375 protein-coding genes, 7 tRNA genes, 3 rRNA genes and 3 pseudogenes are annotated in these 447,500 nt (G+C 39.9%); 204 read left to right on the top strand and 184 right to left on the bottom strand.

Annotated features, from left to right (window positions below):
• Positions 1–242: 242 nt before the first annotated feature.
• Positions 243–1,877 (bottom strand): L-glutamate gamma-semialdehyde dehydrogenase, encoded by a 1,635-nt coding sequence (gene pruA / locus IEE83_RS28755; RefSeq protein WP_194124187.1) that lies wholly within the window; start codon positions 1,875–1,877, stop codon positions 243–245.
• A gap of 273 nt (positions 1,878–2,150) precedes the next feature.
• Between pruA and thrC the strand changes: the two genes are divergently transcribed.
• The gene (gene thrC / locus IEE83_RS28750) at positions 2,151–3,461 is read left to right on the top strand and encodes a threonine synthase (protein WP_194124186.1); all 1,311 of its coding nucleotides are present in this window, start codon (positions 2,151–2,153) and stop codon (positions 3,459–3,461) included.
• 137 nt (positions 3,462–3,598) lie between these two features.
• Here the strand turns inward: thrC and IEE83_RS28745 are convergent, their stop codons facing one another.
• The 23 genes from IEE83_RS28745 to IEE83_RS28635 form a co-directional block, all read right to left on the bottom strand.
• Positions 3,599–5,416 carry a tetratricopeptide repeat protein gene (locus tag IEE83_RS28745; RefSeq protein ID WP_194124185.1) on the bottom strand — a complete coding sequence of 606 codons (1,818 nt, stop codon included), beginning with the start codon at positions 5,414–5,416 and terminating at the stop codon, positions 3,599–3,601.
• Between the two features lie 434 nt (positions 5,417–5,850).
• Positions 5,851–7,461 carry an Ig-like domain-containing domain gene (locus tag IEE83_RS28740; RefSeq protein WP_194124184.1) on the bottom strand — a complete coding sequence of 537 codons (1,611 nt, stop codon included), beginning with the start codon at positions 7,459–7,461 and terminating at the stop codon, positions 5,851–5,853.
• A 70-nt stretch (positions 7,462–7,531) separates the two neighbouring features.
• Positions 7,532–8,374, bottom strand: a complete 843-nt coding sequence (locus tag IEE83_RS28735; RefSeq protein WP_228102116.1) for a class I SAM-dependent methyltransferase — start codon at positions 8,372–8,374, stop codon at positions 7,532–7,534.
• A gap of 60 nt (positions 8,375–8,434) precedes the next feature.
• The gene (mnmG, locus tag IEE83_RS28730; RefSeq protein ID WP_194124182.1) at positions 8,435–10,297 is read right to left on the bottom strand and encodes a tRNA uridine-5-carboxymethylaminomethyl(34) synthesis enzyme MnmG; all 1,863 of its coding nucleotides are present in this window, start codon (positions 10,295–10,297) and stop codon (positions 8,435–8,437) included.
• 75 nt (positions 10,298–10,372) lie between these two features.
• Positions 10,373–10,786: an rRNA maturation RNase YbeY gene (ybeY, locus tag IEE83_RS28725; protein WP_194124181.1), complete on the bottom strand. Its 414-nt coding sequence runs from the start codon at positions 10,784–10,786 to the stop codon at positions 10,373–10,375.
• Positions 10,787–10,994: 208 nt separating this feature from the next.
• Positions 10,995–14,315 carry a DUF4175 family protein gene (locus IEE83_RS28720; protein ID WP_194124844.1) on the bottom strand — a complete coding sequence of 1,107 codons (3,321 nt, stop codon included), beginning with the start codon at positions 14,313–14,315 and terminating at the stop codon, positions 10,995–10,997.
• A gap of 269 nt (positions 14,316–14,584) precedes the next feature.
• The gene (gene trpA / locus IEE83_RS28715; protein WP_194124180.1) at positions 14,585–15,385 is read right to left on the bottom strand and encodes a tryptophan synthase subunit alpha; all 801 of its coding nucleotides are present in this window, start codon (positions 15,383–15,385) and stop codon (positions 14,585–14,587) included.
• On the bottom strand, positions 15,385–15,777 hold the full coding sequence (locus IEE83_RS28710; RefSeq protein WP_194124179.1) for a Dabb family protein: 393 nt from the start codon (positions 15,775–15,777) through the stop codon (positions 15,385–15,387). The genes trpA and IEE83_RS28710 overlap by 1 nt, the downstream gene beginning before the upstream one ends.
• 49 nt (positions 15,778–15,826) lie before the next feature.
• Positions 15,827–16,495, bottom strand: coding sequence for a dual OB domain-containing protein (locus IEE83_RS28705; protein WP_194124178.1), 669 nt, complete (start codon positions 16,493–16,495; stop codon positions 15,827–15,829).
• A 10-nt stretch (positions 16,496–16,505) separates the two neighbouring features.
• Positions 16,506–16,946, bottom strand: a complete 441-nt coding sequence (locus tag IEE83_RS28700; RefSeq protein ID WP_194124177.1) for a DUF488 domain-containing protein — start codon at positions 16,944–16,946, stop codon at positions 16,506–16,508.
• The gene (locus tag IEE83_RS28695; protein ID WP_194124176.1) at positions 16,943–17,572 is read right to left on the bottom strand and encodes a DUF488 domain-containing protein; all 630 of its coding nucleotides are present in this window, start codon (positions 17,570–17,572) and stop codon (positions 16,943–16,945) included. The genes IEE83_RS28700 and IEE83_RS28695 overlap by 4 nt, the downstream gene beginning before the upstream one ends.
• A 58-nt stretch (positions 17,573–17,630) precedes the next feature.
• Positions 17,631–17,831 (bottom strand): hypothetical protein, encoded by a 201-nt coding sequence (locus tag IEE83_RS28690; protein WP_194124175.1) that lies wholly within the window; start codon positions 17,829–17,831, stop codon positions 17,631–17,633.
• 82 nt (positions 17,832–17,913) lie between these two features.
• On the bottom strand, positions 17,914–19,113 hold the full coding sequence (gene trpB, locus IEE83_RS28685) for a tryptophan synthase subunit beta (protein WP_194124174.1): 1,200 nt from the start codon (positions 19,111–19,113) through the stop codon (positions 17,914–17,916).
• Between the two features lie 3 nt (positions 19,114–19,116).
• Positions 19,117–19,767, bottom strand: a complete 651-nt coding sequence (locus IEE83_RS28680; RefSeq protein WP_194124173.1) for a phosphoribosylanthranilate isomerase — start codon at positions 19,765–19,767, stop codon at positions 19,117–19,119.
• Positions 19,764–20,582: an indole-3-glycerol phosphate synthase TrpC gene (gene trpC / locus IEE83_RS28675; protein WP_194124843.1), complete on the bottom strand. Its 819-nt coding sequence runs from the start codon at positions 20,580–20,582 to the stop codon at positions 19,764–19,766. The genes IEE83_RS28680 and trpC overlap by 4 nt, the downstream gene beginning before the upstream one ends.
• On the bottom strand, positions 20,582–21,172 hold the full coding sequence (locus IEE83_RS28670) for a Uma2 family endonuclease (RefSeq protein WP_194124172.1): 591 nt from the start codon (positions 21,170–21,172) through the stop codon (positions 20,582–20,584). Before IEE83_RS28670 ends, trpC begins: the two co-directional genes overlap by 1 nt.
• Complete coding sequence (trpD, locus tag IEE83_RS28665) at positions 21,169–22,158, bottom strand: anthranilate phosphoribosyltransferase (protein ID WP_194124171.1); 990 nt, start codon at positions 22,156–22,158, stop codon at positions 21,169–21,171. Before trpD ends, IEE83_RS28670 begins: the two co-directional genes overlap by 4 nt.
• A gap of 60 nt (positions 22,159–22,218) precedes the next feature.
• Positions 22,219–22,785, bottom strand: a complete 567-nt coding sequence (locus IEE83_RS28660) for an anthranilate synthase component II (RefSeq protein WP_194124170.1) — start codon at positions 22,783–22,785, stop codon at positions 22,219–22,221.
• A gap of 50 nt (positions 22,786–22,835) precedes the next feature.
• Positions 22,836–23,225: a tautomerase family protein gene (locus IEE83_RS28655; protein WP_194124169.1), complete on the bottom strand. Its 390-nt coding sequence runs from the start codon at positions 23,223–23,225 to the stop codon at positions 22,836–22,838.
• An 11-nt stretch (positions 23,226–23,236) separates the two neighbouring features.
• Positions 23,237–24,658 (bottom strand): anthranilate synthase component I family protein, encoded by a 1,422-nt coding sequence (locus tag IEE83_RS28650; protein ID WP_194124168.1) that lies wholly within the window; start codon positions 24,656–24,658, stop codon positions 23,237–23,239.
• Between the two features lie 540 nt (positions 24,659–25,198).
• Positions 25,199–25,310 (bottom strand): 5S ribosomal RNA (rrf, locus tag IEE83_RS28645).
• 273 nt (positions 25,311–25,583) lie between these two features.
• Positions 25,584–28,405: ribosomal RNA gene (locus tag IEE83_RS28640) — 23S ribosomal RNA — on the bottom strand.
• 142 nt (positions 28,406–28,547) lie between these two features.
• Positions 28,548–30,056, bottom strand: a 16S ribosomal RNA gene (locus tag IEE83_RS28635).
• Together the 16S, 23S and 5S rRNA genes form the textbook arrangement of a ribosomal RNA operon.
• A 75-nt stretch (positions 30,057–30,131) precedes the next feature.
• On the opposite strand from IEE83_RS28635, the gene IEE83_RS28630 reads away from it, so the two are divergent.
• On the top strand, positions 30,132–30,269 hold the full coding sequence (locus IEE83_RS28630) for a hypothetical protein (protein ID WP_194124167.1): 138 nt from the start codon (positions 30,132–30,134) through the stop codon (positions 30,267–30,269).
• A gap of 56 nt (positions 30,270–30,325) precedes the next feature.
• On the opposite strand, the gene IEE83_RS28625 is transcribed toward IEE83_RS28630, so the two are convergent.
• Positions 30,326–30,679 carry a hypothetical protein gene (locus IEE83_RS28625; RefSeq protein WP_194124166.1) on the bottom strand — a complete coding sequence of 118 codons (354 nt, stop codon included), beginning with the start codon at positions 30,677–30,679 and terminating at the stop codon, positions 30,326–30,328.
• A gap of 292 nt (positions 30,680–30,971) precedes the next feature.
• Here IEE83_RS28625 and IEE83_RS28620 point away from each other — a divergent pair, with 292 nt between their 5' ends.
• Entirely contained in the window at positions 30,972–33,287 is a 2,316-nt protein-coding gene (locus tag IEE83_RS28620; RefSeq protein ID WP_194124165.1) for an ATP-dependent helicase, read from the top strand.
• A gap of 123 nt (positions 33,288–33,410) precedes the next feature.
• Entirely contained in the window at positions 33,411–34,907 is a 1,497-nt protein-coding gene (locus IEE83_RS28615; RefSeq protein WP_194124164.1) for a DUF4301 family protein, read from the top strand.
• A 104-nt stretch (positions 34,908–35,011) separates the two neighbouring features.
• On the opposite strand, the gene IEE83_RS28610 is transcribed toward IEE83_RS28615, so the two are convergent.
• Together IEE83_RS28610 and IEE83_RS28605 are read right to left on the bottom strand one after the other, a co-directional pair.
• The gene (locus IEE83_RS28610; RefSeq protein WP_090340796.1) at positions 35,012–35,485 is read right to left on the bottom strand and encodes an Lrp/AsnC family transcriptional regulator; all 474 of its coding nucleotides are present in this window, start codon (positions 35,483–35,485) and stop codon (positions 35,012–35,014) included.
• 185 nt (positions 35,486–35,670) lie between these two features.
• Positions 35,671–36,612 (bottom strand): GDP-L-fucose synthase family protein, encoded by a 942-nt coding sequence (locus tag IEE83_RS28605; RefSeq protein ID WP_194124163.1) that lies wholly within the window; start codon positions 36,610–36,612, stop codon positions 35,671–35,673.
• A gap of 96 nt (positions 36,613–36,708) precedes the next feature.
• On the opposite strand from IEE83_RS28605, the gene IEE83_RS28600 reads away from it, so the two are divergent.
• Both IEE83_RS28600 and IEE83_RS28595 read left to right on the top strand, forming a co-directional pair.
• Positions 36,709–37,728 (top strand): toxin-antitoxin system YwqK family antitoxin, encoded by a 1,020-nt coding sequence (locus tag IEE83_RS28600; protein ID WP_194124162.1) that lies wholly within the window; start codon positions 36,709–36,711, stop codon positions 37,726–37,728.
• A 161-nt stretch (positions 37,729–37,889) separates the two neighbouring features.
• Positions 37,890–39,587 carry a hypothetical protein gene (locus IEE83_RS28595; protein WP_194124161.1) on the top strand — a complete coding sequence of 566 codons (1,698 nt, stop codon included), beginning with the start codon at positions 37,890–37,892 and terminating at the stop codon, positions 39,585–39,587.
• A gap of 7 nt (positions 39,588–39,594) precedes the next feature.
• Here IEE83_RS28595 and IEE83_RS28590 read toward each other — a convergent pair whose 3' ends face one another.
• Entirely contained in the window at positions 39,595–40,869 is a 1,275-nt protein-coding gene (locus IEE83_RS28590) for a D-alanyl-D-alanine carboxypeptidase/D-alanyl-D-alanine-endopeptidase (protein ID WP_194124160.1), read from the bottom strand.
• A gap of 161 nt (positions 40,870–41,030) precedes the next feature.
• On the opposite strand from IEE83_RS28590, the gene IEE83_RS28585 reads away from it, so the two are divergent.
• Both IEE83_RS28585 and IEE83_RS28580 read left to right on the top strand, forming a co-directional pair.
• Positions 41,031–42,956, top strand: coding sequence for a RecQ family ATP-dependent DNA helicase (locus tag IEE83_RS28585; protein WP_194124159.1), 1,926 nt, complete (start codon positions 41,031–41,033; stop codon positions 42,954–42,956).
• A complete protein-coding gene (locus IEE83_RS28580; RefSeq protein WP_228102114.1) occupies positions 42,953–44,383 on the top strand; it encodes a DUF5723 family protein in 1,431 nt (476 codons plus the stop codon). The genes IEE83_RS28585 and IEE83_RS28580 overlap by 4 nt, the downstream gene beginning before the upstream one ends.
• A 20-nt stretch (positions 44,384–44,403) precedes the next feature.
• On the opposite strand, the gene IEE83_RS28575 is transcribed toward IEE83_RS28580, so the two are convergent.
• The 13 genes and pseudogenes from IEE83_RS28575 to atpD all read right to left on the bottom strand — a co-directional run bounded on the left by IEE83_RS28575 (position 44,404) and on the right by atpD (position 58,196).
• Complete coding sequence (locus tag IEE83_RS28575; protein ID WP_194124158.1) at positions 44,404–44,700, bottom strand: HigA family addiction module antitoxin; 297 nt, start codon at positions 44,698–44,700, stop codon at positions 44,404–44,406.
• A gap of 11 nt (positions 44,701–44,711) precedes the next feature.
• A complete protein-coding gene (locus tag IEE83_RS28570; protein WP_310588636.1) occupies positions 44,712–44,981 on the bottom strand; it encodes a type II toxin-antitoxin system RelE/ParE family toxin in 270 nt (89 codons plus the stop codon).
• A 121-nt stretch (positions 44,982–45,102) separates the two neighbouring features.
• Positions 45,103–45,411 (bottom strand): DUF6787 family protein, encoded by a 309-nt coding sequence (locus IEE83_RS28565; protein WP_194124157.1) that lies wholly within the window; start codon positions 45,409–45,411, stop codon positions 45,103–45,105.
• Between the two features lie 6 nt (positions 45,412–45,417).
• Positions 45,418–46,149, bottom strand: a complete 732-nt coding sequence (locus tag IEE83_RS28560) for an RluA family pseudouridine synthase (protein WP_194124156.1) — start codon at positions 46,147–46,149, stop codon at positions 45,418–45,420.
• A gap of 54 nt (positions 46,150–46,203) precedes the next feature.
• A complete protein-coding gene (gene panB, locus IEE83_RS28555; RefSeq protein WP_194124155.1) occupies positions 46,204–47,022 on the bottom strand; it encodes a 3-methyl-2-oxobutanoate hydroxymethyltransferase in 819 nt (272 codons plus the stop codon).
• Between the two features lie 102 nt (positions 47,023–47,124).
• Positions 47,125–48,465, bottom strand: a complete 1,341-nt coding sequence (locus IEE83_RS28550) for a murein hydrolase activator EnvC family protein (RefSeq protein ID WP_194124154.1) — start codon at positions 48,463–48,465, stop codon at positions 47,125–47,127.
• A 94-nt stretch (positions 48,466–48,559) separates the two neighbouring features.
• The gene (gene lolB1 / locus IEE83_RS28545; protein WP_194124153.1) at positions 48,560–49,390 is read right to left on the bottom strand and encodes a lipoprotein insertase outer membrane protein LolB1; all 831 of its coding nucleotides are present in this window, start codon (positions 49,388–49,390) and stop codon (positions 48,560–48,562) included.
• On the bottom strand, positions 49,380–51,080 hold the full coding sequence (locus IEE83_RS28540) for a tetratricopeptide repeat protein (RefSeq protein ID WP_228102113.1): 1,701 nt from the start codon (positions 51,078–51,080) through the stop codon (positions 49,380–49,382). Before IEE83_RS28540 ends, lolB1 begins: the two co-directional genes overlap by 11 nt.
• A gap of 196 nt (positions 51,081–51,276) precedes the next feature.
• Positions 51,277–53,706, bottom strand: coding sequence for a TonB-dependent receptor plug domain-containing protein (locus IEE83_RS28535; RefSeq protein WP_194124151.1), 2,430 nt, complete (start codon positions 53,704–53,706; stop codon positions 51,277–51,279).
• A gap of 646 nt (positions 53,707–54,352) precedes the next feature.
• Positions 54,353–54,813 (bottom strand): annotated as a pseudogene (tnpA, locus tag IEE83_RS28530) (IS200/IS605 family transposase).
• 37 nt (positions 54,814–54,850) lie between these two features.
• On the bottom strand, positions 54,851–56,191 hold the full coding sequence (locus IEE83_RS28525) for an APC family permease (RefSeq protein ID WP_194124840.1): 1,341 nt from the start codon (positions 56,189–56,191) through the stop codon (positions 54,851–54,853).
• A 160-nt stretch (positions 56,192–56,351) separates the two neighbouring features.
• Positions 56,352–56,594 carry an ATP synthase F1 subunit epsilon gene (gene atpC / locus IEE83_RS28520; RefSeq protein ID WP_090340768.1) on the bottom strand — a complete coding sequence of 81 codons (243 nt, stop codon included), beginning with the start codon at positions 56,592–56,594 and terminating at the stop codon, positions 56,352–56,354.
• Between the two features lie 81 nt (positions 56,595–56,675).
• Positions 56,676–58,196: a F0F1 ATP synthase subunit beta gene (gene atpD, locus IEE83_RS28515; RefSeq protein ID WP_194124150.1), complete on the bottom strand. Its 1,521-nt coding sequence runs from the start codon at positions 58,194–58,196 to the stop codon at positions 56,676–56,678.
• 308 nt (positions 58,197–58,504) lie between these two features.
• Between atpD and IEE83_RS28510 the strand changes: the two genes are divergently transcribed.
• From IEE83_RS28510 to IEE83_RS28480, 8 genes are all read left to right on the top strand, one after another.
• Entirely contained in the window at positions 58,505–58,738 is a 234-nt protein-coding gene (locus IEE83_RS28510; RefSeq protein WP_194124149.1) for a DUF433 domain-containing protein, read from the top strand.
• Complete coding sequence (locus IEE83_RS28505) at positions 58,735–59,070, top strand: DUF5615 family PIN-like protein (RefSeq protein WP_194124148.1); 336 nt, start codon at positions 58,735–58,737, stop codon at positions 59,068–59,070. The genes IEE83_RS28510 and IEE83_RS28505 overlap by 4 nt, the downstream gene beginning before the upstream one ends.
• Before the next feature lie 76 nt (positions 59,071–59,146).
• Positions 59,147–61,810, top strand: coding sequence for a tetratricopeptide repeat protein (locus IEE83_RS28500; RefSeq protein WP_194124147.1), 2,664 nt, complete (start codon positions 59,147–59,149; stop codon positions 61,808–61,810).
• A gap of 66 nt (positions 61,811–61,876) precedes the next feature.
• Complete coding sequence (locus tag IEE83_RS28495) at positions 61,877–62,329, top strand: hypothetical protein (protein WP_194124146.1); 453 nt, start codon at positions 61,877–61,879, stop codon at positions 62,327–62,329.
• A 36-nt stretch (positions 62,330–62,365) separates the two neighbouring features.
• Positions 62,366–63,076 carry an ABC transporter ATP-binding protein gene (locus IEE83_RS28490; RefSeq protein ID WP_194124145.1) on the top strand — a complete coding sequence of 237 codons (711 nt, stop codon included), beginning with the start codon at positions 62,366–62,368 and terminating at the stop codon, positions 63,074–63,076.
• Positions 63,077–63,132: 56 nt separating this feature from the next.
• Positions 63,133–63,261: a hypothetical protein gene (locus IEE83_RS33355; protein WP_262893269.1), complete on the top strand. Its 129-nt coding sequence runs from the start codon at positions 63,133–63,135 to the stop codon at positions 63,259–63,261.
• Positions 63,262–63,378: 117 nt separating this feature from the next.
• A complete protein-coding gene (locus tag IEE83_RS28485; RefSeq protein WP_194124144.1) occupies positions 63,379–64,101 on the top strand; it encodes an RluA family pseudouridine synthase in 723 nt (240 codons plus the stop codon).
• Positions 64,102–64,137: 36 nt separating this feature from the next.
• Positions 64,138–64,893 (top strand): hypothetical protein, encoded by a 756-nt coding sequence (locus tag IEE83_RS28480; RefSeq protein WP_194124143.1) that lies wholly within the window; start codon positions 64,138–64,140, stop codon positions 64,891–64,893.
• Between the two features lie 68 nt (positions 64,894–64,961).
• Here IEE83_RS28480 and IEE83_RS28475 read toward each other — a convergent pair whose 3' ends face one another.
• Complete coding sequence (locus IEE83_RS28475; protein WP_194124142.1) at positions 64,962–65,480, bottom strand: hypothetical protein; 519 nt, start codon at positions 65,478–65,480, stop codon at positions 64,962–64,964.
• Between the two features lie 140 nt (positions 65,481–65,620).
• On the bottom strand, positions 65,621–66,202 hold the full coding sequence (gene msrA, locus IEE83_RS28470) for a peptide-methionine (S)-S-oxide reductase MsrA (protein WP_228102112.1): 582 nt from the start codon (positions 66,200–66,202) through the stop codon (positions 65,621–65,623).
• 368 nt (positions 66,203–66,570) lie between these two features.
• Between msrA and IEE83_RS28465 the strand changes: the two genes are divergently transcribed.
• Positions 66,571–67,116 (top strand): CopD family protein, encoded by a 546-nt coding sequence (locus IEE83_RS28465; RefSeq protein WP_194124140.1) that lies wholly within the window; start codon positions 66,571–66,573, stop codon positions 67,114–67,116.
• 401 nt (positions 67,117–67,517) lie between these two features.
• On the opposite strand, the gene IEE83_RS28460 is transcribed toward IEE83_RS28465, so the two are convergent.
• Both IEE83_RS28460 and hpt read right to left on the bottom strand, forming a co-directional pair.
• A complete protein-coding gene (locus tag IEE83_RS28460) occupies positions 67,518–68,915 on the bottom strand; it encodes an MBL fold metallo-hydrolase RNA specificity domain-containing protein (protein ID WP_194124139.1) in 1,398 nt (465 codons plus the stop codon).
• A 120-nt stretch (positions 68,916–69,035) separates the two neighbouring features.
• A complete protein-coding gene (gene hpt / locus IEE83_RS28455) occupies positions 69,036–69,566 on the bottom strand; it encodes a hypoxanthine phosphoribosyltransferase (protein WP_194124138.1) in 531 nt (176 codons plus the stop codon).
• A 109-nt stretch (positions 69,567–69,675) separates the two neighbouring features.
• On the opposite strand from hpt, the gene IEE83_RS28450 reads away from it, so the two are divergent.
• On the top strand, positions 69,676–70,908 hold the full coding sequence (locus IEE83_RS28450; RefSeq protein ID WP_228102111.1) for a tetratricopeptide repeat protein: 1,233 nt from the start codon (positions 69,676–69,678) through the stop codon (positions 70,906–70,908).
• 80 nt (positions 70,909–70,988) lie between these two features.
• Here the strand turns inward: IEE83_RS28450 and IEE83_RS28445 are convergent, their stop codons facing one another.
• From IEE83_RS28445 to IEE83_RS28415, 7 genes are all read right to left on the bottom strand, one after another.
• Positions 70,989–72,356: a dipeptidase gene (locus IEE83_RS28445; RefSeq protein ID WP_194124137.1), complete on the bottom strand. Its 1,368-nt coding sequence runs from the start codon at positions 72,354–72,356 to the stop codon at positions 70,989–70,991.
• A 134-nt stretch (positions 72,357–72,490) separates the two neighbouring features.
• The gene (gene plsY, locus IEE83_RS28440) at positions 72,491–73,147 is read right to left on the bottom strand and encodes a glycerol-3-phosphate 1-O-acyltransferase PlsY (protein WP_194124136.1); all 657 of its coding nucleotides are present in this window, start codon (positions 73,145–73,147) and stop codon (positions 72,491–72,493) included.
• Positions 73,148–73,300: 153 nt separating this feature from the next.
• On the bottom strand, positions 73,301–77,968 hold the full coding sequence (locus IEE83_RS28435) for a hypothetical protein (protein WP_194124135.1): 4,668 nt from the start codon (positions 77,966–77,968) through the stop codon (positions 73,301–73,303).
• An 88-nt stretch (positions 77,969–78,056) separates the two neighbouring features.
• A complete protein-coding gene (prmA, locus tag IEE83_RS28430; protein ID WP_194124134.1) occupies positions 78,057–78,893 on the bottom strand; it encodes a 50S ribosomal protein L11 methyltransferase in 837 nt (278 codons plus the stop codon).
• A 111-nt stretch (positions 78,894–79,004) separates the two neighbouring features.
• Positions 79,005–79,355: a HepT-like ribonuclease domain-containing protein gene (locus IEE83_RS28425; protein WP_194124133.1), complete on the bottom strand. Its 351-nt coding sequence runs from the start codon at positions 79,353–79,355 to the stop codon at positions 79,005–79,007.
• The gene (locus tag IEE83_RS28420) at positions 79,345–79,641 is read right to left on the bottom strand and encodes a nucleotidyltransferase family protein (RefSeq protein WP_194124132.1); all 297 of its coding nucleotides are present in this window, start codon (positions 79,639–79,641) and stop codon (positions 79,345–79,347) included. The genes IEE83_RS28425 and IEE83_RS28420 overlap by 11 nt, the downstream gene beginning before the upstream one ends.
• 129 nt (positions 79,642–79,770) lie before the next feature.
• Positions 79,771–81,585, bottom strand: coding sequence for a glycosyltransferase (locus tag IEE83_RS28415; protein WP_194124131.1), 1,815 nt, complete (start codon positions 81,583–81,585; stop codon positions 79,771–79,773).
• A gap of 228 nt (positions 81,586–81,813) precedes the next feature.
• On the opposite strand from IEE83_RS28415, the gene IEE83_RS28410 reads away from it, so the two are divergent.
• Positions 81,814–83,382 carry a glycoside hydrolase family 10-like protein gene (locus IEE83_RS28410; protein WP_310588605.1) on the top strand — a complete coding sequence of 523 codons (1,569 nt, stop codon included), beginning with the start codon at positions 81,814–81,816 and terminating at the stop codon, positions 83,380–83,382.
• A gap of 88 nt (positions 83,383–83,470) precedes the next feature.
• Complete coding sequence (locus IEE83_RS28405) at positions 83,471–84,688, top strand: NADH-quinone oxidoreductase subunit D (protein WP_194124130.1); 1,218 nt, start codon at positions 83,471–83,473, stop codon at positions 84,686–84,688.
• Between the two features lie 295 nt (positions 84,689–84,983).
• Here IEE83_RS28405 and IEE83_RS28400 read toward each other — a convergent pair whose 3' ends face one another.
• Together IEE83_RS28400 and IEE83_RS28395 are read right to left on the bottom strand one after the other, a co-directional pair.
• The gene (locus IEE83_RS28400) at positions 84,984–85,994 is read right to left on the bottom strand and encodes an aspartate-semialdehyde dehydrogenase (RefSeq protein ID WP_194124129.1); all 1,011 of its coding nucleotides are present in this window, start codon (positions 85,992–85,994) and stop codon (positions 84,984–84,986) included.
• A 463-nt stretch (positions 85,995–86,457) separates the two neighbouring features.
• Entirely contained in the window at positions 86,458–87,036 is a 579-nt protein-coding gene (locus IEE83_RS28395; RefSeq protein ID WP_194124128.1) for a 5-formyltetrahydrofolate cyclo-ligase, read from the bottom strand.
• Between the two features lie 254 nt (positions 87,037–87,290).
• Here IEE83_RS28395 and IEE83_RS28390 point away from each other — a divergent pair, with 254 nt between their 5' ends.
• The 6 genes from IEE83_RS28390 (at position 87,291) to IEE83_RS28365 (ending at position 94,640) form a co-directional block, all read left to right on the top strand.
• Positions 87,291–88,502, top strand: coding sequence for an NADP-dependent isocitrate dehydrogenase (locus IEE83_RS28390; RefSeq protein WP_194124127.1), 1,212 nt, complete (start codon positions 87,291–87,293; stop codon positions 88,500–88,502).
• A 149-nt stretch (positions 88,503–88,651) separates the two neighbouring features.
• Positions 88,652–89,935, top strand: coding sequence for a BamA/TamA family outer membrane protein (locus tag IEE83_RS28385; RefSeq protein ID WP_228102110.1), 1,284 nt, complete (start codon positions 88,652–88,654; stop codon positions 89,933–89,935).
• 26 nt (positions 89,936–89,961) lie between these two features.
• Positions 89,962–90,768, top strand: a complete 807-nt coding sequence (locus IEE83_RS28380) for an AAA family ATPase (protein ID WP_194124125.1) — start codon at positions 89,962–89,964, stop codon at positions 90,766–90,768.
• A 210-nt stretch (positions 90,769–90,978) separates the two neighbouring features.
• Positions 90,979–92,196 (top strand): pyridoxal phosphate-dependent aminotransferase, encoded by a 1,218-nt coding sequence (locus tag IEE83_RS28375; protein ID WP_194124124.1) that lies wholly within the window; start codon positions 90,979–90,981, stop codon positions 92,194–92,196.
• Between the two features lie 214 nt (positions 92,197–92,410).
• Positions 92,411–93,478 carry a ferredoxin--NADP reductase gene (locus IEE83_RS28370; RefSeq protein ID WP_194124123.1) on the top strand — a complete coding sequence of 356 codons (1,068 nt, stop codon included), beginning with the start codon at positions 92,411–92,413 and terminating at the stop codon, positions 93,476–93,478.
• A gap of 139 nt (positions 93,479–93,617) precedes the next feature.
• Complete coding sequence (locus IEE83_RS28365) at positions 93,618–94,640, top strand: LLM class flavin-dependent oxidoreductase (RefSeq protein WP_194124122.1); 1,023 nt, start codon at positions 93,618–93,620, stop codon at positions 94,638–94,640.
• A gap of 70 nt (positions 94,641–94,710) precedes the next feature.
• Here the strand turns inward: IEE83_RS28365 and IEE83_RS28360 are convergent, their stop codons facing one another.
• From IEE83_RS28360 to IEE83_RS28340, 5 genes are all read right to left on the bottom strand, one after another.
• Positions 94,711–96,588 carry a M56 family metallopeptidase gene (locus IEE83_RS28360; RefSeq protein ID WP_194124121.1) on the bottom strand — a complete coding sequence of 626 codons (1,878 nt, stop codon included), beginning with the start codon at positions 96,586–96,588 and terminating at the stop codon, positions 94,711–94,713.
• Positions 96,589–96,590: 2 nt separating this feature from the next.
• The gene (locus tag IEE83_RS28355) at positions 96,591–96,965 is read right to left on the bottom strand and encodes a BlaI/MecI/CopY family transcriptional regulator (protein WP_194124120.1); all 375 of its coding nucleotides are present in this window, start codon (positions 96,963–96,965) and stop codon (positions 96,591–96,593) included.
• Between the two features lie 273 nt (positions 96,966–97,238).
• On the bottom strand, positions 97,239–98,363 hold the full coding sequence (dnaN, locus tag IEE83_RS28350; protein WP_090340695.1) for a DNA polymerase III subunit beta: 1,125 nt from the start codon (positions 98,361–98,363) through the stop codon (positions 97,239–97,241).
• Between the two features lie 112 nt (positions 98,364–98,475).
• Positions 98,476–100,128 carry a gliding motility-associated ABC transporter substrate-binding protein GldG gene (gene gldG, locus IEE83_RS28345; protein ID WP_194124119.1) on the bottom strand — a complete coding sequence of 551 codons (1,653 nt, stop codon included), beginning with the start codon at positions 100,126–100,128 and terminating at the stop codon, positions 98,476–98,478.
• A 64-nt stretch (positions 100,129–100,192) separates the two neighbouring features.
• Complete coding sequence (locus tag IEE83_RS28340; protein WP_194124118.1) at positions 100,193–101,086, bottom strand: 3-keto-disaccharide hydrolase; 894 nt, start codon at positions 101,084–101,086, stop codon at positions 100,193–100,195.
• A 244-nt stretch (positions 101,087–101,330) separates the two neighbouring features.
• Here IEE83_RS28340 and IEE83_RS28335 point away from each other — a divergent pair, with 244 nt between their 5' ends.
• The gene (locus IEE83_RS28335) at positions 101,331–101,531 is read left to right on the top strand and encodes a hypothetical protein (RefSeq protein ID WP_194124117.1); all 201 of its coding nucleotides are present in this window, start codon (positions 101,331–101,333) and stop codon (positions 101,529–101,531) included.
• Positions 101,532–101,551: 20 nt separating this feature from the next.
• On the opposite strand, the gene rnr is transcribed toward IEE83_RS28335, so the two are convergent.
• The 4 genes from rnr to lipB form a co-directional block, all read right to left on the bottom strand.
• Positions 101,552–103,939: a ribonuclease R gene (gene rnr / locus IEE83_RS28330; protein WP_194124116.1), complete on the bottom strand. Its 2,388-nt coding sequence runs from the start codon at positions 103,937–103,939 to the stop codon at positions 101,552–101,554.
• Between the two features lie 63 nt (positions 103,940–104,002).
• Complete coding sequence (locus IEE83_RS28325) at positions 104,003–104,737, bottom strand: 3'-5' exonuclease (RefSeq protein WP_194124115.1); 735 nt, start codon at positions 104,735–104,737, stop codon at positions 104,003–104,005.
• Positions 104,738–104,758: 21 nt separating this feature from the next.
• Positions 104,759–105,172 (bottom strand): hypothetical protein, encoded by a 414-nt coding sequence (locus IEE83_RS28320; protein ID WP_090340679.1) that lies wholly within the window; start codon positions 105,170–105,172, stop codon positions 104,759–104,761.
• 15 nt (positions 105,173–105,187) lie between these two features.
• Positions 105,188–105,940 (bottom strand): lipoyl(octanoyl) transferase LipB, encoded by a 753-nt coding sequence (gene lipB, locus IEE83_RS28315; protein ID WP_194124114.1) that lies wholly within the window; start codon positions 105,938–105,940, stop codon positions 105,188–105,190.
• Between the two features lie 162 nt (positions 105,941–106,102).
• Here lipB and IEE83_RS28310 point away from each other — a divergent pair, with 162 nt between their 5' ends.
• From IEE83_RS28310 to IEE83_RS28280, 7 genes are all read left to right on the top strand, one after another.
• Positions 106,103–106,489, top strand: coding sequence for a YraN family protein (locus IEE83_RS28310; RefSeq protein ID WP_194124837.1), 387 nt, complete (start codon positions 106,103–106,105; stop codon positions 106,487–106,489).
• Between the two features lie 328 nt (positions 106,490–106,817).
• Positions 106,818–109,076 (top strand): glycosyl hydrolase family 95 catalytic domain-containing protein, encoded by a 2,259-nt coding sequence (locus tag IEE83_RS28305; protein ID WP_228102108.1) that lies wholly within the window; start codon positions 106,818–106,820, stop codon positions 109,074–109,076.
• Between the two features lie 154 nt (positions 109,077–109,230).
• Positions 109,231–111,984: a DUF1553 domain-containing protein gene (locus IEE83_RS28300; RefSeq protein WP_194124112.1), complete on the top strand. Its 2,754-nt coding sequence runs from the start codon at positions 109,231–109,233 to the stop codon at positions 111,982–111,984.
• A gap of 35 nt (positions 111,985–112,019) precedes the next feature.
• Positions 112,020–113,495 (top strand): DUF1501 domain-containing protein, encoded by a 1,476-nt coding sequence (locus IEE83_RS28295; RefSeq protein WP_194124111.1) that lies wholly within the window; start codon positions 112,020–112,022, stop codon positions 113,493–113,495.
• Between the two features lie 53 nt (positions 113,496–113,548).
• Positions 113,549–113,869 carry an L-rhamnose mutarotase gene (locus tag IEE83_RS28290; protein WP_194124110.1) on the top strand — a complete coding sequence of 107 codons (321 nt, stop codon included), beginning with the start codon at positions 113,549–113,551 and terminating at the stop codon, positions 113,867–113,869.
• A gap of 27 nt (positions 113,870–113,896) precedes the next feature.
• Positions 113,897–115,378, top strand: coding sequence for a c-type cytochrome domain-containing protein (locus IEE83_RS28285; RefSeq protein WP_194124109.1), 1,482 nt, complete (start codon positions 113,897–113,899; stop codon positions 115,376–115,378).
• A 161-nt stretch (positions 115,379–115,539) separates the two neighbouring features.
• Entirely contained in the window at positions 115,540–116,460 is a 921-nt protein-coding gene (locus tag IEE83_RS28280; protein ID WP_194124108.1) for a sugar phosphate isomerase/epimerase family protein, read from the top strand.
• Here IEE83_RS28280 and IEE83_RS28275 read toward each other — a convergent pair whose 3' ends face one another.
• Complete coding sequence (locus IEE83_RS28275; RefSeq protein ID WP_194124107.1) at positions 116,461–116,946, bottom strand: free L-methionine (R)-S-oxide reductase MsrC; 486 nt, start codon at positions 116,944–116,946, stop codon at positions 116,461–116,463.
• Between the two features lie 525 nt (positions 116,947–117,471).
• On the opposite strand from IEE83_RS28275, the gene purU reads away from it, so the two are divergent.
• Entirely contained in the window at positions 117,472–118,305 is an 834-nt protein-coding gene (gene purU / locus IEE83_RS28270) for a formyltetrahydrofolate deformylase (protein ID WP_194124106.1), read from the top strand.
• A gap of 140 nt (positions 118,306–118,445) precedes the next feature.
• On the opposite strand, the gene IEE83_RS28265 is transcribed toward purU, so the two are convergent.
• The 16 genes and pseudogenes from IEE83_RS28265 to ilvD form a co-directional block, all read right to left on the bottom strand.
• Complete coding sequence (locus IEE83_RS28265; protein ID WP_194124105.1) at positions 118,446–119,600, bottom strand: 2-isopropylmalate synthase; 1,155 nt, start codon at positions 119,598–119,600, stop codon at positions 118,446–118,448.
• A gap of 301 nt (positions 119,601–119,901) precedes the next feature.
• Positions 119,902–120,972, bottom strand: coding sequence for a 3-isopropylmalate dehydrogenase (gene leuB, locus IEE83_RS28260; protein ID WP_194124104.1), 1,071 nt, complete (start codon positions 120,970–120,972; stop codon positions 119,902–119,904).
• Positions 120,973–121,251: 279 nt separating this feature from the next.
• Positions 121,252–122,835: a hydroxymethylglutaryl-CoA lyase-like TIM-barrel protein gene (locus IEE83_RS28255; protein WP_194124103.1), complete on the bottom strand. Its 1,584-nt coding sequence runs from the start codon at positions 122,833–122,835 to the stop codon at positions 121,252–121,254.
• Between the two features lie 81 nt (positions 122,836–122,916).
• Entirely contained in the window at positions 122,917–123,513 is a 597-nt protein-coding gene (gene leuD / locus IEE83_RS28250; RefSeq protein ID WP_090340640.1) for a 3-isopropylmalate dehydratase small subunit, read from the bottom strand.
• 124 nt (positions 123,514–123,637) lie between these two features.
• A pseudogene (locus IEE83_RS28245) lies at positions 123,638–124,009 on the bottom strand (GxxExxY protein).
• Between the two features lie 144 nt (positions 124,010–124,153).
• Positions 124,154–125,557 (bottom strand): 3-isopropylmalate dehydratase large subunit, encoded by a 1,404-nt coding sequence (gene leuC / locus IEE83_RS28240; protein WP_194124102.1) that lies wholly within the window; start codon positions 125,555–125,557, stop codon positions 124,154–124,156.
• A gap of 237 nt (positions 125,558–125,794) precedes the next feature.
• A complete protein-coding gene (locus tag IEE83_RS28235; RefSeq protein ID WP_194124101.1) occupies positions 125,795–126,136 on the bottom strand; it encodes a HepT-like ribonuclease domain-containing protein in 342 nt (113 codons plus the stop codon).
• Entirely contained in the window at positions 126,129–126,416 is a 288-nt protein-coding gene (locus IEE83_RS28230) for a nucleotidyltransferase family protein (RefSeq protein WP_194124100.1), read from the bottom strand. The genes IEE83_RS28235 and IEE83_RS28230 overlap by 8 nt, the downstream gene beginning before the upstream one ends.
• Before the next feature lie 201 nt (positions 126,417–126,617).
• Entirely contained in the window at positions 126,618–127,466 is an 849-nt protein-coding gene (locus IEE83_RS28225) for a helix-turn-helix transcriptional regulator (RefSeq protein WP_194124099.1), read from the bottom strand.
• A gap of 7 nt (positions 127,467–127,473) precedes the next feature.
• Complete coding sequence (locus IEE83_RS28220) at positions 127,474–127,821, bottom strand: HepT-like ribonuclease domain-containing protein (RefSeq protein ID WP_194124098.1); 348 nt, start codon at positions 127,819–127,821, stop codon at positions 127,474–127,476.
• A complete protein-coding gene (locus IEE83_RS28215; protein WP_194124097.1) occupies positions 127,802–128,110 on the bottom strand; it encodes a nucleotidyltransferase family protein in 309 nt (102 codons plus the stop codon). The genes IEE83_RS28220 and IEE83_RS28215 overlap by 20 nt, the downstream gene beginning before the upstream one ends.
• A gap of 68 nt (positions 128,111–128,178) precedes the next feature.
• Positions 128,179–129,435 carry a threonine ammonia-lyase IlvA gene (gene ilvA / locus IEE83_RS28210; RefSeq protein ID WP_194124096.1) on the bottom strand — a complete coding sequence of 419 codons (1,257 nt, stop codon included), beginning with the start codon at positions 129,433–129,435 and terminating at the stop codon, positions 128,179–128,181.
• A gap of 94 nt (positions 129,436–129,529) precedes the next feature.
• Positions 129,530–130,576, bottom strand: coding sequence for a ketol-acid reductoisomerase (gene ilvC, locus IEE83_RS28205; RefSeq protein WP_194124095.1), 1,047 nt, complete (start codon positions 130,574–130,576; stop codon positions 129,530–129,532).
• Between the two features lie 278 nt (positions 130,577–130,854).
• Entirely contained in the window at positions 130,855–131,388 is a 534-nt protein-coding gene (ilvN, locus tag IEE83_RS28200; protein ID WP_159475470.1) for an acetolactate synthase small subunit, read from the bottom strand.
• 53 nt (positions 131,389–131,441) lie between these two features.
• Positions 131,442–133,202 carry a biosynthetic-type acetolactate synthase large subunit gene (gene ilvB / locus IEE83_RS28195; RefSeq protein WP_194124094.1) on the bottom strand — a complete coding sequence of 587 codons (1,761 nt, stop codon included), beginning with the start codon at positions 133,200–133,202 and terminating at the stop codon, positions 131,442–131,444.
• Between the two features lie 78 nt (positions 133,203–133,280).
• A complete protein-coding gene (gene ilvD / locus IEE83_RS28190) occupies positions 133,281–134,966 on the bottom strand; it encodes a dihydroxy-acid dehydratase (RefSeq protein ID WP_194124093.1) in 1,686 nt (561 codons plus the stop codon).
• 334 nt (positions 134,967–135,300) lie between these two features.
• Between ilvD and murQ the strand changes: the two genes are divergently transcribed.
• From murQ to IEE83_RS28170, 4 genes are all read left to right on the top strand, one after another.
• Positions 135,301–136,104, top strand: coding sequence for an N-acetylmuramic acid 6-phosphate etherase (gene murQ / locus IEE83_RS28185; RefSeq protein WP_194124092.1), 804 nt, complete (start codon positions 135,301–135,303; stop codon positions 136,102–136,104).
• A gap of 187 nt (positions 136,105–136,291) precedes the next feature.
• Positions 136,292–136,624: a hypothetical protein gene (locus IEE83_RS28180; RefSeq protein WP_194124091.1), complete on the top strand. Its 333-nt coding sequence runs from the start codon at positions 136,292–136,294 to the stop codon at positions 136,622–136,624.
• Positions 136,609–136,938: a T9SS type A sorting domain-containing protein gene (locus IEE83_RS33680; protein ID WP_369009360.1), complete on the top strand. Its 330-nt coding sequence runs from the start codon at positions 136,609–136,611 to the stop codon at positions 136,936–136,938. The genes IEE83_RS28180 and IEE83_RS33680 overlap by 16 nt, the downstream gene beginning before the upstream one ends.
• A 23-nt stretch (positions 136,939–136,961) precedes the next feature.
• The gene (locus IEE83_RS28170) at positions 136,962–137,405 is read left to right on the top strand and encodes a hypothetical protein (RefSeq protein WP_194124089.1); all 444 of its coding nucleotides are present in this window, start codon (positions 136,962–136,964) and stop codon (positions 137,403–137,405) included.
• Positions 137,406–137,454: 49 nt separating this feature from the next.
• On the opposite strand, the gene IEE83_RS28165 is transcribed toward IEE83_RS28170, so the two are convergent.
• Together IEE83_RS28165 and IEE83_RS28160 are read right to left on the bottom strand one after the other, a co-directional pair.
• Positions 137,455–138,240: an NIPSNAP family protein gene (locus tag IEE83_RS28165; RefSeq protein WP_194124088.1), complete on the bottom strand. Its 786-nt coding sequence runs from the start codon at positions 138,238–138,240 to the stop codon at positions 137,455–137,457.
• A 130-nt stretch (positions 138,241–138,370) separates the two neighbouring features.
• Entirely contained in the window at positions 138,371–139,399 is a 1,029-nt protein-coding gene (locus tag IEE83_RS28160; protein ID WP_194124087.1) for a PorP/SprF family type IX secretion system membrane protein, read from the bottom strand.
• 224 nt (positions 139,400–139,623) lie between these two features.
• Here IEE83_RS28160 and IEE83_RS28155 point away from each other — a divergent pair, with 224 nt between their 5' ends.
• The 3 genes from IEE83_RS28155 (at position 139,624) to IEE83_RS28145 (ending at position 144,175) form a co-directional block, all read left to right on the top strand.
• Entirely contained in the window at positions 139,624–142,494 is a 2,871-nt protein-coding gene (locus IEE83_RS28155) for a PKD domain-containing protein (protein ID WP_194124086.1), read from the top strand.
• Positions 142,495–142,585: 91 nt separating this feature from the next.
• A complete protein-coding gene (gene ruvB / locus IEE83_RS28150) occupies positions 142,586–143,611 on the top strand; it encodes a Holliday junction branch migration DNA helicase RuvB (protein WP_194124085.1) in 1,026 nt (341 codons plus the stop codon).
• Between the two features lie 117 nt (positions 143,612–143,728).
• On the top strand, positions 143,729–144,175 hold the full coding sequence (locus tag IEE83_RS28145) for a (deoxy)nucleoside triphosphate pyrophosphohydrolase (RefSeq protein ID WP_310588604.1): 447 nt from the start codon (positions 143,729–143,731) through the stop codon (positions 144,173–144,175).
• Here the strand turns inward: IEE83_RS28145 and IEE83_RS28140 are convergent.
• A complete protein-coding gene (locus IEE83_RS28140; protein ID WP_194124084.1) occupies positions 144,161–145,522 on the bottom strand; it encodes a dihydroorotase in 1,362 nt (453 codons plus the stop codon). The two genes, IEE83_RS28145 and IEE83_RS28140, sit on opposite strands and share 15 nt — an antisense overlap.
• A 129-nt stretch (positions 145,523–145,651) precedes the next feature.
• On the opposite strand from IEE83_RS28140, the gene IEE83_RS28135 reads away from it, so the two are divergent.
• Positions 145,652–146,338, top strand: coding sequence for a ComF family protein (locus IEE83_RS28135; protein WP_194124083.1), 687 nt, complete (start codon positions 145,652–145,654; stop codon positions 146,336–146,338).
• 86 nt (positions 146,339–146,424) lie between these two features.
• On the opposite strand, the gene IEE83_RS28130 is transcribed toward IEE83_RS28135, so the two are convergent.
• Both IEE83_RS28130 and mfd read right to left on the bottom strand, forming a co-directional pair.
• Positions 146,425–147,684 carry an SUMF1/EgtB/PvdO family nonheme iron enzyme gene (locus IEE83_RS28130; protein WP_194124082.1) on the bottom strand — a complete coding sequence of 420 codons (1,260 nt, stop codon included), beginning with the start codon at positions 147,682–147,684 and terminating at the stop codon, positions 146,425–146,427.
• A gap of 99 nt (positions 147,685–147,783) precedes the next feature.
• Positions 147,784–151,134 carry a transcription-repair coupling factor gene (gene mfd / locus IEE83_RS28125; protein WP_194124081.1) on the bottom strand — a complete coding sequence of 1,117 codons (3,351 nt, stop codon included), beginning with the start codon at positions 151,132–151,134 and terminating at the stop codon, positions 147,784–147,786.
• Between the two features lie 195 nt (positions 151,135–151,329).
• Here mfd and pnuC point away from each other — a divergent pair, with 195 nt between their 5' ends.
• Positions 151,330–151,950 carry a nicotinamide riboside transporter PnuC gene (gene pnuC, locus IEE83_RS28120; RefSeq protein ID WP_194124080.1) on the top strand — a complete coding sequence of 207 codons (621 nt, stop codon included), beginning with the start codon at positions 151,330–151,332 and terminating at the stop codon, positions 151,948–151,950.
• On the opposite strand, the gene IEE83_RS28115 is transcribed toward pnuC, so the two are convergent.
• From IEE83_RS28115 to IEE83_RS28105, 3 genes are all read right to left on the bottom strand, one after another.
• A complete protein-coding gene (locus tag IEE83_RS28115) occupies positions 151,947–152,387 on the bottom strand; it encodes a barstar family protein (RefSeq protein ID WP_194124079.1) in 441 nt (146 codons plus the stop codon). The genes pnuC and IEE83_RS28115 overlap by 4 nt on opposite strands.
• Positions 152,388–152,456: 69 nt before the next feature.
• A complete protein-coding gene (locus IEE83_RS28110; RefSeq protein ID WP_194124078.1) occupies positions 152,457–152,942 on the bottom strand; it encodes a guanyl-specific ribonuclease in 486 nt (161 codons plus the stop codon).
• Positions 152,943–153,035: 93 nt separating this feature from the next.
• Entirely contained in the window at positions 153,036–153,332 is a 297-nt protein-coding gene (locus IEE83_RS28105; RefSeq protein WP_194124077.1) for a muconolactone Delta-isomerase family protein, read from the bottom strand.
• 363 nt (positions 153,333–153,695) lie between these two features.
• Here IEE83_RS28105 and IEE83_RS28100 point away from each other — a divergent pair, with 363 nt between their 5' ends.
• The 7 genes from IEE83_RS28100 to IEE83_RS28070 all read left to right on the top strand — a co-directional run bounded on the left by IEE83_RS28100 (position 153,696) and on the right by IEE83_RS28070 (position 162,055).
• On the top strand, positions 153,696–154,259 hold the full coding sequence (locus tag IEE83_RS28100) for an RNA polymerase sigma factor (RefSeq protein WP_194124076.1): 564 nt from the start codon (positions 153,696–153,698) through the stop codon (positions 154,257–154,259).
• Entirely contained in the window at positions 154,234–155,778 is a 1,545-nt protein-coding gene (locus IEE83_RS28095; protein ID WP_194124075.1) for an outer membrane beta-barrel protein, read from the top strand. Before IEE83_RS28100 ends, IEE83_RS28095 begins: the two co-directional genes overlap by 26 nt.
• A gap of 110 nt (positions 155,779–155,888) precedes the next feature.
• Positions 155,889–157,121: a serpin family protein gene (locus IEE83_RS28090; protein WP_194124074.1), complete on the top strand. Its 1,233-nt coding sequence runs from the start codon at positions 155,889–155,891 to the stop codon at positions 157,119–157,121.
• 264 nt (positions 157,122–157,385) lie between these two features.
• Positions 157,386–158,675, top strand: a complete 1,290-nt coding sequence (locus IEE83_RS28085; protein ID WP_194124073.1) for an LVIVD repeat-containing protein — start codon at positions 157,386–157,388, stop codon at positions 158,673–158,675.
• A 71-nt stretch (positions 158,676–158,746) separates the two neighbouring features.
• Complete coding sequence (locus IEE83_RS28080; protein ID WP_194124072.1) at positions 158,747–159,337, top strand: hypothetical protein; 591 nt, start codon at positions 158,747–158,749, stop codon at positions 159,335–159,337.
• 159 nt (positions 159,338–159,496) lie between these two features.
• Positions 159,497–160,738 carry an LVIVD repeat-containing protein gene (locus tag IEE83_RS28075; RefSeq protein WP_194124071.1) on the top strand — a complete coding sequence of 414 codons (1,242 nt, stop codon included), beginning with the start codon at positions 159,497–159,499 and terminating at the stop codon, positions 160,736–160,738.
• A gap of 90 nt (positions 160,739–160,828) precedes the next feature.
• Positions 160,829–162,055, top strand: a complete 1,227-nt coding sequence (locus IEE83_RS28070) for an LVIVD repeat-containing protein (protein ID WP_194124070.1) — start codon at positions 160,829–160,831, stop codon at positions 162,053–162,055.
• Between the two features lie 7 nt (positions 162,056–162,062).
• Here the strand turns inward: IEE83_RS28070 and IEE83_RS28065 are convergent, their stop codons facing one another.
• Both IEE83_RS28065 and IEE83_RS28060 read right to left on the bottom strand, forming a co-directional pair.
• Positions 162,063–163,187, bottom strand: coding sequence for a glycosyltransferase family protein (locus IEE83_RS28065; RefSeq protein ID WP_194124069.1), 1,125 nt, complete (start codon positions 163,185–163,187; stop codon positions 162,063–162,065).
• 8 nt (positions 163,188–163,195) lie between these two features.
• Positions 163,196–164,068, bottom strand: coding sequence for a UDP-2,3-diacylglucosamine diphosphatase (locus IEE83_RS28060; protein ID WP_194124068.1), 873 nt, complete (start codon positions 164,066–164,068; stop codon positions 163,196–163,198).
• A 177-nt stretch (positions 164,069–164,245) separates the two neighbouring features.
• Here IEE83_RS28060 and IEE83_RS28055 point away from each other — a divergent pair, with 177 nt between their 5' ends.
• The 5 genes from IEE83_RS28055 to IEE83_RS28035 all read left to right on the top strand — a co-directional run bounded on the left by IEE83_RS28055 (position 164,246) and on the right by IEE83_RS28035 (position 170,703).
• A complete protein-coding gene (locus tag IEE83_RS28055) occupies positions 164,246–165,697 on the top strand; it encodes an energy transducer TonB (RefSeq protein ID WP_194124067.1) in 1,452 nt (483 codons plus the stop codon).
• Between the two features lie 59 nt (positions 165,698–165,756).
• The gene (locus IEE83_RS28050) at positions 165,757–167,181 is read left to right on the top strand and encodes an energy transducer TonB (RefSeq protein WP_194124066.1); all 1,425 of its coding nucleotides are present in this window, start codon (positions 165,757–165,759) and stop codon (positions 167,179–167,181) included.
• 128 nt (positions 167,182–167,309) lie between these two features.
• Positions 167,310–168,173, top strand: coding sequence for an SPFH domain-containing protein (locus IEE83_RS28045; RefSeq protein WP_194124065.1), 864 nt, complete (start codon positions 167,310–167,312; stop codon positions 168,171–168,173).
• Between the two features lies 1 nt (position 168,174).
• Positions 168,175–168,363, top strand: coding sequence for a type II toxin-antitoxin system antitoxin (locus IEE83_RS28040; protein WP_194124064.1), 189 nt, complete (start codon positions 168,175–168,177; stop codon positions 168,361–168,363).
• Between the two features lie 156 nt (positions 168,364–168,519).
• Positions 168,520–170,703 (top strand): S9 family peptidase, encoded by a 2,184-nt coding sequence (locus tag IEE83_RS28035; RefSeq protein WP_194124063.1) that lies wholly within the window; start codon positions 168,520–168,522, stop codon positions 170,701–170,703.
• A 50-nt stretch (positions 170,704–170,753) separates the two neighbouring features.
• Here the strand turns inward: IEE83_RS28035 and IEE83_RS28030 are convergent, their stop codons facing one another.
• The 8 genes from IEE83_RS28030 to IEE83_RS28000 form a co-directional block, all read right to left on the bottom strand.
• Entirely contained in the window at positions 170,754–171,899 is a 1,146-nt protein-coding gene (locus IEE83_RS28030) for an ATP-binding protein (RefSeq protein WP_228102107.1), read from the bottom strand.
• Between the two features lie 107 nt (positions 171,900–172,006).
• Positions 172,007–173,536 (bottom strand): M28 family peptidase, encoded by a 1,530-nt coding sequence (locus IEE83_RS28025; RefSeq protein WP_194124061.1) that lies wholly within the window; start codon positions 173,534–173,536, stop codon positions 172,007–172,009.
• Positions 173,537–173,594: 58 nt separating this feature from the next.
• On the bottom strand, positions 173,595–173,900 hold the full coding sequence (locus tag IEE83_RS28020) for a nucleotidyltransferase domain-containing protein (protein WP_194124060.1): 306 nt from the start codon (positions 173,898–173,900) through the stop codon (positions 173,595–173,597).
• Positions 173,866–174,066 carry a nucleotidyltransferase substrate binding protein gene (locus IEE83_RS33350; RefSeq protein ID WP_310588634.1) on the bottom strand — a complete coding sequence of 67 codons (201 nt, stop codon included), beginning with the start codon at positions 174,064–174,066 and terminating at the stop codon, positions 173,866–173,868. The genes IEE83_RS28020 and IEE83_RS33350 overlap by 35 nt, the downstream gene beginning before the upstream one ends.
• Positions 174,036–174,317, bottom strand: coding sequence for a nucleotidyltransferase substrate binding protein (locus IEE83_RS33345; RefSeq protein WP_262893265.1), 282 nt, complete (start codon positions 174,315–174,317; stop codon positions 174,036–174,038). Before IEE83_RS33345 ends, IEE83_RS33350 begins: the two co-directional genes overlap by 31 nt.
• 134 nt (positions 174,318–174,451) lie before the next feature.
• A complete protein-coding gene (locus IEE83_RS28010) occupies positions 174,452–174,784 on the bottom strand; it encodes a nucleotidyltransferase domain-containing protein (RefSeq protein ID WP_194124059.1) in 333 nt (110 codons plus the stop codon).
• A 134-nt stretch (positions 174,785–174,918) separates the two neighbouring features.
• Positions 174,919–175,902, bottom strand: a complete 984-nt coding sequence (gene hemB, locus IEE83_RS28005; RefSeq protein ID WP_194124058.1) for a porphobilinogen synthase — start codon at positions 175,900–175,902, stop codon at positions 174,919–174,921.
• Positions 175,903–176,028: 126 nt separating this feature from the next.
• Entirely contained in the window at positions 176,029–176,721 is a 693-nt protein-coding gene (locus IEE83_RS28000; RefSeq protein ID WP_194124057.1) for a response regulator transcription factor, read from the bottom strand.
• A gap of 152 nt (positions 176,722–176,873) precedes the next feature.
• Between IEE83_RS28000 and IEE83_RS27995 the strand changes: the two genes are divergently transcribed.
• The 4 genes from IEE83_RS27995 (at position 176,874) to IEE83_RS27980 (ending at position 180,787) form a co-directional block, all read left to right on the top strand.
• Positions 176,874–177,887: an alpha/beta hydrolase gene (locus IEE83_RS27995; protein WP_194124056.1), complete on the top strand. Its 1,014-nt coding sequence runs from the start codon at positions 176,874–176,876 to the stop codon at positions 177,885–177,887.
• A 119-nt stretch (positions 177,888–178,006) separates the two neighbouring features.
• Positions 178,007–178,834: an enoyl-ACP reductase FabI gene (locus IEE83_RS27990; protein WP_194124055.1), complete on the top strand. Its 828-nt coding sequence runs from the start codon at positions 178,007–178,009 to the stop codon at positions 178,832–178,834.
• Between the two features lie 189 nt (positions 178,835–179,023).
• Positions 179,024–179,806: a hypothetical protein gene (locus IEE83_RS27985; protein ID WP_194124835.1), complete on the top strand. Its 783-nt coding sequence runs from the start codon at positions 179,024–179,026 to the stop codon at positions 179,804–179,806.
• Between the two features lie 123 nt (positions 179,807–179,929).
• The gene (locus IEE83_RS27980) at positions 179,930–180,787 is read left to right on the top strand and encodes a DUF4349 domain-containing protein (RefSeq protein ID WP_194124054.1); all 858 of its coding nucleotides are present in this window, start codon (positions 179,930–179,932) and stop codon (positions 180,785–180,787) included.
• Between the two features lie 66 nt (positions 180,788–180,853).
• On the opposite strand, the gene IEE83_RS27975 is transcribed toward IEE83_RS27980, so the two are convergent.
• A complete protein-coding gene (locus IEE83_RS27975) occupies positions 180,854–181,525 on the bottom strand; it encodes a Uma2 family endonuclease (RefSeq protein WP_228102105.1) in 672 nt (223 codons plus the stop codon).
• Positions 181,526–181,571: 46 nt separating this feature from the next.
• A complete protein-coding gene (locus tag IEE83_RS27970; protein ID WP_194124053.1) occupies positions 181,572–183,113 on the bottom strand; it encodes a YifB family Mg chelatase-like AAA ATPase in 1,542 nt (513 codons plus the stop codon).
• A gap of 249 nt (positions 183,114–183,362) precedes the next feature.
• On the opposite strand from IEE83_RS27970, the gene IEE83_RS27965 reads away from it, so the two are divergent.
• On the top strand, positions 183,363–184,361 hold the full coding sequence (locus IEE83_RS27965; protein WP_194124052.1) for an N-acetylmuramoyl-L-alanine amidase family protein: 999 nt from the start codon (positions 183,363–183,365) through the stop codon (positions 184,359–184,361).
• A 108-nt stretch (positions 184,362–184,469) separates the two neighbouring features.
• Here the strand turns inward: IEE83_RS27965 and IEE83_RS33765 are convergent.
• The 5 genes and pseudogenes from IEE83_RS33765 to IEE83_RS27945 form a co-directional block, all read right to left on the bottom strand.
• A pseudogene (locus IEE83_RS33765) lies at positions 184,470–184,760 on the bottom strand (IS982 family transposase); the annotation flags it as partial.
• A gap of 99 nt (positions 184,761–184,859) precedes the next feature.
• A complete protein-coding gene (locus IEE83_RS27960) occupies positions 184,860–185,735 on the bottom strand; it encodes an enoyl-CoA hydratase/isomerase family protein (RefSeq protein WP_228102104.1) in 876 nt (291 codons plus the stop codon).
• Positions 185,736–185,820: 85 nt separating this feature from the next.
• On the bottom strand, positions 185,821–186,381 hold the full coding sequence (locus tag IEE83_RS27955) for a TetR/AcrR family transcriptional regulator (protein WP_194124051.1): 561 nt from the start codon (positions 186,379–186,381) through the stop codon (positions 185,821–185,823).
• A gap of 718 nt (positions 186,382–187,099) precedes the next feature.
• Entirely contained in the window at positions 187,100–187,948 is an 849-nt protein-coding gene (locus tag IEE83_RS27950) for a TIGR01459 family HAD-type hydrolase (RefSeq protein ID WP_194124050.1), read from the bottom strand.
• A gap of 23 nt (positions 187,949–187,971) precedes the next feature.
• Positions 187,972–189,057: a hypothetical protein gene (locus IEE83_RS27945; RefSeq protein WP_194124049.1), complete on the bottom strand. Its 1,086-nt coding sequence runs from the start codon at positions 189,055–189,057 to the stop codon at positions 187,972–187,974.
• Between the two features lie 232 nt (positions 189,058–189,289).
• On the opposite strand from IEE83_RS27945, the gene IEE83_RS27940 reads away from it, so the two are divergent.
• Positions 189,290–190,273: a 1-acyl-sn-glycerol-3-phosphate acyltransferase gene (locus IEE83_RS27940; protein ID WP_194124048.1), complete on the top strand. Its 984-nt coding sequence runs from the start codon at positions 189,290–189,292 to the stop codon at positions 190,271–190,273.
• A 93-nt stretch (positions 190,274–190,366) separates the two neighbouring features.
• On the opposite strand, the gene IEE83_RS27935 is transcribed toward IEE83_RS27940, so the two are convergent.
• On the bottom strand, positions 190,367–191,422 hold the full coding sequence (locus IEE83_RS27935; protein WP_194124047.1) for a VOC family protein: 1,056 nt from the start codon (positions 191,420–191,422) through the stop codon (positions 190,367–190,369).
• A gap of 290 nt (positions 191,423–191,712) precedes the next feature.
• On the opposite strand from IEE83_RS27935, the gene IEE83_RS27930 reads away from it, so the two are divergent.
• From IEE83_RS27930 to IEE83_RS27905, 6 genes are all read left to right on the top strand, one after another.
• Positions 191,713–192,150 carry a thioredoxin family protein gene (locus IEE83_RS27930; RefSeq protein WP_194124046.1) on the top strand — a complete coding sequence of 146 codons (438 nt, stop codon included), beginning with the start codon at positions 191,713–191,715 and terminating at the stop codon, positions 192,148–192,150.
• Positions 192,143–193,072 carry an FAD:protein FMN transferase gene (locus tag IEE83_RS27925; RefSeq protein ID WP_194124045.1) on the top strand — a complete coding sequence of 310 codons (930 nt, stop codon included), beginning with the start codon at positions 192,143–192,145 and terminating at the stop codon, positions 193,070–193,072. The genes IEE83_RS27930 and IEE83_RS27925 overlap by 8 nt, the downstream gene beginning before the upstream one ends.
• Positions 193,059–193,283 carry a DUF4266 domain-containing protein gene (locus IEE83_RS27920; protein WP_194124044.1) on the top strand — a complete coding sequence of 75 codons (225 nt, stop codon included), beginning with the start codon at positions 193,059–193,061 and terminating at the stop codon, positions 193,281–193,283. Before IEE83_RS27925 ends, IEE83_RS27920 begins: the two co-directional genes overlap by 14 nt.
• A 6-nt stretch (positions 193,284–193,289) precedes the next feature.
• On the top strand, positions 193,290–194,516 hold the full coding sequence (locus IEE83_RS27915) for a DUF3570 domain-containing protein (protein WP_194124043.1): 1,227 nt from the start codon (positions 193,290–193,292) through the stop codon (positions 194,514–194,516).
• A 179-nt stretch (positions 194,517–194,695) separates the two neighbouring features.
• Complete coding sequence (gene aroB / locus IEE83_RS27910; protein WP_194124042.1) at positions 194,696–195,730, top strand: 3-dehydroquinate synthase; 1,035 nt, start codon at positions 194,696–194,698, stop codon at positions 195,728–195,730.
• Positions 195,731–195,817: 87 nt separating this feature from the next.
• The gene (locus tag IEE83_RS27905; RefSeq protein ID WP_194124041.1) at positions 195,818–196,396 is read left to right on the top strand and encodes a DUF4136 domain-containing protein; all 579 of its coding nucleotides are present in this window, start codon (positions 195,818–195,820) and stop codon (positions 196,394–196,396) included.
• A 233-nt stretch (positions 196,397–196,629) separates the two neighbouring features.
• Here IEE83_RS27905 and mraY read toward each other — a convergent pair whose 3' ends face one another.
• The 5 genes from mraY to rsmH form a co-directional block, all read right to left on the bottom strand.
• Positions 196,630–197,844, bottom strand: coding sequence for a phospho-N-acetylmuramoyl-pentapeptide-transferase (mraY, locus tag IEE83_RS27900; protein WP_194124040.1), 1,215 nt, complete (start codon positions 197,842–197,844; stop codon positions 196,630–196,632).
• Between the two features lie 68 nt (positions 197,845–197,912).
• Complete coding sequence (locus tag IEE83_RS27895; protein ID WP_194124039.1) at positions 197,913–199,397, bottom strand: UDP-N-acetylmuramoyl-L-alanyl-D-glutamate--2,6-diaminopimelate ligase; 1,485 nt, start codon at positions 199,395–199,397, stop codon at positions 197,913–197,915.
• A gap of 9 nt (positions 199,398–199,406) precedes the next feature.
• Positions 199,407–201,554 carry a PASTA domain-containing penicillin-binding protein gene (locus tag IEE83_RS27890; protein ID WP_194124038.1) on the bottom strand — a complete coding sequence of 716 codons (2,148 nt, stop codon included), beginning with the start codon at positions 201,552–201,554 and terminating at the stop codon, positions 199,407–199,409.
• A gap of 30 nt (positions 201,555–201,584) precedes the next feature.
• On the bottom strand, positions 201,585–201,992 hold the full coding sequence (locus tag IEE83_RS27885) for an FtsL-like putative cell division protein (RefSeq protein WP_194124037.1): 408 nt from the start codon (positions 201,990–201,992) through the stop codon (positions 201,585–201,587).
• A gap of 363 nt (positions 201,993–202,355) precedes the next feature.
• Positions 202,356–203,279, bottom strand: a complete 924-nt coding sequence (gene rsmH, locus IEE83_RS27880) for a 16S rRNA (cytosine(1402)-N(4))-methyltransferase RsmH (RefSeq protein WP_194124036.1) — start codon at positions 203,277–203,279, stop codon at positions 202,356–202,358.
• Between the two features lie 140 nt (positions 203,280–203,419).
• Between rsmH and IEE83_RS27875 the strand changes: the two genes are divergently transcribed.
• The 3 genes from IEE83_RS27875 to IEE83_RS27865 all read left to right on the top strand — a co-directional run bounded on the left by IEE83_RS27875 (position 203,420) and on the right by IEE83_RS27865 (position 207,739).
• Positions 203,420–204,667 (top strand): peroxiredoxin family protein, encoded by a 1,248-nt coding sequence (locus tag IEE83_RS27875; protein ID WP_194124035.1) that lies wholly within the window; start codon positions 203,420–203,422, stop codon positions 204,665–204,667.
• A 132-nt stretch (positions 204,668–204,799) separates the two neighbouring features.
• Positions 204,800–205,264 (top strand): MarR family winged helix-turn-helix transcriptional regulator, encoded by a 465-nt coding sequence (locus IEE83_RS27870; protein WP_194124034.1) that lies wholly within the window; start codon positions 204,800–204,802, stop codon positions 205,262–205,264.
• Positions 205,265–205,333: 69 nt separating this feature from the next.
• A complete protein-coding gene (locus IEE83_RS27865) occupies positions 205,334–207,739 on the top strand; it encodes a 3-hydroxyacyl-CoA dehydrogenase/enoyl-CoA hydratase family protein (RefSeq protein WP_194124033.1) in 2,406 nt (801 codons plus the stop codon).
• Here IEE83_RS27865 and IEE83_RS27860 read toward each other — a convergent pair whose 3' ends face one another.
• Positions 207,740–208,420: a M10 family metallopeptidase domain-containing protein gene (locus IEE83_RS27860; protein ID WP_194124032.1), complete on the bottom strand. Its 681-nt coding sequence runs from the start codon at positions 208,418–208,420 to the stop codon at positions 207,740–207,742. It abuts the gene before it with no gap.
• 277 nt (positions 208,421–208,697) lie between these two features.
• Between IEE83_RS27860 and IEE83_RS27855 the strand changes: the two genes are divergently transcribed.
• The gene (locus tag IEE83_RS27855; protein ID WP_194124031.1) at positions 208,698–209,144 is read left to right on the top strand and encodes an RrF2 family transcriptional regulator; all 447 of its coding nucleotides are present in this window, start codon (positions 208,698–208,700) and stop codon (positions 209,142–209,144) included.
• On the opposite strand, the gene IEE83_RS27850 is transcribed toward IEE83_RS27855, so the two are convergent.
• The 6 genes from IEE83_RS27850 to IEE83_RS27825 all read right to left on the bottom strand — a co-directional run bounded on the left by IEE83_RS27850 (position 209,089) and on the right by IEE83_RS27825 (position 216,237).
• On the bottom strand, positions 209,089–210,756 hold the full coding sequence (locus IEE83_RS27850) for a hypothetical protein (protein WP_194124030.1): 1,668 nt from the start codon (positions 210,754–210,756) through the stop codon (positions 209,089–209,091). The genes IEE83_RS27855 and IEE83_RS27850 overlap by 56 nt on opposite strands.
• Before the next feature lie 6 nt (positions 210,757–210,762).
• Positions 210,763–211,710 carry a glycosyltransferase gene (locus IEE83_RS27845; RefSeq protein ID WP_194124029.1) on the bottom strand — a complete coding sequence of 316 codons (948 nt, stop codon included), beginning with the start codon at positions 211,708–211,710 and terminating at the stop codon, positions 210,763–210,765.
• Positions 211,711–211,782: 72 nt separating this feature from the next.
• Positions 211,783–212,856: an NAD-dependent epimerase/dehydratase family protein gene (locus IEE83_RS27840; RefSeq protein ID WP_194124028.1), complete on the bottom strand. Its 1,074-nt coding sequence runs from the start codon at positions 212,854–212,856 to the stop codon at positions 211,783–211,785.
• 589 nt (positions 212,857–213,445) lie between these two features.
• Positions 213,446–213,697, bottom strand: coding sequence for a hypothetical protein (locus IEE83_RS27835; RefSeq protein WP_194124027.1), 252 nt, complete (start codon positions 213,695–213,697; stop codon positions 213,446–213,448).
• A 77-nt stretch (positions 213,698–213,774) separates the two neighbouring features.
• Entirely contained in the window at positions 213,775–215,505 is a 1,731-nt protein-coding gene (locus IEE83_RS27830; RefSeq protein ID WP_194124026.1) for a M3 family oligoendopeptidase, read from the bottom strand.
• Between the two features lie 72 nt (positions 215,506–215,577).
• Positions 215,578–216,237, bottom strand: a complete 660-nt coding sequence (locus IEE83_RS27825; protein ID WP_194124025.1) for a hypothetical protein — start codon at positions 216,235–216,237, stop codon at positions 215,578–215,580.
• Between the two features lie 186 nt (positions 216,238–216,423).
• Here IEE83_RS27825 and IEE83_RS27820 point away from each other — a divergent pair, with 186 nt between their 5' ends.
• Genes IEE83_RS27820 through IEE83_RS27805 form a run of 4 tightly spaced genes read left to right on the top strand, consistent with a single transcriptional unit; the run spans position 216,424 to position 222,387 of the window.
• Positions 216,424–217,035: an RNA polymerase sigma factor gene (locus IEE83_RS27820; protein WP_194124024.1), complete on the top strand. Its 612-nt coding sequence runs from the start codon at positions 216,424–216,426 to the stop codon at positions 217,033–217,035.
• A gap of 7 nt (positions 217,036–217,042) precedes the next feature.
• Positions 217,043–217,762, top strand: a complete 720-nt coding sequence (locus IEE83_RS27815; RefSeq protein ID WP_194124023.1) for a tetratricopeptide repeat protein — start codon at positions 217,043–217,045, stop codon at positions 217,760–217,762.
• A 33-nt stretch (positions 217,763–217,795) separates the two neighbouring features.
• Entirely contained in the window at positions 217,796–219,574 is a 1,779-nt protein-coding gene (locus tag IEE83_RS27810; protein ID WP_194124022.1) for a S8 family serine peptidase, read from the top strand.
• A 32-nt stretch (positions 219,575–219,606) separates the two neighbouring features.
• On the top strand, positions 219,607–222,387 hold the full coding sequence (locus IEE83_RS27805; protein ID WP_194124021.1) for a CHAT domain-containing protein: 2,781 nt from the start codon (positions 219,607–219,609) through the stop codon (positions 222,385–222,387).
• On the opposite strand, the gene IEE83_RS27800 is transcribed toward IEE83_RS27805, so the two are convergent.
• Both IEE83_RS27800 and IEE83_RS27795 read right to left on the bottom strand, forming a co-directional pair.
• Entirely contained in the window at positions 222,380–222,583 is a 204-nt protein-coding gene (locus IEE83_RS27800) for a DUF433 domain-containing protein (protein ID WP_194124020.1), read from the bottom strand. The genes IEE83_RS27805 and IEE83_RS27800 overlap by 8 nt on opposite strands.
• A 53-nt stretch (positions 222,584–222,636) precedes the next feature.
• Complete coding sequence (locus IEE83_RS27795) at positions 222,637–223,914, bottom strand: cation:dicarboxylate symporter family transporter (RefSeq protein ID WP_194124019.1); 1,278 nt, start codon at positions 223,912–223,914, stop codon at positions 222,637–222,639.
• A gap of 252 nt (positions 223,915–224,166) precedes the next feature.
• On the opposite strand from IEE83_RS27795, the gene IEE83_RS27790 reads away from it, so the two are divergent.
• Genes IEE83_RS27790 through IEE83_RS27770 form a run of 5 tightly spaced genes read left to right on the top strand, consistent with a single transcriptional unit; the run spans position 224,167 to position 228,361 of the window.
• The gene (locus IEE83_RS27790; RefSeq protein WP_194124018.1) at positions 224,167–224,520 is read left to right on the top strand and encodes a DUF6686 family protein; all 354 of its coding nucleotides are present in this window, start codon (positions 224,167–224,169) and stop codon (positions 224,518–224,520) included.
• The gene (locus IEE83_RS27785; RefSeq protein WP_228102103.1) at positions 224,513–225,370 is read left to right on the top strand and encodes a heme/hemin ABC transporter substrate-binding protein; all 858 of its coding nucleotides are present in this window, start codon (positions 224,513–224,515) and stop codon (positions 225,368–225,370) included. The genes IEE83_RS27790 and IEE83_RS27785 overlap by 8 nt, the downstream gene beginning before the upstream one ends.
• Entirely contained in the window at positions 225,370–226,482 is a 1,113-nt protein-coding gene (locus tag IEE83_RS27780; RefSeq protein WP_228102102.1) for a FecCD family ABC transporter permease, read from the top strand. Before IEE83_RS27785 ends, IEE83_RS27780 begins: the two co-directional genes overlap by 1 nt.
• Positions 226,479–227,270 (top strand): heme ABC transporter ATP-binding protein, encoded by a 792-nt coding sequence (locus tag IEE83_RS27775; protein ID WP_194124016.1) that lies wholly within the window; start codon positions 226,479–226,481, stop codon positions 227,268–227,270. Before IEE83_RS27780 ends, IEE83_RS27775 begins: the two co-directional genes overlap by 4 nt.
• Positions 227,271–227,317: 47 nt before the next feature.
• Positions 227,318–228,361, top strand: coding sequence for a hemin-degrading factor (locus tag IEE83_RS27770; protein WP_194124015.1), 1,044 nt, complete (start codon positions 227,318–227,320; stop codon positions 228,359–228,361).
• A 571-nt stretch (positions 228,362–228,932) separates the two neighbouring features.
• Here IEE83_RS27770 and IEE83_RS27765 read toward each other — a convergent pair.
• A complete protein-coding gene (locus tag IEE83_RS27765) occupies positions 228,933–234,383 on the bottom strand; it encodes an alpha-2-macroglobulin family protein (protein ID WP_194124014.1) in 5,451 nt (1,816 codons plus the stop codon).
• A gap of 191 nt (positions 234,384–234,574) precedes the next feature.
• On the bottom strand, positions 234,575–235,798 hold the full coding sequence (locus IEE83_RS27760) for a 4-hydroxy-3-methylbut-2-enyl diphosphate reductase (protein WP_194124013.1): 1,224 nt from the start codon (positions 235,796–235,798) through the stop codon (positions 234,575–234,577).
• Positions 235,799–236,083: 285 nt separating this feature from the next.
• Between IEE83_RS27760 and IEE83_RS27755 the strand changes: the two genes are divergently transcribed.
• The 3 genes from IEE83_RS27755 (at position 236,084) to IEE83_RS27745 (ending at position 238,375) form a co-directional block, all read left to right on the top strand.
• Positions 236,084–236,650 carry an RNA polymerase sigma factor gene (locus IEE83_RS27755; protein WP_194124012.1) on the top strand — a complete coding sequence of 189 codons (567 nt, stop codon included), beginning with the start codon at positions 236,084–236,086 and terminating at the stop codon, positions 236,648–236,650.
• Positions 236,651–236,763: 113 nt separating this feature from the next.
• Positions 236,764–237,354: a FlxA-like family protein gene (locus tag IEE83_RS27750; RefSeq protein WP_194124011.1), complete on the top strand. Its 591-nt coding sequence runs from the start codon at positions 236,764–236,766 to the stop codon at positions 237,352–237,354.
• Positions 237,326–238,375: a hypothetical protein gene (locus IEE83_RS27745; RefSeq protein WP_228102101.1), complete on the top strand. Its 1,050-nt coding sequence runs from the start codon at positions 237,326–237,328 to the stop codon at positions 238,373–238,375. The genes IEE83_RS27750 and IEE83_RS27745 overlap by 29 nt, the downstream gene beginning before the upstream one ends.
• 7 nt (positions 238,376–238,382) lie before the next feature.
• On the opposite strand, the gene bshC is transcribed toward IEE83_RS27745, so the two are convergent.
• From bshC to IEE83_RS27720, 5 genes are all read right to left on the bottom strand, one after another.
• The gene (bshC, locus tag IEE83_RS27740) at positions 238,383–239,933 is read right to left on the bottom strand and encodes a bacillithiol biosynthesis cysteine-adding enzyme BshC (RefSeq protein ID WP_194124010.1); all 1,551 of its coding nucleotides are present in this window, start codon (positions 239,931–239,933) and stop codon (positions 238,383–238,385) included.
• A gap of 321 nt (positions 239,934–240,254) precedes the next feature.
• Positions 240,255–242,072: an acyl-CoA dehydrogenase FadE gene (locus tag IEE83_RS27735; RefSeq protein ID WP_194124009.1), complete on the bottom strand. Its 1,818-nt coding sequence runs from the start codon at positions 242,070–242,072 to the stop codon at positions 240,255–240,257.
• Positions 242,073–242,224: 152 nt separating this feature from the next.
• Positions 242,225–245,128 carry a putative Ig domain-containing protein gene (locus tag IEE83_RS27730; RefSeq protein ID WP_194124008.1) on the bottom strand — a complete coding sequence of 968 codons (2,904 nt, stop codon included), beginning with the start codon at positions 245,126–245,128 and terminating at the stop codon, positions 242,225–242,227.
• Positions 245,129–245,149: 21 nt separating this feature from the next.
• Complete coding sequence (locus IEE83_RS27725) at positions 245,150–246,283, bottom strand: glycosyltransferase (RefSeq protein ID WP_194124007.1); 1,134 nt, start codon at positions 246,281–246,283, stop codon at positions 245,150–245,152.
• Positions 246,280–247,284 (bottom strand): glycosyltransferase family 2 protein, encoded by a 1,005-nt coding sequence (locus tag IEE83_RS27720; protein ID WP_194124006.1) that lies wholly within the window; start codon positions 247,282–247,284, stop codon positions 246,280–246,282. The genes IEE83_RS27725 and IEE83_RS27720 overlap by 4 nt, the downstream gene beginning before the upstream one ends.
• Positions 247,285–247,515: 231 nt before the next feature.
• Here IEE83_RS27720 and IEE83_RS27715 point away from each other — a divergent pair, with 231 nt between their 5' ends.
• Positions 247,516–248,634 (top strand): alpha/beta hydrolase, encoded by a 1,119-nt coding sequence (locus IEE83_RS27715; protein ID WP_228102100.1) that lies wholly within the window; start codon positions 247,516–247,518, stop codon positions 248,632–248,634.
• Between the two features lie 19 nt (positions 248,635–248,653).
• Here the strand turns inward: IEE83_RS27715 and IEE83_RS27710 are convergent, their stop codons facing one another.
• From IEE83_RS27710 to IEE83_RS27700, 3 genes are all read right to left on the bottom strand, one after another.
• Positions 248,654–249,781, bottom strand: a complete 1,128-nt coding sequence (locus tag IEE83_RS27710) for an acyltransferase family protein (RefSeq protein WP_194124005.1) — start codon at positions 249,779–249,781, stop codon at positions 248,654–248,656.
• Positions 249,782–249,959: 178 nt separating this feature from the next.
• Positions 249,960–251,138: an acetyl-CoA C-acyltransferase gene (locus tag IEE83_RS27705; protein ID WP_194124004.1), complete on the bottom strand. Its 1,179-nt coding sequence runs from the start codon at positions 251,136–251,138 to the stop codon at positions 249,960–249,962.
• Between the two features lie 163 nt (positions 251,139–251,301).
• Positions 251,302–251,532: a PspC domain-containing protein gene (locus tag IEE83_RS27700; protein ID WP_194124003.1), complete on the bottom strand. Its 231-nt coding sequence runs from the start codon at positions 251,530–251,532 to the stop codon at positions 251,302–251,304.
• A 442-nt stretch (positions 251,533–251,974) separates the two neighbouring features.
• Here IEE83_RS27700 and secA point away from each other — a divergent pair, with 442 nt between their 5' ends.
• Together secA and IEE83_RS27690 are read left to right on the top strand one after the other, a co-directional pair.
• Positions 251,975–255,319, top strand: a complete 3,345-nt coding sequence (gene secA / locus IEE83_RS27695) for a preprotein translocase subunit SecA (RefSeq protein WP_194124002.1) — start codon at positions 251,975–251,977, stop codon at positions 255,317–255,319.
• A gap of 156 nt (positions 255,320–255,475) precedes the next feature.
• On the top strand, positions 255,476–256,135 hold the full coding sequence (locus IEE83_RS27690; protein ID WP_194124001.1) for a phosphatidylserine decarboxylase family protein: 660 nt from the start codon (positions 255,476–255,478) through the stop codon (positions 256,133–256,135).
• Here the strand turns inward: IEE83_RS27690 and IEE83_RS27685 are convergent.
• Positions 256,127–256,747, bottom strand: coding sequence for a rhomboid family intramembrane serine protease (locus IEE83_RS27685; protein WP_194124000.1), 621 nt, complete (start codon positions 256,745–256,747; stop codon positions 256,127–256,129). The genes IEE83_RS27690 and IEE83_RS27685 overlap by 9 nt on opposite strands.
• A gap of 63 nt (positions 256,748–256,810) precedes the next feature.
• Positions 256,811–257,785, bottom strand: coding sequence for a polyprenyl synthetase family protein (locus IEE83_RS27680; protein ID WP_194123999.1), 975 nt, complete (start codon positions 257,783–257,785; stop codon positions 256,811–256,813).
• 347 nt (positions 257,786–258,132) lie between these two features.
• Between IEE83_RS27680 and IEE83_RS27675 the strand changes: the two genes are divergently transcribed.
• Positions 258,133–258,963, top strand: coding sequence for an aminotransferase class IV (locus tag IEE83_RS27675; RefSeq protein WP_194123998.1), 831 nt, complete (start codon positions 258,133–258,135; stop codon positions 258,961–258,963).
• 153 nt (positions 258,964–259,116) lie between these two features.
• Here the strand turns inward: IEE83_RS27675 and thiL are convergent, their stop codons facing one another.
• Both thiL and IEE83_RS27665 read right to left on the bottom strand, forming a co-directional pair.
• Positions 259,117–260,139 carry a thiamine-phosphate kinase gene (gene thiL, locus IEE83_RS27670; RefSeq protein ID WP_194123997.1) on the bottom strand — a complete coding sequence of 341 codons (1,023 nt, stop codon included), beginning with the start codon at positions 260,137–260,139 and terminating at the stop codon, positions 259,117–259,119.
• A gap of 144 nt (positions 260,140–260,283) precedes the next feature.
• Positions 260,284–260,733: a hypothetical protein gene (locus IEE83_RS27665; RefSeq protein WP_194123996.1), complete on the bottom strand. Its 450-nt coding sequence runs from the start codon at positions 260,731–260,733 to the stop codon at positions 260,284–260,286.
• A gap of 137 nt (positions 260,734–260,870) precedes the next feature.
• Here IEE83_RS27665 and IEE83_RS27660 point away from each other — a divergent pair, with 137 nt between their 5' ends.
• From IEE83_RS27660 to IEE83_RS27605, 12 genes are all read left to right on the top strand, one after another.
• On the top strand, positions 260,871–261,110 hold the full coding sequence (locus IEE83_RS27660; protein WP_194123995.1) for a cytochrome b5 domain-containing protein: 240 nt from the start codon (positions 260,871–260,873) through the stop codon (positions 261,108–261,110).
• A 6-nt stretch (positions 261,111–261,116) separates the two neighbouring features.
• Positions 261,117–261,980, top strand: coding sequence for an N-acetylglucosamine kinase (locus IEE83_RS27655; RefSeq protein WP_194123994.1), 864 nt, complete (start codon positions 261,117–261,119; stop codon positions 261,978–261,980).
• 58 nt (positions 261,981–262,038) lie between these two features.
• Positions 262,039–263,283 (top strand): sensor histidine kinase, encoded by a 1,245-nt coding sequence (locus IEE83_RS27650; protein ID WP_194123993.1) that lies wholly within the window; start codon positions 262,039–262,041, stop codon positions 263,281–263,283.
• Between the two features lie 35 nt (positions 263,284–263,318).
• Positions 263,319–264,005 (top strand): response regulator transcription factor, encoded by a 687-nt coding sequence (locus IEE83_RS27645; RefSeq protein WP_194123992.1) that lies wholly within the window; start codon positions 263,319–263,321, stop codon positions 264,003–264,005.
• Between the two features lie 89 nt (positions 264,006–264,094).
• The gene (gene rpmB / locus IEE83_RS27640) at positions 264,095–264,334 is read left to right on the top strand and encodes a 50S ribosomal protein L28 (RefSeq protein ID WP_031528537.1); all 240 of its coding nucleotides are present in this window, start codon (positions 264,095–264,097) and stop codon (positions 264,332–264,334) included.
• 134 nt (positions 264,335–264,468) lie between these two features.
• Entirely contained in the window at positions 264,469–264,996 is a 528-nt protein-coding gene (gene folK / locus IEE83_RS27635) for a 2-amino-4-hydroxy-6-hydroxymethyldihydropteridine diphosphokinase (RefSeq protein WP_194123991.1), read from the top strand.
• A 238-nt stretch (positions 264,997–265,234) separates the two neighbouring features.
• Positions 265,235–267,634 carry a TonB-dependent receptor gene (locus IEE83_RS27630; RefSeq protein WP_194123990.1) on the top strand — a complete coding sequence of 800 codons (2,400 nt, stop codon included), beginning with the start codon at positions 265,235–265,237 and terminating at the stop codon, positions 267,632–267,634.
• 6 nt (positions 267,635–267,640) lie between these two features.
• Positions 267,641–268,582 (top strand): DUF4249 domain-containing protein, encoded by a 942-nt coding sequence (locus tag IEE83_RS27625; protein ID WP_194123989.1) that lies wholly within the window; start codon positions 267,641–267,643, stop codon positions 268,580–268,582.
• A 130-nt stretch (positions 268,583–268,712) separates the two neighbouring features.
• Complete coding sequence (locus IEE83_RS27620; protein ID WP_194123988.1) at positions 268,713–269,831, top strand: DmpA family aminopeptidase; 1,119 nt, start codon at positions 268,713–268,715, stop codon at positions 269,829–269,831.
• Positions 269,832–269,954: 123 nt separating this feature from the next.
• A complete protein-coding gene (locus IEE83_RS27615; RefSeq protein ID WP_310588597.1) occupies positions 269,955–270,347 on the top strand; it encodes a hypothetical protein in 393 nt (130 codons plus the stop codon).
• A 125-nt stretch (positions 270,348–270,472) separates the two neighbouring features.
• The gene (gene secDF / locus IEE83_RS27610; RefSeq protein ID WP_194123987.1) at positions 270,473–273,451 is read left to right on the top strand and encodes a protein translocase subunit SecDF; all 2,979 of its coding nucleotides are present in this window, start codon (positions 270,473–270,475) and stop codon (positions 273,449–273,451) included.
• Positions 273,452–273,576: 125 nt separating this feature from the next.
• Entirely contained in the window at positions 273,577–275,226 is a 1,650-nt protein-coding gene (locus IEE83_RS27605) for an amino acid permease (protein WP_194123986.1), read from the top strand.
• 74 nt (positions 275,227–275,300) lie between these two features.
• Here IEE83_RS27605 and lhgD read toward each other — a convergent pair whose 3' ends face one another.
• The 5 genes from lhgD to recQ all read right to left on the bottom strand — a co-directional run bounded on the left by lhgD (position 275,301) and on the right by recQ (position 283,162).
• The gene (lhgD, locus tag IEE83_RS27600; RefSeq protein ID WP_194123985.1) at positions 275,301–276,500 is read right to left on the bottom strand and encodes an L-2-hydroxyglutarate dehydrogenase; all 1,200 of its coding nucleotides are present in this window, start codon (positions 276,498–276,500) and stop codon (positions 275,301–275,303) included.
• 617 nt (positions 276,501–277,117) lie between these two features.
• Positions 277,118–278,314: an anhydro-N-acetylmuramic acid kinase gene (locus tag IEE83_RS27595; protein ID WP_194123984.1), complete on the bottom strand. Its 1,197-nt coding sequence runs from the start codon at positions 278,312–278,314 to the stop codon at positions 277,118–277,120.
• Between the two features lie 71 nt (positions 278,315–278,385).
• The gene (locus IEE83_RS27590) at positions 278,386–279,477 is read right to left on the bottom strand and encodes a PSP1 domain-containing protein (protein ID WP_228102099.1); all 1,092 of its coding nucleotides are present in this window, start codon (positions 279,475–279,477) and stop codon (positions 278,386–278,388) included.
• A 120-nt stretch (positions 279,478–279,597) separates the two neighbouring features.
• Positions 279,598–280,887 carry a phosphoribosylamine--glycine ligase gene (purD, locus tag IEE83_RS27585; protein WP_194123982.1) on the bottom strand — a complete coding sequence of 430 codons (1,290 nt, stop codon included), beginning with the start codon at positions 280,885–280,887 and terminating at the stop codon, positions 279,598–279,600.
• Between the two features lie 64 nt (positions 280,888–280,951).
• The gene (recQ, locus tag IEE83_RS27580; RefSeq protein ID WP_194123981.1) at positions 280,952–283,162 is read right to left on the bottom strand and encodes a DNA helicase RecQ; all 2,211 of its coding nucleotides are present in this window, start codon (positions 283,160–283,162) and stop codon (positions 280,952–280,954) included.
• 93 nt (positions 283,163–283,255) lie between these two features.
• Here recQ and IEE83_RS27575 point away from each other — a divergent pair, with 93 nt between their 5' ends.
• Positions 283,256–284,230 (top strand): KpsF/GutQ family sugar-phosphate isomerase, encoded by a 975-nt coding sequence (locus tag IEE83_RS27575; RefSeq protein ID WP_194123980.1) that lies wholly within the window; start codon positions 283,256–283,258, stop codon positions 284,228–284,230.
• An 89-nt stretch (positions 284,231–284,319) separates the two neighbouring features.
• Here IEE83_RS27575 and IEE83_RS27570 read toward each other — a convergent pair whose 3' ends face one another.
• The 6 genes from IEE83_RS27570 to rpmG form a co-directional block, all read right to left on the bottom strand.
• Positions 284,320–284,796: a DUF4293 domain-containing protein gene (locus IEE83_RS27570; protein ID WP_194123979.1), complete on the bottom strand. Its 477-nt coding sequence runs from the start codon at positions 284,794–284,796 to the stop codon at positions 284,320–284,322.
• Positions 284,797–284,878: 82 nt separating this feature from the next.
• Positions 284,879–286,189 carry a 30S ribosomal protein S12 methylthiotransferase RimO gene (rimO, locus tag IEE83_RS27565; protein ID WP_194123978.1) on the bottom strand — a complete coding sequence of 437 codons (1,311 nt, stop codon included), beginning with the start codon at positions 286,187–286,189 and terminating at the stop codon, positions 284,879–284,881.
• A 205-nt stretch (positions 286,190–286,394) separates the two neighbouring features.
• The gene (locus tag IEE83_RS27560; protein WP_194123977.1) at positions 286,395–286,727 is read right to left on the bottom strand and encodes a type II toxin-antitoxin system RelE/ParE family toxin; all 333 of its coding nucleotides are present in this window, start codon (positions 286,725–286,727) and stop codon (positions 286,395–286,397) included.
• A 170-nt stretch (positions 286,728–286,897) separates the two neighbouring features.
• Positions 286,898–287,857: a signal recognition particle-docking protein FtsY gene (ftsY, locus tag IEE83_RS27555; protein WP_194123976.1), complete on the bottom strand. Its 960-nt coding sequence runs from the start codon at positions 287,855–287,857 to the stop codon at positions 286,898–286,900.
• A gap of 164 nt (positions 287,858–288,021) precedes the next feature.
• Positions 288,022–288,174: a DUF4295 domain-containing protein gene (locus tag IEE83_RS27550; RefSeq protein WP_159469047.1), complete on the bottom strand. Its 153-nt coding sequence runs from the start codon at positions 288,172–288,174 to the stop codon at positions 288,022–288,024.
• A gap of 93 nt (positions 288,175–288,267) precedes the next feature.
• The gene (gene rpmG / locus IEE83_RS27545) at positions 288,268–288,450 is read right to left on the bottom strand and encodes a 50S ribosomal protein L33 (protein ID WP_090340284.1); all 183 of its coding nucleotides are present in this window, start codon (positions 288,448–288,450) and stop codon (positions 288,268–288,270) included.
• Positions 288,451–288,739: 289 nt separating this feature from the next.
• Here rpmG and IEE83_RS27540 point away from each other — a divergent pair, with 289 nt between their 5' ends.
• The 3 genes from IEE83_RS27540 (at position 288,740) to IEE83_RS27530 (ending at position 292,068) form a co-directional block, all read left to right on the top strand.
• The gene (locus tag IEE83_RS27540; protein WP_194123975.1) at positions 288,740–289,291 is read left to right on the top strand and encodes a c-type cytochrome; all 552 of its coding nucleotides are present in this window, start codon (positions 288,740–288,742) and stop codon (positions 289,289–289,291) included.
• Positions 289,292–289,383: 92 nt separating this feature from the next.
• A complete protein-coding gene (gene gatB, locus IEE83_RS27535) occupies positions 289,384–290,877 on the top strand; it encodes an Asp-tRNA(Asn)/Glu-tRNA(Gln) amidotransferase subunit GatB (RefSeq protein ID WP_194123974.1) in 1,494 nt (497 codons plus the stop codon).
• Between the two features lie 39 nt (positions 290,878–290,916).
• Positions 290,917–292,068 carry a TlpA disulfide reductase family protein gene (locus tag IEE83_RS27530; protein ID WP_194123973.1) on the top strand — a complete coding sequence of 384 codons (1,152 nt, stop codon included), beginning with the start codon at positions 290,917–290,919 and terminating at the stop codon, positions 292,066–292,068.
• Positions 292,069–292,138: 70 nt separating this feature from the next.
• On the opposite strand, the gene IEE83_RS27525 is transcribed toward IEE83_RS27530, so the two are convergent.
• Positions 292,139–293,005: a Rossmann-fold NAD(P)-binding domain-containing protein gene (locus IEE83_RS27525; protein WP_194123972.1), complete on the bottom strand. Its 867-nt coding sequence runs from the start codon at positions 293,003–293,005 to the stop codon at positions 292,139–292,141.
• A 15-nt stretch (positions 293,006–293,020) separates the two neighbouring features.
• On the opposite strand from IEE83_RS27525, the gene IEE83_RS27520 reads away from it, so the two are divergent.
• The gene (locus tag IEE83_RS27520) at positions 293,021–294,037 is read left to right on the top strand and encodes a gliding motility protein GldB-related protein (RefSeq protein ID WP_194123971.1); all 1,017 of its coding nucleotides are present in this window, start codon (positions 293,021–293,023) and stop codon (positions 294,035–294,037) included.
• A gap of 109 nt (positions 294,038–294,146) precedes the next feature.
• Positions 294,147–295,232 carry a complex I subunit 1/NuoH family protein gene (locus IEE83_RS27515; RefSeq protein ID WP_194123970.1) on the top strand — a complete coding sequence of 362 codons (1,086 nt, stop codon included), beginning with the start codon at positions 294,147–294,149 and terminating at the stop codon, positions 295,230–295,232.
• Positions 295,233–295,234: 2 nt separating this feature from the next.
• Here IEE83_RS27515 and IEE83_RS27510 read toward each other — a convergent pair whose 3' ends face one another.
• The 4 genes from IEE83_RS27510 to IEE83_RS27495 form a co-directional block, all read right to left on the bottom strand.
• A complete protein-coding gene (locus IEE83_RS27510) occupies positions 295,235–295,798 on the bottom strand; it encodes a Uma2 family endonuclease (protein WP_194123969.1) in 564 nt (187 codons plus the stop codon).
• A gap of 7 nt (positions 295,799–295,805) precedes the next feature.
• A complete protein-coding gene (locus tag IEE83_RS27505; protein ID WP_194123968.1) occupies positions 295,806–296,255 on the bottom strand; it encodes a YEATS domain-containing protein in 450 nt (149 codons plus the stop codon).
• A 58-nt stretch (positions 296,256–296,313) separates the two neighbouring features.
• Entirely contained in the window at positions 296,314–297,552 is a 1,239-nt protein-coding gene (locus IEE83_RS27500; protein WP_194123967.1) for an ABC transporter permease, read from the bottom strand.
• A 65-nt stretch (positions 297,553–297,617) separates the two neighbouring features.
• Entirely contained in the window at positions 297,618–298,244 is a 627-nt protein-coding gene (locus IEE83_RS27495; protein WP_194123966.1) for an ABC transporter ATP-binding protein, read from the bottom strand.
• A 264-nt stretch (positions 298,245–298,508) separates the two neighbouring features.
• On the opposite strand from IEE83_RS27495, the gene IEE83_RS27490 reads away from it, so the two are divergent.
• Genes IEE83_RS27490 through IEE83_RS27475 form a run of 4 tightly spaced genes read left to right on the top strand, consistent with a single transcriptional unit; the run spans position 298,509 to position 301,666 of the window.
• Positions 298,509–299,495 carry a DUF6089 family protein gene (locus IEE83_RS27490; protein ID WP_194123965.1) on the top strand — a complete coding sequence of 329 codons (987 nt, stop codon included), beginning with the start codon at positions 298,509–298,511 and terminating at the stop codon, positions 299,493–299,495.
• A gap of 20 nt (positions 299,496–299,515) precedes the next feature.
• Positions 299,516–300,199, top strand: coding sequence for a type IX secretion system protein PorG (porG, locus tag IEE83_RS27485; protein ID WP_228102098.1), 684 nt, complete (start codon positions 299,516–299,518; stop codon positions 300,197–300,199).
• A 5-nt stretch (positions 300,200–300,204) separates the two neighbouring features.
• Positions 300,205–300,747 carry a DUF2911 domain-containing protein gene (locus IEE83_RS27480; protein WP_194123964.1) on the top strand — a complete coding sequence of 181 codons (543 nt, stop codon included), beginning with the start codon at positions 300,205–300,207 and terminating at the stop codon, positions 300,745–300,747.
• Between the two features lie 22 nt (positions 300,748–300,769).
• Positions 300,770–301,666 carry a S1 family peptidase gene (locus IEE83_RS27475; RefSeq protein WP_194123963.1) on the top strand — a complete coding sequence of 299 codons (897 nt, stop codon included), beginning with the start codon at positions 300,770–300,772 and terminating at the stop codon, positions 301,664–301,666.
• Here IEE83_RS27475 and IEE83_RS27470 read toward each other — a convergent pair whose 3' ends face one another.
• Positions 301,667–302,362: a YjjG family noncanonical pyrimidine nucleotidase gene (locus IEE83_RS27470; RefSeq protein ID WP_194123962.1), complete on the bottom strand. Its 696-nt coding sequence runs from the start codon at positions 302,360–302,362 to the stop codon at positions 301,667–301,669.
• A 378-nt stretch (positions 302,363–302,740) separates the two neighbouring features.
• Between IEE83_RS27470 and IEE83_RS27465 the strand changes: the two genes are divergently transcribed.
• The 4 genes from IEE83_RS27465 to IEE83_RS27450 all read left to right on the top strand — a co-directional run bounded on the left by IEE83_RS27465 (position 302,741) and on the right by IEE83_RS27450 (position 305,473).
• Positions 302,741–303,340 (top strand): RNA polymerase sigma factor, encoded by a 600-nt coding sequence (locus IEE83_RS27465; RefSeq protein WP_137341017.1) that lies wholly within the window; start codon positions 302,741–302,743, stop codon positions 303,338–303,340.
• A complete protein-coding gene (locus IEE83_RS27460; protein WP_194123961.1) occupies positions 303,315–303,563 on the top strand; it encodes a hypothetical protein in 249 nt (82 codons plus the stop codon). Before IEE83_RS27465 ends, IEE83_RS27460 begins: the two co-directional genes overlap by 26 nt.
• A gap of 272 nt (positions 303,564–303,835) precedes the next feature.
• Complete coding sequence (gene nth, locus IEE83_RS27455) at positions 303,836–304,480, top strand: endonuclease III (protein WP_194123960.1); 645 nt, start codon at positions 303,836–303,838, stop codon at positions 304,478–304,480.
• A gap of 108 nt (positions 304,481–304,588) precedes the next feature.
• Positions 304,589–305,473 (top strand): FKBP-type peptidyl-prolyl cis-trans isomerase, encoded by an 885-nt coding sequence (locus IEE83_RS27450; protein WP_194123959.1) that lies wholly within the window; start codon positions 304,589–304,591, stop codon positions 305,471–305,473.
• Between the two features lie 32 nt (positions 305,474–305,505).
• On the opposite strand, the gene IEE83_RS27445 is transcribed toward IEE83_RS27450, so the two are convergent.
• Genes IEE83_RS27445 through IEE83_RS27430 form a run of 4 tightly spaced genes read right to left on the bottom strand, consistent with a single transcriptional unit; the run spans position 305,506 to position 310,365 of the window.
• Positions 305,506–306,660, bottom strand: coding sequence for a DegT/DnrJ/EryC1/StrS family aminotransferase (locus tag IEE83_RS27445; protein ID WP_194123958.1), 1,155 nt, complete (start codon positions 306,658–306,660; stop codon positions 305,506–305,508).
• Positions 306,657–307,256, bottom strand: coding sequence for an acetyltransferase (locus tag IEE83_RS27440; RefSeq protein WP_194123957.1), 600 nt, complete (start codon positions 307,254–307,256; stop codon positions 306,657–306,659). Before IEE83_RS27440 ends, IEE83_RS27445 begins: the two co-directional genes overlap by 4 nt.
• Before the next feature lie 26 nt (positions 307,257–307,282).
• Entirely contained in the window at positions 307,283–307,900 is a 618-nt protein-coding gene (locus IEE83_RS27435) for a sugar transferase (protein ID WP_194123956.1), read from the bottom strand.
• A 56-nt stretch (positions 307,901–307,956) separates the two neighbouring features.
• Positions 307,957–310,365, bottom strand: coding sequence for an alpha-ketoacid dehydrogenase subunit alpha/beta (locus IEE83_RS27430; RefSeq protein ID WP_194123955.1), 2,409 nt, complete (start codon positions 310,363–310,365; stop codon positions 307,957–307,959).
• Between the two features lie 207 nt (positions 310,366–310,572).
• Between IEE83_RS27430 and IEE83_RS27425 the strand changes: the two genes are divergently transcribed.
• Positions 310,573–310,971, top strand: a complete 399-nt coding sequence (locus IEE83_RS27425; RefSeq protein WP_137341009.1) for a DUF1573 domain-containing protein — start codon at positions 310,573–310,575, stop codon at positions 310,969–310,971.
• 146 nt (positions 310,972–311,117) lie between these two features.
• On the opposite strand, the gene IEE83_RS27420 is transcribed toward IEE83_RS27425, so the two are convergent.
• Complete coding sequence (locus IEE83_RS27420; RefSeq protein ID WP_194123954.1) at positions 311,118–314,021, bottom strand: putative LPS assembly protein LptD; 2,904 nt, start codon at positions 314,019–314,021, stop codon at positions 311,118–311,120.
• 75 nt (positions 314,022–314,096) lie between these two features.
• Here IEE83_RS27420 and IEE83_RS27415 point away from each other — a divergent pair, with 75 nt between their 5' ends.
• From IEE83_RS27415 to IEE83_RS27405, 3 genes are all read left to right on the top strand, one after another.
• A complete protein-coding gene (locus tag IEE83_RS27415) occupies positions 314,097–314,894 on the top strand; it encodes an N-acetylmuramoyl-L-alanine amidase family protein (protein ID WP_194123953.1) in 798 nt (265 codons plus the stop codon).
• Between the two features lie 115 nt (positions 314,895–315,009).
• Positions 315,010–315,978, top strand: coding sequence for an MlaD family protein (locus tag IEE83_RS27410; RefSeq protein WP_194123952.1), 969 nt, complete (start codon positions 315,010–315,012; stop codon positions 315,976–315,978).
• 138 nt (positions 315,979–316,116) lie between these two features.
• A complete protein-coding gene (locus IEE83_RS27405; RefSeq protein ID WP_194123951.1) occupies positions 316,117–317,730 on the top strand; it encodes an acyl-CoA carboxylase subunit beta in 1,614 nt (537 codons plus the stop codon).
• Positions 317,731–317,823: 93 nt separating this feature from the next.
• Here the strand turns inward: IEE83_RS27405 and IEE83_RS27400 are convergent, their stop codons facing one another.
• Together IEE83_RS27400 and IEE83_RS27395 are read right to left on the bottom strand one after the other, a co-directional pair.
• On the bottom strand, positions 317,824–318,111 hold the full coding sequence (locus IEE83_RS27400; protein WP_194123950.1) for a hypothetical protein: 288 nt from the start codon (positions 318,109–318,111) through the stop codon (positions 317,824–317,826).
• Between the two features lie 77 nt (positions 318,112–318,188).
• Positions 318,189–319,553: a M24 family metallopeptidase gene (locus IEE83_RS27395; protein ID WP_194123949.1), complete on the bottom strand. Its 1,365-nt coding sequence runs from the start codon at positions 319,551–319,553 to the stop codon at positions 318,189–318,191.
• A gap of 115 nt (positions 319,554–319,668) precedes the next feature.
• Here IEE83_RS27395 and IEE83_RS27390 point away from each other — a divergent pair, with 115 nt between their 5' ends.
• The 3 genes from IEE83_RS27390 to IEE83_RS27380 all read left to right on the top strand — a co-directional run bounded on the left by IEE83_RS27390 (position 319,669) and on the right by IEE83_RS27380 (position 322,247).
• Entirely contained in the window at positions 319,669–321,618 is a 1,950-nt protein-coding gene (locus IEE83_RS27390; protein WP_194123948.1) for an SGNH/GDSL hydrolase family protein, read from the top strand.
• 67 nt (positions 321,619–321,685) lie between these two features.
• Positions 321,686–321,898, top strand: a complete 213-nt coding sequence (locus tag IEE83_RS27385) for a DUF4160 domain-containing protein (protein WP_228102097.1) — start codon at positions 321,686–321,688, stop codon at positions 321,896–321,898.
• Between the two features lie 49 nt (positions 321,899–321,947).
• A complete protein-coding gene (locus tag IEE83_RS27380; protein ID WP_194123947.1) occupies positions 321,948–322,247 on the top strand; it encodes a hypothetical protein in 300 nt (99 codons plus the stop codon).
• Here the strand turns inward: IEE83_RS27380 and IEE83_RS27375 are convergent, their stop codons facing one another.
• Positions 322,248–323,159 (bottom strand): DUF1338 domain-containing protein, encoded by a 912-nt coding sequence (locus tag IEE83_RS27375; RefSeq protein ID WP_194123946.1) that lies wholly within the window; start codon positions 323,157–323,159, stop codon positions 322,248–322,250.
• Between the two features lie 280 nt (positions 323,160–323,439).
• Between IEE83_RS27375 and IEE83_RS27370 the strand changes: the two genes are divergently transcribed.
• The 3 genes from IEE83_RS27370 (at position 323,440) to IEE83_RS27360 (ending at position 329,502) form a co-directional block, all read left to right on the top strand.
• Positions 323,440–325,764, top strand: a complete 2,325-nt coding sequence (locus IEE83_RS27370) for a PSD1 and planctomycete cytochrome C domain-containing protein (protein WP_194123945.1) — start codon at positions 323,440–323,442, stop codon at positions 325,762–325,764.
• Positions 325,765–325,860: 96 nt separating this feature from the next.
• Positions 325,861–327,318: a DUF1501 domain-containing protein gene (locus IEE83_RS27365; protein ID WP_194123944.1), complete on the top strand. Its 1,458-nt coding sequence runs from the start codon at positions 325,861–325,863 to the stop codon at positions 327,316–327,318.
• The gene (locus IEE83_RS27360; RefSeq protein ID WP_194123943.1) at positions 327,319–329,502 is read left to right on the top strand and encodes a chitobiase/beta-hexosaminidase C-terminal domain-containing protein; all 2,184 of its coding nucleotides are present in this window, start codon (positions 327,319–327,321) and stop codon (positions 329,500–329,502) included.
• Between the two features lie 59 nt (positions 329,503–329,561).
• Here the strand turns inward: IEE83_RS27360 and IEE83_RS27355 are convergent, their stop codons facing one another.
• Together IEE83_RS27355 and IEE83_RS27350 are read right to left on the bottom strand one after the other, a co-directional pair.
• Positions 329,562–330,050 (bottom strand): heme-binding domain-containing protein, encoded by a 489-nt coding sequence (locus tag IEE83_RS27355; protein WP_194123942.1) that lies wholly within the window; start codon positions 330,048–330,050, stop codon positions 329,562–329,564.
• A gap of 19 nt (positions 330,051–330,069) precedes the next feature.
• Positions 330,070–330,810, bottom strand: a complete 741-nt coding sequence (locus tag IEE83_RS27350; protein ID WP_194123941.1) for an MIP/aquaporin family protein — start codon at positions 330,808–330,810, stop codon at positions 330,070–330,072.
• A 159-nt stretch (positions 330,811–330,969) separates the two neighbouring features.
• Between IEE83_RS27350 and purB the strand changes: the two genes are divergently transcribed.
• Both purB and IEE83_RS27340 read left to right on the top strand, forming a co-directional pair.
• Entirely contained in the window at positions 330,970–332,325 is a 1,356-nt protein-coding gene (gene purB, locus IEE83_RS27345) for an adenylosuccinate lyase (protein WP_090340172.1), read from the top strand.
• A gap of 155 nt (positions 332,326–332,480) precedes the next feature.
• Positions 332,481–333,059: a Uma2 family endonuclease gene (locus IEE83_RS27340; protein WP_194123940.1), complete on the top strand. Its 579-nt coding sequence runs from the start codon at positions 332,481–332,483 to the stop codon at positions 333,057–333,059.
• Positions 333,060–333,137: 78 nt separating this feature from the next.
• Here the strand turns inward: IEE83_RS27340 and IEE83_RS27335 are convergent, their stop codons facing one another.
• From IEE83_RS27335 to proC, 4 genes are all read right to left on the bottom strand, one after another.
• A complete protein-coding gene (locus IEE83_RS27335; protein WP_194123939.1) occupies positions 333,138–335,687 on the bottom strand; it encodes an adenosylcobalamin-dependent ribonucleoside-diphosphate reductase in 2,550 nt (849 codons plus the stop codon).
• 750 nt (positions 335,688–336,437) lie between these two features.
• On the bottom strand, positions 336,438–336,995 hold the full coding sequence (fic, locus tag IEE83_RS27330; protein ID WP_194123938.1) for a protein adenylyltransferase Fic: 558 nt from the start codon (positions 336,993–336,995) through the stop codon (positions 336,438–336,440).
• 70 nt (positions 336,996–337,065) lie between these two features.
• Positions 337,066–339,042, bottom strand: coding sequence for a hypothetical protein (locus IEE83_RS27325; RefSeq protein ID WP_194123937.1), 1,977 nt, complete (start codon positions 339,040–339,042; stop codon positions 337,066–337,068).
• 137 nt (positions 339,043–339,179) lie between these two features.
• Positions 339,180–339,983, bottom strand: coding sequence for a pyrroline-5-carboxylate reductase (gene proC, locus IEE83_RS27320; RefSeq protein ID WP_194123936.1), 804 nt, complete (start codon positions 339,981–339,983; stop codon positions 339,180–339,182).
• Between the two features lie 396 nt (positions 339,984–340,379).
• Between proC and IEE83_RS27315 the strand changes: the two genes are divergently transcribed.
• The 5 genes from IEE83_RS27315 to IEE83_RS27295 all read left to right on the top strand — a co-directional run bounded on the left by IEE83_RS27315 (position 340,380) and on the right by IEE83_RS27295 (position 349,062).
• Positions 340,380–343,811, top strand: a complete 3,432-nt coding sequence (locus tag IEE83_RS27315) for a transglutaminase family protein (RefSeq protein WP_194123935.1) — start codon at positions 340,380–340,382, stop codon at positions 343,809–343,811.
• A 30-nt stretch (positions 343,812–343,841) separates the two neighbouring features.
• The gene (locus IEE83_RS27310) at positions 343,842–346,397 is read left to right on the top strand and encodes a circularly permuted type 2 ATP-grasp protein (RefSeq protein WP_194123934.1); all 2,556 of its coding nucleotides are present in this window, start codon (positions 343,842–343,844) and stop codon (positions 346,395–346,397) included.
• Positions 346,387–347,262, top strand: a complete 876-nt coding sequence (locus IEE83_RS27305; protein WP_194123933.1) for a transglutaminase family protein — start codon at positions 346,387–346,389, stop codon at positions 347,260–347,262. Before IEE83_RS27310 ends, IEE83_RS27305 begins: the two co-directional genes overlap by 11 nt.
• 223 nt (positions 347,263–347,485) lie before the next feature.
• On the top strand, positions 347,486–348,466 hold the full coding sequence (locus IEE83_RS27300; protein ID WP_194123932.1) for a pyruvate dehydrogenase complex E1 component subunit beta: 981 nt from the start codon (positions 347,486–347,488) through the stop codon (positions 348,464–348,466).
• Between the two features lie 209 nt (positions 348,467–348,675).
• Positions 348,676–349,062 carry a TraR/DksA family transcriptional regulator gene (locus tag IEE83_RS27295; protein WP_090340138.1) on the top strand — a complete coding sequence of 129 codons (387 nt, stop codon included), beginning with the start codon at positions 348,676–348,678 and terminating at the stop codon, positions 349,060–349,062.
• A 97-nt stretch (positions 349,063–349,159) separates the two neighbouring features.
• Here the strand turns inward: IEE83_RS27295 and IEE83_RS27290 are convergent, their stop codons facing one another.
• The gene (locus IEE83_RS27290) at positions 349,160–350,380 is read right to left on the bottom strand and encodes a metallophosphoesterase family protein (protein ID WP_194123931.1); all 1,221 of its coding nucleotides are present in this window, start codon (positions 350,378–350,380) and stop codon (positions 349,160–349,162) included.
• Positions 350,381–350,487: 107 nt separating this feature from the next.
• Here IEE83_RS27290 and IEE83_RS27285 point away from each other — a divergent pair, with 107 nt between their 5' ends.
• Entirely contained in the window at positions 350,488–351,276 is a 789-nt protein-coding gene (locus IEE83_RS27285) for a polysaccharide deacetylase family protein (protein ID WP_194123930.1), read from the top strand.
• A 49-nt stretch (positions 351,277–351,325) separates the two neighbouring features.
• On the opposite strand, the gene IEE83_RS27280 is transcribed toward IEE83_RS27285, so the two are convergent.
• From IEE83_RS27280 to IEE83_RS27265, 4 genes are all read right to left on the bottom strand, one after another.
• On the bottom strand, positions 351,326–352,450 hold the full coding sequence (locus IEE83_RS27280; protein ID WP_194123929.1) for an acyltransferase family protein: 1,125 nt from the start codon (positions 352,448–352,450) through the stop codon (positions 351,326–351,328).
• A 12-nt stretch (positions 352,451–352,462) separates the two neighbouring features.
• On the bottom strand, positions 352,463–352,990 hold the full coding sequence (locus IEE83_RS27275) for a KdsC family phosphatase (RefSeq protein ID WP_194123928.1): 528 nt from the start codon (positions 352,988–352,990) through the stop codon (positions 352,463–352,465).
• 62 nt (positions 352,991–353,052) lie between these two features.
• On the bottom strand, positions 353,053–353,859 hold the full coding sequence (locus tag IEE83_RS27270) for a Rossmann-like and DUF2520 domain-containing protein (RefSeq protein WP_194123927.1): 807 nt from the start codon (positions 353,857–353,859) through the stop codon (positions 353,053–353,055).
• A 59-nt stretch (positions 353,860–353,918) separates the two neighbouring features.
• Positions 353,919–354,662, bottom strand: a complete 744-nt coding sequence (locus IEE83_RS27265) for a 3-keto-disaccharide hydrolase (RefSeq protein ID WP_194123926.1) — start codon at positions 354,660–354,662, stop codon at positions 353,919–353,921.
• A 310-nt stretch (positions 354,663–354,972) separates the two neighbouring features.
• Here IEE83_RS27265 and rplM point away from each other — a divergent pair, with 310 nt between their 5' ends.
• The 16 genes from rplM to ftsZ all read left to right on the top strand — a co-directional run bounded on the left by rplM (position 354,973) and on the right by ftsZ (position 369,909).
• Positions 354,973–355,416, top strand: coding sequence for a 50S ribosomal protein L13 (gene rplM, locus IEE83_RS27260; RefSeq protein ID WP_090340119.1), 444 nt, complete (start codon positions 354,973–354,975; stop codon positions 355,414–355,416).
• Between the two features lie 38 nt (positions 355,417–355,454).
• Entirely contained in the window at positions 355,455–355,841 is a 387-nt protein-coding gene (gene rpsI, locus IEE83_RS27255; RefSeq protein WP_194123925.1) for a 30S ribosomal protein S9, read from the top strand.
• Positions 355,842–356,036: 195 nt separating this feature from the next.
• Entirely contained in the window at positions 356,037–356,852 is an 816-nt protein-coding gene (gene rpsB / locus IEE83_RS27250) for a 30S ribosomal protein S2 (RefSeq protein ID WP_194123924.1), read from the top strand.
• 201 nt (positions 356,853–357,053) lie between these two features.
• Positions 357,054–357,890 carry a translation elongation factor Ts gene (gene tsf / locus IEE83_RS27245; protein WP_194123923.1) on the top strand — a complete coding sequence of 279 codons (837 nt, stop codon included), beginning with the start codon at positions 357,054–357,056 and terminating at the stop codon, positions 357,888–357,890.
• Positions 357,891–358,024: 134 nt separating this feature from the next.
• Positions 358,025–358,666, top strand: a complete 642-nt coding sequence (locus IEE83_RS27240; RefSeq protein ID WP_194123922.1) for an RNA polymerase sigma factor — start codon at positions 358,025–358,027, stop codon at positions 358,664–358,666.
• A gap of 5 nt (positions 358,667–358,671) precedes the next feature.
• The gene (locus IEE83_RS27235; RefSeq protein WP_194123921.1) at positions 358,672–358,857 is read left to right on the top strand and encodes a hypothetical protein; all 186 of its coding nucleotides are present in this window, start codon (positions 358,672–358,674) and stop codon (positions 358,855–358,857) included.
• Positions 358,858–358,909: 52 nt separating this feature from the next.
• Positions 358,910–359,737, top strand: a complete 828-nt coding sequence (locus tag IEE83_RS27230; RefSeq protein WP_194123920.1) for a mechanosensitive ion channel family protein — start codon at positions 358,910–358,912, stop codon at positions 359,735–359,737.
• A gap of 22 nt (positions 359,738–359,759) precedes the next feature.
• Complete coding sequence (locus IEE83_RS27225) at positions 359,760–360,716, top strand: DUF3078 domain-containing protein (protein ID WP_194123919.1); 957 nt, start codon at positions 359,760–359,762, stop codon at positions 360,714–360,716.
• A gap of 37 nt (positions 360,717–360,753) precedes the next feature.
• Positions 360,754–361,080, top strand: a complete 327-nt coding sequence (gene mscL / locus IEE83_RS27220) for a large-conductance mechanosensitive channel protein MscL (RefSeq protein WP_194123918.1) — start codon at positions 360,754–360,756, stop codon at positions 361,078–361,080.
• Between the two features lie 141 nt (positions 361,081–361,221).
• Positions 361,222–362,571 (top strand): UDP-N-acetylmuramoyl-L-alanine--D-glutamate ligase, encoded by a 1,350-nt coding sequence (murD, locus tag IEE83_RS27215; protein ID WP_194123917.1) that lies wholly within the window; start codon positions 361,222–361,224, stop codon positions 362,569–362,571.
• 7 nt (positions 362,572–362,578) lie between these two features.
• Positions 362,579–363,733 carry an FtsW/RodA/SpoVE family cell cycle protein gene (locus tag IEE83_RS27210; RefSeq protein ID WP_194123916.1) on the top strand — a complete coding sequence of 385 codons (1,155 nt, stop codon included), beginning with the start codon at positions 362,579–362,581 and terminating at the stop codon, positions 363,731–363,733.
• Positions 363,734–363,741: 8 nt separating this feature from the next.
• A complete protein-coding gene (murG, locus tag IEE83_RS27205) occupies positions 363,742–364,839 on the top strand; it encodes an undecaprenyldiphospho-muramoylpentapeptide beta-N-acetylglucosaminyltransferase (protein WP_194123915.1) in 1,098 nt (365 codons plus the stop codon).
• A 38-nt stretch (positions 364,840–364,877) separates the two neighbouring features.
• Complete coding sequence (murC, locus tag IEE83_RS27200; protein WP_194123914.1) at positions 364,878–366,269, top strand: UDP-N-acetylmuramate--L-alanine ligase; 1,392 nt, start codon at positions 364,878–364,880, stop codon at positions 366,267–366,269.
• A 25-nt stretch (positions 366,270–366,294) separates the two neighbouring features.
• Positions 366,295–367,071: a cell division protein FtsQ/DivIB gene (locus IEE83_RS27195; RefSeq protein ID WP_194123913.1), complete on the top strand. Its 777-nt coding sequence runs from the start codon at positions 366,295–366,297 to the stop codon at positions 367,069–367,071.
• A 15-nt stretch (positions 367,072–367,086) separates the two neighbouring features.
• Positions 367,087–368,436 (top strand): cell division protein FtsA, encoded by a 1,350-nt coding sequence (ftsA, locus tag IEE83_RS27190; protein WP_194123912.1) that lies wholly within the window; start codon positions 367,087–367,089, stop codon positions 368,434–368,436.
• 45 nt (positions 368,437–368,481) lie between these two features.
• Positions 368,482–369,909, top strand: a complete 1,428-nt coding sequence (gene ftsZ / locus IEE83_RS27185; protein ID WP_194123911.1) for a cell division protein FtsZ — start codon at positions 368,482–368,484, stop codon at positions 369,907–369,909.
• A 32-nt stretch (positions 369,910–369,941) separates the two neighbouring features.
• Here the strand turns inward: ftsZ and IEE83_RS27180 are convergent, their stop codons facing one another.
• On the bottom strand, positions 369,942–370,481 hold the full coding sequence (locus tag IEE83_RS27180) for an NADPH-dependent FMN reductase (RefSeq protein ID WP_194123910.1): 540 nt from the start codon (positions 370,479–370,481) through the stop codon (positions 369,942–369,944).
• 263 nt (positions 370,482–370,744) lie between these two features.
• Here IEE83_RS27180 and accD point away from each other — a divergent pair, with 263 nt between their 5' ends.
• Positions 370,745–371,587: an acetyl-CoA carboxylase, carboxyltransferase subunit beta gene (gene accD / locus IEE83_RS27175; RefSeq protein ID WP_194123909.1), complete on the top strand. Its 843-nt coding sequence runs from the start codon at positions 370,745–370,747 to the stop codon at positions 371,585–371,587.
• A gap of 1 nt (position 371,588) precedes the next feature.
• The gene (locus IEE83_RS27170) at positions 371,589–372,566 is read left to right on the top strand and encodes a radical SAM protein (protein WP_194123908.1); all 978 of its coding nucleotides are present in this window, start codon (positions 371,589–371,591) and stop codon (positions 372,564–372,566) included.
• Here the strand turns inward: IEE83_RS27170 and IEE83_RS27165 are convergent, their stop codons facing one another.
• A complete protein-coding gene (locus IEE83_RS27165; protein WP_228102094.1) occupies positions 372,567–372,968 on the bottom strand; it encodes a nuclear transport factor 2 family protein in 402 nt (133 codons plus the stop codon). It abuts the gene before it with no gap.
• 140 nt (positions 372,969–373,108) lie between these two features.
• Between IEE83_RS27165 and smpB the strand changes: the two genes are divergently transcribed.
• From smpB to IEE83_RS27060, 21 genes are all read left to right on the top strand, one after another.
• Complete coding sequence (smpB, locus tag IEE83_RS27160) at positions 373,109–373,567, top strand: SsrA-binding protein SmpB (protein ID WP_194123907.1); 459 nt, start codon at positions 373,109–373,111, stop codon at positions 373,565–373,567.
• Positions 373,568–373,732: 165 nt separating this feature from the next.
• Positions 373,733–374,245 (top strand): HNH endonuclease, encoded by a 513-nt coding sequence (locus IEE83_RS27155; RefSeq protein WP_194123906.1) that lies wholly within the window; start codon positions 373,733–373,735, stop codon positions 374,243–374,245.
• A gap of 183 nt (positions 374,246–374,428) precedes the next feature.
• Positions 374,429–376,291, top strand: coding sequence for a 30S ribosomal protein S1 (gene rpsA, locus IEE83_RS27150; protein WP_194123905.1), 1,863 nt, complete (start codon positions 374,429–374,431; stop codon positions 376,289–376,291).
• 68 nt (positions 376,292–376,359) lie between these two features.
• Positions 376,360–376,430, top strand: a tRNA-Cys gene (locus IEE83_RS27145).
• A 242-nt stretch (positions 376,431–376,672) separates the two neighbouring features.
• On the top strand, positions 376,673–377,974 hold the full coding sequence (locus IEE83_RS27140) for a c-type cytochrome (RefSeq protein ID WP_194123904.1): 1,302 nt from the start codon (positions 376,673–376,675) through the stop codon (positions 377,972–377,974).
• A gap of 47 nt (positions 377,975–378,021) precedes the next feature.
• The gene (locus IEE83_RS27135; RefSeq protein WP_194123903.1) at positions 378,022–381,117 is read left to right on the top strand and encodes a TAT-variant-translocated molybdopterin oxidoreductase; all 3,096 of its coding nucleotides are present in this window, start codon (positions 378,022–378,024) and stop codon (positions 381,115–381,117) included.
• A gap of 55 nt (positions 381,118–381,172) precedes the next feature.
• Entirely contained in the window at positions 381,173–382,606 is a 1,434-nt protein-coding gene (gene nrfD, locus IEE83_RS27130) for an NrfD/PsrC family molybdoenzyme membrane anchor subunit (RefSeq protein ID WP_194123902.1), read from the top strand.
• Between the two features lie 44 nt (positions 382,607–382,650).
• Positions 382,651–383,181: a DUF3341 domain-containing protein gene (locus tag IEE83_RS27125; RefSeq protein WP_090340019.1), complete on the top strand. Its 531-nt coding sequence runs from the start codon at positions 382,651–382,653 to the stop codon at positions 383,179–383,181.
• A 13-nt stretch (positions 383,182–383,194) separates the two neighbouring features.
• Positions 383,195–383,803, top strand: a complete 609-nt coding sequence (locus tag IEE83_RS27120; RefSeq protein WP_194123901.1) for a c-type cytochrome — start codon at positions 383,195–383,197, stop codon at positions 383,801–383,803.
• Between the two features lie 35 nt (positions 383,804–383,838).
• Positions 383,839–385,188, top strand: a complete 1,350-nt coding sequence (locus tag IEE83_RS27115; protein WP_194123900.1) for a quinol:cytochrome C oxidoreductase — start codon at positions 383,839–383,841, stop codon at positions 385,186–385,188.
• 21 nt (positions 385,189–385,209) lie between these two features.
• On the top strand, positions 385,210–386,322 hold the full coding sequence (locus tag IEE83_RS27110) for a cytochrome c oxidase subunit II (protein ID WP_194123899.1): 1,113 nt from the start codon (positions 385,210–385,212) through the stop codon (positions 386,320–386,322).
• Between the two features lie 29 nt (positions 386,323–386,351).
• Positions 386,352–388,232 carry a cytochrome c oxidase subunit I gene (locus IEE83_RS27105; protein WP_194123898.1) on the top strand — a complete coding sequence of 627 codons (1,881 nt, stop codon included), beginning with the start codon at positions 386,352–386,354 and terminating at the stop codon, positions 388,230–388,232.
• A complete protein-coding gene (locus IEE83_RS27100; RefSeq protein ID WP_194123897.1) occupies positions 388,207–389,235 on the top strand; it encodes a COX15/CtaA family protein in 1,029 nt (342 codons plus the stop codon). Before IEE83_RS27105 ends, IEE83_RS27100 begins: the two co-directional genes overlap by 26 nt.
• Before the next feature lie 6 nt (positions 389,236–389,241).
• Positions 389,242–390,141 (top strand): heme o synthase, encoded by a 900-nt coding sequence (gene cyoE / locus IEE83_RS27095; RefSeq protein WP_228102174.1) that lies wholly within the window; start codon positions 389,242–389,244, stop codon positions 390,139–390,141.
• A 17-nt stretch (positions 390,142–390,158) separates the two neighbouring features.
• On the top strand, positions 390,159–390,746 hold the full coding sequence (locus tag IEE83_RS27090) for a cytochrome c oxidase subunit 3 (RefSeq protein ID WP_194123896.1): 588 nt from the start codon (positions 390,159–390,161) through the stop codon (positions 390,744–390,746).
• Positions 390,747–390,759: 13 nt separating this feature from the next.
• Positions 390,760–391,530 (top strand): cytochrome c oxidase subunit 3, encoded by a 771-nt coding sequence (locus IEE83_RS27085; RefSeq protein ID WP_194123895.1) that lies wholly within the window; start codon positions 390,760–390,762, stop codon positions 391,528–391,530.
• Positions 391,531–391,560: 30 nt separating this feature from the next.
• The gene (locus IEE83_RS27080; RefSeq protein ID WP_194123894.1) at positions 391,561–391,890 is read left to right on the top strand and encodes a cytochrome C oxidase subunit IV family protein; all 330 of its coding nucleotides are present in this window, start codon (positions 391,561–391,563) and stop codon (positions 391,888–391,890) included.
• A gap of 10 nt (positions 391,891–391,900) precedes the next feature.
• The gene (locus IEE83_RS27075; protein ID WP_194123893.1) at positions 391,901–392,551 is read left to right on the top strand and encodes an SCO family protein; all 651 of its coding nucleotides are present in this window, start codon (positions 391,901–391,903) and stop codon (positions 392,549–392,551) included.
• Positions 392,552–392,553: 2 nt separating this feature from the next.
• A complete protein-coding gene (locus IEE83_RS27070) occupies positions 392,554–393,093 on the top strand; it encodes a DUF420 domain-containing protein (protein ID WP_194123892.1) in 540 nt (179 codons plus the stop codon).
• Positions 393,090–393,377: a hypothetical protein gene (locus tag IEE83_RS27065; protein WP_194123891.1), complete on the top strand. Its 288-nt coding sequence runs from the start codon at positions 393,090–393,092 to the stop codon at positions 393,375–393,377. Before IEE83_RS27070 ends, IEE83_RS27065 begins: the two co-directional genes overlap by 4 nt.
• A gap of 162 nt (positions 393,378–393,539) precedes the next feature.
• Positions 393,540–396,065 (top strand): glycosyl hydrolase, encoded by a 2,526-nt coding sequence (locus IEE83_RS27060; protein WP_194123890.1) that lies wholly within the window; start codon positions 393,540–393,542, stop codon positions 396,063–396,065.
• A gap of 245 nt (positions 396,066–396,310) precedes the next feature.
• Here IEE83_RS27060 and murI read toward each other — a convergent pair whose 3' ends face one another.
• On the bottom strand, positions 396,311–397,120 hold the full coding sequence (murI, locus tag IEE83_RS27055) for a glutamate racemase (protein WP_194123889.1): 810 nt from the start codon (positions 397,118–397,120) through the stop codon (positions 396,311–396,313).
• A gap of 265 nt (positions 397,121–397,385) precedes the next feature.
• Between murI and IEE83_RS27050 the strand changes: the two genes are divergently transcribed.
• The 18 genes from IEE83_RS27050 (at position 397,386) to IEE83_RS26965 (ending at position 415,497) form a co-directional block, all read left to right on the top strand.
• Positions 397,386–397,976, top strand: a complete 591-nt coding sequence (locus tag IEE83_RS27050; RefSeq protein WP_194123888.1) for an RNA polymerase sigma factor — start codon at positions 397,386–397,388, stop codon at positions 397,974–397,976.
• The gene (locus IEE83_RS27045) at positions 397,957–398,778 is read left to right on the top strand and encodes a hypothetical protein (RefSeq protein ID WP_194123887.1); all 822 of its coding nucleotides are present in this window, start codon (positions 397,957–397,959) and stop codon (positions 398,776–398,778) included. The genes IEE83_RS27050 and IEE83_RS27045 overlap by 20 nt, the downstream gene beginning before the upstream one ends.
• Before the next feature lie 18 nt (positions 398,779–398,796).
• Positions 398,797–399,915 (top strand): porin family protein, encoded by a 1,119-nt coding sequence (locus IEE83_RS27040; protein WP_194123886.1) that lies wholly within the window; start codon positions 398,797–398,799, stop codon positions 399,913–399,915.
• Between the two features lie 165 nt (positions 399,916–400,080).
• Positions 400,081–400,163: transfer RNA gene (locus IEE83_RS27035), tRNA-Tyr, on the top strand.
• 57 nt (positions 400,164–400,220) lie between these two features.
• A tRNA-Gly gene (locus IEE83_RS27030) sits at positions 400,221–400,293 on the top strand.
• 144 nt (positions 400,294–400,437) lie between these two features.
• Positions 400,438–400,509, top strand: a tRNA-Thr gene (locus IEE83_RS27025).
• A gap of 197 nt (positions 400,510–400,706) precedes the next feature.
• Entirely contained in the window at positions 400,707–401,894 is a 1,188-nt protein-coding gene (gene tuf / locus IEE83_RS27020; protein ID WP_194123885.1) for an elongation factor Tu, read from the top strand.
• Between the two features lie 105 nt (positions 401,895–401,999).
• Positions 402,000–402,070, top strand: a tRNA-Trp gene (locus tag IEE83_RS27015).
• Between the two features lie 18 nt (positions 402,071–402,088).
• On the top strand, positions 402,089–402,280 hold the full coding sequence (secE, locus tag IEE83_RS27010; protein ID WP_137341234.1) for a preprotein translocase subunit SecE: 192 nt from the start codon (positions 402,089–402,091) through the stop codon (positions 402,278–402,280).
• 31 nt (positions 402,281–402,311) lie between these two features.
• Positions 402,312–402,866, top strand: a complete 555-nt coding sequence (gene nusG / locus IEE83_RS27005; protein WP_090339958.1) for a transcription termination/antitermination protein NusG — start codon at positions 402,312–402,314, stop codon at positions 402,864–402,866.
• A gap of 79 nt (positions 402,867–402,945) precedes the next feature.
• A complete protein-coding gene (gene rplK / locus IEE83_RS27000) occupies positions 402,946–403,395 on the top strand; it encodes a 50S ribosomal protein L11 (RefSeq protein ID WP_090339956.1) in 450 nt (149 codons plus the stop codon).
• A 33-nt stretch (positions 403,396–403,428) separates the two neighbouring features.
• Complete coding sequence (gene rplA, locus IEE83_RS26995) at positions 403,429–404,127, top strand: 50S ribosomal protein L1 (RefSeq protein WP_194123884.1); 699 nt, start codon at positions 403,429–403,431, stop codon at positions 404,125–404,127.
• 1 nt (position 404,128) lies between these two features.
• Positions 404,129–404,659: a 50S ribosomal protein L10 gene (gene rplJ / locus IEE83_RS26990; RefSeq protein ID WP_194123883.1), complete on the top strand. Its 531-nt coding sequence runs from the start codon at positions 404,129–404,131 to the stop codon at positions 404,657–404,659.
• A gap of 96 nt (positions 404,660–404,755) precedes the next feature.
• Positions 404,756–405,136: a 50S ribosomal protein L7/L12 gene (gene rplL / locus IEE83_RS26985; RefSeq protein ID WP_137340928.1), complete on the top strand. Its 381-nt coding sequence runs from the start codon at positions 404,756–404,758 to the stop codon at positions 405,134–405,136.
• A 334-nt stretch (positions 405,137–405,470) separates the two neighbouring features.
• A complete protein-coding gene (gene rpoB / locus IEE83_RS26980; RefSeq protein ID WP_194123882.1) occupies positions 405,471–409,334 on the top strand; it encodes a DNA-directed RNA polymerase subunit beta in 3,864 nt (1,287 codons plus the stop codon).
• A 92-nt stretch (positions 409,335–409,426) separates the two neighbouring features.
• Complete coding sequence (rpoC, locus tag IEE83_RS26975) at positions 409,427–413,749, top strand: DNA-directed RNA polymerase subunit beta' (protein ID WP_194123881.1); 4,323 nt, start codon at positions 409,427–409,429, stop codon at positions 413,747–413,749.
• A gap of 159 nt (positions 413,750–413,908) precedes the next feature.
• Complete coding sequence (locus IEE83_RS26970; protein ID WP_194123880.1) at positions 413,909–414,235, top strand: DUF3467 domain-containing protein; 327 nt, start codon at positions 413,909–413,911, stop codon at positions 414,233–414,235.
• Between the two features lie 176 nt (positions 414,236–414,411).
• Positions 414,412–415,497: a glutaminyl-peptide cyclotransferase gene (locus IEE83_RS26965; RefSeq protein WP_194123879.1), complete on the top strand. Its 1,086-nt coding sequence runs from the start codon at positions 414,412–414,414 to the stop codon at positions 415,495–415,497.
• On the opposite strand, the gene nfi is transcribed toward IEE83_RS26965, so the two are convergent.
• Positions 415,494–416,210 carry a deoxyribonuclease V gene (nfi, locus tag IEE83_RS26960; RefSeq protein WP_194123878.1) on the bottom strand — a complete coding sequence of 239 codons (717 nt, stop codon included), beginning with the start codon at positions 416,208–416,210 and terminating at the stop codon, positions 415,494–415,496. The genes IEE83_RS26965 and nfi overlap by 4 nt on opposite strands.
• A 125-nt stretch (positions 416,211–416,335) precedes the next feature.
• Here nfi and IEE83_RS26955 point away from each other — a divergent pair, with 125 nt between their 5' ends.
• Together IEE83_RS26955 and IEE83_RS26950 are read left to right on the top strand one after the other, a co-directional pair.
• Positions 416,336–417,640, top strand: coding sequence for a glycoside hydrolase family 99 protein (locus IEE83_RS26955; RefSeq protein WP_228102093.1), 1,305 nt, complete (start codon positions 416,336–416,338; stop codon positions 417,638–417,640).
• Between the two features lie 62 nt (positions 417,641–417,702).
• A complete protein-coding gene (locus IEE83_RS26950) occupies positions 417,703–419,265 on the top strand; it encodes a glycoside hydrolase family 43 protein (RefSeq protein ID WP_194123877.1) in 1,563 nt (520 codons plus the stop codon).
• A gap of 7 nt (positions 419,266–419,272) precedes the next feature.
• Here IEE83_RS26950 and IEE83_RS26945 read toward each other — a convergent pair whose 3' ends face one another.
• Positions 419,273–421,840 carry a Kelch repeat-containing protein gene (locus tag IEE83_RS26945; RefSeq protein ID WP_194123876.1) on the bottom strand — a complete coding sequence of 856 codons (2,568 nt, stop codon included), beginning with the start codon at positions 421,838–421,840 and terminating at the stop codon, positions 419,273–419,275.
• A gap of 275 nt (positions 421,841–422,115) precedes the next feature.
• Between IEE83_RS26945 and IEE83_RS26940 the strand changes: the two genes are divergently transcribed.
• From IEE83_RS26940 to IEE83_RS26925, 4 genes are all read left to right on the top strand, one after another.
• Positions 422,116–424,362: a GH92 family glycosyl hydrolase gene (locus IEE83_RS26940; protein WP_194123875.1), complete on the top strand. Its 2,247-nt coding sequence runs from the start codon at positions 422,116–422,118 to the stop codon at positions 424,360–424,362.
• A gap of 242 nt (positions 424,363–424,604) precedes the next feature.
• The gene (locus tag IEE83_RS26935) at positions 424,605–425,180 is read left to right on the top strand and encodes a TetR/AcrR family transcriptional regulator (protein WP_194123874.1); all 576 of its coding nucleotides are present in this window, start codon (positions 424,605–424,607) and stop codon (positions 425,178–425,180) included.
• Positions 425,181–425,354: 174 nt separating this feature from the next.
• The gene (locus IEE83_RS26930; protein WP_228102092.1) at positions 425,355–425,750 is read left to right on the top strand and encodes a DUF2958 domain-containing protein; all 396 of its coding nucleotides are present in this window, start codon (positions 425,355–425,357) and stop codon (positions 425,748–425,750) included.
• A 142-nt stretch (positions 425,751–425,892) separates the two neighbouring features.
• On the top strand, positions 425,893–427,869 hold the full coding sequence (locus IEE83_RS26925; RefSeq protein WP_194123872.1) for a T9SS type B sorting domain-containing protein: 1,977 nt from the start codon (positions 425,893–425,895) through the stop codon (positions 427,867–427,869).
• Positions 427,870–427,901: 32 nt separating this feature from the next.
• Here IEE83_RS26925 and IEE83_RS26920 read toward each other — a convergent pair whose 3' ends face one another.
• A complete protein-coding gene (locus IEE83_RS26920; RefSeq protein ID WP_194123871.1) occupies positions 427,902–429,065 on the bottom strand; it encodes an FAD-dependent oxidoreductase in 1,164 nt (387 codons plus the stop codon).
• Positions 429,066–429,144: 79 nt separating this feature from the next.
• Between IEE83_RS26920 and IEE83_RS26915 the strand changes: the two genes are divergently transcribed.
• Positions 429,145–430,110, top strand: a complete 966-nt coding sequence (locus IEE83_RS26915) for a helix-turn-helix transcriptional regulator (protein WP_194123870.1) — start codon at positions 429,145–429,147, stop codon at positions 430,108–430,110.
• 115 nt (positions 430,111–430,225) lie between these two features.
• On the opposite strand, the gene IEE83_RS26910 is transcribed toward IEE83_RS26915, so the two are convergent.
• The 4 genes from IEE83_RS26910 to IEE83_RS26895 form a co-directional block, all read right to left on the bottom strand.
• A tRNA-Pro gene (locus IEE83_RS26910) sits at positions 430,226–430,299 on the bottom strand.
• Positions 430,300–430,357: 58 nt separating this feature from the next.
• Positions 430,358–430,431, bottom strand: a tRNA-Arg gene (locus tag IEE83_RS26905).
• Positions 430,432–430,520: 89 nt separating this feature from the next.
• Positions 430,521–431,306, bottom strand: coding sequence for an enoyl-CoA hydratase/isomerase family protein (locus tag IEE83_RS26900; protein ID WP_194123869.1), 786 nt, complete (start codon positions 431,304–431,306; stop codon positions 430,521–430,523).
• Positions 431,307–431,384: 78 nt separating this feature from the next.
• The gene (locus tag IEE83_RS26895) at positions 431,385–432,044 is read right to left on the bottom strand and encodes a hypothetical protein (protein ID WP_228102091.1); all 660 of its coding nucleotides are present in this window, start codon (positions 432,042–432,044) and stop codon (positions 431,385–431,387) included.
• 173 nt (positions 432,045–432,217) lie between these two features.
• On the opposite strand from IEE83_RS26895, the gene asnS reads away from it, so the two are divergent.
• Positions 432,218–433,654, top strand: a complete 1,437-nt coding sequence (gene asnS, locus IEE83_RS26890; RefSeq protein ID WP_194123868.1) for an asparagine--tRNA ligase — start codon at positions 432,218–432,220, stop codon at positions 433,652–433,654.
• 16 nt (positions 433,655–433,670) lie between these two features.
• On the opposite strand, the gene IEE83_RS26885 is transcribed toward asnS, so the two are convergent.
• Positions 433,671–434,393, bottom strand: a complete 723-nt coding sequence (locus IEE83_RS26885; protein ID WP_194123867.1) for a class I SAM-dependent methyltransferase — start codon at positions 434,391–434,393, stop codon at positions 433,671–433,673.
• Positions 434,394–434,650: 257 nt separating this feature from the next.
• Between IEE83_RS26885 and IEE83_RS26880 the strand changes: the two genes are divergently transcribed.
• From IEE83_RS26880 to IEE83_RS26870, 3 genes are all read left to right on the top strand, one after another.
• Positions 434,651–435,871 carry a serine hydrolase domain-containing protein gene (locus tag IEE83_RS26880; RefSeq protein ID WP_194123866.1) on the top strand — a complete coding sequence of 407 codons (1,221 nt, stop codon included), beginning with the start codon at positions 434,651–434,653 and terminating at the stop codon, positions 435,869–435,871.
• Between the two features lie 61 nt (positions 435,872–435,932).
• Positions 435,933–437,897 carry an NADH-quinone oxidoreductase subunit L gene (nuoL, locus tag IEE83_RS26875; protein ID WP_194123865.1) on the top strand — a complete coding sequence of 655 codons (1,965 nt, stop codon included), beginning with the start codon at positions 435,933–435,935 and terminating at the stop codon, positions 437,895–437,897.
• Positions 437,898–437,955: 58 nt separating this feature from the next.
• Positions 437,956–439,623, top strand: coding sequence for a complex I subunit 4 family protein (locus IEE83_RS26870; protein ID WP_194123864.1), 1,668 nt, complete (start codon positions 437,956–437,958; stop codon positions 439,621–439,623).
• Between the two features lie 74 nt (positions 439,624–439,697).
• Here the strand turns inward: IEE83_RS26870 and IEE83_RS26865 are convergent, their stop codons facing one another.
• The 3 genes from IEE83_RS26865 to IEE83_RS26855 all read right to left on the bottom strand — a co-directional run bounded on the left by IEE83_RS26865 (position 439,698) and on the right by IEE83_RS26855 (position 440,706).
• Positions 439,698–439,955: a type II toxin-antitoxin system RelE family toxin gene (locus tag IEE83_RS26865; protein WP_194123863.1), complete on the bottom strand. Its 258-nt coding sequence runs from the start codon at positions 439,953–439,955 to the stop codon at positions 439,698–439,700.
• The gene (locus IEE83_RS26860) at positions 439,948–440,151 is read right to left on the bottom strand and encodes a type II toxin-antitoxin system Phd/YefM family antitoxin (RefSeq protein ID WP_194123862.1); all 204 of its coding nucleotides are present in this window, start codon (positions 440,149–440,151) and stop codon (positions 439,948–439,950) included. Before IEE83_RS26860 ends, IEE83_RS26865 begins: the two co-directional genes overlap by 8 nt.
• 150 nt (positions 440,152–440,301) lie before the next feature.
• Entirely contained in the window at positions 440,302–440,706 is a 405-nt protein-coding gene (locus IEE83_RS26855) for a hypothetical protein (RefSeq protein WP_194123861.1), read from the bottom strand.
• A 274-nt stretch (positions 440,707–440,980) separates the two neighbouring features.
• On the opposite strand from IEE83_RS26855, the gene IEE83_RS26850 reads away from it, so the two are divergent.
• The 4 genes from IEE83_RS26850 to IEE83_RS26835 all read left to right on the top strand — a co-directional run.
• On the top strand, positions 440,981–442,096 hold the full coding sequence (locus IEE83_RS26850) for an acyltransferase family protein (protein ID WP_194123860.1): 1,116 nt from the start codon (positions 440,981–440,983) through the stop codon (positions 442,094–442,096).
• A gap of 435 nt (positions 442,097–442,531) precedes the next feature.
• Positions 442,532–443,239: an ATP-binding cassette domain-containing protein gene (locus tag IEE83_RS26845; RefSeq protein WP_194123859.1), complete on the top strand. Its 708-nt coding sequence runs from the start codon at positions 442,532–442,534 to the stop codon at positions 443,237–443,239.
• Between the two features lie 235 nt (positions 443,240–443,474).
• Positions 443,475–446,528 carry a serine hydrolase domain-containing protein gene (locus IEE83_RS26840; protein WP_194123858.1) on the top strand — a complete coding sequence of 1,018 codons (3,054 nt, stop codon included), beginning with the start codon at positions 443,475–443,477 and terminating at the stop codon, positions 446,526–446,528.
• Between the two features lie 80 nt (positions 446,529–446,608).
• Positions 446,609–447,500 (top strand): immunoglobulin domain-containing protein (locus tag IEE83_RS26835; RefSeq protein WP_438821034.1); only part of this gene is annotated, 892 nt, incomplete at its 3' end.

The raw sequence follows: 447,500 nt of genomic DNA, 5'->3' as shown, positions 1-447,500 counted from the left end.
GTGGTAACCCCGAAAGATCCCACGTTATCTTCTTAAACGAGTTTTTCTTACTCTTTTAGTTTATCTCATCATGTCAAAGAACAGTACCAATCAAACTTTCACTCTCACTTTTCGTTTCCGCTGTCTGCGATTGGGATTGCAAAGGTAGAAAAAATATTTCTGCGTGCAAATACAAGACAAGAAATATTTCATTTTTTTTGAAAGTTCTTTAAGTATTCAAACTATTCAAAAAAATTGTCCAATTATTCTTCCAAAAGGAAAGGATATTTGTAGTTTTCCGGCGAAACTAATGTCTCTTTAATTACACGAGGAGAAACCCAACGCAACAAGTTTAACACAGATCCCGCCTTATCATTTGTACCGGAAGCACGCGCTCCACCAAACGGCTGCTGGCCGACTACTGCCCCTGTTGGCTTATCATTGATATAAAAATTACCCGCAGCATTAACCAAATGTTCAGTCGCATACTGAATCGCATAACGATCCTGCGCAAACACAGCACCAGTCAAAGCATAAGGCGATGTTGAATCTACAATGGGGATTATCTCCTCGAACTTTTCAGCATCATATATATAAACTGTAAGCACAGGGCCAAAAATTTCATCACACATCGTAATATAATCCGGTTTTGAAGCCTTAATAATTGTCGGCTGGACAAAATATCCTTTACTCTTGTCAACGCCGCCTCCTGCTACAATTTCAGCTTCCTCAGGATTATTTTTCACACCGTCTATATAGGAAGCAATTTTGTCGAAGGATTTTTCATCTATTACTGCATTAACAAAGTTTCCGAAGTCCTCAACTCCGCCCATTTTTATTTCCGCCAGATCAGCCAGCATATATCCTTTAACTTCATCCCATAAATTAGAAGGTATATAAGCACGGGAAGCTGCTGAACATTTTTGTCCCTGGTATTCAAATGCACCGCGAATCAAACCTGTTGCCAAGGCCTTAGCGTTTGCAGATTTATGAGCCAATACAAAGTCTTTTCCGCCCGTTTCACCAACGATCCGAGGGAAGGTTTTATAAGATCCTATATTTTCACCAATCTCTTTCCAAATCGTCTGAAAAACCTTTGTGCTACCAGTAAAATGGATACCGGCAAAATCTGGATGTTTAAAAACAATATCCCCGGTAACCGGACCATCAGCCAATATCATATTAATCACGCCATCAGGAAGTCCAGCAGCCTTGAAAACTTTCATGATCACATTGGCTGCGTAAACCTGTGTAAAGGCAGGTTTCCAAAGCACTACATTTCCCATGAGCGCAGGCGCAGCCGGCAGGTTTCCTGCAATAGCTGTGAAATTGAAAGGTGTAATCGCAAAAATAAATCCTTCCAAAGGACGATACTCCATGCGATTCCAGACACCATCCGAAGAAACCGGTTGCTGTTTATATATATCCGTAAGGAAATTTACATTCAAACGAAGAAAATCTATAATCTCGCAAGCAGAATCTATCTCAGCCTGGTAAGCATTTTTGGATTGCCCCAACATCGTCGCTGCATTCAGTTCAGCACGGAAAGGACCAGCAATTAAATCAGCAGCTTTCAGGAAAATTGCTGCACGTTGTTCCCAATGCATCACAGCCCAGGTTTTACGCGCTTCCAGGGTTGAATCGATAGCCTTTTTTACATCTTCCGCACTTCCTTCATGAAAATATCCTAGTGTATGCTGATGATCATGAGGCGGAGAAATCCTCTTTTTATTTTGAGAAAATATCTCTTCACTACCTATGTATTGCGGAACGTCAATCTCCTTAGATCTTGCTTCTGCTAATGCTTTTTTTAATTCGCTTCTTTCCGGGCTTCCCGGAGCGTAACTTTTAACAGGCTCATTTTTTAGAGCCGGAACATTAAAAATTCCTTGTGACATCTATTCTATTAATTTGAAAATGAATCAATTATAATAAAGAAAAATAAACAGAAGCTAAACATTGTCTTTCTGGCACTCCTGGCCATTATATAATCTTTTTTATCCTTACTAGGTTCAAAATTTCTTCAAAGACAAAAATTAGGTTGTTAAAATAATACTTGTTTTAACAAGGCAAGTTATATACTTTTCTCAAATTACGCTTTTAAAAATATCTGACACGCAGGTATTTTGATTAAATTTGTGTTTTTTCAGTGCGACCTTATTTTTTATATAATGATATTTTATAGTACAAAAACTGCTTCTTTGAAAGCGTCACTTGAAGAAGCGGTGTTTAGAAGTTTACCTCCGGACAATGGCCTGTATATGCCGGAAAGTATTCCAAAAGTTTCCCAGGAATTTCTGGATACAATCGAAAAAAAATCATTTAAAGAAATCGCTGTCGAAATAACGAGCACTCTTTTAGGTGACGAAATTCCGAGGGAAGATATTGAAAAAATTATTGAAGGTGCTTACGATTTCGATGCACCTGTTGTAAAAATAACTCCCGATGATTACGTTCTGGAGCTTTTTCACGGGCCATCCATGGCGTTTAAAGACTTCGGCGCGCGCTTCATGGCCGCTTTGATGTCTTATTTTTTAGTGAAATCTCAAAAGGAAATTCAAATTCTGGTGGCAACTTCCGGAGATACCGGCGGCGCTGTCGCCCAGGGATTTTACAAAGTACCTGGAATTTCTGTTACCATTCTTTACCCGAGTGGTAAAGTAAGTGATATCCAGGAGAAACAGCTTACAACACTTGGGCACAATGTTACCGCACTGGAAATTGACGGAACATTTGATGATTGCCAGAAATTAGTGAAAGAAGCATTTTTAGATGATGAGCTTACATCAAAATTTAATTTGGCTTCTGCTAATTCTATCAATATTGCCAGACTTATTCCGCAATCCTTTTATTTTTTCGCGGCTTATGCGCAACTCAAAAATTTAGGTAAGCCATTAGTATTTTCTGTTCCAAGTGGAAATTTTGGAAATTTAAGTGCAGGGCTCCTTGCCTATCGTATGGGTTTGCCTGTCGAAAAATTTATTGCTTCAACAAATCTTAACAATTCTGTGCCAAGATATCTGGAGGAAGGTACATTTGAGCCACATGCATCGATTGAAACAATTTCTAACGCTATGGATGTAGGTAACCCAAGTAACTTCGTTCGGATGATCCGGTTTTTTGGAGATGACTGGAATTTGGTTAAAGAAAAAATTTCAGGATATTTTTTCAATGATGAGCAGACTCAGGAATCTATGCGGGAAGTTTTTGAAAATACTAACTACGTACTTTGTCCCCATACCGCAATCGCTTACAGAGGACTTGAAGAGTACCGAAAAATAAATGATGGAAATTTTACGGGAGTTTTCCTATCAACAGCACATCCGGCCAAATTTATTGACCTTGTTGAAGAAACTTTGGGAAAACCTGTTCAAATTCCGGAAAGGTTAAGAAAATTGCTTTCGATTGAAAAAACATCGATCAAATTAAAACCTAGTTATATCGACTTTAAAGCTTTGCTGATAAGTGAGTTAAGTATATAATTTTATATTTTCAACCGTCTGACGTTTTAATAAATGAATTGAAACGCATAGTGGGTGTCAAATTTTTAAATGTAAAAAGGAAGAGCAAGGCTAAAAATTAGCCTTGCTCTTCCTTTTTACATTTTTGAAAAATATTTTTAGTTGACCACGTCACCTCTTAACAAACGGAAACGTTTCCGCGATTCTGCAACATAAATACTTCCGGGATATTTTTCCATGAGCTCCTGATACAACTTCATCGCCTCATCTTTGTTGTTCAATTTTTCCTGATCAAGTTTTGCCATTGCGAATAAAGCATCGTCACCAAGTATGTCCACGCTGTATTTTGAATAAAGCAATTTCAAAGTCGCCATCGCTTGCTGGTTGCTATCGAGTTTCATGTAAGTCTTTGCGGTCAGCCAAAGAATTTCATCCGACAAACTATGGTTCTGATATTTTTGGAAAAGATGTTTCAGCGTATCAATAGCTTCGTATTTTTTATTTTGGAAAAGCAAAAGCTCCACAGCCGAATATTCTTTCATCGCTGTTTCGTTACTATCTAATCCTGTATTGTCCATTATAAGCAAGCCGAGTTCATTCGCGTCATTTGCAATTTCCCTGGATGTAGCTTTTTTCAAAATATCCAGTACATCTTTTGCGAGGGCAAAATCCCCTTTATAATAATGTAATTTGGCATTTCTTAGTTTTGCCTCGTAACCCAGCTGATCGTCTTTTTGAGATTTTTCAACCTGGGAATAAAGTAACGAAGCTTCCCAGGGTTCACCTTGTAACAAATAAATATCACCCAGATCCAGCTTACATTTGTCAACAAACATCTTATCGAGCTTTCCTGCCTCTATGGCCGACTGCATGATTTCAATTGCCTTTTTGAAATCGTCAAGATAAAAAGCATTTAAGGTAGCCATATTACGCAAAGCCTCGACCGTCCGGGCGTTTACACCAAGTTCATCAACCAGCTGCTGGTATTGTGCAAGTAATTTCTGAACCTCTGTGCGCTGAACCGGATATGTATTTTTGACCTGCTCTTCTCTTGAAAATATCGCCATACGCCGGGCCACCGGATATAGCTGACCTTTTGGATATTCTTTTACAAGATGATCAAATATCGCCGCTGCGTTCACATAATCATCATTCTGTAATGCGAGCATAGCAAGATTATAAAGCCTGCTTCCATTATATTTAAACCGTTTATCCAGGGCACGTTCCTGAATGAAAGCCTTATAAAAATCCTTTTTCTGAATCTGGTACCAGATCAGCATTTCATTATAAAAACCTTCATTCGGGAATTTCTGAATTTTATCATAAAGTACCTTCTCTAATAATGCCTGCTCCTTTTCATCCTTTGTGAAATCCTGAAGCATGTTCTGGACTACTTCTATATTCTGGTAGCGCGTACCATATGAAAGAAGCTCATCGATCATATTTTCCGGTTCATTAAGATCCCTGTAAACGCTTGCCATTTCAAGCTGAAATAAATCACTTCGCTTTGAAACCTCTCTTCCGTTTAACAAAGCATTTTTAGCCCATATTGGCTGGCTCATACTTCGGAATTCATCCGCTATATCTCGCTTCAGATCAATTCTTAAGCCCGAAGCAGCGATTGCCTGCTCATTTTTCTTTACAGCTTCCTGGGGCTTTCCCTGCGCCTCTAGCAGTGTTCCCCAATAGATATAATACCAGGCTGAATTAAATGCATCATTCTTGATTTGTTTTTTGAAAAATTGATCAGCCTCATTCCAGCCCTTTGTTTTAATAATACAGCTCGTGTAATTTTTGAGATAACCTTTTTCAAAACCGGTTTTAAGAAGTCCGGTATAATATGTAAGCGCTTTGGGGCAGTCATCTTTCTTGAAGTACTCCTCTGCCATCTCCTTTTCACTCTGCGCCCGGGCCGCCGACCCCGCCGCGCCGGAAATTAATATGTAGATAAATAACCACCTTAAACCCTTTTTCATAATAGATAAAAAAATTTCTTTTTTAATTATTATCATTCTCTAGCACTGTGGATATGTAGACAAACATGTTTTCCACTATAGATTAACATACTTATCCACATTTTGTGGATAAGTATTAGAGTTTATCCACTGTAGTTTTTATTATTATCAACATTTAACTAGTTGAATTACAATATAGGAAAATATTTATAGACATTAAGATGTGGGTAACTGATATCACTCCTTAGATTTAGTTATTCACAATCTCTGCAGTGTATTAACGTACTGTTAACTTCAATTTAGATGTGGATTATGCACTGGAGATCGAAATTTTGATTTTTATCCACATGACACATCGGTTATCCACATAATTGTTAACAAAATTTTGGTATTTACCCACAGAAAATCGAAGATATCAACATAGTTATCCACATAAAGTGTATAAGAAAAATCTACTACTTCAATGTGGACAAATCCAGATTGGTATCATTGATCTCAAAATTGGCTTTTATGAGAATTTTTTGAGGATAATAGAGAATTTTTTCGGGCTGCCTGTTCTTAACGACATTACCAGTATCCCATCTTCGGTTTTTGTTATCGTCAAGAATGATTCTTAGAAAATAATTTCCTTGAGGAATATGCCTGAAGGTATATGGCGAGCTGTAAAGGGATTGAAAAATTTTATATTGTTCATCAACGAGCTCGACGATATAGGATAACGTATCGGCATGAAGCACGGATCCCGAAAGAACGCCGAATTCATCTTCGTTTAAGACGGGATGTTTTATAAGCGTTTTTGCCAGTGTATCACCTTCAACACTGATGACACTACCTTTTGGAAAATCCCATTTTATAGTGTCCCTAGCCGTTGATTTTCCTGTTATTTTAAGGTTATTATGATATTTATTCCACGACAAACTAAGATCACTTAGTGGTTGTCTGGTTAGGCTATCGCTAATTAACTGGATCTTTTTATCATCCAGAAAACTTACGGGTTTGTTCCAATTCAGTTCATACGTGAAGTTTCTGCTAAGTGGTTTATTCTGGGCAGGTGCTGTGGTCATACCAAATGGATCTTTCTGTCTGTCCTTCCCTCTTTGTTGTTGGAAAGTTATTTTGATGGTATCCTGAGCAGAAACGCCTAATGAATCTGTAATGGTCATCCGGATTAAAGTAGTGTCAGGATGTGGCTGTACATTGAAAAATTTGAGCTGAAGATTGTTTTCAAGTATATAAGGAAGTGTATCCTTATTCATAAAAAGTACATCGGCAGTTTCAATACCTTTGTTAAAAACTACAGTGTAATTATTAACTTTTGGTATCGTTCGCTGTACCCGGAATGCGGTATTATCTGATAAGAATAGTCCGAGAGAATAGTTGGTAGAATCAGAACCTGCGTTAACAGGAGTATTGATAAAACCTACTCTTTCGTCCTTGGTATTATAGAGCATGTTCCGGTTTTTGTCGTCAATGGCAATCAATTTGTATGGTCTTATCTGGGTATTTTCGATTGAAAAGTGGCCGCTGCTATCGGTTCTGGAAAAGTAAAAGGGCTTTTGTTTGGCGATGTTTAATGTATCGCTAACATTGTACAAGCCAACTAAAGCGTCGAAAATTGGCTTGTTGGAACGTAGGTCTTTTATAGTCCCGTAAATCCGCCCGGAGTCAAGAGTTCCACCTGTACTGAAAACAAGTTTTAGATTTTTTGCAGGATTTTTCTCAGCATAATCTTTAATAGCATCTCCAAAGTTGAGTGTGTAAGTGGTACTGTCAACGAATTTTTTCTTAAAATTAAGCTCGATGGACTCTCCTTTTTGCTTGAAGCTATAGGGATTATCAGCCTCCGGAGTTATGATAAGTTTTTGGGTTATGTTATCTATAACGACATATTCATCAAAAAATAGGGAGATCTTGTTCCCCTTAAAATTAACCGTCCTGTTGGGTGGATCGCTTGATAACAAATTAGGTGGAATGATATCTTTTTTCCCTCCTGTCGGAGCTACCTGCTGTGCACATTTTGTTAAAATTATGAGGCAAACCGCGGCCAGGAAATATTTCTTTAGCATGGTAAAAATGTTAAATAAAAACCCCCAATATGCTTTGCTATATTGAGGGTTTCAGGGTTTTTAGAACTGATTAAATTTTTGAAATTACGTAGATCAAACTGGAAGTATTCAGACTTTTCGGATTACTAGAATTTCCTTTGATGTTGGATGTAATTCCTGTTTTTACGCTATCAAAAAGATTCGTTTTACCTTCTTTGTATTTTGTGCTAAGCATGCTTACATAGAACGAATCAAACCACATCGGATGAATCGTGTCGATCTTAAAATGGTGCTTTTTCATCAGTAAAGCCATCGAATCCTTTGTGAAATGATAAAGGTGCCGCGGCACATCATAGGCAGCCCAGAACTTGCTATAATTAGCAGCATCGGGTGACTGAGGATTGGGTACGGCAATGATTATTTTACCGTTGAGAGCCAAATGATTTGCCAACCAATCAACAGTTTCATTGAGCAAATGAACATGTTCAAGAACATGCCACATTGTAATTATATCATATGTTTTATTGGAAAGCGATAGGTCATTTATGGATTCATAAATGGAATCTCCAACTCTTTTACTTGCTATTTCTCTGGCTTGTGAATCTGGTTCCGTACCTGTAACTTGCCAACCTGCCTGTTTTGTAGCCTGTAAAAAATTGCCGGTGCCGCAGCCTATATCCAACAAATTGCCTTGTTTGGGAGCCAGATTATTAATCAGTTTTATCTTCTGGGAGATAGTAAAATTCCTCACAGAAGTATATATTCTGCTCATGAGATCCTTAGCATCATCATGGTGTGAAATATAATCCTGTGACTGATAATACGCTCCTATTTCTTCCACATCAGGGCGCGGATTTGTAAAAAGAAAGTAGCACGAATTACACTGCTGAATCGTAAATTCCTTTTTGGATACTGTGTAATCTTCAACATTCATGTAGTTATTGAAGCTGGTATTATTACAAACCGGGCATTTTTTTAATGTTTCTAATGGCATTTATCTTCCTATAAAGAGCATGAGTACAGAGATATCCGAAGGGCTGACGCCACTGATTCTTGAAGCCTGGCCAATGGTCGATGGCCTTGTTCGTTTAAGTTTTTCACGCCCTTCAAAAGACAAAGAAGTTACTCCGTCGTAATTAAAATTATCGATGATACTTAGATCTTCAAGGCGGTTCATTTTATCAACCAGCAGTTTTTCCTTTTCGATATAGCTGTCATATTTAACGTGAATTTCTGCCTGCTTAATTGTATCCTCACCATATTTTTCAAGTAAAGAAGCTATTAAAGGACTTGCCTCAGCAATTTTATCAATGGTTAACTGAGGCCGTTTCAGAAGCTGGGTAACAGAAGTTTTTTCACGAATTTGAGCTGATCCTACTTCTTCCAGTTTTTTATTTATTTCTTCAGGATATAATTTGTGGCTGTTGAATTCTGTAATAATCTCTTCAACCTGTTGTACTTTTTTCCTGACGTTATCTAATCTGTCCTGATCTGCCAATCCGATTTCGAATCCTTTTTCTGTAAGGCGAATATCAGCGTTGTCCTGGCGAAGTAGTGTTCTGTATTCGGCGCGGGAAGTAAACATTCTGTAAGGTTCTTCTGTCCCTTTATTGATTAAATCGTCAATCAAAACACCGATGTATGCTTCGGATCTTTTTAGAACAAATGGTTCAAGACTATGTACATTTCTGTGCGCATTGATTCCTGCCATCAAACCTTGACAAGCTGCTTCTTCATATCCGGTTGTCCCATTAATCTGTCCGGCAAAAAACAGGTTTTTTACACGATGCGTTTCAAGCGTAGACTTCAACTGTGTTGGTGGAAAATAGTCGTATTCTATTGCATATCCTGGACGGAACATTTTTACATTCTCAAATCCGGGAATTTTTTTCAGTGCAGCATATTGTACATCTTCAGGCAAAGAAGTTGAGAAACCGTTCACATAAACTTCAACAGTATCCCACCCTTCCGGTTCTACGAAAATCTGGTGACGATCTTTGTCAGCGAATCGATTGATTTTGTCTTCTACGGATGGACAGTAACGTGGACCAAGCCCTTTGATTCTTCCAGAGAACATGGGTGATTTTTCAAATCCGGTTCTTAGAATTTCGTGGACTTCGTTGTTGGTGTATGTAATCCAGCAGCTTCTTTGCTTGGTTAATTTTTTAGTGTCCTTATAAGAAAACTTGGATGGATTTTCATCACCTGGTTGTTCTTCCATTTTTGAATAATCCAATGAGCGTCCGTCAACTCTTGGTGGTGTTCCGGTTTTCATGCGTCCGGATTCGAAGCCCAAAGTTTTCAATTGTTCGGTAATTCCGGTAGCAGCTTTTTCACCAGTTCTTCCTCCACCAAAATTTTTCTCACCGATGTGAATTAAGCCATTTAAAAATGTCCCGTTGGTCAATACTACGGATTTGGATTTTATTTCAATTCCCAGGCTTGTCGTCACACCACAGACTTTCTCTCCATCCAGTAAAATTCCCTTAACAGTATCCTGCCAAAAATCTACGTTCGGATTATTTTCCAAAACGCTCCTCCATTCATTGGCAAACATCATCCGGTCGCTCTGACATCTTGGGCTCCACATGGCAGGACCCTTTGATAAATTAAGCATCCGAAACTGGATCATTGTTTTATCACTAACGATTCCGGACTGTCCGCCAAGTGCATCGATCTCCCTCACGATTTGTCCTTTGGCCACACCACCCATGGCAGGGTTGCAGGACATTTGAGCGATGGTATGCATATTCATTGTAATGAGTAAAACGGAGGAACCCATGGTTGCTGCCGAAGCTGCTGCTTCGCAACCGGCGTGTCCCGCTCCAACTACTATTACATCATATTCCTGAAACATAATTTTTGTTTTTCTCTTATTTGATGTGAAACAGAAAAGTTGAAATTTCTGAAATGTTCCACGTGGAAATGTTTTTTAAAATAGAAGAAGACACTCATCTTCCTTTGCACGCATCTGTAATTTTAATTCCTCACTTGCATCTGTGTAATTCATTAAGTGTAAAAGCCCATGAATCAATACTCTGCGCATTTCTACTTCGAAATCTGCACCAAATGTCTCTGCATTTTCTTTTACACGATCAACGCTGATATAAATATCACTTTCAATTTTTCCTTCATCCTCACTATTATCAAACGTAATGATGTCCGTGTAATAATCGTGATCGAGATACTGTTTATTAATTTCTAATAAGTATTCATCGCTACAAAAGATGTAATTCAAAGAAACTAAATCATAACCCTCTGACTCAGAGATTGTTTTAATCCATTTAGACGTTTTTTGAGGAAAAGGGAGTTTGAAATCAATCTCTTCCGAGAAAAATTTAAGCATACTAATATTCAGAATTGACTGTAAAATAACTAGTTACAAGAATTGTCACTCAAAGTTGATCTAACAACCTTAAAGCAAATTTGTTGTAAAGGTAGTAAGTATCTAAATACAATTTGTTTAAGTGCCTGATTCGTGCTGTATTTAACCTATTTTAAGAATTGATGTCAATTCATAAAATAGGTTTTGACATAACACTTGTAGTGCTTAATCAGTTCTTGGACTGATATTTACGGAAGTAATTATCAACCTCCCGCTTGTAAAAAGGAGAAAATGTAGGCGGTATTGTGCGCAGTAATTCAGTTTGTTTCTCTTTTTCCTGAACATATTTTTCAAAAGCAGCTGGCGGATTCCTTGGCAATTGTTTCGCGGTTTGCGCTTTACGTTGCTCATCCTCATCCTGTTCCTTCATTGCTTTTTCAGATTCAAGCAAACGCGTAGTAATTTCTTTATTACGTTTCATCAGTTCAGGAGTCACACGTTTGTTGACCAGATCCGTTTCCGTCTCATCCATTTTTTCAATAATATCCTGAAGCTCAGTTCCCATCGATTTTCCGGCTTCTGTGCCTTTTTGCTGATCTTTAAGTGCCTGGACCATTTTACGAATCATCGCTTGCTGAGCCGCCATTCTGGCCAGTTGCTCGGACGAATTTCCCTGCCCCTCTTTTCCTTGTCCTAACTGCTTGATCTGTCCATTCAGTTTTTCCTGCATTTCGCCCATGCCCGGCTGCTCACCCTTTTTACCTTTTTTTCCTTTACCCTGGCCCGGCATTGCCATCGCCATTTGCTGCTGCATCTGTTTAAAAACATCGCTGAGCATCAAAGCAAGATTGTTCATGGATGTCATTGCAAATTGTTGTTTGGACGTCGCTACGCTAAGGTTTCGATCCTTTATGCTTTTTACACTTTCGTCCATATACATTTTCATATCGTTCAATTCACGTGTGATGAACGACTGAATTTGCACAACACGGTTTGCCAAAGCATACAAACTATCCTCAACAACTTTTGCATCATCTTTTAATTTCAGTTGCTGCTGACCCAATTTTACAAAGCGCGGATCCTGCAAATTCACGCCACGAAAATCTTTCATCAGTTTTTCCTGATCAAAAGACAAAGTGATCAGATTTTCAAGAATATCGCGCATCGCATCCATATCTTCCTGCATCTGTTCCATCTCGGCAGCATCCATTGCTTCTGACATTGCTTTGGATATATTTTTCATTGCCTTGGAAGCCTTTTTCTGAGCTTCTGAGGCCTTCGAGTTTTGTTGCTTACTCAATTTATCTTTACTCTCATTCATCTGCTCAGAAGCGCTTTTTTGCTCCTCTTCCTTAGAATCAATAGGCTTTTCCAGCTCTTTGCTCAGCTCCTCAATTTCTTTGATATCTTCCTTTGCTTTTTCAAAATCTTCCTGAATTTTTTCCTGATCTTTTTTCAGGTCCTCAGTCTTGCCTTTTTTATCTTCTGAACTTTTATTCTTGTCATTTTCCTGAGATTTTTCGGAAAGTTTGTCTTCCTTATCTGCAAGATCGTCAAGCTTATTGACGAGCTTTTCCATTTTCTGTTCCATCTGCATCTGCTTGAAAAGCTTCATGGTGCGCTCCAGTTCCTTTTCAAGGTTATGCTCTTTGTTTTTCAACTTTTCCATCATGCTCGACATCCGTTCACTTTTCTTTTGTTCGAGCAGTTTTTGTAATTCCTTATACAGCTTATCCGTATCGTTGTCCATCAAATCTTTCATCAACTTTTCAAGCTGATCCATTTTTTGCTGAAGCTCCGGACTTTTCTGATCAAATTGTTTCGACTTCTCATTCGTGCTTTGATTTTTTTCTTGTAGAGACTGCAATTCTTTCATCAGCTCTTCACGCTTTTTCAAAACATCTTCAATCTGTTTCTTTTCCTTGAAATCAAGTTCCTTATTACTTTTTAAACGTTCGTCCAGCGCAGTCAGATCTTTTTCAAGGCTTTGCGCTTTTTTCATAGCGGACTCAATTTGATTTTGAGTTTCCTGTTCCGATTTTTTGATATCAGCTTCAAGCTGATCTTTGGATGGAACAGTAAATTGAATAGACCTGGAACGGGCACTTTTTGCGCCGTTTACGCCATCGTTATCCCAAACCTGGGCGTAGTATTCAATTTTATCTCCTGGAGCGAGTTTAAGACTATCTACATACCACTGGAAATAGAAACTCTGCGTGTTTACTGTTTTATTAAATGGAATTGGAATGCTTTTCGGAGCCGATCCTTTTTTATCGTTTTCACGCTGGATGGAATAAAATAATTTCAATTGGGAAAATCCGTAATCATCGTTGATCGAACCACCTAAAACCAAATAGTTGAACAGCGTTGTATCCTGAAAATTTTCAATAGAAAGAACCGGAAATTTGTCGGGAATCACATTGATATAATATCCGATTTTGTCAGAATTAACAGCCTCATCATTTTTTAACTGAATCTGATATTGAGCAGATTTCCGTACGGACCGTTTTACAACCTGAAAACCTTCATCTTCTTTTTCAGCAGCTTTATACAAAAGAGAATCATTTTCAAAGCGTATGCTGAGTGATTTTGTGGAATTGGTATTGAAGTTCCATTCAATGGTTGTACCCTCGGGAACGGACAAATTTCCTACGTTACTAAGTCCTTCGGAAGGTTTATTCAGATAAGCAGGGTAATGAAGATTAACGTCAAATGAAAGCAGGGACGGACGCTCGATTACGTCAATCTTATAATCATCAGAAATAAAACCGGCAGCTTCAAATGAAAATGCAACTTCCCGCTGGATATTTTTAAATACAAACGAATAATGCTGATTTCCTTCCTGAGTCAATTTAAACCTGCTGCCATTTTGAACCAGATAAACATCCTGAGGCAAAGCCTCTCCTTTTAAAGCCAGTTTCAATGTGAAATCTTCATTCCTGAATGCTTTCAGATTTTTGTTTTGAAGTTGAAATGAAAAAGGAGCGTAAGTATAATTCTTCCGGAAATGAATTATTCGTTCAGAACTTGAAGTAAAAAATGACGGATTAAAAAGCAGAATTACTCCAATAGCCGCAAGGGGATATATGGCATATTTGATACGTTTCTTATTTTCATTAAAACGTATGGCGTCCGTAAATTTTACAATTAAAAGCTGACCGGATTTTTGCTGAATACTGGCTTCGATAAGATCCGACTGACTTCCGGAAAGATTTTTAAGTTGAAGCGTATTCAATAATTTATCACCGACTTCGGGAAAATATTGTCCGATTTGCAAAGCGGCATCTTCATCAGATATTGGTTTTTTCAATCCCAGCAAATGAATAAGCGGTTGAATAACCCATTGAAAAAACGAAAACAGAAGAACCGCCAGAAATCCAAAAAACAGCATACCACGAACGCCCGAGCTGAAACGTCCGAAATATTCAAGCGTATTGAACAACAGGTAGACAGTCAAAAGCAGAGCAGCTGAAAAGATCGCTCCTTTCAAAAGTTTATTTTGATAGTACTTCTGCCGATATTCCTGAATACGAAGGAGAAGACCTTCCATTACTGGTGTAAAAGCCGCCATATAGTTGAGAATCTAATGATTACTATGGTAACGATTTTACAAAGTAAAAAGTACTCATTTCCACGCTGACCATAGAGCGGACTAATATATATATTTTAATGGAGTTTTTCAAGAAGCCGATTGTCTGATATTGATTTGACAAGGCCTGAAACAGCGACTTTTTTTAGGAGATTTTAAATTGAAAAATGCTAACAATCAGCGAGAAGCCGATTATTAGCATTTTCTATGACCTGAATATTGCAAATTTGTCAGGCGTCTAGCGCAACAGGTTCAGGATTTTTAACATCCCTCACGAAATTGCGAACGTCATTTTCAAGATCTTTGGTTTCCTGTAAAACTCTGATAAATGCACTTCCAATAATGGCACCATTCGCATAATCACAAGCTTTCAGATAGGTTGCATTATCTTTAATCCCGAAACCAATCAGACGGGGATTACGCAAATTCATCGCATTGATCCGGTTGAAATAAGATTCCATGTCTGTACTCACACCACTTTTTGAGCCGGTTACGCTCGCCGATGAAACAGTGTAAATAAATCCGTCACTGGCGGTATCAATCTGGAGAATGCGCGCTTCCGATGTCTGAGGTGTTACCAGAAAAATATTCAAAATTCCGTAAGCGTCAAAGGTTGATTTATATTCGTTTAAATACACGTCCATCGGCATATCCGGCAAAATAAGTCCGTCAACACCAACTTCGGCACATTTCTTACAGAAGTTTTCAATCCCAAATTGTAATACAGGATTGATATAACCCATCAATAAAATCGGAAGCGAAACGGTTGAGCGAATTCCTTCAAGCTGCTCAAAAAGTACCTTAACAGTCATTCCGTTTTCGAGCGCCTGATCATTACTTTTTTGAATGGTCTCACCATCCGCAACAGGATCAGAATAGGGCATTCCGATTTCAACCAAATCGGCACCGCCTTCTTCCAGCGCTTTTAAAACCTTTGTAGTATCATTCAAAGCAGGAAATCCGGCAGTGAAATAGACATTCAAAAGTCCTGCATCAGGTTTTGTTTTAAAAAGATTTGTTATTCTATTCATTATTCTTGTGTCCAGTAATCAATTACTAAAACTTTATCCAAATGCGGTTCTAAAACTTTTACAAAAGCCTTGTGTTCAGGATGAGGAAGGTAAGCTGCACGTCCTTCTTCGCTGTCAAAGGAAACAAAGAACATATGTGTAAAACCTTGGTTAAGTCCTTCGGGGCTATTATTTGTTCCCCACTCAAAACCTTTTACTTCCTTAACTTTTGAAGGAAGTTTGCGGAATGCATCTTCAACTTCTTTTACTTGTGCCGGTGTGGCAGAATCCTTAAATTTAAATAATACGGCGTGACGAAGCATTTTTTTTGGAGCTGTTTTTTTATCAGAATTAGCATAAGCGATGGTTCCAAAAAGCAGAAAACCAACAAGGAAAAGAGAGATGTATTTCATTATGAACAGGTTTGATATTAGGTGATATAAAAAGTTAAGCAATGTAAAATTAATAATTTGAATTTAACGAAGCAGGAATTATTCCGGCAACAAGCTTATAATGCCGACCGTTGAAATTTATACCTATCGAAACACATAAATATAAACTTTTAACGATCTTTAAAATCTTGGGATTGTTCCTGTACAACTGTAAAAATACAGGATCGGTTACCGGAAAATCATACTGCGTTTCGTTATGCGTAAATTGTAAACGGATCTTTTTTTTATCAGGATTTTCAATATCATTCTTTTCAATTACTTCAAATTTACTAACATTGATCAAAACCAAGGAGTGGTCAAGAAGGGCTGCTTCATCTACGGAAAGCGACGTTCCCCAGTTGCCAAATAAATAATATCGGTTGTCACATAGTGTATCCAGTATATCTTTATCAAATCTTCCCACTACTTTTAGATACTCATCTTTAAAAAAAATATTTTCCGACTGATAGGATGGTTTTGGAGGAAATCCGGTCAATTCTATTTCTACAATATCCAGCAATGTTATATGCGAAACCCAGTGTGTATACACTTTTCCATGTTGGGTTTTACAAATCGGTCGTATCCATTTCGGGCCATTTATTTCAATGATAGGCTCATTGTTATTGTTTAGCTGGATGCCTGCCAGGCACCTTCCCCCTTCCTTGATGGAATTGGCTAAACAGACAAAACGAATTGTCATTTAACCTTGTTCAGATCAAATGGGTTATCCGGATATTATTTCTTACCTGCTGTAAATATTCAGCGAGTAACCTACGATGACATTTCTCAGGTTTGTGTTCGCTGCACAACAGACAAGTTTCGTGAAGTTTTTCAATATTTATTTTTTGAGCAATTTTCCTTGTGTCGAGTAAATTGAGGTATTCCGTTTCGTATTCCGGCCAGGTAAGTTTTTTAGTTCTGTAAAGCGATAAAATCTCTTTTGTCGGGGCAAAATCAATGTTATGCTCGTAGGACATGTTGCCAATTTCTCCGGCAAAATATTTAAGATCGGTTCCTTTTGCGAAACCTGATAGTTGTGAAACATTGTTAATTCTGGTATCGATAAGTCGCTTTACGCCAGAATCCTTCAACAGTGTGAAGAATGTTTCCGCTGGTTTTTTGGTAAAACCAATGGTGTATAGATGAATCATAAATTTTCTTCTGTATTGTGTGTGTATGGAGAAAATGCAATCTCCTGATTTTTTAAACGGTAAGCGGCCTTGATCTGATCCACGATTGTTATATCGGGTTCAAAAACAGTAGGAACGGGTAGTTTTTTATAAAACTTTTTGACAAGAGCATTTTCCAACTGGGCGTTCGTAGCGAGGGATTTATCTTTCAGAATATGATTTATTTCAAAGCCTGAATCTGATAAAGCTACGGACACCATCGAAAATCTGTGGCAATCCAGTGGTTCTGCTTCTGAGCACATCAAGGAAATGACATATCCTTTATCATAACCCTGAATAAGTCGTTGGACACCTTTTTTAAAAGAATTTGAATTTCTGACCTTTTCAAAATCGACTTTGCCGTTCTCATCGAGCAATTCCGGCTCTGTATGCCTCGCCCCGAATTCTTTTGAAAAATGAAGATATTGTATGCCGTTTTTATTCAAAAAAGCGGCGAGAGGTTCCTTATTGAACTGAGGACTATAAGCACTTGCCGCAACGCTTCTGACGTCGATGAGGCAAGTGATTTTATATTCTTTTAGCAGTTCAAGGAAATAATCTGGTGGGTGGCTGGAATGACCAACCGTAAATAGCGTGCGTGTGTTCATTTACAATCGATGGTAATGATTAAAATACTATCATGATTGCGTTGAGTATAACTAATTTCTATGCTGAGCAGTTAAGGCATTCCCCTTCGTCACTGAATTTCAGACGGTCAAATTCTCCTAATTGTTCCTTTAATTCCAGGATTTCATCTTCGATTTCACATCTTTCAAATAAAGACAGTTCTCCCGAATTTACTTTTCTTTCCAGCTCTTGAACTTTCAGGCGCATTTCAAAAACTTCTGGTAATGCTAATGTAGCCATTTTGATAATGTTTAAATTTTATAAAAACAGATCGTACCATATAACAGAAACTGATGGCTAAAAGCTAATAGCCATCAGCTTTTCAATCAATATATTTCATATAAGTTGACATATCCTTATCACCTCTTCCCGAAAGATTCACTACAACAGTTTCATTCAATCCGGCACCTAAACGGCCTAAAACGGCCAATGCATGGGATGATTCAAGCGCAGGGATAATACCTTCCATACGGGTTAGTTCAAAGGCAGCCTTTACTGCTTCTTCATCCGTTGCAGATAAAAAAGTACCTCTGCCGCTATCATAAAGATAAGCATGCTGAGGACCGATTCCTGGATAATCCAAACCGGCTGAAATGGAATAAGGTTCTACCACCTGACCATCGGTTGTCTGCATTAAAATGGTACGGCTGCCGTGCAAAACACCAGGAGTTCCCAAAGCCGTTGTTGCCGCAGAATGACCGCTTGTAAGACCTTGTCCCGCCGCTTCAACCGCAACAAGTTTAACATCAAGATCATCCAGATAATTGTAAAAAGCACCGGCAGCATTACTTCCTCCACCTACGCAGGCTATTACATAATCAGGATTTTGTTTTCCGGTTTGTTCTTTCAACTGCCATTTCATTTCCTGAGAAATAATAGACTGAAAACGGGCCACCATATCCGGATAAGGATGAGGACCTACAACCGAACCGATGATATAATGCGTATCAACCGGATTATTGATCCAGTGGCGCATTGCTTCATTTGTTGCGTCTTTTAAAGTTTTCGATCCGCAGGTTGCAGCTCTTACTTCCGCTCCAAGCATTTTCATACGGGCAACATTTGGAGCCTGACGTTCGATATCAAGTTCGCCCATGTACACAATGCATTCAATATCCATCAGAGCACAAACCGTGGCAGTAGCTACACCGTGCTGTCCTGCACCGGTTTCTGCCACTACACGCTGTTTTCCCAGCCGCTTTGCCAGAAGTATCTGTCCAATGGTATTATTGACTTTGTGAGCACCTGTATGGCACAGATCTTCTCTCTTCAAAAATATATTTGTCTGATATTTTTCAGAAAGACGATTGGCGCGGTACAACGGTGTGGGCCTGCCAACGTAGTTTTTTAACAAATCATTATACTCTTCCTGGAAAGATGGTTCTGCAATAATCTGTAAATAATTATTGCGCAATTCTTCCACGTTTGGATAAAGCATTTCAGGAATAAATGCACCTCCAAAAGTCCCGTAATATCCCTGGCTATTCGCCTGGTAAGATTTCTTTTCTACTACTGCTTCCATAATCTATGCTTGCGCCTCCTCTCCTTTTTTTACTCTGACTTTATCAAAAAGTTCTTTCAATTTTGAAATATCCTTAACACCAGGTTCTGTTTCAACCATGCTGTTTACATCAATCCCGTAAATCGGCATTGATTTTGACAAAGCGATTACTTCATCTATATTTTCAAGCCCGATTCCGCCGCTCAAAAAGAATGGCTTTTCATTATCGTATTTTCTAAGCAGGCTCCAGTCAAAAGTTTTTCCATTTCCGCCGGGAGCATCTCCTTTTGTATCAAACAAAAACATATCACAAAATGATTTGTAATTGTTTAACATGGCGAAATTAAACTGGTCATGAATTGAAAATGCTTTAATAATATTCACCCCTTTTTGGCGAATGCTGCGACACATATCCGGCAACTCATTTCCGTGCAGCTGGGCGTATTGTAAATCGTATTTCTTTACTGTGTCAAGAATATAACCCGGACTTGCATTGACAAATACACCCACTTTTTTAATATTATTGGGTATACTTTTTACATAGTTCGGGTCAAGGTCATTACCTACAAAACGTGGCGATTTCTCGGAAAAAATAAAGCCAATGAAATTAGGCTGTAATTCAACCAATTCTTCGATATTACCTTGCTGGCGCATTCCGCAAACTTTTACTTTCATACAACGTGAGGGTTTCTGTTACTAATTTGGGATAAATTATTTTGCAGATCCGCCAGTGCGGCTCCCGGATTTGCTGTTTTCATGAATGTTTCTCCGATTAAAAAACCTTTGTATCCATGATTATATAAATGTAAAATAGTTTCTGCATCACTCAGCCCGCTCTCTGATATCTTGACAAAAGAACCGGGAATTTGTTCGCTTAATTCAATTGATGTTTCGATAGATGTTTCAAAAGTTTTAAGATTCCGGTTATTGACGCCGACGATGTCAATATGGTCACACAAACTTTGTGCCAATTCTTCTGAATTGTGTACTTCCAAAAGAACTTCCAGTCCAAGATCGTGTGCCTTTTTACTAAGCGACTCAACCTCTGATGGTTCCAGACAGGCAGCAATTAAAAGAATTATATCTGCCCCAATTGATTTTGCTTCAAAAAGCTGGTATTCGTCCACGATGAAATCTTTACGAAGCATCGGGATATTTGGATTTGCTTTACGTGCTCTTAAAAAATCATCAAACGAACCGCCAAAAAAATCAATATCAGTCAAAACAGATAAAGCCGCGGCGCCGGCAGCAACGTAATCTGCTGTTACTACTTCGGGTAAAACATCACCATTGATAATTCCTTTGGATGGTGATTTACGCTTGAATTCTGAAATTATTTTGGGTGTTGCAGCAATTTTTAAAGCATCAGAAAGCGAAACAGAAGTACGGGAAAACAATACCTCTTTTTCCAGATCAGAAATGCTTTTAATTTTTTTTGACGCTTCTACTTCAACCAGTTTACGCGCAACAATTTTTTCTAATATATTCATCATTCTTTAAAAATATCGGCAACACTTAATTCAAAATCAGGAAAAACATGACTTGTGATAACATCTGCCGTCGTGAACGGGTGCAATCCAATATATTTTCCTTCCTCGTTTAATATATATACAAAAATGGTTTCAGTAGTCGGCTCGGCGATCCAGTATTCCTTCACTCCATTTTCCTGGTAAACTTCAAATTTGTTTTTCATTTCCACCTGAGAATTTCCAGGGGATAGAATTTCAATAATCCAGTCAGGTGCACCAATGCAGCCTTTATCATCCAGCTTGGCAGAATCACAAATGACACAAATATCAGGCTGAACTACGGTATAGATTTTATTTGTGTTATCACTTTTTCTTGGCGTAAGACGAACATCAAATGGTGCATGATAAACCTGACAAGTTTTATTATCTAAAAAGTTAAACAGTTTAGCATGGAAACGTCCGGAAATTTTTTGATGCCTTCTGGCCGGTGCCGGCGACATTTTAAATATTTTTCCTTTGATCAACTCCACACGCTCTTCAAACTGCCATTTTAAATAATCGGCATAGCTGTAAGTTTCGTTTAAATCGAGTTGATCCAGGCTTGTTATCATATCGCTACCAACTTTTTAAAACTGTTCAACGCTTTTTTACTTTCAAGCGATTCACGTGCCGTTGCCACTGCGTCAAGTAATGATAATTTTGGATTGGCGCAATGTAAAGCAAGTGCAGAATTAGCCAATACAGCCTGTTTTTGGGCTGAGGTAGCTTCATTATTCAACACATTCATGAAAATTTTTGCTGAGGCTTCAACGGTTTCTCCTCCGGAAAGTTCGGAGGCGCGCAATGTATCCAATCCTAAGTGGGAAGGAGTCAGAACTTGCTCTGTATGAGCTGTTATGATTTTGAATGCACCTGTTAATGACACTTCGTCGTAACCGTCTAAGGCGTGAACAACCAGAAACTGTTTATCAGTCTGTTGGTAAAGATAAGCAAAAAGTCGTGCTAATTCAAGACTAAAAACACCAACAAGCTGCTTTCCTGGTGAGGCAGGATTTACCATCGGGCCAAGCATATTGAAGAATGTTTTTATACCTAATTCTTTACGAACCGGTGCCACATTTTTCATGGCCGGGTGAAACAAAGGCGCGTGAAGAAAACAAACGCCTGATTCACTGATCTGGCGTTCAAGAATGGATTTATCATTGGTAAACTTCGCTCCCAGAAATTCAAGAATTGTGGAAGAACCGCAAAGAGAAGAAACGCCGTGATTACCATGTTTGGCAACATTCTGGCCTGCTCCTGCTATAACAAAACAGGAAAGTGTAGAAATATTGAACGTATCTTTTCCGTCGCCGCCTGTTCCGCAAACATCAATAGGATCAAAAGAGGAAAGATCAACCGGTAAACATAATTCCAGCATCGCATCACGGAAACCTTCCAACTCTTCCACTGTGATACTGCGCATGGCGTAAATGGTAAGAAAAGAAGCTATTTCTGAATTGGTATACTTTCCGGTACTGATGCCAATCAATACTTCCTTAGCCTGATCTTTACTTAAAACTTTGTATTCAAATAACTGCCCAAGAATATTTTTCATGATTTCAAACGCTTCGCGGCGCCCTGCCTTTGTATTCTTTAAATAATTAAAAACGATGAATTAGATGTTTAACCAATTTTGAAGCATAGCTTTTCCGTGATCCGTAAGAACAGATTCCGGATGAAACTGAACACCTTTTACATCGTAGGTTTTGTGAGAAAGCGCCATAACCCTTCCCTTTTCATCTAATGCGGTAATCGCTAAATCATCCGTAAAAGTTTCAGGCATCACAGTCCAGGAATGGTATCTTCCCACCTGGATTTCTGTGGGCAGACCAAGAAAAATACGTTCGTCAGGATCTGTAACAATGGCTTTATCACTTATTCCATGTAAAACATCCGTCATATTTTCGAGTGTAGCGCCATATACTTCACCAATAGCCTGGTGGCCGAGGCAAATTCCGAGAATGCTTTTGGTAGGACCGTATTCACGGATTAAATCCTGCATAATACCAGCTTCCGAAGGTATTCCCGGACCTGGGGAAAGTAAGATTTTGTCATAATTTGCGACTTCTTCCAATGTGATCTTATCATTCCGGAATATATCTACCTCACCATGAAGTTCGCGCAGAATATAAACCAGATTGTAAGTGAAAGAATCGTAATTATCTAAAACAAGTATTTTCATCTGAAAGTGGTATTAATATTAGATGTAAAGTTTTGGGTCTTAAAAGTAAATCAAACGGAAACTTTATAATCGAGTTTAAGTTCGTCTGCCGGTTTTCCCCGGAGACCCCAGTTATAAAGAGGTGTTTCCGTTAAGGTAATTTCAACGTCGTTGGGAGAAATCTTGAATTCCTTTTCAAAACGCTCAAATATGAGTTGATACAGATATTTCTTTGCCGTTATTGATCTTCCTTCAAACAGAGAAATTTCTATAATGGTATACTGATCACTGCTGCCTTCCGGATAGAAAAAATCTTCTGGATCCATATAAAAGAAACGTTGTGCGCGTTTATTTTCGGGATATTGGAAGGCATCAACAACACATGAATGCAGGATGTCAGAAACCTTGGTCCGAATAGGAACGAGATGTTCCTTTAAGCCATAAATTTTGATCTGTCCCATAACGAATGTTGTTAAATTTCTTCGGCAACGACAATTGCTTTACGTAACGCAGCCAGCTTGCTATTAATTTCCTGCAACTCGCTTTCTACGTTTGACTTAGCCACAACACCCATTCCCGCACGATAAAAGAGCGTATTGTCTTTACTAAGGAAAGTACGAATGGCAATGGCGTGATTAAAATCTCCGTTGAAATCCATAAATCCGATGGCGCCGCCATAAATACTGCGATTGCTCGTTTCCATTTGATCAATCAGCTTCATTGCGTTATGCTTTGGCGCTCCTGAAAGTGTTCCTGCCGGAAAAGTATCTGCAACCAATTGTAATGGATTTACACCTTCATTCATCTTTCCTACAACCTTTGAAACAAGGTGGATGACGTGAGAATAGTATTGAACTTCTTTGTAATTCGTAACTTTTACGGCATCACAGCTGCGGCTCAAATCGTTTCTTGCCAGATCTACCAGCATTACGTGCTCAGCAGTTTCTTTTGGATCATTTAATAATTGCTGTGCGGCTTCTGCATCGGCCTGGTCATCACCGGTTCTGCGGAAAGTACCTGCGATCGGATGAATTTCAGCTTGTCCGTTTTTAATAAATATCTGTTTTTCAGGAGAAGAGCCAAAGATTTTATAGCTGCCGTAATCGAAATAAAATAGATAAGGAGATGGATTTATTGAGCGTAAGGCACGGTAAACATTAAATTCATCACCCTGGAAATCACGACTGAAACGACGGGAAGGTACAATTTGAAAAACATCTCCACGTAGACAATGATCTATACCTTTTTGAATTACACCTCTCATTTCATCATCCGTAACGTTTGAAGTTTCTTCGGATGTAATTTGAAAATCGTATTTAGGAAAATTTCTATTTTTGATTAAAACTTCAATTTGTTCCAAACCGCTTTCCTGATTTGTATCGCCATATTGATGTTCAAAAATGTATAATTCATTTTTGAAATGGTTGATAGCAATTACATATCGGTACACCTGATAGAATATCTGGTCAATTTCAGTTTCCGGACTGGTTGGTTGTATATCAATGTCTTCGAAATAGGTTACCGCATCATAAGTCATATGACCAAAAAGACCGTTGCTTATGAAAGGGAAACCACTTTTCTCGGAAATAAAGCTTTGCGCGTAGCCATATAGTGCTTGTACGGCGTCTTTTCGTTTGGCGAGTGTAAATGTTTCAGAGGTACCGTCGGGATATTTCTGAGTTACGATATCCTGGTTTAACTTAAATGAAGAAACCGGATCACAGCAGATGTATGTGAACGAATTTTCATTACCATGGTAATCCGAACTTTCAAGCAGGATTGTATTAACAAAACGATCCCGAAGTTTCAGGTAAATAGAAACAGGTGTCAGCGTATCTGCCAACAATTTCTTATGCCGGGTTGTGATAGAATAACTTTTGGTCAAGGAAGTCATATTGGTTTTTGAATAGGGTTGTAACAAGAAAAAGCGGCCCGCTGTCAGATGAACAGCGGGCCGCTTGGAAAGTATATTTTTACATAATACTACACAATAGGGGCTACTCGTCCATCTTGTTAAGACGTGCGCGCCACCACCATATAATATTTGAAGTAATTGTCATATTTGATTTGCGACAGATTTAAGTCAATACAAAGATATTAAAAAGGAGATGAGTGTTGCAATAGTTATATAAAATAAAATTTTTTACAACACAAAAAAAGACCAGCCTTTCGAGATGGTCTTTTTTTGTGTAATAGTATTGTGGCGGCTACACTAGGCGTGCGCCCTACTTTACCAGATTTGACCGGGTCGCGCAGACCGGGTCACGTTGACCCAAGAGAGCGTCTCCCGGTATCATCGGCGGTTTTGGCCGGGCTCGCGGACAAGCGGGGCGCGCAGCCTGGGAAGAGGTGAAACGAGTGTCGCCCCAGACCGAGCCAATAGTAACCAACAAAAAAAGCCTCACATTTCTGCGAGGCTTTGATTATAATAGTATTGTGGCGGCTACCTACTTTACCAGGTTTGACCCAAGTATCATCGGCGGTTCCGGGCTTAACTTCTCTGTTCGGGATGGGAAGAGGTGAACACCGGGCCAATAGCCACCAACAAGATTTTCTGTTGGTTAATTTGTGACTTCGGGATGGAAACAGGTGAAGACTTCGCGTCTCGGCGAATCGTCGCACCGTCCAGGCCAATAGCCACCAACAAGCTCTTTGAGTGTGTACAATGATTGAATGATAGAGTGTTGGAATGATAGCGGTCCGCCGCTGCGGAATATTCTCTCATTCACTTATTCAAAATTCATTCATTGAATTTCATGTCATATTGGAAGCAAAAGAGAATGAGTTTTAAGATTTTTCTGTCTTTTAAGGGAAAGAAAATGAGCAAGCTGTTGGGTAATTAGTACTGCTCAGCTGAATGTATTTCTACACGTACACCTGCAGCCTATCAACGTCGTAGTCTACAACGACCCTTGTGTGGAAGATTCATCTTCGGGCTAGTTTCGCACTTAGATGCTTTCAGCGCTTATCTATTCCCCACATAGCTACTCGGCCATGCCCCTGGCGGGACAACCGATTCACCAGCGGTGGGTCCACCCCGGTCCTCTCGTACTAAGGGCAGCCCCCGTCAATCTTCCTACGCCCACCACAGATAGGGACCGAACTGTCTCACGACGTTCTGAACCCAGCTCGCGTGCCACTTTAATCGGCGAACAGCCGAACCCTTGGGACCTTCTCCAGCCCCAGGATGTGACGAGCCGACATCGAGGTGCCAAACCTCCCCGTCGATGTGAGCTCTTGGGGGAGATCAGCCTGTTATCCCCGGCGTACCTTTTATCCTTTGAGCGATGGCCCTTCCATACAGAACCACCGGATCACTATACCCTGGTTTCCCACCTGCTCGACCCGTCGGTCTCACAGTCAAGCCTGCTTGTACTATTGCACTCCACACACGGTTACCAAGCGTGTTGAGCAGACCTTTGGAAGCCTCCGTTACACTTTTGGAGGCGACCACCCCAGTCAAACTACCCACCATGCACGGTCCTGCTCATTGAGCAGTTAGATCCCAGGCCAGCGAAGGGTGGTATTTCAACGTTGGCTCCACGATGCCTGGCGACACCGCTTCAAAGCCTCCCACCTATCCTACACATCCCTGACCCGAAAACAATGCAAAGCTATAGTAAAGGTGCACGGGGTCTTTCCGTCCCGTGGCGGGTAAGCGGCATCTTCACCGCTACTACAATTTCACCGAGCTCACGGCCGAGACAGTGCCCAGATCGTTACACCATTCGTGCAGGTCGGAACTTACCCGACAAGGAATTTCGCTACCTTAGGACCGTTATAGTTACGGCCGCCGTTTACTGGGGCTTCGATTCAATGCTTTACCTTGCGGCTGACATCCCCTCTTAACCTTCCAGCACCGGGCAGGTGTCAGGCCCTATACGTCAACTTGCGTTTTGGCAGAGCCCTGTGTTTTTGCTAAACAGTCGCCTGGGCCATTTCTCTGCGGCCTCTCTTGCGAGGAGGCTCCCCTTCTCCCGAAGTTACAGGGTTAATTTGCCGAGTTCCTTAGCCGTGATTCACTCGAGCACCTTAGAATATTCTTCTCGACTACCTGTGTCGGTTTACGGTACGGGCTGCATTCAGCTGGCGTTTCAAAAGCTTTTCTTGGAAGCGTTTTCGTATGTTCGCTTCGCCCGTAGGCTCTGCTCAACGCACTATTCCGTCAGTACGTACATACCACAATACTCCGTCACTCTTTCACACTGAACGCAGGGGCAGGAATATTAACCTGCTGTCCATCGGTAATCGCCGCTCGGCTATACCTTAGGCCCCGCCTAACCCTCCGTTGATTAGCATAGCGGAGGAATCCTTAGTCTTTCGGTGTGCGGATTTCTCATCCGCATTATCGTTACTTATGCCTACATTTGCTTTTCTCACCAGTCCAGCCCGGCTTACGCCAAACCTTCACCCCTGTGAGAATGCTCCCCTACCGATCGTAATAAATTACTATCGCATAGCTTCGGTAATATGCTTGATGCCCGTTTATTATCGATGCCCGCCCCGCTCGACCAGTGAGCTGTTACGCACTCTTTAAATGTATAGCTGCTTCCAAGCTAACATCCTGGCTGTCTCTGCAGTCGGACCCCCTTAGTTCAACTTAGCATATATTTTGGGACCTTAGCTGATGCTCTGGGTTGTTCCCCTCTCGGACTGGGACCTTAGCACCCCAGCCCTCACTGCCGTGTATATCATAGCCCATTCGGAGTTTGTCAGAGTTTGGTAGGATTTGACTCCCCCTAGCCCTATCAGTAGCTCTACCTGACCATGACTCAACCACGACGCTGTTCCTAAAAACATTTCGGGGAGTACGAGCTATTTCTCAGTTTGATTGGCCTTTCACCCCTACCCTCAGTTCATCCGAAAACTTTTCAACGTTTACCGGTTCGGTCCTCCACGATGTGTTACCAGCGCTTCAACCTGACCAAGGGTAGATCACCAAGTTTCGCGTCTACAGCCACTGACTAATCGCCCATTTCAGACTCGCTTTCGCTTCGGCTCCTTCATTTCAATGAATTAACCTCGCCAGTGACCGTAACTCGTAGGCTCATTATGCAAAAGGCACGACGTCACCCGAAGGCTCCGTCCGCTTGTAAGCGCATGGTTTCAAGTTCTATTTCACCCCGCTGCTCGCGGTACTTTTCACCTTTCCCTCACGGTACTCGTTCACTATCGGTCTCTCAGGAGTATTTAGCCTTGGCGGATGGTGCCGCCGGATTCGAAGGGGATTTCTCCGGTCCCCACCTACTCAGGATACTCACTCATATAACGCTCTTACCTGTACAGGACTCTCACCCTCTGCGGTTGGCCTTCCCATGCCATTCCAGTTCAATTGTTATACACTTGGTGAGTCCTACAACCCCAGTCTGGCCGTAACCAGGCTGGTTTGGGCTCCTGCGCGTTCGCTCGCCACTACTTGCGCAATCATTATTATTTTCTTCTCCTGGGGGTACTTAGATGTTTCAGTTCCCCCCGTTTGCCCCCCGCAGGGTAATACCACTTCATGGTACTGGGTTGCCCCATTCGGAAATCTGCGGATCAAATCATATGTGCTGATCCCCGCAGCTTATCGCAGCTTATCACGTCCTTCATCGCCTCTGAGAGCCTAGGTATCCTCCATGCGCCCTTAATTCGCTTGCGCGCTCTTAGTTCTTATTCTCTTTTGCTTCTCAATATGTCAATGAACTCGTTACGACTCATTAGTCGTAATGTAGGTAATACTAAACTCGCGTTTTTGTATCACCCTCTTCGATGATGGAAGAGAGTAAATAGTCCGTCTCCAGAAAGGAGGTGTTCCAGCCGCACCTTCCGGTACGGCTACCTTGTTACGACTTAGCCCCAGTCGCCGATTTTACCCTAACGGTGTCTTTAACCTACCGCTTCAGGTCTCCCCGACTCCCATGGCTTGACGGGCGGTGTGTACAAGGTCCGGGAACGTATTCACCGCGTCATAGCTGATACGCGATTACTAGCGATTCCAGCTTCATAGAGTCGAGTTGCAGACTCCAATCCGAACTGAGAACGGCTTTTTGGGATTGGCATCACCTCGCAGTGTAGCTACCCTCTGTACCGCCCATTGTAGCACGTGTGTTGCCCTGGACGTAAGGGCCATGATGACTTGACGTCGTCCCCTCCTTCCTCTCTGTTTGCACAGGCAGTCTGATTAGAGTCCCCACCATTACGTGCTGGCAACTAACCATAGGGGTTGCGCTCGTTGCGGGACTTAACCCAACATCTCACGACACGAGCTGACGACAGCCATGCAGCACCTTCACACAGGCCATTGCTGGCTTACCCATTTCTGAATAATTCCTGTGTGATTTAGCCCAGGTAAGGTTCCTCGCGTATCATCGAATTAAACCACATGCTCCACCGCTTGTGCGGACCCCCGTCAATTCCTTTGAGTTTCACCGTTGCCGGCGTACTCCCCAGGTGGAGGACTTAACGGTTTCCCTAAGCCGCTGATCCTTGACAGACCAACAGCGAGTCCTCATCGTTTACGGCATGGACTACCAGGGTATCTAATCCTGTTTGCTCCCCATGCTTTCGTGCCTCAGTGTCAAATCAAACGTAGCCACCTGCCTTCGCAATCGGTGTTCTGGATGATATCTATGCATTTCACCGCTACACCATCCATTCCGGCAGCCTCCACTTGTTTCAAGCTCTTCAGTATCAATGGCACCTCAACCGTTGAGCGGCTGTATTTCACCACTGACTTAAAAAGCCACCTACGCACCCTTTAAACCCAATAAATCCGGACAACGCTCGCACCCTCCGTATTACCGCGGCTGCTGGCACGGAGTTAGCCGGTGCTTATTCATTCGGTACCGTCACACAGGGACGCATCCCTGCTCTTCTTCCCGAATAAAAGCCGTTTACAACCCTGAGGGCCTTCATCCGGCACGCGGCATGGCTGGGTCAGACTTGCATCCATTGCCCAATATTCCCTACTGCTGCCTCCCGTAGGAGTCGGGCCCGTATCTCAGTGCCCGTGTGGGGGATCAACCTCTCAGCTCCCCTATCGATCGTCGCCTTGGTAGGCCGTTACCCGTACCAACTAGCTAATCGAACGCATGCCCATCTTCAACCAATAAATCTTTAACAAATAGACCCATGTGGGCCCCCTGTATTATGCGGTATTAATCCGGGTTTCCCCGGGCTATCCCCCAGTTGAAGGTAGGTTGCATACGCGTTACGCACCCGTACGACGGTGACATTGCTGCCCCCTCGCCTTGCATGTATTAAGCCTGCCGCTAGCGTTCATCCTGAGCCAGGATCAAACTCTCCATTGTAAATTTTTGTTTGTGGTAACCCCGAAAGATCCCACGTTATCTTCTTAAACGAACTATCTTGTTACTCTCTTCATCATGTCAAAGAACTGTGCTCCGCATCTTCCGGAACTTGTCGCGCTGATCGTTTTCAGCGCCGTACTACCCGATTGGGAGTGCAAAAGTCCTACATTTAATTTTAAGATGCAAGCCCCGGAAGAAAAAAAGACGAAATAAATTTCGCCTTTTTTGGTAACTCGCTAAAAGTCAAAAGTGTAGTTCTAAAAGTTTTTTTAAATATTTTTGAAATACTCAATTACATGCATCTTCAACAGCGCTTCCTGCTTGTCAATACCACCCTGTGGCAATGCTCTGTTCAATATATAATGCGGCCAACCATCTGTATCCCTTTTTTCAAACAGATAATAAGAAGACAGGCTTAACACCTTACATATTCCAATATGCATCAGATCCTGTTTTTGTTCTTTCGTAAATCTTTTGGCGCCTTGCCCCAGTTCCTGCACGCCTATCAGAAATAATACGCCATTCAAATCGGCAGGCCGTTTGCCTAATAATTCTTCCAAAGTCTGAAGCAAATGTTCCCATTGTGCTTCGAGTGGCTGGTCTTCTATATTTAATGTGCTCATATAAGTTCTTAGTCTATTAAATATGCAGCGGTTGAAATCCAGTCCGAAGACTCATAAAACCGGTACAATAATTTATGTCTATATATAGGAAAGAAAAAGTCGGCAATTGCTGACTATTAATCAAATCTCCGGTTTGTTTCTGTTTTATCAAAACCAATAACGGAAGTCGGACGTTCTATTTGTCCTGATGTTTTAATTTTCCGGTTAAATGATTGTAAACTCTTGATCATATATATAATAGAAAAGAGCGCATTTGCCGGTTTTTCCTAACTTTGGGTTTTGTGCGATACGAATGAAGAATACTGATACGAATAATATACATAAGGAGGGAGATAGATTGAGCAAGCCAGATTATTTAGATACACTGAACGAACCACAGCGCCAGGCCGTGGTTTATGGTAATGGTCCTTTAATGATTATTGCCGGTGCCGGTTCAGGAAAAACACGAGTACTTACTTACCGGATCGCCCATTTGATTGAAAATGGTGTAGATCCGTTTCGTATTTTATCCCTGACTTTTACCAATAAAGCATCCGGAGAAATGCGGAAACGTATTGAAGGTGCTGTCGGAACCGAAGCGAGAAATATCTGGATGGGTACTTTTCACTCTGTTTTTGCAAAAATTCTGCGGATCGAGGCAAGATATCTGGGTTATACCAGCGATTTTTCAATTTATGATACCGATGATTCCAAGTCATTATTGCGCAGTATTATAAAGGAATACAATCTGGATGATAAAGTTTACAAAGCCAATGTAGTTTATAACCGGATTTCAGGAGCAAAAAACAGACTGGTTTCTGCGGACGATTATATCAACAATGCCGTAATCCAGGCTGATGATGAAGCGGCCAAAATGAAGGAAATCGGGCGAATCTACAAAACCTACGTAACACGCTGTTTTCAGGCAAATGCGATGGATTTTGATGATCTGCTTTTTAATACCAATGTTCTGTTCCGTGATTTTCCTGATGTTTTGTACAAATATCAGCACAAATTCCAGCATGTGATGGTGGATGAGTTTCAGGATACGAACGTATCACAGTATCTTATTACAAGAAAATTATCGGCAGTAAACCGGAATATTGTGGTTGTAGGTGATGACGCGCAAAGTATTTATGCTTTCCGTGGAGCCAATATTGAGAATATCCTGAACTTTGAAAAGGATTTTCCGGACGTTCATACAATCAAACTTGAACAAAATTACCGTTCAACCAGCACGATCGTTAATGCTGCGAATTCAGTAATTGCCCGAAATAAATCTCAACTCAAAAAAGAAACCTTCACAGTGAATGAGGAAGGTTCGATGATTGATGTGATCAAAGCGGGTTCGGATAATGAAGAAGGACGTTTGGTTGCGACTGCCATTTTTGAAGAAAAAATGCAGAAATCGCTTAGAAACGAAAACTTTGCAATTCTTTATCGTACTAATGCCCAATCACGTTCCTTTGAAGAAGCGCTTCGGAAACTTGGAATTAAATACCGAATTATTGGCGGACAATCTTTTTACCAACGTAAAGAGATTAAAGACCTTTTGGGTTATCTGCGTTTTACGGTCAACCAACGCGATGAAGAAGCTTTCAAACGCATTATCAATCTTCCAAAACGCGGGATTGGTGATACTACGGTTGCAAGAATTACAGTAACAGCAGCTGAAAATAATGTTCCGATTTGGGAAGTTGTCAGCAATATTGCGAATTATGCAACGGGACGGACGATCACACAAATCGACCAGTTTGGAACGTTGATCAAAAGCTTTATGCTGATGCTTGATGCAGGAAAAGATGCTTTTGAAGTTTCCGCACACATTGCAAAAACGTCCGGGCTTCTTCGTGAATTGTATGAAGATAAAACCGTTGAAGGACTTTCCCGTTATGAAAACGTTCAGGAATTGCTGAATGCAATTAAGGAATTTGTTGATAATGAGGAGAATGAAGACAAAACATTAAGTGCTTTTCTTCAATCCGTATCGCTTTTGACAAATGCTGACGAACCGGATGAGAACGAAGATAATGACCGGGTTACGATGATGACAATTCACTCGGCGAAAGGTCTGGAATTCAGAAATGTATTCATCGTTGGTCTGGAAGAAGATCTTTTCCCAAGTCAGATGATGTTGGAAAGTCGCCAGGATCTGGAAGAAGAACGTCGTTTGTTTTATGTAGCAATAACCCGGGCAGAACAAAAACTTTCGTTCTCTTACGCCGAAAGTCGTTACCAGTGGGGACGATTAAAAATGTGCGAACCGAGTCGTTTTTTGTTAGAAGTTGATGCAAAATACCTTAATATTTCCCAATCTTTTCAAAGAGAAATCGGTCGCGAAGGTTCGTCTTCATCTCCGATGTCTTTTGTCAAAAATCTCAGTCCGAGAAGACCAACTGAACCTAGACCAACAACAGCCACTTCATCCCATATTCCTTCATCCGATTTTGTGCCAAGTGATACCCACGATCTTGTAGAAGGCGATAAAGTGGAACATTCCAAATTTGGTTTTGGCACGGTTGTTAAGATGGACGTCAATGGGACAGACCGCAAAGCGACCGTGAAATTTGATAAAGTCGGTGACAAAACTTTATTGCTAAGTTTCGCCAAATTAAGAATAGTGAAATAAATCGTATTACATAGTTATAGTACGATCAACGAAGACTTTACCTAATACCAGCACCGCCACAGGACTTTAAAAATATACTCTTATGGCGATGCATTATTTATTGATTTTTTAAACAATTAAATTATGTTCATCGAGAAAGACCTTCAACAGATTCAGGAACGCGGAAGCGATGCCACGACAGTGGAAGAACAAGTGCACTATTTCGTAAATGGATTTCCATTTCTTCACCTTTCAAAAGCTGCAACAGTTGGCGACGGACTTATTCGCTTGACAGACGAGCAAATAGAAAAAGTTGTAAAAGAATTTGATAAAAGTTCTGCCGACGGAGAAATTGCCTTATTGAAATTTGTGCCGGCATCTGGTGCCGCTACGCGTATGTTCAAGTCGCTATTCAGTTTTTTACAGGAAAACAAGAGAGATAAATCTGTCGATGAGTTTTTTGCAAGATTAACAGAATTTGCTTTTTACGAAGATTTGAAAGTTTGTCTGGCAGCAGATGGAATTGACATTACGACTGCGGATGAAAATACAATTGTTGCTTATTTTCTGAATAACAAGGGATTAGGATATGGAGAATTGCCAAAAGGATTGTTGAAATTCCACAATTATGAAAGCAGCTCACGTACTCCTTTGGAAGAACATTTAGTAGAAGGCGCACATTATGCAAACGCCGGAAGCAATGTTCAAATCCATTTTACAGTTTCTCCTGAGCACCGCGATAAATTTGAAAAACTGGTTGTAGAAGTGCTACCAACTTATCAAAGTGAATTCGGCGTGACTTATATGGTATCGTTTTCTGAGCAAAAAAGTTCTACGGATACCATTGCTGTAAACATGGATAATTCACCTTTCCGTGAAAAAGATGGCGGATTATTGTTCCGTCCGGCTGGTCACGGCGCTTTGCTGGAAAACCTAAGTCAGCTTGATGCAGACATAATTTTTATCAAAAACATTGATAACGTTGTTCCTGATAGAATTAAGGGAGATACCGTTACTTATAAAAAAGCGTTGGCTGGCGTTGTTCTGGATTTTCAAAAAAGAATATTTGGCTATCTGGCGAAATTGGAAAATGGCGCTGAAGCTTCATTGCTTGCGGAACTTGATACTTTTTTCAGAAATGAATTATGCGTAGTCCCTCCGGCAACTTATGAAAGTTGGTCAGACGAAAAGAAAGCAGAATATTTTACTGCTAAACTGGATCGTCCTTTGCGTGCCTGCGGTATGGTGAAAAATCAGGGAGAACCTGGTGGCGGTCCTTTCTGGGCAGAAAACGCTGATGGATCTTCTTCATTACAAATCGTAGAATCTGCGCAGGTTGATGTTGATAATGAGCAGCAGAATAGCATTTTTAAGAATTCAACGCATTTTAATCCGGTGGATTTGGTTTGTGCGATTAAGAATAAAAATGGTGAATTGTATGATCTGAAAAAATTCCGTGATCCGTTAACCGGATTTATTACTTACAAATCCAAGGACGGAAAAGAGCTTAAAGCACAGGAATTACCAGGATTGTGGAATGGCTCAATGGCAAACTGGAATACACTTTTTGTTGAAGTTCCGCTGATTACCTTTAACCCGGTAAAAACCGTAAATGATTTGCTACGCGAACAACACCAGTAGTGTCAAAATAACATTTATAAAAACAAAAACGTCGAAGCCATTACGGTTTCGACGTTTTTTATTGGAATAAATTCCCAAGTATCATGATTGTCAGGGGTACTATTTCAAGGAATTGGTAAAACCTTACTTTCTTTGAAAGTAGACAAAATTACCATCGTCTGAGTACTTGCTACCTCTTCGATTTCATTGATTTTTTCCAACATCAGTTTTTGATAAGTACTGATATCCTTAGAAATAACTCTTAACAAGAAATCGCCTGTACCTGTAATGTGGTGACATTCGATCACTTCTGGTATTGCATGTATTTTTTCAACAAATGATTCAGTAACAGCTTTTCTATGGCCAACCAGAGAAATTTGTACGAAAGTACTTACGCCTAAGCCAACTCTTTCAGGTTCAAGCTGCGCATGATAGCTTTTGATGATTCCTGATTGTTCAAGTTTTTTAACGCGTTCCAACGTTGGAGCCGGAGAAAGCCCAATTTCTTTTGAAAGTTGTGCGTTCGTTATTTTGGCGTTCGTTTGTAAGATCTCCAGTACTTTACGGTCTATCTGGTCTAATTTAATGATAGCAGACATTGCTTATAACATGGTTTATAGTTAGCCCCATTTTTTAGGACGCTGCAAAACTAATTAGTTTCCCGAAGATAATTGTAATTTTATACTGAAAATTTGTCAAAAAAAAGAATTTTAATAGGTAAAATGGCTTTTTAGTGCTGAATTGTTGGGTGTTATTTTTAAACAGCCCTTTAATGTTAATTTTCCTAAACGGAATAAGCCTCTATTTTCTGTAAAAAATCCTGATATGTAATTTTTATTCCTTCCGTCAAATCGGTCTTATGCTTCCATCCTAATGCATGTAGTTTGCTGACATCCATCAATTTGCGCGGCGTTCCATCCGGTTTATCTTTATTCCAATGAACTTCACCTTCATAGCCAACCGTTTCTTTGATTAGTTCAGCAAGTTCTTTGATGGTTACATCTGTTCCGACACCAATATTTAAAAATCCTGGTTCGCTGTAATTTTCCATCAGGAAATAACAAGCGTCAGCCAAATCATCAGCATGCAAAAATTCACGCAAAGGTGAACCGGTTCCCCACAGTTCAACCACTGGTTTATTTTCTTCTTTTGCTTCATGGAATTTGCGGATCATGGCAGGAAGTACGTGCGATTTATTCAAATCGTAATTGTCATTCGGGCCATAAAGATTTGTTGGCATAACCGAAATAAAATCACAACCGTACTGACTCCGATACGCTTCGCACATTTTAATTCCTGCAATTTTTGCGATGGCATAAGGCTCATTGGTAGATTCCAGAGTACCGGTAAGCAAAGAATCCTCATGCAAAGGCTGAGGTGCAAGTTTTGGATAGATACAGGAAGAACCAAGAAAAAGCAATTTTTTTACATTAACACGGTAAGCGCTGTCAATAATATTATTCTGGATTTGCAGGTTATCGAACAAAAATTCGGCACGATAAATGTTGTTTGCCATAATCCCTCCCACTTTCGCTGCCGCCAGAAAAACGTATTCTGGGCGCTCGGTTTCAAAGAAATCTTTTACTGAAGCCTGATCACGTAAATCAAGTTCTGAGGAAGTACGGAATACAAAATTATTGAAGCCGTCAGCAAGCAATCTGCGGTGAATTGCAGAGCCAACCATACCACGATGTCCGGCAATATAAATTTTAGCGCTTTTTTCCAATGTGTTATGTAAATTTGTATGTTGAAAAATCAATATCTTTAATACCCAATTCGTTACAAAAGTAACAATCTTACCCTGAAGAAAAATTCAATACACATGCAAAGAGTTATTCTGGTCTGGTGTTTTGTCTCTGTTTTCCTTGTAAAAGGAGCATTGGCGCAGACTGATAAAAAAGAAGATTCACCTCCGTCGTGGCTTCCCAAAGCAGCTAATACGGATTCTGTAAATGCAAAAAAAGGCTCGAAAGATCTGAAATCATTTATATCCGGACTGGATCCTGCGGTGAGTACCTCCTTGCCCGGGGGAAATGGAAAATCCACGACTTTGTCTACACTTTTTGGAGAAACAATTCCGGATCTGGGATTGAAAGTAAAAGAGTATAAAAGCCAAAAAGCAGACAGAAAACTAAAAAAGGAAAAAGCGCGACTTGCCAAGGTTATGTATAAAGGCATTCCTATGGAAGTTATGTCGATCAGATATGGTAGTGGTGATCGTGCAAATCTGGAATTATTTCATGTTTTGAAAGAATATAAGCCACTGGATATTTATGCACGCGCAACCGAAACCCGCTGGTATGATACAAAAACCAAAAAGTTAAGCTCTGCTTTAATTAAGGATAAAGAGAAATCGCGGTTACTTCATGGTTCTTATAAAAAATACAATGGTGAAAATCTGATTGAAGAAGGGTTTTATTACATGGGTGTAAAAGATGGCCGCTGGGTAAAATACGATTCGAAATTCAATCTTGTTGATAAGGCAATCTGGAATAAAGGTTTCCCTGCCGAATCACGTATAACTTATTACGATTCCACGCATACCAAAATCAAGGAAGTAATTCCGGTTATGTTCGGAGAAACCAGCGGAGAATATGCATTGTTTTATGACGAAGGCCAATTAAAAGTCAGTGGGAAATATGATCATGGCAAAAAAGTAGGTCGCTGGGTTGAATATTATCAATTTCGCCGTCAGCGGAAAAAAGAAATTCAGCATCCAAAATCAAGCTGGGATGAAGAATTTGATCCTTTTGTTTTGAGAGAATGGGACGAAAAAGGAAAACTTCTTTACGATTATACCAAAGATCCGCGTGCTTCGGCGGAGGAAGAAACTGAAAATTAATAAGGATCATGAGGGGAAATTCCCCTCTTTCTGCTTTATTCGTGGCTTGTAAATAGCTCGTAGCAATTAGCTTTTAGCCATTAGCTTAAAATCAACAAGATAAAAGTTGAAAATACAGCATTAATTATTTTCAGCATTTATTAATAGAAGTCACTTCATTTATGTTCAAAGCTTTTCTGGATTTTGCGAGGACTAAAACCTGGCTGGCATTAGTATTTTGCCTGGTTCCGGTACTAATTTATATTTTTGTTTTCAAAGTCATCGCGCTTAATGTCAATTATGTAGCATTTGATGATATATTGATTTTAGGAATTATTCCCGGATTTGAAGATGCCTCCTGGCCGGACCGCTGGCGTCGACTTACAGAGCTTTTTCCCGAACACCGCCTTGTTTTTTCGCGCTCCATAATTCTTTTGCTTCACTCATTTTTTGGAAGAATAAATATGGTTTGGCCGATGATTGTGGCCAATATCTGCTGGGCTGGCTGTGCTTATGTTTTTTATAGTGCTTTTAAAAAACTGCGTTTATCGTTATGGTATTTCGTTCCGGTAATGTGGCTTTGGTTTAATATCCAGTCTTTTGAAAACATTTTCTGGGGTGTTAGTTCGCTTTGTAATTATGGCGTTTTATTGTTTGTATTAAGCGCTATTTACTTCACCACACATAATCCCAAACAACATTATATCGCGATCATTTTCGCCACCATCGCCACATTTACTTATGGAAATGGCCTTATGGTTTTTCCGGTAATTGGTCTGATTGCCTGGCTGATGGGACGGAAAAGGGATTTTTTTATAACCGTTTTTGTCACTGCCGTTATTGCAGTCATCTATTTTATTGATTTCACACCAATCACCCAAAATCTCAATTTCTCTGATCCCAAACAGGTGAAGGAGGGTTTTCTTGGCTACTTCGGATTCATTGGCTCCATCGCGACGATTTCGGCTTATGACGGATCTTCTGCGGTTTTAATGACAGCCGTAGTTTTCGGGTTTATCCTGATATTTTCAGTATTGTTTTTATTTCGAAAACAATACATCTCACTTTGGAACGCAGCCTGGCGAAAAACGGATTACACAAATTCAGGTGCATTATTTTCTTTGGGAATTCTGGCTTTTGTAGCGATTACAACCTTGGCTCTGGTCTACAAACGCATCCCGACAGACACCTTTGAAGGAATGTTTAAGGGGCGTTATCGCATGTATTCAACGCTTTGGTGTATTGCCTTATATTTTGGCGTGTTGTCACTTACTTCGCGTCCTCTGCTTCGGGTTGCTGTAACTGCGTTAGTGCCTTTAACAATGCTTTTAAATCTGGTAATTCTGGATAGCAATTTTGTATTAGCTATAAATAATCGCCGTATGGCCCTTGTTCAGGAATTTAATGCGCGCTATAATGCAGATTGGTTGGGTATTAAAATGTTTTCAATGGATCAGGCACATTTTGAAAAAATACGTGCTTATTATCGTTCCGATGATCCATTGGCGGAAGGATGGAATCCCCGAAATCTTTCGGATTCGATAACATGCGCGAAAATTTATCAACCTGATATCGTCAAAAAAGAAGATAATTATTTGATTATAAACTTTGAAAATGACTTTTTCAAGGCAGAAAAAGATTATTCAGATGGCGCTTATGTAATCTTAAAATCTCCCGATCATACCTACGCAGCTCCACAGAGCCAATCAGCCGTTCCGATTAAAACAACACTTCGCAGATTAATGTATTTCAACAAAGGTGCCTATGCATCTTTTCACACCGCGACGATTGAACCTGGATTTTACAGGATTTATTTTTTGGTTAGAAAAGGAGGAATAAATACGATTTATTGTACCGGAAAAACCTGGAAAGAGGAATAATTCAATACTAAAATTTACGATGGATTTCAGTTAAAATCCTTTCCACTTCTTTCCGGACTTCTGACATTGGACGGGCGAAATTGTTGTTCATGAAACTGAAAGTCATGGTTTTACCTTTTTTGGTAACCAGATATCCGCTCAAATTGTAATTGTTACTAAAACTTCCGCTTTTGGCAAAAACAAAAGGTGCTTCACCTTTAAATGAATTCCGAAGATTTCCGGTACTTCCCCCATTTGGCAGAATTTTATACAAACGTTCCTGCGGTACTTTTGCATAAATTTTCTGTAATAAAGCCGTAATTGTTCTTGGCGTAAAAAGGTTGTAACGACTCAATCCTGAACCATCTTTCCAAACCAGACTATCCGGCAAATCACTCAGATAATTTTTTGTCATATGCTGAATAGCCTGCTCGCTGTTTAGAGGCAAACCTTTCGCAGAGGCATACATGAGCATCAGCTGATCCGCTAGCATATTGTCGCTCACATACATCATACGTCGATACAAAGAATCTGACGGAATGCTGTAAACTGTTTTCAGCTCAATACTAAGCGGAATATGAATAAGCTTAATTTCCTTTTTCAAAGCCTCGCTCAAAAGCTGAACGGTAATTTGATCGGACATGCGGACTGGAATGTCAACCGATTTTCCGGATGCCACTGCCTTTTCAGAATAGTGAAATGAATTTTGAAATTCTTCTCTTTTGATTCCTCTTATAGACGTATCAGCCACCATGGATTTGCTCCAGAATGTTGGTCTGACTTTAAAAATTTTATCTGTTATACCGGTGAAACGGACGATATTTCCATAAACCGGCATGGAAGAAAGTTCTGGTTGGTAGTAATCGTTATAGTCGCTCCATGCCCAGCCTGGCCCGTATCTTTCATCTTTAAAATTAACGGGGGAAAAAAATATTTGTTCTTTTCTGCTTTTCAAAAAATCAATAACGGCACTTTTTGGAAGATCCGGATGAAGTAGAGAAGGATCGCCCGTTCCGCGGATAATCAATAGTTCTCCCCATTCCAGATATTCAATTCCAGGCAAAGAGTCGCCCAATGCGCATAATCCGGCGTAAAAACTGAATAATTTTGTATTGGAAGCGGGATTGAAATATTTATCAGATTGATATGAAGCGAGTGCTTTATCTCCTGTCAGATTTTTGATTGAAACACCGGTATGCTGCTGACTTAAAACCGGGGAATTTTTTATTTCATGCTTTAAATAATGTGAAACCGAGCAGCCAGATAATGAAAATAAAGTAATCAGAAAGAGGAGCGTGCGCATAAAAATCTGTTAAAAATAGACTGTAAAGTTAGTAGTTTCGGCTAAAAAACGAAGAAAGCGCGACCTTAGTTTTTAACCCGCTAGAATTTTTTCGAAACGATCACTCCATTGAATTTAGTAATTTGCGCGTTGTTAGCATTAGTCTTTCGTAAACGCATACTATGAGTAACCTTCAAGCTGTCCTGAAACAATACTGGGGCTACGACCAGTTTCGGCCTGTACAGGAAGAGGCGATCCGGTCGGTTTTGAATGGCAATGATACACTTTTGCTGCTGCCAACCGGTGGCGGAAAATCGATTTGTTTTCAGGTTCCGGTCATGACGATGGAAGGTGTTTGCATCGTGGTAACGCCGCTTATAGCGCTTATGAAAGATCAGGTTGAACAATTGAAACGACGTGATATTCCGGCGGCAGCGATTCATTCGGGTATGAACAAGCATGAAATTGACATTACGCTCGACAACTGCATTCACGGACAAACGAAGTTTCTATACGTTTCGCCAGAGCGACTTCGTACGGAAATTATGATTGAGCGTACCAAGCAGATGAAAATTTGTTTGCTGGCGGTTGATGAGGCACATTGTATTTCTGCCTGGGGTTATGATTTCCGTCCGTCTTACCTGTTAATTTCCGAATTCAGATTATTAATTCCCAAAGTTCCGGTGATGGCTCTGACAGCTACGGCCACAGAACAGGTTCAGATTGATATTATTGATAAACTGGAAATGAAGCCCGTTCGGGTTTTCAGACAATCTTTTGCGCGAGCAAATTTGTCGTACTCAACTTTTTTAGAAGAAAATAAGGAAAGAAAATTATTACAGATTCTTAAAAATGTTCCGGGTACTGCAATTGTGTATGTGAGAACGAGAAAACGTACCAAAGAACTGGCGGATTGGCTCACAAAACAAGGTCTTCGCGCGGCGGGATATAATGCAGGTTTACCATTTAAAGAAAGATCGGACAGACAAACGGCGTGGCTGAAAAATCAGGTTCGGGTTGTAGTAGCCACCAATGCTTTTGGTATGGGAATTGACAAACCCGATGTGCGTGCTGTGGTTCATTTTGACTTGCCGGATAACCTGGAAGCCTATTACCAGGAAGCTGGCCGGGCAGGGCGTGATGAGAAAAAAGCTTTTGCCGTGGCGCTTTTCAATAAAATTGATTTAGAAGAACTGGCGGAAAATGTAGAGAAAAAATATCCGCCAATGGATGTTTTAAGAAGGGTTTATCAATCACTGGCAAACTATTATAAAATTCATGTTGGCGGAGGAGAATTTTCGGGATATGATTTTGATATACAAAACTTTACGGGTGTATTCGGACTAGTGGTTAATGAAACCCACTACGCTTTAAAACTGCTTGAAGAAGAAGGTTTTATTCAACTGAGTGAAAATTTCAACAACCCGGCGCGACTGCATTTTGAAGTTGATAACCGGCAATTATACGATTTTCAGATACGTAATCCGGAGTATGATTCGTTTGTAAAATTGTTGCTCCGGATTTATGGCGGAGAACTTTTTACAGAATATAAAAAGATTTCAGAAACCGAACTGGCTCAGATTTACTTTGTACCGGAAGCGGAAATCTTAAAAAAATTGTCGTTTCTCAAAGAGCGCGGTATTGTGGATTATGAACCAAGAAGAGACAAACCGCAGCTGACTTTTTTGACGCCAAGATATGACGCGGCGTTATTACCGTTGAATGTTTTTGAAATTGAAAGAAGACGAGAACGCGACAGGCAAAAAGCAAGGGCAGTTATTCAATATGCGTCGAACACAAACCGTTGCCGGACCATTCTTTTACTGGAATATTTCAATGAAATGGATGGAAAAGATTGTGGTGTTTGTGATGTTTGTCTGAAAAATAAAAAGAATGAACCGCGTCCGGAAATTGATGAAGAATTGGGTAACCAGATTTTGCTTTATTTAAAAAGTTTTGGTCCGGTAACTCCTCGTGCTTTAAGCCAGATATTTGAAAATGTGGCTGAAAAACCTTTCCTCCAAACGTTAAGATACCTTATTGATGAAGAAATTATAAATTATGACCAGGTTGGGAAACTAACCTTAAACAGCAAATATCATTCTTGAAAAAGCAAATCTACAACCTCACACTACTATTAGGATTCATAGTAAAATCTGTTTCCGCACAACAAATTCCTGGGCTAGCTGCCAGTAATTATGGTGGACTTTACCGGGCAACCGAAAATCCATCCACGATTGGCGGTTCAAAGTTTAAATGGCAGGTAAATATTGGAACGATTGGAAGCAGTATCAATCATCGGTATTTTGTTTTTTTAGGTAAAAATTCCTTATTCTATCCGCTTCTTGCCGCACATTCCAAAGATGAATTGTATGGCCGTTCGCGGACTATGGGCTCGCTGACGGATAAAGATCCGATTTATCTGACAAGTGAAATCCGCTGGCCATCGGCTATGTTTTCGATTGGGAAATATCAGGGTGTAGCAATTCAATTTCGAACCAGAGGATTTGTAACGGGTAATAATGTTCCTGATGATATCAGAAATCTTTATTTCAAACGGCTTGATACCGGAAAGGACAATGTAGCCACGACTGATTGGGGGAAATTCAATCTTGTACAGCAAAGCTTTTCAGAAATGAGTGTGTCTTATGGCGTACAATTGCTGGATCTGGATGCACATAAATTCCGCGTTGGAGTTACGGCGAAAAGAGTTTTCGGAGCCAGAATTGGCTATATAAAAGGTTCAGTTGATAATTTCCAGGTTAGAAAAGTTACTGGATCGCAGGACGAAAGCGAACTGGTTTTGAATAATTTTTCCTATGAAACGGGATATAGTCAGCAAAACCAAAAATTGAAGTTAGGTGATTTGTTCAATTCTGATAAATACGCGGCAGGCTGGGGTTATGATCTGGGTGTGACGTATGAATTAGGTAATTACTGGCAAAATAAAGATGAAGCATTTGATCAGAATCCTAAATATATTCTGCGATTGGCAGCTTCTTTAACCGATATCGGATCAATAAAATACAAAACAACCGGAAGTCAGATGATAGCCGGGCAACAGGAACAAACGATTATCGGTCAAAAAGAATTAGAAATAATCGGAAATGAAGGTGCAGATGGGTTAATGAATTTATATCCGGCAAGTTCTGATACGACTTTTAATAGTAAGGTAAAATTACCGCAAGCAGTGCATTGGGAGGCAGATGTTCAATTGGTGAAAGGATTTTTTGTCACTTTATCTCAAACAAAACGCTTTAAATCTTTAACAGATAACGTATTGAACGTAGCGCAGCCAAATGTTTTTACAATCACGCCGCGTTTTGAAGATGAGGATTCTGACTTCGCTTTTCCAATCTCATTTATTCAGGGAAACAAAAAAGTAGCCATCGGAGCCTTGGCACATTTCGGGCCGATTTTTATTGGATTTAGTAATATTAACGGATTGATTAATAAAAACGGAAGCGGAGCAAAAGGGAGTATGGCTTATGTTGGCGTGAGTGCCTGGAAGTTGAAGGGGTGGAAGAAGAAGTGACAATTTATAACGACACTTTTTTATACCGCTTGCGATAAAATACGGTGAATGCCTTGGACACGGCCACTGCTTTTGACTTTCCAAATGTCGAAGTTTTTCTGCATATCCAGCCAAAATTCAGCAGTTATTCCAAAACCACTTTCAAGGCGCACTGCCATTTCAGCAGAAATAGAAGCTGTTTCATTAACAATTTCTGATAACTGTTTCCTGCTCACATTCAGCTCTTTTGCCGCTTTTGTGATGGATATTTTCATTTCTTTTAGAACATCCTCTCGCAGAACGGCACCAGGATGCACTGGTTTCATTTCACTTTCCATAACTATATCTCTTAATGATAGTCAATGTAATTAATTTCGTATACATTACCTTCTTCAAAGCGGAATACAATTCTATAATTGCCTGTAACCCAAACTGCCCAAAATCCTTTTAAATCTCCACTTAATTCATGTAACCGATAACCTGGAATTGCTTTGATCGGATCGAGTGTTTTTGCGGTATTTAAAACCGACAAAATACGTTTGATCTTTTCCACTTGTTCAGCGGGTAGCTTCGAAGAATTATTCTTTTCCGAAAGTAACCTAAGCCCTTTATGTACAATGGTTTCAATTATTTTTACAAATATACAGTGAAACCCCAGAGGTTACAATTTTAGCAAATATTTTTAATTTAGAAGTTAATCAATTGAAGAGTAAATCTGACTGCTAATTGTTATATGAAGTTTATCCTTTCCACCCAAACCAACTCCCAATCCTTCGAACCATCCTTTTCTCAAATTCCCAAAAAAAAGAAAATCGGCCCCAAACCCAGCCCCAGGCAAGTAAAACGGCCTGGTAAAGAGGTAAAATAATAAGAATATTCACAGTCCAGAGAAGCCAGGAAGGCGATGTTTCTTTTGATATGCCGACAAGATTAAAAAGTGCGCGCTTAATGTATAAAATGGAAAATCCGGTACAGGCAAAAACCAGTAAAATGATTAAGACATCCCATCCATTTTTGACATTCCAGCGCTGCTTTAACTTTTCAATCATAGAAATTTATTCGTATAAAAATCCTAAGTGATCTGCTTTGATGATTTCGGTATCCAATGGAAGGAATTCTTCCCAGAACGGATCATTTGGAAGTCCTGCTTTACAAATAATCGGCTCCTTTTTTACAGGATGTTCAAAGAAAAGGCGACGGGCATGTAGGTTAATGCCCGCATCCGGATTTGCTTTTGGATAACCATATTTCAAATCCCCACGAATCGGACAACCCATTGAAGCAAGCTGAACACGTATCTGATGCGGACGGCCGGTTACCGGAGTAACTTCAAGCAAATTGAATTTATTTACATCACCCAAAAGTCTGTAACTAAGTTCAGCACGCTGCGATCCCGGAACTTCGTAATCGTAAGCCGTTGTTACATTTCTCTTCTCATCTTTGATAAGCCAGTGAACAAGTTTCCCCTTTTTTTCCGGCGGACGATTTTTTACAACGGCCCAATATGTTTTTTGTACATCGCGTTTACGGAAGATTTCATTCATTCTTTCCAACGCTTTCGACGTTTTTGCGAATACGACCAAACCACTCACCGGGCGGTCCAGACGGTGCACTGTTCCTAAAAATACAGCTCCCGGCTTGTCGTACTCTTCTTTGATATATTCCTTCAACATTTCAAGTAAAGGCTTGTCGCGCGTGGAATCGCCCTGAACAAGTATACCTGGTTCTTTGTTGACAATCAGTAAGTGATTGTCTTCATATATAATTTGAAATGGGCGCTTTGCCATAATTTTCTGTTTTAAACTTTTGTTTTTCTTATCAAGATAACAAAAGGGAGGTGATCAATAAGACTCCTTTTCGTTTGGAAAAGATTTGCCTTTAACGTCTTTAATATAATTTGTAATCGCTTCGTTCATGATGTCATTTAAATTGGCATACTGACGAAGAAAACGTGGTTTAAACCCTTTGTTGATACCCAGCACATCATGCAAAACAAGAATTTGTCCATCTGCATGCGGCCCTGCTCCTATTCCAACCGTTGGAATGGAAATACTTTCCGAGACCAATTTGGTAAGTGATGAAGGAATTTTTTCCAGAACCACTGAAAAACAACCAATTTCATCCAGCATTTTGGCATCTTCCAAAAGCTTTTTAGCTTCGACTTCTTCTTTGGCACGAACAGTATAAGTACCAAATTTATAAATCGACTGCGGCGTAAGTCCCAAATGTCCCATAACCGGAACGCCGGCACTTAAAATCCGCGTTATAGATTCCTTAATTTCAAGTCCGCCTTCCAGCTTCACCGCATGTGCGCCGGATTCTTTCATAATACGGATCGCAGAACGCAGCGCTTCTCCCGAATTTCCCTGGTAAGAACCAAACGGAAGGTCCACTACTACCAATGCACGTTTCACCGCACGTACAACGGATGACGCGTGATAGATCATCTGGTCAATCGTAATGGGTAATGTCGTTTCATGACCCGCCATCACATTGGAAGCCGAATCTCCTACAAGAATTAACTCAACACCGGCGGCATCCACGATACCGGCCATTGAATAATCGTAAGCGGTCAAACAGGATATTTTTTCGCCCCGCATTTTCATTTCCTGAATGATGTGGGTCGTAACGCGTTTTATATCAGAACTATGTACAGACATTTTTTTAATTGTTATTGGTTAGGGTTAATGGTTAACGGTTAATTATTAATTGTTAATGTTCTTGCATTAACAATTAACCATTTACAATTAATCATTAAAAAACTACCTTCTTATCAGCCAGTTTTCCGGATTCAGGCGCGATGTACTTTTCCAGATCTGGAATTGAAGTTCAGAAGTCCCGTCTCCGTCCGTTGCAACGCGTCCAATGGTTTCTCTGGCTTTTACTTTTTGTCCGGCCTGAACAGTCACACCCGACATTTTTGCATATACAGTCATGTAATTTCCATGCTGAATGGCTACAACATTGCCCATTCCCGGCATTTGCGTTACATCCAGAACAACGCCGTCGTAAACTGAGCGAACCGTTTCACCTGCATTTGTTTGTATATCAACCCCAAGATTATCAACCATTACACCTTTCAAAACAGCATGCGGACGTTGTCCAAAGTGGCCGGAAATAAATCCTCTCGTTGGCCACGACAACCGTGATTGCGAAGCTGCAAATGATGATGCAAGCGTAACTTCTTCATCACTCATCCCGCTTGATGAAACAACAGGCTCTTCTTTGGGTTCTTCAACAACAACTTTTGCTTCTCCTTTTTTCTCTCTTTCTGCATTCTCACGCGCTACACGTTCGCGTTCCGCTTTTCTTTTTGCCTCACGTTCAGCACGTTCTTCTCTTTCTCTTCTTTCACGCTCTTTTTTCTCTCTTTCGGCGATACGGCGAATATTGGCTTCCAATAAATTAGTCGCTTTCCGGTTTTCGGCTAACTGGTTTCGCAGTTCAACTTCCTTTTGGGATAATTCTTTTACAACTTCATCCTGCTTGGTTTTCAAGCCTTCAAGTTTTGTATTTTCTGAAACCTGAGTGACCAGTACTGTTTGCTGCTGTTGTTTTTTGGAAGTAATACGCTGGCGTTCGGCCATCAATTCCTTTTCCAAAACTTCCATTTGCTTAACCTGTCCTTGTCTGGCGTCCGTATATTGTTTTAAATATTTGTAACGTAAAACAAACTGGTTGAAAGTCCCTGATGAAAACAGGAAAACCAACTGATTCAGATACACGTTCCTCTTTGACGCTTCATAAATCATGTCGCCATATTCGGCTTTTAACTTACCCAGATCATTAGCCAAAACCTGACGCTTTTTTTCAAGCGTTTTAAGTTCCTTATCAAGGATAGCCATATCATCTGAAAGCAGATCAATCTTCTTTTTTAAGTTATTGATTTGCTGATTCAGTGCGCGTAACTGACCAAGGTTGACGTTTTTCTGAGAAGATGTCTGTTTCAGAATGCTCTGAATTTCATTCATCTTGCTCTGGTTTTCACTTTTTTCCCGTTCCAGTTGTTCACGGGTTTTTTGAGCAAATACGTTAAAAGACGTACAGCACAAAATCGTGAGTACCAGAAATAAACGGCGATAATTCGGTTGATGAAAGGGCATATTTGTTTTTCTTGCTGCCAAAATACCTTAAAGGGCGCGTAAAGTTAAGCAGACTTCACGTTTTTGTGCCTATAATAAGTGGAGAATCTGATTTTTACCTTTTTCGGGTATAACTTGAAGGTATACTAAATGGGAATCCCGGATTTTTACTTGCCAATTCTACCTTGTTATGTTTGATATGCATGGTTGTCTGGTAGAATTGTCTGTCTTTTTGAGATTGAACATCCAGATTAATCTGACTGCCAAAGGGAAACAGAGAACCATTTACATCTTTAAAATCCTCATAATTCAGCACAAACGTATTTTTTGTAGGTACTTCAACCGCTTTAAGCTTTTGCAGTTTTAGATTTTTTTCGTCGATATAATTATCTAAAACGATCCGGGCATTCTCCTGATGAAGAATCACAAACTCATTTTCTTTGTAAAATTTTGCCTCAGCTGTGGGTGCAAAGGGCAGATTTCCTATAATAATCGACTGTAAAAGTTTAAAATTCAGATCGAAATTATATTGTTTGCTAAGCTGCGCGTAAGTGAAAACGAAATATTCCTTATGAAATTTATCAACGAAAACAATCGAATCCGGCGTGATTAAACCACGTGCTACTTCAAAGCCAACACCCGTCACAGAAAGCCAGATCAGGCTGTCTTTTTTTATTCTGATATTGACATTTGTATTGTCGAAATCCTGCGTGCTGCTGCGAAATGAAAATTTGGATTTTGTCAAAAGATAATCAAATGCGATTTCTTTTACCGTCACAGGCGCAATTGTATTTGCAGCTACTGAATCTTTTTTTGAAGAATCTTTTATTACAAAGGAGGAATCAAGCGTTGGCCTTGATGTTCCTTTTACAAGATGTTTTTTGTGGCATGAAGTAAACCAAATACAGCCCAAAGCCAGGAACCATACCGTAATCTTATTGTTCATGTAATGTTCCGGTTGCTATTTTTTTGTCCAGTAGTTCAGTTGTTTCTCCCATTTTTTTGGCTTTTTTCCATTGAACCACCGCATTATCGCGCTCGCCCAGCTTAAAAAGTACATCTCCATAATGTTCAACAATCGTGCCACTAATATTGGATGTATCCTGAATCGCCTTTTCCAGTGATTCTTTTGCCTTTTTATAATCTTTTCTGATGTATAATACCCAGGCGTAAGTATCCAGATATGTGGCATTATCCTGGTGCTGCTGCACCAGACGTTCTGACATTTTTAACGCCAGATCCAGCTTTTCCTTACGCAGGGAAAGGAAATAACTGTAATTATTTAAAACGTGGTCGTTGTCTGGATTTTCTTGCAAAGCAAGGTCATAAGCGGCATCAGATTTTGCATTATCACCAAGTCCGTTATAAGCATCACCAAGCTGCGCATGGATATACGGGATCATATCCGGCTTGTCTGTAATCAGTTTCAGACTTTCTTCAAAAGATGAAATGGCTTGTTTATAATTCTTTTTCATCAAAAGAGCCGTTCCGTTGGAGTACCACAAAAGGCCTTGATTCGGGAAAATTTCAAGTGCTTTTTCAGAATGAGCAAGCAGACTATCAACCTGGTTTAATTCTCCATCCAGTTGAATAACCGCACCCCATACTTCATATACGGAACCATCGATTCTGGCTGCTTTCGCATACATATCACGCGCCTCCTCCTTTTTCCCACGCTGCATCAATTGATCGGCGTAAATAACATTTGTCCTGGCTTCATTTGGATGTGTATCTGCCAATTGTTTGGCAAGTACCAGTGCCTCATCTTTATCTTCATCCGTTTTCAGCATTTTCAAATAGCCTGAAAGCACGCGGATTTTAGGATCAGCATCCAGATTTGGATTGGCGAAAACCAGTTTTAATTCCTGATTACATTTTTGTATATCTCCATTGCGACGATAAATATCTGCCAGCAGAACGTGTGCCTGCGCTTCGTCAGGATTAATTTTTAAAGCTTCCTGTAATGGCGAGATCGCATCAGAAATTTTATCGTTCGCAATCAGCATTTCGGCCATTTCTACCCGATAACTTGCTTCGCCTGGTTCGTTATCAATCAGTTTTTTTGCCTCGGCAAGCGCTTTGTCCAGTTTATTTTCTCTCAAATAAAGCTGTTCTTTCTGATGAGTTATTTCCTCGGTCACACCGATCGACTTTTCGAGAAGATTATAGGTCTGGATTGCTTTATCAAACTGTTCATTAAAAACATAAACAGCAGCGAGCTCAATTCCATATTCAAGGTTTTCAGGATTTTTGGCTACAAGTGGTTCGTAGATTTGCGCGGCTTCCGTGTATTTCCTTTTTTTAGCATAAAGTTCTGCCAGTTGCTGAGCGTAAAACGGATTGGTTTTATCAAGCTCATATGCTTTTTTAGCAGGAATCAGGGCGTCGTCCTGTCTGTCAAGTTTTAGAAGAGCTGTTGCTAATAAGTAATATCCTGCTCCGTCCGCCGGACTTTTTTTAATAATCTGTTCAAAAACCGGAAGTGCCCGGGCTGGCTGATCCGTCATCATAAACTTCATACCTTCTGAGGTAAGTGTTTCCTCTTCAAGCCGAAATGCAGATTCTGGTGCAGATTTTTCCTTTTCATGCGTTTTAGTCCGACGCTGTGCATCGGCATGCATAATTCCGACAGCCATTAACAGGCTTGTAAGCAAGAATATCCTAAATAATTCTATCCTCATATTTTATCTTGTTGCCTATCAGGAATTAAGGCAGACCGGCTATTTCAATATAAACAGCAAAGGTACCAATTTTTTGGGGTTGCCCGGCAGAAATTCCCGCCTGATCTTCAATAGTAACGGATATTATAAAATATTCTTGTAAGAAACTCAGTTATCGTACAGAATAACCTCCTTCTCCCGAACCCGGTATACCCCAGGCTGTTAATGCCTCCGCCCGAATCGTCACATTTGTTGTTGCATCAGTATTAAAATAACTAAATTTTGCTTTGCCATTTTTGTCCGTTCTAAGTAGTGGAGCCCAGAAAATTGTCGACCGATAATCGGGAACATTGTTGTTAGGCAGATCCAAATCATAACGGGGTGTATAAAATTCGCGAGGAGTATTAAAACCAGCGATTTTGGAAACAGTTACACCCGGCACAACATCTTTGGAATAATCATAATTGACATTGGCACGTTTTGTCAAAACTGAAATGACACCTCCGCCGCCACGACTTCCAAATATAGCCGCGGAGGTACCTTTTAGCACATCAATTGTTTCAACATCAAAAATATTGAGGGAAGTGATTAAAGCCTTGTCCGTAGGCACGCCATCAAGTAAAAATGTCGGTTCCGTATTACTGTTTCTGATTCGAATTGTAGCATTGGAACCGGACCCGGAAACGACCACTCCTGCTACACGTCCCTGAATCATATCAAGTACAGTCATAGCGCCTCCCGTGGTCATTTGAGATACTTTTATGGTTGCATCCGCATGGCTGTATAATTTCCTTGTATCTCGCTGAGCCTCTTTTTGTCCTCGGATTGTTACTTCTTTTAAAAGTTTCTCCCTGCTATCCCGGATTTTCTTTTCAATTGCCAGATACTCTTCCGTTCTTTTTAAATATGCGGCCATTTGCAAGGCGTCAACAGTAATGGGGTAAAATGGAATTCGGGAAATGGTGAATTTTGGCGGGTCAAAAGGAGTTACCAGGATATTGAGCATATCCCTGTTTTTAGGACTCATGCCTTGCAGGCGGACATTTAAGGAATCTTTAAAAACCAGATTATCAAGCGAAAACAATCCTGTTGCTCCTGATTCTGTCGTTAGAAAAGTATTTATACTATCACCAGTAAGATAAACGGACAGCATCACATTTTCGACAGGTTTTTTAGAACGTTTTACTTCTCCCTGAATGGAAAAACCCTGTTCAACAAAACGGGCTGGTGCTGTATGGGTTTCCTGTAAAACATCTTTCCAATCAAACCGGCGCCATCCCTGAGTCATCATCAGTACATCAACTTTAATTTTCCGGTCTTCTTTTGTTTGATCAAAATAATAAGCGGGCTGCTCAATATTACCTTTCAGGTCAGAAGAAAGCATAAGGTAAGAAACAATGTTCTGGTCAAATGGCTGCTGGGCAATCTGGCCTGCATCTGTAACGGCTACTGACAAATTGGTTTCAACCGGCGCACCGGCGCTGTCTGTGACCATTAATTCAACCTCGGTTTTTTCTCTTAATTTGTATGTATTTTTTGCTGTATTAATTTTAACATTAAGACGATCTCCGTGATCTATAAAAACGACTCTTTCACAAACGGGCTGATTTAGATGATCAAAAAGAGTAAGTTGGGTAATACCATCCGGAAATGCTGATGTGGGAACGTTAAGCTGTAAACCTTTTTTTGACACTTTTCCTTTGGCTGCAAAAGCAACCAAACCTCTTGTATGTCCAATAATATTTACTTCTTTATCAGAATTATCGGGGAAGTTGGCATAAATGAGCACACGCATTTTATCCGAAGTAGTCAGGTTATTGACCATCATGATATATCCTTCCGGCTTAACCTCAGGGAGGTTAAATGTTTTAAAAGGCTCTGAGTTCTTTCTCAGATAAGCAGTATATTTTTGGTTAGCGACTGGCGTAAAGGGAAATTTCCCCATTCCTAAATGCTCACTTTTCAGAGGGACAATAGTATCGTTACTCTGGTTTAGAATATAGCCATTGACATCCGTTCCTAAACCAGATTCATCAATAGCTTTAAATCCTATACGGGTGCTCAGGCCGGCAACAAGTTGTCCGCCTTCGGGAAAAAACTGAACATCAAGCGCTGAGGCAGGATTGGCTGGTTTATCTACGTCATCATTAAAAAGATATATGTCTTTATGAAAAAAGAAATCTTCCTGGAAGTTGCGCATCCAGTTTGTGTAAGCACGGATGGTATAAGCGCCTTTTGGCAAGTCATCCGTTAGGGGAATATCTCCGTTTCCAAAACCTCCGTCAAGTTTCACCCTCCGCAACGCTATATTTTTTCCACTCCTTTTATCAATCAAATCGACATAAAGAACCTGACTTGCGCTATCTGCGAAATGTACGGAACCTTCGGCCAGATATGCTTTGAACCAAAGGGTGTCACCAGTTATGTAATATGGTTTGTCAAGATGCAGATAAGCTTTTTCCTGAGGGAAAATGCGGCGGTATTCTTGTAATCTCGTTAGAATTATTTTTGAAAAATCGTCTTCCGCCCATTTGTAAGAAGCGAGCAGAAAAATGGCGAAAATAAGTGTGGTGATTTTTAGAAAGGTGAGTTTGAAGGGCATGGCTGATGAATTTTTAATTTGTTATGAAAGGTTAGAAGTGTGGTTTTATCATGATTATATTTTGGAATTATAAATAGATTTGGTTGTGATCCCTATGTCACCCTTTCAGGGTTAATAAATAGCTCGTTGATACATTTTCTATAATAATGTCATCCCTTCGGGATTTTTGCAATTCAATTTTTAAGATTAAAAGGTTTTGGTTTTGATCTCCTATATCACCCTTTCAGGGTTTAATAAAAAGCCCGTTGACACATTTTCTATAATAATTTCATCCCTTCGGGATTTTGGCCATTCGATTTTTAAGATTAAAAGATCTTGATTGTGGTTTCTTATGTCACCCTTTCAGGATTTAAATAATTGCTAGTAATTACATTTCTATAATAATGTCATCCCTTCGGGATTTTTGCACTTTAAACTTTTTAGATTAAATGTTGTGATTTTGTGCCAGCCTTTCAGGAAATAAATGCTAATAAAAGCACTTTTCTGAAAAAATAATCTCCGCAAATCCTTTCCTCATTGAGATCCAAAATCCCGAAGGGATGATATTATTATAGAAAATAGATCAATGCGAGAAACCAAAACCCGGAACGGGTGGCATAACCTGCTTAACTAACCACTCACACTCCAAATGATTTGAAATCGTCATTCACTCAATCCAATCAAACAAATACTTCTCATCGTATTTAACCTGAAATTTCGCAAGCATATCAATATATTCCTCCTTAAAAGTTTTCTTTTGATGATGTGCTTCCTGGTTACTAATATACTTAAAAACAGAATCGATTTGTGATTGTCCATAAGTAAATGGGCCAAAACCTTCCTGCCAGGAAAACTTGCCTTTCACAAAGTTTTTAGAATTGATAAAATTGGAAGAATTGTTTTTGATATCTCTTACCAGGTCCGAGACAGACATTGATGGGCGAAGTCCAATAAAAATATGTACATGATCACCAACTCCGTTAACAATAATTGGCTTTTGATTTTTGCCTTTAATAATACCGGCAATGTATTCGAAAAGCTCCGCCCTGAATTCCTTTTTATTAAATTTTCTCTGCCTTTTACAGCGAAAACCACCTGAACATACATTTGTGAAAATGTACCAGCCATATCAATATTAAGTTAGTGTGTGTTAATTAAATAATAATCAATTCTTTCGATTCAAACGCTGTACCGCAAGAAAAATAGGATAACTAAGTATTAAAAATAAGATCGAAAATTTACTGCTTGAAATATCCTGAACGACCGCTGCAACTAAAAAAGCCAAGGAAATAATAAGCATCAAAATGGGCAAAAACGGATAAACCGGTACTTTCCAGGGACGAGCCAAAAGTGGTTCTTTTTTTCTTAACATAAGCAAAGAAGCAAATCCGGAGGTATAACCAAGAACAAAAAAGAACGTTGCGATATCTGAAAGTTTTTCACAAGCCTCTTTTCCTACCAGAATAAGAATGATAGCAACTCCTGCTGTTATTGGCATTGCAAGTGCCGGTGTTCCTCCTTTATTGACATAGGTTGCAGCGTTAATGAATAAACCATCGCGGCTCATGGAATATAAAACTCTTGGATTAAAGAGCATTTGTGCGTTCACAATACCGAGAATCGATACCATTAAAAAGATTGTAACAATTTTCGCGGATCCTTCGCCAAATATGAGTTTAATCGCATCCGCAGCGGCAAGTTTGGAATTGGCTAATTCATTCATTGGTAAAATGTAAAGTATAGCGAGGTTGCAAAGAAGATAAATAATGATGATCAGCAAAACCCCGCCAATCATCGATTTTGGGAGATTTTTAGTTGGATTTTCGTCTTCTTCTGTAAAGTAAGCAGCTGTATGCCAGCCATCATAAGTATAGAAAATCGCTTGGAGAGAAAATATAATCGGACCGATAATGCTGCCGTTCTGGATGATTTTGCTGGTTGTTAAGCTGGCATCGGCGGAGGAAATTTCTTTTCCATAAATATAACAAACAGCCACAAAAGTGAATAAACCAACGGCTTTGAGGAAACTCATGACATTTTGAAAAGTACTGGCCAAGGCAAGGCCGACCCAATGTATTCCAGTCAGAGTTAATAATATAGAAGCTGCGACATATGGTTCGTAACCTAAAAGTGATGGAATCAAAAGTGCCAAATATTCACTCATCGTGTAAACTCCGAAACCTAAAGCCGCGCAAGTGCCCATCCAGCTGTTTATTCCCACCACAAATCCTGCATAATCACCGAAAGCGCGACGTGCATACACATACCAGGCGCCTGCTTTTGGTACAGAAGTTCCAAGTTCTATCGTACAAAGTGTTCCGAGAAAAGCATACAAACTGACTGCAATCCACACGCCCATAATGAGCCAGGGTTCTCCCAATTGCGCTGCGATAGGTCCTGGTTTTCGAAGAATTCCGGTTCCGATTGTACCACCGATCGTTACGGCAATACCAAAGCCGACACCGAGTATTTTGAGTAATTCTTTTTTGGGAGAAGGTTGCGTCATAGGAGTGATCAGGAAAAGTGCTTTTCCGAAAATAGTCAAAGTTTCGGAAAGTCAGTGCTACCGTACCACTGTTAGTCAAAATGGAGATTGACAAGGTAAGCAAAAAAATAGGGTACAAGCCCGGAAGCGTGTACCCTACTAAAAAATTATCGTTTTTACCCTACAAAACCGCCTCAGCCAAAACCAAAACTTTATTGTTCAGTACTTCAACCACACCACCGTCGATGGTATAAGTTGTTTTGGCGCCACTGATATCGACAACTACGTCTCCGCGTTTAAGCGAGCTTACAAGCGGAGCATGGTTATTCAATACCTGAAACTGTCCGTCGGTACCCGGTAAAGTAACAGCATTTGCTTCTCCGGCAAATACTTTTTTATCTGGGGTAATGATATCTAAATGCATATTTATTGGCTTTTGGCTGTTAGCAATCAGCTTTTAGCTTTGATAAAATATCGCGCTATCAGCTGTTAATCAATATTGTGATTATCTGTTAGCAGCTTCTGCCATCATTTTTTCACCTTTGATCTGAGCATCTTCGATAGTTCCAACAAGGTTAAATGCCATTTCAGGAAGGTGATCGTATGATCCGTCCATGATCTGGTTGAAACCTTTGATTGTATCGTTGATGTCTACCAACACACCTTTAAGACCTGTAAACTGTTCAGCCACAAAGAAAGGTTGTGACAAGAAACGTTCTACACGACGAGCGCGTGATACAACCAGTTTATCTTCGTCAGATAATTCTTCCATACCCAAGATCGCGATGATATCCTGCAATTCTTTGTAGCGTTGCAAAATGTTTTTCACACGTTGAGCACAGTCGTAATGTGCATCACCTAATGTTTCTGCGTTCAAAATACGAGAAACTGAATCTAGTGGATCCACAGCAGGATAAATACCTTTTTCAGCAACTTTACGAGAAAGCGTCGTTGTTGCGTCCAAGTGAGTAAATGTCGTCGCTGGCGCTGGATCCGTCAAGTCATCCGCAGGTACGTAAACGGCCTGTACAGATGTAATAGAACCACGTTTTGTAGACGTGATACGTTCCTGCATCTGTCCCATTTCAGTAGCAAGCGTTGGCTGGTAACCTACCGCCGAAGGCATACGACCCAAAAGAGCTGATACCTCAGAACCTGCCTGTGTAAAACGGAAGATATTATCGATAAAGAAAAGGATATCACGTCCTTGTCCTTCGCCGTCTCCGTCACGGAAATATTCAGCAACTGTAAGACCTGTCAAGGCAACACGTGCACGTGCTCCAGGAGGCTCGTTCATCTGACCGAACACGAAAGTCGCCTGTGAATCTTTCAAAGTTTCGTAATCCACTTTTGAAATATCCCATCCGCCTTCTTCCATGCTGTGTTTGAAATCGTCACCGTATTTAATAATACCAGCTTCGATCATCTCACGCATCAAGTCATTTCCTTCACGGGTACGCTCTCCAACACCTGCAAATACTGAAAGACCAGCATATGCTTTTGCAATGTTGTTGATCAATTCCTGAATCAATACTGTTTTACCAACACCAGCACCACCAAACAAACCGATTTTACCACCTTTTACATAAGGAGCAAGCAAATCGATCACTTTGATACCTGTGAAAAGTACTTCCGTAGCCGTTGCAAGATCTTCATATTTAGGAGCTCCACGGTGAATTGAAATACGTTTGTCTGTTGCGTCTACTGCTTTAAGACCATCAATAGGCTCTCCAATTACGTTGAATAAACGTCCTTTAATTGATTCTCCTGTCGGGATTGTGATTGGAGAACCAAGCGGAGTTACCGTCATCCCGCGGAACATACCTTCTGTACTATCCATCGCGATAGTACGAACTCTGTCTTCTCCCAAGTGCTGCTGACACTCAAGAATTACTTTTTGACCGTTTGATTTGATGACCTCTAATGCATCAAGAATAGCCGGGATGCGTTCGCTGTCTTCAAATGATACGTCTACAACGGGTCCAATTACCTGCGTAATTTTTCCTAAGTTTGTCGCGTTTGCCATTATAAGAATTTTAGTATAGTCTATGAGAGGTTATTTTCGAACCGCAAAAGTAGGAGATAATTTGGTCAGTACCAATAGTGTCACAATTGATTTATAGGATATTTTTTAGAAAATCCCCCAAATTATGTGAAAAGTGTATAGAAATTATCAGAATTGCTCTCAAAATTGGTTTCGGCAGGAACTTTTTATTTCTTGTTAAGACAAATATTATTAAGCTTTAAGTTATATTTTGAAAGTTTGACTAATTAATAGGTCATTTGATGAAGTTCTAAAAATGATTAAATTTGAGTACTATTAAATCGAATTTTATGAATGCACAACTTTTAGAAAGGATTACATTCAACCCTAGTCAGTGTGGTGGCAAACCCTGCATTCGTAATATGCGTATCAGAGTAACTGATGTTCTTGAATTACTCGCAAATGGATTAACTCCCGAGCAAATTGTTACAGAAGAGCTTCCAAGTTTAGAATTGGATGATATTACAGCCTGTTTACTGTACGCGACTATAAAAATAAATCACCCTGTCTTTCAGGCAGCATGACGATTATTTTAGATGCTAATTTACCTCCAAGTTTAGCTTTATGGATCACCGCGAAGTTTCAGATAGATTGTTATTCCGCAGAATATCTGAATTTAAATAATGCTGAAGATAAAGAAATATTTTCGATTGCGAGGGAGAAGAATGCCATTGTAATAACAAAAGATGACGATTTTGTTTCTCTTCTAATACGCAATGGAAGTCCACCCAAAATAATATGGCTTACTTGCGGAAATACTTCAAAGTCCAGGTTGCAAGAAATCTTTACTTTTAATCTAGTGCAGGCACTGCAAACCCTTCAATCAACCGACTTAATAGAAATTACCGGACGTTAATGTTAGTTTTAACCTATTATATCAAAACTACAAAAGACGTCGTTGGTAAACTTTCCCTGTCGGAGCAAAAATATTTATGAAAGAACTTTTTTTCTGGAGAGTCTGGTCTTCCTCTGAACGCCGTATCAGTATTGCGGCTTTTGTTACCATTATCCTGTCTCTTCTTTTCTTTATAGTAAAAGGTATTGATCCGCTGGCAAATGTCATCCGGTGGGATGTTTTGAGTGAATTATCTGACATTTCTACGGTTGTTGACATTTTAAAATTTGATCAGTGGCAATACGGAATTTCCGGTCCTTCCAGTCTTATAACTGAGCAATTTGTAGCGTCAACGATGCAAACCGATTTCCTGACCATCAAAATATTCTGGGGATTAATCATCGTTGGACTTTCCTTTATCCTTGCTTCGCTAACCACGATGCCCCGTTTCTGGTATCTGGCTGGTATGGTAACATTTATAGTTTTACTGGCTTCTGCCCGGCTGGAAACGCTGGGTATTTTTGGCGAGGGGAGCCGTGGATTTTTTATTCTGAGCGTGGCTTTGTATGCTGGACTTAGCTATTATTTCCATGCCTTCCGTCCTGATTTTGGAATCGGAATAAGGATTTTGGGACTTTTGAGCATTTCCCTAATCCTGTTATTAATTGTTGCATTCGTTTCGCCAGTTTCTTTTCCGGCACTTACAGCAGCATCCTATTCTATGCCGATCTGGCTGTTGATTTCAATTTTGTTTTTATTGATCTCAGCAACAGAAATTATTGCCGGATTGGTTTGGCTTAGTACAAGCGGCCAGGTGAAAGCAGGGAAATCCGGGTTCACGAATTTTTTGGTTATAACGATACTTTATCTTGTCTCACTGATTCTGCTTTATTTAAAAAATACACGTCAGATCGATTGGGATCTTACTTTATTAAGCCCCGTTTATTTAGCCATCGCCGCAGGAATTTTAGGCATATGGGGTTTCAAAAAAAGAGCAGATTCTGCCAGCAGCATTCTTTCTTTTCGCTCAACCGGATTCTGGTTGTATACGGGAATGTTTATCGTTACAGGCGCTCTTGCCGGTTATGCGGCAGGCTCCGCTAATGACCCACTTTTGGAAGTGCTTGAAGATGTTGTCGTAAATGGACAATTGGCAATGGGTATCGTCTTTCTGTTTTATATTATCATCAATTTTTACGCTGTTTTCAAACAGAATTTAGCTGTTCATAAAGTCTTGTATAAACCGATGCGTTTTGGTTTAACCCAAACAAGATTATTCGGTTTTGCAGGGGTTGTCATTTTATTTTCGATACAACGCTTATTGCCGGTACATCAGGGAATTGCTGCCTACTTCAATGGTTTGGGTGATTTATACTCAAACACACGTGAATATCCTCTGGCCGAGCAATATTACAAAATGGCTTTGCAGCAGGAATTTCAAAATCACAAATCCAATTATGCACTTGCTTCTCTGGCTTTAAATCAGGGTGATCAGGTTGCGGCTTCTTATTATTTTCGTCAGGCACTATTAAAAAATCCTTCGCCACAAGCTTACGCAGGTTTAATAGGCGTTTTGATGCAGGAAAGTTTATTTTTCGATGCGATTTTCAGTTTGCAGGAAGGGCTGAGGACTTTCCCGGAAAGCGGAGAGTTGCTGAATAATCTGGGTATGCTTTATGCAAAAACCAATGTGGCTGACTCCGCTCATTATTATCTGGATAAGGCTGAAAAAACCAGCAAAAAACCAGAAGTTCCTGCTACCAATTTATTAGCAATCTGGGCAAGAAGTACCGATTCGGGTTTATTGGATTCGTTAGCTAATAATAGCAAGTCTCAAAAATATCTTTCCTGGGAGGCTAACTGGCTGGCAATTCAGAATTTGCGCCAGAATTTTTCCAAACAGGATTTTAATAAGGATGTGATCAAACCGGATTCAACGCTTAGTGTTTCGGGATTGGCTTATCTGGTGAATTATTCTAAAAATCAGGCAAGAGAAGACAGTCTGCCAGCAGTTTTTTTACCAAAACTTGCAAATAAAAATCAGCTGCTTGCTGAGGATTTATCGCTGGCAGCACTTTATCCTGAATTTTACAGCGGCGATAAGTTAAAAGCCATTGAGACACTTTCAAACTGGGCTGAACAGGGAGGAGAAAAAGCAAAAGGATATCACAAAATTTTAGGTCACTGGTTGTTGCAGGTTGGATTGTATGACCTGGCAATCAAACACCTGACAAACGTGGATGGCGTGGAAGGAACACTTGGACAGGCAGTTGGATATGCATTATCAGGCCAGCAGGCAATCGGTGGGATTTTACTTGAAAAATTACAGGAAAAGGAGAAAAGTCCTGCTCTGCAAAATCTGCAAACTACTTTGGCCAATATAAAACCGCCAAAAACCAAAGCAGATTCTCTTTTCGCCAAAGCACAAAAATCACCTTCGGAAAAGAATTTTGATGCCGCTGTTCATGCCAACCCTTTCGACGCTAAAATTGTAGCAGCAAGTGCCAATTTTTACCGTCAGAAAAAACAGATTCCAAAAGCTTATAAGATTGTTTTGAATGCATTGAAATTCAATGATCGGGCATATTTGCTTTGGGAAGAATATACTATTTTAAGTTTGCAGCAAGGCCTTATCGGACAAGCAGATGAAGGTGAGGCGATGGTAAAAGAAATCTCCTCTCCTGCCGATTATCAGGCTTTTTCGGCTCGCTATCAGCCTATGCGCGCTCTCATCGAAAAACAAAGAGCGGAGTTTAAGTGATTTTTTATTTTAGCATTCGAATCGTGTAATCTGCCTGGTTTTAGATTCAAAAACCGAAACAGCAATATGACGTTACAGTGGAAATCTTCTTTAAGCGGAAAAGAGACGCGGATCTTTCGTGGCAAAGTCATAGCTGGCTTGCTCAAAAAAGGTGTCTGGAAAGAAGATGGTTATGGAGAGCTTAACGGTTATATGCTTAAATTCGAGACAAAAGGTTTTCTCAATCGTGTTACTACGATATTGGATATTGAAGGAAAAACAGAACTTGGCATGATTGAATATAAAACCTGGAAAAGCACAGCAGTCATTACTTTTGAAAATAAAACTTATGCATGGAATTTTGATTCCTGGATGAGGAAAAAGTGGCAAGTGGGCAATGAAACCAGCGTTGCAGTATTTTCAAAAACAAGTCTCTGGAAGAATGAAGGAGAAATTGAGGTTGAAAATATATCACCGGCAGTTGTTCTGGCGGGACTTTTTGTTTACAGTTATTTCTGGAAAATAGCGGCCGCATCTTAATGAATAGAAACTTTCCTATCAAACTATAATTTCAGTATGAAAATCATTGAAACGACCGATATCTCAAAACGTTATGTGATGGGCAGCGAGGTAATCCAGGCTCTGAAATCGGTAACAATATCCGTAAGCAGGGGAGAATATGTCGCTTTCATGGGGCCGTCTGGTTCCGGAAAATCTACTTTGATGAATATTATTGGTTGTCTGGATACACCCAGTACCGGAAAATATATTTTGAATAATAAAGATGTAAGTGATATGACAGAAAGCGAACTGGCTGAGATCCGGAATAAGGAAATCGGTTTCGTTTTCCAGACTTTCAATCTTTTACCAAGAATGTCTTCGCTTGATAATGTGGCTTTGCCTCTAATTTATGCTGGTTTAAACAAGGCAGACCGGACCGAAAAAGCAATGCTTTCACTAAAAAATGTCGGTCTGGAAAACCGTGCAGGACATAGACCAAATGAACTTTCCGGAGGACAACGCCAACGTGTAGCCATTGCGCGTGCCCTTGTAAATGATCCGAGTATTTTGCTGGCCGATGAACCGACAGGTAACCTGGACACAAAGACTTCCTATGAGATCATGGATCTTTTTGATCAGTTATACAGCCGTGGAAATACAATTGTAATGGTGACTCACGAAGAGGACATCGCACATTATGCACACAGAATCATACGCTTACGGGATGGTTTGGTTGAATCTGATTCTATTAATCCAAATCCGACAAAGGTTGGGCATCTGGTCTGATGACACAGATGTCATTTGATATTATTTTAGTAACTTTGAGAAAACCTATCAGTAATATGGATGGAATCAGCTACTTAATTGAGTTATTGGAGGATATCGAAGATGAAATAGCGATTGATTTACGGAAAGATGAAGAGCGACTTAATTGGGATGACGTAAGAGAGGAATTGATGAGAAAAGACTAGAAATTAATAAAACTTCCAGGTAGCATTTCCTCAATAAAAATACAAGAATCAAAGTAAAATCCGAATGAATTACTGAATCGATGTAATTTATTCGGATTATTTTTAGTTAATACCTTTATGAAAATAAATTTCGCAGACTTAATTTTATTTGAAAACGAGGATTTCCTTCTCGTTAATAAACCACCTCATTTGGCCACGCTGGATGAACGTACCGCCGACCGTGGCGGAAGTGTTTTACGCCTTGCCAAGGAATACAATTCTGAATTACAGGCCGCTCACAGATTGGATAAAGAAACTTCCGGTGTTTTGGCTTTTGCTAAAAATCCGGCGGCTTATCGTCATTTGGCTATGCAATTTGAGCATCGGGAAGTTACCAAACGGTATCATGCTGTGACAAATGGTATCCATAATCTGGATAGTATATCCGTTTTTTTACCAATTTTGGCTTTGAAAAATGGTACGGCTGTAAAAATTGACCGGGCCGAAGGAAAGGTAGCAGAAACTATTTTTAATACACTCAAAGTGTATCGCGGTTACACACTTGTGGAATGTATCCCCATTACCGGTCGGATGCACCAGATCCGTATTCACCTTTCCTGTCTGAAAGCTCCGATTGTTTGTGATCCGCAATATGGAGGCGAACCGATTTTCCTTTCCAGTTTGAAACGCAAATTCAATCTTAAAAAAGAAACGGAGGAACAACCACTTATTCAACGGGTTGCACTTCATGCTTTTTCTCTTTCTTTTGCATTGATGGACGGAGAACGCGTGAAAATAGAAGCGCCTTATCCAAAAGATTTTGAAGTTTTAGTGAAACAACTAAACAAATTTGGTGTATAAAACTTTTAATTTCAATTATTTACAATTTCAGGATCTATGAAATCAACTCTATACTTTTCAAAAATATTCGGTTTCACATTTATCTTTTTGAGTATACTCGCAAGCTTTTCCAAAGCACAGAATGTCAGAAAAAATGATGTGATTATAACCCGGACAAATGAAAAGATAGAGGCGATTATTCAGGAAGTTGATGCTGGAAAAGTAAAATATAAAAAAGCAAGTGATCCTGACGGGCCAGTTTTTACGCTTGATAAAAAGGAAATTTCTTCCATTTTATATGGAAATGGTGAAGTGGAAAAACTGGATAACGCTACGGATGAATACTTTGCTCCCGATAAAACTCCACCGCCGGTTATTTATAACAAGGAACCGGAAAGGAGCTACAATACCAGATCTGGAAATGATTTGGAAAAACTGAAATCAGATTTCAGACTTTATGCCAAAAAGTCCACAAAATACCGGACTATGGGGTTAATAGGTATATCTGCCGGAGTCATTTTTACTACTGCCGGTGTTTTATTAGTCTCAGGTTCAAGCTCTTATTACAATTCAAACGGAACGCTTGTATATGACACAGATGCAAGCGTTGGCTCTTTATTAATTATAGCCGGCATTGGTGCGGGAATTCCCTTAACGATTATTGGTTTTATAAACCAAAAAAGATACAAAAAGAAGGTGATTAACGTCAGGGATGAGCTGAGAAGAAGAAATGAGCCCATTTCATTAAGGCTAAAACCCGGATTTAATCCAGTGACACAAACGGGATATCTTTCTTTAAAGATGAATTTCTGATAGTTAAGTGCATTAAAAAAGCGGTTTGGGATACCCAAACCGCTTTTTTAATGCACTTAAAATTATTATTAGAATTTAAAGGAAAGTCCCACTTTCGCAGGAATAACATTGCTTCCACCCGAAAATTCCGCAAAAACTCCCATAGCCGGTTTAAAGTAATATCTTGCCCCAGCTTGTACACCGATTACTATTGAAGTTCCAGTGTAATATTTATTACCGTCGATACTAAAACCCAAAACCGGGCCAGCATAAAGATCTAGCGCATTAATTGTAAGAAAGTGCTTTCCATAGTGATAAGATCCTCTTGCTGCGATTGGAACAGAGACATAACTATCCTTAGGACCAAAAGAATAGCTGTAATTGTAGAAATTTAAATCCGCCTGAGCACCAACACTAATAAATTCATGTACTCCAACTTCAAAAGACCCACCAACAGCAAAACCACCACCATAGAAACCGTAGCCTCCGCCACCGATTCCAACATTCAGTAATTTATCTCCTTTTTGAAATTGTTCCTGTGCAAAAGCTGACTTTGAAGTCACACTTAAAATAGCAATAACGATTAGCGTTGATAGAATCTTTTTCATTTTGAATAATTGTTAGAAGTATAATAATGGCACAAATTAAAGTGATTATTTCATTGCTTCAAAACTTGTGCCATTACTAGTTATTATTCGGGGAATTACACTTGATGAACGGTCCTTTTCAGTGATATCCCTTATGAAAATCAAATATTCTTTTTCAATTTGTCATGAAAAACCTTACGGAATTTATCCAGTTTTGGTGCAATGACATAGGCACAATAACCCTGGTCAGGATTTTTGGCGAAGTAATCCTGATGGTAATCTTCGGCAGGATAAAATTTATCCGCTTTTGTAATTTCCGTCACAATCGGTTTGGCATATGCGCCTGATTTGTTCAACTCATCCTTCGCTTGTTCAGCCAGTTTTTTCTGTTCGTCGTTGTGATAAAAAATCACAGAGCGGTACTGTGTACCGACATCATTTCCCTGACGGTTTAAAGTTGTCGGGTCATGGCCACGGAAAAACGCTTCTAAAAGCGCTGTGTAAGTAATTTTTTTAGGATCATAAGTCACCTGGATACATTCCGCATGGCCGGTTGTTCCTTCGCAAACTTCTCTGTAACTAGGATTTTTAACATTACCGCCGGAATAGCCTGAAACCACATCTTTTACGCCATCCAACGTCTCGAAAAGAGCTTCTGAGCACCAGAAACATCCTGTTCCGAATGTTGCAATTTGCGTATTAGCAGTATCAATCACAGCCGAAGCAGATGATTCATTATTCATTTTTTTCTTATTCTTTTTTTCTGATTGTGCGCACGATATCACGACCATACAGCACATTAATATGAAAGTGAAAAACGGGATGTTTGGTTTCATCGAAAGGATATAGTTAATTTTAAACTTATGTTAGGTAAACAACTAATTACAGTAGAAAGTTTGTACCGTAATTTTACACTTAAACCGAATTTGAAACCTCTTTGACGTGCTCATCCGGTTTATAAGATATACGATTAAAACGGATCTCACGATCATAAAGAGAATAATAGAACCGGGATTTCGTAACATTATTGTATAAACAGCATGGTACTTACTTAGACGAAAGTTGTTCGTTTTCCTTACAGATTATCACCTGAATTTTTGATTATTTTTCAATGACCTATTTACATTTCAAAGCGCTTCATATCATTTTCGTTGTAAGCTGGTTTGCAGGCCTTTTTTACATGCCGCGATTATTAGTTTATCACACAGAAGCACAAGATAAAATTGCAGCTGCCAGAGAAGTTTTGAATGAGCAATTCATGAAAATGGAAAAGCTGCTATGGAACGCCATCATGGTTCCGGCGATGTGGATGACGTTGATTTCGGGAAGCATCATGATTTACATAACACCTGGCTGGCTAAGTCAGGGCTGGATGCATATGAAGCTGACCTTTGTTCTTGGTCTGATAGGATATCACTTTTTTACCAGAAAATTGATCCTGGAAATTCAAAAAGGGCATTTCCGCTTTTCTTCTATTCAATTAAGGTTGTGGAATGAAGTCGCTACAATCTTTCTTTTTTCAATTGTATTTCTGGTAGTGCTGAAAAATTCGATAGACTGGATTTGGGGGGTTTTGGGTCTTATTGCTTTTGCAATTATTATCATGTCGGCCGTCAGGATTATAAAAAAGATCCGGGAAAAGAAGGTTAGCGAATAACTTTCCACAGTTTTTTGATATTTTATATCAGAAATAAGCAACTTAATGTATTTGACATACGTTAAATTATTTTGGTATGGTTCTTTTAAATATCAAAATGTTTATTTCTAATATACAAAAACTCGACGATCATGGTTTATATAAATAAGATCATATACTTCATCGCAAAGGCTTGGTTTGCATTTGTAATGCTTCTGGCTTTGGTATTAACAGCGATACTTTCCTTTCCTTTTTTCATTTTGGAATGGATTGACAGATCACCATCTAAGGCGGATGATCTTGTTTTAAAGAGCAAATTTATACAATTGAATAAAACTTCTGGTTAAGAAATTTTTATTGCTTGATATAAGACGAGAAGGCTTTTCCAGATGGAAAAGCCTTCTCGTCTTATGCGTTTTGAATTAAATTTCTACACTTTCGTATAACTCGGGAATAACAACATTTTTAAATCCTGCATTTTCCAGTTTGGCTTTATATGAAACCTGCGTGTCATATTCTCCATGTACCAGAAATACCTTTTGAACCTGTGCAGGATTCTGACAAGCCAGAAATTGAAGCATTTCGCTATAATCTCCATGGGCTGAAAATGAATCCATCACTTCAATTTTCGTTTTCACTTCAAACATTTCACCAAAAATATTAACCTCCTTGTCTCCTCTTTTCAAAGCTCCTGCCAATGTATTGGAAGAAGCATAACCAACGAGCAAAATGGTGGAATCCGGATCACCAATATTGTTTTTGATATGATGTTTAATCCGGCCAGCCTCCGCCATTCCCGATGCAGAAATAATAATGCACGGTTTGTCCAGATCATTTAAAGCAATGGATTCACTGGTTTCTGAAATATAATGAAGATTTGGAAAGGCAAAAGCATCGCCGTCTTTTTCAATATAATTCAAAATTTCAGGGTTGAAACATTCCTCATGATCCTTCATGATTGTGGTTGCCCGGACAGCCAGCGGACTGTCAATATACACGTCAATTTTGGGCAGTTTTCCTGAACTTGACAATTTATCCAAAGTATAAATCAATTCCTGCGTGCGGTCAATCGCAAAAGCGGGGATGATTACTTTTCCTTTTTTTTCCACACACGTTTCGCTGACAACCCGCAGCAAATGTGCCTGCATATCATTTTCTTTGGGATGAAGCCTGTCGCCATAAGTGGATTCGCTGATGATAAAATCGGCTTGGGGAAAAGGTTGTGGATTTCTTAAAATATTATCTTCCTGTCTGCCGATATCTCCTGTAAAAGTCAGTTTTTTAATTTTCCCTTTATCCGGAATACTCAAATGCACAGCAGCACTACCTAAAATATGTCCGGCATCAGTGAAGAAAACAGAAACTTTGTCTTCTCCCAATTCAAACTTTTCTCCATACTGCACACCTTTGAATAAGTTTAGCGCTTTTTCTGCATCTTCGGAATTGTATAACTCTTCAATGAATGGCCTGCCCTGTTTTTGGCGACGTCTGTTAACGCGTTCCAGGTCTTTTTCCTGAATATGAGAACTATCCAGCAGCATTATTTTGCACAGGTCAGCAGTTGCCGTTGTACAATAAATTGGTCCGGAAAATCCTTGTTTTATTAATCTTGGAATCAAGCCGGAATGATCAATATGCGCGTGAGAAAGAACGAGAAAATCTACTTCCGCCGGGTCAAAACCAAACTTTTGATTAAAATCGTCTGTTTGAATTCCCTGAAATAATCCGCAATCGAGTAATATTTTTGTTCCTTTTTCGGTTGTAATTAAATGTTTGCTGCCTGTTACGGTGCGTGCGGCACCAAAAAACTGAATTCGCATGTTATATCGGCTTATCGTCTGTTGATATTTGAAAATTCAATTTGAAGAATTTCAATCAGATAAACGCGAATTGATTTATATTTTTCATCAAAAGATACAATTAGTAACTTTGAGGAATAATTATTCAGGCAAAACATACAATGCATTCAAATTCCGGCCAACGCCGTCATAATCCAGACCATAACCTACAACAAAACGGTTTGGTATTTCAAAACCAACATAACGCAGGTCTACGGGTTTTTTAATCGCTTCCGGCTTGTGAAGAAGCGTAGCAATTTCAACAGACAATGGTTCTAATGCATGAATCTGGAGTAATAACTGATGCATGGTAAGTCCGGTGTCAACAATATCCTCGATAATGATAACATCGCGGTTCGTAAGCTTTTCTTCCAAACCAATGATTTGCCGTACCTTTCCGGTAGATTCCGTTGCGGTGTAAGAAGATAACCTCACAAACGTGATTTCGCAGGAAAGAGGAATATTTTTGACAAGCTCGGAAGCAAACAAAAATGCGCCATTTAATACTACTATGAATAAGGGACTTCGACCTTTGTAATCGGAATTAATTTGGGCTGCCAGTTCAGCAATCCGGTTTTCAATGTCGTCCCGGGAAATGAACGGAGAAAAAGTTTTATCGTGAATTGTAATCATGTCAGAATTTTCTTGGACAGTAATATTAACTCTTTTTTCAAAAACACGACAGCACACAAACGTAAAATATGAAACCAACGTTAATATTGACAGATTTTTAAGCTTAATTATGAAAATAGTGCTGATTAAACCTATTGCTTTCAGTCTTGTAATTTTTCTGTCCATTTCATCGGCCGTCGCCCAGCTCTATTCATCTTCGGAGCTCGACAAGAATTATGATATGGTAATTAAAAATCCGGGCGTACAGATCGAGGCAACGGAGGCGATTAACATGTTATATAACTTTAAATTTGACGAAGCCGATGCCGAATTTCGCTGGCTGAAATACCGGTATCCCAAACATCCTATGCCTCATTTTTTGATGGGACTGGCGGAATGGTGGAAAATTGTACCAAATACTGAAATTGAGACCTACGATAAAAGATTTTTGGCCCAAATGGATTCCACAATCACTCTGGCCGAAGAACTTTATGATAATGAAAAGAATAAAATTGAACCGGCATTTTTCCTTGCCGCTGCTTATGCTTTCAAAGGAAGACTTTATTCCGAACGAAAACAGTGGACAAAAGCTACTTTTGCGGGTAAAAATGCCTTGAAATATCTGGATGTCTGCAAAGGAAACGGAGATCTGACACCGGAATTATTGTTTGGTGACGGAATTTATAATTACTATGCGCAATGGGTACCAAGTGAGTATCCACTGCTTAAACCGATTCTGGCATTTTTCCCAAAAGGAAATAAAAAACTTGGCGAGCAGCAACTGGAAACTGTTGCGAATAATGCGTTTTACACCCGTGTTGAGGCCAGATATTTCCTGCTTCAGATTTATAGTATGGAAAATGAATATGGAAAAGCCTATGAAATGGCCAAGTACATGTGGCAGACCTATCCAAATAATCCGTACTTCGAACGTTATTTTTGCCGAACCGCATTTGTAACAGGAAAAACAGCTGAAGCTGAAAAAGCGGCCCAAAACATTCTTGACAAAATCAGTCAGGGTGTTCAGGGTTATGAAGGCGTAAGTGGCCGGAATGCAGCCTATGTTTTAGGTTTTTATAATTTGCAGTATTACCGGAATTATGACTTGGCAACGAAATATTTCAAACAGGCAGTGGATTTTTCAACCCAGACAAACTCTTTAAATGCAGGTTATTATGTTTCTTCTCTTCTAGGATTGGGTAAAATAGCAGAAATGCAGAAAAACTATGACGAGGCGCTTAGTTATTATAAACTAGCTGACGATAAAGCAGATAAAAAATCTAGTCAGGAAAAAGAAGCGCGGAAACATATTGAAGCCTTGAAAAAGCTGAAACGCGACGAGCGCAGAAGCAGAAGGAAATAACCAGATATTCCGTCGGACGGCTTTTTCTGCCGTCCGACGGATAAACAAAATAAGAACAAGAAATTAATTCTCTAATCTCTTTACTCCCCTTTTTTCAATTTTGCATAATGCTTGAAAAACAAAGGAATTGTTTCAATCCCTTTGAAATAATTGAAAAGACCATAGCTTTCATTAGGTCCATGCAGACCGTCAATATCCAGTCCAAAGCCCATTAAAATACTTTTTCTTCCCAATTCCTGTTCAAATAAAGCAACAATCGGAATACTTCCACCACCGCGTGTAGGAATTGGTTTTTTGCCAAAAGATTCCTCCATCGCCAATTCTGCTGCGTGATATTCAAGCGAATCCGTTGGCGTCACATAAGGCAGACCGCCGTGATGAGGAACAACAGAAACTTTTACAGAAGCCGGTGCAATGGATTTAAAATGAGCTGTGAATAGATCACAAATTTCCTGATCGGTTTGATTTGGTACCAGACGCATCGAAATCTTCGCATTCGCTTTTGAAGGCAAAACTGTTTTAGCACCTTCACCGATATATCCGCCCCAGATTCCATTTACATCAAGCGTTGGACGCACGGAAACACGTTCAATAGTCGTATATCCTCGTTCTCCCGCTACATCTTCAATGGAAAGGTCTTTCTTGTATTCTTCAAGATCAAAAGGCGCAGCGTTCAAAGCAGCTCTTTGCGAACCAGTCAGCTCTTCAACATTATCATAAAATCCAGGAATGGTAATATGACCGTTTTCATCTTTCAACGAAGCGATCATTTCACACAAAACATTGATTGGATTCGCAACACCGCCGCCATAAACACCGGAATGAAGGTCTCTGTTAGCACCAACAACTTCCACTTCAAGATAAGTCAACCCCCGTAATCCTGTTTCAATGGAAGGCACGTCATTAGCGATCATGCTGGTGTCAGAAATCAGAATCGTATCACATTTCAGTAATTCACGATTTTCTTTCACAAAAGTTTCCAGGTGAGAAGAACCAACTTCTTCCTCGCCTTCAATCATAATTTTGATATTGCAAGTCAAAGAATCTGTCGCCAGCATGGTTTCCAGCGCCTTCACATGCATATAAAACTGACCTTTGTCGTCGCAGGCACCACGGGCATAAATACGCTCATTTTTAATTACCGGCTCAAAAGGCGGAGAATCCCAAAGTTCGTATGGATCTGCCGGCTGCACGTCATAATGGCCATAAACAAGAACAGTTGGCAAAGAAGGATCAATGATTTTTTCACCATAAACAATCGGATGTCCCGGTGTCTGGTAAATTTCAACCTTGTCGGCTCCTGCTTCTGAAATTCTGTCACGTACAAATTCTGCTGCACGAATCATATCTTGTTTAAATTTTGAATCGGCACTTACCGACGGAATTCTGATCAGATCAAGCAGTTCATTTAAAAATTTATCGCGGTTTTTTTCGATGTAGTTATTCATTGGTTCAAGCATTATTATTTTAAAATAAATCTTTATTCAGGTTTACAGACCTGTAAGATTTTATCGGTGCCCAATATAAAAAAATAACCCCTAAGGTTGAAGTCTTAGGGGTTGGTATTTCAATTTTTTAATGCTCAGGAATGTCCTTTTGATTTCGATTTCGCGAAAATATTCACGCGGCTTTCATTTCCATTCAACAATCTGACAATGTTTTTTTGATGCGTTATCACAACCAGCACAAACATGACAAATCCGAAAATTACCAACAAAGTTTCAGGCTGCCCAAAAACTCTCAATAAGGATAATACCGGGAAAGCCAGCGTGGCAAGCATCGAACTTAGTGAAACGTATTGAGAGGTGATAAGTGTCAGTAAAAATATGGTAATACTCATAGCTGCAAGCTCAGGGTGAATGGCAAGGACCATACCCAACAAAGTTGCAATTCCTTTTCCGCCTTTAAATCCGACAAAAACCGGAAAAATATGACCCACTATGGCGATTACGCCAAAGATGATCTTGTACATCAAAATATCCGTTTCGGCAATTGCACCCATGTAAAACAGCATGGAAGCCAGTCCAGTAGCTGTCCAGCCTTTCAAAACATCAATAAGCATTACAATTGTACCGGCACGCTTTCCCAACACTCTGAAAGTATTGGTGGCTCCTGCATTCCCACTTCCATGTTTCCGCACATCAATGCCGAAATAACCAATTCCGTACCATACAGAACTCGGAATGGAACCTAACAAATAGGCGGCTATTATCGTAATGATCAATAAGGCTATGCTCATTTTGTATTATTAGTAGGTTTATTTGAACTTTAAAAGTTTCTTAAAAATACGACACTTTTATTTATATAGCAAGCAAACAGGACTAAAACAATAAAACGCAAAAATAGGTTTAACTATTTGAAAATTCAAATCCTGACTATAACTATGTGAAAATCAGAAGCCTTCTGTCTTTTCTTCCTTTTTCTTTTTTTCTTCCGCAACAGCAGCTTTTTTCTTTACCGTTTTTGCAGCCAGTTTGGCTTTTTTCAAAGCAGGCTGGTAAAAGTCATCAAAGCGACTCACAAACATATCTTTTTCTTCAACGCCCAAAGATACCATCGACATGTCTTTTGATTTTGCATTACTGCCTTTTGCCGTAACGAGATCGTTGAAATCAACCTGTGAAGAAATCACACCCAGTTCCTTTTCTTTATAATCAAAATAATACCAGATATCCGGTGAAGCCTGGATATACAAACTGAACTCATCACCTGCTTCCGAGCGCCGGATTTCCAGAACGCCGTCCATTTGTGCGTTGATATTATTTCTGCCAAAATTGGAAACCCCGATCGGTCCTTGGGAAAAATAAGCGTTGTGTACCGGCGACCAATGCAAGTCCACACTTGAAAGTACCAGCGGCACATCCAGCATCGGCGAAGCATCAAACAACGGTTTATAACCAGCGGCCGAAAGTTTCACATAAGCATCCGTTGCTTTTGAACCAATCAATGCTGCCAGTTTTCTGTTTAATTGTTCCGCATCGTCATCCGCAGCCGTACTGTTTTGTTCTTCAAGATTTGTTTCAATAATTTTTGCTGAAAGCTGAGGCAAAACAGGAACAAGCGCGGAAAGTTTCATTAACAACATTGCGTTAAATGAAAATCTCGAACTATCCACCTGAACATCCGCAATAGCAGCGGATTGCAGCCAGTCGGCAGAAGCCAGTTTCATAGGTCCTGAAAACGAAGCAATTCCGGTTTTGTCATCAAAAGTTAAAGTATTTGCTTCATCGACCAGACTGTCCTTTCCAACCGGCGGTGCTACTTTAAAAGCTTTTTTATCTTCATCATAAGCCATTGAGCCCTGAGCCAGATAAATATCTTCGTCACCATCAGATTCTTTTGGAGACAAAAAGGTCATATACATACCGCGTTGCTCGTTAAAATGTAAACCTACTGAAAGCGGCAATTCGTGTTCGTTTTTCAGGTTTTTATCAATCTTGATTGAAACAGATTCTCCGGGAGCTTCTTTATAAACAATCCATGAGCTTTGAAAATCCTTGCGGAATTTGAGCATCGGTTTTACAAAACCATCCAGTTGCAAGGAAGGCTGATAAGCGATAAGATTGATTCCACCTTTGTACTGAATTCTTGGCGAAAGGATCAAATTTTCAGTTTCTTTAATTTCCGCTCTGGCAGTCGTATAATACCGGATCGGACCGGAATCTTTATTTCCTTTGGATTTTTTTCCTTCCGCCGCAGCTCCGATTTCTACCAACTCAAAATTCTGCATTTTGATGTTGAAAGTATCTTTTCTGGCGGTGATATATTGGTAAGTCGCCGAACCTTCAAAGCGGTTTCTTGAATCGATTTTAATATCGGCGTCACGTAAATGGTGGGAAGCGTTTAAAGTATCAATTTCAATTCTGGCTTTTTTCAACGGAACAATTCTTCCGTTACTTCCAATACTTACCATCCCTTTGTCTGGAATAATTTTCACATCAGCCGTGCGAATAAACGGAACGCCTCGAACATTAAGCGTTACTTTTTCAACATCGTAAATTCCTTCTGATCCTTCAAAAGTCAAACCTTCCTGTTCCGGTGCGATGGAAGTGTAGGATGAAGTTTCACCGAAACCTTTCATCAAAATGGTCTTTTTCAAAATATCCCATTTTGCCGTTGCGATCAAAGTTTTATAAGCCGCAACAGGAATTTCCATGCCCGAAGAATCGCTGTCAAAACCGGTTGAATCGGTAACGAAATTTACCATTGACGTTTTAATATTGAAATCAATGTTAACATTTTTACCCGTCAGGATGTTTTTAGCATCTTTCAGCTGTCCGCTATTCACTGTAAAACGGGACCGGTTTGCTAAAAATCCATCTTTATTGAATTTGATGTCCGGCGAGGTAAGTTCAGAATCCTGTCGTTTCAGTTTTCCGTTTCCATATAATCCCATTGAACGCAAAAGCAAACCACCTTCCAGACTTGTTGTTCCCTTATAAAAAGAGAAAGATTTTCCGGTTGTATTGATAAACATGCTATCCGTACTTGGCGTCCAGCGCAAAGTATAATCTTTCAGGTCAACCGCCGGGAAATATCCTTTGCCGATGGTTGCTTCTTTAATACTCGCCAGCTCTCCCGAAGCATACAGGGAATCAGAAGCCAGCAGAATATTTTTGGCCGTCATGGAAGCCGACAAATAGCGCAAAACTGCTTTTGATTTCAAACCTGCGTTGTCCATGACCAGCGTATCTGTAAACCTCGCCATGGCTTTTCCGCCATAGATTTTCATTTCTGTTAACGGAGGTTTGTATTCAAATCCGAGTGAGTTGTCCGGCATACTTTTCAGGATTGTCTGGATAGGAGGAATGATGCCGTTGGAATTAAATGTTCCTTCAAAAATCACATCACGCTGATCCAGTCCATCCATATCGATTTTTGGAATTTTGAAGAAAACTTCACGCGGATAAAGCACGGTTCCGCGTTCAGGTTGATCAAAATATACGATCATACCATCCGGAACGACAAGTCTCGGTGATTTTTTACCTTTCTGAACCCCCGATTTATTCGCCGGATCACTTAAATAAAATGTACCTCCTTTTTCATATTTCACGTGTCCTCCAACTTCTCCGGTCTGTCCTTTTGCAAATTTTTCTTTCGGCGTAAAAGTAATCGAGTCACTTGGATTGACATTTACAAAAAACTGACCGTAGTTAAATTTCAGATTCTGGCCTCTGAATTGATAGTTATTTGCTACCAATTGCCCATTCATGGTAAAATCTCGGTTGCGACCAATAACCAGTTTTTTATCAGAAGGCGTAGCAAAAATTTTCAATGAATCACTGACGATAAACCGGCCAACGCCCATTACGGTAAGTAAAGTATCCGGCAAATTGATAGTTGCATTGGCAACTTCGTCACTGGCGGAGAATTGTGAAGTGACCTGGAAATTATCATAATCCGTTTTATCCAGACTGCCCAAAACATATAAAATTCCTTTTTTGGTTACCGCAAATTCATCCGTTTTTTTGTCATAAATAAAATAGCCGTCAAGCGCCAGTCTTTGTAACGCGCGACGAATAATAACGGGATCCTGTTTGAATTTTTTGGCTAAATCTTCGGCCAGGAAAGTTGGTTTTTTTTCAGTTTGAACATAATTCGTAGCCATTAAAAGTGGCTGAAAACCGAATTCCTGGCTGATTCCTCTGAAACGTTCTTTTTTGAAAAAATCATAAGATTCGAGTTTAACCGGTACCACCGATTTTCCGTCAATACGGAAAAACTCAACCTTGTTATTAGGGAAAGTCCAGCGCATAGCCTGCGACCAGATGCTCATTTTATGATAAGAATCAAGATAGGGCAGTGGGCCAAAATCTGTTTTTTCCGCACGTCCTAATTTTACCTGTCCCTCGGTATCATTGTAAATAAAAGTCACACCCGGATGTGTCAGAGAATCTTTTCCCAGCGGCATTGAAAAAGATGCCAGCGGAGCAGAAATGACAGAATCTCTCAGAGAAAACCGCTTACTGACTGCCGTAAAAGCAGGTTTATCTTTATAAGAAACGGTGATTTTTGAAGGCTCATCACTTAGGGATGTGCTGTACATGACGTTTCCAATCAGCGTAAAACCGCCTTTGTAAGCAATATTTTTGCGGGAGGCTTTTAACTTGGCATCATTTGTATTGGAAACAAAACGAGGATATGGCGCAGGCTGACTTCTGGATTTTTTAACACTTCGGAATTCCAGGGTTCCTTTTATAGGATTTGCCAGTTGGTTTTCAGCATGAATAGTTACATTCTGAGCGACCAGTTTCGGCTGTGTAATATTGAAAGAATAGGTATCCAGATCGACATAAACGGAAGAATCCCCTGCTGCCTGCCAATTAAATTTTCCGCCTTTTCCGGCAAAAATTCCGTCTTTTAAAGAAACACTTCCTGTTGCCGGACCAAAAGCAATAGAATCTCCTGAGCCAACCATGCCGAAAATTACATTTTGCAAATCGATGATCGCACCAGTAACCGGAATGACAGGCGCAGATTTTGGAGAAATTACTTCATTGGAATCCACGGGCGTGTCCCAGTTGTCGGCAGCGGCTACTTTTTGCGCTTCCACAACTTCTGCTTTTGTTGTATCAAAACGGAATTTATAAGTACCGCTCAGCAGATAAAGTGAATTGAAATTTGATGTGTAAAGTCTGTTTGTTTCAATTGTATTTTTAACCGTTTCAAGAATACGCTGAAAGGTTTTTGCGTCATACTTCTCCCCTGATTTTGCTGCAAGGTCCAAAAATCCATTTACATCATTTCCCGATTTAGCCAGCGTCTGCGTGTTTTTGATCAGCAAATGAAGAATTGGGCCGGCTTTTTGATTTTTGGAAAACTGTGTTTTTACGATACTGATAAATTTGGTTTGCTGCGCAGGTGTGATCGTGCTCATCCAGATACTATCGAGCTGAGCAGTAGACCGCATGTAAACCGGGTTTTTGCTGCCGTCCATAAGTTTCCGGATCTGAACCATAAACTGGCCAGGATCGTCAGAAGCTTTGATATTTTGCGCAGATAAATTTCCCCCGATGAATAGTATAATACAGGTTAACAGGAAGTAACGATTGATCTTCATGTAGTATGTCGAAAGTTGGCCTTATAGTTTTACATTAAGCTATTGAAATCAAACGAATTAATGAGTTCAATAGCTTAATTCGCAGAATCTATTTTTCTTTTTCAAAAACAACGGTTGCCCATTGGTTTCGTGTATTTGATCTTAACTTTTTTAATCCGGTTTCTCCGGCACATTTTTCAATATCAGACTGATCCATTTCATAGAATCCGCTAACAATAAGCCAGCCGCCCGGCAAAAGATGCTTTACATATTTTGGAATTTCTTCCAGTAAAATATTTCTGTTGATATTGGCGAGAATGCCGCCAAACTGTTTTTCTGTCGGAACTTCGTTGATTGTTCCTTTAAATACTTCTGCTTCTTTGCCTAAGCCATTCATTGCAAAATTTTCGACGGTATTTTCCACCGCCCATTCGTCAATATCAAACCCCAGCAAACTCGCAGCACCTAACTTTGATGCCAAAATGGCCAGAATGCCGGTTCCGCAACCAACGTCCATAATCGAAAGACCCGCATGAGGCAAGTTTAGTTGCTCGCTCATTACAAGCCAGGTTGTTTCATGGTGACCGGTTCCAAATGACATTTTAGGCTGAATGAGCAAATCGTAGGTAAAACTCGGATCCGGCTCGTGAAAAGCTGCCCGGATACGAATATCCTTTCCTACTTCAATCGGCTCATAACTTCTTTCCCACTCCTCATTCCAGTTCTTTCTTTCTAACGATTTCCAGGAACTTGAAATTGCGGTAATCTCACTGTATTTGGCAATTAGCTCCTTTAAAACGGTTTCATTGAAATCTTCTTCAATGATATAAGCTTGCAAACCTTCGTCCGTTTCGACAAAAGATTCGTAACCCGCCTCGGCTAGTTCGGCAATTAATATTTCTGTAAATTCAGATTCAAGTTCCAGTTGTACTTCTACGTAATTCATGCTTTGTTGGTATTAAGATAATCAACGGTGAAGGTCTTGATTTTTTTTATAAATTCAAGAGAGAAGGCTGGAAGTGCAGGTTATAGAATTATGAATGTTATATTTTAGAAGTTATTTATTCAATTGGTCAATTGCATTTTGGATTTGAAGTTTTAGCGTCGGCAATTCTTTTCTTACTACACCCCATAAAATCTGAGTACTTACACCAAAGTACTCATGCGCAATAATATTTCTAAACCGTTTAATGGGCTGCCATTCAATTTCGGGAAATTTTGATTTGGTATCGGAAGAGATTGAAGCGGTAGCTTCTCCAATTATTTCCAGTTGACGTTCAGTTGCTGAAAGATGCAATTTACTGATTTCAAACTGAGCGAAATCCATATTTTGAAGGAACATCTCAATGTTTTCAATGGCTTCAAGAATATGTACCAAACGCTCGGGATCACCCAAATTACTCTTCATAAATCAGCAACTTTTCGCGGTCTATTGATGGTTGGATATGGGGAGATAATCCATCAGTTGTAACCAAATCCACTTTTCTTTCCAGCAAATTCTCCAGGGCCTCAATTATTTTAATATACTCGATCATGCCGATGAGTTTACTCTGGTCAAGCTCTACTAAAATGTCTATATCGCTTTCCGGTAACAATTCCTCTCTTGCTGCAGAGCCAAATAAATAAGCCTTTTTGACAGGTTTATCGCTCCAAAAGCCGGCAAGCTTGTGTTGTAAATTTTGTAGATTATTCATCGGAGCGTTGGTATTAAAAATAAAACCTGATTAAAATTCTATTGAAAAAGAAACAAATCTTCAACAATATAAATTTAATCAGGCTTAAAACAAATTGTTATCTATGTCGTCGTTATGAACTTAACGTCATTATGGTTTCCTCCTCTTCGTCGCTAAATCATGTGCCGTATCATAATATGATCTCAAATTCATCCAGTCAAAAACGTCAGAAATATTTTCAACACGGTTTCGCTGCATGATACGGTCGCGGCGCTGCATTCTTACAAATTTGAAAAGAATATCGGCCATTTGTTCGGCTGCCTGAGCGTAGGTTTGCGATTTACGGTTGATCACATAAATACCACGGTTTTCATAATCACGCATGATCTGCATGATATAATCTCCAAATCCTGACAAATCACTCGTTACCGTAGGAACGCCACGGACAACACATTCAAGCGGAGTATAACCCCATGGTTCGTAATAACTTGGGAAAACACCTAAGTGGCATCCACGAACAAATTGTCCATAATCAAGTCCGAATAATGGATTTGTTGAAGAGATAAAATCAGGGTGATAAACGATTTTTACCCGATCGCGTTCATTATTGACAAGATTTGCTTTTCTGCAAAAATCAGTAATCCCGTCTTCCTCTTTTAAATCGTGGGTAACGAAAGCTGGTAATTTATCCGTTTTCCAGGTCTGGATTGTACGGCGTAAACGAAGACGCCAGTACTCATCAACGAAATTATTAAGATCCGGCATTTTATGATCAACACCCGAAGCCGCAGCCAGGAAAAGTTTTTCACCGACTTCTTTTTCAATGGCTGTACAGGTTTCCTGCAATTCGTTTAAAACCGCTCTCGATTGCAAAACATCCGGATTTACAGAATAATATGGCTGTTTGGTTACAATAAACATCACGACCGTCATATCCATATTGGCCTGAACCATTTTGTAATTCAATCTTGCTAGTGCTTCAAGCGTTAAATCATAACCTTTATTACTAAACTCATAACGTCCGGAAGTGAAGAAGTAAAGCGTTTTATCAAGGTCAAAAGAATAGCTCGGGAAAAAATGGCCCAACACGAATTCATGAATCCGTTCCTTATATTTCAAGTGAAGATTCTGGAATTCATGGACCGCCTGGAAACGAACCACGTTTAATCCGTTTGGCGTAACCAGATCCGGCATTCTTCCTAAAAATACTTCACATTCGCGTGCAGTAACATCACTAACCGTTGTAAGAACGTGTGCACTCAGTGCTGCAAATCTTTCAATGGAAGCCTGCGTTACGATATTGTAATTTCTGGCTTCCTGCTCCCAGTCAAAAAACGGAAGTTTACTGTAAAATCCGTCAACATTTTGCGCCAGATAACGGCCCAGCATGGTGGCGTGTGTAGTAAAAGTTGTAGCAATTTTTACATTTTCTCTTTTCAGGTCAGGAAGTCCGCTGCTTGCCATCCACTCGTGGAATTGTGCAGAAATATCCTCTCTTCGCGCATTTTCTTCTGCATATTCTTTCAGATAAATACGCACCATTTCGCCAAAACACAAGGTTTGATTAACCAATGGTTCTGTGTTAATGGTAGAAATGCGGTTTTTTTCCCAAAGGTTATACTTGATTGTATCAAGTTCATGATTGATACTTTCCAGATCAAATAGCACAACGCGAGGTTTCCCGGTTACAAGCCAGAATCCGTAATGAACAGTATAGCCCATTTCACGGAGCCTGCGTACTGTTTTACCGACATTAGTATCATCAAGATCTGTAATTTCTTCAAACTCGGCCGATGCTTTCTTTTCAAAATAAGGTCCAAGCAAATAATAATTATCATCCCACTTCTCGACCATCGCCGGCACCTTGGTTCTGATAACGGTATAAATCCCACCGACCTGATTGCAAACCTCCCAGGCTATTTCAAAAAGGACGTTTTTTTTAGTTGTTTTTACAAATGGTTCCAATATGGGAGACAGGTTAAAACGTTATAGCGGTATATATTAAGGTAACTTCTTGGGGTTTTGTCACAAAAAATCCTTGTAATTACACAATAAATATCCAGAAAATTTATTCACAATAACAATAATACAGAGATGTTTATTTGCTACTAAGACAAATTAAAGAACTTCTCGGCTAACTTTGGTCTAAAATACGTTACTTTGATCGGATTAACATTTTGCATTCGTTATATAGTGAAAAAATTTCCAATTATTGCGTTTTCCTTGCTGCTAGCCATTTTTTCACTGGAAGGCTGTAAAGCCCAAAGTACCGAATTTGAGGAAATTTATCCTCCCAAACGGGAATTCAGAGCAGTTTGGATCGCGACGGTTGATAACATCGACTGGCCGAGCAGTAAAAATCTTGTGCCGGATGAACAGCGCAAAGAGTTTTCTAATCTTCTTGATTTCCATAAAAGGGCCGGAATGAACGCAGTTTTTGTGCAGGTTCGGGCCGCTGGTGATGCTTTTTATGCAAAAAGTAATGAGCCCTGGTCTGAATGGCTGACAGGTCAGCAGGGCCGTCGCCCGGATCCTATGTGGGATCCTATGGAATATATGATCAATGAATCACATAGGCGTGGTCTGGAATTTCATGCCTGGCTGAATCTAAACCGTCTCGTTCATAAATCTTCAACCAGCGTTTCTTCCGAAAATATTAGTCGCACGCATCCAGACTGGATTTTAAGTTACGATGGATATAAATTATTCAATTTCGGGATTCCGGCTGTTCGACAGTTTATTACTGAAATTGCAGTTAACGTAGCAAAAAATTACGATGTGGATGGTATTCACTTTGATGATTATTTTTATCCATATGCCGTTGCCGGACAGGTTATCAATGATGATGCCACATTCAGACAATACGGGCAAGGATTTGCCAATAAAAATGACTGGCGGAGAAATAATGTTGATTTGCTGGTGAAACAAATTCACGATGCTTTAATGGCTGTGAATCCCCGTATCAAATTTGGTATTAGTCCATGTGGTGTTTGGAGAAATAAAGGAAACGATTCGGAAGGTTCAAAAACATACGGAGCACTTGCTTCTTACGACGATCTTTTTGCCGATAGTCGTAAATGGGTTCGGGAAGGTTGGGTTGATTATATTGCTCCACAGGTTTATTTCTCTTCAAGATTTGGCAGAGTTCCCTACAAGAATCTGGTGGATTGGTGGTCTGAAAACTGTTATGGCCGCCATTTCTATGTGGGTTTGGGGGCCTATCGTGTAGGCGGAAAAGAAAAGGATACCCAATGGCAAAATCCGACAGAAATACCAGGACAAGTTCGTTATTCACGCGAAAATGAAGCCGAAGGAACTATCTTTTTCAGCTCTCGTTCTCTTAAGAACAATAATCTGGGGTTTGTTGATTCTTTAAGAAATGATTTATTCCGCTATCCGGCTTTGGTACCGACGATGAGTTGGAAGGACGCCATTCCACCGCTTACTCCAAAAAGTTTAAAAGCAACCTTGCTTTCAAATGGTCTGGAATTATTCTGGGAAAAACCGGATCCGGCGACAGATGGAGAAACAGCTACTTATTATGTGATTTACCGTTTCAGACCAGATGAAAAGCCTTCGGCTTATGACCCAAGAAAAATTCTGGGAATGGCTTTTGAAGGTGAAAAATTTGTTGATACTACTGTCCAGTCAGGAAATAAATATGTTTATTATATTACTGCGGTGGATCGATTACATAACGAAGGCAGGCCCATTGGTCCGCTAAAAGTGGAAGTTCTCGATCAGAAATTGCAGCGTTTTTAACAAATATTGAAAGCATCCAGTGATTAAATCTATTCTGTTGGTGTTCATTAAGTTGAATGATTTCAGGGTAGAAAAAATAGAATAAGAAATGAGTCAAGACATTCAATACGAATACCGTCCGGAATATCTCTCCATATCTGCACCAAATAAATACAACTCCGAAACGCTTCGTACGGAGGAAATGGTGCTTAATATGGGACCGCAACATCCTTCAACACACGGAGTTTTGCGTCTTGAAGTTGTGACAGATGGTGAAGTCGTGGTGGATGTTGTTCCGCATATTGGCTATTTGCATCGTTGTTTTGAAAAACATGCCGAATCCCTTCCATTCAATCAGATCATTCCCTACGTTGACCGGCTTGATTATGTAGCGGCGATGAATTCTGAGCACGCCTATGTAATGGGCGTGGAAAGAATGCTTGGAATCGAAAATGACATCCCCAAAAGAATTGAATATATCCGTGTTGTTGTTGCCGAATTAAATCGTCTGGCTTCTCACTTTGTGGCTTTGGGTACTTATGCGATGGATATTGGCGCTTACACGCCGTTTTTATGGATGATGCGTGACCGTGAGCAAATTCTTCGTCTTTTGGAATGGACTTGCGGTGCCAGGATGCTTTATAATTATGTCTGGATCGGTGGATTATTTTATGATCTGCCGGTTGGTTTTGAAGAGCGTTGTCTGGAATTTATTCAATATTTAAAGCCAAAACTGGTTGAATTACAGCAACTTGTTGTAGATAATAAAATTTTTATTCAACGTACAGCAAATGTTGGTGTGCTTCCTCTACCGGTAGCAATTAATTACGGTTGTACGGGACCAATGCTTCGTGGGTCTGGTTTACGTTATGATTTACGTCGGGTTGATGGCTATTCAGTTTATCCAGAACTTGATTTTGATGTCCCGATTGGGGAAGGAAAGATGGGTACTGTTGGTGATTGCTGGGATAGAACCTGGGTTCGCGTGGTTGAATGCTGGGAATCTGTAAAAATTATTGAACAGAGTTTGGTACAGTTGCAGGGAGATTATAAAAGAACACCATCCTTCGATCCGCAAGCGATGGTTCCCAAGAAAATTCGTCCCAAAGCGATGGATTTTTATGCTCGTGCTGAAAATTCAAAAGGAGAATTAGGATTTTTCTTCCGTACTGATGGTCGCTCGGATATTCCTGTGCGCTGTAAAGCCAGAGCTTGTTCATTTAATAATCTTTCTGTGATTGGAGAATTATCAAAAGGAGCTTTGCTGGCGGATTTGGTAGCGATTATTGGATCTATTGATGTAGTAATGGGTGAGGTTGATCGGTAATAATGTTAATTTCTCGAATCAAGTCATTATCAGAATGGCTCCTTTGGAGCCGCCTGTTTATAAAAAAGCATAGACCTTATGTATTTCCAGGCTTCATCGGAGTCTCCTGGAATTTTCAGGACAATCCTACGGAGTGAAAATAACAAATTCGAAATTTTGATGCTATAAACAGGATGCTCTGATGGAGCGAATGCCTAATCAAATCTGGTTGAATAAAATATTCAATTTCCCTTAAACGAGGAAAGAGTGACCATTCGGCCACTCTTTCCTCGTTTAATCATGTATTTACAAAACCTTATGCTTCCTGCGCAACACCAACTAAATCATGTTTTGCAAGAAATTCAGCGATTTGAACTGTATTAGTAGCAGCTCCTTTACGAAGGTTATCTGCAACGATCCACAAATTCAAAGTTTTAGGCTGAGATTCATCACGACGGATACGTCCAACAAAAGTTTCGTCTTTTCCGTGTGCTGTTAATGGCATTGGATAAAGAAAATTTTTCGGATCGTCCTGAATAATAACACCTTCCGCTTCGCTCAAAATCTGACGAACTTCGTCAAGATCAAATTCATTTTCGAATTCAATATTTACAGCTTCTGAGTGACCGCCGATTGTTGGAATACGAACCGTTGTTGCCGTTACAGCAATGCTGTCGTCGCCCATAATTTTTTTCGTTTCATTTGTCATTTTCATTTCCTCTTTGGTATAACCATTGTCAAGGAACACGTCGATATGAGGCAAAACGTTTAAATCAATCGGATGCGGATACACTTTTGAAACACTGTGATCGCCTGCGCGTTCAGCAAAAAGCTGATCAACCGCTGCTTTTCCAGTACCAGTTACTGACTGATATGTTGAAACAACAACACGTTTTATTTTATATTTTTGGTGTAACGGATTCAAAACCACAACCATCTGAATAGTCGAGCAGTTTGGATTCGCTATAATTTTATCTTCTTTTGTTAACGTCACTGCGTTGATTTCAGGCACTACGAGTTTTTTCGTAGGATCCATTCTCCATGCAGATGAATTGTCAATTACGGTAATTCCAGCCGCAGCAAATCTTGGAGCAAGTTCAAGAGAAGTACCACCACCAGCAGAAAATATCGCGATTTCAGGTTTGGCTGCAATGGCATCCTCAAATCCGATTACCTTAATCTGTTTACCCTTGAATGTAACTTCCTTACCAACAGATCTTTCAGATGCAACGGCCAATAATTCCGTCACCGGGAAATTACGCTCTTCGAGCACTTTGAGGATTTCGCCGCCTACCAAACCGGTAGCGCCTACTACTGCGATTTTCATTCTAAAACCAGGATTAATGTGATTTGTAAAATTGTCTGTAACTCAACAAATTCCGGTAAAATCTGCCGGATTTGAAAAGTGGTGCAAATTTACGAGGTTTTTAATAACAAATTGCGTTTTTATTGTACAAATGCACTGGATGATAATTTGAGAATTTTGAGTTATTGGAAAATGAAGCCAAGTATTTGGTAAAAAAAATGTCACCCCGTTGGGGTTTAAGACGATCTGACGTCGCAATTGTTCTATAATAATGTCATCCCTTCGGGATTGGGTGGAATGGCGAATTGTTGAACAGTGGAATTATTAGTGAATTTCAAAAAGAAAATTTTACATCGAAATAAAATCAACACCGAAGGGATGACATTATTATAGAAGATCATGAGACACGATTTTCGAAACCCGGAACGGGTGACATAACCTGAATTGTAGCAAACAAATCTCCCCGAAATATTTATACAACAAACTAAAATTGCACAATCCCAAAAGGCGTAACACAATAATTCATAGCCACATCAAATCTATCCAAACCATCAATTTTATCTTCCGCCTCAAAAAACGATAACCCAATTTTAACAACATCAGGTTTGCATTGTACCAGAAACCGGTCATAATAACCTCCGCCATATCCAGCCCGAAAACCTTTTTTATCAAATGCTAAAAGTGGTATAAGCACTGCATCAATTATTTGAGGTTCAATTTTTACAGAAGTTTCAGGATCTGCTTCCGGAATTTTCCAGCGATTTTCGATAAGGTTTGTCTCCGGTTTCAACAAAAAATGCTCCATTTCTTTTGTTCCGGGTATAATTCTTGGGGTGGCAATTGCTATCGGAGGATATGAATTTTGGAGTAAGGAAATGATTTGCCAGGTATCAATCTCGACTTTTCCATGCTGAGGCAAAAAGATATGTATTGTTTTGATTTCTTGCCCTGCCAAAAGAAGTTTCAGGTTTTCAGTAATAGCATTATTTTTTGCAACAATCTCATCCTGTGTTAAATCCATTCTTTTCTTTAAGTATTCAGCACGTAAAATGGATTTTTCCATAACAAGTTGATTGATTATTCGCGCAATATTAAAAAATTAATCCTGGCAGCCTTACTCATTTCAAAAAAATCGGGTAGATAAGCATTAATAGAGTATTTTAACGATTGATAGTTATGAAAAAGCATTCATACTTTTGAAAGAATGAATTAATAATTCAAACTTACTTACCGTTCTGTTTCGCCTTTTCAGTCTATTATTTGTACTTTCACCGTCGCATTTCAATATCTTTAACTTTCGAATAGTAAATAATAATCATGAGCAAAATTAAAGTTGCAAATCCCGTAGTAGAGTTGGACGGTGATGAGATGACTAGAATCATCTGGAAGTTTATTAAAGAAAAACTTATTTTACCATATCTGGACGTAGATATCAAGTATTACGATTTAGGTATTGAATATCGTGACGAAACCAATGATCAGGTTACGATCGATTCTGCAAATGCGATTAAAGAATTCGGTGTAGGTATCAAATGTGCTACAATTACGCCGGATGAAGACCGCGTTAAAGAATTCAATCTGAAACAAATGTGGAAATCACCAAACGGAACAATCCGTAACATTTTGGATGGAACTGTTTTCCGTGAGCCTATCGTAATGAGCAACGTACCTCGTTTGGTTACAAACTGGACTGCTCCTATCATTGTTGGCCGTCACGCTTTTGGTGATCAGTACAGAGCAACGGATTTCGTTGTGCCAGGAAAAGGAAAACTTACTGTTAAGTTTGAAGGCGAAGACGGACAAGTAATTGAGCACGAAGTGTATCAATTCCAGGGACCAGGTGTTGCCATGGCGATGTACAACGTGGACGAATCAATCCGTGGTTTTGCGCGCTCTTGTTTCAATGTAGCTTTGGGCAAAGGATGGCCTTTGTACCTTTCTACTAAAAACACCATTTTGAAAAAATATGACGGTCGTTTCAAAGATATTTTCCAGGAAGTTTACGATGCTGAATTTGCAGGAAAAGTACATTATGAACACCGTTTGATCGATGACATGGTTGCTTCTGCGCTTAAATGGGAAGGTAACTTTGTTTGGGCTTGTAAAAACTATGATGGTGACGTTCAGTCAGATACAGTTGCGCAAGGATTTGGTTCTCTTGGTTTGATGACTTCTGTGTTGTTGACTCCGGATGGAAAAACTTTGGAAGCTGAGGCTGCACACGGAACAGTAACCCGTCACTACCGTGAGCACCAAAAAGGAAGACCAACTTCTACTAACCCGATTGCATCGATTTTTGCATGGACACGTGGATTGGAATTCCGTGGTAAACTTGACGGAAACCAGCCATTGATCGATTTCTGCCAGACACTTGAAAGAGTTTGTGTTGAAACGGTTGAAAGTGGTAAAATGACAAAGGATTTGGCTGTTTGTATTTATGGAAACAAAGTGAATCACGGAGAACATTACCTTTATACTGAGGAATTCCTTGAAGCGATTAACGATAATTTACAAGCTGCATTGGCTTAAATTATTTTTGAATACATGAAAGCTGCCGGTTCTGTAAAGAACTGGCAGCTTTTTTATTAGGCATGTGGCCAAAGGATTGTTTATAAGTATGGTTAGAAAATACTTAGATCTTTTCATTCCGGGCATGGATTTTGTATTTTGAGCTAAATTTGAACTCAATTAACCGGATTGTCGACTTGTTCAAAACCTTTCTCATTTTTATTATTTTGTCATTTTGTGGGGCTTTCTACTTTGAAGTTCGGGCACAGGTTGTTGCACCCGTTGATAATTCAATAAGGGTCGAAACAACTGTATCGCCTGACAGCTCGGCTCCTGTTGATAAAAAGGTAGAGGACAAGGATATTATGGATGTGCTCGGCCAGTTAAGAAAAAAAAGTAAAAGAGAAAGTTTTAAACTGAAAGAAAAGAAATCTGGTAAGATTCTCTATTCGATGGTTCCGGCGGTTGGTTATACTTTGTCAACCGGAGTGGTTGGTTTGCTTAGTGCCAATGCAGCATTCTATTTAAGTGATACAGCTACAACCAACATCTCAAGTATTAGTTCGAGCTTCAATTATACCCAATATAATCAGATCACGATACCGGTTATAGCCAATATCTGGACAAAGGATAATGGTTACAACATCATTTTTGACTGGCGATATTTTAAATATCCTCAGGATACTTACGGTCTGGGAGGCCATAGTTCCATAGCAAGTGCGGATAGAATTGATTATTCCCATATCCGGATGCATCAAACGGTTTTGAAAAAAGTAGGTGGCGCGTTGTATATGGGCGTTGGTTATTTGCTTGATTATCGATGGAAAATCAAACAGGAAGGAAGTAATGAAGATGTGAACAGATATGGACTTCCGCCTAAATCCGTTTCTTCCGGTCTTGTTGCGAATATTCTTTATGACAATAGAAAAAATTCGATAAACCCGATCGCCGGACTTTATGCCAATGCACGTTACAGAAATAATCTGACGGTTTTGGGAAGTAATACCAACTGGCAATCGCTCGTTCTGGAATTAAGGAAATATGTAAATTTCCCGAGAGGCAGTAGAAATACACTTGCGTTCTGGGATTTTAACTGGCTGACTTTATCAGGAAAACCGCCCTATCTGGATTTGCCAAGTACGAGCTGGGATCCTTCAAATAATACGGGTCGGGGCTATATACAGGGAAGATTCCGTAGTCCGAATATGTTATATTTTGAAACGGAATACCGGTTTTCTCTGACACAAAATGGTTTGATCGGAGGTGTGGTTTTTGGTAATGCACAAAGCTTTTCCAATTGGCCAACGAAAAAATTCGATAAAGTTGCACCTGGAGTTGGCTTAGGTATTCGTGTAAAAATTAATAAAACTTCCCGTACCAATATTGCCGTCGATTATGGTTTTGGAGCAAATGGTTCAAGAGGATTGTTTGTAAATTTGGGGGAGGTTTTTTAAAAATAATGCGTTGTTAATTTATTTTAATGACCAAGAAATTAGAAAAAATGATCGCTTCAATAGAAATACAAAATTTTCGTAATCTCAAAAACCTTCATATTGATTCACTAAGCCGTGTTAATTTAATTATTGGGAAAAATAATTCCGGCAAAACCAATTTCCTTGAATCAATAAATTTCTATACTTCCCAAAACGAATTTCTACCGGAAGAAAAACTCATCATTGATGATTTGGCTCCTAACCAGCTGACCGACGATGAAATACTTTTCTCTCCAAATGTCAAGCTTATCAGCTCTCATTCCAGTATTCAGGGATTTTTGAGACAGCACACTTTTGATGTTTTCACTGATTTCATTCGGGAGAAAGCTATGCGTTGCCTGAAAATGATTGATGACCGTATTTTCGAAGTTGATTTTGTCGCCGATAATTTAAAGAATCCAATTGCTACTTTTAAAAGCGGGAAAAACGTTGCGCTCTTACGGATGGGGAATGGCGTTCACCGGATTCTAACCATTTTACTGGCTTTAACTACCTGTGAAAACGGGATTGTGCTTATCGATGAAATTGAAAATGGCTTACATTATTCAGTAACGGAAGAACTCTGGAAAATGATTTTTGAGGTTGCTGAACATTTAAATGTCCAGGTTTTTGCGACAACCCAGAGCATCGATATGATTAAGGCGTTTGGCAAAATAATTAATGTTGAAGAAAATAAACCATTACATGGCATTTTGATCAAACTTGAAAATATTGATAATGTCATTGAACCGCTGACATTTGATCCGGAAGAGATGAAAGTAATTACACAAAATTCTATTGAGGTTCGGAGATAGGTAATCGGTTAATAGTTAATATTTTATATTGAAATGGAAGTGCAGATAAGAATTAATTGCTCCGGCATTAATTCTTTTTTTTCTTTAACGCCTCCTATTTCTACAACTCTTGCAAAAAAGCCCTAACTTTGCGGGCAATTTGTTGATATTGACCTGCGACGGGTTCAAATCTCAAATGGAATATTTTCATTTAACTTAATTTTTGTTGCAATGTCCGCAGTAGCAGAGCAAACCCAGGTGCTGGCCGACCGTATCAATGCCCTCGAAGAATCTTCGACGTTGGCAATGACCAAAATGGCCCGTGAATTGGCTGCCCAAGGCCACAAAGTGATTAGTCTGAGCGTGGGAGAGCCAGACTTCAAAACGCCCGCATTTATCTGTGAGGCTGCCAAAAAGGCAATTGACGATGGATTTCATGGATATTCGCCGGTAGCAGGTTACCCTGATCTACGAAAGGCGATTGCTGATAAGCTTAAGCGCGACAATAATATAGATTGGAAACCTGAAAATATTGTGGTTTCTACGGGAGCAAAACATTCCCTTGCTAATGTAATCCAGGTTTTGGTAAATCCAGGTGATGAGGTACTTATCTTCGCTCCGTACTGGGTTAGTTACTCCGAAATGGTAAAACTGGCGGAAGGGAAATCTGTGATCGTGGAAGGTGCTTTTGAAAATGGTTTCAAAGTTACTGCTGCACAATTGGAAGCTGCAATCACACCTCGTACGAAAGTGGTGATGTATGCATCTCCAAACAACCCAACCGGCGCTGTTTATTCAGAAGCTGAGTTGAGAGAAATCGGTGCAGTTTTGGAAAAACATGAAGGAATTTATGTTTTAGCCGACGAAATCTACGAATATATCAACTTCACAGAAGAAGGACATTTCAGTATGGGATCAATTCCTGCATTGAAAGACCGCGTGATCACCGTAAACGGAGTAGCGAAAGGATTCGCTATGACAGGATGGAGAATCGGGTTTATCGGTGCTGCAAAATGGATCGCTGACGGTGTTGAAAAATTGCAGGGACAAGTTACTTCGGGAACGAATTCAATCGCTCAGAAAGCCGCTACGGCTGCTTTTGATGGTCCTTTGGATGCTACAAAAGAAATGACAAAAGCATATGCACGTCGTCGTGATCTTGTAGTTGGTTTGTTAAAAGAAATTCCTGGTTTTAAAGTAAACGTTCCTGATGGAGCATTTTACGCATTCCCGGATGTAAGTTATTATTTCGGAAAATCTGACGGAACGAATGTTATTAAGGATTCTGATGATTTTGCAAACTGGTTGCTTAACAATTCTTACGTTTCAACCGTAGCAGGTTCAGGTTTTGGTGCACCAAATTGTATCAGAATCTCAACTGCCGCCGCTGATGAATCATTGGCAGAAGCAGTACAAAGAATCAAAGATGCGGTTGCAACTTTGAAATAGTATAGAATAAACTTATTGCCAGGCCTCATGGATTTTCAAGACCATGAGGCTTTTTCTTTTGACAAGCGAATTACATTTATCAATTTCTTGTTGAAAGGATAACAACACCATAAATTCTGAATAATCAATTTCTTGTTGAAAGGATAACAACACCATAAATTCTGAATATAAAAAAGCCGACTGCTGATAGCCGAAAGCCGACCGCCCAATCACCATGAGCAAATATTATTTTTTAAAGGTTAAAGAAATAGAAAGAGAAACGGAAGATGCATCTACAATCCATTTTTGGCATCCTCTGAATGAAGTAGTTGCCTATCGTCCGGGACAATTTATTACCTTGCTTTTGCCAGACGGAGACAAAAAAGTGCGCCGTTCGTACTCCATGTCCAGCTCACCTTATACAGACGTTTCCCTGGCGATCACGATTAAACGTGTTCCCGGCGGGTTTGCTTCTAATTATTTACTTGATACGATCAAAGTAGATGACGTATTGGAAGCAATGGAGCCTATGGGACTATTCTTTCCAAAACAGGAAGACGACCAGACGCGTCAGGTTGTTTTTATTGGCGCAGGAAGTGGAATTACGCCTTTATTTTCAATTGCCAAATCCATTTTAATGGTTGAACAGGAAAGTGAAGTTGTACTAATCTACGGCAGCCGGACCGAATCAAGCATTATTTTTAAAGACAAGATCAAGTTTCTTCAGGAAAAATATAAAGAGCGATTCAAGGTAGTTTATACGCTTAGTCAGCCAGATGACAATTGGGAAGGAGAACGTGGACGTTTGAATAAAAGTCATATCCTGAAAATCATGGAAGGTCTGCCGCATTTAAAGGTCAGTGAAGCCGAATATTTTCTATGCGGACCGGAAGATATGATGGAAGAAGCAAACCGTGCTTTGGCCATCAGAGGTGTTGCTTTAAATAAAATCAGGCAGGAAAGTTTCCTGACTGCCACTGCATCAAAACCGGGAGAAGTAACTTTGGAAGAAACCGACGATTCTCCGAAAACGCACGAGATCACACTTTTCTACGAAGGAACGGAATACAAAGTGCCCGTTAAACCTTATGAAACGGTGTTGGAAGCGGCGATGAATATGGATATTGATCTTCCCTATTCTTGTCAGGCAGGAATGTGCACGGCTTGTATGGGCAGATGTGTGTCCGGAAAAGTGACGCTGGATGAAGAAGATGCTTTGTCAGAAGCAGAATTGAAAGAAGGTTTTATTTTAACCTGCGTGGCACACCCGATGAGTGATGATGTAGTAATTGAGGTGGAATAAATTCGATATAAGAAATTCAATAATAGAGTGCTATACAAAAGGATATTGACGGTCCTAATGTATAGCACTGACTTTTTTACGGGTTAATCAGGGTAACTTTGCATTTTATTTGAGAAACAAACATTGTCAAAGAAATACTATGGAAATAGGAATTGATAGTTTCGCCGCCATGTTCAGTGGTGAAGCGGTTACGGCAATTGATGATGTGGATGCAATGGCTCAGTTGCTGGAAAGAATAGAACACGCGGATCGTTGCGGTCTTGATGTATTTGGAATTGGTGAACATCACCGGAAAGGATTTCTGGACTCCGCACCTTCGATGATATTGGCTGCTGCGGCTTCGAGGACGAAAAAAATCCGGTTGACAAGCGCAGTTACTGTTTTAAGCGCAGCGGATCCGGTAAGAGTTTTCCAAAATTTTGCGACGCTGGATCTGATATCTCAGGGAAGAGCCGAAATGGTTGTGGGTCGTGGTTCCTTTACTGACGCCTTCCCTTTATTTGGATTGAACCTGCAAGATTACGATAAGTTATTTTCAGAAAAACTGGATTTGCTTCTCAAAATCCGGGATAACGAGTTTATAACCTGGTCTGGAAAATTCCGTCCTGCATTGCAGAATCAGCCGGTTTACCCAAGACCATTACAGGAAAAAATACCGATCTGGTTAGGTGTGGGTGGTACGCCTGAATCTTTTATCCGTGCCGGTATGCTGGGTTTGCCCTTGATGGTGGCTGTTATCGGTGGGGAAACACATCGTTTCCGTCCGTTGGTTGATCTGTACAGAGAAGCGGGAAAAAGAGCAGGATTCAAACCGGAAGAACTTCAGGTTGGTTTGCATTCACTTGGTTATGTGAGCGATTCAACGGAAGAAGCGATTGAAGAATTTTTTCCTGGATATGCAGAATCATTCACTAAAATCGGAAAAGAACGTGGCTGGCCTCCGATGACGAGGGCTCGTTTTGAATCCCAAATGGGACCAGATGGTGCTTTACTTGTAGGCGGACCGGAAGAGGTTGCAGACAAAATACTTCGCCATAGTGAATCCCTTGGTGGTATATCCCGACTAACTTTTCAAATGGATAACGCTGGAATTTCACATGAAAAACTTATGAAATCGATCGAAATCATTGGACAGAAAGTTTCGCCTTTGATTAATAAATAGGGCGTTTAGTTCAAAAATTAAATCGGCTTACCGCATCATTTGCAGTAAGCCGATTTGGTTATATATCATTTTATTTTTTTGCTGGTGCCGCGGGTGGTGCCGGTGGAGTTTTTGTAGAAATTGCCGGGGATGCGGGAGACGCCGGGCTCGCAGGAGCCGGTGGAGCTGCTATCGCAGGTTTTCCTATCCTCTTTGGAGCTCTTGGCGCGCCAGGTGCTCTTGCGGGGCGTGGTGGTGCAGGATGTAAATCTTTCAGTCCTAACGATGCCAGTCCCATATTTTTGCCGATCTCATCCATCTTACCGCTCAATTGATCCATTTCTTTTTCCATATCACGATAAGGCTCACCTGCTTTTTCTGCTTCTTTTAAGTTGTTTGCGAGATCAGAATTCAGTTTGGTAATTACCTGTTCCTGCGCTTTAATCTGTTGTTCAAAATCCGCCAATTGTTTTTCAAGATCAGCCTCGTTCAATTTTGTTTTTGATTTAATATCAGGATGCAAAAGGTTAGATCGTTTTTCAAGCAATCCCTGACGGATTTCGTTCGCATTATCTTTTTTCCAATCAATTTTTTCGCGGTCTCTGTCAAAATGCTCCATTTCAAACTGACGTTTCTCCATTTCGAGTTGAAGCTCATGCATCCGGGTTTGCAAGGGCTCCATTTGTTTTTGTAACACGCCCATTTTCTGGTGGAAATCGCTCATTTTGCTTTTGAGAGAATCATTCATGAACGGAAATTCAGATTCATCCAAAGCTTCGTTGATATTAATGTTGATGTTTTCATCTATCTCAGGAACTTCCAAATCTATGTCTGGTTCAGATTCAATAGCTGCCAAAGCTCCATTTTCATCCCTTACTATGATAGGTTTAGAACGTTTTACAGATACCTGATGCGTTTTTGCCTTCGCTTTTTTCTTTTTTAAAGTGTCCTGTCCAACGGCATAAACAGAAACGCCGATCAGTGCTGCAATAAATAACATGGTAACCGGCAATCCTCCAAAAATTCTGGTAGACTTGGGAGCGACGCCCAGCACACGTTTTACACGTTGTAATAAAAGTGGTTTTTTAGATGCAAAAGCCATAGCCAATGAGTGATTTGCTTTAAATTCTGCAATTCCAACCAATGCATGAGCCAATGAAAGACGGTCTCCACAAGCTTCAATGGCCAGGTCATCGCAGCAATGTTCACGCTCAACCCTTACACGCTCGGATAACCACCAAAGTGCTGGATGGAAAAAGAAAATAACTTCAACAAAAGATTGCAGTATATTAACCAGATAATCATGGCGGCGAATATGCGCCAATTCATGTGCAAGAATGGCTTCAATCTGGGCCGTTGGAAAACCTAACAATAATCCGATTGGAATTAATACGACCGGCTGCAAAGTCCCTATTACCATCGGTGTCAAAATTTTGGAAGATTCTTTAAGTTCTATGGATTGATAAACTTTTAATTTCGCTGTTAAAACGCCAAATCTCGCTCTCCATTCCTTGTTCATAACCAGTCGTGAATTGTGGCGGAGATATTCGGTGTAAATCCATCCTCCCAGAAATCTAACAACTAAAACTGCGGCACCGATAAGCCAGCAAATAACAAGCTCCTGAATATGTGCCGTCAGCCAAAGCTGGACTTTCGAGGTCAGTGAAAGTTCGTAAGTTAATGTTTTCCAGTCGGCTACGTTATGCGCTGTGTTTTTCAATGCACTACTCAAAACTTTCGGAGTCGCGTTGAAATAATAATAAAAGAAAGTAACGAGCGATGAAATAACCTGAATAGAAAGTGTTAGAATTCCCACCGTGTAACGAACTGTTGCCGGACTTTTTCGCAAAAGATATAATGCAATGCTGGCAACTAATACGAGCAAAGCACCTTGCCAGAGTGAATGAACCAGCATCCACCCGAAGGACGAAACCAGCGCGTCAGAGAATAAGTTGAAAAACGATTTCATGGCTATTTTTTGTTTTCAAGGTTGTTTAACAATTCACGAATTTCATCTAATTCTTCTTTGGAAGTTGAGTGATTTCCCAAAGCCTGCATGACTAAACGGGCAGCGGAGCCACGAAACGTTGATTCAACAAAACGTCCAAGCAGATCCTGCTGCGTTTCTTCTTCATCGAGCAGTGCTACGTAAATGTGAGAGCGGCCGTTTTCAGTCCTATACAAAACGCCTTTATCATGCATAATCTGCATCAGTTTAAGCGTTGTTGTGTAACCGGTGTCTTTGGATGCGGAAAGGAAATCATGAACTTGTCTCACAGTAGAAGGGCCTTCTTTCCACAAGTAATTCAAAATTTCCAGTTCAGATTCTGTTGGTTTTATGATCATGGCTAATAAAATTTTATTAAATTGATTTTCAATTCAAAAAGCTGAATTGCTTTGTACGATTTAGTTCGTAACAAATCTCTACGAAAATATTCGTATTTGCAAGAGTCTATTACGATTATTTTCGTAGTTGGCTGCAAAATATTGAATTAATAGATTTAAATTACTGATTAACAGATAAATAAAAAATGCCAGCGGGAATTCCCTGCTGGCATTTTTTATTATTTTAACAAAAATTAAGATAAATGAATATCTAAGTTTTTCTTGATGTAATTTCTAAACGTAAGTATTCAACATTACAGGCATTACCAGCATAAGGATATCTTCGTTCTCTTCCTGATCAACCGGGATAATTAAACCAGCACGGTTAGGTGCAGAAAGTTCGAAAGTGATGGTTTTGCTTGACAGGTTTCCAAGTACTTCAATTAAGAACTTAGCGTTAAAGCCGATTTCCATCGCATCACCGTTATATTCGCACATCAAACGTTCATTCGCTTCATTTGAGTAATCAAGATCTTCCGCAGAAATCACAAGGTCATTTAAAGACATTTTCAAGCGAACCTGATGTGTGGTACGGTTTGAATAAATGGAAATACGACGTAATGAGCTCAGAATTTCCATCCGGCCTATCGTCAAGGTATTTGGATTGTTTGTTGGAATCGCGTTTTCATAATCCGGGAAACGCTCATCGATCAAACGACAGATCATACGGATATTTCCAAAACTGAAAAATGCATTGGAAGCAGTAAATTCAGCTTTTACAGGCACATCATCAGAAGGCAGACAAGATTTCAGCAAGTTCAACGCCTTACGCTGGATGATCATCGAAGTGTCAACATCCGATTTGATATCAGAACGACGGTAGCGCACCAAACGGTGACCATCCGTAGCAACAAATGTTGCATTTTCAACGCCCATCTGAACAAAAACCCCGGTCATAGCAGGTCGAAGATCATCTGTGCTGGTTGCAAACAATGTATTAGCGATTGCCGCTCCCAAAGCAGAAGACGACAAATCAACAGATTGTCCACGATTTACAGACGGCGTTTTTGGGAAATCAATCGGGTTTTCACCGGATAATTTATAACGTCCATTGTCTGAAATAATCTCGGTTCCGAAAGTCTCGCTGTTTACCTGAAGCGTGATTGGCTGCTCAGGAAGACCGCGTAACGTATCCAGCAAAAGTTTTGCAGGAACGGCGATAGCGCCTTTTTCGGTAGATTCTACTTCGATTTCAGTAATCATAACAGTCTGCAAATCAGATGCAGTAACAGTCAGGCGATTACCTTCAAGCGAAAGTAAAAAATTTTCTAATATAGGTACGATTGGGTTCGTTGAAACGACACCATTAATTGCAGATAGTTGCTTGAGCAGTACCGATGACGAAACGACAAACTTCATAATTCGTGACGGAAGTGGTTAAATAAAAATTATAAAAAACCCAGGCAGATCTCTAAATCTGTCTGGTAGGGAACAAAAGTAAGAAAAAAAAATGTACTCTACCGCTTTATTATTATGCGAATTTACGTCGGCGAATATAGTAACGGATTGCTCCGAAAATACCAAGAATAACCAGGGGTAAAAGAAGATTCAGCACCTGCCAGAATTTTTTGTCCTTGTGCACCGCAATCTTATCCAGAGCACGAATACTGATCTGTTTGCTGCGTGAATTGATGATCCCATTTTCGTCGGTCATGTAATCCAGCGCGTGCATGACGAAATCTTTATTACCGAAAATATTGCTCGAAGCACGATCATAACCAAGGGGAAGCGGTGTATTTCTGCGGTAGTCATAGTCGTTAACCACAACATCGCCGTCTGCGCAAATAATAATTTTCCCCTGCCCTGTTGCTTTAAAAGTCTTGGAACGCGGATCGTTTGGTAAAATTCTGTTTTCGAAAAGCGAATTAAACGAACCCTCCAAAAGAACAGCGGCTAATTTTACGCCACCTTTATATTCAGCTGGATCTGGTTGCTGACGTGCTTCGTTATAACCTACCAAAGCAGGCGTATTTACCAGATTTGTATAAGGTGAAGTCATCAAAAGCGGAATTTTCTGAATTCCCGGCGCACCACCCACAGTATCCAGAGAACTTAAAAATCTTGAATAAACAGCATCCGTATTTCTTGTAATCGGACTTGGCCCAAAATTATTCAGCAAAGGAAAAAACCGCCAGGGAACTGCCTTTATTTCTGGCTTATCGCCCATATTTCCAACATTCATTGGAATCGTCGCACAATTCAAATCCTTGACAAGATTATTGTTAATTCTGGCTCCCCAACGGAAAAAAAGATCGTTCAGGTTTAAATCAAGCGGTTGTACATAATTTCCTTCCAGACTAACACTATCCACTTTGGCACCATCAACAAAAAAAAGCGCTTTGCCGCCGCCGATTACGTACTGATCCAATTTGTATTTTTCTTCCTCAGAAAACGGAACATCAGGTTTTAAAACCATCAGAGCATCCAGCCCTTCATACGTTTCAGGATCATTAACCACCATGAAAACATCATAACTTTGCTGCATCGTGGCGATCAGATCGCTAAGTCTGGCAGGTGGGAGTTTTTGAGTATGATTTACGAGTAAGCCAACTTTCTTTTTAGCAGGATTATCAAGCACGCGAATCGCAGAAGCCAGTTGAAATTCTACATTTTCGTAAGATTGATTTAACTGTTCTTCGGGAGTGCTGCTTTTATTTCCTTTTAAAAGCTGAACCGGAATCGCGAGCGTATCAGCCTGAACAATGGCTCCCGGAAAAATTAGTTTTTCAGTCCGTTTTCCATCTTCATTGGCGAAAAGGTTAGTCGGTCTTAAGCCGCGGTCTACCAGATTTTGATATTGTTTTTTTCTCTCATCTTCACTTGCCGCGTCGGATGGATCGGAAAACTGGAAGGATAAATGTCCGTTGGAATAAGTCTTAAATTCTTCAAGCGTTTCGCGGGTAGCACTTTCCAGGCGTTCAAAACCGGGAGGAAATTCACCGGAAAGATAGACGTTGACGATCACGTCTTTGTCCAGATTGCTTAATAACTGCTTGGTTGCGTCAGAGATTGTATACCGATTATCTTCCGTTAAATCCCAGCGGAAAAAGAATAAAGAAGCCAGCCAGTTGAGTCCGGCCAGGATGATCAATACAAATAAGAACCTGAAAATTATTTTTTTCATGAAGCAGTAACGCCCGTTTTTCAGCAAAAATATAAAAACTATACGGAGTTATTGCGGGAGGCGGTTATTTCTTGTATTTACAGCTTTTATTATCAGCAGATTGGTAATACGATTTGTAGTTGGAAGCTTTCGGATCCATACAGCCTTTCAGGTTCAGGATTTCGATATCTTTAAAATCAATCGGGTGACTTTCAGCCTGTAATGCAATATAACCGCTGGTTAATGGCGTGCCATCTTTCTTGATCCATTCTTCTGCATTACTGAAATGCCCGGCCTTAAAATCGTGATCTTTTCCTACATAACCGCCACCGATTTTAGGCTTCGTAAATGTAAAAACAACATCACCGTTAATAATATGATGAACGATAGAATCTCCAAGAACAATCGCCTCAGCAGAAACCCATTGATCGCCATCGTAAGTTTTTGAAGTGGAATTGATACAATGTGCCTGGTCAATTTTTCCATTAACCTCGACAATGGTACCCGGCGTACAAAGATTTCCTGTGGTGCGTTCGCCTGCATTTAACCCACCAAGATATTGCATTTCCAGCGAAACCGGGAAATCCTGGTCAAGTCCTAAACTGGCGGCCGATTGCGAATGTAACATAATACCGCTGTTGCGGACATTCCAGGATGCACCGCCCGGAACCTGATTTCCGTTAAAGCGATATTTCAAACGTAAACGGTAATGCGAAAACGGCTTGTAATAATACATGTGGCCATATTCCGTGGTAAAAGTTTTATATTCCTTATAATTCACCCGGATCATGCCGTCTTCAACGATGAAGGTATTTTTATAATTGTCATTGACTTTATGCCCAGCAATTTTAATATCCCAGCCTTTCAGATCTTTTCCATTAAATAAGGATTGCCACTCTTCTTTGTCAGGATTATTTTGGGCGAAGGTGACGTAGGAAAGTAGAAGGAAAAGAGATAGAAATTTGCAGAATTTGGACATAGCAGGTTGTTGTTTGTTTCGAAAAGGTGGCGTTTGGAGTTTCCTACTGATGTATCAAGAATTTAACATTGATCTATACCGGCTCCATAGAGCCTCCTGTTTATAGAATGTCGTTAATTTATAATTTCCTGGCTCCATCGGAGCCTCCCGCTATTTCAGGGAACTCCAAAAGGAATTATATTGATGCCGAGTTACTTTTTGGCTATAAACATGACGCCCTTACCGGGCGAAGAAATTATAAACTATGAAACAGGAACCAATAGTACCGGAATTATTACAAGAAGCTTTCAATCGCTTTTCCAAATTGGAAACCGAGGAAGAAAAAGCGCTGTTCTGGAAGGAGTTGGCTAAAAATTCAAGGGAAATTTCTCCTGAAATTCTTAACCAACTGTTACAAAATGGAGTTTTTAATCTGAAAGGGTTAAAACTTTACATCAAACGGTAAAAGAAAAAATGCCTGCCTGACTATCTCCTTTTTCTCCGTTGTTTGTCTTTTGGAGCACCCGTTGAAGGCTTACTTCTTCTCGAAGAAGATGGTTTCCCGGAATCCCGTGAAGACGAACCACGAGAACTTCGCCCACTTTTCTCCTCAAACCCACTACCATTTCGTGAGCGAATAGATGAAGTCGTATTACTAGCCAAATACAGATCCATGCTTCTCCGTGCCAGATTGGTATCTTTTACCTGCACTTTTACAGCATCTCCAAAGGTGTAAATCTTTTTCGTGCGCTGGCCTATCAGACGGTAATTGTCTTTATCATGTTCATAATAATCGTCACCTAAGTCATTCATTCTTACCAAACCTTCCGAAGCGGTTTCTGTTATTTCAACAAAAATTCCGAATTCAGTTACGCCGGTAATGATACCATCAAAAACACGATCTTTGTCCATCGTGCTCATAAACTCGACTTGTTTGTATTTGATCGAAGCGCGTTCTGCATCAGAGGCTAATCTTTCGCGTTCGGATGAATGTTTGCAGGCACCTTCGTAGGTTTCGCTGTTCACCGATTCTCCGCCGTTCAGATAATGCTGCAACAATCGATGCGCCATTACATCCGGATACCGCCGAATGGGTGAGGTAAAATGCGTGTAACGTTTGAATGCCAAACCAAAGTGACCCAGATCTTCAACGCTGTACCGTGCTTTCGCCATCGTTCTCACAGCCAAAGATTCAATCAGATTTTGTTCCGGTTTACCTTCGACTTCATGAAGCATACTATTCATGGATTTCGCGATTTGCTTTTCGTCGTCCACTTCCAGTTTATGCCCAAGCTTGGCAACGAACGAAGCAAATGTTTTCAAACGATCCGGATCCGGTGCTTCGTGAACGCGGTAAACCATCGTATTTTTATCCGGTCCTTTTGAAAGTGAATAGACAAATTCAGCCACACGTTTATTGGCCAAAAGCATAAATTCTTCAATCAGCTTATGCGAATCGTGGCGTTCCTTTTGATAAACACCCAGTGGTTTCCCATTTTCATCCAGACGGAAACGTACTTCGGCTGTTTCAAAATTAATCGCTCCGTTTTTGAAACGTTCTTTCCGAAGTATTTTCGCGATGCTGTTCAGCAACGTTAATTCGTTTGGATAATCTCCTTCTTTGGTGTCCAAAACCTGCTGCGCTTCTTCATAAGAATAGCGGCGTTCAGAATGGATCACGGTTCTGCCAAACCATTCTTTCAAAATTTTACCTTTCGGGCTCAATTCAAAAATGGCTGAAAAGGCAAGTCTATCCTCATTTGGACGAAGTGAACAAAGATTATTGGATAATTTTTCAGGAAGCATCGGAACCGTCCTGTCGACAAGATATACCGAGGTCGCACGGCGGTTTGCTTCTTTTTCAAGCTCCGTACCCGGACGCACATAATGTGACACGTCAGCGATATGCACGCCAACTTCTACATTTCCTTCATCCAGATAACGCACCGAAAGCGCATCATCAAAATCTTTCGCATCAACCGGGTCAATGGTAAAAGTTAAAGTCGCACGCATATCACGGCGCTTCAAAATTTCCTCTTTCGGAATAGCATCCGGAATTTTTTGTGCCTCTTTTTCAACCGATCCAGGGAATTCGTATGGTAAGCCAAATTCAGCCAGGATCGCGTGCATTTCTACATCATTCTCTCCTGCTTGTCCTAAAACGTGCAAAACTTCTCCTTCCGGCTGACGCGTTCTTGTCGGCCAGGTGGTCATTTTTATAATCACCTTATCGCCATTTGAAGCACCGTGAAGATGTTCCGGCTCAACGAAAATCGGGTCGAATAATTTTTTATGATCTGGCTGAACCACGGCATATTTCGGCCATACTTCGATAATCCCGACAATTTCTTTTTGTGATCTTTCAACGATTTCAACAACACGACCTTCCACTCTGGTTTTTCCGGAATCTCCACGGCTTGTTTGTTGTCTTCTTCCTGATTTGGAAAGAATCTGAACCTTTACGATATCACCATCCCAGGCGCCGTTCAGCAATTCGGTTTCCACATATATGTCATCTTCGCGACCTTCAATGATCACGAAAGCAAAACCTTTGTTCACACGGTCAACACGGCCAATCAGGCCAGGATCTGCCTGTGGTTTGTTTGGAGCGGCCGTAAATGTTCCGTCGACATTCGAACGGATCTGGCCGGATTCCTGAAGTTCATGTAAAATCTCGTTAAAAAGCGCACGAACCTTGCGGTCCTCTACGCCAAAATGCGCGTGTACGTCAAACGGGCGGAAAGAATGTTCACTATTTAAATCGAAAAAAGCGGCAATATCTGCTTTCAAATTATCGATATAGGAAACAATGCCATGCGGCGCTTTGACTGTCTTATTTTCTTTAAATTCTTTGTTTGGTTTTTTATCTCTCATGAAGTTTTATGAGTAATTGTTGATTAAGGAAGGTGGAATAATCGTCTTCTTAAACTAATCAATTTATTCCACTCTTGTAATATTATCGGCTCGTACGGGCTGAAAACTATGCATTTTCAAATATAATTGCGCCAGTACGACCACGTCTTCTCTGCAATATCGGCAAATTTTAGCGAGATCGTTCTCCTCGTAATAAACGCGCGTAACCTGATCGCCGCTCATTTCATTTTTGCTGCCGGGTATATCAAAAACCGCAGCCAGCAAATCCAGGGAAGTATAACTCTTGTAATCACCGAATTTCCAGAGGTCCATCGTATCCTGATGCAGGATTTCCCAAGGCTTTTTACCTGTGATCTGTAACGCTTTTGGAATTTCAATGCCCAGGATCAGCATGCGGCGACAAAGAAACGGGAAGTCAAATTCTCTGCCATTATGGGCACAAAGAATTAATTGTTCTGCCGGATATTTTTCTATAAGTGCTTTAAATTCAAGCAAAAGCTTAACCTCATCGTCGCCGGAGAAGCTGCGGACTTTAAAGGCTATTTCGTTATTTTCATCCCAATAAAATGCACCGAAAGCGATGCAGACAATTTTGCCAAATTCTGCATAAATGGCGCTCCGATCGTAAAAATATTCTTCATTGGAAATGGTATCGTCACCCTTTCTCAGCGTTATTGTTTTCTTGTCCCAAAGCTTTTGCATCCGCTCAGGAAGCTGATCATAGGACGCATAACCGGCTACGGTTTCAATGTCTAGAAGGAGAAAGTTTTTTGCTTTGCGGCGAAATTCATCTGTCATAGTGTGTGGTTAATTTATGCTTTAATCGTGCAGGACACCTTCCAGTCCCAGCGGCTCAATTTCAATGATATTGTCCTCTACAATACTGTCCGGCACGAATATAAACTTTTTATCGTAAATCTGATTTCCAAGGAAATAACTGATCCAAAACTCGTTATTCAGGTGAAAAACTTCGGGCATGATCGGTTCTACAACCACATGATCCTGCGCCTTAATTTCCGGAAAAAAGTGACGCAGCGTCGACGTTTTTATCCCCGCATTTTCACCCGATTCCGTATTTCCATATCCTTTTGAAGTAACAAAGACGCCGGTGATCGGCTGGTTATTTTTATTGAGCACAATGACATTCCACTCGGCTTCATTCAGTTCGTTGATTTTACGAACAATTGCAACCTTCACGCCTTCCACCGGATGAAAAATAATATCCTTCTTCATTCTTTTCCTTTCTGCTTAATTTTCTAAAATATTTGTTTTTGAATAATATGAATTTTCCCAACTCATTTCAAAAAGACTACCTAAGTGATTTTTTAACTGTGCGGCAACTTCATCAAAATCAACTTCGTGACCAAGTTCCTGAGAAATCGACGTAACGGCCTTATCTTCAATCCCGCAAGGGACAATGTTTCCAAAGTAAGCCAGATCCGTATTCACATTCAAAGCGAAACCGTGCATCGTTACCCAACGGCTGGCTTTTACGCCCATGGCACAGATTTTTCTTGGATTTTTTTGTTCAACAAAATCAAGCCAGACGCCCGTTAACCCGCTGATTCTTCCCGCACTAATATTATAATCGGCCAGTGTAAGAATGATGGCTTCTTCCAGCGTCCGCATATATTTATGAATATCTGTGAAAAAATTGTCAAGGTCAAGAATCGGGTAACCAACCAGTTGTCCAGGACCATGATAGGTAATGTCTCCGCCACGGTTAATCTTGTAAAATTTCGCCTGCTTCTGGATCAGATCTTCTTCGTTTAACAACAAATGATCCTGTTTGCCGCTTTTTCCCAAAGTATAAACGTGGGGATGCTGGCAAAAAATCACACGGTTTGGTGTAATCAATTGTTCGCCAGCCGAAAGACTGCGATTTTGTGTTTTTATCGAAAGCGTTTCTGCAAACAGTTTTTCCTGATAATCCCACGCTTCCTGATAATCGATCAGACCTAAATTCCGGAATTCTGCTTGTTTATTAATGAGGGTATTCATGTCTGAAGGAAATCGATTTGATTACGGAAAATATCAAATCAAATGGTTTGAAACAAATTACGCCTTTGCGGCTGTGGAAAATCAAATATTAAAAAATACTGGTTTAATCGAAGATCGATTAAAACGCATAATCGATTTGAGATTTCTTTTACTTACTATTCAATAACACTATTTTGTACTAAAAATGTTCGAAAGGCTATACACAACACAACCGGAAGCTGGGGTGAAACTCAGGCAACAACTTTTTTGGAAGGAAAAGGTTATGAAATTATTGAAAAAAATTACCGCCATAAACACGCGGAAATTGACCTGATTGTCAAGAAAAACAAAACGTTGATTTTTGTGGAAGTAAAAACCAGAAGCGGCACCGGCTTCGGAATGCCGGAGGAATTTGTGAATTATACCAAAGCGAAGTTAATCATGAAAGCAGCGGAAAATTACATTTATACGAAAGACTGGCATTTTGATATCCGGTTTGATATAATCTCCATTTTAATTCTTTCGAGCGGCGGGATTAATATCAAACATATTGAGGATGCATTTTCGTGAGAAAATAAGGTTTTTGCGCTTTGTAGTAATATCTGGATGAATGTGGTTTTTCAGGAGACTCCTACGGAGTCAGGAATGGGGATAGCAACATCTGAGCTATAAACAGGGTGCTCCTATCGGAGCGGGATAATTCCTGAATTACGAATAAAAACAGCAATTCTAGGTGTTAATATATTTGAGATCTCGGATATTTTCCAGCCACTTCGTGGCTACCTGTTTATAGAAAACGCAGCTAACTACGACAAATCCTGGCTCTGTAGGAGCCTCCTGAAGTTTGCTTTATATTACTGAAAAACCGATGTGTAAAATTCTCTGTACAATATTCTTTATGCTGGTCGCCATAAATCTCCATGCGCAACCTACGATAAAACACGATCTCCAATTTAATTCTCTGGCAACCGTTTGGGATGAAGCAATTCCACTAGGAAATGGTACTGTCGGTGCTTTGATCTGGAAAAATGGTGAGAAATTACGCTTCTCTCTCGATCGTGCCGACATCTGGGATATGCGCCCCATGGCTGGTTTGCACCGGAAAGAATTCAGCTATAAATGGGTGAAGGAACAAGTTGAAAAGAAAGATTACAAACCAGTTCAGCAGTATTTTGATGCACCCTATGACAAAGAACCCGCTCCCTCAAAGATCCCGGCTGGTGCGTTGGAATTCGATTTTACAGGAAAAAACAAAGTAAAATCAGTTCATCTTTCTTTGGATAAGGCTTTATGTGAAGTGCAATGGGAAAGTGGTATGACGATGAAAACTTTTGTTCACGCCACGGAACCTGTTGGTTGGTTTAAATTTGAAAATGTTAAAACCGATATTATTCCGCAGCTTATTGCGCCGAAGTATGAAGGCAAGTTATCAGGCGGCGAAGTGAATTCGCTGGTAGGAGATGATCTGGCGAGATTAGGATATAAACAGGGAACGGTTAATCGACAAGCCAATAGCATTACTTACAAGCAGGCAGGATGGGGCGGATTTACGTATGAGATAACGGTTCAGTGGAAAAAAATTGGAACAGGAATTATTGAAGGCGTATGGAGTATTTCTTCTCAATACCCTGATAAGAAGGTAAATCCTGTCTCCTCTTCACTTGTCAAGACAACTATTTTGCATGGATTTGACAAGGACTTTTTAAGTCATGTAAACTGGTGGAAAAAATTCTGGAATCAATCAGCTATTCATGTCCCCGACCCCGTTATTGAAAAACAATGGTATCTCGAACAATATAAATTTGGCTCGGCTGCCCGTCGTGGTGCACCTCCGATTTCTTTGCAGGCTGTCTGGACGGCAGATAATGGCAGAATACCCCCATGGAAAGGCGATTTTCACCATGATTTAAATACGCAGTTAAGTTACTGGCCAGGTTACAGCGGTAATCATCTGGAAGAAGGATTAGGCTATTTTGATCATCTGGATGAAAATCTGGCTAACTACAAACGTTACACCAAAATGTATTTTGGCGTTGACGGACTGGCTGTTCCGGGAGTAACTACGTTGGATGGAACGGAAATGGGAGGCTGGATTCAATATTCACTTTCGCCGACAGTTTCCTCCTGGCTGGCTCATCACTATTATCTGCAATGGCGGTATAGTATGGATACCGATTTCCTGAAAAACCGCGCTTATCCCTGGTTAAAGGAAGTTTGTACTTTTCTTGAAAAAATAACCGTAAAGGACGAAAACGGTCAGCGTAAACTTCCGATCAGTTCAAGCCCGGAAATTAAGGATAACAGTCTGGAAGCCTGGTTTCCACAGAATACAAACTATGATCTGGCATTAATGAAATTCTCTTTCGGCGCAGGAGCTGAACTTGCTTTGGAGCTGGGTTTGGTATCAGAATCAGATCATTGGAAGGAAATACTTTCTCAGTTTAGTGAGTATGCCACCACGGAAAATGAAGAGTTAATGTTTGCACCAAGTTTACCATATCAGGAATCGCACCGCCATTTTTCACATATGATGGCGATTCATCCTTTGGGTTTGATTAAATGGGAAGATGGCGAAAAATCGCAGACCATTATCAAAAATACGATTGCTTTACTGGATAAAGTAGGCCCGGATTATTGGTGCGGATATTCCTATGCGTGGCTGGCCAATATGAAAGCGCGTGCCAAAGACGGTGAAGGTGCAGCAAAAGATCTTTCCATTTTCGCCAAAGCTTTTGTTTTGCCAAACAGTTTTCATGTCAATGGCGATCAGACAAAATCAGGGTTGTCAAAATTCACTTACCGGCCCTTTACGTTGGAAGGAAACTTCGCTTTCGCGGCGGGATTGCAGGAGATGCTACTTCAAAGTTATGCCGGATTCATCGAGATTATGCCGGCAGTTCCGGAATCATGGAAGGATATTGCTTTTGAAAAACTAAGGGCAGAAGGCGCGTTTTTGATTAGTGCAAAAAAGGAAAATGGTCAGGTTACGGAAGTCAAAATAGATGCAGAAAAAGATGGCGTTGCAACTTTGAAATTACCCTTCAATAAATATCAGACTTTGTCGGCCAGGTTAATTACGATAAATGCTGCGGAAGATGGTTTTTTTGAATTAAAATGTAAAGCCGGTGGAAGCGTTATATTAAAAGTAAGTAATTGAAGTGATGGCCATATTATATTTCGACAAAGATATTTTGTAACGAGAAATTGTCTATTCAAATAATATATGGCGAAATTTAAATGAAATGAAGTATTTTTATATAAGCTGATTCTTTTAACTCATTAATAAGGCAAGTTAAATTCAGTTCCTGACAATGAAAAAGTGGCATTTTATTGGTTTGGGTGTGGCGGTAATTTTGTTATCATCTTTCGCGTGGTCGGGTTTTTTCGAGCATCAGGTGGATTATAATGAGGAGGTTAAGCCAATATTGAACAAAAACTGCATGGGTTGCCATGGCGGTGTAAAACAGGCGGGAGACGTAAGTTTTTTGTTTGAACATGAAATGCTTGAACCAGGAAAATCCGGTAAAATTCCGGTGGTCCGTGGTGATGCCGACGCCAGTGAAATGATACGCAGAATTTTGTCCAGAGATCCGGACGAGATGATGCCAAAAGGTGGCGCTCCTTTGAAAGAAGAGGATATTCAAACTTTAAAAAAATGGATTAACCAGGGTGCAAAATGGGAAACGCATTGGGCCTATAAAAGAATTGAAAAACCGGAAGTACCTTCTAATAAAAATCTCTGGAATCTGTTTGGTCTGATCAATACCGGAAATGCCAACTGGCCCAAAAACGAAATTGACGAATTTATCCTTCAAAAATTAAAACAGGAAAAACTTTCACCTTCTCCCGAAGCAGACAAAGCAACTTTAATTCGTCGCGTAAGCCTGGATTTAACCGGCTTGCCTCCTACTGAAAAAGAAGTTGCTGATTTTAAAAAAGATAATTTGCCGGACGCTTATGAAAAAGTTGTCGACCGGCTATTGAAATCCCCTTCCTATGGAGAACGCTGGACTTCCATGTGGATGGATTTGGCGCGTTATGCCGATACAAAAGGCTATGAAAGTGATGGCGGCAGAAATATCTGGCGTTACCGGGATTATGTCGTAAAATCATTCAATGCGGATAAACCATTCGATCAATTTACGATTGAGCAACTGGCCGGTGATCTGATGCCTGAAAAGAAAACGGGAATGCCATCCGATGAAAACATGATCGCCACGGCTTTTCACCGGAATACGATGATCAATAATGAAGGCGGAACGGATGATGAAGAATTTCGGGTTGCAGCCCAGATTGACCGGGTTAATACCACCTGGGAAGTTTGGCAGGGAACCACTTTTGCGTGTATCCAGTGCCACAGTCATCCTTATGATCCGATTCCGCATGAGGATTATTACAAATACATGGCGTTTTTCAACAATTCACGCGATGAAGATGTGTGGGACGAATGGCCTAAACTTCGTTTTTACAAAGGCGATGATTCTGCCAGAGTTGAAAAAGTAAAATCCTGGATCAATAAACATAATCCAAAAGAGACACAGAAATTCACGCAGTTCATGCGCGTGATGGAACCGAAAATCAATGCGCATAGCTTGGTCAAGGGTGATGAATCAACCGTTTTGCTGATTTCTTACTATGGTGTGAAGGATAAGGGAAATGCAAAAATCCCAAATGTTAATCTCACAGGTGCGGGAAATCTGGTGATGAATATTTCTACCAAGGCAGAAAATGCGGTGATGACTTTCCATCTGGATAAAATTGACGGACAGGTTATTTCCACCGTTAATGTTCCGACGAGAGATACAGTTCTGGTTACGCCTATTCCGAAAATTTCCGGCAAACACGATATTTTTCTTACATTAAAGAGCACTAAAAACCCAACAGAATGGGTGCGGATTACCTGGCTTGCATTTCAGGAATCATTGCCTGGTGCTGGTGAACCGGAGTATTCGGAAATCGTTAGAGATTACTCTACGATTCTAACCAAGTCAACGGAAAGTATGCCGGTGGTCTGGGAAGGAACGGGAGATTTTGCCAGAAAAACTAATGTTTTTGTCAGAGGAAACTGGTCAGTGAAAGGTGCAGAAGTAAAACCGGATGTTCCGAAATTATTAGCGCCAATGCCAAAGGATTATCCAAAAAATCGACTTGGACTGGCAAAATGGATGGTTAGCCGTGATAACGCATTAACTTCAAGAGTCATTGTAAATCGTTTCTGGGAGCAGTTATTTGGCAGAGGAATTGTGGAAACAGTGGAAGATTTTGGTTCACAGGGAGCCGAGCCTTCGCATCCGGAATTGCTTGACTGGCTGGCTATAAACTTTATGGAGGAGGATCATTGGAGCGTAAAAAAGCTTCTAAAAACCATGGTTATGTCAGCGACTTATCAGCAAAGTTCAAAATCAGATAAAGCCAGACAAGAGCAGGATCCATACAACAGGTTTATTTCAAGAGGTCCACGCGTACGATTAAGCGCAGAACAGGTTCGCGATCAGGCGATGGCTGCCTGCGGTTTACTTTCCAAAAAAATGTACGGTCCCAGCGTAATGCCGCCGCAGCCGGAAGGAATCTGGTTGTCGCCATATAGTGGCGAAAGCTGGAAAGTGAGCGAAGGAGAAGATAAATATCGCAGGGCAGTTTATACCTATTGGAAACGGACGGCGCCCTATCCTTCCATGACCACTTTTGATGCGCCAAGCCGTGAGTTTTGCCAGTCGCGGAGGATTTTGACGAATACGCCTTTGCAAGCCTTGGTAACGCTGAATGATCCTGTGTATCTGGAAGCGGCCGAAAAACTTGCGACCACTATGCAAAAACGTGGAAAAACACCTGAACAGCAACTTCGGGAAGGTTACCGTCTTTTGACTTTCCAACCGATCAATGATAAAAGTTTACAGGTTCTGGTGAAAATATACGGCGATGCTTTGAAATCTTATCAAGCCAAACCGTCTGATGTGGATAGTATTCTGGTGTATGGGAAAGAAAGAAAATCGCCTGAATTGGCCGCCTTAACGATTTCTGCCAACGTAATGCTGAACCTGGATAATGTGGTGACAAAGGAATAACCGGAGATATTTCTCTGATTCTAATATTGACAGATATGGAAAAGTTATTGAAAGAATTACAACATGCTGATCTGCACAGCCAGACGCGCCGGCACTTCTTGCAATCAGCCGGTTTTGGTCTGGGTGCTTTGGGATTAGGTTCGCTTTTGGGATCCTGCGGTAGTTCAAATGCAGAAACCAGTGTAACAGCCGAAGCAATGGGAGCGAAGATTCCTCAATTTGCGCCCAAGGCAAAACGGGTTATATATATCCATATGGCCGGCGCACCTTCGCAGCTGGAATTGTTTGATTATAAACCTGAACTTGAAAAATATCACGGAAAAGATTGTCCGGCTGAATTTCTGGAAGGAAAGAAATTTGCCTTTATACAGGGTGTTCCCAAAATGTTGGGACCGCAGGGGAAATTCAACCAATACGGACAATCCGGTGCATGGATGTCAGATTATATTCCTTACTTACAAACTGTTGCGGATGAAATTACATTCATCAAAGCGATGCATACAGATCAGTTTAACCACGCTCCTGCACAGTTGTTGCTACATACGGGAAGCGCGCGGTTAGGTCGCCCGAGTTTGGGTGCCTGGTCGGTTTATGGCTTAGGATCGGAAAACCAGAATTTACCAGGATTCATTGTTTTAGCTTCTGGCGGAAGACAACCGGATGCTGGGAAAAGTGTTTACGGCAGCGGATTTTTGCCGTCCGTTTATCAAGGTGTGCAATGTCGTACCGGTGGAGATCCGGTTTTATATGTGACCGACCCAAACGGGATGAACCGGAATATGCGGAAACAGACCATTGAAGCGATTAACGAGATCAATAAACAAATCTACGATGATGTAAAAGATCCGGAAATATTGACACGGATCAGTCAGTATGAAATGGCTTTCCGGATGCAAATGTCTGTGCCAGAGGTAATGGACGTTTCCAAAGAACCGCAGTTTATTCTGGATATGTACGGTGTTAAGCCCGGCGAAGGAACGTTTGCCATGAATTGTCTTCTGGCAAGAAAACTGGTTGAAAATGATGTGCGATTTGTACAACTTTTCGACTGGGGCTGGGACGGCCACGGAACCACGGCGGGTGATAATGTTGAAGGAGGATTAAGAAATAAATGTCGCTTGTCTGACAAACCGGTTGCCGCCTTAATTCAGGATTTAAAAATGCGTGGTTTGCTAGACGAAACCTTAATTATCTGGGGTGCAGAATTTGGCAGAACGCCTATGCAGGAAAACAGAAATGGCGTCGTAATGCCTTACATGGGCCGTGATCACCATTTGGATGCTTTCACGATGTGGATGGCTGGCGGTGGTGTGAAAAAAGGATTTACCCATGGCGAAACGGATGAATTAGGATATTACGGTGTAAAAGACCGTGTTCACGTGCATGATTTACAGGCTACAATTCTCCATCTGATGGGTTTTGATCATGAAAAATTTACTTACCCTTTCCAGGGACGAAATTTCAGATTAACTGATACCGAAGGAAAAGTGGTAAAAAATATTATTGCTTAACCGGATATAATTGATCAATCGTTGCCTTAAGCCTGAAATCAAACTTTAATCCGATGCAAAATGATACCGTGCTTGCTTTCCGCATGCAATTGAACAAGGGAAACGAAGCAGAATACAAAAAAAGACACGATGAAATCTGGCCGGAATTGTCGGAGTTACTGAAAAACGCTGGAATTCAGGAGTATTATATTTTTCTCGACGAGGTTACGCTGGCTCTTTTTGCTTTTCAAAAGCTCTCACCGAATGCGGATACTTCCGGATTATCCTCATTACTCATTATGAAAAAATGGTGGGACCATATGGCTGATCTGATGGAAGTCAATCCCGATAATTCACCGAAAGTTGTCGCCTGTCCGGAAGTTTTCCGGTTATAGTTTATTTTAATTGTTTTCGTTTTTTCTATGGTGATCCTCTTTCAGGCCACAGACTGGACTTATTTTATTGGACGTTTTCATCCGGTTCTGGTGCATTTGCCGATTGGGTTTTTGCTGATCGCGGCACTTTTGGAGATTGGCAAACGAACCGGGAAAATTTCAGTAAGCGATTCTTCAATCACCTTTATTCTGTTCTGGTCGGCCATTGGCGCTACGATGGCTTGTATTGCAGGATATCTTTTATCGCTTGGTGGAGGATATGATGAGGAATTATTGAGTGACCATCAGTGGCAAGGAATTGGCGTGGCCGTTTTTGCCTGGATCGCCTGGTTATTTAAGTCAGGGAAAATTTCAATCGGCTCTGCTATATATCTTCCTGCGTTGGGACTTTCCACGATTTTGACATTTACAGCCGGCCATGACGGCGGTTCACTTACGCATGGAGACGGATATTTGACGCAATATACACCTGAACCTTTTCGATCCTTAGCGGGAATTCCTCCGCGAACAGAAGAAAAAACGGAAATAAAACCAATTACGGATATTAATCAGGCAGTTGTTTACAAAGATATTGTTCAGCCAATTCTGGAAATGCGCTGTGTACAATGCCATAATGCGAATAAGCAAAAAGGTGGATTGCGGATGGATAACATGGCTATGCTGCTGAAAGGTGGCGAAGACGGGCCGGTATTTGTTTCTGGAAAAGCATTGGAAAGTGCCATGATCAAGCGCTGTCTGCTTCCTGAAACAGACGATGACCATATGCCGCCAAAAGGAAAACCGCAGCTCTCAGATTCACAAATTGCCTTATTGAGCTGGTGGATTGAGCAGGGTGCTTCCGCGGATAAAAAGGTGTCTGATCTAAAAATTTCTGAACAGGTTAAGCCAGCTCTTGCCTCATTGACTTCTGGCTCAGGAGGTGAAAATACAAAAAGTGATGAATCGCCGGTTTTAACTTTACAAGTGCCGGTACCTAATGAAAAAGCAGTCGAAGCTATAAAAAAGACTGGACTTCTGGTCATGCCCATTTCTCATGATAAAAATCTTTTGGAAGTAAGTGCGGTAAATGCGTCGGGTTTTGGAGATGGACAAATCAATCTACTATCACCATTATCAGAACAAATTATCTGGCTTAAACTAGGTAGTACGAAGGTGACCGATGCAGCGACAAAAGAAATCGCCAAGCTTAAAAACCTGAACAAACTGCATTTGGAATATACCGCTGTAACGGACGCAGGTTTAATCGCTCTGAAAGATTTGCAATACCTGGAATATATCAATTTGGTTGGAACAAAAGTTACTGATGCCGGTTTGAAAAATCTTGCTTCTTCAAAAAGTCTGAAAAATATCTATATCTGGAAATCTGCTGTTACTGAAAATGGCATTGCCGAAGTACAAAAATTACATCCGGATCTGCATATTATTAATGGATTTAATGAGGCGAAAGTTGCTGAATTTCTTAAAGCCGGAGATACAATTAAGAAAGAGGAAAAACCAAGAATTCAATAAGGTTGATCTATGATGTGTGGTAGATAGCAGCAGAGCTGCGAAATATTTGTAGATCAGAATATTTTCCTGTCCGGTAAAGGTGCAGCGTACCGAAATATTTGTCAGCTGTACTCAAATCAAAGGTTTAACACATTTAATTTGTTTTCATAATCACTTACGAAATGAATCGTAGACAATTTGTAAACACCTCAATTGCAGGATTAGGCACTTTTGCATTCCTAGAAACAATTGCAAAAGAGAATTCCCCGACATTTGAAAAAACCAATGCCAGTTCTCTGAAAATTCTGGCAACAAATTGGGGTTATGAAGGAACAGTTGATGCATTTTGCGCTGCTGCAAAAAAGGAAGGATATGACGGTGCGGAATTCTGGTGGCCACAAGGCAAAAAGGAACAGGATGAGTTATTTGCCGCTCTGAAAAAGCATGGTTTAGAGGTAGGATTTTTATGCGGAGCTGGCCTGAAAGATTATTCAGCACATCTCGATTTTTTCAAAAAATCAATTGATGCAGCAACAAAATCAGAAATCAAACCACTTTATATCAATTGTCATAGCGGAAGAGATCATTTCAGTTATGATCAGAATAAAGCATTTATAGACCATACCAGCGAAGCTTCGGAGAAAAGTGGAATTCCAATTTATCACGAAACGCATCGTGCAAGAATGCTTTTCGCAGCCCATATCGCAAGAAATTTTATTGAGAAAAACCCCAAATTAAAATTAACGCTTGATATTTCGCATTGGTGTAATGTCGCGGAAACTTTGCTGGAAGATCAGGAAGAAACGGTAAAACTGGCCCTTTCCCGGACAGGACATATCCATGCGCGTATCGGGCATCCGGAAGGTCCGCAGGTTAATGATCCGCGTGCTCCTGAATGGGAATCTGCGTTAAAAGCGCATTTGGCCTGGTGGGATGTTGTTGTGGAAAGGAAAATAAAAAGCGGAGAACAAATTACGTTTTTGACAGAATTTGGTCCTCCGCATTATATGCCAACGGTTCCATTCACCAACCAGCCGCTCGCCGATCAATGGGGAATTAATGTTTTTATGATGCACTTGCTGAGAAAGCGTTATAGCAAATAGCTATAACTTTCTTTCCAGAAGCGTTAAAATACTCTGCAATCCTTCCGCATCTGTTTCAGAAAAGTCATTTAACTGGTCGCTATCCACGTCTAAAACCATTGCTACTGTCCCATTTCTATGGAAAACCGGAAGAACGATTTCGGATTTTGAAGCAGATGCACAGGCGATATGACCGGGAAATTGATCAACATCCGGTACAATAATCGTTTTCTGCTGCGAATAACTTGCTCCGCAAACGCCTTTATGGAAAGGAATTCTTGTGCAGGCAATCGGTCCCTGGAATGGTCCCAGAACGAGTTGCCCTTCTTTTGCTACATAAAAACCAACCCAAAAGAATCCGAAAGATTCTTTTAATGCAGCAGCGATGTTAGCAAGGTTTGCAGTCAGGTCGCTTTCTGTTTCGATCAAAGCATTGATTTGTGGTAATAACGCTTCGTAAATTTCCTTACGATCCGTTCCGATAGGTATTATTAATTCTTCAGCCATTTTTGAGGATCCGACATTTGTAAGGTGAACAGTGATTTTTTTGAAAAAGTTGGAGGGGGGAGAAAATAAATTTGCGAGATCGAGCTTTCAGGGTAATAGAAAATTTATTGTGTAGAGTGGTTTAAAGCACGAGTCGTTCCTACGGAACACTTGCTAAATTTGTAGCTAATATTTTCTATCAACGAAATGTGCCTATGGCACATTTCGTGATGAATATTTAACGAAATTAGAATTAGACAGTAATCAAAATGCCGTTTTTATCTTAATTCATTGGTTAATAAGTAGATAGTGATTCTTCCTATTGCCGTAGGAAGATTTTGTTGGTAGAAAAAAGGCTATTCAACCCTTAGTTTGTGTTCCGTCAGGAACGCTTTGTAAAACTCTGGTTCTATGTACTTATTCTATTAGCAGCTCTCCGGCAAACCTTTATAAAGGCTACTTAAAATAACGTGTTAACTATCAAATTGTCGGTCACACATTAAAAATTCGTTATTTAGCAGAATAATTTCAGCATCAAATGAACAAATGAATCACCGCCATATATTGCTGATGGACGGCCCGGATCATAAAGGGCTTATTTATCAGGTAACCCGTGTACTTTTTGAGCATAATCAAAACATTATTCGTAATGATGAATATGTAAGTCCGTCGGCTTATTTTTTCATGCGTACTGAATTTGAAGGAGAAACGGACGCGACAGAATTATTGCAAATTCTTAGAGAAGAGTTACCAGCTGGTATTAATCTTCGTTTGAATCCCAAAAAGAAAAAAGATATTGTTGTTTTGGTGACGAAAGAACATCATTGCCTGGGCGAATTATTACTTCGTTATGCTTTTGATGAGCTGGATGCAAATATCCTGGCTGTAATCAGTAATTATAACACCTTGCAGCCACTGGTTAGCAAATTCGGTATTCCCTTTCATTTTATTTCACACGAAAACAGAACCCGGGAAGAACACGAAGAAGCAATTTTGAGAACACTAGACGTATACCGACCGGAATATCTGGTTTTGGCTAAATATATGCGGATTATCACGCCGGAATTCGTCAATCATTTTCCGGATCGGATCGTAAATATCCATCATTCCTTTTTACCTGCGTTTATAGGAGCAAACCCCTATCGTCAGGCTTACGAACGCGGTGTGAAGATTATAGGCGCGACAGCTCATTTTGTAAATAATGATCTGGATGAAGGGCCAATTATCGCACAGGACGTGAAATCAGTGGATCACAGGCAAACAGCAAGCGACATGTCGACTTTGGGAAGAGATACCGAAAAACGAGTCTTAACATCAGCTTTAAAGCTTGTTTTCAACGACCGCGTTTTCATTCACAACAACAGAACCATCATTTTATGAACAAGAAAAAAGCCCTTAGTCAGACTCACCGAGGGCTTTTTGTAATCTGATGGATGTTATTGATTATGTAATGATACAAAAAAGCATTGTAACATCAAATTCATATTCAGGTAATTATCCAAAATGATGTATGAAAAATATTAAGCGATGACAACTGTACGTGCCAAATCCACTAAATCTTTATCGTTAACTTCTTTCTTCAAATCGGCTACATCCAGGAATTTTTTGTAAAGATCATCAAGGATCGCTTTCTCAAAAGTGAAGCCAAGAAGTTCTAAACGGTGTTTCAAAGCATGGCGACCGCTACGTGCTGTCAATACGATATCCGATTTATCAACGCCCACATCCTGTGGATTCATGATCTCGTAATTAAGCGTATTTTTTAGGTGGCCATCCTGATGAATTCCTGACGAATGCGCAAATGCGTTACGTCCCACAATCGCTTTGTTAGCTTGAACCGGCATACGCATCATTTTTGATACCAACTGGCTGGTTGGGTAAATCAATTGCGTATTCACGCCCGTTTCGTAACCTAATTCTTTATGAACATTCAAAGCCATCACCACTTCTTCCAATGAAGTGTTTCCGGCGCGCTCACCGATTCCATTCATGGTCACCTCAACCTGGCGGGCACCTTCACGGATACCAGCCAATGAGTTAGCAGTCGCTAAACCAAGATCATTATGACAGTGAATAGAAATTGTTGCTTTATGAATTCCTTTTACATTTTCGAAAATATATTTGATTTTAGCACCATATTCCTCAGGCAAGCAATATCCCGTTGTATCAGGAATATTTACCACCGTTGCACCCGCAGCAATCACAGCCTCAACCAGTTGTGCAAGAAAAACAAGGTCAGCTCTACCCGCATCTTCACAATAAAATTCTACGTCTTCTACCTTTCCTTTGGCATATTTCGTAGCAGCAATTGCTCTTTCAATGATCTTCTCTCTTGTCGTATTGAATTTATGCTGAATATGAATATCAGAAGAACCAATTCCTGTGTGAATACGACCTCTTTTAGCAAATTCAAGTGCATCTCCGGCGGCATCGATATCGCCCGTTACAGCACGTGAAAGCGCACAAATAATCGGTTCACGAACTGCTTTTGAAATTTCAACCACGGATCTGAAATCACCGGGACTTGAAATAGGAAATCCGGCTTCAATAACATCTACCCCCAGTTTTTCGAGTTGTGTAGCTACAATTATCTTTTCTTCTGTTGTCAATTGGCTTCCCGGGACTTGTTCGCCGTCGCGTAATGTTGTGTCGAAGATTTGAACTCGTTGACTCATTGTGGGTACTGTGATTAAAGATTGAATTACGAATTTACTAATTTTAGGACAATATAAAACCCTTTCCGTGTTAGAGAAAGGGTTTTTGATCTATTCAAGACAATGCCTTTCTCCTTTTTACGGGTTACTCTGGATGAGCAGAAAAATGCAATTGTCAATAAGTTTCATCTTTATTTTATTTGCGAAAATTCGCTGACTGCGATTTTCTTCTGCAAAGTAGTAAGAAGATTTTGGTTGCACAAATCATTCTTAATGAAAATTCAAAAAAAGATGTATTTTATAATGAATCTTATTTTTTATATTAAATACGTTTTAAAATCTCTTCACCAATTGCATCGGTTCCTAGAATTAATTCTGGTGCAGTTGTGGAATCAGCGATGTCACGCGTACGGAAACCAGCTTTCAAAACCTGATCAATGGCAGAGATAATTGCATCAGACTCAGCTTTCAAACCGAACGAAATATCAAGTAGCAAAGCAGCAGAAAGTACCGAAGCCATTGGATTAGCAACACCCATGCCTGTGATGTCATGTCCTGAACCGTGGATTGGTTCGTAAACACCAGTGCTGTCTCCTACTGAAGCCGATGCCAGCATTCCCATTGAACCGGCAATCTGACTTGCTTCATCTGTCAAAATATCACCGAATAAATTCGCTGTTACAACCACATCAAAACGGCGTGGATCCTTGATAAGCATCATCGCAGCGGAATCAACAAATTGATGTTCAACCGTGATATCCGGGTATTCAGGTGCAAGCGCCTGAACCACTTCACGCCACAGTCTGCTTGTTTCCAAAACGTTTGCTTTGTCAACAGAACATAATTTTTTACCACGTGTACGAGCAGCTTCGAAAGCTTTGCGCGCAATGCGTTCTACCTCATAACGGCTGTATTCAGCGATATCGTAGGCAGTATCTCCGTCGTTTTTACGGCCTTTTTCTCCAAAATAAATATCACCAGTCAATTCGCGGAAGAAAAGGATATCAGAGCCTTTAAGGATTTCAGGTTTGATTGAAGAAGCACCCAATAATTCATCAAAAAGTTTGATAGGGCGTAAATTGGCGTACAAACCCAGTTCCTTACGCATTTTAAGCAACCCTTGTTCCGGACGAACTTTTGCAGTTGGGTCGTTATCATATTTTGGGTGACCAACAGCTCCGAACAAGATCGCATCAGAAGCACGCATTTTTTCCAAAGTTTCGTCCGGAAGTGGATTTCCAGTTGCTTCAATCGCAACGTGGCCCATTAATGCTTCGTCATAAATGAATTCGTGTCCGAATTTCTCAGCAATTTTAATCAGAACTTTTTTTCCAACTTCTGTAACTTCCTGTCCGATTCCGTCACCAGGTACTATTAAGATGTTCTTCTTCATTATAATGGTTAAAATTTATAATCCGTTGGCCGACAGGTCGGTTTTACGGGTTTATTATGGTTTTTGATTTAGATTTTTAAATTTATATGAATTTAATAGCTCACCCCTACGGGGCTTTGAGCTATGTGGATTAACCGTTTTTCTATAATAATATCATCCCTTCGGGATTGAAATACATATTGACAATCCCGAAGGGATGATATTATTATAGGTAGTGTGAATTAGGCCAAAATGAAACCCTGAAAGGGTGATATAACGTAATTAAGATAATTTGATATTTTAAGCTTTCTGAAACTCCTGCTTGACCTCCTCAATTTTTGGATTCAAATCAAGCGCACTCGGAACACCCAACAAGTTCAACATTTTCTGCGTTGCCTGAATTGCCGAAACTGTCTGGTCAGAATCCAAACCTCTGGTTTTTACATCTTTACCATTTATTTCCCAGGTAATGATGGTTTCACAAAGTGCATCCGTTTTTCCTCCCGGCGGAATTCGAACGGTATAATCTGTTAGCATCGGCAAGGAAATTCCTTTTTTCGCATAGATCTTTTTCAACGCATTCATGAATGCATCATACTGACCGTCACCCTGCGCATTCTCTTCATAAATCTCGTCACCAAAAGTAATCTGTAAAGTAGCAGATGGTTTAAGATTTTTTGAATGTGTCAATACATAGTTCAGTATAACAACTTTCTCTTCAATCGCGCTGCTATCCAGTACGTCAGAAATGATATAGGGGAGATCTTCCGGTGTTACAACCTCTTTCCTGTCGCCAAGCTCAATGATTCGCTGGGTAACTTTTTTAAGGTCCGCATCAGATAATGTAATCCCGATATCTTTCAAGTTATTCTCAATATTCGCTTTTCCGGAAGTTTTACCCAAGGCATAGGAACGCAGTCTTCCGAAGCGTTCCGGCATCAGATTACTGAAATAGAGATTATTCTTTTTATCTCCATCTGCATGAATACCAGCGGTTTGCGTGAAAACACTTTCTCCGACAATCGGACGGTTAGAAGGAATTCTTATACCTGAAAATGTTTCAACGATCTTACTGATTTTGTATAAAGACCGCTCAACAACCGAAGTTTCAACCTCTGGCATAAAATCTTTTATCACCGCAATTGTGCTGGCCAAACAAGCATTTCCAGCCCTTTCGCCCATGCCATTTACCGTCAAATGAAGTCCATGTGCACCGGCCCGAATTGCTTCCATAACATTGGCGATGCTTAGGTCATAATCATTATGCGCATGAAATTCGAAATGATTATCAGGATAACGATCGACGATTGATTTTACAAATTCATAAGATTCAGTGGGCGTAAGGATGCCTAATGTATCGGGTAAAAGAATTCGTTTTACAGGCTGTTTTGTCAAAAAGTCTAACGCTGCAAAAACGTATTCACGGGAAGTACGCATGCCATTACTCCAATCTTCGAGATAAACATTACAGCTGATTCCTTTCGATTGCGCAAGTTCAATAACTTGTTCAATGTCTTCAAAATGCTGCTGCGGAGTCTTTTTTAATTGAAAGGTGAGGTGGTTTAATGAACCTTTGGTAAGCAGATTCATTACTTTTGCGCCGGAATTAAGCATCCAGTTGATCGATGCGTTACCATCTACAAAAGTCAAAACTTCGATTTTATCGATAAAACCGTTTTGATTTGCCCAGCTTGTAATTTTTTTAACCGCTTCAAATTCTCCTTCGGAAACTCTTGCCGAAGCGATTTCTATCCTGTCAACTTTTACTTCTTGCAACAAGAGCTGAGCAATTGTCAGCTTTTCAGATGCGGAAAACGACACTCCGGATGTTTGTTCTCCATCCCGGAGTGTCGTGTCCATTATTTCTATATAGCGTTTATTCATGTGGCAGTCGGCAGTCGGCTCTCGGCAGTCGGTTATCAGCATAAAGAAGCCAATTACCGATTACCGACCGCCGAAAGCCGTTTAATATAGTCTTTGTGCTTCAAATTCTTTGATATCGCTTTTCATAGCCTGCAGATAATCAATATCATCAAAGCCATTAATCATATTGTGTTTTTTGTAGCCATTGATATCGAATTTTTCGCTCTCGCCTGATGCCACGATTGTGATTGTTTGTTCAGGAAGATTTACTTCAAGCTCTGCATTTGGATCAGCTTCAATTGCCTGGAATATTTTGTCAAGGAATTCCTCACTTACCTGAACCGGTAAAATTCCTATATTCAGTGAGTTACCTTTGAAAATATCTGCAAAGAAACTTGAAACGACACAACGGAAACCGTAGTCATAGATCGCCCAGGCGGCATGTTCGCGGCTTGATCCGCTTCCGAAATTGCGTCCGCCAACAAGGATTTTACCTGAATAAATCGGGTTGTTCAACACGAAATCTTGTTTAGGAGTATCGTCGCCGTTGTAGCGCCAGTCTCTGAAAAGATTATCTCCAAAACCTTCACGTTTTGTAGCTTTTAGAAAACGCGCTGGAATAATCTGGTCAGTATCAACGTTTTCAATCGGCAAAGGAACTGCCGTACTTTTTAATATGGTGAATTTGTCGTAAGCCATTTTTAATTTTTTTAGGTTACACAGAGGGTCACTGAGTTTGAAAGAGGGACACAGAGATTTTGTTTTGTATCAAACCCAATCTCCGTGGTTCTCTTTTTGAACTCTTTGTTTTTCTGTGTCACGTTCAATTTATGAATCTTTTTATACCGTTTTTTAATACTGAAACATTGAAATTGATTAACAGGCCTGCGTTCATTTCGGAAAATCTCATATATGTGAGAATTTGAGCTGTATGAACGTTATTAAGAACTTCAACACTTTTCAATTCTACTACTACATGATTTTCAACTATGGAATCCATTCAGTAACCATATTCGATTTGAATTTCTTTATAGCGAACTGGTAATGCCTTTTGTCTTTCAAAATACAAACCTGAATTGCCTAACTCGTAAGCCAGACATTCTTCATAAGCAGATTCAAGTAACCCAGGACCCAATTCCTTATGAATTTCAATACAACACCCTATAATTTCTCCGGTAATTTCATTAATTTCCATTATTACTTTATGGTTATGATTCAACATCATAGACCACAAACCAAAAATTTAGTCACACAGGAAGTTATTGTAAACACTATGTCTTAAAAACTCCTGTGGTTCTCCTTTTACCTCTGAGAACCTCTGTGTAACCTTAGTAATCAGTTATAGTAAATCCCTAGGATCCGTAACAACTCCCGTAACAGCAGCAGCAGCAGCAACCAGCGGACTTGCCAAAAGTGTACGCGCTCCCGGACCCTGACGACCTTCGAAATTTCTGTTTGATGTACTCACAGCATATTTACCAGCCGGGATTTTATCATCGTTCATCGCAAGACATGCAGAGCAGCCTGGCTGACGAAGTTCGAAACCTGCTTCGGTCAGGATATCAAGAATTCCTTCTTCTTTGATCTGAGCTTCAACGATGTGAGAACCCGGAACAACCCATGCGGTCACGTTATCCGCTTTTTTACGTCCTTTTACGATCGATGCAAAAGCACGGAAATCTTCGATACGACCGTTTGTGCAGCTACCGATAAATACGTAGTCAATCTTTTTACCCAACATCGACTCATTTTCATGGAAGCCCATGTAATTCAATGATTTGTCATATGTCGCTTTTCCTCCTTCTGCCTGTTCTGCCGTTGGGATATTCAATGAAATTCCCTGACCCATTCCCGGATTTGTTCCGTAAGTGATCATTGGCTCAATATCCTCAGCGTTGAAAGTATATTCTTTATCAAAAACAGCATCTGCGTCTGTTTTCAAAGTTTTCCAATAGGCCAATGCTTTATCCCATTTCTCGCCTTTTGGAGCTTGCTCACGTCCTTCAATGTAGTCAAAAGTAGTCTGATCAGGAGCGATCATACCACCACGGGCACCCATTTCGATACTCATGTTACAAACCGTCATACGGCCTTCCATCGACATATTTTCAAAAACATCACCAGCGTATTCTACAAAATAACCCGTAGCACCAGCCGTTGTCAATTTTGAAATAATATATAACGTAACGTCTTTTGGCGTTACTGCCTTACCTAATTTTCCATTTACGTTTACACGCATTTTTTTAGGTTTTGGCTGCATAATACACTGAGAAGAAAGTACCATTTCAACCTCAGAAGTACCAATACCAAAAGCAATGGCGCCAAATGCACCGTGTGTAGATGTATGTGAATCACCGCAAACAATCGTCATACCCGGTAGCGTAATACCATTTTCAGGTCCTACTACGTGTACGATACCATTTCTTGCGTTACCCAGACCCCAGTGAGAAATACCGTACTTCGCTGAGTTTGTTTCCAAAGCTTTAAGCTGATTGGCAGAAAGCGGATCCTGAACAGGAAGGTGTTGATTGATTGTAGGTGTATTATGATCAGCCGTTGCGAAAGTGCGCTCAGGATAGATAACACCAATATTTCTGGTTTCAAGTCCCAAGAACGCAACCGGGCTGGTTACTTCATGGATAAAATGACGGTCGATAAAAAACACGTCCGGGCCATCTTCAATTTTACGAACAACGTGTGCATCCCACACTTTGTCAAAAAGGGTACTCGCTTGATTACTCATTCTCAATTTATGGTGAATATGTAACTATTATTAACTTTTACTGATTTATAGCTGAAAACTAGCTACTTAAACCGGAATAAGGCCGGTAAAATAATCAGGGAAACAAATTTCATCAGAATACTTTAAATAAGTATAACGGGAAACGTTCAAAAAATAGTGTTTTTGGTTTAAAAAGGTAGGTTGAGCGGAAATCTTTATTGATTTCTGGGAATTTTTTAAAAATAGATTGGGTGAGTACTATTTATTGTTAAGTATGTTTGTCAGGGTTTGTTGAAGTGGGCGTAAATGAATTTCAACGATTCTCCATACAATTTCGTAATCAATTCCCGCATAATCGTGGACTAAAATATGCCTGGATCTGATAATTCTCATCCATTCAATTTCAGGATAAAGTTCGCGGATATCCTTGGGAACTCTATTCGCTGCCTCGCCTAATACTTGCAAGTTTCTTATAACTGCATCTCTTGTCTTACGATCCGCTACAAAATCCTCAAAGTCAAAGCCTTCCGTATACATGTAAATGTGAGTTACAGAATCCAACATGTCTTCCAAAAGCAATCTTGGAATTCGTTCAGACATAAATCAGATCTTTTTCTATGTATAGAAGCATATCAGGTTTAATTCCTTTCTTGCTAACCAGATCAACTTTTTGATGCAGGATATTTTCCAATTCAATAGCAAGATCAACAAATTCAAAACCTACCGGACTTAAAAACTCGACCATAATATCGACATCACTCTTTTCCTCTGCCTCATTTCTGGCATAGGATCCGAACAGAGCCATTGATTTTAAAGGATACTTTTTAAAAAAGTGGCTCTTGTTTTTTTGAAGTGTTTGAAGAATAGGTTTTGTTTCCATACTGTGTGTCTTGAAAGTGCTAACTAAGTATAGGTAAGATAAAACTTATATTAATAAAAAATCCTGCCTGTTATCCCAGAAGAATTGCTTTTTCCTGCTCTTTTGTTGGGTGAATGATTAGTGTTTCCAAGTTGTGTGTGGTTATATTTTAAAGTAGATATACAAAGATAATAAATTGATTCAGAATAAAATTACGCTGAATTACCCATGCTTCTTAGGTGTTACTCCAAACTTTTCCTTATACATTTTTATAAAATGCGACACACTTTCATACCCAATTTCCGTACTGATTTCCGTTACGTTTTTCGTATTATTTCTTAACAGAAAGTCGGCGTAATCCAGCCGTTTATTTTTCAGCCAAAGCGCTGGTGAAGTTTTGAATTCTTCCTGAAAATCTCGTTTAAAAGCGGATAAACTTCTGCCTGATAATCTGGCGAGTTCATTTAGCGTAAGTGGTTTGAGATAATAACTATTCATTAAAAATGACAGATCCACTTTTTCTCCGATATACAAACTGTAAAGATTTGCTCTCAGTTGTTTCGATTTGTCCAGTTCCAGCAAGTGTAATAACAATTCCTGGAATTTAAGCCGAAGAAAATGATTCTTCAATTCTATTCTGGATTTGAAATAAGGAAAAACGGATTGAATAAATTTCTCGAAATTTTCATCCGCTTTTAATGGCAAAATCGGGTTTTCAAGTGTGGTGGTTGCTTCCTCAGGATTGAATAATTCGGGATGGAGATTGACAAACTCTTTCAACAACTTCTCATCAAAAAAGAAAACCAGACTTTTATAAGATTCATTAATCGATTCTGACATCAGGTAAAAACCGCGCTGAATAAAAAGAATATCCCCTTTTTCAACATAAACTTCCTGCGTCGGGCTACTGAATTTTTTTTCACCTTCTAACACCACAATAACTGCATGCTCCTCAAAAAAAACTTCGTAACGGGATGGATATACTTCATTGCGATAGGCAACAAAGGTCATATCCTGAATCTTTAAGGATTCAAATTCCTGGGAGCTTATGTGGGAGGGGACGCGTAGCAAGTGGTAATTAGTTTTTCTTTTCTTCTATAACAATGAGATCAATCCATTCCTTGGCAAGAGGAACATCATTTTGAAGTACTTCCCAAACCACTTCATAATCTACCTGGAAATATTCATGTATTAATACGTCTCTTAAACCCATCATACCACGCCAGTTGACTTCCCTATATTTGTAACGAATTTCGTCCGGGACTTTTTTTGAAGCTTCTCCAATAATTTCAAGACTTCTTAGATAAGCGCGATTAATCAAATCGTCTTCAATAAATTGTTGAAATGTAATAGTAGCAGAATGGGTTACGAGGAAAGTTAATTCTTTCTGAATGTGTTCCAAAAACTCAATCAACGAAGGAGACATACTGAATATCTTTTTTTGCTTCTCTTTGAACAAAGGAAGCCATTCCTTCCCAGGTTAATAAATCAACTTTTCTTTGAAGTGTTTCTTCCAATAAATCAACTAAATCCAGAAGGTTTTTATACTTTTTCATGCCTGATCTAAATTCAACTACTAAGTCTATATCGCTTGTTTCGTTCTGCTCGCCTCTTGCGAAGGAACCAAATAAGCCAAGCCGTTCAGCACCCAGTTTTTGAATAGCTGGTTTACGACTTTGGATCAACTCAATAATTTGTTGTTTATCAGGTAGCATAAATTGGAATGATTAATTAACTGATTTACAAATATAACAAATAATCGAGCCTTAGGATTAATTGCCATTTAAACCATAAACTGAAACAAATCCGGCTGATCATTCAGATATTCATATACCACCCGATTCTCATTCATCCGCTCGATCAAAGGCTCAAAATCCTCACGGTTTTTCAATTCAATTCCTACCAATGCCGGACCTTGCTCGCGGTTGGTTTTCTTCACATATTCAAATCGCGCGATATCGTCATTTGGCCCAAGGACATTCAGGAATTCACGAAATGCGCCGGAACGTTGTGGGAAACGGATGATGAAATAATGTTTTAAGCCTTCGTAAAGCAGGGAGCGCTCCTTAATTTCCTCAGTACGTGTAATGTCATTATTCCCGCCGCTGATCAATGCGACTACATTTTTTCCTTTGATCTCATCCTTTACCATGTCCAGCGCGGCCACGGTCAATGCACCAGCTGGTTCTGCTACAATTGCTTCTTCGTTATAAAGTTGAAGAATGGTGGAACAAACTTTTCCTTCCGGAATCAGTAAAACCTTATCTAAACTTTTGCTGCAAATGTCAAAAGTGATATCTCCGGCACGACGAACGGCTGCTCCATCAACAAATTTGTCGATGTGATCCAATGTAACAACATGTCCTTCTTCTATTGACTTCTGCATCGTTGGAGAACCAAGCGGCTCCACACCGATCAATTGTGTTTTTGGAGAAAGTTGTTTAAAAACGGTCGAGATGCCGGAAGCTAATCCACCGCCGCCAATCGCCATTAGCAAATAATCAACTCTGAAATTGGCATCTTTAAATATTTCCAACCCCACTGTTCCTTGTCCTTCAATTACTTGCAAATCATCAAACGGATGGACAAAAGTGGCGTTATTTTCTTTTTGGTATATAACCGAAGCATGATAAGCATCGTCGTAAGTATCACCAACCAAATGCACTTCAACCCACTCTTTACCAAATAAACGAACCTGTTTTACCTTTTGTGCCGGTGTAGTAGTTGGCATAAAGATGGCGCCTTTCACTTCCATCTTACGGCACGCATAAGCAACGCCCTGCGCATGATTCCCCGCACTGGCGCAGACCACACCACCTGCTAATGCTTCCGCACTCAGACTTGCCATTTTATTATAAGCGCCTCTGATTTTGTAGGATCGAACCGTTTGAAGGTCTTCTCTTTTTAAATAAATATTAGCTTCATACTGCTCCGATAAATGAGCGTTATAAAGCAATGGGGTATGATTTATAATTCCGCGAAGCCGTTCGGCAGCGAGAAAAATGTTGTCTAAGGTCGGAGTGGATGAAGATGAAGGCATGTCTGGAAAGAAAAAAGCCCTACGATTATTTTCGTAAAGGCTTAAATTTATTAAAACCTTACAGGTTTTAAGGCCTGTAAGGTAAAGAATATTATTATCCGCGCTCCGGACGAAGGCTACGTACCGTAGCACCTGCCTGCCAGATTTCTGATTCACGAAGTTCAGCCAATTCTTCTTCCAATTTCACACGGTAGTCAGGTTGTGAGTTACGCGTGATTGAAATAGTAGCTTGTTCTCCTGATTTTACTGAGTTGTAAAGTTGTTCGAAAACAGGTTTAGTAGCGTCACGGAAAGGTTTCCACCAATCCAAAGCGCCACGTTGTGCTGTTGTAGAGCAGTTTGCGTACATCCAGTCCATACCGTTTTCAGCCACAAGAGGCATCAATGACTGAGTCAATTCTTCAACTGTTTCATTGAAAGCTTCTGATGGCGTGTGTCCGTTTGAACGAAGCACTTCATACTGAGCAGCAAAAATTCCCTGAATAGCACCCATCAAAGTACCACGTTCGCCGGTAAGGTCAGACGTTACCTCACGGTAGAAATCAGTTTCGAACAAATATCCTGAACCAACACCGATACCCATTGCGATACATTTTTCACGTGCTTTACCAGTTGCATCCTGGAACACAGCGAAAGATGAATTCAAACCTTTTCCTTCTACGAACAAACGACGAAGAGAAGTTCCTGATCCTTTCGGCGCTACAAGATATACATCTACATCAGCAGGAGGAACGATTCCAGTCTGGTCTTTATAAGTTACACCGAAACCATGTGAGAAATACAATGATTTACCGGCAGTCAAATTAGCCTTAACAGTTGGCCATAATTCGATTTGAGCGGCGTCAGAAAGCAAATAGCAAATAATAGTGCCTTTTTGCAATGCTTCTTCAAGTTCGAAAAGTGTTTCGCCAGGAACCCATCCGTCAGCAATCGCTTTATCCCATGATTTTCCACCTTTACGTTGTCCAACAATTACGTTAAATCCGTTGTCACGCATGTTTAAGCTTTGACCAGGACCTTGAACACCGTATCCGATCACGGCAATGGTTTCAGTAGATAGTACTTCGCGAGCTTTTTCTAGTGGGAACTCTTCGCGGGTAACTACTTCTTCTTCGACCCCGCCGAAATTTAATTTTGCCATTGATTATTAATTGAATTATTGATTACTTAATTAAAGGACAATATTACTAAAAATGGATTTGATATTTCTTTATTAACATTTACCAGACAGGCAACTCCTACGGAGTTTGCCAAAGCTGGAATTATTTGGCTCTATAAACAGGTAGCCCTTCCAGGGCTTTTATTACCCAAAATTTGTTAATTTAATGCTTCGGAGAAGCGTCCTGTTTATAGCAATCGAGTGTGTTTTTCTAAAATTGGCTCTGTAAGAGCCTCCTGATCCAAAATAATTGATTGGGACTACATATAATATTCCCACTCCGCTTCCGGCAGGTAATCCACCAGCGTTTGAGGAGATTTGCTTACCGCAACACGTCCTGAGCGTACAAATTCAAGGATTTCGTGAGGTTTAATATAGTTGAAGAATTCGAAAATTTCTTCTTCTGTACCTGTTTTCTGAATGATCACATAAGTCAGGTGCCAGTATACCACCCAGGCTTTGTACGTTTTGTTAATCGTTTCAATATCAAGCGGTTTTGCTCCGATAGGTGTTGAAATCTTAAACATCGCGATTTCATTGTAAGCGATATCGTCGTTCAGGTAACCGAAAACGGCAAGCACCTCGATAATTTTACGGATCTGGCGAACAAGTTTTTCAACAGCTTCGCGGGATTCATGGCGAATGACGATCGTGAAGCGTGAAATACCCTTACGTTCCGTTTCCGAAACCGTCAGACTTTCAATGTTGATCCGGCGACGGGTGAAAATGGTTGTTATCTTGTTTAATATCCCAATCGTATTTTCCGTAAATACGCAAATGGTGTAAGTTGTCATGATTCTTTAATGTCTAGTGAAAAAATGCAAGTGATTCTGAAAATTCATTTACATTATTCCAGTCTGATATCCGCTACACAAGCTCCCGTTGGAACCATTGGGAATACGTTTTCTTCTTTTTCAACCAATACTTCCAGTAGATACGGTTTGTCGGAAGCAAGCATTTTGTCAAGTGAATCGTTCAAGTCTTCTCTTGCGCCGCAGGTATGTCCGTTGATACCAAAACCTTTTGCGATTGTAATAAAATCAGGGTTTTGCAGCTCCACAAATGAATAGCGTTTTTCGTGGAAAAGCTGTTGCCACTGGCGAACCATTCCAAGGAAATTATTATTCAAAATAATAATTTTAACAGGCAAACCGCTTTGTGCAATCGTTCCCAATTCCTGAATTGTCATCTGAAAACAACCGTCACCGATAATGGCAACAACCTCACGGTCAGGTGCTCCTACTTTCGCTCCGAAAGCTGCTGGCAGTGCATACCCCATTGTTCCCAAACCACCCGATGTAATGAACGAACTTGGTTTTTTAAACTGATAATAACGTGCTGTCATCATCTGATGCTGACCAACATCCGCTACAATTACCGCTTCGCCTTTTGTTTTATCGGAAAGTGAACGAATCACTTCCGCCATTTTTATTTTTTCCGTCGTTGGGGCAAGTTCCGGCTGCGTGATTTTTTCATCTTCAATCGCATCGAATTTCTTGAATTCTGCTCTCCACTCCTCGTGGTTATTTTCATTCACAAGCGGCAAAAGCATTTCCAAAGCGCGTTTGGCATCACCAACAACCGGTGCATCTGCTTTTTTGATTTTGTCAATTTCCGCAGGATCGATTTCAATGTGGATAACTTTCGCTTGTTTTGCGTAACGGCTCAAATCACCAGTAACACGGTCATCAAAACGCATACCGATTGCAATAATCAAGTCACAGGAATTGGTAAGCACGTTCGTTCCATAGTTTCCATGCATTCCTAACCAGCCCACATAATTCGGGTGATCAACAGAAATAGAGGAAAGTCCTAACAAAGTTGAAGCCGCAGGAACGTCTGTTTTTTCAATAAATTGTAACAATTCCTGTTCAGCACCAGCGATTTGAACACCATGTCCAAAGAATAAAAAAGGACGTTTTGATTCGTTGATAAGCTTTGCAGCTGCTTCAACCTGATCTTCTTTTGGCGACAAACGTGGACGATAGCTAAGCAATTTTTCACATTTTTTATGCACAAACGGTTTAGACATCAATTTTTGCTGTGCATCTTTTGTGATATCAATAAGTACCGGACCAGGACGGCCAGACTTAGCGATATAAAATGCTTTCGCGATAATTTCCGGAACCTCGTCAGGATTGGTAATCTGGTAGTTCCATTTTGTAATTGGAATGGTAACACCCATGATATCCGTTTCCTGAAAAGCGTCTGTTCCCAACAAATGAGATCCAACCTGACCAACGATACAAACCATCGGCGTTGAGTCAATGATTGCATCTGCGATCCCTGTTACCAGATTCGTAGCGCCTGGACCTGATGTTGCCAAACATATTCCAACCTCACCGGTAATGCGGGCAAATCCTTCGGCAGCGTGTGCGGCACCTTGTTCATGACGTACGAGAATATGATTAATTTGTTCCTGATAATCATAAATAGCATCGTAAACGGGCATAATTGCCCCACCCGGATATCCAAAAATCGTTTTGACGCCTTCGGCAATCAATGACTGGATCAGTGCATGAGAACCGTTGATCAGTTCTGGTGCTGCTACCGAAATTGGCTGCTCTGCGATTTCGGCTGTTTGTGTTTGGTTTTCATTAAATTCCATGACCTCTACTTATTTAGTCGGATGAATTTCAAGCTTTCTATATTGCAGGTTACGTTTGCGCAACCTTTTATTTTTTAACTACGCTTCGTCAGTAACACATCCCTCACTGGCAGATTTTACCGTGCGAATATATCTTCCTAACATTCCTTTTGTAAATTTTGGCTCTGGTTGTATCCATGCAGCTTTACGTTCCGCCATTTCCTCATCAGAAATATGGACAATCAGCTGACGTGTATTTGCATCAATTGTGATTCTGTCGCCATCTTTTACAAGCGCGATCGGACCACCGTCAAATGCTTCCGGAGTAATGTGTCCTACCACAAATCCGTGCGTTCCTCCTGAGAAACGACCATCTGTGATCAGTGCAATTTTATCGCCAAGTCCGGCTCCCATTACGGCAGATGTTGGTTTCAACATTTCTGACATACCTGGTCCGCCTTTTGGTCCGGCGTTACGGATTACAACCACGTGACCGGCTTTAATTTCTCCTTTGGAAAGCATGGTAATAATTTCCGTTTCATGCTCACAGATTTTTGCTTCGCCGTCGAAAGTCAAACCTTCTTTTCCTGTAATTTTTGCAACAGAACCTGTTGGTGCAAGGTTACCATACAAGATCTGGATATGTCCCGATGCTTTAATCGGAGTTTCCAGAGGGAAAATTATTTTCTGGGTTTCAAAATTAAGATCCGGTGCTTCGGCTAAATCTTCTGCCAACGTTTTTCCTGTTACAGTCAAACAATCACCGTGAATCATTCCTTTTGAATACAAATATTTCATTACCGCAGGAACACCACCAATAGCCAGGATGTCTTCCATGAAGTATTTGCCACTTGGTTTAAGATCAGCGATAAAAGGGACCTTGTTAGAAATTGCCTGAATATCATCCAATGTCAAAGGAAGATCTGCTGCGCGGGCAATCGCAAGAAAGTGCAATGCTGCGTTTGTAGAACCACCCAATGCCATAACCAAAGTCAAAGCATTTTCAAGCGATTTTTTTGTGATAATATCTCTTGGCGTAATATTCAGTTCAAGCAAATTTTTCATTGCCGCACCGATTTTTTTGCACTCTTCCTGTTTTCCTTCGTGTGTTGCAGGGTAAGAGCTGCTGAATGGCAAACTTAATCCCATCGCTTCAATCGAAGCAGCCATTGTATTAGCAGTATACATACCACCGCAAGCACCCTGACCAGGAATTGAATTTTGTATTACTCCTTTATAATCTTCGTCGGAAATATTGTTGGCGAATTTTTTACCAAGCGCTTCAAAAGCAGAAACGATATCCAGTTTTTGTCCTTTGTAATGTCCTGAACGGATAGTTCCGCCATAAACCATGATTGCAGGACGATCAAGACGAGCCATCGCCATAACAGCACCCGGCATGTTTTTATCACAACCTACCACAGCGATTACGCCATCATACCATTGAGCGGCTACAACCGTTTCGATAGAATCCGCGATGATATCACGACTTGGAAGTGAATAACGCATCCCATCATTTCCGTTTGTCATACCATCGGAAACTCCAATTGTGTTGAAGATCAGACCGACCATGTTGTTAGCCGTAATTCCTTGTTTTACGTAAACAGAAAGTCCGTTTAAGTGCATATTACAAGGGTTTCCTTCATAACCTGTACTGGCAATACCAATTTGTGGTTTTACCATGTCCTCTTCTTTTAATCCAATGCCATAAAGCATTGCCTGAGCTGCCGGATTAGTAACTTCCTGGGTTAGGGTTTTCGAAAATCTGTTTAGTTCTGTCGCCATGGTGAATTATTGTAAGATAAAAAACACCTCACTCAGCGGGTGAGTGAGGTGCGGATATATGCCGTTACATCTCACTCACGCCTGGGGCGTGACTACGATCAAGAGGAAGATGGAACGTGCCGTTAACATAAATCAATAGAAAACGAAAAATTTGTTTTTAGCGAAATTTCGCTGACTCTAACTTGGTGTTACAAATTAGAAGCCTATCTTTTTATTTTCCAAATTTTAGGGCAAATTTTTGCGGATATACTTAGATAAATCCCATATTATTTATTTGGTAAAGGTTCGTTCACAGAAAATAATTAATTTTGGATTTCAATCAATGCAACATTCCATGCTAACAACCGAATCTTCGTCTCTATATAATGATCTTGATCAGATGAGTGTCAATGAAATTTTGAACTCGATTAACCGGGAAGATCAGACTGTGCCTAATGCCGTTCAAAAGGTAATTCCTCAAATTGAAGCTTTGATCGAGGAGATTGTTCCGCGTATGAAAAAGGGCGGACGTTTATTTTATATTGGTGCCGGGACGAGCGGACGTTTGGGTGTTGTGGATGCTTCGGAATGTCCGCCAACTTTTGGCGTTCCATTTGATTTGGTTGTGGGTATTATTGCCGGCGGTGATATTGCGATCAGAAAAGCGGTAGAAAATGCAGAGGATAACTGGACGCAGGCGTGGATTGATCTGGCTCCTTATAATTTAACTGAAAACGATACTTTAATCGGACTTGCAGCTTCCGGTCGTACGCCTTATGTAATTGGTGGATTAAATGAAGCGAGAAAAGCAGGTTTATTGACAGGTTGTGTAGTTTGTAATAATGGATCTCCAATCGCGGAAGCTTGCCAATTTCCAATCGAAGTAGTTGTCGGACCGGAATTTTTGACGGGAAGTACAAGAATGAAATCGGGTACCGCACAAAAATTGGTACTGAATATGATTTCAACTTCGGTGATGATCCGTTTGGGAAAAGTAAAAGGAAATAAAATGGTGGATATGCAGATGACCAATGAAAAACTGGTCAATCGTGCGATCCATATGATTATAGATGAATTAGGTGTTTCTCCGGATGAAGCAGAATCATTGCTTGATCAGTATGGAAGTGTTCGTGGGGCGATTGAGGCGGTTAGGAAATAGTGTCAAAATGATGCCATAATCGAATAAAGAATATTATACGATTTGTTTGCATAAAATTGAAGATAACGACCAATATTCGTTTTTCTTAAAGAGGAAGAATGTAGATTTAATCTCATTTTCAGGCAGTTGTTCATAAGACAACGGTTTGAAAATGAGATTTTTTGTTTTTCACATATCTATCCTGTGTATGAAAATAATATCTCCAAAATACATTTTTGGCATTGCTTTTCTTTTTCTGTCTTTGGGAAGTTTGAAGACATTTTCTAATGAAAATCCCTCTCTTCATATCGCAGAGAAATTTGTTTCATTCTCTGCAAGATTGGAGAAAAGTGAATTGGTTCTTAACTGGAAAGTTAGTCCGGGGGATGTTAACAAAGGTTTTGAAATTCAAAAAAGCCTGGACGGAAAATTGTTTGAAAAGATTGGATATTTAAAGGAAAATGAGACCTCTAAAATGCAAACAGATTACTCTTTTGTTGATAAAGAGCTCCCCCTTTCCACACCATATATTATCGTATAAAATTATTAGATAATGATTCACTCGTAAATTATTCGAGAATAATATCAATAAGCGGAAAAGAGCTGGGAATTCTAACCATTTTTCCTAATCCCGGCGACGGCGTTTTTTCTTTGTCGATGGGTAATACAAAATCTTTTGAACTAAAAATTATGGATTCAAAAGGCCATCACATACCAATTCTGATCAAGAATATCAAAGACTCGAACGATGTTATTGTACATCCACAAAATGACTTACAATCTGGTTTTTATCAATTGAAAGTTATTTCTGGGGACCATATGAAGTTGGAAATGATGAAGGTTGTGGTTGAATAATCTTCCTTTTAAACTAAATTATCATGGAGGAGATATTGAAGACCGAAGTGCTGGAAAGAGAAAGAAGCAGATATCACATAGAATTATTGAAAGCATCGAATGGAAAAATTTTCATATCAATTAGCCAACATATATTTTCAAAACTACATGAAATTCAGCAGTCCACTATAAGGATGAAGCCAGCTGATTTGGAAGAAGTTATTAATATATTAAAAGGCTACCAGTCGGAAATTCAAAAGATTTATCCAAGAAAAAAAGCACTTACGAATGTCCGAAGAGAAGAGTTAATAGATAGATATCTGAATAAGTGTTTGGAAATCGAAATGTTGGCAGTACAGTTTGATTGCTCAGTCGGTGAAATCAAGCAACTTCTTTTTGAAAAAAATATAGTGATTACTTCCAGTGCAATTGATAACAACAAACCCGTAAAGAGATTTTGGAAAAGAAAAGGAAGAAGGTCAGGGTAACCAGAGAAACCTCTGCAATCCTGACCTTCTTTCATTAAATCTAAAAAACTTAAATATCCGAATAATCAGTAGGATACATGTAAAAGCTCGTATTTTTTGAAACGTTATTCTGATATTCCGGATTCACTTTCAATTTGTTCCATTCTGCATCGTCGCTGAACGATTTCCAATGCGCATCACGATCTGCTTTATTTTCAAAAGTTGTCATGTACATCAAGTTTGGCTGATGACTTCCCGCGATAACTTCACCATAAAAAACTGCGTTAAAATTCAATCTGACAAAAAGTGGAACTTCACCTCCATCGTTGAACATCTTCACTTTATTCTGGTAAATTTTTTCTGTGTGGCCTTCGTAACTGCGCATTTCATAAACACGTTCGCTTTTCGCAGCTTTTAAATTTGGTTTTGCATGAACCGGCATTGTTGTAAATGCCTGTAAAATTGTCGTCTCAATGCGAATGTAAGGAGGATTTTTATACGGCGCATCCAGATATTCTTTTCCCGCAGCCAGATATTTAGTATCCTTTTCCAATGTTTTTGGAAGTGCTACCAATTGATCAAGAGAAGCAATCGGCGTAAAAACATAAATTAATTTTCCGCTCATAGTATCTGTTGGAACAGGTTTGAAAACACCTACGTCTTTAATTCCTGCACGGTGCGCGGCAGGTATGTAGGCATCTTTCAGATAGTTTTCAACGATTGTCTCCTGCGTTTTATCTTTAAGGTGATATATTTTTATCTCATAATATTCTCTTTTCGGAGCACTTAATGCGCTAAGCGTTAAAGCCAGCATGAAAAAGCTAAAAAGAAAGCTTCGTTTTTGGGGATTGTTCATAAAATAAATAATTCTTTTGGATACGGGATAAGTTTTTAATCGAAAAGAGAGGATATTCAGATTTATACTGCTGCAAAAATGCAGACACTCGGGCATCTGCATTATTTGTAAAAATATATTTTTGCAACTTCTAGAATTTCGGGCAGGAAAGTTGGTGTTTGTTACTTCTCGATCTTTTTGGTTTAGGGGTGAGCGGTTCAAAAATATAGGATAGAGAAATCTCATGAGCACCGCCACTACCGGCTCCCAAAGTTGAAATTGTCAAATCGTAACTGTAACCAATCGAGAATTTATCCTGACGAAAACCGGCCAGAAATACCAATGATTCATGATTATTAATCGTTGGCTCATATTTCTTGAAAGGAATGCCTCGATACCACATACCCAATACCAGCGGTTCGATGGTCACATACATACCCACATCCAGCTGGTCGTACTTTCCTTGTTTCTTGTAAAGGATAGCCGGCGATATCGTTTTCTCCTTATCAATTTCATCTCCCAAATACGTATATCCTGCAAACGGAATCCTTAAACCTGCCTGCAAACTTGCTTTTACAGGAAGTCTTGCTTCGGTACCGCTGAATGCCTGATTTGGACGGTTGATATGGTGAGCTGATAAACCTGCCCAGTACCAGTCGGAATAAATCATCATACCGGTTGAGAAATCTGCATAATTTACGTGAGGACCACCCTGTGCAAAAGGATCAGAAGATGGCGTGCCTGTAAGTCCGCCATTATTATACTGATCGCCAAAAGTCAATCCGTAATAGTCCAGCGACCGGGAGGAAAAACCACCCTGAATACCAAGACGTACCGAAGTGACGTCGTTCAATGCAATCTGGTATGCATATTGTAAAGCTATATCTGTTGCTTTAAGATTTCCCAAACCCTGGCTGTCGGTTGTTACCTGAATTCCAACTCCACTGTTATAATTCGGAAGAAATACATCAGCGCCAAAAGATGCAGTCACAAAATTGGCAGAAAGTGCCGGCCATTGGTTTCGGTAGTTGGCGGTTAATCTTGGCGCTAATGCACCACCTGCCAAAGCCGGGTTGAGGTATAATGGATTAGCATAAAATTGAGAAAATTGCGGGTCCTGACTCCAACCTTCGAGGCTGAGCAGTGTCATAAAAATAATAGGGAGTATACGCTTTATCATACAATATTAGACTTTGTCCGCTATTTACGGCGAATTGTGTATAGAGACATAAAAAATTACAAATTTTAATTCACAAATTGTCGCCACATTGCGTATTAATATTCAAATTAGCATGGTTTTTAAGACATTACCACACAAAATTTTAACATATTATTTTCGTTAGAATGATCGGGTAACAAGAATATTAAAGTGGCAGGTAGGGATGATTGATTTAGTAACGAAACATGAGGCGATTTTATAATACACATCGGAAAATATTTTATTCTTTTTTCTTTTTGTTTTTTCTGGCAACAGGATTTGCAAAAGGAGAAACCTTTACCGTGACCGAAAAGTGCGTGCCAAGTCCGGCGTGTGCAGAAGACGGGACTGTCTTTAACGAGGATAATAATAGTAAGGCGACTGCATGGGCGTGGGATTTCGGTGATAGGGGAAAAGATGATGTAAGAAATCCCCTGCATGCCTATAAAACAGCCGGATCTTTCACTGTGACTTTGACCAGAACTTTCGCTGACGGAAGTAAAACAACTGAAACGCAATTAATTACAATTGGGGATGTTCCGCCTCCATTTCAAAAATGGAAAGCAGATACTACAATTTGTCCAGGACAAAGTATCGATTTAAACCCATATCCTACCAATGCACCTGCTGGCGCAAAATATATCTGGTATCCAAAAGGTGATACTACGCAGATTTTAAAGGTTGATAGCTCCGGCTGTTATTCCGTTCAGGTGATTATGCCAAACGGATGTAAACTTCAGGATAAAGTCAATGTCAAGATCTGTATGGAACCTACTAACTCAGAAGGTGCAAAATGGTATTTTGGAGCAAATGCAGGGCTTGATTTTAACAATTCTCCACCATCACCATTAACGGACGGTCAGGTAAATACAGCAGAAGGTGTTTCGTCCATTGCAAATTCAAAAGGTGAATTGCTGTTTTATTCTGATGGTATTACCATCTATAATAAGGATCATAAGAAAATGGATTGCTTTGCGATCACAAATTGTGAGCCGCTTTTGGGAAGTCATACTTCCACTGAGTCAGTACTGATTGTTCCTCAACCTACATGCCGGGGTTGTGAATATTTGTATAACGTATTTACAACAACAGATATTCAAGGTACGAAATACCTCACGGTAAGCGTCGTCGATATGCGCCGGAATAATGGTAAAGGTGCAATTATTGAACAAAATACAACCTTACAGCAACCTACAACTGAAAGACTTGCTGCGGTTGAAAACAAAAAGGATACTACTTACTGGGTTGTTTCCCACGATTACGGAACCAATAAATTCCGCATTTTTCACGCTACAACAGGCGGTTTGACGGAAACCAGTGCTCCTGAATTGGGGATGGCGCATGATTCCTTGAACGAAGCAGAAGGTTATATGAAATTTTCTGCGGCAGATAGTACCACCGGTGAAAGAAGACTGGCTGTTGTAATTCCGGGTCCGCCAACGAACTATGTTGAATTATTTAAATTCAATGATACCACAGGTGTTCTGACTTATGATAAATTAATAAATCTCGGGCCCGCCCCGCCCACGGCGTATGGGATAGAATTTTCGTCCAGCGGTGAAAAAATGTATGTCACATTCCAGGGAGATGGGAAAACGAAATCTTACCTGAAACAATACGATCTCACATTCAGTGATAGTACGCTGGTGGAATCTGCGCTGGTCATTGATAGTTCTGCCACGCAGAAGTATGGAGCTTTACAAATGGCCTCGGACGGGAAAATATATATGGCCGTTGACGGGAGTGATTATCTTGGTGTAATCGGAAAACCGGAAAGAAATTCGGTAAGTACCATTGAATATAAACTTGAAGGTGTAAATCTGGGAGGTAAAAAAAGTGGTTTAGGATTGCCGAATATGGTGCAGGATTTTTCTCAGGAATCATCGGGACCAGGATTTACGGCTGACGGTTTCTGTACAAATGAACCAACAACCTTTGAAGCCGGACCAATTTGTGATCCTAAAAAAGATACATATAGCTGGATATTTGGTGATGGTTCAGCCTCACCGCCGTCGAAAGAACAGAAAGTTACACATACTTACACGCAGCCAGGTAGCTATCTTGTGACACTTTCACAAACAAACGAGTGTACCACAATGGTTACCAAGGATACTGTTGTGATTTATGAGACGCCGCCTGCTATGAATTTGCGCGCGAACATCGATACTTGTGGACAATATATTCAACTTGACATGGGTATTACGGCTCAAATCTACGAGTGGTATAATAAAGGAAGAATTGTTGGTCGTTCAAAAACATTAAAAGTTACCGCTACCGGCAGATATATTGCCGTTGCTTATAATGGCCCACAAAGAGATTGTTTCACAGCTGATACAACCGAGGTCACACTTCGAAAGCCACCGGCGTTTGATCTCGGCGCGGATACGACGATGTGCCGCGACAGTTCTATTTTAATAACAGCTCCGGGACTTACCTGGCGTGAATTTTTGTGGAACACAGGTGAAACAACGCGTAGCATTACAGTGCGTCAGCCGGGGACTTATTTTGTACAGGTGAAAAATGGTAATGACTGTTATAATGCTGATACAATTCAGGTGGGAGAACTGCCTTCGCCAATTTTAGGTCTTGCTCCTGAATATTATATCTGCATACCTGATGGGGGATCTACGGTTCTGGATGCCAAAGGTGTCGGGGTAATTCATTATGAATGGCCGGCTACCGGTGATACTACACAAACGATAACGGTAACTCAAAAAGGTGTTTATACAGTTTTGGGAACAAATAAGGAAGGTTGTGTAGCCCAAAAGTCTACAACTGTTTTTGATCAATGTGAACCCCGGTTCTTTATTCCGGATGCTTTCACACCTGATGGTAACGGTAAAAATGAGACACTGGAAGTTTTTGGAGCGTATTATACCAATTATTCAATCCGGATTTATAACCGTTGGGGAGAAGTAATTTATGCGACAAATTCGATAGAAAGCCGTTGGGATGGAACGTATAAAGGCATGAAAGTACAGCCCGGAGTTTACCCATATATCGTGTCTTACGAAGCTCAATATTTCCCGGAAAGAAACCCGGTTATAATTCGGGGCTCTGTGATGGTGATCCGTTAAACGTTCGGTTTTGCCAATAAAAACGGTTATTTTTGATTGAATAAATGCGTGCGTTTTTATTTAAAACGCTATTAATATTGTCAAAAAGCTTATGCGCCAGGATTATCTGTCCGGAGATAAAGAAAATCTTTCTAATACTGAAAAAGATGTAGAGCGGGCATTACGTCCGCTTTCGTTTGATGATTTTACAGGACAGGAAAAAATTCTTGAAAATCTTAAAATATATGTTCAGGCTGCGAGACAGCGCGGTGATGCCATGGATCATGTGTTGTTACACGGACCTCCGGGTCTTGGAAAAACCACCTTGTCACACATCATCGCGAATGAGCTTGCTGCGGGAATCAAAATAACTTCCGGACCTGTGCTTGACAAGCCAAGCGATCTGGCTGGTTTGTTAACTAATTTGCAGGAACACGATGTTCTTTTTATTGACGAAATCCATCGTCTGAATCCCATTGTGGAGGAATATCTTTATTCTGCAATGGAGGATTATAAAATCGATATCATGCTGGACAGCGGACCAAACGCTCGGAGTATCCAAATCGGCTTGAATCCATTTACACTTATCGGCGCTACAACACGCGCAGGAATGCTGACGTCACCCTTACGAGCCCGTTTTGGTATCAATGCGCGTCTGGAATATTATGATGCCCAACTGCTAAAATCGATCTTAAAACGGTCGGCGGAAATTTTAGGAACACCACTGGAAGATGACGCCGCATTTGAGATTGCCCGGCGCAGCCGCGGTACCCCGCGTATTGCCAATAACCTTCTCAGGCGTACCCGCGATTTTGCACAGGTAAAAGGAAATGGCAGAATCACCGTAGCGATCGCTGAAATGGCGCTTCTGGCACTTGATGTGGATCAGAACGGATTGGACGAAATGGATAATAGGATTCTAAGTACTATTATTGAAAAATTCAAAGGCGGCCCGGTTGGTCTTTCTACAATTGCTACGGCTTGCGGTGAAGAAGCGGAAACAATTGAGGAGGTTTATGAGCCATTTCTGATACAGGAGGGGTATATGAAAAGAACTTCAAGAGGCAGAGAAGTTACCGAAAAAGCATATCGTCATCTGGGTATTTTGCCCAGACACCGTTCAGGCGAACTGTTTTAAATTATAATTTCCCGGAAAGCTGATATTTAGCTATTTACATCTATGTTAAGATAGTGTCAACAAGACAATAATTGAGTTAATGGCATTGTATTTTCTTTAAAAATTGCGTACTTTTGCGTGAAATTTTGTGTCACTGCTGGTATGATAGAAAGTATTGTTGCTGTAAAGTTGGTTGTGCGGGTGCCTTGTGCGATAATTGAACATGATGGAAAAGTCTTGGCAGGACAGCGTAGCGCGGCACTTTCGTTTCCGCTTCAATGGGAATTTCCCGGAGGAAAACAAGAGGAAAACGAAACTGACGAAGAAACCCTCTTTCGCGAAATTCGTGAAGAGCTTGATGTTGATATTGAAATAATTCAAAAATTGCCGGTTACCACAAAAGACCAGGGCTGGAGAGAAATTATCCTTGTACCTTTCGTTTGTAAACTTAGTACTTTTGCAATGACACTATCCGAGCATGAGCAAATCATGTGGCTTGACCCACAAGATTTGCTGTCGTTAAATTGGACGGTTGGTGATCTTGATATAATTAAAAGCTACTATACTTACCTAGCGGGAAAATAATAATCTCTTTCCTTTTACGGTTTCGTCAAAATTTCCGTTTTCATAAGCCAAATGACCAGACACGAATGTGTGCGTTATTTGAGACTGAAAATTGGTCCCTTCAAATGGCGACCAGGCGCATTTTGAATAAAGATTTGACTTTTCTACCATAGTCTTTCCGTCAAGATCCACAAGAACCAGATCAGCCCAGTAACCTTCACGAATATATCCTCTGTCCGCAATTTGAAAACAGTCGGCTACGGCATGGCTCATTTTTTCAGCGACTCTTTCCAACGGAATTTTTCCCTTTTTTACGAATTCCAGCATCACATTTAATGTATGCTGAATCAGGGGCAAACCCGAAGGTGCCTGCCAGTAAGGAAGTGCTTTTTCTTCAATGGTATGCGGTGCATGATCAGTCGCAATGACATCAATCCTGTTATCCAAAACGGCCTGTAAAATCGCTTCTTTGTGATGTGGCGCCTTAATAGCCGGATTGCATTTTATTTTATTTCCAAGCGTATGATAATCTTCCGCATCAAACCATAAATGATGCACACAGGCTTCCGAGGTAACCAGTTTTGGAGATCCGTCAGCCAAAAGTATTTTGCCATTTTTACGCTCTCCTACTTCAAAAAGCGAAACTTCATTACCCGTTGAAATATGAAGAATATGTAATCTTGTTTTATGTTTATGCGCCAATCCGCTCGCAAAAGTGGATGAAATCAGACACGCTTCTTCATTTCTGACCAGTGCATGAATGTCGTAAGGAACATTATCTCCATATTTTTCTTTGAAGAACTCCATACGCTGGCGAACCGTTGCTTCATCTTCACAATGTGTCGCGATTAACATGGGCACATTAGCAAATAGCTTTTCCAGAACATCCGGCGCGTCTACGAGCATATTTCCGGTAGAAGAGCCCATAAAAATCTTGATTCCGCAAACCTGCGTGGGATCCGTACGCATTACCTCGTCATAGTTGGTATTGGAACCACCCATAAAAAAGGAATAATTAGCCAGAGAACTTTTTTCTGCAATGTCATACTTATCCTGCAACAAATGCTGAGTAAGCGCATTTGGAACTGTGTTTGGCATTTCCATAAATGACGTTACGCCACCCGCAACTCCGGCACGCGCTTCGGAATGAATATCAGCTTTATAGGTTAAGCCCGGTTCTCTGAAATGCACCTGATCATCAATAACACCAGGAAGCAAATAAGTCCCTTTGGCGTCGATAACGCGGTCAGCAGGAAGATTTTGCAAATCTTTTGCAATGCGTTGGATGTGACCATCAACAATATATACGTCAGATTCCTGGATTGTATTTTCATTCACAATCCGGGCATTCAGAATAAGAGTTTTCATTTCTTGACTAAATAAATAATTGAAACACTGAAATCGCTGCTATTTCTTGAAAAGGTAAAGTTAAGAATGTCTGCGTTGCGAGCTATATAATTCAATCATTCTAAATTATTCTTTCATTCAAAATTCCCTATGAAATCTCTCTGGTTTGATTTCGTTGACCTGATTTTTCCCAGATGCTGCGAAGCTTGTGACAAAGGATTGGTTGGTAATGAAGAAATTATTTGTACTTCATGCCGAATTGCTTTGCCAAGAATTGAACAGGATAGTGTTTTTAGCGATACGGTGAGGCAAAAATTTGTCAATGTACACGAAGTAGCCAGCACGCATTCCTTTCTGTTATTTACCAAAAAAGGTAAAGTGCAAAAATTGCTGCATGCGCTGAAATATCGTGGAAAATCCGAAGTTGGGATTTTACTTGGTTTTATGTTCGGACAGGAAATGATGGCAAATGGAAATTTACCAGAGGCGGATCTGATTGTCACAGTTCCTTTACACAAGAAAAAAATGAAAATCCGGGGTTATAACCAGAGTGATAAACTGGCCGAAGGGTTTTCAAATGCTACGAATATTCCATGGTCCGGGAAAGTTTTGGAGAGAACAAAATTTACGGAAACGCAAACTGGAAAAACTAGAAATGAACGCTGGGAAAATGTGAAAGGCGTGTTTAAGGTCAGTGAAAATGTGGAAGGAAAAACTTTAATTATTATTGACGATATTTTAACAACCGGTGCAACTCTGGAAGCTTGTATAGAAGTTTTGAAAAATGAAGGATATGAAAAATTCTATATTTTAACCATCGCTTCTGCTCAGCATTAATGATGATTAGCACAAAAAAATGAGAGGATCAGGTTTTAAACCTGATCCTCTCATTTTTACTTTTATAAATTTATTCTAAAAGAATCTTATTTACGGCTACCAGTAGCGATCATGGCGCAACGGAAGCCCACTGATGCAGTAGCAGAATCCTGATCCATGTAACGACGTGTTCCTGGTGATAACCAATAAGCTACGTCAGACCATGAACCGCCTTTGTAAACACGAAGGTTATCGTTGATCAAAGAGTTACTGTTTTTGTTATCGTAGTTTTTCGCATCATCCTGATATCCATCGCGACGGAATGCATTCAAATCATTCATGTCATTGTTGGAAAGCGGACGATAAACGTCATAAACCCACTCGCTAACGTTTCCAGCCATATCATAAAGACCGTTGTCATTAGGAGGATATGAACGAATTTCCTGAGTAATGATCGCACCGTCATTTGATTTTCCTGCGATACCTGCATAATCCCCAGGTCCGCGTTTGAAGTTGGCAAGCATAGTTCCTTGTTTACGGCCTCGAGGCTGACGCATCGTAGAACCATCCCAAGGGTAAATACGCTGGTTAGATTGATTTTCGTCAGCATACTGCGTACCGATCATCGCAATGGCAGCATATTCAAATTCTGCTTCGGTTGGAAGACGGTAAGGAGGCATTACGTAACCGCTCTCAATTCTAAGTTGGGTAGGTTCCGCAGATGCAACCGCTTCTGCTTCCGCAGCGTTGGCAGCTTTTTTCTTCTTGCCAATAGCAAATCCTTTTTTCTTCTGACCTGCTTTGTTACCAATTGCAGTATTGCTTTTACTTACAGCAGCAGTTCTCCATGCGCAATAGTCATTAGCCTGTACCCACGATACACCTACAACAGGGTACAAACGGAAACCAGGGTGACGAAGATACATGGTTACATATGAATCATTGAACGACAATTCATTATACCAAACAGCTGTGTCGGGTAAGGCTTTGCTGTAAAATTCTTCCGAAGAATCTTTTTGCACAGCATTTAAATATTCAAGATAGTGAACGTTGGCAACTTCAGTCTGGTCCATGTAGAACGATTGGATACTTACCGTACGTTTTGGGTTATCACGTCTGTTCATGACATCTTCTTCCAAAGATCCCATGGTAAAACGTCCTCCTTCGATATAAACCAAGTCAGGACCAGCAGGTAATGCTTTGTATTGTTTAACCTGATAGCCATCCTTGCCATTATACGCCAAGCCTGTTTTTGAACTGGTTTTCCCAGGTTTCAAACTCGTTGGTCTTTTTTTCTTACTACAGGAAGTAGCCGCTAATAACACAATCAGTATCAACGCGATCGACCGGATACCCATCTTATGCATGCAAATCATTGCTTTAAAGTGACTTAGAGTGTTTGGTATTTAATAGTATGCGAAACTGCAAATGTATGAAATCAATCGAACTTATTTGCTAAAAATCATTTATTGGCACATTTCAACTAAAATCTTCTGTGCCTGGTCGATACTTGTTACATTTTCACAAGTCAGAATAAGTTTCCCTTTCTGGTCTTTCAATGAACTTTGTTTTGGATGTAACTTAATGTAATCAATGACTTTACCGAATCTTGGCGACTGAAAAAATTCGTCGTTCTGCGAAGTAACGAAGTATCCTTTCAATGTATTGCTTTTCAAAGTTAATTTTTCGAAATACAAACCTTCAGCTTCCCAACGCAAACGAACCGTTTTCAATAAATCCTCGACTTCTTTTGGCAACGGTCCGAAACGGTCCGCTACCTCCTTCTCGAAACCAATCAGTTCCTCGTTCGTTTTCATATCGTCAAGACGCGTATATAACGAAAGTCTTTCTGAAATATTTTTAACGTACGTTTCAGGAATTAAAGTAGCAAAATCCGTCTCGATCTGACAATCCGGCAATAATTTTGCAGGCAATCCCAAAGCGGATGAAAACAGATCTTTGAACTCATTATTTTTAAGTTCTGCAACCGCTTCGTCCAACATTTTGTGATACAATTCATAACCTAGGTCATTCACAAAACCGCTTTGTTCTGCACCCAGTAAATTTCCGGCACCACGAATATCAAGATCGCGCATCGCCACTTTAAATCCGTCACCCAGTTCAGAAAATTCTTCCAAAGTCTGAAGACGTTTTCTGGAATCACTGGCTAAGGTAGACGCGTTTGGTGTTAATAAGTAACAGAATGCTTTTCTGTTGGAACGCCCTACCCGGCCACGCATCTGGTGCAGATCCGATAATCCGAACATATGCGCTGAGTTGATAATGATCGTATTCGCATTGGCAATATCAATTCCGGATTCAATAATATTGGTTGAAACCAGAATGTCATATTCGCCTTCAATAAAATCAACCATTACTTTTTCAAGCTTGTCGCCATCCATTTGTCCGTGCGCTACACCGATTCTCACTTCCGGAACCAGACGCATAATAATGTTGGCAATCGATTCAATATCATTTACGCGGTTATGAACAAAGAAAACCTGTCCGCCACGCTGCACTTCAAAACTTATTGCATCACGGATAAATTCTTCGCTGAATGAATGAACTTCGGTCGTAACCGGCTGGCGGTTTGGCGGTGGTGTTGCGATTACTGAAAGATCTCTTGCGCCCATCAAAGAAAAATGCAGTGTTCTTGGAATCGGTGTGGCCGTTAATGTCAAAACATCCACATTCACGCGCATTTCCTTCAATCTGTCTTTTGCTTTAACACCAAATTTCTGCTCTTCATCGACAATCAAAAGACCCAGATCTTTGAATTGTACATCCTTATTTAAAATACGGTGCGTACCAATCAGAATATCAATTTTTCCTTCGGCAGCCTCTTTCAGTGTTTCCTTAATTTGTTTTGGCGATTTAAAGCGGTTGATATAACCTACTTTTGCCGGGAAATCTGACAAACGTTCGCTGAAAGTTTTGAAATGCTGCATCGCCAAAATTGTCGTTGGTACCAGCACAGCAACTTGTTTACTATCACAAACAGCCTTAAAAGCCGCCCGAATCGCTACTTCAGTTTTCCCAAAACCAACATCACCACAAACCAGACGATCCATCGGGTGACCTTTTTCCATATCATCTTTTACGCTGGCAATGGCCGTAGCCTGATCCGGCGTATCTTCATATAAGAAAGAAGATTCAAGTTCAGCCTGCATGTAATTGTCAGGAGAAAACTGGAAACCTGGTGCCTGACGACGTTTTGCATAAAGCGCAATCAGTTCGTGAGCAATATCTTTAAGCTGTTTTTTTACTTTGGATTTTTTCGCTTCCCATTCTCCAGAACCCAACTTACTCATCGCTGGCGGCGTTCCTTCTTTGCCGGTATATTTGGCGATTTTGTGCAGGTTATGCACACTCACATAAAGCAAATCATTATCACGGTAAATCAAGCGGATTGCTTCCTGTTCTTTTCCGTTCACATCTTTCCGCTCCATACCGGCAAAACGGCCGATACCATAATCCACGTGGGTTACGAAATCACCCGGATGAAGCGATTTCAATTCTTTCAGCGTAATCGCTTTCGACTTGCTGAATTTTTCTTTTAAACGATATTTATGAAAACGGGCGAAAATCTGGTGATCTGTATAACAGGCCACTTTCAGGTTTTCGTCAATAAAACCTTCCCGAAGCGAAATATTCGGCATCGGCTGAAATTTCACAAACGGATCAAGATCTTCGAAAATCCTTTCCAGACGATCCAGCTGTTTTGGTTGTTCGGCAACGATTACATTGACGAAACCTTTGGACTGATTTTCTGAAAGATCATCTAATAGTCGCTTAAAGTCCTTATTAAAAGATGGTTGCGGTTTGGAAGAATAGGGGAGTTTGCTTTCAGTTTTAAAATAAAACCTGCGCCCGAATTCTACCGTTTTGAATTTTTTAACCTGATTTAAAAATCCACGTCTTGTTTCAAACAAATCTGCCGGATTTGAAACGATCTGAACACCGCCGCTAGTCACTTCCTGCAATGCTTTCTCCGCTTTTTCAAAACAGCTTTCGATCACTTCAAGCGTTAATTCGGCATCTTTAAACCACAAAACTGAATCACTATCCAGAAAATCCATAAATGATTCTCTGGTTTCATGAATAAGTTTTTGCTGAATATCAGGGACAATATTAATTTGTTTGGCAGTTTCAATCGAAAGCTGCGTATCAGGATCAAAAGAACGGATACTTTCCACCTCATCACCAAAAAGCTCGATACGGAACGGGTGTTCGCTTGCAAAAGAGAAAACGTCCAGAATACCACCACGCACGGAAAACTGGCCGGCTTCGAAAACAAAGTCGGTAATTTCAAAACCATAACTGGTCAGGAATTCTGTCAAAAATGACGGATCCAGCTTCTCGCCTACTTTCACAGAAAAAGTGTTGGCAATCAACGATCTTTTGTTGATAACTTTTTCAAAAAGTGCTTCCGGATACGTTACAATCTGAAAAGGTCCGGGTTTGGCAACATTCAGTTTGTTCAGAATTTCTCCACGCATCAGAACGTTGGCATTATCAACTTCTTCATAATGGTAAGGGCGTTTGTAAGATGTCGGATAATATAAAACTTCCGTTTTACCCAGCAAATTCTGCAAGTCATTTTGAAAATAAGCAGCCTCTTCACGATCGCTCAAAATATATAAGGCCGGACTTTTCTTTTTCTGCTGAATAGCCGCCGCAATCACCGCATCCAGACTGCCGACTAATCCTTTGATCTGGATATGTGCAGCATCTTCTTTTTTCGAGGCAATTTGTGAAATGAACAGATCCAGATAACTGTCACCTCCGTATAGCGTCAATAAATCTTTTACTTCCAAAAGTATATCTTAATTATTAGAGGAAATTTCCCCGGTTTTATAAACTATATCAAACACAAAAAGCCGTTCCAGGGATTTTCCCGGTCGGCTTAAATGATAACAACAGTTTTTCTACTTTTGTTGATACCATTGATTACTTTACAAAAATAACTGGTAAATAGATAGCATTTGTAACGAATGTATTAATTGTATAAAATGATCGACTGGCTTAATCAATCCATAACTTTCGCAGGCATAGCCACAACGGTTCTTGAAATACTCGGTTTTTTGACGGGCGCAATCTGCGTTTATCTCAATACCCGGCAAAATGTTCTGGGCTGGTTTTTCGGAATTATTAATGCCGTACTTTATGTGATCGTTTTCTGGCAGGTTAAGTTATATGCCGATATGAGTTTGCAGGGTTACTATTTTTTTACCAGTATTTATGGCTGGTGGATGTGGTTATATGGCGGCAAAAGTCATGATGGTATTTCGGTAAGTAATACGCCGACAAAACTTTACATAATTTTTGCCCTGATCTTTTTCGCAGCAACATTACTTTGGGGATTTCTTCTGGGCCGTTTTACCAACGCAAGTTTTACTTATGTCGATTCTGCATTAACCATTGCAAGTTTAATTGCACAATGGATGATGGTGCGGAAATATCTGGAAAACTGGATCGTGTGGATTGTGGCTGACGCCTGTTATACGATTATGTATTTCTACAAAGATTTATACCTCACAGCCATTTTATATGCCGTTTTTCTGGCATTAGCTGTTTTGGGATATATTCAGTGGAAAAGAGATATGAAGAAACTGGCGGCTGCCAATGTTTAACAATCACCAAATGGGATTTCCTGTTCTTCAAGAATGGTTCTGATTCTTGGAGAGTCTTCAAAAATAATCCTCAGCTCTTTTTTAGCCACATCTTCTTCCTCATCCATCCATTTCCAATCTTCCGCTGTGGCGTCAAAAATGTCAATAAGCGCAAGGATTTTGTCGTCTGTTTTTTCTTTTGAAAGCCAGTCGTTGGAATTTGTGATGTGTAAAATCACTTTTTCTTCTGTGATCCATTCCAGATCGTTCAGCATTTCATCCAGCGCATCAAGGTTTTTTCCGGAGTAATCAGGAAAATTAAGCGCTTCACCAATTTGCTCATGGAAATCTTTCAAAGAAGTCGCTTTTTGCCCATCAATTTTAGCAATAAATGCGCCCAGAAATGATTTACGCAGATCTGTGTCTTTTTTGGCAAGAAGAAAATGTGTGTTTTTCATGGTGTTAATTCTGATCAAATCAGCTGTAAAAGTAAAAGATGTGCAAAGATAAAAACCTGCCGGGGAAACTTATTCGATTTCAATAAAAGAATCATAATGATCACGGGTATACCAGGCGCGTTTGTTTTCACTGGTGATCAGGCGCTCGGCTCCGCGGTTTTTTCCTTTTTTCTTGGGGTTAACGTCCCATTCCTGGTATTGCATCGGATTTCCGGCATCGTCTTTTATGGGTAAATGTTTTTCAAAATTCCCAAATTTTCTTCCTCCCTGATAGCCTTCCGGTGCACGGCCATTCTCGCGGACATATGCCAAAACATTCAGAACTTTCTGAGGAATAGCGCCTTGCTGATTTTTATTTAAAAGCGATTTATCCGATTTCCGGGTAAGTTTTAACGGTTTTTTAGGATTAGCTTCTGTCTGCTCCGATTTTTGAGGAGTTTCCTGTGCAGCATTATTTCCATTACCTGAACAGGCAACGGCTAATAAAGTGGCAAGAATAAAAACAGTTTTTTTAAGCCAGGAAAAAATCGGTGTGTATGGAATTTTGGAAAACATATTAATCTTAGAAATAATAAAAATACTTTTTACATAAAGAACCTCATCGTGCAAACAATGAGGTTCTTATCATTTAAATCATTTTTGATTTTTTTAATTCAATGAAAACATGGGCAGCCTAAGCGCGACAACATTATTAAACATCAGTTTACAAATTGTCGGGTCCATGAAATCAATTAACGGAAATTCTGAAACAAGTGACATTACCTCGAATTCACTATCCGCTCTTACAACGCACCAAAGCTTTAACCGATCTTCTGATAAAGCATAAGACATCAACCGTCCCTGCTCCATTAATTCATTGATTTTTTTTCTCTGCGCCGGTATTTTTTCAGTGTATTCTTCCGTCATAACAGCCGGAAGTTGGATTTCAACCATATATTGACTCATGAGCGAAAGAGGTTAGGTACGTGAAAAATCTGTTTTTTACTCTTATAAAAGGATATGCGTAATGTAATAGTTCCTCTAACAGGTTTGAGCGGCTATTGTTTAACGCATATTAACACAACGGTTATTGATCATTTTTTAAAGCGATCTTCTCCGGCTATATCGTTTGAACTTAGGTAAGTTAAAAAAAGTTTTAATTATTTAAACGTCTGTTACAACCATTTTTTAAATAACCGTGTCAATGTATTGAACAGCTGGCAGATTATTTATTCTGGAAGAATAGAGAAACAGGTTTAACAACGAAATTATCCTTATTTATAAGGAATATATAAATAAAAACCGAAAGTAGCACCCCTTAAACTTCGGATGACTTTTAACGAACAGGAATTGGTGATTGGCTGTCAACAGCGCAACCGTGTCGCCCAAAAACAGCTATATGATGTTTTTGGCGGCAAATTGTTTGCTATATGCCTGCGTTACACCAAAAACCGTGATGATGCCGAAGATGTTTTACAAGATGCTTTTATAAAGATTTATGAGAATATAGGTACGTTTCGAAATGATAGTCCGCTTGAATACTGGCTGCGTTCCATCGCGGTCAATACGGCGTTAAACCATTTGAGACAACATAAATATTTGAAGCAGCTCGACGATATTGATACGCATGAAAATGGCTTGGCTGGTAAGGAATTAACCCTGGCAGATTTTCAGTGGCAGCAGCTGCTGGAATTTATAAAGGAATTGCCTATCGGCTGTCAGACAATTTTTAATCTGTACGCCATTGAAGGATATCAGCATAATGAAATAGCCCAGAAATTAGGTATATCTGAAGGAACCTCGAAATCGCAATATTCGCGGGCCCGTACGCTTCTTCAGGAAAAATTGAACAAAGAAACAAGATTTGATGATGGATCCGTCCAAACAAAATAGCTTTGATGAGCAATGGAAAAAGGCATTTCAGGAAGCTTCTGAAACGCCTCCTCTATCTGCCTGGGAAGGCATAGAGGCTCGTCTTGACGAAGAGGAAAAAGAAAAGGTGATTCCAATTTGGTGGAAAACACCTCAATATTGGTATGCCGCTGCGTCAGTAGCTGCATTGCTAATGGTTGGTATAGCACTTTGGGATGGCTCTTACGATGTAAAAAATAACAAGGCGGAAACACAAATTGCGTCGACTGAAAAACCGGCCACGGATTCCTCCAATGCAAATAACAAAGAAGATAAAAATATTGCTTCAACGCACAAACAAGCTGAAAAAGAGCAAATTGTAAATTCCGAAAACGCTATTGCAAGTGTTGAAAGAAGTGAGAAATTGACTGGAAAGGTTAATGTTTCAAAAAATATAAAGGAAACATTGGCTGAACAGAAGTCTGCATTTGGTGCAGAAAAAAATCCCGTTTTGCCTCCGGTTGAAAATGATATTGCTGTGGTATCAGGATTTAATAAAATGGAAAAATCATTTATAACAAGTGATTTAACTAAAACAAAAGAAATGCCTGTTTCAGGTAATGATTTGGCAAAATCTTATGTAACACAAAATCTGGATGCAACAAGCCGTATTCTGGCAGAATCTTTAACGCCAATCGGATATAAGGATCTGGATGTTTATGTGCAGAAAAGGTATGTGTTCTTTAAGCCGGATCCGATGGCCGAAAGTAAACTTCCTAAAAAAGAAAAAAAGAAACAGGAATACTGGGCTGACTTAAATGTGATGCCCGCAAGTTTTAATCCTAATATAAACGTAACAAATGCACCAAGTGCTTACGCATCGGCGAATGCCTCTCGGCAATCGTTGTCGGGAAACAGCCGTTCTGGGGCGTCTTATGCTATTCAAACACAGGGCGCTAAACGTCTTTCAAAACATTGGTCGGTAGAAACGGGACTGAATTATTTACAGGGAAATTCAACTTATGAAGGTGGAGGATACTTATTAAATGCGGTTAACAGCCAGTCGGAAAATGTTTTGCAAAGTGCATTGGCAGATAAAGCGGCTTTGGCAGGCAACAACCCACCAAATTCTCCTATTACTGGCAATAACCCTGCATACTCGGCTGCTTCAAATACGCTCTATATTGATCTGAATAAAGAAGTAACGAATAATTATCGTTTCGTTCAGGTTCCGGTTCAGGCTGGTTTCACCTTGAATCCTGATAAGAAATTAAGCTACTCGGTTGTGGGAGGAATGATGGCTAATTTCTTTATCAACAACGAATTTCAAGCAGCTTCCGGGTCTGTTATCACTACAACTTCGAAGGATGATGTGTATCGCAATTTGAATTATTCAGCAACAACTGGTCTGCGTTTTAATTACAAATTGTCGGCGAGATTAAAAGCGACACTTTCAGGATCGTATCAGAAATCACTGCTTTCAGGTTTTAAAACCAGTGAGTCTTTAGATTCGCATCCATCTTTATATGGTGTTGCGTGGGGCGTAAGATATTCTTTCTAAAAAAAGATTCTTTCCGTTCCAACCATTCAGCAGGAAACTGACTCTTCATAACATAACCCTGTTAAGAAGGTTAAAAAAGCTGAATCATTTGCACGTTTTATTTATTAGCCATGAATAAAATATTACAGATCAAGATATTAATTCCTGTCTTCCTGGCAGGAATTCTTTTAGGGTGCAGTAACGACGAAATTGATACCGGGCCGGGTGAAGTGCATTCGGTTCAAATTCCGGCGCAGATTTCGGCCGGCACAAATGATTTTGCTTTTGATTTTTTCAAAAGCTTACAGGCCTTCGAGCAACCTGATGAAAATTTATTTGTATCCCCACTAAGTCTCCACATCGCGTTAGGCATGTTGCTGAACGGTGCTGAAAATGAAACCGCTACGGAAATTCTTAAAACGCTTAAAATGGAAGGCGTTTCTCAGACAGATCTTAATGAGGCTTACAAAACGCTTTTAGACGACATGCCGGTGGCAGATTCGAAAGTTACGCTGGGACTTGCCAATTCTGTTTGGTATAAAAATACATTTCAGGTAGAAACTGATTTTAAAAATGTGTTGAATCAGTCTTTTAACGCAGAAGTTACCGGATTGGAATTTAACTATGCTGCCAAAGATAAAATCAATCAATGGGCCAGTGACAAAACCAATGGGAAGATCAAAAAAGTACTTGACAAAATCAGCCCGGACGATAGGATGTTTTTACTCAATGCCTTGTATTTTAAAGGTAACTGGGCAAAACAGTTTGATGCGAACAGTACATCTGACAAATTATTTTATCTGAGTAATGGTTTGGCTAAGCATGTCAAGATGATGTCAGTACAAGCTGAACTTGTTGTTAATTATGCTGAAAAATATACGGCGGTAAAACTACCCTATGGAAATGGTCAGTATGAAATGACTATTCTTGTCCCCAAAGAAAACATAGCAATTAATGATGTAATAGATTCCTTTACTTCGGAGGAATGGGCTGGTTTGAGGGCAAATGAATCGAAAGCCCAAGTAGCGGTCGGCTTACCTCGTTTAACGCTAAGTTACGGAAAACGGCTGGATTCAACTTTGAGAGATATGGGAATTAAGAAGGTTTTTACAAAGGAAGCCGATTTGAAGAAAATCAATAAAACAGAAGAAATTGGGGTGGCATTTGTAAGACAGAATACCTATTTAGGGATCGACGAAAAAGGCACAGAAGCAGCTGCGGTTACCACAATCGGGATTGGGCTTACATCAGCCGGACCATCAAAACAAATCATCTGTGACCACCCATTCGGAATTATTATCAACGAAAAAACATCAAATACAATCCTTTTTATGGGAAGAATCATGAATCCGGATAGTAAATAGCTATAGGGCAATCGGCCATCGGCGGTCGGCTTTCAAATGGTAAGCAATTACGATTTGGTAATAGTATGACAGCCGATGTCCGAAGTGATATTTAAGAAAACAAACGTTGGTGTCAATCAACGTTTTCGGGGTGCGTTATCGTCCGTTGGCTTTGCTTGCGGACGATTTTGTTTTTCAGGATTACAACCTTTTTTAAAGCGGACGTGTCTATGATTTTAGTAAGAAAAAGTTTCATTGAATTTTCTCTAACAAATCCCTGCCGTCATGAAAAAACAACTACTTCCGATTTTAATTGTATTGCTGGCCAGCACTTTATGGTCTTGTAACGATCAATGTAAAGAAACCAGAATTACACGGCGTTATACTCCGGTTTCTATTGCGCTTAAAGAAATTCGTAGTAGTGTTAAAGCCGAAGCCCCGCATGAGCTGGAAAGGCCCGGGAAAATTTACGTGAAAGGTAATTATTTGTTTATCAATGAAATAAAACAAGGAATTCATGTGATCAATAACAGCGATCCTGCAAATCCAAGTTTTGTTTCTTTTATCAAAATTCCTGGAAACGGTGATTTGTCTGTTCGAAATAACATTCTGTATGCCGACAGTTATACGGATCTCGTTGCACTGGATATCAGTGATCCGGCCAATCCTACGGAAGTAAGCCGTGTTGAAAATGTTTTTAGAAATGGTCAGTTTGACGGCGCAGCCTGGTATTTGAATCAGATCAACGGAGTAGACAATCTGACGATCCAGGATTATACCATTGATTATGTTACTGAAACGGTAACAACCAGTTGTGAAGAAAATGTAATGCAATACATATATGCCACTTATGACGCGGTCAAATCGGTAAATTTCGGCTCATCTTCGGTTTCTGCGTCTTCCAATGGGCAAGCTGGTTCTATGTCACGTTTTGCGCTTTATGATCAATATTTGTATACAGTCGGACAAGGAAATTTGCGTTTGTTCAACATCTCTAATCCAACAAAACCAACCGATTTTGCTACCGTAAATATTGGCTGGAATGTTGAAACAATATTTCCCTATCAGAAAAAACTGTTTCTGGGCTCCACAACCGGAATGTTTATTTTTGACAATTCTGATCCGGCTTCTCCCAAACAACTTGCTAATTTCCAGCATGGACGAGCGTGCGATCCCGTTGTAGTTCATGATGACATCGCTTATGTAACACTCAGAACAGGCACAGCCTGTGGCGGTGACCAGAATCAGCTTGATTTGGTAGATGTCAGCAACGCATCTTCTCCTACGCTGATCAAATCCTACCAGATGGAAAATCCACATGGATTGAGCATCGACTTCCCAACTTTATATTTATGCGAAGGTGATAAAGGCCTGAAAGTTTTTGATGTTACCGACAAAAATGGTGTTGATCAGCACCTGCTTTCGTTCAAAAAAGACATGCATGCCTACGATGTAATTTCACTTGGCATAACACTTTTACTTATCGGTGACGACGGTTTTTATCAGTACGATGCGAGCGATCCGGCAAATCTTCGTGAGTTAAGTAAAATACCGGTTAAAAAAGCTATGCAATGATTTTAATGGACTATTTTAGTCTGAACAAATCGTGATATCGATTTCTCCCTCAACGCTTTAAAAAACATACAATGAAAATACTTTTTTCATTCTTCGTAGTCATTCTGGCTATTTCGCCTGCTATCGCGCAGGACGAATCTTTTAAAAGGAAATTTGTAAATCATACTGAATTCGGCGGTTTGTTTGGCAGAGTAAAATATGCTGAGAATCCCGGATACGCTTTCTCAGGTAATAAAGTTGATAGCCGGGCAAGTATAACCATTCAAACGTTCAACGGAATTCATCTGACGCCACGGCTGGACGTCGGCGTTACTTTGGGTTTTGATTGGTATAAAGCAGCATTGTTAAATCCGATAGCAGCCGGAATCCGTTACGACGTGACAAAAGGCCCAAAAGTAAGATTGTTTCTTACAGGAGATGCAGGTTACGGATTCAACTGGCTGAACCAGGATTCGGACGGCTATAAAACCAAGGGTGGCTGGATGGTCAATCCCGGAGTTGGGTTACGCATGGGAAAAATTAACAGCTCCTCTTTTACATTTTCTGTAACCTACAAAAGGCAGGAATCATACGCTGATAAACCACTGCTTTACAATCAGACCGTGCGTTATGAAGACAGAGTTTACAATCGCGTAGCAGCGAGAATTGGGATAAGTTTTTAATTGAAATTATTTTTTGTAACAGATTTATAGTCAGATAAAACCGTTTAATAAATAATACTCCGAGCAGATTTGTTTACATTGAGTTACATTTCTTTTTTCATTATATTGAATATGATTTAAAAGAAAAAATTTTCCCCTCTTCTGTCAATACTCAACGTTATGAAAAAAGGATTACTCATCTTATTTCTGGCTATTTTGGCCGGAAATTTCCTGTCGTGCAAGGATAAGTGTAATGAAACGCGGATTGTAGAAAAGCAGGTTCCAATAACCTATCCGCTTTCTGATATGCGCAATAATCTTAAAACGATAGCTGCGCGGGAAATTCATGCTGCCGGAAAAATGGCCGTTAAGGGCCAATATTTATTTATAAATGAGATTGGAGAAGGGATTCATGTTATTGACAACAGCGATCCTGCCAATCCAAGGTTTCTTTCTTTTCTGCAAATTCCTGGTAACGGTGATATCGTAATTTTCAACAATACTTTGTATGCCGATAGCTATTGTGACATGGTTGCCCTTGCTATTAGTGATGTTAACAACATCAAAGAAACTGATCGGTTGAAGCAAATTTTCAGGTCTGGTTGGTTCAACGAAGATAAATGGTCAATTTTAAACGATAGTCTTTTTAAACAAGAATACAAAACTGAGTATGTGACCGAGACAATAGACTGTGAGAATCCTAACATGGTTGATCCGGAGCCGGTCAATTCACTTCGGGAAAGCACCATATCGGGTAATTTCCCAAAAGTATTTTCTAGGTTGAATTTAAATGAAAATGACCTTTTTACGATTGAACCTCTTTCGGGTTTACGTAGATATAGTTTGTCAAATCCGTCTTCGCCTGTCTTTATATCTGCTTTGACAATACCTCAAATGGAATCACCTCTGTTTTGGACTTTTGCAAATCAAAAAGTATTGTATGCTCCTTTTTTTGCACGTACGATTCTTTTCGATCTTTCAAATCCTTCCAGTATACCACAGATTTCCGTTCTGGAAAATCGGGCGCCTTGCGATAAATTTATTTTTGAGGGTCAGATTGCTTATGTTATTTCACAAGGCGGAGGATTTTGCGGAAATCCAGTCAGTAAACTTGATCTTTTGGACATAAGTGATGCAAGTGCTCCAACAATAATAAGTACTTACCCAATGAAAAGCCCTCAGAATCTGGCCATTGATTTTCCATTTTTATATGTCTGTGAAGGGGTAAACGGATTCAAAGTTTTTGATGTAACCGATAAAATGAATGTTGATAAAAACCTGATTACGTCCAATACGGAACTTCATGCAAATGATATTATTCTTTCCGGAAAGGTAGTGATTGTAAATGCGGAAGATGGAATTTATCAGTTTGATGCTACTGATCCGAAAAATTTGAAACAGCTAAGCAAAATCTCTTTTTAAAAGATGGTTTAGTAAGTTAGTTCTTACGTTTGGCAGATTAAACAGAAAATAAAAAACAAATCCTCCGGTTTAAATATTAAACTCAACGTCGTGAAAAATAAATTACTTTTTGTTCTCCTAATCAGCATGTTAGCGTCTTGCAAGGAAAAGGATAATTGTACTACAACCCGGACAAGGCTCCGGAGTGTTCCGGTTATTCATTCGTTCGCAGAGATTCGTGATAGTATTGCCGTGCTGCCTGCCCGGGAAATGCACGATCCAGGTAAGATTTGTTTCCAGGACAACCTTCTTTTTGTGACTGAGATTAGAAAAGGTGTTCACGTTATTGACAACAGGGATCCTGAGAATCCTGTCTTCCTGTCTTTTATCCGGATTCCGGGAAATGGAGATATAGTCATTTATCAGAACAGGCTTTATGCAGACAGTTATTCTGATTTAATATCATTTGATATTACCAATGTTGCAACTATAAAAGAAGTTGAGCATGCAAATCAGGTATTTAAGTCCGGATGGTTTAATGGAAAATGGTGGAATGTGCAGGATGGAGGTCTGGATTTTGGTGAGACAACCAAGAAATATGTCACAGAAATCGTCAGTTGTAATGAGCCAGAGGAACCGACCTACGCTGTTGATACCTTACCAAGCAGTTACATGGATCATGCAAAAACGGCTCCAAGATTTGCCATTCAGGATAAATACCTCTATACCGTTAATCATGAAGTGCTTGGCATATTCGATTTGGAGAAAACTCCGAAATTGAAATCAACAAATTCAGCCATCATTGGCTCGACTAATTTTTCTCTTGCTTCTTTTCAAAATAAACTAATTCTGGAGTACAACTATTATATGTGGATTTTTGACAATTCGAATCCATTGGTCCCACGAATGGTTTCCGTCATGGATAGCGTTAATTTTTGTGATAAAATAGTTGTACAGAATGACATTGCGTATGTTTCGCAACGAACAGGAACAATTTGCGGAGGAACAAAAAACGAACTCAAACTTTTTAATGTCAGTGATATCAGCGCTCCAAGATTGATTAATAAATTCCCAATGGACGGACCGCGTGCATTAAGCGTGGATTTTCCAATTCTTTACGTCTGTGAAGGTACAAGTGGATTTAAAGTTTTTGATGTCAGTGATACAGCAGCAATTGATCAGCATTTACTTTCCCATGAAAAAGATATTCAGGCAAATAATGTGTTCGCCAGGGGAAAAGATGTTTTTGTCACAGCCACGGATGGCTTGTACCAACTGGATGCTTCGGATCCGAAAGACCTTCGCCGACTCAGTAAGATACCTTTTAAGAAAATATAATTACAGATTATTTTTTAGTTTGACCGGCAATCGCAAACTGTTTTACTGGCGGGTTTTTATCAAAAACTTCGACATTTTTAATAAACATCGCTTCTCCTCTGTGATACCAGTTTCTGAATTTTTCGGACTGGTCAATATGATGTGGAAGATAATCCAGCAGCACAGAAAGATTGAAGCTTTTGGAAGTAACACCTGCGCCGGAAATAACACCATCCAGCGCGTTACATTCCTGTTCGTAATGATTTGGAACGGGCACCATCATCACTGGTTTTCCAAGATACATGGCTTCACAAACTGATTCAAATCCGGCAGTTGTTACCAGCGCGCGGCAGCTTGCCAGCATGGAAAGATATTTCTGGCTGTTGATTCTGTGAAACGCAAGTGTTTCGTCAATTTGATGTTCATCCGGAACGTCTGCCTTGTCCCAAAAGCATTGCAGACGTATCTCCGGATGCTTCAGGTGCCATGCTATAATTTGCTCGCTCAAACTATGATGGGTCATGTACACCAGGAAAAAATCTTCTTTCAAAGGATATAAATCCCGTACTTCTTGTCTCAAAAGTGGTGGCACCACAATGAGTTTTTCGTCAGGCAGTGATTCCATTTCCCGGAACGACAAAGCGAGCCGTTGATTTGCTTTCCAGGAAGCAGCTTTGGAATTAAGGTTGATCAGAATGCGGCTGATGCCGCTGTTTTTGGGAGAAGTAAAATCAGGATGAAGAATTAAATATTGATGCGCGACGCAGATCATCGGTATTTTGGTACCGTATAACACATTGTAGAGGCCGCTGTATGTTTCATAAAAACTAATAATCAGATCCGGCTGAATTTCGCGGATCGTCTGGTGTATATAGCGTAAACTTTTTATGTATTGCGGAAGATGTGTGACAAGGCCCAGCAAAGTCCTTTTGACATTCATTCCACCGCCGTTGTAGGCAATACTGGGTGCATTAAAATAATAAACCTGTGAATGAATTTGTTCTTCAAAAAAGGAAGGAATGAGCCGCCCGACCGCACTGCCAACCATTGCGCCAACAATGTCATGACCAGCTCCCCGAAGGATCTGGCTCATGGATATGGCCTGCGTCAGGTGTCCCCTTCCTTCACCCTGAACCAAAAACAAAATCTTCATAAGCCGTATTAAATAATCCGTCTCTTATCCTGTCCCAGAACTATTCCTGTAAAAGCAACCTGTTTGTCTACCGTCGGAAAGCTGTCGATTCTGCTCGATCGAACTTCTTTTTGTTCCGCAGGTTTTTCGTCAAAATGCTGCTGATTATAATAAATCAGATTCCAGTTTCCTTCAAAATCTTCAACCAGCGCGCTTAGTGTTTCAACCCAGTCGCCGGAATTCATGTACATAATTCCATCAATTTCCCGGATTGCCGGGTGATGGATATGTCCGCAGATAACGCCGTCGCAATCACGTGAACGGGCAAGTTCAGTCAGTTTTTCTTCAAAATCCGACATATAATTTACTGCCAGCTTCACCGACTGTTTTATTTTTTGGGAAAGAGAATAGTATTGCAATCCTCTCCATGCGCGGTATTTATTATAAAATTTATTTATCCAAAGCAAAAACGTATAACCAATATCGCCCAGATAAGCCAGCCACTTCAGATTCGTTGTGATGGAATCAAAAACATCACCATGCGTTACATAAAACCGTTTGTCACCAGAATTCAGAACATAATCTTTTCTGATCTGGAAATGTTTTCCTAAACGCAATGGTATAATCTGGTCAAGAAAATCGTCGTGATTTCCACGGATGTAGATCACCTTGGTTTTATTTTCCTCAATCATTTTCAATACCCGTTTGAAGAACATGGTATGCTTCCGTTTCCAGACACCATATTTTTTCAACTGCCAGGCATCAATAATATCACCATTCAGAATAAGCTTTTTGCAAGAATAGCTTTTTAGAAAATTGGTAACTTCTTCTGCCTTGGAACCACCTGCTCCGAGGTGTAAGTCAGAAATGATAATTGTTCGGAAATGAGTTGTTTCTCCCATGTTACAAATATTCTCATTTCATGTTACCTGGATATTACTTACAGGTTATCAGTAGATTAAGATTTTAGATAAACTAGTTCTACAAACTTGTCGTAGAATTTAAATAATAATAATTCTAAGTATAATAATGGTAAATAAAGGATTATCTATATTTGGACACAACAAACTCACCCGCCCATGAAAAGACTATTATTGATTTTAACATTGATAAGCTATCAGGCTGTAAGTCAGATGGTTTATCAGCCAAGTGATGTAGATACCCAAGCCATGCCGGCAGGAGGTGCTGGTTTACTCAACCAGTTTATTGCGTCTAATGTTCAGATTCCTTTTCGATCTTCTGTGAAAGGAGTTGATGGAAAAGTTTTTGTCAAAGGAGTTGTTGAACGAAACGGAACGATGTCGGGATTTGAGATAATAAAAGGCATTGATTCACTTTGCGATAAGGAGGCAATCCGTGTAATGAGTCTCTACAAAGCCTGGAAACCGGCTGTTTTGAAAAATGAAAAAGTACGGCAAACCGTTGTTTATCATTTATCCTTCAAGTCTCCGGCCCTCACAAATTTCGACAGCAGCAGCTGGAGTTTTATCCATTATTACAATGATAAATATGTCGTTGTAACAGATCCCGGACAATACCGATATCGCAGTATTATCCCGCTGGATGAAAAAGGAATTGTTAAAAGTGATATTCTCTACGAAGAATTAAAGGCTGGAAAATGGAAGCAGATTTCTTCCATTCCATTTAAAAGAAAGGAGCTTTGGTATAATGTACATGGAGAAATTGGTGTCGATTCAGTAAGGGCCTATCAACTGTCTGCCGAAGATAATTATGAGACAAACTATGTGCCTTATCTGACATTTCAAATGGATGGAAAGCTGTTGTCTTACATCGAATATTTTTCACTTGGAAAAATGGCGATTAAAAAGTCTTACTATTTGAGCGGAATGCTGAAAGAAATGGAAACGTTTTCTGACAGCAGCAGTATTAACGTCACTTATTATGACAATGGACAGCTGAGAAGTGTTATTGAAAATCCAAAACGAAGTCCGGAATATTTTAAAGACGGCAAAACCTTTAGTGCCTGGGATTATGACGGCACGCAAAAGGTTAAAAATGGAAATGGCTGGTGGAAATATACTTCGACCGTTACAGAAGGAAGTAAAAAGATTTTGGTTGAGGAAGGTGAATTTACTTCCGGATCTAAAAATGGAAAATGGATTGGTAAACTTGCAGATAACACGGTTTATTACACAGAAATTTATAATGCAGGAAAGTTGTTAGAGGGAGCGTCGTTTGTGAATGGAGAGAAAATTACTTATCAAAACAAAGCTTTACAGGCACAGTTTAAGGGTGGCGTTACAGAGCTTTACCGATTTCTTGGAACCAATATAATTTATCCGCCGGACGCTGCCAAAATGGGAATTTCGGGCAGGGTTTTTATTTCGTTTGTGGTCTGTGAAGACGGAAGTTTATGTGATTATAAACTTGAAAAAGGTGTCCGTGATGATATTGACCGGGAAGCGTTGCGAGTTGTGAAAAGAATGAGTGGTAAATGGCAGCCAGGGGAAATACGCGGTCAGAAGGTTCGGGTTAAGTATAATTTGCCTGTGAATTTTGCGCTTCAATAAAGCTTTTGAAATTACACTTTTTCAAAGTTTATACGATTTACACACCTATCCATTTAGCCATGAAATCATTCATTTTAATATTAACTCTTTTGAGTTTTCCGGCTTTAAGCCAACAAATCTATCAGGTTAATGAAGTCGAAAAAGCTGCTGAACCTTCTGGCGGTGTTGCCTTTCTAAACCAGTTCATCACCGCAAATATTCAGATTCCGATTAAGTTAGCTGCGAAAGGAATGAACGCACGTGTTTTTGTTAAAGGTGTTATAGAGACAGACGGAAGCATGTCGGGATTTGAAATTCTCAGATCATTGAATAAAGAAAGTGACGCTGAGGCCATTCGTCTTTTGACTTTGTATAAAGCATGGAAGCCAGGTCTAGTTAAAGAAAAACCGGTTAGGCAAGCAGTCGTTTTTCCGGTTATATTCAGGACAAATCCTATGCCGGAATATGACAGCACGCAAAACGCGTTAATTGAATATTTTGATAAGAATAATGTTGAAACAACTAACCCTGAGAAATTTAAATTTAGAAATGTTATTCCGGTTGATGAGCGTGGATTTGTCAGTGGTGATATTTTATTTCAGGAATTACGTTTAGGCAATTGGAAAACAAATTTGAGCCTGCCGTTTGAAAAGAAGGAAATCTGGGCAAAAGTATCGGGGCAGACAAAGACGGATTCGGTAAAAGCATACAGTATTTCAGCCAAGTCAGGCAATTTCGCCGATGCTTTTGAAGAGGTAATTATACAGCCAGACGGAAAACTTCTTTCACATGCACATTATCCGGGTGGTGGACGACCGCCGTCATCAGGGAAATATTATTTTGTAAGTGGTGTGCTTAAAGAAGAACAGATCGCAGGCGACAGTATCGTAAAAATGATTAACTGGTATGAAAACGGACAACTTCAAAGTGTTGTTGAGCTGTCGAACAAAAAAAGCACATTGATTAAAAATGTTTGGGAAAAGGATGGTTCACAAATTGTAAAGGACGGAAATGGGTGGGCTAAGATTAAAGGTAGTTCTTTTAATCAAAGAGCGATTTATGAACAGGGAAACGTTGTGAACGAACGGAAATCGGGAAGATGGGTAGGGAAATTTGCTGACAGCACTTTGGCTTATGAAGAGTTTTTCAAAGAAGGTACTCTGGAAAATGGAACTTCTTATTTTGACGGAGAAAAAGTAAATTATGAAAGCGACTTCATTTTAGAACCGCAATTTAAAGGTGGAAAAAACAAGATGTTTCAATTTCTTGGAGAAAATTTAAGGCCTGCCCAAGCTGTTCCAATAGCAAAAGGAAAGGTGATCCTGTCTTTCGTCGTACGGGAGGACGGGCATTTAGGAGACTATAAAATTGAGCAAAGTTTAGGTAAAAGTTTTGACGATGAAGTGATACGTGTTGTCAAAAGAATGGATGGGCAGTGGGAGGCGGGAATGTTAAGAGGCCGAAAAATAAGTGTGAGATATAGACTGCCGGTTAATTTTGAGTAAAACTTTTTTACCACTCATCCCATCCCAAAGCCAATCGAAAGCTTTGGGATTTTTTTGTACCAATTTATATTGGAATATGCTTTTCATTTGATAACATTGTGATATCATTTTACTATCACAATTACGCTATGAAGGAAAAAGAATTACGTTCAATATCAGGCTTTTTGCTATTTGCAATCGGCTTGATCATGTTGTTTGGTGGGATCATTTTTTGTATCGTCGACGGCCGCCCTAATTTTGGGATTCTGATTTCAATCATCGGATTTATTATCCTGATCGGTCTGACGGTAATTAACCCGAATGAAGCTGTGGTGACTACTTTTTTTGGGGATTATATGGGAACGATGAAACAAAGCGGTCTGCGTTGGGTTAATCCATTTTTCCGCAGAAAAAAGATTAGCCTTCGCGCAAGAAACTTAAACGGCCAGAAGTTAAAGGTTAACGACAAACTGGGTAACCCGATTGAAATTGCAGCCGTAGTAGTTTGGCGCGTAGGTGACACCGCCAAGGCATCGTTTGAAGTGGATGATTATACAAAATATGTGGAAATCCAGTCGGAAGCTGCCGTACGTCATTTGGCTGGTGTTTATGCCTACGATACGATGGAAGCGGAAGAAGTGGAAATTCCGGAATTTACATTGCGTGACGGGAGTGGAAAAATCAACGAAATGCTTGAAGCTGAGCTGACTGAAAGATTGAGTAGGGCTGGAGTCGATGTTCTCGAGGCACGTATTAGTCACCTTGCTTATGCACCGGAAATTGCCGGCGCTATGTTGCAGCGTCAGCAGGCTTCTGCGGTTGTGGCTGCCCGCCGCCAGATTGTTAACGGCGCCGTTGGAATGGTGGATATGGCTTTGGCAATGCTTTCGGAAAAAGGAATTGTAAACCTGGATGAAGAACGAAAAGCGGCGATGGTTTGTAATTTATTAGTCGTTTTATGTGGTGAAAAATCAGTCACACCCGTATTGAACGCCGGAACTTTGTATCCTTGATATGGCAGAAAAAAAAGCGTTCGTTTTACGGATCAATCCTGAAATGCTGAAAGAGCTTGAAGCCTGGGCACAACAGGATTTCAGAAGTCTGAACGGACAAATCGAATACCTGCTAAGTGACGCGTTGAAAAAACAGAAGCGTTCACGAGGCAAGGAAATAAAAACAGATCCTGAGGAAGGAATCAGTTGATATTCAGTAGTGTGGTAAGCAGGTTTTGGTGAGGCAACTTTACCAAAACTTGCTTATTATTATTGTATTATGACCTGCACATGGGATTTTGCAAAGCAAAGTGTTAAAATTGCAGTAGCAATTGTTCGTATAATATTTATTTCATACCCAATCCAAATGAAGCATTTGATCAAAGCACTAGTCTTTGTAATTATCTCCTCCCCTTTGTTTGCGCAAATCCCGGCTAATTTTCAGTGGTTACCTGATGGCAGTGGTTACAGAGACGTAGCAGAAGGTGAAATTTTTGAAATTAAACTTCCTGGTAATGAGCCAAGAACAATTGTTTCAAAACAACAACTTACGCCCAAAGGCTCGGATAAAAATTTATCGGTTCGTAGTTATACTTTCAATGACGCCGGGACGAAGGTTTTGATCTACACAAATTCAAAAAGAGTTTGGAGAAGAGATACCCGCGGCGATTACTGGGTTTTGGATCTGGCAACGAACAATCTTAAACAGCTTGGAAAGGGCCGTCCTGAATCGTCATTAATGTTCGCAAAATTTTCTCCGGACGGGAAAAAAGTAGCTTATGTCAGCAAACACAATATTTATTCGGAAGATCTGGCTACGGGTGTGATCAAACAAGTTACGCTGGACGGAACAGACCGTGTGATCAACGGAACATTTGACTGGGTTTACGAAGAGGAATTTGATTGTCGCGATGGATTCCGGTGGAGTCCGGATAGCAAAACAATTGCTTACTGGCAATTAGATGCCCGTAAAATCCGTAATTTTCTGATGATCAATACAACAGATTCAATTTATTCTTATACGATTCCGGTTGAGTATCCGAAAGTAGGACAAACGCCATCGCCTTATAAAATTGGTGTGGTTGACGTAGTTACTGCCAAAACAAAATGGATGAATATTCCGGGCGATCCTCAGAATACATACGTTCCGCGTATGGAATGGGCAGGAAGTGCTAATGAGCTGGTAATTCAACAGTTGAACCGGAAACAGAATGTTAGTACTTTGTTTTATATAAATACAAAAGATGGTGTTTCAAAATCCTTTTTCACAGAAACCGACAAAGCGTGGATCGATATCAAAAGCCGCTGGGCTGATGGAAATGAAGGCTGGGACTGGATTGATGGAGGAAAAGAATTTGTTTGGGTTAGTGAGAAAGATGGATGGAGACATGCATATCGTGTAAGTCGTGACGGAAAAAAAGAAACCTTGATCACCACCGGAAAGTATGATGTGATCACCCCGGTTTTGATTGACGAGAAAAATAACGCTTATTATTTTACAGCTTCACCAGATAACGCAACGCAGGAATATTTGTACCGCGCTTCACTGGATGGAAAAGGCGAACCCCAGCGTTTATCTCCGGCAGATCAGGCAGGTACGCACAGTTATGAGATTTCTCCTTTGGCAAAATATGCGACACACAGTTTTTCCAACGCGCACTTGCCTCCAATGATGGAATGGATTACGTTACCAGATCACAAAGCAGTCGATCCAAATAATTCGATCAGTGAGAAAATGATGCGTATCCGTCCGGCTGCGATGAATATTGAATTTTTCAAAATAAAAACTGCCGAAAATATTGAAGTGGATGGCTGGATGGTAAAGCCGGATAATTTTGATCCTGCAAAAAAATATCCAATCGTATTTATGGTCTATGGTGAGCCTGCGTCAAGCACGGTTCATGATAGTTACGGAACAGGTAGAAACCGTCTTTACACAGGAAGTATGGCTAAGGATGGGTATATCTATGCCTCTGTCGATAACCGCGGAACTCCTTCGCCAAAAGGAAGTGCATGGAGAAAATCGATTTATCGCAATATTGGAACAATCAACATCAACGATATCGCCGGTGCAGCGACATCGATGTTTAAGCAATATGCATTTATTGATACAAGCCGTGTAGCCGTGCACGGATGGAGCGGTGGTGGTTCTTCTACTTTGAATCTTTTGTTTAAATATCCAAAGATATTCAAAACCGGAATTGCTGTGGCAGCCGTTGGAAATCAGCTGACTTATGATAACATTTATCAGGAACGTTACATGGGAATTCCACAGGAAAATCTTGAAGATTTTGTCAAGGGATCACCAATAACAAATGCTAAAAATCTGGAAGGAAATTTGTTGTACATCCACGGAACAGGTGATGATAATGTGCATTACCAAAATGCGGAAATGCTTGTCAATGAATTGATCAAGTACAACAAAGTGTTCCAGTTTATGCCGTATCCAAACCGCTCACACGGGATTTTTGAAGGGGAAGGAACATCTCTGCATTTGAGAACATTGTTCACGGATTATTTGAAAAAGAATTGCCCTCCGGGTGCGAGGTGATATTTTGAAAAGTAAAAAAAAAGCCCGGCATTATCTTGCCGGACTTTTTTTTAGAACAATTCTAGCGGATTGATGTTAAGAAATTCCTGCCAGGGCAGTCCTGTATCTCCGATCAAATAAATTTTCCTGGGTTGAAATTGTTTTTGAAAGGCTGCCATTCCTGACGACGATTGTTTCGCCCCACTTTTGACTTCAATACCGACTACCTGATTTTTATATTCAAGTACAAAATCAATTTCCCGGTCCCGTTCCCGCCAATAATATACCTTATAATTTTCAGAAATAGAATTGTTAAGCAAATGCGCCCCGATTGCAGATTCGACGATTCTTCCCCATTCTGACGGGTTAGATCGTATTTGCTGAAAATTTTCCGCCCGTTGTGCACTAATCAACGCGGTATTATGGACCTGGAATTTAGGACTGGAAGATTTTTTTCTGATGATATCGGCAGCATATTTTTCGAATCCGGCCAGTAATCCAGCGGTGTCAAGAAGGCTCAGATAATGAGAAAGGGTTGTTGTATTTCCGGCATCCTGCAATTGCCCCATAATTTTTGTGAACGACAAAATCTGGCCGGAATAATGGCATCCTAATTCAAAAAGTACTTTCATCAATGCTGGTTTTGCGACCCGGGAGAGCATTAATATATCACGGTTAATACTCGTTTCAATCAGCGAATTGGTAACATATGACTTCCACCGTTTTTCATCGTCTATTAATTCTGCTGAGCCGGGGTATCCTCCAAACCATGCATACTGATCTGGCGACCAGTTAAAAGCAACAAACATTTCTTCATAAGACCAATGTCCCATATATGTTGTCTCAAATCTGCCAGCCAAGGATTCTGTCAGTCCCTGTTGCAGAAGCAACCGGGATGATCCGAGAAGAATTACTTTGATATTATTTTGTTCACGCGTATCGGCATCCCAAAGAGCCTTAACTTTTTCACTCCAGTTATTAACCTTCTGAATTTCGTCAATTATTAAAAGAAACTCGTTTTCAGAAGATGTTTTTATTTTGAGCCGGGCAATTTCCCATTGCTGTTCAAGCCAGGACGAGTCGGCGATAAGAACTGCGTCAGCCGAAACGAAATGGGTATTGACAGTTAATCTTTGGATTAATTGGGTGATTAAGGTAGTTTTTCCAACTTGGCGAGGGCCCATTAATACCTGAATGAACCTGCGAGGTTCATTCATTCGGTATATAAGTGATTTTAAATAAAGTCGTTCGTACATAAAATACAATTTGCTCAGTGTGTTGAGTAAATTTACGCAATACATTGAGCAAATTGTAACATTCTTATTTATTTCCCATAAAGTTTTTTTGCAGCCACTTCATATTTATCCCCTGCAATCCATTGAGGAGCTGTTTTACGATCTGCAACTAAACGAGCCGTGTACGTATAAGCCTGACAAAATTTCAATAAATAATTAAAATCGACAGTCTCTGGATTATCAGAAACCTGGTGGTAATTTTTCATGATATCACCATTGAATTCCTTGAAACCAGGTGTAAATGTTGGTGCTGGAATTCCTTCTTTCGCAAAACTTACATTGTCAGAACGGTCAAATAATCCTTGTTCGGGCGACGGATCGGCAAATACACCAAGTCCAAAAGCTTTACTGGCGGTTTCAATTTCCGTTTTTACACTTGTACGATTTAAACCCATCACAGAAACGATGGTCGTGTCATTATACCCCGCCCCATCTGAGTTAAGGTTGAAGATACATTTGTTCAGCGGTAACAAAGGGTGCGCCACATAGAACTTACCACCTAATAGTCCAACTTCCTCAGCAGTCAAAGCCACGATCAAAACAGAACGTTTGGGAGGATTTTTTGCCAACGCTTCTGCTGCTGTGAGTAAAGCTACGGTACCAAATGCATTGTCACGGGCTCCGTTGAAAATACTGTCTTCCGGCGTATAAGTTTGTCCGCCTTGCTTTCCTACACCCACATGATCATAATGCGCTGACAGAAGAATATATTCGCTTTTCAAAGTCGGATCCGTTCCCTGAATATATCCGGCCACATTATAGCTGTTCACCAATTGGCTTTTTCTGCCAGTTGTTTTAAAGGTTACTGTTTGAACGCCACGTAAAGCACGCGTTATTTTCGCCTCTTTTCCGTTCACCCAGGCGTGTGGGATGGCTTTCCTGGAAGCATCTTTCGCATCTGCCAAAGCCATTTTTTCGCCTGCGAAATAGCGGTTTACCATATTCCATGGCATCGGAGCATTGAACAATTCTATAACAGCTACTGCGCCTTTTTCAGCGGCCAGTTTTCTTTTTTCTGTTGAAGAAGCGATAATTTCAGAAGGCGTTTGTACATCCGGTGTTCCGCTTTGCAGCAAAACAATTTTACCTTTTACATCCAAACCTTTATAATCATCCCAGCCCTTGTCGGCATTTTCAAGACCGAAACTTGCATAAACCAAAGGAGCCGTGATGTCCGTTGCCTCGCCATTCATCAAAATCCAGTCTTCCCCGCTTTTCAACTTTTCTTCGCCGGCAATGATTTCTCCTCCGCCATTCGCTCCCGTTTTTTCAAAAGGAACTTTTTGGTAGTAGGTTGATGTACCAGAAGCCGTATTTCCCGGAACGGGCACAAGTCCTAATTTTCTCAATTGCTCTGCGATATACCTTGCTGCCACAAGATTTCCCTGTTCGCCAGTCCGACGACCTAAAAGCTCATCAGCAGCCAAAAATCTCATATGTGCTTCGGTTTCTGATTTTTTGATTGAGAATTCGGGTGGTAAAAGTGCTTTCTTTTGAGAGAAAGCGGTGATATTGAGAAGTAAAGTACAGGAAAGGAACAGGAGAGTTGATTTTTTCATATTGCGATTAATTGTAAATCAGTTTAATTTATTTCTAAGCCGAGAAAATATTCTGTTACTATTTTTCATAAAATACTTCTCCTACACGTTCAATATGCTCAATCAAGTCAGAATTGCTGATTTGCCGCTTTAAAGAGAGATCAATTTTGTAAGGAAGAAGTAAATCATCCAGCTTATTTTCTATCTGAAGAAGTTCAGAAAATGAAAGGCCCTGATCAATGATCGTTAAATCAATATCAGAACCATTTTTATAATTTCCTTTTGCTCGTGAACCATATACAACAACCTTTAATACAGATGAATACTGGGCGAAACATTGATTAATCATATCAATATGTTCTTGTTTCAAGCCAAATTTTTTCATCGGATAATCGGATAAGAGGTTCCATTTTAATATAAAGATCTGAAAACAGGTCATTATATTGATGAATTATTTTGTCTATTATTTCCTCTGCAACTTCTTCGTTGTATGTGTGCGAAGACTGAATACGACTTTTAATCATTTCCATCCAACCTTCTCCATCTTCAATAAGTGATTTATTAAAGGCTTCCCGCGTAACATCCCGCGATCCTGTGATAATGTGTTTCCCTGATCTTCAAAATAATCTTTTAGTACGTTCCAGGCTAACTCGTGTGTAAATTCAAAACGTTGAATAAGGCCTTGCTCCTCCAATTCGGTCAGTGAGCGTTCTTTGGTTAAGTTTACAGCTTCCTGTAATAAAGCAATTGCTTTTCCAAAGTTCTTAAAACGCTGTTGCCATCTTATATCGTCCTTACCCATATTATTCTAATCGTTGAAACAAATGCAATTTGCAACAGTTCTTTCGAAAAATAAACGAATGAAAAAGGGGTAAGCAAGAATATCCTTGTGCTCACCCCTTTTTACCATAGTTTCAAACAAAAATACGCTATCATTTACAATTTGGCATTGAGTTCTTCGAGATGATTGTTTTTGTAAAGTAAAATTCCAATCCTGTCAATGTGTTCGGACAATTCCTTATTATTAATAGAATGATAGTCCAGAACATCAAAACGATAAGGCATCAAGGTCTCTTCATTAAGATAAGTTGCGATATCTAAAACCAGATCATAAGAGATACCATTTCCCTTGATCGCGATATCAACATCACTGCCATTTTTAAAATTTCCTTTTGCACGGCTTCCAAAAATGTACGCCTCCATCACACTTGTATAAGAAGCCAGAACTTGATGCAAAGTCGAAATATCTGATTCTTTTAAGCCAAACATAGTTACAATGGATTTATAATAGGAGTAACAATTGCAATTTGCCTTACCTACACCGTAAAATAAGAAAATGAAAAAGGGTAAACAAAGAATATCTCTATGCTTAACCCTATTTCTATAAATTCAAGCTAAAATTCCTATTTACTATTCAAAATAACCGCAGCCTCCTTAGCAAAATAAGTCAGGATACACTTCGCACCAGCACGACGGATACTCATTAAAACTTCCATCATCGCACGATCACCATCCAGCCAGCCGTTTTGAGCAGCTGCTTTCAACATCGCATATTCTCCGGAAACATTATAAGCGGCGATTGGAATATCAAAATTGTCGTTTAGTTTGCTGATCACATCAAGGTAAGATAAAGCTGGTTTAACCATAAGCATATCAGCGCCTTCTGCAAAATCCAGCTGCGCTTCCAGTAATGCTTCACGCGTGTTGGCCGGATTCATTTGATATGTTTTTTTATCACCAAATTTCGGTGCAGATTCGAGAGCATCGCGGAACGGACCGTAAAATGCGCTTGCATATTTCGCCGAGTATGACATAATGCTCACATTCGTAAAACCTTCGCGGTCGATCGTGTCACGTAAATATCCGATCCGGCCATCCATCATGTCGCTCGGACCTAAAATATCGGCGCCGGCTTTTGCTTGTGCTATGCCCATTTTGGCCAAAATTTCAACGGTAGCGTCATTAACAATTTCGCCGTTTTCAACCAATCCATCATGTCCGTCAGAACTGTAAGGATCCATGGCGATGTCGGTCATGATTACAAGATCAGGGAATTTTTCCTTGATCGCTGTGATTGCTTTCAGGTAAAAAGTATCCTCGTTATAACCTTCCGATGCGTATTTGTCTTTTTTAGTTTCGTGATAATTTGGGAAAAGGTCAATTGCACGAATTCCCAGATCAGTCACCTCTTTCAATTCTTCAAGAAGCGTATCCAAAGAAAAACGAAAAATTCCAGGCATTGATTTGATCTCAACTTTCTGGTTTGTGCCTTCCTGGATGAACATTGGAAATATAAAATCGGAGACCGAAAGTGTGGTTTCCTGTACCAAATCCCGTATTGCTGAGGATTTTCGGTTGCGTCTTGGGCGACGGTTTAAATAGATCATTTTATTATGGCGATCAGCTATCGGCTGTCGGCTGTCAGCTTAATGAATGAATAAACTTATTACACAGAGAACCACAGAGAAATAAATTGAGTTTCACGGAGATAAATTTTGTGATTATTACGTCTTTTATCCAACCATCAATTTAAAACCTTCGCCATGTAAATTCATAATCTGGATAGAGGCGTCTTCTTTAAAATGTTTACGCAGTTTGGTGATATAAACATCCATACTTCGTGCATTGAAATAGGAATCATCACCCCAAATGGTTTTCAAAGCAAAACTGCGGCTGATAGGCTGGTTGATATTCTGGCAAAAAAGTTTTAGCAGCTCCGACTCTTTGCTGGTTAGCCGTGTGCCTTTTTCATCAAGCACTAACTGGTGGTGATTGTAATCAAACGTATAATTTCCAATTTGAAATACAGTGCTTTTTTCTTCTTCCGGCAAATCGGATTGTTTTCTATATCGCCTTAAAATGGCTTCGATTCTTAATATAAGTTCCTCTCTGTCAAACGGTTTGGTGACATAATCATCCGCGCCTGAGCGAAATCCCTGCATCGTATCTTCCTTCATGGATTTGGCCGTCAGGAAAATAATGGGCACATCACGGCCCGTCATTCTTACTTCTTTCGCCAAAGAAAAACCATCTTTCTTCGGCATCATGACGTCAAAAATGCAAAGGTCATATTGATTATCCACAAAACATTGCCAGCCTTTCTGTCCGTCTGTGGCAAGATCGGTCCGATATCCCTTGTCAATAAGATATTCCTGGAGCAATTCTCCTAAATTGGTGTCGTCTTCAACGAGTAAGAGGTTGGGCATTTTTCGTGGCTATATGATTAGAAATTAGTCTTCTTCCGCTTGCTAATCAAATACTGCATAATTTGCCAAAATGTGGCAGTAATGTTACAATTGGAATGCAGCATAAAACTAACGAACTTTCGGAGCAAAGAAACCTTCAAAAATCATAATATATGTTAAAAATTATTGTGTGGATCGTCGCCGTGCTTGCGGTACTAGTCGTTGTATATTTGGCCGGACCAAAAGTAACGCCCACAATACCAGATCCTAAGCTTCCAATTGTAACACAGAATCTGACAGAACTCGAAGCGGAAATCAATCGTTCGGAAGCGGCTGTGAAGGATATGAAAAGAGACAACCAGGCTCGTATTGTCTGGGCAGACAGCTCGAAAAAGGAAAAGACTCCATATAGCATCGTTTACATTCACGGCTTCGGAGCCAGCTGGGCAGAAGGAGAACCAATTCATAGAAATCTGGCAAAAAGATATGGTGCCAACTTATATCTTTCCCGGATGCACGATGCAGGTATCAGCGATTCAAATGCTTTTGATGACCTAACGCCTGATAATTTTATTGCTGGTGCAAAACGTGCACTTGCGATTGGAAAAGCCTTGGGAGACAGCGTTATTATTGTCGGAACTTCTGCCGGAGGTTTGTTGACCGTATATCTGGCTTCCACAAATCCGGATCTGAAAGGGATTGTACTTTATTCTCCGTGCATGGCTGTTGCTTCTCCGGCTTTGAAACTTATTACCGGACCCTGGGGGAAACAAATTCTGCACGGTATCATGGGCGACCGCCGAAAATCAGCTGACACAATTCCTGAACGCGCGAATTTCTGGCTGCAAAGTTATCATACCAATGGACTTTTAGCTTTACAGGAAACCATTGATGCAGTTGCCAAGCCGGAAGTATATGAAAAGGTAAAAGTGCCGGTTTTTTTGGCTTACTATTATAAAAATGAAGAAGAGCAGGATAAAGTTGTTTCGGTGAAAGCGATGCTGGATATGTTTCCCAAATTAGGAACACCTGCCAATTTGAAAGTAGAAAAGGCATTTCCAAACAGTGGAGATCACGTGATCGGATCTTATCTGCGCTCCAAAGATGTCGAGGGAGTTTATAAAGCCACGGAACAGTTTCTGGAAGAAAAGCTGGGACTGAAACCAGTAGAAACCGCTCAGAAATAACCTTGTCATCAAATAACCAGATGTTTGGGAATATAAAAGAATGTGGTTTAAGCGATCAAAATTTTGTTACTTTGTCGGCCAAAAAGGGCGTTAACTCGTAATTAACAATAAAGGAAATCATGGCATACGGTTTATTAAAAGGAAAAAGAGGGATAATATCCGGCGCGTTGGATGAAAATTCAATTGCCTGGAAAGTTGCGCTGAAAGCAAAGGAAGAAGGAGCTACATTCACGTTGACAAACGCACCAATCGCTATGCGTATGGGCGCTATCAACGAATTGGCCAAAGTTTGTGATGCGCAAATTATTCCTGCGGATGCCACTTCAGTTGAAGATATTGAAAAACTATATACCCAGTCGATGGACGTATTGGGCGGAAAAGTGGATTTTGTTTTGCACTCGATCGGTATGAGCGCAAACATCCGTAAAGGAAAAGAATACGGCGACTTGAACTACGACTGGTACTTGAAGAGTCTTGATGTTTCGTCACTTTCTCTTCACAAATTTTTGCAGGTTGCAGAAAAACTGGACGCGATTAACGAATGGGGTTCTGTTGTTGCTTTGTCATACATTGCTGCACAACGTACTTATCCGTTCTACACGGATATGGCGGAAGCAAAAGCAATGTTGGAAAGTATTGCGCGCAGTTTCGGATACCGTTATGGAAAAGCGAAAAATGTTCGTGTAAATACAATTTCTCAATCGCCAACTAAAACTACGGCAGGTTCAGGAATCGGTGGATTTGATGCATTTTATGAATTTGCAGACAAAATGAGTCCGCTGGGAAATGCGACGGCTGATGATTGTGCAAACTATACAATCTCTCTTTTCTCTGACTTGACACGTATGGTTACGATGCAAAATCTTTTCCATGATGGCGGTTATTCTTCAACTGGAATCTCGGAAGAATTGGTTCAAATGATTCAGAATCAAAACAAAGCTGACTAGATTTCAGGTTTGTTTTTTAATAAAAATTGAAAAAATCCCTCCAAAACTATTCGTTCTGGAGGGATTTTTGTGTGTTAATAAAATAATTAAACCGTCCATCCCGTTTGGCGTTGTATGGTTATGACGATCTGAGTAGTTTCGTTACGTAAATCCAGAGCTATGAATTTTCTTAAAAATCCCCCGATTCTCATGCATTCTCCGTCAAAAATCAAATATGCTGTTCTTTCAGGGCTTGTTTTTCTGATTGCTGCCTGTGGCGGTGAAAAGGAAAAAGCAGCAGCCATTCCGGATGCGCCGACATATACCCTGATCTTTTTGGATAAAACACAAAGTGTCAATGTCAACAAGGCGTATGTGAATGAAAAATACCGCCAGACGCTGACTAATGTCATGGAAACCAACATGAAGAATAAGGGCGATAAGCTGGAAGTTTATTTTATTCATGAAAATACATCTCAGGCACGTGCCTTATCACTGACAATCCGAAGCGAAAAGGAAGTGAACGAAAGCGCGAATGCGACCGACCGAGAGGCCATTGAAACCGCTTTTCAACTTTCTTTACAAAGAGAAAAAAGCATTTTCCTGAGACAATTACTATTGAAACTGAATCAGCAAAATACTGGCTCATCAAATCAATCAACAGATATTTGGGCAAGTTTGCCGGTTATTGCCAAAGCTGGTGAAAGTGGAGCGCAGGTTAGTGTTTACTATTTCAGTGATATGATTGAAAGCGTAAAAGGTGCCGACCGCCGTGATTTTCATAAACAACCACCGGTATCCGATGCGCAGGCGGAAGACGAGGCAAAATCTGACGTTAAAAAACTGGAACAATATGCGATTGGTTCTCCACAGGTTACAATCGTGTCTCCTTTTGAAGCCACAGCTTCATCCAAAGAAAATAATCCGCATGTAACGCATTACTGGCAAACACTTTTCCAGGAGTTGGGTGGAGTTAGTGTGGAAGAATTATAGTAATTCCTATTTCATGGAAATATTTTGGAATAACCGAAGATTTATTTTGGTTATTCCAAAAAGTACGTATATTTAAGAAACTTATATAACACTTAATTGTGTATCTTAAATTACTTATTAGCCATGAAAATTTTACCCACTCTTTTGCCCTTTTTTTTCCTTATTTCCTGCGTAGCAAAAAAAGACCAGTACCAGGAAAGTCTTGCTATGAATGTCGATCTTACGGCGCTTCCTTCACCTCAGCCTTCGCAAAAAGCTTCTCCAAATGAGGATGTCAATGTTACTAAGGATGTTGATTTCATTAAAAATGCTCCGGCTAAGAAACTTATTAAAGATGGATTTGTAGAATTTGAAACCTCGGATATTGAAAAAGCCAGGGCGCAGATCATGAATGCCTCTGCTGCAAATGGTGCTTATATTGCATCTGACAAGCAGAATAGTTCGGAAGATAAAATTAGTTATACCTTAATAGTAAGGATTCCAGCGTCTAAATTCGACTCATTTTTGAATTCTGCAACCAAAGACGTTCGCTATTTTAATCATAAACAAATCGATGTAAAAGATGTAACAGCCGAATATTTTGATGTTGAAACCAGGCTTAAAACCAAAAAGGAAATAGAATTACGCTATCGGGAATTGCTCAAAAAGGCATCTACAATAAAAGATATTTTAAGTATTGAAACAGAACTTGGTACCATCCGTACAGAAATAGAATCTGCCGAAGGACAGTTAAAACTTCAGGCCGATCAGGTTCAATATTCCACACTTCGGATCGAATTTTACAAAATCACCTCCACTCCTGCCGTATTTACGTATCAGCTTAGTTCTGCTTTTTCAAAGGGCTGGGAAAATCTGCTTACGATAGTGATCCTTGCAGTTGATGTCTGGCCGTTTATTTTTCTTGGGGTTGGGTTGTGGTTTGGGTTTAGGAAAGTTGTAAAGAGGGAATCAGTGAAGGAGGAAACTGATGTGACGATATGATGAAACTGGCAAATACAGAGGTGGACAACTTTCTGATGATATCAAGAGACAACAGATATTTTTCCCTCAAAAACCAACAATCGTCCTCAAATTCTCTGCCTCATCGAAAATTGCTAAAACCGGAATTTGAAAGCCTTCAACAACAAAGCTTGTTACAAGGCCCTGAGAAGATTTAAAAATAAGATCATAAACACCGCCTTTAAGATGGTATTGTTCCAATGTCTGATTTTCAGGATCAATAATCCAGTATTCTTCTATTTTGTGGGATTGATAGTCTTTAAATTTTACGCCTCGGTCTCGTACTTCCGTTGAGTCTGACAGGATTTCTATGACAAGATCAGGAGCTGGAAAAAGTGTTTGGTTTTCAGTAAAACCTGAAGACTTTTCTTTTTTGAAAAAACAGATATCCGGTTCGTAATCATTTCTGGTGAGTGTTATCATTATTTTTTCAATACCGACAAAACCTAAGTTATGCTTAACCGAATAAATATTGAGCAGTTGTGCTAGAAGCAGTGACGCCTGATTATGTTTTTTCTTAACCGGAGAATGAATAATAATTTCTCCATTGATAAACTCAACTTTTTCCTGTTCAGTAATATCATTGTAAAATTGTACTCTTTTTTCTCTCTCTCTGTTTAATATAGATTGAGCTTCTTGAAGCAGGAAGTATGCATCAGGTTCATTTAATATCTCAGAAAGGATGCGATTGCTCATAATAATCAAATGTCTTCTATTCAAAAATAATAAAAAATTACCAGTTTCCAGGAAATGAGTTAACTTATTATCACCCAGCCCAATTCTCCCGATCCAGACTCCGATACTGAATTGCCTCAGCCAAATGTTCAACTCTTATATCATCACTCCCAGCCAAATCGGCGATGGTGCGGGAAACTTTCAGGATTCTGTCATAAGCACGAGCGGATAATCCAAGTCTGTCCATAGCCGTGCGTAAAAGTGCTGTTCCGGCTGTTTCAATCGTACAGATTTTCTTTACCATTTCCGGTGGCATCATCGCATTGGAATAAATCTCTTTGTTGTCTTTAAACCGTTCCGTTTGTCTTTCCCGTGCCTTAATTACCCGTTCCCGAATTTGTGCACTACTTTCTGATTTTCGGGTTGATGCGATTTGGTCAAAGGTAACAGGTGTAACTTCTACGTGAAGATCAATCCGGTCCAGAAGCGGTCCGCTGATCTTGTTTAAGTATTTTTGAACAACGCCGGGCCCGCAAACACATTCTTTATCCGGATGATTGTAATAACCACACGGACACGGATTCATGCTGGCAATCAGCATAAAATTTGCCGGAAATTCTACCGTCATTTTCGCTCTTGAAATACTAACTTTTCTTTCCTCAAGGGGTTGTCGCATCACTTCTAAAACCGTCCTTTTAAACTCAGGAAGTTCGTCCAGAAAAAGTATTCCGTTATGCGCCAATGAGATTTCTCCCGGTTGAGGAAAACCACCTCCGCCAACCAAAGCTGCATCGCTGATACTATGATGCGGCGCACGATATGGTCGTCTGGAAACCAGCGCGGCGTTAGTACCTAATTTGCCGGCAACCGAATGGATTTTAGTCGTTTCCAAAGCTTCGGGCAAACTTAGCGGTGGAAGAATACTTGGAATCCGTTTCGCCAGCATGGTTTTCCCTGCACCCGGAGGTCCGATCATAATGGCATTATGTCCGCCGGCTGCGGCTATTTCCAAAGCCCGTTTTATATTTTCCTGTCCCTGAACATGTTCAAAGTCAGCGTCATATTCATTTTGTGTGGTAAAGAATAAATCCCTGGTATCTACAAAAAGCGGCTCAATCGCGCTTTTTCCTTCAAAAAAAGCAATGGCTTCTTCTAACGTTTCGACAGGAATTACATCAATATTATTAACAATGGCTGCTTCCCGTGCATTTTCAGCGGGTAAAACAAAACCTTTAAAACCTTGTTTTCTGACTTCAATCGCTATGGGTAAAACACCTTTTATAGGCCGGAGTTTTCCATCGAGCGATAACTCTCCCATAATCACATAATCTTTCAGATTGTGAACAGTAGAAATTTGTTCGGAAGATTCCAGGATACAAAGTGCTATCGGAAGGTCATAAGCAGATCCCTCTTTTCGAATGTCGGCGGGTGCCATATTCACAACCACTTTTTGCCTCGGCATTTTGTAATTGAAGTATTTTAGAGAAGCCTCAACGCGATGTTCACTTTCTTTTACTGCACTATCAGCAAGTCCGACAATGTGAAAATGCATGCCTTGCCCCACCTGAACTTCAATCGTTATCATTTTGGCATTCACGCCGTAAACCGCACTTCCGAAAGTTTTTGCAAGCATAATACTGGTTTTAATTTTAATAGTGTGTGGAAGTCAGCAGACAAACCTTTCCAAAATTAACAGGTTTTTACATAACCTGATACATCATTATCAAGATAAGCGGAGTTGAAAATCTTGTTATTCCTAATTTGATTAAAATCGGATAAAAAGATAATGGAAAACGTCATTGTGGTTGAATAAACATTAAATTTAGCATTGAAACACCGTCCTTAGCCAGGATTTTTTTAATTTATTCATACTCCTATTCCCATGACAAAGTATTTATTCGCAGCATTTATTTTTCTCTTTTCAAGGGAAAATGTCTTTTCACAAAAAAAATCAAGTGTACTTTCCGGTAAAATAATTTGTGTCGATGCAGGTCATGGAGGTACTGCGCTAACGGATAGTTATCGGGTCGGTCCGGGCGGAGAACGTGAAGAATGGATCAATTTACGCGTTGCCAAACTTTTGCAAAAAATGCTGGAGGAAAAAGGAGCAAAGGTTTTTATGACCAGAACCACGGATGATACCATTGCATTATGGCGACGGGCAAAAGTTGCAATGGATAACAAAGCGGATCTTTTTGTTTCAATTCATCACAATGCCACCGCTGATCCAAAAGTTGATTTCCCGATTATTTATTTTCATGGAAATTCAAGTGAAAATTTGGCGGGCGTTGCGTTGGGAAAAGAATTGGCTACTACAATTACAAAAAGTTTATTCAAAGGAAATAGTCCGGTTTCCGTAGCTTCTGATTTCAGTATTTTTCCAAAAGCCGGAGCGCAGGTTTTAAGAGGAACCTATGGAATTCCAGCGGTATTGGCCGAAGCGGCATTTTTCTCAAATCCGGAGGAAGAGCAAAAATTGAAACAGGAAGATTATAACAGAAAAGAAGCAGCAGCATACACCGAAGCACTGGAAGCATTTTTCAGTAAACCAATTCCAAAAATAATTCCGAAAAATTCATTGGTTACGGTTCCTACGTTTCTGGTTTTTGAAGAAGCTGCGCGTATGAATGAAATCGCCCGTCGCTGGCATCAGGATTTTCTGGATGGACAGGCTTTAATGAAAAATACGGATACAACTTCGCTGCGTCAGGCTTACGATTTATTTACGCGTTCCGCACGCTCATTTCCGGATTCCTACATTGCCGCAGATTGTCACGCCAACAGAGCTCTTTTGTTAAGATTGATGGGTAAAAAGGAAGAAGCCAGAGAGGAAGAAAAAAGGGTTCGCGAATTTTATGTCAGATTTGCGGTCAAAAAGTAGAATTTATTTAACGTGAATTTCCATAATGCCTTTGAAGGATAACCTTTATCGGCATAAATTTTGAAAAAAGGTGCTCCGTAAGTTTTTTATATGCCTGGGTTCACGACAATAACGACTTTGTACCACGACAAACGATTGTAAGACAAGCTTTTAGGAAATAAATCTGACCAGTGATCTTCTATTTGTTGGTAGTAATGCTTAATCGTTTCGTGTGATCCTAAGTGAAAACAGATTAAAATAGTTATTATTTCTGAGTCAGTCATGGATAAAGCCCTATTTCTATATCGCTTTTTCTCCGTTCACCTAAATATGCTTTGATTCTTTGATTCGTAACTCAAATTCTTTGCAAAAATCGTTTAGGGCACAAAGTACCTCAGCAACTTTATCTTTTGAAAACATGGATAAATATTGGTTAAATATTTGAATTTCAAATATTTAAATAGCCAAATTTCGCCATGTTTTATAACATACAAGTCAAATTTTTATCCTGAATTTAGGTTATTTTAACTTGTCTTCAGCTAGTTTGCCTAAATAGTAGCCAAAATTCAGCTCAAGGTCACCCGGCTGCTGGAAACCCATTTCTCCCAGCTTACTCCATAGGATTTGAACATTAGGATTTTGAGATAATTCAGTATAGTGGGATAGTGATTCATCGATCTCGTGTGGATTAGGGCCACCGCCTGAACGTCTATTGACAATGGCTTTCGTTGTTGCTATAGCACCTGCCTCATAGCTGGCAATTCTTATAGCCAAGCCGTTTACAAAATCATCCAACTGATCGTCCGGTAAAGCGCGGTTGATCCAGCCGTATAAAGCCGCAGTATCTGCATCGAAATCATCGCCTCCTATCACGATTTCCAGCGCTCTCGAGCGACCTACCAGTGAGGGAAGGTATTCAAGTGCACCTCCGCCGGCAATCACGCCGCAGCCAACTTCTATCTGGCCGAAAAAAGCTTTTTCCTTACTTGCAAACCGCATATCGCAGGCCAACAGGAATTCAGAACCATTGCCGCGGGCACGGCCACGTACTGACGCAATACTGACCACAGGTGAATTGTGAAGTCGGTTGGAAATGTCAGTCCACTGATTCACGCCGTATTTACCACTCACCTTAGGGACTTCCGAACCCCTCATCACATCATAGTGGGCGATAAAATAATTTTTGTCTGAGCTGTCAAACACGATGACCTTAACTTCCTTATCGGCGTCCAGCTCATCCATTAAGCGCGACATACCGTCGATCATTTCAGGGTCCAGTAGGTTCAGTGGGGGGTTGTCCAGAGTGATCCTCCAGAATGCCGGTGTATGTTTTGTAATGATGATGGGCGCATTTTCCATCCTTACTATGGATAACGGTGTAGGTAACTGTTTCATTTGTCCTTTTTTTATTTAATTATGTAATGAATATAAAATAAGTTTTGTCTACCTACATGAAGGTAGACAAAATTGACAAAATTTTTTAAATTATACTATTTCTCAGGTGATCCAAAGTCTCCTCGAAATGAACTGCACCACGCAGTCTGCCCATCTGCAAAGATCCTGCTAAGGTGCTCAGCCAGGCCGACGCCATTGCCTCGGGAGTTCCCTTGAATCTGAATTCGCCTGACGCTAAACCATCTTTAAAGGTTTCAGACAGCCATTGGGCAATTTTTTCAATGTAAACATTGACTGCAGTCTGCAGCTTTTCCGGGATATCTTCATAAGAAGAACCAAAGGTTCCAATGATGCACAGTTTCATGCCGTCGTTGAAATACTGCTGGTACAGATCCAGGATGTAATCTGTTCTTTTAAGCGGAGACTCTAAATTCCAGTTTTTGATCTTATCATTAAAATCGGAACTATCACTTTCTATTACAGCAACACCAAGATCTTCTTTGGCAGGAAAGTAGTGATGAATCGAACTGTTTTTAATGCCGATGAGGACGGCAATCTGTTTGTAATTAAAGGAATGATAGCCGATATGCTGAATAATATCACGGCTCAATTCAATGATTTTATCCCTGTTGCTTTCTGTTGCCATCTGTTACGTAATTCTACGCAAATATAACTACATTCATGTAGATAGAGTGTTATCTTTCTGTAATATCTGACAAGAATAATAAAAGAGATTTTAAAACCATTTTGTAAAATTGGATCCATAATTATACAAAGGAGCTGTCGTGGTAACCCAAACCTCCCCAAACTTCAGGTGCTATGAATCTATTCATCGTCTAAGAATTTTTTTGTGGTAAAATTGTGATCCGTAATTTCTACCGATATCTATAGCCTGACCTAATCGATTACATACATTTTTAAGATAGTATAGTGTACGTTTTGACAAAAAGACGACACCGTTTTACATATGGTTCTTTAATATGTTTAGATAACGCGGCCCTTCGAAATGATTATTATGGCATTAGTGTCCATCATAAAGGCCGTAATGAAATAACTTTTCCGCAGTTTCTAAATCGGAGAGTGAGGCCTTGCTATCTTAGGCGGTTCAGTATAACGAATTATATCCTCTTCCTAATCAAATACAAGATTTTGAAAAATTGAAATATCAGGTTAGCGCGGCAACTTGTCAATTCCAGTTCCAATTCTGGCATAATATCAAACTGGACGTCATATTTTTAAAGCAAAAGACTTGCACAAAACCGGACACAGGAAATGTTTAGAGAAAAACTCTTTTCTAAACTTGTCTCAATTTGGGGCAGTCTGTACATCCCTAAATTTAATATTAAAAAAGTCTTTTAAATCTTTCACTCAACCACCGCCGAAACACAAATATAAGTCGGGATAATTCCTGTGCTTCTGATGCGAACTTCTGCATCAATGGCCTGCGTATTGCCGGTGAGTACCAACGCAGTATCCAATCCGAATTTATTACCACCCAAAATATCCGTATGCAGCGTATCACCTACCATCAGAATATCTCTTTTGCTCACGTTTGGGTAATTTTTGATATGCTGATAGGCGAAAATAAACATTTGCGGGTCTGGTTTTCCAAAGCGGATAAATTGTCTGCCAATGGTATCTTCAATCATTTTTGCCAAAGCGCCTACTGCAATTGAAAGTCGTGTTTTTGACGCCGGATACGTTTTATCTGTATTGGCTACAATTACCGGAATGTTACGTTTCCGCAATAAATTCAACGTTTTTGTCAAATCAGTATTCCAGTCAAAACCTTCGTCGTCTAGAAAAACAAGTGCGTTAACATCTTCAACATTGCTCAAATCAAGCTCGCGGATAGACAGTGTTTTTATCTGATCTGTGCCAATATAATGGGCAGAGTTTTCTGTCCCAAGATAGGCAACAACACCGTTTCTAACTTTTAAATCGAGGTATTCACGTGCTAACATTCCGGATGAAATGATACGGTCGGGTGTGACATCATCGATTCCCAGTTTTACATAAGACTGCGCCAATTGTTCAGGACTTCTGGAAGCGTCGTTTGTAACAACGTAAAAATCTTTTCCCGTTTCTTTCAGATAAGCGAATGTGTTTTCAATTCCGGGGATTAAGCCGTTATAAGTTTTTAGTACGCCAAATGCATCAAAAAATATAACTTCGTACTTGGATAGTACGGATTTGAAGTTGTCTAGAATCATGAATTTGGTGTCTTGGTTTTTCTCTATTTATCTACGACCGCTTTTTTCTTTTCAATTTTTGGTTCTGATTTAATACCCAGATGATTTAGGATTTTTTCAGGATCAAAAGTATCAATTGAAGGAAAATAAAGCTCGTAAGCTTCCCTCTGCAATTTGGTGGAGTAAGTTCTATGAAAAAAGTATTTTCCGTATTTTATTACATAATTAAGAATAAAAAAACGATAGGCTTCCTTCATAAACCGCACTTCATTTTCCGAAAGCGGATATACTTTGTGGTATTCTTCCAGGAAAATCATAAACCGGTCTTCCATCAGCGGCGTGATGAGATAACTGAAAACCGTACGGTCGCCAACATTAGAAACAACCCTGCTGAAAAAGTAAAAATCCAGAATCCGGGAAGACACCCGGAACCAGTCATAATCCCAGCGGGAAAATAAATGCTGATCTTCGGTAACTGAGAAATTTCCTATATTCCAGTCTACAAAAACCGGCATCATATCAAAATTGATGACACCTAGTTTATTGATATTCTTCAAAAATGTTTCGCACTGGTCTTTAAGAAAATCCACGTGCATCCGATGCTCGTATTGTCCCGCTTCAGTGTCCAGAATATCCTGCAAATGATAAATATCGGTTCTTAATTTTTTCGAAGATTTTGGAAGCGATTTCCCCACACGGAAGCAGGCAAGATGGAATTTTGCCATTTCCCGACCAAGTTTCCGGATATGTTCCTCATCCAGTCTTTTTGGCATCCGGTGCATCGCACGGATCGGATTATAAAATACAACCCAGGTATCGAGAAAATCTTCCTGATAACGATAGGTATAAACCTGGTTATTTTTCAGCAGCGATTTTGCCAGAACATTCTCAAAAGGGTAAAGTAAATTGTTGGAAGCGGCCTGAATGATCCGGTGGTCTTCCTTGAAATGTTCATATTTCCCAAAATAGGAAAGCTTGGCAATAACAATATCATCGTTGTCCAGCGTAACCCGGAAAACGTGATTGGTAGAAACTTTGGCACTTATATCTTCAACCAATTTAATGGAAATAGAATCATCAAATCCCGCCCACGCTTTTTCTATGATGGCCGGATAGTCTTTTATACGCATGAAATTACTTAATTTTTTAGTTAGATTGTTGATAGAATCGGGTACTTTTTAGTGATAAAGTGTTACAAAGTTAACAACTTCGACGATACAATTTACGTCAGGCGCTTTTACTGGCGGTACTTAGAAATGTTAAAATATTGAGTTTCAGCAGAAAAAGGAATTGAAATTCTGCGTTACTTCTTTAACATAGAATTTAACATTATTTTTGTGTCGAAACTTACCATTTAATATTTTGTATTTTTTCTACTTTTCCCGCTTTTTGATCCGTCTGGCGCTGCCAATTTTCCTTCGCCGGATCTTTGTTGTTAATTTCGATCAAGTACCAAACAGTGGTCCGTTGCTATTGGCATCCAATCATCCTGATTCATTTTTTGATGCATTAGTGATCGGTGCAACGCTGCGTCAACCGATTTTTACGCTTGCCCGTGGTGATGCTTTTAAAAAACCTGCGGTGGCATTCTGGTTAAGACAAATCAATCTGATTCCGGTTTTTCGGGGTTCGGAAGGTCGACAAGCCGTTTTGAGTCTGGATGTTACGACGAAGGAAAGTCTGGATGCCATGAAAAACGGCAATACTGTAATTATCTTTTCAGAAGGCGTTTGTGTGAATGAGTGGAAACTTCGTCCGCTTGGAAAAGGTACTGCGAGAATGGCGCATCAGGCCTGGTTTGGCGAAAGTAATCTGAAAGAAATGCAGGTAATTCCAATCGGGATGAATTATGAACATTACCGGGGAACCGGAAAACGTATGGCGATTCGCTTCGGTGATGCGATTCATCATACTGATATCAAGACTAATCCGGAAGATTATGAAAAGTGGCTTCGGGAATTTAATGAGATTCTTCAATTTAAAATGAATCAGGAAATTTTGACCATTCCTGAAACGGCAACAAAAGAAGAACGGAAATCAGCGTTCAACAATTTCTTCGGACCGAATTCGATTCCATCAAAAGGCAACTTTTTGTTACAGGGATTAGGCTGGTTTGGCCGACTTATTCACCGTCCGATTTATCATGCTTTTGACAAAAAAGTATCTAAAATTACAGCGAGATCTGTTTTTTATGATTCAGCTTTGTTTGGATTGCTGTTATATATTTATCCGTTAATTGTTCTTTTAATAGCAGCTATTGTTGGGATTTTTGCTGGATTTAAAGTGGCGCTTGGGGTATTTGCTGCTTTGCCGATTTTAGCCTGGCTTGGAAATCGTTATCGGTAATATTCCAATATTTTGGTAAGATAAAATGCTCTGATAATTTCTATAATTGAAACATCAGAGCATTTTTATTTTATTATAAAACGATATTGTCTGCTAGTTTTTCACACGATTCAATCCCATCATTTTCAACATCCAATCCGGCAATGGTTTTTGATGTTTTCTCTTTTGAATATCAAGGAACCAGCCAATTTTTTTCAGGATCGGAAGTTTATGTGTTTCAACCATTTCGATTAAAGTCCCGTCCGGATCTTCCACATAAGCAAAACGTCCGGCCGCCGATTCCATACCAAATGACGATTCGCTATCCACGGTAAATGGATAACCCTGCGCCTGAACTTTTGTTTTCAAAGTTGCAAGATCCAGCGCATCGAAGCACAAGTGAATATAACCGCAATCGCCCCAGTAACGGTTTTCGAAAAGTTTTTTAGGCTCACGATCAAGCGCCTGCAATAATTCGATCTGGATATTTCCTAAAAGTCGGCTGAAAGCGCCTTCCGGCGTAAAGTTTTTACGAAGCAAAACACGACGGAAACGTTGTCCCGGAATAGAAGTTGGCAAGTCATCAAAAACACCGGTTTTATCATAAACCACTTCCAGATTTTGAATCAGTGTCTGATAGAATAAAATCGATTTATGTATATCAGAAACACCAACTACAACACCTGCAACACCACCAACCGGTTTTCCGGTATTTTGAAACCAGGAAGTATCACTAGTAATCTGAAAAATATTTCCGTAAGGATCATTTCCCCAGAAACCCTCTCCTTCCGGCAGCGAAACCAATGGCCCAACGGTCTCTTTTGACTGCGCTTTTACCCAATCATGCGCTTTTTTTACATCCTGTGCTTTAAAGCGGATCGCATTAATTCCCAAATCTCCCAGTTCCGGTTTAAAACCCGAAGGCTGAGAAACACGGCTTGTAAATGACCAAATTTCCAATCCGCCGCCACCGGCCAGGTTTAGTGCCAATGCTGCATGTCGCTGATGTACAGTACCTCCGGTATAAGGAATCATCAATGGAGCTTCCGCTTTGTCGTCAAAAACCGGAACATCAAAACCCAGAATGCGGCGATACCATTGCCACGCTTCGGGTACATTTTGAACACCAAGACCAACTTGCTGAATTCCGGAAATAAGTGCAGCACTCATGAAAGGGAATATTTTTTAAAATTATGATAGAATAGATTCGAGCCTGAAACCTTTTTAAGATGGTCAAAGGAACCGCAATTTTACAAAATAAACAGGAAGTAAATGGCCAAATAGAAATAATTGATTGGAAGGAAGCAACTCTTCATAGAATTTTTTCCGTAGAGAATGTTTTGAGTACGATCTTTTTACAAAAAATTCATATACGTTGATTTTGGAAAATGACGTTCAGATAATGGGAACTTACACGCCCGTTCGCTGTTTGAAAAGTATGACCTTAACTCCTGACAATTATGATTTCACTGGTCTTGGTTTTTTTGACAAATATATGGACTCCGTTTTCTACGGAATTAGCAGCTCAACCGGTCCCGGTTACAACAAAAAATATAACTGCTGAGAAAACGAAATTCATTGTTTTTTCCGGCTCCGACTGGTGCAAAGGCTGTATCCAGTTCAGAAAAAAAGTTTTGAGCGATCCTGCTTTTGAAAAATTTGCCAATGAAAATCTTGACATTGTGGTCGCAGATTTTCCGCAAAGAACAAAACTTCCCAAAGACGTTATCGAGCAAAATGAAGCTTTGGCAGAAAAATATAATCCAAAAGGTGTTTTCCCTAATCTGGTCCTGATTTCTCCTGATGGGTCACATTCGGACATTATCCAATACTCGAACCAGACGCCGGAGGAATTTGTAAACGAATTGAAAAATCATTTGCAACGTTTAAATGAATGAGTTTCGGCTGGTTGAAAGGTTAATGGGTTCAGCTTTTGAACTGATTATTGTTGGTGATGACAAGTCAAGAGCGGAAAATCTTTTGCGGGAAGGAAGAGATGAAATAAAACGTTTGGAAAGATTACTTACCGAATTTGACGAATCGTCTTTTACTTCTCAGCTCAATTTAAATGCAGGAATAAAACCGGTGCGGGTTGACGCGGAAGTTTATGAACTGATCAAACGATGTGTCAACATTTCAAACCTAACCCAAGGTAGTTTTGATATTACGGTCGGGCCATTAAAAAAGTTATACAATTTTAAGAATGAGCAATTTGTTTATCCTGAAAAACATGCGGTAAAAAAGACGATTTCTTTAATTGGCTCGCAGCATATTTCTTTTCTGAGCGACAACTTTATTTTTCTTAAAAAGAAAGGAATGCATATAAGTTTTGCCGCGGTTGGAAAAGGTTACGCGGCAGATAAGGTAAAGCAGTTGTGGCTCTCGAAAGGCGTAAAAAACGCTGTAATCAATGCCAGCGGAGATTTAACCGTAATTGGAAAAAAATCGGAAGAAAAACCCTGGCAAATTGGTATTGCAAATCCGGACGCAGCGAGTGAAGTTTTGTGTTATTTGCCGATTGAAAATGCTTCGATCGCCACTTCCGGAGATTATGAGCAGTTTTTCATGCACAACGGAAAACGATATTCACATAATATTGATCCGATAACGGGGAAACCAGTGAGTGGTATAAAAAGCGTAACGGTCATCAGTCCGGGTGCTGAGTTGTGTGATGCGCTGGCAACGGCTGTTTATGTAATGGGCGTAGAAGTCGGTCTGCATTTTATAAACCAGCTTCCGCAAACGCATTGTTTAATAATTAATGACAAAAATAAAGTGTTTCCCTCACGAAACCTTAACTTTAAATATGCGGAAGAATAAACTATATATTTTGATTTTAGGCATCATGCTAATGCTTGGCGGATTCAGCTGCAAAGCTGTGAAACCCTATCAGCGCGTGTACCTCAATGATCCGGAAATGCAGATGGGAAGTAATTCAGGGAAGAAATTTGAGGAATACGTGGAAAGTATCCGTGAAGGTGATACGCCGGCTGCGGGTACAAAATCGAGTGGCGGCTGCGGATGTAATTAGCATATTATGAAAAGAAAATTTTTACTGGCAGGATTACTAAGTGTATTTTTATTAAAAGTAAGAGCTCAGTCTTCGGATAGTACCTATCAAAAAAATACTATTTCAAAAACGGATATTGAAGTCGTTTATTCGCATTATATTCAGAATGGACATAACTCTGCTGTTACCGGAGGAATTGGTACTGAAAAAATGACGGTTTATTCTCCATCTGTGCGGATTGCTCATACTTTTAAGGAATTCAATACAATACGTTTTGTAGGTGGTGCAGATGTAATCAGTTCTGCGTCAGTAGATAATATTGATTTTGTGATGTCATCTGCTTCCAGAAGGGATACTCGGTCTTATGGGACATTGAATTATCAGCGCCAATTAAAAAAGAAAGATATCAGGCTCGGGATCGGCTCCGGTTTTTCTATCGAATCTGACTATATGTCAATTCCGGTTTTCCTTTCTGCCGACTATGTTAATCCTTCAAAAACCAGAACTTTTTCTATTGATTTACAAGCCTATTTTGATGATTTAAGATGGGGAAGACTGGATCCGGATTATTACCATGCGGTGAAATTGATATATCCTGTTGAGCTTCGGTATAAAAAGTGGTTCGATAATTATCGGCGGGATTCTTATAACGTAAAGCTCGGTTTTACTCAGTCCATAAATCCACGACTTGTACTCGGCATTTTTCCTGAATTCGCTTACCAAAAAGGATTATTATCAACTTCTTTCCATCGGGTTTATTTTAACAATGATTCGTTGAAAGTTGAAAACCTGCCGGGTGATCGTTTTAAATTTCCTGCCAGCGTAAGATTAAATTATTTTATGGGAAGCCGGACAATCCTGAAATTGAATTATGGTTTCTATTGGGATAGTTTTGATATTCTGGGCAATAGTATTGAATTGGAAGCGGCGGTTAAACTTTCACCGCAATGGACAATCGCTCCGTTTTTCAGGTATTACAAACAGTCTGGTTCTGAATATTTTAAGCCTTACAAACAACATGATATTTCTGAAAAATATTATACGTCTGATTACGACTTGTCTTCTTTTCAAACTTATAAGCCGGGAATTAATTTGAGATTTTTACCTTCTCAATATTTAACAAAGAGAATTTCCTTCGATGAGTTAAATTTGCGCTATACATATTTCCACAGATCGAACGGCCTGAATGCGCACATTATTACTTTGGCCCTTAAATTTGGCAGAGAAAAAAGGTCATTCCGGGATATGGAGTAACTTTTGTTTAATCGATGGATATACAAATCATCATTTTTTTGACATTATACCCAATATTTTATATCTTAAAGCTTGATTTTCAAAATAATATATTAAATTATTTGAATTCTCACGCATCCATAAGGCGCTCATCTTCGTATATTTGATGAGCATTGTATTTTTTTATTGAAATTTTTAGAATGACTCAGTCCGTAGTTTTAGCACCCATTACCGAAAGTTTACCAGAGTTTATTAATTCAGGGCAGTATTCAAAAGTAATCGTAATAGCCGATAACAATACACGCAAGTACTGTTATTCATTGATTAAGCCTCTTTTGGGGAAACATAAACTTGTGACAGTGCCAAGCGGTGAAAAGCATAAAGTGTTGGCCACATGCGAAACCATTTGGGAATCCATGACCGATGCTGAACTTGACAGACATGCGTTGGTGATCAATATTGGTGGTGGTGTGATAGGGGATATGGGAGGATTTTGTGCGGCAGTATATAAACGGGGAATAGATTTTATACAGATACCAACAACACTGCTTTCACAGGTTGATGCCAGTGTAGGTGGGAAATTAGGAATTGATTTTCAGGGATTTAAAAATCATTTAGGTGTTTTTAACATTCCAAAAAGTGTATTAATTGATCCGTTTTTTCTTAAAACATTACCTGAAAGAGAGATCCGTTCGGGATTTGCTGAGATCATCAAACATTGCCTGATTGCAGATGGAGAAAAGTGGAAAGTGATACGTCAGAATGATTTTGAAGAACAAAACTGGGCCGATCTTATTGCACATTCGGTAAAGATCAAACAGGATATTGTAAATCAGGATCCGACAGAAAAAGGATTAAGAAAGATTTTGAATTTCGGACATACACTTGGCCACGCTGTTGAAACATATTTCCTTGGAAAAAGTGAAAATGAAAGATTATATCACGGTGAAGCGATTGCAGTAGGTATGATCATGGAAAGTTATCTTTCCTTTAAAAGAGGTCTGATTGATCAGAAAACATTGATTGATATTGAGGAATTTATCTTTGCTACTTATGGCAGAGTTTTGATTAAAGAAACTGATGTTGAAGCAGTTATAGCTTTGACACGACAAGACAAAAAGAACAGAGGAAGCGAGATTCGTTTTTCTCTTCTGGAAGGTACCGGAAAATGTGGGTATGACATTGTGGTTTCCGTTCCGGAAATGCGTAAAGCAATAGCTTATTATATGGGATAGATCTGGTGACAGGACGGCATAAGCTATTGATTAGTGGGTTTTCAATATTAGAGTGAATAATATCTATTTATAACCTGACAAAATGAATTGCTTATGCTGAAGTCTATTAAACCTTATTATGCCGCTTTATTAGTGATATTGATATTAGCGGGTTGCTCGGGTGGTCGTAAAGTGTTTGTTGAACACGACTACAGTTATGAAACAAATTTTAAAGATTATTCTTCCTATACCTTTCTGGAATGTGAGCGGGATACAAACAATCTTTGTACAGAAATTTACGAGGCCATTCGTCGCCAGATGCAGGTAAGAGGCTACAAGCTTACCGCGGATAAACCAACCTTATTGGTAAATTATGGTATTTTTTATGATAACCTTCGCTATCAGGGTTACATGCAGCCGGTGATAAAAAACTGGGTGGATACAGAAAATGATGGTTTCAGGTATGAGCCTATAAAATATGCCCTGGATAAAGGAACATTGATCGTTTCATTAATTGATGCCGAGAGTGATCAGGTGGTCTGGAGAGGTTATGCATCCGGAATTTTCAAAGGTGTTGAAAATTCGAATAATCATTACCGAAGTGTCGTAAGAAGGATTTTTGACCAGTATCCGCTTTTTGCCAAAGGATATGATCCGAGACGATATAGCGAAGCCGTAGGAAGATAATTTCTTCGGAATATAAAAAATGAGCCTGCTGATAAGTTCAGCAGGCTCATTTTATTTAATATTCAGAGTTGTTGATGCCGTTGTGCGTAGTGTTCTTCGAACACTGCGTACTTGAAATAAAATACCGTTTGTAACGGTATTAAAATGAAAAAGCTCCTTGCTGCTTAAAAACGCTTACCGTTACAAACGGTAAATTATTGAAAATTCGTAGTTTAAACTACGAACAACGATTTTTATCTTAATTTCAAAGTTGCCAATGTCATGATGGCCAAAATAATTCCAACTACCCAAAAGCGGGTTACAATTTTCGCTTCATGTATACCTTTTTTTTGATAATGATGATGAAGCGGGGACATCAGTAAAATCCGCCTGCCTTCTCCGAACCTCTTTTTCGTATATTTAAAATAGCTGACCTGCATGATTACGGATATATTCTCGGCAAGAAATATGCCGCATACAATTGGAATCATTAGTTCTTTTCTGATAGCAAGTGCCAAAACAGCGATAACTCCTCCAAGCATCAAACTTCCTGTGTCTCCCATGAAAACCTGTGCAGGATAGGCATTATACCAGAGAAATCCCACACATGCCCCGACAAAAGCAGCACAGAAAATTACCAGCTCTCCTGAATTCGGAATGTACATAATGTTCAGATACTGAGAGAATTTAGTATTACCTGAAAGATAAGCAAGAACCCCAAAGGTAAGTGCAATAATCCCTGAAACACCAGCGGCAAGACCGTCGATTCCATCTGTAATATTCGCTCCGTTAGAAACTGCTGTAATGATGAAAATGGCTATAATCGTATAGATCACCCAAGTATATTCTTCCGGAAGCCAGCCAAAAAGCAAAGTCCGGTAATCAAATTCATTATTTTTTGAAAATGGAAGTGTTGTTACCATCGGGTGAACAATATCCCGGTAACGCTGCACCTCACCAAGCGAAGAGCTTAATAATGGCTGATCGTAAATACGGATCTTGACATGATCATTGAAAGAAAGTGTTAACCCAACAATCAGTCCAAGTCCAACCTGGCCAACAATTTTAAATCTGCCGTGAAGTCCGTCTTTATTATTTTTGAATTTTTTAAGATAGTCATCAACGAAACCAATCATACCAGTCCATATAGCCGTTATGATCAACAAAACAATGTAAACGTTAGAAAGCTTGGCGAATAATAATACCGGAATGAGCAGCGAAGCAAGAATAATAAATCCCCCCATCGTTGGCGTTCCGGATTTTTCCATTTGTCCTTCCAAACCCAGGTCACGGATGGATTCGCCTACCTGCTGTCTGCGAAGAAAGCTGATAATCCATTTTCCATAAGTTGCCGCTATGAAAAGCGATAATACGGTCGCCCCAAGTGCACGGAAAGAAATATATTGAAATACGCCGGCTCCGGGTATATTAAATTGCTTGTCGAGATAGTCGAATAGATAATAGAGCATGTAAAATCGTGATTAGCACTTGCAAAGTTGCCTTTTTCTTGCAGACTACGCAAAGGAGGCTTGTATTTTTATTCTTTTTGGGAATGAAAAGTTAAAAACGCTTCTCTCAACACCTGCCTGTCGTCAAAATCATGTTTCACACCGCGGATATCCTGATAAGTTTCATGACCTTTTCCAGCGATCAAAATAATGTCTTCCGGATTCGCTTCCGCCACAGCTTTAAGAATCGCTTCATGACGATCCGGGATGACGGATGTATTTTTATATTTCAGAGGTGGAACACCTTTCAGCATCTGATCCAGGATATCCTGTGGATCTTCGTAACGTGGGTTATCAGAAGTAAGAATTACCCTTGTGCTTAAATTACAAGCAATTTCGGCCATTTTAGGCCTTTTTTCAGCATCACGATTTCCACCACAGCCTACAATCGTAATCACCTGCTCATTTCCGTGACGTAAATGTGCTATCGTTTGAAGAACATTTTCCAGCGCATCCGGCGTGTGGGCATAATCCACGATACCAACAATATTGTCAGCCGAATGAATTTGTTCAAATCTTCCCGGAGGACTGTTAAGATTTGAAAGTGCGGTCAAAACTTCTTCCGGCATTTCTCCCAAAGCCAATGCGGCGCCATAAACAGAAAGCAGATTGTAAGCATTGAATCGACCAATAACCCGAAACCAGACTTCCTGATTATTGATTTCCATATGCATTCCGGTGAGCGTATCGGAAAGAATTTTTCCGTGATACGTCGCCACAGTTTGCAGAGAATATGTTTCGATCCTCGCTTTGGTATTTTGCACCATTACTGAACCACGGCGGTCATCAATATTTACAAGCGCAAAAGCGCTTTTTGGTAACTGATCAAAAAAGCCTTTTTTTGCCTTGATGTAATTATCGAATGTTTTATGAAAATCGAGATGGTCGTGGGTAATGTTGGTGAAAATTCCACCTGCAAATTTCAAACCTGTAATCCGGTGCTGCGCTACGGAATGAGAACTAACTTCCATAAAAACATGCGAACATCCTTTTTCCAGCATTAACGCTAACAGTTCATTAAGCGCAACGGCGTCAGGCGTGGTATGCGTGGAAGGAATAACTTCGTCTTCAATCTGATTTTGAACCGTTGAAAGTAAGCCGCAACGGTAACCGAGTGCACGGAAAAGCTGGAAAAGAAAGGTGGCAACGGAAGTTTTTCCATTCGTACCCGTAACGCCAACAAGCGTTAATTTTTTAGAAGGCTGATCGTAAAAAGAAGCAGCCATATAACCCATTGCCTCAGCGGAATCAATAACCTGAATGTAGGAAACACCTTCACGCAATGTTTTTGGTAATTCTTCACAAAGAATGGCAACAGCACCCAGGTCAGCTGCAGTATCCATAAATTGATGCCCGTCTACTTGTGTACCACGTAAAGCGACAAATAAACTTCCCGGCATAACCCGGCGGGAATCAATTATAATTTTATTGACAACAACATTTTCAGACCCGTGGATTACTACATCCGGGATTCCACTAACAAGGCTATTAATTGGTTTTTGAATACTTTCCATAAATGGATTTTACTGTAATGTTAACAGGATCGTTTTAAGTCCGCTTTTATTGTTACCTGGGGGAAGCGATTGGTCCACGACTTTCCCGGAACCTTTAAAGGTTACCCGGAAACCTTTATTTTCCAAAATATACAAGGCATCCCGCATCGGCATTCCCTGCAAATCCGGAACATCTTTGGACTCAATATTTTGTGATTTCCATTTTGTTTTATTTCTGGCAATTACGGAACCCGCTGTATACTCCTGGGCATCTTCCGGCAAAGGAGCGAGTTTTAATTCTTCCCCGATCACTTTTAAATCAGAAGTTCTTCCTGCCCATCTTACCAGTTTATCTTCACCGCTGGTTGTGTCCTTTTGTGTTTTTTGGATACTTACATCATGCGCGTAAATGCGGTCGGCAACTTCTTTAAAAACCGGCGCGGCTACACTTCCCGCATAAAGCTGATAATTTTCTTTGGCACCGCGAGGTGTATCAATGATAACGATGCAGCTGTATTTAGGTTTATTGGCAGGAAAATAACCTGCAAAAGACGTATAGTATTTACCCGCGGTATGAATTCCATTAATCAATTTTTGGGCAGTTCCGGTTTTTCCTGCAATTCTGTAAAGATCAGTTTTGATATTTTTCGCAGAACCGTGTTCCACCACACCTTCCAGCATAATTTTTATTTTACGTAAAGTTTCCGGAGAACAAATCGGCTTTTCCGAAACATAAGGCAAGATTTTATCTTCAACTTTTTCTGCATTCCGAATTTCCCTTACCACCATCGGCCTTACCCAATAGCCGTCGTTTGCAACAGCATTATACATGGCAAGCGTCTGAAGAGGTGTCATTCGCATTTCATATCCGTACGACATGAAAGTCAGCGAATAATTGTTCCATGTTTTTGATGAGCGATTTTTGATGTAAGGAGGATTTTCTCCTTTCATATGAATGCCCGTCGGTTCAGTCAGGTGAAATTGTTTCAGATACCCAAGATACTTATCCGGTTTAGAGAAGAAATAACGCTGCATAAGCAAATGAACACCAATATTGGACGATTTTTCAAAAACCTGGGCGGCTGTTAAAATACCATGTCCACCTCTTTTGGAATCATTAATGGAAAGTCCTCTGAAACGGATGGAACCTGTTCCGGTATTAACAGTAACCTTATTGGGATCCATCTTGGTTTCCTCCAAAAGCGCCATCATCGTTGGCAGCTTGAATGTTGAACCGGGATCAGTACTTCCTGCCAGTGCGTAATTAAAAACTTCCTCGTATTTATCATCCGGACGTTTTGTCAAATTAGCCATGGCACGGATTTCCCCCGTTGCCACTTCCATGACAATTACACAACCAAAATCTGCCTGCGCCTCGGTCAATTTCCTTCTCAGTGCAATTTCTGCCATATCCTGAAAAGTCATATCCAGCGTTGTGTAGATGTCCTTTCCGGTTTCAGGTTGAATATTCAAATTGTCGCCAACAGGAATTTTTATGCCGCCTTCAACCAGTTCAACCCAGTTTATTCCGTCTTTTCCTTCCAGTTTTTTGTCAAAACTTGCTTCAATTCCGATATAACCGCGGCCACTTTTTGGATCCGTTCCACCAATCGTCCGGTCAGCCATCGGACTGAAAGGTTTGTAGCGTTTGTATATCATTTCAAACTTTCCTCCCCCACCCTTTTTTGCACGAGCGAAGAATGGCCACTCCTTTACTTTCTCCCTTTCGAGGTATCCAATTTCTTTATTTTTTAATCTTAAATATCGTTTGTTTTTACTTTTTCGATACCTGATCAGTTTATCTCTATATCCGTCAAAAGTATTTTCACCAAAATTCTTAACAAGTAATCTGGCAAGCTGATCTACATTATCATAAAAATAGGTTGAGTCGGCCACTTTCGTGTCAAATCCAACATAATAATAGGGTAATGAAGTAGCCAGCAAACTGCCGTCGCTTGAAAAAATACTACCGCGCATAGCCGGGATTGTATCCAGTTTCAGGTCATTTTTTTCTGCATATTCGGCCCAGGTTTTGCCTTTAAATTTGGCATAATACTGAACCTGAATAAGTTTAACGAAAACCATAATGGCAAAAGCAATCAAAAACAGAGCTACTATACGAGCCCGGTAAATCAGTGCTTTTTTATTATTCTGGCCGCTGTCTGTATCGCTTTTCATACCGATGTTACAATAATGGAATGAAGTGTGTTATTCGTTTCTGATAATAATTTTCTTTGGCGGATTCAGGTTTTCTTCCAGTCCATCCGGTTTTACCTTTTCTATGACCACGGATTGTTTTCCGCTTTTTTCATATTCCGCCTGGATAGAAGTGTATTCTGCCCGTAAATCTTCAACCTCTTTTTTTAGTTTGATACTGCTTCTGACATACTCCTCAGACTGGAAACCGATTCTCTCATAAATCACCAAAAGAATCACAATCCACCCGAAGTAATAGAAATATTTAACCGGAACGCGTTCTTCTTTTCCAGGCAATTTGTCGCCAAAAACTTTATCCAGCGGGAAAAATTTATTCAACCAGTTAAAAAGACTGTATTCCCGGCGTCGTTTTGGCGGTTGGTCAGGTGTTGGTTTAGGTCTTCTTTTATTTTCAGCCATGTTTTTTACAACAGTATGTGTTATTAAAAATCATTTGTCATAATTTGGTTTCAGTATCTGGATTATGTCACCCCCTTGGGGTTTGAAAATCCAATCGGAACAATGTTTTTCTATAATAATGTCATCCCTTCGGGATTTTTATATCACCAATTCCGAAGGGATAAATTTGTTTTTATAACGGCATCATTAATCTGTCTAGGCTATGTCTTTTTATTATACTGGCATCTTTTCGAAATTTCTGATATCAATAATCCCGGAGGGATGACAGTATTGTAGAACCTGGAATATCAGCTTAGCATAAACCCTGAAAGGGTGAAATAACCGAAATCATGCTTCGCTTATTCACTTATTTACACACTATTTCTAAACCACCGGTAACTCCGCAATCCTCAATTTCGCACTTCTCGCACGTGGATTTCTTGCCACTTCTTCCGGTGTCGCTTCAATCGGTTTTCTGGTAATGCTTTTTAGCGGTTTAAGCTCATTACCATAAAAATCCTTTTCAACTTCCCCGTCAAATTTTCCTTTTTGGATGAAGTTTTTAACCGGTCTGTCTTCCAGCGAATGATACGACATGACTACCAGCCTTCCACCAGGTTTTAGTACTTCCGGAACCTGCATTAAAAATTCTTCAAGCACTTTCATTTCATCGTTTACCTCAATCCGTAGTGCCTGGAAAACCTGCGCAAAATATTTATTTTCGCGATGTTTCGGCGCATAACGCATCAATATTCCTTTCAGATCATTTATCGTTTCAATAGGTGCATTATGTCTTGACGAAAATATTGCTTCCGCGGCCGTACGCGCATTGGTAACTTCTCCATAGCGACTCAGAATCGATTGTAATTCCGTAGCCGAACGCACATTCAAAACTTCCCGCGCGGTTTTTTCATTACTCGGGTTCATCCGCATATCCAGATCCGCATCAAAACGTGTTGAAAACCCACGTGCAGGCGTATTGATCTGATGTGACGAAACGCCAAGATCAGCCAGAATACCGTCCACTTTTTCAGCTTTATGTAATTTCAAATATCTTTTTATATGTCTGAAATTCGCTGCTATAAAGGTAAATCTCGGATCGTCTTTCCATTCTGCTGCATTTGCCCCAGCATCAGGATCCTGGTCAAAAACCAAAAGTCGTCCGGTCGTTAATTTTTCTAAAATCGCCCGTGAATGTCCTCCACCACCAAACGTAACATCTACGTAGGTTCCGTCAGGACGAATATTCAATCCATCCAGACATTCGGACAGCATTACAGGTTCATGATATGTACTTGGAAGATCCATTTATTAAAAGCAACGTAGATAGGAACTATTTCTTGCCAACAGGCCGTTACAAACTTAGCAATTTTCAATGGTACGAGTTGCGCTTAAGGAGGGATTTAATTTTCTTGTCACACCTGTAATTCTATATTAATAAATTGAATATGAGAGCAATAAAATTCATAATTACGCTTTTTGCCGGTATAAGTATCTGGGGCTGTCAGTCTTCCACAGATTCTTCGGTGAAACCCGGAACCTGGCGCGCTACCTTGACCCGTGACGGACAAACACTTCCGTTCATTCTTGACTTTGCACAAAACGCTGATGGTAAAACTTATACCGTCTATTCTGTTAATGGAAATGAACGTTTAAAGCTCGACAGTGCCTATTTTGAGAAAGATTCTTTGCACATTCCGATGCAGCTTTTCGATTTTGAAATTACAGCTTCGGTAGATGGAGAAAAATTGACAGGTGTTTATAAAAGACTAGATGGAAAAACCGTAACGGGTTCTCTGCCATTTCAGGCCACTTTTGGAGCAAATTATCGGTTTTTCAAAGAGGAAGCTTTGGAAGGTATTAAAAACGTTACCGGGAAATATGCGACCATTTTCAAAAATGAAATAACAAAAGATTCAACCGAAGCCGTTGGAAATTTCACACAAAAAGGAAGTATCGTTGAAGGTTCGTTTTTAACGCCAACCGGTGATTATCGTTTTCTTAGTGGAAATGTAAAAGGCGATAGTTTGTATTTATCGACTTTCGACGGCTCAAATGCTTATTTAATAAAGGCCGCGATCCTGAAAGATGGTGTTTTGAAAGGTGCGATGTGGTCCGGAATTAAAGGCTACAAAACATTTACATCGATTTTAAATGAAAATGCAAAATTACCGGATGCCACCAAACTGACTTATATGAAACCGGGCTCTGAAACGGTTGATTTTACATTTCCGGATGCTGATGGAAAAGCTTTGTCTTTCAAAGACCCTCGATTTCAGGGCAAACCTGTAATCATTCAGATTTTGGGTTCATGGTGCCCGAATTGTATGGATGAAACAAATTTCATAGCGCCCTGGTACAAGAAAAATAAAGACCGTGGAGTAGAAGTAATCGGTCTTGCTTTTGAGCATTCGGCAGATCTTGCAGTTTCGGCTCCAAAATTGAAAAGAATGGTCAGCCGCTTTGGAATTGAATATCCAGTGCTTTTAGCAGGTACAAATACGGATGAAGCAACAGCAAAAGCGTTGCCGATGCTGAACAAAGTAATGTCCTATCCAACGACGATTTTTGTTGATAAAAAAGGAAAAGTGCGAGAAATTCACACCGGATTTTCTGGTCCGGGAACAGGTAAATATTATGATGAGTTTGTAACAGATTTCAATCAATTGATGGACAAACTGATTAGCGAGAAATAAATAAATTACACGCATCGGGCTTCCAAAACCTGATGCGTTTTTTTATGCAACAAAATTAGTATGCTTGCATAATATTAATTTGATTTATTACATTTGTAAACGTTACATCACTGACACCTACCAATCTAAAAGATGCGCAAGGAAAAGACAATTGACTTCCAGATTAAGTGGGCATGGCATTCCATTTCCAGGATGTATAACGCTTACGCAGCCCGGTTTGATACGACAATGGCGGTTGGTTATGTGTTATTAAACATTGATTTAGAGCACGGTACGCCGGCAACTAAAATTGCGCCATTGTTGGGTATGGAGCCAAGGAGCCTGGTCAGAATGCTGAAAAATCTGGAAGAAAAAGGTTTGATCGTTCGTGAAGTGGATGAAAACGATAAGCGATTTGTAAGAATTGTTTTGACGGATTTAGGAAAAGAGAAAAGAGAACTTTCACGTGAGGGCGTACTGTCATTCAATACAATGATCAGGGATAAAATTCCGCTTGATAAACTCGTTGTATTTTTTGATGTGATAAAAGATATAAACCGTCTGGTTGAAGAGGAAAATCAAAAACTCAAAGCCGGTGAGATAGAAGACGAATTTTAAATCCCTGACTATTCGTTTGGACATTTTGCCAAAAGCTAATAGCCAACAGCTAAAACCTTAATTAAAATAATGAATCGTTCAATTCGTAAAGTAGCCGTTTTGGGCTCCGGTATTATGGGGTCGCGTATTGCATGCCATTTTGCCAATATTGGAGTAGAAGTTTTACTATTGGATATTGTTCCAAAAGAAGCCAGTGACGCTGAAAAAGCAAAAGGATTGACAACGGAGCATCCAGCTGTCCGCAATAGAATTGTTAACGATTCTTTCCAGCAAACCTTAAAAGCGACGCCGGCTGCACTTTACAGCCCTGCTTTTGCTTCAAGGGTGAAACTTGGCAATTTTGATGATAATTTAAAAGATATCAGCAACTACGACTGGGTGATTGAAGTGGTTGTAGAGCGACTTGATATCAAGAAAAGTTTATATGAAAAAGTGGACGCGCTTCGTAAACCCGGAACGCTGATCACTTCCAATACATCCGGAATTCCTATCCATTTAATGGCGGAAGGCCGTAGTGAAGACTTTAAAAAGAATTTTTGCGGAACGCATTTTTTCAATCCGCCGCGTTATTTAAGATTACTGGAAATTATCCCGACAGCAGAAACAGATAAATCAGTCATTGATTTTCTGATGCATTATGGTGATTTATTTTTAGGTAAAACCACAGTATTATGTAAAGACACACCTGGTTTTATCGCAAACCGCCTTGGAATTTTTGCCTTAATCCAAACCATTCGTGTAGCCGAAGAAATGGGTTTGTCGGTGGATGAGGTTGACAAACTGACCGGCCCGGTTGTTGGTCGTCCGAAATCCGGAACTTACCGTTTGTCTGACGTTGTCGGATTGGATACTACTGTTCATGTAGCAGCGAATTTATACGCTTCGGGCGAAGGAACGGATGAATCCCGTGATGCTTTTGTATTACCTGAAATCATGCAGAAAACGTATGATAACAAATGGCTGGGAGATAAAACCGGTCAGGGTTTTTACAAAAAGGTAAAAGACGACAAAGGAAAATCAGTCATCCTGGCGCTGGATTTTCAGACATTGGAATACAAACCTTCCGAAAAAGTGAAATTTGCTACTTTGGAAGGCACAAAAGCAATCAGCGATGTAGCCAAACGTTTCAGTGTTCTTTTAGCCGGAAAAGATAAAGCCGGAGAATTTTACAGAAGAACTTTTGCTGATTGTTTCAAATACGCTACGTTCAGAATTCCTGAAATTTCGGATGAAATTTTCCGGATTGACCAAGCAATTTGTGCAGGTTTTGGATGGCAGTTAGGCTTGTTTGAAACCTGGGATGCGATTGGCGTAAAAAGCATGCTGGGCATTATGGAAGAGCTTAGTGCAAAACCGGCCGCCTGGGTTTATGAAATGCTGGAAGCCGGAAATGAGTCTTTTTATAAAGTTGAAAATGGTAAAAAACTTTATTATGATATTCCTTCCAAATCGTACAAAGTTATTCCGGGTCAGGAAAGTTTTATTATTTTAAGTAACCTTACAAATAATATTGTCTGGAAAAATGCCGGTGCAAATCTGTATGATATCGGTGATGGAATCCTGAATCTGGAATTCAAATCCAAAATGAATACCATGGGCTCCGAAGTCATTGAAGGAATTCAGAAAAGTATAAGTCTGGCGGAAAAAGAATACCGCGGACTGGTGATTGGAAATGAATCAAGCGAGGCGTTTTCCGCAGGAGCCAATCTGGCTATGCTTTTCATGTTTGCGATTGAACAGGAATTTGACGAAATCAATATGGTCATCGCGCAATTCCAGCAAACGATGATGCGTGCGCGTTATTCTTCCATTCCAGTTGTCACTGCGCCTCATACTATTGCGCTGGGTGGTGGTTGTGAGCTCAATCTTCATGCTGATAAAGTGGTTGCCCATGCTGAAACTTACATCGGTTTGGTGGAATTTGGTGTTGGACTTATTCCTGCCGGTGGCGGAACCAAAGAAATGGCACTGAGATGTTCGGACATGTATCAGGCAGGAGACACAGAATTAAATATTCTCCAAACTGCTTTTATGAACATTGCCCAGGCGAAAGTCTCGACTTCTGCGTATGATGCGAAGGCAATGAATTATTTCCAGGACAAAGACCAGATTGTGCTGAACCGCAGCCGTTTGTTAGCAGAAGCAAAACAGGCAGCGATTGATCTGGCTGATAACGGTTATACACAGCCAAAACAAAGAAGTGACATAAAAGTACAGGGAAAAGCAGGAATGGCACTTTTCATGGCGGGTATTGCCCAAATGAAAATAGCGAATTACATCAGTGAACATGACGCGAAAATTGCCAACAAACTTGCTTATGTCATCAATGGCGGTGATTTAAGTTCTGCACAAAATGTAACAGAACAATATCTTCTGGATCTGGAAAGAGAAGCGTTTTTATCACTTTGCGGGGAGAAGAAAACGCTGGAAAGAATGCAGGGACTTTTAAATGGAGGTAAGCCGCCAAGAAATTAATCACGCAAGCCAGCGACTTGGATTGCCGGTTTTGTCAAAAAGCGTATTAGAAAGTTGTCCGATATAGTGGTTCTGCTTGTTTTCGAAGTTTAAATCTTTCAAAATAAGCAGAACTTCTTCTTTTGTCACTTTCCGGTATTTCGGGTTCATCGTTCCGCCAAATTCTCCCGCTTTTGCGGTAGGTTCCCATTGATATTGCGGGTTAACGAGACTGCCGCGCGGGGCCATAATAGGCGGTGGCGAATCACTTCCACGGAAGTCAAGATTGGCGGGATGATCCAGACCAAGACTGTGCCCAAATTCATGTGCTGCGGTGGTGGAAGTACCCAGATTATCACTAGTAAGCCAATGTCCAACGTTGTCTCCTATTCCATAACCCATGAAAGATCTGGTAATGCGATTTTCATTTTCAATCCGGATAAAGTTATTTTTATAGTTGAAGTTCACGGCAGCCCGCATCATAGCTTCACTCGTTGAAATAATTTTAAACCCGACAGAGAATAAAACTTTCATTTGTTTTCCATTGAATTCAACAAAAACTTCCGGCTCATTATACATCCGGTTTATTTCATCAATTATTTTATTTCCTGTTTCCTCAGTTGCCTGAGAACCATATAAATACAATCTTGAAATAATTTCAATCTGGTTTTTTTCAAACTGAGGAGTTGCAATCGCGGCCATTTAATGTGTGTATTTTTGATTAATATTTGTATTTATTACAAATTAGTTTGAAAAGTCTATAAATTAGTAGAGTAAGTAGGATATTTTTTAAAATTGTGGTTTCTTGGCGATTACCTGATTGTATCATCTATTTTGTTTATGACAAATTAATGAATAAAAAGCAGTTATCTTTTGTTATGTCTAATTAGGTTTAGGTTAATCCAGAAGTTACATGGATAAGATAGGTTATCAGATCCGGTAAATTTTTAAAGGCGAAATTTTAGTATACTTATCAACAATGATATCAAAGAAAGCAAAGTACGCTCTGAAGGCGCTTAAAGTATTGGCGGAACAGTTTGGAAAAGGACCTGTTCTGATTTCATACATCGCGGAAAAAGAAAGAATTCCAAAGAAATTTCTGGAAGCAATTCTGCTGGATCTGAGAAATAACGGCGTATTACAAAGCCAGAAGGGAAAAGGCGGAGGATATCTGCTGAGAATCCCTCCAAGTGAAGTCAGTTTTTCAAAAGTTCTCAGGATCATCGACGGCCCGATTGCTCCGGCACTATGTGTTTCTATGTTTTTTTACGGACGATGTGAAGACTGTAAAGATGAAGAAACTTGCAGTCTGCGTACAGTATTGGAAAAATGGAGAGATGCGAACCTTGCCGTTCTGGACCAGACTACACTTAGCGATTTATTGCAGCAAGGTACGGGAGAACATCTGCTTGCTGTTGAGTCGTAAGCCGGTCTTTTCTTACAAATAATTTTATATCATTCTTGTCTGACACCAGCGTATAATGCTGATGGACGAAATTTGCGAGCGCGGGGAAATTTTCAATTCCCTGCGTTTTTTTATCCTGTACCCACAAACTGTTTTTACCAACCGCATCCAGAATTACAACTGGTTTGGTTCTGTTCAGATCGCTCAGATAACGGCTTAGATATTTTTCCTGCAAGGGATGTTTAAATATGGAGCGTTCGGAGTGGTTTTCTGCTGTCCCCTGTGCCAACTGCGCCTCAACGTAATATTGACATTGCCATCCCCAGACGGTCATATAATCGCCCGGTTTTGTAAATTTTTTCAATTCTTTCACAACCGGATTTTCTGCCAGTTTATTGGCTCCTCCTATGGACTCAAAACTATTGAGTCTGTGTTCTCTTCTATAATTTATCGCATCATTTCCTACAAACCAGAATAGCAGTAATACGGAAAAAACTGTAAACCAGTTATAACGTTTTGAAGTACCATATGCCGCCAGCAATATCCATGGATAAATACAAAAATTAAGATAATGGATAAAAGTATTGCCTGATTTTGTAGCTGCATAAATCCCCGCCAGTACCGACAAGATTAACGTAGCTGGCAAAACGAATTGGGTTTGGGACTTTTTACGTGAATTAGGAAGAAATGCATATACAATTCCCAAAATTATAGGAACAATCAATACGAGCGAATAAATCTTGAAATCAGGACTTAGCGTAATCAGATTGAACATTTGTACCGGAATAGACAGCCAGTTATTTTCACCAGCGTAAATTGCATTTCCGAGTAAATAAAAATCAATAAAATCACCGAAAACGTGATTTGCAGCAGCCCAAATGAATAACAGAACCGGAAAAGCAAGTCCTCCTGAAAGTAAAAACAATAGTGGCTTAATCTGTTTTGTTTTTTGGAAGAAATGATAACAAATCCAAATTGCAGCCAACACAATCACCATAGCCTGAGGCACCGATTGTAGTTTTGCAAAAGGCATCATTCCGGCTACTAAACCCAGAGTAAATGTAGAGGCAGAAGATAGACTTTTACTTTCTGTGATTTTAGAAAGTAACCAAATTATTGTCGCCAGAAGGAAAACCGGAAGCTGCTCACTTGAATAATGTACAAAATCCGTTTCCTGAGTAAAGGCCAGAAAAATAACAGGAGTGACGATTGCAATTCTGCTAAGCGTTTCTCCAAACCAGTTTCTCATGGCGAGAAAGACAAAAAGAAGAGCGCCAATGGTACAAAGCAAACCCATAACCCGGCCACTGGTATAATTAATTTGAAAGCCGAAAAGTTTGGGAACAACCAGCAGATAATTGTCTAACGGCCCGATTGTAGTTCCATCTACCGAACGCCAATAAACGGGATCTTCATACAGCGTAATGGCGTGGCTAAGCATCTGGCTTTCATCTGCATTGATTTCCCGGTTGAAAACGAGAACCGGCATACGCATGAAAACGAGCAGCAGAATTGACAGTATGAAAAATACTTTTGCCGGAATTATTTTATAAACAGCAGAAATAATAACGATTCCTGCAAGCAAATAACCAAGGAGCCAATATAGTGTGGGAGTACTGTCGAAAGTTACCATACGATCCTAGCTGATGGTATCTACTTTTTCTACAAAATCGCGATAATGTACTGCCGGAATAAAGTGTTGCTGAGAGCGATATTGCAACACCATAAACACCAGAAACAAAGAAATCAGAAAGGATTGCAGCATCAAAATAATTAATGTGCTGCCCAAAGTAGATGCCCAGCCCGGTGTTGCATTCCCGATCAGTTTCAAAAACAGAATTAAAATGATAAAAGCAACCGCAAGCCCGGACATGAATATCGAAAAAATCAGTATTCTTACAGCAGTGGTATCAACAAGAACAGAAATGGTACTCAATCCGTGTAAAACCAGCGAAACAAAATTCATCTTGCTTTCTCCTGCAAGACGTTTTGCCCGGTCGGTAAGAATTGAGTCGTAAGGAATTCTGGATTTGATAATGCCACCCGGATAATTGTTCCAGATTTCAGAAACACGTACCAGATTTTTTAATCTTTGCTTTGGAACCAGGCTGAAATTACCAAATGTGATAACCTTGCCGGTAAGAAGCTTGAACAGGTTCTTGTAAATAATATAGAAAAACCTGAAAATGAAATTTTCTGTACGCTTGTTTCGCTGTGCAAAAATAATCTTCCCGGGAACTTCTAATGACCTTTGAACCAGTTTGTTAATATCGGAAGGAGCATCTTCGCCATCTGCATCCATGACAATCACATTATCGCAATCGATATTTTCTGCAATGTAGGAAAGGCCGATTGCAATTGCTTTTTGATGACCAAGATTCCGGTAAAGACGTAAAACCTGAATGTCTTTTCCTCCAAAAGGAACGAATGGCTCCGTCCGGTCTTTAGAAGAACAATCATCAACCACCAGTAGAGATGAGTTTTTTAACACTGTCGGACTTAAATCTGTATTTATTTTTTGTATCAGCAGATTCAGAGCCTCCCAGTCGTTATACTGTGGAATAATGATTACAAAATTTTCAGGCATAGCAGTGATGAAAATAACCTCCGAACAAGTATAAGGGATTTTACTCGTTCGGAGGTTATAAAGACTAAGATATTATTTTACACTTGCCAATCTTGAAGATATGCCGTCGTGTATTTGTGTAAGCGTTTCTGTTAATCCAAATTCCCAATTCCAGCCCGGATAGTGTTCTTTAAATTTAGAAAGATCACTTACATACCAGATATGGTCACCGATACGGTTGGTTTCAGAATATGAATGGGATAATTTATTGCCTGTAATTTCTTCACACAATGCAATGGCTTCAATCATTGAGCAGTTTGCAAAACGACCGCCGCCTGCGTTGTAAACTTCGCCCGGACGAGGATTTTGGTAAAAATGCCAGAACATGTTTACAAGGTCATGGCTGTGAATGTTGTCACGAACCTGTTTCCCTTTGTATCCGAAAATCGTGTAGTGATTTCCAGTGATTGCACATTTCATCAAATAAGCAAGGAAACCATGAAGCTGAGCGCCTGAATGGTTAGGACCAGTAAGACATCCGCCACGGAAAACAGCTGTTTTCATTCCAAAATAACGGCCATATTCCTGCACCATAATATCAGCCGCTACTTTTGAAGCACCAAAGATGGAGTGTTTTGTATGGTCGATACTATGCTGTTCGTCAATTCCATTTTTGAAATATGGATGGCTTTCGTCAATTTCCCAACGTGTTTCCAACTCAACAAGAGGCAGATAGTTAGGATTATCACCGTAAACTTTATTCGTAGAAGTGAAAATGAACACAGCTTCGGGTGTGTGAAGACGTGTCATTTCAAGCATATTCAAAGTACCAACAGCATTAACGCCGAAGTCTGTGAAAGGCTCACGAGCGGCCCAGTCATGGCTTGGCTGTGCAGCTGCGTGGATGATCAGTTTAATATCAGAGCCGTATTCTTTGAAAATCGGTTCCAATTGGTTAACCTCACGAATATCAGCTGAATAGTGCTTGTAATTGGTGTAAGCAGATTCTATGCGGCTCTTGTTCCACGCTGTATTTCCATCAGCTCCGAAGAAATATTCACGTAAATTATTATCAACTCCAATTATTAAATCAAACTTGTCAGCTAAAAAAGCAACAGATTCACTTCCTATCAATCCGGCTGAACCGGTAACGAGCGCTATATTCATATTAAGCTAAAAATACGGTTTTTAAATCTGGTATTAAAATAATACTATATTTATGATGTGTATAATAAGACTGTAAAGTAAATTAAAATCGAACAATTATCCCAACCGCTTACTCAACTGAGATTGAAATTACCTCCCATTTTTTAATCATCGTAGGAAAACTGACTTATAAGTAACCAGAATATCAGGTGTTTATAAGAGTAATCAGCTCTTTAAGTTTAAATTCTCTTCCCGTGTTTAAACTTTTTTCAGATCCTGATATTAAACTTTGTAATAATAAAAGAGGTGTCTTTGATAAAATGAAGATGTCATGAAATAAGTTCAGACATATGAATTTTTATAACTGAGCTTAATGACAATGGTGAAAATCCTGCTTGCCATGAAACAAAACTTACGGTGATGGTATTGATTGACCAGCTGGGTAAAGGTAACTTTTAACTTTCGAATGCCTTTAAAAATTATATTTCAATCTTAATTTACAGAAGAAATGTAATTAATATTCAAAAGGAAATACACCAGGCAGAAATAAAAAAGATATCCTTCATATGAAGGATATCCTGTTATAAAATCAATTCTGTAAAAACAGATACTATTCTTTAATGTATGCACTACCAGAACCGCCATACAATTTTGCACGAATTGCGTTCACGCGTGGTTCAAGTGTAGGATCCGCAGTATATTTATTAGCCATTTGACGTGGTAAAGAATCTGGGCTTACACCGTAAACGTAGTCATTCTTGGCATTTAAGTCCTTCTGCTCTTTGTGGTTATATTTTTGATAGTCACAAGAAGACAACAATGCGATACATGCCACAAACGCGGCTATTTTACTAAATTTCATCTCTCTACTGGTTCATAGTAATACGCACAAAAATAACCGCCTTTTATATAACCACCAAATGGTTAGCAAACGAATTATCAAATTTTTAATCGTTCTAACTCACTTTGTACGAATTGCATCAATTCTGTAATGTAATTCTTGGAAAAGTCAAAAGGAATGTTGGCAGCCTGATAAATTTCCGTAATCGGAGCAGTATAACCCATTTTTAACGCATCAAGATATCCTTTCAATCCTTTTTCCGGATTCTCACGGTAGTTTTTCCAAACGCCGATTGCACCCAATTGTGCAATTCCGTATTCAATATAATAGAAAGGCACCTCATAAATATGAAGCTGACGCTGCCACAAATACTTTTGAAGATTTTCCAGTCCCGACCAATCCATTACCTTATCCGTAAACTGACTATAAATTTCAACCCAGGCTGTTGTACGTTCTTCGGCGGTATGTTCCGGATTTTCATACATCCAGTGCTGAAATTTATCAACCGTAGCAACCCATGGAAGCGTTTCAATAATAGATTCCAGATGCTGAATTTTTGCGCGACGAAGATCTGCATCGTTATCAAAAAACTCATCCCAGAAATCCATCGTAATTAATTCCATTGACATGGAAGCCAGTTCTGCAACTTCTGACGGTGTGTGTTTGAAAGAATTTAATGCCAAATCACGTGTCACAAGCGAATGCACCGCGTGGCCACCTTCATGCAAAAGTGTAACCATATCACGAAGATTGGAAGTTGCATTCATGAAAATAAATGGTACTCCAATTTCTTCCAGCGGATAATTATACCCGCCCGGTGCTTTTCCTTTTCTTGATTCCAGATCCAGATGTTTCATGTTTTTCATGATCTGAAGACAATTTCCAAGAAACGGATCCAGACGGCTGAAACAACGGATTGTTTTGTCAAGTAGCTCCTCTCCGCTTTCAAAAGGTTTTAATGGAGGCAATCCCTTTGGATCAACTTTTGTATCCCATGGGCGCAGCTGTTCAACATTCAAAGCTTCTTTACGGCTCGTTGCCATATCATTCAAAAGAGGCACAACTGCTTCTTTTACCGAATCATGAAAGTTGAAACAATCCTGAGGCGTATAATCAAAACGGCCCATAGCGGCAAACATATAATCCCGGTAGTTTGCAAAACCAGCATTTTTCCCAACCTGGTCACGAAGTGTTACAAGTTTATTTAAAAGCTCGTCGAGAACTTCATGATCCTGAAAACGTCTTTCCGCTATTGTCCGCCAGGCTTCCTCCCTAACCGAACGATCAGAAGATTGCAAACGGTCGGAAGCTTTTTGCAAAGTCATTTCTTCACCGTCCAGCGTCACCGTCATAGCGCCGGCAATGGCTCCGTAACGACGTTCCTCGGTTTGCATTTCCGTTTGCAGCGGAATGTTTTCCTCACGGAAAAGCTCTATGGCTTTTTTCATTCCGCGAATTGTAACGGCAAATCCCTGATCAGTCAACTCATTCAGGTATGGACTTTCCACTGCTTTTTTATCCAGCTCATTTCCATACTCAGCAAGTTTTGGCTGAATTTCTGTGATGAAAAATTGCAAAGCGTTGATCAGACCAGAATTAGCAGTATCGCAGGTTTGGCGGATATATCTCCACGCAAAGTTTTCAGATAAATAAGATTCAAGCTCACTTCTATCCAAAAGCCATTGACGAAGATCCGCAGCCGAATTGATTTCCCTGTCTTTTAAATTATCGTAAAAGGGTTGAAGATCATCCCATTTTTTAAGATCAAATTCTTCACCTATAAAAACCCTTTCAGAGCGGGCCAACGTCGTAGTTTCCTGATTTATCATGATACCTCGTGCGATTTTTTTGTCGTCCAAAGGTAATGTGTAAATGGCGTAAACTGCAACTTTGAAAAACGACTATCGCTGAGAATCGTCCTTTCTTTCCATAACGATTTTGGTATCTGAACTGCCTGTCCGGAATGAAGAAGTATTTTGCGCCAATCCGTCTCCATCTTTGATAATACGGCCCTGTCCGACTTCAATCATAGTATCGTCCGGATCATTTTTTTCTTTGATAACCAGTGCCGAGTAAAAATCCTTAATTCCGTCTGCTGTGATTTCACCCGAAAAGACCCTGATCTGCTTGGAAGTAACTGCTCCATCAACTACATCAAGTTCTGCGAAAATGGTAAATTTATTTCCTGCGCCGGCTATAAATCCTCCGATTCCGGTTCCGCTGGAAGTGTTCTGTTTTGTATCAATGGCAACAGATAAGGCTTCTTCATCCTGTTTTGATAATTTCACAGTAAGATCAGCAAATTCATAACCAACAGTATAAGAATCGCCATCATATGTACTTACAAGTGTATGCGGGGAAGAAATGTAAATGCCTTCCACATTTGGCGGTGTAATTCCTTCATTAATTGGCATGCCGCGTTTCCGGAGATCATCAATAATACTTTGCGGAACTATTGCCTGAATTTCAGCAGAAAATGCAGGACTTGCATCCTTGTCTTTTTTACAACTGGTAAGGCAGAATACTAACAAAACGAGTGCGGATAAGATCAGATTTTTCATTTGAAATTTTGTTTGATATGACCGAAATAGTTTGGGAAAAATGAATGAAATCCTTTCTGATTTGGAAGAGATTCACGAATTCTGTCCATTAAGTCGAAAAACGCATGTCAGAAGCAAACAACTGATAAAAAATTTCCGGGAAACGGCCGTTTTTACGTATATTTCCATTCCGAATTCGCACATACCATGCCATTTTTCCAAAAAATACTTTCTGATAATGTCCTGATAGAAGGCATCTTATCAAAAGACGGCTCGCTACGTTCTTTTGAAAATCGCCTTTATGAAAAATATGCTTACCTCATTCGCGAAGGTGTCTGGAAACACAAACTTTCTACCGATGAATGCTCCATTGCTTATTCTGATACAATTCTTACCATTATCGAAAACATTCAAAATGGACGCTTTGAAGGCCGTTCAGGACTGAAAACTTATCTCTATCAAATTTTTAATAACAAATGTGTTGACCTTATCCGAAAGAATGCGACTAATCGTCAGCAGGTTCATAAGGGAAGTACACTTGATGATTACATTAGCATACTTCCCGACGATACCCGAAGTATTGTGCAACAGCTTATAGATCAATACGATCTGGAAGTTTTGCATGAACGCCTGCGGGAATTGGGTGAAAAATGCCGGCAAATGTTGAAAGCATGGAGTGAAGGATTTATGGATCAGGAAATAGCGGTGGAGATGGACTACCAATCTGCCGCTGTTGTGAAGACCAGTCGTTTGCGTTGCATGGAAAAGTTAAGGGAAATGTATCTAAAAGGAATTAAAAAGGATAGTGGAAGAAAATAATAATGCCATGGAACAACGTATTGAGGATTATTTTGAAAGGCAGCTTTCCGTTGAAGAGAAAGAACGTTTTGAGGAAGAATTAAGGACAAATCCTGAACTGGCCGACTCGGTTGCTTTTTATTTATTGGTAAAACAAAGCGCGAAAGAAGATATCCGGGAAAAGATATTGGCAGAAAAACATGCTGAATGGCAGCAACTTTCGAAAAATCCTTCAAAAACCATTACCCGGCAACTTATGTACTATGCCGCCGCGGCGATTGTTCTGATTGCCTTTGGTTTGGGCTGGTTTTTCCTTAACTCCGGAATTAAGGAAAAAGAACAATTGGCAAATATCTATGTTGAGGAGAACTTTTCAACATTGAGTGTACACATGGATGGAAAAGCTGACAGTTTGCAACAGGCTATAAATGAATATAATAAGGGCAATTATCAAAAAACATCTTCCATTATTCAGGCAGTTTTAAAACGAGATCCTGAAAATGCGGAAGTTCAGAAAATCGCAGGAATTGTTTCGTTAAAACTGAAAAATTATGACAATGCGATAACCTATTTTCATCAATTGGGCGATCAAAAAAATCTGTTTTCAAATCCCGGAAGGTTTTATGAAGCCATTGCGCATTTGCAGCGAGGCTTGCCGGTTGATAAAAAAGTAGCAGATAACTTGTTGAATGAGGTGATAGATAGTAATTTAGAGGGGAAAGAGGAAGCGGTGAAATGGGTAAAATAAATAGTTTGTACTTACATCTGCAATATGAAATTTATGCCTTCTTTTAGAATCGTTGACGCTGACCGGAATCTTCTGGAATGTGATTACGAAAAGGATAATCCTAATGCTCTGGTCCTTGATTTCGGTAGAAGTCCTTCAAAGCGTTCACAGGAAAATGTTGACCTGGAAAAAAATGCAAAACAATGGGGCCTGCATCTTCCCGTTGCCAAAGCGCCTGACTTCAAAGACTTTTTTGTTTATGCTACACCAAAGCAAAAAATACTGGTTGTTTCAGCTTCCGGATATGAAGGCCGGGGATTGCTTAGAGAAAACAACTGGGTTGTTCTTACGTTCACACCTTTTGGTTTGAAAGATACGCTTCAATTGCCCGTGCGCGTGATACGGGTTAGTGAATGTGCAAATCCGAAGGAAGAGTTTGGTGTAGAATCTTACACTGTTTTGATTGAATGGCTTGACGACTATGACTTTGGCGTATTCGAAGTCAGTGAGAATACAGGAATTCTTTTTCAGCAGCAAGTTGAAAACCTCATTATTTGTGGAAAACCAAATGGGGATCCAGGCTCAATCCGTGATTTTACGGACACCGATTTTGTGGCTTTGGCCAGTGATTTTCCGGCCGTTTTAGGCACACCGTCTTTCGAATATCTCAATGATGATTCGGTTATTGTAAGTGTGATAGACACCGGACTTTGGTATAAACTGGAAGAGGAAACAAAGAGTTTGATAGGTAGCTATTTAAATTCTGATGCAAACGTTAGAAAATTTGATGTAGCCAAAATAGAGAAAATTGAATCTCAGAATGACCGTTTACGAGGAAATACCTGGGGATATTGCGCTGTAACTTCCTATCTGAGATCCTGCAAAGATTCTGACAATGTTTTTGATGCTGAATATAAAGCCAACACCGATTACGCAAATCTGGCTACAAGAACAAAGCTTGAAATTCTGAATAATCCTTATGATGATAACCGGGTTACTTCCTTAAATCCTACGAGAAGTGAAGGTCGCCATGGTTCTATAATTTCTGCGGTTATCAATCAACAGGGAAATGTACCTGTATTGCCGGTCAAAGCTTTTAACTGCGCAGGATGGGGCACAATCTACGATTTACTTTGTTCACTGAATTATGTGCTTGCTTGTAAAGAAGCAGGAATGAATATCCGGATCATCAATGCAAGTTTTGAAGGACGCTTAAATCCGGGTGGATATGAATTGCTGAAGAAAAAATTTGAGCAGCTTGAAAAAAATAAAATCTGGGTTGTGGCGGCGGCCGGAAATGAAGGGCAGGAATTGGTATTTGATGATTTCAACACAATGCCAAGTGCCACCGGTGTGGATGCTGTCAACGTTTTTCCAGCTTGTTTCAGTAAAATTTTCAACAACGTTATCACGGTTACCGACGTAAGTCCTTTTATTAAATTTGAGAGAAAAGATCTTAATAACAGGGATTTGTCTTATGCAAAAGTCAACCTGAACGAGCGTATCAAAAAAGATCTTAACCTGGATTTAGACCTGTATGACTGGTTTTCAGGGTATCATTTCAATGGAAATTATTCTACTGAATTTGTTAATGCTGCCGTAGTCAGTGCTTATCCTTCGCCTTCGGACGGGAAACCTTTGCACGGAACTTCTTTCGCTGTGAGCTATTTCTCTGGGAAACTGGCAGAATATCTGACAACAAATCCTATTGAGCCGTCGGATGCCGCAACCAGACAAAGTGTGATTGATGCAATCACCGAAAGCACGCTGGAATTGTCGGGACGAATAAAAAATGGAGCGCTTCTAAAAATGGATAATGGGCCATTATTTTGACCCTTCGTGATCCAATATTTTTTTCAATACCAATGTTCAGGCAACTCATTTTTTTTCTGGTCATTTTATTTTTCAATATAGAGGGAAGAGCACAATGTCGCTCTTCCCAAATTTTTTTTGAGGACCTGTCTAAAATAACAGCAGGAAATCCGGACAGTATCCAGCAGATCAAACTTGAAAAATGGCTGGCAAACTGGGAAAAATGTTATCCGGTTGCAGATTCAACATACATCAGCGGGCTGTTGCAATTGGGTATGGTACATCGTTTCGCCGGGAATTTCGAGGAAGCAATTAAGGTCACAAAAAAAGTTATTCCATTGTATGGAAAATCAAATAAGTCGCTGAAAAAAAGAGATTTGGTTAAAGCGAATTATCGTATCGGCGTTTATTACAACGCTTCCCAATTGACTGAAAATGCGATAAAATATTTGAGTGAAGCGGTAAGAATTGGAAAAAACGATAAGGATTCCAAACCGTTTACAGCAAGTGCATATTTGTATCTGGTTTATGCTTATTACGTAAAAGGTGATTTTCAAAAAGCACTTTCGTATGCTGATCTGGGGGAAGAAATTGCATCTGAAATTAAAGATTTTGAAACACTGGCTGAAATTTTACAGCAAAAAGCGCAGGCATTGTCAGAGCTGGAACGGAACGGGGAAGCAAAAACAGAAGTCTTAAAAGCAATTAAGATTATGCAAAATCTTCCGGAAGCCTGTTATTCCTTAGCAAATCAACATCGTTTGCTTGGTGATATTAACAGGGCACTAAATGAGAAAAAGGAAGAATTAGCTGAATATTTGCTCGCATACAAAATCGCTGAGAAATGTGAACATAGAAATCTGTCTGATTTTATCAATGCGATCGGTTTTTATTATTACCAGAATAACGATCATAACCAGGCGTTAAAATATTACCAAAAAGCGCTGGATTTGGATAAAAGTGCTTACAGTAAAGGTGTTTTGCTGGATAGAATGGGCCTCGCTTATGCATCGAAGAAGGATTATTTGAAGTCATTTCAATATTTTCAACAAGGCTTAAAAGAATTATTGCCTACGGAAAATTTGCCGGGAATTACTTCTGTACCGAAAGCGAAATCAATCCGAATTACTGCGCAGAAAGATTATCTGCTTTCGATTGTTCAGGATAACGCAGATACGTGGCTGGCGTATGGACAATTCTCAAAAACGGATCCTGTAAAACTGAAAATTGCGTTAAAAAATTATATGCTGGCTGATACCATGATTGATTTCATGCGTTGGGAACATACCGGTAATGTGTCAAAACTCTTTTGGCGAAACCGGACAAAAGGAATGTATGAGCATGCAATTGAAACCTGTTTTTTGCTGAAAGATCCTGAAACGGCTTTTTATTTTTTTGAAAAAAGTCGTGCAGTTATGTTGAATGACCAATTAAATGAACTGGGAGCAAATCAGCAGCTTAGTGAAAAGGATGCGGAACGGGAAAGAATAATCCGGGTGAAAATTACAGATTTGCAGGATCAGTTAAGTGAAAGCAAACCGGGATCCAAAGAATATTTGCGCTTTCGGGACGATCTTTATAATGCGCAGGAAGAACAGCAAATATTTGTTCGCCAGCTTGAAAAAGCGAATCCTCAATATTATTCATATAAATACGATAACCGCGTACCGGGACTGAAAGAAGTCCGTGCAAAAGTTATTCCTGACGGACAAAATTTAATTTCTTATTTCGTTGGCGACAGCGCGGTATACGGACTCAGTATCACCAACAAAAAAGTGAATTTCAAAAAGATTAAACTTGCTGATTATCAAAAGTGTGTTTCAGAATTTCAGAAATTATTGGGCGGAAGAGAAATTCAAAATAAGCAGTTTGATCATTATTTAAGTGTATCAAACAAGTTATATGAATTGTTGTTAAAACCTTTTGAAATAAAATCAAATCGTGTGATTATCTCACCAGACGGTAATTTTCTGCCTTTTGAAAGTTTAAGTTTTTCAGCTGAAAAACCTGATTTTCTGGTTAACCGATACGCTTTTAGTTATACTTATTCCGCCAGCTTTTTGGCGAAAATGAAACGGTCGGAAGAAGGAATATCCTCAACAAATGCATTTCTCGGAATGGCTCCCGTTCAGTTTTCTAAAAAACTTAATCAGGCTTCTTTGCCCGGCTCGGAAATTGCTTTGGAAGCAATTAATAAACATTTCTTTTTTTCGAAAAGTCTTACCGGTCAAGACGCATCGCGCAGGGCTTTCATGAAAGAATTATCGTCACACAGCATCATTCAATTACTTACACACGCAAGTGCAGACAGTTCTGAAGTTGAACCTACTTTATATTTTGCTGATTCAACGCTGACACTTTCAGAACTTTCATCGTCAGCATTATCCAAAACACAATTACTTATTTTATCGGCATGCCGAACCGGAGTTGGAAAAAACCAAAAAGGGGAAGGTGTTTTTAGTCTGGCCAGAGGATTTGCAGGTATCGGAATTCCATCTACTTTGACAACGCTTTGGAGTGTTGAAAATAAGTCAATTTACGAGCTGACAGAATTATTTTATGATCAAATGGAAAAGGGAATTCCGTTAGATCTGGCCTTACAGCAAGCGCAAATTGAATGGTTAAAAACAGCTTCAAAAAGTGATCAATTGCCTTATTCCTGGGCGGGAATGGTATTGGTTGGAAATGCGGAACCGGTTGAAATAGGGTTTTCGAAGGAGATAATTTATTTGATTTTGGGAGGAATTGCAGCACTAATTATAGTTGGAATTCTTCTTTTTCGATCACGAAATTTTAGATACGTTCATCGGCGTAAAAGAACAAGTCTTATTTAGAAAGGTCTTGTTTATACAGCATAGCAGCCTGTAAACTTTCATTTGTCAAATGAGGATACATTAACAATAAATCCGTTGTTGAAGCTCCTTCACCCAGTTTGCGTAAAATTAATTCAACTGTCAGACGCGTTCCTTTTATTACCGGTTTGCCCAGCATAATGCGATGGTCGGATTCGATATAATTTCTATAATTCATAACAATTGTCTTTAAATCAAATATATAAAAAATAAACGAAAGCCATCTCGCTCTTAATCAAATCCCTTTGTCGATTCCTGCTGCGTCACATCCCTCAGATTATCAGTGATAATACTTTCCGTTTCCCGTACATTCGCAAAAGCCAAAACCATTTTATCCCGGTCAAATTCTTTTTCATTATTGGCGAGCCAGATGGTTGCAACCCCGTTTCCGATGATGTTGGTAATGGCGCGGGCTTCTGACATAAATCTGTCAACACCGAGTAAAAGTGCCAAACCTTCCAAAGGAATCACTTTTATTGCCGTAAGCGTTGAAGCCAGTACAACAAAACCGCTTCCGGTAACACCGGCAGCTCCTTTTGAAGTAACCATCAAAATTCCAATTACAGAAAGTATCTGCCCGATTGTCAGATGCACATTAAAAACCTGCGCCAGAAAAATCGTTGCCATGGAAAGATAGATCGTAGTTCCATCCAGATTGAAGGAATATCCCGCCGGAATAACAAGACCTACCACCGGTTTGGAGCAGCCCATTCTTTCCAGTTTTTCCATAATAGAAGGTAATGCCGCTTCGGAAGACGATGTTCCCAGAACAATCAAAAGTTCTTCACGGATGTATTTCAAATAAGCCAGAATGCTGATTTTATAAGTTCGCAGGATCAGCCCAAGTACACCGAAAATAAATATCGCCATGGTCATATAAACCGTTCCCATCAGTTTTGCCAATGGTAAAAGTGTATGAATTCCATATTTTCCAATGGTGAAAGCCATTCCTCCGAAAGCACCGATCGGAGCAAAAATCATGACAATATGAAGTGCCTTGAAAACATATTTGGAAGCAAAACTCAGCCATTTGATAACCACATCTTTTCCTGAATATTTGCTCAAAACCGTACCCAGAATCAGGGAAACGAGAAGTACCTGCAAAGTGACATTATCCAGAAAGAATTTCAGCCAGCTGAAATCATGGACTTTATTGGCATAAACAGAAATATCGCCTTTTTGAAGATTTGCGGTGACTACGCCATCACCGGGACGAATAATATTGGCAACCAGAACACCAACAATCAGCGCCATCGTTGTCACAATTTCAAAATATAGAAGCGCTTTTGCACCAACCTTTCCTACTTTTTTCAAATCGCCCATACCAATTATTCCCAGCGTTATTGTCAGGAAAATAATTGGATTGATAAAAATCTTGACAATTGAAATAAAACCTTTTCCCAAAACATCCATTTTGACAGCCGTTTCAGGATCATAATGACCCAGTAGCGCGCCGGCTGTGATAGCAGTAAGAACCCAAAAGGTAAGGTTAGTAAAGAGCTTCTTCAATTTAATGAGTAGTTAAGAAGTAATGGCTACGGTACAGAATTTGGCGACTGCACCAGTTTCAGGTATTCGGATGGTAGTCAAGTTACGATATTAAAGGACTTTTTTGTAAGCCCTGCATGTAGAAAACTATTTTTTATTTATTGTTTATACTTGGTCTAAATAATAAAACGCTATATTTGTCCGTATAAAATGAAAGCATCATAGTATTCCGGAAAATTTAATCGATCTCAGGACATTTTATCGAACTTGGTTATGCACGACTCCTCGCATTCTTATTCGTCATTACGGATTTTAAGTCAGTCAAAAAACGGATATATCGGGCAGTGCAGCTGTTGTGATCATTACAATTTTGTTTTCGGTAACGTGCTTTTCATTTTTTCGGAAGACGGATTGAACGGTTTTCATTCTGTTTTATACGACGAGCATCAGTTTCAGACCATGGAAACTGCTTTGCCACACGGGAGAAATCATCTTTTACCCTCACCGATACCGAATTTCATGTTGTCTTTCAATGATGAAGAAGTGGAAGAAATAAAAAATCTCTTTCAGGAAACATTGCTGGCACTGGAAATCGACCGGATATTTTCTCATAAAAATAATGAATAAGAAAATGCGTATTTCGAGTTTAAGCAGAGTTTTCTCTGTTCTGGTTGTGATTTTTTGTCTGTCCTATATTCCTGCTTTTAGTAAAACGGCACCCTTACGTATCGTGTCAGCCAATGGAACATTGAGTGAAATTCTGGTTGGATTAGGTCTGGAATCTCAGATTGTAGGTGTTGATATTACAAGTACATATCCGGCTTCTCTTGACAAATTGCCAAAAATCGGACACAACAGAAATATTTCTTCTGAGGGAATTCTGGCCCTGAATCCTGACGTAATCATAACAAGTGACAAAAGCATGATGTCCGCAAATGTGCTTAAACAACTGAATAGTTCAGGCAAAAAAGTTGTGTCTTTCAAACAAGAATATTCTGAGGAAGGAACGGTAAATCTGATCCGTGAAATGGGTGCATATTTCAACGCAAAACCACAGGCAGAAAAAATGATCAAATCGTTGAAATCTGATCTGGCAAAAATTCCAAAAACGACAACACCGAAAAAATTACTTTTTATATATGCAAGAGGAACCGGAACATTGATGGTTTCGGGAAAAGATACTTCTCTTGATAAAATGTTCGGATTAATCGGCCACAAAAATGCCGTAACGGATTTTACTGATTTTAAACCCTTAACTTCTGAATCACTTTTAGCAGCAAATCCGGACGTGCTTGTTCTTTTTTCAAGCGGTCTGGAAAGTGTTGATGGTATCGACGGACTTCTGAAAGTGCCTGGCGTTGCGTATACGAATGCTGGTAAAAACAGAAAAATTGTATCGATGGACGGTCAGTTTTTGACAGGATTTGGACCACGTTTGGGAAAAGCAGCTGCTGAATTAGCTCAAAAAGTGAAATAATGATAGAGGAAGAAATCATAGCAAAATCAACAAGCGAGGATCAGAAAATGATGCCTGAAACGCTGAAACAGCCACTTTCACCTGGTTGGGTTATTCTGATTTTGAGTATTGCTTTGCTTGCCTGTATTATTTTTTCTGTTGGAACAGGCGCTTTGCATATTTCAGTTTCAGAAATCATTGGGATCATTTGTTATAAAACAGGATTAACAGATACGCCGATTCTGGAAGAGCAAAAAGAAATCGTTTTCTGGGTGATTCGTTTGCCAAGAGTTTGTCTGGGAATATTGGTTGGAGCCGGTCTCGGTATCGGGGGCGCAGCTTTACAAGGTTTATTCAGAAATCCGATAGCGGATGCCACGCTGATCGGTGTTACTTCCGGCGCCTCACTTTTTGCGGTGATCGTGATCATGCTGAATATTAAATTTTTGGGCATAATTAATGAATACGCCGGAGCTTACACGTTGTCTTTTGCAGCATTTATCGGTGCGGCATTAACGACGATGCTGGTATATCAGCTCTCGAAAATTACAGGCGAAGGCGGTGTCACAACCATGCTTTTATGCGGCATTGCAATTAACGCTTTTGCTGCTGCGCTTACCGGTTTGATGACATACATTGCAACGGATGAACAGTTAAGAACAATCACTTTCTGGACATTGGGGAGTTTGGGTGGTGCTAACTGGACCACCGTTATCTCGGTTGCACCATTTGTCGGTTGCAGTATCATTTTTATGCCTTATCTGGCTAAATCGTTGAATTTGTTGGTTTTAGGAGAAAGTCAGGCAGCTCATTTGGGTGTCAATATGAAAGTGCTGAAAAGATCGATAATTATATTGGCGACAATGGCGGTTGGTTCTTCTGTTGCCGTTGCGGGAACAATCGGTTTTGTTGGACTCGTCGTTCCGCATATTATCCGAAGTATTTTTGGTCCTGATAATCGTTATTTATTGATTGGATCGGCTCTTGGCGGTGCGGTAGTGCTGACGTTGGCTGATACAATTTCAAGAACCATTGTAGCACCTGCAGAACTTCCGATCGGGATACTTACTGCACTGCTGGGAACACCGTTTTTCCTGTATCTTCTTTGGAATCAAAAACGAAACCGTGTATGATCGAGGCTAGTAACTTACATTTTGGTGTAAAAAATAAATCGCTTTTACACGATATCAATTTCAAAGCGAAAACAGGTGAATTCTGGGCGATAGTGGGTGCTAACGGAGCAGGGAAATCTACTTTGATGAAGGCTTTGTCAAAAGAAATAACGCCAACTTCCGGAACCATTTCTTTTCATGGAAAGGATCTGAGAAAATATAATTTGAAAGAACTGGCGCAGAAACGTGCCGTACTTGCCCAGCAAAATGTAATCACACTTTCTTTTTCGGTACAGGAAATCGTATTAATGGGTCGCTATCCTTTTTACGATTCAAAACCGTCACAGAAAGATCTGGCTATTGTGGATCATTGTCTTCAAAAGGTAGGAATCTCTCATTTCAGGGACAGGGTTTATCCAACACTTTCTGGCGGAGAACAGCAACGTGTTCAGTTGGCGAGAACTTTGGCGCAAATCTGGGAAGTTAGGGAAGGATTTATTTTGCTGGATGAACCCACCTCCGGAATGGATCTGCTGCATCAGTATGAAACATTTCAGCTGGCGAAAGAAATGACAAGAAAAGGCTACGGTGTTATCGCAGTCGTCCACGATTTGAATTTTGCATTACAATATGCAGATCAGGTTCTGATGTTGAAAAAAGGGAAAACTTTTGCCATGGGAACTGCGCATGAGGTTTTAACAGGAAATAATATCAGGGAAGCTTTCGGCGTATCGGTGAAAATTATTCAGCCGGATGATACGCCGTTTCCGGTAATTATTCCAGAGGCTAGTCCTGTATCTGTTTTTTAATATAAATATCAACATAAACATCTCCGTATCAATTAATACCATTCACTATGAAGACAGAATTAATATCTGACCGCACAGCACTTAAAGATCGCTGGACTGAATTTAAAGCAGAAAATCCTAAAACGCGTATCCGTGACGCAGCCAGGGAATTGAATACCACAGAAGCGGATCTGGTTGCCACAGGATTGGGTGAAAATATAATTTTGCTTGAAGGTGATTTCCGTGAATTGCTAAAAGATGTTCCTTCTTTGGGTTATGTGATGGCGCTGACGCGTAATGATCATGTGGTGCATGAGCGTAAAGGAGTATATGAAAATGTTTCTTTCAACAACCATGTTGGATTAGTTTTAGGACCAGATATCGATCTGAGATTATTCCTTGGCGACTGGAAATTCGGTTTTGCTGTGCATGAAGAAGATCGTCACAGCCTTCAATTCTTTAACAGTTTTGGAGATGCAACGCATAAAATTTATCTGACCGAACAAAGCAACAAAGAAGCATATGACGCTTTGGTAGAAAAATACCGCGCTGCGGATCAGGAAACTTTGGCTTTAACAGCAGCAAAACCTGAGAAAAAAGCGGACGAACCAGCTGGTGATATTGACACAGCAGCTTTCCAGGCAGAATGGCTTACATTGAAAGATACGCACGAGTTTTTCGGACTTTTGCGCAAATATAAATTGTCAAGAAAAGAGGCGCTTCGTCATGCTCCGGAAGGATATGCGTACCAAATCAAACCGGAAAGTATGAAAGCCGTTTTTGATGCTGCTTCTGAAACAGAATTGCCTATCATGGTTTTTGTTTCAAATCCAAACTGTATCCAAATCCACACAGGTCCGATCAACAAGATTTTTGTTATGGGACCTTGGTTAAATATCATGGATCCGGCATTCAATCTGCATTTGCGTGAAGATGCAATTGATGAGGCCTGGGTTGTGAGAAAACCTACGGAAGACGGAATCGTAACCGGTATTGAATTGATTGACAAAGAAGGTGTTATGTTTAACCAGTTTTTTGGAAAACGTAAGCCTGGTCAACCCGAGTTAACGGCTTGGCCGGAATTGATTGAGAAGTCGGTTGTTAAAAAATAATTGCAGGTCAGAGACTGAAATTATAAATTCAAGTGGACGATTTTATACCAAAATTCGGTAGTAGAAACCGCTCGATAGAGCATCCTGTTTATAGAAAATCGATTTCCGAGCTAGGTATGGACTCCGTAGGAGTCGCCTGTTATATGGAATAGATTACGAATCAGGCAGGAGGCTCCGAAGGAGCCAGGGAAATCGAGATATCCGGGATTTTCTATAAACAGGAGGCTCCAATGGAGCCGAAAAATCTAAGTTAATATATTATTTCGCCATAGTGATTCAAATGGGCTGTTCCGTCTCGGAGCAGTCTTTTTTGTTTTTAACCGCTATGGGCGCTATAGGTTTCGCAATGGATGCAATGGTTTTTGTGCATGTCAAAATGCTATTGTGGTTAAGATGACAAAGTGATTGATTATTGAAAGTTTTATTACCGGTCGGACGGCGGAAAAAGCCGTCCGACCGGAGGCCCGTCCGACGGTTTTTTCTACCGTCGGACGGGTATTAAAAGTTATTTTTCGCATCCATCGCGTCCATTGCGAAAACCATTGCGCCTATTGCGGTTAGATATAGTCTCCTATTCAACCTTCAATTTCCCTCCCCCGGAATAACTTCTAAATTCCCCTTGATACATCGCATCAGCCGCCGCAGGCCCCGTTGTAAAAATCCCTTTCGAAACAATTCTAACTTGATAATAAAACGACTTTTCAATTTTATCAGCTGTTGTGAAGAAGTGAATCCGGTCATCACGAATATCATAATAAGTCGGAACAGCCGTATTTTTGATCCATGGCATATCCCTTGGCTCCGTAATCCTTGGATTTTCAATTTCAAAACCAGCCGGTAACAAATCAGTCACGACTACATTTTCCACCGGAAGTCCATTTGTACTTGAAAGCGATAATTTAACCACAACCAGATCATTTTGATGCAAAGCAGAAACCGGTTTCCCATCACGCGTCAGATACTGCCGACGGATACTTAATCCCTGATCTTCCTCCACAAAAGCACCAGTGGCAGACATTCCTTCTGATTGTGCAAACCAATATAAATCACCTTTTCCTTGAGTGATTATAGCCAATTTTTGATTGACAATTCCTTTGGCGATTTTCAATTCCTTCCCATCAAAAGCAGCGATTTTCTTGCCATTAATCAGGGCAGAACCCGTAACGGTTGAAGCAGAAGTTTTCTTGGCCACTTTTCCCAAAGCCAAAACCGCAAAACTTGCTTCCTGCGTATTGATGTAAGAAGCAGACTGAATTGCCTTTGATAACTGACGTGCTAGCGGCGTGATCTGTAAATTATCACCATCCGTTTCCAAAAGCGTATTGAGTACCAAACCCAGATTTCTTAATGGAGAAGAATAACTGTCATCAAAAACAGTACTGCCATTTTGGAAAGTATAACTTTTTGGTAAAATCGAACTGAAACTTCTTGTATCACCAATTAATTGGAAAGCTCCGGCCAGCAGATAGCGGGCGTCAACTGTCAATAGTTGCGGATTTTGCTTATAATAATTCATTGCGGAACGGTTGGGCGAACCGGTTAGAGCAAGAACATATAAAGAATAAATCGTCTCACGCCGCGCAACCGTTTTACGTACTTTTGTCAATGATTCTTTTGGCAAATCATTACTTGTGCTGGCTATCGCAACTTCTCTCGTCGCAGTTGTTCCCGTTTTACCAGTCAGATATTCGATCGCTTTGCTTAATGTTTTTGGATTTATTTCAAATCCTGCACGCCGCGCTTCTTCCAGGAAATGAACAGCATAAGCGGTTGTCCACCAATCTTCTGTAACCGAGCCCGGCCACATGACTGCCCCGCCATTAAACAATTGCTGTGATTCAATTTTACGGATTGCCTGCTGCACATTCGTAACCGGATTGAAATCACTTTCTCCTGTTTTTACAAGATAAACCGGAGTAGCCATTGCTTTCGCCAGATCAGCGAAATACAGCTGAGGAAAGGCCTTTGAAATCGTTTGTTCCAGACAACCATATGGATAGCCCAAAAGCGTGGAAAGTGCTTTTCCGCCACCTCCAACCAATGGAGAACGGCTTAATACGACCTGACTGTTTGCAGTAGAAGGAATAAAACTAGTAGTAAGATTTATCAATCCCTGCTGTCCGCCGGCAATTAATCCGGAGCTGCTCGTTTTCAATAATGGAGAAGCCGGGCGTACGGTAATTTCCGTTTGCTGTGTAAAAGTTTCTCCAAAAGCATTCACTTTCACGATTACTTTTCCGGCACCAATGGCAGTCAGAGCTTTTACAGAAAAAATTGCTCTTGTTTCTTTTCCGGCAGGAATATTGATTTTTTGAACAGTTGGGGTCGAACCGGAATTTAGCGGTCCGCTTACTTGCAAAGTCACCGTAGCATCAGCTGCTTTTTTCTCAGTATTACTAATATTAACTGGCAAAACCAGCTCATCACCCGGACTTAAAAAACGTGGCAAACCGGCACTGATCACAACCGGATCTGCCACTTTCATATTTTTATTTGCCGAGCCGAAAGCGTTGTCTTTATACGCAACAGCCATAATCCGCAAATCGCCGCTGAATTGGGGAATGTTGATATCAAAAGTGGCTTCTCCGTTTCCGTTGGCAGAAATTTGTCCGCTCCAAAAAGAAACCAGTTCTGTTCTTCCGTTACTTAACGGGTTAATTCTTTTTTCCAGATCATAACCATCACCACCAAAACTAGACGCACCGGAGATATTTAATTCCGGGAAAAGCAATGCATATAAATTATGACTGCTAACTTCCAAAGCGCGTTTTTGATAAAAATAACCATGAATATCAGGCGTCTTGAAATTCTTGATCTGTAAAATTCCCTCATCAACCACGGCAATTGTTACTTCTGCGTTAGGTTGTGTTTTAATGCGGATTTGCTGCTTCGTTTTTGATCTTGACTTTTCAACAGTAGTGATGGAAACAGGAAGATTCCGCTTTGAATCTTCTACTAAAACAGGAATAAAACCATTGGCAACCGTTAGCGGCAAATCAGAATTATCAAGTGGACGAATTAAAGTGGCTGTCACAAAAACATTTGGCAAATGTTCCTCTTTCAAGCTGAGTTTCAATTCTGCTGCTTTCTTTTCAGTAGTTAAAATGTGATGTTCCTGCACACTGTTTCTCTCCACAGTTACTAACAATCTGCCGTCAAATGGTGTTTTAAATAGGATTTTTGCCGTTTCCCCGACATTGTATTTTTCCTTATCGGTTTCCATCAAAACCCGCCCTTCATTACTTACTTCAAAAGACGAATATTGTGTGTAACCCGAACCATATGCATAAAAATTGGCAACGCTGTAATGTTCCGCTTCCGGCCGGCGAATTCTCACTTCATATTCTCCCGAAACCGTTGGAACATAACGGAAAGTATTTTTTCCATTGATAAGATTGAGAATATTGGAATAGACAATCTTTTCACTTTTTCTGGAAGTATAGGTCAGTTGCTCGTTTTTCTTTTCTACAACGGTCTGATATTCAAGTCGAACGATTTCAACTTTTGCCTTGGCACCATTTTGTAAAACGCCTTTGCTGTTCACTCCGACAATTTCAAAAGGAACCGGCGCATTTACTCCGACATAAGAATCAGGCAAATGAATTCCATAAAAAATGTTTTGTGTAAAAATATCAAAATGCTGCAAACGATTAACCGGACGGCCATTTTCATCAAAAACGGTAACATATATTTTTCCTTCCAAAACGCCGATATCCTTTATTCCCGGAGCCAGCGGAAATTTTTCGGTTGCTTGTCCCTGCTCATTCGTTATACCTTGTCGCCTTTCTTTTTCGAAAGTGGTTTCAGCAGGAATATCAAAAGTGAATTCAGGAAAACCGGCCGCAAAAAAGCTTTTCCGTTTCAGTTGAGATTCCATCTCATAGGTTCGGTTACTAGCCGGCGGACCGAATAGATTTAGTGCCGTTGCTGTCAGTGAAATCGTGCTGCTGGAAGCATATTCTTTTTGTGCGCCGCTCAAATCAACTTTAATTCGATCCGGCATAAATTCCTCGACATTAACGGATTGAGAAGCCAGTAAAACGTCGTTGGCATTGTATACTTCCAAAACGTAGGTTCCGGTGAGTGCGGCAGTTTCCATGGTTACTTCCGTTTCTACTGCACCTTGCTTATTGGTACTTTTCCGCCAGGTTCGGTATTCTCTTCCATTGGGTGTAACCAGTCTTAATTTTAGCGGAACTTCGGCCGCAACCTGCCAATTTTGATTTCGGATGACGGTATTGAAATGAAGTGTTTCCCCCGGCCGGTACATATCGCGCTGGCCATAAATAAATGCTTGTAAACCGGAAGTATTATCCCGCTGTCCCTCTACTCCAAAACGGGAAGTTTCCACGCGGGTATCATCCAGTAGCAGATAATTGAAATCTTCTTTACTTCCCGCCGTTATCATCGCCAGTTTAAAACCAGGTGCTTTTTCACCCAGTTTTTCAATATGAGCGATGCCGTCTCCATCAGTTGTAGCTGTGAAAATGGATTGATTGTTAGTACTGATTAAGGTGATTTCCAGATTGGCCAGCGGCTCGTTGGTTTTTATCGAATTGGCAAAAACCCAAAGCTCATCTTTTCCCTGTTTGGCAATTAATCCGATATCAGAAATGGATACCAGTTTTGTCGCGCCCAGATATGCTTCATCTTTTGAATTAACGGAAACCAGGTAAATTCCACGGCGACCATTGTCATCCGGCAAAGCAATGTTTAATGCTGAGATTCCTTTGGTTTTTGGAAGATTTTCTGTTTCAACGACTTTGTTTACAATGATATCGGTGAAATTATTTTCTTCATCATTGCCGTAATTGAATGCACCCGTAGATTTCCAGTCTTCACCCACATAACCATATTCCTCCCAACGGTTTGAGCGAACGTAACTCAAAATATTATTGGCATAAAGTTTGGCTATTTTGACCTGAACTTTAGGAACATTGACAATCTGAACGCCCATATTCCGAGAACCTTTTGGCGTCATATAGAGCGCCTTTTTGTTGGCAAAGGAAATTCCCGCAGGCATTTTTCCAAAGAATAAATCACGGGAAGTTTCGTCTTCCAATGTTTTACCAAGTACGCCTTTTAATGTTTTATTGATTAAAAGTGCATAAGTATCAGTTTCGTTAAAATCACCCCTCAGAATAAAACCATTTTCTGTCAGTTCACTAGTCAAAGTTGCGACTGGATTGATTGAAAAACCGGTTTCAATGGTTTCTTTGACAATTTCCTGTGTTGTAATGACCCGTACAAATGCAGCATTGTTTTCAAAACCAGTCTTGATATCAGATACTTCTAAATGAAGCGGCGATGGTAAACTGGTTGTCCTTTCTAAAATTTCTTTTGTGGCGTACGTTGTGTTTTGCGCTTTTAATCCTTTGTCTAACGTGATCTGTAATGGTATTGGATTATTATCCGCTGCGCCGATATTCTGCAATGCGAGCGTAATTATTTTTCCTTCAGGGGATGGCAGGATTTTGTACGAAATTGATTTTTCCGCCAGCGTTAACTTTAATCTTTCGGCAACATTTTGTGTATTGACAGGATAATTAAAAATCAATTTTACCCGTGCTTCCTGCCGACCGGTTTCCTTTGAAAGTGTCCACCAACTTTCCGTTTCTATCAGTTGGAGATAAGGGGTGTGGAAATCTACCGTCTCAGAGGAAACGCCATACTTTTTTTCCGTTTTGGATTGAGATAATAATTTGTCGGTAAGTTTGGCTTTGTAGTTTGTTGCAGATCCAAAACCATTAACCGGCGAAAAAATCAGTTCATTGGGTGCTGACCATTTGAATTTCCCGCGAACGGCTGGTTCAAACTGAATGTATTGCGTTGAATCCCAGTTATCAAGCTGATTTTCTGAAACAAGATCTTTATTGAAAGTAAAAACCAGATTTTGAGATTGTCCAATCTCGTCTTTAAAATTTGTTCCGGCAACTTTTACTTCATTCAGAGAAGAGCAGCCATTGAAAAAATATGCAGAAAAAAGAATAAAGATAAATAACGAGGAAGAGAATTTTCTCATGAGATGTTAACGAATTTTTCGGACTAACAGGATTTGTTTTGAGGCAATAACGTTTTTTTATCCAAAATCAGGATATGAAAAACGGATGATTTTTTATAACAAAAAACCATCCGTCTAAGTTAACAGTAATTGTATCAAATCTTATTTTTGTCTGTCCTGATTTGTGTTAACGGTCAGAAAAATTTTTAGTATCAGAAAGCCTGCATTACCTCTTCAATCGGTTTTGCACTTTCAAAATAGGATAGCAAACGCATTAAAATTCCTTCGACTATCGCGTCCGGACAAGAAGCTCCGCAGGTTAACATAATCCTGACTGGCGTTTTTTCTGGTAAATAATTTTCAGAAACTGTTTCTTCCTTGGTATGCAGATTAAAATGCCTGATCAGATTATTGTCAAGGATTTTATTAACCGATTCTATAAAATAGGTTGGCAGTTTCGCTTCACAAAGTTCTACCAAATGGGAAGTATTTGAACTGTTATATCCGCCGGCAACAATGACCAGATCAGCCGGATGTGTCAGCAAAGCATAAGTTGCATCCTGATTGTCGTTTGTCGCATAACAAAGCGTATCTCTTGTATTGGCGAAACGTGTTTCAACTTCTTCCGGCCGAAGACTGTAATGTTTGGTCATTACATTTTTTAAATAATCTGCAATGCCTTGTGTATCAGAAGCCAGCATCGTTGTTTGATTAACCACACCAATTCTTTGCAAATCTTTTTCAGGATTAAATCCTTCGGAATATTGTCCTTTGAAATCTTCAAAAAATTGTTGTGCAGGAAGTTCGCCTGTTATGTAAGAAGCCAAACGAATCGTTTGCTTCATATCTTCTACAACAATCGTCGGGGCATTTTCCTTGCTATGCGAAAAAGTTGCGCGGGTTTCTTCATGAAATGGTTTTCCATGAACAATAATGGAATAATCCTTTTGTCCTATCTGCTCAGCGCGGTTCCAGACTTTTTCTACAAATGGACAAGTGGTATCGTAGATGTAAGAATTAATTCCAAGTTCAGTAAGCTTTTTCTGGTTTTCAATCGTCGTTCCGAAAGCTGGAACAACAACGATATCTTCCGGCGTAAATTCTTCCCATGGAATTAGCTGGTTTCCTTTGGTGTCCATGATGAATTTTACACCACGATCCGTTAAATCACGGTTTACATCCGGATTATGAATCATTTCACTTAAAAGAAAAATCCGTTTATCAGGATTTTCTGAAATGGCTTTGTAAGCTATATCAATGGCGTTTTCAACACCATAACAAAATCCAAAATGGCGTGCAATCAGAAACTGAACCGGCCCGAAATCCAGTACGGTTGGCGTGAAATCACGTTTCAGTTTATCGTTTTTACGACGGAATTCCTTAATCGGTGTGATGATACGGCTCCGGTAAAAATCGGGTATATTAAACGTTTTCATTTACAGATTCAGTGATTGTAAGTAACAAAATAGGCCATTTTTGAGCAATAGTCAAAACAGGATGTTTTCTTTTTGATAACAAATGAGGGATTGGGTTTGTTCAAAAGGGCTGTCGGCTTTCGGCAATCGGCTGTCAAACTGATGGAAAAATTGGAATTTTAATGGTTGTAAGCCGACTGCTGACAGCCGATCGCCGACAGCCACCAAAATATTTTGTACATTCATGCAACATCTATACAACTAATTGCCTCTTTACCTCAGAACGTTCAAATCTAAACCTTCTGCTTGAAAACGAAATTGTACACCGACCAGCATGTGGAACTGGTAGAGCGTTGTAAACTCGGAGAGCGCAAAGCGCAGTACGAGCTATACAAATGCTACTCTAAGGCTATGTTCAACATTTGCATGCGGATAATAAATCATAACGGTGAAGCAGAAGATGTCTTGCAGGAGGCATTTGTGGACGCGTTTACAAACCTTCACCAATTTCGTCAGCAATCGACTTTTGGTGCATGGTTTAAGCAGATCGTGGTAAATAAGTCTATTAACCACCTTCGGAGCAGAAAGGTAAAATGGGTGGAAATAGATGAATTTCAGGAAACGCTGGAAGATGGTCAGGAAATGGACGACAGCTTTGGCTGGCATGAAAATGATACGACTCTGGAAGTAGAGCGAATCAGAAATGCAGTTTTGAGATTGCCGGATGGATACCGGGTGGTGGTAAGTCTTTATTTATTTGAGGGTTACGATCATGAGGAAATCGGAGAAGTATTGGGAATAAGTGAAACGACATCCAGAACGCAGTATATGCGGGGGAAAAGAAAGTTGACAGAAATACTCGGAAGAGCTTAAAGGAAGGCAAACGCAACGATACTAACAAAAGAAGAGTACTTATAGATATTACATAAAACTAAAAATACAGTATCATTTGAATCGAAACTTTACACTTTATATGTTAACAATCAATGAAAAAGTCTTCTGATAAAAAAGATCGTCTGGAGAGGTTTGTGCGGGATAATAGGGATGGATTCGACGTTTTCTTGCCTCAGGATTCTTTGTGGGATCGAATCGAAAATAGCATTCCTTCGGTACCCGCAGAACCGCAAAAAAAAGTAAAACGACTTAATAATCCTTATTTCGACTGGCGGATCGCTGCCGGAGTGATTTTGGCTCTGGGTATCGGTTATCTCTTCTACCTCAACAAGGAATATGGTGTAACCCGGGATCCCGGTGTTGCGCTTAAAGTGCCCGCTTATGCCCGCGAATTCAATCAGTATAATGTGATGATTGATGAAAAACGGAACGAAATTTTTAAGCTGGCAAGTAACAATCCTGAATTATACAAAGATTTTTCGGCTGACCTCAAAAGTCTTGAAAACAGCTATCAAAATCTTAAATCTGATCTGGGCAATGCCCCTAACCAGGAAGCATTGATTCGTGCTATGATAGAAAATCTGCAATACCAGGTGGATTTGCTAAATCAGCAACTGACTATTTTACAACGTATCAAAAAGGCAACCCAAAGCCATGAAAAAAATATTTCACCTACTGTTTAATATTGCTTTATTATTACCTGCGGGCGCTTTTGCGTTAAGCCCGGAGCCTTCAATGCTTGTTGAAAAACGAAAACATATTGTCAAGGTATTTGAAGTCAGCGAGCGCGACCAGCTTATGATCGATAACCAGTATGGGGAGGTAAAAGTAAATTTGTGGAAGAAAAACGAGATCAAAATTGAAATCATTGTTACCGCTTCGGCCCAAAGTGATTCGAAGGCAGGGGAATATATGAGCTCGGTAACGATTGGTGAAAGCAGAGCAAAAAACCTTATTGGACTTAAAACGATTATCGACAAAAACAGTTTTGCAAGCAACGGATGGAATGCGTTGAGAAAAAAATCGGGTGAAAAGAATTTTATCCAGATCGATTACACGATTTACATGCCGAAGGAAAATGAACTGGTTGTGAAGAATCAATTCGGTGATACAAACATTCCCATTTTTGAAGCGCCGCTTACCATTGATTCCAGACATGGAAATTTCTACGCAAACACGCTTGATAATGTTCAGAATGTGATTAATTCACAATTCGGACAGGTGAAAATCGGGAAAATGGAAGGTGGAAATATGGAATTCAAATTTTCAAATCTGAAACTTGATCAGGTTAAAACGCTTATCCTTAATATCAAAAACGGAGAGTTGTCTATTGGTGATGTTAACGACCTGACAACCAATATTAATTATTCAGAAGCAGTGATTGGAAAACTTCGTGGAAAAGGGAAAATCAATTTAAATTATTCGGATAATTTCAGGATGGAGGAACTTCCTTCTTCGGATGAGCATTTGAATATTCAGGCTCAATTCTCTTCCGTGACACTTCCGGCAGAATCCAACAGCTTTAACGTTACCGTTATGAATGGAAGTTTCACCTGTCCGCCTAATGTGAATTTTTCCAAACAACCTGCCAAACAGGAAAAAACCTACAATCAGTCCAGGCAATACCAGGGGAAAATCGGTACGGGCTCAGGTGCCAGAATTACCGTTTATTCCAATTATGGTGATGTGAAACTGAAAAATTAATTTTGGATTATCCTTCTATCAAAACATTATATCGGAAGTCCAGCGGTTTGAAAGATACCAGAAGTTTTGCGATAAATGTTGGATCGTTCAGGTAAAAATTCAGGAAGTTATCATAACGTTCCTGCGAAGATTTTCCTGGGAATAGTTTGTATTTCAACGCAAGAAGCTGATCAATTTCACTTTCGTGATTTCTTTCTTCTGCTTTTTTAAGGCGTTTTTCCAAATGTTCAAAGGAGTGACGAATGCGGGTTTCTTCTGCTTTTACAGCTCCTATCATGGATTTGTCGATAGCAATTGCCTTGTCTAATATGGTTTCAAAAAGTGCGTAGAAGGCTTCTTTTTCCTCGTCAAGATCCAAAACATTTGTGGAATGTGTTTCTACAAATTTCTTTCTCAATGTTACTTCATCCAGAAACAGGTCTTCATAACTGATTTCCAGTTTTTCAACTTTTTTGCGCTGCTGTTCAGTAATATACATTGCAAAATTCCGTGGTATCAACATTGGGAAGGTTACTTTGTAATGATCAAAAACACCTTTTAACTGCAACCAGTAAGGCACTTCCGAAGGACCGCCGATGTAGGCAAGATTTGGCAAAATAATTTCTTCATACAATGGGCGAAGCACTACATTCGGACTGAAATATTCCGGATGTTCATCAGCAAGTTCAATGATTTCTTCTTCAGTAAATACCAGATCCGTATTTAAAACCCTGTAAAGATTGTCTTCTTTAACAATACGTTCTCTCAGATTATCAACAAGATAAAATAAATTGATCTCACGCGCATTCAGTGGTGTATGGTAACCCAGTGAAGAAAGTTTTTCAGTAGTTTTTATTACAATTTCGGCGGAAGAAGAAGCTGTAAGTTCTTCTTTGATAACCGGTAGAAAATGACGTTTCAGGTCGGCGTTGTCTGCATCGATACAAATCAATCCTTCCTTTCCAAACAATTCGTGCATATAACATCGAACCGCGTCGGATAATGTTTCATTTTCCAGATATGCTTTTGCAAAAAGTAATGGTCTGTCCGGTAGTAATTTAAGAATACTGTGAAGTTCTTTCGGATTAAGCCTCCCAACAGCGCCTTTGTGTTCACCTTTCCATTTATGTGTTTGTCCGTATAAATGAAATGATGCAATTTCTGCAAAATCATGGTCTTCGCTGGCCATCCAGTAAACAGGCACAAAGTTATATTCAGGATAAGTTTCCTTTAATTCTTTGGCAAGGTTAATGATGGTTACAATTTTGTAAATGATATACAACGGACCGGTAAAAATATTAAGCTGATGACCGGTCGTAACTGTAAATGTTTTTTCGTCTAAAAGAATTGAGAAATCCGGCAAATAGGGTTGCCCTGCATATTGTTGTTCCAAAACCCTAACCAGCGTCTGACGTTTTTCCAGACTAAAATCTGCTCTTTGTTTTATAATATCTGCGGTGTTTTCAACCGTAGGAAAAGTGCCGTAAAAGTCTTTAAGCGAAGGTTTTTGATCCAGATAATCGAGAAGGAGCGCAGGGAACTGACCCGTAGTACGCAAATCAACGGAATGAACAGTCATGAAAGGTGGTTTTTCAGTCTCAATTAAAGAATGCAAAGTACTAGGCGTTTAGGGTGATATGCATAATGAAAATAAACCATGCAATTCGTGTGAAAGTTCATGAAAAAAACTGAGTTAAACTACTTCATTAACACTTGTTAAGCAACAGGACCAAACTTATATAAAAAATTGTCAAAAAAATGCCGGAACTAACATAGCTCCGGCATTTCACTTGATCGTCTTTGGTTTTTAGTTTTCCAGATTTTCATCTGGTTTCTTCTTTGAATAAGTAATTAGCTAGGTTAATAATTCAGTTTAATTTCTTTGGCATTACCGCCTTATTTAGAAAATATAATCATTTTTGGCAATCAGGGCATCTGCAATCCGGCGGCGTGCGTCTTTAAGGTTTAACGGTTCAATTTTTGTAAAACGTTTCAAACCCATCAGCATTACACGCAGTTCATCACTTTCTGCAAAACTTGTAATGGCAGATTTTCCTGCACTATTCACTTTTTCTACCGCTTCATTCAAATAAACCTGAGCAATATCTTTTTGCAATGCATTCGCTTCTGCTCCCAATAAATTTATTCTTTTTTCAACCCGAAGCAAAACAGATTCAGCCACGTACGTTTCAATAACCATATCAGCCAGGTTCATGATAATTTCCTGTTCATCCGAAAGTTTGGTCATAAATTTCTGAACGGCAGAACCTGCTACCATTAATACCGCTTTTTTAAGATTTCTGATCACTTTCTTTTCCGCTGCGAAAAGCGTTTCATCTTCATCAAAACCAAAATCAGGAATGGACATAATTTCTTTTCCAACCGCCATCGCCGGTCCCATCAGATCTAGCTGACCTTTCATCGCGCGTTTCAAAAGCATATCAACAACCAGAAGCCGGTTGATTTCATTGGTACCTTCAAAAATGCGGTTTATCCGACTGTCACGGTAAGCCCGATCCATTGGTGCATCGGCCGAATAACCCATTCCGCCATAAACCTGAACACCTTCATCCACCACATAATCCAACACTTCCGAACCGTGCACTTTCATGATCGCACATTCAATCGCAAGTTCTTCCAAAGCTTTAAGTTTTGCTTCCGCATCGCTTAAACCTTTTTCTTTTAGTGTAATGATCAGATCATCAACATTTTGACCAACGCGGTATGCAGCAGATTCGGTCGTAAACATACGAATGGCCATTTCGGCCAATTTGTGTTTTATCGCTCCGAAATTTGAAATGGAAATACCAAATTGTTTACGTTCGTTGGCATAATTGATAACCTGTTTGGCTACTTGTTTTGAACCGCCAAGTGCAGCAGCAGCCAATTTTATCCGGCCTATATTTAAAATATTAACGGCAATTTTAAAACCATTTCCCTGTTCGGAAAGCATGTTTTCGACAGGAACCAGACAGTCATTAAAGAAAATCTGACGTGTGTCAGAGCCTTTAATTCCCATTTTATGCTCCGGCTCATTCATCGTTATTCCGCCGAAGGTTTTTTCAATAATAAAAGCCGAAAGATTTTTATCTGTTTGTCCGCTTGCATCAACGACTTTGGCAAAAACAATAAAAACATCAGCAAAACCACAATTGGTTATCCACATTTTCTGGCCGTTTATGACGTAATGTTTTCCGTCTTCGCTCAGTTTTGCTTTTGTTTTTCCTGAATTCGCATCAGAACCTGAATCCGGTTCCGTTAAACAATAAGCAGCTTTCCATTCTCCGGAAGCCAGTTTTGGAAGATATTTCGCTTTTTGTGATTCGTCTCCATAATATACAATTGGTAAGGTCCCGATTCCTGTATGTGCCGAAAGCGCAACGGAAAATGAATTTCCTGCGCCGGTAGCTTCTGCAACAAGCATGGAAGTATTGAAATTCATTCCGAAACCGCCGAATTCTTCCGGTACAACCGTTCCCATCAACCCAAGTTCACCAGCTTTATCCATCAATGACGACATTAGTTCAGGACTTTTTGCCTGGTCAATTTCGTTCAGTCTTGGCCATACTTCTGTACGCAGAAAATCCCGACAGGTATCTGCAATCATCTGTTGTTCCTCGTTAAACTCTTCCGGAATAAAAATCTGTGATGCGAGTGTTTCTTTGATCAAAAATTCACCTCCCTTAATCGACGTTTTTTTATCTTCTGCAACGGCCATAATGATTGATATTTTTGTAATTAATACAAGTCGTAGATTGATTATAGTATGCAAGCATACTATTTACTTTTTAACAAATATATTTCCTTTCCTAATATTATGCAAGCATACTAATAAGAAAAATCTGGGATATTTTTTAACAATTCGAAGCGTTATTTTTTTAAAACCCGGAACTGTTTGACGAGCTTTCCATCCGTTTCCACACGGACATAATAAATGCCGGAAGTCAGTCCCATGCGGGTCAGGTCCATATTGACCAGGTTGTCCTGGACTGTGATAAATCCCTTTGAAACCGGCATTCGCTGGCCGGTGCTGTAAACGATGGAATATTGAAACTGGTCAAGAGCTGATTGGTCAGGCAATTTAAAATTAAAAATGTCCTGTACCGGATTTGGGTAAAATTGCCATTCGGTCATATCCTTTGTGATATTGACAGAATCGCCCGAGGAAATACTAAACTGAATTGAATTCGTAACAACTGCCGAATCCTTGTTTGAAGCAATAACGGTTAGCGTATATCTGCCCACATACGGTGCGAATCCGGTTTCTCCCTCAAACAGCGCGTAAGGAAATTTGGACGTTGTAGATATTTTCCGATATGGACCGTTTAGGTTGAAATTAACCTGATCATACTCGAAATTTCCGTATGCATAAATATTCAATAATGATGGTAAATTATCATAAGCCAATACATCATTTCCGCTAAGTGACCGAACGATTGTCTGGTCAACGGCGCGGCCTCCCCTTACGATTTCAAAGCGAATGCGTGGAATTTCTACTTTTATAACCAAAACCGTCTCGACAGATCCGCCGGAATTATCGTAAGCCCTGATAATCAATCTGTATTCCCCTTCTTCGGTAGGTGTTCCTGAAAAAACATTGAGTGAAAAATCCAGCCAGGAAGGCCTGTTTTGAACCGTGATTGAAGATATATATCCGTCACTATCGGCAAAAATATCCGAAGGTAAAATGAACGTAAACGGATGGTTTACCTGGGCATATTTATCTGGAAATGTTGCCGTGATATAAGGAAGGTTGTTCAAAAACTGCGGTTCTACCACCTGGACATTGAAATAAATTTCTACAAAAGCATCCTGGTTATCGTACGCTTTAAATGAAATTCTGTTATCTCCGGTTGTTGTTGGTCTGCCCGAAAGAACTCCGTTTGAAAAGGTAAGCCATGAAGGCAATTCACTTGCTTCTACTTTTGATATCGTGCCGTCGCTGTCTACAAACGCAGTTTTCGGAACTGTAAATGTGAATGGTTCATTTACGGCAACTTTCAGGTTTGAGAAATTACTGCTGACTGTCGGTGGTTTATTGGTGTTTTCCTTGCTTTCAACACGGATTGTCAGATATGCATCGGCCGACGCACCTTCATCGTCTATACCCTGCACCAAAATTCTGAAATCTCCGAGCGTCGTTGGTTTTCCTGTTAATTGTCCGGAATTAAATTTGAGCCATGCGGGTAAGGTACCCACCCGTGTGCTTACAATTGTACCATCACCATCCGAAAATGTATCAATAGGAAGTCTGAAAGTGAAATCTTTATTCACAGCAATAATCTGCATCGGAATTGGTCTGAAAACGTAGGGTGCGTGATTGGAAGCATCGGCCCAATATTCAGGGCTTAGCAAATCTTCAACGAGTCTGATATAAACCGGTGTTGGATTCGATGGATTTGCATAGGCCTTTTTTGACCAATCGTTATAAATCACATTTTGAGAACCGCCTTTTTCCACAGCAGATGATAACCGATACCCGGTTGAATCTTTATAAATGATGGGCTGCATGGGCGTATTAAGCCAGCGCGTGCCTGCCTGTCTTATAGAAGATTCAAGCTGCTGCATGTCAGCTGTTGTCGAAACCAGAATTGAAATGAAATTTGCTCCATTTGCAAAATTTTCGTTGATCTGGGCTGCCGTTGCGCTAAATCCTATTGAAGAATTGTAAAAAGCTTCATTGCCTACAATGAAATCGGCAGGCGCTTCACTTTTTAATATATCCATTGAAAAATGGTGATCTGTGCCCGGTTCATCGTTTGCTTTGATACCATCCGCTTTTTCGCTCAGATCTTTATAAGCAAGTGTTCCTCTTCCGGCAGATGCAAGGTCATAAGCCGACCCGAAATCGGAAACATATTTTATTGTGGCATCAACAGACTTTACCGCATCGATCATTTGATTGATGTAATTTTTGAGGACAATATGTCTGTATAAATACCAGTCTTTTCCAGCGCGTTGCCCAAAAGAAAGGTGCGGGTCCCAATTGGCGGAAGGTGCATAAACCTGGTCAAAAGATTTGAAAGATGTTCCCCAGAGATAGTTCAGCCTGTCAATTTTCTTATAATTTGTGCTTAGCCAGGTACGAAAACCTGATATCATGGTTGGAGAATAATCGAATACAGCAGCATTTTCTATTTCATCGGTCAGATTCCAGGCAGGATAACCTGATTCTTGGGTAGGCGTGTTAGTAACGGCAATAAAAAGCAAACTTTTTTGAGTCTGAAGATATTTGTAGCGCTGCGTAACTTCTTTTACGAAATCAGCTCCTTTTTTTACAATATCCTGCTGGTCAAAGCCAAAAGATGTATCGTGATATCCGGAGTTAAGTATTTTACCAAAGTTATCAACGGACCCGTTCTGAGCCTTCCAGAAATTCTCGTAGCGTGTAGTATGTCTTCCCAGGTGAATGCGAATAGCCACTTTCATACCAAGACTTGTAGCAAGTTTGACCTGATCGTCAAACCGTGTCCATTTTGGAGTATCCGTAGGTGAATTAAGATAAACTTTGTCCCACGAAACGGTAAGGTAAACAGTATTTAACCCATACTGTTTGGCCATTTTAATAAGATCCAGTTCCGGTCCCGTCGATTCGTTTTCAGAGATGTTCAGAAGAAGCAGCGCTAAATACCGCTGAGGATCAATGGCTTCCACACGCGTATTATCCCCCTGCAAAACATTTCCAAAAGAGTTGAAATGAATGAAAAAAGTAATAAATCCGATCACCACACCAACTTTCCTGAAAGGAATCCAGGAAATTAAAAATTCATTCATATCATTCTCAGATTTACCAGCTTAAATATTCTTATCCGTCGTGAAATTTTCAATTATAGTTTGCCATTGCGACACGCCCTTTTCAACACTATGCGTAAGCGCTTTCTGACGGGAAAATTCTTTATCAAAGCTCGAAATTTTGTTATTCCATTGCAAAATACTTTCTGCAAATAACGGAATATCCAGATTTGGCACGATAGTTCCAAGCCCTGGTGTAATAAATTCGGTAGGACCGCCGCTTGCAAAAGAGACGATCGGTTTTCCTAGCCAGGCTGCTTCAACCAAAACCATTCCAAAAGGCTCCTGTCGGGAAGTGAGCATAAATCCGTCAGCAGCTTCCATGTAGGAATAATAATCTTCTTTTTGAGGACCAATCAAATGAACCGTAACATTTTTAAGCTGTTCACAACGTTTTTTAGTCCAGTATACCAAACCGTCTTTACTCAAACTGCCCACCCAGACCAAATGAACGCGCGCAGTTTCAGGAATTTTCAATGCAATGTCAGGCAGTAAATCAAATCCTTTCCTTTCAGAAGAAGTCCCTGACATCATCCAGACAAAGTCATTCGGACCGGCACCCCATTCCTGCCGGATTTTACGGACCTTCTCTTTATCCGGCGCGATTTCTTCCAGATCAACAAAGGGATATAAACGCTTCACACTTTTTCCACCGGATTCTTCAAGGCATCTGCAAACAATATCAGAACAGCCGACCAGCAGATCGGAATCGTTGATTACTGTTTCAAAATCATGACTGCTAACCTGGGAGTACATGGCAGAAAGTTCATGAATATGAGAAATAACGGGAATGTGTAATTCTTTTGCAATCTTGATCACGTCAGTCAGCATAACTGTATTAACGTACCATAGATCAGCCTGGAAATCCTTGGAAACTTTCTTTATCGCCCTATGGATTGGATGAAAACCCATGTGAAAAGCGATTTTCTGGGAAAAAGAAAAAGTGCCGGGAGCGATAAAAACAGGAATGTCGGAAGGCAGATCATTAATCAATTCCCCCTTTGAAAAACAAACAAGTCCTGCTTCAAATTTACTTCGGTCTAAATATTTAAGTATGTAATAAATTAACATTTCAGAACCCGTACGCGTGGCATAAGGGGTGAAAAAGAGTATTTTTTTTCGTTGGCTAACATTCATGATATGGTGAGTAAATCTATATTTTCGGAAGGTTTAATTTTATACAAACGCCTTTTGGCAAAAAGAGTCGGCCAGAAATAATGCAGTAAAACCATGGTTTTACGTGTGAAAATTATCTGTGTCTTTAAATGCCCGAATGGATTTTTCTTTTGTTTGATGCTGAAAAGCATCTTCCATAAGAAAAGTACCGGTATCATCGAAATATAATGCAGTATCATCAGCAGATATGCGCCAACACCATACTGCTTTCTGAGCCAAAGCATATTGGAAACCTGCATTTGTGTGCTGAACCGGTTAATCCAGGAAATACTTGTCCGGCGAAACGGATTATCGTTTTCGAGATGGATAAAAGTACAATCGTTGAAATAGCGTAATTGACCTTGTTTAGCTAACCGGCCGGACCACTCCACATCTTCACCATACATAAAAAAATCTTCGTCAAATCTTCCTGAAAGTTCGGCTGCTTCGCGTCTTACAAAAATAAAAGCACCGACAAGCCAGTCGCACTGACCCGGATTATTATATATTGGTTCGGGATATAATTTGTTTAAAATACGGTCAATAATACCGCTTGGCGGCAAAATGAAAAAGGTTTTATGAAATTCGTTAAAGCTTTTATAAAAAGGCATTGCGCTGCCATCCGCATATTGTTGCAAAGCGCCGGCTGCTGATATCTCTTTTTGTTGCTCCATTCTTTGCATGCAGCGGCCTATCACATTGTCTGTCACAAGTGTATCAGCATTTAAGATCAGAAAATACCGGCCTTTTGCAGCTTTCATTCCTGCATTATTTGCTCTTCCAAATCCCGAATTGTATTCCATATCTATCCAGTTTATTTCAGGATATTTTTCCAATACAATATTTTTTCCCCCGTTTTCGGGATCATTATCTACTACAATTATTTCGAATTTAACGCCGTATGTATATTGATAAATGGATGTTAAGCAATTAATAATGAGTTGCGGAGTACGGTAATTGATAATAATAATGGACACATCCATGAATAAGCGGCGTATAGTTTAATATGGCAAAAATAAAGATTCTATCTGGAAGACAAGCAAATCACGCAAAGAGACAATAAAAATAGCACTTTTGTTATCTAACGGTTACCTGACGAGGAAATTTAATATGTTTTCCTTTTTTCGTTATTGAAAAATCTTGACTTTCATTAGTACTTTTACTATTGGACTCTGCTTTTTAATCAGCAATCATCTGCTCAAAAGACATTCTTAATGCCTTACAAATACTGTATTCGTTTATTAATTATAGTAATAACGACTTCCATTTTTTTCTCCTGCGCTTCAACAAGCCAGCCAAATCCTGGTGAAGCAGGAACGGATCCAATGGATACCATTGCTTTCCCTTTTCCTGATACAACAGCTTTTGCAGTCATCAATAAAACGGATAGCATTTTAGGGAATTCTCTGCGGTTTGGCGAAGTAGATATTTTTCCGGAAGCAGCTTTAGAAAGCAAAACAGGAATTTATAATAAAGCCAACAACTATACCGGTCAAACGCTTAATCTTAATTTTTCATTTCTCGCGCCTGCCAACGACACGCTGAAAAAACGCCCTTTCGTTCTTTTTGTCCATGAAGGTGCTTTTTTGTATGGAACACTGGATAATGAGATGGGAAAGGCAAAATATTTTGCGCAAAAAGGATATGCAACTGCCGCAATAAATTACCGTTTAGGATTTAACGGAGGAAGTGAATCCAATATTTGCGGTAGTACAAAACAGGAGCTTATCCGTACAGTTTACCGGGCAGTTCAGGATACTTATGCTGCTTTGTTTTATTTTACAAGTAATGCTGAAACGTTGGGCATCGATGTTTCGCAGATATTTCTTGCCGGAAGCAGCGCCGGAAATATTACTATTTCTTCGCTCGCATACATGAAGGAATCTGATTTTGAAGTGTTAGATCCCGGAATTATAAAGTTATTGGGTGCCCTGGATCCGCACCAGACAGCCAAAAGATTTAAATTGAGAGCTCTGCTGACTTCACTGGGATATGGTTTATTAAAGGGAAGCAGCTTTTCAGCCGCTACCGCCAAGCCAACCATATTTTTCCAGCGGACAGGCGATAATGTGTTGCCTTATGAAAACGGTTCTCTGTTTTTTTGCACATCTTATCCTATGATTTCCGGTGCGAAAACGACTTCCGATCAGCTTGTGACTTTTAAAATTCCTTTTGAACTTAACTATGAAGTTGAAACCGGACATGTGTTGAGTTTTCCGGAAACGTACATTTCAAAGCGTTATGCATTGTTCATAAAACGGTTTTGGAAAAAGGATTACAGACAGATCATCTCTGAAAAATACACTGTTATTTCAGATAAAAAGATAAACTAAGCATATAGTGACACCAAGCTTACATTTTAAGTTTTGCCGTAAAAAAGGAATGCATTTTTTTTTCCAGTAACTGGTAAGAAATGTGAGATAGAATAAGCGTAAGAGAAACTGTCAGGAAAAATGCCGGGGTGCCCGTAGCAAATTGGGGAAGAGAAAATGAGCTGAAAATATTAGTAATAAATACGGCCACCGGAACGTGCCACAAATACACCGAGAAAGAAATATCGCCCAGATAAATAAGCCAGGACGGATATTTAATTGATTTTCCGCGGTTGTAAAAAACCAGAGCCATAAAAAGGAGCGCCATAGAAAGTCCCCAGTAAAATGGACCATGACCTCCATAAAATCCGGAAATATACTGCCACATAACTGCAACAATAACCGTGATCACGATTGTTCGCGATTTGAAAATTCTGTGCATTATCGCCGATGAGGAAGGCGTAACGTAAAGAAGTCCGATTATTGTTCCGTAAACAAATTCCCAGATAATAGGATTGGTAATCAAATTGATAAATAACGATCCATAATTCTGAGTTTCCATAGGTCGGAATGTAAGATTTTCGCAAGACAATGGTAAAATCACCAATGTCAATATAATTAGCGCAGCAAAAACAAGCCAGCGATATTTGCCTGATAGTAAAGAAATTGCAATCAATAAATAAAAATACATTTCATAATTAAGGCTCCATCCAACACCGAGATAGGCATAGCCAAAATATGGAGGATCAAGATAACTTAGGGGAATAAAGAAAATACTTTTCAGAATTTGTAAAACAATAGTCAGAGATATATTGGCTATAACCGGGGCGGCGACTATCGCATAAACCAGCGTGGCGACAACATATAGAGGCCAGATTCTGAGAACTCTTTTCAGAAGGAAATTTTTAGTATAAACAATTCCTCCGGTAGATTTTCGGGTGACAAAAACCATTATAAATCCACTGATTACAAAAAAAAGATCAACGCCAGCAGCTCCTGAATTGAACAAAAAATCAAGCTCCTTTCTTAGATATCCGCCAGGCTTTATAATGTCTTTGAAATGAAAGATAATGACCATGACAACCGCAATCCCACGAAGGACCTGAATGATGTCGATCTTCTCGGATGTCTTAATTAATTCCTTTGAAGGATAGTAATTTTTCGTCATTAGGGGTTTTAATAATGCTTGTGTGCGTAAAACAATGCAATTAACAACAGTAAATGGATTTTGGAAAATTAGACAGCCATTCTGTTTCGATAGCCTGTAAAATAAAAATTGTCACCAGGAAATGTATTAAATTTTTCCTGATGACAAAAAAATACTCTCATTTACCTAATAATCGGTACTAATTTAATCTTTCATAAATTCCAGCAACGCCCTGTCCACCGCCAACACATGCTGTGACCATACCATATTTCTGGTTTCTGCGCTCCATTTCATTAAAAAGCTGAACGGAAAGACGTGCGCCGGTAGAGCCTAATGCATGACCCAAAGCAATGGCACCTCCGTTTGGATTTACAATTTCAGGATTTATACCAAGCTCCTGGATTACTGCCAACGATTGCGCGGCAAAAGCTTCATTTAATTCAATCTGTTCAATATCTGCAAGCTGCAATCCTGCTTGTTTCAAAGCTTTTGGTATAGCGGCCACCGGCCCGATTCCCATAATTCTTGGATCAACGCCTGCTGTGGCGTAAGAAAGCATCCGGGCAATTGGTTTTAAGCCCAGCTCATTCACCATTTTTTCAGACATTACCACAACAAAAGCCGCTCCATCGGAAGTCTGTGATGAATTTCCCGCTGTAACAGAACCGCCTGCTGCAAAAACCGGCTTCAATTTATTCAGAGCCTCTATGGTTGTATCGGCGCGCGGCCCTTCGTCCTTATCAACAATTGTTTCCTTTATTTTTTTCTTGCCGGAAGTTGGATCAAAATAAGTTTCCTGCACTTTTATTGGTACAATTCCGCTATCAAACCAGCCTTCTTTCTGGGCAAGTAATGCTTTTTGATGGGATTGAAATGAAAATTCATCCTGTCTTTCACGACTGATTTTGAAATCTTTGGAAACCTGCTCTGCCGTTAATCCCATACTCAGATAATAATCCGGATGGTTTTGGGCTATTTCAAAATTCAAAGCAGTTTTCCAGCCCATCGTTGGAACGAGTGACATGGATTCTGTCCCTCCCGCTATGATGCAATCCGCCATTCCTGCATGAATTTTCGCAGAAGCCATCGCAATTGCTTCTACACCTGAACCGCAATAACGATTGATTGTAATGCCGGAAACACTTTTTGGGAGAGAAAGTAATGCTACATATCTTCCCATTTGCATACCCTGTTCTGCTTCCGGAACGGCGTTGCCTACAATTACATCGTCAACCCTTTCAGGATCAAGCTGAGGGATTTTTTCCAGAATATATTTAATGACATCAGCACCAAGATTGTCTGGCCGGGTAAAACGAAAACCACCACGGGTAGCTTTTCCAACCGCGGTGCGGTAGCCGGCAACAATGTATGCGTCCATAGATTTATCGGTTAGTTTTTAACTGAATTCTTAGTGACTTTTTTAAAAAGAAAAATAGTATGCCTGCATACTATCGTAAAATTAGGAATTATCTGTAAAACAAAAAACCGACGGAATAGTTTTATTCCGTCGGTTTTAAAAAACAGTTCAATTGATAAAGTCCTTAGTGCGCTACCGGGTTTTCAAAATGGTCGATAGCTTTTGCTTTTTTAGGCATTGCAATCCATAACACGATGTAGAAAAGAATTACAGGGAAATGTGAAGGAATAAAGAAACTCATCACAAAAAGTACTCTGACAATCACTACATCTATTTGTAAATAATTAGCGATACCAGCTGCTACACCACTTATTACTTTATTATTTACATCGCGGAATAATCTATTGTTGTTCATGGCTATGTTCGTTTTATTTGTTATTGTTGATTCAAAGGTACTAGGTGATACATAGTAGTTGTTATGAATCTATATGAATGGTTTAAAGAAGTGAAAAGTGGTTGTTTTTGATGAGGAATAAAGAGTCGGCGGAAGGGTAGAAATTTTTGTTATAATTTTTGATAAAAATCACATGGATTGTGTCTGATACTGGTGAATTGTTTCGTTTGATACATAACAGAAAATTCAGGAACAACATCCTGAATTAAGAATGTATGCGTTAAAGGAATCTAAAAAACATTAAAATCCCCTTAGGATTATCGAATATGTTGCTGATTACTATGCGCAATAAATTACATTTGTAGTTGAAAAATGATTTGAATAGCTGACAATCTGGCATTTTGGGCTATTCAGGCTTGATATTTTTTAAGTAAAATGAACGATTCACAATACCTATACTATCATGTTTAAAATATTTTCGAAGCTATTCGGCACGAAAGCAGAGCGCGACTTAAAGGAATTGACTCCTTACGTCGGCCTGATCAACGCAGAGTACGCGAAACTGGCTTCCTTGTCCAACGATGAACTTAGAGCGCAATCAGAAGGACTGAAAGCACATATTGCTTCTGAATTAAAATCGATTGATGATCAGATCGTGACCTTGCGTGAGCAGGCTGCGGCTGAACCTAATGTGGATAGTAAAGAAGCGATATTCAAGAAAATCGATACACTTGAGTTAGATCGTAATAAACAACTTGAAGTAGTATTGCTGGATATTCTTCCGAAAGCTTTTGCGATTGTTAAAGATACTGCACGTCGTTTCAAGGATAACGAAAGTCTGGAAGTTACTGCATCCTACTTCGACCGTGAAGTAGCTGCCAAGAAGAAAAACGTTGTAATCAATGGCGATAAAGCCGTTTGGAATAGTACCTGGGATGTAATTGGCCAACCAATTAAATGGAATATGCAGCACTATGACGTGCAGCTTATTGGTGGTGTGGTTTTGCATCAGGGAAAAATATCTGAAATGGCAACAGGGGAAGGAAAAACCCTTGTGGCAACTTTGCCAGCCTTTCTTAATGCGCTTGCAGGCTTAGGCGTTCACATTGTTACGGTGAATGATTACCTGGCAAAACGTGATGCGGAATGGAATGCGCCTCTTTTTGAATTCCACGGTATGAGCGTAGATTGTATCGACCGCCACCAGCCAAATACGCAGGCTCGTCGTGATGCCTATAAAGCAAATCTTACTTACGGAACAAATAACGAATTCGGTTTTGATTATCTACGTGACAATATGTCACGCACAACTGAGGAACTTGTTCAGCGTAAACATCATTACGCAATGGTGGATGAGGTCGATTCAGTTTTGATCGATGATGCCCGTACTCCATTGATTATCAGTGGACCAGTTCCCCGTGGTGACGAACAGGAATATCTTGAACTGAAACCTCGTGTTTCGAGAATCGTTGAGGCGCAGAAGAAACTGGCGATGGATTTGCTGAATGAAGCAAAGAAAAAAATTGCAGCGGGTGACAAAAAGGAAGGCTCTCTTGCGCTTTTCCGTGCACACCGCGGTATGCCAAAATATAAACCGTTAATTAAGTATCTGAGTGAGTCTGGTATCAAGCAATTGATGCAGGAATCTGAGTCAATATATTTGGCGGAAAACCAGAAACTGATGCCTCAGGCTGATGCCCCGCTCTTCTTCACGATTGACGAAAGACATAACAGCATTGAATTGACTGAAAAAGGAATTGATTTCCTTACCGGTGAATCAGAACAGACCAATTTCTTTATCCTTCCGGATATTGCAGTTGATTTGGACAAAATTGAAAAAGATCAGTCCCTTAACGAACAGGAACGCGTAATTGAAAAAGAGGCGTTGATTCGTGATTATTCTGTAAAAACAGCCCGGATTCATACAGTAAACCAACTTTTGAAAGCGTACACTCTTTTTGAAAAAGATGTTGAATACGTTTTAATGGATGGAAAAGTTAAAATCGTTGATGAACAGACTGGTCGTATCATGGACGGTCGTCGTTACTCAGACGGTCTTCACCAGGCGATTGAAGCCAAAGAAAATGTACGTGTTGAAGATGCGACGCAAACTTACGCTACCGTAACACTTCAGAATTATTTCCGTATGTATCACAAGCTGGCCGGTATGACCGGTACGGCCGAAACAGAAGCGGGTGAATTCTGGGAAATCTACAAATTGGACGTTGTTTCTATTCCTACTAACGTTCCTGCGGTTCGTAAAGATCAGGAAGATAAGGTTTACCGTTCTGTTCGTGAAAAATATAATGCAGTAACGGATGAAATTGTGGAATTAGTAGAAGCTGGCCGTCCTGTTTTGGTTGGTACAACTTCGGTTGAAAATTCTGAAATTATCAGCCGTATGCTTACACTTCGCAAAATACCACATCAGGTATTGAACGCGAAACAACACCAGAAAGAAGCGGAAGTTGTTGCAGAAGCGGGTAAACCAGGTACTGTGACAATCGCAACCAACATGGCTGGTCGTGGTACGGACATTAAACTAACTCCGGAAGCGAAAGCAGCTGGTGGTTTGGCAATTGTTGGTACTGAACGTCATGAAAGTCGCCGTGTAGACAGACAGCTTCGTGGTCGTGCGGGTCGTCAGGGTGATACAGGTTCTTCTCAATTCTTTGTTTCTTTGGAAGATAACCTGATGCGTCTTTTCGGTTCAGACCGTATGGCGAAGGTTATGGATAAAATGGGCTTGGAAGAAGGCGAAGTCATCCAGAGCAGCATGATTACCAAATCCATTGAACGGGCTCAGAAAAAAGTAGAGGAAAATAACTTTGGTATGCGTAAACGTCTTCTGGAATATGATGACGTAATGAACTACCAACGTGATGCGATTTATACGCGTCGTCGTAATGCTTTATTTGGTGATCGTCTGGCTGTTGATATTGCCAACACGCTTTATGATGTTTGTGAAGAAGTTGTATCAAATGCAGGAACGTATTCAGAGCTTGACCTTGCAACGATTACAACGCTGGGAATTGAACTTCCTTTCAGTGAAAACGATAATGTTTCTTTAAAACCTCAGGAAAAAACACAGCGTTTGTACGAGGCTGCTGAAAAACATTATCAGGATAAAAATCATCAGATTTCAGAAAAAGCATTGCCAATTCTGCAATCAATCCATTCAGAACGTGGTGCCACGATTACCGAAATTATGATTCCGTTCAGTGACGGAATTCGTCAGACGGGTATAGTTGTAAATCTTAAAAAAGCCCTTGCGAATGGCGGACATGAGATTACCCACGAAATGGAAAAAGCGATTGTTCTTTCACTGATCGATCAGGAATGGAAAGAGCATCTTCGTGAAATGGATGATTTGAAACAATCCGTTCAGAATGCTGTATTTGAACAAAAAGATCCATTGTTGATCTATAAATTCGAATCGGTTGAGCTTTTCAAACGTTTCCTTAGCAAAGTAAACTTTGATATGGTTTCCTTCCTTATGAAGGCTGATATTCCACAGGAAGAAGCGGCTCCCGCTCCGGTTGTACAACAAACGGCGAAACGCCCAACTCCAGCTCCTGTGCTTCAAACGAATCGTAATGAAGATTTTGATGCAGATCTTGATGGTCCAAATGAATACGCTCGTCAGATGGAATCAACCACCAAGGCTCAGCCGATAAAAGTGGATAAAATCGCGGATCGTAACCAGAAAGTATCAGTCCAGTATCGTGACGGACGTGTTTTGCGTGATGTGAAATACAAAAAAGTGGAGCAGGAAGTTAAAAACGGTGAGTGTGTTGTTATCGAATAACGACATTCATCAGACTTAACGCGAAGAATATATAGTGAAAAATAAGAAGCCTTGCCTTTCTAAATTAGATCGGCAAGGCTTTTTGATACGTGTAAAATCAAGATTTATACGATATTTGTATTTTTAAAGACAAAGAGTAAACGAAATTCCCCTTTCATGAAACTTCATAAAGAAGGTTACACGATCATGGCGATTGCAGCCATTATATTGATTCTGATTAATGTGGGCATAAATATGCTGCTTCCCGAAGGATACTGGATTCCGAGAATCACTTTAATTGCCAGTATATTTGTTTTCTTCCTTATCGTACAATTCTTCCGAGTGCCATCCCGGACGGTATCAAAAAGTGAAAGCCAGATCATTGCGCCTTGTGACGGAAAAGTAGTAGTAATCGAGGAAGTGGTGGAAAGCGAATATTTCAAAGGCCCAAGACGTCAGATCAGTATCTTCATGTCGCCAATCAATGTGCATGTTAACTGGAATCCGGTTAGTGGTGTGATAAAATATTTTAAATATCACCCTGGTTTGTATCTGGTAGCCTGGCATCCAAAATCAAGTACGGAAAACGAACGTACAACGGTTGTAACGGAAACCTCGGCAGGTGTAGAAGTATTATTCCGCCAGATTGCCGGAGCGGCAGCACGCCGTATTCGCTGGTATGTAAAAGAAGGAGATAAAGTTGAACAGGGAACCGAAATGGGTTTTATCAAATTCGGCTCCCGTGTTGATATTTTCTTACCGCTTGATGCAGAAATTAAAGTTAATCTTCAGGATAAAACGGTTGGAAGCGTTACGGTTCTGGCGGAATTAAAATAATCGCCAGGATAAAATTTGTTGAAAGAAATTTGGTACAGCACTCGGATAAACGACAGCCATAAATACCATTCCGAAAACTGCACCGTAAATATGGGCGCTATGGTTGACGTAACTTCTGCCACGGCGCCCTTCGTATATCGAATATGCCAAAAACAGGATTCCGAAAATAAACGCTTTCAGTTGTATAAAGAAATACAAATAAATATCCATCAAAGGATTAATTAGTATTGCTGCAAATAACACAGCAGAAACTCCTCCGGAGGCACCCAGGGAATTATAATTTGAATTGTTGCGATGTTTCAAATAGGTAGGAATATCAGATACTATTATACCAACCAGATATAAAAACAAGTAATACGCCGGTCCGCTGGTACCAAAAAGCATAGCAAAAAGCCTTTCTATTCCTTCGCCTACAAACCATAACGTAAGCATATTAAAAATTAAATGCCCGAAATCCGCATGTATAAACCCTGAGGTTATAAATCTGTAATATTCATTCCGTTTGGTAACCTTGTAAGGATTCATAATCAGCTTATCCATGACAAGCGAGTTTTGAAGCGCGTAATAACTTATACCAGCAGTTATTACGATTAATATGAGGGTGATAGACATAATTTCTGATTAATAAATTAAAATGATAGTTGAAACTGCGGTAATTTACCGGTTATCAACATTTTACTGTTCCCGTTCAACCAATTGACGCACAAAACCGAGTAATGTTTTTTTCCTTTCAGAATCAACCGGCAACCTTTCCAGACAATCAATTCCCTGGTCAAAATAGTCAGTAATTTTTTGTTCTGTCAAAGCGCGGATTCCCAAGGTATCATAAATTTCTCTTACAGCGGCTACTTTTTCTTTCTTATCAAAAGTCTTGGCAGAAATCCATTTATTCAATTCCTCTCCGGTTTTGCCTTCTGCTTTTGTTAGTGCTTCGATCAATAAAAACGTTTTCTTATTAGCAATAATATCTCCGCCTACCAGTTTTCCAAACTTTTCAGGATCTCCGTAAACATCCAGCAGATCGTCTTTCAATTGAAAGCCAATCCCCATACTTTCACCAGCTTCATATAGCAGTTTCGTGGCCTCGGAATCAGCTCCGCCTATGATTCCGCCTAATTCAAGTGCAAAGCCCAGCAGGACGGACGTTTTAAGGCGTATCATATTTAAATACTCGTCTTCGGTAACGTCCCAGCGGGTTTCGAAATTCATATCCAGTTGCTGCCCTTCACAAACTTCGGCGGCCGTCTGATTAAAACGCACCAGAACATTTCTCAGATCTTCCTTTTTTATATCAATCAAAAAATCATAAGCTCTGATCAGCATCACATCGCCTGAGAGAATTGCGGTATTGGCATTCCATTTTTCATGCACGGTAGGTTTTCCACGGCGTAGTGGCGCCTTATCCATAATATCATCGTGCATCAAAGTGAAATTATGGAAAACTTCAACGGCGATGGCAGGTCTTAAAGCATTTTTCCAGTCGTCTGTATAAAGCGATGCGGATAATAAAGTTAAAAGCGGACGAAAACGTTTGCCGCCCAGGGCCATGATATAACGTATCGGTTCGTAAAGTTCAGCAGGAGATTCTCCGTAAGAAGTTTGTTCTATTTCAGTTTGCAGGGTTTGCAGCAGATTTTCTGTTGTTGTCATTCGTGGCTTGTTACTACGTATTCAATCGTATTGAAAACGAATTATTTTGATCCGAAATTTTCCCGTTTTAAGAGAACTACGCAAAGTAGCTAAATCCTGTTGATAAACTCAAAGGTTAGTTGGATGAATGGTTCTGTATTTGGATTAAATGTATTGAACTGCTAGAAAATATTGAAATCCGAAGTAGGTCAGGATTTATTTGGATGCATGGATTAATCAAATGGATATTCTTACCATATTTGGATGTAGATAATTCTTTTTTCTGCCACGAATACACGAATTAACACTAATATTCTTTAAGCGAATTCGTGATATCTGTGGAATTCGTGGTTAAAATAAAATACAAAATGCCATTTCATCTTTATTTCAACGGAGAAATTTCTCCCTTAGATTCGTCAATTTTTAAATCAAACGACCTGGCTATTTTGCGTGGATATGGTATGTTTGATTATTTCAGAACTTATAACGGTGTTCCTTTTCGCTGGGATGATTACTGGCAGCGTTTTGAAAATTCGGCCAAATTATTAAAACTTCCTCTTCCTTTAAATCAGGAGGAAGTGGCAGAAATTCTGGCAGATTTGCACGCATTATCCGGAGAAGCAGAAGTTGCTTTTCGTTTTGTATTGACTGGCGGTTATGCGCCTGATAGTGTAAATGTTATTCTGCCAAATTTTTTAATTCGTACAGAAGCATTGCCGCAGGACAATCCTGCCGCTTTATTAAAAGGAATGAAAGTTTTGCCATATCAATATGTCCGTGATTTGCCGGAAATCAAAACGACAAATTATGTGCATATGGTTTTGATGGCTGATGAAATGAAAAAGCAAGGCGCTTCGGATTTACTTTTCCATAAAGACGGCGAGATCAGTGAATTGACAAGAAGTAATTTCTTCATTTTTAAAGGTGATACGCTGATTACTTCTGATACTAATATTCTGAGAGGAATTACCAGAAAAGTGGTTTTGGAATTGGCAGAAGCGCATTTTAAAATTGAAGTTCGTCCGCTTTTATATTCTGAACTTGAAACGGCTGATGAAGCTTTTACTACGAGTTCAACCAAATGGGTAATGCCTATTGTGCAAATTGGGGATAATCTGGTTGGCGATGGAAAAGCAGGAAAACGGACGCTTTCGTTGCAGGACTTATTTAAGAGAGCGGTGCTGGAATGGGGGAAGTGATTTTTTTCTCTTGTTGGCTTTTGGCTCTGACTAAGTTTATTTTCAGCTTCGAGTTTTATTACCCGTCCGACGGCGAAAAAGCCGTCGGACGGGTGGCTCGTTAAAAAGCCTTGGGTTAATTCAGATTGAGCAAAATATCAATTACCTATCAAATTAATTCCAGCCTTGTGCTGTGATCTGAACTCTGTTGTCTCCTTTTGTATGTAACAAAACGTCATCCTTTTTATCCGTCATATAACCAATGACGCTGATTTTTGGATTGTTTTTGATTTTATCATAATCACTTTGTGGTACAGTGAAAAGCAGTTCATAATCTTCACCACCGTTCAAAGCTGCTGTTATCGGTCCGATATTTAATTCTACGGCTCCCATGTAGGTTTGCTCGTCGATTGGCAATTTATCCTCAAATACCAACGCGCCAACGCCGGATTGTGAACAAAGATGCAAAAGATCAGACGCCAGTCCATCGGAAACGTCGATCATGGAAGTTGGTATGACGCCAGCGCCTGCCAGTTCATAAACTACATCCATACGGGCTTCCGGGCGAAGTTGTCTTTGAATTACATATTCTTTTCCGTCTAGCTGTGGCTGCATATTTGGATCAGCCAGGAAAACCTGTTTTTCTCTTACCAATAATTGTAAACCAATATAAGCACCACCCAAATCTCCGGAAACGCATAAAAGATCATTTGCTTTGGCTGTATTTCGGTATGTAATTCTATCTTTCGCCACACGTCCGAAAACGCTAACAGAAATAAATAATCCCGATAAGGAGGAAGAAGTATCACCTCCAACAAGATCTACATTGAAATCTTTGCAGGCCGCTTTCATGCCTTCATACAATTCTTCAACGGCTTCAACGGAAAAGCGATTACTCAAAGCCAAACCAACGGTTACCTGGCGTGGAATTCCGTTCATTGCCGCAACGTCAGAAACATTGATAGCTATCGCTTTATATCCTAAATGTTTTAAAGGAAAAAAAGACAAATCAAAATGAACGCCTTCCAAAAGAATATCGGTGGTTAATAATCCGAATTCCGTACCTAAATCTATCACTGCGGCGTCATCGCCTATGCCTGTTATGCTGTCGGGTAAATTATTTTTTAGCCCTTGATTCAATCTTTTGATAAGACCAAATTCGCCTAAATTGCTGATTTCTGTTCTTGATTCTGCCATGTTGCAAAGTTAGCTAAAAATAAATGAAGCCATCTCTTGCGGGAAATGGCTTCGTTTATCAATAAAATTTTGATATTAAAAGTTCAGTTACTGATTGTTAATTGATAAAACCAACATAACCACATCAGCATTCAAACTGAAAAATTATTGTGTTGAAAGTGTATATTGGTTGATTGTATTTCCTGTTTTTGGACTTGCATCCACGCGGGTTAATACCACTTTTGTATCGTCAAGAGAAGTGATTGTGAATTTCACAGTACCGCCACTCCCACTTGGCTGAGGTGTCAATCCCGAAAGGATCAAAGTTGTTTCTCCGTCCAATGACCAACTACCGGAAAAGATATTTTTGTCAAATTCTGTATAAGTTGCCGTACCGCCACTGTTTAATACCAGTTTGAAATTGGAATATTCCGCCCGGATATTACCAGCTCCACCTCTTGTGTAAACTACAACAGTACCTTCTTTAACCGATTCTGCGGTCCATGATTTTGCGATGCGTTCAGAAACTGATTTCGGAGAATTTTTCTTACATCCTGCTGTTACAAGTGTGATCACCAGCAAAATACTGCAAAGTAAAGTATACGTTTTTTTCATTCTATCTTTCACGGATAATTTTCTAATTAAACGCCAAGTTCAGATTTTTTAGTCTTAATATCAAAATATTCTGAAATGATCCTCTTAAATTCCGTCCCTGAAATTATTAAAATCGTTTTTTAGGTAACCAACCGTTGATGAAAGAATATACAAAGTCTCAGCTCGCACTGCGAAACGGACAGGATAGAGAAGAGATTTGGTGTGCATACCAGGGGCTTATTTATGACGTTACAACATCCCGGCTCTGGCGGAACGGCCACCATTACGAACATTGGGCGGGACAAGACCTGACCAAAGAACTTGGAGACGCGCCGCATACTGAGCGTGTTTTTGAAAAGTTTAAGGTCATAGGAAAATTATCAGAACCATTTAATTAACAGCACTTGAAACAATATACTTATCTGATTGCAGACAGCGGTTCAACAAAAACAGATTGGCTTGTAGCAACAACAGGAAAAACACCATTTCGTCTTCACTCGGGAGGACTTAACCCTTTTTATCAGACCAAAGAAGAAGTTACAGAAGTTTTGGAAAAGGAAGTATTACCTTTTATAACTTCTCCTATTGATCAGATCTTTTTTTACGGTGCGGGTTGCGCTGATAAAGTAACGAGTCGGCCAATTTACGATGCGCTGGTGGATTCGGTTCCATCTGCGGAAATTATTGAAGTGGCTTCCGATATGCTTGCTGCGGCAAGAGGATTATGCGGAAACAAACCCGGAATTGCTTGTATTTTGGGAACTGGCGCCAACAATGCTTTTTATGATGGAAATAAAATTGCGCATTCAATCGGCTCGTTAGGTTTCTGGCTGGGGGATGAAGGCAGCGGATCTTATCTTGGAAAAACTTTGCTGGTCAATTTTCTTCAAAATGAATTGCCGCAGGATCTTCATGAACAATTTGAAGAAACATATCCGGGAACAAACAGACTTTTTGTACTTGAAAAAGTCTATCGTCAGCCATTTCCAAATCGTTATTTTGCAACGTTTTCAGAATTTATATCTAAAAATATTCAGCACCCTTTTATCACCAAACTGGTTCAGGATGCGTTTATTCTTTTTACTGAAAAATATATACTCAAACATCAGGACGCCGAAAAATATCCGATTCATTTTACCGGTTCCATCGCTTTTTATTACCGGGAAATTTTAAAAACTGTTTTGGAAAGTAAAGGTTTGCAAGTCGGAAAAATTGCAAAATCTCCGATGGAAACACTTTATGAATATCATTTGCAGAGAGATATGTAATAAGTTTGACTGGCATACTGTTTGATTACAATTAACTTAATTTAAAATTAATTCATCAATGCCAAGACGCTCCATTCGCTGGCTGACTGTATTTTCTGCGGTGCTGATTATCGGCGTTGTTATTACCCAGATTTATTGGGTAAAACAGGCGCTTGATCTGCGGCATCGACAGTTTAATCAAAATGCGCATGTTGCTTTGCAGGATGTTGCCCAGGAACTTGCGTCGGTCAATGGCGTTATGCAGACTTCCAATCCGGTTGAGCAATTATCACCGGAGTATTTTCTGGTTAATACCAACGCGACCACGCAGCCGGATTTGCTTGAACATTTTATTAAAGACAGTTTTCAAAAACATAACCTGATTACGGATTTTGAAGTCGGGATTTATGATTGTACGACTGACCGGATGCGTTATGGCATGTCGCTGAGTACAAAGACAAACGACAAAACTTCCGCGAAAACTTCTAATTGGGAAAAGACAGATAAATATCCATACTATTTCGGGGTACGTTTTCCGGAACAATCCACTTATATGGCCGGAAATCTGACCGGCTGGATCTGGTCGTCCATTCTCGTACTATTGGCGGTTGGTTTCTTTGCTTATGCATTGTTTATTATTTTAAAACAAAAACATTTGTCGGAGGTGCAGCGTAATTTTGTGAATAATATGACACATGAACTGCAAACGCCGATTTCAACCATCCGTATTGCCGCTGATGTTTTAAATTCCGATATTATTGTCACCCAGCCTGAGCGTCATAAACGTTATGTACACATTGTTCAGGAAGAAATTCTCAGGCTGCAAAATCAGGTTGAAATGGTGCTTTCCATCGCCAAAGCGGAAAGGCATTCGCTCAATCTGAAAAAGGAAAAAATTGACGTAAATCAGGTTATTGACTCTTTGTTGTTACCTTTTGAAGGAAAAATTAAATTGAAATATGAGGCGGCGAATCATTTTATTGAAGCCGATATTTTCCATTTCAGAAACATGATCACGAACCTGATCGATAACGCGATAAAATATTCCCCCAATCTGCCGGAAGTAGTGGTCAGGACTTTTAATAAGAAAAATTGCCTTATTATTTGTGTCGAAGATAAAGGTTTGGGAATTGCCAAAGAGTATCAGAAAAAGATTTTCAACAAGTTTTTCAGAATTTCTAATGCTGATGTGCATAATGTGAAAGGCTCAGGAATTGGCCTAAGTTATGTCAAACAAATCGTCCGCTCCCATCACTGGCATTTGGAACTTGACAGTGCGCTGGGACAAGGAAGTACGTTTAGTATCAGCATTCCTCAAAAATAATTTTTGCTTCAACCTAAAACTAAAATCAGTTACACTTGAAAAAGAAAATTTTATACGTCGAGGACGACCCGAATCTGGCCTTTGCAACGAAGGATAACCTGGAAGCCTATGACTACGAGGTCGTACATGCCAGCGACGGCGCAGAAGCTCTGGAATTTATAGAAAAAGAGCATTTTGACATTTGTGTACTGGACGTAATGCTTCCAAAAATGGACGGTTTTACATTGGCGGAAAATATCCGGAAGTCGGATAAGCAGGTTCCGATTTTATTTTTGACGGCAAGAGCTTTGCAGGAAGACAAGATCAAAGGTTTTGAATTAGGTGCGGATGATTACGTCACCAAACCTTTCAGTATCCAGGAATTGAAGATGCGGATCGAAGTTATTCTGCGCAGAAATAATTCAGGAAAACCAACGCCTGCTCAGCCCAAAACCAATACGGTTGGGAAATATAATTTCGATTTTACAAAGCTGACGTTGTCTATAAATGACAGTCTGCAAACACTTACGTTCCGTGAAGCTGAGGTACTAAAATATCTCTCCGAACGTCCCGATCAGGTGATTCGCCGGGATGAATTGCTGAAAGCGATCTGGGGAGACGACGATTATTTTATGGGAAGAAGTCTGGATGTTTTTATTTCGAGATTGCGCAAATATCTGTCCGCAGACCCTGCAATCCGCATTGATAACGTTCACGGTGTGGGATTTAGAATGACTTTCTAACGCATTCTTTTTCAAATATCTTTCATTTTTATTTGCACCAAAATAATAAATACCTATATTTGCACCCTCATTTGGAAAAATTGATCGTCATGGCTAAGGTTTGTCAAATTACTGGTAAAAGAACACGCGTTGGAAATAATGTTTCTCACGCTAACAATAAAACAAAACGTAAATTCTTCCCGAATTTACAAAAGAAACGTTTCTTCCTTCCTTCATCAGGAGAATGGGTTACGTTGAAAGTAGCTACTTCTGCTCTTCGTACAATCAACAAGAACGGTATTGAAGCTACGATCCAAAAAGCATACGATAAAGGAACGCTTACGTTCTAAGAAATTTGCGAATTTATTAGAAAGGACTTCCTTTTTTCAGGGAGTCCTTTTTTTCGTAAGGCTTTTGAACTGGAAAATGTCCGGCAATTATGATGGTAAAGAAATTACAGATTCAGTAAATATTTATCAGAAACATGATTGACGAAATTTCTGCTGCTCAAAACGTTTTTCTTCTGTTGGGCTCCAATCTCGGGGACAGATTGCAAATTCTCAAATCGGCAGAAATGTTGATTGAAGAGAGAATTGGTAAAATTCAATCTGCTTCTTCTATTTACGAAACTGCTCCCTGGGGCGTTTTGGATCAGCCTGCTTTTTTGAATCAGATTCTTATCGTGTCAACCGGATTATTGCCGGAAGAAGTCCTGCGCATGGTTCTGGAAATAGAACATGAGCTGGGAAGAGTGCGCTATGAAAGATGGGGCGCTCGGGTGATTGATATCGATATGCTTTATTATCAGGATCTTGTTCTGGATTCTGCCCGTCTTACTTTACCACATCCCAGACTGCACGAACGAAGATTTACGCTCGTTCCTTTAAATGAAATCGCTCCTGATTTTATTCATCCCCTTTTGCAAAAAACAACAAGTCAATTATTACAAGAATGTTCCGATCCGGGAGCTGTTGTAATAATTTCTACAAATAATACCAATTCTGATTTTTAGAATTACGTAAGAAATCCTCCCATTCAGTCGCTAAATTCGGCTGTTCATCATTTTTTTATGTAATGCTAATCTGATTATCACTTGTTTTACATTGCGATCGGACAAAATCTTATTTTTATTTTTTAACCATCGTAGGGGGAAGTTTTAAATTGGTTGTCCTCCAAATAGGAAAAGTTCAATTTATAAAAAGTAATGAATTGTCCTGGTCCGTCTTCGTATTAATCATCAAACCATTAGCATGAAAAATAAAATACAGAAAAAGTGGATTGGGTTATTGTTGTCTTTTTTCAGTCTGGCGGTAACTGCACAAACTAAACACACCGTAAGCGGGTATGTTAAAGATCTTGCAAACGGGGAAGGTTTAATTGGCGTTTCAGTTTACGTTCGTGAAGCACAGACAGGCGTGGTAACAAATCCATATGGTTTTTATTCGCTCACCCTGCCGGCCGGCTCCTACACGGTTGTTTATTCTTACATGGGATATCAGAAAAATACGAAAACCATCGAATTAAATGCCGATCAAACGGTCAGTATTGAATTAGCTGACGAAAGCGAAAACCTGAAAGAGGTTACAATTTCAACCAAAAAAGAGGACGATAATGTGAGGAGCATTGAAATGTCTGTCAATAAAGTTGAAATGAAAACGATCAAGAAAATGCCTGCATTGCTTGGAGAAGTTGATTTGATACGCAGTATACAATTATTGCCTGGTGTTACTACAGTTGGTGAAGGTGCTTCAGGCTTTAATGTTCGCGGGGGTGATATTTCTCAGAACCTGGTTCTTTTGGATGAAGCTCCTGTCTTCAATTCTTCCCACTTATTTGGTTTCTTCTCAGTTTTCAATCCGGATGTTGTAAAAGATGTAAAGCTATTTAAAGGTGGAATTCCTGCACAATATGGTGGTCGTATTTCTTCCATTCTGGATGTACGGATGAAAGAAGGAAATGCAAAAAAACGTGAGATCAATGGTGGTATCGGCTCTATTTTCTCCCGCCTTACTTATGAACAGCCTTTTGCCGCAGGGAAAGGATCATTCATTGTGGCGGCGCGCCGGTCGTATATAGATATTTTGGCAAAACCATTTTTGAACAAAGATTTGAAAGATTCCAAGTTTAATTTTTATGATTTAACAGCCAAAGTAAATTACCGGTTAGGGAATAAGGATACATTTTTCGCATCCGGTTATTTAGGAAAAGATATTTTTGGAGGTGGAGATTTTGGTTTTGGCTGGGGGAATAAAACATTAACAGGGCGTTGGAATCATATTTTTTCTAACAAACTGTTTATGAACCTGACGGCTTATTACAGTAACTATGATTATAATCTGGGACAAAATGAAGACGACAAAAATGCAAAAGACCGATTCGTCTGGAATTCCAAAATTATCACTAAAAGTATAAAACCGGATTTCACCTATTATATCACGCCGAATAATCAGCTAACTTTTGGTGGTCAGTATATCAATTATGATTCACGTCCTGGAAAAGCTACGGCAGTTTCAGAGGGAGAAGGTTTGAATCTGGATCTTCCTTCACGACACGCAGACGAGTCTGCTTTGTACATCGCCAACGAACAAAAATTGACTGACAAGATTTCCTTACAATATGGTATCCGCTATTCTTATTTCCGCAGTTTGGGAGCGGGGATTGAATATTCTTACCGTGATACAACGGCAGGAATCAGGAGACAGCCAATTTTACCTGGGAAAGAATATCAAAGCGGAGACGTTATCAAAACATACGGAAACTGGGAGCCTCGTTTTGCGGTGAATATTGGTCTGAGCTCGGTTTCATCTTTGAAAATAAGTTACAACCGTATGTCGCAATATCTGCATTTGTTGTCAAATACGGCTGCAAGTTCTCCGCTGGATGTCTGGACGCTGAGTTCTTCCAACATAAAACCAGAACTTGCTGATCAGGTTGCAATGGGTTGGTTCCGCAATTTCAGGGATAATATGTACGAAGCTTCGGTTGAGGTTTATTACAAAAAGCTGCACAATCAGCTTGACTACGTTGTCGGTTCAGATTTGTTATTGAATCAATTTGTAGAAGGAGATTTGCTGACAGGTAAAGGAAGAGCTTATGGAGCGGAATTTTACCTTAAAAAAAATAAAGGCCGGTTAACAGGCTGGGTGAGTTATACTTTGTCTAAAACTGAAAGAGAAGTTGATGGCGTGAACAATGGAAACTGGTTTAACGCACGTTTTGATAAGCCGCATAACTTCACATCGGTAGCGATTTATGAGTTAAATAAAAGGCTGACCTTATCATCCAATTTTACGATTGCTTCTGGAACGCCTGCAACTTTCCCAACCAACGGATATTCATGGGGCGGTTATTCGCTGGGTAATAATTATAACAATGCGAGAAATAACAGCCGTATCCCGGCTTACCATCGTCTGGATCTTGCGGCGACACTTAAAGCACGTAAAAAACTTTTTGGAACCGGGGAAGGTGAATGGGTTTTCTCAATTTACAATGTCTACAACCGCAGAAACGCATTCTCGGTTTACACACGCCAAAACGAGGACAAGCCAACAGCCAGCGAACAGGCTCAGAATCTGCTGAGAACACAAGCCGTACGCTATTCTGTAATTGGAAGTCTTATTCCTTCTGTTACTTATAATTTTAAGTTTTAATCAGCCATGAAGAAGCAAAATATAAATTCTAAAAAAGTTTTTTTTAACGTCGCGGTTGTACTTATGGCAATCATCGGATTGTCGGGTTGCGAGGATGTGATTGATTTAAAAACAGAAACAGGCCCTACGCAGCTCGTGGTGGACGGCTGGATCACGAATCAGCCCGGAACGCAAACGATTACCCTTACCTGGTCTTCCGCTTACTTTGACAGTAATCCGATTCAGCCGGTTTTGGGCGCCAAAGTAACGGTTACGGACAATATTGGTAATGTCTATAATTTCGAAGATGCTTCAAAAAATGGAAAATATACCTGGGGCAGCCTTGCAACGGACAGTTTGGGACGAATTGGGAGGAAATATACTTTGAGAATTGAGTATGAAAAAGAAGTTTATACGGCTCAGAATGAAATCAAACGTGTTCCGAAAATAGATTCTATTGCTTACACGCATGAGACACTTCCTATTAAACCGGATAAGGATAAAGGACAAAAAACGGGTTATATCGTTGAATTTTATGCAAGAGATTTCATCGGAACGGGCGATACGTACTGGATTAAAGAAGTATTGAACGGAAAAACGAATGTGGATAAGGCTAAGAAAATTTCAATTGCTTATGATGCAGCTTTCAGCGCCGGTGCACCTTCGGATGGGTTGATATTTATCCAGCCATTAAGAAGGTCAATTACCTATGATTCTTTGTATCAGGCTGGTAGTCATGTGGGTGTTGAGCTGCATAGCATTACCAACGAAGCATTTTACTTTTTGCAGCAGGTGGTTGATCAGAGCACAAATGGAGGGATTTATGCTACGCCTATTGCCAATATCAAATCGAATGTTGTAAATGCTGATCCAAACGGCAGAAAAGCGTTGGGTTACTTTGGCGCATCAGCGGTAAGCAGAATGGAAACAATCGTTGATCCTGCAAAAGCGAGACCGGAAGAAGATTAGGGTGTTATTAATTATATAATTTTAAAAGCCGCCGGAAATTCCGGGGGCTTTTGTTTTGGTAAATAATCAAATATTTCGGTCACAAGGCTAAATCTTACTTTGTATCTTGGAGGTTCCAAACCTGATTTTTATGAAAAACGTACTCCTTATCATTTTACTTTTAACATCCGTTCAACTTTTTGCACAAAAGCGGCCGAGAGAACTTGGAATTAAAATTGGTGTATTACCAACCGGTCAATACAACGCGATAACGGATGTGGCCGGAGTGAAAGTTGGTCAGGTAACTTTGGTTGAAGGGAAAAATATCCGAACAGGCATTACAGCCATTATTCCAAAAGATGGAAATCTGTTTCAGCAAAAAATCCCGGCGGCGATTTACATTGGAAATGGTTTTGGAAAACTTACTGGTTATTCACAGGTTGAGGAATTGGGAACGATGGAAACGCCAATTATTTTAACAAATACATTAAGCGTTCCTACGGCAGCCGATGCATTAATTGACTGGACATTGAATCAAAAAGGAAATGAAAATGTACGTTCCGTAAATCCGGTTGTTGGCGAAACAAATGACAGTTTCCTGAATGATATCCGCGGTCGTCATGTCAAAAAAGAAAATGTTCTGGAAGCTTTGAAGAAAGCACAAACAGGAAAAGTGGAAGAAGGAAATGTGGGTGCCGGTACCGGAACTGTTTGTTTTAACTGGAAAGGCGGAATCGGAACTTCTTCCAGAAAATTGCCGGAAAAACTGGGCGGTTATACAGTTGGTGTTTTAACGCAAACAAATTTCGGAGGTGTTTTAAAAGTAAACGGTGTACCAGTTGGAGAAGAACTGGGAAAATATGCTTTTAAAGAATCTTTGGATAAATCTTCTGACGGTTCTTGTATGATGATCATCGCAACCGATGCGCCTTTGGATGCAAGAAATCTGAAACGTCTGGCAAAACGCGCTATTATGGGTCTGGCAGAAACTGGCGGAATTGCTTCGAATGGCAGCGGGGATTATGTCATTGCTTTTTCAACCGCCTATCAGATTCCGCATGAAACTACTCAGGGAACTTCCAGTGTGACACTTTTGCACAACGATTTCGTATCGCCACTTTTTATGGCAGCGATCGAAGCTACCAATGAGGCGATTATCAATTCGCTATTTATGGCTAAAACAACCGAAGGATTTCAGGATCATAAAATGGAAGAATTACCAAAAGAAAAAGTATTGGAAATCATGCGAAAATATGGCCGTTTGAAGTAAAGGCTTACGAATCCTTCTCATAATTTACAGTTTGTCAAAAGGATAATTCAGATATTTCAGGCAAACCATTTGCGAATGTGATATTTTGGTTTAAAATTTGCGTTTTAAATCGAAGACCGAATCGTGCAGACGAAAAAAATTATTAACCAGACCATTAGCTTATTGCTTGCTTCCATGTTGCTCATGGTGGCCGGTGCGCGGTCATGGTCGGATAATGTTAATTCGGTTCAGAAATTTGCTCAAAAAACACAGTCAATAGCCAAGGGAATTTCCAAGGAAAAATCGTCAAATACAGCAGACGATCATCAGGCTACGGTAAGTGCACTTTCTCTGGATGCGGTTATTACGCCTGCTATCTCGTTTGATTTCTCCCATTATTTTTATTTTGCCCCGCAGCCAGTCTGGCAGTTTATTGAAAGTCAACACATTATTGCTGTTGATTATCAGGAATCGTATTTTCTGTTTACCTGTTTCAGCAGAGTTTTCGCCAGATATATTGTCACGAATGCCCCGTGACAGTTTTGTTATGACCTTTCCATCTTGACATATGAGTATCATCGCGTCTTGCGAAGAACTTTTGTATTCTCATATATCAACCCATAGTAAATCCACTTTCAAAATTTCACATTTTTTACAAAACAATGACTAACAGGAATGGAATAATCGGGCTAACCATTGTGTTGGCTCTTATTAGCGCCTATTACCTTTCGTTTACGTTCGTTTCACGTAACATTAAAGGAAAGGCAGAAGCTTACGCAACGGACGCTTCTGGCAAAATAGACGACAAGAAAAAACAGCATTATATTGATTCACTTTGGCGTGAGGATGTCTATTTGGGACAAACTTTGCAGGAAGTAATGGAACGCGAGCTTAGCCTTGGTCTTGACCTTCAGGGTGGTATGCACGTAGTTTTGGAAGTTGCTCCGGCGGAAATTCTTAAAGGAATGGCTGGTGGAAATGCACGTAGTGCTGCATTCCAGAAAGCATTAGCTGCTGCACAGGCGGATAAAAAAGCGGATAACAAAGCGTTTGTAAAAATCTTTGTTTCAGCATTTAAAGAAGCTGCACCAAATACAAGTCTTGCCAGCGTTTTCGCTACAAGTGCTAACCGTACTAAAATCAACAGCAATTCTTCGGACAGCGACGTTGTTAAAATGTTGAATACAGAAATTGACGGTGCGATTGACAGAGCATTTCAGATCACGCAGGCTCGTATTGATAAATTCGGTGTAACAAACCCGAACATTCAGCGGTTGCCAGGTACTAACCGCGTTTTGGTAGAACTTCCTGGTGTTGATAATCCGGAACGTGTTCGTCGTTTGTTATCAGGCGCTGCGAAACTGGAATTTGCACAAGTATATCTTACCAATGAATTGGCACCTGCTATTGATCAGTTGGGTTCTTATCTGGCAAAAGAAGATGCAAGAATTAAAGCTGCCGGAAAACCTGCTGCTGCAACTTCATCAACTGATACTACTAAAAAATCAGGCGCAACAGGATTAGCTGCTCAGCTTGAACAAAAAAGTGATTCTGCTAAAACTGATACATCTGCTCTGGCTGCTCAAAGTGCTGCATTGACAAGTCTTTTCGTTCCTATGCCACAAGGTTTAGGTGTTTATTTGAAAGATACTGCTCGTGCTAATGAAATGTTGGCTCGTCCGGAAGTTCGTTCGATGTTCCCTGCTGATCTTGTTTTCATGTGGGATCGTAAAGGAACTGCTGGTACAAACAACCAGTTGATCCTTCCTTTGTATTTTATCAAAAAACAAAATGGCCAGGCGGCTATGGAAGGTGATGTGATTACTGACGCGACACACGACTATGATGACCGTGGTCGTCCGGAAGTAACGATGCGTATGAACGGTGAAGGTGCTCGTAAATGGCGTACATTGACAGCCAACAGCATTGGTCGTCCGGTTGCGATTATTATCGATAATCTTGTTTACACAGCTCCTACGGTTCAGGGTGAAATTCCAAATGGTAATTCAAGTATCACAGGTAACTTCACAGTTGAAGAAACAAAAGATATGTCAAACGTGCTTAAAGCGGGTAAATTACCAGCTCCAACGCACATTGTTGAAGAAGCGATTGTTGGTTCAACTTTGGGATCAGAAGCAATTACTGCCGGTGTGTTATCATCTGTGATCGGTTTGATCGTAATTCTTGTGTTCATGGTAGCGTATTACAGTGGCGCAGGTTTTGTTGCTGATATTACACTGCTTTTAAACTTGTTCCTTCTTTTGGGAGTAATGGCTTCTCTTGGAGCTGTGCTTACGCTTTCAGGTATCGCGGGTATCGTGCTTTCTATTGGTATGGCCGTCGATGCGAACGTACTGATTTACGAAGGGATTAAGATTGAAATTGAGGCAGGGAAGCCGTTTAAGCTCGCTGTTCAGGATGGTTTTAAACATTCAATGACAGCGATTATTGACTCCAACGTTACAACGCTTTTAACAGGTATCATCCTTTACACATTCGGTTCAGGTCTTGTTTTAGGTTTTGCTACTACGCTTGTTATTGGTTTGCTTACTTCTTTGTTCACAGCGATATTCATTACAAGATTATTTCTTGAATATCAGATCAGCCACGGAAAAGTTTACAAATTCTATTCTGGTTTGACTAAAAACTGGTTTAAGGATAATGACTTTGATTTTGTATCGCAGCGTCGTCGTTTCTACATTATTTCTACCATTATCATGGCCATTGGAGTTGGGTCATTCATCTTCAAAGGATTCGGACTTGGTATTGATTTTAAAGGTGGTCGTTCTTATGTAGTTCGTTTTGATAAAAATGTTGAAACGGATGAAGTACGTGAAGTAATGAGCGCAGCGCTTGGAAACTCACCGGAAGTAAAAACTTTTGGAGGATTTGACCAGGTTAAAATCACAACGGACTACCTGATTGAAGATACTGCTCCTGATGCTGATCAGAAAGCAGAAACGAAAATCATGGAAGGCGTTTCAAAAGTAAAAGACAATAAAGGAACAATTGTAAGTTCTAATAAAGTAGGTCCAACCATTGCATATGACACGATGATCAATGCCTTGTATGCGATTTTACTTGCCCTGGCTGCCAACTTTGTTTACATTTTCTTACGTTTCAAACGACTTGCATTTAGTTATGGAGCGGTAATGTCTCTTGCGCATGACGTAATCATTTTGCTGGCTGTTTATTCGTTGTTTAACGGATGGTTGCCATTCTCACTTGATATCGACCAGGCGTTTATCGGAGCGATTCTTACAATGATCGGTTATTCAATGAATGATACGGTGGTAATTTATGACAGGATCCGTGAATATTTGAAAGATGATAAAGCGACAACAGAATCTTTGCCAACAATTATTAACAACGCCTTGAACAGTACGCTTAGCCGCACAGCTGTAACCGGTATTTCAGTAATGCTTGTATTGATCGTGCTTATGGTATTTGGTGGTGAAGTAATTCGTGGATTTACATTCTGTATGTTACTGGGTGTAATTGTAGGAACATATTCTTCACTATTTGTTGCTGCACCGATCGTTGTTGATATTTTACAACGTGAAAAAATTAAGCAAGCTTCTCTGGCCGTAACAGGCGGTTCAGACGCTGCTTCAACAAAAGGAAAAATTGTAAAAGCGTAAGTGTTTAGATAATAAAAGGGGGAAAGTTTTTTACTTTCCCCCTTTTTTATTCTGCATATGCCAATAATGAACAAATTTTATTTTAGTTTTAGGGTATAACGACATAATATTTACAAAAACTTTTTATGGCAAATCAACTCTGGGTCAAAAAGCCTATTGACAAATTATTACAGGAATCAACTGGGGAAGGTAATCAGCTAAAACGCACACTCGGACCTGGCAGCCTTGTGGCATTAGGTGTCGGAGCAATCATTGGTGCAGGTTTATTTTCTATTACAGGTGGTGCGGCGGCCAATCAGGCTGGTCCTGCTATCACAATTTCATTTATGGTTGCAGCGCTTGGTTGCGCCTTTGCAGGTCTGTGTTATGCAGAATTTGCTTCGATGATACCAGTTGCTGGTAGTGCTTACACGTACTCTTATGCAACGATGGGTGAGTTCATCGCCTGGATCATCGGATGGGATCTTGTGCTGGAGTATGCAGTTGGAGCTGCTACGGTAAGTATAAGCTGGTCGCGCTATTTAATTAAATTTTTGGAGGGCTTTGACGTACATCTCCCCACCGCGCTGACAGTTGGGCCCTGGGACGGAGGTATTGTCAATCTTCCTGCTGTATTTATTGTAATTCTTGTGAGTTTGCTGCTCATGAAAGGTACAGAGGAAAGTGCGAAAGTGAATGCTATTATTGTAGGCTTGAAAGTTTCGGTTGTTGTTATCTTCATCGTCTTGGGATGGCAGTATATCGACAATTCTAACTACATTCCTTACATCCCTGATAATACAGGTACATTTGGTGAATTCGGTTTCAGTGGCATTGTCCGGGCGGCGGCCATTGTGTTTTTTGCCTATGTTGGTTTTGATGCCGTTAGTACAGCTGCTCAGGAAGCAAAAAATCCTAAAAAGGATATGCCTATCGGAATTTTAGGATCACTTATTATCTGTACAATTTTGTACATCCTTTTTGCACACGTTATGACCGGGGTAACCAATTATACTTCATTCAAAGGTCAGGATGGTATCGCACCAGTGGCGGTTGCTATTGAACATATGGGAAGTACAGATGCGTCAGGCGTAATTCACCCGGATTATCCCTGGTTGAACCGCGCGATCATTGTTGCTATTTTAGGTGGTTATGCTTCGGTAATCCTGGTAATGTTATTGGGCCAGAGCCGCGTATTTTTCAGTATGAGTAAAGATGGTTTGCTTCCACGTATTTTTTCAAGTGTACATCCAAAATATCAGACGCCGGTCAGAAGCAATTTCATGTTCATGTTATTTGTAAGTTTGTTCTCTGCGTTTGTGCCTGCACGTGTTGTTGGTGAAATGACGAGTATTGGAACACTTTTCGCGTTTATCCTGGTTTGTATCGGTATTATTGTGATGAGAAAACAAATGCCCGATGTTCCTCGTGGATTTAAAACGCCGCTTGTTCCTTTGATCCCAATTCTGGGTGTTGGAACCTGCTTTTTCATGATGGCATTTTTACCGCTTGATACCTGGATTCGTTTGTTCGTGTGGATGATCATCGGATTTGATGTGTATCTATGGTATGGTATCAAAAACAGCTTCTTATCAGACGGACAAGCTTCGACAGTTCTGAACGGCCGCAAGGTTGCAGGATTGACAGGAATTGTCCTTGCTGTAATTCTTGGAGGTATCGCCATTGCACATAACGCGATGACAAATGGTGAACAAGCAGGGTTGTTCTACTTCTCAATGATTTTTGCAGTCGTTCACGTAATTCTTTTTGGATTATCGCAAATGAAGAAGGCTTAAAAAGACATTGGATATAAACGAAAAAAAGCTTCCCGTCAGGAAGCTTTTTTTCGTTTAACGATATTGAAGATTGCTTAAAGTCTTGCCAAAACTCTTTCAGAAACGGTTTGTCCAATAGAAAGCGAAGAAGTTGCGGCCGGCGATGGTGCGTTACAAATATTGATAGCACCCTTATTTTCAATGATTGAGAAGTCGTCTAATAATCCGCCGTCATGGTCACAAGCCTGCGCACGAACGCCTGCTCCACCAGGAATCAGATCATCACTTTCTATTTCCGGAATTAATTCCTGTAAAGCTTTTGTGAATGCTGCTTTTGAAAATGAACGATAGTATTCACCCATACCGGTCTGCCAGTATTTCATCGCCACTTTTCTAAATCCTGGCCATGCAAGTGCTTCAAATAATTCCGGGAAATTGATATCTGTTTTTTTATAACCTTCTCTCTTAAAAGCAAAAACGGCATTAGGGCCAGCCTCTACGCCTCCTTCTATCATACGCGTAAAGTGAACGCCCAGGAAAGGGAAATTAGGATCAGGAACAGGATAAATGAGGTTCTTAACCAAATGATGCTTTTCCGGTTTGATTTTATAATACTCGCCGCGGAAAGGAATAATTTGAACTTTGATTTCTTCGGCTTGCGTCAACTGAGCAACTTTATCAGAATATAATCCGGCGCAATTAACGACCAGTTTTGTACTATAAATATTTCCGGAAGCAGTAATTACTTCGCTATTTGAAGTCAGGCTTTTTATATTGACAACTTTTTCGCCAAAACGGATTTCTCCGCCCAGTTTTTGAAATATTTCGGCGTATTTTTCACTGACTGCAGTGTAATCAATAATGCCGGTATAAGGCACTGCAATTCCTTCCAAACCATTCACATGAGGCTCCATTTCACGGATTTCACCAACGCTGATCATGCGGTTTTTGGTCAAACCGTTTTGCATACCACGATCATAAAGATTCTTTAAAAGCGGAATTTGCTCCGGTTTTGTTGCAACCACTATTTTTCCGCAAAGATCATAAGGCACACCTTCACGATTACAGAAATCCAGAAGCATATCATAACCACGAATACAATTGGTAGCTTTTAAACTTCCCGGTTTGTAATACAATCCTGAATGAATAACACCGCTGTTATGTCCGGTTTGATGTTTGGCGACACCGTTTTCTTTTTCTAATAACAAAACCTTTAAAGCCGGTTTTTGTTCTTTTATACGAAGCGCGGTGGCCAGGCCAACAATGCCGCCTCCGATAATGATGATGTCATGCATATTTTAAAAACTTGGAAGCACAGAAGAAAATGTTGAAACTTACTTGATTTCCTTTTCTTGTGTAAAACTACTCTCTTCTCTTAAAATATTTTATGAACGTAATATTTATTGTCCAAAAATTCCTTTAACCGCAATATAAAATAGAGTAGAATACATTGATATTACGGTCATATTTTGATCTATCCAAAGCAGTATATACTTCCAATTGTTGGGCCGGTCCAAATATTCGTCGTGTAGTGCTTTATACAAAGAGTGATAGCACCCCAGATACAGAAGAGGTATCACTATGATGGAGATATATAAACTAAATGGTAGCGATAAGGGTAAAAAACGGCTGTTTACAATTATGAAATAAGAAAATATAGCCGATAATAAGATCAGTATAAAAACTGTTGAATTGAAAATGAGTGAATTATTTATTTTTAGCCCTACGGCCTTGCTTAAAATATAAGCAAGGCCTCTTAAAGCTACATAAGCCAATGGTATATAAGTGAAGTAATCAATAATTATCCAAAACATAAACTATAAATCTTAGATATATATTGAATCTTTCCTTTTCAGCAAGTTAGCTTGTTGCTTATAAATCAAAAAACTCTCACTTTCCCAAGTTATTATAGTTACCCCGGAAATGAAATCTTCCCCATCGTCACACTAGGCACGCCTTCGCGCTCACCAAAGGCAACTTCTCCGCCAGCAACTGTTTCGTTGGCTAAAACGGCAAATAACACGGCCTCCTTGGCATCCCCTGACACGCCAAGATCATCGATAAGAGATAAATGGCAGTTTGGTAGTTGTTCATGAATGGCATCCATCAGCACAGGATTATGAGCACCGCCGCCGCTTGCATAAATTTTATAAGTTTCATCCGGTTTGATCATGCGAATAATGGCGCTTGAAATAGTATCCGCACTAAATCTTGTCAACGTAGCAAGAATATCTTCGTGAGATATTCCGGACAAATGATTTTTAAGAATCAGGTCATTCACAAAATCCTTATTGAAAACTTCCGGTCCTGTTGTTTTTGGAAACGGCGCTTCAAAAAATGGAAGAGATTTCAGTGCGTCCAATAATATTTCATCAACTGAACCACTTGCTGCAATCGCGCCATTATCATCATAAGGAATATTGAAAAACTGACGGGCAAAAGCATCAATCAAAGTATTTCCGGGACCAGTATCCGTTGTGAAAATAGCGGATGGATCCAGAGAGCCGGGCAAAAATGTAAAATTGGCAATACCACCCATATTCAGTAAAATCCGGTTTTCTCCTTTTTGGGAAAACAAAAAATAATCCCCGTAAACAGCAAGCGGTGCGCCTTCTCCGCCTGCGGCTATATGTTTTTGCCGGAAATCGCTAAGGGTAATAATTCCGGTTGTAACCGAAATATGATCTCCGTCTCCTATTTGTAAAGTTGAATTTGGAAAACCCGGAAGATTATGCTGTTTTTTTGGTGCATGAAAAACCGTTTGTCCGTGACTTGCGATAAGATCGATTTCCTCTGGTTTAATATTCCATTCTTTCAAACATTCCAGAATCATTCGGCCATGTTCCAGTCCGATTTTCGGGTTTAAGACGCATAAATGCTGAAAGTCTATTTCCCGTTTCGCAAAAATCTCTCGAATGTTATCACGAAAATCTTCTGTGAATGAAACCGTTGCAAATTTCTCAACTTCCAAAATGGTATCCGTTCCGCTTCCCTGGATTTTACAAAGTGCAACATCCAGTCCGTCCAGTGATGTGCCGGACATTAGTCCTATGATGCGTCTCGAAGGCTGGTTGGCAATCTCAGCCAGACGAATGACATGATTTTTCAAGAATGTGTTGGGTTTGGTTTAAAAGAAAATGAGCTGCAAAATATCGATTTTGCAGCTCATTTTCTTTATTTTTATTGAGGATTTGAAGGTGTTGCCGCCTGAGGTGGCTTGGCTCCCCGGTTTTTGTTACCGTTCCTGTTTTTCTTCTTTTTCTTCTTTTTCTGTTCTTCGCTGTATTTCCGATCCAGATTAGCAAGATCACTATTCAAAGATTGAGCGCCTCTGTCAAGTTTCTTTTCAGGTTCCGGAGTCAGAATTTCAAGTGATTCAGGAATCACATTGTTCTTATTCAGTTCCATGATTTCAAGAACCTTATCGATCGCAACAGGATACCAGTTAGTGTCTTTTTCAAAACCAAACCACATGATCTTTTTGAAAATGTCGGTTTTTTGAAGCGTCGCAGTTCCTTTTTTTGTTTTCAAGGGAACATCTACCGTTGGAATATCACGCAGAGCGTCGATATAAGTTTCCAGTTCGTAGTTCAGACAGCATTTTAATCGTCCGCATTGTCCTGAAAGTTTTGCAGGATTCAGCGAAAGATTCTGATAACGTGCAGCCGAAGTTGAGATATTTTTAAAATCGGTAAGCCAGGTTGAACAGCACAGTTCCCGTCCGCAAGAACCTAGTCCGCCTAAACGGCTTGCTTCCTGACGAAGGCTGATCTGCCGCATCTCAATCCGAACCTTAAATTCAGAAGCCAGAGATTTGATCAATTCCCGGAAATCAACACGTTCTTCGGAAGAATAGTAAAAAGTAGTTTTGGTATTATCCGACTGAAATTCAACGTCTGATAATTTCATATTCAGTTTCATCTCACGGATAATTTCCCGTGTACGATAAAGCGTAGGCATTTCACGTGCCATCGCCTGAGTGTGTTTGTCCAAATCTTTTTCGTTCGCAATCCGGTAAATAACATGAATGTCATCACTGATCGCAACGTTTTTACGCTTCATCTGAAGGCGTACAAGCTCGCCCTGTAAGGAAATCGTTCCTATATGCTGGCCAGAAGCCATTTCACAAACTACATAGTCGCCGGTGAAAAAATCCAGTTGATTTATATTACGGAAATATTCTTTTCTTCCGCCTTTGAATTTAACTTCAACAACGTCAAACTTCTGGCTTGCAGGCACATCCATGTGGCTGAGCCAGTCGAAAACGTTCATTTTATTACATCCACCTGTACCACAGGTTCCATTGCTTCCACATCCTGAGACGGCCGATCCTTCTTTAGTACCGCACCCGCCGGATGCACATGATCCACATCCCATAGTTCATCGTCTTCATCAAGAGTTATAACGAATTAAATCCATACCGATGTCGTGTCTGAAATATTTTCCCTCAAACTGAATCGCTTGCGCGGCGCGCTGAGATTTACGGACTGCATTTTCCAGGGAATTTGCTACGCCGGTCAAAACCATCACGCGGCCTCCATTTGTCACGACTTCGGTATTTGCATTAAATGTGGTTCCTGCATGAAACAGAAACACATCTTCAAGCTTATCATTGCCGGAAATTACTTTCCCTTTTTCATAGTCTCCTGGATATCCACCCGATACAAGTACCGTTGTAACAGCCACTTGTGGAGAAATCGTCATTTCAATATCCTGTAAAGTACCTTTTGCAGTCGCTGCCAAAAGTATCAGGAAATCAGATTGTATACGAGGTAAAACCACTTCTGTTTCCGGATCACCCATACGCACATTGTACTCAATGACATAAGGCTCACCTTTGATATTCATCAAACCGATAAATATAAATCCTACATATTTGATCCCTTCACTTTTCAATCCTTGAAGCGTAGGTTTTACAACTTTCTCTTCAACTTTTCTAAGGAAATTGGCATCAGCAAATGCTACGGGCGAAACGGCTCCCATTCCTCCGGTATTCAGCCCGGTATCGTTTTCGCCGATTCTTTTGTAATCTTTTGCTTCTGGCAAAATTTTGTAATGATCGCCATCACAAAGTACAAATACGGAAAGTTCAATTCCTTTTAAAAACTGTTCAATTACGACTTTATTTCCTGCTGATCCAAATTTGCCGTCAACAAGCATCTCTGTAAACGCAATTTGTGCATCCTTGTGTTTTTCAGCAATAATAACACCTTTTCCTGCTGCAAGTCCATCTGCTTTGAGAACAATTGGTAAGGCATGGTTTTCAATATATTCAAGACCGCTTTCCAATGTTTCTGCCGTAAATGTGCGGGAAGAAGCTGTTGGAATATTATATTTCTGCATAAACAGCTTCGAGAAATCCTTGCTTCCTTCAAGCTGGGCACCGGCTGCATTTGGTCCGATAATCTTGATTTTTGCAAGATCAGCCCGGTTTTCAAAATAATCTACGATTCCATTTACGAGCGGTTCTTCCGGACCGACAATCACTAATTCAATATTGTTGTCAAGAACTGCTTTTGCAACTGAATCAAAATCATTATAAGAAATTGGAATATTTGTCGCCACGTTGGCGGTGCCGGCGTTTCCCGGCGCTACAAACAAACTGTCACAAAGAGGGCTTTGGGCAATTTTCCAGGCAAAAGCGTGTTCACGTCCGCCTGATCCCAATATAAGTACATTCATAACCTGATAATAATAATTTTAACGAACAAAAACAATACAGGCAAAATCCTTGCCGGATTGCATTTTAATTCGCCAATTCCGATAAAAACTTAATTCGCACGAGTCTTAATTCCTCTTCGCTGACATCGTCGCCTGAGAATTCGTCAAGTGCTGCTGCGATATTATCTGTTTCTGCACTCATGAAGTAATCATAAATATCCTGCTGACGTTCTTTGTCAATCACCTGATTGATGTAGTAGTCAAGATTCAATTTGGTGCCTGAGTAACAGATATGTTCGACTTCCTCAATAACATCGCCAAGGGCCATATTCTTGACATCGGCAATTTCGTCCAGACTAATTTTTCTATCAACCTGCTGAATGATAAAAATCTTGATCTTGGATTTGTTAACCGTTGATTTTATGACAACATCTTTCGCCGTTTCAATATCATTTTCATCAACATAACGAGTGATCAGATCAATGAACTGGCGACCGAATTTCTGTACTTTTCCCATCCCGACGCCGTTAATCTGCGCCATTTCCTGTTGTGTGGTAGGATAGGTTGTCGCCATTTCTTCCAGAGACGGATCCTGGAAAATAACGTAAGGAGGAAGATCTTTTTCTTTGGCAACTTTTTTACGAAGCGCCTTCAACATACCCAAAAGTGCTTCGTCATAAGCATGTGCGCTGCCGCCTGATGCTGAATCTGCACTGTCATCCTCCACTTTTACCTCTTCTTCTTCGAAGTTGTGGTCTTTGTAAAGTGTTACCGGATATGGATCATTGATATAATTCAGACCTTTTTCTCCAATTTTAAGAATGCCGTAATTTTCAATATCTTTTTCAAGATAATTTAAAATCACCAGCTGGCGAATTGTTGAAATCCAGTAATCACGGGATTCATTCAATTCTACGCCTTTTCCAAAAACATCCAGTTTGTCATGTTCGTAACTACGGACGTATTGATTATCAGTAGCAGTGATCAGATCGGTAATATGTTCACCATCAAAACGTTGTTCGGTAAGTTGAACGGCACGAAGTACGAGAACCACTTCATCCTGAACCTTTGTTTTTTCTGTTGGTTTGATACAATTGTCGCAGAAACCGCAATCCTTGTCAAGATATTCACCAAAGTAACTTAAAAGCTGTCTTCTCCGGCAAACACCCAACGTTGAATAAGCTACCATTTCATTCAGCAAATGGCGGGCGTTATCGCGTTCGGTAACCGTTTTATCCTTATTGAATTTTTCCAGTTTCTGAATATCATCATAGCTGTAAAACATCAGACAATTACCTTCCAGACCATCACGACCGGCACGACCCGTTTCCTGATAATATCCTTCCAGCGATTTTGGCACATCGTAATGAATTACAAAACGAACATCCGGCTTGTCAATTCCCATTCCGAATGCAATGGTGGCCACAATAACGTCCACTTCTTCATTCAAAAAAGCATCCTGGTTGGCCATACGCGTATTGCTGTCAAGGCCGGCGTGGTATGGAAGTGCTTTTACGTCATTAACAGAAAGTAATTCAGCAATTTCTTCAACTGTTTTACGGCTCAGGCAATATACAATCCCAGATTTGCCCTTGTTGTTACGGACGTAGCGGATCAGTTGTTTTTTAGTATCTTTTTTAGCGCGGATCTCATAATAAAGATTTTTACGGTTGAAGGAAGACTTAAAAGTCTCGGCTTCTTCCATTTGTAAATTTTTACGGATATCCTGCTGAACTTTTGGTGTGGCAGTAGCAGTAAGCGCAATGATCGGCAGGTTACCAATGTTTTCGATAATCCCGTAAATGCGGCGATATTCCGGGCGGAAATCATGTCCCCATTCAGAGATACAATGCGCTTCGTCAATAGCGACAAAAGAAATTTTAACTCTTTTCAGAAATTCAAGATTTTCTTCTTTTGTCAAAGATTCCGGTGCGATGTAAAGAAGTTTCAAACTTCCGTCCAGTGCATCGTTTTTTACTCTCGTCATCTCCGCCTTCGTCAGCGTCGAATTAAGAAATTGTGCGTTAATCCCGAATGCAGTCAGCTGATCTACCTGATTTTTCATAAGGGCAATAAGTGGAGATATAACAATCGTCATACCGTCTGTCACCAATGCCGGCAATTGATAGCAAAGTGATTTTCCTGCTCCCGTTGGCATAATAACGAAAGTATTTTTGCCAAGCAGAATATTTTGAATGATAACCTCCTGCTCTCCCCGAAACTGACTGTAACCAAATATTTCTTTGAGTCTTTCTTTTAATGTGTCTAAAACGACATTATCAACCTGCTTTACCATACTTTGTCAACAAAATGGATATCCCAAAAGTCTCTATCTTTGTCTTTGATCTTAATAATTGGAATTAGTTCTCAATAAAACTGTAATTCAGATTTGAAATTAATAAAAAATATTCAGTCCATCGCAAAGAATGTGATACTGCACGAAGCTATTGCTTTACAGAATCTTGTTGAAAGGATTGATGACGAATTTGAAAAATGCGTATATGCCATTTTAAATTCCGGTGGCCGGGTGGTTGTTTCGGGAATTGGCAAAAGTGCAATCGTTGGACAGAAAATTGTTGCGACGCTTAATTCTACTGGTACTCCTGCATTATTTATGCACGCTGCGGACGCAATTCATGGAGATTTGGGCATGATCCAGGATAATGACGTGGTTATGGTTTTATCAAAAAGCGGGGATACGCCAGAAATAAAAGTACTTGTTCCACTGTTGAAACGGACCGGAGTTCCGATCATCGCGATGGTCAGCAATACTGAATCTTACCTTGCCCAGCATGCGCAATTTATTTTGAACGCATACGCTCCGACCGAAGCAGATTCGCATAATTTGGCACCGACTACGAGTACCACATTATCAATGGCTTTGGGAGATGCACTTGCAATTTGTTTGCTTGAAGCCAGAGGTTTTACCCGTCAGGATTTCGCAAAATATCATCCTGGCGGCGCATTGGGGAAAAGATTATATTTGAAAGTCTGTGATATTTATCCCAACAATACGCTTCCGATTGTTGATGAAAATGCTACGTTAAAACAGGTTATTATGGAAATCACTTCCAAAAGACTTGGTGTGACGGCTGTCAATAATGCCGATGGAAAAATGGCTGGAATTATTACGGATGGAGATTTAAGACGGATGTTAAATCAGCATTCTGGTGAAGAACTTTTACATTTGAAAGCTTGTGATATTATGACATCGTCTCCAATTTGTGTTGATCCTGAGGATTTTGCAGTGAAGGCTTTGGAAATTATGCAGTCCAAAAGTATTACGCACGTTGTAGTGGTTGAAGAAAATATTGTCAAAGGATTTGTCCATCTGCACGATTTATTACGCGAAGGTTTAGTATAGTCAAGGAAAATTGAACATAAAAAAGGCTTGAAAATTGAAAGTTTTGCTTTCTTTTTTCAAGCCTTTTTATTGAAATTATTTTCTCAGAATTATCTCAAACGGTTCGATTGCTGAACGGTTTTTTCATCCTTACGGATGTAACGGTTAGCCATCACGTTAGCAAGCATTGCAGCTACCAGGCCGTAAAATCCTATTGTGTAATCACCAGGGATTTGTGGATCAAATAACTTGGCTGCTTTGTAAAAAGTTAAATAAATAACAAGTCCGAGAAGCGTGCTCATCAAAATGGAATTAACTGCGCACAAAGCAGACTGCAAAACCCGGTTACGAAATTTAACCAGTGAGAACGCGGCAACTCCCGCAATGATGATGGCAAGAACCAATAAATATGGAACGGAGTCGATATTTGACTGAACCGGATTAATCTGATGTGTCAGTTTGAGAGCTGTCAGGGAAATCTGCTGATCTCCTGCGGCTGCTATCTTAGTCCAAACAGGAAAGGAAACAAAAATGCCCATTCCTATAATCGTAATGGCTAAAAAAATGGATTGGATGCGTTGCAACATGTTTTGTAGTAATTAATGTTTTGCAGATAAGGTGCAAAATTAGTAAAGACCCAGATTATGAAAAATTTATTTGAAAGAATCATTAAACAACAACATCCCCATACAAATCAAACTCCTCAGCGTTATTAATTTTTACATTGGCAAAATCTCCCAGACGAACATATTGAGTTGCCGGAACCAGCACTTCATTATCAACTTCCGGAGAATCGAATTCTGTGCGGCCGATAAAATGTCCACCTTCAACACGGTCAAAAAGAACTTTATAAGTATTACCGATTTTCTGTTGATTTAATTCAAAAGAAATTCCTTGCTGTAATTCCATGATCGCATCTGCACGTTCTTGCTTGATTTCAGCAGGAATATCATCAGGCATTGTGTAAGAATGCGTATTGTCTTCATGCGAATACTGGAAAGCTCCCAAACGGTCAAAACGCATTTTTTCAACGAACTCATATGTTTCATCAAAAAGTGCTTCGGTTTCTCCCGGGTGGCCAACGATCAATGTCGTACGCAATGTTATTTCTGGTAGTTTTTCACGGATAGAATAAATCAAAGATTCCGTTTTCTCACGTGAAATTCCTCTGCGCATTGATTTCAAAATTTCCGAAGAACCAGATTGCAATGGCATATCAAGATATTTACAGATATTACTGCGTTCTTTCATTACATCCAGAACATCCATTGGAAAACCTGCGGGGTATGCGTACTGTAATCTGATCCACTCAATGCCTTCAACATCAGAAAGTTGAGCCATTAGATCGGATAAATTCCTTTTTTTGTAAATATCCAGACCATAGTAAGTAAGATCCTGAGCGATCAGGATTAATTCTTTGGTACCACGTTTGGCCAAGGATTTTGCTTCTTTTACCAATTCATCAATCGGGCGTGAAACGTGACCTCCACGCATGATTGGAATAGCACAAAAACTGCAAGGTCTGTCGCAGCCTTCTGCAATTTTCAAATAAGCATAATGCGTAGGTGTGGTAAGCAGACGTTCGCCAACAAGCTCATGCTTGTAATCTGCTTTCAGTGTTTTAAGCAAACGTGGAAGTTCATTGGTACCAAACCAAGCATCTACGGTAGGAATTTCAACAGAAAGTTCGTCTTTATAACGGTGCGATAGACATCCTGTTACATATACTTTATCAACAATCCCGGCCGCTTTTGCATCAGCATAACGAAGAATCGTGTTGATGGATTCTTCTTTTGCATTATCAATAAAGCCACATGTATTGATCACTACAATCTGGGAATTATCCTTTTTTGATTCGTGCGTAACATCGAATCCGTTTCCCTTTAACTGGGTATATAAAACTTCTGAGTCAACCAGGTTTTTTGAGCAACCAAGCGTGACAATATTTACTTTATTTGTACGTATTCCTTTGGTTTTCATAGGATGTAGCTATCGGCCGTTAGCTTTTAGCTATTAATTTTTATTGAATAGTAATTCATTACACAACCGGAAGTCAGAAAAGTTTCCTGTGAAGTAGTTGATAATGAACGGTCAAACGGGGTGCAAAGTTCGTGAAAAATTGAATAGCAATTTCTATCAGGCGATAGAATAGTTTAGTTCTCGAGATTTATTTATTTCGGAGATATTATATTTTAATTTTTCGGGTTGCTTTTATTCTGGAAATACTTCTGCTAGCGTGAATAATATTCAATACTTCAACTCTAACCATGGTAATCTTATAGATCACCAGATAGCTTCCACAACGAATATTTCTATACTTTTTTGACTTTGTTGCCAGATACCGGCATTCCGGATGATGTAAATAGTCTTTGGACAAAGATTGAATTTGCAGATTTAATTCATCGATAAAAATGCTTGCAGAAGCATGTGAAAAGGTTTCAATCCCATACATGAATATTTCTTCAAGGCTTAGCAAAGACTGCTCGCTAATTACTACTTCGAGTATTTCGTCTTCCAATTATTTATACGTTCTGAAGCCTGCTGAATAGTATAAAATGGGCCTTTTTCAGCCTCTTTAATCATACCCTTAAATTCATCTTCGTTCATGGATGGACCTTGAACTACAAGACTATTTTTTGAAGTTTTTAATTTGCCCATAATCAAAGATAAAAATTTATCTGATGACGACTAAATCTTTTTAAACAAAGAATCAACAAATTCACTCCGGTCAAAAACCTGTAAATCTTCCATTTTTTCTCCTACACCAATATATTTGATTGGAATTTTGAATTCGTCAGAGATGCCGATTACCACGCCGCCCTTCGCTGTTCCGTCTAATTTCGTAATAGCCAAAGCTGAAATTTCTGCAACCTTTGTAAATTCACGGGCCTGAATTACAGCATTTTGTCCCGTACTTCCATCCAAAACCAGTAAAACTTCATGCGGTGCATCAGGAATAATTTTCTGCATCACGCGCTTGATTTTCGAAAGCTCGTTCATCAGATTAACTTTGGTATGTAATCTTCCGGCGGTATCAATAATGATCACATCCGCATTGATTTCCATACCGCGTTTTAAAGCGTCATAGGCAACCGCCGAAGGATCTGTATTCATTCCATGATCAATCACAGGAACATCAACACGTTTTCCCCAAAGTTTTAATTGTTCAACAGCCGCTGCACGGAAAGTATCCGCCGCACCTAACACAACTTTATGTCCACGGGAATGGAATTGATGTGCAAGCTTTCCAATTGTAGTCGTTTTTCCCACGCCATTTACACCGACTACCATAATTACATATGGTTTTGGCAAATGTTCCGTTTCAAAACTGTCGGTTACGTCAACAGATTTATTTTCTGTAAGCAATGATGCGATTTCTTCCCGTAAAATAATATCAAGCTCAGCCGTCGTTGCGTATTTATCTCTAGCAACACGCTCTTCAATACGCTTGATAATTTTTACGGTTGTTTCAACACCTACATCAGAACTTACAAGGATATCTTCAAGTTCGTCGAGCACTTCTTCGTCAATAGTTGTTTTTCCTACTATTGCACGTGAGAGTTTGCCGAAGAAACTATCTTTGGTTTTTTCGAGACCTTTGTCTAATGTCTCTTTTTTTTCTTTTGAAAAAAACCCAAATAAACTCATAGTCAGATGTATAGGTTAAAATCGAATTTTGTTAGTATGCCAAAAGTATCTATTACTTTCGCATGAATGTTTTTACAACCCAAAAATAAAACAAAAAAGTCCCTCTTGGGACTTTTCGGGCAATCTAATATAAAAACCTTTGAAACATAAGGGAGTAAATCACCTTAGTTTTTAAGGGCACCTTGTACACCATCGATAGGCACCATTTCTTCTTTGAAGGTCCAGGCTCCTGTTTTTGGAGACTTAACGGCTTTAATCACTTTGGCAAATGATTTACCGCCTTCTTTTTTCAGGGTAGCAACTACTTTCTTTGCCATGTCTGTATATAGTTAATATGTTATTGTATATATTAAATGCTATTGTAATTACGACATATCGCTCACCTCTCGGTCAGCAAACATTAAAAGTAATTACTTAATCTCTTTGTGAAGAGTATAACGTCTTAGGAAAGAATTGAATTTTTTCAATTCCATACGACCTGGCGTATTTTTCCGATTTTTTGTCGTTACGTAACGTGACATTCCTGGTACACCTGTTGTCTTCTGTTCGGTGCATTCCAATATAACCTGTACTCTATTACCTTTCTTAGCCATTACTTTACATCGTTTTACAAATAGGACTGCAAAAGTAAGAAGATTTCATATTATTTAAAAAACATATTTCAAATAAAATTTAGATAAATAATAAATTTGAAGAATTTACAACCAGTTATTTTGTGTTAAATATCTGACAATTAGAATTTTAAATCCAATATTAAATTTGCAGTATCTAACGATTTGCAATATACAATAGGGAAATCTAAGACAAACTTGCTTTCTTCGTGTAGTGATTAATCGTAGAAACCGATAATCTGGCGGAATTACTTTAAATATGTTTAAAAAAATGGCACTTAAAAAATTTACTTCTCTGGCAACAATTGCCATAGCTGCCTCAATCTGGATCGGCTGTTCTTCTGCGGAAGACAAGGCCAAGTATGATACTTACTATGGTACGGGCAGCAAAGCTCGTGAAGCAACTGCATTAACAGTGCTTCAGGCTGAAAAAAGAGATGCACCTGAACCTGAAAAAACGCCTGCGGCCGCAGCTCCTGCGGCAAAAGCTGACACTGCCAAAGCTGCACCTGCCGCTGAAGGCGCAACACCTGCGGCTACGGAACCTGCTCCTGAGGCAAAACCAAAACGCAAACCAGTACCTGCTGACGTATCAGCTCTGTTGAATAAACATGCTTGTTTGGCATGCCACAATCCTTACGAAAAAATTATCGGCCCTCCTTACGCGGAAGTTGCCAAAAAGAAATATACAGTGGATCAGATTGTTGAATTGGTTCATGCTCCGAAACCTGAACACTGGCCTGGCTACCCTCCAATGGCTCCAATGGCCCATGTTCCAAAGGCAGATATTGCTGTGATTGCAAACTGGATAAACTCTTTATAAGTTGATTTAACGCAGTTTATTATAGAAAAAACGGGTCGTTCATATGGTGGACGGCCCGTTTTTGTATCTTTGCCATAGAATTTTTAACCAACATGACCGAAAGCATACTCAATCCAACGGAGCTGACCGAAGAACTTATTGCCACTTACGAAACTGTAATTGGTCTTGAAGTGCACTGCCAGCTATTAACAGAATCGAAATTATTCGCTCAGGACCTGAACCGTTTTGGTGCTGAACCAAATACCAATATAGGCCCGTTGACACTTGCGTTGCCGGGAACTTTGCCAAAACTGAATAAAAAAGCAGTTGAATATGCGGTTCGTATGGGACTTGCTTTAGGTTGTTCTATAAGCAGACGCACGATTTTTGATAGAAAAAATTATTTTTATCCGGATCTTCCAAAAGGTTACCAGATTTCCCAGGACAAAAAACCGATTTGTGAAAATGGCGGGATTACGATTTCTGTGAAGGGAAGTGACGGGAAATTATATGAAAAATATATCCGTTTCCACCATATCCATTTGGAAGAAGATGCCGGAAAATCTGTTCATGACGGAAGTGATACGGATACGTTACTGGATTATAACCGTGCAGGAACTCCGTTGGTAGAGATGGTATCTGAACCTGATTTAAGATCGGCGGAAGAAACGGGTGCTTTTGTTACGGAAATTCGCCGTTTGGTACGTTATCTGGATATCAGTGATGGAAATATGGAAGAAGGCTCGCTTCGTTGTGATGTGAACGTTTCGCTTCGTAAAAAAGGAGAAACCAAGCTTGGGACAAAGGTTGAGGTGAAGAATATGAACTCCATCAGGAATATGATGCGGGCAATTAATTTTGAAACACGCAGACAAATTTCCATGCTTGAAAGCGGTGAAACAATTCATCAGGAAACCAGAATGTTTGACGTCGAAAGCGGAAAAACTTATGGAATGCGTGTAAAGGAAACGATGAATGATTATCGTTATTTCCCGGATCCCGATTTAAGTCCAGTCGTTATTTCGGAGCAATGGTTAAGTGAAATTACGGAAGCGATGCCGGCTTTGCCTCAGGCTTTACGTGAGAAGTTTACCAAAGTTTACGGGGTTCCGGTTTACGATGCGCTGGTATTGACGGATACAAAGGAAATGGCGGAATATTTTGAAGCGGTTTGTGCCAAAACTTCTGCCTACAAAGCTGCGTCTAATTGGCTGATGGGCTCGGTGAAATCTTATGTGAATGAACATGACGGAAACATTGAATCTTTCCCGATTTCAGCACAGATTTTGGCTGAGTTAATAGAACTGACAGAAACAAACCTAATCAGTAATTCTGTTGCCACGCAGAAAATATTTCCAATCCTTTTAAGCGAGCCGGAACGTTCGCCAAAAGAGATTGCAATTACAAATAACTGGCTGCAAAACAGCAATACAAATGAGTTGGAATCGTTGGTAGATGAGGTTATTGCATCAATGCCTGATAAGGTGGCTGCTTACCGGAAAGGTAAAAAAGGTTTGTTGGGTTTGTTCGTAGGTGAAATTATGAAGAAATCGAACGGAGCCGCGGACCCGAAAATGGTTAATCAGTTGCTGGCGCAGAAATTGTAAATCTAATAAAATTACAAAGGAGAATATCGCATAGGAATTATGAAGAAACGCATTAGAAATGGCTTTTTTATCTTAGGATTGGCCTTAACGGGTGTCTCCGTAATGGCCCAGATAACTCCTAAAAGTTTTACGATTAATGGAAAAGTTAAAAATGGCTCGGCGGGTGAAAAGGTATTGTTAAGTCAATCTTTGGTAACCGGAACAGCTATAAAACTGGATTCGACGAAAATGAATGCTGACGGATCTTTTACGATTAAAGGTTTGGAAAAAGATGGTGGCAGTTTTTACTTGCTGAATATCGCTGATCGTCAGAAAATAGTTTTGCTTTCAGAAGGCGGAGAAACGTTCAATATTGTTGCGGATGGTTTTGATAAAGACAGCAAAGGAAATCCTGGTAAAGTAGAAATTACAGGTTCGAAAAACATGGAATACTATGCCAAACTGGTGGATATAAACCGTAGTATGGCTTCAAAAGTTGCTGTATGGAATGACGAATATGCCAAAGCCGAAGCAAAAAAGGATGCCAAAAAAATTCAGGAAATCCAGAAAGCATACCAGGGTGCGGAGCAGGAACAGGTAGCGAAAATCAAGACATTGATTCCTGAAATGGGTACGTCGCTGGTTGCTATTTTTGCAGCAAATAACTTTTTAAATCCGGAAACAGATCTTCCTATGTTGCAGGAAGTAGCGAAAAGATTTGAAAGTGTGAAGCCAACACCAAAACTTGCAGAAGCATTTATTGGCCAGATTAAGCGGATCAAAGGTATTTCAGTTGGTGATGAAGCGCCTGATTTCACATTGAATGATCCGGAAGGAAAACCAGTGGCACTTTCGTCGTTACGCGGAAAATTTGTGCTGATCGATTTTTGGGCCTCCTGGTGTGGCCCATGTCGTATGGAAAACCCGAATGTGGTTCGTATGTATGATAAATTTAAAAGCAAAGGTTTTGACATTTATGGAGTTTCTCTTGATAAGGAAGCAAATGCCTGGAAAGCTGCCATCAAAAAAGATAACCTGACTTGGATTCATGGTTCAGATCTTAAATTCTGGAATTCCGTAGTAGCCCAGATGTATGGCGTAAGTGCAATTCCGCAGACTTATTTATTGGATAAAGAAGGAAAAGTTATTGCAAAAAATCTTCGCGGACCAGCTTTGGAAGCTAAGTTGACGGAGCTTTTAGGGATGCAATAATGGAATAAAAATATCGATCAATAAAAAATCCGTGAGAATTTTCTCACGGATTTTTTATTGCTTTACTTATTTATTCTTCATAATAAAACTGCAAAGGATCTGGATATTTGAAATCGTATTCATAAAATGAATTCAATTTTTGGGCAGAAATAATTTTAAATTCTGGCGTGTTTAGCGGCTCCTGAAATGTTGGCGCTTCCCAGCTAAACTGAGCGCAAGATTTGATATAAATTTCTTTTCTGATTGGATGTATTGGGGCCACGATGTTGAAAGTTTCATTGACCACACCCTTTTTTAAAATGGCCGTAATGATTTTCACCGAATCATCTCGATGAATATAATTTACAGGTATTGAGCCAGTTGTTAAGTTCTTTTGTCCTTTTACGTATTTCCCCGGAACACGGTTATAACCCAATAATCCTCCGTGACGCAATATTGAAACGATTCTTTCTCCCCTAAGATTTATTAACAGATTTTCTGCTTCAACCATCGCTGGTGATGCAGATTGTTCCGGCGAAATAACATCGTTTTCAACTACAACCCTGTTTAAATCGGGATAGATACTTGTTGAACTGATGTATAAAATCTCTTTAACCAGAGAATTTTTCACGTGTTCAATAACCGACTTAATTTGCCTGGGATGAAAGTCAGGTTCGTTTTTTGATAATTTTGGAGGGATTGAAATTATTAAAGTATCACAGTCAAAAAAGGATTTAATCTCAGACTCGTTTCCTGAAATTTCCGGGTTCAGATTAAATAAAAATCCCTCTATTCCCGATTCTTTAAATTTTTCAATCTTATCCGCAGAAGTTGTACTTCCTTTGACCTGGGATGAAATATCGTCGCTCAACAGACGTTGAGCTAAGGGAAAGCCAAGCCATCCACAGCCTAAAATGCTTATCCGTTTTTTTTCTATTTTTGTATTTTGATCAATCATAATTCGTTTCGTCGAATGTTTTTTATACGCACTTTAATCATTTTCATCTGCCTTGTATTAGGTTTTTCATCCTGTAAAACAGACACTAAAAAAGAAGCTGTTTCAGATTCCGGTTCATTGGAAGTTACGGTTCGGACTGAAAATCTGGATGAAGTATTGTTTTCTTGTAAATCGGTACAAGACGTACAAAGTTTTCTGGACAAACACCCTTATTTATCGGACTGGTACTTCACCGATGCGTCCGTCGCCAAAGCCGAATTGCCGGCTCATCTTTTTCAGATTCTGCAAAATAAAGATTTTAGAGCATTCAAAGTGCAGTTGGATTCAATCATCGGCGATCGAAACGTTTCTATAATCAATCCTTTAAAAGAAGTTTTTGGACAAATCGCAAAATTTTATCCGCAATTTAAAGCACCGGAAGTAAAATTTATGGTAACCGGTTTTGCAGGAAACGATCTGTATATTTCTGATTCGCTGATCGTTATCGGACTTGATTATTTTGGCGGTCCAAAAGCAATGTATCGTCCCGATGTTTACGATTATCAGTTAAAACGCTATCAAAAGGAATACATCGTTCCCTCGATCATTTTCTTTATGTCGAATAAATACAATCACATCAATGCATCTGATCGCACGCTTTTGGCTGATATGATTGGCTATGGAAAAGGATATGAATTTGTAAAACAGGTAATGCCTAAAACGCCCGATAGTCTGATTTTGGGTTATTCAGAAGAAAGTTTGACAAGAACGTACAATAGCCAGGAAGCCATCTGGTCATTTTTTGTGTCAAATAAATTGTTGTACGAAAATACTGATCTTAAAAAGCAGAAATTCATAGGAGAACGCCCTTTCACCACAGAAATAGGAAACGAAGTTCCGGGCGGAATCGGACGCTGGATAGGCTGGCGGATTGTTAGTCGTTACATGGCAGAAAACCCCAATGTGACTTTACCAGAACTTATGAAAAATGACAACGCCGCAAATCTTCTGCAAGCTTCCGGTTATAAAGGACAAAAGGATGAGGAGGAGTAACTTTTTTGCTTACTTTTGCCGAAAGAAAAATATAGAAGTTGGTTAGTAAGAGCAAAAATCGAAAAGCGCTCAAACTTTCAACTTTCAACTTTCAACTCTCAATTCATTAATGCCCATAACCCTTTTTATTTTCCTGGCGATCGTTCCCGGCTTCGTAGTTGTCGGCGTATATCTTGAACGTAAGGTTTCGGCTTTTATTCAAGATCGGCTTGGACCTATGGAAGTTGGAAAATGGGGTTTATTACAGCTTTTTGCGGATCTTTTAAAATTGCTTCAAAAGGAAGATATTGTACCAAAAGCTGCTGATCGCAGGCTTTTTCTTATTGCACCTATCGTAATTTTCGCTTCTGTTTTTACAGGTTTTGCAGTAGTTCCGCTGGCTCCTGATCTGGCTGGTTCGGGTGCGGCTGTGGGTGTTTTCTTTTTATTGACGATCGTTTCTGTGGATGTAATCGGTCTTTTAATGGCTGGTTGGGGATCAAATAATAAATTTGCTTTGTATGGTGCTATGCGTGCTGTAGCACAAATTATTTCCTACGAAGTTCCGCTGGGATTGTCAATTCTTTGTGTAGTAATGTTGTCTCAAACGCTGGATTTGCAGATCATCAGTTTTCAGCAGGGAATTTATTCCGGAGAAACTGTTTATCTTTTTGGTATGAGAAGATTTGGTATTGATGTTACCGCAGTCGGTGGATTTCTATCATGGAATATCATCCGAAATCCTTTTTTACTACTTGCCTACGTAATCTTTTTTATAGCTTCACTAGCCGAATGTAACCGTGCTCCCTTCGACTTACCAGAGGGAGAATCTGAATTGGTTGCAGGATTTCATACAGAATATTCAGGTATGCGCTGGGCACTATTCATGTTATCAGAATATGGTATGATGCTGCTTGTTTCCCTACTGGGCGCAATTCTTTTTCTTGGCAGCTGGAATACGCCATTTCCTAATATCGGCCCATTAAAACTGGCAGACTGGACAAGTGGTGAGCCCGGAAGCTGGTTTGGCTATTTAACCGGAGCTTTCTGGTTATTAGGAAAAGCATTAATAGGAATTCTTATACAAATGTGGGCGCGCTGGACACTTCCACGTCTTCGTGTGGATCAGCTGATGTATTTAGGATGGAAAGTTTTAACTCCGGTTGGACTGGTTTTATTCTTTATTTCGGGAGTCTGGCGATTGTTAGGAATTTAAAATTACCCAAGCAAGTCATTTATTTCAATTGAAAACCCATTCAAAATTTTAGATTTTACAATTCCCTCATGTTTTGCATAAGAAAACCGAACAAATTCCATATCCAGGTTTTCTAAAATCTCAACTGTCTTTTTCTTAGGATCAACCAGCCAAAATTCCCGAACGCCAAAAATTTCGTAAGAATAGCGTTTGGTATTAAGATCATGGTATTTATTGCCAGACAGAATTTCTATAATTATGTCTGGTGCGCCAATAATTTTGGAGTCTGTTATTATTCCTGAATTGGTTTTTGAGATAAAAAAAATATCTGGCTGATACACATTCATGTCATCAAATTCGACATCCAGTGGCGCACACAAAACTTCTCCCAGATTATTTTCATTTACAAAGTTGTGCAGCGCAAAAAAGATGTCACGCAATATGCGTTGATGTTGATAAGTCGGCGATGGAGACATAGTTAAATTTCCACTGATCAATTCATAGTATGGGGGACCATCCGGCAATTTTTGCAGGTCGGAAGCCTTATAACGTGGATTGAGTATCAATGGATTATTGCCTATGCTCATAATCGTATTAATCAACTATTTCAGCACCATCCAAAATATAATTCATCTTATAAATATCGTCGGCGTTTAATTGCAGCGTTCCCTGAAAAGTCAGCCTTTCGTCAGTCTTGAATTTTCTTGTTCCTTTTTTGAAATTCAAAGTCATAACAGTTTCCGGTCCGGCTCCTCCGCAGAAAAAACACGCACTGAATGGAAATGCTGATAAGACGTACAAATTCGCATCCAGATCAACAGGAAGAATATAACCTGTAATGGTTACGGGTTGATTTTTTAATTTCTGTACACTTGGACCAAAAGTCGGATGCAGCATATATATTGATTCTTCTGCATACCATTTCTTTTTAAATGTTACATCACGCAAAGTTTCCCAGGTTAATTTTACTGGGGCAGAAGCAGGCGTAAAAGCAAATAAAGAAGTAAGTAGCAGAGCCAGTGTAATGAAACGTACAGATTTCATATTATATAATTTTTTTGTGCAAAAAGGATTCAGGTATTAAACAAAAATACAATTAATATCATTCCTCTGCCAGTGTCCGGGAGATATTCAGCCGGTAAATGCCAAGCGAAGGTAATGCAGCAGCCAGTAATCCGAGAAGAAGTGCTCCGGCTAATAAATAAAATTCTTCGGGCAAGAGATTAAATTCCTTGATTGAATAATGGAAATCCTGTTCGGCCGCTCTGCTGAATAACCACAAACCAACTCTGCTCAAAATAATTCCGGAAAGATATCCGGTAATCGCCAAAATCAAACCTTCAAGTAAAAGCATGAAGAATAATTTTGTTCTGGTTGCACCCATGGAAAGCATCAGCGCCATTTCATATTTCCTTTCTTTAAGTGAATTGTAAAGAGAAATAAAAACACTCACACCGGCTATTACAATAATTACTAAGGCCAGCGCACGTAAAGTTTCGATTCCTACGCCCAAAAGCGAGAATAACCTGTTTATTTCAATACTTGGCAAAGCTGCCTGCATAGAAGTATTTTGATTGATCTGACGTGGAATAGTTATCAAACCCATTGGATTACGAAATTGAATTAAGGCGCTTGTTACCTGTTTTTCTGCTTCGTGATGCATTTCACCCATTTCCTCTTCATGCGCCGGATCGCTTTCTTTCACATTTTGTGCCGGAGTTTCCGCATGTTCATGAATTTCCCAGACACTTTCAAGATTTGTTAAAACCAATTGATCAACCACAGAACCTGTCGGTTCAAAAATGCCTGTTACCTTATATTTTTTGTCGTTATGCGCATCACCATCAGAATCCAGGCCATGAGAACTGGCAAAAGTATCCCCGATTTTAAGTTCTGAATTTTTCGCCACTTTGCTGCCCAGCGTCACATCCATTGGCTTACTAAACAAAGCTCCATCTTTTATTTTGGCCTGAAAATGCTCAACATATTTTGGTGTTGTACCCACAATCCGAAAACCATGATAATTATCCCCCATTGACAAAGGAATAATGGTTTTAATAAACGGATTTCTTTTCAGCGCATTCACTTCATTCAATGGAATATTTCCTGTTGGAGAATCAATTTGGTAAATACTGGATAAAATCAGCTGCAACGGACTTCCTTTGGCACCAACAACCATATCAATGCCTCTGATATTTCTTCTGAATTGTTCGTCGAGCTGTTTGTTTAAAAGTAATAACAATGATATCATGCCAATACCCAGCGTTAACAGCATCGCACTTAAAAAGCTGTTTAATTTTTTTTCTTTAAGATTGGCAATACTTATTTTGAAGAGATTCATTCGGATCGTATTTCTATAAGTTAAAGTTTACTTTTCGTAAACTCAGAGGTCATGAAGGATTGAAACTATAAAAAAACCTGATTTGGAAATTCGTCTTTTAGTCGCTGGTCATGAGTTACTACTACCAGACTTGCTCCGATCAATGAAGATTGTTTTTTAAGAAGTTCTATCACTTTCTGGCAATTATTATCGTCAAGATTGGAAGTAGGTTCGTCTGCCAGAATTACATTTGGATTGTTCATTAACGCCCTTGCAATACTAACACGCTGCTGTTCACCCTGACTTAGTTGTGTTGTTTTTTTAGAAAGATGATCGGCAAAACCCAATTGTTCAGCCAGAAAAGATGCTTTTTCTTTATCCTGTTTATTTCCTGCAAGATAGCTCGACAGCAAAATATTATCCATTACAGACAAAGCACTCACAAAATGTGCACGCTGATAAATAATTCCCAGATTTTTTGCCCGAATATTTGTTCTTTCCGCTGACGACAAACCAGATAATGCATGCCCGGATATCTGAATATTCCCTGAATCCGGTTGTAACAGAAGTGCCAGCAAGTGTAAAAAAGTGGTTTTTCCTCTGCCTGATTGCCCCAGGATCAGAAGCGCTTCTTTGTCATTGCAAGCGATGTCCGGAAAACTGAACTGCTTTTGTGGAGAGTAGGAAAACGTCAGGTTTTTACTGGTAATCATTAGGAAGATCTCATTTCAATTATACAATAATAGTAAATTTATGATTTTTGATTGAGAAAGAGCACAATATAATGGCTCCCAAGTTACTTTTATGACTTTGGCCTGTACTCTATTAAAGTAAGACTGCTTTGCTTCAATTTAAATTATACTTGTCTTACAAATAAAATTTATAGAAATACGTTGAAAAGGAGATATATCCTTAGGAAAACCGACAACTGTTCTATTTTTGCAAAAAATTGATCTAAAATGTTTAAAACTTTTAAAATGAGACCGATAAGCAAAAGACTGTCATTTCTTCTGGTGCTTGGATTATTGGTTGTTACTTACAACACTGAGGCACAGGTAAGACGTGGAACTTTTATTCCTTACTCAACCGTAGGATTCGGGGTTGGAACCTCAAATTATTATGGTGATATGGCATCATACACAACACCATTAAGGTCAACTTTTGGTATGATGAGATGGAGTGTAACAGGAAATTATACAAGACATTTTACACCGCGACTTGCGGCGAGAGCTTCTTTTACTTATGCGAGAATTGCTGGTGATGATTATAAAATGAACAAAAAGGATCCGACAAACATAAGATACGCCCGCAATCTTAGTTTCCGCAATGATCTGAAAGAATTTGCCGTGGAAGGAATTTTTAAACTTACTCCTGACAATCGAAGTTACGATCGCAGGCCTCAGTTTAGCGCTTATTTATTCGGTGGGGTAGCTGTGGTTGCACATAATCCTAAGGCACTGGATACCTTTGATGGTAACTGGGTGAAATTACAATCTCTTGGAACGGAAGGGCAAGGCAGACCAGGTTATGACAAACCATATTCTTTAATACAATTTGCTATTCCGCTTGGAATTGGTGTCAGGTATAAAATAAATGACAGATTTGATATGGGTGCAGAGCTTGGTTTTCGTAAAACTTTCACGGATTATCTTGATGATGTTGCCGGTAATTATGCTGATCCTGCTGTTTTTGCCGATAATCCACTTGCTCTTACAATGGCAAATAAATCGACAGAAAGATATACTGTCAAAAAAGGAGTAGACAGAACAGAAGGTCTTAAGCAATTTGTGCAAACTGCTTACAATATTCAAACAGAAGATCCATTTTCAGTCGTTCAGCAAAATTATGGAACTGCTGGCTATGCAAGAGGTACGAGCCCTAATCTTAAAGATAATTATTTGATAGGAACGGTTCACATCAACTATATTATTCCTTCACAGATCAAGTGCCCACCTTTGAAATAAACAGATCAATATTAAATACATTGAAACAGTTGAGTGTAAAATTTTTCCTGAAACTTCTCGTATTAACCGGCTCGGTTTTACTGGGACTTGAAACCAAAGCCCAAAAAATTGAAGTTGGTGGTGGCTTAGGCATTTTTAATTATAAAGGTGATATTTCGCCATCGTATAGATTCCGGTTTGTAAAACCGGCTGGAAGTTTATTTTTCAGATACAATCCCAATCAAGCATTATCCCTTAAGGCAGAAGTTGCCGCAGGTCTGGTTGGTGCTTCGGATCAGTACAGCAAAGATCCTTTTCAAAAGATTAGAAATATGTCATTCCGGTCAAGGATTACGGAGATCACAACAGTAGCGGAATACAACTTTCTCGACTATCAGGAAAAACGTTATGCCGTAAACTGGACGCCTTATGTTTTTGGCGGTATTGGATATTCGAAATTTAAACCGGACGTAGTTACTGATAATTATAAAACCAACACATTTATCATCCCTTACGGTGTCGGAATAAAATATCAGATTAAACGGCCATGGAATATTGGTCTGGAATACGGATCGCGGAAAACATTTAGCGATTACATTGATAATCTTGGTGGAGATCCGAAAAATAATGACAAGCTTCAACAAGGTGACCCGTCCAGAAAGGATGCTTATTATTATATCCGGCTGTCTGTAAGTTATACCTTTTACCGAATTGTTTGCCCCTAACTCCTATGAAAAAACCTCTCCTGATCCTTTCCATAATTGTTGTCCTTTTAATCATTGGGTTTTTTAGTTTTAAAAGATATACCAAATCATCCAGCCCTGCCGCTGTCGCCGAATTTCATCAAAAAGGAATTGATGTTGAAGTGAATTACAGCCGGCCTTCAAAGAAAAAACGATTTATTTTTGGCAGGGAGCAGGACAATGCACTGGTGCCGTATGGAAAAGTATGGAGAACCGGAGCGAATGAAGCTACCACAATTAAATTTGGCGAAGGCATTGTGTTTGCAGGAAAACCCGTAAAAGCCGGTACATATTCAATCTGGACCATTCCCGGTCAATCAGAATGGACGGTAATTCTGAATAATGAAATAGGTCAATGGGGTACAAATTATAACGACGGCCAGGATTTTCTGAAAGCAAATGTCCCGATTAGAATTAACCGTAAGGTTGAAGAATTATTTAAAATTTACTTTGAAGAGCAGCCTTCTGGCGTTAACATGATTTTAAGCTGGGATCAAACAGAAGCGATTATTCCAATCAAACTTCAGTAAATTCCTAACCTCCCTTATTATTATGTTTGTTGAAGCCATTGAAAGGGTCGACCAGTTCACCCGTCCTATTCATTTTATTGCACGTTATTACGGAGGAAGTGATATAATCCCCGGAACCGGAACATTATTTTTTATCAATGAAGATGGTTTTGCAATCACATGTCGTCACATCGCCCGGCAAATCCTGTATGCCAATCAGATTTACGAAAACTACCTTAAATTTAAAGGTGAGCTAAGAAGATTCGAACGTGATCCGGGTTATGATACTCAAAAACAATTTCTGGAAGGCAAGTATAAAATTAATTCTGAAACACCAATCAGGATTCTTTCCAACTTTATAAATTGTGTCAATGCTTATAAAAGCCTGACAATCAATTTACACCCGACACAAGATCTTGCGGTAATTCAGTTCAGGGATTATGAGACCAAATTTTATCAGGGACATGCAACATTTCTAAAAGATACCAGGGAAGTCAAACAGGGTAGATATCTTTGCCGGTTGGGTTATCCTTTTCCTGAGTTTACCAATTATCAATTGAATAAAACTACAAATGATATTGAATGGATTAAGGAAGGACGGGTTAATACACCCAGTTTTCCCATTGACGGAATAATAACCAGACATATAGGAGAAAGCAATGCAATTGTAGGTATAGAAATGAGTACTCCGGGATTAAGAGGACAGAGCGGGGGCCCGCTATTTGACCGTAATGGCGTCATTTATGGTATGCAAAGTGCGACAAGACACCTGCACCTGGGATTTGACCAGGTTAATCGGGAAGTAATCACTGACGGGCATAGAAAAAGAGTGTCAAACTTTCCTTTTCTTAATGTTGGTCAGTGTGTTCATGTTGATGTAATTAAAAGTTATCTCCGCGAATTAAAAATCAATTTCTTCGAAGCGGACGACGTCAAGTAATTAAAAGATTAATTTCAATTCTTCGAGGCGACGAATATCATAAGTTGGAGATTCGTCAAAAGAAAGTCCAGCAGGATTTAGATAAACCGTATCCAGGCCAAATTGTTTTGCGCCCATAACATCGGCAATCCAGTTGTCTCCTATCATAATACTTTCTTCCGGAGATGCATTAGCCATTTCCAGCGCATAAGCGAAAATTTTCGGATCGGGCTTTTTCGCATTGGCATTTTCAAAAGTTATTACGTTTTTGAAAAAGTGAGAAATACCGGAGCTTGAAATCTTTTTTGCCTGGATGTCATTAAAGCCGTTGGTTACGATGTGAACTTCGTAACCTTTTTCTGTTACGTAATCCAGAATATCAAGAGCGCCTTCAAGTAAATGTTTTTTTTCCGGAAGCGTATTCAGATAGATTTCTCCAATTTCTACGTGATTAGGTGGACAATCTACACCCAGTTCTTCAAAAACCATTTTGAAACGGTTTTCACGTATATAGGCATGGTGCAAAGTTCCTCTGTCAAAAGCATCCCAAAGTGCCGTATTAATTCTTAAAAATGACTGAATAAAATTTTCCATGGAGGATACACCATGCTGTTTCAGGTCAGAATTATAATAAATATCTTCAAGAGACTCAGAAGAATTCTTCTCAAAATCCCATAATGTGTGATCGAGGTCAAAAAAAAGATGCTTGTATTTCATGCTCTAAAATTATTGTTTGTTCTCAGATAAAATTCAAAATTTTGGTCCGAATACTTTTAACAAATTTTTCATAATTCGATCCAAAGTCCTATAATCTATCGTATATTATTTGATATGTTCAATTATTTGCACTAATAGGTATAGACGTAACAAAATTGTGGTAAAAACGGGCAGTTGTGTTATTTACTTGTTAATATGTGTTAATTAGAATTAAATTAGAAAAAAAAGGAGTGCAAACATTTGCAAATCAATTGCCAAATCTATTTCTTTGATTAATATAATTCAAAAACTACCAAATTTACTTCATTTTCACACTTACTAAAGAAAGGAGAAACAATATAGACGAACTGCTCTACGTTAACTAAATCGAATAGTAAAATGGAGAAAGTCCAAGTTAGCGACAGTGAGTTGGTAACATTGTATATTCGTGGTAATGAGAAAGCCTTTGAAAAGCTTGTTCAGCGCCATAAGTCAAGAATTTACACGACTATTTACCTGATTGTCAAGGACCAATATGTAGCCGAGGATTTATTACAGGACACATTTATAAAGGCAGTTGACACAATAAAGTCAGGCAGATATAATGACGAAGGTAAATTTTTGCCATGGATTATACGGATCGCACACAACCTAGCCATTGATTATTTCAGACGCGATAAACGCTACCCCAATGTAGTGTTCGAAGATGGAAGCAGCGTATTTAATACACTGGATTTCGCGGAGGATTCCGTTGAATCAATCCAGATTCGGCAAGAAACGCACGAGCAGCTGAGGGAGATGATCCAACGGTTGCCGGATGTACAGAAGCAGGTTCTGATCATGCGCCATTATGAGGACATGAGTTTTCAGGAAATTGCTGATGCAACAGGTGTGAGTATTAATACGGCATTGGGAAGGATGCGTTACGCGTTGATAAATTTGCGCAAGCAATTCAGCCAACGTACCCCGCAATATGACAAAAACTTTTACCTACGATGATGTTATTAGGTATTTATATGCCGAAACAACTCAAACTGAAAATGACCAGATCGTTGAAGCGCTAGCGCTTGACGATGATTTAATGAATTTTTATCTGGATTCTTTGGAAATAAAGGAACAGATGAACAAAATTGTCCGAATCCCTTCGGATCGTTCTGTCCAGAAAATTATTCATTATTCACGGCAAAAAACATCAAAACAATCTATTGCTCTCTCTTGTTAGGAAGCTCAATAGATTGTTTTTTGTTTTTAAGTCTGTCTGATATTTTTATCAGACAGACTTAACCTGTCGTTTCCTTTTTTGTAAGAGGAAGCCATATTTTCCTGTGTCTTATATCATGTCTGCCTGATCAGCCGAATTCTTCACTGGTTTAGAATAATTATTATCATCCCAAATTTTTAGATAAGAGGGCATTGGTCCTTTATTATTAATTTTGTCAACGGCTAGCTTTGTTTAGTCTTGTTGAACAATTATCATCATGTTTGGTCAGGTTTATGAACAGAAAAGAGCGTTTTCAATTATTTTTAGCATATTTCACCACAAATTTCCCGGAACCTGAAACTGAGCTTCACTATACCAATCCTTTTGAATTGCTGATTGCCGTTATTTTATCTGCCCAATGTACAGACAAGCGGATTAATCAGGTCACTCCGGCACTTTTTAACCGCTTTCCTGACCCGGAATCTTTGGCGGCATCAAATTCAGAAGAAGTTTTTACTTATATCCGCTCCGTTTCTTATCCCAATAATAAAAGTAAACACCTTGTTGGTATGGCGAGAATGCTCGTCGATAAGTTTGAGTCACAAATTCCGGCTTCAATTCCTGAATTACAGGAGCTTCCGGGTGTCGGCCGGAAAACGGCCAATGTTATTGCATCCGTTATTTTCAACCAGCCGGCTATGGCTGTTGATACACACGTTTTTCGGGTTTCAAGACGGTTAGGATTGGTACCTTCTACCGCTACAACACCGCTTGCTGTGGAAAAAGGTTTAATGCGCCATATTCCAACAGAACTGGTGCCCAAAGCTCATCACTGGCTTATTTTACATGGACGTTACATTTGTCTGGCGCGAACACCAAAGTGTAATATTTGCCCGCTAACTTCATTTTGTCTGTACTACGAGAAACTTAAAATTTAAATTTTTTTAATAATTGTTCCAACCTTTTGGTCTCTCATAAGGTCTGATAAGTAAGATTGGAAAAATATTAATGAATAACCTATTTTGAAAAACATTAAAAGGAACGAAATGAAGAGTAAATTTTTAACACTGGGCGTGATGTTGGCTGGGCTTGTCGGGATGATATCTTGTAACAAAGGGATGGAATATGACGATGAAGCAAAGGCAGTTGAGAATCAGCAATCAATAGAAAAATATCTGGCTGACAGTTCTATTACAGCTACCAAAGATTCATCAGGAATGTATTATGTGTTGAGAAAGGCGAATCCTGCCGGAGCGAAGCCAAAAGCTGAGGAAGGTGTACGACTAAATTTTAATGGTTATACTTTGGATGGAAGATTGGTGGCTTCTTCTGTAAATACGGATAAAATTCCTTTTGTACGTCCTTACAACCTGGGATTTTTGCTTGGAGGAATGGAACGTGCGCTGAATATTCTGCGTGTGGGAGAATCTGCTACGCTATTTATGCCATTCTATCTTGCTTTTGGTTCTTATTCGTCTGATAATATTCCTGCATATTCTGTGATTAAAATGAATATCGAGGTGGTTAATAGCCGTTCGGAAGTGCAGCAGATAGACGATTTTATTGCAGCGAATAAACTGACTGTTTCCGAAAGGACTACTGATAATCTGGTAATTGCGAGAACAAATACGGTAACGGGAGATTCGATAGGAACTGGAAAAATTGTTAATATATCTTATAAAGGCAAACTGTTAACTGGTGCGACATTTGATAATGGAGATAAACCCTATTCCTTTACCACTGGTACTGGTGGAATGACTGGAGGACCTGTTATTGGTTTTGATCGCGCAATACGGAAATTGCGTAAAGGAGAAAAAGCTACAATTGTCTTTCCATCAGCAATTGGTTATGGAAAAGCCGGTGTGCAGGCTTCTGGAATTTATTACATCTATCCATATTCACCTATATCCTTTGATGTTGAAGTATTGTAAGTAATTTCAACAAGAAAAGAAAGCCTTCCGAATTATCCAATCGGAAGGCTTTTTAATGCTATATGAAATACGTCACCGATATTTTTAGAAATAAATAATAAATCTACATCGCTTAGAGCAGATCCTGAAGGTAAACAAAGTCCTTTTTCAAAAAGGTCTCCCGCTAAATTTCCTCCAAAATACGGAGCATCTTTAAAAACCGGCTGTAAATGCAATGGTTTCCACAAGGGCCGTGATTCAATATTTTTTGTTTTTAGATACAACCGGATTTTATCAGCATTTATTTCCTTTGATATTTTCGAATCAAGTAAAATACAAGTCAGCCAACGATTAGAAATAAAACCTGGTGGTTCATTCTGAAAAGAAATACCAGGGAATTTTCCCAGCTCTTTTTTGTAAAATTCAAAATTAGCCCGTCTGCTTTTTACACGTTCATCAATTACATCAAGCTGCGCTCTGCCAATTCCTGCACAAATATTACTGAGACGATAATTATAGCCAATTTCTGAATGTTGGTAATGCGGCGCGTCGTCTTTCGCTTGTGAAGCCAGAAACTTTGCTTTTTTTATTATAACCGGATCATCTGATAGTAAAGCACCACCACCGGATGTCGTAATAATTTTATTTCCGTTGAAAGAAATAATACTCATTTTCCCAAATGAGCCCAGCTTTTTGCCATGGTAGGAAGATCTTAATGCTTCGGCGGCATCTTCAACAAGCGGGATTTCATATTTTTCACAGAGGAATAATATTTCATTCAATTGAACGGGCATCCCGTAAATATGCACGCCTATTATTGCCTTCGGTTTTTTGCCTTTTTTTACATAATACTTAATGGTTTCTTCTAAAATGTTAGGACATATATTCCAGGTTAAATTTTCACTGTCAATAAAAACAGGTGTTGCTTTGAGATAAACAATTGGATTAGCACTGGCGGCAAATGTAAAGGTTGGACAAATGACAATATCACCTGGTCCTACACCAGCCATAATCAGTGCAAGATGTAGAGCTGCCGTACCTGAGGAAAGCGCCACAGCCTCATTAATACCAACGTATCTTGCAAGTTCCTGCTCGAAAGCATCAACATTCGGCCCCAGCGGTGCAATCCAGTTTGAATCAAATGCCTCCTGAATATATTTTATTTCCTGTCCACTCATATGTGGCGGAGATAGCCAGATCTTTTTCATAAATGGTAAGAAATTATCTTGGCAGGATTTCCACGCACCATCGTTCCATCCGGAATATCTTTCGTAACAACACTACCGGCTGCTATAAAACAATTTTTTCCAATCGTTAGACCAGGCGCAATAATACTTCCCACTCCAACTAATGTATTTTCTCCAACATAAACATTTCCAGACAGAATTACACCGGGTGCGAGATGAACGAAATCACTGATCACACAATCGTGATCAACCGAAACAGATGTATTAATAATTACATGTCGGCCAATAATGGCATCGGCCTGGATGACAGCGTTGTGTAAAACAACAGTTCCTTCTCCAAGTTTTACAGTTTTGTCAATAATGCAGGAAGGGTGGATTGTTATTCCAAAAGGATGTTTTACCTGATTTGAAATCTTTCTTCTGACCGAATTATCGCCAATTGCGATAATCAGTTTTTGATCGGGCAAAATATCTGAATTGTAAAATCCTGAAACTGTCATTCCATAGATTTCTTTCCTGCCTGGAATATCGTCAAAGATCAAATCAACCTTGTCACGATTGGCAACAATACAGGAAATTATAACCTTGGCGTGTCCGCCAGAACCGTATATGATCATTTTTAAAGTGTGTGTTATGTCAGCAATTATTTAATCAAAGATGAAGATCCGGTAAATTTTTCCATCATTTTATTGGAGTAAAATGTACGGTTTCTCCGAGAAATCAATTTTATTAATGTTATCAAAAAAATTTTTGAATCAAGTTTTAGTGACAGATTATCAACATAATACAAATCATATTTAAATTTCTCTTCCCAACTTATTTCATTACGCCCATTGATTTGCGCCCAACCGGTAATTCCGGGTTTTACATCATGACGGCGAAGTTGATTTTGATCATATCCTGACAAATATTCTATTAGCAATGGCCTCGGCCCAACTAAACTCATTTCTCCTTTCAATACATTCCAAAGCTGCGGAATTTCGTCCAGGGAAGTTCTTCGCAGAAATTTTCCGACTCGTGTTATTCTATCCTGATCAGGTAACTGATCCATACTTGGATCGTTTGAGTCAAGCATTGTTTTGAATTTTACAATCATAAAAATCTTGCAGAATAAACCAGGGCGGGATTGAAAAAAGAAGGGTTTTCCTTTATTAAAAAAGCATAAAAGAAGTGTCAGAAAAAGAAAAAGCGGAGACAGGATTATTAATCCCGTCGCCACTGATATGATATCAAAAAATCTTTTTCCAAAACTTTTATACATGTCTTCATTTATTAAATCAACTAATAAATTTCAGACAGGTAACTTAAATCAATCTGCTAATACAAAGCAGGGAAATGATTTGGATCGGTTTCCTGCATAATTTTGTATGCTACTTCAATCACATCATCCATATTCGGTTTGGTGAAATAATCTCCATCAGAACCATAAGGAGGACGATGTGGTTTAGCTGAAATCGTAACAGGGGACGAATCAAGCCAGCGGTAAGCATTTTGCGCTTCCAAAACCTGCTGCATCATAAAGGCCGAGGCACTTCCCGGTACATCTTCATCTGCAAAAATCACTCTGTTCGTTTTCTTGATTGATTCCAGAATCCGGTGATCAACATCAAATGGTAATAATGTCTGCACATCAATTACCTCGACCTCAATTCCCAGATTATGTAATTGTGTTGCTGCCTCCATCACTATACGGCACATGGAGCCATAAGTAACGATGGTGACATCTTTTCCTTCTTTCAAAATTTCCGGCTGGCCAAGTGGAATGCATATTTCTCCGATATTATCGGCCAGTAATTCTTTCTGACGGTAAGCGTTTAGCGGTTCAACAACAAGTGCCGGATCATCGCCTTTTATTAAAGTATTATATAAACCGGCAGCCTGCGTAAAATTTCTTGGAACAACAATATGCATACCGCGAACGCTGCTCAACATTGTCCCCATAGGAGAACCTGAATGCCAGATTCCTTCCAGACGATGCCCGCGGGTGCGAATAATTAACGGTGCTTTTTGTCCGCCAGCGGTTCTGTAACGCAGACTTGCAAGGTCATCGGTAAGCGTGGCGAGAGCGTAATAGATATAGTCAAAATACTGGATTTCAACGATTGGACGTAAACCTCTCATGGCCATTCCGATTCCTTGTCCGATAATCGTCGTTTCGCGAATTCCTGTATCAGTTATCCGAAGTTCTCCATATTTTTCCTGCAATCCGGCTAAACCCTGATTCACATCACCAATCATCCCGACATCTTCACCAATAGCCACCACGCGTGGATCCTGTGCAAATAATGCGTTGAAATAAGAGCGAATAACTTCACGGCCATCGACCGTTATACTATCATCAGAAAATACAGGATTTACCGGTTCAACCAGCAGTGGAGATTCATCAGATTCGCTGTAAAGCTGGGAATTGTAGCGAATAGCGTTTTCTTTCAGTGTATTTTGAAGCCATTCCTGCAAGACCACGCGGGAAGGCGTATTTTCATTCCGTATAAGTCGAAGCGCTTTGCGGACACTAACCGCATTGTCCCGGCGAACCGGATAATATGTTTTGCTCAGTTCCGTAGCAATTGCTGATAATTCTTCTGAAAAAATACTTTCTTTTGCCGTTTTCTGAATTAGTTCTACGGTTTTAAGATGTTCTTTATCGAGATCCTTTCGGTAAGCTTTCCAGGCCCGGTTACGGGCATCTCGGGCTGTTTCTTTTGCATCGGCTTCGATTTTTTCTAACTCTTCGTCCGTTGCATAACCATTATTTAAGATCCAGTCGCGGAAACGCAGATTGCAGTCCCGCTCATTTTCCCACTGGAGTCGTGGTTTGGATTTATATCTTTCATGTGATCCTGATGATGAATGTCCTTGTGGCTGCGTAAGTTCTGTAACGTGAATAAGTACAGGAACCTGTTCATTCCGGCATAGGTCAGCCGCTTTTTGATAAGTTTCAATAAGTGCAGGATAATCCCAGCCATTTACGGTAATGATTTCAACCCCGGTTTCTTCTTCATTGCGCTGTAATCCTCCGAGTGCTTTTGAAATGCTGGATTTTGTTGTTTGATACTCCACCGGAACCGAAATTCCATAGCCATCATCCCAGACAGACATTAGCAAGGGAATCTGCAAAACACCGGCAGCATTCATCGATTCCCAAAACATGCCCTGTGAAGTCGATGCATCACCGATTGTCCCGAAAACAATTTCGTTTCCTTTGTTTGAAAACGTATCTAAGTATTGGATTTCTTTATTTTCTCTGTAAAGTTTCGAAGCGTAAGCCAAACCAACCGAGCGGGGAATTTGGCCGGCTGTTGGCGAAATATCACAAACTGAATTATATAATTTTGTCTGGTCCAGCCACTTTCCGTTTTCATCCAACCAACGGGTTGAAAAATGTCCGTTCATGGATCTTCCGCCTGTATGCGGTTCATGTTCCAGGTCAGCGTGGGCGTACATTTGAGCGAAAAATTGCTGCCATGTTAAATTCCCCAGCGCAGCTTCAATGGTTTGGTCCCTGTAATAGCCTGAGCGAAAATCACCTAGTTTGAATGCTCTGGCCAGAGCAATTTGCACTACTTCTTTTCCATCTCCAAAAATTCCAAATTTGGACCGGCCTCCCATGGTATCTTTTCTCCCCAATAAGCTGACTTGCCGACTTTCACAAGCCAGGCGATAATCGTCTGTTATATTTTCTTTATTCAAAACACTGGAACCGGTCAAACTATCATTTAGAAGCATAAGCAAACGTTACGGGTTGAAACCGTAGTTAAGTTACATTTTTTTATAATGCACGCCAAAATTATGCAGGAAAATAATAATCATAACAATGAATCATAATAAGTTTAAAAGCATTGTTAACATAAGTTAATGTTTACTAAATTTCGTTTTTATACTTTAATCTTGTTATTTAAATCAATTTTACACAAAAACGTTACCACTACAACTATGAAAGTATTCTTTTCCGCGTTGGTTTTACTAGTTGGTTTAACCACTGTCAGTTTTGCACAAAAAGGTGTTTTGAAATTCAAAGAAGAAACACACAAGTTTGGTAAAGTTCCTCAGGGTACACCGGTTACAAACGAATTTGTTTTCACGAACACAGGTACTGATCCTGTTGTGATTTCAAACGTAACGGTTTCATGCGGATGTACTACTCCGGTATGGTCAAAAGCACCTGTATTGCCAGGAAAAACAGGTATCATTAAAGCAACATTTAACGCTGCTGCGGCCGGTTCTTTCAACAAGCCTGTAACTGTTTTCAGTAACACAGAAGGCGGATCTATTACTTTATATCTTAACGGAGAAGTTGTTGCAAAAGAAGCAGCAAAAGCTTCATCAAAGTAATTTATCTCAAAAAACATTATGCAAAAGCCGGCCCACAAGGTCGGCTTTTCTGTTTTGAGTCGAAGTGAAAATAATCTAATATTTGGTCAATAAAAGTAACAAATTCACCAACGAAAGCTAACGGACAATAGCTATCAGCTTATAAGCTAGTACGCTGCTCTATCCTGGAACGACCTTCTCCGGGTCAGTTTTAAATCCTGAAGAATACTTGATTTAACTTTCAGAATAAAATTGTAATTACTTACACGCGAAGCACTTCCGGCGAAAGGCGTCCAGCTGAAACTCATATCCCAGCAGTGAAGATCACGATAAAGGGTCAAAGTTGTTATCGTAGGTTTGAAGGCTGTAAAATCAAAACCGGTTGTCACGCTGATTTTGAAATTCGTCGATAGACTTAAATCACCTGTTGCATTAATTGCCTGAATCAATGTAGCATTGGATAAACCTGGTTTGGTTAATCCAAAGTTATAATTGATCGATAAATTCCAGGGCACATTAAAATCAACATACATATCTGCATTACGTCTAATAAATTCGCGCTGCTCTTCGGTAACGTTGGCGTCAGGTAATCCTGTCGTTGTAGCGGCCGGTTTCGTTTTATCTGATTTCTTTGGAGAAAAACTTGTCCCCAATGTGAATCCAAGGTTTTGCAAATTCGCCAGTCCTTGTCCTTTGCTGATGGCATACTGGTTTACTCTTATCCCCGTCGTATTGGTTCTGTAAACCGGATCGGCGATGTAGGCATAAGGATCCAGGTTGGCATTAAAGTTAAGATTTAAATTCCTACCGACACGGGCGTTGGCATTGACAGTAATATTGGACAAATTCAAGGAATCGGCCAATAAGTTATAACTACCTCCCAAACTTAAATTATCCAGCAGCGAAACTTTTGTAAACTGTGCTGCTGCGGTATCACTCTTGGATTTAAGCTTCATTTCAAAAGAGTTATTCAAACTGAACGAAATAACACTCGTCGCTCTTCCATTGCTGACACCTGAACCAATACCATTAAAACGGGATAATTTCTTGGTTTCCCCTAATTCGTTTATCTGAACCGTTTGATAAAAACCATAATTATCACCGGTAAAATCTGGTGTGTAAGTATAAGAAATAGTTGGAATAACGGTGTGCCGGATTGCTTCCAGCCGTTTTCCCCGGACAAAAAATGTACCATAAAAACGCGTATTGATCCCAGCCCCGAAATTATAGGAATATTGATTTCCTATTTTATTCAGCGTATCAATATGTACCGTATTCCCTCCTTTAAAAGTGTACTGGTATTGTTTGGTATAAATCTGACCCGACAAAGACATGCTTGGCGTCAAATTGATAAACCGGAAGATTTTAAAGTTCGGAAGCGAAATTGGAATGCTATATGTACCGGTAAACTGGGCATCTTTCGCGAATTCCGGAAGGTTTGCAATATTAAACGGTAAAGTCAGCGGTATCGTTGCTCCTGTTGAATCCGTTGCTTTTCGTATCTTATTATCAACTCTGAAACCAAGACGCGTGTAAGAAGTATCGATCAAAGTAATTGAGTTTGTCAGCGTATAATTTCCGCTGAAATCCATCCCTAAACGGAAACTGTCATACCATCTTGAACGTCCGCCGTTCAATGCAAAAGGAGCAATCTGGTTTACACCAAAACTAAAATCAGATGAAATATTGGTTTTTCCACCAACTTTGACATTGGTATTAGCGACTCTTTGTCCGAAGTTTTGATTGACACGTAAACTGGCAGCAGCTCTCAAATACTGCCCCATCGTCCTGTTATACTGAACGGAAGAACTTGCAACATTGGCCGTGTATTTTGCCGTATTTGTTTCTTGTAATGAGTTATAGTTGTTACTGGCAATGTTTACGTTTGCAGAAAACGTCGAGTTGCCGCGAGGTTTTGGGGCATGTGACCAAACCAGATTAAAATCTGATGTTCCGCCAACGCCCAATTGATTTAAAACCTCATCACTGGATTTGTTTCTGTTGTAACGTAAAGAAAAATTACCTGAGTACTGATAACGTTTTGAATATGTTGTCGCAACACCCAAACCCCAGCTTCCTGTTGAATAAATCTGTCCGGTTACCGATGCATTAATGTATTCACTGATGGCAAAATAATATCCACCATCGCGCAGATAAAATCCACGTCCGTTAGGTTCTTGTCCATAGGTTGGGAAAATAATACCGGAAGTTCCGGCTTCTTTTTTCTTTGGAAATGGGAAAAACCCAAAAGGAATGACAATCGGCAAAGGAACATCAGCAATAACCAGGTTGAAAGGCCCGGAAATTACCTGTTTCTTGTTAACCATTTTAATCTTCGGCGCATTGATATAATAGTGAGGATGCGTAAGATTACAGGTTGTGTAAATCGATTTTTGAATGTAGAAATTACCTTCCGTATCCTTTTTCACCCTGTCGCCACGCACGTTTCCATCACCTTGCTGGGTGACAATTCCCCGGATAATCGCTTTTTTGGACTTAAAGTTATACCGGATTTCTTTGGTGTTATACGTTTCCGGCCCATCCTGGAAAATGGGTTCACCTATCGTTTTTTGAGAGGTAGAATCATAAGTTCCATGCGCCAGAACTTCATTCGTTACCCAGTTCAGACGTATATAATTTGCTTTTAGATTTATAGTACCATAATTTACCTCCGCGTTCCCGTAAAGATGAACCTGTTTCAGTACCACATCCATGATCGTCGAATCTTCCGCAGTATATTTTACTACATTTTGCAGATCATCCGGGTTGGATAATGAATCGGCAGCCAGAGAATCAGCAATGGCCATATTTGCCTTGATAATAGCAGAGTCCGCCAGCGTAGAATCTCTTAAAGGAAGCGTATCCGTTTTAGCAATTTTGCCATCCTGCGTTTTGGCTATAGGCGATTTGTCTGCCACCGAAGGTGCAGAATTTTTGGTTTTGGCTTTCGATGTTAGAAGATCCTTTCCAGATTTCTTTGTGCTTTGCTTCACACAAGCCATCGTCCCAAGCAGAAGAAACGCAACAAGTCCAAGCGATATAATAATCGCCTTTTTTTTCAGTTCTAACAAAAGGAGTATTTTTGCATAACGAATCTCAAAATTAGCAGAGAAACTCCTAAAGAATAACGCCGTAACTAAAAAATAATGTTAAAAGTTCTTAAAATCGTAATTGCAGCGAGTTGTTTGGCTTTGAGTCTGGCCTTTGCTTTTCGTAAAAACCCCGCTTCATCTAATTTGCAAAGTAAGGTAAATGTTGTGGTAATTGATGCCGGTCATGGCGGACATGATATTGGAACAAGAGGAAAAAAAGCCAGAGAGTCTAATGTAGCGTTAAAAATTGCACTGGCATTAGGCCATAAAATCAAGGCAGATTCGCCGGATGTAAGAGTACTTTACACACGTGATACAGACGAATTTATTGAACTCGGCGAGCGTTCAGCTTTTGCTAACAGGAATAATGCAGATCTTTTTATATCCATCCATTGCAACTCCACGCCCAATTCGCATAGCGTTAGAGGAACTGAGACGTACGTGATGGGGTTACACAAGACGAATGGTAACCTGGAAGTTGCAAAGCGTGAGAACTCGGTAATTCTTAAAGAAACGAATTACAAACAAAAATATAAAGGTTTTGACCCGGATTCTCCGTTAGCGGCGATTATGCTTGCGAACTACCAAAGTGCATTTATTTCAAGCAGTCTGCGTTTTGCAGATCATGTTGAAAAGAAATTCCGCACGGTTTCGGATCGCGACAGCCGTGGGGTGAAACAGGCAGGATTTCTGGTATTGTGGAGAACAACAATGCCCAGTGTGCTGATTGAAACCGGATTTTTGTCAACACCGGAAGAAGAGGAATATTTAAATTCCGAGGAAGGGCAGGATGAGGTGGCAGAATCGATTCTTCAGGCATTCAAGGTTTATAAAAAACAAATGGATAATTAATCATTTGTCAAAGGGGTTTTTATTGATCAGTTGTCATTAATCAATAAGGAAAGGATTTGTATACATTTATTTTTAAGCTTTTGGCGAAAGTCGAAAGCCATTTACTATTACTTTCATGAAGCTAACAAAAGAAGTAAAAGTCGGGTTAATGGCGGTTATGGCAATGGTCTTATTATATTTCGGCTTCCATATCCTAAAAGGCTCAGACGTTTTTTCGAGAACATATAAGTACTACGTTATTTACGATAATATTGATGGTTTAACCGCTTCCAACCCCGTGTTACTGAATGGATTAAATGTTGGACGGGTACAGGAAATCAAATTGTTGCAAAATCAGCAAAACCGTCTTCTGGTTTCACTTGATATTCAAAAAGGGATTATTTTACCAAAAGGAACAGCTGCTTTACTAGCTGACGGAGGATTATTGGGTGGAAAAGTTATTCACCTTGCTATGGGAACTTCCTCTGTCGCCATGCAGGATAATGACACGTTGCTCGGAAAAAAAGAATCAGGAATTTCTGCGGTTTTACAAGAAAAAGCATTGCCTTTGGTTACACATGCCGATTCATTGATCCAAAATCTTGCTGCTGTTGCAGATGGATTTAAAGAAACCGGCAAAATCCTGAATCAGATGTTGAAAAACTATGATCAGACAGGAAATGCGGTGCAGGGATTGGTTACTGAAAACCGGAAAAATCTTTTGGTAATGACTTCCAATCTTAACAAATTGTCGGAGTCGCTGGTGGAAACGGAAAAAGAATTGAAACCAATTTTAGCGAAAACCGGCTCATTTGCAGATTCTCTTCAGGCATTAAGATTAGGCGCGACAGTTCAAAGTGCCAACCAGACAATTTCAGAATTACGTCATTTATTGGCTGAGGTTGAATCCGGAAAAGGAACAGCGGGGAAATTGATAAAAGATGAAACGCTTTATAACAATCTGAATAGTACGATTGTAAGTCTGAATAAATTGATGACGAATTTCAGAGAATATCCAAAGCGCTATGTGCAGTTATCGATTTTTGGCAAAAAAGATAAAGGACCATCAGAATCGCCTCTAGATACGACCACCAAAATTAAATAAAAGTAGAAGTTAAGGTTCAAATATAAAGAAAGTCGTTTGCTATCAGCAGGCGACTTTTTTGCTTTTGATAGTAAACGTTCTGATAAATTTCTACCTTGAATTTGAAATAATTATTGTTTCAATACATTTCATCAGACTATGGCTAATCAGGAAAACACACGGCAGCTTATTGAAAATCTCAATAAGCGATATGAAAAAGTAAAATTGGGCGGAGGACTGAAAAAGATTGAAAGTCATCATAAAAAAGGGAAACTGACAGCCCGGGAACGCATTGATTATTTAATTGATACAGATTCTTATTTTCTGGAAATCGGAGCCTTTGCAGGTGATGGAATGTATGTAGAGGACGGCGGTTGCCCTTCTGGTGGCGTTATAGCCGGGATTGGATATATTTCAGGCAAACAATGCGTAATTGTTGCAAATGACGCGACAGTTAAAGCCGGAGCCTGGTTTCCCATTACTGCCAAAAAGAATTTAAGAGCTCAGGAAATTTCCATGGAAAATCTACTGCCGATAATTTACCTGGTTGATAGTGCCGGTGTATATCTTCCCATGCAGGCAGAAGTTTTTGCGGACAAAGAACATTTCGGAAGAATTTTTAGAAATAATGCAAAGATGTCGGCGATGGGAATTGTTCAGATTTCTGCGATTATGGGAAGTTGTGTAGCCGGTGGCGCTTATTTACCGATTATGTCTGATGAGGCGATGATTGTGGAAGGAACGGGATCTGTTTTTCTGGCCGGACCATATCTGGTAAAATCATCGGTCGGGGAAGATGTGGATGCTGAGACTTTGGGTGGCGCAGCGATGCATTGTGAAATTTCGGGTGTTACGGATAACAAATACCCGGATGATAAAATCTGTCTGGATGCTATCAAAAGGCATATTGATAAAATCGGACAATCGGCCATAGCAGGTTTTGACAGAAAAGTAGCTGAAACTCCTGCCCGATTCCCCGAAGATATTTATAACATTTTACCCGTCGACAGACTGAAACCTTATGACATGAAGCATATTCTGGAATGCATTGTGGACGCTTCCGAACTTGATGAATATAAACCTGATTATGGGAAAACAATCGTTTGTGCTTATGCAAGAATTGATGGCTGGGCGGTAGGAATTGTAGCAAATCAGCGGAAAATGGTAAAATCCGGAAAAGGAGAAATGCAGATGGGGGGCGTGATTTATGGTGAATCTGCGGATAAAGCGGCGAGATTTATCATGAATTGTAATCAAAAGAAAATCCCGCTGGTTTTCTTCCATGATGTGACAGGATTTATGGTCGGAAGTCGTGCGGAGCAAGGCGGAATTATTAAGGACGGAGCGAAAATGGTCAATGCGGTAGCCAATTCTGTCGTGCCGAAATTTACTTTTATTGTTGGTAATTCATATGGAGCCGGCAATTATGCGATGTGTGGAAAAGCTTACGACCCGCGCCTGATCTATGCATGGCCAACGGCACAAATGGCAGTTATGAGTGGTGCAACGGCTGCTAAAACGTTGGTTCAGATTCAAACTGCAACTTTAAAATCACAAGGGAAAGAAATTACACCGGAAGCTGAACAGGAATTGTTGAGGGAGATAACAGATCGCTACAATGAAGAATTATCGCCCTACTATGCCGCTGCCCGACTTTGGGTTGATGGTATAATTGATCCGGTAGAAACCCGGAAAATCATTTCTGTTGGTATCGAAGCGGCAAATCATGCGCCGATCAAAGAAGTTTTTAATGTTGGAATTATTCAGGTTTAGATTGAGAATCTGAATTTTTGAACAAAAAAAGAAGCCAGCTTTTAAAAGTTGGCTTCTCCGTATATGCCTGGAAGGCTATTTTTTAATACTATTTTATGCTTCTCTGATTTCAAGAAGCATATCATCAGTTATTTTATTTTTTTCTTTAAAGTCTGAAACTTTCTCTGTGAAAGAAAGGTGTAACGCTTCAATATTTTCAAGGTTTTTGTAAGCGCCGTCATAAATTTCATTTAACGAAGCTTCAAGACCGTCTGCATTGATATTCATATTTTCGGTCTCAACCTGGCCAATTTTCTTGATAACAGCCGTCTCACTATTTTTCAAATCTTCGATTTCACGAAGAATTTTTTCCATTCCCTTATACTTTTCAATATTGTCCATAAGTTTCAAGTTGTTGTTATAATTTGGTACTGTTAAAATATCATACCAGCCTTGAAACGCAGCGCATTAATAATCAATTATTTGCCAAGATTTGCCTTTAATTTTGGTATCACAAAAATCTCTTTTTGTCGCCCATTGATGAAGCGAAAGCCTGTTTTATCGAAATATCCATCCTCTTCCAGCATAATACGAATTGACTTATTCCACTCATCGATTTTCACTGCCGCGTTTAACTCTATTGAGTAGGCAGTATTTTCATAAAGTGGGTAATCTCCGGGACCTTTTACACCTTTTTGCTGATCCCACAAACCTATCGTCGGGCCGGCAGCGTGACCATGTGATCCAATCGGGTGCGTGTAAATTGATCCGTTGATTCCCTCTTTTTCCGCTTGAGCTAACGCGTCCAAAAGTATCTGATTACCTGATTTCCCCGATTTAAATTGTGAAACCAGAATATCCTGAAGGCGATTTCCGGTGGCAAATGCTTTTTTCAAATATGCAGGTACTTCGGTTTCATTCGGTTTAAGAATATAGGCATGCTGCTGCTGATCTGTATTAAGTCGCAGATAGGTTATTCCAAAATCACAATGAAGCAGATCGCCCGGTAAAATTACCTGATTGCCCGGACGTTTGGAAAAAGTTCTCAAATGGTCAAATTTCTGGTCATCTGTTCTTTGAATATCAATAGTTGGATGAAACCAGGTTCCTAATCCTGAATCGGTTACACGTTGTCTGAGAAACCATACGACATCATCAATAGTCGTAATTCCCGGCTGGATCACTTTCTCAGAAAAAGCTTCTTCAATAATTTCATGAGAAATCCGGCAGATCATCGGATAAATAATCATTTCCTTTTCCGTTCTGGTTTCCAGCCAGCCCACTGCCAGTTTTTCAGCAGAAACAATTTTTGAATGAAATTCTTTTGGCAGTTTTTGAAGGAATTCTTCATGTTCATTGTAAGTCAGCCCGTCCGCATGGCCGTAGTTTTTGGAAAAATTAAGTCCGATTTTTTTCGGATTTTTCTCCTTGATCACTTTTGCCAGCGCGTCCCATTGATCCGGATTTGAACTAATATCCCATTCACCTTTCAATAATGTTCCAACATCATATCTGGCAATTGCCAGTTTATCCAGCGGTTTCCCGGATCCCGGATCAAAAAATACCATTACCGTTCTTCTCCGTGCCGAAAGCCAGGTACTCGGAAGCATCGTTTTCATAACCGGATCTTCATTATATTCTCTTGAAATAATGACCCACATATCAATTCCTTCACGCCGCATTAAAGTTGGGAGCAAATTTTCAATCCTGTCTTCCAGAATATCATCAACCGCGATTGCACGTTCCCGTTCGGTTAGGATAATCGGGACAGATTGAGAAAATGTATTATTTGAAAGGAGAAAAATAAATAGAAAGATTAACAGAATAGGAGAAGTCCGGGACATTGGCAGTAAAGAAGTTAGGTAGATAATAATCCAATATAATGATTGTTGATTGGAAAAAATAAATATGGCTTGCGCTTATATGTTAGAGATAAGCCATTCCTGTCTTTGTACTATTATGAAACAGATAAAATATTTTTCCGGCGCTCTTTTTGTTCTTATCCTTTTAAGCTTTTCAGGCAATTTATTGGCACAAGCTGATGAGCAAACTTCCGTTTGGAAGGGTTTCGACAAGGTTGAATTTTCATTTCAAAATACAAAAGCCTGGTATGTGAAACCCCATAAAGCGCTTCCTGGAAATCCCTGGGTGTGGCGTGCACATTTCCCTACCTGGCATACGGATATGGACAGTGTTTTGTTAACCAGAGGTTTTCATGTGGCTTATGTCAATACCAATGATCTTTTCGCACACCCAAAAGCGATGCAGGTTTGGGATGCTTTTTATGATTATTTGGTAAAGGAAAAACAATTTGCACCAAAAGTTGCGCTGGAAGGTGTTAGTCGTGGTGGCTTGTATGTTTATGGCTGGGCGAAAAGAAATCCGGATAAAGTAAGTTGTATATATGCCGAAGCACCGGTTTGTGATCCAAAAAGCTGGCCGGGTGGAAAAGGTAAGGGACAAGGTTCGCCAAAAGACTGGACAAGCTGGCTGGAATTGAATAAAATGACAGAAGAAACTGCAAAAACTTTTGATGATATTCCATTAAATGATCTGGCTGGTCTGGCATCATTCAAAGTACCTATTTTACATGTGACCGGTTTAAACGACAAGATTGTTCCACCGGCAGAAAATTCAGATATTTTAATTTCAAATTATACAAAACTGGGTGGTCCGGCCACGGTTGCTCCCATGACACGTGGAGAGCAGGCACTTGAAGGGCACCATTTTACGATTGAACATCCGGAAATGCTGGCAAATTTTATTTATGACAACAGCGTCCCGGTTTTAAAACTGCTTTCATATGCTCCTTATATTGAAGTAAACCGTGGATTGGCAAACGCCTACGAAAAATTCAAAACGACAAAAAAAGGAACGGTAGCATTTTTGGGAGGATCTATCACGCATAATCCAGGATGGCGAAATAAAACTGCGAAGTATTTACAAGAGCATTTTCCTGAAACAGAATTTACATTTATTGCAGCCGGAATTCCTTCTTTGGGAAGCACGCCCCATGCTTTCCGTTTTCAGCGTGATGTTTTGGAAAAAGGCACACCTGATTTGCTTTTTCTGGAAGCAGCGGTTAATGACAGAGGAAATGGTTTTAGTGAAAAAGCACAAATAAAAGGTCTGGAAGGAATTATTCGGCAGATGTATACCAAAAATCCAAAGGCAAATGTGGTATTAATGGCTTTTGCTGAGCCAGCGAAAAATGCAGATTATGATGCAGGAAAGGAACCTCTTGAAGTGAGTGTGCATCAGCGAATCGCAAAATATTATGGCACGGCTTATATTAATTTGGCCCGTGAAGTTTATGACAGAATTAAAGCCGGAGAGTTTTCATGGAAATATGATTTTAAAGATCTGCATCCATCACCATATGGACAGGAAGTTTATTTTCAAACCATTAAGGAATTGCTGAAATTAAATCCGGATAATGCAACGGCTGGAATCACAAAACTTCCAAATGCTATTGACAAATTTTCTTATGAAAAAGCAAGTTATCATCCCGTTGCAGAAGCAAAAAAACTGAATGGTTTTAAAATTGATCCGGATTGGAAAGCTGCTGATAAAGTTTCTACAAGACCAGGTTTTGTGGATGTTCCAATGCTGGTTGGAGAAACTGCCAATTCTTCTTTTGAATTTGATTTCAAAGGTCGTGCGGTAGGAATTGCGATTATTTCTGGCCCTGATGCAGGTAAAATTTCCTACTCAATTGATGGAAAAAAAGCACAGACAATGGATTTATTCACGCAATGGAGCACGCAATTGCATTTGCCGTGGTATTTAATGTTAGCGGATGAGCTTTCGTCGGGTAGGCATACTTTGAAGTTGAATATCGCTCAGGATAAAAATGAGAAGAGTATTGGGAATGCTTGCAGGGTTGTTTATTTGTTGGTAAATGAGTGATTGTGAATCTAAATTTAGCATTGATGCGAAAAACTTTAACTTTATGTTTGAAAATAATTAGGAACCAATGCCTGAAATATCCCGTTTTTTTGGAGTTATTATTTATATGTATTTCAAGGACCACTTGCCGCCACATTTTCATGCGGAGTATAATGGCCAGGAAGCACAGTTTTCTATTGAAACAGGAAATATAATTGTGGGAGATCTTCCTAGAAACAAACCAGACTTATTCAGGCCTGGGTTGAATTATATAGAGAAGATCTGTTTGAAAATTATTTAGAATCCCAGAAAGATAGTGGGCAACTGAGAAAAATAAAGCCTTTACAGTAATGAATCCAAGAGTCCGAAAAATTATATCGATTGAAAATTTCTCAATAAAAGCTTTGTGGAGTGATGATCAAATCAGGTTAACTGATTTCTCAAAATTTCTATCGGAATATTTTGAGAAGAAGGATAGTACCTATTTTAAAATTCTGAACGAATCCACTTTCCAAAAAGCCAAGACGGACGGACGCACGATTTATTGGGAAAATATAGCCGAGATGTTAGATACAGATGGCAAGTTAATTTCTGCACCATTGGATTTTTGTCCTGATGTTTTATTTGATGAGTCTGTTTTAACAAATTAATTACTTCCCAGTTTGCGTCGTATAAGTACTCTCAAAAATCTTATCCGCATTTGCTGCTTCAAATCCATCTCGCCGGTTTTTTCTTGAAATTTGATCAGATGAGAGATTTGCAAATTCAGGCAAAATCCTTCTTTCCGCAAACTCAACATAAGAACCAGAAATTTTGTAAGTTTCACCATCTGCAAATTCTGCTTCGATCATTTGTGCTACCGTTGCACTTTGTATCAAACCGCCATCCGGGCTGGTCTTGATTTTTCCTCCTGATGTATTCAGCACAATTCCATGTTTTTCAAGAAAAAGATTGAAATCAGCAACGGTGTTGTAACCTTCGGGTAAATTGTGGACGCTGATGGTAAAATGATTGAGATAATAGCGGTTGTAGATCACCCAGGCTGCGTATTCGCTTTCTTTTAATAATGTCAGATAATCACTCAAAGAAGGCGTGCGCCAGAGAGGTGTGTGCAAAAAATCATCCACAGCTTCACCATTATTTAAGTCAAGATTATCCACCGGATCGCTGACAACTTCATCCGTATAACTTTTAATAATGCGCTGGCTTTCTTCTGAAAGATCTCCCACCCGAAGTTCACTTACAAAAATCCGTGGGTCTGTTTCCCGCGGCGGACTATACCACCAGGCGTCCAGTTTTTTGCCTTCAAAAAAATAATGATCCTTTTTTTCATAACCGTAATGAAGGAAAATCTTTTCAAAGGATTGAACGCCAAGCTGCGGAACACCCATGGTTCTGAAAGCAATATGATCATTTTCGATATCTGTTTCCCGATCAATAATTCCTTCCGAAACCATCGCGTTCAGGATTATTTTGACATCAGGAACGCGGTCTTTGTAACGGAGCATAAGTCCACCTAAAACTGTATCCAACGTATTTGTTTTCTGATTTGAAAATGTCATATGGGTATTGGTTGAATTTAAACTGTAATATGTTGAAAATACTAGTCATTATTTTGAGATATTCACACTTCGTAAGTGATTATATTGTATGATTAAACTTTTCTGAAATTATGGTAAAACGAAAGTTGAGATACTTAAATTTGTACCTATGTTCATACATAATCAGTGTTTTATATCGTTTTATTAAAATAATTTAAAATATTTAGAGTATAATCATAACGCTAATTATTTTATTTAAGTAATACATCAGAGCGAATTTTGTTTCAATAATCTAAAATACATGAAGAAGCGACTCTTCTTGCTGGCCGGAATCTTTCTAACCACAATTGTTGGGATTATTTCCTGTTTTCAAAAAAATGGAAGTGCCACAAAAAGATCTTCCGAAGAAGTTGTCAGCTATAATTTCAATATCCGGCCGATTTTATCCGACAAATGTTTTGCATGCCACGGTCCGGATGCGAATAAGCGGGAAGCAGGTTTGCGCCTTGATATGGCAGAAAGTGCTTATGCCAAATTGAAGGATGGAAAAGGAGCCGTTGCAATTTTTCCGGGGAAACCTGAACAGTCAGAATTGTACAAAAGAATAACGTCTCTCGATCCGGAAATCCAGATGCCCACTCCTGAATCTCATTTAGGATTACTAAATGAATCGGAAATCGGTTTGGTGAAAAAATGGATTGAGCAAGGTGCAAAATACGAAAAACACTGGGCTTTCACTGCGCCGGTTTTACCAAAAATACCAGAAGTTGATAAAAAAGACTGGCCAAAAAACGAGATCGATTATTTTGCACTTGCTAAAATGGAAAGTCTTGGGATAACGCCCAATGAAGAAGCGGATAAAAGTCATTTGCTGAAAAGAGTTGCACTAGACTTAACAGGATTACCGCCTTCGATAGAACTTCAAAATAAATTTGCCGCAGATAACAGTGCGAATGCATACGAAAAAGTAGTTGACGAACTTCTGAACCAAAAAACCTATGGTGAGAAAATGGCGCTGCACTGGCTGGATGTCGCCCGATATGCTGATTCTTACGGATATCAGGATGACGAAATCCGGACCCAATGGCCATGGCGCGATTGGGTGATCAATGCCTTCAATAAAAATCTTTCCTATGATAAATTCCTGACCTGGCAAATTGCAGGTGATATGCTTCCGAATGCGAGCAAGGAACAAATCCTGGCCACTGCTTTTTTCAGAAATCATAAATACACTGAGGAAGGTGGTGTGATTCCGGAAGAATACCGGATTGAATATAATATTGACAAAACGAAAACCTACGGGATGGGAATTCTTGGTCTTTCCGTAGAATGCGCCCAGTGTCATGATCACAAATACGATCCAATTTCACAGGAAGATTATTACCGGCTTTTTGCCTTTTTTAATAATACAAAAGAAGTGGGTTATGAAGGAGACGTCTCTCAATCAAAGCCAGCCAAAAATCCGATTATGAGTATTACGGATGATGAGGCGAAAAAGATTTTGACCTTTATTAACCGTCCGGATACGAGTAGATTGATGGTTTCGGTCATGGGAGAACGAGATACTTTACGGGCGACGCATATCTTGAATCGTGGTGTTTATGACGCGCCTGGAAAAGTTGTCACGGCTTCCGGACTTCCTTCCGTCATGAAATTTGACACAACAAAAATTCCTCAAAACAGATTGGGATTGGCAAGCTGGACAACGAGTAAACAAAATCCGTTAACAGCACGGGTTTTCGTAAATCAGATATGGCAGGAATTTTTCGGAAGAGGTATTGTAAAAAGCACCGGAGATTTCGGTATGCAGGGAGAATTGCCAACGCATCCTGCCCTGCTTGATTGGATGGCCGTAGACTTTATGAATCACGGTTGGGATATAAAAAGGCTGGTAAAAGAAATCGTTACATCGAGTACATACAAACAATCTGCCAAGCTTACAAAAGAAAAAGAGAAGCTGGATCCTGATAATATTTATCTATCTCGCGGTCCTCGTTACCGCTTGCCGGCAGAATCTGTTCGGGATATGGTTTTATCAAGCAGCGGTTTATTAAATTCTAAAATCGGTGGTCCAAGTGTAAAGCCTTATCAACCAAAGGGTTTATGGGAATCTGCAACTTCCGGTCGTGGGCAGCTGGCAAGATATAATCAGGATCATAATGATGCGCTTTATCGAAGGGGTATGTACACATTTATCAAACTCACCGTTCCACCGCCGTCCATGATCATTTTTGATGCAAGTAACAGGGATCATTGTGAAGTAAAAAGATCAAAAACGAATACGCCTTTACAGGCTTTGGTAATGCTGAATGATCCGGCTGTTTTGGAAGCATCGAGGGTTTTGGCGGAAAAAATGGCGCTTAAATCTTTATCTCCTGAGCAGAAAATTACGGAGTCATTTCAAAGAATTGTTTGTAGAAAACCATCAGATAAAGAAGTCAAATTATTGACTGAATATTACAAAGATGAATTTTCTGTGATTGGAAAAAATAAAAACCAGGCTCATAAAATTTTGAATGTTGGTGAACATCTGCATGAAATAAAGGTGAACGAGAATGAAGCGGCTGCCTTAATGCGTGTGATTAATACATTGTACAACATGGAAGAGACGATAACTAAATCCTAAGACTTAAAATTAAGCGCAATGGACGCAATGAAAAGTAATCCTTGCGTCCATTGCGAATCCCATAGCGTCTATTGCGGTTAGAAAAGAAACTTGAACATGGAAAAATCGATTTTTGATTTTGGTTTAAATACGAACCGCCGGCATTTTTTATCCAAACTAAGTCTGGGTTTGGGAAGCGCAGCCCTGGGTTCCTTGCTGATACCTGATATGTTTAAAGGTGGAGGCGAAAGTGATGTAAATGACTTAATGGCCGGATTGCCTCATTTTGCGCCCAAAGCGAAACGGGTAATTTATCTTTTTCAAAACGGTGCACCATCTCAGCTGGATTTGTTTGATTACAAACCGATGCTGAATAAAATGCATGGACAGGATCTGCCCGAATCAATTCGGGCCGGTCAAAGGTTAACGGGTATGACTGCCAATCAGGCCAAATTCCCACTTGCAGGTTCTGTTTTTAATTTTGCCCAATATGGAAAATCGGGTGCATGGATGAGCGAATTATTGCCTCATATGTCCAAAATCGTTGATGACCTTTGTATCATAAAATCACTTAATACGGAAGCCATTAACCACGATCCTGCTTTAACTTTTTTCCAAACAGGCGCACAGGTAGGAAACCGTCCAAGTATGGGTTCCTGGCTGAGTTACGGTTTGGGAAGTGAAAACCAGAATTTGCCTGGTTTCTGCGTGCTTTTATCACGGGGAAAAGGCAATGGACAAGGTGTTTATTCCAAATTGTGGACAAATGGATTTCTGGATTCTGTGCATCAGGGTGTACAATTCAGCAGCGGTGAAAATCCGGTACTTTATCTGAATGATCCGGATGGAATGAACCGGGAAGAAAGACGAAAAATGCTGGATAAGCTTTCTCAGTTGAACCAAAATACTTTTGATGAATTTGCTGATCCGGAAGTGACGGCAAAAATTCAGCAGTATGAAATGGCTTATCGCATGCAGACTGCCGTTCCTGAAATCACCGATATGACCAAGGAGCCGGAATCAATTGTGAAAATGTATGGACCGGAATGTCTGGTGCCCGGAACATATGCAGCAAATTGTCTTTTAGCAAGAAAACTGTCTGAGCAAGGCGTTCGTTTTATCCAGCTTTATCATCAGGGTTGGGATAGTCACGGTGGACTGCCGAACGAAATTAAAGGACAATGTATGGATGTCGATCAGGCTTCGGCAGCGTTGATTACCGATTTGAAACAGCGTGGATTACTGGATGAAACACTGGTAATCTGGGGTGGAGAATTCGGCCGGACAAATTATTGTCAGGGTACCTTGACAAAAGATAATTATGGTCGTGATCATCATCCAAGAGCATTTACTGTCTGGATGGCTGGCGGCGGTGTAAAGCCAGGAATTGTCTATGGAGAGACAGATGAATTTGGATATAATATTGTAAAAGATCCGGTGCACGTGCATGATTTTCACGCCACGATTTTAAATCAATTAGGTCTGGATCACGAAAAATTAGTTTATAAACATCAGGGGCGCCGTTACAGGCTAACCGACGTTGCCGGCAAGTTAGTAAAAGGAATTATTGCTTAAATGGAGTCAGCATCACGACCAGACGGCCGTTCTTTTTCAAGTTGGAAGGGATGGATATATAATTTTGCCTTCTTCCTGAACGGCCTTTTAATTTTTCTTTTACTATTTGAAAACCGGTTTGTAGTACCCATATGGATGCAAGCTCTGGGACGTATGCACCCCTTGGTTTTGCATTTTCCATTGGTTGTTTTGATGTTATATTCCTTCTGGATTCTTATTGTTGAAAAGAAAGAATCCAGTAAATGGAATGAAGATTTAGCTGATACACTTTTGTTAATCGGCATAATTACGGCCGCTATTGCTGCTTTCTCCGGTTTTGTATTGTCCCAGGAAGGTGGGTATGAAAAAGAGGCGATTTTCTGGCATAAATGGCTGGGAATAGTAATTTCTATCGTCAGTATTATTTGGTATAGTTTCCAAAAATATTTGCCTCCCTGGAAAATTCCTGCAAAAATTATTTCTGTTTCACTACTCGTCATGCTGTTAATCGGAGGACATTTAGGTGGAAATATAACACATGGAGAAGATTTCCTGACAGCGCCCATGCAGCTTGCCGTTGTTGAAAACGACAAAGTAACGTTTGAAGAAGCAAATGTTTATACAGATCTGGTTGAGCCGATTTTGGAGCAGAAATGTATTTCATGTCATAACGAACAAAAGTCCAAAGGGAATCTGCAAATGCAAACGAAAGAATTGTTTGCCAGAGGCGGGAAAGAAGGAGTTCCCTGGGACACTACCAAAGCAGATTTGGGAATTTTACTAACACGCGTTCATTTGCCTTTGGATGACAAAAAACATATGCCGCCAAGAGGAAAAGCACCGCTTACGGATGATGAAATTGCGTTGCTGGAAGCTTGGATAAAAGGCGGTTCACGGTTTGATGAAATGGTGAAATCAGTCAGTCCGCAAAACCCGATTTATAGTTATGCTCAAAATGTTTTGGCAGGTTCTGAGACGGAAGAAAGGTATGATTTCAGTGCCGCAAGTCCTGATAAAATTAAGGAACTGAATTCAACATATCGCTTGATAAAATCTGTTGCAGCAGAATCTCCGGCCCTGGCTGTGAATTTTTACAATCGTGCTAATTTCAAAAGTGAGGACATCGCTGCATTAGCGCCTTTGAAGGAGCAGATTATTGAAATGGATCTGAGTAAAATGCCGGTTAAAGATGAAGATTTGAAAACAATTTCCCAATTCACAGAATTGAGAAAACTGATTTTAAATTTTACAGATATAACCGGATCCACATTACCGGAATTGAAAAAATTGATAAAACTTAAAAATTTATCACTAAGTGGTACCAAAGTAAAACTGCCGCAGATCCAGGCATTGTCACAGATTCCTGTTTTAAAAAATGTCTATGTCTGGAATACGGATCTGTCGCGCGAGGAAATGCTTACGTTGAAAAAATCTTCTAAAATAAGTTATGAAACAGGTTTTGCAGGCGATACTGTTGTGCTGAATTTGAATCCTCCGATTATTGAAAACGAAGATGCCATCCTTTCCGGAAATACAACGATTCGATTGAAACATCAGATTCCGGGAACTGTTATTCGCTATTCACTTGATGGAACAGAACCTGATAGTACAACTTCCACAATTTATAATAAACCTTTTCCAGTTGATAAAAATACAAAACTCATTGCAAAAGCTTTCAAAAAAGGTTGGTATGGAAGTAAGCCGGTAGAAAAGTTTTTCTTTAAATCTACTTTTCATCCGGACAGTGTCAGGTTGCTAACCAAAGCAGATTTGAAATTTCCTGCTCAGGGTAACAAAACTTTGAATGACCGAGTCAAAAGTGATAATTCTACGACCAGCGGAAAATGGCTGGGATATCGGGATCAGGATTTGCAGGCTTATTTATATTTCAACAAACCGGTTAAAGCACAAAGTGTTACGATTAGTATGCTTCGGAATGTTGGCGGTTTTATTTTCCCGCCAACCCGGATCGAAGTTTGGGGAGGCATCAATGAAAAACAAATGAAATTGCTTAAAGTGCTAACACCAAAAATGCCAGATAAAGCCACTTCGAATTCCGAAAATCTGGTGTTTGATTTCGACTTTCCTTCACAAGATATCAGCTGTTTGAAAGTTGTTGCAAAACCTCTGGCGAAGCTGCCGGAATGGCATCCGGGAAAAGGTCAGAAAGCCTGGATTTTTATGGATGAGGTTTTTGTAAATTAAAATCCTGTAACATTTACTTTTCTGAAAGATAGAATGTTACAGGAATTACATTGTTTTTATTACTCTTTATCTTTCTTCAAAAAAGCCTGCGGATTTTTCGCCTGAATTTCTTTGCGGATCCCTTTTGCCCAATCCGTCACTTCCTTAATTTCAGTATCGGTCAGTTTTGCATCTGAATGAAGCCAAAGATAAGATTCAAGCGGCATACCATGTTCTTCAATTTCTTCTGAGAATTCATCCAGTTTATGATCTGCTTTTTTAGGTTCATAAGCTGCAAATTCGGATAAATTAAAATGTCTTTTTCCATCCACAATATGGTCGTTCATAAACCATGCACCTGGTTGAAATTGCGCGTACCATGGGTAAACGGTGTTGTTTGAATGGCAATCGCGACAAGCTTTACTTAATATCAACTTTACGTTTTCGGGAGTTTCGTAATGTTTTTCTATGTCGTTGGGCGACATCGCTGTGGATTCATTACGAGTCGGTCTGATAAATTGCATCAAAATAAAAATGACCAAAAGACCGATCAATATTTTTTTTGCCATAGTGAATAAGAGTTATCTGTTAAAATGAAAAGGTACGTAATATAAAGGCGGCCACAATAGCGCCTAAAACTGGCCCCGCAATTGGCACCCAGGCATACTCCCATTCAGAGGATCCTTTCTTGTGTATGGGCAAAATGGCGTGCGCAATTCTGGGTCCCAGATCTCTTACCGGATTAATTGCATATCCCGTTGTTCCACCTAAGGATAATCCAATACTCCAAACCAGCATACCGACAAGATAGGGCGCTATTCCGGATGGAATCGGACCTCTTTGTGCGTCCGAAGTTCCTGAAAACCCAATGGCGGCAATACCAATAATCAAAACGATCGTGGCAATAAATTCACTCAAAAAATTAGCTCCTGGTGATTTTATTGCGGGACCGGTAGAGAAGCAAGCTAATTTGCTGCCCGGATCTTCGGTTGCTTTCCAGTGGGGTAAATATTGAAGCCAAACAATTACAGCACCTAAAAAAGCACCGATCAATTGCGCAGTTATAAAACTAAAAACATTACTATAATCACTTTTTAAAACGGCAAATGCTATGGTTACAGCAGGATTTAAATGTGCTCCCGGACTGCCAAAAGCATTGGCCACAAATACACCGAAAATTACGGCAAAAGCCCAGCCTGCGGTAATTACAATCCAGCCACTATTTTCTCCTTTGGTTTGCTTCAAAACGACATTGGCTACAACGCCATTTCCAAGCAAGATGACGGTCATGGTACCAATTAATTCTCCGATAAAAGGGGTTTGCTGCATAAAGGTGGAATGTAGATAGAGATTGTTAAGCAAATATGTAAATAGTATCAAAATAACCTAGACAAATACCAAAAAGAATATTTCATGGGCATTATACCATTTGGTGCTCGTGATTTCTTCTAACTTTGTAATAAAATTTATCTCTTTGCATTGTAAATCATGTCATTAAATCAACTTACGGCTATCTCGCCGGTCGACGGTCGCTATTATAAGCAAGTATCTGAGCTTTCTTCCTATTTTTCTGAATACGCCCTTATTTATTATAGAGTATATGTTGAGGTAGAATATTTCATAGCACTTTGTGAAATCCCGCTTCCCCAGCTGTCAGAATTTGACAAGAAACTTTATTCTTCTTTACGTAAGATTTACGAGGATTTTAATGAAGAAGACGCCCTTCACATCAAGGATATTGAAAAAGAAACCAACCATGATGTAAAGGCGGTTGAATATTTTATCAAAGAAGAATTCGAAAAACTGGGCATTGAGGCATACTCGGAGTTTATCCATTTTGGTCTTACTTCTCAGGATATTAACAATACTGCTATTCCTCTTTCGCTTAAAGATGCGCTGGAAAGAACGATCAAACCGTTGTTCCGCCAGGTTCTTTTTGTGCTTAAGAGAATGTCGATTGAGTGGAAAAATATTCCAATGCTGGCTTTCACGCATGGACAACCAGCTTCTCCGACACGTGTTGGCAAAGAATTTCTTGTGTTTGTTGAGCGTTTGGAACGTCAGCTTGAAATGTTGGATAAAATACCTCATTCAGCCAAGTTTGGTGGTGCAACAGGTAATTTCAATGCACATCACGTAGCTTATCCAAAACAGGATTGGATGGCTTTTGGTAATCATTTTGTAGATGGATTGGGTTTAAAACGTAGTCGTCATACAACGCAAATTGAGCATTACGATAATCTGGCAGCGATTTTTGATAACCTGAAAAGAGTTAACACAATCCTGACAGACCTTAACCGGGATATGTGGACTTACATTTCCATGGGTTATTTCAAACAAAAAATTAAAGCAGGTGAGGTAGGTTCATCAGCGATGCCACATAAAGTAAATCCGATCGATTTTGAAAACTCGGAAGGAAACCTTGGATTGGCTTCTGCTTTGTTTGAGCACTTCGCTCAGAAGTTGCCAATTTCACGTTTGCAAAGAGATTTAACGGATTCAACAGTACTTCGTAACATTGGTGTTCCGTTGGCACATCAGGCGATCGCGCTTAATTCTTTGATCAAAGGATTAGGTAAATTGGAGCTTAATGAAGATATGCTGAAAGCAGAACTGGAAGAAAACTGGGCAGTTGTGTCGGAAGCCATTCAGACAATTCTTCGTCGCGAGGCATATCCAAAACCATACGAAGCTTTGAAATCGCTGACGCGTACGAATGCAAAAATTACACACGAATCGATTTCTCACTTCATCGAAACATTGGATGTTGCTGAAAGTATTCGTGAAGAGTTGAGACAAATTACGCCGTTTAATTATTTGGGTGTTGTTGAGGAGACGAAGTAATTGAAATTTTTCATTTTGGTAAGAATTTAAGAAGTCAAGTTTTGAAACTTGACTTCTTTCTTTTTATAGGCTGTATCTTTTGCTGACTGGTTTATTGAAATGAAACAACTGTATGTTTGTAACATCTTTTCGTTATTTTTATAAAAAAGGTCAATATGCGATTAGCAATTAACATTCCTCAGATCGATGTATTTTCGGACGAAGAGCTTTACACTTTTTGTCGGGCTAATCCTGAATTGCGGATTGAGCGAAATGAAAAAGGTCAAATTATCATTATGCCACCCACTGGAATTGAAACTAGTTTTAGAAATAGTGATTTGCTAACTGAAATAAACATTTGGAATAGAAAAACTCGTTTAGGAAGGGTATCTGATTCCAATGGAGGGTATACTTTGCCGGATTCTTCCATGCGTGCGCCGGATGTTGCGTGGATATCCAATGAACAAATTTCCTCTGTGCCTTTATCTGATCTGAAAAAATTTGCACATGTTTGTCCGGAATTTGTGATTGAGCTTATGTCGGAATCGGATGAATTATCTGATTTGAAGGATAAAATGGTCAAATGGATTGACAATGGAGTTCTTTTAGGTTGGTTAATTGAGCCCAGAAAAAAGCAAACATATATATATCGTGCTAAAAGAGAGGTCGACTATGAAGTTGTTCCATTTGATGAAAAGCTCTCCGGAGAAGAAATTTTACCAGGCTTGGAAGTAAAATTGAGCGACATTTTTTAATAGGTACATAACAAAACAAGTCAACCTTCAAAAGGTTGACTTGTTTGATTTTACAGCGTACAATAATTTATTAAAAGATCAACCACACTTCGAAGAACCGCAATCCTTGCAAGTCAGACAGCCTTCCTGATAAAGTAAATTCGTAGAATTACAATTCTGGCATTTTTGCTTTTTAACTTCCGTTCCATCCGGAACATAACGTTTCAGTGCACGTGCCACACCATTTTTCCAGGTATTAATAGATTCATCCAGTTGTAAACTGCTGATCAGATCTACTACTTTTTCAATCGGCATTCCGTGGCGTAATGTACTGGAAAGCAATTTCGCGTAGTTCCAGTATTCAGGATTGAATTTATGCGATAATCCTTCAATTGTCGTTTTGTAACCACGTGTATTTTTGTACTGGAAATCGTAACGTGAACTTCCGTCTGCTTCACGGTTTTTAATAATTAAACCTTCGTTTACCCATCTTGGGATCAGGATTCCATCTTCATCATCCGCGAAACCGGTGAAAATTTCATACGGTCTGTCATCAATCAAACCGATAAAGGCGATCCATTTATCTTTTTTATTCTGGAAACGAACGATTTCAGCTTCCAAAGTCTGAGGTCTGATTGTCGGGAACGGCGTGTTGCTGATTTTTTCCTCTTCCTTCTTTTCTTCATTCGAAATCAAAACACCTGAACGTGAACCGTCTCTGTAAACGGTAACACCCTTACATCCTGCTTTCCATGCTTCCAGGTAACATTCTCCAACCAATTCTTCCGTCACATCATTCGGCATATTGATCGTAACACTGATCGAGTGATCCACCCATTTCTGGATCGCACCCTGCATTTTTACCTTTTTCAGGTAATCTACATCGTTGGAAGTTGCTTTGTAGTATGGCGACTGTTTTACCAGATCATCCAATTCCTTTTGAGCATAATTTTTTGTCAGATCATGACCATTCACTTCCATCCATTGTTTGAAACGGTGGTGGAAAACGACATATTCTTCCCATGAATCACCAACCTCATCCACAAAATCTACGCGTGCATCCTGGTCGTTCGGATTCACTTTTCTTCTTCTTTTATAAACCGGCATAAATACCGGCTCGATACCAGAACTTGTCTGTGACATCAAACTGGTTGTTCCGGTTGGAGCGATTGTCAGAAGTGCAATATTTCTGCGGCCATGTTCCAGCATTTCGTAGTAAAGCTGTCCGTCCGCTTCTTTCAAACGCAGCATGAACGGATTATTTTTCTCTCTGTCTGCGTCAAAAATCGTGAAAGCACCACGTTCTTTTGCCGTGTTAACCGATGCGCGGTAAGCTTCAAGCGCAATCGTTTTATGGATTTCAACCGAAAATTCAGAACCTTCGTCGCTTCCGTAACGCAAGCCAAGCGCCGCCAGCATATCCCCTTCGGCTGTAATGCCAATACCGGTTCTTCTGCCTTCTCTTGCTTTGGTCTGGATATTCAGCCAAAGATTTCTTTCGGTGCGTTTGATTTCTTCGTCTTCCGGATCTTCGTTTATTTTTTCAAGAATAGCATCAATTTTTTCCAGTTCAAGATCGATGATATCATCCATCATGCGCTGGGCAGCATTGATGTGTCTTTTGAAAAGCTCCCAGTTGAAAGCGGCCTTTTTGGTAAAAGGATTTTCAACGTAAGAAAATAAATTTATTGCCAGCAAACGACAGGAGTCATACGGACATAACGGAATTTCTCCGCAAGGATTTGTCGAAACCGTTTTGTATCCCAAATCGGCGTAACAATCCGGCAAAGATTCTCTGATAATGGTATCCCAGAACAAAATCCCAGGTTCAGCCGATTGCCACGCGTTATGAACGATCTTTTTCCAAAGTGCAGTTGGATCGATTTCTTTGGTATAAACCGGATTTTTGCTGTCGATCGGATATTGTTGTGTATAAGGTTGCTGCGCTTCAACGGCGCGCATAAAAGCATCATCAATACGAACCGAAACATTGGCGCCGGTTACTTTTCCCTGTTCGAGTTTTGCATTGATAAAATCGCCGGAATCCGGATGTTTTATAGCAACCGAAAGCATCAAAGCGCCTCTCCTTCCATCCTGCGCCACTTCACGCGTAGAATTTGAAAAACGCTCCATAAACGGAACAATGCCGGTTGAGGTTAAGGCAGAATTTTTAACAGGAGAACCTTTTGGACGGATGTGTGATAAATCATGGCCAACGCCTCCGCGTCTTTTCATCAACTGAACCTGCTCCTGATCAATTTTCATGATCCCGCCGTAAGAATCTGAATCGCCGTTATTTCCAATCACGAAACAATTTGAAAGCGAAGCAATCTGATAGGGATTACCAATTCCGGTCATCGGACTTCCCTGTGGAATGATGTATTTGAAATCTTTGATCAGATCAAAAACTTCATCTTCCGTCATCGGATTTGGATAACGAGCCTCAATCCGCGCAATTTCATTGGCGATACGGCGGTGCATATCATTTGGTGTCGCCTCGAAAATGGCTCCGTAAGAATCTTTCAGTGCATATTTATTAACCCAGACCCGGGCCGCAAGATCGTCGCCTTTGAAATATTCCAGCGATTGCTGATAGGCTTCATCTGATGTATAAGTAGTCTTGTTTTCAGATGGTTTAGTTATTTCCATATTATATATTTTTAGTCTTTTTGAAGTATAGCCGATTTATCAAAGTTAATTATTTGTTAAGTTTTCTAAACATTAAAATTTAAAAAGTTTTCAAAAAATATTTATAATTAACTAAATATCAGTTTAATATGTTTTTTATGTCTTTCAAATGTTTACAAATAATTATTAAGCGTAATTATTTACAGGAAAAATTTGTTGTCGGGTTTTTAAAGGTGCTATCTGTCTGATTTAGTGGAAGTCGTAAGAGGTTGAGTTTGCGATTTGTGTAAAAATAAAAATCCCACACCTGTTGGGTATGGGATTCAATTCTATGCAGCGAATAAAATTAGCTTTTTGATTTATTTGTAAAGTCGTAGTTAGTTGAGTCTATTTCATTTTGTCGTATTTCTTCACAAATCGTTCCTATGGAACGTTCTTTTCATAATTTTAAATCGATTTCTACCGACAAAACGTCCCCATAGGGACGACTGGTTGGTAGGAATAGTGATAAATATATCAAGCTGGCTTCGTTCCGTAGGGACGTTTCGTGCTTTTGCAACGATATGAAATGAACCCGGTTACTTTCTCTCAACACTGTCGAGAGTTTTGATTTTTTTATTGATGTTTGTTAGAAAAAGCTGTCAGGAATTTGTCGGCCGAGTTCTCTTTGTTACAATTTTCTTACACCTTGAAAAGATGAGCATATTATTTGTTTCCTGCCATTGCAATGCAGGAAATTTTGCGTTAGTATTCTGTCTGCTGGTAGCGATGTTAAATATCATCATCTTCTTTCCTATACCCTTCGTAATAATAGGATTGTTCTATACCTTTAAAAATAATTTCCCGGTTATCAATTTCATCAGTCAGATTGGCGAAAAGCAAAGTTCTTAATTCCAGATCGTTAATAGGACTGCGTTCCATGGCTTGCAGGTAAAGTGTTTTATCCACAAATTGCCAGTTCACAACTTTTTTCAAATTGTTTTTTAGTATCAAATCCAGCCAGATACGCATTGTTCTTCCGTTACCTTCCATAAATGGATGAGCGATATTCATTTCCACATATTTAGAAATAATTTCTTCAAATGTGTTTTCAGGCATCGATTCAATTTTTACCAGAATTTCATTCAAATACAGGGCGGTAGCAAATCTGAATCCGCCTTTCGAAATATTTTGAGTACGTATTTTTCCTGCAAATTCATAAAGTCCTTCGAACAGATATTGGTGTATCTGCTGCAAGCCTTTCGTTGTGCCGGTTTTTATTTTGTTGATATCACCGGATTCGAATAAATGGAAAGCGTTTTCAAGGCTTTTTTTGTCGATGTTTTTCATTTGAAGTTTACAACTGAAAGGTCGGTTTGTTTAGATTCACGTTTATAACAAAACTCGATATACATCTTTATTACGTTATGTTTAATTTTTCAAATAGTACCCTATTTCTTTCTCGTGAGTCATTGAGGATTTTGTCAAAACTCATTATTTCAACATACATGTTGTAATTTTCATTAAAGAAGAAGAATCCGTCTCCACTTGGTAAGGGTCTGAAACCGCTATCTTTTGCGTATGCCTTTATCTTTTTTGTAAGGTCGCAAATTATGTATGCGTATATTGGTGTATTTTTTCTAAAATCAAATTCTCTTTCGTGTTTATCTTTTGTCTCTCCCCCAATGATTTCTCTTGCGTATCGATTTATTTGTTGAATTGGGTTTTCATCATCGGAGTAATCATCTCTCATTGGTCGTTTAAACTCAATTAAAACTATTGATTCATATGGTTTGTTATCATTTGAGAATGCAAATGGCCTATTAAATACGATTATATCAGGTCTTTCGTTTGAGGAAGAATTTACAGGATCTATTTTCTTAAATTTCTTGTCTGAAGCCAAATATTTATGATAGGACAATTTATCATCAATCATCCAAAGGTTATGATCTTCAAATCCGATTTCGTCCGAAAGTGTCTGCAATGGGAAAATTAAATTATGAACTGCTTTTTCTGTTGCTTTCTCATTTAATAACTTCTGAAACAAGTCCAAAACTAATTTTCTATGAATTACATATTCAGAAAGTTTAGAATTCCCTACTTCAATAATTTTAAGATATAATTCTTGATGATTTTGATTGAATTTCTCTCGATGTTCCTCATTGTCAATGAATTTTAGAACTGCTGATGCTTCTTTTTTTACATCTAGCTCAAGGGATTGTTGAATTTTGAAAAGTTCCAATTCCATTTTTTCATCCGACAGAGTTGATGGTATTCTTTTCAACTCATTTGACTTATATTTTAAAAGCTGTTTGTACCTTGGATGATGATTTACAAATTCTTTGACTTTGGCCACTCTTGTAAATGAAAGTTCTTCAATTTGCTCCGTGAATTCTGAGTATATTTTTTCTGTTATAGCATTCCGTAATTCTTCCTGTGTTGTTTGATCAGGAAATTCAATTTCTCCTTTTGAAAATGAAATTGCTGTTCTTTCGTCGTTTACATTTTGATTTAAGAAATCCCCTTCAACATAAATTGCAATAGAAAATGGTTTGCCTTCGCTGTCAACGAGAAAATTATCCAATTCAGGAATATCAATGGAAATTTTGTCATCCAGAACCTCTCGTGTATTAGCACAGTAGTGAATTTTATTATCTAATTTATTACTATAAAGCTTTACTAGATTTAATTTAAATATGTTTTCTCTTATTGAAATTTGTGTAGTTTTTACCTGTCCTTTGGTAAACAAATTGAATAAGTCATTTACAATAATTTTTTTTCCAAAGTCATTTATTAATATTCTTGGGCATCCCTTGTTTAAAAAATAAATGAAACAATGTTCAATAATTTTCAAAGCTATATCCTCTGCATTATTATTACACCATTTTTTATACTCTTCTTTTAGCCCTTTTAACTTTACAGTCGTATATCTTTCAGCTTTTCCGTTAACTTCTTCAAGTTTGTGTTTCTCAATACCTGTTTTTGTCGGCTCAAAATTAAATTGACGTAAATGCCAAATATCATTTTCGAAGTATCGGCTTTCAATTTCAGCTTTACCGAATGCTCGTAGCCATGTGAATCGTCCAATTCCTTTTCCTCCCTTGCTGAATTTGTAAGTAGAATGGGCGAAATTGAATGATTCGTAGTTTTTTTCGTTAAAGCCAATTCCATTGTCTTTAATCTGAAAGTCAACTATTTCAGGTAAAATATCGGTTTTACCAAAATCAATTTCTTTTTGAGCTGAACGGATAATATCAATTTGAATTATGCCTGTTTCGGTAGCACTATCTTCTTCAATTGCTTGAATTGAGTTTACAATTGCTTCATATACTGGAAGCAAGGTATTGTTAAAAGCAAGTCTCTTTTCGTGAATTTTTCCTCTGATGTCTATTTGCATATTGTTAGTCCGTTGAAGTGGATTATAATCTTAAAGTAATAATTTCCGACTTTTTGTTTTTAACTAAACCTAGGGCAAAAGACTGAATCTATTTTATAGCGCCTACAAATTAATTTTATAATTAAATTACCTCCACCTCACCCCTTCGACAATTCCTCCGACCTCTTCTCCGCCGCCAAAATCCCCCCAATCAAAGCCCCGTCCAAATTCCCAGCTTCAAATTGTTTCAAAGCAGCCTCCGTAGTACCACCTTTTGAAGCAACCGCTTTAATCAATTCGTCTAACGATTTGTCGGCTGTGTTAATTAAATGGAAAGAACCGAGCATTGTTTGTTTGACCAAAAGTGCGGCCACGGATTCTTCAAAGCCCATTTTCTTTCCTGCTTCGATCATCGCTTTTACCACGTAGAAAAAATACGCTGGTCCGCTGCCACTTAATGCGGTTACGGCGTTCAATTGTTCTTCCTCTTCCAAAAACACAGAACGACCCGTCGCATTGATCAGGTTTTCGATTTTACGAAGCTGGGTAATATCTACTTCCGGCGACGCTGTATATGCAGTGATACCCATTCCAAGCATAGCAGGCGTATTTGGCATCGCACGGATCACAGCTTTATGATCCAGTACCGTTTGAATATTGGCAATCGTTACACCGGCCATAATGGAAAGTACAACCTGTTTTGGTGTGATCACGGTACGTAATGCTTCCTGAACTGACGGGAAATCCTGTGGTTTTACGGATAAAATGATCAGATCGTATGTCCCGATCTGCGGCCCGATGGAACCGGTAATTACGCCTGGCTGGAAGCTGCTGAGCTTTTCCATGCGGTCGTCACTTTTTTCAACCAGTAAAAAATCTTCTTTTTTAACCAGATCAAATTTCAGGAATGCGCGGGCGAAGGCAAGTCCCATGTTTCCGCAGCCAATGATTGCAATTTTCATTTTAAATAAATGTATTTGATATTAAATTCAGGGTAAAAGGGAATCTGGAAAATGCACGCCGAAAATTTATTTCCGGTTTGGGCATTAGCCACGGCGAATTACGCAACTTTTAGTTGAATATCATATGGCTTTCAGCGGTCGGCTTTCAGCTGTCAGTAAAGGAAAAGCGACTTTTTGGCCGACTGCTGATTGCCGACAGCCGATATCGTAGTTTATCTTCTTACCTTCGGGTTAAGTTTGATAGGGTGAATACTTTTTTAATATATGTTCTCAGGATATTCTGTTAAAGTAAATTCTTGTAGAAATATATTTTGAAAAATACGTATTATACATTTTTTTAGAGCGAGTAAGATTCATTGCCGCCAAATTATCATAGTTTATTGTAATTCTCCAATTATGGCTATAAAAGTTGCTATTTCACACAAGACCAAGTACAAGTTTGATAGGAGTGTTGCATTGTCACCGCATATTTTCAGATTACGTCCTGCGCCGCATTCCCGTACGGCCATAGAAGGATATTCATTTAAGGTTACACCCGAAAATCATTTTATAAACTGGCAGCAGGATCCTTTCGGTAACTACCAGGCAAGGGTTGTGTTTCCGGAAAAGGCGACAGAGCTTAGTATTGAAGTGGAGGTAATTGCCAAATTACAGGTGATTAATCCGTTTGATTTCTTTGTGGAGGAGTATGCCGAGAATTTTCCGTTTGCTTATGAACAAGGTTTAAAGAAGGAACTTGGTCCTTACCTTGAACCACGAGAATCCGGCCCGAGGCTGATGGAATGGATTGAGCAAAACAAACCTGCAAATGGTACTAAAATAGTAGACTTTCTTGTCCATGTAAATCAGCGGGTCTTTAATTCCATTGGTTATAACATCCGTATGGAAGCGGGTGTACAGACTTGCGAAGATACACTAACCACCAGAAGTGGTTCATGCCGGGATTCTGCATGGATGCTTGTTCAGTTTTTGAGACATTTGGGCATTGCTGCAAGATTTGTGTCTGGTTATCTGGTTCAGCTTGCTTCTGATATCAAATCATTGGATGGTCCGTCTGGTCCGGAAGAAGATTTCACAGATTTGCATGCATGGGCTGAGGCATATGTACCCGGTGCCGGCTGGATCGGACTGGATGCTACGTCCGGACTTTTGGCCGGTGAAGGCCATATTCCACTTTGCTGTACGCCTGATTATGCAAGCGCGGCGCCTGTTTCAGGGGCTACGGATATTTGCGAGGTGACTTTTGATTTTGACAACAGCGTTTTCCGTATCCACGAAGATCCGCGGGTAACGAAACCATATACCGAAGAGCAGTGGAATAAAATCATGCAGGTCGGCCACGATGTGGAAAAAGATTTGCAGGACGGCGATGTTCGGATGACCATGGGTGGAGAACCTACCTTTATTTCTATCGATGATTTTGAAGGTGCTGAATGGAATACGGCAGCGGATGGTCCGTTGAAAAGACAACTAGCTTATGATCTTGCATTACGATTGAAGAACCGTTTTGCACATGGCGGTTTGCTGCACTTCGGACAAGGAAAATGGTATCCGGGCGAATTATTTCCGCGTTGGCAATATGCGCTTTATTGGAGAAATGACGGTTTGCCGATGTGGAAAAACGATGCGTTAGTCGCGAAAGAAGGTGAGACGAAATACACTTTCCGCGATGCAGAAATTTTTACAACCGAGCTGACAAAATATCTGGGAATCGATACCAATAATATTACGCCCGCTTATGAAGATCCGGTTTATTGGGCGATGGAAGAAGGGAAATTACCTGTCAATATTGATCCGTTGCAGGTAAATCTCAAAGATTCAATTGAAAGAAGAACACTGGCCCAATTACTGCAAAAAGGACTGAACAATCCAACCGGATATGTTCTGCCTTTGAAATATAATGTTAAAGGAGAAGCCTGGTCGAGCTGCGCATGGGAATTCCGTCGTAAAAACTGCTTCCTGATTCCGGGAAATTCGGCCATGGGTTTCAGGCTTCCGCTTGATTCTTTGCCTGAAGTTGCAAAAGACAAAAGAGAGCAGCCGATTGAGCGCAGTCCGTTTGAAGATTTACCACCTTTGGGTGAATATAAATCGGTTGTAGAATCGAGATATGGAACGGTTGCACCAGCTTATGTTGCGCCGGATAATAAGGTAATTGAAGACGAGGACGAGGAAAAAGATAAAAAGGTAAAGAAAGAAAAAGCGCCGGAACAGGCATTGCTTTTTGAAGTTCCTATTATCAAAACGGCACTTTGTGTAGAGGAACGTGACGGAATAATCTACGTTTATCTCCCTCCAACGGATTATCTGGAACACTATCTGGATCTGATGGCTTCGATTGAGGCAACTGCTGAAAAGTTGCAAATGCCAATCCGGATTGAAGGATATCCTTCGCCTTCTGATCACCGTATTCAAAAATTAATCGTTACGCCGGATCCGGGTGTAATTGAAGTAAATATTCATCCGGCGAAAAACTGGACGGAGCTTGTGGATAATATTAGTGCCTTGTACGAGGAAGCATTTTTCTCTCGTTTGGGTACGGATAAATTCATGGTTGACGGTCGCCATACCGGAACGGGTGGAGGAAATCATGTGACGATTGGCGGTGCAAAACCTGCGGATAGTCCTATTTTGCGCCGACCTGATTTGCTGAGAAGTTTAGTTACTTATTGGCAGCACCACCCGGCATTGAGTTATTTATTTGCCGGTCCGTTTATTGGACCGACAAGTCAGGCACCGCGAATTGATGAAGGTCGTGATGAAAAATTATATGAGGTAGAAATCGCGTTTGAACAGATTCCGGATGGCGAAGAAATTCCGTTCTGGATGGTTGACCGGATTTTCAGGAATTTGCTGGTAGATATCACCGGTAATACCCACCGATCGGAATTCTGCATGGATAAATTGTATTCACCGGATTCTTCAACAGGGCGTCTGGGGATTCTGGAATTCCGTGCCTTTGATATGCCGCCGCACAAACATATGAACCTGGTGCAAACCTTGCTTGTTCGTGCGCTGATTGCTAAATTCTGGAAAGAGCCCTACAAACATAAATTAATCCGTTGGGGTACCGAATTGCACGACCGTTTCCTGTTACCGCATTTCGCTTACATGGACATGGTGGATGTCGTGAATGACCTGAAAGATGCCGGTTACCATTTTGATATTTCCTGGTTTGACCCGTTCTTCGAATTCCGGTTTCCTTTTTATGGAGGAATCATGGTTGATAATATTCAGCTTGAAATCCGTCTTGGTATCGAACCATGGCATGTTTTGGGTGAAGAATTAACCAATTCCGGGACTTCCCGTTTTGTGGATTCTTCCCTGGAAAGAATTCAGGTGAAAGTGAGCGGATTTATTGAAGGTCGCCATATTCTGGTTTGTAACAGTTGCCGCGTGCCGTTGAGAAGTTCGGGGATTAAAGGAGAATTTGTGGCTGGGATACGTTACAAAGCGTGGAATCCGCCGTCTGCATTACATCCAACGATCGGAGCAGATGCGCCGCTTGTTTTTGATATTGTGGATACCTGGAACAATCGTATTTTAGGTGGCTGTACTTATTTTGTTTCGCATCCGGGCGGTCGCAGTTTTGATACGCACCCTGTGAACAGTTTTGAAGCAGAATCTAGAAAGATCAGCTTATTCCAGGGTTTTGGACATACGCCTTCTTTTGGTCAGGAAGTTCCAATTATTGACAAATCATCACCAGCGGTTTCCCGTTTTGTGGCAGAAACCAAAAAGGATTTAAGAAGTGATACACCGATCGAATTAATTGATCCGGAATATCCAAATACACTGGATTTAAGAAAATACTGGAAAGCGAAATAATCGCCCCTCTGATAAATAATTAGTTGAATTATGCTTACTGAAGCTTCCGTGAATCTTTTACAAACCTATCGCAGCGGGTTAAATTCGTACGATGAAATTCTGGATGTAAAAGGTCGTGTGAAACCACACTGGCAAGCCCTTTTTGCCACGCTGGAAAAGCTTGGTATTGATGAGTTAAAAACCAGGAATCAGGAAATTATTGATAAGCTTCGTGAAAACGGGGTTACCTACAATGTCTATGACGGCGTTGATGGACTGAACCGTCCGTGGCAGCTGGATCCGATTCCTTTTTTGATCGAACAAAAAGAGTGGAATACCATAGCAAAAGGGTTGCAGCAAAGAGCCCTTTTGCTTGATCTGATACTTCGGGATATTTATGGTCCGAGAAATCTGGTCAGGGACGCGATTATTCCGGCGGAACTTGTTTTCGACAATGTAGGGTTTTCACGTCCCTGTGCCGATTTGATACTTCCTGCTCCCAACCAACTGGTTTTGTACGCAGCTGATATGGCGCGTGGCCCGGACGGACAAATGTGGATTGTGGACAACCGTACCCAGGCTCCTTCCGGCTCTGGTTATACTCTGGAAAACCGTGTGGTTATGAGTAAGCTGCTCCCGGAGCTTGCCGATGGTATGTACGTAAGCAAATTATCGCCATTTTTTAACAATATCCAGAGTACCGTTTTAAGGTTATCAGGGAAAACAAAAGAAGCTCCCAATATCGTTTATCTGACGCCCGGCCCAAATAATGAATCCTATTTTGAGCATGCTTATCTGGCGTCTTATTTGGGATATACACTAGCTCAGGGCGATGATTTGCTGGTTCGTGATGGTTATGTCTGGCTGAAATCCATTGAAGGTTTGCAGCGTGTGGATGTTATTATCCGTCGTATCGATGACGACTGGTGTGATCCGCTGGAACTTCGTGAAGATTCGCGTCTGGGAGTTCCGGGTTTGCTTCATGCCATTCGCAAAGGAAATGTAAAAGTGCTGAATCCGCCTGGAACAAGCGTTTTGGAAAACCATGCGTTCCTGGCTTTTATGCATAATATCTGCCGGTACTTTTTAGGCGAAGACCTGATTATGCCGTCGGTAGCTACCTGGTGGTGCGGACAACCCAAAGAGCTGAATTTTGTTTTAAATAATATCGACAAACTGATCATTAAAAAAGCGAACCGGAAATCGAAGTTCCGGTCTGTTTATGGTCGTTTGCTTACGCCAAAAGATAAGGAAGATTTAAAAAAGGCGCTCATACAGCGTCCTCATGAATATATCGCGCAGGAAGAAGTTAGTCTGAGTACTACGCCCTCCCTGGTTGACGGTATGATTGAACCGAGATATGCTGCTATCCGGGCTTTTCTGGTTTCCGATGAAAAAGGTTACCATGTGATGCAGGGTGGGCTTACACGAAGTTCTCCTGTTAAAGACCGGTTTGTAATATCTAATCAGCATGGCGGATTATCAAAAGATACCTGGATCGTTTCTGATAAAACAGATCAGCCTCAGGAAAAAATCATTCTTCCGGTCACACCATCGTATAAAAAACAAGTTTCGGTACCAAGCCGGAGCGCCGAAAATCTTTTCTGGGTTGGGCGTTATTGCGAGCGCACGATGGCGGTTACAAAGTTTATGAACATTGTAATTAATGTACTTAACATTGACCGGAATTTCGGCGGATCATCCAAGCAAGAACATATCAAAATATTGCTTCAGTCACTTACACATCTTTCTTCAACCTATCCGGGATTTCTTGGAGAAGATAATCAGGAATTGCTGTACAAACCGTACATTGAAATTATCAAATTGGCTTCGGATGTTTATCGACCGGGTACTATTGCATCCAACGTTTCATCTTTTTTACATGCTGTTGGCGCTGTGAGAAATCAGTGGGATATTGAAATCTGGCGGATTGTTGATCTGATTGAAAATAGTTTTCAGGAGATTAGGAATGCGTCGACAATGAACAGCAGTAATATCCAGAAAACGCTGGATAAGCTTTATAACAGCATGCTGACTTTTCTGGGCGTGATGTCTGAAACGATGCCAAGGGATAATAGTTATCTGCTGCTTGACACAGGAAAAATAATCGAACGGATTCTTTCCAAGCTGAGCATTATCCAGTCGAATTTTGGTGTAAAAAATGAAGCAAATGTTGAAAATGAATTGATAGAAGCGACTTTGCTTAATCATCATTTGTTGGTCAACTATCGGCAGATTTATAAATCACAGTTAAGTGTTGAAGCGATGCTCGATATGGTTTTGCTTGAAAAAACGCTGCCATATTCGATTGTTTATTTACTTGATTCACTTAAAGTAAATCTGGAATGTCTGCCCGGAACGGTAGGTGAAAGAATGAACGAGGCGCAAAAAGCTGTTTTAAAAGCGTCAACCTTAATTAAACTGGCGAGCGTTCAGGAATTAAGTCAATACGATCCGGTGACGTTGGAAAGAGAAGAATTATTCAAGCTGATGTCAGAGGTATCCGGATTAATTTCGTCCGTATCCATGGCGCTGACGAATATGTATTTCAGCCATACCATTATGCAACATTCGTTTTTTAAACCGATAGAGAACGATGAAATATAAGCTGACCCATTTAACGGAATATCGTTACGTTGAGCCTGTGAGCACTTATCATAGTCTGGTTTGTCTGACGCCGAGGACTTTGCCGAAACAACTTTGTCAAGATTTTACAATGGAAGTAACGCCTACACCCGCTGAAATTGTGGAGCGGGTGGATTACTATGGAAATACAACGCACTACTTTTCGCTGCATTCACCGCATAAGAAACTGACGGTAAAAACGACCAGTATTGTCGAGTGCCTGACGGAAACAACCGGTGCGCCGATCCGCTCTGATGTTACCTGCGCAGAAGCGCGGTCGCGTTTTATGAATGATCGTTCGCTGAAAATTTCTTTGCTGGAATATTTGCTGCCGAGTCCGTTGATTAAATGGGATCCTGCCATTGTTCATTTTGCCGAAGACTGTTTTCAGGATGACCGTCCGTTGTACGAATGTATTCATGCGCTGAGCCGGAAAATATTTACAGAATTTGATTTCGTCCCTGATTTTACAACCATACATACACCGATCAGAGAAGTGCTGGCAGCGAAAAAAGGGGTTTGTCAGGATTTTTCACATCTGGCGATTGCCTGTATCCGCAGCTTTGGTTTTGCAGCGCGGTATGTAAGCGGATATCTGGAAACGCTGCCGCCTCCGGGCAAACAAAAATTGCAGGGATCGGACGCTTCACATGCATGGATCTCGGTTTTTATTCCTGATTATGGCTGGTGTGATTTCGATCCGACAAATAACGTTGTTCCTGGTGAGCGTCATATTATTACAGCCTGGGGAAGAGATTACAGCGACGTGCCTCCGTTGAAAGGAATTATTTTCAGTTCGGGCAAACATACATTATCCGTTGAGGTTGATGTAATTCCGATGGATTGAGACTTAAAATTGTAATATATCTTTACTTTTCTGATAATGGTTGTTTAAACAATTTGAGAATTGACCTTGTTTCTCTAATTTTACCACATCATTTTCGAAACCAGTATTGATAACCTTATTTTGATGAAACCAGGCGTTACAGAATTTTACCCTCTTTGGACAAATTTGCCTGGCTACATCCCAGTGGGGAACCACGGAACATTAAATAATCATAAAATTACGGATGAAAGAAATAGCATTTAGAGATGCCATTCGCGACGCCATGTCGGAAGAGATGCGCCGGGATCAAAGTGTATTCCTGATGGGCGAGGAAGTTGCAGAATATAATGGCGCCTATAAAGCCAGTCAGGGAATGCTTGATGAATTTGGACCGGAACGTGTGATTGATACACCGATCGCCGAATTGGGTTTTGCAGGAATTGGGGTTGGAGCAGCCGGAAACGGTCTTCGTCCTATCATTGAATTTATGACATTCAACTTTTCGTTGGTTGCGATCGATCAGATCATCAACAGCGCGGCGAAAATTCTTTCTATGTCTGCCGGACAGTACGGTGCTCCTATCGTATTCCGCGGACCAACTGGAAATGCAGGTCAGCTGGGTGCCCAGCACTCACAAAACTTTGAAAACTGGTTCGCTAACACGCCAGGTTTGAAAGTGGTTGTTCCTTCAAATCCATATGATGCCAAAGGACTTTTGAAATCAGCTATTCGTGATAACAACCCGGTGATCTTCATGGAGTCGGAAGTTATGTACGGCGATAAGATGATGGTTCCTGAGGAAGAATATCTTATTCCACTTGGAAAAGCGGATGTAAAACGTCAGGGAAAAGATGTTACCATTGTTTCTTTTGGTAAAATGATCCCACGCGTGGTTAACCCGGCGATTTTGCAATTGGAAAAAGAAGGAATTGACGTGGAATTGATCGATTTAAGAACTGTTAAGCCAATCGATTACGCTACGGTTATTGAATCTGTGAAGAAAACAAACCGTTGTGTGGTAGTTGAAGAAGCTTGGCCGCTGGCATCTATTTCAACTGAAATTGCATACCATATTCAACGTCATGCGTTTGATTATATGGATGCTCCGGTCATCCGTGTTACAAACCGTGATGTGCCGCTTCCATACGCTCCAACGCTTATTGAAGAGATTTTGCCAAGCGTAAAACGTGTTGTTGAAGCCGTTAAAAGCGTTTTGTACAAATAAAATAATATTAAAATAACAGAGCCATTTCCCGCCGCAGGTTGTGGCTTTGTTATTTAAAAGTGCCAGTGTTTTATCTTGCCAGTACGTAAACTCTTTGAGTAATATCAGTGTAGCGGGGAGCTTTTCCCGGAATTTATTGTTAAAAAGGAAGTTGATTACTATTATTTTTGTTTTATAAAAGACCTTAAAACGGATTCAAATCAATTAAGATTATGCAAGAAGAAAGGACGAGATATTCTGAGGAAGAATTAAAGGAATTTGAGGTATTGATTCGCGGCAAATTGGAAGGTACTCTTGAAGAACTCAACTATATTAAAGGAGGTCTGAGCAAAAAAAACGATAGCGGTACAGATAACACAGCCAGTACAGCCAAGTCGATTGAAGATGGTGCAGATGCAAGTGAACGTGAGAATCTAAGCCAGTTGGCTGCCAGATTACAGAAATATTCAATCCAGTTGGAAAATGCCCTTGTTCGTATTAAAAACGGTACTTATGGTATTTGTATTGATTCAGGTAAACTGATTCCAAAAGAGAGGTTACGCATTGTACCTCACACACAGCAAACAATTGAAGCGAAATTGAAACGGGTAAACTAATTTCATCTGAAAAAACTTTACTCCGTTACTATACAAAAAATAAAGGCAGGCTTACCCAGAAAGTAAGCTTGCCTTTTTGTCTTTATAAGTTTCCAGATTACTCCTCCGTTCCCAAAACCTCCCGAAAAACATCAAGCAGCCCTTCTGATGGTTCCTGCCCTTTATTTTTACTTTTAAAATATTCCTGAAAAAGGTTTTCCATACTCAAAGTAAGATCGATGGTTGAAGCACTTCCCTCTTCTGCTATTTTTTTGATCTGGGGAATAATCTGCACCAAACCGGAATGTGCCTCGGTAAGCCGTTTTTTATCCGCAGCCTCCAGGTAGTTATCCGAAACGATCGTAAGTTCAATTAAGTCTTCGGAATGCTCGTGCAGCCAGTTTATTGCCTCATCAATAGAATCAAACTTTCCGCGACGAAGTTTCTTTCCTTTTGTCAGTTCGATAGCGCGGTAATTATTTAATTTTCCTGCTTCTGCGTCAAGGAGAATGACATACTTCGTCTGATTTGCTTCTGAAAAACTATATGCCAGCGGACTGCTTGAATAAACGGAAGGAGCCGGAATTTTGTCGACGCGATGATAACGGTGCAAATGTCCGAGTGCGATATAATGAATTTGTTCAGGAAAATTTTCTGTATAAATCGCCTGCGCGCCACCGATATGTAAAATCGGGCGTTCTTCATCCGGTTCTTCTTCCGGTGCCGGATCACCTTTTTTCATCACATATAAATGCGTGACTAAAAGATTGAAACCATTGTCATCGAGATATTTTTCAGCCAGTTCCTGCCAGTGTTTTTGCAGATGCGTCCGCAGGTTTTCCTCGGAATCTTCCAGTCCCAGGAATGTTTTCAAACGCTGTTCATTTGCATAAGGAGTATGCAGAACACGAAGCGGAACATCTGAATTTGGTAGTTTAATTTCAATAAAACCCTTGTCTGATTTCGTCACTTCAAGTCCGGCTTGTGTGCGAAACAGTTTAATTTCTGCATTTGGGAAACCGACAAAAATGATCCCGCAAACTTTCGCCAAAGCGTCAGGAACTTCAATGCGTTCTGGTGAATCATGATTTCCGGCAATAGCTATTACGGCACGACTTCCATGCGCTGATAGTCGGTACAAGGTGCTGTATAATAATTCAGTTGATTCGGACGAAGGATTGAAATTATCGAACAGATCACCCGCTACTACAACCGCATCAACCTCTTCCCGATCGGCGATCTCGCAAATTTCATCCAATACAAGCCTTTGCTCTTCCAATCTGGAAAAGTTGTCAAGCTTTTTTCCAATATGCCAGTCAGCGGTGTGGAGAATTTTCATTTTGGGTAATTATTTTAGCGAAATTAATACTTCGTTTGAATACATTTGAAATATTTAATTCAACTGCATTGATCAATCGTTTCCAAAAAATAAATAAAAACATCAGGATGTGGGCATTCATTACCTTCATCTTATCGACGGTAATCTCCTGCCAGAAAAAACCAGCCAACTCAGAAAATGCCGGTATCGCCATTTCTTTCGACGATCATTTTATAAACGATTGGTACGCATTAAGATCACTTTTTCAGAAATATAATGCTCACGTTACGTTTTTCCTTACCTGCCCGGATTCACTGACTACCGACGAAATTGTCAAAATAAAACAGCTTCAAAAAGACGGGCATGAAATCGGTTTTCATGGAACGATACATGGGAATGCGACAGCAATGTTACAATCAGAGGGACCGCAAAAATATATTGAAACCGAACTTGAACCAGGCCTAAAACACCTGGCACAAATTGGTATAAAACCTACTTCCTATGCACATCCAGGCGGTAACCATACGGATCAGGCAGATTCAATTTTATTGGCAAACGGATTTAAAATTTTACGAGATGTGGCTCAGGCAGAACGGAAATTATTTGGGGTGCCTGTATATCATTTTGAACCGAGAATTATGAGCTGGATTTATTATCCTTTCAACAAAGAACAAATTGTGGATGCGCTGATGATCGATGAAGGAACAAATATCAGCGAAAAAGAAATAAAACAAGCACTGAAAAAAGCAAAAGACACAAACACGGCCATTATGCTTTTTGGGCATCAACCACTATATGAAAAACCAAAAAACGGCCAGTACGGATTTAGCGTGGCATTTTTAGAAACAATCCTAAAAGAAGCAAAAGCCCAAAACCTGAAATTCTACACCATGTCAGAACTCCCTGACAAAAAATAAAACTCCCAAAACTCCGTGAAAAACTCAAATAACTCTGCGTTTAAAAAAACTAACGTCCAAAATGCCGATCCTTAAAAGCCAATAAAGGTTTTTCGAAATAATTATAAGAAAGTGCCGTAACTGCTACGGATAATACAAAGCTTAAAATATAAAGTATGACGTGATATGTAGTTCCTGTAATTTGAGGAGCAAATGTCCTTAATGCATTGATTATAAAAACAATGACAAAAACGTGATAAATATAAAGTCCATAAGAAATCTTACCCAGATAGCTCATGACCTTATTTTCCAGACTGATAATTGTATTTTTATTGCAGGAAACATTCAGCACAAAAAAGCTAAAAAAGAGCGCATACAGTTCGAGAAATCCTGTGAAGTGAACGCCGGAAAAAAACAGAACAGCTAACAAAGTGTATACCACGATTTGTACATCCTTTCTAAAAACAAAATCGAGAATTTTACTTTTTTGGGAATAAACAAGATACGCGCATAGACCTCCCAAAGCCATTGTTTGAATTCTGAACTGCCCAAGAAAAGTTGTGATAGCCGACATTTTCTCTTCGTCTGTTTTATCCAAAAGATAAGCGCCGCCAAAGAGAAGAGCAATCGTTACAAAAAGGAAAAGAAAAACGATTCGCCCACTCTTTTTTGGATATTTGATAATCCAGGGCCATAAATAATAAAATTGCTCTTCTACGCCTATGGACCAGGTTTGTGCGCACCAGTAAGGTAGATCATACAAGACAAAAGCATAGTTTGGTAGAACCAAAAACAGCAACGCTAGTCGTGGTGCGACATGATTTGCCAGTTTTTCATTGGCGCCCGGAAAATACAGCAGGTCAATATGTGGAAAAACAAAAAAGGAAAGTCCGATGATCAGAAAATAAATCGGCCAGATCCTGAAAACACGGCGTAAATAGAATTTTTTAGCATCCACATCACCAAAGCGGCCTTTTTCTTCCAGCAGTAAATAGGTAATCAAAAATCCGCTCAATACGAAAAACAGACCTACACCTAATCGTCCTGCATGTTTTATGATCGTCACATCATATAAATTGTCAATACCAAAAGCATGTTTGGCCTGCTCCAAATGGTGAAAAACCACTAAAAGTGCTGCGATGCAGCGGATACCATTTAAATTGGGAAAGTAACGTTTGTTTTCCGAGTGTGCCACGTATTTCTATTCTTACTTCGATTCAAACCACGACATCCATTTTCCCTGCGCACGCATCACTTGCTCTATTACGTCGCGGACCGCTCCCTGGCCACCTTTTGCAGGAGAAATATAATCTGCAATGGCAAGAATTTCCTGATCAGAATCAGCGGGGCAAGCACCTAACACAGAAGTTTTCATTACTTCATAATCCGGCAGATCATCACCCATGAAAATGATTTCGTTTTCAGTTAGTCCGCGTTCCTGAAGATATTTCTTGAAGATTGGTAATTTCCCGTCGGGTGTTGTTCCAATGAAAATGTCTTTAACACCTAAATATTCCAGCCTTTTTCGAACGCCAACCTGATTTTGTGCAGAAAGAATGGCGACATTATATCCCAATCTGACAGCACGGTTAATACCATATCCGTCACGGACATTGAAAATCCGGGGCTGTTCTCCGCTTTCCAGCGCGATAACACTGCCGTCGGTCATAACACCGTCCACATCAAAAATAAAGGTTGTAATCTGTTTGAAACGCTCTTCTAAGGCTGAACTCATAAAATTTCAAGATTGGAACTGTGTGCAAAGATAGTCTAACTTTTTTCCCGGCGATGTACCGGTTATTCATTTCCTATATGACGGGTTCGGATCCGTTCGGTCATTAAACGATAAATATCGGTCCAGTCGGGATTAATTTCCTGTAAATATTCGAGATGCCGCCCGGTTGTCGCCCAGTCACCCCGCTTCGCCGGACCGGTTTGTCCCAATGCAGGATCTTCCGATTGCAGTGCTTTGTTAATGGTTGTATTGATAAGCGGCTTCAATAAATCAAAGCTCATTTGTTCTCTGGCGAGCAGATCGTGGGAAATACTTAATAAATGATTGGTGAAATTACTTGCGAAAACGGCCGCTACATGTAAAATAAATCGTTCATCAGAATCAACATGACGGACATAATTACTAACACTTTCGCCCAAAGTCAGCAGTTTCGATTCCACAATATCACTAGTTCCTTCAATACAGATCGGTAACGTTTTGTAATCCATCGGAACTTCTTTTGTGAAAGTCTGTAACGGATAAAAAACGCCGGTTTGCACGGGAACATCACTATAAATTTCCAGCAGATTTTGAAGTTCGGCCAAAGATCTGGTACCTGAAGTATGTACGACGATTACGCCTTCGGGTAGAACAATTCTTTCAATGACCGATTTCAAAGCATCGTCGGAAACCGTAATAAAAATAATCTGCGTATCGCTTTCTGAAAAATTGAGATCAGGCTGAATTTCGGAATCATATAGTAACGATACAAGCTGTCTGGCTTTTTGTGTATCGCGGCTATAAACTTCACAAATAAGATGGCCAGCATCTTCAAATGCCTGAGACAGATGCCATGCAACATTTCCGGCACCGATAAAGGAGATTTTCATTTTGTAGTGAACATTGTGATAACCTGCGTAAGTTATTAAGGCATAGCCAACTTCACAAATCAGTTTACGATCGGCGCAGTTTGTTCTGCGGAAGTTATACCGGACGGAAGTTCCATAATGCGCATATTACGGAAATGAATTTCAGCACCTTCCGCTTCCAGGCAGATATACCCTTTCTTCCGTTCTGATGCGCGGAGCCCGTTTACAAATTTTCCGTTGACGGACAATTTTACGGTTCCATCCACGCAAACCACCACATATTTATTCCACTCTCCTTTTCCTTTGCAGCGTTTTTCAATGGATTTACTGCGGATTCCACGCGGATTATCGGGAATGGCTGTCATGCCCATGGTTGGGAATAATTCGCCGTGGACATAATCATCCGTTGCATTATGCTGTCTTGCATAATCCAGTTCCAGCATTTGTACTTCGATGGCTTTTGTCAGCGGATCGTCTTTAAACTGTGTTCCTTCGCTCCAGACAAAAATCCCGGAATTCCCGCCAGCGGTCATATGTTTCCATTCCACCTCCAAAATAAAATTTTCATATTGCCTGTCCGACCGCATTACGCCGATCGGTAATCCTGAACAAATCAAAGTTCCGTTTTTTACTTTCCAGGTTTCTTTAGAAGTATTGACATCAATCCATCCGTCCAGATTTTTCCCATTAAATAAAGGTCGAAATCCCAGCTTATCAGAATCCTGCGCGTATACATATTGGGTAAAAATTAATGAGAAAATGATAATATGGCAAAGCCGGGACGTGTGGAAGATGTGTTTTGTAGTGTTATTTTCAATATTCATGAGTAAAAGTTTAAGATATTTCAGGATCTGATTTAATCCTGAAAATTATTTAATCAAAGTATTTTCAGTTTGGGTAATACTTGCTTAATAGCTCACAGTCACCAAAAAACTTGGCAATTCGTCTTTAAAAAGCAATTTTCTGCATCGGTCACCCATATCAAAAGTATTGTAAAAGCTAGGTCATTCGGGAAAAATTACAAACATACTTGTAATTCAATTTGTTAAACTCTATATTTGCACTCCCATTTTGCGATGGGACTGTTCTATAACAGTGTAATTTATTGAAAATCAATTAAAATTTTTGTTAATCGTGGATACGTTAAGCTACAAAACCATCTCGGCGAACAAAAACACAGTGAACAAGGAGTGGGTTGTTGTGGATGCCAAAGGTGCAGTTCTTGGTCGTTTGGCCAGTGAAGTTGCCAAAATTATCAGAGGCAAGCACAAAGCAAGTTATACTCCTCATGTAGACTGTGGTGATAATGTTATCATTATCAACGCCGATAAAGTAAAGTTGACAGGTAAGAAGTTGACAGACAAAATTTATGTTCGTCACACTGGATACCCAGGAGGTCAGCGTTTTCAAACTCCTCGCGAATTGCTTGAAAAACACCCGGAACGTGTGATAGAGAAAGCCGTGAGAGGTATGCTTCCAAAAAGTCGTTTGGGACGTCGTTTGTTTACTAATTTGTTCGTTTATGCCGCTGCGGAACATCCGCATAGTGCTCAACAACCTAAAGAAATACAGTTCTAAGCCTCTGAGGTTTAAAACTGATAACGCAAAAGCAATACATGGAAGTTATCAACACAATTGGTAGAAGAAAAACAGCTGTGGCGCGCATCTACCTAACGCCAGGTAAAGGAGAAATCAAAGTAAACGGCCGCGATTTTAAAGAGTACTTTCCTTTTGAAGTACACCAGATCGTTTTGCAAATGCCTTTCGTTACTATTAGCGGTAGCAACGGTTACGATGTTAAAGTAAACGTAAGAGGTGGTGGAATATCCGGACAAGCTGAGGCTGTTCGTATGGCTATTTCACGTGCATTGGTTGAATATAACGGAGAATTCCGTGGAGCGTTGAAGAAAGAAGGATTCCTTACTCGTGACCCTCGTATGGTTGAACGTAAGAAATACGGTCGCGCTAAGGCTCGTAAGAGATTCCAGTTCTCGAAACGTTAATATTTTCTTTGTCAGGATAGTCAGTTATGGTCAGGAAATAGTCAGGTATCGTTTCGGCTTAGAAGCAAAACAATAAATGACAATCCATGGCAACAAATGACAACCCTTGACAGAAAGATGTCCAGACAGTACTTATCGTGCCCGATGTGCTGTGCTGCGTAAAAAATCATTAATCTTATAAATTCAAATTTGGCAATGGCACAAATAGAATATAAAGACCTATTGGATGCAGGTGTGCATTTTGGTCACCTTACCCGCAAGTGGGATCCCCGTATGGCTCCATATATCTTTATGGAAAAAAACGGTATTCACATCATTGACCTGAACAAAACACTTAGCTGCGTAGAATCAGCTGAAGCTGCTTTGAAACAGATCGTTCGTTCAGGACGTAAGATCATGTTTGTGGCTACTAAAAAACAAGCGCAGGAAATTGTAACGGAAGAGGCAAAACGCCTTAAAATGCCTTACGTAACTGATCGTTGGTTGGGTGGTATGCTTACAAACTTTGGCACAATTCGCAAGTCTTTGAAAAAAATGCAGACTCTTGAGAAGATGCTTAAAGACGAAACCACGGTTAGCAATATCGCGAAAAGAGAACGCCTGATGCTTACACGTGAAAAGGACAAATTGGAAAGAGTGTTAGGTGGTGTAGCTGACTTAACGCGCCTTCCGGCTGCACTTTTCATCGTTGATGTGAAACGTGAACACATTGCGGTTTCAGAAGCAAAAAGATTGAACATCCCTATTTTTGCGATCTGTGATACAAACTCAAACCCTGATTTGGTTGATTTCCCAATTCCAAGTAATGATGATGCATACAAAGCTATCTCATTGATTACTTTGGCGATCGGTAAGGCAATTGAAGAAGGTCTGATGGAACGCAAGCAGGATAAAGACGATCAGCGTCTTGTTGAGGAAGAAGAAGCCAAACGTCAGGTTGACAAAGGCGGTGAGGAAGCTGCTGCAGCACCACGTGCTGAGGTTCCAGCTATTGAAAGTGACGAAGAATAGTCAGGGCGATATGAATCAGGTTAATTTTTAACCTTTTTCTTTCTGATAGATAAAGTAGCCCATAGCCATTTGCTATGGGCTACATTTTTTAAAATTCAAATTGAAAAATAGTCTTTCCTCTATCGTTAACATTTGCTTAATCTGTTAATCACAGGAATTGAACTGTTTTGTAAAAAGTTTTTAACCATTTAGAAATAAGTCATGGCAATTACCGCTCAAGATGTAAATAAACTTCGCCAGATGACTGGCGCAGGTATGATGGATTGTAAAAAAGCACTTCAGGAAGCTGATGGTGATTTTGACAACGCCGTTGATATTCTACGTAAACAAGGACAAAAAGTAGCTGCAAAACGTGCTGATAACGAAGTAGCAGAAGGAACAGTATTGGTAGCAATCAGTGCTGACGGAACAAATGGTAAACTTGTGGCTTTCGCTTGCGAAACTGAACCAGTTTCAAACGTTGAAGACTTCAAAAACCTTGCTCAAAGTATTTTGGATAAAGCTGTTGCTGACGATATCCAGGATAAAGAATCTTTACTTGCTGCGACTTTGGCTGACGGCCGTCCGGTAAGCGAAAACATCGTTGACCTTGTTGGTAAACTGGGAGAGAAATTGGTTATCGCTGCTTACGAAAACGTAACGGCTGACCAGGTTGTTTCCTACATTCACTCAAACGGTAAACTTGGTGTATTGGTAGCGTTCGAAGGAGTTAACGGAACTGACGTTAGCGAACTTGGAAAAGACGTTGCTATGCAAATTGCTGCAATGAAACCAGTTGCTCTTGACAAAGACGGTGTTGATTCAGCAACAGTTGAACGCGAAATCGAAGTTGGTAAAGAACAAGCTCGTGCAGAAGGCAAGCCAGAAGCAATGCTTGAAAAAATCGCTCAGGGTAAATTACAGAAGTTCTACAAAGATAATACTTTGTTGAACCAGGAATTTGTTAAAGATTCTTCATTAACTATCCGCCAATTGGTTGAGAAAACTGCTAAGGGTTTGACTGTAAAGTCATTCAAAAGAGTAGCAATTGGAGCATAATTAAAAAAAAATAGTAAAAAAATAAAAACAACGCCTGACGTATACTTGTATACCAGGCGTTGTTTTTGTTATTTGCCGTCACAAAAATATTTTTTACACACTAAATAAGGCTTGCTCTGTTACTTTTTACATGTATGGCAGTCAAAACGTTTAAAGAAGAACTGAAAGAAAATAATTACACTGACGAAGAATTGGTGAAATTATTCGTGGATACGCAGCGTAACCACTATTTCGAAAAATTGTACTCGCGATATGCTGATAAGGTTTATCACAAGTGCTTATCTTTTATAAAAGATTCGGCAAAAGCTGAGGATCTCACACACGATATCTTTTTAAAACTGATATTCAAGCTGGGTACCTTTAAAGAAGACGCCAAATTTTCTACATGGCTGTATTCGATAACATACAACCACTGTATGGACCAATTGCGATCTAACAAGAAAAGAGGTGAAGTATATCAGGACGAACCAATGGAGGTTTCTGATGATATTGATCTTAATAATCTTTTCGACGGAGACGACATTGAGGCGAGAAATTTAAAAACCGCGCTGGATCACCTGACTGTCGATGAAAAGGGTATTTTATTCATGAAATATACCGATGACCTCAGTATCAGGGATATTGCAGATATATTTAAAATAACCGAAAGTGCGGTAAAAATGCGTCTGCTGAGATCGCGCGAAAAGCTGCGTAAGAAATATCTTGAAACAATTATTTTCCTGGGTATATTCTTCGTCAAAATGATAGAACTAATCAGATATTTTATAAACAGCTGAAAAATATGCCCTCAGGAAATACAGTTTTTAAAGATTTAGAGTCTACTGAGGAAGTACCAGCCTACCTTAAAAGAGCATTGGTTTCAGAAGTAAATACCATCAGAGATACCATGCACGTGGTTGAACACTTTACAGAACACTTTTTGAATACCCTGGTTGTCAGTCTTTCCATTGAGGATACTGATTTATAAAACGCCGGACACCAAGATTACAAGTTGCAAACACACATTTTACTCTCTACATATGAACAACCTTCCCAACATCTCTGAAATTTTAGTTAACACTTTTAACACCTTAATCAACCAGTTTGTAATTTTTGTCCCTAGGGTTATTGGATGTTTTATCATCATAGCAATTGGATATCTGGTTGCAAAAGGGGTGACAATCGTAATCAGAAAAGTGCTGAGTTCGATTGGATTTGACCGAATCGGAGACAAATTGAATGAAATTGGCTTAATTAAACAGCTTAAAACGGAAATCAGACTTAGTGACATTGTCGCAAAAGTTGTCTATTACTTTATTCTGTTAATCTTCCTGACGGCTGCAACTGAAACTTTGGGCGTGGATGCCATCACAAGTATGGTCCTATCGTTAGTTAATTTTATTCCAAAACTGATTGCCGCGGCAGTTATGCTTCAAATTGGAATTATGATTTCAGACGCTATAAAAGGCGCTGTCGTTGCAACATGTAAATCCTTCAATATTCCTTCTTCCAAGCTAATTGGAAATATTGCATTTGTCTTCTTTCTGATTATCACATTTATCAGTGCACTAGGACAAATCGGCATTGAAACTACCTTGCTTGAATCCAGCTTTATTCTTGTAATTGGCGGGGTAATACTATCTTTTTCATTGGGTTACGGTATCGCATCGAAAGATGTTTTGTCTAATATCATTTCTTCATTTTATAGTCGTAAGAATTACAAAGAAGGCCAGGTTATCAAGATTGATGACGTCAAAGGTGTCATTACCAAAATTGATAATACCACGGTAACCATTGTAAACGACACCACAACCACAATACTGCCATTACAGTTTTTTCAGACCCGGCAGGTTGAAATTTTTAATTAATACGTTAAATTTTTGAATGCGCATGAACTTCAAAACCACATTTCGCACACTAATTATTTGTTTATTATTTGTCACATTCAAAAGTGCTTTTGCACAGGATGATATCACAAAAAAGGTCGATCTTACGAATTCTTTGAGTGGATCGAGACTTAAAGTCAAGGGAGATACAACCTGGAAAAAGATAGAATTTGGAGTAAACGTTACACAAGGCTCTTTCAGCTCCAACTGGACGGGCGGTGGTGTAAGTTCAATCGCGCTCGGTGCTTTATTCAATGCACTTAGTGAAAAGAGAACGGGAAAACATTCGTGGAGAAATGATTTTCAATCTCAATACGGTATTGTCAAAAACAAATCTCAGGGAAGCCGCAAAAATCTTGACCGCATTTTTTTTGATACCAAATACAATTACGAGCTTACTAAGGAATGGAGTTTATTTGCAAATTTTAACCTTTTGTCGCAGTTCGCAAATGGGTATACTTATTCAACTTCACCGGATTCCGTAGGTGCCAAGAAAAAAGTTTCCGGACTATTTGCACCGGCCTACCTTACAGAAGCCATTGGTATTGAATACCGCCCTGCTCCTTACTTTTTTATAGATCTTGCTCCGGGAGCCGTTCGTCAAACAATTGTTTCAGACAAAAATTTGTATCTGAATATTCCTGAAAATTATGGTGTTAAAATTGGGAAACGATTCCATAATGAAGTGGGTATCGTGCAGTTGGTTGCCAATTTTGATAAGGAAGTAGTGAAGGATTTGAATCTTAAATTCAGATATCAATTGTTTACTGCCTACAACAAAAATCAGATCACGGATAAGAAAGAATTTAAGAATGATCACAGGCTGGATGCCATGGTGACGGCTAAAATCGCTAAATATTTCAATGTCAATTTAGGAGCAATAATAATATATAATAAATCGCAGGTTGATGACATTCAGTTTGCACAAGGGTTAAGTATTGGGTTTTTGTATACATTTTAATTAGATTTATCCCACATACATTTAACCTTAGACTATTATGCTACAGGAATTTAAAACGTTTATTGCTCAGGGCAATGTGCTCGATCTGGCTGTTGGAGTTGTTATTGGTGCAGCATTTGGCAAAATCACGACTTCATTGGTTGAAGACATTATCAACCCTATTCTGGGGATACTCATTGGGGGAGTTGATTTTACCCAGTTGAAAATTGTACTGAAAGAAGCAGTTGACAAAACACCGGAAGTTTCCATTAAATATGGTAATTTTCTTCAAACGCTTATCCAGTTCCTGATCATTGCCTGGGTTATTTTCCTGATCGTTAAAGTGGCAAATCGTTTAAGACTTTCAGAGAAAAAACCAGTCTGAAACTTTCCAAAAATATATATAATAGAAGGGGCATGATTTCATGCCCCTTTTTTTGTGAGAGTTTTTTGAAGAAAGCGTAAAAAAATCTTCCATGAAAGCGATTAATCTGCGTACTTTACTTCCTAGTTAAAATTCTAAAATATGTTGCAGAAAAAACTCGTCGTATTAGGTGGCGGAGAAAGCGGAATAGGGGCGGCAATACTTGGTAAATTAAAGGGATTCGAAGTTTTTTTGTCGGATCGCAGTCCAATCAGTGATAAATACCGTGAAGTGTTACTTCGCGAAAATATAAATTTTGAAGAAGGTTTTCATACAGAATCATTGATTCTGAAAGCCGATGAAGTGGTGAAAAGTCCGGGAATTCCCGACAAAGCACCTATCATTCAGGCATTAGCAGCCAAAGGGATTTCAATTATCTCAGAGATAGAATTTGCATCCCGTTATACAAAAGCAAAGCTGATTGCAATTACCGGAAGCAATGGAAAGACGACAACATCTTTACTTACTTATCATCTTCTACGCGAAGCAAATCTGAATGTCGGCCTTGCCGGAAATATCGGTGAAAGTTTTGCCTGGCAGGTAGCTGAAAAAAACTTTGATTATTATGTACTGGAAATCAGCAGTTTCCAATTAGATAATATCGTTGATTTTCATCCAAACATTTCAGTAATATTAAACATTACACCAGACCATCTCGATCGTTACAATTACGATTTTCAAAACTACGTCAATTCGAAATTTAATATCATTCAGAATCAGACAGCAGATGACGATTTTATTTATTTCTCGGATAGCGAAGTTATCATTTCGGAACTTCTGAAAAGAACGGTGCTGCCTAAAAAATGGGCTATCTCTTTAAAAGATACAATTACGGAAGGTGGATATCTGGCTAACCAGAAACTGGTTTCACAAAGAGAAGATGAACACTACGAACAGGATTTTTCAGAACTTCCAATAAAAGGTCCACACAATGCCGTTAATGCATTGGCAGCAATTCTTGTCGCACAGTCTGTTGGATTGAGTCATGAAGTAATAAAAAGCGGTTTACTGAGTTTTGTTAATGCGCCTCATCGTTTGGAGCAAGTGTTGGTTCTGGATGGTGTAACTTATGTGAATGATTCAAAAGCCACCAATGTGGATTCTGTTTTTTACGCTTTAGGAAGTTTTGAGCAGCCGATTGTGCTCATTGCGGGCGGTGTAGATAAAGGAAATGATTATAGCCAGATAGAAGAACTGGTAAGAAAGAAAGTGAAGGCATTGATTATTCTATCGCCTGATTATAAGAAATTAAAAGAATATTTTGGCGAAATTGTACCTGAAATCTATGTAACAGAAGACGTTCAGGATGCCGTAAATCAGGCTCAGAAATGGAGTGTTCCGGGAGATATTGTATTGCTTTCTCCTGCCTGCGCGAGCTTTGATTTATTCAAAAATTATGAAGACCGGGGCGAGAAATTCAAACAAGCCGTTAGGAACTTAACAAGCAAGTGACAGCAACATGGATGGTTTTCAAAAAGTAAGGGAAGAAACCCAGGCATGGTTTTCCAGGAATCTTAAAGGAGATCCCTGGATCTGGGGCATTTGTATTGGCATGCTGCTTTCTAGTATCGTTGTGGTTTATAGTGCGAGTGTAAAAGATGCATACAGCGTGAAACAGGGAAATACGGAATATTACCTTTTTAAACATACCGTATTATGCTTTCTTTCACTGCTGATCATGTTTTTTGTACATCGCATCCCCTACATAAAATTTGTGTATGTGACAAGAATGGCAGTATGGAGCTCTATTTTGCTGCTCATTTTTGCTATGTTTTTTGGACGATCTGTTAATGAAGCCTCACGCTGGATTGAAATACCGATAATCGGACAACGTTTCCAGCCATCAGAATGGGCAAAAGTGGCTTTGATCGCACATTTATCCCTTATTCTTGCAAGACATATCAAAGGCGGATGGAATACCAGAGAGCTATTTATGGAACCGTTGGCACTTGTCGGAGTAGTTTGCGGATTGATTTTTACGAGTAATGTATCAACCGCCTTCATGCTTGCCGGTATCTGCTTTTTATTAATGTTTGTTGGAAAGGTACCTATTCACTATTTGCTTTTTACGGCAATGGGACTGGTGTTTTTTGCCGGAGTTGCGATTTTGCTGAATTCTACACAAAGGTCTAACACCGCTCAAAACAGGATATCTTCTTTTTTAGATAAAGATGTGGTGGTTTACCAATCGCAGCAATCTTATATGGCCATGGCCCGAGGTGGACTTTATGGCGAAGGCGTTGCGAAAAGCCGGCAAAGAAGATTTTTACCAGAACCTCAAAAGGATTTTATTTTTGCGGTCGTAGTAGAAGAATACGGAACATTGGGCGGGACAGCGCTTATGATATTATATCTCATTTTATTATTCCGAGGACTAAAAGCCATTGAAGCAACCAAACGGCCTTTTGGCGGATTATTATCAGCCGGATTAACCTTTGTAGTCGTTAGTCAGGCTTTCTCTGCCATGGCGGTAACAGTTGGATTGGTACCAGTAACTGGTCAGACGCTACCGTTTTTTAGTCAGGGTGGAACGTCGCTGTTGTTTACCGGAGTTGCAATGGGCATGATCCTAAGCGTCAGCCGGGGAGAAAAAATGGATGAGCAAAAGATTTAACAATACTTATGTCAAAAAGAGTAATTATTAGTGGAGGCGGTACAGGCGGACATATTTATCCTGCCATAGCGATTGCCAATGCGCTGAAAGAAATTGAACCGGGTATTGAAATTCTCTTTGTTGGAGCACTTGGCAAAATGGAAATGGAGAAAGTGCCGCGTGCCGGATATAAAATTATTGGTTTGCCAATCGTAGGAATTAAGAGAGAAATCTCCCTGGATAATCTGGCTTTTCCCGTAAAGCTTACAAGTAGTTTGTGGAAAGCCAGATCAGTTATAAAAGATTTTAAACCGGATGTCGCCGTTGGTGTTGGTGGTTTTGCAAGCGGACCTTTATTAATGATCGCATCTTTACTTGGCATACCAACCCTTATACAAGAACAAAATTCCTACGCAGGAATAACAAATAAACTTTTGGCAAAAAGAGCCAGCAAAATCTGTGTGGCTTATCCCGGCATGGAAGCTTTTTTCCCAAAAGAAAAGATTAGAGTTTATGGAAATCCGGTGAGAAGCGATATTGTTGATGTCACTTCTAAAAGAAAAGAGGCGCTGGCCTATTTTGGATTTCAAGATGACCGGAAAACGCTTTTTGTGATGGGAGGAAGTTTGGGAGCGAAATCCATTAATGAAAGTTTAAATGCAGGTATTGGAGATCTGGTAAAAGCCGGATATCAGGTTTTGTGGCAAACAGGAAAAGGATTTATCCGTACTGCGCAGGAAACTGTTTCAACCTTAAAATCCGATGCTGCGAAAGTTTTTGAATTCATTTATGAAATGGATCTGGCTTATGCGGTTGCTGATGTTGTGGTTTCGCGTGCGGGGGCGTTGTCGGTTTCAGAACTATGTCTGGCGGTGAAACCAACAATTTTGATACCATTTCCTTTTGCATCGGAAGATCATCAAACTAAAAATGCGATGAATCTGGTGGAGCAGGACGCGGCTGTTTTTATCAAAGATTCAAGTGCGGCGGAGGAATTAATCCCAGGCGCATTGACTTTGTTGGGAGATGAAAAAAGGCAGAATGAACTGAAAACAAATATCAAAAAACTGGCTAAACCAACGGCTGCTTATGATATCGCGGCAGAAGTGCTGAAATTAATCAAGTAGCGTTCAAATTATTATAACAAAACATTATTTAGGCTTTTATGAATGAATGGAAATACATCTATTTTGTAGGAATTGGCGGAATTGGTATGAGTGCTTTGGCCAGATGGTTTAAGGCGAATTCGTTTCAGGTGGCGGGTTATGACAAAACTTTGACACCACTTGTACAAACGCTGATTTCTGAGGGTATTCCCGTTAATCTGGAAGATGAAATTGAAGCTATACCAGCAGAATTTATTGCCGATCCGTCAAAAACGCTGATTGTCTATACGCCGGCCGTTCCGGTTCAGCATAAGCAAATGAATTATTTCAGGCAGGAAAATTTTATGATACTGAAAAGATCACAGGTATTAGGTTTGCTGACAAAGAATTTAAGAACGGTAGGAGTGGCAGGAACGCACGGAAAGACGACAACATCTTCACTAGTCGCACATATTTTACGATATGCTGATGTAAATACGACTGCTTTTCTGGGAGGAATTACCCAGAATTATGGTACCAATTTGTTGCTTAATGCACCAACCGAAAATCTTAGTGAAGTGGTTTGTGTTGTGGAAGCTGATGAATTTGACCGTTCATTTTTAACACTTTTTCCTGAAATTGCTATTGTCACTTCTACGGATGCTGACCATCTTGATATCTACGGAAAACATGAAAATGTTCTGGAATCTTTCAGGGATTACGTCGGGCAGATTGATGAAGACGGGGCTTTGTTTATGAAAAAAGGACTTGATCTGGCTTCAAGTACAAAAGCAAAAGTTTTTACCTATTCATTGAAAGAAGGAGACTATCACGCAGATCGTATCCGGATCGAAAATGCAAGATTCGTTTTTGACGTCGTTCATCCCGGAGGTGTTATTGAAAACGTGGCAATGAAAATTCCGGGTTACCATAATATTGAAAATTCGCTTGCAGCCAGTGCCGTAGCTTTGTATTTGGGCGTTTCTTCTGAAAATATAAAAGGTGCGCTTGAAAGTTATAAAGGAGTAAAAAGGCGCTTTGAATATCAGGTTGAATTACCTTCAAAAGTTTACATCGACGATTACGCCCATCATCCGGCAGAAATCGAAGCATTTTTATCATCGGTAAAAGCACTATATCCGGGAAGGCATGTGACAGGAATTTTCCAGCCGCATTTATTCACCAGAACACGGGATTTTGCTGACGGTTTTGCGGCAAGTCTTTCGATGGTTGACAGATTGTTACTTTTGGAGATTTATCCGGCCAGAGAATTACCAATTGAAGGAGTAAATTCTGACATGTTATTGGATAAAATAACAATCGAAGATAAAAATTTGGTAAGCAAAAAAGATGTTTTAGACCTTTTACCGAAATTAAATACTGATATTGTAGTGACAATTGGTGCTGGTGATATTGACACCCTTGTGGAGCCAATTAAAATCCTTCTCCAAAACCCATTTAGTAATAATTAGTCACCGCGTTTTTAAAATTACTAAGATGTTACGTAAATTTGACTATTCTTGGCATTTGCTTAAACGTAGCTTGTGGCTTATTTTGCCTATTGCCGGAATCGGCATGGCGGAGAGTCGCCTTGGTAATCAGCGATGTAACAACATTATCATCACCGTTGATGGTGATTCTGGGATGCATTTTCTGGATAAAACAGATATTCAAATGCTGCTTACTGAGAATGGAGGAGACCCATTATTAGGTAGCAGATTGCGGGATGTTCATCTTTCGGACCTTGAAAACAGGGTGCGAAAGAATAAACTTGTAAAAAAATGTCAGGTTTTTCGTGACTTAAAGGGTAACATCGTCGTAGAAGTTGAGCAGGAAAAACCACTTGCAAGATGGATCAATACTTCCAAAAGTGGAGAGTGGCGAAATACCTCGGGATACTATATAAATGACGAAGGCGTTTTTTTTCCATTATCTGAAAGTTTCTCAGCCAGAACGCTGTTGGTTTCAGGTCCTTTTTTTACCAGTTCGAAAGAAATGAAGACGAAAAAGGGGGTAATGGTAATGGATTTGATTCGTTTTTTGAATACCAATGAATTTTGGAAAGCGCAGGTTGCAGAAATGTATGTGGATAAAGACGGAGAAGTCCTGTTAACCACAGTTTTAGGCGATCAGCGTGTGGAGTTAGGGATGGCAGAAGATTTTGAATCGAAATTCAGTAAACTTCGTATTTTTTATGATAATGTACTTAGCAAAGACTGGAGTAGATTTTCAAAAATTAGTGTTAAGTTTCAAAATCAAATAGTTTGTGAATAATAATTCACCATCAGCATGGCACAGGATAATATTGTAGTAGGAGTAGATATTGGAAGCACGAAAATTACCGTAGTAGCAGCACAGGGCACATCCACGGGATCTCGTTTTGACAATATTGAGATTTTGGGATTTAGTGAGGTTCTTGTGCCTGAAGGAGCCGTGATTAATGGTTCGGTTGAAAATATAATGCAGGTGGGAGACGCAATTCGTGAAGCATTGAACGAGGCGTCTTCACGTTCTGATTTGGATATAGGTGTTGTTAATGTAAGTTTCAGCGGATCGCACGTTAGAGTTTCTCCACAGAGTGACGGTGTGATACGACCCACTTCATCCACCGGTGATGAAGTTACCCAAAAAGATGTAGACCAGTTGGTTGATGATATGTACAGGGCAAAAACAGAAGCAAATTATGACGTGCTTCATGTTTTACCTATGGAATTTGTTGTTGACAGTTCTATGGGCGTTCGTCAGCCGGTGGGAAGAACAGGAATAAAATTGGGTGGACATTTTCTTATTGTTTCAGCAAATAATCAATCCATTCAAAGAACAAAAAAGAGTCTTCTTGAAGCAGATTCTCATTTGAAATTTGATAAAATGATCTACGCACCTCTTGCAACCAGCCTGGCTGTTTTGGATGAGGGCGAAATGAAAGCTGGTATTGCAATGGTTGATATCGGTGATCATACAACGGATCTTGTTATTTATTATGACGGTATTATTCGTCATATAGCATCATTCCCGGTTGCCGGCAGACATATCACAGCGGATTTGCGTACTGGCTGCGGAATTCAATTGGGCAATGCTGAAAAATTGAAAAAAGAACATGGCGTAGCGATTTCTGCAGACGTTCCGTTGAATATCGAAGTGCTGGTTAATTTCCTGGCAGGTCGTGCACCAAAACAGGTTTTGAAGAAAAATGTTGCATTAATTATTGAAGAAAGACTTAAGGAAATTGCAGCGATGGTTTATGCTGAAATCCTTAAATCCGGTTACGAAGAAAACCTTATTGGCGGAATCGTTCTGACTGGCGGAACGGCCAATATTCCTGAAATTGAAATTTTATTTGAAAAAGTAACCAATATGCCTGTTCGGGTTGGATTGCCCGAACGTCTGGCACATACTGCCAAAGCCGATGCTGTAAGCAATACCTCCTATTCCACTGCGATAGGATTAGCCTGGGCTGGTATTAAGTCAATTGATCCGCGCATAAAATCAATATGTAAACCTCCTGTACATCTAAGTGCCCCGTTAAGAGAAACCCCAACACAGACTAAACCAAAAGAATTGAAAAAAGTACCAAAAGATGACGGCTCGTTTTGGGACCGCATCATTGGTCGCAAGGATGACAGTATTGGAGACTATTGAAAGTAAAGGAAGAAATTGCACTAATATCAACAACAACCCCGGACTATGAATAAAAATTTGTTGCACTCTTTAGACCAGGACTACATTGTGAACGAAATCGTTAAGGAAACCAACGGAGTCATGTCCGAACCTGCTATCATCAAAGTGATAGGCGTTGGAGGCGGAGGAAGTAATGCCGTCAACTACATGTTTGAGAAAAAAATCAAAGATGTAGAGTTTGCTGTTTGTAATACCGACAGACAAGCATTGGCAAATAGCCCGGTACCCGTAAAGATTCAACTTGGTGCTACCTTAACCCAGGGACTGGGAGCAGGAACAGATGCAACAAAAGGAAAAGAAGCGGCACTTGAAACGATCGAAGAAATAAAAGCTTTGCTCGGAGGTTCTACGCAGATGGTTTTTATTACGGCTGGTATGGGTGGTGGAACCGGAACCGGGGCAGCTCCTGTGATTGCACAGTTGGCCAAGGAAATGGGCAAACTTACCGTAGCGGTTGTTACAGCGCCTTATACCTGGGAAGGACTTGACAAGAAAGAGCAAGCTCTGGAAGGTATTGAACAGCTGAAAGAATTTAGCGATACTGTACTGGTTGTATTGAACGATAAACTGGAAGAGCTTTACGAAGATATGACATTGACTCAGGCTTTTGCTGAGGCGGATGGAATACTTCTTAATGCTGTAAAAAGTATTTCCGAGATCATTACAACCAATGGAAATATAAATACGGATTTCAAGGACGTTGAAAAAGTTCTTAAAAATGCCGGACAATCTGTAATGGGTACGGCTGAGGCAACCGGTGTTGACCGTGCTCAGCTGGCTATTAAAGAAGCATTGGATTCACCTCTTCTGAATGATCGTGATATCCGTGGTGCAAAACGTATTCTTGTAACGCTTGCGACCAGCAAAAAGCGCGAAGCTACAATGAAAGAACAGCGCGAAATCTGGCGTTATGTACTTTCGCAGGTTGGCGGTGAAGCAAGAATGTTTAAACTGGGTACAATTACGGATGATTCTCTTGGAGATAAACTTCGTGTTACAATTGTAGCTGCAGGTTTTGACAGCGTTGAATCTCCGATTCCTGGTATTGAACTGAAAAATGGCTTTACAGGAAAAACGCAAACGCAGGAAGTTGTAGCAGAAATACCTTTTGTAGAAGAAACAGCTCCTGAAATGGTTCTTACCCAGGAATTGGAAGAAAATACAGCTACAAGTTCGATTGATTTTATGGTAGACCCTAATATCATTGCAATGGACAACAGAGCTTATACACATGTTTCGTATGTAGATCTGGAAGAAAGCAATGAATGGTCTAACGAAGAAACTGCAAAATTACAGGCCATGATCAAATCTTTCCAGGGAGGTTTGGTGAAATGGGGAGATCTTGAAGGACCGGCATATCGTCGCAGCCACATTGAATTGTGGAAACGACCTTCAATTCCTTCAAATGAAATGGAACAACATTGGTTAAAATAAAAAAGAGAGGAGCCATTAGGCTCCTTTTCTTTTTAAAACCGGATGATTTGTTCTGCCTGAATTTCAAGCAACTCTTTATATAATGGATTGGTTATTTCATTATCAACAAAATGGGATTGAATCTGGGCAAGTTTTACGCGAAGCGCAAGCGTGTTCATTCCCAGATAGCTGAAAATATCATTCATGTGGCTCAGCGCGACAATCGCCCCATGCATATTGGAAGATAAACCAACAAGTGCTGCTTTCTTATTGGTAAAACTGTTTGGATAAGGAAGACCGTCAATAAAAGCTTTTAAGACACCAGGATAGGAGCCGTTATATTCTGGTACAATAAAAATGAATTTTTCTGCTCCGTCAATATGGCTTTTTAATGTATTGAATGCGTCATTCTTTCCACTATTTCCATACAGTGCGGTGAAAGTAAAGTCATGGGGCAAATCAACCAGATCGAGAATTGTACTTGAAGTGTTGGACTGAGCGAGAAGTTTTTGATAATATTCTGCAACACGTCGTGACATGGAATTTGGCCGGTTGGTACCAACAATGATCACAATAGGGGAAATGGCTGACATACTTAAAATATACGAATGGAAATCGTTTGGTTAATTCGTTGTGGGTCTTGATAAATTGAATTAGGCAACAAGTTAAAACTATTTTTTGTTCGCAACGAATTATCAATAAACCGTGCCGGGACAAAGTGCTGAAGGCCAATACTCAATCACAGCTTGACGATACCAAACATTTATTAGTATATTTGACCCCTGATTTCATCATGAATGTTAGATAAAAGGTTTGTTTACAAGCTATAATCAAAGATATTAACCCACTAAAAAATATGTCCTGGTTTATTCGGAAAGAAAAAGGCATCAATACACCCACGGAAATGAAGCGCGAGGCTCCGGACGGGTTGTGGTATCAATGTCCAAATTGTAAGAAAATTACTGCTACAAGAGAGCATAAATTGAACGCTTACACTTGTCCGCATTGTAATTACCACGAAAAAGTGGGATCTGATATTTACTTCGAATTATTGTTCGACGATAATAAATATACTGAACTGGATGCTGATCTGACTTCTGGTGATCCTTTGCATTTTGTAGATACCAAAGCATATCCGGATCGTATCAAGGCAACCCAGCTGAAAACAGGATTGAAAGATGCTGTGCGTACGGGTCACGGAAAAATGAATGATGTGAAAATCGTAATTGCCTGTATGGATTTCAATTTCATCGGCGGTTCTATGGGTTCTGTGGTTGGAGAAAAAATCGCTCGTGCGATCAACTATTCTATCAAACACAAACAACCGTTTCTGATGATTTCAAAATCGGGTGGTGCGCGTATGATGGAAGCAGGATTTTCATTGATGCAAATGGCAAAGACCTCCGCAAGACTTGCTTTATTATCCGAAGCAAAAATCCCATACATATCCTTATTGACAGATCCAACAACAGGTGGCGTAACTGCTTCTTATGCGATGTTGGGAGATTTCAATATTTCTGAACCTGAAGCTTTGATTGGTTTTGCCGGTCCGCGTGTTATTCGTGAGACAATTGGTAAGGATCTTCCGAAAGGTTTCCAGAGTGCTGAATTTGTTTTGGAGCACGGTTTCCTTGATTTTATTGTTGACCGTAAAGATTTAAAAGACAAACTAAGCAGTCTGTTAACGATGCTGAAATAATATGCGTTTAATCTCCCATCCTGTCCTTTGTAACTACTATGTAACGTATCGCTGCAATGCGTCCTGTGGTTTCTGCGACATATGGGAGAAACCGTCGCCTTATATCACTGTTGAAAATCTTCGGGACAATATCCGGGATTTGAAACGGTTGGGAGTAAAGGTTATAGATTTTACAGGAGGAGAGCCATTGCTTCACCGTCAGCTTGATGTTTTACTTCGTGAGGCAAAAGAGCAGGGTATGATTACCACGGTAACGAGCAATGGTTTGCTTTATCCAAAATATGCGGAAAGATTAAAGGGCCTGGTTGACATGCTCCATTTTTCCCTGGATTCTCCTGATCGTGATGAACATGATAAATCACGAAACGTAAAATGTTTCGACAAAGTAATGGAGTCGATTCAGATTGCCAGGGAAATGGGAGAGCGGCCGGATATCATTTTCACCATTTTTGAAGATAATGTTGATCAGATAAAACGGATGTGGGAAGAGATTTGTCTGCCTAATGATCTGATCCTTATTTTAAATCCGGTTTTTGAATATAATGGTGTAGGAGGAAATCTTTCCGAGCAAACATTGAAAGAGCTGCTTTGGTGGGGGAAACAAAAAAATGTTTATCTCAATGAAGCATTTATTCAGTTAAGACTGGATGGAGGAAATCATGTGGATGATCCAATTTGTAAAGCTGCAAGTACCACAATTGTAATTTCTCCGGAAAATAAACTTGTTCTCCCCTGCTATCATTTAGGTCTGAAAGATTTTCCGATCGAAGGAAATCTCTACGATCTGTATCATTCCGACGAAGTTCAGAAATTAGTGGCACTGGAAGGAAAACTGCCGGCATGTGAAGGTTGTGCGATCAATTGTTATATGCAGCCATCTTTTGCTGTTGAGATGAACCGATATTGGTGGAAAGCTTTACCAAGTACGATCAAGTATAATCGTATCAAAGGTACCTGGAAGCAAATGCTAAAAATGTAGTTACAGACAATCCGTTTTTCTTCGCGTATCTGTAATTGAATTTATTTTCCAGCCGCTTTTTGTTTTGATCATGGTAAAAACATTTACGCCACAATGAGAAAATGTTTCGCCCCGGTAAAACTTATACGGAGCCCAGACAATGGCCATTGGTCCGTCCACTGAAATTTTTACATCGTAAATTCTTTCATCCCACTTTTCTGTATGCGGCTTTCCTACGGCGGCTACAAAGTCGTCCGTTTTGCTCACATGTGTCATTACAGAATCTTTCGCATTGGTTGAAACAGAAGTCAAAGTTGATTGTGGAATAAAAACACTTCTTACCACAGAAGAATCTCCTGATCTCATTCCGTCAAATAATTTATCTACCGAAGCTCTTACCGCAGCATCTTGCGACTGAGCCATCACGATTTGTTTCGAAAAAATTAAAATAATCACAAAAAGGAGAAATTTAAATCGATGCATGTTGCTCGTTATTTTCATTTGTTGGTATAGTTTTAGCAAAACCTCTAATTTTACAGACCTTTTTGTGTTAGGAATATAATATGTCAGAAAAATTAGTAAAAAAAGTCGATATCCGAAACAGACGTGCGTCGTTCGAATATTTTTTTCTTGAAGAGTTTACAGCAGGCTTGTCGCTGACAGGAACTGAAATAAAATCGATACGTCAGGGTAAGGTAAATCTTACAGATGCTTACTGTCTTTTTATGGATGGTGAATTGTACGTTCGCAGTATGCACATTTCTGTTTACACCGAAGGCACACACTGGAATCATGATCCTTTACGGGACCGGAAGCTTTTGCTTACAAAACGTGAAATGAGAAAATTAAGTGAAAACTTGAAAGATCAGGGGTTGACGATTGTTCCGGTTAAGCTCTTCACAACGGATCGTGGTTTTGCCAAATTGCATATCGCTTTGGCAAAAGGTAAAAAGCTTTATGACAAAAGAGATAGTATTAAGGAAAAAGATCTGAAACGTGAAAGTGATCGCTCAGACTATTAATTAATATAGTCTGAGAGTTAGCCATTTAATCAGTTGGCCGGAAATTTTCCGTATAATTAAATCTCAGGCGGTAAAGAGAAGTCTTTTTTAATAATAATTGAATTTTACGAAACGTTTTTTTAGGTAAATTTCCTATATTGTGGGAATTAATTGCCGTAAAGACTCATGGGTAAAGTTCTGGTTCTTAATCAAGATTACAGCGCACTTAGTGTTTGCACAGTGCCAAAGGCATTTCTCTTAGTTTATCTAAACAAAGCTGAATTGTTGGCTGAGTCCCCGACTCATTTTCTCCGGACTGTACGGGACCAATATCCAATGCCCATTGTTATTCGCCTGAATAGCTACATTCACCTTCCTTACCGCGGCGTTGTCATGACCCGCCATAATATTTTCAAAAGGGACGGAAATCGATGTCAGTATTGTGGAACGCACGATCATTTAACACTCGATCATGTCATGCCAAAATCAAGGGGAGGAAAAACGACCTGGGATAATTTAGCGACTGCCTGTAAACGATGCAATTCGAAAAAAGGCGATTACACACCGGAAGAAGCCGGAATGCACTTACGACAGCGTCCGTTCCGACCATCTTTCTTAATGTTCATCCGTGACTTCTCTGGATTCACAGATGCAGAATGGCTTCCATATCTTGGCGTAAAAGAACGAGCAGCTAACTGATTGACACTCCCCTACTTCGCCTTTTCAGGCATCTTATAATTTTTTTCTAAATCAAATCCTAGAGAACTGGATTTTTATTTAGAAAATTCCTACCTTTGCGTCCTCTTTTTAAATAACAAGTCAAACTAATTTTCAACTGCGTGGCTCGCCAGTTGATGTAATTGAGAGCTTTAATTCCTATTTATGTCTAAGGAAAAACAAACACAAGTATTGCCTGATTTCGATTGGGAAAAAGCAGAGGACAAAGGATTCGGTACAGGCTATTCAGCTGCTGACCGTACTCGTTTTGAAGAAATGTACGAAACAACAATTTCTCCTGTTCAGGAAAAAGAAGTTGTTAAAGGTGTGGTTGTAGGTATTACAGACCGCGAGGTGATTCTTAACATCGGTTTCAAATCTGATGGTATCGTTTCATTTAATGAATTCCGTGACTTGCCAGCTTTGAAAATTGGTGACGAAGTGGAAGTTTATGTAGAAAACCAGGAAGACGCACAAGGTCAGCTTGTTCTTTCACGTAAAAAAGCAAAAGTAATTACTGCATGGGATAACATCCAGAAATCGTTTGACGAGGATGTGGTTATCGATGCTAACGTGAAGAGAAGAACCAAAGGAGGTCTTATTGTAGATATATTTGGTATCGAAGCTTTCTTGCCAGGTTCACAAATCGACGTGAAACCAATTCGTGATTTCGACATTTTTGTTGGAAAACGTATGGAAGTGAAAGTTGTTAAGATTAACTACGCAAACGATAACGTTGTAGTTTCTCATAAAATCCTGATCGAAAAAGATCTTGAAGCACAACGTCAGCAAATCCTTAACAACCTTGAAAAAGGACAAGTTCTAGAAGGTGTTATTAAGAACATGACTAACTTCGGTGTGTTCATCGATCTTGGTGGTGTTGACGGTTTGTTGCACATTACAGATATTTCCTGGGGTCGTATCAACCACCCGTCAGATCTTTTGGCACTTGACCAGAAGCTTAACGTTGTGGTTCTTGATTTTGACGAAGAGAAAAAACGTATCTCTCTTGGCTTGAAACAACTTCAGTCTCACCCATGGGATTCGTTGTCAGAAGATATCCAGGTTGGATCAAAAGTAACAGGACGTATCGTTAACGTTGCTGATTACGGCGCTTTCCTTGAAATCAAACCAGGTGTTGAAGGTTTGATCCACGTATCTGAAATGTCATGGTCTCAGCACCTGCGCAATCCTCAGGAGTTTATGAATGTAAACGACGAGATCAACGCAGTTGTATTGACACTTGACCGTCAGGAACGCAAAATGTCTCTTGGTATCAAACAACTTACCGAAGATCCTTGGACTCAAGGTTCATTGAAAGATAAGTATGCAATTGGTACTCGTCATAAAGGTGTAGTACGTAACCTTACTAACTTCGGTTTGTTTATCGAACTTGAAGAAGGTATCGACGGACTAGTTCACGTTTCTGACTTATCATGGACTAAGAAAATTAAACATCCTTCGGATTTCGTAAAAGTTAATGACGAACTTGAAGTTGTGGTTCTTGAGCTTGACGCTGAAAACCGTCGTTTGGCACTAGGTCACAAACAACTTGAAGAAAATCCATGGGATACTTTTGAAACAATCTTCGCTGTTGGATCTGTTCACCGTTCTACAATCGTAGCAAAAGGAGACAAATTCGCAACTTTGGAATTGCCATACGGTATCGAAGGAATCGCTGCGGTGAAAAACCTTACAAAAGAAGATGGTTCAGTTGCTGAAGTTGGAGAAAGCTTAGACTTCACTGTTCTTGAGTTCTTGAAAGACGAAAAGAAAATCGTTCTTACTCACTCAAAAGTGAAACCTTCTGTTGCTCCTGCTGTTGAAGAGAAAAAAGAAGAAAAGGCTCCTAAACCTGCTGCAACTCAGGCTAAGAACACAACTTCTAACACAGATAGCGCTGCCAAAGAAGGAGAGAAATCTACCTTTGGTGACCTAAGTGTACTTTCTGCTTTGAAGGAACAATTTGAAGAAACTGAAAGAAAAGGAAAAAAAGTAGCGAAAAAAGACGACGAAACTGAGGAGTAGTCGATTTTTTTAATACTTTTGCACCCGGGTTAGCAGTAAGCGGGTAATCTCTTCTGCTAACCCGATATGGTTCCGTGGCCGAGTGGCTAGGCAGAGGTCTGCAAAACCTTTTACAGCGGTTCGAATCCGCTCGGAACCTCGTCATAAATATCTTGAGAAAATACCATTTGAAAAGGCTGTTTTTTAGCTTTCTTTCAAATGGTATTTTTTTGCTAAAACATTGAAAGTCAATGGCTACCAACGACTTGCGTTATTTGGGTAAGAATATTCAAATTAGAAGAATTATAAATAAGTGAGTACTTTAAAATATCCCTCAAATACTTTTGTGGATAAAAAATCGTACACTAGATTTGTCTGTTGAAGTATTATGAATAGTTGATTATGAATATACCATTCCGAGAAGACTCTAAGTTTTGTTCCTTCTTTCCCAGCTCAAAATCGTTTCTGGCTATTATTGTAGCTATTCTCTTAAGTACCTGTAGCTTAACTTGGGCACAGGATAGTACGGCTGCTGCCGGTGCTGCCCCTGCGGGAGCTGCTGGTGGCGGAGATGCTGCCAAGGGTGAAACGTTATTTAAAAACAACTGTGCTCAATGCCACGCACCTACTGACGAAAGAGTTGTAGGTCCTGGTTTGAAAGGTGCAACTACTCGTAACAACATACAATGGATTACGAAATGGGTACACAATTCACAAGCGGTTATCGCCTCAGGTGATCCGTACGCAGTAAAACTTTACAACGAATACAGCAAAGCTCAGATGACAGCTTTCCCGAACTTGTCGGAAGATGACATCAAAGGCATTTTTGCTTATGTTGATAAAGCGGGTGCCGCTCCGGCTCCTGCCGCCGCTGGTGCTGGTGGAGCCGCTCCTGCTGCGGGCGCTGCACAAACAAGCGGACCTTCTGATCTTTTCATGATTGTTCTTGTGGCTTTGGTAGTTGTAATGCTCTTGGTATTAGGGGTTTTACTGGTCATTGTTACAATTCTTTCGAAAGCCGTTACTGGTGGAGATGCGGAAACTGCTGCAAAAGGAGACTTTATGTCCCGCCTTGGTAATTCTCTAAAAGGAATCGCCGGTGACCCTGCCATTCGTTCTGCGACCATCTGGATTTTCATTCTTCTGGTTATGAAAGTAACAATTGATGGAGCGTATAGTGTTGGTGTTCAGCAGGGATATGCGCCTAAGCAGCCAATTTCATTCTCGCACAAACTTCACGCAGGCGAATATAAAATAGACTGTAACTATTGCCATACAGGTGTGAACAGAGGTAAATCTGCACATATTCCTTCTGCGAATATTTGTATGAACTGTCACGGTGTAATTAAAAAGGAATCACCTGAAATTCAGAAAATATACACTTCAATAGAAAACAATACTCCTATTGAATGGGTACGTGTACATAACCTTCCTGATCTTGCTTATTTCAATCACTCTCAGCACGTTAATGTTGCCGGATTGGAATGTGAAAATTGCCATGGAGATATTGCTAAAATGGAAGTTATCCAACAGCGTTCTTCATTAACAATGGGTTGGTGTATTGATTGTCACCGTAAAACTGACGTAAATACTAAGGATAACAAGTATTACGACAAATTGGTACAATTACACGCATCGGATAGTAAAGAAGCTTTAAAAGTAGCTGATATCGGTGGTCTTGAATGTTCTAAGTGCCATTACTAATCACTGCAAATAGATACTAGAATACAACTCATTGTATTAACAGTTTTATGGAAAATACTAATAAAAGATATTGGAGAGGGCTTGAAGAGCTGCGTAATGACGAAAAATTCATTAAAGACGCAGGTTCAGAGTTTTCTAATGCACCAACAGAGAGTCAATATGAAAGTCTGGTTGACGGAGCAGGTACTCACCGTCGCGATTTCTTAAAAGTTTTAGGTTTTGGTATGGCGGCTGTTTCATTAGCTGCTTGCGAAACGCCTGTTAAAAAAGCAATTCCTTACGTTAACAAGCCTGAGGGAGAATTTCCAACAATTGCGAACTGGTACGCATCTACTTATGCAGAAGGTGGTGACTATGCAAGTATTCTTGTAAAAACACGTGAAGGCCGGCCAATTAAAATTGAGCCAAATACACTTTCAGGTGTTACAAAAGGTGTTAGTTCAAGAGCACATGCTTCTTTACTTGGACTTTATGATAACGAAAAATTAAGAGGTCCTAAAAAAGGTGAAGATTTAAAAGTTACCTGGGATGCTGTTGATAAAGATATAACAAGTCAGCTTTCTTCGATTGCTGCAAAGGGAGGAGCAATTCGTATTGTTTCTTCAACATTATTAAGTCCTTCTACGAAATCGGTTATTGCTGATTTTACAACAAAATATCCAACAACACGTCATATTACTTATGACGCAAACAGTTCTTCTGCGATCGTAAAAGGTAACGAGCTTTCTTTTGGAAAAGCTGTGATACCATCTTACGCTTTCGACAAGGCGAAAGTAATTGTGGCTGTTGACGCTGACTTTTTGGGAGCATGGATTTCACCGGATGATTTCTCTCGCCAATATGCTGAGACACGCAAGTTGAGCAGTGCAAAAGACGGTAAAAAAGATATGTCCCGCCATTACCAGTTTGAATCTGTTCTTTCAATGACAGGTTCAAATGCAGATTATCGCTCGGCTGTAAAACCATCTCAGCTGGGTTTGGTTGTTACTTCGCTTTACAATAAAGTTGCAGCTAAGTTAGGTGGAAAATCCATTTCTGCACCTGCTGTTGAAGCAGCACATCTTGACAAAGCTGCCGCTGATCTTGTAGCAGCAAAAGGAAGTGCACTGGTAGTTTCTGGTATCAATGACCCTTCTGTTCAGGTTGTTGTAAATGCATTAAACAGTCTGCTTGGAAGCTACGGGTCAACAATTGATTTGGATACTCCGGTTAATTTCCGTCAGGGAAATGACATCGCGATGAACGAATTCGTTGATGAAGTTAAAGGTGGAAAAGTAGAAGCAGTAATTTTCTACGCAGCTAATCCGGTTTATGATCACCCACGTGGTTCTGAGCTAGCAACTGCAATTCCAAAAGTAGCTTTAAGTATTTCATTCAATGACCGTGCAGACGAAACTGCTTCATTAGTGAAATTTATTACTCCGGCACCTCATTACCTTGAATCATGGAATGATGCTGAACCCAAAGCAGGTTTTTACAGCTTGACACAGCCTACAATCAGTTTGATTTTCAGCACACGTCAGGCACAGGCAAGTTTGTTGAAATGGGCGGGTCAGCCATCTGACTATCATGAATACGTAAAAGCTTACTGGAGAAAAAATATATATACACAGGGCGGTACAGATAGTTTTGAAAAATTCTGGGTACAATCTCTGCATGATGGTTTCTTCAAAACCAACCGTACCGCATCCTCCGCAGGAGTAACTTTCGCAGGAAATGTTGACGAAGCAGCATCAGCAATCGGAAAAAAATATAAAGCATCTTCAACAGGAATTGAACTGGCGTTGTATGAAAACGTCGGTGTAGGCACCGGATTCGCAGCCAACAATCCATGGTTGCAGGAATTACCGGATCCTGTTACAAAAGCTACATGGGATAACCACGCAAGCATCTCTCAAAAAACTGCCAAAGAACTTGGTTTTGCTCAGGGTGATGTTGTAAAAGTTGACTTAAAAGGAAAATCTGTTGAAGTTCCTGTTATCATTCAGCCAGGTCAGGCTAATGGAACTGTTGCAATCACAATCGGTTACGGTCGTGAGAAAGCAGGAAAATCAGCAAATGGCGTGGGTAAGAATGTTTACCCGTTAGCTTCATTCTCAGCAGGATATTTGACTTTTGCACCAGGTGAAGTTACTGTTTCTAAAACAGGAGAAACCCGTGAAATCGCTCAAACGCAAACACATAATACTGTAATGGGCCGTAAGTCGGTTCTTCAGGAAACTGTATTAGCGCATTTCCAAAAAGATCCTCTTGCCGGACGTTTTATTCCAAAAATTGAAACATCAGAAGGAGCAGTAGATGCTACGGATCTTTCTCTTTGGAACGGACACAAATATCCAAATCACTCATGGGGTATGGTCATTGACCTTAACACATGTTTCGGTTGCGGATCTTGTGTGATCAGCTGCCAGTCTGAAAATAATATTCCGGTCGTAGGACGTCAGGAAGTTATTAACAGCCGCGAAATGCACTGGTTGCGTATTGACCGTTATTATAGCAGTGATGCAGAAGTAGGTGATTATACAGCCATGGAAGTTGCTTCGGAAAATCCGGAAGTTACATTCCAGCCTATGTTGTGTCAGCATTGCAACAATGCGCCTTGCGAAACGGTTTGTCCGGTTTTGGCAACAACCCATAGTTCGGAAGGTTTAAACCAGATGACTTATAACCGTTGTGTAGGTACTCGTTATTGTGCAAATAACTGCCCTTATAAAGTACGTCGTTTCAACTGGTTCAAATATTTTGACAACGATAACTTCGATTACCACTTCAATAACGATCTTGGTAAGATGGTTATCAACCCTGAGGTTACAGTACGTTCACGTGGTGTAATTGAAAAATGTTCAATGTGTGTTCATAAAATTCAGGAAGGTAAGCTAACAGCCAAGAAAGAAAGAAGACGCGTAGTTGACGGAGAAATTAACGTTGCTTGTGCTTCATCTTGTCCAACAGACGCGATTACTTTCGGTGACATGAACGATCCGGAAAGCAGAATTTCGAAGATTCTTGAAGTTGAAAGAGAAGGTCGTGCTTTCCACATGCTGGAAGAAATTAACGTACGTCCTCAGATTTCATATCTAACAAAAGTGAGAAATAAGGATGCAGCAGCTGTGAAGGAAGAAGCTAAAAAAGAACACGCCTAAGCAGTTGAAAGTTTTGTATTTGTTTGAAGATTAAATCATTATAAATTACAGTAGTATGCATGTTACTTCACCCGTAAGAGAGCCCCTTATTCAAGGCGGGAAAACGTATGCAGACGTAACGGAAGATATCTGCCGACATGTCGAAGGAAAACCTACAAAGGAATGGAAAATTGCTTTCGGGATTTCACTAGTCGTTTTGGCATATGGATCTTGTTGTCTTGCATGGACCTGGTGGGAAGGTCTGGGCGTGTGGGGATTAAATAAAACCGTAGGTTGGGCATGGGATATCACTAACTTCGTTTGGTGGGTTGGTATCGGTCACGCGGGTACATTGATCTCCGCGATTCTTTTACTCTTCCGTCAGAAATGGAGAACATCCATTAACCGTGCGGCAGAAGCGATGACAATTTTCGCTGTAATTTGTGCTGCATCATTTATCCTGATGCACATGGGTCGTCCATGGATGGCATATTGGGCTTTACCGTTACCTAACGCATTTGGTTCTCTTTGGGTAAACTTCAACTCTCCTTTGGTTTGGGACGTTTTCGCGATCAGTACATATTTCTCTGTATCACTTGTTTTCTGGTATATTGGTCTTATCCCTGATTTAGCTACAATTCGTGACCGTGCAACTAGTAAAGTTTCCCGCTTCATGTATGGAACTTTCGCAATGGGATGGGACGGATCAGCAAAAACATGGTCTCGTTACGAATATATTAGCTTAATTCTTGCGGGTTTATCAACTCCACTTGTACTTTCGGTACACACGATTGTAAGTATGGACTTTGCTACCTCGGTAATTCCGGGATGGCACACAACAATTTTCCCTCCTTACTTCGTTGCGGGTGCGATTTTCTCGGGATTTGCGATGGTGCAAAACCTTATGTTGATCACACGTGTGGTTTACAAACTGGAAGATTACATTACGCTTGAACACATCGAAACCATGAATAAGGTAATTACCTTGACTGGTTCGGTTGTTGGGGTTGCTTATATCACTGAATTCTTTATTGCCTGGTACTCAGGAGTTGAATACGAAAGTTATGCATTTATCAACCGTGCTACCGGACCTTATTGGTGGGCATACTGGGCGATGATGACTTGTAACGTAATCTCTCCACAGTTGTTCTGGTCAAGAAAACTTCGTCGCAGCATTACATTTACATTCTTTATATCTGTTATTGTAAACATTGGTATGTGGTTCGAACGTTTTGTAATCATTGTTACATCACTTCACCGTGACTACATTCCTTCGAGCTGGGCAATGTTCTCCCCTACCCGTTTTGATATTGGGGATTATATTTTCTCTTTCGGATTGTTCTTTACGCTGTTCCTGCTTTTCTCTAAATACCTACCTGTTGTAAACATGGCGGAAGTTAAAGCGGTAATCAGATCTACTTCTGCAAATTTGCCTAAGAAAATTGCAGGTGTTGCAAAAGTGAGACAACGCGAAGCGGCTGCTCCGTTATTTAACAAGGATATAGAATAAGTAATCGCTGAAGCGAAAGAATAATATTTAACATTAGTATAAATATGGCAGAATTATCTGGTAAATATTTAGTTGGAGTCTACGACGATGACGATACTGTACTGCATGCAGTACCAAAACTCAGAAAGGCTGGAGTAAAAATACAGGAAGTGTACTCACCTTTTCCTATTCACGGATTGGACGATGCACTTGGACATCCACGTACAAGAATCGGGATTGCAGCATTTATGTTTGGGGTAACCGGATGTTGTGTTGCGTTAACTCTGATGATCTGGACAATGGGTATCGACTGGCCAATGATTGTAGGTGGTAAAGATTCAATTTCTTTGCCTAACTATATTCCTATCACATTTGAGTTGACTGTGCTTTTCACAGCATTTGGTATGGTTATCACATTTTTTATCTCGAATGGACTAGGGCCTGGTACGCATTTCCATGAAAGATTTGATGTTCGTGCTACCGACAACAAATTCGTGATGGCAATTAACTTGGGTAGAAATTCAATGAGTGAAGATGAGATTTCCCGTGCACTAAGAGATAGCGGTGCAGAAGAGGTTAACATCAAACAATTTTAATGTGCTTGGATCGATGAAATTGAAAAGTTTATATAGATATTCACTAGCTCTGGCTGTTATTTTAACTGCTGCATTCAGTTGTACGCGTGATCCTAATAATCCAGGCAAGCAATATGCACCGAATATGTACCTGCCTGTTGGATATGAACCATACAGACAGGAAAAGGCAAATCCTATTAACCCGATGGGTTTAACAATGCGCTTGCCGGTTGAAGGAACAGTAGCCCGTCGTAACTATAAAACGTCGTTTGGCGGCGGGGATTCAGCGAAAGTTGATCTTATGGTTTACAACATTCCAGCAGACAGTATTTCTATTTCAGAAAGAGTATTGAAAAATCCTGTTCCTCTTAATGAAAACACGCTTGCAGAAGGTAAGGTTTTGTTTGAGAGATATTGCCAGCATTGCCACGGTGCAACCGGAGCAGGTGATGGAAAAGTTGGAGCTGTTTACAAAGGGGTTCCTAATTATGCGAGCGATGCATACAAAAACCTGAATGAAGGACATATTTTCCATGTAATTACATACGGTAAAGCACGGATGTGGCCTCATGGTTCGCAAATTAATCCTGAGGAGCGTTGGAAAATTGTACACTACGTACAAAAGCTGCAAAAAGGAGCATAATTTATTTTTGATAACTGAGAAATAATATTTGAATAATGGCATCAGCACATTCGATTCCTTCTATTGAAGAACGGTTTGAATTCACATCGGGAGCTAAAAGAAACCTTATTATTGGAGGAGCTGTTGGAGCTGCTCTGGTTGTAGTAGGGATTTATCTGGCAGCTAACGGCGGAGGACATCATGAAGTAGAAGCAGCACACGGAGCTGTAAATGCTATAACCGGACATGCTGCGGCAGCTGGTCATGAAGCGGCGGGTCATGCTGCTCCGGAAGAGCATCACGTTAGCTGGCTAACACGTATCTGGGCGAACCTTTGGGTGAATGCAGTATATTTTACCGGAATATCTGTGGTTGGAATGTTTTTCATTTCCTATAACTACCTTGCACAAGCAGGATGGTCAGCAGTATTTAAAAGAGTACCTGAAGCGATGCCGGCATTTTTACCAATAACCGGTATTATAATGCTTTTGGTATTTATCTTCGGAGGTCATGACTTATTCCACTGGACACATAGTGAAGTTTATGAAGTAGGTGGACCAGAATATGATGAAGTTTTAGCGGGAAAACATGGATATCTTAATACTCCCTTTTTCGTAGGAAGACTAGTATTTTACTTCGTGGCATGGTATTTCATGTGGAGAAAAATACGTCAGTTTTCTTTGGAAGAAGATCAAATCGGAGGTACTGAGTTATATGATAAATCAATACGTTTAGGAACAGCATTTCTTGTAATATTTGGAGTAACTTCTTCAACATCTGCATGGGATTTTGTAATGTCAATCGATCCTCACTGGTTTAGTACTATGTTTGGATGGTATACACTTGCGAGCTGGCACGTGGCTGGATTGGCAGTGATTACTTTGACTGTGGTAATGTTAAGAGAAAGAGGATATTTGAAAGCAGTAAATTCAAGTCACCTTAGGGATTTGGGTAAATTCGTTTTCGCATTCAGTATTTTCTGGACATATGTATGGTTTGCCCAATTCCTTTTAATCTATTATGCCAACCAGCCAGAGGAAATTATTTATTTCATCGAGAGATTCAGAGGACATGGAAGTATTTTCAAAGCTCCTTTCTTTATAACTTTGTTCCTTAATTTCTTCTTACCATTCCTGGTTTTGATGACAAGAGACGCGAAGTTTACGCATTCGATTCTAAAAGTGGCTTGCTGGAGTGTAATTATCGGCCATTATATGGATTTTTACACGAACATTATGCCTGGTAGTGCTGGGGATACGGCGGGATTTGGACCGTTGGAATGGGGATTTTTCATTGTCTTCATTTGTGGATTTGTTTGGTCGATGGCGACTCAATTGGAAAAGGCAAATTTGATTCCAAAGCACCATCCAATGTTGGAAGAATCATTGCATCACGATATCGCCTAATTTGCTTAACCTGTTATTATCATGTATTTTATCATTGCAATAGTTGCCTTAGTTTTTGTGGTTCTCACAGGTATTGTGATTTCCAGGCTGCAAGGCGTTCTCTCAAGTGTTAAGAAGCCGGAATCGGCTGATGCTGTACCGGAAGGTAATGGCTGGAATGGAGCGATGTTTATTGTAATTCTTGTTGCAGCTGCCATCGGAATTACATGGTCTTACCTGCATGCAAGAGAGCACTTCTTGCCGGTTGCATCATCTGTACACGGAAGAAGAACAGATGATCTGTTTTGGTTCTCAATGGGAATCCTTACAATCCCGTTCGCATTTGTAAACTTTTTAATTTTCTTTTTTGCCTGGAAATACCAGTATAAAAAAGGTAATAAGGCTTCTTTTTACCCGGACAACCACAAGTTAGAATTGATCTGGACTATTATTCCGGCAATTGTAATGGCTATGTTGGTTTTTACAGGTTGGAAGGCTTGGTCTGATATTACATCTGATGCTCCTGCTGATGCAGAAGTTATTGAAATTACCGGAAAGCAGTTTAACTGGATTGTTCGTTACGGTGGTGTGAATGACAACAAACTTGGTAACTACAATTATAAGTTGATTGATGCTCAAAATGAAGTTGGTATAGATTTATCAGATGAGAATTCATTCGATGATTTCTTGAATCCTACTGAAATGCACATTCCTGTTAACAGACCAGTTCTTTTGAAAATTCGTGCACGTGATGTTTTGCATAGTGTATTTATCCCTCACATGCGTGTGAAAATGGATGCGGTTCCTGGTATGCCGACCAAATTCTGGTTTGTGCCGGACAAAACGACAGCGCAGATGCGTGCTGATTTAAACGATCCGAATTTCAAATATGAGATAGCATGTACTGAAGTTTGTGGACAAGGTCATTTTTCTATGAAGATTAACCTGGTTGTTGAAGACGAAGCTTCTTATAAAAAATGGTGTGCTGAACAAACTACGTTTCTTCAGACTTACCCGGAATATCTTGCGAAAGTACCTGACAACTTGAAAGCTAAGGCAATGAAAGGTTTGCCGGCTGAAACAACAACTCCGGCTGACACTGCTAAAACAGCTTCTGCGGGCGGTGGAATTGGAACAAGTGCAGCACTTCGCTAATTTTATTAATTTAAATACAAAACAGGCATATGTCAGCTATTGAAGGAATGGAAGCCGCTGTACACCACGAGGAACATGCGCACCATCACGAGGCACAAAGCTTTTGGCAGAAATACGTATTTTCTGAGGATCACAAGGTTATAGCAAAGCAATACCTTATTACTGGTATCCTTTGGGCGGTAATCGGGATTTCTATGTCCGTTATCTTCCGTATACAACTTGGACTACCTGATTCTAATTTGTCATGGTTGAAACCATTATTTGGAAACTGGATTAGCGAAACAGGTAAACTGGATCCTAATTTTTACCTTGCTTTGGTAACAATGCACGGTACCATCATGGTATTCTTCGTACTTACAGCAGGTTTAAGTGGTACTTTTAGTAACTTCCTTATTCCTCTGCAAATTGGTGCACGAGATATGGCATCAGGATTTATGAACATGTTATCGTACTGGTTCTTCTTCCTTGCCAGCGTTATTATGTTCGCATCCTTATTCTTGCAAACTGGTCCTGCTGCGGGTGGATGGGTTATTTATCCTCCCTTAAGTGCATTGCCACAAGCGCATCAGGGCTCAGGAATGGGTATGACGCTTTGGCTGATTAGTATGGCATTTTTCATTGTGTCACAGCTTTTAGGAGGTATCAATTACATCACTACGGTAATTAACTTGCGTACACGTGGTATGTCGTTTGACCGTCTTCCTCTGACAATCTGGTCTTTCCTTATTACGGCAATTTTGGGTCTTATATCCTTCCCGGTATTGTTCTCGTCAGTATTGTTATTGATTTTTGACCGTCACTTCGGAACGAGTTTCTATCTTTCTGAAATCTATATCAATGGTGAAGCACTTCCAAATGTTGGTGGTAGTCCGATCCTTTTCCAACATTTATTCTGGTTCCTTGGTCACCCAGAAGTATATATTGTACTTCTTCCAGGTCTTGGTATTACATCTGAAGTTATCGCAACAAATTCACGTAAACCAATCTTTGGTTACCGTGCGATGATTGCTTCTATGTTAGGTATTGCGTTTCTTGCCTTTATTGTGTGGGCTCACCATATGTTTGTAACAGGTATGAATCCATTCCTTGGATCTGTATTTATGTTCCTGACTCTTATCATTGCGGTTCCTTCGGCAGTAAAAGGATTTAATTACATCACTACTTTGTGGAAAGGTAATATCGTATTTACGCCGGGTATGCTGTTTGCAATTGGTATGGTTTCCTTGTTTGTATCGGGTGGTTTGACAGGAATTATCCTTGGAAACAGTGCACTTGATATTCAGCTTCACGATACTTATTTCGTTGTAGCTCACTTTCACCTTGTAATGGGTGCAGCATCTGCTTTTGGTTTATTTGCCGGAGTTTATCACTGGTTCCCTAAAATGTTTGGTAAAATGATGAACAGAACGTTGGGTCAGATTCACTTCTGGTTTACGTTTGTAGGAATCTACTTAGTATTTATCCCAATGCATTATGTGGGTATTGCAGGTTTCCCACGTCGTTATTACCAATTCACAAGTTACGATTTCACGCACAAGTTTATGGACATGAACATGTTCATCACAGTTGCTGCGATTTTGTCATTCCTTGCTCAGTTCATATTCTTGTATAACTTCTTCAGCAGCATTTTCAAAGGCAAAACTGCTCCTCAAAATCCATGGAGATCTAATACATTGGAATGGACTACCCCAATTGTACCAGGTCATGGTAACTGGGAAGGTGAAATACCAGCAGTATACCGTTGGTCATACGATTATAGCAAACCAGGTGCAACAGAGGATTTTATACCTCAAAATATTCCTTATTCTCAAACGTTGGAATCTAATTTCCCTCATGAGAATGAATTGATTGCAACCGAGAAAGAGATAGCGGCTCAAAATTTTAATGACCAGTTCAACCAAGCTCATTGATTCACGTGTTAACCGTCGTTTCCGGCGGTTAACATTGAATACTGTTATTGTCCTCTATTTCCTGATTATGGTTGGCGGGGTAGTAAGAAGTACCGGAGCTGGTATGGGATGTCCTGATTGGCCTAAATGCTTTGGTAGCTGGATTCCTCCAACGGAGGCCTCACAGCTACCATTAAATTATAAGGAGATTTACGGAGCTAAATTAAAAGGTGAAGTAATTTTCAATCCGGTTAAGACTTGGATCGAATATGTAAATAGGCTTTGTGGAGCGGCAACGGGAGTTTTGATTTTTATTACGCTTCTGGCTTCAACGCCATATTTGAAATCAAATAGAAAAAGCTTTTTTAGATATAGTCTGTTAGCTTTTCTTTTGGTAGGATTTCAGGGTTGGTTAGGATCAAAAGTCGTTTCTTCCGAATTACATCCTGTAATGATTACGTTACATATGCTTTTGGCAATCGTTATCGTATTCATTTTAATCTATCTGTTTATAAGATCATCTTATTCCGCAGAAAAGGATGGAAAGGAAATTAAAAATAAAAGTGTTATTGATAAAATAACGATTTTAGTACTCTCGCTGTCTTTAATTCAGATTTTATTAGGAACGCAGGTTCGTGAGACAATGGATGAAGTAATTCGTTCATTGGGATATTCTGAAAGAGCGGAGTGGATTGCAGCATTGGGAATACCTTTTTACGTTCACAGGTCCTTTTCAATACTGGTACTTGTTTCAAATGTGTTCTGGATAAATAAAATCAATCATTCGATTGAAGGAGAATCCAGGATCAAACAAATGGGAAAAGGTTGTCTGGCTATTTTAGGACTGGAAATATTGACTGGTATTGTGATGGCTTACTTTGGAGTACCACCTTTTGCGCAGCCAGTCCATTTGACGTTAGCGATAATCATGATTGGTTTGCAATTTATGATGTGGTTATTGATGAATGCGAATCAGCTGTCATGGAGTAATGACATTGTTAAATTGAGTAAGGATTTAGTGTAGTTGGAAATGAGTAAAATAATGACATCAGCACAAGAAAATTTAGATTTAAAAGTCGGAGATAAAGTAAAAGCTTTGTTTGAATTACTGAAATTCAGACTTGCATTTTTAATCGCTTTTTCCGGTGCGATGGGTTATAGCTTAGGAGCCAGCAGTGTCAGCTGGATTAAAATCGTTCTTTTCTGTATTGCTTCAATTGGAATTACAGGTGCTGCTAATATCATCAACCAGATACTTGAAATAGATCTGGATAAAATGATGAAGAGAACAGAAAATCGTCCTTTACCAAGTGGCAGAGTGACTATTGAACAAGCTATTATCTGGGCTGTATTTCTTGGAGTTTCATCGCTTTTTATTTTCGTTGTTTACTTCAATTTGATTAGTGCTCTTCTCGCTTTATTATCGCTTGTTTTATACGGATTTGTCTATACTCCTTTGAAACGCGTCGGTCCGATTGCCGTTTTTGTAGGAGCTTTTCCGGGAGCATTTCCGCCAATGATTGGATGGGTAGCAGCTACGAATCATTTCGGTCTTGAACCAGGGATTTTATTTGCAATTCAATTTTTCTGGCAGTTCCCGCATTTTTGGGCGATTGCCTGGGTTTTGGATGACGATTACAAACGTGCAGGTTTTAAATTATTACCAGCAAATGGTTTGAAAGATGCAGATACAACGATGCAAATCATGATTTACACGTTATTTTTGCTTCCGATAGGTTGGTTACCTTATCAATTAGGTATGACAGGCATCAACTCTGCTTTCGTAGCAACAGTCTTTGGCGTACTATTCCTTGCTCAGACATTTCATTTAATGAGGAAATGTTCTGACAAAACAGCTCGTCAATTAATGTTTGGTTCCTTTATATATTTGCCTATTGTTCAGATTGCGTTTTTGTTGGATAAATTGTGATATAGTATTTAAGTGAAATGGAAAATATTCAGCAGTTAAAAGTAGATAAAGAACCCCAGGAGACATTGGCTATGGATCCAATGAAGTTTATCCTTTGGTTGTTTTTGGTTAGTATAATCATGCTTTTTGCATCTCAGACAAGTGCTTATCTTGTAAGAAGAGCAGAAGGTAACTGGCTTGAATTCGAGATGCCTAAGATTTTCTGGTACAGTTCTGCTGTATTGGTGGTTAGCAGTCTTTCTATGCAGTGGGCTTACTTCGCCGCAAAAAAAGATGATTTCAAGACTTTGAAAATAGCAATTTCTGTTACTTTTGCACTTGGATTGGCATTCTTATGGATGCAGTTTCAGGGATGGAAAGACTTGGTTGCAGCGAATGTTTATTTTGTGGGAAATCCTTCTGGTTCATTTTTTTATGTATTTACGGGATTACACGGATTTCATATTATAAGCGGTCTTATTGTACTGCTTTTTGCATGGAGAGCAGTGTTTCGCTTTAAAGTGCATTCCAAGAGTTTGAGACAAATACAGATTTGTGCTACATATTGGCATTTTCTGGATTTACTTTGGTTATATCTTTTTGTTTTTTTATTGACTTTTAATTGATAATTTTTCACCAATGGCTGCACATGTAACAACACCTGGCACGGTAGAACCCAAAATGTGGATGGGCGGGATCGAGCCTATGAAAGCGAGTTACGGGAAATTGATGATGTGGTTCTTCCTCATCTCAGATACTTTTACTTTCTCCGCCTTGCTGGTGGCTTATGGAACGGCTCGTTTCAGTTTTCCTTCTTTTGCAGGAAAAGCAGCAGATTTTACTTTTTCAGATCTGTACTGGCCAATACCTGAAAAAGTATACGAATCTGTGCCATTTATGCACGGAATTTCGTTACCATTGGTTTTCGTTGGAATTATGACATTTATTCTTATTGCAAGTAGTGTTACAATGGTACTTGCAGTAGAAGCCGGCCACCGCATGGACCGTGCAAATGTTGAAAAATATATGCTTTGGACAATTCTTGGAGGTTTTACGTTCCTTGGATGCCAGGCTTGGGAATGGAGTCACTTTATCCACGGAACAGAAGCTGGTTCGATGATGAAGGTTTTTGAAAACGGTACATTTGTTGAGAAAGTAATTCACGGAGCTAATTTGACTCAGAATCAATATGGTCCTCCGGCATTTGCAGATTTCTTCTTCTTCATTACCGGATTTCACGGAACGCACGTATTTAGTGGGGTTATTTTGAATATTCTTATTTTCTTCCGTTCTGCAACTGGTTTTTATGACAAACGCGGAAGTTATGAAATGGTTGAAAAAGTGGGTCTTTACTGGCACTTTGTAGACCTTGTTTGGGTATTTGTATTTACATTCTTTTATCTGGTTTAATCAACAGTAGCTTATTTAATTCTAAATCATATGTCAGAAGTACATCATATACACGAGCAGGATCCTCACGCAGGTGCAGAACAGCGTAAAGCAATCTGGAAAACATTTTGGATTCTTCTTGTCCTAACATCATTGGAGTTCCTTATCGCTTTTACAGTTCCTCACGGAATTTTGAAAGTTTCGATTTTCATTATCATGACGATTGTAAAAGCATTTTATATTGTAGGTGAATTTATGCACCTTAAGCATGAAACTAAAACGTTAATCTGGTCGATACTTGTTCCTATCATTTTTATTGCCTGGTTGATCCTGGCACTTCTTCTTGAAGGACACGCTATTTTTGAAGCAGTATTCAAGTAGATAATACGTTATGATAAACTTCCGTAAAGCCGGGTTACTGATCATCACATTAGTAATTCCGGCTTTAATTTTTATTTTTTTAAAGTTCTTTGCAACCAATCATTACGATCTTCAACACTATTTCCCGATTAGTGATACTTCCGGTAAGATGGAGGTTAATCATGGAGATACGTTGTTTTATAAAGTGCCGGTTCTTCATTTGAAGAATACAAATGGACAATTGGTTTCCGAAGAATTTGGTAAAGGGCAAGTGACCGTGGTAGGATATTTACCGGAACATTGTCTGAATACATGTGAAATCGTTCTTGGACAAGTTGAACGTGTTTTTGCTTTAAGAGAAACAATTCCTTATCTGAATGTGATTACGCTGGCAGATAAATGGACGGGAACAAAAGAAAGTTATCCGCAAGCGCTGAACTCAACCGGTTGGAAAGTGTTGACAGGATCAGAGGACGAAGTAAAAAAGGCCTGGGATTCTGAGCTTAAATTACTGACGGAAGTACCAGGATCTAAAACTAATTCTCTGGAAACTAAGTTAGTATTAATAGATGCCCAGGGGCATATCAGAGGATACTACAATGCATCTGATTCGGAGGAAACCAATCGGTTGATGGCTGAAATTAAGATTTTGGATTACGAGAAAAAGGAAAATTACAAATAGTTATGGCAACTGTTGTGCTGGAAGAAAACAAAAAATACAGAAAAATAATTAACATACTGGCTATTGCAATACCTGTTGCTGTGGCTGTTCTTATCGGGATCCGTCAGAAAATAGATTTAGGTCCCTGGACAAAGGTTTTGCCTCACGTTATTGGCATGTTGAATACCGCAACAGCTATTCTACTGATTCTTGGTTTTTATTTTATTAAGGTCAATAACAGAAGCGCCCATCGTTTAATTATGACGGTGGCTTTTATTCTGGGAGCTGTTTTTTTGGTTTGTTATATTCTTTATCACATTTCAAATGAATCAACGCCGTTTGGAGGTACTGGATTTATCAGACCCGTTTATTATTTCCTTTTGATCTCACATATTGTATTATCAGTTGTGGTCGTTTGGTTTGTATTGAGAGCCGTTTATTTTGGTTACAGTAATCAGCTTGCAGAACATCGTAAAGCGGTTAAATGGGCATTTCCTATTTGGTTATACGTGAGTGTGAGTGGTGTGATCGTTTATTTACTTATTAGTCCTTATTACACATGAAAAAGTTTCTCGTAATTTTTGGATGTTTTATAGCGTTTCTTATTCTTACAATGCCTTCGGCGATGGCGCAATGCGCCATGTGCAGAGGAACGGTTGAAAGCTCGATGGGGAATGGAAGGAATAATGTTGGTGTTGGATTGAATACCGGAATCATGTATTTGTTCATGATGCCTTATCTATTAGTTGCTGTCATTGGATACATGTGGTACCGCAACAGTAAAAAAGCACAGCAGGAAAGACAATTTATCAATGCAAGAGTAAGTGAGGCGTTGAATCGTCAATAGAAAATATCATTTTTGAAAAAGGCGAAATCGTTACTGATTTCGCCTTTTTTTATGGATTCACCGACAACCTTTTTGTCAGATTAAAATAATAATTTGTTAAAAAAGTGCGTACAGGTAGGTGTAGAAATCCAGGTTATAGTCTTTATTAGTAAACAGACTTTTATGCGTTTATTTATTTTAGCGGCTTTATTATTATTTAGTATAACTGGTAATGCCCAAAGCATTTCTACGGCCAAGCCCTGGACTTATTGGTGGTGGATGGGAAGTGCAGTCACGCGGGAGGATATCAGCGCACAACTGGAACAATTTGCGAAATCGGGTTTGGGGGGAGTTCACATCATACCAATCTATGGCGTGAAAGGTTATGAATCTGATTTTATTCCATTTTTGACGGATCACTGGCTTGATGTGATGCAGCATACGGTATCGGAAGGAAAGCGTCTTGGACTTGGTGTGGATATGACGACGGGAACGGGTTGGCCATTCGGTGGTCCGAATGTCAGTAAACAAATGGGCGCCAAAACCATTAGTTTCAAGGATAATAAATGGGTTGTGGTGCCAACTAAGCAAGAGGTAAAACGCGCTGCTCCTGGTGGAGAAGGTTTAGTATTTGATCCATTCCATCCAACGGCAATGTCAAATTATCTTTTAAGATTTGAGGCTGCCTTTGTTCACGCCAAGGAAAAACCCCGGTCGATGTATATGGATTCGTATGAAGCTTATGGAGCTAATTGGACGGATGATTTTTTGAAAGAATTTAAAGCTCGACGAGGTTATTCATTGCAAGACATTCCCGAACTTTTAACAGACAGTTCAGGAAAACCGGAATCGGTTTTGGTAAAAATAGATTACCACCAGACTTTGGCTGAATTACTGCGTGAGCGTTATGCCCATATCTGGACGCAATGGAGCAAGGAAAAGGGATTTTTAACAAGATATCAGGCGCACGGCTCTCCTGGAAATCTGCTGGACTTATATGACGAAGCAGACATTCCCGAGACAGAATCTTTCGGAACCAGCAGATTTCCAATTCCAGGATTGAGAGTTGATCCGGATTATTCTGAAAAACAATTTGGCACGCCAAATCCGCTTGCAATGAAGTTTGCATCTTCGGCGGCTGATTTCTCCGGAAAAAAACTTGTAAGTTCTGAAACAGGAACCTGGCTTGCCAATCATTTTAAGGTTTCTTTATCGCAGGTCAAGCCGCAGATTGATGAATTATTTACGGCCGGAATTAATCATATTTTTTATCACGGCACGACTTACTCCCCGGTTGCAGAAACATATCCGGGATGGCTATTTTACGCTTCAACCAATTTTGGGCCGTCCTCACATTTCGCTGAGCATTTTTATTTATTAAATCAATATGTAGAGCGCTGTCAGACGTTGTTGCAGGAAAGTAAACCTGACAATGATATTCTCGTCTATTTTCCAATCCATGACCTGTGGTCAACGCCGGCGAAATCTGCTGGTGGAGTACATCTTTTAGAAGTACATCATGTAGATCGTTGGTTGTTACAATTACCGTTTGGTCAGCTGACAACCAAGCTTTGGAAGGAGGGATATACTTTTGATTACATTTCGGACCGTCAGTTAACCAGATTATCTGTGGATAAAGACGGAAATCTGAGCTCTGGTTCCTCGGTTTATAAAACCATCATTATTCCGCCTTCAACCTATATGCCGGATGAAACTCTTTCGCAGCTTTTAAAATTGGCCAGGAACGGAGCAAAAATTGTTTTTGCAGACCATGTTCCTAACAAAATAACCGGCTACAATAGTAATGAGACAAGACAAAAGTTGTTTGATTCAAAACTTGAAGAATTAACCAGTCTGAAACGAAATGTATTGGTTGAGAAAGATTGGGAAGCAGCGTTGATTAAACAGGGTGTTGTCCAGGAAAAATGGGCGAAACTTGGATTGACATTCATAAGAAAATCTCAATATGGCAAACCTGTATATTTTGTAGCTAATGTTGGTAACACTTTTCAGGAAGGTTGGATAAGTCCCGGGAAACTGACAGCGCGAGTTGAACAGTATGATCCGCTCACAAATACATCTGTTAATTTGCCTCATCGTAATGAAAATAACACCAATGAAATTTTTCTTTCTTTAAAACCTGGTCAATCTTGTTTTCTAAGGGAATCAACTAATAGCGGCGAATCAGTTACTGTTTTTATTTCTACAAAACAACTGCAAGTCGCAGGAACCTGGAAAGTTGATTTTTTGAAAGGCAGACCTTCAATTCCGGCTTCGGGAAAACTTCTTAAACCTGCTTCGTGGGTTACGCTTTCTGATACGGCGCGTTATTTCTCGGGAACTGCACGTTACACGGTTTCCTTTGATTTAAATGCTGAAATTGTTGCATCAAAAATGATAGCACTGGACTTGGGTGATGTCCGGGAAGTAGCTGCTGTGAAATTGAATGGAAAAGATGTTGGCATTGCCTGGTCAATTCCTTTTCAATTGAAAATTATTCCAGAATTGTTAAAGGAAAAGGGAAACAAACTCGAAATAGAGGTAACCAACCTTTCAGCAAATTTTATGCGTTTGAGAGATAAAAAGGCACCTGACTGGAAGAAATTCTACGACATCAATATCGTTGACATAACGTACAAGAAATTTGATGCTGCGGGCTGGCAGCCAATGCCGTCAGGATTGTTGGGTCCGGTGAGATTTTTATATTGAAGATTGTCCGAATGAGTTTTTGTTAATATGCCTAGGAGGCTCCGATGGAGCCAATATCAGGAATATCTAGGTTTTTACTATAAACAGGAAGCCACGCTGTGGTTGCAATTCGAGAATAATAAACAGAAATTTAATATCAATTGCCTTCAAGCGATATTATTGCTCCATTGGAGCATCCTGTTTATAGCAATAGAATTCTAACGTTAGCTGTGACTCCATCGGAGTCTCCTGGATTTCTGCGATGGTTACTCCCAAAGCGGATAGTGTTCCAGCTGAATTTGCTGGCCAAAGAAAATATTGGTTGACTGCTCAAAAGAAAGCGTATAATCAGAAACATAAAACTGACGTTTTCCTGTCCCTTTTTCATTCACCAGATAATGTTGTTCCAGCCAAGCCCTGAGTGAATGCGCCACGATTTCAGAAGTATCAAGGATCTCAACATCATTTTCGTAATATTTACAAATCTGATTTTTGATCAGAGGATAATGCGTACAACCCAGAATTAACGCTTCAATTGCATCCAAAGACGGATCGGAAAGATAGCTGTCAATAATACTTTCACTGATATTATTATCAAAAAAACCTTCTTCAATCATCGGTGCGAGTAACGGAGTTGCCAATGATTTCAGATGAATATTTTTATCCAGAGCATCTACTTTTTTCTTATAAACATTGGATAAAACAGTTTGTTTGGTACCAATAAGTCCAACCGTCTTACCGTCATAATGTTCTTTAATATAATCCACAACTGGATCAATCACATTCAATACTTTTGCCTTACTTCCCACATATTCCCGTACAAGTTCAAAAGCCGCCGCGGAAGCAGAATTACAGGCTATCAAAATTAATTTACAATTCTGCTGCAAAAGCATATTGCAGATTTTGATTGAATATGCCTGAATTGATGCAGTGGATTTATCGCCGTAAGGCAAATGAGCAGTATCTCCAAAATAAATGGTATTTTCATTCGGCAAAAGACGCGTTACCGCACTGGCGACGGTCATGCCGCCAATACCACTGTCAAATATTCCGATAGGAGCTGATGAGTCAAGCATTTGGTTAATCTGATATTGTACTATAATGCCATAAAGCTAAATGAACGTTTGAAATATTCCTTTTGAATTGAAAAATTATTATTCATGGAAATATTATTGAAAATTATTAGTTTATTAAAATATTGAAAATCAAACACTTAACCTGTTGCTGGTTTGTATTCAAATAATAAAATACCAAAAACTCATAAATATTTGTAAAAACCTGATAGTCACATGCAACCTCTGGGATACCTTTTAACATCTTACTATTGAAACAACATTAGGAATGGGTCGAATTTTATCATTTTTCAATCAGGAGGCACAACTCGTCAAAGCCCTTAAGCATGGAGATGCAAAGGCGCAGAGACAGGTGTACGAAAAATACGGTCCACGTATGCTGGGCGTATGCTTCCGGTATGTGGGTGATGAAATGACGGCAGAGGATGTGATGGTTGAGGGGTTTTTGAAAGTGTTTGGTAAGATTGACCAATTTAATAGTGAGGGAAGTTTTGAGGGATGGATGAGGCGAATAATGGTGAATGAGGCGCTTGGTTTATTGCGGAAGAAAAGGAATATGCCTGAGGATATTTTGTCTGACGAGGCTGCTAATATTCCTGACTATAATTATGCTGATCAGCATCTTGAAACGCAGGAATTACTGGATTTAATTGAGCAATTGCCAGTGGGATACAAAACCGTTTTCAATTTGTATGCGATTGAAGGTTATTCTCACAGTGAAATTGCGGAGGCATTAGGAATTACAGAAAGTACATCGAAATCCCAGCTTCACCGGGCACGTGCATTATTGCAAAAGATGGTTGGAGAATGGGAAAATGATTCTAAAAAAAAACTAAAATATGAAAAAACATCCAGTTGATGATCTTTTTAAAAAGAGACTTGCTTCGTTGGAAAGACAGCCTTCGGAGCTGGCGTGGGAACGGATACAGCAGGGACAAAAAAATAAATCGCGACGAATAGCCGCCTGGGTTTGGTATGCTGCTGCGAGTGTAAGTATGGCTTTGATTTCCGGATATGTGGTATGGCAAAACCAAAATGATACTTCTGAAAAATTGTCAAATCAGACGGAGATGGCAAGAGTTGAGAAAACAATACCGGAAACTAAACCAGTAGATATTCCGCAGGTACCTGAAACTATTGATCAGATAGCAGAAAAAGCTGATGTTCCGGCAAATGATTCTTCTGTCCGAATTGCACAAAATTCAAAGGTTCAAAAAGATCCGAAAATCCGGGAGGTAAAGAAGAAAGATCAGTATCAGGAAACAAAATCGGCAGTTGAAAGAAGCATTAATGCTGATGTGATACAGGTTGCAGTTATTCGCTCCGAAAAACCTGAAGAGATCAAAGCAAATAAAATTGAAACACAGCAAGCACCTGCTACTGAAAAGATTAACATTAAGCCGGTTGAAGTTGCCAAAGTTGAAGATAAAAAGGCTGACCGTACAATTTTGGTCGAGATTGAAGAGCCTAAAAATGAATTTAAAGATAAGAAACCATCGCGTTTAGCCAGAGTTTTCCGTCAGCTGAAAAATGTTCGTGAAGCTGAACCGGTTGATTGGGACGATGTTGGTTTTAATCCAAAAAATATTCTTGCAAGAGTAGATGACCGACCTAACACTAACGATGAAAAAGGATCAGGAAAAGGTGAAAGAAAAAATTAACGGTAACGCCTATTAGCCATGAAAATTAATTTTATTGCACTATTTGTAATACTTCTGTCGCTCACGCAAGTATGGGCAGGAAACGATGTAAAACCCTCCCTGAATAAGGGAAGTCTGAACGATTCGATTATAGTACGTTTTGGTAATAAAACCAGAATGGTGATCTACGGAGAGAATAAGAAGGAATTGGAAAAAATCCTGAAATATGATCTCAACGCGCTTTTGAAGGATCTTAAAGTGAGGCTTGATAGTACACAGCAGGATACCACGCTGATTGTAGAAGAATTCAGCGGGAATGATTATCTGAAAAACAAGCCGGATTTGGGTGACGATAAAAACTATGTCCGTATTGGAGGAAGAGGACTACGGATAAAAAATGGTAACAAGAGTGTAACGATTGAGCAAGGAACAGTTACGACCAGCGATGACAGTGATACTAATGGAAGTTTCGAGAGGATAGGAAGAGCTGCGAAGATGTATGTTCCGTCCTGGGGATCTAGTCCAAGAAAAGGATTTAATGTAAGTCTGGGACTGAATTCTTATGGAAGTAATACGCCAATGATGACTGGCAGCCCATCAACCGAAAACGCAATGCCAGATTTAAAACCTTGGGGTTCAAGATATATTAGTCTGGGGTATGTGGCATCGACAACCGTGGCAACCGGGCAAAAGGCGAGGCTCCATCTGGATTTTGGAATTGACTTTTCCTGGTACAATTTAATGTTTCAGGATAATATGAAAATTGTAAAATCTCAGGATATGGCTTTTTTTGAACCAGCGAAGGATGATAGCGGTAATTTGGTTTATTTAAAGAAAAGCAAATTTACCGTGCCTTATGTCAATCTAAGTTTCATGCCTACGATAAGTTTTCGTAAATCATTCATTTCACACGTAAGTGCAGGAGCCTATGGAGGATACCGTATTGGTAGTTATTCCAAGACGATTCAAGAGGGAAGTAAGGACAAGAAATTCAATCGAACCAACTTTTTTGTCAACGATCTCAGATATGGACTTGGCTTTGAATTAGGTATTCGAAGATTTCCGGATTTGTTCGTAAACTATGATTTGAACAATCTTTATGAAACAAATCGAGGCCCTGCGGTAAAAATGTTAAGTTTTGGGATAAAATTATTTTGATTATAACCTCTTGATTTAGTGCCTGCTAGAATTGTCTTTCTGGCAGGCACTAGATTTTTTTGAAAATATTTTTCCAAATAAGTTGCAGGGTATTGAAAAAGGACATAATTTTGCAGCTCCAAAAGTGAGACAAGAGGTTTTCACGGTTGTGTTGAAATGTTGAAAGGGGGTGTACCAGAGTGGCCAAATGGGGCAGACTGTAAATCTGCTGGTGTACGCCTACGGTGGTTCGAATCCATCCGCCCCCACAGTTTGAGCCAGAGTTTTCTTTATAATTACCAGAATAAAGAAAGGCACAAAACAATGCGGAAGTAGCTCAGCTGGTAGAGCGATAGCCTTCCAAGCTATAGGTCGCGAGTTCGAACCTCGTCTTCCGCTCAATTTTAAGACACCGTAAGCGATCAGCGAAAAACATTCATTTTGAAGCCCTTTTCGCTGGTCGCTTTTGGCTGTTGTTAAAGGTGAGAATAATTTCTCACGCGAATGTGCTAAACGTAGCATTTCGGAAAATATTGAAATTTTGCTGTTGTAGCTCAGGGGTAGAGCACTTCCTTGGTAAGGAAGAGGTCAGGGGTTCAAATCCCCTCAATAGCTCGGAGAATGCAGAAATATTTGTAGCATTCGAACGGGAGGTTTGAGAATGAATTAGATTCTCAGGTTAACCGGAAAGATTTTGATCCTTGCAATTAGTGTATTGGTTTTGAAGGGCTTGGTAAATGTAAGCTAAACAGGATCAATGAATAGTGTTTAATAAATTCGTAATAACTTCAAATTTTAAGCGTACTTAGGACATGGCAAAAGAGACGTTTGACCGCTCGAAACCCCACGTGAATATTGGTACTATCGGGCACGTTGACCACGGTAAAACTACCCTTACTGCTGCTATCACAACTGTGTTGGCGAAAAAGGGTTTAGCAGTACTTCGTGATTTCTCATCAATTGATAACGCACCTGAAGAGAAAGAACGTGGTATCACAATTAATACATCGCACGTAGAATACGCAACAGCAAACCGTCACTACGCACACGTTGACTGTCCAGGTCACGCGGATTACGTGAAGAACATGGTTACTGGTGCTGCTCAGATGGATGGAGCTATCATTGTAGTTGCTGCAACTGATGGACCTATGCCACAAACTCGTGAGCACATTCTTTTGGCTCGTCAGGTAGGTGTTCCTCAACTAGTAGTATTCATGAACAAAGTGGATATGGTTGATGATCCTGAACTACTTGAACTTGTTGAAATGGAAATCCGCGAGCTTCTTAGCTTCTACGATTACGATGGAGACAACATTCCTGTAATCCAAGGTTCTGCTTTGGGTGGATTGAATGGAGAAGAAAAATGGGTTAAAACAATCGAAGAATTGATGGACGCTGTTGACAGCTACATTCCAATTCCTCCACGTATGACTGATCTTCCTTTCCTTATGCCAGTTGAAGACGTATTCTCGATCACAGGTCGTGGTACTGTTGCAACAGGTCGTATCGAACGTGGAGTAATCAACTCTGGTGAGCCTGTTGATATCTTGGGTATGGGTGCAGAAGGTCTTAAATCAACTGTAACAGGTGTTGAGATGTTCCGTAAAATCCTTGACCGTGGAGAAGCTGGTGATAACGTAGGTTTGTTGCTTCGTGGTATTAACAAAGAAGATATCCGTCGTGGTATGGTTATTTGTAAGCCAGGTTCAGTTAAACCTCACGCATCTTTCAAAGGTGAAGTTTATGTACTTTCAAAAGAAGAAGGTGGACGTCACACTCCATTCTTTAACAAATACCGTCCTCAGTTCTACTTCCGTACCACGGACGTAACTGGAGAAATCACGCTTCCAGCTGGTGTTGAAATGGTTATGCCAGGTGACAACATCACTATCGAAGTAAAATTGATCAGCAAAATTGCTATGGAAAAAGGTCTTCGTTTCGCGATTCGTGAAGGTGGACGTACCGTAGGTGCAGGTCAGGTAACAGAAATTCTTGATTAATCAAGATAAATGATTTAAAACAAGTGCATTTCTTTTGAAATGCACTTGTTTTTTATAATAATAAGTTTGTATCTTTGCAGCCCGAAAGATTGGGTAGCACGACATACGGGTGTAGTTCAAGGGTAGAATAGCGGTCTCCAAAACCGTTGATGGGAGTTCGAATCTCTCCACCCGTGCATAAGCAAAAAGCAAAAATGGATAAATTTACTTCGTTTCTAAAAGCGTCTTGGGAAGAAATGACCGAGCATGTTACGTGGCCTCCCTTTAACGAGCTTCAGGCGAACACAACATTAGTGCTTGTTGGATCACTTATTTTTGCCTTCGTGGTAGGAGTAATGGACTTTGTTTTTGAAAACGCACTCAGACTGTTTTATCAGTCTTTCTAAGGTTATTTTTTAGCGACACCCCCTGAATGGTATGAGTGGATTAAATTGGTTTGTATTACGTGCTGTGTCAGGACAAGAGAAAAAAATCAAGTCCTACATCGAGAATGAAATAACACGGCAGAAACTCACAGAATTCGTTCCGCAGATTCTTATTCCTTCCGAGAAGATATACGAAATGCGTAATGGAAAGAAGAGAGTTCGGGAAAAGAACTTTTTTCCAGGATACATTATCATTTCCGCTGATTTGTCAAAAGGTGAGGTTTTACACATTATTACAAGTATTCCCGGAGTGATTGGTTTCTTAGGAAACGCTGAAGGGAATTCAAAAGTGCCGGTGCCTTTGCGCCAGTCAGAAATTAACCGGATTCTTGGTAGAGTTGACGAAGCAGAACACCACGAAGAAGCACCAAACATGTCTTTCATGAAAGGCGAAACCGTAAAGGTTGTAGATGGTCCGTTCAGCGGATTTATTGGTCTGGTGGAAGAAGTATTCGATGAGAAGAAAAAACTCAATGTAGTTGTAAAAATATTCGGGCGTAATACACCCGTTGAATTAAGTTACGCACAAGTAGAAAAGGATAATTGATTGAAAGAACGGGCAGGGTAAGCTTCCACTTGCATATAAGCCGCTTGATTAATCAGTGAACCGAACAAATTCCAAAACAATGGCAAAAGAAATAGGTGGATACGTCAAACTTCAGGTAAAAGGTGGCTCAGCCAACCCTTCACCTCCAATCGGACCTGCATTAGGATCGAAAGGTTTGAATATCATGGAGTTTTGTAAGCAATTCAATGGCCGTACTCAGGATAAACCTGGTGTGGTATTGCCGGTAGTTATTACGTACTATAAGGATAAGTCTTTTGACTTCGTCATCAAGACTCCCCCGGCCGCAAATCTTCTTCTGGAAGCATCAAAAGTAAAAGTTGGTTCGGCTCAGCCAAACCGTCTAAAAGTTGGTTCAGTTACTTGGGATCAGGTTCGTACGATCGCTGAGACTAAAATGCCTGATCTAAACTGCTTTACAATTGATTCAGCTATGAAAATGATCGCGGGAACGGCTCGTAGTATGGGTATTACCGTAGCTGGCAAAGCCCCGTGGGAAGAAAACAACTGAGCGTAGTTTAATTACGCTAAAGAAACAAAGAACATGGGAAAATTGACCAAAAAGCAAAAAGACGCTCTTTCGAAATACGACGCAACCCAGGCTTATACCTTGGAACAAGCAGCGGAGGTCCTAAAGACGATTTCTTATACTAAATTTGATTCATCTGTTGATATCGACGTTCGTTTAGGCGTTGATCCTCGTAAAGCTGATCAAATGGTACGTGGCGTGGTAACATTGCCACACGGAACCGGAAAGGAAGTACGTGTATTGGTTTTGTGTACTCCTGATAAGGAAGCTGAAGCGAAAGAAGCAGGAGCAGATTTCGTTGGTCTTGACGAGTTTATCACAAAGATAGAACAAGGCTGGACTGACATCGACGTGATCATCACAATGCCTAGTGTAATGGCAAAAGTGGGTAAGTTAGGTAAAGTATTGGGTCCTCGTGGTCTTATGCCAAACCCTAAATCAGGTACAGTTACACCAGATGTAGCTAAAGCTGTGAAAGAAGTTAAAGCTGGTAAAATTGATTTCAAGGTTGACAAATCTGGAATTATTCATACAAGCGTAGGAAAGGTTTCTTTTGGACCAGACCAACTTGCACAGAACGCGACTGAGGTTATCAACACCTTGATCCGCCTTAAGCCATCTTCGGCAAAAGGTACTTACGTAAAAAGCATTCACTTATCTTCTACGATGAGCCCGGGTGTGACTATTGACAAAAACACGATTCCAGGATTATAATATGACACGGGAAGAGAAAGCAGTAATTATTGACGAGCTAAGTCAGAAATTCTCGAACACGCCATACTTCTATATCACCAGTGCTGCAGGAATGACTGTAAGTGAGGTTAACGTTCTAAGAAGCCTTTGCTTCGAACGTGGTATTGAGTACCGTGTTGTAAAGAATACACTGATTAAGAAAGCATTAGAAACACTAGATACGGATTATTCTTCTTTCGACACAGTTTTGAAAGGTTTTTCCGGTGTAATGTTTCACCCGGAGTCAGGTAAAGTTCCTGCACAGCTGATTAAAGAATTCAAGAAAAAAGCAGGTAGTGACAAGCTTAAATTTAAAGGAGCTTCTGTTGATTCATCTGTTTTTGTTGGTGAAAGCCAGCTTGACGTTCTGATCGCTCTTAAATCTAAACAAGAGATGGTTGGAGAGATTATCGGTCTGTTGCAATCTCCTGCCAAAAACGTTATCTCGGCTCTTTCGAGCGGTGGAAACAAATTGGCTGGTATTCTTAAGACTTTATCTGAGAAAGAAGACTAATTTATTGAATATCTGCCCGGTTGAGCTCCTCGGGTCAGAGTTAATATTGAGCTCAAAAATTCATCTATTTGTATAATCACAAAATCAAAAATAAAAATGGCAGATTTGAAAGCTTTCGCGGAACAGCTTGTTAACCTAACGGTTAAAGAAGTGAACGAATTGGCTGCAATTCTTAAAGACGAATATGGTATCGAACCAGCTGCTGCAGGTGCAGTTGTTGTTGCAGGTCCAGCTGGTGGCGGTGACGCTCCGGTAGTTGAAGAGAAAACGTCTTTTGATGTAATTTTGAAAGCAGCAGGTGCTAGTAAACTAGCTGTTGTGAAATTGGTTAAAGACCTTACAGGTCTTGGACTTAAAGAAGCAAAAGAACTTGTTGACGGTGCACCGAAACCAGTTAAAGAAGGAGTTGCTAAAGACGAAGCAGAAGCTTTGAAAAAACAACTTGAAGAAGCTGGTGCTGAAGTTGAAGTGAAGTAATTTGCTTTATACCAATCATCAATAAAATCTTGGGAACAAGGCCTGACATTCGTCAGGTCTTTTCCTATTTTGCATATAGACCAAACAATTTACACTTCTTTTCGTTTGGTATATATGGCCGAAGATAAAATTCCATTTTCGGTAAACTAATTCTCCTTCCGGATAATTGGCCTGAAACACTTCTTTACTCGTAGAAAAGAAGCAAAGGGGTCGCTATCCTTTTTATCTACGAGGCAAACGATTAAGGTTTTAAACTAATTAGTACGATTGCGTGTTGTAAAAAGTTACACCGTCGCTTTGTTTTCGTTCTACTAACCCAAAATCAGACATAGCCTTGGCTACAATTAAAGCAACTCCCAGAAAAAATTTCTCCAGGATTAATCAGATTATTGATTATCCGGATCTGTTGGGAATCCAGGTACAATCATTCCGGGATTTCTTCAGTCTTGATACATCAGTAGAAGATCGTTCTGATGAAGGATTGTACAAAGTTTTCGCTGAGAACTTTCCTATTGCAGATTCACGCGACAACTTCGTGCTTGAATTTATTGATTATTTATTAGAGCCGCCAAAGTATTCTGTCGATGAATCTATCGATCGTGGGTTAACTTATGCCGTTCCATTAAAAGCAAAATTACGTTTGATATGTAATGATGCTGATCATGAAGAATTTGAAACCATTGAGCAAGAGGTATTTTTAGGAAATATCCCTTACATGACCGATCGCGGTTCATTTGTAATCAATGGTGCTGAACGTGTTATTGTTTCTCAGTTACACCGTTCGCCAGGTGTGTTCTTCTCTATGAGCAAGCACACAAATGGTTCTAAATTATATTCTGCACGTATTATTCCGTTTAAGGGTTCATGGATTGAATTCTCAACTGACGTGAATAATGTCATGTATGCTTATATTGACCGTAAGAAGAAATTCCCGGTTACTACGCTTTTAAGAGCCATCGGTTTTGGTTCTGATAAGGATATCCTTGATCTCTTCGGACTTTCTGAAGAAATCGGAGCGACACCTACAAACTTGAAAAAAGCTGTTGGCCGTCGTTTGGCTGCGAGAGTTCTTCGCACCTGGACAGAAGATTTCGTGGATGAAGATACCGGTGAGGTAGTTTCTATCCAGCGTAACGAAGTATTGTTAGAGCGTGATTCAACAATCACTCCTGATGATATCGAAGTTATCGTGGAATCTGGCCAGAAGTCAGTGATCCTTCATAAAGAAGACATGAATGTTGCGGATTATAATATCATTTATAATACGCTGCAAAAAGATAGCTCAAACTCCGACAAGGAAGCTGTTGAGCAAATTTACCGCCAGCTTCGTAACGCAGAAGCACCGGATGAACAAACGGCAAGAGATGTAATCCAAAGCTTGTTCTTCAGTGATAAACGTTATGACCTTGGTGATGTTGGACGTTACCGTATCAACAAAAAATTAGGTTCTGACACAAGTCTTGACGTTCGCGTTCTGACAACTGGTGATATCGTTTCAATCGTTAAGTATTTGATCGGTCTTATTAATGCGAAAGCAGTTGTCGATGATATTGACCACTTGTCAAACCGTCGTGTTCGTACAGTTGGAGAACAACTTTATGCACAGTTCGGTGTAGGTTTGGCTCGTATGGCTCGTACCATCAAAGAACGTATGAACGTACGTGATAATGAAGATTTCAAGCCTGTTGATTTGATCAACGCGCGTACGCTTTCTTCTGTTATTAACTCTTTCTTTGGAACCAACCAGTTGTCACAATTCATGGATCAAACGAATCCATTGGCTGAGATTACCCACAAAAGACGTATGTCTGCGCTGGGGCCTGGTGGTCTTTCCCGTGAAAGAGCAGGTTTTGAGGTTCGTGACGTTCACTACACGCACTACGGTCGTCTGTGTACAATCGAAACGCCTGAAGGCCCAAACATTGGTTTGATTTCATCTCTTTGCGTATTTGCCAAGGTTAACGGAATGGGTTTCATTGAAACTCCTTACCGTGTGATCGACAGCGGCGGAAAGCTGACGAACGAACTTATCTATATGACTGCCGAAGAAGAAGATTCTAAATACATCGCTCAGGCTAACGCCTCGGTTGATGCAGAAGGAAACTTTACGGTAGATAAAATCAAGACGCGTTTTGAAGGTGACTTCCCGATGGTTGATCCATCGCAGGCATCTTACATGGACGTTGCAGCTAATCAGATTGTATCGGTTGCAGCTTCTCTTATTCCTTTCCTTGAACACGATGATGCCAACCGTGCTTTGATGGGATCGAACATGCAGCGTCAGGGTGTTCCATTGTTGCGCCCACAAGCGCCAATCGTTGGAACTGGCCTTGAAAAGCGTGTTGCGATGGATTCACGTGCATTGGTAGTAGCTGAGGGTGACGGTGTAATTGAATATGTAGATGCAACTAAAATCGTTGTTCGCTACGAAAGAACTCCGGAAGAACAACTTGTTAGCTTTATTGAAGACAGCGTTTCTTACGATCTTGTTAAATTCCGTCGTACTAACCAGGATACTTGTTTAAACCTTCAGCCTATGGTTCTTAAAGGACAGCGGGTTTCTAAAGGTGAAGCACTTTGCCAGGGTTATGGTACAGAAGGTGGAGAACTTGCATTAGGCCGTAACCTTTTGGTGGCGTTCATGCCTTGGCAGGGATATAACTTTGAGGATGCGATTGTAATCTCTGAGAAAGTGGTTCGTGATGATATCTTTACTTCTATTCACATTGAAGAATTTGAACTGGAAGTTCGTGATACGAAACGCGGAGAAGAAGAACTTACTGCTGAGATTCCTAACGTAAGCGAGGAAACTGTTAAAAATCTTGACGAAAACGGTATTGTACAAGTTGGTACAGAAGTAAAAGAAGGAGATATTTTAATTGGTAAGATCACTCCAAAAGGAGAATCAGATCCTACTCCGGAAGAAAAGCTTCTTCGTGCGATCTTTGGTGATAAAGCCGGTGATGTGAAGGATGCTTCGAAAAAAGCACCACCTTCTATGAAAGGTGTGGTTATCGATACTAAACTTTTCTCTCGTCCAACGAAAGAAGAGCGTGCTAAGCACAAAGACGAGCTTAAATTGCTTATGAAGAAATACGGTCGTGATTTGACTTCACTTCGCGGACGTATCATTGAAAAACTGGTTGCTTTGGTTGATGGTAAAACTAGCCAGGGTGTTAAGCATAAGTTTGGTGATGAGTTGATCAGCAAAGGAATGAAGTTCAACGTGAGAAATATCTCTGAGAACTTGTTCCCTGCAAACAACCCATACCGTGACGAAAGCCAGTACGCAGTGGTTGAGGAAGTAAACTTGATCGGTGATGTATTGACAGATTCATGGACTGAAGATGCGCATACAAACCGCCAGGTTTCTCTTGCATTGAAGAATTATCTTAACGCTCGCAGCGAATTGATGGGTCGTTTCAAACGTGACCGTTTTGCGCTTGAAGTTGGAGATGAACTTCCTGCTGGTATCGTTAAACTTGCAAAAGTATATATCGCTAAGAAACGTAAATTGAAAGTTGGAGATAAAATGGCGGGTCGTCACGGTAACAAAGGGGTTGTTGCCCGTATTGTACGTGATGAAGACATGCCATTCCTTGAAGACGGAACACCAATGAACATCGTGTTGAACCCACTTGGGGTACCTTCACGTATGAACATTGGTCAGATATACGAAACAATTCTTGCATGGGCAGGTCTTAAACTTGGTCGTCGCTATGCTACTCCGATCTTCGATGGAGCTACGGAAGCAGAAGTTGCGGCTGAATTGAAAGAAGCTGGTTTGCCGGATTGGGGGCGTACTTATCTATACAACGGACTTAGCGGAGAGCGTTTTGATCAGCCGATTACAGTTGGACTTATGTACATGATGAAACTGGGTCACTTGGTTGATGATAAAATGCACGCTCGTTCGATTGGGCCATACTCGCTTATTACACAACAGCCGTTGGGTGGTAAAGCACAGTTTGGAGGTCAGCGTTTTGGAGAAATGGAAGTGTGGGCACTTGAAGCATTCGGTGCATCTCACATTCTTCAGGAAATCCTTACCGTGAAATCGGATGACGTTGTAGGCCGTGCCAAGGCATACGAAGCTATCGTGAAGGGTGAAAATCTTCCGAAACCAAATATTCCGGAGTCATTCAATGTACTTGTTCACGAACTTCGTGGATTGGCATTGGAAATTACGCTGGACTAATTTTAGTCGTAAGCAGAGCGGCAGAAATGCTGCTCTGCTTAGAAATGCAATACAAATTGAGTTTCGACTAACAGACAAACGACTCTTTAATTATGTCTTTCAAAAAGAACAAAAAACTAAATAGTGATTTTTCCAGAATGACAATCAGTCTGGCATCACCTGAATCGATACTGGAAAGTTCATTCGGTGAAGTAACCCAGCCTGAAACTATCAACTACCGGACTTATAAGCCGGAAATGGGTGGTTTGTTCTGTGAGCGTATTTTCGGTCCTGTGAAGGATTGGGAATGTCATTGTGGAAAATACAAACGTATCCGTTATAAAGGTATCATCTGTGACCGTTGCGGTGTGGAAGTTACTGAGAAAAAGGTACGTCGTGAGCGTATGGGACACATTGAGCTTGTGGTTCCTGTTGCACACATCTGGTACTTCCGTAGCTTACCGAACAAAATCGGTTATTTGCTGGGATTGTCTACCAAAAAACTGGATCAGATCATTTACTACGAGCGATATGCCGTAGTTCAGGCTGGTGTTAAAGAAGAAGATGGCGTTAGCTACCTTGACTTCCTTACAGAAGACGAATATCTTGACATCATCGACAAACTTCCTCGTGAAAACCAATTGCTTCCTGACACGGATCCAAATAAGTTTATCGCGAAAATGGGTGCTGATGCGCTTGAAATGCTTTTGAACCGTATCAAACTGGATGAGCTTTCATACGAACTTCGTCACCAGGCTGCAACTGATACTTCTCAGCAACGTAAAGCGGAAGCGCTTAAACGTCTGAAAGTTGTTGAAGCTTTCCGTGATGCGAACACACGTGTTGAAAACCGCCCTGAATGGATGGTGATCAAAATGGTTCCGGTAATTCCACCAGAACTTCGTCCGCTTGTACCTCTTGATGGTGGTCGTTTTGCGACTTCTGACTTAAATGACTTGTATCGTCGCGTTATCATTCGTAACAACCGTCTGAAACGTTTGATCGAGATCAAAGCGCCTGAGGTTATCTTGCGTAACGAAAAACGTATGTTGCAGGAAGCGGTAGATTCGCTTTTTGATAACAGCCGTAAAGTGAACGCGGTACGTTCCGAAGGGAACCGTGCTTTGAAATCGCTATCTGATATGCTTAAAGGTAAGCAAGGACGTTTCCGTCAAAACTTACTTGGTAAGCGTGTCGATTATTCTGGTCGTTCTGTAATTGTAGTAGGACCAGAATTGAAACTGCACGAGTGTGGTTTGCCGAAAGATATGGCTGCTGAATTATTCAAGCCGTTTATCATTCGCAAGCTTATCGAGCGCGGAATCGTTAAAACTGTAAAATCAGCTAAGAAAATCGTAGATCGTAAAGATCCTGTGATTTGGGATATTTTGGAAAACGTTTTGAAAGGACACCCTGTTCTTCTAAACCGTGCTCCAACGCTTCACCGTTTGGGTATCCAGGCTTTCCAACCTAAGCTGATCGAAGGAAAAGCAATCCAGTTGCACCCATTAGTGTGTACTGCATTCAACGCTGACTTTGACGGTGACCAGATGGCAGTTCACGTGCCATTGGGTCAGGAAGCCGTTTTGGAAGCTTCAATGTTGATGCTTTCTTCTCATAACATTCTTAACCCTGCGAATGGTGCACCGATTACGGTACCGTCACAAGACATGGTTTTGGGTCTGTATTATGTAACAAAAGGTCGTATCAGTACTCCTGAGTATCCGATCATGGGCGAAGGAATGACTTTCTACGGTCCGGATGAAGTTATCATCGCGATTAACGAAGGCAAACTTTCTAAGCATGCTAACATCAAATGCCGTCTGCGTGTACGTAATGACGATGGAACATTTGAAATTAAATTAGTCGACACAGTTGCCGGTCGTATCCTGTTCAACCAGGCGGTTCCAGCTGAGGTAGGTTATATTAATGAGCTGCTTACCAAGAAAAAATTGCAGCAGATCATTGGTTTGGTATTCAAACTTGCGGGTGTTGCACGTACAGCGCAATTCCTGGATGAAATCAAAGAACTCGGTTTCCAAATGGCCTTTAAAGGTGGTTTGTCAATGGGGCTTAATGATGTAATGGTACCGGACGAAAAAGTTAAACTGATCGAGCAGGCGAAAATAGACGTTGAAAACGTTTGGAGTAACTACTTGATGGGTCTTATCACTGAAAACGAACGTTACAACCAGGTTATCGATATCTGGACACGTGTTAACTCACGTATCACAGAAACGTTGATGAAGCAATTGGAAACGGATCAGGGTGGATTTAACTCCATCTATATGATGATGCACTCAGGTGCGCGTGGTTCCCGTGAACAAATTCGTCAGTTGGGTGGAATGAGGGGTCTTATGGCTAAACCTCAGAAAAACATGGCTGGTGGTGCAGGTGAAATTATTGAAAACCCGATTCTTTCTAACTTTAAAGAAGGTCTTGACGTTTTGGAATACTTTATCTCAACACACGGTGCACGTAAAGGTCTTGCGGATACAGCCTTGAAAACAGCGGATGCAGGTTACCTGACCCGTCGTTTGCATGACGTAGCGCAGGATGTTGTAGTTGTTGAAAATGATTGCGGTTCTCTTCGTGGTATTGCGATCTCAGCTTTGAAAGACAACGAAGATATCGTTGAACCTCTATCTGAGCGTATCCTTGGACGCGTAAGTGTTCATGATGTTTTTGATCCTTTGTCAGGAGAAATTATCCTTACATCTGGTCAGGAAATCACAGAAGAAATTGCTTCTTATATTGATGAAACAAGTATCGAAAGCGTAGAAATCCGCTCTGTACTGACTTGCGAAACACGTAATGGTGTTTGTGCGAAATGTTACGGACGTTCTCTTGCTTCGGCTTACATGGTTAACATCGGTGAAGCTGTGGGTGTAATTGCATCGCAGTCAATTGGTGAGCCAGGTACACAGCTTACGCTTCGTACATTCCACGTGGGTGGTACGGCATCCAACATTTCTGTTGATGCCAACATCAAAGCGAAGTTTGACGGAACAATTCAATTTGAAGAACTTCGTCTTGTTGATTCAGTAAATAATGAAGGAGATCCAATTACAGTGGTAATGGGCCGTTCAGGTGAGGTGAAAATCGTTAACCTTGAAACGGGTCAGTTGCTAATCTCTAACAACGTGCCTTACGGTGCTCAGCTCCTTGTAAAAGATGGCGACAAAGTAACGAAAGGACAGGAGCTATGTACCTGGGATCCATATCACGCAGTAATCCTTTCTGAATTCACTGGTACCGTTTCATTCGATGCTATTGAAGAAGGAATTACATACCGTGAAGAATTTGATGAGCAAACAGGTTTCCAGGAATCAGTTATTATTGAAACACGTGATAAAACCAAAAACCCTGCATTAGTGGTAAAAGGTAAGAGCACGTTGTTAAAGGACCAAACTGAAAAAGGATATAACTTACCAGTTGGAGCTCGTTTGGTTGTTAAGAATGGTTCGCCGATTAAAGCGGGTCAGCCTTTGGCAAAAATCCCACGTGTTGTTGGAAAAACACGCGATATTACGGGAGGTTTGCCACGTGTAACGGAATTATTCGAAGCACGTAACCCATCAAACCCTGCAACGGTTTCTGAAATCGATGGTGTTGTATCATATGGTGGTGTTAAACGTGGTAACCGCGAGATTCATATCGAATCAAGAGATGGTACACAACGCCGCTACATGGTTGCTCTTTCGAAACACATTCTTGTACAGGATGGTGACTTCGTAAAAGCAGGTGATCCGTTATCTGACGGAGCGATCACACCAGCAGATATCTTATCTATCAAAGGACCAACAGCAGTTCAGGAATATCTTGTGAATGAAATTCAGGAGGTATATCGTCTGCAAGGTGTGAAGATCAATGATAAGCATATCGAGTGTATCGTACGCCAGATGATGCAGAAAGTAGAAATACTTGACGCAGGTGATACTAACTTCCTTGAAATGCAAGCAGTTGACCGCGTTGTATTCCGTGAAGAAAATGATAAAATACTTGACATGAAAGTGGTTGAAGATGCTGGTAGCTCGGAAACGCTTAAACCAGGTATGATCATTTCAGTACGTCGTTTACGTGATGAAAATTCAAGCTTGAAACGTCGTGACCTTAAACTGGTTGCTGCGCGTGATGCACAGGCTGCTGTGGCGAAACCTACTTTGATGGGTATCACACAAGCTTCATTAGGTACTGAAAGCTTTGTTTCTGCGGCTTCGTTCCAGGAAACAACCAAAGTACTTTCAGAAGCTGCGGTACGTGGAAAACGTGACGAATTGAAAGGTTTGAAAGAAAACGTAATCGTAGGTCACTTAATCCCGGCCGGTACTGGTATGCGTAAATATGTTGACATCATCGTTGGATCGAAAGAAGAATACGATGCATTGGCTGAATCACGCGAAAAACAGTCACGTAAAAAACGTGAATTGGTATAGTAGGATTTAGTTTAAGATAAAAAGAGTCGGTTCTGCACAAGCGGAACCGACTCTTTGTTTTTAGATGCTGTATAATTTTAGTAATTTTCACTTTCTAAACAATGTGAATAACCTGTTGCAAAATATATCCGGCACCCAATCACTACCGAAAACTTAACGATGGAAGACAACAAAGAAAACGAGCAGCAAATTAATGTAGAACTTTCGGAGGAAATGGCCGAAGGAGTTTACTCCAATCTTGCTATGATCGCGCATTCCAACAGCGAATTTATACTGGATTTTATTCGTCTGATGCCAGGCGTTCCCCGTGCAAAAGTGAAAGCGCGCATCATTATCACACCTGAACATGCAAAACGTTTGGTAGCCGCTCTAAAAGATAATATCGAAAAATACGAGGACCAGTACGGTCCGATTCAGAGCAATCACGATACCGATCCGACTTTTAACTTTCCAATCAGCTTCGGAGGCCCGGGCGGAGAAGCGTAATAGCAATAAAGTTTACTTATTAAATCCTGCTGCACGATACTATGGCAGCAGGATTTTTTGTTATTAAGTAACCCAAAAATTAAAGTTCGAAATTGTTCATATTGAAATATTCGAAGAAACAGGAAATCGTTTTAGTGATTTTGCGGATATTGCAGTCAAATTGTAAAATACCATTTATGAATACGCGTAGCACACATTTTCTTCTTGTTATATTGATAAGTTTTGTGATTTTTTCTTGTAAACAGGAAAAAAAAACAGAGACAGCCGCTGTTCAAAAAATACCTGTGGCCGTTACTGCAAAGAGCAGATTTAATATAGGAGATTCGATTGGAATCGGTTTCACACAGCCAGTCTCGACATTTTCTGTAAGATGGAATGGGATAGAAGTTAATGGAGCGAGACAAATACCAGATACTGTATTTGTCAAAGCTGAATCGGAAAAAACCGGTTGGAAACAACTTATTGTAAGTGGTACTACGAAATCCAAAGAGGCATTTACCGATACTTTATCAGTTGAACTGGTGTCTGACATTATACCAAAAGAAATGTCTTACAGCGTCTTGTCTTCTTACCCGCATCAAAAAACGAGTTTTACCGAGGGACTTGAATTTTATAAGGGTGAATTGTATGAAAGTACCGGAGAAAACGGAAAATCTCTTTTGTTAAAAATTGACTTAAAAACTGGTGCTACCATAAAATCGGTACCTCTGGCAGATCAATATTTTGGAGAAGGCTTGACGATTGTTAACGATAAGATTTACCAGTTAACCTGGACTACCGGTGTGGGTTTCCGTTACAATATGGATTTTACTCTGGACAAAACATTCACTTATTACACCCAGGGCTGGGGCATGACGCATCATGATTCGACAATTATCATGGGTGACGGATCAAATAAACTTTACTTTTTCAACACGGAATTCCAGAAAACGGGTGAAGTTGAAATTTATGATAACAAAGGTCCGGTTATAAAAATTAATGAACTGGAATATGTGGACGGATATATATTTGCAAATATTTGGGAAACAGACCGGATTATCCAGATTGACCCGGAAACTGGAAAAGTAGTGGCAACAATGGATATGAAGAAAATTATCCCAGCGGAAGTTGACCAAACCGGATCTAGCGTTTTGAATGGTATCGCACATCAGCCTATGGAAAATGCTTTTTATATAACCGGTAAAAACTGGCCAACTTTATTCAAAATTCGTGTTTCAGGAGCTGTTCAGAAAAACAAAAAAACACTGGCTTCAAAAAATTAAAATAATAGTTGAGGTGTCAATTCATGATAACCTTCTTTCAATTTTCCGGTACGAAATAGATTTACGAATTCGTGCGCTCTTCTGGTAGGTTCAGGTAAACGGTAATTCCCGGCGCAACGAATAGCAATATCCAGACTATCATTTAAGCTCATTCGATTTCCTGGTGAAATGAAAACCGGATTGGTTTTAAATTTGGATCTTAAAGCATATCCGATTACTTCTTCTTTGTTCATTATTGGCCGGTAATCACCTTTCTGAATACCAGGTTCATGCCATTTACCAAATAAAATATTTTTGGCACATCCCATCGTAACAGTACCAGTCAAAGCACCGAAATGAGCGGCAATTCCCATGCGTCTTGGATGGGCAATTCCATGTCCGTCAATCATGAAAACATCCGGCTTGACGGGTATTTGCTGTAAAGCCTGAACCAACGCGGGCACTTCTCTAAAAGCCAGAAATCCTGGTACATAAGGAAAACTGGTTTTACTCTCTACCATGGAATAAGCAATCGGCTGCAAATCAGAATAGCGAAGAATTACGATTCCCGCGAAAATAATTTCGCTGAATCTGTTCAGAGAAATATCAGCTCCGGCAATGGTTGTGATCGGAGATATAAGCGGGTCGAGATTTATTTTATCACGCAATTCATTTTGAATCTCTTTCGCTTCGGCCAGATTTAGGTCGTCATAATGTGTGGTATTTTCATTCATACTTTTAAATTTTCATTACGACATTAATGCTTTGTTAACCAATTTTTAAGTAGCTCTTGTTTAGTTTGGATAATTGATTATTACAAATGTCATTCCATCTGTCTCACTTACATTTCCTGCTCATCATGAAAATAAAATTATTCACAACGCTCTTTCTTGTTCTGGTTATTTCAATGAATTGCCAAAGTCAGCCGACTGGTACTGTCGGCAAACAGATGGAACAGATAAAATATAACGAATCTGGCTGCTTGTTTACAACGTACAAAGGTTTGGTTATGGCCGGATATCAGGGTTGGTTTACAGCCGAAGGTGATGGCAGCGGCCGTGGGTGGCATCATTATCAGAAAGGCGAAAAATTCGAACCGGGATTTGCCTCAGTTGATTTTTGGCCAGATGTTCGTGAGTATGAAAGAACTTACAAAACGACATTCAAATATGCAGACGGAAATACCGCAAATGTTTTTAGTCCCTATGATGAATCAACTGTTGATCTTCATTTTAAGTGGATGAAAGAACATGATATTGATGGCGTTTACATGCAGCGTTTTGTCAGCGAAATAAAAAGTGAAAGAGGAAAAAATCATTTTAACAAGGTTCTGGCTAATGCTTTAAAAGCCGCAAAGAAATACGGGAGAGCAATTAGCATCATGTACGATTTGAGCGGATCGGTTTCTGCTGATATGGACCTGATTACTCAGGACTGGGAGCAATTGCAGACAGTTTTCAAACTTTTTGATAACAAAGAAAATCCAACATATCTAAGACATAACGGTCGTCCGTTGCTGGCAATATGGGGCGTTGGATTTAATGATAGTAGAAAATATACGATTGGTGACATCCAGTCACTGGTAGGAAAATTAAAGGGCTCAAATGGAAAAATTTCTATTTTGCTAGGTGTGCCATATTATTGGAGAAGTCTGTCAAAGGATACAGAAAATTCCACATTGTTACACACTTTGATTAAAAGTGCTGATATCATTATGCCCTGGGCCGTTGGAAGATATAATTCTGATTCTTATAAAACTGTCGCTGCTAATCTGTCGGAAGATATCGCATGGTGTAAGAAAAATAACATTGGGTACATTCCACTGGTCTTTCCTGGATTCAGTTGGGGAAACTTGAAAAATGATAAAACATTGTATAACCAGATTCCAAGAGCCAAAGGTGATTTTTTGTGGAAGCAAATTGCAGGAGCAAAAATGGCGGGTGCAGAAGCTTTGTATGTAGCCATGTTTGATGAAATTGATGAAGGAACTGCCATTTTCAAAACAAAAAACGAAAAGGACGTTCCGCTTAATGGCGACGGAAAATTTGTGGGTATTGAAACCGGGCTCAGCACAGATTACTATTTATGGCTAACCGGGCAAGGAGCTAAATGGTTTCACGGAAATAAGGGGTTCAATGCTAAAAAACCGGTTCGTCAGAATTAACTCAAATTGGTTTCTTACAAATAATTCTCTTTATTAGCCTGATTTTGTAACCAACGAAAAAAATGAGATTGTTTCTTCGCCTGACTTTTCTTTGCCTGATTTTTACCGGGACTGTTTTTGCTCAAAAAATAACTCCGAAACCTGTTAGTACTTACCGCAATCCGGTTATCGCCGGTGATTTCGCTGATCCTTCTGTGATTCGGGTAGGAGATACTTATTATGCAGCAGGAACTTCATCAGAATGGGGGCCGGCTTATCCGATTTATACTTCAAAAAACCTGGTTGACTGGGAATATTTAGGTCCTGTTTTTGCGGAATTACCTTCCTGGACGATGGGAAGTTACTGGGCGCCGGAATTATTTTATCGCAACGGTACTTTTTTCGTGTATTACACAGCGCGCCGGAAATCTGACAAACAATCTTTCATTGGCGTGGCCAGCACAAAAGATCTGAAAAAAGGATTTACCGATCATGGTTTGCTATTGGAATGGACAAAGGAAGCTATCGACGGTTTTGTCGTTGAGGATAAGGGCAAATTATTTTTCACCTGGAAGGCATACGGATTGGATAAGGGTAGAGGAATTGAAATACTTGGCGCAGAGCTTTCTGATGATGGTCTGAAAGTCATTGGTAAGGAATTCACCTTGATAAAAGCAGATGCAAATAACTGGGAAAGTGGCGGGGCGGAAGGCCAGGCCCTATTTAAAAGAGGAAATTATTGGTACATGCTTTATTCCGGAAATGCATGTTGCGGTGAAAATTGTAATTATCAGGTAGGGTTGGCAAGAGCTGAAAAAATACAAGGGCCATGGACGAAATACTCAGGAAATCCGGTTCTTGTTAGTGATGAAACCTGGAAATGTCCGGGACACGGAACAGTTGTGACAACACCGGATAACCGTTATTTTTATTTACACCACGCCTACAATGGCGCTGATTTTACCTCCGCCGGCAGACAAGGTGTGTTAAGCGAACTTGTTTGGGATGAAACTACTAAATGGCCGTCGTTCCGATATGGAATAACAACGCCTGCGCAAGCAGAAACGCCATTAACTGCAAGTAGAAAAACAAATAAAGATGTAGAAATCAGTTTTGATAAAACAGCGAAAGAACTTTCCTGGGTTTATGATGTCAGTTTTCCCAAACCTGCACATAAAGTTCAGGATGGATTATTAGAAATAGAAAATAGCAACCCGACAACCACCGGTAATTTTCTTGGTCTGGTTGTAAAAAACGGAAATTACAATTTCTCAACAGAAATAATTCCGAATGAGGAAGTTGTACAAAATATTATCGTTTATGGTGACGCTAATAATGCCATCGGATTTGGTATCCAGAAAGACAAACTTACTTTGTGGCAAATAAAAGACGGAGTTTATAAAGTAATTAACACGGAGGAAATCAAAGGAAAATCGGAAGCCGTTAATTTGAAATTACAAAGTCGTTTTGGACGGTTTTTTGAATTTAGCTGGAATATTAAAGGCGAAAAAGCGAATCAGCCACCTCTGAAAATTGAAGGTTCATGGCTTCCGCGCTGGGATCGTGCTCCCCGGGTAGGAGTAAATGTTTCCGGAAATAAATCCGGAAAAAGTTCGATCCGTTCTATTCAGATGAATTACAATTAATAGGATTTTAAGAGTGTAAAACCTCCGGCATATCCTTTTGGAAATCTTCACCATAAATGCGGTTATATTCTCTGGCAAAATTCTCAAAAGTAGTTTTTGCCAGGGAATGTTTGCCCAAATGTGCCAGTGCCTTGCATTTAATGATCATCGCTTCCTCATTTACCGGATCAAAATAGAAAATATAATTGGCAAGTTTGATCAGGAATTCCGGATCATCGGAAATTTTTACCGTAGCGGCGAAACGTAAATAAGTATCAACAATTTCATTCGAAATTTCAGATTTGAAACTATCGAGCCACTCGTATTCAACATTGGACAAGAAATTACCACGTTTGGTAATCTCTGCCAACTCAGTAATATTTTCTTTATTCAAAGCGCGTTTGTTGCCAATGATGGCCAGATAATGTGTGTAATCGACATGAATTTTGTCGTAGTCAATCTTGATTTTCCAATAACCCGTTTCTTTTGAAACCTGGCAGTATTTCATTTTATCAAGAATCCCTTTCAGCTTCGCGATATTAACCGAGCGATTATTCCGGGCACTTTCCGATGGTTTATCAAACCAAAGTAATTCTTTCAATTTCTCAGAACTGATACCTTCCCAACGGATCGAATAAAGCAGAATGACCAGAAATAATTCCTTCACAAGCGGACTAAACTGCTTGGTGATTTCATTGCCTTCGTCATCAAACAATTGAAGATTTCCGAATAGGAAGATGCTGCTTTGAAGTGCAGTTATTTTGTTTTCACTTACAATTTCTTTCAGAACTGGAATTTCTGGCTCACCTTCTGTGATTGGGATAATTTCGGATTCTTTTGCTGCAACCGGTATTTCAGTTTTTGTCTCTTTTTTGGCATACTTGAAATAACTGAAAGCAAGTAGAGCCAAAACTACAAAACCGGCAGCGATCCAGACAGTTTTGTAGTTCTGGGCTTCAACCGCTGCGATTGGCTGTAACGATTCCAATGGCGGCGCATAAAGCGAATAGATTCCAATTTTTGTCTGGTTATTTTCAGCCTGATATGTCGTGACTGCTACGAATCTTCCACTCAATGAATCAAAAAATAAATCCGCATAAGACTGGATATCAACAAACTGATAGGGGATTTTAGATCCGACAATTTTAAAATCCGGTTTGGTCAGAGATCCTTTAATAAGCTGTAACTCGGAATTGAACTTATGTTTTGGAAAAATCAACGCATAATAACTGCTGTCTTTTTCATTAATGATCATAGAATTACCGTAGACAAAATCCTCTTCCGGTGTTTTTAGCTCGTAGATCTTTTTGAAACGGTGCGTTTTTGTATTAAAAAAGAGCAAATCATACCAGTTTCTCGGATTTAACATTTGTTGTCCGGTTGAACTTCCATAACCGCCAAGAATGTAAGCACCGTTTTGGGTTGTACCCAGAGCCGCTAAATATCTGGGAGTGAAAACTGAATCCTTCACATTGATATTTTCCCATTTTCCAGAAGACACATGATACCGCTGAACATTATTTTTATAAGCCAGATGACCATAACCTCCCAGAATATAAATGGAAGAATCCTGTGCGGAATAAAATTTGTTTGCATGCAGGAAATTCTTTTTTAGAGCAGCTGTTATTCCGGTTTTATCCCAGCTCCGGTTTTTTATATCAAAAGTTGAAACTTGCTGTTCGTCAATATAAATGTTGAATAATTGATTCTTGTTCTTATTAAAAAGGACTTGATTATCAATGTAAAGCGTCTGTTTTTGGTCATTGAATTTAACAATGCCAATGGTATTTCCAGCGATGTTATAACTAACCAGCGAATCTTTCGAAAGGAAATGAAGAACACCTTTATTTTGATCGAAACCGACTTTAACGAAATTTTGCATACTCAGCATCTGAACCGGCTGCCATTCATAATGCAATTTTTTTATCCACACCGGATTAACAGCCAAACCATCTTTTTTCTGGATTTCTTCAAGCGCTTTTAAGCCGTCCGTTTCATCCAGTGCCCAGTGGTATTTTAGCTGCGCGTTTTCCAGAATGGAGATATTCCTGATCTTCATCGGAGGCACATCCGTTGATTTGAAATCTTTATACTGATTTGCCCCAAACAAGATTTTAAAACATCCGTTATCCGTAATATTCACAGGCTGAGTAAAACTTTTGTCGCCGTAGACAACCCGAATGTTCTTTTTTTCTTTATCAAATTTCAGGGTAATTCTGTTCCATTTTTTGAAAAGATCATTGCCGGGAAAATCAAATGAGACGGGAGCAAATTTGTCTCCGATAACCAGTTTGAAATGTTGATTATTGGCACTGTTGTCATAAATCAGATCTATGTTTTGCTTATCATTTTCAATAAGCCTTACGATGTACCCGAAATAAATTTTCTTGTTGGCGAGAAATGAAAGCTCAAATGACAATTCAAAATTTTTGTCAAAACAGAAAGTATTATCCGGACTCAGATCCAAACCGGTTCTTTTGTCCTGTATCACCTCGAAACTGTCGAAGCCAAGGCCATAGGATTGTGCCTGGCAAAAGTGAAAAAAGCCGGGAATTAGTACAATGATTAATAAAAAGAAGAGAAACTTGAATTTCATAGGTATAAGATAGAGAGAAATAAAATTAAAATTCCCTCCAGGTAGTCATTAAGGGTCTTGTTAATCAATTATTAATTTTTTTTTAATGGATCAATGTTTAATTGGCACTTTATTTCAATCGCAATATGACATTATTGATTTAAAATTAAACAATAGTTAGTGTTTTTAATAACAGTATTTGTCTTGTGTAAGTTGGCAAGCTAAGCTGTTTATATTTGAACAAAGAATAAATCCTTAAAATTATAAGCACCGTTACAATTAATAAATTCAGTTTCATGATTCTTCCTTTCAAAACGTTTAAAATCCTTTTCTTAATCTTAGTTGGTTTTTGTTTTCATTATAATTCCCTGGCGCAAAAAAACGGTGTTGATAATTTAAAATATATTGATCTGCGGGTTGGAAATGTAGGGCAGCTTTTGGAGCCAACCAGACCAACAGTTCAGCTTCCTAACCAGATGATCCGGATGTTTCCGGAAAGAAAAGATTATCTCGACGACCAGATTTCCAGTTTTCCGCTTATTGTTGTTTCCCATCGCCTTGGACAGGCTTTTTCTATAAAACCGACTGTAAATCCAGTAACCGCTTCCGGCTGGAAACAAAAACTTGCTTACGATCACGATCTGGAAGTAACCCAGCCCTGGTATTATTCCACTTATCTGGTAGATGACGAAGTTACTGTTGAATTTACGCCGGGTAAGAAAACTGGAATTTTTCGTTTCGAATTTCCTGAGAAATCGTCCAAAAGTCTTTTGTTCAATCTTTATAATGAAGGTGAAGGTTCATGGAAATTTATTTCCGGAAATGAAATCATAGCAACAGAAATCTATCACGATGATATTCCGGTTTATATGTACGGAGTTTTCAGCGAAAAAGGTACAGCTGGTATTTTACAAAATGACAAAACTTCGTCAGCACAAACTATTAAAGGAAAAAATGCGAAAGCCTGGATTAGTTTTCCTGATAATAAAAACGGCAAAATCGAATTGAAATATGCCATTTCATACATCAGTCCCGAACAGGCCAAAAAGAATTTTGAAGCAGAATTAAAATCAACCGGTTTTGACGAATTAAAGAAAAAGGGAGAAAAAGTTTGGTCGGATGTCATAAACCAGATTCAGGTTGAAGGCGGTACAGAAGGGCAGAAGCGCAGTTTTTATTCCTCTCTTTACCGCACTTATGAACGTATGGTTGATATCTCTGAGGATAATCAATATTACAGCGGTTTTGATAAAAAGATACATAACAGCAATCGTCCCTTTTACGTGGACGACTGGACGTGGGACACTTATTTAGCACATCATCCTTTGCGAATTATTTTAAATCCTGCCCAGGAAGAGGATATGCTGAATTCATTTGTAAGCATGTATGATCAAAGCGGCTGGCTCCCAACATTTCCCGTACTTTTTGGAGATCACGCCTGTATGAATGGATTTCACTCTTCGGTTACTTTTTTGGATGGGTATAGAAAAGGACTTCGCAATTTCGATGTTTCAAAAGCATATTCCGGTATGTATAAAAATGCGACCGAGGCAACGATGCTTCCATGGAGAAACGGACCGAAATGTGAACTGGATGATATTTATCGTACCAAAGGTTTTTTTCCTGCTTTGAGAAAAGATGAAAAAGAAACGGTGAAACTGGTTGATCCTTTTGAAAAACGTCAGGCAGTTGCTGTTACGTTGGGCGGAAGTTATGATGACTGGGCGGTGGCTGAACTGGCAAAAGATCTGGGCAAACAGGGTGATTATAAAACTTTCAGCGCTCGTGCATTGAACTACAAAAATCTTTGGAGTACGGAGAAAAATATGTTCATGCCAAAAGACAGTAAAGGTGCCTGGATTCCTATCGATCCGAAATTTGACGGAGGCATGGGCGGTCGTGAATATTACGATGAAAATAATGGATATACTTACAAATGGCAGGTTCAGCACGATATCTCTGGATTAATCGGCTTGATGGGCGGGAAAAAACAATTTGAAAATAATCTGGATCAGCTTTACAGGGAAGATCTTGGGAGAAGCAAATATGAGTTCTGGGCGAAATTTCCTGATGCTACCGGACCTGTTGGTCAATATTCAATGGGAAATGAGCCAAGTTTTCATATTCCGTATTTATACAATTTCACGGATGCGCCCTGGAAAACACAAAAACGAATCCGCTTCCTGCTTGATGTATGGTTTAAAGACAATATTTTCGGAATTCCCGGTGATGAAGATGGCGGCGGTATGACGGCCTTTGTTGTCTTTTCATCCATGGGTTTTTATCCGGTTACACCTGGTAAGCCGGAATATACCATTGGCAGTCCTGTTTTTGAAAGAGTTTCAATTGCTCTTCCAAATGGAAAACAATTTAAAGTAATCGCTAACCATAGTTCTGTGGTCAATAAATACATCCAAAGCGCAAAGTTTGACGGCAAAGTTTTGAATGTGCCGACTTTCACGCATGAACAGCTCGTTGCCGGTGGAACGCTGGAACTTGAAATGGGACCAAAACCTAATAAAAGCTGGGGACTTGGTAAATAATCCTTTCTCTGTTAGCCATGAAATTTTAAGAACTTAACTATTCCTACCCTTAAAATTTTCCTTTTGGAAAATCCTTTAAATCAGGCTTATGGCCTGATTTTTTGTTTTTGTTATGCTTACTTAATAATATTGGCAGACTATTTTTACATCTTTTAAAAAAAATTGCACCATTATTCAGGAACAATTGTTCCTAAGTAGTAAAATAATTTTAGAACAATCGTTCAAGATGGTATATTTGTGTTATGGCACGAAAAAAGGAGTTTGATCCGGAAGAAAGAATGGAAAAGGCGCGTGATCTTTTTTGGGAAAAAGGTTACAACGCTACTTCTATGGAAGACCTCGTACAGACCATGGGCCTGAACAGAGGAAGTATATATGATACTTATGGTGACAAGCATAGTTTGTATTTACAGTGTCTTGGTAATTATGCAGCTGAAAAATTAAAAGAGCATAAGGAAGCTGCTTCGGGGACTTCTCCGATGGAACGCGTGGAAAATATGATCCGTAGTGCGGTAGAAGCAACGGTCAATACCGGCAAGTGTTGCATGGCAGTCAATTCAACTTTTGAACTTGCAGCTGTGGATCAAAGTGTACACTCCATTATCAAAAATAACTGGAAGGACATTGTTGATTTTTTCGAACAACTTTTAACAGATGCCAAAGCGCAGGGAGAAATTTCTGTCCATAAAGATCCAAAGCTTCTGGCGGAATTTATAGCTGCAAATTTCACAGGTTTATGGCAGACATTTATCTTGTCAAAGGATAAAAAACAGGTTGAAAAGCTGGCGGAGTTTTTAATCAATATGGTTAAAAACTAATTTTTTAAAATTATACGGAATGAAAATTCCTGAATTTATACGGAGGCCTGAAATCAGGCCTCTTTTTTGTTGCTCAATTAAACCAGTTACCGGTCTTACAAAACTTTGACCTGTTTGTATCTAATATTAATTGTCAAATAATGCTTCAGCTGTTATATTTGGAGTATGTCAAAAATGATTTCAGAAGATCTAAGAACGATCATGATCCAGAATGCTTTCGAAGTTCAGAATGAGCTTGGAAAAGATCATGCGCCGGTAGTTAAATTATATTCCCAATATGGAAAGGCAATATGGCTTTTGTCAGAGCTGGATCCGGCCAATAATATTGCATTCGGACTTTGTGATTTGGGTCAGGGTCATACAGAATTGAGTTATGTTTCCATTGACCACCTTGAAAGTATAAAACACGCCAGGCTAAAAGTGCCGATGGTGGAGATGGATAAAGATTTTATACCGCAGTATCCCATGAGTGTTTATGCAGAGGCTGCTAAAATGGTAAAAAGAATTACAGAAGATAAAGAAATTCTTGAACGTGCCGTAAAAGCGATTGCAGAAAGAGAATTTCAATAAGGATCGTTTTCTTAGGTATTTTTAATTTGAATTTGTGCCATGATCGGGCTAAATTGTTATTTCCAATAACTTCAAAATTATTAGGAATTTAGTACCGCCTTTACTCACGTTAACTTGTAATTATGCCCATGGCGTTGTCGATATGAAGTCGGGATTTTTACAAACCATTGCTTTTCTGTTCCTACATGCCATTTGTCTTGCGCAAAATGTAGAAGACTCCTATCGGTTTACTAATAATTTCAGCGTTGCAGAGCCTGCTTGTGCACCCGATTTATTACAGGTAAATGCGCTTGGTTCCTGTACATTAGGAGGTACGCCAGGTGCTTTTGTGGCTGACAATCTTGATTGCCAGATATCCCGAACTGTATACCATACCAATTTGAATTATGGGCTTATGTATTCCAATACAGCAGGGACAGTTTCTGAAACTTACACCATTCAAATGTATATCAAGAACACGAGATGGGGTAAAACATGGGCGCGGATTATTGATTTTTCAAATGGGCAACTGGATGAGGGAATTTATTTTAAAGATATTGCAGGCTCCAATGATCGTTGTATAGATTTTTTTCCGACAGGTATTGCTGGTGATTGCCCTTATTTCAAGCTGGATAAATATTATCTATTGACATTTACACGGAACGGACAAACGGGTGTCATGGATGTTTACGTCAACGATAAACTCTTTGTTTCTTATGACGACAGCGGCAAAAAATATGTAGGAAAAACAGGAGTTCCGATTTATATATTTCGTGATGATAATGAAGTTTCCTGCGAATCGGGCGAAGCAAATTTTGCCTTTTTGTCTTTTACGAATTACTATTCTTCGCAAACGTTGGTATCAAAAGATTATCAGAATATTTGCAGTGTTGCCAATATCAACGTAAGTGCTGATTTTTCTATTGATCCGGCCGCGGTGTGTGGAAATAAAAATGTTAAAGTTGCTTATACCGGTGTTTTGCCGTCGGCCACCGGATATTCTTTTCATTGGAATTTTGACGGTGCAAAGATTATCAGCGGATCGGATAAAGGTCCTTTCCTTTTGCATTGGAATGAGGAAGGTAATAAAAAGATTACACTAACAATAAAAAATGAGGCATGTGGTAAGGAAATAAGCAATACTAAACCGGCATACGTATCATTTATGAATATTTCCGTTGATATCGATGATAGCAAATGTGACGGGCAGGCAACTTTGACTGTAAATCCCAAAAACGGAATTTCTCCATTTCAGTTTTCCATTGATTCAATAAATTATCAGGCATTAAATGTTTTTAACGTTACTGCGAAAGATTACAAGATTTTTGTCAAAGATTATAATGGCTGCATCAATGACACATTAATTACAGTGAAACTAAATGGTGGAATTGAGTTAAAAACCATTTCTGACACAACAATTTGTATCGGGCAGGAAATTCAGTTGTTGACGACTGCAAATGTCACAAATTATTCCTGGACTCCTGCTGCCGGGCTTGATAATGCAGCGGCACTTGAACCTTTTGCCTCGCCACAACAAACAACCCAATACATTATTACCGCCACCGATAAAGGTTGCTCTTCCCAAGATACTGTCGCGGTGACCGTTATTCCTGAAATAAAGGTAATAGTTACCCCGGATTCTGACATACCGCCTAATACACCATTTCAGCTTATTTCATCCTCTCCGCAACTGACTGGTATTTCTGGTGTGAGTTACAGCTGGTCGCCGCCTTATGGGCTTAGTAATCCTGCAATAGCCAATCCAAATGCTACGCTTAGCGCAAGCCAGGTTTATTCGGTTATTTTGAGTACACCACAAGGATGTAGCGGAACGGGTCAAGTGACGTTGACCGTAATTCCTCCTGCTTCAATAACCCTTCCCGATATATTTACACCTGATGGTGATGGTAAAAACGAAATGTTGACACCCATAACGAATCGTATTGCTTCACTTAATTATCTGAGAATTTACAATCGCTGGGGCGAAGTAATTTATTTTTCCAAACAGCTGAGCCAGGGATGGGACGGGAAAACCCATGGAATCAAATCTGATAGCGGTGTTTATGTTTGGAAAATGGAAGCTGTGACTACAAGCGGTGAAATTGTAAGTAGAAGCGGAACGGTTTTATTGGTAAGATGAGTAATGAGCCAACATAGCTGATTACTCATTCTTCAATTTGGTAATTGATTCATCATTTCCACCATGATGGTTAATCCCTCAGGTGAGTATGTCCAGTCCATAAAATCTGCTGTTTCCTTGCTTTCTTCAACAAATCTGGCAAACATCAGTTTTTCATAATGAGCAATTGCCGATTTTAAATCGCTAAACTTTCCGCTGGTTAAGCTCTCAAATAAGTCCATAGCATCAAGCATTGCCGTATTCACACCTTCTCCGTTGGGAGGTAAGAGATGCGCTGCGTCACCGAGCAAAGTTATGTTTGGCTGTGTTTCCCAATATTGGTCCATGGGCATAGCATATAAAGGCCTGGGTATAAAATGTGTCTGATCATAGTCAAATAATTCCTGCCAAATACTGTCCCAGTTGACGTATTCTTTGTTGAACCATTCCGAAACTTGTTTGCTATTTTTTAAATCAATACCGCTTTCCTTAGCCCAATTGGCACTTGTTTTCCAGCCAATATAAAAGTCGAGACTACCGTCGCCTTTGGCACTAGCAAATATTGTTTTTGAATCGCCCATGGCAGAAATTTTCCCGCCTTTTAACAAACCGTGGATTTTTGGTGTGTTTTTTTCCGAATCAGGAATATTTCCTGTTAAAAAAGTAACGCCTGAATAAATCGGTTTTATTGGAGTGATAACCGGACGAATCCTGGAATTAGCTCCATCTGCTCCAATGACAATATCGGCAAAAGCAGTCTTTCCATTTTGAAAAATTATTTTCCAGGTATTGCCAATGTTTTCAAGCGAAACAATGTGACTATCCCAAACAACTGTGTCGGGTTTTAATGAATCCAGTAAAATATCTCTTAATGGTCCGCGATCAATTTCAGGTCTGAAATATTTATCCCCAAAATTACCTGTAGACTCTTTGGTATGGTCATCATAAACAATGGTTCCATGTTGATCCACAACCCGATACCTATCATTATCTGGTCTGTAATTCGCTTTGAAGGCATCCATCAAGCCAGCTTCTTCAATTGCCTTTAATCCTGATTCGAAATGCAGGTCAAGTGTAGCGCCCTGTACTCTTACATCTCTGTTTTCATCTCTTTCGTATACTTTCACATTTACTCCTTTGCACTGGAGTAATCGTGCCAATGTTAATCCTCCCGGACCACCACCAACAATTGCGACTTCTTTATTTTGTAGTAACATAATTTCTATTTTTATGACCACAAAATTATATTTACATTTATAATTAAAATATCTGTTTTTGATATAAAAATAGTCGTAAATGAAAGTTTCAGTTACAGATAAATTTAGGTCTGGTGTTGCTTTACAATTTGCCAAGGCAATTGGTGCAACTGTTCAGGGCCGATTTTATAATATTCCCAAAAGTAAGGGGGAGGGTTACATCACCGGTTTTTCATGGGAGAACAACGAGCTGCGGATGATGGTGAGAAATTATTATCTGAACGAGGAAGTTTTATTGGAGCGGACAAATGAGTTTGCAGAAGGCCAGAACGACATTATTTTTTCACTAAGCGGTGTTATTACTTCCACAGTAAAAGAAGAAAAACAACTGGCATCCGAGCAGACAAATGTATTCATCTGTATGCAGTCAGTTTCATCGGTACTCACAATGCCTTCAAATACTTTTTTTAGAAATATAGCGATCGCAGTTTCCCGGCAATACCTCCGTCAGCGCTTTGGAGACATAATGCATCCGGTTGTAATCAGTATTCTGGAAGGTAAAGAGAACTTTGCTTTTGAGACAGGCATTTCACCTGAAATGATTAAAACGGCGAGTGAAATTGTGCATCTGCCTGTGCCGGAAAGTTTGGAAAGTCATTACTGTAAACTGAAATGTGAAGAATTACTTTGTTACATATTTACCCTGCTCATTCAAAGGGAATCTATGCCTACAAGTGTTATGCATATTGACGATATCAAGGCTATTTATGCGATTAAGTTACGTTTGCAGTCGAGGCTGGACGAGCCCCCGAATATTGGTAAGCTGGCCGTAGAAGCTGGGATGAGCGAGCCTAAACTGCGAAAACTTTTTAAACAAACATTCGGAAAAGGCGTTTTTGAATATTACCAGTTTTCACGAATGCAGCAAGCCGCACGTTTACTCAGGGAAGAACGATTGACGGTTTCTGAGGTTGGTTATCAGTTGGGTTTTACCAATCTGAGTCATTTTTCAAGAGTTTTTGAGCAGCATATGGGCATGAAACCTAAGAAGTATTCAGCCATGTAAATTAGAGATTTGTTTCAAGGATAATTTGAATTTCAATTATCAAAACTTTAAAAACCTCTAAAACTACTTAAAGCAAAAAACACCTGACAAATCAATGTCAAGTGTTTCATTTTTGTCGGGGAGACAGGATTCGAACCTGCGACCCTCTGGTCCCAAACCAGATGCGCTACCGGGCTGCGCCACTCCCCGAATCCAAGTATTTTCTTTTCAGTAAAAAGCACTTATCATCTCTGATAAGTGCTTTTCGTGGACTTGTAGGGATTCGAACCCCAAACCTCCTCATCCGTAGTGAGGTGCTCTATCCAATTGAGCTACAAATCCATTCCTTGAATTGGACTGCAAAGATAGAGTTTGCTTTTTGATTATGCAAATATTGGAAGAAAATAATTTTAAAATTTTTATCTAAAATTTTATTTACCCTGATAATCAGGTTTTTTCTTTTGTAAAAAAGATGAAATTCCTTCGGTGGCGTCCTGTGTTTTTTGAAGTAAATCCTGATTTTCCATTTCAAGATTTAATATTTCAGTCAGATTAGATTCGAAGGATTGATTGAAAACTTTTTTAATTGCGCCAATCGCTTTGGTAGGCGCATAGCGGTAATACGAGATAGATTCGTTAACTGCTTCGTCCAATTTTTCTCTCGGAACTGATTTGTTTATTAATCCAATCTGAACGGCTTCCGGTGCGTAAACTTTTCTTCCTGTTGAGGCTAATTCAAAAGCTCTGGCCATTCCTATCAATCTCGGCAAAAAGAATGAAGCACCTGCATCCGGCATCAATCCAATTTGGACAAACATCTGGCTTAAATAGGAATCTTCACTGGCAATGATCAAGTCACAGGCAAGAGCAAGCGAACATCCGGCGCCAACAGCCAGACCGTTCAATCTGCAAATAACCGGTTTTGGAATATTTCTTATAGTTTCAATCATCGGATTATATCCTTCACGAAGCATTTCTCCGGCACTTTTTGCGGATTCCATGGCCGCTTTTAAATCCGCTCCTGAGCAAAATGCCTTTTCACCTTCACCAGTCAAAACAATTACCCGAACAGAAGAATCTTCTCCCGCTTGCTGAAATGCAGTGGTAATTTCTTTGATTAAATCCAGCGTCAAGGCATTGTGTACCGCCGGTCTGTTGAGGCTGATCCTGACAACACCCTCATGATTGTTGAAAAGAAGATTTTGGTAAGTAGCCATAGTAAAGGATGAAGATTATTCCGGGACTTAATTTGTCAAATATAAGTCGGTAATCTTTCAGCCTTACTGCTATCGCTTTTAGAATAAAAAATAAATGGCGGCGCTGCTCACAGCAAGTCCGCACGCAAATCCTGCAATAATTTGTGCAGGCGTATGGGCATTTAAATAAAGTCTGGCGCTTAATAAAATACCACTGATCAGTATTACGATAAGAAGCGGGGTCAACAATAAATGTTCTTCAAAACGAAGGATTAGTCCCGTCAGAATGCCAATTGCACCACCCATGCCGGTTGCATGTGCACTAATTTTCCATGATAAACTCACGACGGCCACGATAATTAAAGAAATGGTAACACTTCCGAGAATAATAGAAATTTGCGGAGCCAGTTCAGCTATCGGCTGCAATTTCCATCCGAATAAATAGGTGGCAATGGCATAAATAATACCCGTTGCAAGGTAAGGCAAACGTCTTTCACTCAGGGAATCTACATGCAAAGTGCTGACAATGCCCAGTCGATAGAAATAATATATGACAATTGTAGGTGCTACAAAAGTGTTCAAAAATATCAAAAGTAAAAGGCTGCCCAGTCCCGGAAGTTCCAGCGCACTAACGCCGGCAAGTTCAGGTGTGATAAGGAAAAGGACTGCAAAAAGATATGTAGTAATGATCAGAGGGTGAAATACTACGGATAAAAATGTGGCGATTCGGGTATTCAAAATTGGATATGCGTTAGTCATAGTTTGCAAGAAACAAAATTAAGCCATAAACCAGTTCGGGCAATGACCTTTTTAAACATAAAAGTAAGTTGGTCTTTTAGAATAGGTTTTCGTAGGGTATTTTGTAATTTTGCGCCTCATAAAAAATTGAAAGTTTACAGTTGAGTTTTAATAAGGATTGAATTTATATTAAGATGGGACCTTTGCAGATCAAAGAATTATTACAACAGACTCCGGATGGACAATCCGTTACCCTGAAAGGTTGGGTACGTACGAAACGTGAAAGTAAAAACGCGATTTTTATAGCGCTTAACGACGGATCAACCATTCATAATATTCAGGCGGTGGCCGCTCCGGGACAATTCTCTGCTGAACTTTTGCTGACTGTCACCACTGGTTCTTGTCTAAAAATAACGGGCCAGCTTGTAGCATCTCAGGGTTCTGGTCAGGCTGTGGAGGTTAAAATCGATGATATATTTGTTTATGGAACGGCAGATGTGGATTCTTATCCGTTGCAGCCAAAAAGACATTCGCTTGAATTTTTACGTGAAATAGCGCATTTACGCCCACGTACGAATACTTTCAGTGCAATTTTACGTATTCGTCATGCCCTGGCTTTTGCGGTTCATAAATATTATAACGACAGAGGGTTTTTCTATCTTCATACACCAATCATCACTGCTTCCGATGCGGAAGGTGCTGGTGAAATGTTCCGCGTTACGACGCTGGATCTGGAAAAATTGCCAAGAACAGACGAAGGCGCAATTAACTTCAAAGAAGACTTTTTTGGAAGAGAAGCAAACCTGACGGTATCCGGCCAATTGGAAGGCGAGTTGGGAGCGATGGCACTTTCAAAAATTTATACTTTCGGCCCAACGTTCCGTGCGGAAAATTCAAACACAACCCGCCATTTGGCTGAGTTTTGGATGATTGAGCCTGAAATGGCTTTTTTTGAGCTGGAAGATAATATGGATCTGGCGGAAGATTTCATCAAGACTGTTATCACTTATGCACTTGAAAACTGCAAAGATGATCTGGCATTCCTTGAAAACCGTTTGGCAGAAGAAGATAAAAATAAACCACAAAACGAACGTTCAATTCCACTTTTGGAAAAATTGAATTTTGTTGTTGAAAATGCATTTGAGCGTCTGACTTACACAGAAGCGATCGATATTCTTTTAAAATCGAAACCACATAAAGAAAAGAAATTCCAGTATCCTGTAGGTTGGGGAATTGATTTGTCCAGCGAACATGAGCGTTACCTGGTTGAAAAACATTTCAAAAAACCGGTTATCCTGACCAACTATCCGCGTGAGATCAAATCGTTCTATATGAAATTGGATGACGATGGAAAAACGGTTCGTGCGATGGACGTTCTTTTCCCTGGAATCGGAGAGATTATCGGCGGGAGTCAGCGTGAAGATAACTACGAGAAATTACTGGAACGTGTTCATGAAGTAGGAATCGATCCGGAAACAATCTGGTGGTATCTGGAAACGCGTAAATTCGGAACGGCGCCTCACTCCGGTTTTGGTCTGGGTTTTGAGCGTCTGGTATTGTTCGTGACCGGAATGGGTAACATCCGTGATGTGATTCCTTTCCCAAGATATCCAAAAAGCGCTGAGTTTTAATCAGCGCTTTCTGAAACTATTTTTCACCGTAATAGCAGGCAAAAACGCTGTTGCGGTGAAGAATATCATAATGAGAAAAGCCGGAATAACGCAGCAAACCAAGCTGAAACGGCAAAGAACGCGGAGAGTCTTCCTTGTCAATATAAGCGAAGACTTTTTCTTTATATTCCGCTCCGCCAAGCGATTCCAGATAATCGCCATAACGTTTCCACATCAATTGATGAACGCCCGGTTCATCAAAAGAAACTAGATCGGAAACATAAATTCTTCCGCCTGGTTTTAGCCAGATATATAATTTTTCAAAGGTTTCCTGCCAGTCTTCATCGTCGCGAAGGTGATGCAAAACGGCTCCCGCCAGAATACAATCAAAGGAATTTTCTTCAAAATCCAGATCGCGAAGATCTGATTGATAGGTTTGAACATATTTCACACCGGAACCTTCAATGCGCTCACTGGCTCTTGTCAGCATAGGTTGACTAAGATCTACCAGATGACATGCCAACGGATGAACTTCCTGTATAACTCTCAACGTAAAATTTCCTGCACCACAGCCAATATCCAGAATCGTATCGTTAGGTTTTAAATGTAAAGCGGCTGTTTCTGCCACCAGATCCAGTACCAAAGGCGCATCAATTGTTGCCTGCTGACCGGTTTCAAGCTTGCTGAAACGCTCAACATCATGATCAAAACGGGTCTGGATTTCCTGAATTGTTGATTTTTGTGCTAATGGAGTTGTCATTTATTTTGCCGGGTTTGTCTGTGGTGTTAACATATTTTGGAATCAATCTAAATCGGAGTCAGGTTCTTTACTTTCTAATATATATCTTTGTAAGCCTGGAAAATTTTATTTTGTATACATTTCGATTTATAATGTAATACGAAGATAACGCATAACCGGGTTGCTATCATATTGAAATAGATTAGATAAAATATAGAAAATGCTGACTGTTTATCGTTAGTATTTAACGTTTAAAAAACTTTAATGGCCAAAAGCCTATGTTGAAAAAAGTGCAGCCGAAAGTGTGGTGGGCGGCGTTATTTGCCGTATTTGTAATAGTGCTTTCCCTGGTTTGGGTAAGGAACAGTAAATCTCACGATCTGGTCAATTTCAAAAGAAATGCCAAATCAAATCCCAATCTTGATCCTGTCGAAATTCGAAATCCGGATGCAAAAACGCAGGCTAAAATAGAACAAATTCAAGATATTTTCAGAAGGAAAAGGAATGCAGGTTTCAACGGAAATGTGCTGATTGTTCAGAAAGGGAAAATCCTTTATCAGAATTCTTTTGGTTATGCGCACTTGCGGGATAAGGATTCGCTGCAAAGTCACTCCAAATTTCAACTTGCTTCTTTGTCGAAACCTTTTACGGCTGTTGCCGTTCTGAAATTAGTTCAGGAAGGAAAGGTAAGTCTGGATGATTCTGTTCAAAGGTTTTTTCCTGATTTTCCATACCACGGCGTAAAAGTGGATATGCTGCTAAGTCACAGAAGTGGTTTGCCGAATTATATTTATTCATTTCCGGACAGCGTTCGTCATGGTAAAAAGTTTCCAACCAATATGACGGTGATGGATTGGTATGCGAAGGTGGTTCCTACGCCGCATCCATACAACCGGCCGGGTCGTTCTTTTAATTATTGCAATACAAATTATTGCGTTCTGGCAGCCATCGTTGAAAAAGTAAGCGGAGACTCGTTTAACAATTTCGTACATAACGAGATTTTTACACCACTTGGAATGAACAATACTGTTTTGGTAACGGATACTTCGGAAAGTGCCATGATGTACCGGACCGTCGGTCATCAATATGGCCGGATGCTGGCCAAGGATTATTATGATGATGTGGTTGGGGATAAAGGTTTGTATTCTACCACGGGAGATATTTACCGTTTTTATGCCGGACTGACTTCCGGTTTATTGATAAATAAAAAACTGTTAACGGAAGCCTGGACGCCAAGAAGTTTTGAGCGTGACGGAATCAGAAATTACGGTTACGGATTCCGTATGCACGTAAAACCGGATCATTCCACAAGATTCATTTATCACGGCGGCTGGTGGAAAGGATACAATTCCATGTTCTGGATCTGTCCGGAGGATGAGGCGGTGATTATCATTTTAGGAAATTCATACAACAAAAATATATACGATATCAAAGAGTTATTAACGGTGCTGCACGGCAGCGAAAGTGAAAAGCTGGAAGATATCGAGAAAGACCTTTAGCTTAGTTTGAAATCGGCGGTTAATTCAGGATATTTGCCGGACTTAACGAATACTCACCTCAATGTCAGAAACTGCTTATACAATACCTGCATCTTTACTTCTGGGTTTACCGATTCTGGCATTTTTTGTTTTGTGGCTTGGCGGAAAAAATCTGAATAAGCCGGCAGGTTGGATTGGCGCGTTTATCACGGCTATTGGATTAGTGATAAGTATTTATTTTGCTGATATTGAAACGCTGCACACAGTACAAATCAACTGGGTTCTTATCGGGCAAACCAATATTGAACTCTCTTTTCGCTTCGATGAACTGACGCTGATTATGCTGATCATTGTTCATTTCGTAGCATTTCTGGTTCAGATTTATTCCATGTCCTATTTGCATGGCGACAAGAATCTTCACCGTTATTTTGCTTTTATTCAGCTTTTCCTTTTTTCAATGGTTGGAATTGTACTTGCCGGAAATCTTCTGGTAATGTATATTTTCTGGGAACTGGTGGGGCTTTCTTCTTATTTGTTGATTGGTTTCTGGTATTTCAAACCACGCGCAGTCTGGGCGGCTCAGAAAGCTTTTGTGTTAAATAGAATCGGAGATGCAGCATTCCTGACCGGAATTTTAATGCTGTTTTACTATATCGGTTCTACCGACTTTGAGGTGCTCGCCACCTCCATCCAAACGCTTGATCCGGGAATTTTAACCGGAATTGGTTTATGTCTTTTCGGTGGTTGCATGGGAAAATCGGCTCAGTTTCCACTATCAGGTTGGTTGCCGGATGCCATGGAAGGGCCAACGCCTGTTTCAGCCTTAATCCATGCCGCGACGATGGTGGCTGCCGGGATATTTTTATTGGCGAGAATTTCCTTTCTTTTAACACCAGAAGCACAAATTGTCATTGCTTGCATTGGAACAATTACAATGGTAATCGGGGCCGTAAAAGCGACGCAGGTTTGGGATATTAAAAGAGTACTGGCATATTCAACCATGTCTCAATTAGGTTTGATGGTTATCGCCGTCGGACTTGGTAGCTGGCGGACTGCACTTTTTCATTTGGCAACGCATGCATTTTTTAAAGCCGGATTATTTCTTTCGGCCGGTTCCGTTATTCATGCTGTCACACCTTCGGAAAATGACGAAACTTTTGATCCGCAGGATATGAGGACGATGGGCGGACTTCGAAAATATTTGCCGATCACTTTTATCTGTTTTGTAATCTGTTCATCCGCTTTGGCCGGACTTCCGTTTTTCTCTGGATTTTTGTCAAAAGATGCGATTATTGTAGAAGCATTTTTCTGGGCTGAAAAACATGGAGCATGGGCTTATTTTTTCCCGGTTATCATTATGGTTTCTGCCGGAGTTACGGCTTATTATATGGCACGCCAGGTTTGGCTGATATTTTTAGGCGAAAATAGATACCAGATTTTCAAATCCGTTCATCCGCACGAATCTCCTCTAACCATGTGGGGGCCGATGTCTTTGTTGGCTGCGCTTTCTGTGTTTATCTGGTTTTCCTGGAATCCGTTTGACGCATCATATGGCTGGTTTTTAGAATTGGTAGGAGCAGAGGAATTCGGACATATTCTTTGGGTGCCATTTGTGGCAACCGGCGTTACGGTATTATCTATTTTTCTTGCATTTAAAGAAACCAAGGCAGAAGATCCTTTCTCGATGTATGCCGGGAATTCTAAAAATTCAATTCCGGTTTTGAAAAAACTGGCCGGATTAAACGAATTTTCCAGAGAGAATTTTTTCATCAAATCCTTTGCTTTTATTTCAGCCGGATTAATGCAGTTTGAAGCGCAGATTGTCAATTCTTTTGTAGATGGCGTAGCAAAATGGAGCGTAGTTATGGCGCATGCGCTGAGCTGGGGAGACAGAAATATTGTTGACGGCGGTGTAAAGCTGACTGTTTATACAATTAAATCGGCCGGACAAGGAGTTCGCGGATTACAAAACGGGAAAATTCAATCCTATTATTTAGTGACTGCATTAGGAGTAGTTCTTCTGGTTTTGTGGTTAATGATTTTATAAGAAAATAATTCAAGGGCACGGTCTGCTCCTTATCATATATTCGTTTCAGTTTATCCTAATGATTGATCATATACTTTCCTTACTGATTGCTATTCCATTATTCGGAGCCGTAGCCGTTTCTTTCTGGCCGTCCCAGCGTGCCGGTGATTTCCGATTGATTGCGCTGTCAGTTTTGCTTTTGGAATTATTAACCGGGCTTTCATTATTTCTCTTTTTTGATAATCAAAATACAGGTTTTCAATTAAGCGAAACGGCAGACTGGATCACACTTCCAATTGGTTCTTTGGGAACAGTATCTATTGATTATGCATTGGCAGTTGACGGAATCAGTTTTCCTCTGGTTTTATTAGCGGTTGTCGTTCTGTTTGTGGGAATGATCAGTTCATGGAGTATCAATCAGAAAACAAGAGCGTATTTTGCTTTATATCTTGTTTTAAGTGCCAGTATAATCGGTTGTTTCCTGGCTCAGGATTTCTTCCTTTTTTATCTGTTTTTCGAATTTATGCTTTTGCCCATGTATTTTCTCATTGGTTTATGGGGCGGACCGAGACGGGAATATGCAGCACTCAAATTTTTTGTTTATACATTTTTTGGATCATTATTAATTCTGATCGTCATGATCGGATTATATCTTTCTGTAATCGATCCTATTGAAACAGCACGTGCTGTCGGAATTCTGGGGCCGGAAGATCTGGTACAAACAGATGTGATTTTACAAATTCAGCAATGGCTTGCAGATGGAAGAATTGGTACGGATCAGCTGGTTCATACGTTCCGTTTTTCTTATTTATCTGATGCAGGAAATTATATTCCGGGCTCAATTTTAAGTCCTGAAACAGAATTTATCTTATTTGGAATTCCGGTTCGTCTCTTGGCTTTCTGGTTTTTGTTTATTGGTTTTGCTGTGAAACTGCCGGTCGTTCCAGTACACACGTGGTTGCCTGATGCGCACGTAGAAGCACCTACGCCAATTTCAGTAGTTCTGGCAGGTATTCTTTTAAAAATCGGAGGTTATGGTTTTATAAGAATTGTTGACGGATTTTTTCCTGTTGAGGCGCAATATAGCATGGTTCCGCTTGCAGTTTTAGGAATGATTTCTATTGTGTACGGTGGATTTAATGCTTTGGGACAAAGTGATCTTAAAAAGATGATCGCTTATTCTTCTGTCTCTCACATGGGTTTTGTTTTGCTTGGTATCGCCGCATTTACAGCCGAAGGTATCAATGGAGCTATATATCAAATGGTGAGTCACGGTGTACTTTCTTCAATGTTATTCCTTTTGGCAGGTGTTATTTACGACCGTACACATGACCGTAAAATCGATAATTACCGTGGATTGATCGGTCCGATGCCTCGCTATACTGTTTTGACAGGAATTGCATTTTTTGCTTCGCTCGGATTACCTGGATTCTCAGGTTTTGTTGGAGAATTGTTTACTTTGATGGGTGCATTTCAGGCAGCGGCTTTGCCTGTTTGGGTTCCTGCGCTTTCTACTTTGGGAATTGTATTGGCAGCGGCTTACTTTCTCTGGACTTATCAACGTATGTTTTTCGGGTCGTTTTGGTATAAAAATGACAGTTCTATCAGATTGACTGATTTAACAATTCGCGAAACGGCTCTTTTGGTTCCACTTGCTATTCTTTCGGTTTTATTAGGAATTTTGCCTGGATTATTGTTCGATATGACGGGGCCAACGGTTCAGGCCTGGCTGGAAAGGTTGCAATAATTTTTTTTGCCACGAATACACGAATTTTTCACGAATTGGTTTTAAATTATGATGAGCCGTCCGGTGAAAGTAGACTACTCATAAATATCTTTTCGATGGCCTAAGGCGATAACATCGATTATTAATTCCTTATCCAATATTTCATAAATAACCCGATAATTACCAATTCGTATCCGATAACCATCTCTGCCTTTCAATTTTTTGCAGCCATCAGGTCTTGGGTTATTTTCAAGTGCGGCAATTGTAGGAATAATTGATGACACAATTTTGTCAGGAAGATTATCCAATTGCTTTTGAGCTTTCTTTGATAAGTAAACAGAATACTCAGGCATTTTTTGATTCGCGATTGTTTAGGTAATCCGAAAATAGGATTCGAGTTCCATCGTTTTCCTTTTTTGCTTCATCATACAATCGCACATCTTCCTGATCTTCCAACGCTTCTATAATATTGTCAAACTCATTTAGCGGAAGCACAACGAGTTGCTCTCCTTCGTTGCCAACTATGTATTTTGGGTGTAAAGCTATCATAATCTTTTACTTATAGTCAGGAAATTTAAATGGCAAACTGAGGAGGCTAAATTCTATTCTTCATCAATTTAGATAATGATCTTTTGAATTCAAAGCAGGACTTCTATTAACTATAACGAATTCTAATAATAGAAGTCACACTTTGTTAATTTACTTCCCAAAAATCCGATCAAAACTAAACCGGTTTTTCTTCGATAATGCTTCCAGTTTTTGCTGTTGTTCGTTTGTCAGAACATACAAAATCTCCTCTCTTTTTGCTTCTGCCAATTGTTTGTGATCCCGGCGTTTCGCTTCATCATTTCTGGATAATTTCCTGTCTTTGCGAGCATAACGTTTTTCAATCTTTTTGATTTGTTTCACCTGTCTTTTGGAAAGATCAAGATCACCAGCGAATTTTTCAAGATTTTTTTCTAACCTTTTGTTATTCAGCTTTGGGTTAATGGTGGTTGTTTCCTGAAAATCTTCTGAATCTTTGGAAGATGAATTGTTGGAAGTCGCGCAGCCTGTAAATAATAATCCGGTTAAAGCAAGAAATAAAAAGATGAGTTTTTTCATGGACGGCATTTTGTTGAAATGAATATTGATGGTACTAACGAAGCATGCGTTGAAAAGAATATAAACCGGAAATGAAAAATCTGTTGGAAAACTTCTTTCACTATCCTTTACACAAATTGGCTTATTTAAATAAAATCACTTTTGCCCATAGCCGCCGATAGTATTTTTCAGTAAGAATCCAGTAATTGTAGTTGTGTTTGTGAATGTAAGCCATAAAAGTTTTTCATAAGTACTTCTTTTACCAAATTTTATTTCCTTTTCCCTTATTTTTCTAATGAAAGAAAATTCTACTTCGCACCGGTTGTTATCTCTGGATACGCTGCGTGGGTTTGACATGTTTTGGATTTCCGGTGGCGAAGATATCTTTGCTGTTTTAGCCAAAGTCACCGGCTGGTCGTGGGCCGTATTTATTGCACATCAGCTTACCCATCCCGACTGGAATGGTTTCCGTGCCTATGATTTAATTTTCCCTACTTTCCTTTTTATGGCAGGTGTATCAACGCCATTTTCATTGGGAAGCCGTTTGGAAAAAGGAGTGCCGGCCTCAGATTTAATTCGTAAAGTAATTCAGAGAGGCATTATCCTTGTTTTTTTAGGGATCATCTATAACAATGGAATTTTTCATACCGAATGGGCTAATATGCGTTATCCAAGTGTTTTGGGACGTATCGGTTTGGCAGGAATGTTTGCGCAGATTATCTATTTGTATACCGGAAAAACAAGTCGCTGGATCTGGTTTGCTGGTTTGTTATTAGGCTACTGGGCATTTATGATGTATTTCCCGGTTCCGGGTTGCGAAGCCGGATTAATGACGATGGAATGTAATCCTGCAAGTTATTTTGACAGAATGATTCTTCCAGGACGTCTGCATTTAAAAATTCACGATCCGGAAGGTTTGGTTTCAACAATTCCAGCTATTGCAACTGGATTAATGGGAATATTTTCAGGAGAAATTCTAAGAACTGATTCTGCTAAACTTTCTCAAAATAAAAAAGTACTTTATCTTGTAGCTGGTGGTGTTGTCAGTTTGATTATCTCACAGCTTTGGGATATTGTTTTTCCAATCAATAAGAATTTGTGGACAAGTTCGTTTGTGCTTTGCGCAGGCGGATGCAGCGTATTGTTACTTGCATTTTTCTATTGGATCGTAGATGTTTTGAATTATCGTCGCTGGACATTCTTTTTCGTAGTAATCGGAATGAACTCGATTGTAATTTACATGGTCGGCCGTTATATTGATTTTGAATATACCGCAGAAGCAATTTTCGGTGGGTTACTGGATTTCTTCCCTGAACCGATACCTGCCGTTGGAGGCGTGCTTGCATTCATTGGCGTACAATGGGCATTCATGTATTTGTTGTGGAGAAATAAATTGTTTTTAAAGGTGTAGGGGCGACCCTAGTGGTCGCCCTCGGAATTATCCGGGAATATGGTCCTCGGAATTACCCGGGAATATAACCTTGGAACTATCCGGGAATATAGCCTTGGAAGATCCGGGAATATCGCCCTTGGAAGAATCCGGGAATATGGTCCTTAAAATTATCCGGAATATCGCCCTTGGAACTACCGGAGGACATTGTCCTTGGAACTATCCAGGAATATCGCCCAGGCAACTATTTGGAAATTCTCCGGGTTTTCCGAATAGTTGCAAAGAATTTCCAGATATTTGCTGAGAAATAAAAGGAGATCAGGGTTTAAAGGGTAAAAGGAGATCAGGATTGAAAGGGTAACCACAAGGGATTACCCCAACAGGATTACCCCCAACAGAATTACCCCAACGAGACCGAAATTCTCAGCGTGGCCAACGAAGAAATAAAGTAGATAAATGTCAATACAAGTAACGAATCTTACAAAAGTTTACGGAACGCAGCGTGCAGTGGACGGGATTTCTTTTTCCCTGAAACCCGGAGAAATTGTAGGTTTTCTTGGGCCAAACGGTGCAGGGAAATCAACAACGATGAAGATTCTTACCGGTTATCTTAATTCCACTTCGGGAACAGCAACGGTTGCCGATTTTGATGTGCAGCAACAAGCCATGCCCGCGCGCCGGGCTATTGGATATTTGCCCGAGCATAATCCACTATATCTGGATATGTACGTCCGGGAATTTCTGCTTTTTTCGGGAAAACTTTATGGCATGCGTGGTTCGGCCTTGAAATCACGTGTGGATGAGATGATCAATCTTTGCGGGCTGGAAGTTGAAAAACGAAAAAAAATCGGGCAGCTTTCCAAAGGATATCGTCAGCGTGTTGGCTTGGCCCAATCTTTCCTGCACGATCCGGCGGTACTTATTCTGGATGAACCAACCACAGGTCTGGACCCAAACCAGATCCAGGAAATCAGAGAATTGATCCGCACTGCAGGGCATAATAAAACCGTCCTTTTTTCAACCCATATTATGCAGGAAGTGGAAGCCTTATGCGACCGTGTCATTATCATAAATAAAGGCCGAGTTGTGAGTGACAGTTCTCTTGAAACACTAAGACAAACAGGAAAGTCACTTGAAGAGACTTTTAGAAATTTAACCGTCTGAATGTTTTTGTTATTAATTGTTAATGGCAAATCAGCAACAATCTGATAATGAGCCATCAGCTAAAAGCCAAGCGGTATCAGCAAACAGCCAAAGATTAGAATTGCCTTAAAACGAGTTTAAAGCGGATTTTTTGCTGTTGATAATTGTTGTTGATATAAATAAAGAAAGAAAAATTTGGCTCAACGACCTTAAATGTTTTGAATAATACTTCCTTAAAAAGTTTGGGAAAATAGAGATGGAAAAAAGGTTGGGAAGCCGTATTCGGGTAGTTGCAAGTATTTTGATTTTGGTCTTTTTTGGTTCAGTATCCGTTGCCTGGAAATTAATCCAGACCAGAGAAACTTATGCCGAAATCGAAAAACCTGTTTTGGAAAAGAAACAGGTTAAAGCTCCACGAAGACGCGCGGAGCCTGTTATTGTTTTACCCGAAAATCAATGGGTTGACAGTACACTGAAATCGCTTTCACTGGAAGAAAAAATCGGGCAGCTCTTTATGGTCGCGACTTTTTCAAACAGGGAAGAAGCAAATACACGTTATATTGACAGGCTGATTGACGATTTCCATTTAGGGGGCTTGATCTTTTTTCAGGGCGGTCCGGTTCGTCAGGCTCAACTTACAAATCATTATCAGGCACATTCAAAAGTTCCGCTTTTCATTGGAATTGATGGTGAATGGGGTTTGGGAATGCGTTTGGATAGTACGATTTCTTTTCCAAAACAAATGGTTTTAGGAGCCATTCAGGATGATGAACTGATTTATAAAATGGGCAGCGATATTGCCAGACAATGTCGCCGTCTCGGAATTCAAATCAACTTTGCTCCTGTTTCTGATATCAACAGCAATCCAAAAAATCCGGTGATCGGGATACGTTCTTTTGGTGAAGACCGGGAAAACGTGACGCGGAAAGCCGTTGCTTATATGAAAGGCTTGCAGCATAACGGCATTATTGCTACTGCAAAACATTTTCCTGGCCATGGCGATACGGACGCTGATTCTCATTTTACATTACCCGTTTTGACACATTCGGTTGAGCAACTGAATAATATTGATCTTTATCCTTATCGTCAGCTTATTGCTGATAGTTTGATGGGTGTTTTGAGCGGCCATTTGTTTATTCCTTCTCTGGATAATTCACCGCAGCTTGCGAGTTCGCTTTCTGAAAAAGTGATAACTGGTTTGTTGAAAAACCAGATGGGATTCCGCGGACTGGTTTTTACAGATGCGATGAACATGCGTGGTGTTTTGAAAACAGGCCGGGCGGCGGAGGTAAATCTAAAAGCACTGATGGCTGGTAACGACGTTTTGTTATATCCTGAAAATGTAGCGGAAACAATTACCAAAATAAAAGACGCACTTAATCAGGGAACGATCACTCAGAAATTTCTGGATGATAAGGTAAAACGGATTTTGCAGGCTAAATACTGGTCTGGTTTAGGTCAATATAAACCGATTGATATCAATAATCTGTATTCTGACCTCAATAGAGAAGATAGTAAGGAATTGTATCGTGAATTGTCAGAAGCTTCGGTTACTGTGGTTCGAAATGATAACAATATTTTACCGATCACATCCATCATGGCGCAAACAATGGCGTCTGTTTTGATAGGTGAAGGAAGTACTTCTGTTTTCCAGAAAATGCTGTCAACGTATAAGCCTATGAGGCCTTATACTTTTCTGTCAGATCCTTCTCAGGAAGAGATTTTACAGATGCTTAGTTATCTGCAGCCTTACGAAACTGTGGTGGTTGGTGTAACAGGGATTTCATCTAATGCAAAATATAATTACGGCATTTCGACCGGTACTGCGGAGTTTGTAAAACAATTAAAGCAAAGCGGCAAAAAAGTTATTTTGTGTTTGTTTGGCAGTCCATATAGTATCCAGTTTTTCCCTGAAACAGACGCATTGATCTGTGCAAATCAGGATGGCTCGGACCAACAGGAAATTGTTCCGCAGATTATTTTTGGCGCATTGGCTTCCAAAGGGAAACTGCCGGTTTCTGTACTTTCTTACAAAGCAGGTGATGGTATGGAGACAGAAAGTTTAAATCGCATCAGTTTCGGTACACCGGAAAGTGTGGGGATGAATGCAGCTATGTTACAAAAAATTGATGGCATTGCTAATACTGCCATAATGGATCATGTATTTCCCGGCTGCCAGGTTGTAGTCGCACGCAGAGGAAAAATTGTTTATGATAAATCTTTTGGCGGATTAAACTACCGCACGCCTGAACGGGTAACTTCTGAAACGATTTACGATGTTGCTTCGGTAACAAAAGTTGCGGCAACTTTACAATCCGTAATGCTGCTTTACGACCGCAAATTGATTGATCTGGATGAAAAAGCTTCTCATTATTTGCCAGAACTAATTGGCAGTAATAAACAAAATTTTACCATTCGTGATTTGTTGATGCACCGTTCCGGGTTGGTTTCTTTTTATCCGACATTATGGGACAGGACCAAAACCAGTGCAGGCGGTTTGCTGCCAGAATATTATAGCTCGAAACCTGATAGTATTTACAATCTTCAGGTTGCACCAAAACTTTTTGCGAAACCTACGTTACGTGATTCGGTTTGGAAATGGGTGGTGAAATCTCCGTTAAACAATACAAAAGACAAAGCTGGTAAATACGCGTATTTATACAGTGACCTGGGGTTTTTGACTTTGCAAAAAGTGATTGAAAAAGTGACTGGTCAGCCGTTGAATATTTTTGTAGCTGCCAACATTTATGAACCACTGGGATTGCCGTATACCGGATTTAATCCATTACAGCGCTTTCCTGAAAAACAGATTGCACCAACAGAACAGGATTATCGTTTTCGAAGCCAATTAATTCAGGGAACGGTTCATGATCAGATGGGAGCCGTGCAGGGAGGGGTTTCCGGGCATGCAGGTTTGTTTTCTACTGCAACAGATCTGGCTGTATTGATGCAAATGAATTTATGGAAAGGTAATTATGGGGGCAGACAGTTTTTTGCTCCGGGTACTGTTCCGCTTTTTTCAAGAATGTATGATGAGGCTCATCACAGAGGTTTGGGATGGGATAAAGCACCTTCTGACGGAAACAGTGCCTATGTTTCTGCTCAGGCATCCGTAAATTCTTTTGGCCATACCGGATTTACAGGCGCGATTGTCTGGATGGATCCGGATGAAGATCTGCTCTTTGTATTTTTATCAAACCGTATTCATCCCGATGCTGAAAACAACAGTATTACTTCGCAGCGCACCCGCAGAAAAATTCACGATGTAGTATATATGTCACTTCTGGAACGTAAAAGCATTCTTCGTTAATTCTAAGGAAATGTATTTGAAAAATATCTCTAACTTTACCTTTCATTAACAGGTAAGTGGAAAGATATTAAGATACATACATGAAAAAAACATTTATTAGAAAAGGAATTTTTGCATGCATTGCCGCTATCGTTGGGATAGCTTCTTCATTTGCTCAGACAGCTATAACCACAGGAGCCATTACACCCACATCAATGTGCGTTGGAAGTTCTGTGACAATTGCTTACACAACAACGGGAACTGTTGCTGCGGGGACTATTTTTTCAGCTGAATTATCTGATGAAACCGGAGTATTTCCTGCATCGCCAAATGTCATTGGAACTGGAACAGCGTCACCTTTGAGTGGTGTTATTCCAGCGGGTTCTGTTGCGGGAGCAGCTTATAAAATCAGGGTAACTACGAGCACACCAGCTGTTATTGGTGATCCTAGTGCTGCCTTTACTGTTAATGCAATTCCAGGAGCTCCGACAGTAACCAGTCCGGTTAATTATTCAGTTGGTGATCCTGCAACTGCTTTGCCATCGTCTGCTGGTTATTTATGGTACGATGCAGCATCTGGCGGAACCGGATCAGCAACAGCACCAACACCATCCACGGCTACTGCCGGAACGAAATCTTATTTTGTAAGTCAGAAAGTTGGGGATTGTGAGGGGCTTAGATCGGAAATAGTTGTTAATGTTGCTTGTACTGCACCTGCTGCGCCGGTTGTTGTTTCACCAGTAAATTATACAGTTGGTCAAACGCCTGCTGCTTTATCAGCTACTGCTTTGGCAGGGAATACTTTAAAATGGTGGGGAAATGATGCATCTGGCGGAACATCTTCATCAGCAACACCGACACCATCCACGGCTACTGCCGGAACTGTCATTTATTATGTAAGCCAGGTAACTGCTGCGGGTTGTGAAAGTCCCCGTGCTGCAATCAGTGTTGTGGTATCTGCTTGTACTGCACCTGCTGCGCCGGTTGTTGTTT

It is taken from the genome of Dyadobacter subterraneus (genome assembly GCF_015221875.1).
Classification (GTDB): Bacteria; Bacteroidota; Bacteroidia; order Cytophagales; family Spirosomataceae; genus Dyadobacter; species Dyadobacter subterraneus.
Note: the sequence above shows the minus strand (reverse complement) of the source record. Positions and strands in the feature narration are given on the sequence as shown.

Bases quoted from the DNA above. Each gene is read 5' to 3' on its own strand.
- pruA (WP_194124187.1), bottom strand. From the start codon at position 1,877: ATGTCACAAGGAATTTTTAATGTTCCGGCTCTAAAAAATGAGCCTGTT.
- thrC (WP_194124186.1), top strand. From the start codon at position 2,151: ATGATATTTTATAGTACAAAAACTGCTTCTTTGAAAGCGTCACTTGAA.
- IEE83_RS28745 (WP_194124185.1), bottom strand. From the start codon at position 5,416: ATGAAAAAGGGTTTAAGGTGGTTATTTATCTACATATTAATTTCCGGC.
- IEE83_RS28740 (WP_194124184.1), bottom strand. From the start codon at position 7,461: ATGCTAAAGAAATATTTCCTGGCCGCGGTTTGCCTCATAATTTTAACA.
- IEE83_RS28735 (WP_228102116.1), bottom strand. From the start codon at position 8,374: ATGAATGTTGAAGATTACACAGTATCCAAAAAGGAATTTACGATTCAG.
- mnmG (WP_194124182.1), bottom strand. From the start codon at position 10,297: ATGTTTCAGGAATATGATGTAATAGTAGTTGGAGCGGGACACGCCGGT.
- ybeY (WP_194124181.1), bottom strand. From the start codon at position 10,786: ATGCTTAAATTTTTCTCGGAAGAGATTGATTTCAAACTCCCTTTTCCT.
- IEE83_RS28720 (WP_194124844.1), bottom strand. From the start codon at position 14,315: ATGGAAGGTCTTCTCCTTCGTATTCAGGAATATCGGCAGAAGTACTAT.
- trpA (WP_194124180.1), bottom strand. From the start codon at position 15,385: ATGAATAGAATAACAAATCTTTTTAAAACAAAACCTGATGCAGGACTT.
- IEE83_RS28710 (WP_194124179.1), bottom strand. From the start codon at position 15,777: ATGAAATACATCTCTCTTTTCCTTGTTGGTTTTCTGCTTTTTGGAACC.
- IEE83_RS28705 (WP_194124178.1), bottom strand. From the start codon at position 16,495: ATGACAATTCGTTTTGTCTGTTTAGCCAATTCCATCAAGGAAGGGGGA.
- IEE83_RS28700 (WP_194124177.1), bottom strand. From the start codon at position 16,946: ATGATTCATCTATACACCATTGGTTTTACCAAAAAACCAGCGGAAACA.
- IEE83_RS28695 (WP_194124176.1), bottom strand. From the start codon at position 17,572: ATGAACACACGCACGCTATTTACGGTTGGTCATTCCAGCCACCCACCA.
- IEE83_RS28690 (WP_194124175.1), bottom strand. From the start codon at position 17,831: ATGGCTACATTAGCATTACCAGAAGTTTTTGAAATGCGCCTGAAAGTT.
- trpB (WP_194124174.1), bottom strand. From the start codon at position 19,113: ATGGAAGCAGTAGTAGAAAAGAAATCTTACCAGGCGAATAGCCAGGGA.
- IEE83_RS28680 (WP_194124173.1), bottom strand. From the start codon at position 19,767: ATGAAAGTAAAAGTTTGCGGAATGCGCCAGCAAGGTAATATCGAAGAA.
- trpC (WP_194124843.1), bottom strand. From the start codon at position 20,582: ATGAATATATTAGAAAAAATTGTTGCGCGTAAACTGGTTGAAGTAGAA.
- IEE83_RS28670 (WP_194124172.1), bottom strand. From the start codon at position 21,172: ATGATAACAAGCCTGGATCAACTCGATTTAAACGAAACTTACAGCTAT.
- trpD (WP_194124171.1), bottom strand. From the start codon at position 22,158: ATGAAAAATATTCTTGGGCAGTTATTTGAATACAAAGTTTTAAGTAAA.
- IEE83_RS28660 (WP_194124170.1), bottom strand. From the start codon at position 22,785: ATGAAAATACTTGTTTTAGATAATTACGATTCTTTCACTTACAATCTG.
- IEE83_RS28655 (WP_194124169.1), bottom strand. From the start codon at position 23,225: ATGGGACAGATCAAAATTTATGGCTTAAAGGAACATCTCGTTCCTATT.
- IEE83_RS28650 (WP_194124168.1), bottom strand. From the start codon at position 24,658: ATGACTTCCTTGACCAAAAGTTATTCTATCACAACCCGGCATAAGAAA.
- IEE83_RS28630 (WP_194124167.1), top strand. From the start codon at position 30,132: ATGTCAAAGAACTGTGCTCCGCATCTTCCGGAACTTGTCGCGCTGATC.
- IEE83_RS28625 (WP_194124166.1), bottom strand. From the start codon at position 30,679: ATGAGCACATTAAATATAGAAGACCAGCCACTCGAAGCACAATGGGAA.
- IEE83_RS28620 (WP_194124165.1), top strand. From the start codon at position 30,972: ATGAAGAATACTGATACGAATAATATACATAAGGAGGGAGATAGATTG.
- IEE83_RS28615 (WP_194124164.1), top strand. From the start codon at position 33,411: ATGTTCATCGAGAAAGACCTTCAACAGATTCAGGAACGCGGAAGCGAT.
- IEE83_RS28610 (WP_090340796.1), bottom strand. From the start codon at position 35,485: ATGTCTGCTATCATTAAATTAGACCAGATAGACCGTAAAGTACTGGAG.
- IEE83_RS28600 (WP_194124162.1), top strand. From the start codon at position 36,709: ATGCAAAGAGTTATTCTGGTCTGGTGTTTTGTCTCTGTTTTCCTTGTA.
- IEE83_RS28595 (WP_194124161.1), top strand. From the start codon at position 37,890: ATGTTCAAAGCTTTTCTGGATTTTGCGAGGACTAAAACCTGGCTGGCA.
- IEE83_RS28590 (WP_194124160.1), bottom strand. From the start codon at position 40,869: ATGCGCACGCTCCTCTTTCTGATTACTTTATTTTCATTATCTGGCTGC.
- IEE83_RS28585 (WP_194124159.1), top strand. From the start codon at position 41,031: ATGAGTAACCTTCAAGCTGTCCTGAAACAATACTGGGGCTACGACCAG.
- IEE83_RS28575 (WP_194124158.1), bottom strand. From the start codon at position 44,700: ATGGAAAGTGAAATGAAACCAGTGCATCCTGGTGCCGTTCTGCGAGAG.
- IEE83_RS28565 (WP_194124157.1), bottom strand. From the start codon at position 45,411: ATGATTGAAAAGTTAAAGCAGCGCTGGAATGTCAAAAATGGATGGGAT.
- IEE83_RS28560 (WP_194124156.1), bottom strand. From the start codon at position 46,149: ATGGCAAAGCGCCCATTTCAAATTATATATGAAGACAATCACTTACTG.
- panB (WP_194124155.1), bottom strand. From the start codon at position 47,022: ATGTCTGTACATAGTTCTGATATAAAACGCGTTACGACCCACATCATT.
- IEE83_RS28550 (WP_194124154.1), bottom strand. From the start codon at position 48,465: ATGCCCTTTCATCAACCGAATTATCGCCGTTTATTTCTGGTACTCACG.
- lolB1 (WP_194124153.1), bottom strand. From the start codon at position 49,390: ATGAACAATAAGATTACGGTATGGTTCCTGGCTTTGGGCTGTATTTGG.
- IEE83_RS28540 (WP_228102113.1), bottom strand. From the start codon at position 51,080: ATGGCTGTCGGAATTATGCATGCCGATGCACAGCGTCGGACTAAAACG.
- IEE83_RS28535 (WP_194124151.1), bottom strand. From the start codon at position 53,706: ATGCCCTTCAAACTCACCTTTCTAAAAATCACCACACTTATTTTCGCC.
- IEE83_RS28525 (WP_194124840.1), bottom strand. From the start codon at position 56,191: ATGACGCAACCTTCTCCCAAAAAAGAATTACTCAAAATACTCGGTGTC.
- atpC (WP_090340768.1), bottom strand. From the start codon at position 56,594: ATGCATTTAGATATCATTACCCCAGATAAAAAAGTATTTGCCGGAGAA.
- atpD (WP_194124150.1), bottom strand. From the start codon at position 58,196: ATGGCAAACGCGACAAACTTAGGAAAAATTACGCAGGTAATTGGACCC.
- IEE83_RS28510 (WP_194124149.1), top strand. From the start codon at position 58,505: ATGAATGCACAACTTTTAGAAAGGATTACATTCAACCCTAGTCAGTGT.
- IEE83_RS28505 (WP_194124148.1), top strand. From the start codon at position 58,735: ATGACGATTATTTTAGATGCTAATTTACCTCCAAGTTTAGCTTTATGG.
- IEE83_RS28500 (WP_194124147.1), top strand. From the start codon at position 59,147: ATGAAAGAACTTTTTTTCTGGAGAGTCTGGTCTTCCTCTGAACGCCGT.
- IEE83_RS28495 (WP_194124146.1), top strand. From the start codon at position 61,877: ATGACGTTACAGTGGAAATCTTCTTTAAGCGGAAAAGAGACGCGGATC.
- IEE83_RS28490 (WP_194124145.1), top strand. From the start codon at position 62,366: ATGAAAATCATTGAAACGACCGATATCTCAAAACGTTATGTGATGGGC.
- IEE83_RS33355 (WP_262893269.1), top strand. From the start codon at position 63,133: ATGGATGGAATCAGCTACTTAATTGAGTTATTGGAGGATATCGAAGAT.
- IEE83_RS28485 (WP_194124144.1), top strand. From the start codon at position 63,379: ATGAAAATAAATTTCGCAGACTTAATTTTATTTGAAAACGAGGATTTC.
- IEE83_RS28480 (WP_194124143.1), top strand. From the start codon at position 64,138: ATGAAATCAACTCTATACTTTTCAAAAATATTCGGTTTCACATTTATC.
- IEE83_RS28475 (WP_194124142.1), bottom strand. From the start codon at position 65,480: ATGAAAAAGATTCTATCAACGCTAATCGTTATTGCTATTTTAAGTGTG.
- msrA (WP_228102112.1), bottom strand. From the start codon at position 66,202: ATGAATAATGAATCATCTGCTTCGGCTGTGATTGATACTGCTAATACG.
- IEE83_RS28465 (WP_194124140.1), top strand. From the start codon at position 66,571: ATGACCTATTTACATTTCAAAGCGCTTCATATCATTTTCGTTGTAAGC.
- IEE83_RS28460 (WP_194124139.1), bottom strand. From the start codon at position 68,915: ATGCGAATTCAGTTTTTTGGTGCCGCACGCACCGTAACAGGCAGCAAA.
- hpt (WP_194124138.1), bottom strand. From the start codon at position 69,566: ATGATTACAATTCACGATAAAACTTTTTCTCCGTTCATTTCCCGGGAC.
- IEE83_RS28450 (WP_228102111.1), top strand. From the start codon at position 69,676: ATGAAAATAGTGCTGATTAAACCTATTGCTTTCAGTCTTGTAATTTTT.
- IEE83_RS28445 (WP_194124137.1), bottom strand. From the start codon at position 72,356: ATGAATAACTACATCGAAAAAAACCGCGATAAATTTTTAAATGAACTG.
- plsY (WP_194124136.1), bottom strand. From the start codon at position 73,147: ATGAGCATAGCCTTATTGATCATTACGATAATAGCCGCCTATTTGTTA.
- IEE83_RS28435 (WP_194124135.1), bottom strand. From the start codon at position 77,968: ATGAAGATCAATCGTTACTTCCTGTTAACCTGTATTATACTATTCATC.
- prmA (WP_194124134.1), bottom strand. From the start codon at position 78,893: ATGAATTACGTAGAAGTACAACTGGAACTTGAATCTGAATTTACAGAA.
- IEE83_RS28425 (WP_194124133.1), bottom strand. From the start codon at position 79,355: ATGAAGAGTAATTTGGGTGATCCCGAGCGTTTGGTACATATTCTTGAA.
- IEE83_RS28420 (WP_194124132.1), bottom strand. From the start codon at position 79,641: ATGAATAATCTACAAAATTTACAACACAAGCTTGCCGGCTTTTGGAGC.
- IEE83_RS28405 (WP_194124130.1), top strand. From the start codon at position 83,471: ATGAGTCAAGACATTCAATACGAATACCGTCCGGAATATCTCTCCATA.
- IEE83_RS28400 (WP_194124129.1), bottom strand. From the start codon at position 85,994: ATGAAAATCGCAGTAGTAGGCGCTACCGGTTTGGTAGGCGGCGAAATC.
- IEE83_RS28395 (WP_194124128.1), bottom strand. From the start codon at position 87,036: ATGGAAAAATCCATTTTACGTGCTGAATACTTAAAGAAAAGAATGGAT.
- IEE83_RS28390 (WP_194124127.1), top strand. From the start codon at position 87,291: ATGAGCAAAATTAAAGTTGCAAATCCCGTAGTAGAGTTGGACGGTGAT.
- IEE83_RS28380 (WP_194124125.1), top strand. From the start codon at position 89,962: ATGACCAAGAAATTAGAAAAAATGATCGCTTCAATAGAAATACAAAAT.
- IEE83_RS28375 (WP_194124124.1), top strand. From the start codon at position 90,979: ATGTCCGCAGTAGCAGAGCAAACCCAGGTGCTGGCCGACCGTATCAAT.
- IEE83_RS28370 (WP_194124123.1), top strand. From the start codon at position 92,411: ATGAGCAAATATTATTTTTTAAAGGTTAAAGAAATAGAAAGAGAAACG.
- IEE83_RS28365 (WP_194124122.1), top strand. From the start codon at position 93,618: ATGGAAATAGGAATTGATAGTTTCGCCGCCATGTTCAGTGGTGAAGCG.
- IEE83_RS28360 (WP_194124121.1), bottom strand. From the start codon at position 96,588: ATGAAATCGTTTTTCAACTTATTCTCTGACGCGCTGGTTTCGTCCTTC.
- IEE83_RS28355 (WP_194124120.1), bottom strand. From the start codon at position 96,965: ATGATCATAAAACCAACAGAATCTGAACTGGAAATTTTGAATTACTTG.
- dnaN (WP_090340695.1), bottom strand. From the start codon at position 98,363: ATGAAGTTTGTCGTTTCGTCATCGGTACTGCTCAAGCAACTATCTGCA.
- gldG (WP_194124119.1), bottom strand. From the start codon at position 100,128: ATGAAAAAAATAATTTTCAGGTTCTTATTTGTATTGATCATCCTGGCC.
- IEE83_RS28340 (WP_194124118.1), bottom strand. From the start codon at position 101,086: ATGTCCAAATTCTGCAAATTTCTATCTCTTTTCCTTCTACTTTCCTAC.
- IEE83_RS28335 (WP_194124117.1), top strand. From the start codon at position 101,331: ATGAAACAGGAACCAATAGTACCGGAATTATTACAAGAAGCTTTCAAT.
- rnr (WP_194124116.1), bottom strand. From the start codon at position 103,939: ATGAGAGATAAAAAACCAAACAAAGAATTTAAAGAAAATAAGACAGTC.
- IEE83_RS28325 (WP_194124115.1), bottom strand. From the start codon at position 104,737: ATGACAGATGAATTTCGCCGCAAAGCAAAAAACTTTCTCCTTCTAGAC.
- IEE83_RS28320 (WP_090340679.1), bottom strand. From the start codon at position 105,172: ATGAAGAAGGATATTATTTTTCATCCGGTGGAAGGCGTGAAGGTTGCA.
- lipB (WP_194124114.1), bottom strand. From the start codon at position 105,940: ATGAATACCCTCATTAATAAACAAGCAGAATTCCGGAATTTAGGTCTG.
- IEE83_RS28305 (WP_228102108.1), top strand. From the start codon at position 106,818: ATGCTGGTCGCCATAAATCTCCATGCGCAACCTACGATAAAACACGAT.
- IEE83_RS28300 (WP_194124112.1), top strand. From the start codon at position 109,231: ATGAAAAAGTGGCATTTTATTGGTTTGGGTGTGGCGGTAATTTTGTTA.
- IEE83_RS28295 (WP_194124111.1), top strand. From the start codon at position 112,020: ATGGAAAAGTTATTGAAAGAATTACAACATGCTGATCTGCACAGCCAG.
- IEE83_RS28290 (WP_194124110.1), top strand. From the start codon at position 113,549: ATGCAAAATGATACCGTGCTTGCTTTCCGCATGCAATTGAACAAGGGA.
- IEE83_RS28285 (WP_194124109.1), top strand. From the start codon at position 113,897: ATGGTGATCCTCTTTCAGGCCACAGACTGGACTTATTTTATTGGACGT.
- IEE83_RS28280 (WP_194124108.1), top strand. From the start codon at position 115,540: ATGAATCGTAGACAATTTGTAAACACCTCAATTGCAGGATTAGGCACT.
- IEE83_RS28275 (WP_194124107.1), bottom strand. From the start codon at position 116,946: ATGGCTGAAGAATTAATAATACCTATCGGAACGGATCGTAAGGAAATT.
- purU (WP_194124106.1), top strand. From the start codon at position 117,472: ATGAATCACCGCCATATATTGCTGATGGACGGCCCGGATCATAAAGGG.
- IEE83_RS28265 (WP_194124105.1), bottom strand. From the start codon at position 119,600: ATGAGTCAACGAGTTCAAATCTTCGACACAACATTACGCGACGGCGAA.
- leuB (WP_194124104.1), bottom strand. From the start codon at position 120,972: ATGAAGAAGAACATCTTAATAGTACCTGGTGACGGAATCGGACAGGAA.
- IEE83_RS28255 (WP_194124103.1), bottom strand. From the start codon at position 122,835: ATGAATAAACGCTATATAGAAATAATGGACACGACACTCCGGGATGGA.
- leuD (WP_090340640.1), bottom strand. From the start codon at position 123,513: ATGGCTTACGACAAATTCACCATATTAAAAAGTACGGCAGTTCCTTTG.
- leuC (WP_194124102.1), bottom strand. From the start codon at position 125,557: ATGAGTAATCAAGCGAGTACCCTTTTTGACAAAGTGTGGGATGCACAC.
- IEE83_RS28235 (WP_194124101.1), bottom strand. From the start codon at position 126,136: ATGTCTGAACGAATTCCAAGATTGCTTTTGGAAGACATGTTGGATTCT.
- IEE83_RS28230 (WP_194124100.1), bottom strand. From the start codon at position 126,416: ATGGAAACAAAACCTATTCTTCAAACACTTCAAAAAAACAAGAGCCAC.
- IEE83_RS28220 (WP_194124098.1), bottom strand. From the start codon at position 127,821: ATGTCTCCTTCGTTGATTGAGTTTTTGGAACACATTCAGAAAGAATTA.
- IEE83_RS28215 (WP_194124097.1), bottom strand. From the start codon at position 128,110: ATGCTACCTGATAAACAACAAATTATTGAGTTGATCCAAAGTCGTAAA.
- ilvA (WP_194124096.1), bottom strand. From the start codon at position 129,435: ATGCCTTCATCTTCATCCACTCCGACCTTAGACAACATTTTTCTCGCT.
- ilvC (WP_194124095.1), bottom strand. From the start codon at position 130,576: ATGGCAAAATTAAATTTCGGCGGGGTCGAAGAAGAAGTAGTTACCCGC.
- ilvN (WP_159475470.1), bottom strand. From the start codon at position 131,388: ATGACAACTTACACCATTTGCGTATTTACGGAAAATACGATTGGGATA.
- ilvB (WP_194124094.1), bottom strand. From the start codon at position 133,202: ATGGAATTTAATGAAAACCAAACACAAACAGCCGAAATCGCAGAGCAG.
- ilvD (WP_194124093.1), bottom strand. From the start codon at position 134,966: ATGGCGACAGAACTAAACAGATTTTCGAAAACCCTAACCCAGGAAGTT.
- murQ (WP_194124092.1), top strand. From the start codon at position 135,301: ATGCTAACAACCGAATCTTCGTCTCTATATAATGATCTTGATCAGATG.
- IEE83_RS28180 (WP_194124091.1), top strand. From the start codon at position 136,292: ATGAAAATAATATCTCCAAAATACATTTTTGGCATTGCTTTTCTTTTT.
- IEE83_RS28170 (WP_194124089.1), top strand. From the start codon at position 136,962: ATGGAGGAGATATTGAAGACCGAAGTGCTGGAAAGAGAAAGAAGCAGA.
- IEE83_RS28165 (WP_194124088.1), bottom strand. From the start codon at position 138,240: ATGAACAATCCCCAAAAACGAAGCTTTCTTTTTAGCTTTTTCATGCTG.
- IEE83_RS28160 (WP_194124087.1), bottom strand. From the start codon at position 139,399: ATGATAAAGCGTATACTCCCTATTATTTTTATGACACTGCTCAGCCTC.
- IEE83_RS28155 (WP_194124086.1), top strand. From the start codon at position 139,624: ATGAGGCGATTTTATAATACACATCGGAAAATATTTTATTCTTTTTTC.
- ruvB (WP_194124085.1), top strand. From the start codon at position 142,586: ATGCGCCAGGATTATCTGTCCGGAGATAAAGAAAATCTTTCTAATACT.
- IEE83_RS28140 (WP_194124084.1), bottom strand. From the start codon at position 145,522: ATGAAAACTCTTATTCTGAATGCCCGGATTGTGAATGAAAATACAATC.
- IEE83_RS28135 (WP_194124083.1), top strand. From the start codon at position 145,652: ATGAAATCTCTCTGGTTTGATTTCGTTGACCTGATTTTTCCCAGATGC.
- IEE83_RS28130 (WP_194124082.1), bottom strand. From the start codon at position 147,684: ATGCATAAGATGGGTATCCGGTCGATCGCGTTGATACTGATTGTGTTA.
- pnuC (WP_194124080.1), top strand. From the start codon at position 151,330: ATGATCGACTGGCTTAATCAATCCATAACTTTCGCAGGCATAGCCACA.
- IEE83_RS28115 (WP_194124079.1), bottom strand. From the start codon at position 152,387: ATGAAAAACACACATTTTCTTCTTGCCAAAAAAGACACAGATCTGCGT.
- IEE83_RS28110 (WP_194124078.1), bottom strand. From the start codon at position 152,942: ATGTTTTCCAAAATTCCATACACACCGATTTTTTCCTGGCTTAAAAAA.
- IEE83_RS28105 (WP_194124077.1), bottom strand. From the start codon at position 153,332: ATGAGTCAATATATGGTTGAAATCCAACTTCCGGCTGTTATGACGGAA.
- IEE83_RS28100 (WP_194124076.1), top strand. From the start codon at position 153,696: ATGACTTTTAACGAACAGGAATTGGTGATTGGCTGTCAACAGCGCAAC.
- IEE83_RS28095 (WP_194124075.1), top strand. From the start codon at position 154,234: ATGATGGATCCGTCCAAACAAAATAGCTTTGATGAGCAATGGAAAAAG.
- IEE83_RS28090 (WP_194124074.1), top strand. From the start codon at position 155,889: ATGAATAAAATATTACAGATCAAGATATTAATTCCTGTCTTCCTGGCA.
- IEE83_RS28085 (WP_194124073.1), top strand. From the start codon at position 157,386: ATGAAAAAACAACTACTTCCGATTTTAATTGTATTGCTGGCCAGCACT.
- IEE83_RS28080 (WP_194124072.1), top strand. From the start codon at position 158,747: ATGAAAATACTTTTTTCATTCTTCGTAGTCATTCTGGCTATTTCGCCT.
- IEE83_RS28075 (WP_194124071.1), top strand. From the start codon at position 159,497: ATGAAAAAAGGATTACTCATCTTATTTCTGGCTATTTTGGCCGGAAAT.
- IEE83_RS28065 (WP_194124069.1), bottom strand. From the start codon at position 163,187: ATGAAGATTTTGTTTTTGGTTCAGGGTGAAGGAAGGGGACACCTGACG.
- IEE83_RS28060 (WP_194124068.1), bottom strand. From the start codon at position 164,068: ATGGGAGAAACAACTCATTTCCGAACAATTATCATTTCTGACTTACAC.
- IEE83_RS28055 (WP_194124067.1), top strand. From the start codon at position 164,246: ATGAAAAGACTATTATTGATTTTAACATTGATAAGCTATCAGGCTGTA.
- IEE83_RS28050 (WP_194124066.1), top strand. From the start codon at position 165,757: ATGAAATCATTCATTTTAATATTAACTCTTTTGAGTTTTCCGGCTTTA.
- IEE83_RS28045 (WP_194124065.1), top strand. From the start codon at position 167,310: ATGAAGGAAAAAGAATTACGTTCAATATCAGGCTTTTTGCTATTTGCA.
- IEE83_RS28040 (WP_194124064.1), top strand. From the start codon at position 168,175: ATGGCAGAAAAAAAAGCGTTCGTTTTACGGATCAATCCTGAAATGCTG.
- IEE83_RS28035 (WP_194124063.1), top strand. From the start codon at position 168,520: ATGAAGCATTTGATCAAAGCACTAGTCTTTGTAATTATCTCCTCCCCT.
- IEE83_RS28030 (WP_228102107.1), bottom strand. From the start codon at position 171,899: ATGAATGAACCTCGCAGGTTCATTCAGGTATTAATGGGCCCTCGCCAA.
- IEE83_RS28025 (WP_194124061.1), bottom strand. From the start codon at position 173,536: ATGAAAAAATCAACTCTCCTGTTCCTTTCCTGTACTTTACTTCTCAAT.
- IEE83_RS28020 (WP_194124060.1), bottom strand. From the start codon at position 173,900: ATGAAAAAATTTGGCTTGAAACAAGAACATATTGATATGATTAATCAA.
- IEE83_RS33345 (WP_262893265.1), bottom strand. From the start codon at position 174,317: ATGGGTAAGGACGATATAAGATGGCAACAGCGTTTTAAGAACTTTGGA.
- IEE83_RS28010 (WP_194124059.1), bottom strand. From the start codon at position 174,784: ATGTTTGGCTTAAAAGAATCAGATATTTCGACTTTGCATCAAGTTCTG.
- hemB (WP_194124058.1), bottom strand. From the start codon at position 175,902: ATGATCTATTTAAACCGTCGCCCAAGACGCAACCGAAAATCCTCAGCA.
- IEE83_RS28000 (WP_194124057.1), bottom strand. From the start codon at position 176,721: ATGCCCAACCTCTTACTCGTTGAAGACGACACCAATTTAGGAGAATTG.
- IEE83_RS27995 (WP_194124056.1), top strand. From the start codon at position 176,874: ATGTTAAAAATTATTGTGTGGATCGTCGCCGTGCTTGCGGTACTAGTC.
- IEE83_RS27990 (WP_194124055.1), top strand. From the start codon at position 178,007: ATGGCATACGGTTTATTAAAAGGAAAAAGAGGGATAATATCCGGCGCG.
- IEE83_RS27985 (WP_194124835.1), top strand. From the start codon at position 179,024: ATGCATTCTCCGTCAAAAATCAAATATGCTGTTCTTTCAGGGCTTGTT.
- IEE83_RS27980 (WP_194124054.1), top strand. From the start codon at position 179,930: ATGAAAATTTTACCCACTCTTTTGCCCTTTTTTTTCCTTATTTCCTGC.
- IEE83_RS27970 (WP_194124053.1), bottom strand. From the start codon at position 183,113: ATGCTTGCAAAAACTTTCGGAAGTGCGGTTTACGGCGTGAATGCCAAA.
- IEE83_RS27965 (WP_194124052.1), top strand. From the start codon at position 183,363: ATGACAAAGTATTTATTCGCAGCATTTATTTTTCTCTTTTCAAGGGAA.
- IEE83_RS27960 (WP_228102104.1), bottom strand. From the start codon at position 185,735: ATGAAACAGTTACCTACACCGTTATCCATAGTAAGGATGGAAAATGCG.
- IEE83_RS27955 (WP_194124051.1), bottom strand. From the start codon at position 186,381: ATGGCAACAGAAAGCAACAGGGATAAAATCATTGAATTGAGCCGTGAT.
- IEE83_RS27950 (WP_194124050.1), bottom strand. From the start codon at position 187,948: ATGATTCTAGACAACTTCAAATCCGTACTATCCAAGTACGAAGTTATA.
- IEE83_RS27945 (WP_194124049.1), bottom strand. From the start codon at position 189,057: ATGCGTATAAAAGACTATCCGGCCATCATAGAAAAAGCGTGGGCGGGA.
- IEE83_RS27935 (WP_194124047.1), bottom strand. From the start codon at position 191,422: ATGAGTGCTGCACTTATTTCCGGAATTCAGCAAGTTGGTCTTGGTGTT.
- IEE83_RS27930 (WP_194124046.1), top strand. From the start codon at position 191,713: ATGATTTCACTGGTCTTGGTTTTTTTGACAAATATATGGACTCCGTTT.
- IEE83_RS27925 (WP_194124045.1), top strand. From the start codon at position 192,143: ATGAATGAGTTTCGGCTGGTTGAAAGGTTAATGGGTTCAGCTTTTGAA.
- IEE83_RS27920 (WP_194124044.1), top strand. From the start codon at position 193,059: ATGCGGAAGAATAAACTATATATTTTGATTTTAGGCATCATGCTAATG.
- IEE83_RS27915 (WP_194124043.1), top strand. From the start codon at position 193,290: ATGAAAAGAAAATTTTTACTGGCAGGATTACTAAGTGTATTTTTATTA.
- aroB (WP_194124042.1), top strand. From the start codon at position 194,696: ATGACTCAGTCCGTAGTTTTAGCACCCATTACCGAAAGTTTACCAGAG.
- mraY (WP_194124040.1), bottom strand. From the start codon at position 197,844: ATGCTCTATTATCTATTCGACTATCTCGACAAGCAATTTAATATACCC.
- IEE83_RS27895 (WP_194124039.1), bottom strand. From the start codon at position 199,397: ATGGAAAGTATTCAAAAACCAATTAATAGCCTTGTTAGTGGAATCCCG.
- IEE83_RS27890 (WP_194124038.1), bottom strand. From the start codon at position 201,554: ATGAAAAGCGATACAGACAGCGGCCAGAATAATAAAAAAGCACTGATT.
- IEE83_RS27885 (WP_194124037.1), bottom strand. From the start codon at position 201,992: ATGGCTGAAAATAAAAGAAGACCTAAACCAACACCTGACCAACCGCCA.
- rsmH (WP_194124036.1), bottom strand. From the start codon at position 203,279: ATGGATCTTCCAAGTACATATCATGAACCTGTAATGCTGTCCGAATGT.
- IEE83_RS27875 (WP_194124035.1), top strand. From the start codon at position 203,420: ATGAGAGCAATAAAATTCATAATTACGCTTTTTGCCGGTATAAGTATC.
- IEE83_RS27870 (WP_194124034.1), top strand. From the start codon at position 204,800: ATGCGCAAGGAAAAGACAATTGACTTCCAGATTAAGTGGGCATGGCAT.
- IEE83_RS27865 (WP_194124033.1), top strand. From the start codon at position 205,334: ATGAATCGTTCAATTCGTAAAGTAGCCGTTTTGGGCTCCGGTATTATG.
- IEE83_RS27860 (WP_194124032.1), bottom strand. From the start codon at position 208,420: ATGGCCGCGATTGCAACTCCTCAGTTTGAAAAAAACCAGATTGAAATT.
- IEE83_RS27855 (WP_194124031.1), top strand. From the start codon at position 208,698: ATGATATCAAAGAAAGCAAAGTACGCTCTGAAGGCGCTTAAAGTATTG.
- IEE83_RS27850 (WP_194124030.1), bottom strand. From the start codon at position 210,756: ATGGTAACTTTCGACAGTACTCCCACACTATATTGGCTCCTTGGTTAT.
- IEE83_RS27845 (WP_194124029.1), bottom strand. From the start codon at position 211,710: ATGCCTGAAAATTTTGTAATCATTATTCCACAGTATAACGACTGGGAG.
- IEE83_RS27840 (WP_194124028.1), bottom strand. From the start codon at position 212,856: ATGAATATAGCGCTCGTTACCGGTTCAGCCGGATTGATAGGAAGTGAA.
- IEE83_RS27835 (WP_194124027.1), bottom strand. From the start codon at position 213,697: ATGAAATTTAGTAAAATAGCCGCGTTTGTGGCATGTATCGCATTGTTG.
- IEE83_RS27830 (WP_194124026.1), bottom strand. From the start codon at position 215,505: ATGATAAATCAGGAAACTACGACGTTGGCCCGCTCTGAAAGGGTTTTT.
- IEE83_RS27825 (WP_194124025.1), bottom strand. From the start codon at position 216,237: ATGAAAAATCTGATCTTATCCGCACTCGTTTTGTTAGTATTCTGCCTT.
- IEE83_RS27820 (WP_194124024.1), top strand. From the start codon at position 216,424: ATGCCATTTTTCCAAAAAATACTTTCTGATAATGTCCTGATAGAAGGC.
- IEE83_RS27815 (WP_194124023.1), top strand. From the start codon at position 217,043: ATGGAACAACGTATTGAGGATTATTTTGAAAGGCAGCTTTCCGTTGAA.
- IEE83_RS27810 (WP_194124022.1), top strand. From the start codon at position 217,796: ATGCCTTCTTTTAGAATCGTTGACGCTGACCGGAATCTTCTGGAATGT.
- IEE83_RS27805 (WP_194124021.1), top strand. From the start codon at position 219,607: ATGTTCAGGCAACTCATTTTTTTTCTGGTCATTTTATTTTTCAATATA.
- IEE83_RS27800 (WP_194124020.1), bottom strand. From the start codon at position 222,583: ATGAATTATAGAAATTATATCGAATCCGACCATCGCATTATGCTGGGC.
- IEE83_RS27790 (WP_194124018.1), top strand. From the start codon at position 224,167: ATGCACGACTCCTCGCATTCTTATTCGTCATTACGGATTTTAAGTCAG.
- IEE83_RS27785 (WP_228102103.1), top strand. From the start codon at position 224,513: ATGAATAAGAAAATGCGTATTTCGAGTTTAAGCAGAGTTTTCTCTGTT.
- IEE83_RS27780 (WP_228102102.1), top strand. From the start codon at position 225,370: ATGATAGAGGAAGAAATCATAGCAAAATCAACAAGCGAGGATCAGAAA.
- IEE83_RS27775 (WP_194124016.1), top strand. From the start codon at position 226,479: ATGATCGAGGCTAGTAACTTACATTTTGGTGTAAAAAATAAATCGCTT.
- IEE83_RS27770 (WP_194124015.1), top strand. From the start codon at position 227,318: ATGAAGACAGAATTAATATCTGACCGCACAGCACTTAAAGATCGCTGG.
- IEE83_RS27765 (WP_194124014.1), bottom strand. From the start codon at position 234,383: ATGAGAAAATTCTCTTCCTCGTTATTTATCTTTATTCTTTTTTCTGCA.
- IEE83_RS27760 (WP_194124013.1), bottom strand. From the start codon at position 235,798: ATGAAAACGTTTAATATACCCGATTTTTACCGGAGCCGTATCATCACA.
- IEE83_RS27750 (WP_194124011.1), top strand. From the start codon at position 236,764: ATGAAAAAGTCTTCTGATAAAAAAGATCGTCTGGAGAGGTTTGTGCGG.
- IEE83_RS27745 (WP_228102101.1), top strand. From the start codon at position 237,326: ATGAAAAAAATATTTCACCTACTGTTTAATATTGCTTTATTATTACCT.
- bshC (WP_194124010.1), bottom strand. From the start codon at position 239,933: ATGACTGTTCATTCCGTTGATTTGCGTACTACGGGTCAGTTCCCTGCG.
- IEE83_RS27735 (WP_194124009.1), bottom strand. From the start codon at position 242,072: ATGGCCGTTGCAGAAGATAAAAAAACGTCGATTAAGGGAGGTGAATTT.
- IEE83_RS27730 (WP_194124008.1), bottom strand. From the start codon at position 245,128: ATGAATGAATTTTTAATTTCCTGGATTCCTTTCAGGAAAGTTGGTGTG.
- IEE83_RS27725 (WP_194124007.1), bottom strand. From the start codon at position 246,283: ATGAATGTTAGCCAACGAAAAAAAATACTCTTTTTCACCCCTTATGCC.
- IEE83_RS27720 (WP_194124006.1), bottom strand. From the start codon at position 247,284: ATGGATGTGTCCATTATTATTATCAATTACCGTACTCCGCAACTCATT.
- IEE83_RS27715 (WP_228102100.1), top strand. From the start codon at position 247,516: ATGCCTTACAAATACTGTATTCGTTTATTAATTATAGTAATAACGACT.
- IEE83_RS27710 (WP_194124005.1), bottom strand. From the start codon at position 249,781: ATGACGAAAAATTACTATCCTTCAAAGGAATTAATTAAGACATCCGAG.
- IEE83_RS27705 (WP_194124004.1), bottom strand. From the start codon at position 251,138: ATGGACGCATACATTGTTGCCGGCTACCGCACCGCGGTTGGAAAAGCT.
- IEE83_RS27700 (WP_194124003.1), bottom strand. From the start codon at position 251,532: ATGAACAACAATAGATTATTCCGCGATGTAAATAATAAAGTAATAAGT.
- secA (WP_194124002.1), top strand. From the start codon at position 251,975: ATGTTTAAAATATTTTCGAAGCTATTCGGCACGAAAGCAGAGCGCGAC.
- IEE83_RS27690 (WP_194124001.1), top strand. From the start codon at position 255,476: ATGAAACTTCATAAAGAAGGTTACACGATCATGGCGATTGCAGCCATT.
- IEE83_RS27685 (WP_194124000.1), bottom strand. From the start codon at position 256,747: ATGTCTATCACCCTCATATTAATCGTAATAACTGCTGGTATAAGTTAT.
- IEE83_RS27680 (WP_194123999.1), bottom strand. From the start codon at position 257,785: ATGACAACAACAGAAAATCTGCTGCAAACCCTGCAAACTGAAATAGAA.
- IEE83_RS27675 (WP_194123998.1), top strand. From the start codon at position 258,133: ATGCCATTTCATCTTTATTTCAACGGAGAAATTTCTCCCTTAGATTCG.
- thiL (WP_194123997.1), bottom strand. From the start codon at position 260,139: ATGGCAGAATCAAGAACAGAAATCAGCAATTTAGGCGAATTTGGTCTT.
- IEE83_RS27665 (WP_194123996.1), bottom strand. From the start codon at position 260,733: ATGAAAAAAACGTATACTTTACTTTGCAGTATTTTGCTGGTGATCACA.
- IEE83_RS27660 (WP_194123995.1), top strand. From the start codon at position 260,871: ATGAAAGAATATACAAAGTCTCAGCTCGCACTGCGAAACGGACAGGAT.
- IEE83_RS27650 (WP_194123993.1), top strand. From the start codon at position 262,039: ATGCCAAGACGCTCCATTCGCTGGCTGACTGTATTTTCTGCGGTGCTG.
- rpmB (WP_031528537.1), top strand. From the start codon at position 264,095: ATGGCTAAGGTTTGTCAAATTACTGGTAAAAGAACACGCGTTGGAAAT.
- folK (WP_194123991.1), top strand. From the start codon at position 264,469: ATGATTGACGAAATTTCTGCTGCTCAAAACGTTTTTCTTCTGTTGGGC.
- IEE83_RS27630 (WP_194123990.1), top strand. From the start codon at position 265,235: ATGAAAAATAAAATACAGAAAAAGTGGATTGGGTTATTGTTGTCTTTT.
- IEE83_RS27625 (WP_194123989.1), top strand. From the start codon at position 267,641: ATGAAGAAGCAAAATATAAATTCTAAAAAAGTTTTTTTTAACGTCGCG.
- IEE83_RS27620 (WP_194123988.1), top strand. From the start codon at position 268,713: ATGAAAAACGTACTCCTTATCATTTTACTTTTAACATCCGTTCAACTT.
- secDF (WP_194123987.1), top strand. From the start codon at position 270,473: ATGACTAACAGGAATGGAATAATCGGGCTAACCATTGTGTTGGCTCTT.
- IEE83_RS27605 (WP_194123986.1), top strand. From the start codon at position 273,577: ATGGCAAATCAACTCTGGGTCAAAAAGCCTATTGACAAATTATTACAG.
- lhgD (WP_194123985.1), bottom strand. From the start codon at position 276,500: ATGCATGACATCATCATTATCGGAGGCGGCATTGTTGGCCTGGCCACC.
- IEE83_RS27590 (WP_228102099.1), bottom strand. From the start codon at position 279,477: ATGAACGTTTTCGACTGGCTCAGCCACATGGATGTGCCTGCAAGCCAG.
- purD (WP_194123982.1), bottom strand. From the start codon at position 280,887: ATGAATGTACTTATATTGGGATCAGGCGGACGTGAACACGCTTTTGCC.
- recQ (WP_194123981.1), bottom strand. From the start codon at position 283,162: ATGGTAAAGCAGGTTGATAATGTCGTTTTAGACACATTAAAAGAAAGA.
- IEE83_RS27570 (WP_194123979.1), bottom strand. From the start codon at position 284,796: ATGTTGCAACGCATCCAATCCATTTTTTTAGCCATTACGATTATAGGA.
- rimO (WP_194123978.1), bottom strand. From the start codon at position 286,189: ATGAAAACCAAAGGAATACGTACAAATAAAGTAAATATTGTCACGCTT.
- ftsY (WP_194123976.1), bottom strand. From the start codon at position 287,857: ATGAGTTTATTTGGGTTTTTTTCAAAAGAAAAAAAAGAGACATTAGAC.
- IEE83_RS27550 (WP_159469047.1), bottom strand. From the start codon at position 288,174: ATGGCAAAGAAAGTAGTTGCTACCCTGAAAAAAGAAGGCGGTAAATCA.
- rpmG (WP_090340284.1), bottom strand. From the start codon at position 288,450: ATGGCTAAGAAAGGTAATAGAGTACAGGTTATATTGGAATGCACCGAA.
- IEE83_RS27540 (WP_194123975.1), top strand. From the start codon at position 288,740: ATGGCACTTAAAAAATTTACTTCTCTGGCAACAATTGCCATAGCTGCC.
- gatB (WP_194123974.1), top strand. From the start codon at position 289,384: ATGACCGAAAGCATACTCAATCCAACGGAGCTGACCGAAGAACTTATT.
- IEE83_RS27530 (WP_194123973.1), top strand. From the start codon at position 290,917: ATGAAGAAACGCATTAGAAATGGCTTTTTTATCTTAGGATTGGCCTTA.
- IEE83_RS27525 (WP_194123972.1), bottom strand. From the start codon at position 293,005: ATGATTGATCAAAATACAAAAATAGAAAAAAAACGGATAAGCATTTTA.
- IEE83_RS27520 (WP_194123971.1), top strand. From the start codon at position 293,021: ATGTTTTTTATACGCACTTTAATCATTTTCATCTGCCTTGTATTAGGT.
- IEE83_RS27515 (WP_194123970.1), top strand. From the start codon at position 294,147: ATGCCCATAACCCTTTTTATTTTCCTGGCGATCGTTCCCGGCTTCGTA.
- IEE83_RS27510 (WP_194123969.1), bottom strand. From the start codon at position 295,798: ATGAGCATAGGCAATAATCCATTGATACTCAATCCACGTTATAAGGCT.
- IEE83_RS27505 (WP_194123968.1), bottom strand. From the start codon at position 296,255: ATGAAATCTGTACGTTTCATTACACTGGCTCTGCTACTTACTTCTTTA.
- IEE83_RS27500 (WP_194123967.1), bottom strand. From the start codon at position 297,552: ATGAATCTCTTCAAAATAAGTATTGCCAATCTTAAAGAAAAAAAATTA.
- IEE83_RS27495 (WP_194123966.1), bottom strand. From the start codon at position 298,244: ATGATTACCAGTAAAAACCTGACGTTTTCCTACTCTCCACAAAAGCAG.
- IEE83_RS27490 (WP_194123965.1), top strand. From the start codon at position 298,509: ATGAGACCGATAAGCAAAAGACTGTCATTTCTTCTGGTGCTTGGATTA.
- IEE83_RS27480 (WP_194123964.1), top strand. From the start codon at position 300,205: ATGAAAAAACCTCTCCTGATCCTTTCCATAATTGTTGTCCTTTTAATC.
- IEE83_RS27475 (WP_194123963.1), top strand. From the start codon at position 300,770: ATGTTTGTTGAAGCCATTGAAAGGGTCGACCAGTTCACCCGTCCTATT.
- IEE83_RS27470 (WP_194123962.1), bottom strand. From the start codon at position 302,362: ATGAAATACAAGCATCTTTTTTTTGACCTCGATCACACATTATGGGAT.
- IEE83_RS27465 (WP_137341017.1), top strand. From the start codon at position 302,741: ATGGAGAAAGTCCAAGTTAGCGACAGTGAGTTGGTAACATTGTATATT.
- IEE83_RS27460 (WP_194123961.1), top strand. From the start codon at position 303,315: ATGACAAAAACTTTTACCTACGATGATGTTATTAGGTATTTATATGCC.
- nth (WP_194123960.1), top strand. From the start codon at position 303,836: ATGAACAGAAAAGAGCGTTTTCAATTATTTTTAGCATATTTCACCACA.
- IEE83_RS27450 (WP_194123959.1), top strand. From the start codon at position 304,589: ATGAAGAGTAAATTTTTAACACTGGGCGTGATGTTGGCTGGGCTTGTC.
- IEE83_RS27445 (WP_194123958.1), bottom strand. From the start codon at position 306,660: ATGAAAAAGATCTGGCTATCTCCGCCACATATGAGTGGACAGGAAATA.
- IEE83_RS27440 (WP_194123957.1), bottom strand. From the start codon at position 307,256: ATGATCATATACGGTTCTGGCGGACACGCCAAGGTTATAATTTCCTGT.
- IEE83_RS27435 (WP_194123956.1), bottom strand. From the start codon at position 307,900: ATGTATAAAAGTTTTGGAAAAAGATTTTTTGATATCATATCAGTGGCG.
- IEE83_RS27430 (WP_194123955.1), bottom strand. From the start codon at position 310,365: ATGCTTCTAAATGATAGTTTGACCGGTTCCAGTGTTTTGAATAAAGAA.
- IEE83_RS27425 (WP_137341009.1), top strand. From the start codon at position 310,573: ATGAAAGTATTCTTTTCCGCGTTGGTTTTACTAGTTGGTTTAACCACT.
- IEE83_RS27415 (WP_194123953.1), top strand. From the start codon at position 314,097: ATGTTAAAAGTTCTTAAAATCGTAATTGCAGCGAGTTGTTTGGCTTTG.
- IEE83_RS27410 (WP_194123952.1), top strand. From the start codon at position 315,010: ATGAAGCTAACAAAAGAAGTAAAAGTCGGGTTAATGGCGGTTATGGCA.
- IEE83_RS27405 (WP_194123951.1), top strand. From the start codon at position 316,117: ATGGCTAATCAGGAAAACACACGGCAGCTTATTGAAAATCTCAATAAG.
- IEE83_RS27400 (WP_194123950.1), bottom strand. From the start codon at position 318,111: ATGGACAATATTGAAAAGTATAAGGGAATGGAAAAAATTCTTCGTGAA.
- IEE83_RS27395 (WP_194123949.1), bottom strand. From the start codon at position 319,553: ATGTCCCGGACTTCTCCTATTCTGTTAATCTTTCTATTTATTTTTCTC.
- IEE83_RS27390 (WP_194123948.1), top strand. From the start codon at position 319,669: ATGAAACAGATAAAATATTTTTCCGGCGCTCTTTTTGTTCTTATCCTT.
- IEE83_RS27385 (WP_228102097.1), top strand. From the start codon at position 321,686: ATGCCTGAAATATCCCGTTTTTTTGGAGTTATTATTTATATGTATTTC.
- IEE83_RS27380 (WP_194123947.1), top strand. From the start codon at position 321,948: ATGAATCCAAGAGTCCGAAAAATTATATCGATTGAAAATTTCTCAATA.
- IEE83_RS27375 (WP_194123946.1), bottom strand. From the start codon at position 323,159: ATGACATTTTCAAATCAGAAAACAAATACGTTGGATACAGTTTTAGGT.
- IEE83_RS27370 (WP_194123945.1), top strand. From the start codon at position 323,440: ATGAAGAAGCGACTCTTCTTGCTGGCCGGAATCTTTCTAACCACAATT.
- IEE83_RS27365 (WP_194123944.1), top strand. From the start codon at position 325,861: ATGGAAAAATCGATTTTTGATTTTGGTTTAAATACGAACCGCCGGCAT.
- IEE83_RS27360 (WP_194123943.1), top strand. From the start codon at position 327,319: ATGGAGTCAGCATCACGACCAGACGGCCGTTCTTTTTCAAGTTGGAAG.
- IEE83_RS27355 (WP_194123942.1), bottom strand. From the start codon at position 330,050: ATGGCAAAAAAAATATTGATCGGTCTTTTGGTCATTTTTATTTTGATG.
- IEE83_RS27350 (WP_194123941.1), bottom strand. From the start codon at position 330,810: ATGCAGCAAACCCCTTTTATCGGAGAATTAATTGGTACCATGACCGTC.
- purB (WP_090340172.1), top strand. From the start codon at position 330,970: ATGTCATTAAATCAACTTACGGCTATCTCGCCGGTCGACGGTCGCTAT.
- IEE83_RS27340 (WP_194123940.1), top strand. From the start codon at position 332,481: ATGCGATTAGCAATTAACATTCCTCAGATCGATGTATTTTCGGACGAA.
- IEE83_RS27335 (WP_194123939.1), bottom strand. From the start codon at position 335,687: ATGGAAATAACTAAACCATCTGAAAACAAGACTACTTATACATCAGAT.
- fic (WP_194123938.1), bottom strand. From the start codon at position 336,995: ATGAAAAACATCGACAAAAAAAGCCTTGAAAACGCTTTCCATTTATTC.
- IEE83_RS27325 (WP_194123937.1), bottom strand. From the start codon at position 339,042: ATGCAAATAGACATCAGAGGAAAAATTCACGAAAAGAGACTTGCTTTT.
- proC (WP_194123936.1), bottom strand. From the start codon at position 339,983: ATGAAAATTGCAATCATTGGCTGCGGAAACATGGGACTTGCCTTCGCC.
- IEE83_RS27315 (WP_194123935.1), top strand. From the start codon at position 340,380: ATGGCTATAAAAGTTGCTATTTCACACAAGACCAAGTACAAGTTTGAT.
- IEE83_RS27310 (WP_194123934.1), top strand. From the start codon at position 343,842: ATGCTTACTGAAGCTTCCGTGAATCTTTTACAAACCTATCGCAGCGGG.
- IEE83_RS27305 (WP_194123933.1), top strand. From the start codon at position 346,387: ATGAAATATAAGCTGACCCATTTAACGGAATATCGTTACGTTGAGCCT.
- IEE83_RS27300 (WP_194123932.1), top strand. From the start codon at position 347,486: ATGAAAGAAATAGCATTTAGAGATGCCATTCGCGACGCCATGTCGGAA.
- IEE83_RS27290 (WP_194123931.1), bottom strand. From the start codon at position 350,380: ATGAAAATTCTCCACACCGCTGACTGGCATATTGGAAAAAAGCTTGAC.
- IEE83_RS27285 (WP_194123930.1), top strand. From the start codon at position 350,488: ATGTGGGCATTCATTACCTTCATCTTATCGACGGTAATCTCCTGCCAG.
- IEE83_RS27275 (WP_194123928.1), bottom strand. From the start codon at position 352,990: ATGAGTTCAGCCTTAGAAGAGCGTTTCAAACAGATTACAACCTTTATT.
- IEE83_RS27270 (WP_194123927.1), bottom strand. From the start codon at position 353,859: ATGAAAATCTCCTTTATCGGTGCCGGAAATGTTGCATGGCATCTGTCT.
- IEE83_RS27265 (WP_194123926.1), bottom strand. From the start codon at position 354,662: ATGAATATTGAAAATAACACTACAAAACACATCTTCCACACGTCCCGG.
- rpsI (WP_194123925.1), top strand. From the start codon at position 355,455: ATGGAAGTTATCAACACAATTGGTAGAAGAAAAACAGCTGTGGCGCGC.
- rpsB (WP_194123924.1), top strand. From the start codon at position 356,037: ATGGCACAAATAGAATATAAAGACCTATTGGATGCAGGTGTGCATTTT.
- tsf (WP_194123923.1), top strand. From the start codon at position 357,054: ATGGCAATTACCGCTCAAGATGTAAATAAACTTCGCCAGATGACTGGC.
- IEE83_RS27240 (WP_194123922.1), top strand. From the start codon at position 358,025: ATGGCAGTCAAAACGTTTAAAGAAGAACTGAAAGAAAATAATTACACT.
- IEE83_RS27235 (WP_194123921.1), top strand. From the start codon at position 358,672: ATGCCCTCAGGAAATACAGTTTTTAAAGATTTAGAGTCTACTGAGGAA.
- IEE83_RS27230 (WP_194123920.1), top strand. From the start codon at position 358,910: ATGAACAACCTTCCCAACATCTCTGAAATTTTAGTTAACACTTTTAAC.
- IEE83_RS27225 (WP_194123919.1), top strand. From the start codon at position 359,760: ATGAACTTCAAAACCACATTTCGCACACTAATTATTTGTTTATTATTT.
- mscL (WP_194123918.1), top strand. From the start codon at position 360,754: ATGCTACAGGAATTTAAAACGTTTATTGCTCAGGGCAATGTGCTCGAT.
- murD (WP_194123917.1), top strand. From the start codon at position 361,222: ATGTTGCAGAAAAAACTCGTCGTATTAGGTGGCGGAGAAAGCGGAATA.
- IEE83_RS27210 (WP_194123916.1), top strand. From the start codon at position 362,579: ATGGATGGTTTTCAAAAAGTAAGGGAAGAAACCCAGGCATGGTTTTCC.
- murG (WP_194123915.1), top strand. From the start codon at position 363,742: ATGTCAAAAAGAGTAATTATTAGTGGAGGCGGTACAGGCGGACATATT.
- murC (WP_194123914.1), top strand. From the start codon at position 364,878: ATGAATGAATGGAAATACATCTATTTTGTAGGAATTGGCGGAATTGGT.
- IEE83_RS27195 (WP_194123913.1), top strand. From the start codon at position 366,295: ATGTTACGTAAATTTGACTATTCTTGGCATTTGCTTAAACGTAGCTTG.
- ftsA (WP_194123912.1), top strand. From the start codon at position 367,087: ATGGCACAGGATAATATTGTAGTAGGAGTAGATATTGGAAGCACGAAA.
- ftsZ (WP_194123911.1), top strand. From the start codon at position 368,482: ATGAATAAAAATTTGTTGCACTCTTTAGACCAGGACTACATTGTGAAC.
- IEE83_RS27180 (WP_194123910.1), bottom strand. From the start codon at position 370,481: ATGTCAGCCATTTCCCCTATTGTGATCATTGTTGGTACCAACCGGCCA.
- accD (WP_194123909.1), top strand. From the start codon at position 370,745: ATGTCCTGGTTTATTCGGAAAGAAAAAGGCATCAATACACCCACGGAA.
- IEE83_RS27170 (WP_194123908.1), top strand. From the start codon at position 371,589: ATGCGTTTAATCTCCCATCCTGTCCTTTGTAACTACTATGTAACGTAT.
- IEE83_RS27165 (WP_228102094.1), bottom strand. From the start codon at position 372,968: ATGGCTCAGTCGCAAGATGCTGCGGTAAGAGCTTCGGTAGATAAATTA.
- smpB (WP_194123907.1), top strand. From the start codon at position 373,109: ATGTCAGAAAAATTAGTAAAAAAAGTCGATATCCGAAACAGACGTGCG.
- IEE83_RS27155 (WP_194123906.1), top strand. From the start codon at position 373,733: ATGGGTAAAGTTCTGGTTCTTAATCAAGATTACAGCGCACTTAGTGTT.
- rpsA (WP_194123905.1), top strand. From the start codon at position 374,429: ATGTCTAAGGAAAAACAAACACAAGTATTGCCTGATTTCGATTGGGAA.
- IEE83_RS27140 (WP_194123904.1), top strand. From the start codon at position 376,673: ATGAATATACCATTCCGAGAAGACTCTAAGTTTTGTTCCTTCTTTCCC.
- IEE83_RS27135 (WP_194123903.1), top strand. From the start codon at position 378,022: ATGGAAAATACTAATAAAAGATATTGGAGAGGGCTTGAAGAGCTGCGT.
- nrfD (WP_194123902.1), top strand. From the start codon at position 381,173: ATGCATGTTACTTCACCCGTAAGAGAGCCCCTTATTCAAGGCGGGAAA.
- IEE83_RS27125 (WP_090340019.1), top strand. From the start codon at position 382,651: ATGGCAGAATTATCTGGTAAATATTTAGTTGGAGTCTACGACGATGAC.
- IEE83_RS27120 (WP_194123901.1), top strand. From the start codon at position 383,195: ATGAAATTGAAAAGTTTATATAGATATTCACTAGCTCTGGCTGTTATT.
- IEE83_RS27115 (WP_194123900.1), top strand. From the start codon at position 383,839: ATGGCATCAGCACATTCGATTCCTTCTATTGAAGAACGGTTTGAATTC.
- IEE83_RS27110 (WP_194123899.1), top strand. From the start codon at position 385,210: ATGTATTTTATCATTGCAATAGTTGCCTTAGTTTTTGTGGTTCTCACA.
- IEE83_RS27105 (WP_194123898.1), top strand. From the start codon at position 386,352: ATGTCAGCTATTGAAGGAATGGAAGCCGCTGTACACCACGAGGAACAT.
- IEE83_RS27100 (WP_194123897.1), top strand. From the start codon at position 388,207: ATGACCAGTTCAACCAAGCTCATTGATTCACGTGTTAACCGTCGTTTC.
- cyoE (WP_228102174.1), top strand. From the start codon at position 389,242: ATGAGTAAAATAATGACATCAGCACAAGAAAATTTAGATTTAAAAGTC.
- IEE83_RS27090 (WP_194123896.1), top strand. From the start codon at position 390,159: ATGGAAAATATTCAGCAGTTAAAAGTAGATAAAGAACCCCAGGAGACA.
- IEE83_RS27085 (WP_194123895.1), top strand. From the start codon at position 390,760: ATGGCTGCACATGTAACAACACCTGGCACGGTAGAACCCAAAATGTGG.
- IEE83_RS27080 (WP_194123894.1), top strand. From the start codon at position 391,561: ATGTCAGAAGTACATCATATACACGAGCAGGATCCTCACGCAGGTGCA.
- IEE83_RS27075 (WP_194123893.1), top strand. From the start codon at position 391,901: ATGATAAACTTCCGTAAAGCCGGGTTACTGATCATCACATTAGTAATT.
- IEE83_RS27070 (WP_194123892.1), top strand. From the start codon at position 392,554: ATGGCAACTGTTGTGCTGGAAGAAAACAAAAAATACAGAAAAATAATT.
- IEE83_RS27065 (WP_194123891.1), top strand. From the start codon at position 393,090: ATGAAAAAGTTTCTCGTAATTTTTGGATGTTTTATAGCGTTTCTTATT.
- IEE83_RS27060 (WP_194123890.1), top strand. From the start codon at position 393,540: ATGCGTTTATTTATTTTAGCGGCTTTATTATTATTTAGTATAACTGGT.
- murI (WP_194123889.1), bottom strand. From the start codon at position 397,120: ATGCTTGACTCATCAGCTCCTATCGGAATATTTGACAGTGGTATTGGC.
- IEE83_RS27050 (WP_194123888.1), top strand. From the start codon at position 397,386: ATGGGTCGAATTTTATCATTTTTCAATCAGGAGGCACAACTCGTCAAA.
- IEE83_RS27045 (WP_194123887.1), top strand. From the start codon at position 397,957: ATGAAAAAACATCCAGTTGATGATCTTTTTAAAAAGAGACTTGCTTCG.
- IEE83_RS27040 (WP_194123886.1), top strand. From the start codon at position 398,797: ATGAAAATTAATTTTATTGCACTATTTGTAATACTTCTGTCGCTCACG.
- tuf (WP_194123885.1), top strand. From the start codon at position 400,707: ATGGCAAAAGAGACGTTTGACCGCTCGAAACCCCACGTGAATATTGGT.
- secE (WP_137341234.1), top strand. From the start codon at position 402,089: ATGGATAAATTTACTTCGTTTCTAAAAGCGTCTTGGGAAGAAATGACC.
- nusG (WP_090339958.1), top strand. From the start codon at position 402,312: ATGAGTGGATTAAATTGGTTTGTATTACGTGCTGTGTCAGGACAAGAG.
- rplK (WP_090339956.1), top strand. From the start codon at position 402,946: ATGGCAAAAGAAATAGGTGGATACGTCAAACTTCAGGTAAAAGGTGGC.
- rplA (WP_194123884.1), top strand. From the start codon at position 403,429: ATGGGAAAATTGACCAAAAAGCAAAAAGACGCTCTTTCGAAATACGAC.
- rplJ (WP_194123883.1), top strand. From the start codon at position 404,129: ATGACACGGGAAGAGAAAGCAGTAATTATTGACGAGCTAAGTCAGAAA.
- rplL (WP_137340928.1), top strand. From the start codon at position 404,756: ATGGCAGATTTGAAAGCTTTCGCGGAACAGCTTGTTAACCTAACGGTT.
- rpoC (WP_194123881.1), top strand. From the start codon at position 409,427: ATGTCTTTCAAAAAGAACAAAAAACTAAATAGTGATTTTTCCAGAATG.
- IEE83_RS26970 (WP_194123880.1), top strand. From the start codon at position 413,909: ATGGAAGACAACAAAGAAAACGAGCAGCAAATTAATGTAGAACTTTCG.
- IEE83_RS26965 (WP_194123879.1), top strand. From the start codon at position 414,412: ATGAATACGCGTAGCACACATTTTCTTCTTGTTATATTGATAAGTTTT.
- nfi (WP_194123878.1), bottom strand. From the start codon at position 416,210: ATGAATGAAAATACCACACATTATGACGACCTAAATCTGGCCGAAGCG.
- IEE83_RS26955 (WP_228102093.1), top strand. From the start codon at position 416,336: ATGAAAATAAAATTATTCACAACGCTCTTTCTTGTTCTGGTTATTTCA.
- IEE83_RS26950 (WP_194123877.1), top strand. From the start codon at position 417,703: ATGAGATTGTTTCTTCGCCTGACTTTTCTTTGCCTGATTTTTACCGGG.
- IEE83_RS26945 (WP_194123876.1), bottom strand. From the start codon at position 421,840: ATGAAATTCAAGTTTCTCTTCTTTTTATTAATCATTGTACTAATTCCC.
- IEE83_RS26940 (WP_194123875.1), top strand. From the start codon at position 422,116: ATGATTCTTCCTTTCAAAACGTTTAAAATCCTTTTCTTAATCTTAGTT.
- IEE83_RS26935 (WP_194123874.1), top strand. From the start codon at position 424,605: ATGGCACGAAAAAAGGAGTTTGATCCGGAAGAAAGAATGGAAAAGGCG.
- IEE83_RS26930 (WP_228102092.1), top strand. From the start codon at position 425,355: ATGATTTCAGAAGATCTAAGAACGATCATGATCCAGAATGCTTTCGAA.
- IEE83_RS26925 (WP_194123872.1), top strand. From the start codon at position 425,893: ATGAAGTCGGGATTTTTACAAACCATTGCTTTTCTGTTCCTACATGCC.
- IEE83_RS26920 (WP_194123871.1), bottom strand. From the start codon at position 429,065: ATGTTACTACAAAATAAAGAAGTCGCAATTGTTGGTGGTGGTCCGGGA.
- IEE83_RS26915 (WP_194123870.1), top strand. From the start codon at position 429,145: ATGAAAGTTTCAGTTACAGATAAATTTAGGTCTGGTGTTGCTTTACAA.
- IEE83_RS26900 (WP_194123869.1), bottom strand. From the start codon at position 431,306: ATGGCTACTTACCAAAATCTTCTTTTCAACAATCATGAGGGTGTTGTC.
- IEE83_RS26895 (WP_228102091.1), bottom strand. From the start codon at position 432,044: ATGACTAACGCATATCCAATTTTGAATACCCGAATCGCCACATTTTTA.
- asnS (WP_194123868.1), top strand. From the start codon at position 432,218: ATGGGACCTTTGCAGATCAAAGAATTATTACAACAGACTCCGGATGGA.
- IEE83_RS26885 (WP_194123867.1), bottom strand. From the start codon at position 434,393: ATGACAACTCCATTAGCACAAAAATCAACAATTCAGGAAATCCAGACC.
- IEE83_RS26880 (WP_194123866.1), top strand. From the start codon at position 434,651: ATGTTGAAAAAAGTGCAGCCGAAAGTGTGGTGGGCGGCGTTATTTGCC.
- nuoL (WP_194123865.1), top strand. From the start codon at position 435,933: ATGTCAGAAACTGCTTATACAATACCTGCATCTTTACTTCTGGGTTTA.
- IEE83_RS26870 (WP_194123864.1), top strand. From the start codon at position 437,956: ATGATTGATCATATACTTTCCTTACTGATTGCTATTCCATTATTCGGA.
- IEE83_RS26865 (WP_194123863.1), bottom strand. From the start codon at position 439,955: ATGCCTGAGTATTCTGTTTACTTATCAAAGAAAGCTCAAAAGCAATTG.
- IEE83_RS26860 (WP_194123862.1), bottom strand. From the start codon at position 440,151: ATGATAGCTTTACACCCAAAATACATAGTTGGCAACGAAGGAGAGCAA.
- IEE83_RS26855 (WP_194123861.1), bottom strand. From the start codon at position 440,706: ATGAAAAAACTCATCTTTTTATTTCTTGCTTTAACCGGATTATTATTT.
- IEE83_RS26850 (WP_194123860.1), top strand. From the start codon at position 440,981: ATGAAAGAAAATTCTACTTCGCACCGGTTGTTATCTCTGGATACGCTG.
- IEE83_RS26845 (WP_194123859.1), top strand. From the start codon at position 442,532: ATGTCAATACAAGTAACGAATCTTACAAAAGTTTACGGAACGCAGCGT.
- IEE83_RS26840 (WP_194123858.1), top strand. From the start codon at position 443,475: ATGGAAAAAAGGTTGGGAAGCCGTATTCGGGTAGTTGCAAGTATTTTG.